This window comes from Burkholderia sp. LMU1-1-1.1, from assembly GCF_040675865.1.
Lineage (GTDB): Bacteria > Pseudomonadota > Gammaproteobacteria > Burkholderiales > Burkholderiaceae_D > Rugamonas.
Map to the genome: position 1 here is coordinate 54,608 of NZ_JBEGHG010000045.1, position 411,657 is coordinate 466,264.

The 411,657-nt window shown below is 64.7% G+C and carries 333 protein-coding genes, 3 tRNA genes and 2 pseudogenes (1 of these 338 running past the window's edge); 165 read left to right on the forward strand and 173 right to left on the reverse strand.

Annotation, left to right across the window (positions count from 1 at the left end; translation table 11 throughout):
- Together MRBLMU1_RS23790 and MRBLMU1_RS23795 are read right to left on the reverse strand one after the other, a co-directional pair.
- Positions 1-1,064 carry the 5' portion of a DNA cytosine methyltransferase gene (locus MRBLMU1_RS23790; RefSeq protein WP_363506730.1) on the reverse strand. 472 nt of this gene lie to the left of the window's left edge, so only the first 1,064 of its 1,536 coding nucleotides appear in the window; its start codon is at positions 1,062-1,064; its stop codon lies off the left edge, out of view.
- Between the two features lie 673 nt (positions 1,065-1,737).
- Positions 1,738-2,178 (reverse strand): very short patch repair endonuclease, encoded by a 441-nt coding sequence (locus MRBLMU1_RS23795; protein ID WP_363506733.1) that lies wholly within the window; start codon positions 2,176-2,178, stop codon positions 1,738-1,740.
- Between the two features lie 137 nt (positions 2,179-2,315).
- On the opposite strand from MRBLMU1_RS23795, the pseudogene MRBLMU1_RS23800 reads away from it, so the two are divergent.
- Positions 2,316-3,085, forward strand: a pseudogene (locus MRBLMU1_RS23800) (DNA cytosine methyltransferase).
- On the opposite strand, the gene MRBLMU1_RS23805 reads toward MRBLMU1_RS23800, so the two are convergent.
- From MRBLMU1_RS23805 to tssF, 8 genes are all read right to left on the reverse strand, one after another.
- The gene (locus tag MRBLMU1_RS23805) at positions 3,012-3,434 is read right to left on the reverse strand and encodes a hypothetical protein (RefSeq protein WP_363506736.1); all 423 of its coding nucleotides are present in this window, start codon (positions 3,432-3,434) and stop codon (positions 3,012-3,014) included. The pseudogene MRBLMU1_RS23800 and the gene MRBLMU1_RS23805 sit on opposite strands and share 74 nt — an antisense overlap.
- Positions 3,435-3,938: 504 nt before the next feature.
- On the reverse strand, positions 3,939-4,196 hold the full coding sequence (locus MRBLMU1_RS23810; RefSeq protein ID WP_363506739.1) for a PAAR domain-containing protein: 258 nt from the start codon (positions 4,194-4,196) through the stop codon (positions 3,939-3,941).
- A 66-nt stretch (positions 4,197-4,262) separates the two neighbouring features.
- A complete protein-coding gene (locus MRBLMU1_RS23815; protein ID WP_363506742.1) occupies positions 4,263-5,078 on the reverse strand; it encodes a DUF6708 domain-containing protein in 816 nt (271 codons plus the stop codon).
- 269 nt (positions 5,079-5,347) lie between these two features.
- A complete protein-coding gene (locus MRBLMU1_RS23820) occupies positions 5,348-6,445 on the reverse strand; it encodes a DUF6708 domain-containing protein (protein WP_363506745.1) in 1,098 nt (365 codons plus the stop codon).
- The gene (locus tag MRBLMU1_RS23825; RefSeq protein WP_363506748.1) at positions 6,445-8,967 is read right to left on the reverse strand and encodes a T6SS effector BTH_I2691 family protein; all 2,523 of its coding nucleotides are present in this window, start codon (positions 8,965-8,967) and stop codon (positions 6,445-6,447) included. The genes MRBLMU1_RS23820 and MRBLMU1_RS23825 overlap by 1 nt, the downstream gene beginning before the upstream one ends.
- A gap of 41 nt (positions 8,968-9,008) precedes the next feature.
- Complete coding sequence (locus MRBLMU1_RS23830; RefSeq protein ID WP_363506751.1) at positions 9,009-9,848, reverse strand: DUF4123 domain-containing protein; 840 nt, start codon at positions 9,846-9,848, stop codon at positions 9,009-9,011.
- Positions 9,849-9,854: 6 nt separating this feature from the next.
- Positions 9,855-12,485, reverse strand: coding sequence for a type VI secretion system Vgr family protein (locus MRBLMU1_RS23835; protein WP_363506754.1), 2,631 nt, complete (start codon positions 12,483-12,485; stop codon positions 9,855-9,857).
- Positions 12,486-12,521: 36 nt separating this feature from the next.
- On the reverse strand, positions 12,522-14,360 hold the full coding sequence (tssF, locus tag MRBLMU1_RS23840) for a type VI secretion system baseplate subunit TssF (protein ID WP_363506757.1): 1,839 nt from the start codon (positions 14,358-14,360) through the stop codon (positions 12,522-12,524).
- 347 nt (positions 14,361-14,707) lie between these two features.
- Here tssF and tssI point away from each other — a divergent pair, with 347 nt between their 5' ends.
- The 10 genes and pseudogenes from tssI (at position 14,708) to MRBLMU1_RS23890 (ending at position 23,510) form a co-directional block, all read left to right on the forward strand.
- Complete coding sequence (gene tssI, locus MRBLMU1_RS23845) at positions 14,708-17,773, forward strand: type VI secretion system tip protein TssI/VgrG (protein WP_363506760.1); 3,066 nt, start codon at positions 14,708-14,710, stop codon at positions 17,771-17,773.
- Entirely contained in the window at positions 17,770-19,365 is a 1,596-nt protein-coding gene (locus MRBLMU1_RS23850) for a hypothetical protein (RefSeq protein WP_363506763.1), read from the forward strand. The genes tssI and MRBLMU1_RS23850 overlap by 4 nt, the downstream gene beginning before the upstream one ends.
- A gap of 9 nt (positions 19,366-19,374) precedes the next feature.
- Positions 19,375-20,349, forward strand: coding sequence for a PoNe immunity protein domain-containing protein (locus MRBLMU1_RS23855; protein WP_363506766.1), 975 nt, complete (start codon positions 19,375-19,377; stop codon positions 20,347-20,349).
- Between the two features lie 367 nt (positions 20,350-20,716).
- Positions 20,717-20,941 (forward strand): annotated as a pseudogene (locus MRBLMU1_RS23860) (hypothetical protein); the annotation flags it as partial.
- 56 nt (positions 20,942-20,997) lie between these two features.
- Positions 20,998-21,384, forward strand: coding sequence for a PoNe immunity protein domain-containing protein (locus MRBLMU1_RS23865; RefSeq protein ID WP_363507600.1), 387 nt, complete (start codon positions 20,998-21,000; stop codon positions 21,382-21,384).
- A 54-nt stretch (positions 21,385-21,438) separates the two neighbouring features.
- The gene (locus tag MRBLMU1_RS23870) at positions 21,439-22,239 is read left to right on the forward strand and encodes a PoNe immunity protein domain-containing protein (protein WP_363506769.1); all 801 of its coding nucleotides are present in this window, start codon (positions 21,439-21,441) and stop codon (positions 22,237-22,239) included.
- Between the two features lie 57 nt (positions 22,240-22,296).
- A complete protein-coding gene (locus tag MRBLMU1_RS23875; protein WP_363506772.1) occupies positions 22,297-22,713 on the forward strand; it encodes an HI0074 family nucleotidyltransferase substrate-binding subunit in 417 nt (138 codons plus the stop codon).
- Complete coding sequence (locus tag MRBLMU1_RS23880) at positions 22,701-23,042, forward strand: nucleotidyltransferase domain-containing protein (protein WP_363506775.1); 342 nt, start codon at positions 22,701-22,703, stop codon at positions 23,040-23,042. Before MRBLMU1_RS23875 ends, MRBLMU1_RS23880 begins: the two co-directional genes overlap by 13 nt.
- A gap of 71 nt (positions 23,043-23,113) precedes the next feature.
- A complete protein-coding gene (locus MRBLMU1_RS23885; RefSeq protein ID WP_363506778.1) occupies positions 23,114-23,329 on the forward strand; it encodes a DUF3375 family protein in 216 nt (71 codons plus the stop codon).
- 13 nt (positions 23,330-23,342) lie between these two features.
- Complete coding sequence (locus MRBLMU1_RS23890; protein WP_363506781.1) at positions 23,343-23,510, forward strand: Wadjet anti-phage system protein JetD domain-containing protein; 168 nt, start codon at positions 23,343-23,345, stop codon at positions 23,508-23,510.
- A gap of 212 nt (positions 23,511-23,722) precedes the next feature.
- Here MRBLMU1_RS23890 and MRBLMU1_RS23895 read toward each other — a convergent pair whose 3' ends face one another.
- Positions 23,723-24,721 (reverse strand): hypothetical protein, encoded by a 999-nt coding sequence (locus MRBLMU1_RS23895; RefSeq protein WP_363506784.1) that lies wholly within the window; start codon positions 24,719-24,721, stop codon positions 23,723-23,725.
- A 160-nt stretch (positions 24,722-24,881) separates the two neighbouring features.
- Between MRBLMU1_RS23895 and MRBLMU1_RS23900 the strand changes: the two genes are divergently transcribed.
- The gene (locus tag MRBLMU1_RS23900; protein WP_363506787.1) at positions 24,882-25,622 is read left to right on the forward strand and encodes a substrate-binding periplasmic protein; all 741 of its coding nucleotides are present in this window, start codon (positions 24,882-24,884) and stop codon (positions 25,620-25,622) included.
- A 111-nt stretch (positions 25,623-25,733) separates the two neighbouring features.
- On the opposite strand, the gene MRBLMU1_RS23905 is transcribed toward MRBLMU1_RS23900, so the two are convergent.
- The 8 genes from MRBLMU1_RS23905 to MRBLMU1_RS23940 are packed head-to-tail and all read right to left on the reverse strand — an operon-like array spanning position 25,734 to position 32,116.
- Positions 25,734-27,011 carry an FCSD flavin-binding domain-containing protein gene (locus MRBLMU1_RS23905; protein WP_363506789.1) on the reverse strand — a complete coding sequence of 426 codons (1,278 nt, stop codon included), beginning with the start codon at positions 27,009-27,011 and terminating at the stop codon, positions 25,734-25,736.
- Positions 27,008-27,331 (reverse strand): c-type cytochrome, encoded by a 324-nt coding sequence (locus tag MRBLMU1_RS23910; protein WP_363506792.1) that lies wholly within the window; start codon positions 27,329-27,331, stop codon positions 27,008-27,010. Before MRBLMU1_RS23910 ends, MRBLMU1_RS23905 begins: the two co-directional genes overlap by 4 nt.
- Positions 27,332-27,376: 45 nt before the next feature.
- A complete protein-coding gene (soxA, locus tag MRBLMU1_RS23915; protein ID WP_363506795.1) occupies positions 27,377-28,150 on the reverse strand; it encodes a sulfur oxidation c-type cytochrome SoxA in 774 nt (257 codons plus the stop codon).
- Positions 28,147-28,473, reverse strand: coding sequence for a thiosulfate oxidation carrier complex protein SoxZ (gene soxZ, locus MRBLMU1_RS23920; protein WP_363506798.1), 327 nt, complete (start codon positions 28,471-28,473; stop codon positions 28,147-28,149). Before soxZ ends, soxA begins: the two co-directional genes overlap by 4 nt.
- Positions 28,473-28,925, reverse strand: a complete 453-nt coding sequence (locus tag MRBLMU1_RS23925) for a SoxY-related AACIE arm protein (RefSeq protein WP_363506801.1) — start codon at positions 28,923-28,925, stop codon at positions 28,473-28,475. Before MRBLMU1_RS23925 ends, soxZ begins: the two co-directional genes overlap by 1 nt.
- Positions 28,922-29,407: a sulfur oxidation c-type cytochrome SoxX gene (soxX, locus tag MRBLMU1_RS23930; protein WP_363506804.1), complete on the reverse strand. Its 486-nt coding sequence runs from the start codon at positions 29,405-29,407 to the stop codon at positions 28,922-28,924. The genes MRBLMU1_RS23925 and soxX overlap by 4 nt, the downstream gene beginning before the upstream one ends.
- Before the next feature lie 13 nt (positions 29,408-29,420).
- Positions 29,421-31,616, reverse strand: a complete 2,196-nt coding sequence (locus tag MRBLMU1_RS23935; RefSeq protein ID WP_363506807.1) for a xanthine dehydrogenase family protein molybdopterin-binding subunit — start codon at positions 31,614-31,616, stop codon at positions 29,421-29,423.
- A complete protein-coding gene (locus tag MRBLMU1_RS23940) occupies positions 31,613-32,116 on the reverse strand; it encodes a (2Fe-2S)-binding protein (protein WP_363506810.1) in 504 nt (167 codons plus the stop codon). Before MRBLMU1_RS23940 ends, MRBLMU1_RS23935 begins: the two co-directional genes overlap by 4 nt.
- A 175-nt stretch (positions 32,117-32,291) precedes the next feature.
- On the opposite strand from MRBLMU1_RS23940, the gene MRBLMU1_RS23945 reads away from it, so the two are divergent.
- A complete protein-coding gene (locus MRBLMU1_RS23945) occupies positions 32,292-32,915 on the forward strand; it encodes an OmpW/AlkL family protein (RefSeq protein ID WP_414646112.1) in 624 nt (207 codons plus the stop codon).
- Here the strand turns inward: MRBLMU1_RS23945 and MRBLMU1_RS23950 are convergent.
- Positions 32,912-33,835, reverse strand: coding sequence for a LysR family transcriptional regulator (locus MRBLMU1_RS23950; RefSeq protein ID WP_363506813.1), 924 nt, complete (start codon positions 33,833-33,835; stop codon positions 32,912-32,914). The genes MRBLMU1_RS23945 and MRBLMU1_RS23950 overlap by 4 nt on opposite strands.
- A 115-nt stretch (positions 33,836-33,950) precedes the next feature.
- Between MRBLMU1_RS23950 and MRBLMU1_RS23955 the strand changes: the two genes are divergently transcribed.
- The 3 genes from MRBLMU1_RS23955 (at position 33,951) to MRBLMU1_RS23965 (ending at position 36,673) form a co-directional block, all read left to right on the forward strand.
- Positions 33,951-34,547 (forward strand): NADPH-dependent F420 reductase, encoded by a 597-nt coding sequence (locus tag MRBLMU1_RS23955; protein WP_363506816.1) that lies wholly within the window; start codon positions 33,951-33,953, stop codon positions 34,545-34,547.
- An 88-nt stretch (positions 34,548-34,635) separates the two neighbouring features.
- A complete protein-coding gene (locus tag MRBLMU1_RS23960; protein WP_363506819.1) occupies positions 34,636-36,240 on the forward strand; it encodes a methyl-accepting chemotaxis protein in 1,605 nt (534 codons plus the stop codon).
- Positions 36,241-36,259: 19 nt separating this feature from the next.
- Positions 36,260-36,673, forward strand: coding sequence for a hypothetical protein (locus tag MRBLMU1_RS23965; protein WP_363506822.1), 414 nt, complete (start codon positions 36,260-36,262; stop codon positions 36,671-36,673).
- Positions 36,674-36,858: 185 nt separating this feature from the next.
- Here the strand turns inward: MRBLMU1_RS23965 and MRBLMU1_RS23970 are convergent, their stop codons facing one another.
- The 3 genes from MRBLMU1_RS23970 to MRBLMU1_RS23980 all read right to left on the reverse strand — a co-directional run bounded on the left by MRBLMU1_RS23970 (position 36,859) and on the right by MRBLMU1_RS23980 (position 40,175).
- Entirely contained in the window at positions 36,859-38,487 is a 1,629-nt protein-coding gene (locus MRBLMU1_RS23970) for a methyl-accepting chemotaxis protein (RefSeq protein WP_363506825.1), read from the reverse strand.
- Positions 38,488-38,661: 174 nt separating this feature from the next.
- On the reverse strand, positions 38,662-39,021 hold the full coding sequence (locus MRBLMU1_RS23975) for a DUF4148 domain-containing protein (protein WP_363506828.1): 360 nt from the start codon (positions 39,019-39,021) through the stop codon (positions 38,662-38,664).
- Positions 39,022-39,176: 155 nt separating this feature from the next.
- Positions 39,177-40,175 carry an aldo/keto reductase gene (locus tag MRBLMU1_RS23980; protein ID WP_363506831.1) on the reverse strand — a complete coding sequence of 333 codons (999 nt, stop codon included), beginning with the start codon at positions 40,173-40,175 and terminating at the stop codon, positions 39,177-39,179.
- A gap of 104 nt (positions 40,176-40,279) precedes the next feature.
- Here MRBLMU1_RS23980 and MRBLMU1_RS23985 point away from each other — a divergent pair, with 104 nt between their 5' ends.
- Positions 40,280-41,188, forward strand: coding sequence for a LysR family transcriptional regulator (locus tag MRBLMU1_RS23985; RefSeq protein WP_363506834.1), 909 nt, complete (start codon positions 40,280-40,282; stop codon positions 41,186-41,188).
- A gap of 30 nt (positions 41,189-41,218) precedes the next feature.
- On the forward strand, positions 41,219-42,928 hold the full coding sequence (locus MRBLMU1_RS23990; RefSeq protein ID WP_363506837.1) for a M28 family peptidase: 1,710 nt from the start codon (positions 41,219-41,221) through the stop codon (positions 42,926-42,928).
- Positions 42,929-43,074: 146 nt separating this feature from the next.
- On the opposite strand, the gene MRBLMU1_RS23995 is transcribed toward MRBLMU1_RS23990, so the two are convergent.
- Positions 43,075-44,388, reverse strand: coding sequence for a thioredoxin family protein (locus tag MRBLMU1_RS23995; protein WP_363506840.1), 1,314 nt, complete (start codon positions 44,386-44,388; stop codon positions 43,075-43,077).
- Entirely contained in the window at positions 44,385-45,203 is an 819-nt protein-coding gene (nudC, locus tag MRBLMU1_RS24000) for an NAD(+) diphosphatase (protein ID WP_363506843.1), read from the reverse strand. Before nudC ends, MRBLMU1_RS23995 begins: the two co-directional genes overlap by 4 nt.
- A gap of 207 nt (positions 45,204-45,410) precedes the next feature.
- Here nudC and MRBLMU1_RS24005 point away from each other — a divergent pair, with 207 nt between their 5' ends.
- The 14 genes from MRBLMU1_RS24005 to MRBLMU1_RS24070 all read left to right on the forward strand — a co-directional run bounded on the left by MRBLMU1_RS24005 (position 45,411) and on the right by MRBLMU1_RS24070 (position 74,054).
- A complete protein-coding gene (locus MRBLMU1_RS24005) occupies positions 45,411-56,996 on the forward strand; it encodes a hypothetical protein (protein WP_363506846.1) in 11,586 nt (3,861 codons plus the stop codon).
- Positions 56,997-57,246: 250 nt separating this feature from the next.
- On the forward strand, positions 57,247-60,447 hold the full coding sequence (locus tag MRBLMU1_RS24010; protein ID WP_363506849.1) for a tetratricopeptide repeat protein: 3,201 nt from the start codon (positions 57,247-57,249) through the stop codon (positions 60,445-60,447).
- Positions 60,448-60,461: 14 nt separating this feature from the next.
- On the forward strand, positions 60,462-61,352 hold the full coding sequence (locus tag MRBLMU1_RS24015) for a glycosyltransferase (RefSeq protein WP_363506852.1): 891 nt from the start codon (positions 60,462-60,464) through the stop codon (positions 61,350-61,352).
- Positions 61,349-61,771 (forward strand): sugar 3,4-ketoisomerase, encoded by a 423-nt coding sequence (locus tag MRBLMU1_RS24020; protein WP_363506855.1) that lies wholly within the window; start codon positions 61,349-61,351, stop codon positions 61,769-61,771. The genes MRBLMU1_RS24015 and MRBLMU1_RS24020 overlap by 4 nt, the downstream gene beginning before the upstream one ends.
- Positions 61,768-62,874: a DegT/DnrJ/EryC1/StrS family aminotransferase gene (locus MRBLMU1_RS24025; RefSeq protein ID WP_363506858.1), complete on the forward strand. Its 1,107-nt coding sequence runs from the start codon at positions 61,768-61,770 to the stop codon at positions 62,872-62,874. Before MRBLMU1_RS24020 ends, MRBLMU1_RS24025 begins: the two co-directional genes overlap by 4 nt.
- A gap of 15 nt (positions 62,875-62,889) precedes the next feature.
- A complete protein-coding gene (locus MRBLMU1_RS24030) occupies positions 62,890-63,633 on the forward strand; it encodes an N-acetyltransferase (protein WP_363506860.1) in 744 nt (247 codons plus the stop codon).
- 21 nt (positions 63,634-63,654) lie between these two features.
- A complete protein-coding gene (locus MRBLMU1_RS24035) occupies positions 63,655-66,477 on the forward strand; it encodes a glycosyltransferase (RefSeq protein ID WP_363506863.1) in 2,823 nt (940 codons plus the stop codon).
- Between the two features lie 117 nt (positions 66,478-66,594).
- Positions 66,595-67,368 carry a glucose-1-phosphate cytidylyltransferase gene (rfbF, locus tag MRBLMU1_RS24040; RefSeq protein WP_363506866.1) on the forward strand — a complete coding sequence of 258 codons (774 nt, stop codon included), beginning with the start codon at positions 66,595-66,597 and terminating at the stop codon, positions 67,366-67,368.
- Positions 67,365-68,441, forward strand: a complete 1,077-nt coding sequence (gene rfbG / locus MRBLMU1_RS24045) for a CDP-glucose 4,6-dehydratase (protein WP_363506869.1) — start codon at positions 67,365-67,367, stop codon at positions 68,439-68,441. Before rfbF ends, rfbG begins: the two co-directional genes overlap by 4 nt.
- Before the next feature lie 10 nt (positions 68,442-68,451).
- The gene (gene rfbH / locus MRBLMU1_RS24050) at positions 68,452-69,777 is read left to right on the forward strand and encodes a lipopolysaccharide biosynthesis protein RfbH (RefSeq protein ID WP_363506872.1); all 1,326 of its coding nucleotides are present in this window, start codon (positions 68,452-68,454) and stop codon (positions 69,775-69,777) included.
- A 2-nt stretch (positions 69,778-69,779) separates the two neighbouring features.
- Positions 69,780-70,739, forward strand: a complete 960-nt coding sequence (locus MRBLMU1_RS24055; RefSeq protein ID WP_363506875.1) for an NAD-dependent epimerase/dehydratase family protein — start codon at positions 69,780-69,782, stop codon at positions 70,737-70,739.
- A 12-nt stretch (positions 70,740-70,751) separates the two neighbouring features.
- Positions 70,752-71,558, forward strand: coding sequence for a transketolase (locus MRBLMU1_RS24060; protein WP_363506878.1), 807 nt, complete (start codon positions 70,752-70,754; stop codon positions 71,556-71,558).
- Positions 71,555-72,496 carry a transketolase family protein gene (locus MRBLMU1_RS24065; protein WP_363506881.1) on the forward strand — a complete coding sequence of 314 codons (942 nt, stop codon included), beginning with the start codon at positions 71,555-71,557 and terminating at the stop codon, positions 72,494-72,496. The genes MRBLMU1_RS24060 and MRBLMU1_RS24065 overlap by 4 nt, the downstream gene beginning before the upstream one ends.
- The gene (locus MRBLMU1_RS24070; protein WP_363506884.1) at positions 72,489-74,054 is read left to right on the forward strand and encodes a glycosyltransferase; all 1,566 of its coding nucleotides are present in this window, start codon (positions 72,489-72,491) and stop codon (positions 74,052-74,054) included. The genes MRBLMU1_RS24065 and MRBLMU1_RS24070 overlap by 8 nt, the downstream gene beginning before the upstream one ends.
- Before the next feature lie 98 nt (positions 74,055-74,152).
- Here the strand turns inward: MRBLMU1_RS24070 and MRBLMU1_RS24075 are convergent, their stop codons facing one another.
- The 6 genes from MRBLMU1_RS24075 to MRBLMU1_RS24100 form a co-directional block, all read right to left on the reverse strand.
- Positions 74,153-75,202, reverse strand: coding sequence for a putative sugar O-methyltransferase (locus tag MRBLMU1_RS24075; protein ID WP_363506887.1), 1,050 nt, complete (start codon positions 75,200-75,202; stop codon positions 74,153-74,155).
- A gap of 19 nt (positions 75,203-75,221) precedes the next feature.
- Positions 75,222-76,586, reverse strand: a complete 1,365-nt coding sequence (locus tag MRBLMU1_RS24080) for an HlyD family type I secretion periplasmic adaptor subunit (RefSeq protein ID WP_363506890.1) — start codon at positions 76,584-76,586, stop codon at positions 75,222-75,224.
- The gene (locus MRBLMU1_RS24085) at positions 76,559-78,712 is read right to left on the reverse strand and encodes a peptidase domain-containing ABC transporter (protein ID WP_363506892.1); all 2,154 of its coding nucleotides are present in this window, start codon (positions 78,710-78,712) and stop codon (positions 76,559-76,561) included. The genes MRBLMU1_RS24080 and MRBLMU1_RS24085 overlap by 28 nt, the downstream gene beginning before the upstream one ends.
- Positions 78,713-78,927: 215 nt before the next feature.
- Positions 78,928-89,865, reverse strand: a complete 10,938-nt coding sequence (locus MRBLMU1_RS24090) for a hypothetical protein (protein WP_363506895.1) — start codon at positions 89,863-89,865, stop codon at positions 78,928-78,930.
- 799 nt (positions 89,866-90,664) lie between these two features.
- Complete coding sequence (locus MRBLMU1_RS24095) at positions 90,665-91,057, reverse strand: hypothetical protein (RefSeq protein WP_363506898.1); 393 nt, start codon at positions 91,055-91,057, stop codon at positions 90,665-90,667.
- 42 nt (positions 91,058-91,099) lie between these two features.
- On the reverse strand, positions 91,100-92,101 hold the full coding sequence (locus MRBLMU1_RS24100; protein ID WP_363506901.1) for a GlxA family transcriptional regulator: 1,002 nt from the start codon (positions 92,099-92,101) through the stop codon (positions 91,100-91,102).
- Between the two features lie 84 nt (positions 92,102-92,185).
- Between MRBLMU1_RS24100 and MRBLMU1_RS24105 the strand changes: the two genes are divergently transcribed.
- Both MRBLMU1_RS24105 and MRBLMU1_RS24110 read left to right on the forward strand, forming a co-directional pair.
- Positions 92,186-92,782 (forward strand): DJ-1/PfpI family protein, encoded by a 597-nt coding sequence (locus MRBLMU1_RS24105; RefSeq protein WP_363506904.1) that lies wholly within the window; start codon positions 92,186-92,188, stop codon positions 92,780-92,782.
- Positions 92,783-92,784: 2 nt separating this feature from the next.
- Positions 92,785-93,096, forward strand: coding sequence for a cupin domain-containing protein (locus tag MRBLMU1_RS24110; protein ID WP_363506907.1), 312 nt, complete (start codon positions 92,785-92,787; stop codon positions 93,094-93,096).
- Here the strand turns inward: MRBLMU1_RS24110 and MRBLMU1_RS24115 are convergent.
- The 6 genes from MRBLMU1_RS24115 to MRBLMU1_RS24140 all read right to left on the reverse strand — a co-directional run bounded on the left by MRBLMU1_RS24115 (position 93,093) and on the right by MRBLMU1_RS24140 (position 101,806).
- Positions 93,093-96,230 (reverse strand): efflux RND transporter permease subunit, encoded by a 3,138-nt coding sequence (locus MRBLMU1_RS24115; RefSeq protein ID WP_363506910.1) that lies wholly within the window; start codon positions 96,228-96,230, stop codon positions 93,093-93,095. The genes MRBLMU1_RS24110 and MRBLMU1_RS24115 overlap by 4 nt on opposite strands.
- Before the next feature lie 17 nt (positions 96,231-96,247).
- Positions 96,248-97,450, reverse strand: coding sequence for an efflux RND transporter periplasmic adaptor subunit (locus MRBLMU1_RS24120; protein WP_363507606.1), 1,203 nt, complete (start codon positions 97,448-97,450; stop codon positions 96,248-96,250).
- A 10-nt stretch (positions 97,451-97,460) separates the two neighbouring features.
- Positions 97,461-98,687 carry a TolC family protein gene (locus MRBLMU1_RS24125; RefSeq protein ID WP_363506913.1) on the reverse strand — a complete coding sequence of 409 codons (1,227 nt, stop codon included), beginning with the start codon at positions 98,685-98,687 and terminating at the stop codon, positions 97,461-97,463.
- Positions 98,688-98,771: 84 nt separating this feature from the next.
- Positions 98,772-99,116, reverse strand: a complete 345-nt coding sequence (locus MRBLMU1_RS24130) for a hypothetical protein (protein ID WP_363506916.1) — start codon at positions 99,114-99,116, stop codon at positions 98,772-98,774.
- A 37-nt stretch (positions 99,117-99,153) separates the two neighbouring features.
- Positions 99,154-101,334 carry a xanthine dehydrogenase family protein molybdopterin-binding subunit gene (locus MRBLMU1_RS24135; RefSeq protein ID WP_363506919.1) on the reverse strand — a complete coding sequence of 727 codons (2,181 nt, stop codon included), beginning with the start codon at positions 101,332-101,334 and terminating at the stop codon, positions 99,154-99,156.
- 1 nt (position 101,335) lies between these two features.
- The gene (locus MRBLMU1_RS24140; RefSeq protein WP_363506922.1) at positions 101,336-101,806 is read right to left on the reverse strand and encodes a (2Fe-2S)-binding protein; all 471 of its coding nucleotides are present in this window, start codon (positions 101,804-101,806) and stop codon (positions 101,336-101,338) included.
- A 304-nt stretch (positions 101,807-102,110) separates the two neighbouring features.
- On the opposite strand from MRBLMU1_RS24140, the gene MRBLMU1_RS24145 reads away from it, so the two are divergent.
- The 3 genes from MRBLMU1_RS24145 to MRBLMU1_RS24155 all read left to right on the forward strand — a co-directional run bounded on the left by MRBLMU1_RS24145 (position 102,111) and on the right by MRBLMU1_RS24155 (position 105,026).
- Positions 102,111-104,048 (forward strand): phosphatase PAP2 family protein, encoded by a 1,938-nt coding sequence (locus MRBLMU1_RS24145; protein ID WP_363506924.1) that lies wholly within the window; start codon positions 102,111-102,113, stop codon positions 104,046-104,048.
- A gap of 72 nt (positions 104,049-104,120) precedes the next feature.
- Positions 104,121-104,675 (forward strand): hypothetical protein, encoded by a 555-nt coding sequence (locus MRBLMU1_RS24150; RefSeq protein WP_363506927.1) that lies wholly within the window; start codon positions 104,121-104,123, stop codon positions 104,673-104,675.
- Positions 104,676-104,732: 57 nt separating this feature from the next.
- On the forward strand, positions 104,733-105,026 hold the full coding sequence (locus tag MRBLMU1_RS24155) for a hypothetical protein (protein WP_363506930.1): 294 nt from the start codon (positions 104,733-104,735) through the stop codon (positions 105,024-105,026).
- A 36-nt stretch (positions 105,027-105,062) separates the two neighbouring features.
- Here MRBLMU1_RS24155 and MRBLMU1_RS24160 read toward each other — a convergent pair whose 3' ends face one another.
- Positions 105,063-106,187 (reverse strand): mechanosensitive ion channel family protein, encoded by a 1,125-nt coding sequence (locus MRBLMU1_RS24160; protein ID WP_363506933.1) that lies wholly within the window; start codon positions 106,185-106,187, stop codon positions 105,063-105,065.
- Between the two features lie 186 nt (positions 106,188-106,373).
- Between MRBLMU1_RS24160 and MRBLMU1_RS24165 the strand changes: the two genes are divergently transcribed.
- The 3 genes from MRBLMU1_RS24165 to MRBLMU1_RS24175 are packed head-to-tail and all read left to right on the forward strand — an operon-like array spanning position 106,374 to position 111,325.
- Entirely contained in the window at positions 106,374-108,656 is a 2,283-nt protein-coding gene (locus tag MRBLMU1_RS24165) for an alpha,alpha-trehalose-phosphate synthase (UDP-forming) (RefSeq protein ID WP_363506935.1), read from the forward strand.
- Between the two features lie 42 nt (positions 108,657-108,698).
- Positions 108,699-109,469, forward strand: a complete 771-nt coding sequence (gene otsB / locus MRBLMU1_RS24170; RefSeq protein WP_363506938.1) for a trehalose-phosphatase — start codon at positions 108,699-108,701, stop codon at positions 109,467-109,469.
- Complete coding sequence (locus MRBLMU1_RS24175; protein ID WP_363506941.1) at positions 109,466-111,325, forward strand: glycoside hydrolase family 15 protein; 1,860 nt, start codon at positions 109,466-109,468, stop codon at positions 111,323-111,325. The genes otsB and MRBLMU1_RS24175 overlap by 4 nt, the downstream gene beginning before the upstream one ends.
- Before the next feature lie 33 nt (positions 111,326-111,358).
- Here MRBLMU1_RS24175 and MRBLMU1_RS24180 read toward each other — a convergent pair whose 3' ends face one another.
- From MRBLMU1_RS24180 to MRBLMU1_RS24205, 6 genes are all read right to left on the reverse strand, one after another.
- Complete coding sequence (locus tag MRBLMU1_RS24180) at positions 111,359-113,317, reverse strand: hybrid sensor histidine kinase/response regulator (protein WP_363506944.1); 1,959 nt, start codon at positions 113,315-113,317, stop codon at positions 111,359-111,361.
- 143 nt (positions 113,318-113,460) lie between these two features.
- Positions 113,461-115,473 carry an AsmA family protein gene (locus tag MRBLMU1_RS24185; protein ID WP_363506946.1) on the reverse strand — a complete coding sequence of 671 codons (2,013 nt, stop codon included), beginning with the start codon at positions 115,471-115,473 and terminating at the stop codon, positions 113,461-113,463.
- 40 nt (positions 115,474-115,513) lie between these two features.
- Entirely contained in the window at positions 115,514-116,275 is a 762-nt protein-coding gene (locus MRBLMU1_RS24190) for a glycosyltransferase (protein ID WP_363506949.1), read from the reverse strand.
- On the reverse strand, positions 116,275-116,913 hold the full coding sequence (locus MRBLMU1_RS24195) for a class I SAM-dependent methyltransferase (protein ID WP_363506952.1): 639 nt from the start codon (positions 116,911-116,913) through the stop codon (positions 116,275-116,277). The genes MRBLMU1_RS24190 and MRBLMU1_RS24195 overlap by 1 nt, the downstream gene beginning before the upstream one ends.
- Positions 116,910-117,704, reverse strand: a complete 795-nt coding sequence (locus tag MRBLMU1_RS24200; RefSeq protein ID WP_363506955.1) for a PIG-L deacetylase family protein — start codon at positions 117,702-117,704, stop codon at positions 116,910-116,912. Before MRBLMU1_RS24200 ends, MRBLMU1_RS24195 begins: the two co-directional genes overlap by 4 nt.
- On the reverse strand, positions 117,692-118,774 hold the full coding sequence (locus MRBLMU1_RS24205) for an acyl-CoA dehydrogenase (protein WP_414646113.1): 1,083 nt from the start codon (positions 118,772-118,774) through the stop codon (positions 117,692-117,694). The genes MRBLMU1_RS24200 and MRBLMU1_RS24205 overlap by 13 nt, the downstream gene beginning before the upstream one ends.
- A 175-nt stretch (positions 118,775-118,949) precedes the next feature.
- Here MRBLMU1_RS24205 and MRBLMU1_RS24210 point away from each other — a divergent pair, with 175 nt between their 5' ends.
- Positions 118,950-123,380: a DEAD/DEAH box helicase gene (locus tag MRBLMU1_RS24210; RefSeq protein ID WP_363506961.1), complete on the forward strand. Its 4,431-nt coding sequence runs from the start codon at positions 118,950-118,952 to the stop codon at positions 123,378-123,380.
- A gap of 25 nt (positions 123,381-123,405) precedes the next feature.
- Here the strand turns inward: MRBLMU1_RS24210 and MRBLMU1_RS24215 are convergent, their stop codons facing one another.
- A complete protein-coding gene (locus MRBLMU1_RS24215; protein ID WP_363506964.1) occupies positions 123,406-124,170 on the reverse strand; it encodes an SDR family oxidoreductase in 765 nt (254 codons plus the stop codon).
- 247 nt (positions 124,171-124,417) lie between these two features.
- Between MRBLMU1_RS24215 and MRBLMU1_RS24220 the strand changes: the two genes are divergently transcribed.
- A complete protein-coding gene (locus MRBLMU1_RS24220) occupies positions 124,418-124,624 on the forward strand; it encodes a hypothetical protein (RefSeq protein ID WP_363506967.1) in 207 nt (68 codons plus the stop codon).
- Here MRBLMU1_RS24220 and MRBLMU1_RS24225 read toward each other — a convergent pair.
- From MRBLMU1_RS24225 to MRBLMU1_RS24240, 4 genes are all read right to left on the reverse strand, one after another.
- A complete protein-coding gene (locus MRBLMU1_RS24225) occupies positions 124,608-126,749 on the reverse strand; it encodes a phosphocholine-specific phospholipase C (protein ID WP_363506970.1) in 2,142 nt (713 codons plus the stop codon). The genes MRBLMU1_RS24220 and MRBLMU1_RS24225 overlap by 17 nt on opposite strands.
- A 216-nt stretch (positions 126,750-126,965) precedes the next feature.
- The gene (locus tag MRBLMU1_RS24230; RefSeq protein ID WP_363506973.1) at positions 126,966-128,402 is read right to left on the reverse strand and encodes an alginate export family protein; all 1,437 of its coding nucleotides are present in this window, start codon (positions 128,400-128,402) and stop codon (positions 126,966-126,968) included.
- Positions 128,389-129,282: a glyoxalase gene (locus MRBLMU1_RS24235; protein WP_363506976.1), complete on the reverse strand. Its 894-nt coding sequence runs from the start codon at positions 129,280-129,282 to the stop codon at positions 128,389-128,391. Before MRBLMU1_RS24235 ends, MRBLMU1_RS24230 begins: the two co-directional genes overlap by 14 nt.
- Positions 129,283-129,502: 220 nt before the next feature.
- Complete coding sequence (locus MRBLMU1_RS24240) at positions 129,503-131,635, reverse strand: MGH1-like glycoside hydrolase domain-containing protein (protein WP_363506979.1); 2,133 nt, start codon at positions 131,633-131,635, stop codon at positions 129,503-129,505.
- A 162-nt stretch (positions 131,636-131,797) separates the two neighbouring features.
- On the opposite strand from MRBLMU1_RS24240, the gene MRBLMU1_RS24245 reads away from it, so the two are divergent.
- The 4 genes from MRBLMU1_RS24245 (at position 131,798) to MRBLMU1_RS24260 (ending at position 136,222) form a co-directional block, all read left to right on the forward strand.
- A complete protein-coding gene (locus tag MRBLMU1_RS24245; RefSeq protein WP_363506982.1) occupies positions 131,798-132,379 on the forward strand; it encodes a TetR/AcrR family transcriptional regulator in 582 nt (193 codons plus the stop codon).
- Positions 132,363-133,778, forward strand: a complete 1,416-nt coding sequence (locus MRBLMU1_RS24250) for a nitrilase-related carbon-nitrogen hydrolase (RefSeq protein WP_363506985.1) — start codon at positions 132,363-132,365, stop codon at positions 133,776-133,778. The genes MRBLMU1_RS24245 and MRBLMU1_RS24250 overlap by 17 nt, the downstream gene beginning before the upstream one ends.
- A 114-nt stretch (positions 133,779-133,892) precedes the next feature.
- Complete coding sequence (locus MRBLMU1_RS24255) at positions 133,893-135,689, forward strand: YbhB/YbcL family Raf kinase inhibitor-like protein (protein ID WP_363506988.1); 1,797 nt, start codon at positions 133,893-133,895, stop codon at positions 135,687-135,689.
- Between the two features lie 26 nt (positions 135,690-135,715).
- Complete coding sequence (locus MRBLMU1_RS24260) at positions 135,716-136,222, forward strand: DUF4142 domain-containing protein (RefSeq protein ID WP_363506991.1); 507 nt, start codon at positions 135,716-135,718, stop codon at positions 136,220-136,222.
- 261 nt (positions 136,223-136,483) lie between these two features.
- Here MRBLMU1_RS24260 and ssb read toward each other — a convergent pair whose 3' ends face one another.
- Complete coding sequence (gene ssb / locus MRBLMU1_RS24265; protein WP_090324618.1) at positions 136,484-136,984, reverse strand: single-stranded DNA-binding protein; 501 nt, start codon at positions 136,982-136,984, stop codon at positions 136,484-136,486.
- A gap of 323 nt (positions 136,985-137,307) precedes the next feature.
- Here ssb and uvrA point away from each other — a divergent pair, with 323 nt between their 5' ends.
- Positions 137,308-140,154: an excinuclease ABC subunit UvrA gene (gene uvrA / locus MRBLMU1_RS24270; RefSeq protein ID WP_363506995.1), complete on the forward strand. Its 2,847-nt coding sequence runs from the start codon at positions 137,308-137,310 to the stop codon at positions 140,152-140,154.
- Between the two features lie 17 nt (positions 140,155-140,171).
- A complete protein-coding gene (locus MRBLMU1_RS24275) occupies positions 140,172-141,071 on the forward strand; it encodes an AraC family transcriptional regulator (RefSeq protein ID WP_363506998.1) in 900 nt (299 codons plus the stop codon).
- On the opposite strand, the gene MRBLMU1_RS24280 is transcribed toward MRBLMU1_RS24275, so the two are convergent.
- Positions 141,068-142,873 (reverse strand): DUF885 domain-containing protein, encoded by a 1,806-nt coding sequence (locus MRBLMU1_RS24280; RefSeq protein ID WP_363507001.1) that lies wholly within the window; start codon positions 142,871-142,873, stop codon positions 141,068-141,070. The genes MRBLMU1_RS24275 and MRBLMU1_RS24280 overlap by 4 nt on opposite strands.
- A gap of 219 nt (positions 142,874-143,092) precedes the next feature.
- On the opposite strand from MRBLMU1_RS24280, the gene MRBLMU1_RS24285 reads away from it, so the two are divergent.
- Positions 143,093-144,529 carry an aldehyde dehydrogenase family protein gene (locus MRBLMU1_RS24285; protein WP_363507004.1) on the forward strand — a complete coding sequence of 479 codons (1,437 nt, stop codon included), beginning with the start codon at positions 143,093-143,095 and terminating at the stop codon, positions 144,527-144,529.
- Here MRBLMU1_RS24285 and MRBLMU1_RS24290 read toward each other — a convergent pair.
- The gene (locus MRBLMU1_RS24290) at positions 144,495-145,145 is read right to left on the reverse strand and encodes an HAD hydrolase-like protein (protein WP_363507007.1); all 651 of its coding nucleotides are present in this window, start codon (positions 145,143-145,145) and stop codon (positions 144,495-144,497) included. The two genes, MRBLMU1_RS24285 and MRBLMU1_RS24290, sit on opposite strands and share 35 nt — an antisense overlap.
- 151 nt (positions 145,146-145,296) lie before the next feature.
- A complete protein-coding gene (locus MRBLMU1_RS24295) occupies positions 145,297-147,162 on the reverse strand; it encodes a phosphoenolpyruvate carboxykinase (GTP) (RefSeq protein WP_363507010.1) in 1,866 nt (621 codons plus the stop codon).
- 309 nt (positions 147,163-147,471) lie between these two features.
- Here MRBLMU1_RS24295 and MRBLMU1_RS24300 point away from each other — a divergent pair, with 309 nt between their 5' ends.
- A complete protein-coding gene (locus MRBLMU1_RS24300) occupies positions 147,472-148,470 on the forward strand; it encodes a D-2-hydroxyacid dehydrogenase family protein (RefSeq protein WP_363507013.1) in 999 nt (332 codons plus the stop codon).
- 139 nt (positions 148,471-148,609) lie between these two features.
- Here MRBLMU1_RS24300 and MRBLMU1_RS24305 read toward each other — a convergent pair whose 3' ends face one another.
- Complete coding sequence (locus tag MRBLMU1_RS24305) at positions 148,610-149,404, reverse strand: SDR family NAD(P)-dependent oxidoreductase (protein ID WP_363507016.1); 795 nt, start codon at positions 149,402-149,404, stop codon at positions 148,610-148,612.
- Between the two features lie 125 nt (positions 149,405-149,529).
- On the opposite strand from MRBLMU1_RS24305, the gene MRBLMU1_RS24310 reads away from it, so the two are divergent.
- Positions 149,530-150,480 (forward strand): LysR family transcriptional regulator, encoded by a 951-nt coding sequence (locus MRBLMU1_RS24310; protein ID WP_363507019.1) that lies wholly within the window; start codon positions 149,530-149,532, stop codon positions 150,478-150,480.
- A gap of 8 nt (positions 150,481-150,488) precedes the next feature.
- Here the strand turns inward: MRBLMU1_RS24310 and MRBLMU1_RS24315 are convergent, their stop codons facing one another.
- Positions 150,489-151,256, reverse strand: coding sequence for an L-asparaginase (locus MRBLMU1_RS24315; protein ID WP_363507022.1), 768 nt, complete (start codon positions 151,254-151,256; stop codon positions 150,489-150,491).
- A gap of 141 nt (positions 151,257-151,397) precedes the next feature.
- Here MRBLMU1_RS24315 and MRBLMU1_RS24320 point away from each other — a divergent pair, with 141 nt between their 5' ends.
- Complete coding sequence (locus tag MRBLMU1_RS24320; protein WP_363507025.1) at positions 151,398-151,883, forward strand: asparaginase domain-containing protein; 486 nt, start codon at positions 151,398-151,400, stop codon at positions 151,881-151,883.
- 61 nt (positions 151,884-151,944) lie between these two features.
- Here the strand turns inward: MRBLMU1_RS24320 and MRBLMU1_RS24325 are convergent, their stop codons facing one another.
- The 6 genes from MRBLMU1_RS24325 to MRBLMU1_RS24350 all read right to left on the reverse strand — a co-directional run bounded on the left by MRBLMU1_RS24325 (position 151,945) and on the right by MRBLMU1_RS24350 (position 158,684).
- On the reverse strand, positions 151,945-152,841 hold the full coding sequence (locus MRBLMU1_RS24325; protein WP_315216218.1) for a recombination-associated protein RdgC: 897 nt from the start codon (positions 152,839-152,841) through the stop codon (positions 151,945-151,947).
- 191 nt (positions 152,842-153,032) lie between these two features.
- Positions 153,033-154,733 carry a hypothetical protein gene (locus MRBLMU1_RS24330; RefSeq protein ID WP_363507028.1) on the reverse strand — a complete coding sequence of 567 codons (1,701 nt, stop codon included), beginning with the start codon at positions 154,731-154,733 and terminating at the stop codon, positions 153,033-153,035.
- Positions 154,734-154,828: 95 nt separating this feature from the next.
- The gene (gene dinB / locus MRBLMU1_RS24335; RefSeq protein WP_363507031.1) at positions 154,829-155,992 is read right to left on the reverse strand and encodes a DNA polymerase IV; all 1,164 of its coding nucleotides are present in this window, start codon (positions 155,990-155,992) and stop codon (positions 154,829-154,831) included.
- 55 nt (positions 155,993-156,047) lie between these two features.
- On the reverse strand, positions 156,048-156,908 hold the full coding sequence (locus MRBLMU1_RS24340; RefSeq protein ID WP_363507034.1) for a helix-turn-helix domain-containing protein: 861 nt from the start codon (positions 156,906-156,908) through the stop codon (positions 156,048-156,050).
- A gap of 39 nt (positions 156,909-156,947) precedes the next feature.
- Positions 156,948-157,319 (reverse strand): nuclear transport factor 2 family protein, encoded by a 372-nt coding sequence (locus tag MRBLMU1_RS24345; RefSeq protein ID WP_363507037.1) that lies wholly within the window; start codon positions 157,317-157,319, stop codon positions 156,948-156,950.
- An 84-nt stretch (positions 157,320-157,403) separates the two neighbouring features.
- Positions 157,404-158,684 (reverse strand): MFS transporter, encoded by a 1,281-nt coding sequence (locus MRBLMU1_RS24350; protein WP_363507040.1) that lies wholly within the window; start codon positions 158,682-158,684, stop codon positions 157,404-157,406.
- Between the two features lie 177 nt (positions 158,685-158,861).
- On the opposite strand from MRBLMU1_RS24350, the gene MRBLMU1_RS24355 reads away from it, so the two are divergent.
- From MRBLMU1_RS24355 to MRBLMU1_RS24370, 4 genes are all read left to right on the forward strand, one after another.
- Positions 158,862-158,937 (forward strand) — tRNA-Val (locus MRBLMU1_RS24355).
- 22 nt (positions 158,938-158,959) lie between these two features.
- Positions 158,960-159,036, forward strand: a tRNA-Asp gene (locus tag MRBLMU1_RS24360).
- 76 nt (positions 159,037-159,112) lie between these two features.
- Complete coding sequence (locus MRBLMU1_RS24365; protein ID WP_363507043.1) at positions 159,113-160,216, forward strand: hypothetical protein; 1,104 nt, start codon at positions 159,113-159,115, stop codon at positions 160,214-160,216.
- A complete protein-coding gene (locus MRBLMU1_RS24370) occupies positions 160,207-160,824 on the forward strand; it encodes an ABC transporter ATP-binding protein (RefSeq protein ID WP_363507047.1) in 618 nt (205 codons plus the stop codon). The genes MRBLMU1_RS24365 and MRBLMU1_RS24370 overlap by 10 nt, the downstream gene beginning before the upstream one ends.
- A gap of 12 nt (positions 160,825-160,836) precedes the next feature.
- Here MRBLMU1_RS24370 and MRBLMU1_RS24375 read toward each other — a convergent pair whose 3' ends face one another.
- Together MRBLMU1_RS24375 and MRBLMU1_RS24380 are read right to left on the reverse strand one after the other, a co-directional pair.
- Positions 160,837-162,132 carry an aminotransferase class V-fold PLP-dependent enzyme gene (locus MRBLMU1_RS24375; RefSeq protein ID WP_363507050.1) on the reverse strand — a complete coding sequence of 432 codons (1,296 nt, stop codon included), beginning with the start codon at positions 162,130-162,132 and terminating at the stop codon, positions 160,837-160,839.
- A complete protein-coding gene (locus tag MRBLMU1_RS24380) occupies positions 162,129-164,522 on the reverse strand; it encodes a TonB-dependent receptor plug domain-containing protein (RefSeq protein WP_363507053.1) in 2,394 nt (797 codons plus the stop codon). The genes MRBLMU1_RS24375 and MRBLMU1_RS24380 overlap by 4 nt, the downstream gene beginning before the upstream one ends.
- Positions 164,523-164,791: 269 nt before the next feature.
- Here MRBLMU1_RS24380 and MRBLMU1_RS24385 point away from each other — a divergent pair, with 269 nt between their 5' ends.
- The 4 genes from MRBLMU1_RS24385 to MRBLMU1_RS24400 all read left to right on the forward strand — a co-directional run bounded on the left by MRBLMU1_RS24385 (position 164,792) and on the right by MRBLMU1_RS24400 (position 170,218).
- The gene (locus MRBLMU1_RS24385) at positions 164,792-165,271 is read left to right on the forward strand and encodes a cyclic nucleotide-binding domain-containing protein (RefSeq protein ID WP_363507056.1); all 480 of its coding nucleotides are present in this window, start codon (positions 164,792-164,794) and stop codon (positions 165,269-165,271) included.
- Positions 165,268-166,395: an AI-2E family transporter gene (locus MRBLMU1_RS24390; protein ID WP_363507059.1), complete on the forward strand. Its 1,128-nt coding sequence runs from the start codon at positions 165,268-165,270 to the stop codon at positions 166,393-166,395. Before MRBLMU1_RS24385 ends, MRBLMU1_RS24390 begins: the two co-directional genes overlap by 4 nt.
- A 256-nt stretch (positions 166,396-166,651) precedes the next feature.
- The gene (gene fhuE / locus MRBLMU1_RS24395; RefSeq protein ID WP_363507062.1) at positions 166,652-168,853 is read left to right on the forward strand and encodes a ferric-rhodotorulic acid/ferric-coprogen receptor FhuE; all 2,202 of its coding nucleotides are present in this window, start codon (positions 166,652-166,654) and stop codon (positions 168,851-168,853) included.
- A gap of 81 nt (positions 168,854-168,934) precedes the next feature.
- Positions 168,935-170,218: a PepSY-associated TM helix domain-containing protein gene (locus MRBLMU1_RS24400; RefSeq protein ID WP_363507608.1), complete on the forward strand. Its 1,284-nt coding sequence runs from the start codon at positions 168,935-168,937 to the stop codon at positions 170,216-170,218.
- Positions 170,219-170,378: 160 nt separating this feature from the next.
- Here MRBLMU1_RS24400 and ahpF read toward each other — a convergent pair whose 3' ends face one another.
- The 13 genes from ahpF to MRBLMU1_RS24460 all read right to left on the reverse strand — a co-directional run bounded on the left by ahpF (position 170,379) and on the right by MRBLMU1_RS24460 (position 187,149).
- On the reverse strand, positions 170,379-171,974 hold the full coding sequence (ahpF, locus tag MRBLMU1_RS24405) for an alkyl hydroperoxide reductase subunit F (protein WP_363507065.1): 1,596 nt from the start codon (positions 171,972-171,974) through the stop codon (positions 170,379-170,381).
- Between the two features lie 111 nt (positions 171,975-172,085).
- Positions 172,086-172,649 carry an alkyl hydroperoxide reductase subunit C gene (gene ahpC, locus MRBLMU1_RS24410; protein WP_315401473.1) on the reverse strand — a complete coding sequence of 188 codons (564 nt, stop codon included), beginning with the start codon at positions 172,647-172,649 and terminating at the stop codon, positions 172,086-172,088.
- A gap of 271 nt (positions 172,650-172,920) precedes the next feature.
- The gene (locus tag MRBLMU1_RS24415) at positions 172,921-173,232 is read right to left on the reverse strand and encodes an immunity protein TriTu family protein (RefSeq protein WP_363507068.1); all 312 of its coding nucleotides are present in this window, start codon (positions 173,230-173,232) and stop codon (positions 172,921-172,923) included.
- A 13-nt stretch (positions 173,233-173,245) separates the two neighbouring features.
- Positions 173,246-173,590 (reverse strand): hypothetical protein, encoded by a 345-nt coding sequence (locus tag MRBLMU1_RS32730; protein WP_422653182.1) that lies wholly within the window; start codon positions 173,588-173,590, stop codon positions 173,246-173,248.
- 69 nt (positions 173,591-173,659) lie between these two features.
- Positions 173,660-176,431, reverse strand: coding sequence for an EAL domain-containing protein (locus MRBLMU1_RS24420; RefSeq protein WP_363507071.1), 2,772 nt, complete (start codon positions 176,429-176,431; stop codon positions 173,660-173,662).
- Positions 176,432-176,606: 175 nt separating this feature from the next.
- Positions 176,607-178,052, reverse strand: a complete 1,446-nt coding sequence (locus MRBLMU1_RS24425; RefSeq protein WP_363507074.1) for a hypothetical protein — start codon at positions 178,050-178,052, stop codon at positions 176,607-176,609.
- 242 nt (positions 178,053-178,294) lie between these two features.
- Positions 178,295-178,975 (reverse strand): hypothetical protein, encoded by a 681-nt coding sequence (locus MRBLMU1_RS24430; protein ID WP_363507077.1) that lies wholly within the window; start codon positions 178,973-178,975, stop codon positions 178,295-178,297.
- Positions 178,976-179,010: 35 nt separating this feature from the next.
- Entirely contained in the window at positions 179,011-179,361 is a 351-nt protein-coding gene (locus MRBLMU1_RS24435) for a DUF7668 domain-containing protein (RefSeq protein WP_363507080.1), read from the reverse strand.
- Positions 179,362-179,463: 102 nt separating this feature from the next.
- Positions 179,464-181,830, reverse strand: coding sequence for a YgiQ family radical SAM protein (locus tag MRBLMU1_RS24440; protein WP_363507611.1), 2,367 nt, complete (start codon positions 181,828-181,830; stop codon positions 179,464-179,466).
- Between the two features lie 255 nt (positions 181,831-182,085).
- On the reverse strand, positions 182,086-182,364 hold the full coding sequence (locus MRBLMU1_RS24445; protein ID WP_315216156.1) for a DUF4404 family protein: 279 nt from the start codon (positions 182,362-182,364) through the stop codon (positions 182,086-182,088).
- A 19-nt stretch (positions 182,365-182,383) separates the two neighbouring features.
- Positions 182,384-182,593 (reverse strand): VF530 family protein, encoded by a 210-nt coding sequence (locus MRBLMU1_RS24450; protein ID WP_363507083.1) that lies wholly within the window; start codon positions 182,591-182,593, stop codon positions 182,384-182,386.
- 182 nt (positions 182,594-182,775) lie between these two features.
- Positions 182,776-184,905: a M3 family metallopeptidase gene (locus tag MRBLMU1_RS24455; RefSeq protein WP_363507086.1), complete on the reverse strand. Its 2,130-nt coding sequence runs from the start codon at positions 184,903-184,905 to the stop codon at positions 182,776-182,778.
- 105 nt (positions 184,906-185,010) lie between these two features.
- Entirely contained in the window at positions 185,011-187,149 is a 2,139-nt protein-coding gene (locus tag MRBLMU1_RS24460; RefSeq protein WP_363507089.1) for a M3 family metallopeptidase, read from the reverse strand.
- Positions 187,150-187,456: 307 nt separating this feature from the next.
- Here MRBLMU1_RS24460 and MRBLMU1_RS24465 point away from each other — a divergent pair, with 307 nt between their 5' ends.
- Positions 187,457-188,239 carry a hypothetical protein gene (locus tag MRBLMU1_RS24465; RefSeq protein ID WP_363507092.1) on the forward strand — a complete coding sequence of 261 codons (783 nt, stop codon included), beginning with the start codon at positions 187,457-187,459 and terminating at the stop codon, positions 188,237-188,239.
- A gap of 10 nt (positions 188,240-188,249) precedes the next feature.
- Here the strand turns inward: MRBLMU1_RS24465 and MRBLMU1_RS24470 are convergent, their stop codons facing one another.
- Positions 188,250-188,825 (reverse strand): TMEM175 family protein, encoded by a 576-nt coding sequence (locus tag MRBLMU1_RS24470; protein ID WP_363507095.1) that lies wholly within the window; start codon positions 188,823-188,825, stop codon positions 188,250-188,252.
- 234 nt (positions 188,826-189,059) lie between these two features.
- On the opposite strand from MRBLMU1_RS24470, the gene MRBLMU1_RS24475 reads away from it, so the two are divergent.
- The 3 genes from MRBLMU1_RS24475 (at position 189,060) to MRBLMU1_RS24485 (ending at position 191,164) form a co-directional block, all read left to right on the forward strand.
- Positions 189,060-189,341 (forward strand): hypothetical protein, encoded by a 282-nt coding sequence (locus tag MRBLMU1_RS24475; protein ID WP_363507098.1) that lies wholly within the window; start codon positions 189,060-189,062, stop codon positions 189,339-189,341.
- A gap of 74 nt (positions 189,342-189,415) precedes the next feature.
- The gene (locus tag MRBLMU1_RS24480; RefSeq protein WP_363507101.1) at positions 189,416-190,672 is read left to right on the forward strand and encodes a TonB family protein; all 1,257 of its coding nucleotides are present in this window, start codon (positions 189,416-189,418) and stop codon (positions 190,670-190,672) included.
- 189 nt (positions 190,673-190,861) lie between these two features.
- A complete protein-coding gene (locus tag MRBLMU1_RS24485; RefSeq protein WP_363507104.1) occupies positions 190,862-191,164 on the forward strand; it encodes a hypothetical protein in 303 nt (100 codons plus the stop codon).
- A 44-nt stretch (positions 191,165-191,208) separates the two neighbouring features.
- Here the strand turns inward: MRBLMU1_RS24485 and MRBLMU1_RS24490 are convergent, their stop codons facing one another.
- Both MRBLMU1_RS24490 and MRBLMU1_RS24495 read right to left on the reverse strand, forming a co-directional pair.
- Positions 191,209-191,655: an SRPBCC family protein gene (locus MRBLMU1_RS24490; protein WP_363507107.1), complete on the reverse strand. Its 447-nt coding sequence runs from the start codon at positions 191,653-191,655 to the stop codon at positions 191,209-191,211.
- A 128-nt stretch (positions 191,656-191,783) separates the two neighbouring features.
- Positions 191,784-192,932 carry a GGDEF domain-containing protein gene (locus tag MRBLMU1_RS24495; protein ID WP_363507110.1) on the reverse strand — a complete coding sequence of 383 codons (1,149 nt, stop codon included), beginning with the start codon at positions 192,930-192,932 and terminating at the stop codon, positions 191,784-191,786.
- Positions 192,933-193,120: 188 nt separating this feature from the next.
- On the opposite strand from MRBLMU1_RS24495, the gene MRBLMU1_RS24500 reads away from it, so the two are divergent.
- Positions 193,121-193,588: a heme-degrading domain-containing protein gene (locus tag MRBLMU1_RS24500; RefSeq protein WP_363507113.1), complete on the forward strand. Its 468-nt coding sequence runs from the start codon at positions 193,121-193,123 to the stop codon at positions 193,586-193,588.
- 1 nt (position 193,589) lies between these two features.
- On the opposite strand, the gene MRBLMU1_RS24505 is transcribed toward MRBLMU1_RS24500, so the two are convergent.
- The 3 genes from MRBLMU1_RS24505 to MRBLMU1_RS24515 form a co-directional block, all read right to left on the reverse strand.
- Entirely contained in the window at positions 193,590-193,802 is a 213-nt protein-coding gene (locus MRBLMU1_RS24505; RefSeq protein WP_090324563.1) for a SlyX family protein, read from the reverse strand.
- Between the two features lie 52 nt (positions 193,803-193,854).
- Positions 193,855-194,310, reverse strand: coding sequence for a cache domain-containing protein (locus MRBLMU1_RS24510; RefSeq protein WP_363507116.1), 456 nt, complete (start codon positions 194,308-194,310; stop codon positions 193,855-193,857).
- Between the two features lie 88 nt (positions 194,311-194,398).
- Positions 194,399-196,471, reverse strand: a complete 2,073-nt coding sequence (locus MRBLMU1_RS24515; RefSeq protein ID WP_363507119.1) for a UvrD-helicase domain-containing protein — start codon at positions 196,469-196,471, stop codon at positions 194,399-194,401.
- A 151-nt stretch (positions 196,472-196,622) separates the two neighbouring features.
- On the opposite strand from MRBLMU1_RS24515, the gene MRBLMU1_RS24520 reads away from it, so the two are divergent.
- Entirely contained in the window at positions 196,623-197,105 is a 483-nt protein-coding gene (locus MRBLMU1_RS24520) for an AtaL-like protein (protein WP_315216117.1), read from the forward strand.
- Between the two features lies 1 nt (position 197,106).
- On the opposite strand, the gene MRBLMU1_RS24525 is transcribed toward MRBLMU1_RS24520, so the two are convergent.
- Positions 197,107-198,243, reverse strand: coding sequence for an HD-GYP domain-containing protein (locus MRBLMU1_RS24525; RefSeq protein WP_363507122.1), 1,137 nt, complete (start codon positions 198,241-198,243; stop codon positions 197,107-197,109).
- Positions 198,244-198,334: 91 nt separating this feature from the next.
- On the reverse strand, positions 198,335-199,777 hold the full coding sequence (locus tag MRBLMU1_RS24530; RefSeq protein ID WP_363507125.1) for a dihydrolipoyl dehydrogenase: 1,443 nt from the start codon (positions 199,775-199,777) through the stop codon (positions 198,335-198,337).
- Between the two features lie 88 nt (positions 199,778-199,865).
- Between MRBLMU1_RS24530 and MRBLMU1_RS24535 the strand changes: the two genes are divergently transcribed.
- Positions 199,866-200,759, forward strand: coding sequence for an ArgP/LysG family DNA-binding transcriptional regulator (locus MRBLMU1_RS24535; RefSeq protein WP_363507128.1), 894 nt, complete (start codon positions 199,866-199,868; stop codon positions 200,757-200,759).
- A gap of 15 nt (positions 200,760-200,774) precedes the next feature.
- On the opposite strand, the gene MRBLMU1_RS24540 is transcribed toward MRBLMU1_RS24535, so the two are convergent.
- Positions 200,775-202,808, reverse strand: a complete 2,034-nt coding sequence (locus MRBLMU1_RS24540) for a primosomal protein N' (protein ID WP_363507131.1) — start codon at positions 202,806-202,808, stop codon at positions 200,775-200,777.
- A gap of 744 nt (positions 202,809-203,552) precedes the next feature.
- The gene (gene hemE / locus MRBLMU1_RS24545) at positions 203,553-204,635 is read right to left on the reverse strand and encodes a uroporphyrinogen decarboxylase (RefSeq protein WP_363507134.1); all 1,083 of its coding nucleotides are present in this window, start codon (positions 204,633-204,635) and stop codon (positions 203,553-203,555) included.
- Between the two features lie 141 nt (positions 204,636-204,776).
- Between hemE and MRBLMU1_RS24550 the strand changes: the two genes are divergently transcribed.
- The 4 genes from MRBLMU1_RS24550 to MRBLMU1_RS24565 all read left to right on the forward strand — a co-directional run bounded on the left by MRBLMU1_RS24550 (position 204,777) and on the right by MRBLMU1_RS24565 (position 213,585).
- Complete coding sequence (locus MRBLMU1_RS24550) at positions 204,777-206,750, forward strand: S9 family peptidase (RefSeq protein WP_363507137.1); 1,974 nt, start codon at positions 204,777-204,779, stop codon at positions 206,748-206,750.
- A 7-nt stretch (positions 206,751-206,757) separates the two neighbouring features.
- On the forward strand, positions 206,758-210,921 hold the full coding sequence (locus MRBLMU1_RS24555; RefSeq protein ID WP_363507139.1) for a DEAD/DEAH box helicase: 4,164 nt from the start codon (positions 206,758-206,760) through the stop codon (positions 210,919-210,921).
- A gap of 137 nt (positions 210,922-211,058) precedes the next feature.
- Positions 211,059-213,005 carry a DUF885 domain-containing protein gene (locus MRBLMU1_RS24560; RefSeq protein WP_363507142.1) on the forward strand — a complete coding sequence of 649 codons (1,947 nt, stop codon included), beginning with the start codon at positions 211,059-211,061 and terminating at the stop codon, positions 213,003-213,005.
- Between the two features lie 169 nt (positions 213,006-213,174).
- Complete coding sequence (locus tag MRBLMU1_RS24565; protein ID WP_363507145.1) at positions 213,175-213,585, forward strand: hypothetical protein; 411 nt, start codon at positions 213,175-213,177, stop codon at positions 213,583-213,585.
- Here the strand turns inward: MRBLMU1_RS24565 and tatC are convergent, their stop codons facing one another.
- The 26 genes from tatC to MRBLMU1_RS24695 all read right to left on the reverse strand — a co-directional run bounded on the left by tatC (position 213,586) and on the right by MRBLMU1_RS24695 (position 233,033).
- Positions 213,586-214,344 carry a twin-arginine translocase subunit TatC gene (gene tatC / locus MRBLMU1_RS24570; RefSeq protein ID WP_363507148.1) on the reverse strand — a complete coding sequence of 253 codons (759 nt, stop codon included), beginning with the start codon at positions 214,342-214,344 and terminating at the stop codon, positions 213,586-213,588.
- Positions 214,344-214,844 carry a Sec-independent protein translocase protein TatB gene (gene tatB, locus MRBLMU1_RS24575; RefSeq protein ID WP_315216089.1) on the reverse strand — a complete coding sequence of 167 codons (501 nt, stop codon included), beginning with the start codon at positions 214,842-214,844 and terminating at the stop codon, positions 214,344-214,346. Before tatB ends, tatC begins: the two co-directional genes overlap by 1 nt.
- Positions 214,845-214,899: 55 nt before the next feature.
- The gene (tatA, locus tag MRBLMU1_RS24580) at positions 214,900-215,109 is read right to left on the reverse strand and encodes a Sec-independent protein translocase subunit TatA (protein ID WP_363507614.1); all 210 of its coding nucleotides are present in this window, start codon (positions 215,107-215,109) and stop codon (positions 214,900-214,902) included.
- 145 nt (positions 215,110-215,254) lie between these two features.
- Positions 215,255-215,626 carry a histidine triad nucleotide-binding protein gene (locus tag MRBLMU1_RS24585; protein WP_363507152.1) on the reverse strand — a complete coding sequence of 124 codons (372 nt, stop codon included), beginning with the start codon at positions 215,624-215,626 and terminating at the stop codon, positions 215,255-215,257.
- A 60-nt stretch (positions 215,627-215,686) separates the two neighbouring features.
- Complete coding sequence (locus MRBLMU1_RS24590) at positions 215,687-216,028, reverse strand: phosphoribosyl-ATP diphosphatase (protein WP_315399966.1); 342 nt, start codon at positions 216,026-216,028, stop codon at positions 215,687-215,689.
- On the reverse strand, positions 216,025-216,468 hold the full coding sequence (gene hisI / locus MRBLMU1_RS24595) for a phosphoribosyl-AMP cyclohydrolase (RefSeq protein ID WP_363507155.1): 444 nt from the start codon (positions 216,466-216,468) through the stop codon (positions 216,025-216,027). The genes MRBLMU1_RS24590 and hisI overlap by 4 nt, the downstream gene beginning before the upstream one ends.
- A gap of 20 nt (positions 216,469-216,488) precedes the next feature.
- Positions 216,489-217,253, reverse strand: a complete 765-nt coding sequence (gene hisF, locus MRBLMU1_RS24600; RefSeq protein ID WP_363507158.1) for an imidazole glycerol phosphate synthase subunit HisF — start codon at positions 217,251-217,253, stop codon at positions 216,489-216,491.
- A gap of 7 nt (positions 217,254-217,260) precedes the next feature.
- Positions 217,261-218,049: a 1-(5-phosphoribosyl)-5-[(5-phosphoribosylamino)methylideneamino]imidazole-4-carboxamide isomerase gene (gene hisA / locus MRBLMU1_RS24605; RefSeq protein WP_090324511.1), complete on the reverse strand. Its 789-nt coding sequence runs from the start codon at positions 218,047-218,049 to the stop codon at positions 217,261-217,263.
- 59 nt (positions 218,050-218,108) lie between these two features.
- On the reverse strand, positions 218,109-218,747 hold the full coding sequence (gene hisH / locus MRBLMU1_RS24610) for an imidazole glycerol phosphate synthase subunit HisH (RefSeq protein WP_363507161.1): 639 nt from the start codon (positions 218,745-218,747) through the stop codon (positions 218,109-218,111).
- A 28-nt stretch (positions 218,748-218,775) separates the two neighbouring features.
- The gene (gene hisB, locus MRBLMU1_RS24615; RefSeq protein WP_090324507.1) at positions 218,776-219,366 is read right to left on the reverse strand and encodes an imidazoleglycerol-phosphate dehydratase HisB; all 591 of its coding nucleotides are present in this window, start codon (positions 219,364-219,366) and stop codon (positions 218,776-218,778) included.
- Between the two features lie 21 nt (positions 219,367-219,387).
- Positions 219,388-220,482, reverse strand: a complete 1,095-nt coding sequence (gene hisC / locus MRBLMU1_RS24620; RefSeq protein WP_363507165.1) for a histidinol-phosphate transaminase — start codon at positions 220,480-220,482, stop codon at positions 219,388-219,390.
- A gap of 13 nt (positions 220,483-220,495) precedes the next feature.
- Positions 220,496-221,359, reverse strand: coding sequence for a DNA-methyltransferase (locus tag MRBLMU1_RS24625; RefSeq protein ID WP_414646114.1), 864 nt, complete (start codon positions 221,357-221,359; stop codon positions 220,496-220,498).
- Positions 221,356-222,681 carry a histidinol dehydrogenase gene (gene hisD / locus MRBLMU1_RS24630; protein WP_363507168.1) on the reverse strand — a complete coding sequence of 442 codons (1,326 nt, stop codon included), beginning with the start codon at positions 222,679-222,681 and terminating at the stop codon, positions 221,356-221,358. The genes MRBLMU1_RS24625 and hisD overlap by 4 nt, the downstream gene beginning before the upstream one ends.
- Positions 222,682-222,706: 25 nt before the next feature.
- A complete protein-coding gene (gene hisG / locus MRBLMU1_RS24635) occupies positions 222,707-223,369 on the reverse strand; it encodes an ATP phosphoribosyltransferase (RefSeq protein ID WP_209722055.1) in 663 nt (220 codons plus the stop codon).
- A 16-nt stretch (positions 223,370-223,385) separates the two neighbouring features.
- Positions 223,386-224,636, reverse strand: coding sequence for a UDP-N-acetylglucosamine 1-carboxyvinyltransferase (gene murA / locus MRBLMU1_RS24640; protein ID WP_363507172.1), 1,251 nt, complete (start codon positions 224,634-224,636; stop codon positions 223,386-223,388).
- A gap of 2 nt (positions 224,637-224,638) precedes the next feature.
- Positions 224,639-224,875, reverse strand: coding sequence for a BolA family protein (locus MRBLMU1_RS24645; RefSeq protein ID WP_090324494.1), 237 nt, complete (start codon positions 224,873-224,875; stop codon positions 224,639-224,641).
- A 23-nt stretch (positions 224,876-224,898) separates the two neighbouring features.
- Positions 224,899-225,666: an ABC transporter permease gene (locus MRBLMU1_RS24650; protein WP_363507175.1), complete on the reverse strand. Its 768-nt coding sequence runs from the start codon at positions 225,664-225,666 to the stop codon at positions 224,899-224,901.
- Complete coding sequence (locus MRBLMU1_RS24655; RefSeq protein ID WP_363507178.1) at positions 225,663-226,577, reverse strand: ABC transporter ATP-binding protein; 915 nt, start codon at positions 226,575-226,577, stop codon at positions 225,663-225,665. Before MRBLMU1_RS24655 ends, MRBLMU1_RS24650 begins: the two co-directional genes overlap by 4 nt.
- 186 nt (positions 226,578-226,763) lie before the next feature.
- A complete protein-coding gene (locus tag MRBLMU1_RS24660; protein WP_090324486.1) occupies positions 226,764-227,108 on the reverse strand; it encodes an STAS domain-containing protein in 345 nt (114 codons plus the stop codon).
- Positions 227,109-227,130: 22 nt separating this feature from the next.
- Complete coding sequence (locus MRBLMU1_RS24665; protein ID WP_363507181.1) at positions 227,131-227,772, reverse strand: MlaC/ttg2D family ABC transporter substrate-binding protein; 642 nt, start codon at positions 227,770-227,772, stop codon at positions 227,131-227,133.
- 30 nt (positions 227,773-227,802) lie between these two features.
- Positions 227,803-228,705: an MlaA family lipoprotein gene (locus tag MRBLMU1_RS24670; RefSeq protein ID WP_363507184.1), complete on the reverse strand. Its 903-nt coding sequence runs from the start codon at positions 228,703-228,705 to the stop codon at positions 227,803-227,805.
- Positions 228,706-229,176 (reverse strand): outer membrane lipid asymmetry maintenance protein MlaD, encoded by a 471-nt coding sequence (gene mlaD / locus MRBLMU1_RS24675; protein WP_090324479.1) that lies wholly within the window; start codon positions 229,174-229,176, stop codon positions 228,706-228,708.
- Positions 229,177-229,219: 43 nt separating this feature from the next.
- A complete protein-coding gene (mlaE, locus tag MRBLMU1_RS24680) occupies positions 229,220-230,005 on the reverse strand; it encodes a lipid asymmetry maintenance ABC transporter permease subunit MlaE (RefSeq protein ID WP_363507188.1) in 786 nt (261 codons plus the stop codon).
- Complete coding sequence (locus tag MRBLMU1_RS24685; protein ID WP_315216027.1) at positions 230,002-230,805, reverse strand: ABC transporter ATP-binding protein; 804 nt, start codon at positions 230,803-230,805, stop codon at positions 230,002-230,004. The genes mlaE and MRBLMU1_RS24685 overlap by 4 nt, the downstream gene beginning before the upstream one ends.
- A 292-nt stretch (positions 230,806-231,097) precedes the next feature.
- Positions 231,098-231,835: an SDR family oxidoreductase gene (locus MRBLMU1_RS24690; RefSeq protein WP_363507191.1), complete on the reverse strand. Its 738-nt coding sequence runs from the start codon at positions 231,833-231,835 to the stop codon at positions 231,098-231,100.
- A 244-nt stretch (positions 231,836-232,079) separates the two neighbouring features.
- Positions 232,080-233,033, reverse strand: a complete 954-nt coding sequence (locus MRBLMU1_RS24695) for a LysR family transcriptional regulator (protein WP_363507194.1) — start codon at positions 233,031-233,033, stop codon at positions 232,080-232,082.
- 106 nt (positions 233,034-233,139) lie between these two features.
- Between MRBLMU1_RS24695 and MRBLMU1_RS24700 the strand changes: the two genes are divergently transcribed.
- The 4 genes from MRBLMU1_RS24700 to MRBLMU1_RS24715 are packed head-to-tail and all read left to right on the forward strand — an operon-like array spanning position 233,140 to position 235,979.
- Positions 233,140-233,439 carry a superoxide dismutase gene (locus tag MRBLMU1_RS24700; protein ID WP_363507197.1) on the forward strand — a complete coding sequence of 100 codons (300 nt, stop codon included), beginning with the start codon at positions 233,140-233,142 and terminating at the stop codon, positions 233,437-233,439.
- Between the two features lie 12 nt (positions 233,440-233,451).
- Positions 233,452-234,147, forward strand: coding sequence for a type 1 glutamine amidotransferase domain-containing protein (locus MRBLMU1_RS24705; protein WP_363507200.1), 696 nt, complete (start codon positions 233,452-233,454; stop codon positions 234,145-234,147).
- A gap of 21 nt (positions 234,148-234,168) precedes the next feature.
- Positions 234,169-235,200: an amidohydrolase family protein gene (locus tag MRBLMU1_RS24710; protein WP_363507203.1), complete on the forward strand. Its 1,032-nt coding sequence runs from the start codon at positions 234,169-234,171 to the stop codon at positions 235,198-235,200.
- A 20-nt stretch (positions 235,201-235,220) separates the two neighbouring features.
- Positions 235,221-235,979, forward strand: coding sequence for a putative quinol monooxygenase (locus tag MRBLMU1_RS24715; protein WP_363507206.1), 759 nt, complete (start codon positions 235,221-235,223; stop codon positions 235,977-235,979).
- A 70-nt stretch (positions 235,980-236,049) separates the two neighbouring features.
- Here MRBLMU1_RS24715 and MRBLMU1_RS24720 read toward each other — a convergent pair whose 3' ends face one another.
- The 7 genes from MRBLMU1_RS24720 to MRBLMU1_RS24750 form a co-directional block, all read right to left on the reverse strand.
- Entirely contained in the window at positions 236,050-237,513 is a 1,464-nt protein-coding gene (locus MRBLMU1_RS24720) for a glutamate synthase subunit beta (protein ID WP_363507209.1), read from the reverse strand.
- 41 nt (positions 237,514-237,554) lie between these two features.
- Positions 237,555-242,279 (reverse strand): glutamate synthase-related protein, encoded by a 4,725-nt coding sequence (locus MRBLMU1_RS24725; protein WP_363507212.1) that lies wholly within the window; start codon positions 242,277-242,279, stop codon positions 237,555-237,557.
- 194 nt (positions 242,280-242,473) lie between these two features.
- Entirely contained in the window at positions 242,474-243,175 is a 702-nt protein-coding gene (locus MRBLMU1_RS24730) for an REP-associated tyrosine transposase (protein WP_363507214.1), read from the reverse strand.
- Between the two features lie 226 nt (positions 243,176-243,401).
- A complete protein-coding gene (locus MRBLMU1_RS24735; protein ID WP_363507216.1) occupies positions 243,402-244,997 on the reverse strand; it encodes a methyl-accepting chemotaxis protein in 1,596 nt (531 codons plus the stop codon).
- A 145-nt stretch (positions 244,998-245,142) separates the two neighbouring features.
- Complete coding sequence (locus MRBLMU1_RS24740) at positions 245,143-245,823, reverse strand: response regulator transcription factor (RefSeq protein WP_090324465.1); 681 nt, start codon at positions 245,821-245,823, stop codon at positions 245,143-245,145.
- 45 nt (positions 245,824-245,868) lie between these two features.
- Positions 245,869-247,014, reverse strand: a complete 1,146-nt coding sequence (locus tag MRBLMU1_RS24745; RefSeq protein ID WP_363507218.1) for a PAS domain-containing sensor histidine kinase — start codon at positions 247,012-247,014, stop codon at positions 245,869-245,871.
- Positions 247,015-247,017: 3 nt separating this feature from the next.
- Positions 247,018-250,173, reverse strand: a complete 3,156-nt coding sequence (locus MRBLMU1_RS24750) for a DEAD/DEAH box helicase (protein ID WP_363507220.1) — start codon at positions 250,171-250,173, stop codon at positions 247,018-247,020.
- 248 nt (positions 250,174-250,421) lie between these two features.
- On the opposite strand from MRBLMU1_RS24750, the gene MRBLMU1_RS24755 reads away from it, so the two are divergent.
- Positions 250,422-252,770 carry a Tex family protein gene (locus MRBLMU1_RS24755; RefSeq protein WP_363507222.1) on the forward strand — a complete coding sequence of 783 codons (2,349 nt, stop codon included), beginning with the start codon at positions 250,422-250,424 and terminating at the stop codon, positions 252,768-252,770.
- Positions 252,771-252,941: 171 nt separating this feature from the next.
- Here the strand turns inward: MRBLMU1_RS24755 and MRBLMU1_RS24760 are convergent, their stop codons facing one another.
- Both MRBLMU1_RS24760 and MRBLMU1_RS24765 read right to left on the reverse strand, forming a co-directional pair.
- Positions 252,942-253,484: a DUF2812 domain-containing protein gene (locus MRBLMU1_RS24760; protein ID WP_363507225.1), complete on the reverse strand. Its 543-nt coding sequence runs from the start codon at positions 253,482-253,484 to the stop codon at positions 252,942-252,944.
- A 19-nt stretch (positions 253,485-253,503) separates the two neighbouring features.
- On the reverse strand, positions 253,504-253,818 hold the full coding sequence (locus tag MRBLMU1_RS24765) for a PadR family transcriptional regulator (protein ID WP_363507228.1): 315 nt from the start codon (positions 253,816-253,818) through the stop codon (positions 253,504-253,506).
- 148 nt (positions 253,819-253,966) lie between these two features.
- On the opposite strand from MRBLMU1_RS24765, the gene grxD reads away from it, so the two are divergent.
- Positions 253,967-254,278, forward strand: coding sequence for a Grx4 family monothiol glutaredoxin (gene grxD, locus MRBLMU1_RS24770; protein WP_330919491.1), 312 nt, complete (start codon positions 253,967-253,969; stop codon positions 254,276-254,278).
- Positions 254,271-254,903 (forward strand): UbiX family flavin prenyltransferase, encoded by a 633-nt coding sequence (locus MRBLMU1_RS24775; RefSeq protein WP_363507231.1) that lies wholly within the window; start codon positions 254,271-254,273, stop codon positions 254,901-254,903. The genes grxD and MRBLMU1_RS24775 overlap by 8 nt, the downstream gene beginning before the upstream one ends.
- Here the strand turns inward: MRBLMU1_RS24775 and MRBLMU1_RS24780 are convergent.
- On the reverse strand, positions 254,900-255,070 hold the full coding sequence (locus tag MRBLMU1_RS24780; protein ID WP_020703835.1) for a hypothetical protein: 171 nt from the start codon (positions 255,068-255,070) through the stop codon (positions 254,900-254,902). The genes MRBLMU1_RS24775 and MRBLMU1_RS24780 overlap by 4 nt on opposite strands.
- Before the next feature lie 245 nt (positions 255,071-255,315).
- Positions 255,316-255,723 (reverse strand): hypothetical protein, encoded by a 408-nt coding sequence (locus MRBLMU1_RS24785; RefSeq protein ID WP_315397358.1) that lies wholly within the window; start codon positions 255,721-255,723, stop codon positions 255,316-255,318.
- Between the two features lie 407 nt (positions 255,724-256,130).
- On the opposite strand from MRBLMU1_RS24785, the gene MRBLMU1_RS24790 reads away from it, so the two are divergent.
- The 6 genes from MRBLMU1_RS24790 to MRBLMU1_RS24815 all read left to right on the forward strand — a co-directional run bounded on the left by MRBLMU1_RS24790 (position 256,131) and on the right by MRBLMU1_RS24815 (position 262,879).
- Positions 256,131-256,529, forward strand: coding sequence for a MerR family transcriptional regulator (locus MRBLMU1_RS24790; protein ID WP_363507236.1), 399 nt, complete (start codon positions 256,131-256,133; stop codon positions 256,527-256,529).
- Positions 256,530-256,628: 99 nt separating this feature from the next.
- Positions 256,629-257,813 (forward strand): isovaleryl-CoA dehydrogenase, encoded by a 1,185-nt coding sequence (locus MRBLMU1_RS24795; protein ID WP_363507239.1) that lies wholly within the window; start codon positions 256,629-256,631, stop codon positions 257,811-257,813.
- A gap of 124 nt (positions 257,814-257,937) precedes the next feature.
- The gene (gene aceK, locus MRBLMU1_RS24800) at positions 257,938-259,773 is read left to right on the forward strand and encodes a bifunctional isocitrate dehydrogenase kinase/phosphatase (RefSeq protein WP_363507242.1); all 1,836 of its coding nucleotides are present in this window, start codon (positions 257,938-257,940) and stop codon (positions 259,771-259,773) included.
- Complete coding sequence (locus MRBLMU1_RS24805; protein WP_363507245.1) at positions 259,766-260,971, forward strand: acetyl-CoA C-acyltransferase; 1,206 nt, start codon at positions 259,766-259,768, stop codon at positions 260,969-260,971. The genes aceK and MRBLMU1_RS24805 overlap by 8 nt, the downstream gene beginning before the upstream one ends.
- Before the next feature lie 3 nt (positions 260,972-260,974).
- On the forward strand, positions 260,975-261,643 hold the full coding sequence (locus tag MRBLMU1_RS24810) for an SDR family oxidoreductase (RefSeq protein ID WP_363507248.1): 669 nt from the start codon (positions 260,975-260,977) through the stop codon (positions 261,641-261,643).
- A 108-nt stretch (positions 261,644-261,751) separates the two neighbouring features.
- Complete coding sequence (locus tag MRBLMU1_RS24815) at positions 261,752-262,879, forward strand: acyl-CoA dehydrogenase family protein (RefSeq protein ID WP_363507251.1); 1,128 nt, start codon at positions 261,752-261,754, stop codon at positions 262,877-262,879.
- Between the two features lie 405 nt (positions 262,880-263,284).
- Here MRBLMU1_RS24815 and MRBLMU1_RS24820 read toward each other — a convergent pair whose 3' ends face one another.
- On the reverse strand, positions 263,285-264,202 hold the full coding sequence (locus MRBLMU1_RS24820) for a YihY/virulence factor BrkB family protein (RefSeq protein ID WP_363507254.1): 918 nt from the start codon (positions 264,200-264,202) through the stop codon (positions 263,285-263,287).
- A gap of 21 nt (positions 264,203-264,223) precedes the next feature.
- Positions 264,224-265,969 carry an ABC transporter substrate-binding protein gene (locus MRBLMU1_RS24825; RefSeq protein WP_363507257.1) on the reverse strand — a complete coding sequence of 582 codons (1,746 nt, stop codon included), beginning with the start codon at positions 265,967-265,969 and terminating at the stop codon, positions 264,224-264,226.
- Between the two features lie 107 nt (positions 265,970-266,076).
- Here MRBLMU1_RS24825 and MRBLMU1_RS24830 point away from each other — a divergent pair, with 107 nt between their 5' ends.
- The gene (locus MRBLMU1_RS24830; RefSeq protein WP_363507260.1) at positions 266,077-267,315 is read left to right on the forward strand and encodes a nucleoside recognition domain-containing protein; all 1,239 of its coding nucleotides are present in this window, start codon (positions 266,077-266,079) and stop codon (positions 267,313-267,315) included.
- Positions 267,316-267,325: 10 nt separating this feature from the next.
- Positions 267,326-268,939: a D-alanyl-D-alanine carboxypeptidase/D-alanyl-D-alanine-endopeptidase gene (locus MRBLMU1_RS24835; RefSeq protein ID WP_363507263.1), complete on the forward strand. Its 1,614-nt coding sequence runs from the start codon at positions 267,326-267,328 to the stop codon at positions 268,937-268,939.
- On the opposite strand, the gene MRBLMU1_RS24840 is transcribed toward MRBLMU1_RS24835, so the two are convergent.
- Positions 268,906-269,817: a LysR family transcriptional regulator gene (locus MRBLMU1_RS24840; protein ID WP_363507266.1), complete on the reverse strand. Its 912-nt coding sequence runs from the start codon at positions 269,815-269,817 to the stop codon at positions 268,906-268,908. The genes MRBLMU1_RS24835 and MRBLMU1_RS24840 overlap by 34 nt on opposite strands.
- Before the next feature lie 109 nt (positions 269,818-269,926).
- On the opposite strand from MRBLMU1_RS24840, the gene MRBLMU1_RS24845 reads away from it, so the two are divergent.
- Positions 269,927-270,904, forward strand: coding sequence for an aldo/keto reductase (locus MRBLMU1_RS24845; RefSeq protein ID WP_363507269.1), 978 nt, complete (start codon positions 269,927-269,929; stop codon positions 270,902-270,904).
- A 131-nt stretch (positions 270,905-271,035) separates the two neighbouring features.
- Here MRBLMU1_RS24845 and MRBLMU1_RS24850 read toward each other — a convergent pair whose 3' ends face one another.
- From MRBLMU1_RS24850 to MRBLMU1_RS24870, 5 genes are read right to left on the reverse strand one after another with little or no spacing between them, the layout of a single operon-like run.
- The gene (locus tag MRBLMU1_RS24850) at positions 271,036-271,647 is read right to left on the reverse strand and encodes a M15 family metallopeptidase (protein ID WP_363507272.1); all 612 of its coding nucleotides are present in this window, start codon (positions 271,645-271,647) and stop codon (positions 271,036-271,038) included.
- 17 nt (positions 271,648-271,664) lie between these two features.
- The gene (locus tag MRBLMU1_RS24855; RefSeq protein ID WP_414646115.1) at positions 271,665-272,648 is read right to left on the reverse strand and encodes an N-acetylmuramoyl-L-alanine amidase; all 984 of its coding nucleotides are present in this window, start codon (positions 272,646-272,648) and stop codon (positions 271,665-271,667) included.
- A 19-nt stretch (positions 272,649-272,667) separates the two neighbouring features.
- Entirely contained in the window at positions 272,668-273,567 is a 900-nt protein-coding gene (locus MRBLMU1_RS24860; protein WP_363507275.1) for an N-acetylglucosamine kinase, read from the reverse strand.
- A 2-nt stretch (positions 273,568-273,569) separates the two neighbouring features.
- The gene (locus tag MRBLMU1_RS24865) at positions 273,570-275,237 is read right to left on the reverse strand and encodes a glycoside hydrolase family 10 protein (RefSeq protein ID WP_363507278.1); all 1,668 of its coding nucleotides are present in this window, start codon (positions 275,235-275,237) and stop codon (positions 273,570-273,572) included.
- A gap of 42 nt (positions 275,238-275,279) precedes the next feature.
- Positions 275,280-276,542, reverse strand: coding sequence for an MFS transporter (locus tag MRBLMU1_RS24870; protein ID WP_363507281.1), 1,263 nt, complete (start codon positions 276,540-276,542; stop codon positions 275,280-275,282).
- Positions 276,543-276,631: 89 nt separating this feature from the next.
- Between MRBLMU1_RS24870 and MRBLMU1_RS24875 the strand changes: the two genes are divergently transcribed.
- A complete protein-coding gene (locus MRBLMU1_RS24875; RefSeq protein WP_363507284.1) occupies positions 276,632-276,871 on the forward strand; it encodes a hypothetical protein in 240 nt (79 codons plus the stop codon).
- A gap of 60 nt (positions 276,872-276,931) precedes the next feature.
- Here the strand turns inward: MRBLMU1_RS24875 and MRBLMU1_RS24880 are convergent, their stop codons facing one another.
- Genes MRBLMU1_RS24880 through MRBLMU1_RS24890 form a run of 3 tightly spaced genes read right to left on the reverse strand, consistent with a single transcriptional unit; the run spans position 276,932 to position 279,496 of the window.
- Complete coding sequence (locus tag MRBLMU1_RS24880; protein ID WP_363507287.1) at positions 276,932-277,825, reverse strand: AraC family transcriptional regulator; 894 nt, start codon at positions 277,823-277,825, stop codon at positions 276,932-276,934.
- Positions 277,826-277,853: 28 nt separating this feature from the next.
- Entirely contained in the window at positions 277,854-278,732 is an 879-nt protein-coding gene (locus MRBLMU1_RS24885) for an N-acetylmuramic acid 6-phosphate etherase (RefSeq protein ID WP_363507290.1), read from the reverse strand.
- A gap of 23 nt (positions 278,733-278,755) precedes the next feature.
- Complete coding sequence (locus MRBLMU1_RS24890; RefSeq protein WP_363507293.1) at positions 278,756-279,496, reverse strand: GntR family transcriptional regulator; 741 nt, start codon at positions 279,494-279,496, stop codon at positions 278,756-278,758.
- A gap of 164 nt (positions 279,497-279,660) precedes the next feature.
- On the opposite strand from MRBLMU1_RS24890, the gene MRBLMU1_RS24895 reads away from it, so the two are divergent.
- From MRBLMU1_RS24895 to MRBLMU1_RS24945, 11 genes are all read left to right on the forward strand, one after another.
- A complete protein-coding gene (locus MRBLMU1_RS24895) occupies positions 279,661-280,119 on the forward strand; it encodes a YchJ family protein (protein WP_363507296.1) in 459 nt (152 codons plus the stop codon).
- A gap of 42 nt (positions 280,120-280,161) precedes the next feature.
- Positions 280,162-281,784, forward strand: a complete 1,623-nt coding sequence (locus MRBLMU1_RS24900) for a carboxyl transferase domain-containing protein (protein ID WP_363507299.1) — start codon at positions 280,162-280,164, stop codon at positions 281,782-281,784.
- Between the two features lie 8 nt (positions 281,785-281,792).
- Entirely contained in the window at positions 281,793-282,719 is a 927-nt protein-coding gene (locus MRBLMU1_RS24905; protein ID WP_363507302.1) for a dienelactone hydrolase family protein, read from the forward strand.
- Positions 282,720-282,721: 2 nt separating this feature from the next.
- Positions 282,722-283,510 carry an enoyl-CoA hydratase/isomerase family protein gene (locus tag MRBLMU1_RS24910; RefSeq protein WP_363507305.1) on the forward strand — a complete coding sequence of 263 codons (789 nt, stop codon included), beginning with the start codon at positions 282,722-282,724 and terminating at the stop codon, positions 283,508-283,510.
- Between the two features lie 16 nt (positions 283,511-283,526).
- A complete protein-coding gene (gene bioA / locus MRBLMU1_RS24915) occupies positions 283,527-284,861 on the forward strand; it encodes an adenosylmethionine--8-amino-7-oxononanoate transaminase (RefSeq protein WP_363507308.1) in 1,335 nt (444 codons plus the stop codon).
- A 2-nt stretch (positions 284,862-284,863) separates the two neighbouring features.
- The gene (gene bioF, locus MRBLMU1_RS24920) at positions 284,864-286,072 is read left to right on the forward strand and encodes an 8-amino-7-oxononanoate synthase (protein WP_363507311.1); all 1,209 of its coding nucleotides are present in this window, start codon (positions 284,864-284,866) and stop codon (positions 286,070-286,072) included.
- A complete protein-coding gene (gene bioD, locus MRBLMU1_RS24925; RefSeq protein WP_363507314.1) occupies positions 286,069-286,887 on the forward strand; it encodes a dethiobiotin synthase in 819 nt (272 codons plus the stop codon). The genes bioF and bioD overlap by 4 nt, the downstream gene beginning before the upstream one ends.
- Positions 286,888-286,904: 17 nt before the next feature.
- Positions 286,905-287,954 carry a biotin synthase BioB gene (gene bioB / locus MRBLMU1_RS24930; RefSeq protein WP_090324750.1) on the forward strand — a complete coding sequence of 350 codons (1,050 nt, stop codon included), beginning with the start codon at positions 286,905-286,907 and terminating at the stop codon, positions 287,952-287,954.
- A 111-nt stretch (positions 287,955-288,065) separates the two neighbouring features.
- Positions 288,066-290,105, forward strand: coding sequence for an acetyl/propionyl/methylcrotonyl-CoA carboxylase subunit alpha (locus tag MRBLMU1_RS24935; RefSeq protein ID WP_363507317.1), 2,040 nt, complete (start codon positions 288,066-288,068; stop codon positions 290,103-290,105).
- 20 nt (positions 290,106-290,125) lie between these two features.
- Complete coding sequence (locus tag MRBLMU1_RS24940; protein WP_315215884.1) at positions 290,126-291,058, forward strand: 2-hydroxyacid dehydrogenase; 933 nt, start codon at positions 290,126-290,128, stop codon at positions 291,056-291,058.
- Between the two features lie 2 nt (positions 291,059-291,060).
- Positions 291,061-291,972, forward strand: a complete 912-nt coding sequence (locus MRBLMU1_RS24945; protein WP_363507321.1) for a hydroxymethylglutaryl-CoA lyase — start codon at positions 291,061-291,063, stop codon at positions 291,970-291,972.
- Positions 291,973-291,983: 11 nt separating this feature from the next.
- On the opposite strand, the gene MRBLMU1_RS24950 is transcribed toward MRBLMU1_RS24945, so the two are convergent.
- The 3 genes from MRBLMU1_RS24950 to MRBLMU1_RS24960 all read right to left on the reverse strand — a co-directional run bounded on the left by MRBLMU1_RS24950 (position 291,984) and on the right by MRBLMU1_RS24960 (position 294,257).
- Positions 291,984-292,718: a LytR/AlgR family response regulator transcription factor gene (locus MRBLMU1_RS24950; RefSeq protein ID WP_363507324.1), complete on the reverse strand. Its 735-nt coding sequence runs from the start codon at positions 292,716-292,718 to the stop codon at positions 291,984-291,986.
- Entirely contained in the window at positions 292,715-294,016 is a 1,302-nt protein-coding gene (locus tag MRBLMU1_RS24955; protein WP_363507327.1) for a sensor histidine kinase, read from the reverse strand. The genes MRBLMU1_RS24950 and MRBLMU1_RS24955 overlap by 4 nt, the downstream gene beginning before the upstream one ends.
- A 164-nt stretch (positions 294,017-294,180) precedes the next feature.
- A tRNA-Pro gene (locus MRBLMU1_RS24960) sits at positions 294,181-294,257 on the reverse strand.
- Positions 294,258-294,381: 124 nt separating this feature from the next.
- Here MRBLMU1_RS24960 and MRBLMU1_RS24965 point away from each other — a divergent pair.
- Positions 294,382-295,026: a hypothetical protein gene (locus tag MRBLMU1_RS24965; RefSeq protein ID WP_363507330.1), complete on the forward strand. Its 645-nt coding sequence runs from the start codon at positions 294,382-294,384 to the stop codon at positions 295,024-295,026.
- 88 nt (positions 295,027-295,114) lie between these two features.
- Here the strand turns inward: MRBLMU1_RS24965 and rsmI are convergent, their stop codons facing one another.
- Complete coding sequence (gene rsmI / locus MRBLMU1_RS24970; RefSeq protein ID WP_363507333.1) at positions 295,115-296,023, reverse strand: 16S rRNA (cytidine(1402)-2'-O)-methyltransferase; 909 nt, start codon at positions 296,021-296,023, stop codon at positions 295,115-295,117.
- 112 nt (positions 296,024-296,135) lie between these two features.
- Here rsmI and MRBLMU1_RS24975 point away from each other — a divergent pair, with 112 nt between their 5' ends.
- The 6 genes from MRBLMU1_RS24975 (at position 296,136) to cynS (ending at position 300,302) form a co-directional block, all read left to right on the forward strand.
- Positions 296,136-297,431: a penicillin-binding protein activator gene (locus MRBLMU1_RS24975; protein ID WP_363507336.1), complete on the forward strand. Its 1,296-nt coding sequence runs from the start codon at positions 296,136-296,138 to the stop codon at positions 297,429-297,431.
- A 7-nt stretch (positions 297,432-297,438) separates the two neighbouring features.
- On the forward strand, positions 297,439-297,816 hold the full coding sequence (locus MRBLMU1_RS24980; RefSeq protein ID WP_363507340.1) for a YraN family protein: 378 nt from the start codon (positions 297,439-297,441) through the stop codon (positions 297,814-297,816).
- A gap of 57 nt (positions 297,817-297,873) precedes the next feature.
- Positions 297,874-298,470, forward strand: coding sequence for a phosphoheptose isomerase (locus MRBLMU1_RS24985; protein WP_315215861.1), 597 nt, complete (start codon positions 297,874-297,876; stop codon positions 298,468-298,470).
- On the forward strand, positions 298,463-299,158 hold the full coding sequence (locus tag MRBLMU1_RS24990; RefSeq protein WP_363507344.1) for a BON domain-containing protein: 696 nt from the start codon (positions 298,463-298,465) through the stop codon (positions 299,156-299,158). Before MRBLMU1_RS24985 ends, MRBLMU1_RS24990 begins: the two co-directional genes overlap by 8 nt.
- A gap of 84 nt (positions 299,159-299,242) precedes the next feature.
- Positions 299,243-299,788: a TlpA disulfide reductase family protein gene (locus tag MRBLMU1_RS24995; RefSeq protein WP_363507347.1), complete on the forward strand. Its 546-nt coding sequence runs from the start codon at positions 299,243-299,245 to the stop codon at positions 299,786-299,788.
- Positions 299,789-299,858: 70 nt separating this feature from the next.
- Positions 299,859-300,302, forward strand: coding sequence for a cyanase (gene cynS, locus MRBLMU1_RS25000; RefSeq protein WP_363507350.1), 444 nt, complete (start codon positions 299,859-299,861; stop codon positions 300,300-300,302).
- Here the strand turns inward: cynS and MRBLMU1_RS25005 are convergent, their stop codons facing one another.
- Genes MRBLMU1_RS25005 through MRBLMU1_RS25025 form a run of 5 tightly spaced genes read right to left on the reverse strand, consistent with a single transcriptional unit; the run spans position 300,303 to position 303,505 of the window.
- A complete protein-coding gene (locus tag MRBLMU1_RS25005) occupies positions 300,303-301,163 on the reverse strand; it encodes a DUF3034 family protein (protein ID WP_363507620.1) in 861 nt (286 codons plus the stop codon).
- 55 nt (positions 301,164-301,218) lie between these two features.
- Positions 301,219-301,698: a group I truncated hemoglobin gene (locus tag MRBLMU1_RS25010; RefSeq protein ID WP_363507353.1), complete on the reverse strand. Its 480-nt coding sequence runs from the start codon at positions 301,696-301,698 to the stop codon at positions 301,219-301,221.
- Between the two features lie 44 nt (positions 301,699-301,742).
- The gene (locus MRBLMU1_RS25015) at positions 301,743-302,165 is read right to left on the reverse strand and encodes a PaaI family thioesterase (protein WP_363507356.1); all 423 of its coding nucleotides are present in this window, start codon (positions 302,163-302,165) and stop codon (positions 301,743-301,745) included.
- A gap of 51 nt (positions 302,166-302,216) precedes the next feature.
- Positions 302,217-302,921, reverse strand: coding sequence for an anti-sigma factor (locus MRBLMU1_RS25020; protein WP_363507358.1), 705 nt, complete (start codon positions 302,919-302,921; stop codon positions 302,217-302,219).
- Positions 302,918-303,505, reverse strand: a complete 588-nt coding sequence (locus tag MRBLMU1_RS25025) for a sigma-70 family RNA polymerase sigma factor (protein WP_363507361.1) — start codon at positions 303,503-303,505, stop codon at positions 302,918-302,920. Before MRBLMU1_RS25025 ends, MRBLMU1_RS25020 begins: the two co-directional genes overlap by 4 nt.
- 175 nt (positions 303,506-303,680) lie before the next feature.
- On the opposite strand from MRBLMU1_RS25025, the gene MRBLMU1_RS25030 reads away from it, so the two are divergent.
- The 7 genes from MRBLMU1_RS25030 to MRBLMU1_RS25060 all read left to right on the forward strand — a co-directional run bounded on the left by MRBLMU1_RS25030 (position 303,681) and on the right by MRBLMU1_RS25060 (position 313,216).
- Positions 303,681-305,714: a TonB-dependent receptor gene (locus MRBLMU1_RS25030; RefSeq protein WP_363507364.1), complete on the forward strand. Its 2,034-nt coding sequence runs from the start codon at positions 303,681-303,683 to the stop codon at positions 305,712-305,714.
- A 116-nt stretch (positions 305,715-305,830) separates the two neighbouring features.
- A complete protein-coding gene (locus tag MRBLMU1_RS25035) occupies positions 305,831-307,324 on the forward strand; it encodes a DUF4331 domain-containing protein (RefSeq protein WP_363507367.1) in 1,494 nt (497 codons plus the stop codon).
- 10 nt (positions 307,325-307,334) lie between these two features.
- A complete protein-coding gene (locus MRBLMU1_RS25040; protein ID WP_363507370.1) occupies positions 307,335-307,595 on the forward strand; it encodes a hypothetical protein in 261 nt (86 codons plus the stop codon).
- Positions 307,596-307,655: 60 nt separating this feature from the next.
- Complete coding sequence (locus tag MRBLMU1_RS25045; RefSeq protein WP_363507373.1) at positions 307,656-308,831, forward strand: hypothetical protein; 1,176 nt, start codon at positions 307,656-307,658, stop codon at positions 308,829-308,831.
- A gap of 114 nt (positions 308,832-308,945) precedes the next feature.
- Positions 308,946-310,049: a HupE/UreJ family protein gene (locus MRBLMU1_RS25050; protein ID WP_363507376.1), complete on the forward strand. Its 1,104-nt coding sequence runs from the start codon at positions 308,946-308,948 to the stop codon at positions 310,047-310,049.
- 92 nt (positions 310,050-310,141) lie between these two features.
- The gene (asnB, locus tag MRBLMU1_RS25055; RefSeq protein WP_363507379.1) at positions 310,142-312,034 is read left to right on the forward strand and encodes an asparagine synthase (glutamine-hydrolyzing); all 1,893 of its coding nucleotides are present in this window, start codon (positions 310,142-310,144) and stop codon (positions 312,032-312,034) included.
- Between the two features lie 15 nt (positions 312,035-312,049).
- Positions 312,050-313,216 carry a glycosyltransferase family 4 protein gene (locus MRBLMU1_RS25060; protein WP_363507382.1) on the forward strand — a complete coding sequence of 389 codons (1,167 nt, stop codon included), beginning with the start codon at positions 312,050-312,052 and terminating at the stop codon, positions 313,214-313,216.
- A 93-nt stretch (positions 313,217-313,309) separates the two neighbouring features.
- Here MRBLMU1_RS25060 and MRBLMU1_RS25065 read toward each other — a convergent pair whose 3' ends face one another.
- The 7 genes from MRBLMU1_RS25065 to yfcF form a co-directional block, all read right to left on the reverse strand.
- On the reverse strand, positions 313,310-314,602 hold the full coding sequence (locus MRBLMU1_RS25065; RefSeq protein ID WP_363507385.1) for an HlyD family secretion protein: 1,293 nt from the start codon (positions 314,600-314,602) through the stop codon (positions 313,310-313,312).
- A gap of 11 nt (positions 314,603-314,613) precedes the next feature.
- Complete coding sequence (locus tag MRBLMU1_RS25070) at positions 314,614-316,752, reverse strand: peptidase domain-containing ABC transporter (RefSeq protein ID WP_363507388.1); 2,139 nt, start codon at positions 316,750-316,752, stop codon at positions 314,614-314,616.
- A 37-nt stretch (positions 316,753-316,789) separates the two neighbouring features.
- Positions 316,790-317,647 carry a hypothetical protein gene (locus MRBLMU1_RS25075; RefSeq protein WP_363507390.1) on the reverse strand — a complete coding sequence of 286 codons (858 nt, stop codon included), beginning with the start codon at positions 317,645-317,647 and terminating at the stop codon, positions 316,790-316,792.
- A gap of 294 nt (positions 317,648-317,941) precedes the next feature.
- Positions 317,942-318,235 (reverse strand): hypothetical protein, encoded by a 294-nt coding sequence (locus MRBLMU1_RS25080; RefSeq protein ID WP_363507393.1) that lies wholly within the window; start codon positions 318,233-318,235, stop codon positions 317,942-317,944.
- A gap of 581 nt (positions 318,236-318,816) precedes the next feature.
- A complete protein-coding gene (gene lipA / locus MRBLMU1_RS25085) occupies positions 318,817-319,809 on the reverse strand; it encodes a lipoyl synthase (protein WP_363507396.1) in 993 nt (330 codons plus the stop codon).
- 31 nt (positions 319,810-319,840) lie between these two features.
- Entirely contained in the window at positions 319,841-320,524 is a 684-nt protein-coding gene (lipB, locus tag MRBLMU1_RS25090) for a lipoyl(octanoyl) transferase LipB (protein ID WP_363507399.1), read from the reverse strand.
- Between the two features lie 42 nt (positions 320,525-320,566).
- Positions 320,567-321,190: a glutathione transferase gene (yfcF, locus tag MRBLMU1_RS25095; protein ID WP_363507402.1), complete on the reverse strand. Its 624-nt coding sequence runs from the start codon at positions 321,188-321,190 to the stop codon at positions 320,567-320,569.
- Positions 321,191-321,312: 122 nt separating this feature from the next.
- Between yfcF and gcvA the strand changes: the two genes are divergently transcribed.
- Positions 321,313-322,215: a transcriptional regulator GcvA gene (gene gcvA / locus MRBLMU1_RS25100; protein WP_363507405.1), complete on the forward strand. Its 903-nt coding sequence runs from the start codon at positions 321,313-321,315 to the stop codon at positions 322,213-322,215.
- On the opposite strand, the gene MRBLMU1_RS25105 is transcribed toward gcvA, so the two are convergent.
- The 4 genes from MRBLMU1_RS25105 to MRBLMU1_RS25120 form a co-directional block, all read right to left on the reverse strand.
- Positions 322,208-322,483, reverse strand: coding sequence for a DUF493 family protein (locus MRBLMU1_RS25105; protein ID WP_315215811.1), 276 nt, complete (start codon positions 322,481-322,483; stop codon positions 322,208-322,210). The genes gcvA and MRBLMU1_RS25105 overlap by 8 nt on opposite strands.
- A 98-nt stretch (positions 322,484-322,581) precedes the next feature.
- Entirely contained in the window at positions 322,582-323,376 is a 795-nt protein-coding gene (locus MRBLMU1_RS25110; RefSeq protein ID WP_363507408.1) for a hypothetical protein, read from the reverse strand.
- A 38-nt stretch (positions 323,377-323,414) separates the two neighbouring features.
- Positions 323,415-324,200, reverse strand: a complete 786-nt coding sequence (locus tag MRBLMU1_RS25115; protein WP_363507410.1) for a DUF2491 family protein — start codon at positions 324,198-324,200, stop codon at positions 323,415-323,417.
- Between the two features lies 1 nt (position 324,201).
- Positions 324,202-325,044, reverse strand: a complete 843-nt coding sequence (locus MRBLMU1_RS25120) for a hypothetical protein (RefSeq protein WP_363507413.1) — start codon at positions 325,042-325,044, stop codon at positions 324,202-324,204.
- Positions 325,045-325,130: 86 nt separating this feature from the next.
- Between MRBLMU1_RS25120 and MRBLMU1_RS25125 the strand changes: the two genes are divergently transcribed.
- Entirely contained in the window at positions 325,131-325,622 is a 492-nt protein-coding gene (locus MRBLMU1_RS25125; protein WP_363507416.1) for a phage regulatory CII family protein, read from the forward strand.
- A gap of 268 nt (positions 325,623-325,890) precedes the next feature.
- Here the strand turns inward: MRBLMU1_RS25125 and MRBLMU1_RS25130 are convergent, their stop codons facing one another.
- Together MRBLMU1_RS25130 and MRBLMU1_RS25135 are read right to left on the reverse strand one after the other, a co-directional pair.
- Complete coding sequence (locus tag MRBLMU1_RS25130) at positions 325,891-327,882, reverse strand: DUF6600 domain-containing protein (RefSeq protein ID WP_363507419.1); 1,992 nt, start codon at positions 327,880-327,882, stop codon at positions 325,891-325,893.
- Between the two features lie 89 nt (positions 327,883-327,971).
- Entirely contained in the window at positions 327,972-328,613 is a 642-nt protein-coding gene (locus MRBLMU1_RS25135; RefSeq protein WP_363507422.1) for a LysE family transporter, read from the reverse strand.
- A gap of 172 nt (positions 328,614-328,785) precedes the next feature.
- Here MRBLMU1_RS25135 and MRBLMU1_RS25140 point away from each other — a divergent pair, with 172 nt between their 5' ends.
- From MRBLMU1_RS25140 to MRBLMU1_RS25205, 14 genes are all read left to right on the forward strand, one after another.
- Positions 328,786-329,718 (forward strand): DUF808 domain-containing protein, encoded by a 933-nt coding sequence (locus MRBLMU1_RS25140; RefSeq protein ID WP_363507425.1) that lies wholly within the window; start codon positions 328,786-328,788, stop codon positions 329,716-329,718.
- Positions 329,719-329,789: 71 nt separating this feature from the next.
- Positions 329,790-330,218, forward strand: coding sequence for an inner membrane protein YiaA (yiaA, locus tag MRBLMU1_RS25145; protein WP_363507428.1), 429 nt, complete (start codon positions 329,790-329,792; stop codon positions 330,216-330,218).
- Positions 330,219-330,298: 80 nt separating this feature from the next.
- Complete coding sequence (locus MRBLMU1_RS25150; protein ID WP_363507431.1) at positions 330,299-332,404, forward strand: EAL domain-containing protein; 2,106 nt, start codon at positions 330,299-330,301, stop codon at positions 332,402-332,404.
- A 108-nt stretch (positions 332,405-332,512) separates the two neighbouring features.
- Entirely contained in the window at positions 332,513-334,162 is a 1,650-nt protein-coding gene (locus MRBLMU1_RS25155) for a methyl-accepting chemotaxis protein (RefSeq protein ID WP_363507434.1), read from the forward strand.
- Positions 334,163-334,176: 14 nt separating this feature from the next.
- Positions 334,177-335,625: an oxygen-independent coproporphyrinogen III oxidase gene (gene hemN / locus MRBLMU1_RS25160; protein WP_363507437.1), complete on the forward strand. Its 1,449-nt coding sequence runs from the start codon at positions 334,177-334,179 to the stop codon at positions 335,623-335,625.
- A 7-nt stretch (positions 335,626-335,632) separates the two neighbouring features.
- The gene (locus MRBLMU1_RS25165; RefSeq protein WP_363507623.1) at positions 335,633-336,463 is read left to right on the forward strand and encodes a sulfite exporter TauE/SafE family protein; all 831 of its coding nucleotides are present in this window, start codon (positions 335,633-335,635) and stop codon (positions 336,461-336,463) included.
- Complete coding sequence (locus tag MRBLMU1_RS25170) at positions 336,445-338,928, forward strand: heavy metal translocating P-type ATPase (protein ID WP_363507440.1); 2,484 nt, start codon at positions 336,445-336,447, stop codon at positions 338,926-338,928. The genes MRBLMU1_RS25165 and MRBLMU1_RS25170 overlap by 19 nt, the downstream gene beginning before the upstream one ends.
- Complete coding sequence (gene ccoS / locus MRBLMU1_RS25175) at positions 338,928-339,113, forward strand: cbb3-type cytochrome oxidase assembly protein CcoS (protein ID WP_363507442.1); 186 nt, start codon at positions 338,928-338,930, stop codon at positions 339,111-339,113. The genes MRBLMU1_RS25170 and ccoS overlap by 1 nt, the downstream gene beginning before the upstream one ends.
- Before the next feature lie 76 nt (positions 339,114-339,189).
- Positions 339,190-340,617, forward strand: a complete 1,428-nt coding sequence (ccoN, locus tag MRBLMU1_RS25180) for a cytochrome-c oxidase, cbb3-type subunit I (protein WP_363507444.1) — start codon at positions 339,190-339,192, stop codon at positions 340,615-340,617.
- Positions 340,618-340,631: 14 nt separating this feature from the next.
- Positions 340,632-341,246 carry a cytochrome-c oxidase, cbb3-type subunit II gene (gene ccoO / locus MRBLMU1_RS25185; RefSeq protein ID WP_090324282.1) on the forward strand — a complete coding sequence of 205 codons (615 nt, stop codon included), beginning with the start codon at positions 340,632-340,634 and terminating at the stop codon, positions 341,244-341,246.
- Position 341,247: 1 nt separating this feature from the next.
- Positions 341,248-341,433: a cbb3-type cytochrome oxidase subunit 3 gene (locus MRBLMU1_RS25190; RefSeq protein WP_363507448.1), complete on the forward strand. Its 186-nt coding sequence runs from the start codon at positions 341,248-341,250 to the stop codon at positions 341,431-341,433.
- Positions 341,426-342,409: a cytochrome-c oxidase, cbb3-type subunit III gene (gene ccoP / locus MRBLMU1_RS25195; protein WP_363507451.1), complete on the forward strand. Its 984-nt coding sequence runs from the start codon at positions 341,426-341,428 to the stop codon at positions 342,407-342,409. Before MRBLMU1_RS25190 ends, ccoP begins: the two co-directional genes overlap by 8 nt.
- 12 nt (positions 342,410-342,421) lie before the next feature.
- Positions 342,422-343,807 (forward strand): cytochrome c oxidase accessory protein CcoG, encoded by a 1,386-nt coding sequence (gene ccoG / locus MRBLMU1_RS25200; protein ID WP_363507454.1) that lies wholly within the window; start codon positions 342,422-342,424, stop codon positions 343,805-343,807.
- A gap of 10 nt (positions 343,808-343,817) precedes the next feature.
- Complete coding sequence (locus tag MRBLMU1_RS25205) at positions 343,818-344,336, forward strand: FixH family protein (RefSeq protein ID WP_363507457.1); 519 nt, start codon at positions 343,818-343,820, stop codon at positions 344,334-344,336.
- A gap of 70 nt (positions 344,337-344,406) precedes the next feature.
- Here MRBLMU1_RS25205 and fnr read toward each other — a convergent pair whose 3' ends face one another.
- Positions 344,407-345,165, reverse strand: coding sequence for a fumarate/nitrate reduction transcriptional regulator Fnr (gene fnr / locus MRBLMU1_RS25210; protein WP_363507460.1), 759 nt, complete (start codon positions 345,163-345,165; stop codon positions 344,407-344,409).
- 240 nt (positions 345,166-345,405) lie between these two features.
- Here fnr and MRBLMU1_RS25215 point away from each other — a divergent pair, with 240 nt between their 5' ends.
- The 6 genes from MRBLMU1_RS25215 (at position 345,406) to MRBLMU1_RS25240 (ending at position 358,349) form a co-directional block, all read left to right on the forward strand.
- The gene (locus MRBLMU1_RS25215) at positions 345,406-346,155 is read left to right on the forward strand and encodes an alpha/beta fold hydrolase (RefSeq protein WP_363507463.1); all 750 of its coding nucleotides are present in this window, start codon (positions 345,406-345,408) and stop codon (positions 346,153-346,155) included.
- Positions 346,156-346,260: 105 nt separating this feature from the next.
- Complete coding sequence (locus MRBLMU1_RS25220; protein WP_363507466.1) at positions 346,261-349,839, forward strand: response regulator; 3,579 nt, start codon at positions 346,261-346,263, stop codon at positions 349,837-349,839.
- Positions 349,840-350,299: 460 nt separating this feature from the next.
- Positions 350,300-352,654: a catecholate siderophore receptor Fiu gene (locus MRBLMU1_RS25225; RefSeq protein ID WP_363507469.1), complete on the forward strand. Its 2,355-nt coding sequence runs from the start codon at positions 350,300-350,302 to the stop codon at positions 352,652-352,654.
- A gap of 121 nt (positions 352,655-352,775) precedes the next feature.
- On the forward strand, positions 352,776-353,456 hold the full coding sequence (locus MRBLMU1_RS25230; protein ID WP_363507472.1) for a Fe2+-dependent dioxygenase: 681 nt from the start codon (positions 352,776-352,778) through the stop codon (positions 353,454-353,456).
- Between the two features lie 194 nt (positions 353,457-353,650).
- Complete coding sequence (locus tag MRBLMU1_RS25235) at positions 353,651-356,014, forward strand: PEP-CTERM sorting domain-containing protein (RefSeq protein ID WP_363507475.1); 2,364 nt, start codon at positions 353,651-353,653, stop codon at positions 356,012-356,014.
- Positions 356,015-356,441: 427 nt separating this feature from the next.
- On the forward strand, positions 356,442-358,349 hold the full coding sequence (locus MRBLMU1_RS25240) for a HAMP domain-containing methyl-accepting chemotaxis protein (RefSeq protein ID WP_363507478.1): 1,908 nt from the start codon (positions 356,442-356,444) through the stop codon (positions 358,347-358,349).
- Positions 358,350-358,504: 155 nt separating this feature from the next.
- Here MRBLMU1_RS25240 and MRBLMU1_RS25245 read toward each other — a convergent pair whose 3' ends face one another.
- Positions 358,505-359,209, reverse strand: a complete 705-nt coding sequence (locus MRBLMU1_RS25245; protein WP_363507481.1) for a glutathione S-transferase N-terminal domain-containing protein — start codon at positions 359,207-359,209, stop codon at positions 358,505-358,507.
- Between the two features lie 154 nt (positions 359,210-359,363).
- On the opposite strand from MRBLMU1_RS25245, the gene MRBLMU1_RS25250 reads away from it, so the two are divergent.
- Both MRBLMU1_RS25250 and MRBLMU1_RS25255 read left to right on the forward strand, forming a co-directional pair.
- Complete coding sequence (locus MRBLMU1_RS25250; RefSeq protein WP_363507484.1) at positions 359,364-361,454, forward strand: TonB-dependent siderophore receptor; 2,091 nt, start codon at positions 359,364-359,366, stop codon at positions 361,452-361,454.
- A 210-nt stretch (positions 361,455-361,664) separates the two neighbouring features.
- Positions 361,665-363,020, forward strand: coding sequence for a GGDEF domain-containing protein (locus MRBLMU1_RS25255; RefSeq protein ID WP_363507487.1), 1,356 nt, complete (start codon positions 361,665-361,667; stop codon positions 363,018-363,020).
- 30 nt (positions 363,021-363,050) lie between these two features.
- Here the strand turns inward: MRBLMU1_RS25255 and MRBLMU1_RS25260 are convergent, their stop codons facing one another.
- Positions 363,051-363,950, reverse strand: a complete 900-nt coding sequence (locus tag MRBLMU1_RS25260) for a LysR family transcriptional regulator (RefSeq protein WP_363507490.1) — start codon at positions 363,948-363,950, stop codon at positions 363,051-363,053.
- A 127-nt stretch (positions 363,951-364,077) separates the two neighbouring features.
- Here MRBLMU1_RS25260 and MRBLMU1_RS25265 point away from each other — a divergent pair, with 127 nt between their 5' ends.
- The 6 genes from MRBLMU1_RS25265 (at position 364,078) to MRBLMU1_RS25290 (ending at position 373,017) form a co-directional block, all read left to right on the forward strand.
- Entirely contained in the window at positions 364,078-365,292 is a 1,215-nt protein-coding gene (locus MRBLMU1_RS25265) for a serine hydrolase domain-containing protein (protein WP_363507493.1), read from the forward strand.
- Between the two features lie 10 nt (positions 365,293-365,302).
- Positions 365,303-366,511 carry an MFS transporter gene (locus MRBLMU1_RS25270; RefSeq protein ID WP_363507496.1) on the forward strand — a complete coding sequence of 403 codons (1,209 nt, stop codon included), beginning with the start codon at positions 365,303-365,305 and terminating at the stop codon, positions 366,509-366,511.
- A gap of 79 nt (positions 366,512-366,590) precedes the next feature.
- Positions 366,591-367,412, forward strand: a complete 822-nt coding sequence (locus MRBLMU1_RS25275) for a hypothetical protein (RefSeq protein WP_363507499.1) — start codon at positions 366,591-366,593, stop codon at positions 367,410-367,412.
- 99 nt (positions 367,413-367,511) lie between these two features.
- Positions 367,512-369,713, forward strand: coding sequence for a TonB-dependent receptor (locus tag MRBLMU1_RS25280; RefSeq protein WP_363507500.1), 2,202 nt, complete (start codon positions 367,512-367,514; stop codon positions 369,711-369,713).
- Positions 369,697-371,190 carry a hypothetical protein gene (locus tag MRBLMU1_RS25285; protein WP_363507503.1) on the forward strand — a complete coding sequence of 498 codons (1,494 nt, stop codon included), beginning with the start codon at positions 369,697-369,699 and terminating at the stop codon, positions 371,188-371,190. The genes MRBLMU1_RS25280 and MRBLMU1_RS25285 overlap by 17 nt, the downstream gene beginning before the upstream one ends.
- A gap of 87 nt (positions 371,191-371,277) precedes the next feature.
- Complete coding sequence (locus MRBLMU1_RS25290; protein WP_363507505.1) at positions 371,278-373,017, forward strand: cation:proton antiporter; 1,740 nt, start codon at positions 371,278-371,280, stop codon at positions 373,015-373,017.
- Position 373,018: 1 nt separating this feature from the next.
- On the opposite strand, the gene MRBLMU1_RS25295 is transcribed toward MRBLMU1_RS25290, so the two are convergent.
- From MRBLMU1_RS25295 to MRBLMU1_RS25305, 3 genes are read right to left on the reverse strand one after another with little or no spacing between them, the layout of a single operon-like run.
- Positions 373,019-375,877: a bifunctional diguanylate cyclase/phosphodiesterase gene (locus MRBLMU1_RS25295; protein ID WP_363507508.1), complete on the reverse strand. Its 2,859-nt coding sequence runs from the start codon at positions 375,875-375,877 to the stop codon at positions 373,019-373,021.
- A gap of 58 nt (positions 375,878-375,935) precedes the next feature.
- Positions 375,936-377,114 carry a sensor histidine kinase gene (locus MRBLMU1_RS25300; RefSeq protein WP_363507511.1) on the reverse strand — a complete coding sequence of 393 codons (1,179 nt, stop codon included), beginning with the start codon at positions 377,112-377,114 and terminating at the stop codon, positions 375,936-375,938.
- A 2-nt stretch (positions 377,115-377,116) separates the two neighbouring features.
- The gene (locus MRBLMU1_RS25305) at positions 377,117-377,500 is read right to left on the reverse strand and encodes a response regulator (protein ID WP_363507514.1); all 384 of its coding nucleotides are present in this window, start codon (positions 377,498-377,500) and stop codon (positions 377,117-377,119) included.
- Between the two features lie 257 nt (positions 377,501-377,757).
- Between MRBLMU1_RS25305 and MRBLMU1_RS25310 the strand changes: the two genes are divergently transcribed.
- The 9 genes from MRBLMU1_RS25310 to MRBLMU1_RS25350 all read left to right on the forward strand — a co-directional run bounded on the left by MRBLMU1_RS25310 (position 377,758) and on the right by MRBLMU1_RS25350 (position 384,879).
- On the forward strand, positions 377,758-379,056 hold the full coding sequence (locus MRBLMU1_RS25310; protein ID WP_363507517.1) for an MFS transporter: 1,299 nt from the start codon (positions 377,758-377,760) through the stop codon (positions 379,054-379,056).
- Between the two features lie 68 nt (positions 379,057-379,124).
- Positions 379,125-379,346 carry a ParD-like family protein gene (locus MRBLMU1_RS25315; protein WP_315222905.1) on the forward strand — a complete coding sequence of 74 codons (222 nt, stop codon included), beginning with the start codon at positions 379,125-379,127 and terminating at the stop codon, positions 379,344-379,346.
- Positions 379,343-380,110, forward strand: a complete 768-nt coding sequence (map, locus tag MRBLMU1_RS25320; RefSeq protein WP_363507521.1) for a type I methionyl aminopeptidase — start codon at positions 379,343-379,345, stop codon at positions 380,108-380,110. The genes MRBLMU1_RS25315 and map overlap by 4 nt, the downstream gene beginning before the upstream one ends.
- A gap of 77 nt (positions 380,111-380,187) precedes the next feature.
- Positions 380,188-380,706 carry a nucleotidyltransferase family protein gene (locus MRBLMU1_RS25325; RefSeq protein WP_363507524.1) on the forward strand — a complete coding sequence of 173 codons (519 nt, stop codon included), beginning with the start codon at positions 380,188-380,190 and terminating at the stop codon, positions 380,704-380,706.
- Positions 380,707-380,724: 18 nt separating this feature from the next.
- The gene (locus tag MRBLMU1_RS25330) at positions 380,725-381,333 is read left to right on the forward strand and encodes a class I SAM-dependent methyltransferase (protein WP_363507527.1); all 609 of its coding nucleotides are present in this window, start codon (positions 380,725-380,727) and stop codon (positions 381,331-381,333) included.
- A 216-nt stretch (positions 381,334-381,549) separates the two neighbouring features.
- Positions 381,550-382,566, forward strand: a complete 1,017-nt coding sequence (locus MRBLMU1_RS25335; protein ID WP_363507530.1) for a diacylglycerol/lipid kinase family protein — start codon at positions 381,550-381,552, stop codon at positions 382,564-382,566.
- A 155-nt stretch (positions 382,567-382,721) separates the two neighbouring features.
- Positions 382,722-383,582 (forward strand): alpha/beta hydrolase family protein, encoded by an 861-nt coding sequence (locus MRBLMU1_RS25340; RefSeq protein WP_363507532.1) that lies wholly within the window; start codon positions 382,722-382,724, stop codon positions 383,580-383,582.
- A 34-nt stretch (positions 383,583-383,616) separates the two neighbouring features.
- On the forward strand, positions 383,617-384,210 hold the full coding sequence (locus tag MRBLMU1_RS25345; RefSeq protein ID WP_363507535.1) for a hypothetical protein: 594 nt from the start codon (positions 383,617-383,619) through the stop codon (positions 384,208-384,210).
- A gap of 210 nt (positions 384,211-384,420) precedes the next feature.
- Positions 384,421-384,879 carry a nuclear transport factor 2 family protein gene (locus tag MRBLMU1_RS25350; protein WP_363507538.1) on the forward strand — a complete coding sequence of 153 codons (459 nt, stop codon included), beginning with the start codon at positions 384,421-384,423 and terminating at the stop codon, positions 384,877-384,879.
- A 141-nt stretch (positions 384,880-385,020) separates the two neighbouring features.
- Here the strand turns inward: MRBLMU1_RS25350 and MRBLMU1_RS25355 are convergent, their stop codons facing one another.
- Positions 385,021-385,620: a TetR/AcrR family transcriptional regulator gene (locus MRBLMU1_RS25355; protein WP_363507541.1), complete on the reverse strand. Its 600-nt coding sequence runs from the start codon at positions 385,618-385,620 to the stop codon at positions 385,021-385,023.
- Positions 385,621-385,796: 176 nt separating this feature from the next.
- On the opposite strand from MRBLMU1_RS25355, the gene MRBLMU1_RS25360 reads away from it, so the two are divergent.
- Both MRBLMU1_RS25360 and MRBLMU1_RS25365 read left to right on the forward strand, forming a co-directional pair.
- Complete coding sequence (locus MRBLMU1_RS25360) at positions 385,797-386,852, forward strand: sugar phosphate isomerase/epimerase family protein (RefSeq protein WP_363507544.1); 1,056 nt, start codon at positions 385,797-385,799, stop codon at positions 386,850-386,852.
- 18 nt (positions 386,853-386,870) lie between these two features.
- On the forward strand, positions 386,871-387,788 hold the full coding sequence (locus tag MRBLMU1_RS25365) for an alpha/beta fold hydrolase (protein WP_363507547.1): 918 nt from the start codon (positions 386,871-386,873) through the stop codon (positions 387,786-387,788).
- A gap of 186 nt (positions 387,789-387,974) precedes the next feature.
- Here the strand turns inward: MRBLMU1_RS25365 and MRBLMU1_RS25370 are convergent, their stop codons facing one another.
- The gene (locus tag MRBLMU1_RS25370; RefSeq protein ID WP_363507550.1) at positions 387,975-388,844 is read right to left on the reverse strand and encodes a LysR family transcriptional regulator; all 870 of its coding nucleotides are present in this window, start codon (positions 388,842-388,844) and stop codon (positions 387,975-387,977) included.
- Positions 388,845-388,988: 144 nt separating this feature from the next.
- Between MRBLMU1_RS25370 and MRBLMU1_RS25375 the strand changes: the two genes are divergently transcribed.
- Positions 388,989-389,462 carry a nuclear transport factor 2 family protein gene (locus MRBLMU1_RS25375; protein ID WP_363507552.1) on the forward strand — a complete coding sequence of 158 codons (474 nt, stop codon included), beginning with the start codon at positions 388,989-388,991 and terminating at the stop codon, positions 389,460-389,462.
- A 23-nt stretch (positions 389,463-389,485) separates the two neighbouring features.
- The gene (locus MRBLMU1_RS25380) at positions 389,486-390,895 is read left to right on the forward strand and encodes an MFS transporter (protein WP_414646117.1); all 1,410 of its coding nucleotides are present in this window, start codon (positions 389,486-389,488) and stop codon (positions 390,893-390,895) included.
- A gap of 40 nt (positions 390,896-390,935) precedes the next feature.
- Here MRBLMU1_RS25380 and MRBLMU1_RS25385 read toward each other — a convergent pair whose 3' ends face one another.
- From MRBLMU1_RS25385 to glmS, 4 genes are all read right to left on the reverse strand, one after another.
- The gene (locus MRBLMU1_RS25385; protein ID WP_363507626.1) at positions 390,936-391,829 is read right to left on the reverse strand and encodes an MBL fold metallo-hydrolase; all 894 of its coding nucleotides are present in this window, start codon (positions 391,827-391,829) and stop codon (positions 390,936-390,938) included.
- A 145-nt stretch (positions 391,830-391,974) separates the two neighbouring features.
- On the reverse strand, positions 391,975-393,180 hold the full coding sequence (locus MRBLMU1_RS25390; RefSeq protein ID WP_363507558.1) for an NAD(P)/FAD-dependent oxidoreductase: 1,206 nt from the start codon (positions 393,178-393,180) through the stop codon (positions 391,975-391,977).
- A gap of 96 nt (positions 393,181-393,276) precedes the next feature.
- Positions 393,277-394,209 (reverse strand): helix-turn-helix transcriptional regulator, encoded by a 933-nt coding sequence (locus MRBLMU1_RS25395; RefSeq protein ID WP_363507561.1) that lies wholly within the window; start codon positions 394,207-394,209, stop codon positions 393,277-393,279.
- A gap of 313 nt (positions 394,210-394,522) precedes the next feature.
- Positions 394,523-396,352, reverse strand: coding sequence for a glutamine--fructose-6-phosphate transaminase (isomerizing) (glmS, locus tag MRBLMU1_RS25400; RefSeq protein ID WP_363507564.1), 1,830 nt, complete (start codon positions 396,350-396,352; stop codon positions 394,523-394,525).
- A gap of 140 nt (positions 396,353-396,492) precedes the next feature.
- Here glmS and MRBLMU1_RS25405 point away from each other — a divergent pair, with 140 nt between their 5' ends.
- Positions 396,493-396,945, forward strand: coding sequence for an Lrp/AsnC family transcriptional regulator (locus MRBLMU1_RS25405; RefSeq protein ID WP_363507566.1), 453 nt, complete (start codon positions 396,493-396,495; stop codon positions 396,943-396,945).
- Between the two features lie 389 nt (positions 396,946-397,334).
- Here the strand turns inward: MRBLMU1_RS25405 and glmU are convergent, their stop codons facing one another.
- A complete protein-coding gene (gene glmU, locus MRBLMU1_RS25410; RefSeq protein ID WP_363507569.1) occupies positions 397,335-398,699 on the reverse strand; it encodes a bifunctional UDP-N-acetylglucosamine diphosphorylase/glucosamine-1-phosphate N-acetyltransferase GlmU in 1,365 nt (454 codons plus the stop codon).
- A 93-nt stretch (positions 398,700-398,792) separates the two neighbouring features.
- Here glmU and MRBLMU1_RS25415 point away from each other — a divergent pair, with 93 nt between their 5' ends.
- From MRBLMU1_RS25415 to MRBLMU1_RS25435, 5 genes are all read left to right on the forward strand, one after another.
- Positions 398,793-399,623 carry a DUF6279 family lipoprotein gene (locus MRBLMU1_RS25415; RefSeq protein WP_363507572.1) on the forward strand — a complete coding sequence of 277 codons (831 nt, stop codon included), beginning with the start codon at positions 398,793-398,795 and terminating at the stop codon, positions 399,621-399,623.
- A gap of 65 nt (positions 399,624-399,688) precedes the next feature.
- Positions 399,689-400,345 (forward strand): 16S rRNA (guanine(966)-N(2))-methyltransferase RsmD, encoded by a 657-nt coding sequence (gene rsmD, locus MRBLMU1_RS25420; RefSeq protein WP_363507575.1) that lies wholly within the window; start codon positions 399,689-399,691, stop codon positions 400,343-400,345.
- Positions 400,346-400,463: 118 nt separating this feature from the next.
- Entirely contained in the window at positions 400,464-400,955 is a 492-nt protein-coding gene (gene coaD, locus MRBLMU1_RS25425; RefSeq protein ID WP_090324204.1) for a pantetheine-phosphate adenylyltransferase, read from the forward strand.
- 12 nt (positions 400,956-400,967) lie between these two features.
- Positions 400,968-401,222, forward strand: a complete 255-nt coding sequence (locus tag MRBLMU1_RS25430) for a YfhL family 4Fe-4S dicluster ferredoxin (protein ID WP_090324202.1) — start codon at positions 400,968-400,970, stop codon at positions 401,220-401,222.
- A 5-nt stretch (positions 401,223-401,227) separates the two neighbouring features.
- On the forward strand, positions 401,228-401,821 hold the full coding sequence (locus MRBLMU1_RS25435) for a chalcone isomerase family protein (RefSeq protein ID WP_363507578.1): 594 nt from the start codon (positions 401,228-401,230) through the stop codon (positions 401,819-401,821).
- 93 nt (positions 401,822-401,914) lie between these two features.
- On the opposite strand, the gene MRBLMU1_RS25440 is transcribed toward MRBLMU1_RS25435, so the two are convergent.
- Positions 401,915-402,196: a hypothetical protein gene (locus MRBLMU1_RS25440; protein ID WP_363507581.1), complete on the reverse strand. Its 282-nt coding sequence runs from the start codon at positions 402,194-402,196 to the stop codon at positions 401,915-401,917.
- A gap of 171 nt (positions 402,197-402,367) precedes the next feature.
- On the opposite strand from MRBLMU1_RS25440, the gene MRBLMU1_RS25445 reads away from it, so the two are divergent.
- A complete protein-coding gene (locus MRBLMU1_RS25445) occupies positions 402,368-403,336 on the forward strand; it encodes a LysR family transcriptional regulator (RefSeq protein WP_315222652.1) in 969 nt (322 codons plus the stop codon).
- A 147-nt stretch (positions 403,337-403,483) separates the two neighbouring features.
- On the opposite strand, the gene MRBLMU1_RS25450 is transcribed toward MRBLMU1_RS25445, so the two are convergent.
- Complete coding sequence (locus MRBLMU1_RS25450; RefSeq protein WP_363507584.1) at positions 403,484-404,380, reverse strand: SDR family oxidoreductase; 897 nt, start codon at positions 404,378-404,380, stop codon at positions 403,484-403,486.
- 99 nt (positions 404,381-404,479) lie between these two features.
- On the opposite strand from MRBLMU1_RS25450, the gene MRBLMU1_RS25455 reads away from it, so the two are divergent.
- Positions 404,480-405,406: an AraC family transcriptional regulator gene (locus MRBLMU1_RS25455; protein ID WP_363507587.1), complete on the forward strand. Its 927-nt coding sequence runs from the start codon at positions 404,480-404,482 to the stop codon at positions 405,404-405,406.
- Positions 405,407-405,411: 5 nt separating this feature from the next.
- On the opposite strand, the gene MRBLMU1_RS25460 is transcribed toward MRBLMU1_RS25455, so the two are convergent.
- Complete coding sequence (locus MRBLMU1_RS25460) at positions 405,412-406,980, reverse strand: methyl-accepting chemotaxis protein (RefSeq protein ID WP_363507589.1); 1,569 nt, start codon at positions 406,978-406,980, stop codon at positions 405,412-405,414.
- Positions 406,981-407,038: 58 nt separating this feature from the next.
- Positions 407,039-407,494: an Lrp/AsnC ligand binding domain-containing protein gene (locus MRBLMU1_RS25465; protein WP_008443393.1), complete on the reverse strand. Its 456-nt coding sequence runs from the start codon at positions 407,492-407,494 to the stop codon at positions 407,039-407,041.
- A 234-nt stretch (positions 407,495-407,728) separates the two neighbouring features.
- Here MRBLMU1_RS25465 and putA point away from each other — a divergent pair, with 234 nt between their 5' ends.
- The gene (gene putA, locus MRBLMU1_RS25470) at positions 407,729-411,385 is read left to right on the forward strand and encodes a trifunctional transcriptional regulator/proline dehydrogenase/L-glutamate gamma-semialdehyde dehydrogenase (protein WP_363507592.1); all 3,657 of its coding nucleotides are present in this window, start codon (positions 407,729-407,731) and stop codon (positions 411,383-411,385) included.
- Positions 411,386-411,657 lie beyond the last annotated feature (272 nt).

The following is a 411,657-nucleotide window of genomic DNA, read 5'->3' on the forward strand; positions in this document are numbered from 1 at the left end:
TGCCGCTTTTCCTCGACAAATCTCCAGACCTCCGGGTACTGCCAACCTTCCTCCATCAACTGGAATATTTTGTAGTCGCGCGGAAGATATCGGATGACGTGGCCTGCTGTGTAATCCTCCGTGCCGAAGCTTGGCCATTGCCGCATTAGTCGTGACCATGCGGTAGTCGGCGTAACGGACGTGTAACGTACAGGTTCTGCTGGATCTTTCCGGCCACGTGAAATTTGACCGTGCTTCAGTAAATCAAGTGCGAAAATTGGCGGTAGATCAGCAAATGCTTCGCTTGCTGTGGTGGCTTGGGGCAAACTGTCTTCAGCGGACGGATCATTGATCCAGCAATGGCTGTGTTCCGCGCGCAGCCCTTTCATTACGGACTGAGGGATTAACTTCCGCGCTGTCGCCCTTGTCCCCTCATAGCCGGACGGAAGTACAGAGAAGTGAGTTGGGGACGGAAAGAGGACGTCCTGATCAAGATCTTTGTGGACGCCAATCAAAAACATCCGTTCCCGAGTTTGGGGAACGCCAAACCACGAAGCGTTGAGGAGAGTGTAGCGGACTACATACCCTTCCTTTTGAAGGTGTTCGGCAACAGTCTCAGCAACATTCTTGCCTCCGTGATTCAAGATGTCTGGTACATTCTCCATGAGCAGCGCCAGCGGCTTGGTTTCACGGACGTAGTGCAAATAGCGCTGCCACAAGTTTACACGGCCATCCATCAAGAACGCGATATCGGCATCATCTTCTTCGCGGCGATGCGCTTCAGCGCGGAGCTTGGCACGCCCTACACGAGCGAAGGCTTGGCAGGGCGGCCCGCCTACGAGGACATCCACCTGTTCGTCCACAGCACCGCCGATTCCTAAATCACGGAATATCGACGAAGGATCTTCTTTTGTTATGTCGCGCGCTTTAAAATGCGCCTCTCGGTTGACACCATGACTTACCCCCGCAAAGTTAGCTCCATGTGACTCAGCGGCCCGAGGATCGAACTCGACCGATGCAACCAGTTCGAATCCGGCGGTGGCAAATCCAAGGGATATTCCGCCACATCCTGCGAAAAGATCCATGAATCTCGGCGGATTGCCAGCGTTCAACCGAGCGATCTTTCGCCGTATAATTTTAGACCCAGCCATTGTGCTGCCCTATGCTGGTGACCCTTACGATGCACTCTGTACGAGTACTATCTAATAGAATTGTGCTGCTCATATATCTTCCTCGTTGCCTTCTCGCGCCTGCGACCTGATCCACCTACGATCTCGAATTCGGAGAAGCGCTACGCCCCCGCCCCTGAAGGTGGGGATCTTCGCAGCGACGAGCTTGTCATAATCTCTTGGGAGCCTACTACCTGCGTGCCGCGGTGAAGCTTCTCGCACCCGCTGACATTTGTGAGCATGGTGCAGCCTTCTTCATCGAACCGCCACACAATAGTATAGAATTTTCAAGAGGGCAATGGCAAACAGTTGTGCTGTGAGGAATCAACCGATAGGGTAGCAGGATGTTTGGCGGGAAAGCTCACCAATACTCACTTTGATAGTCCTAGCGGGTAGACCTTCGTCCGGCCGTATGGCATTTCTCAACATGGTCTTATTGCGGCTCACCAGTAGCCTTTGAGATCACGCCGCTTCCCAGCGGGGTGACGCCATCATCGGTGAATCGCCACGGCGCTTGAGAGGCGCTGATGGGACGCTTACTAAATAATTCGAGACTTCACTGAGCAATCAACGCGGGAGCGAGACCACACTATTTGCGCCCAGTCCCAGCGACAATGCCCGGCGGTCCTAGGAAAAGCCGCAGCCGCTCCCCCAGCATGGTCAGATCGCCCAGTTCGCATTCCCAAATCACGAGTATCTGCCATCCCGCGTCGATAAGCGCCTCCTGGTTTCGCTGATCCCGCGCTTTATTGCCATTAAGCTTCTCGCTCCAGAAGTCCGTACGCGACTGCGGTATTCGTGACGCCGCGCAGTTATCGTGGCGATGCCAAAAGCAGCCGTGAACAAAGATCACCTTCTTGCGCGCAGGGAAAACTAGATCCGGCGAGCCCGGCAGCTTTCGGACGTGCAGTCGATAACGGTAGCCTGCAGCAAACACCAGTTTCCTGACAATCATCTCCGGACGAGTATTTTTACCTCGTATCCGCGCCATGACAGCGCTGCGCGCCGCTTGATCCAGCGAGTCAACCATTTTGCCCTCCTCTTCAATGACAAGAGGAGGATTGCACCTGCCATAAAATATTCAAGAGTATTTTGAGGATGAGCAAACAACGCGCATTGGATACTGTATTAATTCACAGTACAATCTGCACATCGGAGTTGATGGGCATGGCGCTCGGGTTTTCCGGCAACGATGCGCGCCATCGCGCGGTGGTCGAGTGGAACACGCACGCCTGCAACACCATCCGGCACACCAAGCAACAAGAGGTCGCGCCGATCCATCGGCCGGACGTGACGGAAGTCGACGTCAAGCACTTCAAGTACAACGCCTTCGACGGCATCGATCTGATCACTGGCGGTCCCCCTTGCCAGCCCTTTCCATGGGCGGCAATCACGGTGGCTTCCTGGACGAGCGCGACATGTTTCCGCAGGCAGTGCGCGCCGTGCGGGAGGCCCGTCCGCGCGCGTGCGTCTTCGAGAACGTGCAGGGCCTCACGCGCGCCGCCTTCGCAGACTACTTCGACTATCCTGCTGCAGCTGGAGTTTCCGTCGCTGACCGTCAAGCCGAAGGAGCAACGGGCGACCACCTTGCCCACGTGCGCAAGTGGAAGAACAAGCCGGGCTCCGTCAGCGAGTACCGGGTCACGTTCAAGCGGGTGAACGCGGCCAACTACGGCGTGCCGCAGAAGCGCATGTGCGTGTTCTTTGTCGGCTTCCTCGCGGACGAGGACAAGCTGTGGACGCCGCCGGCCGAGAGGCACAGCGCCGACGCGCTGTTGTTGTCGCAATGGGCATCCGGGGAGTATTGGGAGCGGCACAAGGTGGCCACGCGTCACCGGCCGCCCCGGCCCGAGGACGTCGAGATCAAATGCCGCCGACCTCCCCGTCTTCATAGAGAGCCAAGCCCGGGACCGTTCCGACGAGCGCCTCCGCTGTAGCGAAAAAAACGTCTCCCAATAACCGTAAACATGGGGGTATTTCGACAATCCCACCGGTCTTGTAAGCCCCAGCTGATGCGCACTTAACTCGACCGGCCATCGCGTCTACCTTGGTCTCATATTCGTGCAAATACAATTCCGACGCCGAACCGCCTTCTTGGACGTAGGCATACGATGGCGTTGATTTTTCTTTCAACAATGTGACACCATTTTGATCAATGGTGATGCGCAGTTGCCCACCTGACAAGCGCTCGTATGGGGTTGCCGCTTGGGACGTCATGACGTAGAGAGCGACGGCTAACAATTCATCGTGGTTTAAAAACAACTTGGGCATATAGGTCTTGGTCATCGGTTGCTCCATGTGTGAGCCGAGCAGGCAAGGTAATTGGCGTAGCAGCGCTATCGCAGACAACCATGGCTCAAGTGGCCAACGATTCCCGAGACAGCGACCCCACATCGGCAACTTTTTACCTTGCAGAGCAAAATCGGTTAGACCTTAGTTCAACTAAAAATATCTTCTGTTTCGAAAAAAAAGCTTACCAAGCTGGCCCACCAATTGCACTTACGCCTCTGGCCGCAAACAACGAGGCCATGTTGTTTCAGGTAATCCTGCTACAGGGATGGTAACGCTGCGCCAATGGAGCTGGCGTCGATGATCACCGATCGCGCATGCGAGCTGCTCAGGACTAGCGTCGCCGGCCAACTCCAGTTCGACGCCCCGCCCGCCGGCGTGGAGAAGCTCTCCAGGTTCAGTTGGTGCACGTCTTGCGCGTGCTCGTTGAGCCGGGCCGACAGTTTGGTGCCCTGGCTGACCGCATCCTTGGCGGCTGGGTTGCAAGGAATCAGCGATGGGCTATATGGATGAGATCAACGTTGCACCGCAGGCGGTCTTGTCGCCGTGATACGCAACTGCCTTCCCATGGTGCTTTCGATCGCTCGACGGCACTTGAATCGCAAAAGTCCCCTTGCATTGCGGGCAGGTGGCTTCATCACCGTGAAGCGCAATCGCTTTTCCAAGCGCTTTGAAATCCGCCGCCGCCGAGATGACTTTGCCACCGTGCGATGTCGAATCACCCAAACGAATTACGCCAAGACCCTTGCTGTTTTTCATAGTGAATCCTCCTGGCAAAATTTAACAACGTAGAAGTAGCTCACATCCTTGCGAAGCACTCCAAACCTAATTTCGCTCAGTAGTTCCCATCCAGCGTTGAGCATTGACGATTGGGTCAGCCTCGCCCGACCAATCCACGCTCATACAATGTGGCGCTAAAGGATAGCGTCCCGCGGCCCTTGCTCGTGCAGTTTCGGCCCAGCCTATCGGCGTACTTCCAATTGGCTGTGCGTGGGCGTCCCCTACTCGCACAGCACTGACCTCCAAAACACCTTTAGGCCAGACTGGATCGCGGCACGTCCACATCGAAATCAAGCGCGGACTCGTCAGAGCAGCGGCAAACGGGCTGAACATGGCCCGGATCGCCGGGCCGAGTTTCAACCCCATCTCGTACAGACAACATAAGAAGCTCTCGCCAATATCTTCGTATTCCGCCAAATACAGCAATGGTGGAGGCAAACCTTCTGGCCCATTGTTCATGTACACGCACCAGTAATTCCACTGCGCCAGCAGGTCACGCATACCGTCAACTCCATGCCATTCACGTCCGAGTGCAAACGCCCGAATTACGTTGTCTTTCTCATCGAGCTGGTAGCAGCGAATGTGGAACTGTTCACCTAAATCGAGCTTCGCTGGTCCTCTATGAACGCAAAATACAGAACGTTCACTCCACGGGATTTCCCAACAAATATCGCCGGCAACAGCTGCGTTTCGATAGCGTCGATGACGAATTGCATAAATTTTTTGCGTCTCACGATTGAACCGAATAGGACGACGTGTTAGCCAGAAAAATTCATCTCGACCGAAACGTATGGCTACCCCAAAAAGGAACAACGGGCTTAGCACGAACACTGTTATTGCAAAGATCGCCGCCGCGTCCATGTATCTGGGTGGGTGCGTGAACAAGACAACGACGGTTCCCCATGAAAAAAGAAGGCCCATAAGACACGCTGCCAACGTCCCTCCTGCGTACCACTGTCTCATCATGTGGGGTTGATCGCTAACATCCATATAAGTGGAGTTGAGCCTAAAGACAGTGCCACTATCAGCAGTCTCGGGGCCGACATTTCCGTCCAGGGACAACCTATGTTCAATATCCCATTCAGGTATGGGACTCCCGACCTTCGCCCTGAAAACTCGCTCGTCCATCACTAGCCTCTCACTGCAGTTAAAAGCGTTGAGTCGTGCATCCAGCGTCGAGCGTTGATGATTGAGTCCGACTCTCCTGACCAATCCGGGGTAACGCAACATGGTGCCAACGGATATCGCCCTTCGCGCCTTGCGCGCGCGGTAGCAGCGAAACCTATCGGTGTACCGCCCCTTGGCTGAGCGTGAAAGTCCGATATCTCAATGTCGCTAAGTTCAAGCACGGCTGCGGGCCATATCGGATCCCGGCATGTGAACATCGCCACCGCGCGATAAGTGGTCAGCAGTGCGGCGAACGGGCTAAAGATCGCACGAACTCTCGGCACTAGGTCAAGTCCCAGTTCGTGAAGACAGCACAAAAAGCTCTCCAATAGATTTTCACGTTCTGACAGAAAAAGCAGTGGCGGAGGAAGTCCTTCTGGTCCCTTATTCATGTAGGTACACCAGAAATTCCACTGTGCCAGAAGATCACTCATTCCGTCGATTCCCTGCCATTCCCGTCCAACGGCAAACGACCGAACGACATTCTCCTTTTCATCGAGTTGATAGTAACGAATGTGGTAGTGTTCACCCAGATCAAGCTTGACTGGCCCCCTATGGATGCAGAACACTGAACGCTCGTCCCAAGGCACTTCCCAGCAGATATCACCCTCCAGCTCGGCATTTCTGTGGCGCCGGTGACGGACAGCATAAATTTTTTTCGTTATCCGATTGAAACGTATCGGGCGCCGTTTTAACCAGAAAAATTCGTCACGCCCGGAATATATGGCCAAGGAAGCAAAGAAGAACGGAAGCACTATAAAAATCACGGTTCCCGCAATCGCCGCAAAGTCAAAGTATTTTGCTCTGTGGCTTACTAAAACCATATATGGACCATAACTACAAATCGCCGTAAATAAACAAGCCGTGAGCGTTGCACCAGCGTACCATTGCCTCATCAAGTGAGGTTGGTCACTGACATCCATGTAGATAGAATTAATTCTGAATATGGTTGCACTATCTTTCACATCAGGCCCGACCGGTTCGTGTAGGGGCAATCTATGCTGAGAATCCCACTCAGGAATCGGGCAGCCTAACTTAGCTGAAAAAAAACGTTCGTCCATCACGTTCCTCCTATAGCGTTACCGTAAGCTTGGAGCTCCTCATCAAGGGAATGGTAATAAATTGATGCTGACTGACCGCCACTTGTCCCTCGTGCGAAAAAGCAATGGGAAATCCACTTTTTCAACATTCCTTGTTTATGTATAGAGAGTATTATTGCAATAACAGCAGCCCCCACAAATGCTGGCCAGAAAAATATCGCTCCGACAAAAAATGCGGCATAAGTTAGAGTCGCTCCAGCAACCCCGGAGAGGGCATAAAGGATACCTAGCGTTTGCTCTCCCTTTTGCCATGCCGTGTACGCAGAATAAAAATCAAGTACTGCTGCAAGTACGCCAGCTACAAGCGCAACTTTTTTTGCAACTAGAATCACTTTTTTAGCGGTACTCGTAGTGACCCCCCAATGACCAGACAAATAAGCTGACAAAGGGTGGCCTGGGCTAGTGTCGAGAACAGATGCGGTCGCTTCGACTATGGCCGCGCTAAGACTCATCGATGCAATGGCTGCCGTATAGCCTGTAGTAGAAGACTCAAACCGATCTGAATCTTTATATTCTGAAACTGCAAAAAAGAGGGCTACGGTCTGAAGAACAATTGCGACAGAAGCGATATTCAGTTCCGATGAACTAAGCCACTTTCTCGTCAAGTCAAATCCAGGAATTCTTATTGCCTTCAACGTTCCGGGCGTTATTCTTCCATCTCGCTCGAGCTGAGCCAAATCCATTTGGTAAGCACATATCCCAGGATCGTGATTCGCGAAAGGCACTACCTTTTTCGCCGCTTTGAGCGCGTCCGACTTCGTTTGGGAAGATCCGGTTGAAAGCTGTACGCCGCTTGCTTTGGCTTGTTCAACCAACCAATTTCTGGCGTCATAGACGCTAAGATTAAATGCTTCTACTTTGACTCGCCCAAGCAAAGAAAGGCTGATAGTTGTCACATTCTTACTTACGCTCTTACCCGATTTAGTCAAAGCCTTGACTAGGATGTTGGCGGTCGTTAGAACAAGATGATCGAGCAATTTCGCCGCGTGACCACCCTGGAGGCGTGCCATAGCACCTTGATATATACTAAACACATTCTCAAGTTTTATATCTCCGCCACCGATCATGGCTTGAGACGCTTCGGCAATTTTTTCGTGATTAAACATCAACGCACGCAAATATAGGTTGCGGCGATCCGCAGTATTGGGCGAGTTCAACCATTGGCTCAGCAGCGTCTGGCATGCAGTTGTCCCTACCCCTTTGCCAATACACTGCGCTAATGATTCCCGAAAAGCGAAACCACTGGCAAGGTCTTCGGCGTCGTGATTGCCTTCCATCCAGTTTGCTAGCTGCAGTGAGGATAGCCAGTTTACGTGGGCCTCCGCTAATATTAACGCCCTTGGCTCGAAAGCTTTGATCGAATTCTCGTACAGCTGCGGCAATCTGCGTCTCTGCTCATCGTCTAGCAGTGGTGCGCCGTCGATCGTTGTAAGCTCGTTCCATGCCTTGTCTGCTGCCAACTTCTCCATCTGTCCCCGAGTTTCTTCGTATCGTTTCATGTGTAGTTTGCGCTCTTTTTCATATTGCTCTCCACCTATCAACATATCTCCCATTTTTTCACCGAATGACCGGTGACTACTTTTGTAGGCAGTTGTTTTTGTGTAAGAAAGAGCAGCATTTTCTTCCGCATATTCGTGTTTCGCGCGTGCTCTTATCGAACTCTCGGTTTGCCTTAACAGATCATCGATTATTTTTGCGCGATATATTTTTTCGTCGAAACCGTTGCTATCGGACGGGACGGTTAATTCACTAAAATCGTTTGCTATTCCAACAGGATCGTCAACAGCAACAATATAGCCCTTCTGTTTATATGAACGATGACGGAGTCCGGTCGTGATTTTCTCAGCTGATCGTCCTTGACGAGTCTCGTGCGTTATTGCTGTGTTACTAAAACCGAAAGCTCTTTGCATACTTCTGACATCGGTTGAGAAATGAGCGACATTCACATTAGCAGATGAAAATTCACCGGTGTGCGCTGCGTAACCGTCAATCATGGCAGCGACATCAATGCGCTGCATATGTTTACTTCTCCAACTACTAGATTGCCTAGCCATTTTTATCAAATTCGGTGTCCAACCTGAGTTAGACCACCCAATCCAGAGGGTACCTGCTGGATTCTTTTCAGAGTGAAGAATGTCGACGCAATATGACATGGTGACATCAATGCTATCCGTGCAGTTCATGTGTCGAGGAGCCTCAGTCGGTGCAGACTGATCTATAGAGAAACTCCATAAATTTCCCTTTGGCATTACGAGGTAGCCTTTTAAAATGCCGCGCTTCTCATCATAGGTATAGAGATACCCGGGGCGCACAGCGCGAAGGGCATATTTGACTTCGCCAATATTTGCAGGGCCATCCTCAATCTTGAAATTCCCGCTCAAGCCTGGAACTCCTGCCGCCCCAGCAGGACAAGCAATTGCATAACGGACGGGATAGATGAACAATCCTTTCCTGTCGCAATAGGGACAGCCTGTTTGAGTCATCTGGAAACTCCTTTAAAGTTGTTAGAAATTTCCTTGCCTGGCTACGGCAAGGTTCGCAAATCGAGGAGATTTTTGAAGGTCCACCAATTCAACTCGCCGCTGGCCAAGTCCGCCTTAGCGTGCTTAAACTGAGGATGGGACAGGAAGGCTGGTCCGTGCCGCACGCACATGAACGCGTAATCGATCATTTCGTTGGGCTCCGAAAAATTCATCTCGGTCGCTGCCTCTTTGAGAAAAACGACAGCCCTGTGCTGCACATCCAAGCAATCGCATGCGGCTATCGCTGCATCAGACTCCAACCGCAAGAGAACTTGATCCAATAGCTTGCTCAGTCTTAGAAGCGGCCATTGCACCTTGGTGGGCCAAGCGACGTCGAAGCTGCGCAACAAATCGGGACTATCACCCTCGCCGTTTGCCAACCACCAGTGACCGCGCCAAGCAAAGCGCCATTCCCGGATTGGCCCCAGCAACGCGTTTTTTTGTTCAGCGCTGTATATCGTTAGCAAGAGGGAGAAAACCCGCGGATCGAAAAATCTCCATAGCACCGCCCGGTCTTCGTCGTCGACTACGCTTAGGAGACTGGCGATGTGTTTTGCTAGCTCTTCGATATTGAGATCTGAGGTAAGGACGCCACAAATCGCCCAAGGATGTCTCCCAGCAGTCTGCAACTCCATGATTTCCCGAACAGTCAAAAGCTGATCAGCGTTGAGGGACTCGATGTCGACCACGCCAGGCAATAGGCTCATAATGTTGGTTAAGTCAGGCGCGACACAGACACGCATAGGCAATGGATCGCAACCGAGCGAACGGGGCAGATTAAGGGTGTCAATCAGCAGATATCCCGAAGAAATTTCTGCCGTCGGATCAGTTATCGGAGTCATGGCGTTTCATTCGAGCGGAACCGAAGACTCGCCACTTTGCGCTGCGCCCGCAGCCCGTGTTGCGCATGTCTTAGAACCCGGAAATTCGGCTTTGCGGCTACTTGCCCCCATGGTTTGATGATCGGCAGCGTGCATCTCGTGCTTGCCGTCGGTGTAACCTTTTATACCGTCGGCGCTTAAGACCAGCTCTGTGCCACCCCCGTTAATACGCACGCCTTTCCTGGCGCGGATGTTGATCCAGTCGGTGGTGCTAATAATCTCCAGAACCTTGTTCGCGAGCATCTGCAAGGCTTCGTTCTGCGCTTGAATCTGAACCTTGCCGCTGGCCGCATTTATCTTCATGTCACCTTGATTGGCGAACAAGCTGGTTCCTCGAGAACTTAGAATTACCGTTTTCCCTCCAGAAGACAGGTAGGTATCCTCGCTGCTCACCACATCAACTCCGGCGGCAGCCCCTATCAGCACATGCAGGCCGCTACCAATCGCAACGCCGGCTGGTCCATTCAACGCGACGATGCGGGACGCGGTGGTTTCAAGTTGCTGGACGGCCTCTACCAATTGACCAAGCTCCTCGCTCCGAGGGTTTTCCTGAGTGAACTTTTCAGCCAACTTTGAAAGTTGCCCCGCCAGCGTCTTTACGCCCCGCGATACTCGCGTCAGCTCTGCACGATCAAGCTGTTTACCGCTATTTCCGCCGCCCGCTTCGGCGGTTATGAGCACGCCTTCGGCGCCTCGCACAGCCACCGCCAACTCGCTACGCAACTCGGCCCCTTCACCACGCGGCTCGCCGTACCCCTGATTTTTAGGCTGGGTTAAAAATCCCAAATTGAGCTGACTGGTGCCGTGGTCGCTTGATAGCTGGGCACTGATCTCCCCCTGCGTATCGTCAAATCGCAGTTGATTAGTGCGAGAGCCCTTGATTTCCCGACTCTTGATCCCCGAGAGGTAGCGATTGCCAGGCAGGTCGCCTTGGTCGCTTAGTGCTGGCGGCTGTGCCTGCTGGTTGTAGATTTGTCCGACGATCACCGGCTTGTCCGGATCGCCACCAAGAAAGTTGACCAGCACCTCGGTTCCCACGCGCGGCAGGCCGATAGTTCCACACTGCGCCACGCTCCCCGGCCCATTCCCCGCCCAATTCGACGCCACGCGCACCCAGGCCGAATCACCATCGTCACCCGCCGCACCCGAGCCATCCGCATGCACATGATCCGCCGCCCGCGTACCGGGAAAACGAATCTTCACCCTCCCCATCTGATCGCAATACACCTCCTCGCCCTTCGGCCCGACGACGATCGCGCTTTGCATCAGCGCCTGCGGCAGGTCGGTGCGCGCGTCATACGCCGGCACGATCTTCACGCCGCGCCGCACCGCCGTGAACTGGATGTGCATGCGTAGCGCGCCCAACGCCATCCTGTCCGCGACGTCCTTTTGCACCTGCGGCTCCTGCGCGCCCTGCGTCCAGCGGCTGCGCGAGAACAGGCGCTCCACGCGCTCGGCCAGCGCCTTGGGCAGGTTGTTCTGCGCGTTCACCTGTAAAGCCGTGACGACGAAGTCGCGTTCCTCGCGCGGGTGCTGGTCCACCTCCGGATGTCCGCTCAAGGTGAAGTATTCGCCGGCGCACAGATCGCGCACGCTGCCTTCGCCGTGGAAGCACTTCGATTCGAAATCGTGGCGCGTCATGTGCAGTTTGCCGAGGCGGCACAAGTCGTCGACGTCGTCGCCGGCGTGCGGCATCATCACCTGGTAGTCATCCAGGCTGGCGGCCAGCTCGTTGCCACTCACGCCCTGATCGACGCCGCTGCTGGCCTGCGCCATCATGTAGTCCGGCCCCTGCGAGTAGCGGTAGTCCCAGCTGTGCCGCGTCACCACGCCCGGTTGCAGGCTGCGCACCGCGCCCCAGGAGGTGATGGTGTCGCGCTGCTCGGTGCCGGCGTCGCGGTGGTAGCGGATGGTGCCGGCGACGTTCTGGCGCAGGCTGTCGGCGCTGTTGAACAGTACCAGCGTGTGCGTCGGCACGTCGCCGTTGGCCTCCGCGCGCACGTACCAGCCGATGCCGCTGCGCTTGAGCAGGCGGCGGATGAAGGCGGCGTCCGATTCGTTGTGCTGCATGGTGAATTCGCGCTTGGGATACTCCTGCAGATGGAACGCCTCGTCCACTTCGTCCGTGAAGCAGACGCCGAGCGTGGAGCTCTTGTGCCGCCATTCCAGCAGGATCTGCCGCACAATCTCCACTTCATCCATCTGGCGGAACACGCGCGTGTTGATGCGCTTTTCCAGGATCGCCAGGGCGTCGCGCAGCACCAGCTGGTAGCTGGCCAGGCCGCCGTCGCTGTCGCCGGAGCTGGCTTCGGTGACGATGCCGCAGACGCTGCGCAGATCTCCCTGGTCGGTGACGAATTGCAGCGCGGCCGGCACGGCGATCAGCTGCTTCAATGGCAAGGTGGCGTTGGACGAGACGCACAGGATGCGGTAGTCGATGCCGCCGCACAGCGTCTCGGTGCCGAACACGCGCTGCGGCAGCAGCATGTCGTCGTTGATGCCGCCCGGCAGATCGAGCTTGAGCCGGATCGGCCGGTTGAAGGTGACCAGCTCCTTGGGCATGCTCATGAAGCTGAAAAAGTCGTTATCGCGTTCCACGTTTGCTCCTCTGGTATGCGGCGGATGTGGCGGACGTCAGGCCAGCGGCAAGGCGCCACTGCGCGGTGCGCATCGCAGCACTTCCTTGCCGCTGGCTTGGGAAACGATCACCAGCTGGGTGTAGCTGTTCAAGTGGACGGTCAGGCTAAACAGGTGATCCAGCACTTGGGCGAAGACGTGGACGCCGGTGTGGGCATACGCCGCTTCGTCCAGGGTGACCGTCACTTCGATCCCGCGCAGGTAGGCGCTGTCGGTGGGCGTCCGCATCCAAACCGTGGCCGGGCGGTGCGACAGGCCGGTGATGCCTTCGATCTGGTGCTGGGCGGTGGCGTTGTCGCGCTGCGCGTACAGCCGCAGCGTCGCGGCCAGCGCGGGCAGGCCTTCCTGCGTGAGCGTACGGTGGTTCGGTGCCAGATGTGCGATCAGTCCCCATAGTCTGTTGCCGTGCGACGCCTGCGGGTGCGACATGGTCGGCCGGCGCAGCATGCGGACCGGGAAGTTGCCGGTGGATTTGACCGCGCGCAGGTCGCCGTCGGTCCGTCCGTGCTGCAGGTTTTGCGGCAGGTTGCGGTTGGTGCAGGTGACTTGTACCGATGCCGTGCCGTGCTCCATACGCAGCGGCGATAGTTCCTGGTCGACTAGCGTCAGCGATACGCCGTGATCAGTGCCGCCGCCAAGATCGTCACGCTGTTCAAGCCAGTAGTGGCCTTTCCCGCTGGTCGATCCCTGGCGCAGTGAATAGTACGGCGCGAAGTCCTGGATGCTGCTGCCCTGCTGCTGTTTTCTCACCAGCTGCACCGCGTCGACGCTGTAGATCTCGCAGTCGCCGGGCGGCACCGCGTCCAGCACCACCGGGTAGCTGCGGCGCGCGGCGGCCGCGCGGATCAACATGGGCTTGGCCGCTTTTTCGAACAGGTTGATGATGGGTGTGCAGCCGAGAACCAGATTCGCTTCGGTCAGTGTGCGCAGCACGCGCGCTGCTTGTGTGGCGGGACGGACATCGGCCAGCGCCAGGCGCAGCGTCAGCTTGGTGCAATCGGCTGGAATGGCGGCGATCAACGCGCCAAGGTCGATGTCGAAAAAGTCGAATTTTTCCGGGAAGGCGAAGTATTCGCTGAGCAGGCGATACGCGCGGTGTTCGGAAGTGGCGGGCGGCAGCAGCACTTCGTCGTCGGCAAAGCCCACCTGTGAGATCGGAGGCTTGGCCAGCATGCGCCATTGGCCGTCGGCCTCCACGCAGGCGCAGGCGGTGCGCATGAACAGCGCGTCACGCAAGGTGGCGCGCAGCGTGGCATCGGCGTCGATGAAGACGCGCAGGGTGTCCAGGCCCTGGAGCGCCAGGCCGCGCGCGACGCCGGTACTTTCGATCGTGATGCAGATCGCGGCGCCGGCTTCGGACGGCAGTGAGATAGTCGACGGCACCTGGATGTGCGGTTCGAACCATGCCGCGCCGACGGCGACCGGGGCGACCGTGGCGTCGTAGACGGTGCGGAAGCCGCAGCTGACGGTGTTGGGCGCCAGCGATTTCATGGCGGCGCCGCGCGGCAGCACGGTGACGCTGCTGACCGAGTTTTTCGGGGCCTGGCTGTAGTCGATGCGGGCGATCGAGCACGATGGCATCGGACGCAGGTGGTGCGGGTACAGCATGCCGAGCAGCGCTTCGGTGAAGCCGGAGTGGCCGTCGTCCAGCCGCTTGGCGACGCTGGCGTTGAGGAAGGCGCAGGACTGGATCAGGCGTTCGACGTGGGGGTCGGCGCAGGTTTCGCCGCGTATCCGCAGGCTGCCGGCCAGCTGGGGATACCGGCCGGCGAACTCGGCGCCCATGCAGCGCAGCTGGCTCAGTTCCCGTTCGAAGTACGGCAGTAGTTTTTCCATCGCGGCATCCATCGCAGAGTGCGCAACTTCGATGCCTGAAGGCAACGAACGGACTGCGCAGGATGTCGATCATGTCATGGCGGGAGGGGGGCGTTTTTGAGGTGACGCAAGGTGCCGGAGTCAACGGCGGAAACGCAACACGCTCGTGTGGAGCATTCCGGTGAACGATCCTGTTCGCTCACCGGAATGCCCCTTATCAAGCCCGGCCGGACCGATTTTCCGCCCCGGTACAGCTGAGCACGATTCAATTCATACTTGTAAAGTTGCAAATTCTAAGGTGTAATCTTGCTTGGATTGCATCACGTCAGTCGCTGTTTCCCAGCGCCATGCATCGGAGTGTGACTCACATGTCAGAAACGATTCCATCACAGTCAGGCGATTCCGACCCGCTCGCTTTGCTCGCCGGTTTCTCGCAAGGCACGCGGCTACTCAAGCTGACGACACCGCTTGGCGCCGATGTGCTGCTGGCGGAGTGCGTGCGCGGCGAGGAAGGCATCGGCACCGGCTTCAACTTCAAGATCGCCGCGCTCTCGACCGACGCCGCCATTCCGCTCAAGTCGCTGATCGGCCAGCCGGTGCTGCTGGAGTTGATGACGGCCGCCAGCCGCGACCAGTTGCGACCGTTCCACGGCCACGTCACCGCCATCGACATGGCCGGCGCCAACGGCGGCTTCGCCCGTTACAACCTCACCGTCGAACCGTGGACCGCCTTCCTCGCGCGCGGCCGCGACAGCCGCATCTTCCAGGACATGACGGTGTTCGACATCCTCGACACCCTTTTCGGCGCCTACCAGGGCCAGGGCAAGCTGGCGCCGGCGTGGCGCTTCGACATCCTCGACCGCGCCGTCTATCCCAAGCGCAGCATCACCACCCAATACCAGGAAAGCGACCTTGCCTTCGCCCAGCGCCTGATGCACGAGGAAGGCCTGTTCCACTATTTCGAGCATAGCGGCGACGCCGCCAGCCCCGGCCTGGGCAGCCACACCATGGTCATCGCCGACCACAACGGCAGCTTCAAGCCCAACGCGCAGGCCAGCGTCGCCTTCAGCCAGCCCGGCGCGACCATGCGGGAGGACACGCTGGATCGCTGGCGCATCGAGCTGCGCCTGCAAACCAACGCCATCGAACTGAGCAGCTGGGACTACCGCTCGCTCGATACCCGCCCTGTTGGCGCCGCCAGCGCGGACGGCGGCGACGGATCTCCGCTGGTCAGCCGCGACGCGCCCGGCGCCTACGCCTACCAGTCGCGCGAGCAAGGCCAGCGCATCGCCGACAACCAGTTGCAGGCCTTCGAAGCCAGCAAGGAAATCCACGTCGGTGCCGGCACCGTGCGCACTCTCGCGCCCGGCACCACGTTCGCCCTCACCGGCCAGGCCCAGTTCGACCTGGCCGGCAGCGACGACGAGCGCAGCTTCCTGGTGGTGCGCACCGTGCATCTGATGCATAACAATCTCAATGCCGACCTGAAGTCGAGCCTGATGCAGCGGCTCGGCGAAGGCCTGCTCGACGCGCTGATCGGCAAGGAGGAGAAGACCAGCCTGCACGCGGTGGGCAAGGCCATGGGCGAGCGGCCTTTGTACCGCGTCCGCATCGACGCGATCCGCAGCAACATTCCTTACCGCTCCAGCGGTACGGACGCGCACGGCCAGCTGCTTCATCCGCGCCCGACCATTCATGGGCAGCAAACCGCCATCGTGGTCGGCCCGCCCGGCGCGCCGATCCACACCGACCGCGACCATCGTGTGAAAGTGCAGTTCCACTGGCAGCGCGGGGCGCAAAGTCACAGCCGCCTTCAACATCCGATGCCCGACGGCCACACCGGCGCACCCGGCGACGACCAAGCCGGCACCTGGGTGCGCGTGGCCACGCCGATGGCGCCGGTGGCCGGCGCCAACTGGGGCAGCAGCGCCCTGCCCCGCATCGGGCAGGAAGTGCTGATCGATTTCCTGGAAGGTAACATCGACCGTCCGGTGGTGCTCGGCACCGTGTACAACGGGCGCGGCCAAGCCGACGCCCAGCACAATCAGGTGGCCGGCGGCGCCGGCGTAGCGACCGGCAACGCGCCCGCGTGGTTCCCCGGCCAGGCCGGCGGACACGCACATCCGGCGGCGCTGTCGGGCATCAAGACGCAGGCGATCCAGTCGAGCCAGGGCGGCAGCGGCGCCTACAACCAGCTGGTGTTCGATGACAGCCCAGGCCAGTCGCGCCTGGGTCTGCAGCGGCACGCCACCGCGCACCAGGGCACGGCCGAACTGAACCTCGGCCACCTGCTGCACCAGAGCGACAACCAGCGCCTGAAGGCGGCCGGCTTCGGCGCCGAGCTCAAGACCGAGCACAGCATCGCCGTGCGCGCCGGCAAGGGCTTGCTGCTGTCGACCGACGCACGCGGCAGCGCCACCGGCAGCCAGATGGATTCGAAGGAAGCCATCACGCAGCTGGAGGAAAGCGTGCAGCTGCAAACCGACCTCGACGAGATGGCGCAGAAGCACAGCACGCTGACGGTCGGCGGCAAGGCGCCCGCGCCGGGGCCGGCCGAGCCGCTGCCCGCCATCGCCCAGCTCAAGCGCAGCATGGAGGTGTTGGGCGCGGTGGAGTCGGACGTGACGGCGTATAGCGAGCCGCATCTGCAATTGAGTTCGCCTGCCGGCATCGCGGCGAACACGCCGGCCAACGCGGTGCTTGGCGCCGCCGGCACGAGCTTGACCGCCGGCCACGATATCAATCTCGCGTCACAGCGCAACAGCTACGCGAGCGTGAAGGAAGGCATCAAATTCTTCACCTACGGCAAGGCGACCAACGCGCAGAAACCCAATCAGGAGATCGGCATTCGCCTGCACGCGGCCAGCGGCAAGGTCAGCAGCCAGAGCCAGGCCGACGAGACCAGGCTCACGGCCGACAAAGCGCTCACGGTCACCAGCACCGCCAAGGGCATCACCATCGCCGGCAAGCAGCATGTGCGGCTGACCGCGCAAGGCGCGCATCTCAAGCTTGAGGGCGGCAACATCGAACTGCACGGGCCGGGCAAGATCGAGTTCAAGGCCAGCATGAAGGAGTTGACGGGGCCGATGAGCGCGTCCCCGACGCTGCCGGCCTTGCCGCAGGCGGCCAATCTTGATAACTCGATCGAGATCCTGTTCCATTACGACGACCTGGCGCCCATTCCGGGCGCCGCCTACAAGGTCACCTTCGAAAATGGCACCGTGCGCGAAGGCAAGCTCGATGAAAAGGGACACGCCCTGCTGACCGGCACGCCGCCGGGAGAGTATGTGGTCGAGTATGGCGACGATCCGCGTCCGTGGAAACCGCCCGAGGAAGAAACGCCGGAGTATAAAAAGCCGGACTTCAAGGCCGCGATGGACGCGGAGATGGAACGCGAACGCAAATTGCGCGAGCAAAGTCAGGGGTGGGTATGAGTCTCGTCGACGATTGCATGAAATTCCTCGAAGACCTGATCATGGGCGACTTCAACGAGGACCAGATGGTATCGGCCCAGATCATCGGCGGCCTGATCTCGTTGATCCCCGTGGTCGACCAGGTGATGGACGTGCGCGATGTTTCGGGCAGCCTGTACCGGATCAACAAGCAAGGCGGCTTCGCGAAGGCGACGATCGATCAAAAGATTTATCTGGGCTTTGCCGCCTTCGGCGTGGTGCCGGAGGTGGGCAGCGCGTTCAAGACCGTGTTCAAACCACTGTACAAGGAACGCAAGGCGCTCAAGGGCGCGGTCAACAGCGGCGTGGCGATGATCGAGCGCATGCTGTCGAAGAAAAAAGGCGGCGCGCTGGCGTGGGTGAAGGCGCTGGACTGGGCCGGCAACACGCAGGCGGCGATCGTGCAGGCGAACATGGCGCTGGAGAGCTGCATCGCGCTGCTCGACTATATCGCGCAGGGACATTGGTGGTGCCCGGACCATCTGGAACAATTGGCTCGCGACGTTTCGCCGGGGATCAAGAAAATGCGCGGGCAACTGGCCGGGCCGATACGGGAGGCGTCGGGGTATATCAAGGCGTTTATCACCGATCTGCTGGGGGAGCATGCGGCGGCGGTGGTGATGACGGTGGCCAGCAATGCTGGCAGTATTCCGCGGGGTGGGCATCAGAGTGCGGGAGCGAGGGGAGCCAGGGGCACCAGCGCCAATAGCCATTTACGGGTGGCCGATAAGCCGCGCCTCAATGGACGCACGACCACCGGTAAAATTGCTAGCGTGGTGCAGCGCACGGCTTTTCAGACCTACGAGGGATTGGAGAAGGCCGCTAAAGGATTGCTGGGCGAGCATATTGTTGACCACTATGTTATCGAGCAGAAAGGCTGGGGACCTAGCTGGAACCGGCATGACATGATTGGCGGCCCTGGCAAGAAAACCGCCGGTTGGCAAAGCGAATTCAAGAAATTGAATGACGACGAGGTGCCGCTCTATCTCTGTACACCTAGCGTACATGTGCTTGCGAACGGGATAGATTCGTTATGGCTGACCAATCGCCCAAGGCCACATCAGTTTGCCGTCGTCGAAGCAAAGGCCAATATGAGTCCAGCTGCAAAGCTACTAAAGTTATTAGGTGAGGCTAAAGGTTCGACGGAAACCGTAGCCGGGGCAACCGGTCGAGCACCAAAGGCCGTCATCGGAGCGAAAAAACCGAAAACTGCAGTAGGCGGCGGCCCGAAACCAGGCATGGTTATGCAGATGAGTCGGACTTGGATTTCCGACAGAATTAAGCAGAGCTTCCCAAAATATCGAAATAAAATGCTTACGCTCGGAATTAACTATTCTAGGCATGTCTTTCTGGTGTCTCCGATTCAGGCAGCCGAACACATGGTGGCCTTGGAAAAAATAGTAAGCGAAGGGCTCGTGAGCAAGCCAGTGCAAGCACAGAAGTATGCGAAAGACCATAGCCAGCATGACGTACAGCGGGAATTCAACGAAGCAGATTTGGACGCTGCCGAAGCACAATACAAAATTGGTGGAAGACCATCTCGCTCCAAGCCCAGCAAGAAACCAAAAAAATAGGATAATCGCATGAATTCAGACTTTAGAAATAAACGCCGTCAAATTTACTTGGACGAAGAAAGCTATCGCAACACTATCGCTCAAATCGAATCTGAAAATGCGGTTTCCACCACTGCTGGGCTTTCTCAAGAGGACATATGTGTTAATCGTGAAATGAATGCTTTTGATCACTGGGTCATTTTCCGGTTGAAATATACCGCTGGGGAAAGCCTAACCGAATTAGCTGATTCGCTCGACAAGATCGTTGCCGCCTACGAGGAATATGTCGAGGCTCTCGATGAGCTTCCGGACGATAAATATCACCCGCCATTCGTTATGAATGACATGTTCGACACATATGTGGACTATCTAAATCTTCTTTGCTCCGCCATTTTGTTGCGCCGCGAGGATCTGATAGGAAGAATATGCGCATTGAACGAGGGGACTGACTTTGACGAGACTGATGCAGTGTTGGAAGAATTGCTCAAGTTTTTCCTACCAGATCGTCCCACCTTAGACTATTGGCTATGGGATAAACCGTATCGCAAACTGCTTAGTGCCATCGACAGCGACACTCCGGCGGAAATGGCAAAAAACATGAAGAGCTACGTAAAAACGTGGTATGCGGACGTCCGAGGTATTGCCCACTTCTGGGGGAAACATCAGCAGATCAAACCTGACTATACCCCTTACTACGGCTACTGGGCCATGTGCGCGGCGGCATTCACCTATCTCTACAACATAGATGACTCTTCCTACCGTGATGAAACGGTGTATCCCAAAGACCTGGTCGATTATGCCCGGAGCATTCCGCGCAACGACGAGGCACAACAAACGATGACCAAACCATTGCGCGTAGCGGGTGGCGAACCGTGTCCCAAGTCAGGTCTATGGTTTTCGCCAGCAAAAGCGGACAGCCAAGCGCACTTCGCCGCAGGGACAATCATGCCGGACTTCCCGGATGCGCAATACGGTCTTACTATTTGGCAGTGGCTGTCCAATTAAAGGCGGGCACTAAACTTTTAGAGGAAGACCAGTCCTGCCCCGAAACAAGGCTCCGCCAATGAAAAATCCAGAATTCAGAAATAGGCGGCGCCAAGTCTTTCTAGATGAAGAGAGCTGCGGCAGCACGATTGCCCAGCTCGAGGTTGAAACCGGTCGGCCCTTAGGTCCCGGCTTATCCCAAGAGGATCTATGTAGAAATCTGCGAGCAAGGGCGTTTGACAGTTGGGTCATCTTCAAGCTGAAATATACCGCCGGCGAAAATCTCACGGAACTGGCCAACTCGCTTGACCATGTAGTCGCTTCTTACGAACTCTACGTCGAAGCGTTGGACGAGCTGCCGGACAGCCAATACCATCCGCCGTTCATCATGAACGATCTGATAGACACATATGTTCGGTACTTGAACATCGTTTCTGTCGCCATCCTATTGCGACGTGAGGACTTGATAGAAAGAATCTGTGCGCTAAATGAAGGAACAGATTTTGACGGAGTCGATGCAGTGCTAGAGGAACTATTCAAGTTTTTCCTGCCAGATCGTCCTGAATTGGATCACTGGCTATGGGATAAGCCATACCGCAAACTGCTCGACGCTATCGACAGCGACACGCCAGAAGAGATGCGAACCGAAATGAAGCGTTACGTGAAAAACTGGTATACCGATATGAAGGGGCAGGCCCACTTCCGGGGGGGCAGCATGAAAAAATCAAGCCAAAGTTCACGCCCTACGACGGCTACTGGGCGATGTGTGCGGCGGCATTCACCTACCTCTACGACATCGACGACTCGGCCTACCGTAACGAGACAGTGTATCCCAGAGACCTGGTCGATTACGCACGCAGCATCCCACGCTACGATTCTCAAGAGACGATGAGCAAGCCGTTGCGCGTAACAGGTGGGGAACCCTGTCCGAAGTCCGGCCTATGGTTCACGCCGGCAAAAACGGACAGCCAAGCGCACTTCGCCGCAGGTACAGTCATGCCAGACTTCCCGGATGCACAGTACGGCCTGACGACTTGGCAGTGGATCGGACCTTGAGAAAATCGATGAGGCGTCCAAGCAATCAAGGCATTAGTCGCTAGGCACAATATCATGTCAAATATCTCCATGCGCCACCGCCAGATTTATCTGTGCGATCTCAGCTATAAAAATACGCTCTCTCATATTAACACGCAAAATTCCTTGAATATTGAGGCATTGGAAGAAGATCTCACGAAACGAGGCCGAAAGACGACCTTGCTGCTCATCGCTGACAACTTATGGACCATTTTTAAACTCAAATATACTGCAGGCGAAACACTCACTCTCCTAGCCAATTCTTTGGATGAGATCGTCAGTGCATTTGAAGCTTATGTGGCTGCGGCGAACGATATGCCAGACGATCAATACTATCCTCCGTTTCTCATGAGCGAGACCATCGATACTTACGTCGATTATCTAAATTTGCTCTGCGCCGCAGTCCTACTGCGTCGGGAAGATCTGATACCTCGAATTCATGGACTGAATGAAGGAACAGACTTCGACGGGACCGACGCTGTCTTGGAAGAATTACTGAAATTTTACATTCCTGACAGGCCACAGTTAGATGATTGGCTTTGGGATAAGCCTTATCGAAAACTGCTGGATGCCATCGACAGCGAGACTCCGGAAGATATGGCCGGGGAGATGCAGCTATACGTCAAAAACTGGTACAAGGACATGAAAGGCGTCGCGCATTTTTGGGGGAAACACGAAAAAATAGTGCCTGAATACACGTCCTATCTCGGCTATTGGGCCATGTGCGCGGGCGCCTTTACCTACCTCTACGACATCGATGACTCCAGCTACCGTGACGAGATGGTATATCCCAAAGACTTGGTCGATTACGCGCGCAAAATCCCACGCCCCAAATAAGCCTCAAAAAAAGCATGGCCGGCAAGACGATCTCCTTGTCCAGACCAGGGAGCTATAATGGGTACTCAACTTCCCGACACCACCATGAACAACCGTCTCGCAGAACGCAGCCGTGACTTTCTTTCTGCGTTGGCGCGCCTGGAAGAAGCACTGGCCCAACCTGAAGACTCGTTTCTGCGCGATGCATCCATCCAACGGTTCGAATTCACGTATGAGCTTGCGTGGAAGGCGATCAAGCTTTGGCTGGAAACCCAGGACATCGTCGTACTCAGTGCCAAAGAAACGTTGCAGGCGGCGCTCGAGCAGGGGCTGATGGTGGACGGAAACGGTTGGAGCCAGTTACATCGCATGCGCAATCTGACCAGCCATACCTATGACGAAGCCCAGGCGCTGATCGTCTATCGCTTCGTCAAAGTCGATGGCGTGCGGCTTTTCTCCGAGCTCGCCGCGAGGGTGCAGACATGGGCACAGTAGCCGACAGAACACTTCCTTTCGGGCTGAGTGAACCGATCCGCGAGTCGCTGCGAGATGTCTTTGCCCGGTTTCCACAAGTCGATCGAGTATTGGTTTATGGCTCGCGTGCGACCGGTCACTACAGGCCGCATTCGGACATAGACCTCGCGGTGCTAGCACCAGGCATGTCGGACCGGGAGTTTTCCAGCCTATGGATGGCGCTGGACGACCTGCCCATCCTGTTCCGGCTCGATGTTTCGCTTTGGCATAAAGTCACTAACCCAGCCCTTAAACAAGCAATGCTTGATGACGGCATCCCGCTCTACCAAGCGAGCACCGGCGCGCCGTAGAAGTAATCCTTAGGCCGGTCTGCGGCACAGCCGCCCCGCCACATCCCCCCCACCTGCCTTAAAATAGCGCCATGAAAGCCGACGTCCCCTTCGCTACCAACCGCCGCCTGCGCCAGCAACCGCTGTGGCGGCTTCTGGCCGCGCCCAGCGGCCCGGCGGCGCTGGCGCTGATGCAAACCCACCTCTACGACGGCGAGCGCAGCCTGCCGGCGTCGATCTTCCACGAGCGCATCGCGCGCGAGCTCGAACACCGGCGCAGCCTCGCTGGCGTTGGAGGATATACCTGATGCCGTGGCTTTCATGGGGCTGGGCTATGCGGTTGAGGCGCTGGCGGCGGTGCCGTGGATCAATAACGCGCTGCGCAAAAATACGTGGGGGCAAAATCTGCGCTTGGAGCAAGAGCGGATCGGTTGGGATATCGCCTGGCCAACGTTGAAAGAAGCCGTTGCCGTTACGCGGTTGCAATGACCTGTGTTGTTGATCCATTCGCAATCCGCCCCGGGGGCCCTTCGAAGAGGCAGCCTACCTAGCCGGTAGGCTTTTAAGAGGCGGCACGCCGTAATCGGCCATTTATGAGCCGCTGACGGCGCACCCATGGCCGATTACGCTTCGCTAATCCGCCCTACGTGGATCTGTGGTTCATTTGCGGCCAACGGCCAGCCGCCAGCCGCCAATGATGCCTATCGCGTCACACGCTCCCACCCGGCCCGCACGGCCTCCTTGAACTTCTCCCAGCTCGACTGCGGATAGGTATTCTCCCAGGTGGTGCGCAGGTCCGACTCGGCATGCTCCCACGGCTTGTCCTGATACGCCGGGCTGCCGGCCATCGATTCGCCATACAGATACGCCGGGTTGTACTCCTGATACGTGCCGCCGGTGTACGTCTTCTCCCAGTGCGAGCGGAAATATTCATCGCCTTCGCTCTCGCCACGCAGGATGTTCAGGCTGTCCTGGTTGGCCTTGCTGTCGAGCTCATCCACACGCTCGCCGCGCAGGATATTCAGGCTGTCCTCGTTGGCGCCGGCCTCGACATCGCGCGGATAGATGCGCATGCCGCTGCGCTGCAGCGTGCGCTGTCCCTCGGCCAGCGGGTCGCCGGTGAACGGGCCGTCCGGCGAGATCACCTCGCCGCGCTGCAGCGACCCCTGCGTCAGCATGCCCTGCTCGGAGCGGACGAATTCGACCGCCTCCTCGCGCGGACGGATGCCGTGCGGCTCGGGCGCGCTTTTCAGCGCGGGCTCGACGGCGCTTTGCGACGCGCCCACCGAGGTCTGCTGCATGCCGGTGCCGCTGCGCAGGATTTCCGCGCCGGTCCAGCCGCTGGCGCGCCACATGGTCTCGTGCTCGTCGATGTCGATCGGGTTGAAGTCTTCGACAATGTCGGCGGCCAGGTCGGCCTTGTCCAGGTCCTCGGATTCGACGGTCAGCACCGTGTGTCCGCGATTCAACGCTTCGGCGTAGACGTGGCGGTCGGCGTGCTCCCGGCCGATCAGGTCGCTGAACATCTGCTTGATGTTGCCCAGGATCGACGCGTCGTCGTCGATGCGCGCGCGGCCGGCGGCGCTGCCGGAATCGGTGATCTGGATGCTACCGCGATCGAAACCATTCAAGATCAGTTCTTCCTGAGCCTGGGTGGCCTCTGCGCGGGTTTCAAATACGGCTGCCAGTGTGTGGGTCATGATGAGCTCCTCGGTTAAACGCATGGGGTCGATAGGAAAATTCAGTCTACGTCGTGCGCGGCAAACTTAGCGCCCGCTTGCCTCTAGGAAAACCAACTCACGTCCTGATGCGGCTTGTCCGCCTTATAATGGGGCATACCCTCATTCAGGATACCCGGACATGCTGAAAACCGCCCTGCGCATAGCGGCCACGTTGCTGACGATCTTGCCGCTATGCGCCACGACCACCGTGCACGCCGCGCCCGGGGAATACATCATGATCGCGCCGCTGGACCAAGCCATGCCGATCGTGCGCTTCGAGAACGGCATCCTGACGGGCGGCATCCTCAAGGACCTGGGCGACGCCATGGCCAGGCGGCTGGGGCGGCGCGCCGTCTATATCAGCGTCGACGTCCCCGGGGTGAAGCAGGTGCTGTCCAGCGGCCGCGCCGACGGCATGTGCTATGTGATGCCGTTCTGGATAGACGGCGACTATAACTGGAGCACGCCGCTGCTGCCGGACACCGAGATGGTGGTCGCGCGGGGCGACGCGCCGCAGGTCGGCTCGCTGCGGGCCTTGCGCAACAAGCCGGTGGGCACGGTGGCGGGATACCGCTATCCGCGCATCGAGCAGGTGCTGGGCAAGGGGTTCAAGCGTGTCGATGCGCTCACAATCGATCAGAATGTCCAGCAGATTTTGGCCGGCAAGACGCAGTACGCGGTCATCGGCGAGACCACGATGTCCTACCTGCAGCGCCAATATCCGGCGCTGCATTTACGTCCGGAGCTGGTTTTTATCAACTTCAAGGCGCAATGCGCGTTCTCGCGCAAGTCACAGGTGCCGTTCGAGCAGGTCAACAGCATCATAGAAACCATGCTCAAGGACGGCAGTGTCGAACAGATCCTGGCACGATACCGATGAACACGGCATGTGATCCCATATGGAGACACGTAGGGCGGATTAGCGAAGCGTAATCGGCCATGCATGCGTTCCGACGACGCATACATCGGCCGATTACGGCGCTCCGCCTGTTCAGGCGCCCAAGGTATCGGCCCAGATATTCCGTGCCCAGTTCATCGCATATTCGCCCTCCAGCGCGCTCGGTCCCGCCGATACGCCTCCCGAGCCTGACACGACCAGCAACGTCTTCTGCTCCGCGCTGTACGCATGCACGGAGGCGACATGGATCACATCCGTATCCGACACAAAGCTATAGCAGGTATTGGTCAACATCGGATGCGGATCGGGCGCGCGGCCGTTGAGCAAATCCACCACCGCCGCCGCGCACACCTTCGCATGCTGATTGGCCATATGCGCCGACTTGGGCATCAACGGCGACACCTGAATCGCATCCCCCAGCACGTGGATATTCTTCGCCTGCGTCGATTCAAAACTCAGGAAATCGACTCCACACCACCGGCCGTTGGCATTGGCCAGGCCACTCCGCACCGCGATCGTCCCGGCCCGCTGCGGCGGTATCACATTGAGCACATCCGCCCGCACCCGATCCCCCAGCTCCGACACGGCCGTGCGCGTAGCCGCATCGATATCGGCGGTTCTAAACGACGGCCGGTATTCGATGATGCCGCCATACCGCTCCTTCCACACCTTCTTGAACAGCGGCCCCTTGGATACCACGTCGTCATTGGCATCGAGGATCAGCACCTTCGATTTCGGTTTGTGGCGGCTGAAGTAGAAAGCGATCTGCGAGGCGCGCTCGTACGGCCCCGGGGGACAGCGATACGGCGCCGGCGGAATGGTCATCGCAAAGACGCCGCCGTCGGGCATCGCCTCCAGCTGCGCGCGCAGCGCTACCGTTTGCGCGCCGGCCTTCCACGCATGCAGAACCGTCTCGCGCGCGCCGGGCTTCAGCATGCCGGGCAGCTGGTCCCACATGAACTCCACGCCAGGCGACACGATCAGGCGGTCGTAGGACAGCGTCTGCCCGCCGGCCAGCGCCAGCGTGCGTTTTTCCGCGTCGATGGCCGTTACCGTGTCGCGCAGGATGCGCACACCATGCTTGCCCGCCAGCGCGTCATACGACAGCGACAAGTCGGCGATGCCGCGCGATCCGCCGAGCACCAGATTCGATAACGGACAGGAGATGAAACCGGCATCCGGCTCGATCAGCGTGACGTCGATTGTCCCTCCGCTCCACATGCGCACATAGCGGGCGGCGGTGGCGCCGCCGTAGCCGCCGCCGACCACCACCACTTGTGGCCTGGCCTTGCCGCCAATGGTGGCGCAGCCGGTGGCCGATGCCAGCAAGGCGCCGGCGCCGGCGGCCTGGATGAATTGGCGGCGTTTCATGGCGTCGCTTTCTTCTGCGTGGCGAAGAAGGCCGCCAGCAGCTCGATCTGTTCGTCGGTGTAGCCCTTGGCGATCTGGGTCATGATGGTCGACGGGCGGGCACCGGATTTGAAGGCGCGCAGGCTGGCGGCCAGATTTTCGCGGGGCTGCCCGGCCAGACCGGGTAGGGTTGCGAAATTCGGCGCGTTTTTGGTGTCGCCGTTGGTGCCGTGGCACGCGGCGCAGTTGGCGGCGAGGCGCGCGCCGGGGGAGATGGTTGTCGCGCCGGAATTGGCGGCGGCCAGTGCCAACCCCGCCACGGTTAAGATTTTAAAGAACATAGCCCTCCCCATAAGCAAACGCGAAATAACAACCACGGTGACGTGTCACGGTCTGACCCCTGGCGTTTCGATCCTCATCCCTTTGTCGCGCACGGCCAGCCAGGCTTCCAGATCCACCAGCTCCCGCGCGCCGAACGCCGGTACCTCGGCGCGCACGCCGCTCATGCAATTGCGCAGGCGCCGCTGCAACGATCCCATGGCTTGCCACTCAAGCCGGTAGATCGGATACGCGGCGGCATGCGCCTGCGGTATCGTGCTGCCGGCCAAACGTCCACCCGCACGCTGATCGTGGCACTGCGCGCACGATAAATTCAACTGCCCGATGCGCTGCACATACAACTCCTTGCCCCGCGCGGCCGATGCCCTGGTCCCCGCATCCTGTGGCGGCTCCACCGGCATGCCGCGCGATTGCAGCGCCACATACGCCTCCAACCCAAGCAACTCCTCGCTCTCCGCCCGCAACGCCGGCGCCTGCTGCTTTTGTTCGCGGCACACATTGATGCGCTGCCCAAGATTGATCGTCGCCTTGCTCCCGGCATGAAAAGCCGGGTAACGCGCCGCCACGCCGCGCATGCTCTGATTCGCCTCGCCATGGCAGCTGGCGCAGGACTTGCCGCTCTTGCCGGCGGCGGCGCCCCACTGCGCCTCGCCGCCGCTGATCCACAGCATGGCGGGATTGAGCGTGTCGTCGCGCTGCATCGCCTGCGTGGACGCGCTCATGAACTCACTGCCGGAGCGGCGCGCGTCCTCCGCGCTGGTCGCGCCCAGCATCAGCGCCCCCGCGAGGCAGCACAACGCGCCGCCCAGCCTCCGGTTCATGCCGGTCCCACCGTCAAATTCATCTTCTCCGTCTGGGCGAAACCCTGATCGCCCTCCCACGTGAACTCCAGCGTCCCCGTCTCCGTGGCGACGGTGAAGAAGCTGATATACGGATTGGCGGAAACCGCCTGATGCAGCTCGGCGCCGAAGACCTGCTCACCGTTGTAGCGGCATACAAACTTGCGGATGATGTCGCGCGGGATAAGCTGGCCGTCCGCGCCGGGGCGGTAACCGGTCTCCATCGGATGCCCGATCAGCGCGCGGATCTCGATCACGTCACCGCGCTTGGCCGTCGCCGGCATGTGGATCAATGCGCGCGCCATCAGGGAGCCTCCCCTTCTATGCAGGCGGCCAGCGCCACGATCACGCTCACGGATTTGGACTGGTAGCTGCCGTCGCTCATGCGCGCCACTGCCGTCAGTTTTTGAGAAGTGGCCAGCCGAATACGGGTCGACACCTGCGCCTTGCCGGCGCGCGGCCCCAGCGTGAACACCGCCACGTCGGTCTGCGGATTGCGCTCGTTGAAGATGGCGATCGCGCTGACATGGTCGGCGGCGCTCATCGGGCTGTCGACGGCGATCGTCACCGGCACCGCGTTGCCGTTGTCGATCAACTGAGCGATATCGAATGTCATCTTGCCTTCGGTCGGCTTGGCACCGCCGGTGAAGGCATTGATCGCCGCCGCCATCTCCTCCGTGGTGGCGAAGGCCGGGCGCACCAGCGCCAGCATCGCCAGCCCGGTTCCGGCGGCGGCCAGCATATCGCGACGCTTCATGGTGTTTGCTCCTTTAACGTCAGCAGCCAGGCCACGACGTCCTCGATCTGCTGCGCGGTCAATATCGTCTTGTCTTGGAAGGCCGGCGCAACGCGGTTCAGGCCATCGGTTTTGTAATAGGAAGGCATGATCGTCACCGGGTTGAAATGGCTGGCGTCCACGATGCGCAAGCGAAGCTGCGCCGCGCTCCAGCGCCGGCCCGCGCCTTGCAGGTCGGGCGCCAGATTGCCCTGAAAGCGTTCTTCAGGAATCGGACCGGTATGGCACAACAGGCAAAGGCTGGCCTGGCGGCTGGCCACCAGCGCGCGCCCCCGTGCCGCGTCGCCGGCAACGGCACCGGCCAGCGGCGCGGCGATGCCGTCGCCGGCGACCGCATAGCCGGGATCGGCGGCGGCGGGCTGCGCAAAGGCCAATGCGGCGAGGGCGACGGAGCACGCCAGCGCCAGCCGGCTCCCGTCCCCGCCACCTACCCGCGCAGCCACGCCGCCACCCTCCTTACGCCTTCTTCAAACTATGGTTCTTCAACGGCAGATCGCGTATCCGCTTGCCGGTGGCGGCGAAGATCGCGTTCAGCACGGCCGGCGCGGCCACCGCGATGGTCGGCTCGCCCACGCCGCCCCAGAATCCGCCCGACGGCATGATGATGGACTCCACCTTCGGCATCTCGTCGAGCTTGAGCACCTGGTAGGTGTCGAAGTTGGTCTGCTCCATCTGCCCGTCCTTCAAGGTGCACTCGCCGTACAACGACGCCGACAGGCCGTACACGAACGAGCCTTCGATCTGCGCCTCGATCTGCTGCGGATTGACCGCGTAACCCGGATCGGTCGCCGCGATGATGCGCAAAATCTTGACCTTGCCCGTCTTCTGGTCGACCGATACCTCGGCACATGCGGCAACGTAGCTGCCGAAGCCCATCGTCTGCGCCAGGCCGCGATACACGCCCTTCTTCGCCGGCTTGCCCCAGCCGGCCTTTTCGGCCACCGCGTTCAGCACCGCCAGATGCTTGGGATGCTCGACCATCAGCTTGCGGCGCAGCGCCAGCGGGTCCTGCTTGGTGGCGAAGGCCACCTCGTCGAGGAAGCACTCCAGGTAAATCGTATTCTGGTTCAGGTTCACGCCGCGCCAGAAGCCCGCCGGCACCGGCGGATTGCGCATCGCGTGATCGATCAGCAGATTCGGGAACGAATAACCGATCGACGCTTCCGGCCCCGGCGCGTTAAGCCCCTGGAACACAACGGGGTCCTTGCCATCCTTGATCGCCATGCCGAGCGAAGCGAGGATGGACTGCCCGGCGATGCGCATGTGCAGGCCGGTGATATTGCCCTTGGCATCCAGGCCGGCGGTCAGCTTGCACTGCGTGATCGGATGGTAGCGGCCATGCAGCATGTCCTCTTCGCGCGTCCAGATCAGCTTGACCGGGGTGCCGGGCATCTCCTTGGCGATCTTCACCGCCTGTGTCACCCAGTCGTGCGATGCGCCGCGCCGGCCAAAGCCGCCGCCCAGGTGCATCTTGTAGACGTCGCACTTGGCCGCCGGCAGGCCCGCCGCTTCGGACGTCGCCGCCAGCGCGGCCTCGCCGTTCTGCGTCGGCGTCCACACCTCGCAGCGCTCGGGCGTCCAGATCACCGTCGCGTTCATGGTTTCCATGGTCGCGTGGTTCTGCCACGGGAACGAATACACCGCTTCGACGGTGCGGGCCGCCGACTTGATCGCCGCCTTGGCGTCGCCGTTGGAGTTGCCGACCACCGCATCGGGCGCGTCGAGCGCCGCCTTCAACGTCGCCGCCACGTCCTTGCTCGACAAATTCGCGTTGGGCCCCTTGTCCCATTCAATAGGCAAGGCATCCAAAGCCGACTTGGCGCGCCACCAGGTGTCCGCCACCACCGCCACGGCGCTGTCGCCGACCTTGATCACCTTCTTCACGCCGGGGCGCTTCTCGATCGCGGCCGCGTCGAAGCTCTTGACGGTGCCGCCGAACACCGGGCAATCCTTGATGGCGGCGTTGAGCAGGCCGGGCATCTTGATGTCCATGCCGTAGATTTGGGCGCCGGTGGTCTTGTCCACCGTATCGAGGCGCGCCAGGCGCTTGCCGACCAGCTTCCAGTCCTTCGGGTCCTTGAGCATGACTTCGGCCGGAGGGCTCAGCTTCGACGCCGCCTCCGCCACCTTGCCGTAGCTGATCGAGCGTCCGCTCGCCTCGTGCGTGATCACGCTGACGGCTGCCACGCATTCGGACGACGGCACCTTCCACGCGTCGGCCGCCGCCTGCACCAACAAGGTGCGCGCGGTGGCGCCGCCCTTGCGTACCAGGTCGTGCGATTCGCGGATGCCACGGCTGCCGCCGGTGGAGAAGCTGCCCCAGACGCGCTTGCGCGCCAGGTTCTGCCCCGGGGTCGGATACTCGGTGGTGACTTTGCTCCAGTCGGCGTCCAGCTCCTCGGCCACCAGCTGCGCCAGGCCGGTCAAGGTTCCCTGGCCCATCTCGGAGCGGGCGATGCGGATCACGATGGTGTCGTCGGACTTGACGACCACCCAGGCGTTCACCTCGGGCGTGCCCTTGGAGGATGCCGGGGCGCCCTGCGCCACGGCCTCGAACGGAATATGAAACGCCACCACCAGGCTGCCGGCGGCCGCGCCCTTCAGGAAGCCCCTGCGCGAGGCGGAGCTTGGCAAAACAGGAGCGCCGCTCATACCTTGCCTCCTTCCACGTGCTGGATATTGAGGCCCGCGTTTTTCGGATCGCCGCCCTTGACCACCACATGGATCGCCGCCCGCACCCGGTTGTAGGTGCCGCATCGACAGATATTGGACATCGCCATATCGATGTCGGCGTCGGTGGCCTTCGGCTTTTCGCGTATCAGCGCGGCGGCGGCCATGATCATGCCGGACTGGCAGAAGCCGCACTGCGGCACGTCCAGCGCGGCCCAGGCCTTCTGGATCGCGTGCGAGCCGTCCTTGGACAAGCCCTCGATGGTGGTGATCTTTTGTTCGGCGGTGACGGTGGACACGGGCCGCACGCAGCTGCGCGTCGGCTCGCCGTCGATATGCACGGTGCAGGCGCCGCATTGCGCCACGCCGCAGCCGTACTTGGTGCCGGTCAGCCCCAGTTGTTCGCGTATGACCCACAACAGCGGCGTGTCGTCCTCCGCCTCGAATTCGCGTACCACGCCGTTGACGTTCAATTTAGCCATGCACTTCTCCCTGGATTTTGGTTGCCCGAATAGACCGCTGGTGATACTACACCCACTACATTAACTCTGCAGCATGTACGAAATATTTCCATTCTTGACTTGGATCAAAGTTTTTCATGCTTCAGATCAATAGACTTGATTGCGTTACTTACGACGACATCAAAGAGGAAGTGAAATGAGCAAGACCAAGGCAATCGCAGCAGCAGTACTGGCCACCCTGGGCATGGGTGTCGCAATGGGCAGCGCCGTGGCGCAAGAGTCGCCATGGCTGGTGCGCGTGCGCGCCGTGAATCTGAACACGGCCGACAAGTCGGACCCGGTCGGCGGCGTGGGCGCGTCGGACCGCCTCACCGTCAGCGACAAGACCATCCCCGAATTCGACATCTCCTATTTCTTCACGCCCAACCTGGCGGCGGAGCTGGTGCTGACCTATCCGCAAAAGCACGACGTCTATCTGGACGGCGCCAACATCGGCACCTTCAAGCACCTGCCGCCGTCGCTGCTGGTGCAGTACCACTTCACGCCGGACGCGCCGCTCAAGCCTTACGTCGGTGCCGGCATCAACTACACCACGCTGTCCAAGGTGCGCCTGCTTAACGGGCAGGCCAGCCTGGAACACGACAGCGTCGGCCTGGTGGTGCAGGCGGGCGTCGACTACGCCATCGACAAGCAATGGTCGCTCAACTTCGACGTCAAGAAAGCGCAGATCCGCAGCGACGTCATGATCGGCGGCGCCAAGGCCAGCCGCGTCAAGGTCGATCCGCTGATGATCGGCGTGGGTGTCGGTTACCGATTCTAAACCGCGGAATACCGTTCCGCCATCTTCTGTTCGCGGAACGCTTCCGTCATAAAATCCACGAATGCCCGCGTCTTCGCGGGCATTAGCTTTTGGCTGGTGAAGTACAGCGAGATCGCGCCGATATCGACATACCAGTCGGGCAGCACGCGTCGCAGCTCGCCGCTGTCCAAATGCGTCCCCAGATCGGTCATCACCAGCAGCGCCACGCCCATGCCCATCAAGGCCGCGCTGCGGATCGCATCGGGATCGTTCAGAAACACGCGCGGCCGCAGCACCGCCGACATGCCATCGCCGGCGCGATTGCGCATCTCCCACGACTTGGCCCGGCCGCTCTGCGGCGAGCGCATGACGATAGCGTCGAGGTCCGCCAGGTCCGCCGGCGTCACCGGCGGCTTGCGTCCCTTCAGATACGCCGGCGAGGCCACCAAGACACCGTGCGCCGGCATCAACTCCCGCGCCACCACGCCCGGCGCCAAATCGAAACCGCCGCCGATCGCCGCATCGAAGCCGCCGGCCACCAGATCGACCCGGCGGTTTTCCACATTGACGTCCAGGGTCAACGCCGGATAGCGCGCCATAAACGCCGGCATCAGCGGCAGCACGTGCCGGCGGCCGAAACCCGGCGCCATGCTCAGTTTGAGCACGCCGGCCGGCTCGCCCGCCTTGGCCGTCACCTCCGCGATCGCGCCCTGGATGCCGTCCAGCCCCGCGCCGACGGAATTCAGAAACCGCTCGCCGGCCTCGGTCAGGGTCAGGCCGCGCGTGGTGCGCTGGAACAGCCGCACGCCGAGGTTGCGCTCCAGCTGCGCCACGTTGCGGCTGACGGCGGCCGGCGTCAGCGCCAGGCGCCGGGCCGCCGCCGAAAAACTGGAGGATTCCGCGCTGCGGACGAAGGATTCAAGGTTGGACAGGGTTTCCAAAGCGATGCTTTCAACGTTTGCTTGAAGCTGATACTACCAAGCTATGACTACCCATAGCAAGTGACGGCGGCCATACTGAACTCATCGCAACCCAATCAACGAAAGGAAACACATCATGAACATCTCCATCATCGGCGCGGGCGCCATCGGTTCCGCCATCGCACGCAACCTGTCCAAAGCCGGCATCGCCGCCACCATCGCCAACAGCCGCGGCCCCGAATCGCTGGCGGCGCTGCACCAGGAACTGCCGAACATCCGTCCCGTCACCATCGAGGAAGCGGCCAAGGCCGACGTGGTCTTCCTAGCCGTGCAGTGGAGCCGCATCCCCGAGGCGGTGCGCAATCTGCCGGCATGGAACGGCCGCATCGTCGTCGACGCCAACAACGCGCTCGAAGCGCCGTCGTTCAAGGCCGTGGACCTGGGCGGCCGCGCATCGAGCCTGGTACTGGCCGACCTGCTGCCCGGCGCCCGCGTGGTCAAGGCCTTCAACCATCTGACTGCGGCGCTGCTGCAAAGCGATCCGCAAGCGGAGGGCGGACGCCGCGTGCTGTTCTACTCGGGCGACGACGCCGACGCCAAAAAAACCGTCGGCCAGCTGATCGACCAACTGGGATTCGCCGGCGTCGACCTGGGCACCCTCGATGGCGGTGGACGCCTGGCGCAGTTCCCCGGCGGCCCGCTGCCGGTGCTGAACCTGGTCAAATTCGGCTAACGTTGCCGCACCACGACAGCGCATTCCTTTAAGGGACACGGACGGGTATATTGGGTTACTTGCCCCCGTGTACTAAAGGAATGCCGCCATGACCCTCGACCACGTAAAAATCGGAACGCGCCTCGGCGCCGGTTTCGCCATCGTTCTGGCGCTGCTGGTGGCAGTCCTGGTTCTGGGACTCAGCTCCATGGGCCGCATCGGCAGCAGAACCCAGGACATCATCGAGGACAAGAACGTCAAGATGGAAGCGGCCAACCACATGGTCGACGCCGTCCGCGACATCACACTACACCTGACCAATATCGTCGTCGTCCCGAGCACGCCGGAAGTGAACGCCGAGCTGCAGAAAATCGCCGAGGCGCGCAAGAAGTACGGCGAGGCGAAAAAAATCCTGTCCGGCCTCGCCACGGATGAAAAGGAAAAGGCCATGCTGGCCAACCTCGACGCGCTGATCGCCGACGGCGCGGCCAAGAACAACAAGGTCATCGAGCTACGCAAGGATGGCGAGATCCAGGACGCCACCGCCTATTTGACGCAGACCGCCGCTCCCAGCCTGCAAGGCGTGCTAAAGGTACTGGGCGACATCGTCGCCCACGAAAGCGCGCAGGCCAAGCATGCCGGCGACGAAGTGGCGGCCGTGCTGCGATCGTCCAAGCTGCTGCTGGTCGGCCTGGGCGTGCTGGCCGTGGCGCTGGGCGCCGCGGTGGCCTGGTTCATCACGCGCTCGATCACGGTGCCGCTCAACGCCGCCGTCGACCTGGCCGAGACGGTGGCCGGCGGCGACCTGTCGACCCGCATCGACGTCAGCGCCACCGACGAAACCGGCCGCCTGCTCAACGCGCTCAAGGCCATGAACGACAGCCTGCTCAACGTCGTCGGCCAGGTACGGCAAGGCACGGACACCATCACCGTCGCGTCCAACGAAATCGCCGCCGGCAACATGGACCTGTCCTCGCGCACCGAGCAGCAAGCCAGCTCGCTGGAGGAGACCGCGTCGTCGATGGAGGAGCTGACCTCCACCGTCAAGCAGAACGCCGACAACGCGCGCCAGGCCAACACGCTGGCGCGCAGCGCGTCGGAGGTGGCCAGCAAGGGCGGCGCCATCGTCGCCCAGGTGGTCGACACGATGGGATCGATCAACGCCTCGTCGCGCAAGATCGTCGACATCATCTCGGTCATCGACGGCATCGCCTTCCAGACCAACATCCTCGCGCTCAACGCGGCGGTCGAGGCGGCGCGCGCCGGCGAGCAGGGGCGCGGCTTCGCGGTCGTGGCGTCCGAGGTGCGCAACCTGGCGCAGCGCTCGGCGGCGGCGGCCAAGGAGATCAAGGAACTGATCTCGGCCTCGGTGGCCAACGTCGACGACGGCTCCAAGCTGGTCAACGAGGCCGGGCAGACCATGGGCGACATCGTCGACAGCATCCAGCGCGTGACCGACATCATGGGCGAGATCACCTCGGCCAGCCAGGAACAGACGATGGGTATCGAGCAGATCAACGTCGCCATCACGCAGATGGACGAAGTCACGCAGCAGAACGCCGCACTGGTCGAGCAGGCGGCGGCCGCATCGCAGAGCATGCAGGAACAGGCGGAGGCGCTGGCCAGGGTGGTCGGTTTCTTCAAAACCGGCGCGGCGGCGCCCGCATTGCGCGTGGCGGCGCCGCGGACGGCTATAATGTTGCAAACTCGATAGCACCCCCACCGGAAACCCCATGCGCAAGATACTGATAGTCCTGATGTCCCTGATGCTGACGGCGTGTGTCGACGATAGCGCCTCGTACTACCCGGAAAGCGGCAACAGCGAGCACGTGATGACGGTGCACCGGACGCAGAAGTATTTCTGGAGCAGCGAGAGCAGCGTGGAATTGATCATGCAGCATCTGCCGCAGTGTTTGCGCAGGATCGAGCTGTCGGACATGCCGGCCGACGATGTCGAAATCGAGTTGCTGTCGGGCGGGGATAATGTGTGGACCTTGCGCGCGGGTAGCGAGATGTGGCAGGTCGAAACGCAAAGCTGCACGCAGTATCCGGATGTCAAAGGCGACGGCGGGGAATTGATCGGCGTGTTCCGCGTGGATGGGGGCAAGCTGGTGTTCGAGGCGGCCGTGCTGGAACCGGCGCAATAGGCCTGCGCAATAAAAATATCAACGGAGACACGTAGGGCGGATTAGGCGGAACGCCGTAATTCGCCATTTATGAGCCGCCGACAACGCATGCAATGGCGGATTACGCTGCGCTAATCCGCCCTACGTGCCTCCCCGAGGGATCGAAGCATGCCTCCCCCGAGGGATCAAAATCCCCCGGACGGAGCTTAACGCGACAACGCCACCCGGCGTGGCGCCGGCTTGACCGCCGCACGCGGCTGATGCATCGCCACGCTCTGCTGCTGATCGCCGCTCAACTTGAAGCGGCTCACCAGCTCCGCCAGATTGCCGGCCTGCTCCTGCATGCTGCCCGCCGCGGCGGCCGCCTGCTCCACCAGCGCCGCGTTCTGCTGCGTGACCGAATCCATCTCCGTGATCGCCGTGTTCACATGGCCGATCCCCGTGCTCTGCTCGCTCGACGCGGCCGTGATCGCCGACATGATCTGCGTCACGCGCGAAACGCTGGCCACCACCTGATCCATCGTCGTGCCGGCTTCGGCCACCAGCGCGCTGCCAGCGCTGATACTGTCGACCGATGCGTTGATCAGCTCCTTGATCTCCTTGGCCGCGCCGGCCGAGCGCTGCGCCAGGTTGCGCACCTCGGATGCCACCACCGCGAAGCCACGGCCCTGCTCGCCCGCGCGCGCCGCTTCGACCGCCGCGTTCAACGCCAGGATGTTGGTCTGGAACGCGATGCCGTCGATGACGCTGATGATGTCGACAATCCGCGTCGCCGACGCATTGATCGTGTCCATCGTCTGCACCACCTGCGACACCACCTTGCCGCCTTTTTCCGCGACCGCCGAAGCCGACATGACCAGCTGGTTGGCCTGCACCGCGTTGTCGGCGTTCTGGTTCACGGTCGAGGTCAACTCCTCCATCGACGCCGCCGTCTCCTCCAGCGAGCTGGCCTGCGATTCGGTGCGTGCCGACAAGTCCATATTGCCCGAGGCGATCTCGCTCGAGGCGGTGGCGATGGTGTCGGCGCTGCGGCGGATCTCGCCGATGGTCTCGGCCAGCCGCGCCTGCATCGACTTCATCGCGAACAGGATGCTGGCGTTGTCGCTGGCGTGGGTCTTGATCGGCGCGCTCAGGTCGCCGCCGGCGATCTGCAGCGCCACTTTGCTGACGTATTCGGGGTCGCCGCCGATGGTGTGGCGCAGGCTTTTGTTGACCAAGCTGACGATGGTCCACAGCAACAGGCAGACACCGGCCAGCAGTCCGGCTGATTTGAGCAGCGAGGCGCGGAAGGCGGCGTCGACGTCATCGATGTAGACGCCGGTGGTCAGGTCCCAGTTCCACGGCGCGTAGTGCACCACGCGGCTCAGCTTGGGCACCGGCACGGTGGTGTTCGGCCGTATCCACCAGTAGCGCACGAAGCCGGCGCCGTCCGGCGAGGCGCCGGCGGCCTGGATGTCACGGTACAGATAGGTGCCGTTTGGATCCTTGAAATCGACCATGTCCTTGCCGTCGTTTTCAGCCTTGAAGGGATTCATCAGCGACACCGTGCCGCTGGTGATGGTGATGTAGCCGTCCTTGCCGTAGCGCAGACCCTTGATCAGCGCCATGGCTTGCTTCTGCGCCTCTTCCTTGGTCATGGTGCCGTTGGCGGCCTTGTCGCCGAACTGCTTGACGATGCTCAGGCCGGCGTCGTCGATGTGGCGCAATTCGTTGCTGCGTTCCTCGATGCGCAGATTGCGCGTCTGGATCGTCTCGTACAGGAAAATCGCAGTGATGCAGAGCAGGCTGCAAATCAACGGCACCCAAAGCTTCTGCTGGAAAGACAATTTGTTCATGGAGGTCTCCTGTTTTCTACAGGAAACTATACCGAAAAATGTAAAATGCCGGGCGTGATAACGCTACCCTGTTGTTTATTTGGGAATGGGTGTATCGGTAGCTCAACAATAAAAAACGGGCGCGGCGATCTTTATCGCCGCGCCCGTTTGCTAAGCTATAACAGTGACCGGGACTTAGTGCGTGGTGCCGGTTTTGACGGTTTTGGCGGCCAGTTGCGCCTTCACGTCGGCCTTCCGGGCGTTCGGCGTCATGTAGGCGACGTCGTCGTAGGCTTCGTTGCGGTCCAGCTCGCCGGCGTTGCGGGCGGCGATGGTCTGGGCCTTGACCTCGTCGCGGCTCAGGGTGCCCGCCGACGTGTTCGCGAACGACTGGTTGATCGTGGCCTCGTTCTGGTCCAGCTGGCCGGCGGCGCGGGCGGCGACGGTCTCGGCGATGACTTGTTCACGGGTCAACTGGCCCGACGGTGCCTGGGCGAAAGCGGCGCCGGCGGCAACCAGCAGGGAAACCGATGCGATGATGGATTTGACGTTCATTTTATTGCTCCTTATCTGATTAGCACGATGCTCCGGAGAGCGCTTATCGGCAGTGCTGCGTTGTGTTCGTCGATGAGTTCATCTTAGTATCAAAAATTCAGATAAAAAAGTGCAATTTTCCGGTCAAATCCATCCGATTATCCGATCTTAGGGGCTCAGCGCTTTTCGCTGTCGAGCACGGCGGTCGCATGGGCGTTGTAGCGGTCGCCAGCCGCCGCGCCGGGGGGCACCGCCCGTTCCAGCCGCGCCAGGTCGGCCGCCGACAACCGCACCCCGTTCGCGCCCAGCGCCTCCGTCAGGCGGGCGCGGGTGCGGGCACCGACCAGCGGCACGATGTCCTCGCCCTGGGCCGCCACCCAGGCGATCGCCACCTGCGCCACCGACACGCCGAGCTCGTCGGCGATGGCGCGCACTTTCTCCACCAACCCCAGGTTGTGGTCCAGGTTCTCGCCCTGGAAGCGCGGACTGGCCAGGCTGCGGAAATCGGCCTCGCCGGCGCGCTGCTTGCTCCAGTGCCCGCTGATCAGGCCGCGCGACAGCACGCCATAGGCGGTGATGCCGATGCCCAGTTCGCGGCAGGTTTGCAGGATGCCATCCTCGAGGCCGCGTGAAATCATCGAATATTCGATCTGCAGATCCGAGATCGGATGCACTGCGTGGGCGCGGCGCAGCGTCTCGCTGCCCACCTCCGACAGGCCGATGTGGCGCACCCTGCCGGCCTTGACCAGCTCAGCGATGGCGCCGACGGTGTCCTCGATCGGCACCGCCGGGTCCAGCCGCGCGGGACGGTAGATATCGATATGCTCCACGCCCAGCCGCTTGAGGCTGTAGGCGGCGAAGTTCTTCACGGCCGCCGGACGGGCATCGTAGCCGACCCAGTTGCCGGCCGGATCGCGCATCGCGCCGAACTTGACGCTGATGTTGACGCTGTCGCGGCCACCGGCTTGCAACGCCTCGCCCAGCAGCAGCTCGTTGTGGCCCATGCCGTAGAAATCACCGGTGTCGAGCAGCGTGACGCCGGCGTCCAGCGCGGCGTGGATGGTGGCCAGGCTTTCGGCGCGGTCGGCCGGGCCGTACAGGTCGGACATGCCCATCAGCCCCAGGCCCAGTTGCGAGACTTGCGGGCCGGTGCGGCCAAGTTTGCGTGTTTGCATGATGAAGCTCCAGAGAGAGTAAGCGGAGAAATCATTATGCTATTATCGATCCAGGTAATAAATACGCACAAATCCATTACTTCATTCGAAAAACCATAACAATCATGGACCAGTTCAAGGTGATGCAAATCTTCCAGGCGGTGGCCGACTGCAAGAGTTTCACGCAGGCGGCCGAGCGGCTCAATCTGCCCAAGCCGACCGTCACCAACGCCGTACAGGCCATCGAACAGCAGCTCGGCGTGCGATTGCTCCAGCGCACCACGCGCAAGGTCAGCCTCACGGCCGAGGGCGCGCAATACCTGGAACGCTGCACCGCCCTGCTCAACGACCTGGAGGACATGAACGGCCTGTTCGCCGGCGATGGCCGCCTGCTCAGCGGCGCGGTGCGGGTCGAATTGCCGGAGCGGCTGGCGCACCTGGTCGTCATTCCGGCACTGCCGGATTTCCTGCGGCGCCATCCGGGCATCCAGGTGCGGCTCGGCTCCGGCGACCGTTTCGCCGACCTGGTCGGCGAAGGCATCGATTGCGCCGTGCGCGGCGGCACCCTGCGCGACTCCACCCTGGTGGCGCGCCGCATCGGCAACCTGCAACAGGTCAACCTGGCTTCGCCGGCGTATCTGGAACGCCACGGCCGGCCACGCACACTGGACGATTTACAACACCACTACGCCGTCAATTTCTTCTCCAGCCAAAGCGGGCGGGACATGGACTGGGAGTACGTCGACGCGGACGGCGCCGGGCGCACGCTGGCGATGCGCAGCCAGGTCTCCGTCAGCGGCACCGAGGCGTATATCGCCGCCTGCGTGGCGGGACTGGGCCTGATCCAGGTGCCAAGCCAGAGCATCATGCCGCTGCTGGCATCGGGTGCGCTGGAGGAGGTGCTGCCGGCGTGGCGGCCCGCGCCGATGCCGCTCAACATCGTTTATTCGCACAATCGCCACCTGTCCCCGAGGGTGCGGGTGTTTGTGGACTGGTTAATTAGTGTCATTGGGCAACAAAATGTGTCAGAATGAGGCTATCGTCCCTTAACAAAAGTTATTTTCATGAAACTGCTCCTGTCGACGGCGCTGCTGGCTTGTTATTCGTGCGCCGCCCTTGCGGCCTCGCCCCAAGCGTCAAGCGGGGCCAAAGCCGCGCCGTCGCCGGCCCGGATGCTGCACAGCGCGCAACAGCAGATCGACGCCGGCAGCTGGCTCGAGCACGTCACCGCGCTCTCGTCGGACGAGTTCGAAGGGCGCGCGCCCGGCACGCGCGGCGAGCAGCTCACCATCGACTATCTGCAACAGCAATTCAGGAAACTGGGACTGGAGCCGGGTAATCCGGACGGCACCTATCTGCAGCGGGTGCCCACGGTCGGCATCTCCAGCCACCCGACGATGAGCTACACGCCCAAGGACGGAGCGGCCACGCAGCTCATCTTCGGCGACGACTACGTCGCCTGGTCGGCGCGCGCCGAACGGCAAATCGACGTCACCGACTCCGAACTGGTCTTCGTCGGCTACGGCGTGCAAGCGCCGGAATATCGTTGGGACGACTACAAGGGCGCCGATCTGAAAGGCAAGACGCTGCTCATGCTGATCAACGACCCGCCGCTGCCGGACCCCAAGCATCCCAAGCGGCTGGACCCGGCCGTGTTCGGCGGCGCCGCGATGACCTACTACGGCCGCTGGGCCTACAAATATGAAATGGCCGCCCGGATGGGCGCGGCCGGCGCGCTGATCATCCACGAAGCCAAGCCGGCCGCCTACCCGTACGAGGTGGTGCGCAACAGCTGGAGCCGGGAAAACTTCGCCATCTTCGACAAGGCCCCGGACCCGGACTTTCCGGCCGTGCCCGGATGGTTGCAGATCGACCGCGCGCGCGACATCATCAAGGCCGGCGGCTTCGACTTCGAAACGCTGAAACAGCAGGCGCTGTCGCGCGACTTCAAGCCGATGCCACTGGGCGTCAAGCTCAGCGTGAGCGAACTCAACGCCTGGCGCGAAGTCGCCTCGCACAATGTCGTGGCAAAGATCGCCGGCTCCGACCCGCAGCTGAAGGACGAAGTCGTCGTCTACAGCGCGCACTGGGACCACTTCGGCATCGACGAAACCTTGCCCGGCCCGCGCACGCAGCAGATCTTCCACGGCGCGCTCGACAACGCCGCCGGTGTCGCCACCCTGCTGGAGATCGCCAAGGCCTACAAGGCGCTGCCGGTCGCGCCCAAGCGCACCATCGTGTTTCTGGCGACCACGGGCAAGGAGCGCGGCCAGCTGGGCGCCAAATACTACACGCGCAACCCGCTGTATCCGATCGACAAAACGCTGGTCAACATCAATCTGCAAGGCATGAACGTCTGGGGCCGCACGCGCACGGTGGAATTGCGCGGCATGGGCCAATCGACGGCGGACGACGTGGTCGTCAAAGTGGCGCGCGGCCAGGGCCGGGCGGTGCGTCCGGACAGCAACGGCGAGTACGGCAATTTCTACCGTGGCGACCAGATCGAATTCGCCAAGGCCGGCGTACCGGTGGTATATCTCAGCGACAGTCTCGACTTCATCGGCAAGCCGGCCGCGTACGGCCGCGAAAAGCTCATGCGCTACAGCACGCAGCAATACCACACGGTCAACGACGTGGTCGATCCCAAGTGGGACACGCGCGGCGTGGTCGAAGACATCGCGTTGCTGTTCCAGACCGGCTACCACATCGCCCAAAACAAGGACGTGCCGCAATGGAAGCCCAACGCCGAGTTCCGGCGCAAGCCGGCCCGGTAACCCCGATAAACCTCGGAACCACGTAGGGCGGATTAGGCGGAACGCCGTAATCGGCCATGTATGAGCCGCCGACGACGCACGCATGGCCGATTACGCTGCGCTAATCCGCCCTACGTGTTTCCGTGGTTTACGTGGTTGCCGTGGTTTCAGCGTCCTGCAAGCCATTTCTCATCGCGCAGTTTTTGCAGCTGCGCCAGATTACGCTGCTCGAAGGCGTCGGCGCCGGCCGCCGCGATATCGGCCCGCAAGCCCTGTTCCGCCTGCCCAATGCGCGCGGCGTCCTGCGGCGCCAACTCCATCAAACCATTCAGATACGTCACACCCCACTGCAAGCGCGTCGCCGGACCGGCCGCCGCGTTCCACGCCTTCTGGTACCAGTCGACCGCGCCCGCCATGTCGCCACGCCGCTTCGCGCCTGTCGCCAGGCTCAGCATGAAATAGTAGGGCGAGTGTGAGCGCGGCAACTCCGCCAGCAACACCTGCTCCGCCCGCGCCGACAAGCCCGCATCGTTCAACGCGCTGACGGCCGTGTTGACCAGGGTGTGCCGTTCATACGGATCGGTCGATTCCGCCAGCGCCGCTTCCACCCGGTCGCGCACCTGTTCCTGCAGACCCTGCGTCGACGTGAGCAAACGCGTCAGCCGCATTTGCAGCCGCACCGCCGCCAGGCGGTCCGGCGCGCCGAGCCAGAAATCGTCGGCCCATTGCGCTGCGGCGCCGCTGAGCACGGCGGCCAGCTCCTCGCGCCGGCTGGCGAACTTGATCAGGTTGACGCCGCTGTTGCAGAGGATGTCCATGTTGGCGCGCGCCAGGCGCGCATCCGAGAAAATCGCCATCAAGACATCGGCGTTGGCCGCCGCGTCGACGCCCTTGCCGGCGGCGGCCAGTTGCGCATGCAGACCCAGGCGCGCGGCCGCGTCGGTATCGTCGCAAACGCGCACCAGCGCCAGCAAGGTCGCGGCCAGCTCGCGCCCGCCCAGCAAACGCCCCTCGTCGGTGTCCCAGGAATAGTGACTCAGCAACGACCATTCGTTGGCGCCGAGCTTGCGCCCGCCGGACAATGCGGCCTCCAGCGCGACAGCGGCGCTGGAACCGGACGCATGCACGGCCAGCGCCGTGTCGAACGCGCCGACGAACAGTTCGCCGTCAAGCTCGCACGGCAGGCGCGTGATCTCGCCGCCGCCGGGCGCGAACAGCACCAAGGTCGGATAGCTGCGCAGCCCGTAACGCGCGGCCAGCGCCTGCGCGCCGGGACTGTCGCCGTCGAGGTGGCAGCACAGCACCGACGCCGAGCGCCGGACGAATTCGTCGCGCGCGAAGATCTCGGATTTGACGCGGTTGCACGGCGGACACCACACCGCGCCCCAGTACAGGAACAGCGGACGTTGTTGCGATCGCGCCAGCGCAAAGGCGGCCTCCAGTTCGCCGGCTTGCCGGACTTCATTCCATTCGATGCTCATGCTTTAGGACGGTGGGCATTCAATAATTTGGCCGCGATCGACACGGTCACCGGCGAATCGGGCCAGACGTCATCCGGCCCGAACCAGCGCGCGTCGGCGATCTCCGTTTGATCGACGCGGATCTCGCCGTCCAGATAGTCGGCCGTGTAAGCGATCATCAACGAGTGCGGGAACGGCCACGACTGGCTGCCGAAGTAGCGCAGGTTGTGCACGCGCAGCCCGACCTCCTCATACACCTCGCGGTGGATGGCCTCCTCGATCGATTCGCCCGCCTCCAGGAATCCGGCCAGCGCCGTGTACCGCTTGGCCGGCGAATTGGTGTGCATCGCCAGCAGCACCGAGTCGCCCTTGCGGATCAGCACCATCATCGCCGGCGAGATGCGCGGATACGCGGTCATGCCGCAGTTCAGGCATTTGTAGCAGCGCTCGCCCACAAGCCGCTGCGTCGGCGTGCCGCAGGCGCCGCAAAAGCGATGCGTGCGCGCCCATTCGGCCAGCTGGAACGCCCTGCCCGCCAGCCCCAGAAATCCGTCATCGACCGCGCCGAAGAGCGAGCGCAACCCATGGTAGCCGTGCTCCGCGTCCACCGGCAGCGGCTGGTCGAGCCATGCCAATTGATAGTAACGCCCTTCCCATTTCCCCAGCGAATGCACGCGTTCGGGCGGCAAATCGAGCGCCGCGACCGTGTCGGGGTCCGGCAAGCCCAAAGTGGCGTTGCGTAATAGCAACTCCCCGCGATGGAACACGAAAGTGAGCGCACGGTCGTGCTGTTCGGGATTAATCAGTGGAATAAATGTGGCGGGCGTGAGCAGCATAGAGGGAACGGGAAAGGTTACGCGCGAACCCTTATCTTACAGTGTTTCTTATTTGCTTCTTTTGCCTGGCACATCGTCTTGACAAGCTGATGACACAAGCAATGCTAAGCCATTGTTTTTAGACAAAGATTTACCGGGCATTTAGCCGTCTTTTCACTCAATCAGGGAAATTGCCGGTAAGATATATTTCCGTCAGGAGATTAAATTATGCCATCGATAGTACCTGGACTCACCACCGACCAAATCGTCAGCCTGCAACCCAGCCAGATCGCACTGCTGACGACCGCGGAAATCGCCTTGCTCACGACAACGCACATGACTGTGCTGTCGAGCGCGCAATTGGCCGCGATCGGCACCGCCCAGCTACGGGCGCTATCGACCCAGAATCTGCGCGTACTCAGCACCGACCAGATCGGCCAAGGCTTCACCACCAAACAAATCCAGGCGCTGACGACCGGCCAGATGATCAGCCTGACGAGCGATCAACTGGTCCACGGCTTGACCACCGACCAATTCGCAGCGCTGGCCACGGTCCAGGTCGCCGCGCTGACGACCGCGCAGATCGCGCTGGTCGAGGCCGACGACATCGCCGCGCTGCAAACGCGCCAGGTGGTCGCGCTGAACACGGCGCAACTGCGCGCGCTTGGCACCGCCCAGATCGCCGCATTGACCTCCAGCCAGACCGCCGCCTTGCAGACCCGCCAGTTGGCCGCGCTGAGCAACAGCCAGCTGGCCAGCATCGACACCGACGACATCGGCGCAATGACCACGCAACAGCTGGTCTCGCTCGGCACCGCCGCGCTCGGCGCGCTGACCACCGACCAGATGGCCGCGCTGCGCACCGCGCAAAGCAGCAGCCTGTCGACCGTGCAAATCGGCGCCCTCGCCAGCGAACAGCTGGCCGCGCTCGGCACCGCCGGCTTCGCCGCGCTCAAAACCGCGCAGATCGCCGCGCTGACCACCAAGCAGTTCGCCGCCCTGAGCACCGACCAGATCGTCGCGCTGACGACCGCGCAAACCGCCGCCCTGACCACCCTGCAACTGGGCCAGATGAGCAGCGCCCAGCTGGCCGCGATGGAAACCCAGGACTTCGCCACGCTCAAGAGCCAGCAACTGAACGCGCTCGGCACCGCCACCACCAGCGTGCTCAGCACCGACCAGATCGCCGCGCTGACGACCGCCCAGGTGGCCGCGATGCGCAGCGGCCACCTGCGCGGCCTGAGCACCGACCAGATCGCCGCGCTGAGCACCCAGCAAGTGGCGGCGCTGACCACCGCGCAAATCACCGTGCTGACCTCGGAGCAGGTGGCCGCGATCGAGACGCGCGACATCGCCGCGATGAAAACGGCGCAGGTCGCCGCCTTCACGACGGCGCAGCTCAACGCGCTGACCGCCGGCCAAATGGCCGCGTTGACCACCGCGCAAGCGGCCGGCCTGACCACGGCGCAACTGGCGTCGCTGGGCACGGCGCTGCTCGCCGCGCTGGAAACCCAGGACCTGGCCGCGCTGCGCACCCAGCAGATCGCCGCCATCTCCAGCCAGGGCATCGCCGCGCTGGGCACCAGCCAGGTGGCCGCGATGACGACGGCACAGATCGCCGCGCTGATGACCGCGCAACTGGCCGCGCTGGACACGGCCCAGATCGGCGTGCTGGGCACCGCCCAGGCCAACGGCCTGAGCACGCAAAACATGGCGGCATTGTCGACCTTGCAGCTAAGCGCGCTCAGCACCGCCAACCTGGCCTCGCTCAAGACCCAGCAACTCGCCGTGATGGGCACCAGCCTGATCGCCGCGCTCGGCACCGACCAGATCGTCGCGCTGAAAACCGCGCAAGCCAACGCCCTGAGCTCGCTGCAGTTGTCGGCCTTGTCGAGCGACCAGCTGAACGCCATGGAAACGCAGGACCTGGCCGCGCTGCGCACGCAGCAGCTCGCCGGCCTGGGCACCGCCAACATCGCCGCGCTGGACACCAGCCTGGTCGCGGCGCTGACCACCGCCCAGGTCGCCGCGCTGTCGACCCAGCAGACCGCCGCCCTCGGCACCGACCAGATCGTCAGCCTGACCACCGGCCAGGCCGGCGCGCTGACCAGCCGCCAGATCGGCGCCTTGGGCAGCGCTCAAGTCGCCGCCATCGAAACGCGCGACCTGGCCGTCATGAAAACCAGCCAGATCGCCGCCATGGGCACCGCACAGTTCGGTGCGCTCACCACGGAACAGGTCGCGGGACTGACGTCGCTGCAGGCGGCATCGCTGCTGACGCAGCAAGTGGCAGCCCTCGACAGCGACCAGGTCGCCGCGATGGAAACACAGGACCTGGTGGCGCTCAAGTCGCAACAGGCGGCCGCGCTGTCGAGCAACGCGGTCGCCGCCTTGACGACCACCCAGTTCGCCGCGCTGGCCAGCACCCAGCTGAGCAACTTCACCAACAGCCAGCTGGCCGCGCTGACGACCGACCAGATCGTCGCGCTGACGACCGCCCAGACCGCCGCGCTGAGCACGCGCGCCATCGCCGCCCTGTCGACCGACCAGCTCAACGCGCTGCAAACGGTCGACTTCGCCGCGCTGAAAACCGCGCAGATCGCCGCGCTGACGCCGGCCCAGGTGGCCGCGCTCAACACCGACCTGATCGTCGCGCTGACGACCCAGCAGGCCGCAGCCTTGACCGGCACCCAGCTGCAAGCGCTCACCACCGACCAGCTCGCGGCGATGGAGACACGAGACTTCGCCGCGCTCAAAACCAGCCAGTTGCTCAGCCTGGGCACCAAGGCCATCGCCACCCTGACCGTCACCCAGGTCGCCGGGCTGCAAACCGCGCAGATCGCGCAACTGAGCTCGGACCAGATCCAAGTGTTGAACTCGGCCCAACTGGGCGCGCTGACCACCGCGCAAGTCAACGCCTTCAGCACCGCCCAGATCGGCTACCTGCTGACCGCGCAAATCGCCGTGCTGACCACCGCCGACTGGGCCGCGCTCAAATCGTCGCAGTTGAACGCGTTGAGCTCGAACCAGCTCGCCGCCGTCACCACCGACCAGATCGTCGCATTGACCACGGCGCAAACCGGCGCGCTGTCCACCCAGCAGCTGGCGCTGCTGTCGACCGACCAACTGGTGGCGATGGAAACCCAGGACCTGGCCGCGCTCAAGACGCAACAGCTCGTCGGCCTCGGCACGTCCGGCGTGGCGGCGCTGACCACCGACCAGCTGCAAGCGTTGAAAACCCTGCAACTCGCCGCGCTGACCAGCAAGCAGCTGGCGGCGCTGACGACCGACCAGATCGCCGCGCTGACCACGGCGCAGGCGAGCAACCTGGGCACCGCGCAGATGGCCGTCTTGTCGAGCAGCCAGTTGCTCGCGCTCGAGACCGCCGATCTGGCGGCGCTGAGGACGGCGCAACTGGCCGCGCTGGGCACCGATCAGATCAGCCTGCTGAGCACCGACCAGATCGTCGCGCTGACCACCTTGCAAGTTTCCAACCTGAGCACGCGCCAGCTGCAGGCGCTGGGCAGCGCCCAAATCGCCGCGATGGAAACGCGCGACCTGGCCGCGCTGAGAACCGCCCAACTGGCCGGCCTGGGCACCACCAACCTGAACGCGCTGAGCGCCGACCAGATGCAGGCGCTGACCAGCGCCCAGCTGAACGGCCTTGCCAGCGCGCAGTTGCAATCGCTCAACAGCACGCAAATCGCCGCGCTGGGCACCGCGCAGGTGACCAGCCTGTCCAACGCGCAAGTCGCCTTGCTGAGCAGCGGGCAATTGCTGGCCTTGGGCATCGACGTGCTGGCGCTGATGAAAACGGCGCAAATCGCCGCCGTCGGCACCGCGCAAATCGCCGCGCTCAATAGCGACCAACTGATCGCGCTGACCACCGCGCAAGTCAGTGGCCTGTCCACGCAACAAGTCGCCGCCCTCGGCAGCAACCAGCTGAACGCGCTGGAAAGCCAGGACTTCGCCACCCTCAGAACGGCACAGATCGCCGCGCTGGGCACCGGCATGATCGCCAGCCTCGGCACCGCCCAGGCGGCCGCGCTCACGACCAGCCAGGTCGCGGGTCTGAGCACGGGCCAGTTGGTCGCGCTCGGCACCGACCAGTTGCAAACCTTCTCCACCGGCGACATCGCCGCGCTGCGGACCGCGCAAGTGGTGGCGCTGACCACCGGCCAGGTCGGCGCGCTGACCAGCGACCAGTTCCGTTCCCTGACCGCCGCCCAGATGGCGGTGCTCACCAGCGACCAGATCCGCGCGCTCGGCACCGACCAGATCGTTGCGCTAAGCACGCTGCAGGCGAGTAATCTGTCCACCGCCCAGGTGCACGCGCTGACCTCCGGCCAACTGGCCGCGCTGGAAACGCAAGACCTGGCCGCGTTCAAGACCCAACAAGTGGCCGCGCTCAGCACCGACCAGTTCGTGCTGCTCAACAGCGACCAGATCGCCGGCCTGAGCGTCACGCAAGTGACCAATCTGACCAGCCAGCAAGTCGCCGCGCTGGTCACCGACCAGATCGTCGCGCTGGAAACGCGCGACCTGGCCGCGTTGCGGACCGTGCAGTTGCAGGCGTTCAACAGCGCCCAGCTCGGCGCGATCACCACCGACCAACTGCAAGGCATGACGGCCGCCCAGTTGGCGTCGCTGAGCACCTCGCAATTCCAAAGCCTGCTGACCGCGCAGATCACCTCGCTGACCACGCAGCAGGTCGCCGCGCTGGCCACTGGACAGATCGCCAGCCTGACCAGCAATCAACTGGCCGCGCTCAACACCGCTGAGATCACCGCGCTCAAGACCGCGCAGATCGGCGCGTTCAACACCGCCCATATCGCGCTGCTGAGCACCGACCAGGTCACCGCGTTGACCAGCGCCCAGGTCGCCTCGATGTCGACCAGCCAGCTGTCGTCGCTGAACTCGGACCAGATCCACGCGCTGAGCTCGGAAGATTTCGCCGCCCTGAGCGCCGCGCAACTGACCGCGCTCGGCGGCCTGAACAACCTGAGCACCGACCAGATCCAGGCCCTGACCCCGAACCAGATCGCCGGCCTCACCACCGCCCAGATCGCCGGACTGGGCACCGACCAGATCGTGGCGCTGACCACGCGCCAGATCGGCAGCATCAGCACTGCCGGCGTCGCCGCGTTGAGCAGCGACCAGCTGCGCGCGATCGAACTGGAAGACCTGGCCCAGCTGAAAGCGGTACAACTCGGTGCGCTCAGCACCGAGCGCGTGGCCCAGCTGACCAACGACCAGATCATGTCGCTGACCACCGCGCAGCTCGGCAGCCTGGCGACCGCACAGATCGCCGCGCTAACCACGGCGCAAATGCAGGCACTGACCACCGCCGAGGTGCTGGCGCTCAAAACCGCGCAGATCGCCGCGCTCGGCACCGACCAGATCGTCGCCCTCGTCATCGACCAGGTGCAAACCCTGAGCTCGGGCCAGCTCAACGCCCTCGGCAGCGCACAGCTGCGCTCGCTGACCTCCGACCAGATCATCCAGCTGACCACGCAACAATACGCACTGCTGGCCACCGCGCAAGTGGCCGCCCTCAGCACGCAGCAACTGGGCGTCATCGAACTGGAAGATCTGGCCGCGTTCAAGACCGCGCAGATCGCCGCGCTGGGCACCGACCAGATCCAGTCGCTGCCGCTCGACCGCGTCGCCGCGCTGACCACCGCGCAAACCCAGGCGCTGAGCTCCAACCAGCTGCTGGCGCTGACCACCACGCAAATCCAGGCACTGACCACCGACGAGCTGGTCGCGCTCAAGACCTCGCAGATCGCCGCGCTGGCCAGCGACCAGCTCAACGCCTTGCTGGCCGACCAGTGGCAAAGCCTGGGCTCGGCGCAACTCAACGCGCTGACCACGGCCCAGTTCCAGGCGCTCAGCAACGACCAGATCATCCAGCTGACGACGCGGCAAGTCGCCCAGCTGGCAACCGCCCAGATCGCCGTGCTGGGCACCGCCCAATTGAACGCGATGGAACTGGAAGACTTGGCCGCGCTGGTCAGCAACCAGATCGCCGCGCTGGGCACCCTGCAAGTCAGCCAGCTCGGCCTGACCCAGATCGACAACCTGACCACCGCGCAAGTAGCCGCGCTGACCAGCAACCAGTTGGTCGCGCTCGGCACCGACCAGGTGCGGGCGATCGCCACCGACGACCTGCAGGCGCTCAAAACGTCGCAAGTGCAGGCGCTGACCACCGTCCAGCTGACCGCGCTGACCATCGACCAGCTGCAAAACCTCACCACCGCCCAGCTCGACGCGCTGACGTCGGCGCAGGCGGTCTCGCTGACCACGGACCAGATCGCCGCGTTGACCACGCTGCAAATGGACACCCTGGCCACCCGCCAGTTGGGCGTGCTCGGCAGCGATCAGATCGCCGCCATCAGCACCGACAACTTCGCCACCCTGTCGAGCGCGCAACTGGGCGCGCTCAACACCGCCCAGTTCGCCGCGATCACGACCGACCAGATCGTCGCGCTGAGCAGCCTGCAGACGGCCGCGCTGAGCACCGCGCAAGTGGCCGCGCTCGGCAGCGACCAGCTCAACGCGCTGGAGACGGCCGACTTCGCCGTGCTCAAAACGGCGCAGATCGCCGCCCTGACCACCGCCAACGTCGCCGCGCTGACAACCGACCTGGTTAGTACCCTGGGCACCGCGCAAATCGGCGGCCTGAGCACCGGCCAGATCGCCGCCTTGAACACCGACCAGATCATGGCGCTGGGCACGGCGCAGGTCGGCGTCCTGAGCACCGCGCAGATCAGCGTGCTCAGCACCGACCAGATCGCCGCGCTCAGCACGATGGACTTCGTCGCCCTGCACAGCAACCAACTGGCCGCCTTCAACACCGACCAGATTGGCGCGCTGACCGCCGACCAGCTCAACGCGCTGTCGACCAGCGCCGTCACCGGCCTGACCACGCAACTGCTGGGCGCGCTGACGACCTTGCAATTGAGCCTGCTCGAAACCGCCCATGTGTCGGTACTGACCTCGGTCCAGCTGCCGTCGCTGAACACCGCCCAGTTGGCCGCGCTCAACACCGACCAGTTCGCCGCGATCAACACCAGCGCCATCAAGAACCTGCAGGCCGCGCAATTCGCCGCGCTGACCACCGACCAGATCGTCGCCCTGACCACCGCCCAAGTCCGCGCGCTGGGCAGTACGCAGCTGACCGCGCTAGGCAGCGACCAGGTGGCCGCGCTGGAGACGGCCGACCTGGCCGCGCTGTCCACCACGCAGGTGACGGTGCTGGGAACGGACCAGTTGCAAGCCCTGCTGACCGACCAATTGGCCTCGCTGGGCACGGCGCAGATCACCGCGCTGACCACCGACCAGATCGCCGCCGGCCTCAATACCGACCAGATCGCCGCGCTGACCACGGAACAAGCCGCGTCGCTGGCCACCAAACAAGTGGCGGCGTTGACGACGGCCCAGATCGTCGCGCTGGAAACGGCCGATCTGTCGTCCTTCACCTCGCGCCAGATCGTCGCCCTGACCAGCGACCAGATCGGCGTACTGAACAGCGACCAGCTCAACGGCCTCGCCACGGCCCAACTGGCGGCACTGACCACCAGTCAGATCAGTACGGGCCTGAGCACGGCCCAACTGGTGGCGCTGGACGCCGACCACGTCAGTTCCCTGACCACCGCGCAACTGGTCTATGGCTTGAGCAGCGACAGCGTCGCCGCGCTGACGACTGACCAGCTTGTGGCGCTGCGCACCGCGCAAACGTCCGCGCTGGGCAGCAGCCAGGTGCAGGCGCTGACCACCGATCAAATCGTCGCGCTGAGCACCGCGCAGGCATCGACCTTGACCACGCAGCAAGTCGCCGTGCTGTCGACCGCTCAAGTCGTCGCGCTGGAAACGGCCGACCTGTCCTCGTTCACCACGCGCCAGATGGTCGCCCTGACCAGCGACCAGATCGCCGTACTGTACAGCGATCAGCTCAACAGCCTGACCACGACCGAACTGGCCGCCTTGACCACCAGTCAGATCAGCACCGGCCTCAGCACCGCCCAACTGGCCGCGTTGGACGCCGACCACATCAGTTCGCTGACCACCGCACAACTGGTGTATGGCTTGAACAGCGACAGCGTCGCCGCGCTGACGACTGACCAGCTTGTGGCGCTGCGCACCGCGCAAACGTCCGCGCTGGGCAGCAGCCAGGTGCAGGCGCTGACCACCGATCAAATCGTCGCGCTGAGCACCGCGCAGGCATCGACCCTGACCACGCAGCAAGTCGCCGCGCTGACGACCGCTCAAGTCGTCGCGCTGGAAACGGCCGACCTGTCGTCCTTCACCACGCGCCAGATGGTCGCCCTGACCAGCGACCAGATCGGCGTACTGAACAGCGACCAGCTCAACAGCCTGACCACGACCGAACTGGCCGCCTTGACCACCAGTCAGATCAGCACCGGCCTCAGCACCGCCCAACTGGCCGCGCTGGACGCCGACCACATCAGTTCCCTGACCACCGCGCAACTGGTCTATGGCTTGAGCAGCGACAGCGTCGCCGCGCTGACGACTGACCAGCTTGTGGCGCTGCGCACCGCGCAAACGTCGGCGCTGGGCAGCAGCCAGGTGCAGGCGCTGACCACCGATCAAATCGTCGCGCTGAGCACCGCGCAGGCATCGACCCTGACCACGCAGCAAGTCGCCGCGCTGACGACCGCTCAAGTCGTCGCGCTGGAAACGGCCGACCTGTCGTCCTTCACCACGCGTCAGATCGTCTCGCTCACCAGCGACCAGATCGGCGTGCTGAACAGCGATCAGCTCAATAGCCTGACCACGACCGAACTGGCCGCCTTGACCACCAGTCAGATCAGCACCGGCCTCAGCACCGCCCAACTGGCCGCGCTGGACGCCGACCACATCAGTTCGCTGACCACCGCACAACTGGTGTATGGCTTGAACAGCGACAGCATCGCCGCGTTGACGACCGACCAGCTTACCGCGTTGCGCACCGCGCAAACGTCCGTCCTCAGCAGCAGCCAGGTACAGGCGCTGACCACCGACCAGATCGTTGCGCTGAGCACCGCGCAAGCGTCGACCCTGACCACGCAGCAAGTCGCCGCGCTGACGACCGCGCAGGTGGTCGCGCTGGAAACGGCCGACCTGTCGTCCTTCACCACGCGCCAGATGGTCGCCCTGACCAGCGACCAGATCGCCGTGCTGAACAGCGAGCAACTCAACGGCCTCACCACGACCGAACTGGCCGCCTTGACCACCAGCCAGATCAGCAACGGCCTGAGCACGGCCCAACTGGCCGCGCTGGACGCGGACCACGTCGGCTCCCTGACCACCGCGCAACTGGTGTATGGTTTGAACAGCGATCGCATCGCTGCCTTGACGACCGACCAGCTCACCGCCTTGCGCACCGCGCAAACGTCCGTCCTCAGCAGCAGCCAGGTGCAGGCGCTGACCACCGACCAGATCGTCGCGCTGAGCACCGCGCAAGCGTCGACCCTGACCACGCAACAAGTGACGGCGTTGACGACGGATCAGATCGTCGCCTTGGAAACGGCCGACCTGGTTGCCCTCAGCACGCGCCAGATCGCCGCCATCAACACGGTGCAGGTCGCCGCGCTGGCCGCCGGACAGCTCAATTCGCTGACCCTGGCGCAACTGGCCGCCTTCAGCACCAGCCAGCTGGCCAACGGCCTGCAAACGGCGCAGGTGGCCGCGCTCGACAGCGCCCACATCGCCGCGCTCAGCACCGCCCAGCTGGCCTACGGCCTGACCATCGACAACCTGCTGGCCTTGACCACCGATCAGATCCGCGCGCTGGGCACCACCCAGATCGCCGCCATGACCACCGCCCAGGCCAGCAGCCTGAGCACCGATCAGATCGCCGCGCTGGCCACGGCGCAGATGACCGGCCTGTCCACCGCGCAGATGCAGTGGCTGACCGCCGACCAGTTGGCCGCGCTCAGCACCGACCAGGTCGCCGCGCTTGACACCCAGGACGTCGCCGCCCTGACGGCCGGCCAATTCATCGGCCTGAGCACCGGCCAGACCGTGGCGCTGACCGCCAACCAGGTGCGCGGCCTGAAGACGGCGCAGATCGCCGCCATCGACGGCGTCCAGATCACCGTCTTCAGCACCGACCAGATCGCCGCGCTGGGCACCGCGCAGGCGGCCGCGCTCAGCGTAGGCGCCGTGGTCGCGCTGTCGACCCTCCAGATCGGCGCGCTCGCCACGGCCAACGTCGCCGCGCTGGGCACCTTGCAAATTGCCAGCCTCGACGTCACGCAATTGCCTGGCCTGAACACGACGCAGGTGCAGGCGCTCACCAGCGCCCAGCTCGGCGCGATGACGGCCGACCAGATGTTCGCCATGAGCACCAGCCAGATCAGCGCCCTGCGCACCGCGCAGATCGGTTACCTCAACACCACGCAACTGTCGGCGCTGTCGAACGGCCAAATCCAGGCCCTCACCACGGAGCAGGTGGCCAGCATCAAGCTGAGCCAGGTCACCGCGCTGACGGTCGACCAGGTCGCAGCCTTCGACACCAACCAGCTGCAATCGCTGACCACGGCGCAAATCCAGACGATGACGTCGACGCAGCTGAACGCGCTGACCGGCACCCAGGCCGCCGCGCTGACCACCTTGCAGATGGGGGCGCTGAAGAACGCCCAGATCGCCGCGCTGACGATCGACCAGATCAACGCCTTCACGCCGACGCAGCTGGCGGCCTGGACCACCAGCCAGCTCGGCTCGCTGACGGTGACGCAGATCGGCTACCTGTCGACCACGCAGATCGCCGGCCTGACCGGCACGCAGGTGGCAGGCCTCAAGGCAAGCCAGTTGCAAGTCTTCACCACCGACCAGATCGCCGCGTTCACGGCGGGGCAGATCCCGTCGCTGACGACGACCAACCTGACCGCGCTCAGCGTCGCGCAGGCGGACGCCTTCACCGGCGCCCAGGTCGCGGCCATGTCGGTCACGCAAACGATGGCGCTCAACGGCGCGTCGGTCAACTACGCCACACCACTGGTGCTGGACCTGGACGGCAACGGCGTACGCACCCTGAGCATCGCGGCCGGCGTCCAGTTCGACATCCGCGGCGACGGCAAGAAAGTCACCACCGGCTGGGTAGACAGCCGGGACGGCCTGCTGGCCCTGGACCGCAACGGCGACGGCGTCATCAACGACGGCGGCGAGTTGTTCGGCAGCGCCACGACCCTGGCCGACGGCACCAAAGCCGCCGACGGCTACGCCGCGCTGGCCGCGCTCGACAGCAACGGCGACGGCCGGATCAGCGACGCGGACGGCGCGTTCGGCGCGCTGCGCGTCTGGGTCGACGGCAACTCGGACGGCGTCAGCCAGGCCGACGAGCTCAAGACGCTGGCGCAGCTGGGCATCGCCACGATCGCCACCAGCGCCGACAACGCGCTGACGCAGCAGAACGGCAACGTGATCGGCCTGACATCAAGCTACACCGGCACCGACGGCAGCGTGCACGACAGCGCCGACGTCTGGTTCCTGGCGCAAAAGCAGGCAACATCGGCAACACCAGCTGCCTCGCTGCAACAGCAGGTCAGTGGCCTGAGCAACGCCCTGTCGAGCTTCAGCGCTGCCAATCCGGCAACAACCGGCACCGGCAATGCGGCACAAACGCAACAGCTGACCGTCCTCGCGGCGAATGGCGCCGGCGCCGACAACAGCGTGCAAGCGCTGACGGACGCGCTCAAGCAATACCACGCAGGCCAGGGCCTGCAAGGCGCCGCCGGCGCGCTGACCAACACCCGCCGCGAACCGGGCGGCCACAGCGCCACCAGCTGGTTCAGCGTCCCCGACCGCTAACCCACCCGGGGGTCAAGTCTGGCATTCGGACACGCTCACAACCGTATCCCCGCGATACGGCCGGGCTTGTGTCCGAATGACAGACTTGACCCCAAGGGTTGTGATCGGTCGAGCAGGCGGGGTTTTACATTCTTGCTCCTGAGCCAAAAGTTGCCCCGTATCCAGCGACAAAAGGTATGATAGTGCCTACCTTTTATGGCTCCGCGGGCCGTTCGCCGCGTGCCGGATCGATCCAACTCTAAGCCCAGCCATGACCGCTCAAGCTCCTGCCGCATCCGCTCCCTCCGATACCAGCCCGCTGGGCAATGTGATGGCCCTGGCCGCCAGCGGCGCGCTCTCCATCGGCGATCTGTTCGGCGCCGCCGCCGTGCTGCAGGAGAGCGGCCAGTTGCCCGCCGCGATCGGCCTGTATCGCACCTGGATCGAACACACGCCGTCCCCGCTGGTCTACGCGGCCTGCTTCAACCTGGCCGTGGTGCTGTCCAATAGCGGCGACGATGCCGGCGCCGAGAAAGTGCTGCGCCAGGCGATCGCGCAAAATCCGAACTTCGTCGAGGCCCGCCTCAATCTGGGCACCCTGCTCGAAAGAGTCGGCCGACCCGAGGAGGCGCTGGCGATGTGGAACTCGGTGCTGACCGACGTCCAGCCAGATATCAAGACCAATCCAACCCTACACGTGCAGACCCTGAACAACCTGGGACGCCTGCTGGAGATCCGCAAGCGCTACCCCGAGGCCGAGAAGATGCTGGCCCTGAGCCTGGGCGTCGATCCGCAGCAGGCCAACGTGATGACCCATTGGGTGCACCTGCGCCAGAAGCAGTGCGAGTGGCCCGTCTACAGCGGCCTGGAACACATCTCGGTCACTACCATGATCGACGGCACCTCGGCGCTGGCGATGCTGAGCGCTTCCGACGATCCCGCCCAGCAGCTGGCCGCCGCGCGCCGCTTCGTCAACGAGAAGGTCAACGCAGCCGTCGCCCCGCTGACCGGCGCCCATGGCTATGGCCACAGCCGCCTGCGCATCGGCTATCTGTCGTCCGACTTCTGCTCGCACGCGGTCTCCATCCTGACCGCCGAACTCTATGAGCTGCACGACCGCAGCAAGTTCGAGGTCTATGCCTTCAGCTGGAGCCGCGAGGACGGTTCGCCGATCCGCGCCCGCGTGGTCAAGGCGATGGACCACTATATCCGCATCGACGCGCTGACCGACGAACAGGCCGCGCGCACCATCCGCGCCCACGAAATCGATATCCTGGTCGACCTGCACGGCCTGACCCTGGGCGCGCGCCCGAACATCCTGGCCTTCCGTCCTGCGCCGGTGCAGCTGACCTACCTCGGTTTCCCGGGCAGCACCGGCCTGCCCGGCGTCGATTACGTGCTGGCCGACGAATTCCTGATCACGCCGGAGATGACCAAGGACTTCACCGAGAAGCCGCTGTACCTGCCCGACACCTTCCAGATCAACGACCGCCAGCGCGCCATCGCCCCCAAGCCGACCCGCGCCAGCGTCAACCTGCCGGACGACGCCTTCGTCTTCTGCTCGTTCAACAACAACTTCAAGTTCACGCCGGACATGTTCACGACGTGGATGAACATCCTGCGCCGCGTGCCGAACAGCGTCCTGTGGCTGGTGGCCGATTATCCGGAAGTGCGCGAGAACCTGTGCCGCTATGCCGAGGAGGCGGGCATCGACCGCAACCGCCTGATCTTCAATACCCGTGCCGTGCCGGCCGAGTACCTGGCGCGCTACCAGCTGGCAGACCTGTTCCTCGACACCTTCCCGTTCAACGCCGGCACCACCGCCAGCGACGCGCTGTGGGCCGGCCTGCCGCTGCTCACCTGCGCCGGCCACACCTTCTCGTCGCGCATGGCCGGCAGCCTGCTGCGCGCGGTCGACCTGCCGCAACTGATCACCTATAACTTCGCCGATTACGAAGAGAAGGCGGTGGCGCTGGCCAACGATCCGAACCGCATCGCTTCGATGAAGCGCCAGCTGGTGGCCAACCGCATGACCTGCGCGCTGTTCGACACGCCGCGCTTCGTGCGCAACCTGGAGACGGTGCTGCAGCAGGTGGCCAAGCCGGCCGCGCCGCGCCTGGCCGCGCCGCAGCACGCCGTGCGCCCGTCAGACGAGACGCCGGCCGAACCGGTGCGCATCGACCAGATCCCGATCGTCAGCGTCTCCTATAACTCGCCGGACCTGATCGAGGCGCTGCTGCGCACCCTGCGCCAGTTCTACACCAACCGCGTCTACATCATCGACGGCTCCAACCCGGACGTGGCCGAGAAGATCCGCGCCATCACCGACGGCTTCGAGAACGTCGAGTTCATCCCGTTCGGCTACAACATCCACCACGGTCCTGGCCTGAGCTGGGCGATCAACCATCTGGGCCTGTCCGGCGAGGTGCTGTTCCTCGACTCCGACGTCGAGATCCTCAGGGGCGGCTTCATCGAATCGCTGCATAGCCATCTGCGCCCCGGCATGTACGGCGTCGGCACCATCCAGCCGGTCAACGAGCAAGGCTACGACCGCGCCGACGGCGCCGTGCGCTACCTGCATCCGGCCTGCATGCTGACCAATATCGAGGTGGTGCGACAGTGGCCGATGCCGATCAAGCACGGCGCGCCGATGATCTCGACCATGCTGGCGATCCACCAGGCCGGCGCCCATGATCTGATCGAGAGCATCGAATGGGTGCGCGAGGACTTCGCGCCCAAGCCGCCCAAGCGTAATTACATCAAGCACGACTGGCAGGGCACCGTGATACGCACCGGCGGCTATCACTACGACCTGCCCAGCGCCACCACCGTGGTCAACACCGACCTGCTGCAGTTCATGCCGCCCGAGGCGCGCAAGATCGTCGAGGTGCATTGCCGCGACGGCGCCTTCGCCAAGGCCTACAAGGCGCGCAACGCCATCGTCGACTACACCGGCATCGAGGCCGAGCCGGCGCCGGCCCAGGCGGCCCGCCCGCATTGCGATTTCGTCTTCAACGTGGAGATCGAACACGCCGGCCCGGACCTGTGGGACCACGTGCGCGGCGCCGATTGCTGGGTGCTCGACGAGGCGCTGGAGATGATCGACGATCCGTGGACCCTGCTGCAGAAGATCCGCACCAGCATCGCGCCGGGCGGCAAGGTCGTGGCCACCATCCGCAACTTCCAGCACTGGAGCATCCAGGCGCGCATGAACGCCGGCGACCTGCGCTACGGCCCGGGAGGCCTGGAGAAGTCGCGCAAACGCATCTTCACGCGCGGCGCCATGCTGGAGATGTTCCAGCAGGCCGGCTTCCAGATCAGCGGCGGCAGCGCGCGCATCGTCGACGAACCGGCGCGCGAAAAATACCTGCCGGCGATCCGCCTGATGGCCGGCGCCAGCGGCATCGATCCAGTGGTGGCGGTCGAAGACGCGCTGCCGTGGCAGTACATCGTAACGGCAGTCGCCGCCTGAGCAGGGAACGCACTATGAGTTTGCCATTAGTTAGCATCGTCATCCCGTCGTACAAGACCGGCCATTTCGAGACCTGCCTGCGCTCCGCGCTGGGCCAGAGCTATCCGAACATCGAGATCCTCGTCAGCGACAACTGCCCGACCGAGGCGATCAAGGAGATCTGCGCCAAGTACAGCGGCCACCTGATCTACCAGCGCAATTCGGCGATCCGCGAGCAGAACGTGCTGACCGCGCTGTTCGCGGCCAAGGGCCAGTTGATCAAGCCCCTGTTCGACGACGACGTGCTGCATCCGTTCTGCATCGAGCGCATGGTCGCGACCATGAACATGGACCCGGAGATCCAGCTGGTGTTCTCCGCCTCGCAGGTGATCAACGTCGACAACGAGCGCACCGAGACGCGCCGCCCGTATGAGGCCAGCGGCAGCATGCCGGCGCGCGATATGCAGCGCAGCATGGTGCTGGGCATGCGCAATTTCGTCGGCGAATTCAGCTCCATCATGTTCCGCCGCCAGCGGCTGTGGGAGATCGGCCGCCACCTGTTCAAGTACCACAACCACGATTGCACACTGGGGCTGGCCGACGTCGCCGCCTATTTCAACCTGGCGCGCGACGGCAAGGTGTTCTACATCGACGAGGAGCTGTCCTACTTCCGCCACGACCGCCGGCTCGAATCGAACTCCAACCCGAACAGCAATCCGAACTTCGGCTACTGCTTCTCGGACTACATCGACCTACTGATCGAATCGGCCGACATCGGCATCGTCGCGCCGGAGGAACTGGTGGTGATGGCACCGACCGTCGACGACGTGGCGGCGCGCCTGGGCGGCGTGTTCCCGATGATGGCCACCTCCCAGCAACGCTTCCACGCGGTGGTGGCCGCGAACCGCGAGGGAGCGCCATCATGATGGACCAGTGCCGGCTGATCGACCTGCCGCCGCACCACGACGTGCGCGGCAACCTGTCGGTGATCGAGGGCGGCGTGCATATCCCGTTCGATATCAAGCGTGTCTACTACCTGTACGACGTGCCGGGCGGATCGGCGCGCGCCGGCCATGGCCACATCGAGCTGCAGCAGCTGTTCGTGGCCATGTCGGGAAGCTTCGACGTCATCGTCGACGATGGCTTCGAACGCAAGAAATTCCAGCTCAACCGCTCCTACTACGGCCTGTACGTGCCCGGCATGATGTGGCGCGAAGTCGAGAACTTCTCGTCCGGGGCGGTGTGCGTGGTGATGGCCTCGACCCTGTACGACCCCAAAGACTACTATCACGACTACGACGAATTCGTGGCCGCGGCAACCCACCATAAGCGAGTGTCACCATGAGCGTCCCCTTTCTCGACCTGAAAGCCATCAACCTGTCACAAGCCGACGAACTGGAAGCGGCGTTCAAACGCGTGCTGCACTCCGGCTGGTATGTGCTGGGCGCCGAAACGTCGGCCTTCGAAGCCAGTTTCGCCACCTACTGCAAGAGCAAGCACGCCATCGGCGTGGCCAACGGCCTCGATGCGATCTTCATGATCCTCAAGGCCTACGGCGTCGGTCCCGGCGACGAGGTGATCGTGCCGTCCAATACCTTTATCGCCACCTGGCTGGCGGTCAGCGACTGCGGCGCCACGCCGATCCCGGTCGAGCCGACCGCCGACGGCTTCAACATCGATCCGGCGCTGGTGGAGGCGGCCATCACGCCGCGCACCAAGGCCATCCTGGCGGTCCACCTGTACGGCCAGACCGCCGACATGGCCCCGCTCAAGGCGCTGGCGGCCAAGCACGATCTGAAACTGATCGAGGACGCGGCGCAGGCCCACGGCGCGCTGTATCGCGGCGGCGTGGCCGGCCAGTTGGGCGACGCGGCGGCCTTCAGCTTCTACCCGGGGAAAAACCTGGGCGCGCTGGGCGACGGCGGCGCCGTCACCACCAGCGACGACGACCTGGCCGACAAGATCCGCACCTTGCGCAACTACGGCTCCAAGGTCAAGTACTACAACGAGGTGCCGGGCTATAACTCGCGCCTGGACGAGGTGCAGTCGGCGCTGTTGAGCGTCAAGCTGCCCAAGCTGAACGCGGACAATGCCCGCCGCCGCGCCATCGCCGCCATCTACGACCACGAACTGGCCGGCATCGACGGCCTGGCGCTGCCGTTCGTGCCCGAGTGGGCCGAGCCGGTATGGCATCTGTACGTGGTGCGCCACGCGCAGCGCGACGCGCTGGCCAAGGCGCTGGCCGAACAAGGCATCGGCACCATCGTCCACTATCCGGTGCCGCCGCATTTGCAGCCGGCGTACGCCGACCTGGGTTACGCCGAGGGCGCGTTCCCGCTGGCCGAGGCGATCCACCGCGAGGTCCTGAGCCTGCCGATCGGCCCGACCATGAGCGACGAGCAGGCGCTCGAGGTGGCCGCCGCCGTGCGCAAGTTCTGCACCGCTTGATTTAAAAGGGCCGGCATGATCCATCCAAGCGCCTTCATTTCGCCGAAAGCCAAACTGGGCGCCGACGTCAGCGTCGGCCCCTTCACCATCATCCACGACAACGTGGAAATCGGCGACGGCTCGGTCATCGACGGCTACTGCGAGATCGGCTATCCGACGCCGCTGGCCGACGGCCAGCCGCTGGTGATCGGCAAGGGCGCGCGCATCCGCTCGCACTCGGTGTTCTACGAGGGCTCGCGCTTCGGCGACAAGCTGGTGACCGGCCACCGCGTGGTGGTGCGCGAGAAGACCGTGGCCGGCGTCGCCTTCCAGATCGGCACCATGAACGATATCCAGGGCGACTGCCAGATCGGCGACTACGTGCGCTGCCAGTCGAATGTCTTCATCGGCAAAATGTCCAAGGTGGGCAACTTCGTCTGGCTGCTGCCGTACGTGGTGCTGACCAACGATCCCCACCCGCCCAGCAACGTGTTGATGGGCGCCGAGATCGGCGACTACGCGGCCATCGCCGCGATGTCGGTGATCCTGCCCGGCGTGAAGGTCGGCGAGCGCGCGCTGGTGGCGGCGCACAGCAAGGTGCACCGCGACGTCGCCCCCGGCACCGTGGTCGCCGGCAATCCGGCCGCCTTCCTGTGCGACGCCTCCAAGATCCGGCTCAAGGACGGCACCGGCGCGCCGGCCTATCCGTGGACCACCCATTTCAAGCGCGGCTACCCGGCGGATATCACCGACGGCTGGGACGCGGGCCCCTCGGCCTAGCCGACGGCCGAACGGACGCCCATGACCCGGCAACTGCACGCAGCCATGGCCGCCGGTAACCTGGCGGAAGCGGGCACCCTGGCGATGGCGCTGGCGGGACTGGGCGAGCTGTCCGTCATGGACCTGATCGGCGTGGCCGGCCTGCTGGCCGCGCAGGGCAGGACCGAACAGACCATCGCGCTGTACACGCTGTGGCTCGAACGCTGCGATTCCCCCCTCGAGTACGTGGCCTGGTACAACCTGGCGGTGGTGCAGGCGCAGGGTGGGGACGACGCCGGCGCCGAACGCGCCTACCGCAAATCGCTCGAGCTGCGTCCCGGCTTCACCGAAAGCCAGCTCGGTCTCGGCGTGCTGCTGGAACGCCAACGCCAGCCGGAAGCGGCGCTGGCCTTGTGGCGCGAGGCGCTCGATCCGCTGGATGCGGTGCCGCCGGGCGCGCCGCCGGCGGCGGCCCCGCTGCGGGTCCCCCTGCTCAACAACATCGGCAGGCTGGCGGAGGCGCAGGGCGATCCGGCGCAAGCCGAGGACGCGCTGCTGCGCAGCCTCCAACTCGATCCCAAACAAAAGCTGATCGTGCCGCGCTGGCTGGACCTGCGCCTGCGCTTGTGCGCGTGGCCGGTGCACGGCTTCGTGCCGGGCGTCAGCGAGACGGCCTTACAGCACCACACGTCGGCGCTGGCGATGCTCAGCCTGGGCGACGATCCGGCGCGGCAGCTGGCCTGCGCGCGGCGCGAGGCTGCGTTGCACTTCCCGCCGGCGCCGACGGCGCTGTCCGACCAGGATGGCTACGCCCACCGCAAGCTGCGCGTCGGCTACCTGTCGTGCGGTTTCGGCGCGCATCCGACCGGCCGCATGGTCGCCGAGCTGCTGGAACTGCACGACCGCGACCAGGTGGAGGTGTATGGCTTCTGCTGGAGCGGCGAGGATCACTCGGCCCTGCGTCAACGCCTGCTGCGCGCCTTCGACCTGCACGTGCCGATCGGCCCGTTGAGCGACTTGCAGGCGGCGCAGGCGATCCGCGCCCACGAAATCGACATCCTGGTCGACCTGCATGGCGTGCTGCCGGGCGGACGGCCGGGCATCCTCGGCCACCGTCCCGCGCCGGTACAAATCGGCTGGCTCGGACAGGCCGGCACCAGCGGCAATAGCCACGTCGACTACGTTCTGGCCGACAGTTTCGTGCTGCCCCCCGAACTGGCCGGCCACCATACCGAAAAACCGCTGTATCTTCCGCACTGCTTCCAGCCGCAGGACCGCCAGCGCGCCCTCCCCCGGCCGCCGGAGCCCGGCGCGCGCGCCGAATTCGGTCTTCCCGACGACGCCTTCGTGTTCTGCTGCTTCGCCGCCGCCGATCACATCGTCCCGGAGCGCTTCGCGACCTGGATGCGTATCTTGCACGCGGTGCCGGGCAGCGTGCTGTGGCTGCAAACCGACAGCGAACAAGTACGCGACAACCTGCGCCTGGCCGCGCTTCAGCGCGACATCTCCAGCGACCGGCTGTGCTTCGCCAACACCACCGCAGGCGAGCGGGCGACGGAGCGCTACCAGGCGGCCGACCTGTTCCTCGACACCGGCCCGCACAACGCCGGCGCCATCGCCGGCGACGTACTGTGGGCCGGTCTGCCGCTGCTGACCCGCGCCGGCGCGACCTTCGCCAGCCGCGTGAGCGGCAGCCTGCTGCAGGCGGCCGGCCTGCCGGAACTGATCGCGCGCACGGAGAAACAGTATGCGGCCAAGGCGATCCGCCTCGCCACCCATCCGAAGGAACTGGCCCGCCTGCGCAACCGCCTCGGGAAAAACCGCGCCGGTGCACCGCTGTTCGACACCTCGGCGCTGGCGCACGACCTGGAACAACTTTACCTGCGCGTGGCGCGCGGCACGCTGAAACGCGGCCGCCGCAAAGCCGCGCACCACGCGGTAAAACAAGCCGCCGACGCCGCCCCGCCGCTGGTGAGCATCCTGATCCCGGCCGACGACCCGCTGCCGCTGGAGGCGACGCTGGCCAGCGCGCTGGCGCAAACCCACGCCAACTGCGAAGTGATCGTCAGCGACAGCAGCCCGCACGGCGCCTGCCGCGCGCTGCTCAAGCCCCATTTGAAAGCGCACCGGCGCCTGCGTTACAGCCACGCGCCGGGCCTCGGCGCGCTCGACAACCTCAATCACTGCCTGGCGCTGGCCCTGGGCGAATACATCGCCGTCGCCCCGCCCGGCGACACGCTGGCGCCGGAAAAAATCGCCGTCATGCTGCCCTACTTCGTCGGCCACCCGCACATCGGCGTGGTGGCCTGCTGGCGGCAGCCGCTGGCGCCGGACGGCCAGGCGCTGCCGGCGGCGCCGCTGTTCGCCGCCGACATCGTGATCGACGGCGTCTCGCTGGCCAACATGCTGCTGGGCGGCGACGGCGGCGGCGCGGCGGCCATGTGTGCGCCCGGCGCACTGCTGCTCAAGCGCGCCACGCTGGGCCACGCCTTCGGCCGCTACCGCGACCGCGCCTACCCCGAACGCGCCAACGTCGCCACCGCCCTCACCGCGCTGCACGCGGGCCACTACGTCTATCTGCCACGGGCGCTGTCGAGCTTCCGCCTTGCGCCCGCCGCAGCGACGGCGCCGGAGGCGGCGCTGGACACCGCCCTCGAAAGCCTGCAGCTGCTATATCAAGCCCACGAGCAAGGCCACGACTTCGGCGCGCCCGGCGCCTTCAAACAACTGTTGTCGACACGTCTTTCCGAAATGAACACACTCATTTCCACACATCATCTGCACCTCTCGGCAAGCGCCGCCCACCGGCTCGACGCGGTGCAGCGCGCCATGCGAATCGGCTACCAACTGCTGCTCACCCGATAGTGTGGTAAATCCTCCATCGCCGAGTCTGCGACTGCAAAATGCCTGTTCTTTTCCTTTAAAATAGCCCGAGCGCAATAGATAATGTGATCTGCGTCAACATAACAATCCGGGGATAGCATGAAAGCAGTCATATTGGCAGGCGGCCTGGGCACACGGCTCAGCGAAGAGACGACTGTCAAGCCGAAGCCGATGGTCGAGGTCGGCGGCAAGCCGATCCTCTGGCACATCCTGAAAAGCTATTCCGCACATGGCATCAACGACTTCGTCATCTGCTGCGGCTACCGCGGCTACGTGATCAAGGAGTTCTTCGCCAACTACTTCCTGCACACGTCGGACGTCACGTTCGATCTGCAAAAGAACAGCATGGAAGTGCACGAGCGCTATTCCGAGCCGTGGAAGGTCACGTTGATCGACACCGGCGCCGACACCCTCACCGGCGGGCGCCTGAAGCGGGTGCGCCAGCACGTCGAAAACGACGAGGCGTTCTGCTTCACCTACGGTGACGGCGTATCCGACATCGACATCGGCGCCTCGATCGCCTTCCACAAAAAACACGGCAAGCTGGCCACCATGACGGCGGTGCAGCCGCCGGGCCGCTTCGGCGCCATCGACATCGACGGCCAGCGCATCGTCAGCTTCAAGGAAAAGCCGCAAGGCGACGGCGCCTGGGTCAACGGCGGCTACTTCGTGCTCTCGCCGAAGGTGATCGACTACATCGCCGGCGACAGCACCACGTGGGAAAAAGAACCGATGGAGCAGCTGGCCAACGAAGGCCAGATGGACGCCTTCCACCACCACGGCTTCTGGCAGCCGATGGACACGCTGCGCGACAAGGTACTGCTCGAGGACCTGTGGGAAAGCGGCAAGGCGCCGTGGAAGCGATGGCCATGAATCCCTCCTTCTGGCAGGGCAAACGGGTTTTCCTCACGGGCCACACCGGTTTCAAAGGCAGCTGGCTGAGTTTATGGTTGCAGCAACTGGGCGCGCACGTCACCGGCTTCGCGCTGGCGGCGCCGAGCCAACCGAGCCTGTTCGACACCGCGCAGGTGGGCGCCGGCATGACCTCCATCATCGGCGACATCCGCGACGCCGCCGCGCTGCGCGACGCGATGCTCGAGGCGCGGCCGGAGATCGTCATCCACATGGCGGCGCAGGCGCTAGTGCGCTACTCGTACGCCAATCCGGTCGAGACCTACGCCACCAACGTCATGGGCCTGGTGAACTTCTTCGAGGCGGTGCGCAACACGCCCAGCGTCAAGGCGGTGGTCAACGTCACCAGCGACAAGTGCTACGAAAACAAGGAATGGGCCTGGGCCTACCGCGAGAACGAGGCCTTCGGCGGCTACGACCCGTACAGCAACAGCAAGGCCTGCGCCGAACTGGTGACGGCCGGTTACCGCTCGTCGTTCTTCAATCCCGAAAAATACGCCGAGCATGGCGTGGCGCTGGCCTCCGGCCGCGCCGGCAATGTGATCGGCGGCGGCGACTGGGCCGAGGACCGTTTGATACCCGACATGGTGCGCGCCATCGCCGCCGGCAAGCCGGTGCGCATCCGCAGCCCGCACGCGATCCGTCCTTGGCAGCACGTGCTGGAGCCGCTGTCGGGCTATCTGACCCTGGCCGAGCATTTGTACACGCACGGCGCGGCCTACGCCGAGGGCTTCAACTTCGGCCCGCATGACATCGACGCCCGCCCGGTCGAGTGGATCATCTCGCGCCTGTGCGAAAGCTGGGGCGATGGCGCCGGCTGGGAGCTGGACCAGGCGCCGCAACCGCACGAGGCGCACTACCTCAAGCTCGATTGTTCCAAGGCGCGCGGCCGCCTGCACTGGCAGCCGCGCTGGCACCTGGGCCACACCATCGACATGATCGTCGGCTGGCACAAGGCCCACGCGGCGAAAGCCGACATGCGCGCCTTCACCCTGGCGCAAATCGACACCTACCAAAACACCGAACACATCTAAGGCAGCAACCATGAGCGAAGCAAAAACCAAAGAACAACTCCGTGCGGAGATCAACAAGCTGGTCGCCGAATACGGCGCGCTGGCCAGCGTGCCGAAGGCCTTCGAGCCCGGCGTGACGGTGATCCCGCCGGCGGGCAAAGTCGTCGGCGCGCCGGAAATGGAACTGATGGTCGAGGCTTCGCTCGACGCCTGGCTGACCACCGGCCGCTTCAACGACCAGTTCGAGGCCAAGCTGGCCAAGATGATCGGCGTCGATTTCCTCATCACCGTCAACTCCGGCTCGTCGGCCAACCTGGTCGCGTTCAACACGCTGACCTCGCCGAAGCTGGGACCGCGCGCGATCCAGCCGGGCGATGAAGTCATCGGCGTGGCCGCCGGCTTCCCCACCACCGTCAACCCGATCATCCAGTTCGGCGCGGTGCCGGTGTTCGTCGACGTGGAGCTGGGCACCTACAACATCGACGTCACCAAGCTGGAAGCGGCGATTTCGCCCAAGACCAAGGCCATCATGCTGGCCCACACCTTGGGCAATCCGTACAACCTGGACGTGATCGTCGCGATCTGCAAAAAGTACAACCTGTGGCTGATCGAGGACTGCTGCGACGCGCTGGGCTCGACCTACGACGGCAAGATGGTCGGCACCTTCGGCGACATCGGCACCATGTCGTTCTACCCGGCCCACCACATCACGATGGGCGAAGGCGGCGCCGTCTTCACCAACAACGCGGAACTGAAGATGATCGCCGAGTCGTTCCGCGACTGGGGCCGCGACTGCTACTGCCCGCCGGGCAAGGACAACACCTGCGGCAAGCGTTTCTGCCAGTGCTTCGGCACGCTGCCGGCCGGCTATGACCACAAGTACACCTACAGCCACCTGGGCTACAACCTGAAGATCACCGACATGCAGGCCGCCTGCGGCCTGGCGCAGATCGACCGCGCGGCCGGCTTCATCCAGGCGCGCAAGGACAACTTCGCCTACCTGACGGAGCGGCTGCAGTCGTGCGCCGAGTTCCTGATCCTGCCGGTGGCGACCGAGAATTCCGATCCGTCGTGGTTCGGCTTCCCGATGACGCTCAAACCGGAAGCCAACGTCGCGCGGGTCGACCTGCTGACCTACCTGGACCAGCACAAGATCGGCACCCGCCTGCTGTTCGCCGGTAACCTGACGCGCCAGCCGTACATGATCGGCCGTAACTACCGCGTCTCGGGCGACCTGACCAACACCGACCGCGTCATGAACGACACCTTCTGGATCGGCGTCTTCCCGGGCCTGACCCGCGAGATGCTGGACTTCACGGTCGATAAGCTCGAATCGTTCTTCGGCGTGAATTTCTAATCATGATGCAGCGCGTCGCCATCCTCGGTGCCAGCAGCCAGATCGCCAAGGACCTGATCCTGTCCTGCGCGCGCGCCGGGCGGGACGAGCTCCTGCTGTATGTGCGCGACGTGGCGGCGGCGCGGCGCTGGATGGACAGCCACGCGCTGGCGTTCCCGCTGGCCCCCTACGCCGACTACGGCAAGGCGGAACACACGGCCGTGCTCAACTTCGTCGGCGTCGGCGATCCGCGGCGCGCCGCGCAAATGGGCGGCGACATCTTCGGCGTCACCCAGGAATTCGACGACCTGGTCCTGAACGAACTGCGGCGCCACCCCGAGCGCCGCTACATCTTCCTGTCCAGCGGCGCGGCCTACGGCAGCACGTTCCTGCAGCCGGCAGGCCCGGACACGCCGGCCTCGATCAACATCAACACGCTGGCGCCGCAGGAATACTATTCGGTCGCCAAGCTCCACGCCGAATGCAAACACCGCGCCCTGCCCGACCTGGCGATCACCGACTTGCGCGTGTTTAACTACTTCAGCCACACCCAGGACCTCGACGCCCGCTTCTTCATCACCGACATCCTGCGCGCGATCCGCGACGGCGTGCCTTTGCGCACCTCGGCCGACGCCATGGTGCGGGACTACCTGCATCCGGGCGACTTCCATCGCCTGGTCGATTGCGTGCTGCGCGGCCCAGCCGGCAACCGCGCGCTGGACTGCTACAGCGCCGCGCCGGTGGAGAAACGCGCGCTGCTGGCGGCGATGCGCGACCGCTTCGGACTGCGCTACGAGGTGGCCGACGGCGCCGGCGACGTGGTCAACGCCACCGGCGCCAAGCCTTATTACTACTCGCTCAACCGGCAAGCCGCCGAATTGGGCTATCAACCGGCGTACTCCTCCATCGAGGGCATCATCGCCGAATCGGCGCTCATCCTCGAGCGGGACGCGGCCACGCCGGCCCGCGCCATGGAAAGTTAGGAAGGATTACCAATGACAGCAGATTTCAGCGCAAACAGCATCCGCCGCACGGTGCTTGAGATGTCCTACGCCGGCTCGACGGTCCACGTCGCTTGCGCGTTCTCGTTGACCGAGATCCTGGCCGTGCTGTACCGCAAGCACCTGCGCTATCCCGACAACAATCCGGACCACCCGGGGCGCGACTACCTGATCCTGTCCAAGGGCCACGGCGTGATGGCGCAATACGCCTGCCTGTACCAGAAGGGCTGGCTGAGCCAAACCGACCTGCAACGTTTTTACGCCGACGGCACCAAGCTGAAAGGACTGTCCGACGCGCACGTGACCGGTTGCGAGGTGACCGCCGGCTCGCTCGGCCACGGCCTGTCGGTCGGGGTCGGCATGGCGCTGGCGGCCAAGCTCGACGCCAGCGCGCAGATGACCTACGCCGTGGTCGGCGACGGCGAGATGAACGAGGGCCCGATCTGGGAAGCGATGCTGTTCGCCGCCCACCGCAAGCTGGACAACCTGGTCGTCATCGTCGACGAGAACGGTTTCCAGGCGATGGGCCGCACCAGCGAGGTGATGGAACTGGGGTCGCTGCGCGACAAGTTCGCCGCGTTCGGCTTCGAGGCGGTGGCGCTCGACGGCCACGACGAGGCCGCGCTCGACGCCGCGCTCGAGGCGCTCAAGGCCAACCGCGACGGCCGGCCGAAGGCCATCGTCGCCCGCACGATCAAGGGCAAGGGCGTGTCGTTCATGGAAGACCAGAACCTGTGGCACTACACGCGCCTGAACGCGGACACTTACGCGGCCGCGATGGCCGAACTGGAGCCGGTATGAGAGACGCTTTTTCCCGCGCGATCACGGCGGCGGCGCTGGCCGACCCCAAGGTGCTGCTGTTGACCGGCGACCACGGCTACGCGCTGTTCGACGAATTCCGCGGCCGCTGCCCGGAGCAATTCATCAATTGCGGCATCGCCGAACAGAACATGGTGGGCATGGCGGCCGGACTGGCCAAGGCCGGCTACAAGCCGATCGTCTACGGCCTGGCCTGCTTCATCCCGGTGCGCGTGCTCGAGCAAATCAAACTGGACGTCTGCTACGAAGGCTTGCCGGTGGTCTTCATCGGCGACGGCGCCGGCGTCGTCTACAGCGCCCTGGGCAGCAGCCACCAGTCGACCGAGGACATCGCCGTGCTGCGCGCCATCCCCGGCATCGACATCCTGTCGCCGTGCGACGCCCACGAAATGGACTACGCGCTGGCGCACGCGCTGCGCTTCACCCGGCCCGCGTATGTGCGCATGGGCAAATCGGACGTGGCCGCCGTGCATACGGACGCTTGCCAGGCGCCGCTGGGCGACCTCGTGCCGGCGCGCGCCGGCGCCGACGGCCACACCGCCTTCATCGCCACCGGCTCGATGGTGCACGCCGCCGTGCAACTGGCGCAGTCGCTGGACGACCACGCGGTCTGGAGCGCGCCCTGCGTCAAACCGCTGAACGTCGAACAGGTTCAACAACTGGCACAGCGTTATACGCGGCTGGTGGTGCTGGAAGAACACAACCGCATCGGCGGGCTGGGCGGCGCGGTGGCGGAAATCGTCGCCGGCCTCGGCGGCGCGCGCGCCAGCGTGCTGCGCCTTGGCATCAACGACCGGTTCTCGCAATTTAACGGCAGCTGGGATTACCTGCGCCGCGAGCACGGCATCGACCTGGAGGCGTTGCGCCGCCAGATCGGCCAGTCCGCCACCGCCCCGCCCGTCAACACCACCCATGACTGAGATGACCGATCCAACCAGCCCAAGCAGCCCGATCCTGTCGATCTGCATCCCGACCTTCAACCGCGCGCCATTCCTGCAGCAGACGCTCGACAGCATCGTCGCGCAGGCGGCCTTCCGCGACACCGGCGACATCGAGGTCGTCATCTCCGACAACTGCTCGGACGACAATACCAGGGATGTCGGCGAGGCCTTCGCGGCCGCCTTTCCCGGCAAGGTCCGCTACCAGCGCCATCCGGAGCCGGTGTTCGCCGACAAGAACTTCGAGGCGGCGCTGCGCATGGGGCGCGGCACCTACCTGAAGCTGCACAACGACAACCTGATGATCCTCGACGGCAGCTTGACCGAGCTGGTCAAGGTGTACACGGCGGTGGCGGTGGAGAAGCCGGTGGTGTTCTTCACCAACGGCAATATGTTCACCGGGAACGCGCTGGAGGCGCTCAACACGCTCAGCGAGTTCGTCGCCAAGGTCTCGTATTTCTGCACATGGATAGGCGGCTTCGGCATGTGGCGCGACGAGTTCGAGGCCATGCCGGACTTCGGCCGCAACGTCCACCTCAAGCTGGTGCAAACCGACGTCACGTTCCGCCTGCTGGCCATGGGCAAGCGTGCGATCGTGCTGTACGGCGCCTACTTCGCCGGCCAGGACATCGGGCGCAAGAGCGGCTACAACATCGCCGAGGTGTTCGGCAACAACTATCTGTCGCTGATGAAGCCGTATCTGGAGAGCGGCCAGCTGGACCGCGCCGTGTACGAGGCCGAGAAGCAGCGCCTGCTGGTCAACCACATCATTCCCTACTACTTCGGCGACAACGATTTTTCCAAGAGCGGCTTCTTCCAGCACATGCAGGACTACCTGCACGACGACTATTTCTACAAGGCGATCGAACACTTGATCACCGACGTGCCGAAGGCGGCCGCGCCCGCGCCCGTGCCGGCCCCGGTGCCGGAGAAATCGTTCGAGGAGCAAAAGGCCGACTACTGGCGCGCGCTCAACCCGCACAACCACACGATGCTGACGATGTCGTCGGGACCGTTCGACTTCAGCCGGGTGACGGTGGGGCGCCGCTCGTATGGCGAACTCAACATCATGGCCTACGGCCGCGACGCCGAGCGGCTGACGATCGGCAGCTTCGTCTCGATCGCCAGCGACGTCAAGTTCATGCTGGGCGGGAACCATCCGTATGACGGCTTCTCCACGTTCCCGTTCAAGGTCAAGTATCTGGGCGAGATGCTGGAATCGTCGACCAAGGGGCCGATCGTGGTGGGTGACGACGTCTGGATCGGCTACCAGGTGCTGATCATGTCGGGGGTGACGATAGGCCAGGGCGCGATCGTCGCCGCCGGCAGCGTGGTGACCAAGGACGTGGCGCCGTACACCATCGTCGGCGGCAACCCGGCCAAATACATCAAGCACCGCTTCGAACCGGCGGTGGTGGAGCGGATGCTGAAGTTCGACTTTTCCAAGGTCAGCGACGAGGCCATCCTCGCCAACCGGGACATCTTGTACGAAGGTTTAACGGCGGAAAACGTCGACGCCGTCCTGGCGAAGCTGCAGTAAAACATCGGGGGGTCAAGTCTGTCATTCGGACACGCTCACAGCCGTATCCCTGCGGTACGGCCGAGCTCGTGTCCGAATGACAGACTTGACCCCCGTTTTTAGTTGAAGCTCAGGTGCTTGGACTTGTAGATGTACTCGAACTCGTCCATGTCCTTGTTGCGCGCCATGTTCCATAGCGCCGGGGCGCGCGAGATCAGCTCGAATTTGTCGAAGTCGAAGGCGAAGTCGTCGGCCTTGACCGGCGGGATCGCCGTGTGGTTGACGTGGTAGATGAACTTGCGCGAGAGCCGGCTGAACTGCTTGACGTAGTTGGCCACGTTGTTGAGCGACATTTCCGCCAGGCTGTACGAGTTGAACGCGAGGTCCACCGTGTCGTCCTTCAGCTCGGCCAGCGCGAAGTTCGGCAGCACCACCGCGTCGTATTGCGTCAGGTCGGCCGTGGCCAGGTCGATCTCGCCGAACAGCGCGATCTTTTTGTCCGGGCAGCCGCTCAGCAGATAGTAGGCGCTCAGCGCCATGTTCTCCGGCAGGTCGACGTCGATGTAGGTCAGGTCCGGGTTGTCGCGCATCAGGAAGTGGCCCAGCCCGCCGAAGCCGCCGCCCAGTTCCAGCACCGTCTTGTGCTCCTTGCCGCGGATCAGGCGGGCGATGATGGTGGCGTAGTAATGCTGGTAGTCGACGCCTGCGCGGAAGAACTTGCCGTCGATGTAGAAGCCGTAGGGATTGCCGACGTTCGGCGTCTCCAGCGCGTCCAGCGTGTGCGTCTTGCCGATCGAGTCGAGCCAGATGTTCATGCGGTGCATGACGTCGGCCAGGTACTTGCCCTTGGCGTCCTCGCTGATGTTGCCGGAGAAGTAGGTGCTTTCCATGTCGACCGGCATGCCGTGGATGCCGATGGTGCTGCGGTCGCGGAAGAAGTTGGCGTAGATGTGCGCCAGCTTGTCGACGTCGCGGTGCTCCATCGTCGCCATCAGGTCGCCCATGAAACCTTGGTAGATCGGCAGCCACATGTGGCTGACCTGGTACTCCTCGGCCGCGTCCTTCTGCACCGCTTTGGCCTTGTTATAGGCCGTCATCACGCGTTCGACGATGGCGCGGTCCGCGACCGACGGGCGTTCGATGAATCCGTTATCTACAGTTAAATACATGGCGGTTCCTGGTTGGAGGTTATGGTTCGCGGATCGATTCGTCCAGCGCCCTGGTCAGCGGATACAGCAGATACGACATCACGGTGCGGTGGCCGACCACGATCTCGGCCGAGACGGTCATGCCGGGCAGCAGGCGGGTGCCCTCGGTCATTTTCTTCAGCTCGCCCTTGTACTGGATGCGGCTCAGGTAGTAGGCGTCCATGCCGCCGCCGTTCTTGTCAGTGGCGTCGCGCTTGAACGAGTCCTGGCTGATGGTGCGCACCTTGCCCTCCAGCATGCCGTGCTTCATGAACGAGAAGGCGTCGACCTTCAGGTGCGTCACCGCGCCGGGCTTGATGTAGCCGATGTCGAGCGAGTCGATCTGCACTTCGGCCTCCAGCTCGGCGCCCAGCGGCACCAGCGTGAACAGCGCCTCGGCCTCGCGCACGATGGAGCCCACCGACAGCTTGCCGATCTCCAGCACCACGCCGTCGGCCGGCGCCACCATCTGGATCATCTTGAGGCGCTTGTCGGCCTTGGCCAGCTGTTCGTTGATGCCGTCGCGGTCGCGCGAGGCGGTCAACAAGTCTTCCATCGCCTTCTGGCGCCAGCTCTTGTCGAAGGCCGAGCGCTCGGCCTCGGCCGAGGCCAGCTCGCTGGCCATCTCGATCGCCTTGTTGCGCTGCATGTCCATGTCGCGCTCGACGCCGAGGCGGCGGTCGCGCGCCTCCAGCAGGTGCATCTTGGCGCCGAACTGCTCGGCCATCAGCTGCTCCTGCATGGCCTCGACCTCGCGCAGCGCCTTGACGCGCTGCGCCAGGATCACCTGGTCATGCTTGTTGGTTTCCAGGCCGGCGCGCAGGCGCGCGATGTTCTGGTCCATCTTGGTCTTTTGCGCCTCGAAGTTGGCCTTGCGCTCGTTCGACAGCTGCGACTGCAGCTGGGCGTCGGCGCTCGATCCGCTGGTGACGGCGGCGCCGGGCTTGCCCGACAGCTCGGCGCGCAGGCCGGCGGCCTGGGTGTCCAGGCTTTGCAGGCGGATGCGCAGCTGCGATTCGTCGGCGGCGCTGAAGGTCGGGTCCAGCGTGGCCAGCACCTGGCCCTTCTTGACGATCTGGCCGACGCGCACGTCGATGCTCTGGATGATGGACGTCTCGAGCGGTTGCACCACGATGTTGGGCAGCGGATTGACCAGCCGGCCGTGGGCGACGACGATCTTCTCGACCGGCGACAGGCAGGCCCAGAGGATGAACGAGACGAACGCCAGCAGCATCACGTGCAGGGTGACGCGCACGAACCGCGGCAGCGGACCGCGTTCGATGGCGTCCGCGTCCGGCAGGAACTCGATTTCGGTCTCGTCCTTGCGGCGCTTGAAGCTTAAAGGTGGCTTGTTTGCTGGTTCCATAGGTGCTGGTAAGTTTCACTACGTGTAAGCAGTTCTTCGTGACGGCCCGCATCCATCAGACTGCCCTGTTGCATGACCATGATTTTGTCGGCGTTGACCAGGGTCGACAGGCGGTGCGAGATCATCACCACCGTGCGGCCGACAGCGATCTTCGACAGGTTGCCGATGAAAATGGCCTCGCTTTCCGGGTCCAGCGCGCTGGCCGCCTCATCGAGGATCAGGATGCGCGGACGGGCCACCAGCGTGCGGGCGATCGACAGGCGCTGCTTTTGGCCGCCCGACAGGTTCGACGCGTTTTCTTCCAATACGGTGTCGTAGCCCATCGGCAGGCGTTCGATGAATTCGTCGGCGCCGGCGGCCACGGCCGCGTCGACCAGCTCCTCGAACGTGGCGTCGGGCTTGGTGACGGACAGGTTCTCGCGCACGGTGCCGCGGAACAGGAAGTTCTCCTGCAACACCACGCCGATCTGGCGGCGCAGGTGCGACAGCTCGATCTCGCGGGCGTCGATGCCGTCGAAGCGCACGATGCCCTCCTGCACCGGATACAGGCCCTGGATCAACTTGGTCAGGGTGGTCTTGCCCGAGCCGCTGCGGCCGACGATGCCGACCACCGTGCCCTGCTCGATCGTGAAGCTGGCCTTGTTGAGCGCCATGGCCTGCGCGCCCGGATAGCGGAAGGTGACGGCGTCGAACTTGATCTCGCCCTCGAGCACCGGACGCAGGCCGTTGGCGCCGGCGCGGCCCTCCGGCGCGCGGTTCATGACCTCGCCCAGCATCTTGACCGACAGCGCGGTTTCCTGGTACTCGTTGACCAGGCCGACGAGCGAGATCAACGGACCGGTGACGCGGCCGGCCAGCATCTGGAAGGCGATCAGGCCGCCGACCGACAGGGTCTGGTCGAACACGTCGGCGGCGCCGACGACGATCAGCGTGACCGGCAGCAGCTTGCCGAGGAAGTCGGTGACGGCGTTGCCGGCGATCGAGATCTGGCCGACCCGGAAGTGCATGGTGATGGCCTCGGCCGAGCGCTGGTCCCAGATGCGCCGCTGCGACGGCTCGATCGCCAGCGCCTTGACCGTGCGCATGCCGTGGATGGTCTCGACCAGCATGCCCTGGCGCTGGCCCTCGGCCGAGTACAGCGCGTTGAGGCGGCGCTGGAAGGTCGGCACCATGGCCAGCACCACGCCGCCGATCAGGCCCGCGAACAACAGCACGATCATCGCCAGCTTGAAGGAGTAGCTGAATAAAACCGGCACGAACACCAGCAGCGCGATCAGGTCGAGCGCGGTGAAGAACAGGCGCCCGGTCAGGAAGTTGCGGATCTTTTCCAGCTGCTGCATGTGGCGCGTGACCACGCCGGCGCTGGTGGTCTCGAAGAAGTCGATCGGCAGCGACAGCAGGTGGGCGAACACGCGCCGCGTCAGGCGCATGTCGATCTTGTTGGACGCGGCCAGGGTCAAGGTCTGGCGCAGGAAGCCGAAGGTGGCGTCGAACACCAGCGCCATGATGATGCCGACGGCCAGCACCTGCAGGGTCGTCACGCTCTGGTGCGTGAGCACCTTGTCGATCACCAGCTGGAAGAAGATCGGCGAGGCCAGCGCCAGCAGCTGCATGGCGATGGCGGCGATGAAGATGTCGCGGAAGGCGGCCTTCTGCTTGAGGATCTCGGGGATGAACCAGCGCAGGCCGAACGGCTGGTTGGGGTCGGTCAGCTTGTGCTGGCGTTTGATGAACAGCACGTCGCCGGCCCAGCGCTTCTCGAACTCGCCGCGCGCCACCATGACCACGGCGGCGTTGGCGTTGGTGGGGTTGAGCACGGCGACCTGGTCCTCGTGGCCGGCCGCGTCGGCCGGCTTGACGCCCACCACGATGATCATATTGCCGTCGATCAGGCGCGCCATCAGCGGGAACACGCCACCCTGCGCCATCAGCCGCGACCAGTTGAGCTTGTCCGCCTTGGCTTTCAAACCGATATCCGAGGCGATGCGCAGCAGCGCGCCGTCGCCCGGTTCCTCCGCACGCAGCGCGTAGTCGTCGATCAGCCGCTCGGGATTGATTTGCAGACCATGATGTTGCGCGATGGCGGTCAGACACTGGATCGCGGTATGGGGAAATTTATCGTGCATAGGCCTGATTTATGGGAAAGAACTGGGCCGGGTGGGCGGGCGAAGCTTGCCTTCGCGCACTATCGATCCAGCCTTCGGATTCTAACCCAGCGCAGAGCCCGCAAACGGCTTTTGTTGTTTAGAAGCACAAGCGGGTTTACCCCGCTGTTCGACCGTTCAAAAAAAAACGGCAAGACCCGGAGGTCTTGCCGTCTTGGCGTTGAGGCTAGTTCGGCTTACTTGGCGGCCAGGATGCCCTGGTGATGGGCGCCCTGCAGGGCCTTCAGTCGCAGCGTCTCCTCGGTCGAGACCGAGTTGCTCACGGCGGTCAGCTTGGTGTCGTAGTTGCTGATCGCGCTGGCCATCGCCGCCACCGCCGTGTTCGTGCTGGAAGGCATTTCCAGCTTGGTCACGGTGGTGGACGCCGTCGCCGCGCCAAAGCTCGACATCGCCGAGGCAAGGCCGCTGACCGAGCTGGTCAGGTTGGTGCTGGCCGCGCCGGCCGCGAACCAGACGTCGGCCGCTGCGTGGGTGGCGCCGTCGGCGGTCTCAAAGGTCGAGGTCAGACCGATGATGTTGCCGTTGTCACGCGAACCGTCGGTCTTGACGTCCAAGTTCAGCTTGGTGATGTTGAGCGACGCCAGCGATTTCAACTCGTCCGCCTGGCTGACGCCGTCGGCGTTGCCGTCGACCCACACCTGCAGGCTGGAGAAGGCGCCGTCCTTGGCGTCGATGGTGCCGTCGCCGTTGCTGTCCAGCTGCGCCAGCGCCTCGTAGCCGTTGGTGGCCTTGGAACCGTCGGCCAGCGTGGTGCCTACGCCGAACAGTTCGCTACCATCGTTGATCGCGCCGTCACCGTTGACATCGCGCACCAGCAGACCGTCGCCGCCGCCCACCCAGCCGGCGTTGACCTTGGTGCCGGAGGCGGTCAGGTCGAAGCTGACACCGGCCGAGGCGCCCAGCGTCTCGATGCCGTTACCGTTCAGGTCGAGCACCAGCGGCGAGATGCCTTTGGACGCGTTGAACAGGGCCAGCGCCTGGCCGGTGCTCATGGCCGCGACCTGCGTGGTGGTCATCGCGTTGGCTTGCGACGAGCTCAGCGACTTGAGCTGGCCGGTGCTCAGCGCCACCACCTGGTCGGTGGTCAGGCGCATCAGCTGCGTCGTGCTCAGGGCGACGAACGACGAGGTCTTGAGCGCGGCGATGTCGGCCGTCTCCAGCGCCTGGACGCTGTTGGTCGACAGTGCCCGGATCTGCGCGGTGCTCAGCGCGTTGAGCTGGTTGCTCGACAGCGCCACGGCCTGGTCGGTGGTCAGGCCGGCAGCGAACGCCGCCGTGCTCAGGGCCGACACTTGCGCGGTGCTCAGCGCGACGATCTGGTCGGTGGTCAACGCGGCGACCTGCACGGTGCGCAGCGTGGCCATCGACGACGTTTTCAGACCGACGATGTCCTGCGTTTCGAGCGCGGCCAGGCTGCTGGTGCTCAGCGCCGTGACCTGCGCCGAGCTCAGCGCGCCGACCTGGTTGGACGTCAGCGCCACCACCTGGTCGGTGGTCAGGGCGTTGCCCACCTGCGAGGTGGTCAGCGCCGAGATGCTGGCGGTCGACAGGCTGCCCACCTGGTCGGTGGTCAGGGCGCGGATCTGGGTGCTCGACAGGCCGGCGATCGCGTTCGATTTCAAAGCGGCCAGGTCGGCCGTTTCGATCGCGGCGATCGCGTCGCTGCCCAGGGCGACCACTTGCTGGGTGTTCAGCGAAGCGGCTTGGGCCGTGGTCAGCGCGGCGACCTGGTCGGTGCTCAGGGCGCGGAACGCCGCCGTGCTCAGCGCGACGATCTGGCCGGTCGTCAGCGTCGCCACCTGGGCGGTGGTCAGGCCGGCGATCTGCGTCGACCGCAGGCCGGCGATGCTGGCCGTGGTCAGGGCGCCGATGTCGGCCGTTTCGATGGCGCCGATGTTGTTGCTCGACAGCGCGCTGACCTGGGCGGTGCTCAGGCTGGCGAACTGGCTCGACGTCAGGGCGACGATCTGGTCGGTCGTCAGGCCGTTGGCGATGTTGGCGGTGCTCAGTGCCAGCAGTTGCGCCGTGGCCAGGGCGTTGACCTGATCGGTCGTCAGCGCGGCAACCTGCGCCGAGTTGATGCCGGCGAACGAGGCGGTCCGCAGCGCGGCCAGATCGGCCGTTTGCAGGGCGGCGACGGCGTCGGTGCTCAGGGCGGCCACTTGCGCGCTGCCCAGGGCGTTCGCTTCGGCGGTGGTCAGCGCCACGACCTGGTCGGTCGTCAAGGCGCGGATCTGGTTGGTCGACAGGCCGGCGACGGCGGCGGTCTTCAGCGCGGCGAAGTCGGCCGTTTCCAGCGCGGCGACGGCGTCGGTGCTGAAGGCGACGACCTGCTGGGTGCTCAGCGCCGCTGCCTGGGCGGTCGTCAGGGCCACCACCTGGTCGGTGCTCAGCGCACGGACACCGGCGGTGGTCAGCGCGACGACCTGGTTGGTCGACAGGGTCGCGATCTGGTCGGTGACCAGGGCGGCGATCTGCGACGATTTCAGCGCGGCGATGCCGGCGGTGCTGATACCGACGATGTCGGCCGTCTGGATGGCGGCGACGCTGTTGGTCGACAGCGCGCCGATCTGGGCGGTGCTCAGGCTGGCGAACTGGGCCGACGTCATGGCGACGATCTGGTCGGTCGTCAGGCCGTTGGCGATGTTGCCGGTGCTCAGCGCGGAGAGCTGGGCGGTTGCCAGGCCGTTGACCTGGTCGGTCGTCAGCGCGGCCACCTGGCTCGAATTCAAGCCGGCGAACGAGGCCGTTTTCAACGCGGCCAAGTCGGCGGTTTGCAGGGCGGCCACGGCGTCGGTGCTCAGGGCGGCCACTTGCGCGCTGCTCAGGGCGTTGGCTTCGGCGGTGGTCAGCGCCACGACCTGATCGGTCGTCAGGGCACGGATCTGGCTGGTCGACAGGCCGGCGACGGCGGCGGTCTTCAGCGCGGCGAAGTCGGCCGTTTCCAGCGCGCCGATGGCGTCGGTGCTGAAGGCGGCGACCTGCTGGGTGCTCAGCGCCGCTGCCTGGGCGGTCGTCAGGGCCACCACCTGGTCGGTGCTCAGCGCACGGACACCGGCGGTGGTCAAGGCGGCCACCTGGTTGCTCGACAAGGTCGCGATCTGGTCGGTGACCAGGGCGGCGATCTGGTTCGATTTCAGCGCGGCGATACCGGCGGTGCTGATACCGGCGATGTCGGCCGTCTGGATGGCGGCGACGCTGCTGGTCGACAGCGCGCCGATCTGGGCGGTGCTCAGGCTGGCGAACTGGGCCGACGTCATCGCGACGATCTGGTCGGTGGTCAGGCCGGCGGCGATGTTGGACGTGCTCATCGCAGCGAACTGGGCCGTTGCCAGGCCGTTGACCTGGTCGGTCGTCAGCGCGGCGACCTGGTTCGAGGTCAAGCCTGCGAACGAAGCCGTTTTCAAGGCGGCCAGATCGGCGGTTTGCAGGGCGGCGACAGCGTCGGTGCTCAGGGCGGCCACTTGCGCGCTGCTCAGGGCGTTCGCTTCGGTGGTCGTCAGGGCGACCACCTGGTCGGTCGTCAGGGCACGGATCTGGTTGGTCGACAGCGCGGCGACGGCGGCGGTCTTCAGCGCGGCGAAGTCGGCCGTTTCCAGCGCGGCGATCGCGTCGGTGCTGAAGGCGGCGACCTGCTGGGTGCTCAGCGCCGCTGCCTGGGCGGTCGTCAGGGCCACCACCTGGTCGGTGCTCAGCGCACGGACACCGGCGGTGGTCAAGGCGGCCACCTGGTTGCTCGACAACGTGGCGATCTGGTCGGTGACCAGGGCGGCGATCTGGTTCGATTTCAGCGCGGCGATACCGGCGGTGCTGATACCGGCGATGTCGGCCGTCTGGATGGCGGCAACGCTGCTGGTCGACAGCGCGCCGATCTGGGCGGTGCTCAGGCTGGCGAACTGGGCCGACGTCATGGCGACGATCTGATCGGTCGTCAGGCCGTTGGCGATGTTACCGGTGCTCATCGCGGCGAACTGGGCGGTTGCCAGGCCGTTGACCTGGTCGGTCGTCAGCGCGGCGACCTGGCTCGAAGTCAGGCCGGCGAACGACGCCGTTTTCAACGCGGCCAGGTCGGCGGTTTGCAGGGCGGCGACGGCGTCGGTGCTCAGGGCGGCCACTTGCGCGCTGCTCAGGGCATTCGCTTCGGTGGTCGTCAGGGCGACGATCTGGTCGGTCGTCAGGGCGCGGATCTGGTTGGTCGACAGCGCGGCGACAGCGGCGGTCTTCAGCGCGGCGAAGTCGGCCGTTTCCAGCGCGGCGATCGCGTTGGTACCGAAGGCGGCGACCTGCTGGGTGCTCAGCGCGGCGGCTTGGGCCGTGGTCAGCGCGACGACCTGGTCGGTGGTCAGACCCGATACGCCGGCGGTGGTCAGCGCGACAACCTGGTTGGTCGACAACGTGGCGATCTGGTCGGTGACCAGGGCGGCGATCTGCGACGATTTCAGCGCGGCGATACCGGCGGTGCTGATACCGACGATGTCGGCGGTCTGGATGGCGGCGACACTGTTGGTCGACAGCGCGCCGATCTGGGCGGTGCTCAGGCTGGCGAACTGGGCCGACGTCATGGCGACGATCTGGTCGGTCGTCAGGCCGTTGGCGATGTTACCGGTGCTCATCGCAGCGAACTGGGCCGTTGCCAGGCCGTTGACCTGGTCGGTCGTCAGCGCGGCGACCTGGCTCGAGTTCAGACCGGCGAACGAAGCCGTTTTCAAGGCGGCCAGGTCGGCGGTTTGCAGGGCGGCGACCGAATCGGTGCTCAGGGCGGCCACTTGCGCGCTGCTCAGGGCGTTCGCTTCGGCGGTGGTCAGCGCGACGACCTGGTCGGTCGTCAGGGCGCGGATCTGGTTGGTCGACAGACCGGCGACGGCGGCGGTCTTCAGCGCGGCGAAGTCGGCCGTTTCCAGCGCGGCGATCGCGTTGGTGCTAAAGGCGGCAACCTGCTGGGTGCTCAGGGCGGCGGCTTGCGCGGTGGTCAGCGCGACGACCTGGTCGGTGGTCAGACCCGATACGCCGGCGGTGGTCAGCGCGACAACCTGGTTGGTCGACAGGGTCGCGATCTGGTCGGTGACCAGCGCGGCGATCTGCGACGATTTCAGCGCGGCGATGCCGGCGGTGCTGATACCGACGATGTCGGCCGTCTGGATGGCGGCGACGCTATTGGTCGACAGAGCGCCGATCTGGGCGGTGCTCAGGCCGGCGAACTGCGAAGACGTCATGGCGACGATCTGGTCGGTCGTCAGGCCGTTGGCGATGTTCGAGGTGCTCATCGCGGCGAACTGCGCCGAGCCCAGGCCTTGGATCTGGTCGGTCGTCAGGGCGGCAACCTGGCTCGAGTTCAGGCCAGCGAACGAAGCCGTTTTCAAGGCGGCGATGTCGGCGGTCTGCATGGCGGCGACGGCGTCGGTGCTCAGGGCGGCCACTTGCGAGCTGCTCAGGGCATTCGCTTCGGTGGTCGTCAGGGCGACGATCTGGTCGGTCGTCAGGGCGCGGATCTGATTGGTGGTCAGACCGGCGACGGCGGCGGTCTTCAGCGCGGCGAAGTCGGCCGTTTCCAGCGCGGCGATGGCGTTGGTGCCGAAGGCGGCAACCTGCTGGGTGCTCAGGGCGGCGGCTTGCGCGGTGGTCAGTGCGACGACCTGGTCGGTGGTCAGGCCGGCCACACCGGCGGTGGTCAGCGCGACAACCTGGTTGGTCGACAACGTGGCGATCTGGTCGGTGACCAGCGCGGCGATCTGCGACGATTTCAGCGCGGCGATACCGGCGGTGCTGATGCCGGCGATGTCGGCCGTCTGGATGGCGGCGACACTGTTGGTCGACAGCGCGCCGATCTGGGTGGTGCTCAGGCTGGCGAACTGGGCCGACGTCATGGCGACGATCTGGTCGGTCGTCAGGCCGTTGGCGATGTTACCGGTGCTCATCGCGGCGAACTGGGCGGTTGCCAGGCCGTTGACCTGGTCGGTCGTCAGCGCGGCGACCTGGTTCGAGGTCAGGCCGGCGAACGAGGCCGTTTTCAAGGCGGCCAGGTCGGCGGTTTGCAGGGCGGCGACAGCGTCGGTGCTCAGGGCGGCCACTTGCGCGCTGCTCAGAGCGTTCGCTTCGGTGGTCGTCAGGGCAACGATCTGGTCGGTCGTCAGGGCGCGGATCTGGTTGGTCGACAGCGCGGCGACGGCGGAGGTTTTCAGCGCGGCGAAGTCGGCCGTTTCCAGCGCGGCGATCGCGTTGGTGCTCATCGCGACAACTTGCTGGGTGCTCAGCGCGGCGGCTTGCGCGGTGGTCAGCGCGACGACCTGGTCGGTGGTCAGGCCGGCGACACCGGCGGTGGTCAGCGCGACGACCTGGTTGGTCGACAACGTGGCGATCTGGTCGGTGACCAGGGCGGCGATCTGCGACGATTTCAGCGCGGCGATGCCGGCGGTGCTGATACCGACGATGTCGGCCGTCTGGATGGCGGCGACACTGTTGGTCGACAGCGCGCCGATCTGGGCGGTGCTCAGGCTGGCGAACTGGGCCGACGTCATCGCGACGATCTGGTCGGTGGTCAGGCCGGCGGCGATGTTGGACGTGCTCATCGCAGCGAACTGGGCCGTTGCCAGGCCGTTGACCTGGTCGGTCGTCAGCGCGGCGACCTGGTTCGAGGTCAGACCGGCGAACGAAGCGGTCTTCAGCGCGGCCAGGTCGGCGGTTTGCAGGGCAGCGACCGAATCGGTGCTCAGGGCGGCCACTTGCGCGCTGCTCAGGGCATTGGCTTCGGCGGTGGTCAGCGCCACGACCTGGTCGGTCGTCAGGGCACGGATCTGGTTGGTGGTCAGACCGGCGACGGCGGCGGTCTTCAGCGCGGCGAAGTCGGCCGTTTCCAGCGCGGCGATGGCGTTGGTGCTCATCGCGACAACTTGCTGGGTGCTCAGCGCGGCGGCTTGCCCGGTGGTCAGCGCAACGACTTGGTCGGTGGTCAGACCCGATACGCCGGCGGTGGTCAGCGCGACAACCTGGTTGGTCGACAGGGTCGCGATCTGGTCGGTGACCAGGGCGGCGATCTGCGACGATTTCAGCGCGGCGATGCCGGCGGTGCTGATACCGACGATGTCGGCCGTCTGGATGGCGGCGACGCTGTTGGTCGACAGCGCGCCGATCTGGGTGGTGCTCAGGCTGGCGAACTGCGCCGACGTCATGGCGACGATCTGATCAGTCGTCAAGCCGTTGGCGATGTTCGAGGTGCTCATCGCAGCGAACTGGGCGGTTGCCAGGCCGTTGACCTGGTCGGTCGTCAGCGCGGCGACCTGGTTCGAGGTCAGACCGGCGAACGAAGCCGTTTTCAAGGCGGCCAGGTCGGCGGTTTGCAGGGCGGCGACAGCGTCGGTGCTCAGGGCGGCGACCTGGGCGCTGCTCAGGGCGTTGGCTTCGGCGGTGGTCAGCGCGACGACCTGGTCGGTCGTCAAGGCGCGGACCTGGTTGGTGGTCAGGCCGGCGATGGCGGCGGTCTTCAGCGCGGCGAAGTCGGCCGTTTCCAGCGCGGCGATGGCGTTGGTGCTCATCGCGACAACTTGCTGGGTGCTCAGCGCGGCGGCTTGCGCGGTGGTCAGCGCGACGACCTGGTCGGTGGTCAGGCCGGCGACACCGGCGGTGGTCAGCGCGACGACCTGGTTGGTCGACAACGTGGCGATCTGGTCGGTGACCAGCGCGGCGATCTGCGACGATTTCAGCGCGGCGATGCCGGCGGTGCTGATACCGACGATGTCGGCCGTCTGGATGGCGGCGACACTGTTGGTCGACAGCGCGCCGATCTGGGCGGTGCTCAGGCTGGCGAACTGGGCCGACGTCATGGCGACGATCTGGTCGGTGGTCAGGCCGGCGGCGATGTTGGACGTGCTCATCGCGGCGAACTGGGCCGTTGCCAGGCCGTTGACCTGGTCGGTCGTCAGCGCGGCGACCTGGTTCGAGGTCAGGCCGGCGAACGAGGCCGTTTTCAAGGCGGCCAGGTCGGCGGTTTGCAGGGCGGCGACCGAATCGGTGCTCAGGGCGGCCACTTGCGCGCTGCTCAGGGCGTTCGCTTCGGCGGTGGTCAGCGCGACGACCTGGTCGGTCGTCAGGGCGCGGACCTGGTTGGTGGTCAGGCCGGCGATGGCGGCGGTCTTCAGCGCGGCGAAGTCGGCCGTTTCGAGCGCGGCGATGGCGTTGGTGCTCATCGCGACAACTTGCTGGGTGCTCAGCGCGGCGGCTTGCGCGGTGGTCAGCGCGACGACCTGGTCGGTGGTCAGGCCGGCGACACCAGCGGTGGTCAGGGCGGCAACCTGGTTGGTCGACAGGGTCGCGATCTGGTCGGTGACCAGGGCGGCGATCTGCGACGACTTCAGCGCGGCGATGCCGGCGGTGCTGATACCGACGATGTCGGCCGTCTCAATCGCGGCGATGCTGTTGGTCGACAGCGCGCCGATCTGGGCGGTGCTCAGGCTGGCGAACTGGGCCGACGTCATGGCGACGATCTGGTCGGTGGTCAGGCCGGCGGCGATGTTGGACGTGCTCATCGCAGCAAATTGGGCAGTTGCCAGGCCGTTGACCTGGTCGGTCGTCAGCGCGGCGACCTGGCTCGAGTTCAGGCCGGCGAACGAAGCCGTTTTCAAGGCGGCCAGGTCGGCGGTTTGCAGGGCGGCGACAGCGTCGGTGCTCAGGGCCGCCACTTGCGCGCTGCTCAGGGCGTTCGCTTCGGCGGTGGTCAGCGCGACGACCTGGTCGGTCGTCAACGCGCGGATCTGGTTGGTGGTCAGGCCGGCGACGGCGGCGGTCTTCAGCGCGGCGAAGTCGGCCGTTTCCAGCGCGGCGATCGCGTTGGTGCTCATCGCGACAACTTGCTGGGTGCTCAGCGCGGCGGCTTGCGCGGTGGTCAGCGCGACGACCTGGTCGGTGGTCAGGCCGGCGACACCGGCGGTGGTCAGCGCGACGACCTGGTTGGTCGACAACGTGGCGATCTGGTCGGTGACCAGGGCGGCGATCTGCGACGATTTCAGCGCGGCGATACCGGCGGTGCTGATACCGACGATGTCGGCGGTCTGGATGGCGGCGACGCTGTTGGTCGACAACGCGCCGATCTGGGCGGTGCTCAGACTGGCGAACTGGGCCGACGTCATGGCGACGATCTGGTCGGTGGTCAGGCCGTTGGCGATGTTACCGGTGCTCATCGCAGCGAACTGCGCGGTAGCCAGGCCGTTGACCTGGTCGGTCGTCAGCGCGGCCACCTGGCTCGAATTCAAGCCGGCGAACGAGGCCGTTTTCAAGGCGGCCAGGTCGGCCGTCTGCAGGGCGGCCACGGCGTCGGTGCTCAGGGCGGCCACTTGGGCGCTGCCCAGGGCGTTCGCTTCGGCGGTGGTCAGCGCCACGACCTGGTCGGTCGTCAGGGCGCGGATCTGGCTGGTGGTCAGGCCGGCGATGGCGGCGGTCTTCAGCGCGGCGAAGTCGGCCGTTTCCAGCGCGGCGATCGCGTCGGTACTGAAGGCGGCGACCTGCTGGGTGGTCAGCGCGGCGGCTTGCGCGGTGGTCAGCGCGACGACCTGGTCGGTGGTCAGCGCACGCACGCCCGCGGTGGTCAAGGCGACCAGCTGGTTGCTCGACAGCGTGGCGATCTGGTCGGTGACCAGCGCGGCGATCTGGTTCGATTTCAGGCCGGCGATACCGGCGGTGCTGATACCGACGATGTCGGCCGTCTGGATGGCGGCGATGCTGCCGGTCGACAGCGCGCCGATCTGGGCGGTGCTCAGGCTGGCGAACTGGGCCGACGTCATGGCGACGATCTGGTCGGTCGTCAGGCCGGCAGCGATGTTGGACGTGCTCATCGCGGCGAACTGGGCGGTTGCCAGGCCGTTGACCTGGTCGGTCGTCAGCGCGGCGACCTGGTTCGAGGTCAGTCCTGCGAACGAAGCCGTTTTCAACGCGGCCAGGTCGGCGGTTTGCAAGGCGGCGACAGCGTCGGTGCTCAGGGCGGCCACTTGCGCGCTGCTCAGGGCGTTCGCTTCGGCGGTGGTCAGCGCGACGATCTGGTCGGTCGTCAGGGCGCGGATCTGATTGGTCGACAGCGCGGCGACGGCGGCGGTCTTCAGCGCGGCGAAGTCGGCCGTTTCCAGCGCGGCGATCGCGTTGGTGCCGAAGGCGGCGACCTGCTGGGTGCTCAGGGCGGCCACTTGAGCGGTGGTCAGCGCGACGACCTGGTCGGTGGTCAGGCCCGATACGCCCGCGGTGGTCAGCGCGACAACCTGGTTGGTCGACAGGGTCGCGATCTGGTCGGTGACCAGCGCGGCGATCTGACTCGATTTCAGCGCGGCGATGCCGGCGGTGCTGATGCCGACGATGTCGGCGGTCTGGATGGCGGCGACGCTATTGGTCGACAGCGCGCCGATCTGGGCGGTGCTCAAGCCGGCGAACTGGGCCGACGTCATGGCGACGATCTGGTCGGTCGTCAGGGCGTTGGCGATATTGGCGGTGCTCAGCGCCACCAGGGTGGCGGTGGTCAGGGCCTGGACCTGGTCGGTGGTCAGCGCGCCGACCTGGGTCGAGGACAGCGAGGCGATCACGCTGGTCTTGAGGGCGGCGATGTCGGCCGTTTGCAGCGCGGCGATGGCGTCGGTGCCGAAATTGGACACTTGCGCGGTCGTCAGCGCGCTGGCGCCGGCGGTCGTCAGCGCGACGATCTGGTCGGTGGTCAGGGCCTTGATCTGGACGCTGGTCAGGCCGGCGACGGCGGCGGTCTTGAGCGCGGCGAAATCGGCCGTTTCGAGCGCGACGATGGCGTCGGTCGACAGCGACGCGACCTGCTGGGTCGACAGGGCGGCGGCTTGGTTGCTGCTCAGCGCCACGATCTGGTCGGTCGCCAGCACTCGGATTTGCGCGCTGGTCAGGCCGGCGAGCGCGTTGGTGCCCAGCGCGGCGATGTCTTCGGTGCCCAGCGAGGTCACGGTACTGGTGGTGATCGCACCCAGTTGTGTGGAAGTCAGGACGGAAGCATGCAGCGTCGTCAGCGCACCGATCTGGTCGGAATTGAGCGAGGCAAATTCGGCTGTGGTGATCGTGGCGATCTGCTGGGTAGTCAGACTGGCGATCTGTTCCGTGGTGAAACTGGTTACGACGCTCATTGCATTTCTCCTAAAGGGCGCTAATTCGATCTGTCCGAAAAAGCGGGATCGACGGCCCTACCCGTCGAGTCCTAGCTTCCGTCAGTGGCACATTTGCCGTTTTATAACTATGTATTTGCTGCTAATCCGTTACTACGGGCGCAAAAAATCCCGCACACACATTCTTAACGTCAACAAAAGTGTCAACTTTAGCAAACGGTGGCGTTTTGCTGCATTTCAACTAAATTTCGTTTCAAATTGTTTCGTGCATCGTCCGCGACACGGTGAAGTGAGCTTGGCGGACAACGATTTGGCTCCACTCGAGTACAAGGCGACCGGAGCGAATCTTTCACTAAACAAACTTGTTGCTGCGGGGAATAAAAAATCTCGACGTTCTCGGCCATGTATTTAAAGCGCCCCAAGCACTTGAAATCATTGACTTTTTTAGACACGGAACGATGCTTGGGGGGCACCTGAACCGAGCGTATTAACAGCAAGTATAGCCGACTTAATTTCCAAGAAGAATTTATTTCGAAGAATGTATCTTGCCCGCAACCTGCCGAAAAGCAATATTCCGACCAGGCCAATCATGTTCTTTCGATCATGTTGTTTTGCTGAAAAGATATAGTTCGCGTCGCCGCTGTGCAGGACAATCGCGTGCGATATTAATTCGTGAAGGAAATTTTGTTAAAGATCTTACTGTGACTTCATGACGGGGATATGACGCCGGACAACCAACCAATAGTAAAAAAGACGGCGAGCGCTGCCGTTCACCCGCCGGACGGGCGCATGGGGACCTGGAACGGGAGGAAAGCGCGCTTCAGCGGGCGTCGGGGGCGCGCGCGCGGCAGACGAACACCGCAACGGTGGCGGCCAGCAGCGCCAGCGCGACCATGTTTAGCACCAAGGTGGCGCTGGAGAACCGCATCACCAGGCCGATGCTGACGCCGGCCTTGAGGCTGTATTGCGCGCCGCCGTCGTGCGGAAAATAGCTGATCAACTGCGCCGCGTAGTACAACATGCCGCCCCACAGGCCGCTCTTCCAGCGTTTGAGCGACAGCACGGCGGCCAGAAAACCGAACAGCCCGACACCGAATAACACCGGCAGCGCGTCCGCCTGCTGCGGCGCGCCGAGCAGGCCCAGGCCGACGGCCAGGGTCAGCGCGCTGTTCAGCAGCAGTACGCGCGCCACCCATTTTTCAAATTCCCGCATGCGGTTCCTGTTTTTTATGCTGTTGGCCGAAGCCGGACGAAGTCAGCCAAAGCGCGCCTGATACTCGCTCGGCACCACGCCCAGCTGCGCGGCGAAGGCGCGGCGCAGATTGTACTCGCTGCCGAAGCCGCTCTGGGCGGCGGCCCGCTTGACGGTCATGCCGGGCTGCTCGAGCAGCGCGCAAGCGCACTCCATGCGCAGCCGCAGCAGCAACTGCGCCGGCGACACGCCCGCCTCCTGCTGCAGCTTGCGGTGCAGCGAGCGCACCGACAGCGCGAACGCCGCCGCCATCTGGTCGACGTCGATCGGCTGCTTGAGGCGCGGGCGCAGCCAGGCCGTCAATTGGCCCGGCAAGCCCTGCGGATCGGCCTGGGCCAGCAGCTCGGAGCTGAACTGGCGCTGGCCGCCGGGCCGCTTGAAGAACACCACCAGCCGCTTGGCCACGCCCAGCGCGAATTCGCGGCCCTGGTCCTCGCCGACCAGGCTGAGCGCCAGATCGATGCCGGCGGCGATGCCGGCGGAGCTATATAGGGTGCCGTCCTTGATATAGATGGCGTCGTCCTGCACGGTGACGGCCGGGAACTGGGCCTGCAATTGCGCCGCGTCCTGCCAGTGGGTGACGGCGCGGCGCCCGTCCAGCAGTCCGGTGCGCGCCAGCAGGAAGGCGCCGGTGCAGATCGAACAGCACCGCGCCACGGCGTCCGCGCCGCCGCCGGCCTCCGCCACCCAGCGCACCAGGTCTGGTGTCAGCGCCGGATTCGTGCCGTCCTCCACGCCGCGCCCGCCGGCCATGATCAGCGTCGACCCGCCCAGGCCGTCGGTGGGCAGTGGCTCCGTCAGCACCGTCACCCCGGCGGCGGCCGTGACCAGGCCGCCTCCCGGCGACACCATATGTATACGATAGGGCGCGGACCGGCCGGCGTCGCGCGCCTCGTCGTTGGCGGTGGAGAACACCTGGGCCGGGCCGGTGGCGTCGAGCAGCGCGAAGCGCGGCAACACCAGCAGCCAGACGTCGATGGCGGGGGCGGTGGGGGTGGCATCCATATATTGGCAGATATTCCACCATCGATGTCATTTGTGTCAAGCGCCGAAGTGGGAAGATGCCGGCTTTTGCTTCAGGAGGCACCCATGACCCGCACCATCGGCATCTATGTTTACGACGACGTCGAGGTCCCCGACTTCGCCGGACCATACGAAGTGTTCACCTGCGCCACGCGTGTCAGCGGCAAAATGACGCCGGGGGCGCCGCCACCGTTCCGTGTCCGCACCATCGGCCGCACCTCGGCGCTGCTGCGCGCGCGCGCCGGCCTGACGGTTTTCCCCGAGGCGGATTTCGGCGGCGGCGACATCGACGTGCTGATCGTGCCCGGCGGCGTGATCGACGCCGAACTGGCCAGGCCGGACGTCATCGCCTGGATCGCCGAGACGGCGCGCGACTGCGAACTGGTGGCCTCGGTCCGCACCGGTGCCTTTCTGCTAACGCAGGCCGGGCTGCTGGACGGCCAGCAGCTGGCCGGGGACAACGCCACGGCCAAAACACCGGCCGGCGCCGCGTTTCCCGAGTTGCGGGTGCAAGGCAAGCGCCGCTGGAGCGGCAATGGCGCCATCGTCGCCTCCGGCGGTATCACCACCGGCGTCGAGCTGGCGCTGCACCTGGTGGAGCGGTTGGCGGGACGCGAGTTGGCGCTGGCCACCGCGCGGCAAATGGACTACGACTGGAACTGAACGTGAAAATCGTCCGTGCAAGCGACTACACCGGCACCCGCGCCTGGGAGGCGCAACCGATCGCCACGATGAAGGACGCCACCGTGCGGCTGCACTGGACCGACCAGCCCTACCGCTGGCACGTCAACGACGGCGACGAGGTGTTCGCCGTGCTCGATGGCGAGGTGGCGATGCACTACCGCGTGGACGGCCGCGAACTGGTGGCCCACCTGCGCGCCGGCGACATCTTCCACGCCGCCGAGGGCGACGCCCATTGCGCCCATCCGGTGGGACAGGCGCGCATCCTCGTCATCGAGCGCGCCGGCAGCGTCTAACCTGGCTGGGAGGCTTTGCGGTCGCGGTGGGCCAGTCTGTATAGCAGCGGCAGCACCAGCAACGTTAGCGCCGTCGACGACAGGATCCCGCCGATGACCACCGTCGCCAACGGACGCTGGACCTCGGCGCCGGTACCGGTGGCGATCGCCATCGGAATAAAGCCCAGCGACGCCACCAGCGCCGTCATCAACACCGGACGCAGTCGGCCCAGCGCCCCCTCGCGTATCGCCTGCTCCACCGTGCGCCCCTGCTCGCGCAAGGAGCGGATGAACGAGATCAGCACCAGGCCGTTGAGCACCGCCACCCCGGACAGCGCGATGAAGCCCACCGCCGCCGATATCGACAGCGGTATGCCGCGCAGCGCCAGCGCGGCGATGCCACCGGTCAGCGCGAACGGAATCCCGCTGAACACCAGCAGCCCGTCCCGCAGGTTGCCGAACATCGCCAGCAACAGCACCATCACCAGCAGCAGCGCCACCGGCACGACGATTTGCAAGCGGCGCGTGGCCGACTGCAGCTGCTCGAACTGCCCGCCCCACGCGGTCCAGTACCCGGCCGGCACCTTGACCTGGCTTTGCAGGGCCTGCTCCGCCTCGGCGACGAAGGAGCCGATATCGCGCCCGCGCACATTGGCGCTGATGACGACGCGGCGCTTGCCGTCCTCGCGACTGACCTGGTTCGGGCCCGGCGCCACGCTGAAACTGGCCACCTCGCCCAGCGGGATGAAGTTGGCGCCACCGCTGCCTCCTACCCCGCGCGGCAGCGGCACCGGCAGGCGCCGCATCACATCGAGGTCGTCGCGCAACGCATCCGGCAGCCGCACCACGATGTCGAAGCGGCGGTCGCCCTCGAACATGGTGCCGGCCTCCTTGCCGCCGATGGCGGTGGCGATGGTCTCCTGCACCTCGCCCACATTGAGGCCGTAGCGCGCGGTCTTGCTACGGTCGATTTCCACCGTCAGCATCGGCAGGCCGGTGGTCTGCTCGATCTTGACCTCGGTCGCACCCTGGACCTTGCCCAGCGCGGCGGCGATTTTGGCGGCGGTGTCGTTGAGCACCGCCGTGTCGTCGCCGAACAGCTTGACGGCGACATCGCTGCGCACGCCCGATATCAGCTCGTTGAAGCGCAGCTGGATCGGCTGCGAGAACTCGAACGCGTTACCCGGCAGCTTTTCCACCGTCTCCCGTATCGCCGCCAGCAGCTCGTCGCGCGACTTGCGCGGCCTGGGCCAGTCGGCTTCCGGCTTGAGCATGATGTAGCCGTCCGAGATATTCGGCGGCATCGGATCGGAGGCGATTTCCGCCGTGCCGGTGCGCGCGAAGATCCGTTCGATCTCGGGGAATTTCTGCTTCAACGTCAGCTCGATCTGCTTTTGCATCTCCACCGATTGCGTCAAGCTGGTACCGGGAATGCGCAAGGCCTGGATGGCGAAGTCGCCCTCGTTCAGGTTCGGCACGAATTCGCTGCCCAGGCGCGTCGCCAGCAGCAGCGACAGCACCACCGAAATGCCGGCGAACGTCAGGACGACCGGTGTGTTGGCCAGTACGCGTTCCAAAATTCCGCTGTACCACGCGGTGATCTTGCGGTGCTCCTTCTCGACCACGTTGTCGCCGATGAACAGCGCCACGGCGGCCGGAATGAAGGTGATCGACAGCAGCATCGCGCCGAGCAGCGCGATGACCACCGTCAGCGCCATCGGATGGAACATGCGGCCCTCGACGCCGGTCAGCGCGAAGATCGGCAGATAGACCACCATGATGATCAACTGGCCGAACAGCAGAGGGCGCCGCGACTCCTTCGCCGCCGCGTGGACCTCGTCGAAGCGCTCGGCGCGGGTCAGCTTGCGGCCCAGTGTCGTTTGAGCGTGCGCCAGCCTGCGCACGCAGTTCTCGACGATGACCACCGCGCCGTCGACGATGATGCCGAAGTCCAGCGCGCCGAGGCTGAGCAGGTTGGCGCTCACCTTGTACGTGACCATGCCGGTGAAGGTGAACAGCATCGACAGCGGTATCACCATCGCGGTGATCAGCGCCGCGCGTATATTCCCGAGGAACAGGAACAGCACCGCGATCACCAGCACCGCGCCTTCGAGCAGGTTTTTCTTCACCGTGGCGATGGCCTTGTCGACCAACACGGTGCGGTCGTAGACGGTGATGGCCCGCACGCCGGCCGGCAGGCTGCGGTTGATGTCGACCATCTTCCTGTCCACCGCCTGCGAGACGGCGCGGCTGTTCTGGCCGATCAGCATGAAGACGGTGCCCAGCACCACCTCGCGACCGTTGTCGGTGGCCGCGCCGGTGCGCAGTTCGCGGCCGATCTGCACGTCGGCCACGTCGCGCACCCGCACCGGCACGCTGTCGACGTTGCTGAGGATGATGTTGCGGATATCCTCCAGTGACTGCACCTGCCCCGGCGCGCGCACCAGCAGCTGCTCGCCGCGTTTTTCAATGTAGCCGGCGCTGGCGTTGCCGTTGTTGCGGTCCAGCGCCGTCACCACATCCTGCAGGGTCAGGCCGTAGGACGCGAGGCGCTGGGGATTCGGCGCCACCTGGTATTCCTTGGCGTAGCCGCCGATCGAGTTAATCTCGGTGACGCCGGCGACGTTGCGCAACTGCGGCTTGATGATCCAGTCCTGGATCTCGCGCAGGTCGGTTGGCGTGTAGGGCGTGCCGTCGGCCTTCTTCGCGCCTGGCTTGGCCTCCACCGTCCACAGGTAGATCTCCCCCAGGCCGGTGGAGATCGGTCCCATGGCCGGCGTGATCCCGGCCGGCAGCTGCGCCCTCGCCTCCTGTATCCGCTCGTTGACCATCTGGCGCGCGAAGAAGATGTCGGTGCCGTCCTTGAAGATGACGGTGATCTGCGACAGCCCGTAGCGCGACAGCGACCGTGTCTGCTCCAGGTTCGGCAGGCCGGACATGACGGTCTCGATCGGGAACGTCACGCGCTGCTCGGTCTCGAGCGGCGAGTAGCCCGGGGCGGCCGTATTGATCTGCACCTGCACGTTGGTGATGTCGGGTACCGCGTCGATGGGCAGCTTTTGATAGCTGTAGATGCCGAGACCGGCCATCCCCGCCACCGCCAGCATGACCAGCCAGCGCTGGACGATGGCAAATCGTATGATGCGTTCGAACATAGTGTCGTCCCCCCGCCTCAGTGCGCGTGCTCGGCGCTGCCCTTGCCCAGTTCCGCCTTGAGGACGAAACTGCCGGCGGCGGCGTACTGCGTGCCCGCCGTCAGGCCTTGCAGGATCTCGGTGATCTTGCCGTCGGCGCGGCCTAGCACCACGGCCTGCGGCCGGAAGCCGCCGGCCACCTTCACGAACACCACCGGCTTTTCCTCCAGCGTCTGGATCGCCTCGGTGCCGACGGTGACGGCGGCGGCGCCGGTCTGGCCGGACAGCACATCGACGTTGACGAACAGGCCCGGACGCCAGGCGCGGTCCGGATTGGCCAGCGCCACGCGGGCCTTGGCGGTGCGGGTCTGCTCGCCGAGCAGCGAGCCGACGTAGGTGATCTTGCCGGTGGCCTGGGCGTCGAACGCGGAAGCCTTGACGGTCACCGTCTCGCCCACGCGCACCAGGTTAAGGTCCTTCGGCGGCACGGCGATTTCCGCCCACACGGTCGACAGGTCGGAGATGGTGAAGACGTTGGCGTCCTCCTTGACCGCCTCGCCCAGCGCCAGGTGTTTTTCCATGACGATGCCGTCGAACGGCGCGCGCAGCTCCAGCCGGTTCAGGTCCGAGCCGGAGGCGGCCCCGGTGCCGAAGGCGCTCAGCTTCTGGCGCGCGTTCTGCACCGCGATCTCCGCTTCGCTCATCGCCTGTTTGGCCTGCAGATAATCCTGCTCGGCGGAGATCCTGTCCTGCCACAGCCGGCGTTCGCGATCGAGCGTGGTGCTGGCCAGCGCCAGCCGCCGCTGCGCCGACAGCAGCTCGCTGCGCTGCTCGGACAGGCCGCTGCTGGCGACCACCGCCAGCACCTGCCCCTGCTTGACGGTCTGGCCCAGTTCCGCCATCACGGCGGTGACCACGCCCGACAGCTTGGGCACCACGTGCGCGGTGCGGTCCTCGTTGAAGCGAATCTCCCCTGGCAGCGTGATGGCGATGCTGATGCTGGCCGGCGCGGCGGCGGCGACGGCGATGCCGGCCGCCTTGATCTGCGCGTCGTCGAGCGCGATTTTTTCCGGCTTCTCTTCCGCGCCGTGGTCGTCTTTGTGGGACGCCACCGCTTCCGCCCCATGGTCATCGTGGTTTTCGTGGCTTTCTTCTCCGCGCTTCGGCATCAGCATCCATGCCGCCAGCAGCACGCCGACGACCGCCATGGCGGCGATCGCGATTTTCTGTTTTTTGGTCATATCGTTCATCTTATTGGTCCTCTCCGAGGATGCGGCCGATGGCGGACTTGGCGCGATGCGCCTCCGCCAGGGCGTTCAGGTATTGGGATTTCGCCTGCAGCAAGGTGCGCTGGGCGTCGAGCACGTCGAGGAAGCCGAATTTGCCGTAATCGAAGCCGGTGCTGGCCGCCTCGTAGGCGCTTTGCGCGCCGGGCACGATTTCGCTACGCAGCGCCAGTGCCTGTTGACGGGCGACGTCGAAATCCTCGCGCGCCTGCGCCAGTTCGGCGTCCAGCCGCAGCGCGGTGGAACTCAACTCGTCGCGCGCCTTGTCGACGCGGCGCGCCGTCTCCAGCACATTGCCCTGGTTGCGGTCGAAGAAGGGCAGCGGCACCGAGATGCCGAACACCGCCTGCGAGCGTCCCAGTTCCTCCGAGCGCTTGCTGCCGACGTTGAGCGTAATGTCGGGCACGCGGCGGGTCAGCTCGAGCTTGGCCAGCGCCTGGCGCTTGTCCAGTTCCGAGCGCGCCAGCGCCATCCCCGGCGCCTGCGCCAGCCGGTGGTGCAGCAAGGCCTGATCGGGCAGCGACGGCAGCGTATCGAGATCGCCGTCGGCCTTCTCGAAGCGCGGCGCCGGATTGCCCCACATCGCCGCCAGCCGCTTGCGCGCGACCGCCAGGGTGCTGCGCGCGCGCAGCAGGTCCAGTTGCACGGTCGACGCGGCGACCCGCGCGCGCGTCTCCTCCACCGGCGACACCTTGCCGGCGACGACGCGCCGTCCGGTGGCGGCGGCGGCGCGCTGCGCCAGCTCGGACGCCTCCTGCGCCAGCCGCAATTGCTCCTGCGCGGCCAGCACGGCGAACCAGCCGTCGATGACATCGGCGCGGATATCGGCCTGCCGCGCGCCCAGCTGCGCCGAGGCGCTATCGCGTTCGCGCTGCGCGGCCTGCATGCGCGCCTGCCGTTTGCCGCCCAGCTCCAGCGGTTGGCTTAGTAAAAAGGTGGTTTCACGGGTGTCACGACGGGTATCGACCCGTTCGACCGACACCGAGGGATTGGGCAGCAAACCGGCCTGCTGGACCGCGCCGTCCACGGCCAGCAGCTCGTGGCGCGCGGCCGACAGGTCGGCGTTGGCGCCGGCGGCCAGCGCCAGCGCCGCCTCCAGCGTCAGCGGCCCGGTGGGCTCGGGCGCGGCCGATTGGGCCAGCGCGAACGCCGGCCATGCCGCCATATAAAGCGACAAAACATACTTGAACATCGAATTCTCCGAATAAATGGAAAAGAATTCGACGAGACGTCACCGTCGTTCGACAGAAAAAATGAAGAGGGGAGCCTCGTCGCGCTAGGCGACGAGCGGCCAATTGGGCCGCTGGGGCCCATCGGAGATATAAGAATGATAATTCGCGAGCGGCGGCTCCGCATGCGATTGCGTCAGTGGCTGAACGGCCGCGCCGCCGTCTTCCAGCACCGAAGCCTGCACCGCGTGGTGGCAAACTTCGCAGTCGCTATGGACCTTGACCGGTTTGCCGTGGTCCGGATCCTCATCCGACTGCGCCTGGTGCTGATGGCCGTGGTGGCCGAAGTGGCTCACCTTGGCCGGCTCGTGCTGGCAATAGACGGCCGCCATCGACCAGGCGTACTGGATCGGCAGTATGGTCAGCAGCAGGATGAGCAATAGCTTTTTCACGGGACTATTGTAGCAGCCTGCCGCCGGCAGTGGCCCATCAGGCCTTTTTTAGGAGCTCTGGACGCAACGGCATCTCGCGTACCCGCTTGCCGGTCGCCGCGAACACCGCGTTGGCCAGCGCCGCGCCCACGCCGGCGGTACCCGGCTCGCCGATGCCGCCCGGCGCCTCGGTGCTCCGGACGATTTCGACCTCGATCACCGGCGCCTCGCTCATGCGCAGGATGCGGTAGTCGTGGAAGTTACTCTGCTCGACGCGCCCGTCCTTGAAGGTGATGGCGCCGAACAGCCCCGCCGTCAGGCCGTAGTTGATGCCGCTCTGGATCTGCGCCGCCACGGTGTCCGGATTGACGACATGGCCGCAATCGACCACGCAAATCACGCGCTTGACCGCCACCTCGCCGTCGTCGTTAACGCCGACGTCGACCACCTGCGCCAGATAGGTGCCCCAGGCCCGCATCAGGGCGATGCCCCGGCCGGACCGTGCCGGCAGCTTCCCGCCCCAGCCGGCGCGCTGCGCGGCCACTTTCAGCACGTGGGCCGCGCGCGGCTGCTTGTCCAGCATCGCCAAACGGTAGGCCAGCGGGTCCCGGCCGGTCTTTTCCGCCAGCTCGTCGATGAAGCCCTCCAGCACCGCCATGTTGCGGGTCGGGCCGACGCCGCGCCAGAAGCCGCTGGGCACCGGTCCGTCCTCGCGGGTGTACTCGACGCGCATGTTCGGGATATCGTAGGAGAATGTGTCCGAACCCTCGACGTTATCGGTGTCCAGGCCATTTTGCAGGAAGGACGGCGCGAACGTGGCCAGGTTCGACGGCCCCGCGATCTTGTGCGAGAACGCCACCGGCATGCCCTTGGCGTCGAGCGAGGCGGACACCGAGTGCGCGTACAGGCCGCGCACCAGATCGTGCTGGATATCCTCCTCGCGGCTCCACACCACCTTCAGCGGCCCCTTGACCTGTTTGGCCAGCGCGGCCGCCTGCACCACGTAATCGGTGTACAGGCGGCGTCCGAAACCGCCGCCGACCAGATGGTTGTGCAGCGTGACCTTTTCCGGCGCCAGTCCCAGCACCTTGGCGGCGTCGTCGCGCGCGCGCGCCGGCACCTGCGTACCGACCCAAATCTCGGCGCTGCCCTCCTTGGCGTTGTAATGGACGGTGCAGTTCATCGGCTCCATGGTCGCGTGGGCCAGCATCGGATTGATGTAGACCGCCTCGACGCGCTTGTTGTCGGCGGCGATGGCCTTGAGCGCGTCGCCGTCGTTGCGCGCCACCTTGCCGGGCTTTTTCAGCGCGTCGAGCATGATGGTGCGGACATCGTCGGTCGACAGCTTCGCGTACCGGCCATCGTCCCAGGTGATTTCCAGCGCCGCCAGTCCTTGCTTGGCGTACCAATAATTATCGGCCACCACGGCCACCGCGTTATCGAGCTTGACGACATTGCGCACGCCGCGCAGCTTGCGCGCCTTGGCATCCTTGACGGATTTGAGCTTGCCGCCGACGACAGGACTGGCCGCCACCACCGCCACCTTCATGCCCGGCACCACGGTATCGATGCCGAACAACGCGGTGCCATCGGTTTTGCCCTTGGCATCGAGGCGCTTGAGCGGCTTGCCGATCAATTTGAAGTCTTTCGGATCTTTCAGCGCGATCTTCCCCGGCACCGGCAGCCTGGCGGCCGCTTGCACCAACTGGCCGTACTTGATGCGGCGGCCGCTGGCCGCGTGGACCACTTCACCGTGTTCGGCATGGCAGCTGTCCGGCGCCACCTTCCACTGGTCGGCCGCAGCCTGGATCAGCACCATGCGCGCGGCGGCGCCGGTCTGGCGCATCGGTTCCCACATCAAGCGGATGGAGGTCGAGCCGCCGGTGAACTGGTCGCCGAGCGGCGCGCCGTAGACCTTCGCATTGGGCGGCGCGTGGCGCAGCGCGATCTTGTCCATATCGACTTCCAGCTCCTCGGCGATCAGCATCGGAATGGAAGTATAGGTACCCTGCCCCATTTCCACCTTGGGCATGGTGAGGGTGATGGTATCGTCGGCGCCGATGGCGATGAAGGCGTTCAGGTCGGCCGGCGCCACCGCGGTGTTGGCCGCGGTGGCGGCAAGCGCCTCTCCCGGCAGCGACCAGAAGCCGACCATCAGGCCACCGCCGACGGCCGCCGCGATTTTCAGGAAGCCACGGCGCGATTGTCCGATGGACGCTGGATCAAAGGGAGCGTTCATCTCAGGCCCCTTTCAGCAATGGCGACTTGGCGGCATCCTTGATCGCCTCCCGGATGCGGGTATAGGTGCCGCAGCGGCAGATATTCCCGGACATCGCATCGTCGATATCGGCGTCGGACGGCTGCTTGTTTTTGGCCAGCAGCGCGGCGGCGGACATGATCTGGCCGGATTGACAGTAACCGCATTGCACCACCTCGGCGGCGATCCACGCCTGCTGCGCGGCCTTGCCGGCCGGCGTGGCGGACACGCCCTCGATGGTGGTGATCTTCTTGCCGGCGACCGCCGACACCGGCAACACGCACGACCGCGTGGCCTCGCCGTCGACATGCACGGTGCAGGCGCCGCACAGCGCCATGCCGCAGCCGAATTTGGTGCCCATCATATGCGCCTCGTCGCGCAGCACCCACAAAAGCGGCATATCGCCCGCGACATCGAACTCCCGGCTCTTGCCGTTGATTTCCAACTTGACCATGTGCGGCTCCTTAACAGATAAAGGGCAAAGCCACACTATAGACAGATATGTCTTCCCAACAATACTACCCAAAAGTGATACGGCCAAAAGTTGAAAATCCAATCCGGGGTCAGGTCCACCATTTCTACACGAGCAGATCCGTACTAACTGATTGGCGGGGATAGCGCCCAGTTCGTGTAGAAATGGTGGACCTGACCCCGGAGTATATTTTGAAGTGGGAGCGGTTCCACAAGTGACGCGTAACAACCATGTCATATGACGTCATTACTCTATGGCCTTTTTACATCGACCATTGGACTCCCACATGCATCTCGTTCCGTCGCGCCCACTCATCCTCGCCATCAGCATCGCCGTCGCCCTGAGCGCCTGCGGCGGTTCCAGCAATGACGATCAGGTCACGGCCGTTCCGGCGGCGCCCGCCGACCAGGGCGCGGCCGACGTCGCACCGGTGCCCGCCGTCACCGCCTTCGTCGATACCGCATTCACCAACCAGCGCGGCGACGCCCGCTACGCGACCCTGGATACCAACGCCGGCGTGCGCGTGCTCGCCGGCATGCTGCAGATCTGGAAACCGTTGACCGAAATCGTCGACGCCGGCGTGACCGCGCCGGCCGTCGGCAACTTCCCGGCCGTGGTGACCTCCGCCTGGACCGGCGTGCCGAACGACGGCACCAACGGCGGCACCGTCCTGAACCAGGCCGTCCACAACGCCAATATCGACTACGTCGTCAAGGCGACCGCCAACCGTACGCCGGAACAGGCGTTGGCGGCGTATCTGGACGACCGCCGCAACAAGGGCTATAGCGTCAGCGACGGCATGGGCCCGCTGACCAACGCCTGGCGCACCGCCGCCCAGCAGACCACCACCATCACCTCGATCGCGCCCGACGCCACCACCGTGCTGTACAACGACGGCGGCAACAACAACGGCGTCGGCGGCAGCGCCAACCCGACCTTCGGCGCCGTCGTCGATCTGGTGAACATGGTCGGAGCCAACGGTTCGACCGAGCCCGCCAAGCGCTTCTATAAATATGCCCGCCCCTACCGTTGGAGCAGCGCGGTGCAGGTGCTGCCGGCGCTGATCCCGGCCAAGAGCCCGACCCCGACCACCGACGGCGGCTTCACCAGCGGCCACTCGGCCGAATCGGTGCGCAACGCGCTGGCGATGGCCTACGCGGTGCCGGAGCGCTATCAGGAAATCATCAGCCGCGGCCTGGAACTGGGCGAGTCGCGCATCCTGGCCGGCATGCATTCGCCGCTCGACGTGCTGAGCGGCCGCATCCACGCCCAGGCGGTGGTGGCCGCCGCCATGGTCGACCCGGCCAACGCGGCCAAGAAGGCGGCCGGCTACGCCCAGGCGCACAGCGCCTTGATGGCCGCGACCTCGACCACGCCGACGACGTTCACCGCGTTCGCGCAATCGGGCAGCGACCGCTTCTCGGACTACGCCACCAACAAGGCCAACTACCTGCGCCGCATGACCTACGGCTTCGCGCCGATCGCGCCGACCAACGCACCGGCCTCGGTGCCGAAGGGTGCCGAAGTGCTGCTGGAAACCCGTCTGCCCTACCTGAGCGACGCCCAGCGCCGCGTGGTGCTGAAAACCACCGCCGTCGCTTCCGGCTATCCGGTGATGGACGATCCTGAAGGCTGGGGCCGACTCAACCTGTTCGCGGCGGCCGACGGCTACGGCGCCTTCACCGGCAACGTGGTGCTGGTCATGGACGCGTCCAAGGGCGGCTTCAACGCGGCCGACCGCTGGCGCAACGACATCGGCGGCACCGGCAAGCTGGTCAAGCAGGGCAGCGGAGCGCTGAAACTGGCCGGCAACAATACCTGGACCGGCGGCACCGAACTGACCGCCGGCACGCTCGAAGGCGTGTCGCCGACGGCGTTCGGCAACGGCGACGTCTACGTCAGCGGCGGCACCCTGGTGGCCAACACGGCTTCCCAGCTGAAACTGGCCCGCGCGTACACGCAGCTGGCCGGCGCCACCACCCTGGAGCTGAACGCGCTCGGCGGCGCCAAGGGCACCATGACGGTGGCCGGCACCGCCACCATCGTCGGCGGCACCTTGCGCGTCAAGTTCCCGGGCAGCTACAAGCCGAAGGCTGGCGAGAGCATCATCGTGCTCAGCGCCGGCAGCCTCAAGGGCCGCTTCACCAGCATCGCGGTGGAAGGCTTCGCCAACGTCACGCCGGTGTACAGCGCGACAACGCTGACGTTGACGATCGGTAGCTAACTCTTCCGCTCTACCGGTATCATGGGGCATGATGCGATCATGCCCTTTTTTATTGGATAACGCGGATACCCGATGAACGACAACGACCAGACATCGCACCCCCAGGGCGATTTTTTCAACGCCGACCGTTTCCACAACGATCTGCTCAATTTTTCCAAGCAGATCGCCGGCTGCGACAAACTGGTGCGCATGGCGAATATCAGCCTGAACCAGATCGACGCGCGCATCGCCGAGGCGGCCAAGATCGAGGCCAAGGCCGCCGCCATCGTCGACGCCACCGCCAGGGAGGCGGGACGGGTGGCGGCCGAATCGGCCAGCATCGCGGTGGCCGACATGATGGGCAAGATGGCGGCCGTGACCAAGGAGGCCGAACAGGTCGTCCAGGCGATCAACCGCAGCCGTGGACAAACGGGCTTGTGGATCGCTTTTTACATCGCCTGCACCTTGGTGATGTGCCTGCTCACGGCGTGGATTACGCAACGCATCGCCAAGTCATCGGCGATCACCCCTGAAATCACCGAGTCGGTCGCGCTGGGCGAAAAACACGAGGCCTTGCTGCGCAAGGCGACCGACAAGGAACGCAAGCTGATCAACGAGATCATCGCCCGCAAACCAAAGTCCAAGTAGCGTTCGATACCCGTGCGACATTTGACCGCACTAACGCCGCTACCTATCATAGGAAGTATGGAAGCGCGCCTGATCAAACTCGAAGAATCCGCCATCGAAACGCGGGAGCGGCTCGCGAAGATCGAGTTGCGCCTCGAGCAGACGGCAACCAAGGCGGACATCGCCGATATCCGCGCCGATATGCAAAAGTCCCACACCGAGACTCTTCGCTGGATGATCGCAACGGCCATCGGCCTCTTCGTCGGTTTTGGCGGACTGTTTTTCATGATGAGCAATTCCATGAAAAGTCCCACCCCTATCGTCATTTACGCCCAGCCACCAGCCACACCTTCCACCGTTGGAAAGCCTTAAAACGCCCGCAGCCGGATTCAGCGTTGGAGGCTTGCTTTACGGCGCCGGGCTGTCGGCGACGTGCGTGGCGCGCTTGCCCAGGCTTTCCTCTTGCGGGCCGGGCGCGTCGAGCACCGGACGCAGACGCGGCAGCGAATCCGGATAGTTGGCCGCCACGAAGGCGATGATCGCTTCGCGGATTTCGCAGCGCAGGTCGAAGGCGGTGCCGGAATCCTGGGCGCTGATCAGCAACCGCAGCTGCATGCCCCGGTCGTCGGCGTCCGTCACGTGCAGCACGCACACCCGCTTGTCCCAACGCGACGACGCGTGCGTTATGCGCTCGAACTCGGCCCGTATCGCCGGCACCGGCACGCTGAAGTCCAGCCACAAGAACACCGTGCCGAGTATCGACGACGAGGTATGCGTCCAGTTCTCGAATGGATTTTCAATAAACCATTGCAGCGGCACGATCAAGCGCCGCTCGTCCCAGATCCGCACCACGACATACGTGCCGGTGATGCGTTCGACGCGACCCCATTCGCCCTTGACGATCAGCACGTCGTCCAGGCGGATCGGCTGCGAGAAGGCGATCTGCAGCCCTGCGATAAAGTTGCCCAGAACCGGCCGCGCCGCGATACCGGCGACCAGGCCCGCCACGCCGGCCGAGGCCAGCAGGCTGGCGCCGAACTGCCGCGCCCCCGGCAACGTCAGCAAGACAAACCCCAGCCCCACCAGCCCGATGATGAAGTTGGCGCTGCGGGTGAGCACGGCCGTCTGCGTCAGCAGCCGGCGCGCGCGCAGGTTGTCGGCGGCGTCGACCGGATTGACTTCGGTGATCGTGCGCTTGATGGAATTGACGCAAGCGATCGCCAGCCAGGTCAGGCAGATGATCAGCAGCACGCTGTTGATGCGCGATATGGGCAGCAGGAACGGCATGTTTTCCGGCGCGCCCGTCAGCACCAGGCGCAGCGCGAACAGCGCCATGCACAGCTGGCTAGGACGGTAGCCGTACTTGAGCGCGTTGGTGGTGTAGGGGCGGTTCCGCGCTATGCGGCGCAGCAGCATAATGCCCGCCCGATGCAACAGTAGAGCCACAGCAACAAAAATCATGGCGCTGACGCCCACCACTGCGGCGGCGCGCCACGGACCCTCATGCATATCGGAGAAATAGTCTAGTTCCATGGCCCTGATTCTAGGGGACTCTGCCATGTTGCGGCGCGCCATTTGCCCGCATGCGTGCGCTAACGAACAAAGGTTTTTCCCCTATGAATGAAACAATAGAGGAGCTGAGGTCGATTGCCACGCATCCCGAAAAATTGATGCAGCGGTTGTTTTTCTATCCTGCAATCACACCTGAGGACTCCTCCAATGCTTTCACGCTCTGTAAAACTATCATTACGTTTCATGTTCCCCCTGGCAATTCTGCTGGGACTGTTCGCCTACATCGTCGTTCCGCTGATGGACAACCTGACCCTGCGCTGGTCGGTGCGCGATCTGGATAACCGCTCGCAACTGTTGGCCGCCACCTTGCAGGTGCCGCTGCGCGAGGATGTGCTGCTCAATGACAAGGCACACATCAAGAAGCTGTTCGACGGCGCCATCGAAGACGAGCGCCTGTTCGCGCTGGGCTTCTGCGATCCTTCGGGCAAGCTGCTGTACAAAACCTATACCTACCCGCAATCGCTGGGCTGCTGGGAAAAACCGGCCGACGGCAGCAAGCAAAAGTCGCTGGTGCAATTGCCGCGCGGCCCGGTGCACGTCGCCGACACGCCGATCGAAGACAACGGCACCGGCCTGGGCCGCCTGATCCTGGTGCACGACATGAGCTTCATCGAGCGCCGCAGCGCCGAGACCACCAAATACGTGCTGATCTTCTTCGCCCTGCTGGGCGTGGCGATCGCCTTCCTGACCCTGCTGGTGTCGCACCTGAGCTGGCGCGGCTGGCTGGCCAGCCTGAACGACGTGCTGCGCGGCCAGTTGTTGCCGCGCGATGTACAGTCGACCGCGCCCGGCGCGACGCCGCCACCGCCGCCGCCACCGGAGATGGAACCGCTGATCGGCGAGCTGCGCAGCCTGCTGGAGGAATACCACGAGGAACGCCAAAGCAGCAGCGGCAACAGCGCCGAGTGGGCGCCGGAAAAACTCAAGGCCCTGCTGCAACAGGATCTGGCCGGCGACCAGGTGCTGGTGGTGTCCAACCGCGAGCCCTACATCCACGAGAAAAACAAGGACGGCACGATCCGCGTGCGCCGTCCGGCCAGCGGCCTGGTGACGGCCGTCGAGGCGGTGATGCGCGCCTGCTCCGGTACTTGGATCGCCCACGGCGCCGGCAGCGCCGACCGCGAGACGGTCGACCGCAACGACCACGTGCCTGTGCCGCCGAAGAACCCGAGCTACACGCTGCGCCGCGTCTGGCTGACGGAAGAAGAGGAAAAAGGTTACTACTACGGCTTCGCCAACGAAGGCCTGTGGCCGCTGTGCCATATCGCCCATGTGCGTCCGGTGTTCCGCTCGTCCGACTGGGACGAGTACGTCAAGGTCAACCGCCGCTTCGCCGACGCCGTGATCAAGGAGGCGCGCACCGACAACCCGGTGGTGCTGGTGCAGGATTACCACTTCGCCCTGCTGCCGCGCATGGTGCGCGAGGCGCTGCCGAAAGCCACCATCATCACGTTCTGGCATATCCCATGGCCTAACTCGGAGTCGTTCGGTATTTGCCCGTGGCGCGAGGAAATCCTGGAAGGTATGCTGGGCAGTACGATCCTGGGCTTCCACACGCCGTTCCACCGCAAGAACTTCCTCGACACCGTCGACCGCTATCTGGAAACCCGTATCGAGCCGGAAGCGTCGACCATTTCGTATGGCAACGAGCTGACCCAGGTCGAGGACTATCCGATCTCGATCGCCTGGCCCGACTATCCGGACACGCAGCCGGTGGAACAGTGCCGCACCGAGATCCGCCAGATCCTGGGCGTGCCGGAAGACCACCTGCTGGCCTTCGGCGTCGACCGCCTCGACTACACCAAGGGCATCCTGGAGCGCTTCCAGGCGGTCGAGAGCATGCTGGAGCGCCATCCGGCCATGGTCGGCAAGTTCAGCTTCGTGCAGATCGCCGCGCCGAGCCGTTCGGACCTGGAGGAGTACATGAACTTCGAGCAGCGCGTGCGCAAGCTGGCCGCGCGGGTCAACGACCGCTTCGGCAGCGACGGCTATCTGCCGATCATCCTGAAGATCGAGCACCACGAGCAGGCCGAGTTGCAGCGCTACTTCCGCGCCAGCGAGGTCTGCATGGTGACCAGCTTGCACGACGGCATGAACCTGGTGGCCAAGGAATTCATCGCCGCCCGCGACGACGAACGCGGCGCGCTGGTGCTGAGCCAGTTCACCGGTGCCGCCCGCGAGCTGCACGAGGCGCTGATCATCAACCCGTACCACATCGAGCAAGGCGCCGAGGCGCTGTACCGCGGCCTGACGATGCCGCCGGTCGAGCAGCGCGAACGGATGCGCAGCATGCGCGACCGCGTGCGCCGCTTCAACGTCTACCGTTGGGCAGGCCACATGCTGCTCGACGCCGCCCGTCTGCGCAAACGCGAAAAAGTGATGCAGAAGATTCGTTCCCACAGCCGCGGCAATCTGCGCCGGGTAGGTTAAAAGATAAAGATGATGACATTCGAACCAAACCCGGCGGACGCTATGAACACCGACGCGTCCGCCGACAACCCAACCTTCCTGCTGACCGACTGGCCCGATTGCAGCCTGTTCCTGGACTTCGACGGCACCCTGGTCGACCTGGCCGAAACGCCCGACACGGTGGTGGTCGTGCCCGGCCTGGTCAACGCGCTGGCCACCCTGCGCGACAAGCTCGGCGGACGCCTGGCCATCGTCAGCGGCCGCCCGATCGAGCAGATCGACGCCATGCTGGCGCCGCTCAAGCTGCCGGCGGCCGGCGTGCACGGCGCCGAACGGCGCGCCGCCGACGGCGAACTGCACTACATCACGGTGCTGCCGCTCGACAACGCCCGTGCACGCCTGCAACCGCTGGTGGCGCAGTATCCCGACCTGCTGTTGGAGGAAAAGCGCGGCGCGCTGGCCCTGCATTACCGTCTGGCGCCCGACCTGAAGACGCTGTGCGAGCAGGCCATGCAGGCCGCGCTCGACGATAGTCCCGGCATGGTACTGTTACATGGCAAAATGGTGCTGGAGCTCAAGCCCGGATCGAGCACCAAGGGCAGCGCCTTGGCCGCGTTCATGCAGGAAGCGCCTTTCAAAGGCCACACGCCGGTATTTGCCGGCGACGACACCACCGACGAAGCCGGCATCGCCTACGCCCAGCAGATGGGCGGCATGGGCGTGAAGATCGGCGCCGGTCCGAGCGCCGCGCTGCGCCGCCTCGCCTCGCCGCAGGAATTGCGCGCGCAGCTGGTGCAAGCGGCCACCACCCTGCCTCATGGAGACAAACAATGACCAGCACAGCAAGCGATACCAACTCCGCCGCACATACCAATCCCAACGAGGCCGCGCCCGGCAAACCCGTCACGCCCGAGGCATCGCTGAACTGCGGTGTCATCGGCAACTGTTCGTACAACGCGCTGGTCGACCGCAGCGGCAACATCGTCTGGTGCTGCCTGCCGCGCTTCGACGGCGACCCGGTATTCAATGCGCTGCTGGACAACTCGGAGAACGGCAGCGTCTGGAGCATCGAGCTGGAAAACTGCGTCAAGACCGAGCAGTTCTACGATCCCAACACCGCCGTGCTGCGCACCCGCCTGATGGACGCCGACAACCACGGCATCGAGATCACCGACTTCGCGCCGCGCTTCACCAGCCGCGACCGCATGTTCCGTCCGCTGATGCTGATCCGGCGCATCCGCATCCTCAACAGCGCGGTGCGCATACGCGTGCGGCTGCGTCCGCGCTTCGACTGGGGCCGCGAGGCGCCCGAGATCACGCGCGGCAGCCACCACATCCGCTATGTCGGCCCGGACCAGACCTTACGCCTGAACACCGACGCCTCGCTCAGCCACCTGCTGTCGGAGACCTGGTTCCTCGCCAACAGCTCGCTGAACTTCATGCTGGGACCGGACGAAACCCTGAACGACGGCATCGAGGACGTGTGCCGCCGCTTCGAGAAGGAAACCATCAACTACTGGCGCAACTGGAGCCGCCGCCTGGCGCTGCCGTACGAATGGCAGGACGTGGTGATCCGCGCGGCCATCACGCTCAAAATGTCGCTGTACGAGGACACCGGCGCAATCATCGCCGCCATGACCACCAGTATTCCGGAAGCGCCGGGCAGCGCGCGCAACTGGGACTACCGCTTCTGCTGGCTGCGCGACGCCTTCTTCGTGGTGCGCGCGCTCAACAGCATTTCCGAGGTCGGCACGATGGAGGAGTATCTGCGCTGGCTGAGCAATATCGTCGCCAGCTCCAAGGGCGGACACATCCAGCCGCTGTACGGCATCGGGCTGGAGGAATTCCTGCCCGAGTCGACGGTCGACCATTTGCCCGGCTATCGCGGGCACCAGCCGGTGCGGGTCGGCAACCAGGCGCAGGAGCACTTCCAGCACGATGTGTACGGCAACGTGGTGCTGGGGGCGGCGCAGGCCTTCCTCGACCACCGCCTGCTGAACCGCGCCGGCGTGGCCGAGTTCGCGCATCTGGAGGCGGTCGGCGAGCAAGCGTTCCGCGTCCACGACCAGCCGGACGCCGGCATGTGGGAGCTGCGCACGCGCGCCCGGGTCCACACGTCGTCGATGCTGATGAGCTGGGCGGCGTGCGACCGCCTGGCCAAGATCGCCAATGTGCTGGAATTGCCGGAGCGCGCCGCGCACTGGCAGGCGCGCGCCGAACAGATCCGCGTACCGCTGCTGCGCGATTCGTGGAGCGAGAAGCGCCAGGCCTTCTGCGAAAGCCTGGGCGGCGAGGATCTGGACGCCAGCGTGCTGCTGATGGCCGAGGTGAACTTCATCGATCCGAAGGACCCGCGCTTCGTCAAGACGGTGGAGGCGCTGGAGAAGTCGCTGTGCGACGGCCCGTACATGCGCCGCTACGAGGCGCCGGACGATTTCGGCAAGCCGGAGACGGCGTTCAACATCTGCACGTTCTGGCGCATCGACGCGCTGGCGCGGATCGGCCGCAAGGACGAGGCGCGCGAGATCTTCGAGACCATGCTCAAGGCCAGGAATCATCTGGGGCTGCTGTCGGAGGACACGCACCCGGTCACCGGCGAAATGTGGGGCAATTTCCCGCAGACGTATTCGATGGTGGGATTGATCAATTGCGCGATGCGTTTGTCGGCGCCGTGGGACAGCGTGGTGTAAAGCAGGCGCTGGCGGCGGCTCGCCGCTGGCGGATCACTGCACCTTGCCCAACCTGTCCAGCACCGCCTCGATCGCATCGAAATCCACCGGCTTGGTCAAATGCTCGGCAAAGCCGGCCTCCCTGGACAGGGCGCGGTCATTCTCCGCGCCCCACCCGGTCAGCGCGACCAGCGCCATGCCGTCGAGCGCCGGATTTTTCCGCAACGCCTGCGCCAGCTCATAGCCGTTCAGATTCGGCATGCCGATATCGATCAACCCGACCTCCGGTATCCAATCCTCCACCACCTCCAGCGCCTCCATGCCGTCATTGGCGACACGGATGCTGTGCCCTTTGAACTCCAGCAAACTCGCCAGGGTCTGCGCCGCGTCGGCGTTGTCGTCGACCACCAGTATCTTCAGCATATCCGTGCGCAGCGGCGCCGCCAGCGGATCGGCCGGCGCATGCTCCGCCACCGCCGCCACGCTCAACGGCAAACGAATCGTGAACGTGGTGCCGCCGCTATGCGTCCCGCCGCTGGCGACGCTGATACTACCGTCATGCATCTCCAGCAGCCGCTTGACCAGCGACAGGCCGATCCCCAGGCCGCCATGCGACAAATCCATATTTCTGCCAACCTGGTTGAACATGTCGAAGATGAACGGCTGCGACGCCTCCGGAATACCCACGCCGTTGTCCTCGACCGAGATGACGATCTCACCGCCGTCCCGCACCGCGCCCAGATCGATCCTACCACCCGGCGGCGTGTACTTGGCCGCGTTGTTGAGCAGGTTGCCCAGCACCTGCACCATGCGGGTCGGATCGACCAGCACCTCGATCGCCTCATCGGGCATGACCACATACAGGTGATGGCGGGCGTTCTCGATCATCGGCGCGTTGGCCTCCACCGCCGCCGAGATGATGCTTTGCAGCGAAACGCGCTCCTTCTTCAGATCGATCTTGCCGCCGTTGATGCGGGCGATATCAAGCAGGTCGTCGACCAGCCGCACCATGTGCGTGACCTGCCGGTCCATCATGTCGCGCATACGCTCGACCATCTGCGGGTTGGCGCCACTAAGCTTGAGGATATCGAGGCCGCTGCGGATCGGCGCCAGCGGATTGCGCAACTCGTGCGCGAGGACGGCCAGGAACTCGGTCTTGCGCCGGTCCACCTCGGACAGGTCGGCCGCCAGCCGGCGCAGGCGCGCCTCGTTCTCCTTGCGCACGCTGACGTCGGTGAACAGCAGCGCCACTTTGCGGCTGTCGGCGTCGCCGACGCGGCTGGCGTAGCCTTCGAACCAGCGCCCGCTCGACTGCGCCTGGTTCTCGAACCGCACCGGCTGTCCGGTCAGCGCCACCTGGGCGTAGGTATCAATCCAGAAGGAGCCGATATGCGGCACCACCTCTTTGATGGTCTTGCCGACGACATCGCCCAGGCCGTAAATCGCGATGCCCGCCGGATTCATCTCCAGCACCTTGTAATCGACCGCCTCGCCTGCATCGTCGAAGATCACGTCGATCACGCAAAAGCCCTGGTCCATCGAATCGAACAGGTTCCGGTAGCGCTCCTCGCTGCTGCGCACCTGCTGATACAGCTGGCGCAGACGGTCGTCGTCGGCGCGCTCGCGGGCCAGCTTCTCGTTGAGCAGCGCCAGCTCGGCATCGACCGCGCGATTGATCACCCCGCGCACCTTTTTGCCAACGTAAATGAAAAAGATCCCGACCACCAAAAACAGCGCCAATGAAATCTGGTCGCGCGTGCCGCCGACATAGAAGCTGCCGACCGGCAGAAAAATCGAGCAGCCATACAGGAAGCCGGTGAGCAGCACGATCGCCGCCGGACCGCTGCCCAGCACGGCCGCGGCCAGCGCCACCAGCGGAATGAACAGCAAAAAGGGAACCCGGTTGCCGACGAAGACGGATACGCCGATTTGCAACATCAACGCAAACAGTGACAAGCCCACGCCTACGACATAGCGCAGCGCGGGTGAAAGTTTTTTCGCGGAAAGCAGCATCGGAAGTCCTTGGTTTTCTCTATCATACCAAGCGACAACCTCAACCAGTAAAACGGTCCGGTCTTTAACGGCTATTGCTCAAGTTTCCACGGCCGCATCTTGCGCCAACGCAAACTTCAACATCTTTTCCTATTGTTTTCTTATTATTTTTTCGCCGCCTCGGGCTTCGAGCCATGCCGCACCTGCGTTGCCTGCCTGAGCGCTGCGGCGCAATCGACAGGTTCCACATTGCCGGGATTGATCAGCGGCACCACCGCAGCCAGCGGATTGATGATGCCCAGCGCCACCGCCGCGCCGGCCTTGAGCGCCAGCGGTCCCTTGGCCACGCCGACGTCCGGATTGGCGAAGGTGCCCCGGGCGTACAGCGGCGTGCGCAGCGAGATGATGCGCACGCCCTTGGTCTTCGGCTTGACGTCCAGGTTCAGGCGCTCGTCGGCCAGGTCGATGGTGCCGGTGACATCGATGACGGCTTCGTCGGTGTCGACGACGAAGCGCCGGGTCTGCGCCTGGCCCTTCTCGACGACGAAATCGCTGGCCACGCAGTTCAGTTGCACCTGCTTGTCGCCGAACAGTTTGACGAAGACGGCGTTGGCGATGTTCAGGCCGGCCGCCTCCAGCACGAACTTGCTGACCGAGCCCTCGCTGACGGTGGCGCCCAGTTCGCCGCTGGCGGTCGCCAGCATCGCCGACACCGAATTGCCGGTGCCGGCCAGCGCGGCGTCGCCGTTGACCTCGCCCACGCTGGCCTGCATCGATTGCAGTTTCGGGAACAGCTGGCGGATCTTCAGGTGGCGCGCGGCCATCTTGATCTGCGCCTGGATCGGGTTCTTGCCGCCGTCGAGCGTGATGTTGGAGGTGACGTCGCCGCCGGCCATGCCGAAGTTGAGCGGCGTCAGGGTCAACACCTTGTTCTTCATGCGGATACGGGTGTCGATGTTCTCCAGCGGGATATCGTGCGTGCGCACCAGTTTCTTGCCGGTGAACTTGACGTCGGCGTCGAGCGCGTCCCACTTGGCGGTGTTGAATTGCTCGACCGGCAGCGCCTTGCCCGCCGGCTGGTTGGGTTTCTTGTCGCGCGCCACCTTGTCGGCGTTGCTCTCGGCGCCGATGGTCGGCCCCAGGTCCGCCAGCCGCAGCTGGTTGGAGGTCAGGGTGCCGGTCAGCAGCGGACGCGGCTTGCGCGGGCTGTAGCTCAGCGTGCCGTGCAGGTCGCTGGCGCCGACGGTGCCGGTGAAGTTGCGGTAGGTCCAGCTCCAGACGCCGCCCTCGTTGCGGCCGCCCAGGCGGCCCTTGGTCGCGTAGGCCGGCGTCTCCGGCAGCAGCACGCCGGTCAGCGGATACAAGTCCGCCATGCTCGCGCCGGCCAGCGACAGCGACAGATCGATGCCCGCCAGCGCGCGCGGATCGGTCAAGGTCCCCTCGACGGCGATCTTGTTCTTGCCCAGCATGGCGTTGGCCTGCACCGGGAATTTGCTGTGTTCGTCCTGCAGCGACAACACGGCGCCGGTCTTGCCGCCGCCGGTCACCGGCGCGCCGCGATACGTGCCGCCCAGTTCGAAGCGCATGCCGTAGTTTTTGGCGTCGGCGTCGTTCGTATCGATCGTGGTGGCCTTGGCGCGCAGGTCCAGCTTGATGCCGTCGTCCAGATAGCGCAGGCTGCCCTCGCGGAACGCCAGGCGCCGGATGTCGACCTCCCACTCCGACGGGCCGTTGTCCTTGAAGGTCCAGGTATTGCTGCCGTCGGCGCGGCGCTGGGCCGCCACCTCCAGCTTGTCCAGTTCCAGGTTGGTGATCACCACCTGCTTGCGCAGCAGCGGCAGCGTGTGCATCGCGACGACGATATTGCCCACGCTGGCCAGGCGCGGGCCGGTGGTGGTCCACGCAGGATTGACGACATACACATCGTTGGCGCTGATTTCAGGGCGCGGCACATAGCGGCGCCATCCCGGCTCCGCCGGGTCGCCTTGGCGGAAGCGCACGTCCAGGTCGCCCTTGATGGCGAACTCCCGTCCTATCGTCTGCGACACCTTGTCGTTGATGTAGGGGCGGGCGCGGTTCCAGTCGAACGTCAGCACAAAAATGACGAGTGCCGCCAGCAACACCAACAGTGCGGCGAGGAAATAATAAAGAATGGTGAGGGGGCGCGATCTTCTCATGCGGTCCATGCTACGCCTCGATCGTGGGGCGTTATGTGAGCTATTCAACAAAACCGGCCAAAACCGGCAAATCGGACGGCAGGGCGGCGCGGGCGCTGGCGGCGTAACGCAGCAGGGTGTCGCCGAAGCCGCCCCTGGCCTTCGGGTCGCGGCGGGCGCTGGTCACCACGCGCGGCGCCGAGCTCCAGGCGAAGCGCGCGCCGCTACGCTCCAGCGCCGCCACCAGCGCCACGTCCTCGCTGCAGGCTAGCGGCGCGAAGCCACCGGCGCGCAGATAGGCGGCGGCGGACACCCCGAGATTGGCGCCGTGGATGTGGCGGTGGCCGTCGGCATCGGTGTACCCGCGGTGGAAGTGCCGGCGCAACGTCTCGGCGTCGTCCAGATGCGGCGACCAGTCGTCGACCGCGATGGTGCCGCAGACGACGTCCACATTCAGGCTCAGTTGCGCCGCCAGCCACGCAGGCGAGACGCGCGTGTCGGCATCGGTGAAGGCCAGCCAGCGGGCGCCGAGGGCCAGCAGGCGCGCGGCGCCGGCGGCGCGGGCCGCGCCGACGTTGCGCGATGCGACCACGATGCCCTCGACGACGCAGCCGCCGTCCGCGCGGTTTGCGCTGTTTATTTCACCGCCGCGCGCGTGGCGCTCGACGATGGCGCGCGAACCGTCGCTGCAGCTGTCCAGCACCACGGCGACATGCACCGCCTCGCCGCCCAGCGCGGCATCGCCGGCGGCGGCGCGGATCGCCGCCAGACACCGTTCCAGTTCGCGCTCCTCGTTGTGGGCCGGGACGATCACGCCGATCATCAGGCCAGTCCCTCCTGCTGCGCCACCGAATCGGCGCTGCCGGACCAGACGTCGAGCAGGAAGTCTTCCTCGCAATGGCGCAACAGCCGGTGCAGGCCGGGCGTCGCGTCGAACACGGTATGCATGCTGTCGGTGTTGAGCCGGCGGTCGGCGAACGGCCGGCGCCAGTGGCACATGACCAGCGTGCCGCCTGCGGCCAGGCCGTCGGCACAGCACCGGCGCAGCCGCAGCAAGGCCGGTTCGTCGAGGTAGTAGGCCATCTCGCTGATGACGATCAGATCGAACGCCGTATCGGCCGGCCAATCCTGCGGCATGTGCTGCTGGCGGATCGTCACGCGCGCGGCGTCGCTGGGCGCCTCGCGCAGAATGCGCCGGCGCGTCAGCACCACCGCCTCGGCCGACAGGTCGCTCGCCAGCAGCCGCTCGGCGCGGTGGGCCAGCGCCGCCGTCAGCTCACCATTGCCGCACGCCGGTTCGAACGCGTTGCGGTAGCGCTGGCGCGGCAGCGACGCCAGCAGGATGTCGCGCTTGCGCTGCTCGTACCAGCGCTGGCGCACTTTCCATGGATCGGCATCCTGCTGGTACAACTGCTGGAAGTGCGCGAGCGGATCGAAGCCGGAGGGGAGTGAGGTCGTCATGTGAAGTAGATTTCGTAGGGATGCAGCAAGCGCGCCAGCACATGCGGCGGCAGGATGGCCGGCTGGCCGGTGGAGCTATCTTCGTGCAGCTGGCTGGTGAAACAGCCGACCGCCTCGCGTTTGCGCCGCAGTACATCCTCGTCCAGCGCCAGGCGGCGCGCGCGGCGCCACGGCAGGCGCGCGTCGCCCGGCGCGGCCCAGTGCCAGCTCCAGACTGGCATCTCGATCAAGGTCGCGCGGCAGGCGCCGGCGGCCATGGCGGCCGCCAGCCCGCACGCCTCGTGGTCCGGATGGCCGTCCTGGCGCCAGGTCACGAAGACCACGTCGTCGGGGCGCAGCATTTGCCGCAGCAGCGTTTGCAGCTGTTCGATCGATGCCGTCACCGCGCCGTCGGGCAGGCGGGCGCGCAGCACCTGCGGCGCGGGGCCGGCGGCCGGCGCGCCCAATCCGAGCGCGCGCAGGGCGGCGTCGGTTTCGCGGGGACGCTGGCGCGCCAGCTGGTCCGGAGTGATCAGCGTCGAACCCGGATGGCTGGCCGCGCCGTCGGTCACCGCCACCAGCACCGTGCGGCTGCCTTGCGCCGCCAGCAGTTGCAGCAACCCGCCGCAGGCCAGCACCTCGTCGTCCGGGTGCGGCGCGACGACGACGGCGCGCCGGCCCGGCGGCACCAGCGCGGCGGCCGACACCGGCGGTAGGTCGCGCAGTCCGCCCCAGGCCTGCCAACTGGCGTCGGGCGTGCCTTCGCCGGCGATCCGGCGGGCGGCCGCCGCGTGGTCGATCACAGCGCCCATGGCGACCGCTCCATCCCGCCCAGCATACGGCCCAGCCCGGCCAGGTCGCGCTCGGCGTGGCTCTGGCGCAGGAACACCGGCAGATCCGCCGCCAGGCGGGCGAAGTGCGCGTCGCGGCACAGCGGCGTGGCGCCCAGCGCGCGCGTGGCGTGCTGCAGCACCAGCGTGGCCGCCGCTTCGACCACCAGGCGCGCGCGCAGCGCCAGCGGGCCGGCGTCGGCGGCGGGATCGGCGTCGATGGCGGCGGCGGCCTCGCGCAGCACCGCCGCCGCCCCGGCCAGCGCGACATCGGCCATGCCAAGCTGCGCGAGCCGATGCGGATCGGCCGCCTGGCGCGCGGCGCCGGCGCGCACCGCCGCGTGCAGATAATCGGCGATGGCTTGCGCCGCCCCGTACCAGCAGGCGGCGATGCCGGCGCCGCCGTGCCAGAATCCCGGACGCCCCACATACGCGCCGGACGCGCCCACCAGGCGCGCCTCGGCATCGTCGAACACCACGTCGACGCTGGCGCTGCCGGCCATGCCGACGGCGTGCCAGCCGTCGGCGGTCACCGTCACGCCGGGTTGGCCGAGGGCGACGGCGGCCAGCCAGGGCCGCCCCTCTTCATCCCAGCAACTGACCAGCGCGTGGTCCACCGTATCGGCGCCCGAACACCATAGCTTGCGGCCCGCCAGGCGCACCGCGCCGCCCTCGGAACGATGCAGCACCACCCTGCCGTCGGGCGGCTCGGCGCACCATACACCCCACAGCGCCTCCGGCGGAGCGGCCGGCGCCCCCAGCTCGGCCAGGATGGCCAGGGCGTCGGTGTGGCCTTCATATAGCTTGAGCAGGCTCAGATCGTGGCCCGCCACCTCCGCCAGCGCGCGCCAGCGCCGCGCCGTCGCGCCGCGTCCCGGCGGCGGCAGGCGGTCCAGCCCCTCTGCGACGATGCGCCGCAGCAGCGGTCCGGGAGCGGCCGGCGCGCCGCGCTCGGGCAGCAGCAGCCGGCGCAGCGCGCCGGCCGCGTCGCAGGTGGGCGCGGGGACAGGCGGGGGTGGCGAAACCATCGATAACAGGGCCGGCATGACCATCCATTCGAGACGTTGTGGGAGACGCTGTCATCATGCTGCGGCACCGCCGGGCTGTATGTTCGCTCGGACACAGTAGTCTCCAATCAAGTTCCACCGTGCGACACGTCGCGTCGCCATGCCGGGTAGAATGAAAAACCGGCGCTTCCGGCCGACTTTCTTTGCGTCATTATCATCAATGAAACCGCGTGAAAATATTGATATCTGGCATGAATTCCATCCCGCCGTGGCGGCCTGGTTCCGCGCCAGCTTCGCCGCCGCCACCGAGGCGCAACAGCGCGCATGGCCGCTGATCCAGCGCGGCCGGTCCACGCTGATCGCCGCGCCGACCGGCTCCGGCAAGACCCTGACGGCCTTCCTGGCCGCCATCGACACGCTGGTGCGCGAAAGCGGCGAGACGCCCCTGCCCGACCAGACGCGGGTGCTGTACGTGTCGCCGCTCAAGGCGCTGTCGAACGATATCCGCGTCAACCTGCTGGCGCCCCTGGAAGGCATCGGCCGCGAGCTGGAGGCGATGGGGCTGCCGCCGCACGGCATCCGCGCCGCCGTGCGCACCGGCGACACCACCCAGGCCGAGCGCAACGCCATGCGCCGCCGCCCCCCGCACATCCTGGTCTCGACGCCGGAATCGCTGTACGTGCTGCTCGGCTCCGACAGCGGCCGCGCCATGCTGACCGGCGTGCGCACCGTGATCGTCGACGAGATCCACGCCGTCGCCGGCGGCAAGCGTGGCAGCCATCTGTCGCTCAGCCTCGAACGGCTCGACGCCCTGTGCGAGGCGGGGGGCCAGCGCACGCCGGTGCGCATCGGCCTGTCGGCCACGCAAAAGCCGTTGTCGGCGGTGGCACGCTTCCTGGCCGGCGCGGGCGACCGCGACTGCGCGGTGGTCGACGTCGGCCACGTGCGCGCGCGCGACCTGGGGCTGGAGCTGCCGCCGGTGCCGCTGGAGGCGGTCATGCCCAACGAGGTGTGGGAGCGCGTCTACGACCGGCTGGCGGAGTTGACCGTCCTGCACCGCACCACGCTGGTGTTCGTCAACACCCGGCGCATGGCCGAGCGCATGGCGCGCCACCTGGGCGAACGCCTCGGCGGCGAACACGTGGCCGCCCACCACGGCAGCCTGGCCAAGGAATACCGGCTCGACGCCGAGCAGCGCCTCAAGCGCGGCGAGCTGCGCGTGCTGATCGCCACCGCCTCGCTGGAGCTGGGCATCGACATCGGCGACGTCGACCTGGTGTGCCAGATCGGCTCCCCGCGCGGCATCGCCTCGTTCCTGCAGCGGGTCGGCCGCTCGGGCCACCACGTCGGCGGCCTGCCCAAGGGCCGCCTGTTCCCCACCTCGCGCGACGACTTGATCGAATGCGCGGCGCTGCTCGACTGCGTGCGCCGCGATGAACTCGACGCGCTGCGCATCCCGGTCGCGCCGCTCGACGTGCTGGCGCAGCAGATCGTCGCCGAAGTGGGCGGGCGCGAATGGCGCGAGGACGAGCTGTTCGACCTGGTGCGCGGCGCCGCGCCGTACGCCGCGCTGGAGCGGGCGCGCTTCGACGCCGTGCTGCGCATGCTCACCGAGGGCTACACCGGGCGCCAGGGCGTGCGCGGCGCCTACCTGCACCGCGACGCCGTCAGCGGCACCGTGCGCGCGCGGCGCGGCGGCCGGCTCACCGCCGTCACCTCCGGCGGCACCATTCCCGACAACGCCGACTTCACCGTGGTGCTCGAGCCGCAGGGCCACAACATCGGCACCGTGCACGAGGACTTCGCCGTCGAAAGCCTGGCCGGCGACGTTTTCCAGCTCGGGAACACCTCGTACCGCATCCAGCGCGTGGAGGCGGGCAAGGTGCGGGTCGAGGACGCGCACGGCGCCGCCCCCAACATCCCGTTCTGGCTGGGCGAGGCGCCCGGCCGCAGCGACGAACTGTCGGCCGGCGTGGCGCGCCTGCGCGGCGAGATCGACCGCCTGCTGGGCGAAAAGGACGGCGCCGCCGCCATCGACCACGCCGTCGACTGGCTGTTCGAGCATCTCGGCCTTAACGACGACGCCGCCGGCCAGATCGTCGACTACCTGGCCCGCGCGCGCGCCGCGCTGGGCGCGCTGCCGACCCGCGACACGCTGGTGATGGAGCGCTTCTTCGACGCCTCGGGCGGCATGCAGCTGGTGCTACATTCGCCGTACGGCAGCCGCATCAACCGCGCCTGGGGACTGGCGCTGCGCAAGCGCTTCTGCCGCACCTTCAACTTCGAGCTGCAGGCCGCCGCCACCGAGGACGCGATCGTGCTGTCGCTGTCGGACACCCACAGTTTTCCGCTCGACGAGGTGTGGCGCTATCTGCGCTCGGGCAGCGCCGAACATGTATTGATCCAGGCGCTGCTCGACGCGCCGCTGTTCAACGTGCGGTGGCGCTGGAACGCCACCACCGCGCTGGCCCTGCCGCGCTACACTGGCGGCCGCAAGGTCGCGCCGCAGCTGCAACGCATGAAGAGCGACGACTTGCTGGCCGCCGTCTTCCCCGACCAGGCGGCGTGCCTGGAGAACATCGTCGGCGAACGCGAGCTGCCCAGCCATCCGCTGGTCGACCAGACGCTCGACGACTGCCTGCACGAGGCGATGGACAGCGAGGGCTGGCTGGCCCTGTTGCGCCGCATGGAGGCGGGCGAGGTGCGGCTGCTGTCGCGCGACCTGCCGGCGCCGTCGCCGCTGGCGATGGAGATCCTCAACGCCCGGCCCTACGCCTTCCTCGACGACGCCCCGCTGGAGGAGCGCCGCACGCAAGCGGTCGTCAACCGCCGCTGGACCGATCCGGCCTCCAGCGACGACCTGGGCGCGCTCGACGCCGGTGCCATCGAAGCGGTGGCCGCCGAAGCCTGGCCCGGCCCGCGCAACGGCGACGAGATGCACGAGGCGCTGATGTCGCTGACCTGTGTCACCGAGGACGAGGCGGCGGCCGGCGACGGCTGGCACGCGCTGCTGGCGGGACTGGCCGCCGGCGGCCGCGCCACCCGTTTGCGCGGCGGCGGCGCCGACCTGTGGGTGGCGCTGGAGCGCCTGGCGTGCCTGAGGGCGGCCTACACGGACGCCGTCGCCACGCCAGCGCTGACGATACCGGAGCGCCTGGCCGCGACCGACGGCGACGAGCCATGGACGCGCGACGACGCGCTGGTGGAGATCCTGCGCGCGCGCCTGAGCGGCTTCGGCCCCCAGCCACTGGCCGCCATCGCCGCCCCGCTCGGCCTGTCCGAAGGCGACGCCGCCATCGCCCTGGCCCGGCTCGAAAGCGAAGGCTATGTGATGCGCGGGCGCTTCACCCCCGGCGTCGCCGACGAGGAATGGTGCGAACGGCACCTTCTGGCGCGCATCCACCGCTACACCATCAAGAGTCTGAGGCGCGAGATCGAACCGGTCGAACGCCAGGATTTCATGCGCTTCCTGTTCGAGTGGCAGCACCTGGCCGAAGACGCGCGGCTGCGCGGCAGCGAGTCGCTGCCGACGATCCTGGCGCAGCTGGAGGGCTACGAGGCCGCCGCCGGCGCCTGGGAAAGCGACCTGCTGGCGCTGCGCATGCAAGACTACTCGATGCTGTGGCTCGACGACTTGTGCCGCGCCGGCAAGGTCGTCTGGACGCGGGTCGGCGCTCCCGCCAGCGCCGCCGGCGGCCCGGTGCGCGCCACGCCGCTGGTGCTGCTGCCGCGCCGCCAGCTCGGCCTGTGGCACGCGCTGCCGGCCGTCGCCGCCGAAGTGGAGGTATCGCCGCGCGCCGCGCGCGTGCTCGAGGCGCTGCGGCGCGAGGGCGCCATGTTTTTCGACGAACTGTCGCGCGACGCTAAGCTGCTGCCGGTCGAACTGGAGACCACGCTGGGCGAGCTGGTGGCCACGGGACTGGTCAACGCCGACAGCTACGCCGGCCTGCGCGCCATGCTGCTGCCAGCGAACAAGCGCGCCACCATGGACAAGCGCCGCCGCCGTGGCGCCGGCCCGACCATGGAGGAGGCGGGCCGCTGGGCGCTGGTGCGGCGCGCCGACGGCGTCACCATCACCGAGCGTTTCACCGGCTTGACCGTCGACGGCGGCGCCGACGACGATGCGGCGCCTCCCCAATCAGCGGCGCAGGCGCGCAAGCCCGCCCCGGCGGTGGCGCGCAGGCCGCGGACCGATCCGCAGACGCTGGAGCACATCGCCATGACGCTGCTGCGTCGCTACGGCGTGATGTTCTGGCGCCTGCTCGAGCGCGAGGCCGCGTGGCTGCCGGCATGGCGGGAACTGCTGCCGGTGTACCACCGGCTGGAGGCGCGCGGCGAGATTCGCGGCGGCCGTTTCGTGGCCGGGCTGTCGGGCGAGCAGTTCGCGCTGCCCGAGGCGATTCCGCTGTTGCGCGAGATGCGCCGCCGGCCGCACGACGGCGGTTTCGTCGGCATTTCCGGTGTCGACCCGCTCAACCTGTGCGGCACCCTGCTGCCGGGCGACAAAGTGCCCGCGCTGGCCGGCAACCGCGTGCTGTTCCGCGACGGCCTGCCGGTGGCCGCCATCGTCGCCGGCAAATTCCGTTACCTGGAATCGCCCGATCCGGCCGAGCGCGAACTGCTGCACGCCCAGCTGGTCGCGCGGCGATAGCGCGACGCGGGGCCGCCCGCGCCGCCTAGGTGCGGTTGATGGAAACGCCGCCATCGGCCATCAGGCAGGACCCGGTGGTGAAGCTGGACGCGTCGGACGCCAGATAGAGCGCCGACTGCGCGATCTCCTCGGGCCGCGCCAACCGCTTGAGCGCGTGCAGTCCTTCGACGAAGGCGAGCGCCTCCGGCGTGTTGCTGACCGCGCGTCCCAACGGCGTATCGGTGCCGCCGGGCAGCAGCGCGTTGGCGCGGATGCCGCGCGCCCCGTATTCGACCGCGATCACCCGCGTCAGGCCGACCAGGCCGGCCTTGCTGGCCGCGTATGCGGCCATGCCGGGAAAGCCGGTGCTGTGGCCGACAAACGTCGAGGTGAAGATGAGGGAGCCGCCGCCGCGCGCCAGCATCGCCGGGATCTGGTGCTTGGCGCCCAGGAAGGCGCTGGTCAGGTTAGTGTCGAGCACCTCGCTCCAATCGGCGGCGGACAGCTCGGCCAGCGGCACCGCCACGCCAAGGACGCCGGCATTATTGAAAGCGATATCGAGTCCGCCGAAGCGGCCGACCGCCGCCTCCACCAGCGCCCGTGCCAGTCGCTCGTCGCGGATATCGCCGGCCACGGCAAGCGCCGCACCACCGCCGTGTCCGATCTCGTCCACCAACGCGTCGAGTTCGGCCTGCCTGCGCCCCGTCACCACCACCCGCGCGCCGTGCTGCGCGAACAGCTTCGCCGCCGCGCGGCCGATGCCGGAACTGGCGCCTGTGACGATCGCCACCTTGCCTGATAACTGATTCATGTCGCCATCCTGTTAAGTCGATAAGGATGGCCAGCATAGGGTGGCCGCGGGCGCCGCACTACCCGTTTGTTGCTTTCGTTACCAGGCGCCCGCGCGCGGCGGTGTCTGTTCGAAGACGCACCTTTCCGCCAAGGTGTGACTCGCTTTCAACACTTTAATTTCCAATAAGAATTGTGCCGGGCTGTTCCGTTCGGGTTCGATACGATGGCGGTTCAGCGCCAGCTATCACAAAGGACAAAGGACGCCCATGGAATATTCCGACCTCAGCATCGCCATCCAGATCCGCACGCTTGCGGCGATCCGCCAAGCCGAAGCCCTGCACGCGCGCGGCAACATCGCGCTGGACAGCGCCGACGCCCGGAGATGGATGGAGGAACACCATCTCCTGACTTTTGTTCCGCTGGTGATCCAGGAACTAAAACAGATCACCGAGATTATCAAGCAGGAGTACTGACAAGCTCTTTCAGCCGTCCGATCACCGGATCGGTGCGGCTGACCCGGCCCGTCTCCACGTGGCCGGCGACGCGCCGCAGCCATGTCGGATCGGCGTCGCAAGTGACGCTGAAGTCGTACCAGCCGAAGCTGCCCGACAGACCGCATGGCACCAGCAAGGTCTGGCCGGCCACGACGCGGTGGCTGGCGGCCGGCGCTCCATAGGCATTGTCGGTGATGGTGAAGCGGCACGCCTTGCGGCCTTCCAGATTCGATAGCACCAGGCTGATGTCGCCGTTGCTCCTGTCGTAGCGCGTCAGCAGTTCCGGCCGCGCGCCGCCGGCGATCGCGAACCGGCCCTTGAATTGGCGCAGATAGCCGTTGGCGCCGTAAGCGCCGAGGTCATAGGCGGCGCCGGTCCAATTCCATATTTCGCGGTCGATTTCCTTGCCCGCTTCGACCGTGTAGTACCAGGGACCGTCCTTGCGCAAGCCGGAATACACGATGAAGGCCGCGCCGGCCTGGCCGCTGTTGGCGAAGCTTAGCTCGAACTGGCCGGCGCCGGCCAGGCGGCCATGCACCGCCAGTTCATATGGCAGCGCGCAGGCGGTGCGCGGACCGCCGGACTCTTGCCGGGGCAAGGTTTGCACGGCCGGCGGCACCGGGTACGGCTTGCCGGAGACGCGCCGGTCGGCCGCCGTCCCGGGCACGCTGGCGGGCCAGGCGCTATTCGGCGTGCGGAAATCGAAGGCGGATGTGAGGTCGCCACAGACCGCGCGGCGCCACGGCGAGATCAGATCGCATTGGACGCTGGCGCGGACCTTGCCGCGCGCCACCAGCCACTCTTCAAGGAAGCGCAGCTTGGAGGTGTGGTCGAACAGCTGCGAACATACGCGCCCGCCTTTGCTCCATGGCGAAATCACCAGCATCGGCACGCGCGGACCCAGTCCCACCGGCTCGCCCTTATAGGTTTCATGCCTGCCGATGTCGGACAAGGTGGTCTTGCCCATACTGGCATCTAGCGGCGCAAGGTCCGAGGGCACATGGTCGAAGAACCCATCGTTTTCATCGTACATCAGCAGAAACACGGTCCTGGACCAGACCTCCGGATTGGCCACCAGCGCGGCCAGCAAGCGGGCGGTGATGTTCTCGCCGGCGTTGGGCGAGTTGGGCGAATGCTCGGTGTAGTCGTTGGGTGAGCAGATCCACGACACCTGCGGCAAGCGGTTGTTGCGCACGTCGTCGGCGAAGGCGTTGACCAGCCAGTCTCCGCTGGTGCCGGGGGCGTTGGCGGCGGTGGAGCCGGGGGCCAGCGCGCGGCCCTTGCGGTACAGCGGCGAGTCCGTATCGAGGCGGCTGCCGTCGGCATTGACGCGGAAGTTCTTGAAGTAGGCCAGGTAGTTGTCGCCGTAGTTGTCCCATTCCTGGTAGACCTTCCAGCTGACCTGGTTCGCCTCCAGCACCTCGGCGTAGGTACGCCAATTGGGCGCGCCAGCGATGACGCCGGCCGAAATGTCGTCGAGCGCCGGATCGCCATTGAAACGCTCCGCCTTGTCGACGTTATACAGCTTGCCCATATTGTCGATCCAGCCCTGGTTGCCGCCGGTGAGCGAGTAAAGGCGATTCGGATCGGTGGCGCCGAACACGGAGCAGTGATAGGCGTCGCAAATGGTAAAGGCGTCGGCCAGCGCGTAGTAGAACGGCAGGTCGCCGCGATCGAAATAGCCCATAGCCTGCGGCGTCTTTTTCGGGACCCACGCGTCCCAGCCCTGCCAGGTCCTCTGCGATCCCTTCCACGAATGGTCGGTGCCGAGCGACAGCGCGCTGGTGTTGTTGGCGTCGAAATGGAAGGGCAGCACGTAGCCGCCCTTGCCATCGGGCTGATACCACACCGGGCGGCCGTCGGGCAGCGCGATGGCGCGCGGATCGTCAAACCCGCGCACGCCCAACAGTGTGCCGAAGTAATGGTCGAAGGAGCGGTTCTCCTGCATGAAGATGACCACGTGCTCGACATCGGCCAGCGTGCCGGTGGCATTGTTGGCGGGGACGGCCAGCGCCTGGCGGATCAGGTCGGGGAATGTGGAAGTGGCGGTCACACCCGCGCCGGCGGCGGCGAGGCGGAGGAATTTGCGGCGGCTGATGGACATCGAAGGCTCTCTATGCACGACAAGGACGTGCCGATCGCAAGATCATAGCCACCGAATGTGACAGGCATATTGCACGCTAGACCGTGAGTACATCTAAAACACGTAGGGCGGATTAGCGGAGCGTAATCGGCCGTCTGTGCGCCGCTGGTGGCTCATCAATGGCCGATTACGGCGTTCCGCCTAATCCGCCCTACGCGATCCCCGGAGTCATCAACGTCACCAGCCGAACTTCAACTCCATGCCGAGGTAGTTGGCGCTGCCGCCACCGGCGGCGCGCAGGCTGTCGCCCGCCTGGAAATGCACCGCTTCCAGCGAGGCCGTCACGTTGGGGCTGACGATCCAGTCGGTGCGCAGCTGCGCGTAGGCGCCGGTCCAGCGGCTTCCCTGCCCCGCCGTGCGCGGTACACCCGCCATGCTTTGCACGTACACCGCGTCGCCGGTGGTCTGGCGCCATTGCAGGCCAAGCGCCGTCGTTACGCTGAGCGCTTTCACCGGCTTGACGGTCAGCGACGGTTTCAGGTGAATCAGGTTGCTGTAGCCGGTCAGGCCGGCCAGCGAGAAGTAGTAGCCGTTGGCGAACAGCGGATTGAAGGTGCCCAGCTTGCCGTCGCCGGCGTGCTTGTCGCCGGAGGCCATGTCGAACTGCACGCCCACGCGCGGCGTCCAGGACGACGCGGCGAAGGTGTAGCCGGCGATCGAGCCGAGCGCCCATGACGAGACGCGCTTGGCGCCCACCCGACCGTTTTGCACCATGCCCTCCACGTCCCAGTCGGCGTTGCCGGTCTTGCCGTTGTAGCGCACGTCGTAGACATCCCGGCGCTCGTCGCCCTGCGCGTCGAGGAAGCGGGCGCCGTCGCGCCGGTAGCGCGAATAGTAGCCGGACAAGTCGCCCGGCCCCAGTCCCTGACGCTCCAGGCGGATACCGTTCAACGTCAGATGGCCGTTGGAGTAGTCGTCGAAGGTGTCGACGCTGCGGTTTTGCACCGGTTGCGTGACGTAGCCGATCAGCCGCCAGGGACCATGTTCCCAGTCGGCCCAGACGCCATCGAACCCTTGCCGCATGTTCGGGCCGTCGCGCACGGCGATGAAGCGCTGCAGGTCGAAGGCCATTTCCTGCCGGCCGGCCCGCACCTTGACGGCGCCGTCGGCTGTCGGCACGGCCACCGTCATGAACAGCTGCTCGACGTCGAGCTTGTTCTTGTCCGGCGGCGCGATCGATTTCTTCTGGAAGGCGCGCGCGTCGACCAGTTGGCCGAACACCTGCACATATTGGCCGAGCCGCAGGTCCGCGTGCACATTGGCGCGCTGGATCAAGTAGCCGTCGGCCGCCGCGCTGCCGGCGCCGTACAGCGGCGTGGCGATGTGTTCATAACGCTCGCGCAGACCACCGCCGAGCGACAGATAGGACAGGCCGTCCTCGCCGAGCGGGATGTATTTCAGGCCATCGAACGGCTGGCGCGCCAGGCACGGATTGGCCAGCACGCCCCAGTTCTCGTTCCAGCGGTTGAAGTTGACCGACGGACGCTTGACGTCGCAGGCGGCAGGCGTGGCGGCATCGGCGACCGGCGCCAAAACCTGCGCGCCGGCCGCACCGCCGACAACCAGCGCCAGCACGCCGCCGCAGCGCCGCGCCAGGCGGCTAGTTGGCCGCATCGTGGATCTCGCTGATGTAACCGCCCGGGAACTGCAGCATGGCGCTGGTGTTGCCCTTGCTGGTCTTGTACGGCGGCGACAAAACAGTCACGCCATTGGCGGCCGCCTTGGCCAGGGTGGCCGCCATGTCGTCGACTTGATAGCCGGTGGTCTCACGGCCGAATGGGAATGGCAATTTGCCGTCGCTGACGAACACCGTCATCTTGCCGAATTTGGACGTCAGGTGCACGCGGCGAATCTGCTCGCCCGGGCGGCCGATCTCGCCGCCGTCGACCTGCTCGTCGCTGGCCACCTTGGCGTGCGCGAACTGCTTGAACTGGCCGATGAATTTATCGGCCGATACGCGCGAGACATACACCCGGTTGTCCGGCACCGAGTGCAGCGGCGCGTACGACGGCGCCTTGGTGTGCCAGTACAGCTGCATGTTGACGCCACCGGCCCACTGGATCAGCACATCCTTGCCGATCGGATCGTCGAACGGTTCGACGGTGACATCGGCGCCCGCTTCCACCGCCGCCTTGGTCGCGTCGTTGATGTCGGTGACCAGGTAGCCGGTGCGCTCGGTGCCGAAGCCGTACGGAATCGGCGTCTGGAAGGCGAACACCGACAGCATGCCGACCGGCGTTTGCACATATTGCGAGGCGGTCTTGCTTGGCGTCGGCGTGACGGTGAACACCGCGCGCGGCGACGCCTTGCCGCCGAAGGTGTTGACGAAGCTGGTGACGAAGGCGTCGATGTCGGCGTTTTGCACATACACGTGGGTGGTGTCGTACTGCGGCGCGACGGCGACGTCCGGCGCGGCCATGGCCAGCGCCGGCAGCGCCAGTGAGAAGGCCATGGCGTACGAGGCGATGCGGGTGCGGATGGAATGCGTAGTCATGTGAGGCTCCGAGAAATAGCGACGGACCGGGCGGTCCGACCACGGGAAAAGCGGCGCCGTCTGCATCGACCGGGCCGGAATTCAGGTATCAGCAGTGGCGCGTTGGCGCGACTGCTGCCGATTCACTATACGCAAGGAGCGTGTGGATTTGACCTCCCATCGGATCGGGTTGGTTCTATACATTTCGTGTTGCTGCCATGGCGGCAAGTCCAAGCCGGCGCTAGCGCGCGTAGCTCACCACGTATTCCTTGCCGCCCTCCAAGGTCATCTCGTACGCCCGGTTGCCGAGGCTGCGGATGGCGCCCTGCCCGCTGCGCGGCGTCTTGCCGCTGTTGAAGCGCAGGACGCCCTGGCCGCCAACGGTCGTCACCTTGATTTGTGTCTCGCTGGCGAACACTGCGATGTCGCCCCGCGGCGTGGGCACCCTGCCTTCGATCCATTTAAGGCCGCCCAGCTTCGGTTCGACGACATAGCTGGCATATCCAGGGCCGGTCGGCCTCACGCCCAGATAGTATTTCCCCAGCAGGTAGACCGGGCTGGCGCCCCACGCGTGGCACAAGCTCATGCCGAAGGCCTTGCCATACATCGCATAGCGTTCCACGCCCTTTTGTTTCGGGTCGTATTGTTCCCAGAAGCAGGTTGCGCCGTCGCGCAGCATGCCGCCCCAGTAATCCTTGATCTGCCTGGTTACGTAGTCGTGCTGCCCGATTTCGGCCAGCGCCGCCAGTTCGTAAAAGCGCATGTAGGGCGTGGTGATGGCGGGAACCTTGTCGCTCATCAGCGCGTTGCGCTTGACCGCCTCGGTTTGCGCGGCATCGAGATAGCCGAACATCAGCCCGAACATATTCGGATGCCGGGTGACCATCCGGTTCACTTGCCCGTTGACGCGGCTGTGGATGAAGACCTGTGTCTCCTTGTCCCAGAAGGTGGCCATGATCTTGGCCTTCAGCTCCGAGGCCTGCTGCCGGTATTGCGCCGCCCTCTGTTGATCCTTCACCAGCTCGGCGCTGGCGGCCATCGACTCCAGGCTGCGGGCGAAGAGCAACTGGATGACGCTCAGCTCGCCATCCTTGGGCATGTCCGCCCAATCGACGAACACCCAGTCGCCGGGCAAGCCTTCCAGCATACCGTTGCCGTTGCGGCGGCCGAGGACGAAGTCCATCAGCGTCACCATGCGCGGATAGACGCTTTTGACGAAGGCCGCGTCGCCCGTGTACTGGTAGTACTCCTGGATGCCGATGAACCAATACAGCGAATAGTCCAGAATGGTGTTGATGTGCATATCGACCGGATCGGCGCCCCGGAGCGCGCGCGTTGTGCGTTTGACCGTGTCGCCATCGAAGAACGAGTAGTAGTTCATCAGGTAGGTCTGCGCCGCGTCGCCCGACCACACCCAATGGTCGCGCTTGATACCGTCGAGGAAGAAGGCGCGCGTGTTCAATTCCAGCGTGCGGATGGAAACGTCCCAGATTTTATTGAGCTCGTCGTCGGAGCTTTTGAAGGTGCCGCGCCGGGTCAGCGGCAGGTATTCGTACATCAGCGAGACGTCGTCGGCACTCATGCCTTCGGCCAGCTGGATGTTGACGTAGCGCAGCGCGCGGGAGCGGTCGGAGACGAAGTCCCGGTTATCTCCATCGACCGTGAAGTGGTCGAGCGTCTCGCACTGTTCGGGCGAGAGCGCCTCTTCCTTCGATTCGCCGTAGTAGAAGGAGACTTTACCGCTGCCCTTCAGGTTCTTCAGCTTGACGAAGCCGATCGTTTCCTGGCCGAAGTCCACCAGCAGCGAACGCGGGCCGCGCTCGATGCTGGCAGCCGGAACTTCCTTGGTCGCGAGCTGGAAGCGGGACGGACGCTGGTCGGAGGCGTCGAAATTCCAGCTACCGGCCAGCACGGCGTTGCGGTCCTCGGGCTGCCGGTTGGGGGCCGCCGCGACCGTCCACGACGCGTCCGAACGGATGGTCTTGCCCAGCACGTAGATGGATGGCGGCGCCGCCGCGTTGTGCACCTGCACGCTGATCAGGTGTTTGCCGGCCGGGACCAGGATGCGGCGCTGGTCGCCCTGGACGAATTGGCCGTCGATGACGGTGGCGTGCGCGCCTTCGGCGTCGACGGTGATCTCCTCCGGCGCCTCCAGGTCCACCCGCCGCGTAAAATGAATCAACGGCTGGTGGCCGTACAGACGCCAGAACGGCATGAAATAGGCGTCGCGCTCGTTGCGCTTGACCTGCAGCTGGTTGCTTAGCCAGATCTCGAAGTCGCCGGGATACCAGATCCACGTGGCGCGTTCCTGGGCGTGGGCGCCAAGGCAGGAGAGCGAGACCGCGATCCCGCAAATGATGGAAATTAAACGCATGGTGGTATCGCATCCTCTTCTGCGGCCGAGCGAAGAGTATAGCGAGCTTCGATTATCGATAACTTTCATCCTTGATGACTGTTCAAATAATCATTCCCTTGAGCGATGCCGCTGTCGACGCCCCCGATTGACAGATCGACCATTCAAGTATACGCTGTATACATGACTGAGCAAAACACACCGGACAGGATTTTGGCCGCTGCGCGCGAGCTGCTGGAAGGGGAAGGCGCCGACCAAGTGAGCATGCGCCGCGTCGCCGAGGCCGTCGGCATCACGCCGATGGCGATCTACCGGCACTTCGCCAATCGCGAAGCGCTGTTGAAGGCCGTCGCCGACGCGGCTTTTCTGGAAGTGGCGCAGGAATGGGCCACGCGCGCCCGACACCCGGACCTGATGCAAGCGTTGCGGCACTCCATGGAGAACTACCTCGACTATGCGCTGCGGCACCCGCATATGTTCGATTACAACTTCCTGGTGGCCCGCGACGGCGCGCGCCGCTTTCCGGAAGACTTCCGCGCCCGCTGCTCGCCCACGCTCAATGTGGTGGCGGACATGCTGACCGAGGCGATGCGGCAGGGCCTGCTGCGCGAAAACGATCCATGGGACATCGCCATGACTTTATGGGCGCAGGCGCATGGCCTGATCGCCCTGTACCGCGCAGGCCGCTTCAGCTACGACGAGGAACGGTTCCGCGCCTTCTACCTGCAATCCATAGGAGTGGTGTTTGATGGCATCGTCCGCTAACCGTTCTGTCATGTGGGCCGGCGTCGCCGCGACCATCCTGTCCGGCGCCGCCTGGTGGTTTGGCACCGGGCTGCATCCGCAAGCGTGGCTGACCTGGCTCGCGCCGTTGCCGCTGTTGCTGCTCGCTCCGCGCATGCGCTGGCAATACGCCGCTTTGGCCGCACTGGGCGCGGGCGCTTGCGCCGGGCTGAATCTGTGGCACTACCTGCGCGACGTCATCGGGCTGCCGCCGCCGGTGGGGGTGATCGCCGCCCTCGCGCCCGCCGTGACGTTCGCGCTGGCCTTGCTGTTGTTCCGCCGGCTTTGGCTGTTGGGACGGTTTGTGGCGGCGGCGGTGGCGTTTCCTTCGTTGTGGGTGGCGGTGGACTACCTGTCGTTTCGTGGTTCGCCGCACGGCACCTTCGGTAGCCTGGCGTACAGCCAGCTGGACGTGCTGCCGTTCGTGCAGGTGGCCAGCCTGGCCGGCATCTGGGGCGTATCGTTTTTCCTGCTGCTCGCGCCTGCGGCGGTTGCCATCGGACTGATGCCGGGGCCGGACCGGCGCCAGCGGCTGCTGGTGGCGGGCGCGGCGTTCCTGCTGTTGGCGGCGGTGTGCACCTTCGGCTTCGCCCGCTTGCAGGCGCCGGCGACCGGCAGCATGCGCATTGGGCTCGCCTCGATGCCGGGAAAACTGCGTCCCGCGGTGGATTCAGCTGAGGGGCAAGCCATGCTCGGGCGCTATCTGGCCGCCATCGATACCCTGGCGGCGCAGGGCGCGCAGGTGGTGGTGCTGCCCGAAACCGTGCTCGCCACCGACAAGGCGACGATTCCGGAATTTGCCGCCAGCGCGGCGCGCAACAAGGTGACGATCAACGTCGGCGTCGCCGTCAAGCATGGCGCGCGGGGACAGCACAATAGCGCGCTGACCTTCGTACCCGGCGCGGCGGCGCCGGTCGGCTATGCCAAGCACCACCTCATTCCCGGGTTCGAAGACCATTACCAGCCGGGTGTGGACTACGTCATGCTGCCGGGCACGCGTACCGGACTGGCGGTGTGCAAGGACATGGACTTCCACGACACCGCCCGGGCCTACTCGGACCGGGGCGCCAACTTGCTGCTGGTGCCGGCGTGGGACTTCGCTGCGGACGGGCGCATGCACAGCCGCATGGCCGTCATGCGCGGCATCGAAAATGGCTTTGCCGTCGCGCGCGCGGCTTTGCGCGGCAACCTGACTTTGTCGGACGACCGTGGCCGCATCGTCGCCGAAACTTCGGATGAGTTTGGCGATGACGCCTTGATTGGCGAGGTGGCGTTGCATAATTCCCGCACCTTGTACGCACGGTGGGGCGACTGGTTCGCCTGGCTGGCCCTGGCCATGGTTGGCGCGGCGTTGGCGGCATCGCGCGGCAAGGGCGTCTGAATCCAGATGGCGCACGTCCACGCAATGCACCTGCGCACGACGGTGACATAGCGTACAGAACAGCTTGCCACAACGTCGCACACTCGACCTCAAACTCACCACAAGAGGCGAAACATGCGACACAAGTTTGCCAGCGCGACACCTGCGATCCTCGGCGGCATGCTGCTGGTCTACTCAGGCTTTTCCCATGCTCAACAAGGCGATGGCACGCGCGTCGCGGTCGCCGCCGCCATCGTCAAGCCCGACAAGGTCGAGGCGACGCCCGAGCGCATCGCCGCCATCAAGGCGCCGGTCGGCTTTACGGTATCGGCCTTCGCTACCGGGCTGAAGAATATCCGCATCGTCGCCGTCGCCCCCGACGGCACCATCTACGTCAGCCGGCGCGACCAGGGCGACGTCCTGATGTTCAAGGATGCCAACGGCGACGGCCGCGCCGACGGCCCGCCGGTCACCGTGGCCAATCGCGCGGGAGCGCACGGCCTGGCGATCCGCGACGGCAAGCTGTACCTGGCCACCGTGAAGGAAGTCTTCGTCGCCGACATCCTCGGCGACGGCAAGCTTTCCCCTTTGAAGCTGATCATCGGCGATCTGCCGGACGCGGGCCAGCACCCCAACCGCACGCTGGCGTTCGGACCGGACGGGATGTTGTATATCAGCGCGGGATCGACCTGCAACGTCTGCAACGAGAGCAATCCGGAAAACGCCACCCTGCTGCGCGCAACCCCGGACGGCAAGCAGCGCAGCATCTTCGCTTCGGGCCTGCGCAACACCATCGGCTTCGACTGGCATCCGCGCACCGGCGAACTGTGGGGCGTCGACCATGGCATCGACTTCCTAGGCGACGACGACCAGCCGGAAGAGCTGAACAAGCTGGAACTGGGCAAACAGTACGGCTGGCCGCACGTGTATGCCGACGGCAAGATCTACCCGCAAAGCACGCCCGTTGGCGATATCACCAAACCGCAGTGGAAGGCGCGCAGCGAGCCGATGACGCTCGGCTACACGGCCCATGCCGCGCCGATGCAAATGCTGTTTTATCGCGGTAGCAATTTCCCGTCCGAGTACCAAGGGGACGCCTTCGTGACCATGCGCGGCTCATGGAACCGCAGCGCCCCATCCGGCTACGAGGTGGTCAGGATCAGGTTCGCGGACGGCCAGGCCAAGTCGATCGAACCGTTTGTCACCGGGTTCCTGACCGACGGCGGAAAGACCCACATCGCTCGCCCGGTCGGCCTTGCCATGGCCAAGGATGGTTCACTGCTGATGGCCGACGACGCCAACGGGGTGCTTTATCGCATTGCCTACTCTGGCCAAGACAAGGGATCGGGCGCGCTTGCGCCGCCGCCCGCCGGCCCGATGCAACAGCAGGCGCAGCGGGGCAACAATGTGCCCCTCGCGCTGGCCCGCGCGCCCTCCAAGGGCGACCCCAAGCTATCGGTGCGCAGCCCGGCCTTCGCGGGCGGCGCTCCGATGCCCGCCAAGTACAGCGAATACGCCGACGGCGTATCGCCTCCGTTGACGTGGGCCGCCGTCGAGGGCGCCAAATCGTACGCGGTCATCGCCGAAGACCCCGACGCGCCGCAAAAACCGTTCGTGCATTGGCTGGCATGGAACATTCCGTCATCGGTCACCGCCCTGCCCGAAGGGTTGCAGGAGCAGCCGCGCCTGACCGAGCCGGAAGGCGTACTCCAGGGCAGGAACACGCGCGGTTCGATCGGTTACTACGGGCCCCGCCCGCCGGTCGGCGATCCGGCGCACCGCTATCACTTTCAGGTATTCGCGCTCGATACGACACTCGAGCTGCCGTTCGGCGCGGATCGCGACCAACTACTTCAAGCGATCCAGGGCCACGTCCTGGCCAAGGGGGAAGTGGTGGGCCGCTATGCACAGTCGCAACAACCACCGAAGTAACCGCAACATCACCCACAGGAGACACCATGAAAACGACGCAATTTCTGACCGCATTGACCCTTGGCATCGCCGTAGCCCATTCCGCGTCCGCCCAGGTATCGAAAGCCGACACCGACCGCCTGAACGCCATCGCGCAGGCCAACATTGCCGAAGTCGAGGCGGGCAAGATCGCGCTGGAAAAGTCCACCAACGCCGACGTCAAGCAATTCGCGCAGTCGATGATCGACGACCACAGCAAAGGCCTCGAGGAAACCAAGAAAGTGGCCGCCGCTAAAAACCTGACCTTGCCGACGGAGCCCGATGCGGCGCATAAAAAGATGGCCGAGAAACTCAAAACCCTGTCCGGCGCCGCCTTCGACAAGGAATACGTGAGCAAGGCCGGCGTCGCCGACCATGCCAAGGTGCACGCCGCGCTGAAACAGGACATCGCCAAGGCCCAGGACGCGGACGTCAAGGCATTGGCGACGAAGCTTGAGCCGACCGTCGCACACCACGGCGAGATGGCGAAAAAACTCAACGCGGCGATCAAATAGAAGGTCGGTATTGACGAAGCCACAAACAAAAACCCCATAACTTCAGAAAGTTATGGGGTTTGTTTACTTCGCTACGCCGGTCCGAGCATGGAGCCGACCTTGCCGGCGCGCAGATCACGCGCCCAAAGTGTTGCCGGCAGACTCATCAATACGATTGATCCAATATAAGTGCCGTCTTTTATTCAACAAATTTAGCGACTTGGTAGCTTGGCAATGCGGAAGAACACGGACTTCTTAATTACGTTCTTGTAAAAGTTATCGTTAGAACGGAATATCGTCATCCATATCCGAGAAATTCGGCGCTGGCTTTGGTGCCGGGCGCGGCGCTGGAGGGGCCATTTGCGGACGCGGAGCCGGAGCCTGGCGCTGCGGCGGGGCCGATTCGTAGCCGCCGCCATCATCCATGCCGCCGCCATCGCCCATGCCTTGACGGCCACCCAGCATTTGCATCTGCTCGGCGATGATGTCGGTCGCGTATTTCTCTACGCCGTCCTTGTCGGTGTACTTGCGGGTCTGCAGACGGCCTTCAACATAGACCGACGAACCCTTCTTCAGGTACTGGCCGACGATTTCCGCCAGGCGGCCGAAGAACGAGATGCGGTGCCATTCGGTTTGCTCTTTCTGCTCGCCGGTGTTGCGGTCCTTCGATTTGTACGATGTCGCCACGGCAATGTTGGCGATCGCGTCACCGCTAGGCATGTAGCGAATTTCCGGATCGCGACCCAGATTGCCGACGATGATGACTTTGTTGACTGATGCCATTTATAAAACTCCTGAGTAACGACGGCCGCGCAGGGCGGGCTGTTTGTCTGATGCTAAACGACGATTATAGCATCGCCGCTGGCCCAAATCCGCGTCCTTGGCGGCGCTTGGCGGATTACGGCGTTCCGCCTAATCCGCCCTACGTGTCTCCGTAGCTGATCCGCAACCGTTTGCCGACGTTCGCTTTAGCGGGTTGAAACGCCGCAAGAAAATACTGGTATTATATACAGTGTCAAGCCCGGCGCGCGCGATGTAGATCAAGCCCGGCGCATATATACCCAAACCCGGCTATAGTGACGGGTTGACTCTAAAGGCCAAAATTAATGGAACAGATCCGCATCCGCGGCGCACGCACGCACAACCTCAAAAACATCAACCTCGACCTTCCGCGCAACAAGCTGATCGTGATCACCGGGCTGTCCGGCTCCGGCAAATCGTCGCTCGCCTTCGATACGCTGTACGCCGAGGGCCAGCGCCGCTATGTGGAGTCGCTGTCGGCCTACGCCCGCCAGTTCCTGCAGCTGATGGAAAAACCCGACGTCGATCTGATCGAAGGCCTGTCGCCGGCGATTTCGATCGAGCAGAAAGCCACTTCGCACAATCCGCGTTCGACCGTCGGCACCGTGACCGAGATCCACGATTATCTGCGCCTGCTGTACGCGCGCGTCGGCACGCCTTATTGCATCAACCATCCGGACCAGGCGCTGGCCGCGCAGACGGTGTCGCAGATGGTCGACGCGGTGCTGGCCATGCCCGACGATACCAAGTTGATGATCCTGGCGCCGGTGGTGGCCAACCGCAAGGGCGAGCATTCCGACCTGTTCGAACAGATGCAGGCGCAGGGCTTCGTGCGCTTCCGCGTGCAGAGCGGCACGCACGACGCGAAGATCTATGAAGTCGACGATCTGCCCAAGCTGAAGAAAACCGAGAAGCACACCATCGACGTGGTGATCGACCGCGTGAAGGTGACCGCCGAGATCAAACAACGCTTGGCCGAGAGCTTCGAGACCGCGCTGCGCCTGGCCGACGGCCGCGCCGTGGCGCTGGAGATGGACAGCGGCACGGAGCACGTCTACTCCAACAAATTCGCCTGCAACACCTGCGGCTATTCGCTGCAGGAGCTGGAGCCGCGCCTGTTCTCGTTCAATAACCCGATGGGCGCGTGCCCGGAGTGCGACGGCCTCGGCCACATCGAGTTCTTCGATCCGAAGCGCATCGTCGCCTTCCCGAACCTGTCGCTGGCCTCCGGCGCCGTCAAGGGGTGGGATCGCCGCAACCAGTTCTACTTCCAGATGCTGTCCAACCTGGCGGCGTACTATGAGTTCGATCTGGACCTGCCGTACGAGCAGCTGCCGAAGACCGCGCAGGAAGTGATCCTGCACGGCTCGGGCAAGACGCACATCCCGTTCACGTATGTGAATGAGCGCGGCCGCACCGTCGTCAAGGAACACGCGTTCGAGGGCGTGGTGACCAATCTGGCGCGCCGCTACCGCGAGACCGATTCGATGGCCGTCAAGGAGGAACTGGCGAAGTTCATCAACGAGAAGAAGTGCCCTTCATGCGAAGGCGCGCGCCTGCGCATCGAGGCGCGCTACGTCAAGGTCGGCACCGGCAAGCAGGAAAAGGCCATCTACGAGATCGCCGAGAAGCCGCTGCGCGAAACGCTGTCGTTCTTCGAGCAGCTCAAGCTCAAGGGCGCGAAGAAGGAGATCGCCGACCGCGTGGTCAAGGAGATCATCTCGCGCCTGCAATTCCTCAACAACGTCGGCCTGGATTACCTGTCCCTGGACCGCAGCGCCGACACGCTGTCGGGCGGCGAGGCGCAGCGCATCCGCCTGGCGTCGCAGATCGGCTCCGGCCTGACGGGCGTGATGTATGTGCTCGATGAGCCGTCGATCGGCCTGCACCAGCGCGACAACGACCGCCTGATCGAGACGCTCAAGCACCTGCGCGACATCGGCAACAGCGTGCTGGTGGTGGAGCACGACGAGGACGCGATCCGCACCGCCGACTTCATCGTCGACATGGGCAAGGGTGCCGGCGTGCATGGCGGCGACATCATCGCCCAGGGCACGCTGAAGGACATCCTGAAGAACAAGCAGTCGCTGACGGCGCAGTACCTGAACGGCACGATGAAGATCGCGGTGCCGAAGAAGCGCCACATCGCCGATCCGGACAAGCAGCTGGTCATCACCGGCGCCACCGGTAACAACCTGAAGAAGGTCAACCTGCACCTGCCGGTGGGCCTGATGACGTGCGTGACCGGCGTCTCCGGTTCCGGCAAATCGTCGCTGATCAACGATACGCTGTATCCGGCGCTGTCGCGCCACCTGTACGGATCACAAACCGAGCCATCGCCGCACGACACCATCAGCGGCCTGGAACACTTCGACAAGGTCATCGCCGTCGACCAGGCGCCGATCGGCCGCACGCCGCGCTCCAATCCGGCGACGTACACCGGTTTGTTCACGCCGATCCGCGATCTGTTCTCGACGGTGCCGGTAGCCAAGGAGCGCGGTTACAGCGCCGGCCGGTTCTCGTTCAACGTCAAGGGCGGCCGCTGCGAGGCGTGCCAGGGCGATGGCGTGATCAAGGTGGAGATGCACTTCCTGCCGGACGTCTACGTGCCGTGCGACGTCTGCCACGGCAAGCGCTATAACCGCGAGACGCTGGAAGTCCAGTACAAGGGCAAGAACATCACGGAGATCCTCGACATGACGGTGGAGGACGCGCACGAGTTCTTCAAGCCGGTGCCGCTGATCGCGCGCAAGCTGCATACGCTGCTGGACGTGGGCCTGGGCTACATCAAGCTGGGCCAGAGCGCGACCACCTTGTCGGGCGGCGAGGCGCAGCGCGTCAAGCTGTCGCTGGAGCTGTCCAAGCGCGACACCGGCCGCACCTTGTACATCCTGGACGAGCCGACCACCGGCCTGCACTTCCACGATATCGATCTGCTGCTGAAGGTGATCCACCGTCTGCGCGACCAGGGCAACACGCTGGTCATCATCGAGCACAATCTGGATGTGATCAAGACGGCCGACTGGATCGTCGATCTGGGACCGGAGGGTGGCGCGGGCGGCGGCAAGATCATCGCCGCCGGCACGCCGGAGGATGTGGCCAAGAACCCGGCCAGCGTCACCGGCAAGTACCTGGTGCCGCTGCTGAAGTAACCACTTAGAAGTAAACCATGAAACGGGAGCTCCCTCTCTCACCGCTCGATCAGATGATCGACATCGTCAGCCGGTTCGCGCATGACGACGAGCGGTACGAGACGGTGATCCCGTTTTTGTCGCTGCTGCGGTCCTCGCGGCCGACACCTGTCACGCGCGGGGTGCTCAAGCCCTCATGCTGCGTGATTCTTCAAGGCGGCAAGCGCATTCATCTCGGGACCGATGTTCTCGACTACGGTCCCGGTGAATATCTTGTGGTGTCGGTCGACTTGCCGGCTTCCGGGCAGGTGCTCAACGCCACGCCGGGCCGGCCCTATCTGCTGCTGAACATCGAATTCGATCCCCGGGAAATCGCCGCCATCGTGGCCGAGGCGCGCATCGCGATGGCCGATGACGCGCAGCCGGTGCGCGGGGCGTTCGTCGGCAAATCCGATGCCGGCCTGCTGGAAGCGTTGAACAAACTGGTTCGCCTGCTGGATGCGCCGGCGGCGGAGGCGGCTTTTCTGGCGGTGGGATTGAAGCGGGAAATCATCTACCGCCTGCTGACCGGGGAATACGGACGGCAGCTGTATCAGAACGTAGTGCTCGACCAGCAGGATCGCGGCATCAGCAAGGCGATCGCGTGGCTCAAGGACCGTTTCGACCAGCCGGTCAAGGTGGAAGATCTGGCGCAGGCCACCAATATGAGCGTCTCCAGCCTGCACCACCGCTTCAAGGCGGTGACGACGATGGGGCCGATGCAGTACCAGAAGCAGTTGCGCCTTCAGGCGGCGCGCACCTTGCTGCTCAATGGCGATATCGACGCCGGCACCGCCGCCTACAAGGTCGGCTACGAAAGCCAGTCCCAGTTCAGCCGCGAGTACCGGCGCCTGTTCGGCGCCCCGCCGATGCAGGATGTGAAGAAGCTGCGCGCTTAGCTAGCGGTCACCGTCCGCTTCTCGTCCGCCACCCAGTCCTTGACGTGCTTTTCCAGCACGTCCATCGGCAGCGCGCCCGCGCCCAGCACCTGGTCGTGGAACTTGCGGATGTCGAAGCCGGCGCCCAGCTCCTTGCGGGCGTAGTCGCGCAGTTCAAGAATCTTCAGCTGGCCGATCTTGTAGCCCAGCGCCTGGCCCGGCCAGACGATGTAGCGGTCGGTCTCGCTCTGCACGTCCACTTCCTCGATGCCGGAATGGTCGTGGAAGAAGTCCACCACCTGCTGGCGGTTCCACTGTTTGTAGTGCAGGCCCGTGTCCACCACCAGGCGGATCGCGCGCAGCATCTCGTCCTGCAGATGGCCGTAGTAACTGTATGGGTCCTTGAAGAAGCCCAGCTCCTCCCCCAGACGTTCCGAGTACAACGCCCAGCCCTCGGCGTAGGCGGTGTAGTTGCCCTGCTGGCGGAACATTGGCAGACCTTCGATCTCCTGCGCGATCGACAGCTGCATGTGGTGGCCCGGCACGCCCTCGTGCAGCGCCGTCGTCTCGATGCCGATGGTGGAGCGGTCCTTGAATTCGCCGGTGTTGACCATCACGCGGCCGGGGCGCTTGCCGTCCGGCGAACCTGGCATGTAGGCGGCTGCGGAAGCGCCCTTCTCACGGAACTCCTCGACCTTGATGATCTCCACCTTCGCCTTCGGCAGCACCCCGAACTGCTGCGGCAATTGGGTGTACATCTGGTCCGTGTATTTCTGATACAGGTCGATGATCTCCTGGCGCGATTTCGGATGCGTGGCCGGGTTGGCGGCCAGCGCCTTGTTGAAGGTCTTCAGATCCTTGAAGCCCAGCTTTTGCGCGGTCTCCAGCATCTGCCCCTCGATGCGAGCGACCTCGGACAGGCCCAGTTGATGGATCTCCTCCGGCGACATGTCGGTCGTGGTCGAATTTTTCGCCTTGAAGGCGTAGCGCGCCGCGCCGTCCGGCAGCGACCACATGCCCACTTCCTTGCGGCCGTGCGGCAGGTATTTGGTCTTGGTGTAGACCGCCAGCTTTTTATACGCTGGGTTGACGTGGGTGCGCACGGCCGCCAGCACTTCCTTGCTCAGGCGCGCCTTGTCGGCGGCCGAAAACTCCTTCGGGAATTTCTTCAACGGCTCGGCGAACGGCGACTTGGCCGGCGCCATCGCCGCCACGTCCTCGCACTGCTTGACGATCTTCGGGATCAGGAATTGCGGAGGCATCAGCTTGTCGCCAACGCCCTTCTCCATCTGCACGCGCGTCTCGTCGAACAACTTGGGCAGTGATTGCAGGCGCTTGATGTAGTCCTCGTAGTCCTTGACGGTGTCGAAGGGCAGTGCCGAGACGATCATCGGCGCGTCGATGTGGATACCGGAGTTCTGCGCCAGCGGCATCTCCCAGTCCTTGAAGCGGGCGCCGTCGACGTTCTGGCGCAGCTGGCGCACCATCAGTTCGCGGTTCAGTTGCTCCTGCAGCGGGAAGCCGCTGGTGTCGACCGCCTCGAAGCGTTTAAGGAAGTCGCCGCTGGCCTTGATGTCGGCCTCGATGCTCGCCTGCGAGAAGTCGGACCACTTGTCGTTGTAGCGCTTGTCGCCCAGCAGCGACGCCCATTCGGGACTGTTGCGCATCGTGTACTCCCACTGCTCCTTGATCAGGCTATTGAGCGCGGCGCGGCGACCCTCGAGGTCCGGCGCGGCGTTGGTGGACTGGGCGTGGGCCGGGCCAAGCAGCAGGGAAAACAGCAGCGCGCTGGCGACGCCGAGGCGGGTGGTGGTCAGCTTCATGTAGGACTATCCATAAAAAGGGTCGAGCATGCACTGTAAAGGAAGCGGCCGCGCGGCGGCGTGGTTTTGCGACGGATGGCGAAAACACGGCCGCGAAACGCAATTGCGGGCGACAGGCAGAATCAGGCAAAGATCGTGCAGGAACCGCACTAACCCGCGCGTGCCGGGCTTTCTAGAATGGGCACACCTATTCCACCAAGTCGAAACAGGAGCCCAGCCATGCGTAACATCAATCATATCTACATCAACGGACAATTCATCATCCCGCACGGGACGGAGATGGCCGATCTCGTCGATCCCACCACCGGCCAGCTTACGGGCCAGGTGCGCCTGGGCGATGTGGAGGACACGCGCCGCGCCATCGCCGCCGCCAGGGCGGCCTTCCCCGCTTTTTCCCGCACCACCAAGGCGGAACGCGGCGCCTGGCTGCAAAAGCTGCACGACGCCGTGGCCGCGCGCGCGGACGACGCGGCGCGCGCGCTGGTGGAGGAATACGGCGGCCCGCTCAAGACCAGCGTCCGACGGTCGCGCTACACGGCCAAGATGTTCCTGGACGTGAAAAAGGTAATGGAGGATCACGCCTTCGTCAAGACCGTCGGCGTATCGAAGGTGGTGCTGGAACCGGTGGGCGTGGTCGGCATCATCACACCCTGGAATTCGAGCGCCTGGTTCATCGCCAACAAGGTCGCCACCGCCATCGCGGCCGGCTGCACGGTGGTGGTCAAGCCGAGCGAATTGAGCGCGGTGCAGAACCAGATCCTCGCCGAGTGCTTCCACGAGGCCGGGCTGCCGCCGGGGGTCGTCAACATCGTCAATGGACGCGGCGACGTGGTCGGCGCCGAGATCAGCGTCCATCCCGATATCGACAAGATCTCGTTCACCGGCTCCACCCTGGTCGGCAAGACCATCGCGCGGGCGGCGGTCGATACGATGAAGCGCGTGACCCTGGAACTGGGCGGGAAAAGCGCCAACGTGCTGCTCGACGACGCCGACTTCGACAAGGCCATACCGGCCGCGATCCAGGCCTGCTTCATGAACAATGGCCAGGCCTGCATCGCCGGCACGCGCCTGCTGGTGCCGGCGCACCGGCTGGAACAGGTCAAGCGGCTGGCCAAGGCGGCCGCCGAGGCGGTGACGGTGGGCGATCCGCGCGACGCCGGCGTGGCGCTGGGACCGATCGTCACCAGCAAGCAGTATGAGCGCGTGCAGCGTTACATCCGCATCGGCATCGAGGAAGGCGCGGAGCTGCTCACCGGCGGGCCGGGCAAGCCACAAGGGCTGGAGGCGGGCTACTTCGTCAAGCCGACCGTGTTCGCCAATGTCACGCCATCGATGACCATCGCCAGGGAGGAGATCTTCGGACCGGTGCTGTCGATCCTCACCTATGAAACCGAGGACGAGGCGGTCGCCATCGCCAACGATACGCCGTATGGCTTGCAGGCCTATGTCAGCTCGACCGACCTGACGCGCGCCAACCGCGTGGCCGGGCGCCTGATCGCTGGACGGGTGCATATCAACGGCGTGCACGACGACTTGATCGCGCCGTTCGGCGGGTTCAAGCAGTCGGGGATCGGCCGCGAGTTCGGTCCCTACGGACTCGATTCGTATCTGGAGCCGAAGGTCATCCTTGGCGAAGCAGCGCAGTATCCGGACTGAGGTCGAGCAGGTCGTCGACGTGATGGAAGATCCGTTGCGGATGTTGGGCGGCCAGCGCGTCGACGTGGTTGAAGCCCCACGCCACGGCGCCGAAGTCGATACCGGCGTCGGCGGCCGCCTTGGCGTCGCGGATCTCGTCGCCGATCAGCATCGCGTGTTCCGGCGCGGTACCGGTGGCGGCGAGCACCCTGCGTATCTTGGACGGCTTGCCGAACAGGGAGGCGCCGCATTCCACATGACTGAACAGGGCAAGCAGCTCCGGCCCGAGGACGGCGCGCACGTTGCCCGGTGAGTTGGAGGTGACGATGGTCAGCGCCACGCGTTGCGCGTGCAGCGCAAGCAGCGCCTGACCGATGCCGGTGAACAGTTTGATGTTGCCGATATCGTCGGCCATGCGGACGCGCATGAAGCGCGCGATGGCTGGCACTTTCCATAAAGGTACGTCGTGATGCGCCATGATCTGGCGGGCGTCGAGGCCGCGCAGGACGTCCTGGCGTTCGCGGTCGAGGCGTTTGAAGCCGTACTTGTCGGCGGCCTGATCGAACACGCGCACGAAGCTGGGGAAGGTATCGGCCAGCGTGCCGTCGAAATCGAAGATGAGGAGCTTGCTGGACATAGAAAACACGTAGGGCGGATTAGCGTAGCGTAATCCGCCAATGCATGCGCCGTCAACGGCTCGAAGATGGCGGATTACGGCGTTCCGCCTAATCCGCCCTACGTGGTTTCCCGTTCATTGATGCCGTTCGGCCGAATGAACGGTCTTTTGCTTAGTTGGCCAGGCGCTGTTCCAGCTCGGCTTTCACAGCGGTCAGTTCCTTCGGCAGGTGGTAGGCCAGCTTGGTGAACAGCTCTTCGTGCAGCTTGAGCTCTTCACGCCAGGCGTCCTTGTCAATCGAGGTGATCGTTTCGAACTCCTCCGGCGAGAACGGGATGCCGTCCCACTTCAAGTCGCCAAAGCGCGGGGTCGTGCCGAAGATGTTTTCGATGCCGCCGGCGCTGCCTTCGATGCGTTCCAGCATCCACTTCAGCACGCGCATGTTGTCGCCGAAGCCAGGCCAGACGAAGTGGCCCTGGTCGTCGGTGCGGAACCAGTTGACGCAGTAGATCTTCGGCAGGGTGGCGGCGTTGACCTTGCCGAGCTTTTCGCCCAGGTTCAGCCAGTGCTGGAAGTAGTCGCTCATGTTGTAGCCCATGAACGGCAGCATCGCGAACGGGTCGCGGCGCACGACGCCCATCTGGCCGGCGGCGGCGGCGGTCGTTTCCGAACCCATCGTCGCGGCCATGTAGACGCCCTCAACCCAGTTGCGCGCTTCGGTGACGAGCGGCACGGTGGTCGAGCGGCGGCCGCCGAAGATAAAGGCCGAAATCGGCACGCCGGCCGGGTCGTCCCAGGCGGCGTCGATCACCGGGTTCTGCGTCGCGGCGACGGTGAAGCGCGCGTTCGGATGCGCGGCCTTGGTGCCGGACGTCGGCGTCCAGTCCTTGCCCTGCCAGTCGATCAGGTGCGACGGCGCTTCCTTGGTCAGGCCTTCCCACCAGACGTCGCCATCGTCGGTCAGCGCGACGTTGGTGAAGATGGTGTTCTCGCGCATCGAGGCCATGCAGTTGAAGTTGGTCTTTTCGTTGGTGCCCGGGGCAACGCCGAAGTAGCCCGCTTCCGGATTGATCGCGTACAGGCGGCCGTCGGCGCCCGGCTTGATCCAGGCGATGTCGTCGCCGATGGTGGTCACTTTCCAGCCGTCGAAGCTCGCCGGCGGAATCAGCATGGCGAAGTTGGTCTTGCCGCAGGCCGACGGGAAGGCCGCCGCGACGTAGTGCTTCTTGCCTTCAGGCGATTCGACGCCGAGGATCAGCATGTGTTCGGCCAGCCAGCCCATGCCGTCCTTGGCCGCGTCCTGATGGCCCATGTTGGAGGCGATGCGCAGCGCGAAGCATTTCTTGCCCAGCAGCGCGTTGCCGCCGTAGCCCGAACCGTAGGACCAGATTTCGCGGGTCTCAGGGTAGTGGACGATGTACTTGGTCGGATTGCATGGCCATGCCACGTCTTTTTGGCCGGCCTTGAGCGGCGCGCCGACGGTGTGCACGCACGGCACGAACTCGCCGTCGGTGCCCAGCACGTCATAGACGGCCTTGCCCATGCGCGTCATGATGCGCATGTTGACGGCGACGTAAGGTGAGTCGGACAGTTCGACGCCGATGTGCGCGATCGGCGAGCCCAGCGGACCCATCGAGAACGGCACGACGTACATCGTGCGGCCGACCATGCAACCGTCGAACAACGGGTTCAGGGTCGCGCGCATTTCGGCGGGCGCCATCCAGTTGTTGGTCGGGCCGGCTTCTTCCTTGGTGTTGGAGCAGATATAGGTGCGGTCTTCGACACGGGCGACGTCGGTCGGGTCCGAGCAGGCGAGGTAGGAATTCGGACGCTTTTCCTGGTTCAGCTTTTTCATGGTGCCGGCGGCGACCATTTCGGCGCACAGGCGGTCGTACTCTTCCTGCGAGCCGTCGCACCAGTAGATGCGGTCCGGCTTGGTCAACGCGGCGATCTCCGCCACCCAATTGATCAGTTTTTGTTGTTTGATGTAAGCTGGGACGTTCAATGTGGCAACGCCACCCATGACGGGCTGATTCATAGTACCTCCAATACAATTAAGAATTCTGGTCTACGCGGCAGGATCGTCGTCAGCTTGTGGCTTGCGCTCGGAAGCCCATTCGAAATGGGTCGGCGGGTCACGGCGGTCTTGTCGAAAGCGCCAGTGTCTGCACTGGCGCGCAACTCTTTTTGGTGGGGAGTTGTTCATTTTTTGAGCGATTGTACACCCGTCAATAGGCGATTCGACCAAAAATGTAGGAGAATTGGTTGACTAAAGTAGTAAGCTATTCCAGTTCTTTCCGACACTGTTATTTCGCTACGAATTTCATCATAAAATCGGCTAACTCCCATGAAAATCGCTATTCTCGATGATTACCAGAACGCAACCGCAACGCTCGCCTGCTATGATTTATTGCGTGCGCACGAGGTAAAAGTGTTCAATAACACAACAAAAGGGCTGGGTCAGCTGGCAATCCGGCTGGCGCCGTTCGATGCTTTGGTGCTGATACGCGAACGTACTACATTGAATCGGGCGCTCCTGGCCAAGCTGCCGAACCTGAAGCTGATTTCGCAAACCGGCAAGCTGGCGGGCCACGTCGATGTCGCCGCCGCGACCGAGCTGGGCATCGCGATCGCCGAGGGCGTCGGCTCGCCGACCGCACCGGCCGAGCTGACCTGGGCGCTGATCATGGCCGCCGCGCGCAAGATCGTGCCCTACGCGACCAATCTGAAGGATGGGCTGTGGCAGACCGCGTCGGTCAACCCGCAGTTGAACGGTTTGGGCGTGGTGCTCAAGGGACGGACCTTGGGGATTTGGGGCTACGGCAAGATCGGCAAGTTGATCGCCGGCTATGGCCGGGCGTTCGGCATGAAGGTGGAGGTGTGGGGCAGCCAGGCCAGCCGCGACAAGGCCGTGGCCGACGGCCATGCGGCCGCCGCGTCGCGCGAGGCTTTCTTTGCCGGGGCGGATGTGCTGAGCCTGCACCTGCGGCTGCATCCGGACACGCGCGGCATCGTCACGGCGGACGATCTGGCGCGCATGAAGCCGACGGCGCTGTTCGTCAACACCAGCCGCGCCGAGCTGGTGGCGCCCGACGCGCTGGAGCGGGCGCTGAACAAGGGCCGGCCAGGTTACGCGGCGATCGATGTGTTCGAGACCGAGCCCTTGGGGGCGGACTCGCCGCTGTTGCGCATCCCGACCGTGCTGGCGACCCCGCACCTGGGTTACGTGGAGCAGGACAGCTACGAGCTGTACTTCCGCCATGCGTTCCAGAATATCGTCGACTTCGCCGCAGGCAACTGCGACAAAATCAACAATCCCGACTACAAGGCCAACGCCAGGCTTTAAACCAGCCGCAGCACTTCCGACAACGGCCGGCGCGGCTTGCGCGGCCAGTTTAGTGCGATAGTCGGCGAGCTGGCCGACGATGATGAGAGATGAGCGCGAAGGATGGCTGTGTCATGATTTTTCTTTCGGAAAAGTTGGATTAGATGATGGTGTCGACCACCCCGCCATCGACCCGCAGCGCGGCACCCGTGGTGGCGGAGGCTTGTTCGGAGCTGACGTAGACGATCATGTTGGCCACCTCCTCCACCGTCGCCGCGCGCCGGATGATGGACGAGCCGCGATGGGCGACAACGAAGTCGGCGGCCACCTTCTCCAGGCTCTCGCCCGACTGTTCGACCTGCTCCTTGAGCATCTCGGCGACGCCCTCCGACAAGGTCGGGCCCGGCAGCACCGAGTTGACCGTCACGCCGGTGCCGGCGAGGCGCTTGGCCAAGCCGCGCGAGACGGCCAGTTGCGCCGCCTTGGTCACGCCGTAATGGATCATGTCGGCAGGAATATTAATCCCCGATTCGGAGGAAATGAACACGATGCGCCCCCAGCCGCGCGCGGCCATCCCCAACGCGTAATTCCGCGACAAACGCACGCCGGACATCACGTTGGTCTGGAAGATGCGGTCCCAATCGCTGTCGGGCGTGTCGAAATAATCGCGTGGCTCGTAGATGCCCAGGTTGTTGATGACGATGTCGAAATCCGGATGCTCGGCCAGCAGGCGCGCGCCGTCCGCCTCGGTCGACAGGTCGCCGGCGAAACCGATGGCCTTGCCGCCGCCGTCGATATCGCCCAGACGCTGCAATGCCGCCTTGACGCCGGCGTCGCTGCGGCCGTTGATGACGACCTGCGCGCCGGCGGCGAGGAAGCCCTTGGCGGCCGCGAAGCCGATACCGTTGGTCGAACCGGTAACCAATACTTTTCGATTGCTGAAGTTGATGTTCATAGCGTCCACCTTGTTCATAAATGGTTGGGATCCACCCGGCTGGATGGCTTGCCACCATTGTATTTATGTTGTCCGAGCTTGATAATCCATCGGTTCAGCAAATTACTTTTTGAGATAATCGAAAGATGGACCAAATCGACGCCCTGCGCCTGTTGATCGAGGTGGCGGAAAAAGGCAGCTTTTCGGCGGTCGCGCGCAACCGCGCCATTGCCACCTCGACCGTGACCTTGGCGATCAACCAGCTCGAGCAGGTATTCGGCACCCGGTTGATGGCGCGCTCGACCCGTCGCCTGACTTTCACCCACGAGGGCGAAAGCCTGCTGTCCGACGCCCGCCGTATCGTGGCCGAATGGGATGGCGCCGTGCTACGGCTGCGCCAAGGCAACGAGCTGTCCGGGCCGATCAAGGTCACGGCCACCAACGACTTCGGCCGCTCCCAGCTGCGGCCGCTGCTGGACGCTTTCCAGCGGCGCTATCCGAAAGTGCATATCAGCCTGATACTCAACGACAGCGTGGTCAACCTGATCGACGAGCACGTGGACCTGGCGCTGCGTTACGGTCCGTTGCAGGACTCGGGCTTGCAGGCGCGGTTGCTGCTACCTGGCAAGCGCATGGTGTGCGCCGCGCCAGCCTATTGGGACCGTCACGGACGGCCGGCCCATCCGGGCGAGCTGGCCGGGCACAATTGCCTGGTGCTGGCGCGCTCCGGCGCGCCGCTGACGGTGTGGAATTTCCGCGACGGCGGCAAGCCGTTCAGCGTGCGCGTGCATGGCGACCGCCAGGCCAGCGACGGCGCCGTGCCGCGCGAATGGGCGCTCGAAGGCGTTGGGGTGATTCTGAAAAACCGCCAGGACATCCAGAAGGAACTCGACAGCGGCGCGCTGGAAAGCGTGCTGGACGATTTCGCGGCCGGGCCGATCGACCTGTACGCGGTCTATCCGGGCGGCCCGCCGAGCCGGCGCGTGGCGGCCCTGGTCGATTTTCTGGCGGACTCGCTCAGGCCGGACGCGGCCGCAGCCGGTGATGACGGCGCCGATCAGTCGGGAACGGACCCGCGTGCCCAGCTTCGGGGTTGATCGCTGAATTAATCGGTTTGTTCCGGCACTTCCGGCAAACCGGTGAGGTTGATGCGCGGCGTCGGCATCACATGCACCTTGTTCCACAGTCCGGCCCAGCCGGGCGGCCAGCCGATCTCCGGTCCCGCGTACGGCGGCAACGTCGCCCTCACCGGTATCACCGGCACCGCCGGCATGTCCGTCAGCGGCCCGCCATCGGGACGCTGCATGTCCAGACTGTACATATACCCTGGCAACAAGGCCTCGCACACGCTGTCGAACCACGCGGTGTGGTCCTCGTCGCGCCCCAGCGCCTGCGCCAGCCCCTGCGGATCGAACCTGGCCAGCGCATGGATCAGTTCCTCGGTGGTGGCGCCAGGCGAATCGCCCCAGCCCATCACCGGATTGACGTTGTAGTCGGCCCCGGAGCCATACCAGCCCTCGCGCCACGAGCGCTGCATCCAGTCGCGCTGGCCGGTGAACAAATGCCAGCGCCAGTGCAAGCCGGACGGCTTGGGCCAGGAATACAAATAGAGCCTTTGATAACCCGCCTTGTGCAACGCGCGCACCACCGCCATCAGCCGCGCGTGGGGCATGCGGTCGGGCGGCGCGCGGCGGAACAGGATCGCCTCGCCATCGGCGAACTGCACCTCGTCGGTCGACAGGTTCAGGTCGAGCGTGCGCGACTCGCTGCCGAAGCGGGCGGAGATCCAGCCGGTCAGCAGATTGACCGACGTGATGACGCCGTAGCCGCGATGGCGGTGAAATATAACGGTTCCTGGAGCGAGGGCTTTCATGGTGTGGAGACGGACAAAAGAAACCAGTGTAGACATAGTATGCCCAAGTTTCCAGCCGGCCGCGCCCTCTTTTTTGCGCTGCGGTGTGTCCGGTGGTTTGGGTTATGATGCAGGTCATTTTCCCCAGCTTGAGCTTTTATTATGACTTTGCGCATCCTCGCCACCGGCGGCACCTTCGACAAACACTACAACGAATTGAACGGCACCCTGGGCTTCGCCGAGAGCCACGTGCCGGCGCTGCTGGCGCGCTGCCGCCTGACCGTCGATGTGGCCCTTGAAACTTTGCCGCTGATGGATTCGCTCGACATGGTCGACGCCGACCGCGAGCGCATCCTGGCCTCGTGCCGCGCCGCGCCGGAGAAGGCGATCGTGATCATCCACGGCACCGACACGATGCCGCAAACGGCCATGGTGCTGGGGCCGGCCGAACTCGGCCAGACGATCGTGCTGACCGGCGCCATGATCCCCTACGAGATCGCCAATTCGGACGCGCTGTTCAACCTCGGCTTCGCCTGCGGCGTGGCGCAAACCTTGCCGCCCGGCGTGTACGTGGCGATGAACGGCAAGATCTTCGCCTGGGATAACGTGCAGAAGAACAAGGCGGCAGGCGTGTTCCAGCCGCTGTAACGTCCAGACGGAAAAAAGCCGCGACATCCTGCGATGTCGCGGCTTTTTTTATCCACACACCTTAGGCTTTCGCTTCGCCGCCCAATGCCTCGACGACGTCGGCCATCAGCTTGTTCAGCTCGCCCGTCATCAGCATGAAGTCGCCGTCGAAACGCTCTTCGTCGTTCTTGGTGCTCGATTCCTTTTCGGCGATCACATCCAGCGGCTTGATGCCCTTGATCGCCAGCGACTCGGTCAGCACGAAGGAAATCTTGCTGTCCCACGTCATCGCCAGACGCGTGCACTGCTTGCCGGCGGCGATGTGGCGGCGCACCTCGTCCGCCTCCAAGGTGTGGCGCACATAGCGCACGGCGGCCTTGCTCTCGCCGGTGGCGCGCAGCTCGGTGTCCATGTCAACCGTGAAACCGGCCGGGGCGTCGTCCGCCTGCAGCCATTCGGTCATCACGCCGACCGGCGAGCGCTGCACGCGCAGGCTTTCCAGCGGCAATTTATCGACGGCCTTGAGCAGCAGCTTGATCACTTCGTCGGCCTTGGCCGGGCTGGCGGCGTCGACCACCAGCCAACCGTTGACCGGATCGATCCAGGTCCAGACGTTGCTGCGGATCGAGAACGCGCGCGGCAGCAGTTCGTCGGCGACGCGCTCTTTCAGCTCTTTCATGGCTTTCTTGCCAGGAGCGAAACCTTGCGCTTCTTCCATCTCGGCCGCGCGGGCCTTGGCGACCTGGTTGATGACGGTCGACGGCAGCAGTTTTTTCTCGGTGCCCAGCAGAATCAGCATTTGCTTGTTCACCACGTGCACCAGGCCGCCGTTCGGGCGCGGCGTGTCCCACCCCTGGCGCAGCAACTCGTTGCTGCTGGCTGGTACGAAGGAGTGGGGAGCGAGGGCTGCTTCCAGTTGTTCAGGGGTGTAGGCCCATGGGGCCGGCAGACGATAAATCTGAAGATTCTTGAACCACATGAGTGTTGCCTTGTCCTAAAGTGAAAATGCCAGGGAACGACATTTTACACGCTGGCGGCCGGCCTAGGTTGCTATCCGCGCCGCCCACCGGCCAGGACCGCAATTGAGCGAGGCATCGCGAATCAGCAAACAGTCGGTTGATCGTGCGGCCGACATCGCGCTTGCGCTAAGGTCGTCTGGCGGCTGATCGACTACGCGCCGCCCTGACCGTCGGGCACGGTCCAGCGCATCGCTTCCAGGTCCAGGCCGCATAAGTTTTTCAAGTCGTGGTGGGCCGCATACGCGTCCACGCGCGCCTGGTAGTCTTGCCGGGCCGGGAAGTCGAAGCGCCAGTCGGGCGGATTGAAAGTCGAGAAACCGTTGATAGTGGGCAGGTTGATATATTCCGCGATCAGCATCGCGTCAACGTTGGAGCGGTAGTACTGCACCTCGGGGGGGCTGTCGCCCGGGCGCGCCGGACGTGGGTCGAGCACATAAAACGCCCGACAAATCGCGGGCGGCGCCGGTACCGCCGTCAGCAACGCCATGACTGGCCTACGGTCGACAAATACCGCGTCGGCGCGGTTGAGCTGCTCGCCCACCAGCAGCAAGGTGCACAGCGCCAATAGCGCTCCCGCCGCCAAGCGCCGCCGCTGCTGCCAAGCCGACAGAAACACCATCGCTACTGCGGTCACCGGAAACACCAGAAACACCATCCACCGCGAAATCACGCGCACGCCCTTGGCGCCCGGCACAAGGTGATACACCATCCCGTAAGCCGAAACACCATTGATTTTCAGCAGCAGCAACCAGATCGCCAGCGCCGCGAGCGCGCCGGCCAACACCAGCCGCAGCACGCCGTCAACGCGCCGGCAACACAGCCATACGCTGCCGGCCAGAAAGGCCAGCACCAGCAGTGGCGGCATGCCCATCTGGTTTTCGGAAAAATTCAGCGGGAAATCGATGCGCGCATGCAGCCAGTACACCGCATCGCCCCAAACGTAGTTGAGGGTGCCGATATTAAGGATATCGAACGGCCCCAATGCGTTGGTGAGAACGCTTTGGTAGGGGTGCATGCCGGTCTCGGCGGCCTTGGGCAGGTACACGCTGAGGAAGGGAAGCAACGTCGCCACCTGCAGCGCCAGTACCAGCACCAGCGCGCGCCTGGTCGGTCCGGAGATGGCCGACCAGCGCGGCAACGCCCGCCGCTGCAGCAGCACCAGGAACACCAGCACCACGAGGGTGTAGAAACTGAAGAACCAAAGCAGGTAATACGCGGTCAACGCCCACACGCCATACAGCAGCGCGAAACATGCGCCATAGCGGCGCAGGCCAGCGGCGTCGTTATCCAGCAAGGCCCGGACCGCAAGGTACAGCAAGGTGGCGGCCGGCGGCACGAAACCGACCGTCAGTAGCTGGGCGTGCAGTAGGTGTACAACCACGTTGTTGCTGACGGTAAAAATTACCCCTCCCAGCACCGCATAGCCGAACCGCAGCCGCAACACGCGGCACCCGAACCAGTAAAACCCCAGGAACGCGATCACCTTCATCGCCAGATTCACCAACATGGCCGCCAGCAGCGGATCCGCCCCGGCCAGACGGCCGCACGAATAGATCAGCCCATATGCCAGATAACCATCGTTGTATCCGAGCGTTTTGGCGTAGGGGTAGAAATAATGGACGCTGTTCCAATGCGCCAGGCCACGCACCACGTTGTACCAGTGTTCCAGCAAGGCCGTTTCGATCAGGCTGTCGTAGCGGTCGCCGAACACGTGACTGAACCCATTGCCCCAGTTGGCGCGGAACAGCCAGGCGAGTAGCGCGACTTGGACCAGCAGCAAGATCATCCAACGGAGGTAGCGCCGGCTGTCCGCCTTGCGCGTCGACGATGACGCATTGAATACTTGCTGCATAAAATATATTAGTGACAATTAATTAACCGGCTATTATATTGCCAAATAGAAGCATGCAGATGCCTTTCTAACTGCCTCAACGTTAAGAGGAAATATTATGGCTGCGCGAACAGGTCGCCCTGCACGCCGCGCCGGGCGTGCGTCGCGCCTTCCGGCGGCGGCGGCTCGAGCGTGCTGGCCCGTACGCCCAGCAGCCGCAGGCGCCGCTCCAGCGGCACGCGCTTGAGGCATTCGCGCGCCGCCTGCAGGATGGCGGTCGGCTCGGCCACCGGGTGCGGCAGGGTGACGTTGCGGCTGACGATCTGGAAATCGTCGAAGCGCAGCTTGATGCTGATGGTGCGGCTGACATAGCCCTTGCGCTTGAGGTCGTCCGCCAGCCGGTCGCACAGCGACGTCAGGATGCCCGACAGCGCGCCCCGGTCCTGGCGCGCGTGCAGGTCGCGCTCGAAGGTGGTTTCGCGGCTGATCGACTTGCTCTCGGAGCTGGTGGAGATCTCGCGGTGGTCGATGCCGCGCGCCGCCATGGCCAGCCAGCCCGAGTAATGCGCGCCGAAGTGGTCCTGCAACAGGCCGGCGTCGGCGGCGGCCAGCTGGCCGATGGTTTCTATGCCCAGCGCGGCCAGTTTCTCGGTGGCCTTGGGGCCGATGCCGTTGATCTTGCGCACACCCAGCGGCCAGATGCGCGCCGGAATGTCGTCGTAGCCGAGGATGGTCAGGCCGTTGGGCTTTTCCAGGTCGGAGCAGATTTTCGACAGCAGCTTGTTGGGCGTGATGCCGATCGAGCAGGACAGGCCGGTGGCGTCGCGCACGGCCTGTTTGATTCGCTGCGCCAGCTCCAGCGTTTCACCCTCGACGCGGGTGAGGTCGATATAAATCTCGTCGATGCCCCGGTCCTCGAAGTCGGGCGCGATCGACGCCACGGCGGCCTTGAACAGCCGGGAAAAATGGCGGTAGGCGTCGAAGTTGACCGGCAACAGGATGGCGTCGGGCGCCAGCTTGGCGGCCTTCATCATGCCCATGGCCGAACCCACGCCGAGCGCGCGCGCCTCGTAGGTGGCGGTGGTGATGACGCCACGGCCGACATAGTCGCGCAGGCGGGCGTAGCGGTGCGTGCCGTCCTCCTGCAACACCGGCTGGGCGTCGCGGCCGCCGCCGATCACCACCGGCAGGCCGCGCAGGTCCGGGTAGCGCAACAGCTCCACCGAGGCGTAGAACGCATCCATGTCGAGGTGGGCGATGCGCCGGGTATCGTCAGTCATGTGCCGGGTTTGAGACCAAATTACTGTGAATTCATACAGTATCCACGGAAATTGATCAGGCTGCAAGTCCGGGCTGGCCGTAACGTGCCCGGAACCACTCGGCGCTGGCCGCGTCGGCCGGGAAAAACGATTCCACCCGCAATTCATGCACCGTCACGTCGTGCGGCGTGCCCAAGGTGGCGATGGCGGTGAACAAATTGAGCTCGACGCCGTCCTTGCGTATCGTCACCGGCAAAAACGGCAACGCGCGCCGATCGAGGTTGGGCGCCGCTCCCCTGCCCGCGACGCCGCCGATGCCGGGCAGCGCCAGCAGTTCGTTCAACAGCGTGGTGGCCTCGCTGCCGGGGCCGTCGCTCATCGCCTCGCGCTGTATCCAGTGCAGCAGGTCGGCGGCGACATCCTGCCAGTTGTGCAGGTACTGGCGCACGCCGTCCGGATCGAGCATCAGCTTGAGCACATTGACCGAGCCGTCGGTGGGCAGGGCGGCGTCCGCCGGCAGTCCCAGCAGCCATCGCATCAGGCCGGCGGCCGGACCGTTGGCCATCGCCAGGTTCCACAGCCGGTCCACCACCAGCGCCGGGTACGGCGCCTGTTGCGCCAGCATGAAATCGAGCGCCTGGCGCACCGCGTCCAGCTCCGGATCGGACAGCTTGCGCTCCTGGTAGGCGGGCGCGAAGCCGGCCGCCAGCAGCATGACGTTTCGTTGTCGCAATGGGATCTCCAGCACCATGCCCAGCTTGAGGATCAACTCCTTGCTGGGCTGGGATCGGCCGCTTTCGAGAAAACTGATGTGACGCTGCGAAATCTCGCCCTCGGTCGACAGGCGCAGCTGGCTGTAGCCGCGCTTGCCGCGCCAATAACGCAGCGCCGCCGCGAAATCGCTGAAATACTGGTCCGGCGCGGCGGCTGTGTTCATGGCGTCTCCATCGTGTGGGCAAGTCGATAATGTAAGCGGTCAGCCCGGCACCGCGTTCAGGAAGCCCGTCACGCTCGCCAGGCGGCCATCGCCGGCCACCCGGGCGACATCGGTGCCATGCGCCACCGGCGCGGCGCCCGGCAGGCCCAGGGTCCACGAAAAGCGTACCACGTCGTTGTGGCCGTCCGGCGTACCGTCCAGTTCGAAGCGGTAGCCGGGGAACTGGCCCTGCGCGCCGGCGATCATGGCGTCGATGCCGTCGTGGCCGGCGCCGCGCATCATCGGGTCGACATAGCTGGCGTCGATGCTGAAGGCGCGCGCCACCAGGGCGCGGCGGGCGGCGGCGTCACGTTCGTTCCAGACGGCCAGATAATGGGTGGCGATGTCGGCGGGGGTAGCGGTATGGGTCATGATGATCTCCTTGAGTGGTTGCGTCGAATCGACAGAACCCATTCTCCGGAAATCGGCATGGCGCGGCGATTACCTCCCAGGTAATCAAGTCCGGCGCACGGCCGCCACCACCAGCACCGCGCCGATCACCAGGCTGGCCGCCAGCAAGTAAATGCCACTGGCCGTGCTGTGCGTGGCGTCCTTGATCGCGCCGACCAGATACGGGCTGACGAAGCCGGCCAGATTGCCGACCGAGTTGATCAGCGCGATGCCGGCCGCCGCCGCAGCGCCGCCCAACATGGCCGTAGGCAGACTCCAGAAAATCGGGAAGGTGCTCAGGATGCCGGCCGTCGCCAAGCTCAGCGCCGCCATCGCGATGACGGTGTTGTCGCTGTAGACGGTGGCGACGACCAAGCCCAGCGCGCCGGCCAGCGCGGCCACCGCCGCGTGCCAGCGGCGCTCGCCGCTGCGGTCCGAATGGCGCGCCGCCAGCACCATGACCACCGCCGCGACGAAATACGGGATCGCCGTCAGCAGCCCGATCGTGAAGACGTCGTCGATGCCGCTGTTCTTGACCAGTTGCGGCAGCCAGAAACTGACGCCGTACAAGCCCATCACGAACAGGAAGTACACCAGCGCCAGCAGCCACACCTTGCCGTTGCTGAACATTTGCGCGAGCGGCATATGCTGTTGCTGCTTGCCGTCCTCCGCGATGGCTTGTTCCAGCTTCTGCTTGTCGGCTTCGCTGAGCCACTTGGCCGAGCGGATGCCGTCGTCCAGATAGAACAGCGTCCACACGCCAAGCAGCACCGACGGCACGCCTTCAAGCAGGAACAGCCACTGCCATCCGCTCAAGCCGTGAAGGCCGGCGAAGGTCTTCATGATCCAGCCCGACAACGGACCGCCGACCACGCCGGCCACGGCCACGCCGCTCATGAACAGCGCCACCATGCGCGCGCGGCGGTGCGCCGGATACCAGTAGGTCAGATACAGGATGATGCCGGGGAAGAAGCCCGCTTCCGCCGCTCCAAGCAGAAAGCGCAGCACATAGAAACTGGCGACGCTGTCGACGAACATCATCGCCGACGAGATCACGCCCCAGCTGATCATGATGCGGGCGATCCAGATGCGCGCGCCGGTGCGCGTCATCAGCAAGTTGGACGGCACCTCGAACAGGAAGTAGCCGACGAAGAAGATGCCGGCACCGATGCCGTACACGGTGTCGCTAAAGCGCAGGTCCGACAGCATCTGCAATTTGGCGAAGCCGACGTTGACGCGGTCCAGGTAGGCGGCCACGTAGCACAGGAACAGGAAAGGCATCAGCCGCCAGCTGACGCGGCGATACAAGCTGTCGAGGGGATCGTTACTGCTGTCGTTGCGCCGCATGGGGTCTCTTTCTTATTGGTTCGTCGCGGCCATATCTTGACACCCCCTAAACAGGCTTGCGAGCAATTTTTCTAAATTATTTACAAAACCCCTTGCGGAACCGATAAACCAGCTTGTAGAATACGGCCTCGTTCAGCAGTTGTAGCAGTTAAATGAAACAACGCTGATAAGTTTTCTGGGTGCTTAGCTCAGTTGGTAGAGCGGCGCCCTTACAAGGCGTAGGTCGGGAGTTCGACCCTCTCAGCACCCACCAGAGAAAACGATAAAACGAATTAGGAGTGGTAGTTCAGTTGGTTAGAATACCGGCCTGTCACGCCGGGGGTCGCGGGTTCGAGTCCCGTCCACTCCGCCAACATTCCTTAAGGGCCCGATCTTGATCGGGCCCTTATTCATTTCAGCTTCAGAAATATTGCGTATGCTTGTGCGCGATGACATCCAACCTCCATCCCTATCTGCGCTTCCGCGCCCGCATGACGCGGCAAGCGCTGCTGCGCATCATCCCCAGCCTGTCCAGCTCACTGGAAATCATTCTGCTCGGCTTCGCGCCGGTGGTGATCGGACTGCTCGCCTGCATCGCCTTGCCGGGTTTGTTCGCCGCCACGCTTCCGTGGCCGCAGACGCTCGCGCTGCTGGCCGCGCAAGTGCTGGTGGCCACCGCGCCGGTCTGGCTCATGCGCAAGTATCTGCATCCGGCCGAGGTCACGCTGTGGAGCCGCACCTTGCCGATCAGCCCACGATTGCGATGGAGCGCCGATGCGATGGTCGCCGGCATCATCGTCGGGCCGGTGGCCGTCGCCTTTGTGGTCTCCACCGCGATCTGGTTTTATCAGTGGCCTGACTGGCTGCGGCCTGTCGCGCCGATGGCGCTGGCGCTGACGGCGCTGTCGCTGCTGCTGGCATGGCTGCTGTCGACACTCGTCCTCGCCCAACGCGTGCGCGTGCCGGCGAAGCGAAAGCCCGGCCGCGCCCGGCCAGCGCCGACCAGCTACGCACCGGGGGCGTCGCGCGTCCCGAAGCCGCTATACCAATGGCGTCAACTATTCTGGCTGCCGTTCTGGCGCGCGGACGATGTCGTCGGCATCCAGCAGACCTTGCTGTTGCTGGGCGCCGCGCTCGGTGTCACGGTCTGGATGTGGCATCCGCCGCTGGTGCCTCCCGCGCTGTGGGGCGCCTGTACCGCGCTGACCTTGATGCTGCTGACCGATCGCGGAGACAAGGCCGTGGCAGAGCAGATCGCACGCCTGCGTCCCGTCGCCGCCGCCTGGCCCATCGATGCCGAGCGCCTGTTCCGCGCCGCGATGGCGCTGACGCTACTGCCAGGCCTGTGCGTGCTGGCGTGGTTCGCCGCGCTAACCTTGGGACGCGCGGCCGCCGGCTACAGCACCACCGTCGCCGTCGTCTGGCTGTGCTTTGCCGTCATCGCGCAGATCGCCGTTGTCGCGCTGCGCGGCCTGAGCGCGCGCGGCCGCACCGCGCTGGTGATCGGCGCCATCCTCATCTTGACCGCGATTGGAAGTGAACTATGGAATTGAATCCCGTGCTGCACATCGACCAGCTGAACTTTGAATTCGCCAGCCATCCGCTGTTCCGCCGGTTCTCGCTACGCTTGGGCACGGGCATCACCTGGCTGCGCGGTGAAAACGGCGCCGGCAAGACCACCCTGCTGAAGCTGGCCGGCGGCGCGCTGACGCCGCACGGCGGCACCATCCGCCTCGACGGCATCGAGATCCACGCGCAGCCGCTGGCGTACCGCTTGCAATGCCACTACTGCGGCGGCGACACGCCGCAGCTGCCGTGGCTAACCGTGCGCGAGATACTCGACCTGCACCTGTCGCTGTACCCCGCCACCGACGCCGCGCTGCTCAATGCCGAGCTGAACGCCTTCCACCTGCTGCCGACACTGGACCAGCCGGTGACGACGGTGTCGCTGGGCCAGCACAAGAAGATGCAGCTGGCGTTGGCGCTGGCGCTGCCGGTGCGCCTGCTGCTGATCGACGAGCCGTTCAACGGCCTCGATGTCGACGCCGTCGCTTACCTGCGCGCGCAGCTTGCTGCGCCGGAGCGGCTGGCGCGCCAGTGCATCGTGCTGACCAGCCACCTCGATCCCGCGCTGCCGCTGGCGCAGACCGTCCAGTTGTAGCGCTTATAGCGATTAAGCGGCCACCTGCCCCAGCGCCGCGACCAGGCGGTCGATCTGCGCCTCGGAGGTGAAGATCGACGGCGTCACGCGCACGCAGGCGCCGGAGGCGAGGCCGTCGCGCATGACGGTGAATACGCGATGCTCCCGCAACAGACGCCGGGACAAGGCGAGATTATCGGCCACCGAGACGCGCCCTTTCAAACGAAACGACGAAATCGCGCTCGTCAGGCGCGGATCGGCCGACGCCAACACCTCCAAACCGCCCATCCCGCGCGCCGCCTCGACCCAGCGGTTGCGCAGCCGATGCAGCCTGGCCTGCTTGTTGGCGACACCTATGCGCTGATGCAGATCCAGCGCCACCGGCAAGGCCAGATACGCGGCAAAGTTGACGGTACCGGTGTGCACGCGCGTGCGGATATCGTCGCCATCCGCCTCGCCCATGTACGGGTCGATATCGGCCACACGACCGCGCCGGATGTAGACGGCGCCGACGCCGACCGGCGCGCCTATCCACTTGTGCAGATTGATGCCGACGAAATCCGCCTGCAAGTCCGGGATGCGCATGTCGAGCTGGCCGAAGCCGTGCGCCGTGTCGACGATGGCGTCGATGCCGCGCTCGCGCGCCATGCGGCCGATCTCGGCCACCGGCAACACCATGCCGTTGCGGTGGTTGACGTGGGTGAGCAGCATCATGCGCAGTCCCGGATGGCGGTCCATCGCCTGCGCGTAACAATCGATCAGCGACTGGTGGGTGGCCGGCTCCGGCATGGCGATGGACACCACCTCCACGCCGCGCCGCTCCTTGAGCCAGTGCACGGCCTTGATCATGTTGTCGTAGTCGACGTCGGCGCACAGCACCACGTCGCCGGGACGCAGTTTGTTGTAGCCGCCGATCAGCGCCAGCAGCGCCTCGGTGGCGCCACGCGTGAAGACGATCTCGTCGCGCTCGACGCCCAGCGCCTGGGCGGCGCGGGTGCGCGCCACCTCGTACTCGGCCGGAAACTGCACGCGGCCGTAGTAGGCGTTACCGCGATTGACCTCAAGCGTGTGGCGCTCGTACGCCTCGGCCACCGGCAGCGCCATCGAACCCCAGTAGCCGTTGTCGAGCATGGCTACTTCATCGGTGATGTCGTACAGGTCCGCCACCGATTGCCAATAGTCGGCGTCGGCCGCCAGCGACTCCGGCCCCAACAGCGGCCGCACCGGAAATTGCGGCGAAGGGTTGGACGCCAGCGCGCCGGCCGGCGCCATGGACAATATCGCCCCGGCGCGCAGCAAAGCGCGCCGGCTCAAATCAGGCTGGCTCAAAACTTCACCGTGTAGTCGATGTAGAGGTTGCGGCCATCGGTGTCGTACGGCGCGTTGCGCGAGTAGATCAGGCCACGGCTGGCCTGGAACACCGCCTCGTCCGGATACTTGTCGAGGACATTGTCGACGCCGATACGCAGCGAATGGTTCTTCGCGATCTTGTAGCTGGCCGCCAGATCGAGGAAGCGCATCGCGCCGAAGCGCTGGAAGATGTCGCCGGTGGCGTTGCCGGTGCTATCGGTCCAGGCACCGTAGTGGCGCACGCGCGCCAGGGCGCTCCAGGCGCCGAGGTCGTAGGTGGCGCTGACGGTCGCCTTCTGGCGCGGCAGCCGCTCCTCGAACACGGTGCGCTGGCTGGCGTTGGTGGCGACGCTGGAGCGGCCGCTGTCGACCTTGGTGCTGTTGTAGTTGAACGCGGCGGTGAAATTGAGCTTGCCGTCGCCGACGCGGCTCAGGTAGTTGCCGACCACATCGACGCCGCGCGTGGTGGTGTCGAAGTCGTTGGTGAAGTAGCTGACCGAGGTGTAGCGCAGCGGATTGGCGACGCCGGCCGGCACGGCGAACGAGGCCGACGTGCTGAAACGATCGCGCAACTTGATGTCGTACAGGTCCACCGAACCGGACAGGCCCAGCGCCGTCTTCCAGGTGAAGCCCAGCGACAGGTTCTTCGACTTTTCCGGCTGCAGCGGCTTGGCGCCCAGCGCGACGGCCAACGGGTCGCTGTTCGACAGGCGGCCGGTGGTAAACACCAGCAAGGTCTTGGTGTCGAGCCCCTGGCTGGTGCTGTTGGTGTTGAGCTGGCCCGGCGTCGGCGCGCGGAAGCCGGTCGAATACGAGCCGCGCAGCGCGAAGTCCGGCGACAGCGCCAGGCGCGCCGACAGCTTGCCGTTGAGCGTGTCGCCGAATTCGGAAAAGTCCTCGTAGCGCAACGCCGCGCCGACCGTGATCATCGTGCTCAGCGGCGCCTCGACGTCGAGGTAGGCGGCGTAGCTGTCCTGCCCCCAGCGGCCGGCCTGGCGGTCGCTGAAACCCGGCGCGCCGTTGGAGTTGGCGTCCAGTCCGGCGGACGCGCCCGGCCCCACCGCGTACGACGCGGGGTCGCCGGCCCTGACCTTGTAGGTTTCGTTGCGGTACTCGGCGCCGAAGGCGACGTTGACCGGCTGCGCCAGCGCCGGCAAGCGCCACTCGTAATTGAAGTTGGCGTTGACCAGCTTTTCCTGCTGCGTCAGGCGGCCGAGGTAGAACGACGTCGGGCTGTTCGGTCCGAGCGAGGCGTTGATCGAATTGTGCAGGCCGTAGTCGATGGCGTTGGAGCCATACGAGGCGCTGACATCCCACGCCAAGGCCTCGCCGAGGCGGCCGCGCACGCCGGCCAGCACTTGCAGATCATCCTGCTCGTTGGTGTACTGCGGGCTGAAGCCGAGCGGATAAATGCTGCGCACATCCCAGCCAGGGAAGATGGCGCCGGTCTTGTAGACGCTGGTGCTGGTGTCGGGATTGCGCCAGTTGAAATCGGACGTGCCTTCGCTGTGGCCGTACAGGCCGTGGCCATACAGCACGGTGTCGCCGGCCAGGCCCAGAGTGGCGTTGAAGCCGGCGCGCTGGCTCTCGAGCTCCGGCTGGCCCCAGCGCTGCACCGGATTGGGCACGGCCAGGGTCGGATGCGCGGCCTGGAAGGCGATCGCGTCCGGACGCTGGCGGGTGCGCGAGGTCGGGTCCGACTTCGCCGCCTCGGCGAACAGCAGCACGCGGCCGTCGTCGCCGAAGGTGAAGCCGTATTTGGCGTTGAGTTCGTTGGACTTGCCGTCGCCCTCGCTATATTGCGCATGGCGCGCGGTCAGCTCGGCGCCGACCGTGTCGTCGAGGATGATGTTGATGACGCCGGCGATCGCGTCCGAGCCGTACTGGGCGGAGGCGCCGTCGCGCAGCACCTCGATGCGCTTGATCGCGCTGGTCGGAATCTGCGCCAGATCGGGCGCCTGGGCGCCGCGCGCGCCGAGCAGGGCGCTGCGATGGAAGCGGCGGCCGTTGACCAGCACCAGCGTCTGGTCGGGCGACAGCCCGCGCAGGGTGGCCGGGCGCACGAACACCTGGCCGTCCGCCATCGGCAAACGCTGCACCACATACGACGGCACCAGTTGCGCCAGCACATCGTTCAGGTCGGATGATTCGACGGCGCCGATTTCCTCGCGGGTGAACACATCGACCGGGGCCAGGGTGTCGAACTGCGTGCGGTTGCTACTGCGGGTACCGGTCACGATCACCGATTGCTGCGCCCCGGCGGCGGCGTCGGCCGAGACGGCCCCCGCACTTTGGGCGTGGGCGCCGGTGAATGCGTTGTAGGCGCACAGTGCGGCGGCGATGGCGATTTGGCTGCGTTTGATATTCATTGGCTCAATCTGGTTAAGAAAAAAATAACGTCAACTTCTATTAATTTCATTCAAGTGAGATTAACTTCGTCGAAGCGGGCGGGCATGAGCTTACAAAACCAGTGTGTCAGGGGCATGACCAGATTCATGCCTGAAACTTACGAGATGTGTTTAATTTGCAAAAATTTCCACAACGGAAGGATCTAACGGGGCAAAACAGGCGACAATGTCTGCTAATGCGCAGCGATAACGCGCGATTGCAGTTGTTACCCTCTTTGGAGTTTTTCTCGATGTTCGGCTTTTTCAGGTCCCCCACGTTATCGCCGCGCTTGTTGCGGCTGAAGGATTCGGCGCTGTTCGCCTCGCTGACACCGCTCGAACTGAAAATCGTCGACGGCCTGATGCATGAGCGCCGCTACCTCGCCGACGAAATCATCTTCGACGAGGGCGAGGAGGGCCAGGCGCTGTACGTGGTGATGTCGGGCCGGGTGCTGGTCAGCCGCGAGGTTGGCGCCGGACGCGAAGTGGTGGCCGAACTGTCGGCCGGCTCCTTCTTCGGCGACATGGCGCTGCTGGACGACTCGCCGCGCAACGCCCAGACGCGCGCGCTGGAAAACTGCGAGCTGGCCGTGTTCTTCCGCGCCGACTTCATGGGACTGATGGAAACCGACGCCGTCATCGGCTACAAGATCGCGCTGGCCTTGGCGCGCCATATCGGCACCCGCCTGCGCGAATGGATGGGCACCACGCCGCACTTCGAGGCGCTATGACCTTCATGCCTACCCAACAACGGGCCGGACCGGTGGTCTGGAGCGGCATCATTGCCGCCACCTGCGCGCTGCTGTTCCTGTTGCAGCAGATGCTGTTCCTGGCCATCCCCTTCCTGTTCGGCATCGTGCTGTACTACATCATGCAACCGCCGATGCAGCGCCTGATCCGCGCGGGCGTGAGCGTGAACGCCGCCATCTTGACGGTCGGTTCGGCGTTCCTGCTGGTATTGCTAATCATCATCGTCATCGCCATGCAATGGGACTCCGGTTCCTCGGATCCGTGGCAGGACATGCTGGGGAGATACATCAATGGCGGGCTGGAATTCGTGCGCCATACCATGCTGTCGCTGGAGCGCGAGTTCCCCATCCTCAAGCAGGTCAAGCTGGCGCGCACCGTCAACAGCCGGGTCAACTCCTTCACCGGCACCTTCGTGCAAAAGCACCTGACCGAGATCCTGGTCTCGGTGGCGGCGTGGCTGCCGTCGCTGCTGCTGGCGCCGTTTTTGACCTTCTTCTTCCTGCGCGACGGCCTGCGCTTCAAAAAATTCCTGGCGCGCGCGGTGCCGAACGCCTTCTTCGAAAAGACGCTGTGCCTGTTGCACGAAGTCGACCAGACCGCGCACCGCTACTTCCAGGGCCTGGTCAAGCTGACCCTGCTCGACACGGCGGTGCTGGCGCTGGGCCTGTGGGCGATCGGCGTCTCCTCGCCGCTGGTGCTGGGGCTGATCGCGGCGGTGCTGGCGTGGGTGCCGTATGTCGGCTCCATCCTCGGCTGCGTGCTGGTGGTGATGGTCGCCTCGACCGACGCGCCCGGCGATCCCTCGGTGGCCTACCTGGCCATCGGCGTATTCATCCTGGTGCGCTTGCTGGACGACTTCGTCTTCATGCCGCTGACCTTGGGGCGCAGCCTGCACATCCACCCGCTGATCACGGTGCTGATGATCTTCATCGGCGGCTACGTGGCCGGCGTGGCCGGGCTGATGCTCGTGCTGCCGCTGCTCGGCGTGGTCATGGTCGTCGGCGAAACGCTGGGCCGCCTGGTCACCGATGCGCGCCTGCGCGCGCGCCACCGCAACGCCATCCACCTGCGCGACAAGCAAGCCAGCATCGACCTCGTCACGTAAAACCCCGCTGGGGGTCAAGTCTGTCATTCGGACACGATCACAGCCGTGGTACCAGATGGTTACTGATCAGGACGTGTCCGAATGACAGACTTGACCCCCGCCGTAGGCGCCAATCGGCGCCTGCCATGTCCCGCGACCGCTGATTTCCATTGACTTTTGAATGAGAATCGTTATCATTCCTGTTTCCACGCGGAATACCGGTAATTACAATCCTTTCCGCCACCCCACGTTTCGCAAAAACTGACAACAGGAATCAATGAATACGCACGCCCGCGCCCACCAGCGTCTCAAACTGAACCAACTCGCCCTCTGCGTGGGACTGGCGATGCCTTTCATCGCCCAGGCACAGATCGCGGACCAGAATACCGCCGTGCTGCCGCAGGTCGAAGTCACCGCCGATAAGATGGGCGACACCACTGAAGGCACCGGCTCGTACACCACCGGCCGCGCCCGCACCGCCTTGCCACTGAGCATGTCGCTGCGCGATACGCCGCAGTCGATCTCCGTGGTCACCCAGCAGCGCATCGAGGACCAGGGGCTGGTGTCGATCACCGACGTCATCAACAACGTCACCGGCGTCTCGGTCAACCAATACGAAACCAACCGCGCCGGCTTCACCGCGCGCGGCTTCGACATCACCAACCTGCAAATCGACGGCATCCCGACCACCTGGGAGCAGCCGTGGAGCTCGGGCGAAGTGGCCGGCAGCCTGGCCATCTACGACCGCGTGGAGGTGGTGCGCGGCGCCACCGGCCTGATGACCGGCGCCGGCAACCCGTCGGCCGCGATCAACTTGGTGCGTAAGCGCGCCACCAGCAAGGAGCTGACCGGCTCGGCCGAAATCGGCTTCGGTCGCTTCAGCGAGCGCCGCGCGCTGGTCGACGTGTCGACCCCGCTGACCCAGGCCGGCAACGTGCGCGCGCGCGTGGTCGGCGAGTACCAGGAGGGGGACAGCTGGATCGATTACGCCAGCGACAAGAAGAAGACCGTCTACGCCACCGTCGAGGCCGACCTGACGCCGCGCACCTTGCTGTCGGCCGGCTTCAGCCGCCAGGAGACCGATCCGAAGGGGCCGATGTGGGGCGGCCTGCCGTTCTGGTACACCGACGGCACCCGCACTAACTGGCCGGTGTCGAAGACGTCGGCCGCCGACTGGGCCGACTGGCAGACCTCCTACAACAACGGCTTCGCCAACCTCGAACACACCTTCGACAACGGCTGGAAGGTGCGCGCCACCTACAGCCACGGCGACCGCAGGAGCGACTCCCACCTGCTGTACCTGTCGGGCGTGCCCGACCGCGTGACCGGCCTCGGCATGTTCGCCTTCGCCGGCTCCTACGTCACCCACACCAAGCAGGACGATGCCGGCCTGCACGCCAGCGGCCCGTTCGAGCTGGGCGGGCGCAAGCACGAGGCGGCCTTCGGCTACATGCACTCGAAGCAGAAGTTCAACGCCAACAGCCGCGCCGCCGATTTCGGTACGCAGCCGTCGGACGTGGGCAACTTCAACAACTGGAACGCGGCGGCCTACCCGAACCCGAGCTGGGGTCCGGAAACCTTCTACGAGGGCGGCGTCACCAAGCAGGAGGGCTTGTACGGCGTGGCGCGCTTCTCGCTGGCCGATCCGCTCAAGCTGATCCTCGGCGCGCGCGTGACCAACTACCAGAAGGACGTCACGCTCAGCTACGCCGCACCGTACACGATGAAGTACGACAAGGAAGTGACGCCGTATGCCGGCCTGGTCTACGACCTCAACGACACCTATTCGGCCTACGCCAGCTACACCGACATCTTCCAGCCGCAAAGCGAGAAGAACTTCGACGGCGGCACGCTCGATCCGATCGTGGGCAAGAGCTACGAAGCCGGCATCAAGGGCGAGCACTTCGGCGGCCGCCTGAACACCTCGCTGGCCGTGTTCCGCATCAAACAGGACAACCTGGCGCAGGAAGTCGACACGGTAACCCGACCGGGACAAAGCGCTCCGGAGGCCTACTACCGCGGCGCCGAAGGCGCCACCAGCACCGGCTTCGAGCTGGAAGCGTCGGGCGAACTGGCGCGCGGCTGGAACGCCACCGTCGGCTACACGCAATTCAAGGCGGAGGAGGCCACCGGCGCCGCCGTCAACAGCATCTATCCGCGCAAGTTGTTCCGCGTGTACACCACCTACAAACTGCCGGGCCAACTGAGCGGCTTGACGGTCGGCGGCGGCGTCAACTGGGAAGGCCGCACCTACACGGTCGACCCGTCGGCGCCGGCCAGCACCAACGGCTTGATCGAGCAGGATTCGTTCAGTCTGGTCAACCTGATGGCGCGCTATGACATCACCAAGCAGCTGTCGGCGCAATTCAACCTCAACAACGCACTCGACAAGAAACACTTCGGCATGTTCGCCGCGTACGGCGCCATCACCTACGCCGCGCCGCGCACGGCTTCGGTGACCTTGCGCTACCGCTTCTGATCGACACGGACCGCGCCCACGCTGGCGCGGTCCTTTTTTGCTCTCTAATTGTTGGAGGTTAAATTGCGCGCCTTCTGGACTTTGGTTCATCGCTACGCCGGCCTGCTCATGGCTGGCTTTTTGTTTATCAGCGGCGTCACCGGCGCCATCATTTCATGGGACCACGAGCTCGACGACGTGCTCAATCCGCATTTGATGGAAGCCCACACGCAGGGCCCGGCGCAAGCGTCGCTGGCGTTGGCGCGGCAGGTCGAGGCGCGCTACCCTGACGTGCGCGTGTCCTACATTCCGCTGCACGCGGAAAAGGGCGAATCGATCGCGCTCGGCATCAGCCCCCGGGTCGATCCCGCCACGAAGAAACTGGCCGAGCCGGGCTTCAACCAGGTCTTTGTCGATCCCGTCAGCGGCGCCGAACTGGGCAAACGCGAATGGGGTGCGGTCTGGCCGATCACCAAGGAAACCTTCGTCTCCTTCCTGTACCGTCTGCATTACACCTTGCACATTCCCGAAATGTGGGGCATCGACCGCTGGGGCATCTGGCTGCTGGGCGGCATCGCCATCATCTGGACCTTGGACTGCTTCGTCGGCTTCTACCTGACGTTGCCGGTGCGCCGGCGTAACGGCAGCGCGGCGCGCGCCGTCGCCAGCGACGACATCGCCGGCGACAAGCCGGTACCGGCCGGCAAATCGTGGTGGCAGCGCTGGCAGCCGGCCTGGAAGGTGCGCTGGAACGGCGGCAGCAACAAGCTCAACTTCGACCTGCACCGCGCCTTCAGCCTGTGGACCTGGGCGCTGCTGTTCATCCTGGCCTTCACCGCGTTCTCGCTCAACCTGTACAACGAAGTGTTCGCGCCGGTGATGAAGACGTTCTCGCAGGTCACGCCGACGCCGTTCGACACCCGCCCGATGGCCGACAAGCACCATCCGATCGAGCCGCGGCTGGGCTACGCCGAGGTGATCGAGCGCGCCAGCAACGAAGCGATCAACCGCAAGTGGGCCGAGCCGGCCGGCAGCGTGTTCTATTCGCAGGAGTTCGGCATCTACGGCGTCAGCTTCTTCACCCCTGGCAACGACCACGGCACCGGCGGCGTCGGCACGGCCGCGCTGTACTACGACGGCGCGGATGGCCGCCTGCTGGGCGACCGACAGCCATGGAAAGGCACGGCCGCCGACATTTTCGTGCAGGCGCAATTCCCGCTGCATTCGGGCCGCATCCTCGGCCTGCCTGGGCGCATCCTGATCTCGTTCATGGGCGTGGTCGTCGCCATGCTCAGCGTAACCGGCGTGATCATCTGGTGGCGCAAGCGCGCCTCGCGCGTGACGGTGGCACAAAAACGCCAGCGCGGCGTCCTGGTTGCCGAGTAAACCCCACCCCGCATGCCTTTGCCTGAACGCTAGCCGTTCCGCTTAGGGGTCGTACCCCGCATGGGGTACGACCCCGCCTGGCGGTGCGGGTTTGTCCACGCGGTACGCGCGAAAAAAAACCGGGAGCCTGCTCCCGGTTTTCATTTGAGGCCGCGGTTGCTTACGCGGTCATCGCGTGCTTCTCGGCGGATTCCTCGACCACTTCCTCGTCGTCCGAACGGATCAGGTGATCGAAGGCCGACAACGCCGCCTTCGCGCCTTCGCCGGTGGCGATGATGATCTGCTTGTACGGCACCGTGGTGACGTCGCCAGCCGCGAACACACCCGGAATCGAGGTCTGGCCACGGGCGTCGACTTCGATCTCGCCGTGGCGCGACAATGCCACGGTGCCCTTGAGCCACTCGGTGTTCGGCACCAGGCCGATCTGCACGAACACGCCTTCCAGCTCGACCTTCTTCGCTTCGCCCGATACGCGGTCGTTGTAGCTCAGGCCGTTGACGATCTTGCCGTCGCCGTGGATCTCGGTGGTCTGCGCCGAGGTGATCACGGTGACGTTGGCCAGGCTGCGCAGCTTGCGTTGCAGGACCGCGTCGGCGCGCAGCTCGGCGCCGAATTCGATCAAGGTCACATGCTTCACCAGGCCGGCCAGGTCGATCGCCGCCTCGACGCCGGAGTTGCCGCCGCCGATGACCGCCACGCGCTTGCCCTTGAACAGCGGACCGTCGCAGTGCGGGCAGTAGGCGACACCGTGGTTGCGGTATTCCTTCTCGCCCGGCACGTTGATCTCGCGCCAGCGGGCACCCGTCGCCAGGATCACCGACTTGGCCTTCAAGGTCGCGCCGCTGGCGGTCTGCACTTCGATCAGCTTGCCCGGCACCAGCTTGGCGGCGCGCTGGGTGTTCATGATGTCGACTTCGTATTCCTTGACGTGCTGCTCCAGCGCCACGGCGAATTTCGGACCGTCGGTTTCCTTGACCGAGATGAAGTTCTCGATCGCCAGCGTGTCGAGCACCTGGCCGCCGAAACGCTCGGCCAGCACGCCGGTCTTGATGCCTTTGCGGGCGGCGTAGACGGCAGCCGCCGCGCCGGCGGGACCGCCGCCGACGATCAGCACGTCGAACACGTCCTTCTTGCTCAGTTCAGCCGCCTGGCGGGCGCCGGCGTTGGTGTCCAGCTTCGCCAAGATCTCCTCGACGTTGGTGCGGCCCTGGGCGAAATGCTCGCCGTTCAGGAACATCATCGGTACCGCCATGATCTGGCGTTCTTCGACTTCTTTCGGGAACACGCCGCCGTCGATGGTGGTGACCTTGATGCGTGGATTAATCACCGACATCGCGTTGAGCGCCTGCACCACTTCCGGGCAATTGTGGCAAGTCAGCGAGATGAAGGTTTCGAAGGCGTAATCGCCGTCGAGGTTGCGGATCTGTTCGATGACGGCGTCGTCGAACTTGATGGTGTGGCCGCCCACTTGCAGCAGCGCCAGCACCAGCGAGGTGAATTCGTGGCCCATCGGGATGCCGGCGAAACGCACGCCGATATCGGTGCCGGGGCGGTTGATGCTGAACGACGGCTTGCGTTCGGCGTCGTCGGTGCGCTTGACCAAGGTGATCTTGTCACTCAACAGGACGATTTCCTGGAGCAATTCTTCCATCTCGCGGGCCTTGGCGCTGTCATCCAGCGATGCGACGATCTCAATCGGTTGCACCACTTTTTCCAGGTAGGTTTTCAACTGGGCTTTGAGATTTGCATCCAACATGATTTTTATTCCTTTTTTACAAATATTTAGGCGTATGCCGGGCCGGACGCCCGGTCCGGCATCGCGGTAACTACTTGTGTGCTGCGTGCTTCAAGCGCTCAGCTTTACAACTTAGATCTTGCCGACCAGGTCCAGCGATGGGGTCAGGGTCGCTGCGCCTTCGGTCCATTTGGCTGGGCAGACTTCGCCTGGGTGCGAAGCGACGTACAGGGCGGCTTTGACTTTGCGCAGCAGTTCCGACGCGTCGCGGCCGATGCCGTTGTCGTGCACTTCCATCACTTTGATCTGGCCTTCTGGATTGATGACGAAGGTACCGCGCAGTGCCAGGCCTTCTTCTTCGATCATGACTTCGAAGTTGCGCGACAGGGTGCCGGTTGGGTCGCCGATCAGCGGGTAGTTCACTTTTTTGATCGCGTCCGAGGTGTCGTGCCATGCTTTGTGCGCGAAGTGGGTGTCGGTCGACACGCCGTAGACTTCCACGCCCAGCTTGGCGAATTCAGGCTGGTGATCGGCCAGGTCTTCCAGTTCGGTTGGGCAGACGAAGGTGAAGTCGGCTGGGTAGAACATCAGAACGGACCACTTGCCCTTCAGGGATTCGTCGCTCACGTCGATGAACTTACCGTTAGCGTATGCGGTTGCCTTGAATGGTTTTACTTGGGTATTGATCAGAGACATTGTGGTTTCCTCGTTGGGGTTGTGAATCATTGAGACGCCAGTGTACGGCTTTTTAGTCCATATGCAAAATTGATTGTTCCAATAGTTTCAATTTGTTTTAACTATGACGCATGCATATGGGATAGCTATTATCGCCGTTCCGGCGAGGCGCCGTGCGCGCCTTACTTTTCGGCATGGCAAGCCCTGCAGGAGATGAACAGAGGGAAGGCCGAACGAAGTGAATCGGCCGTGCAAAAGCCTGGACCGGTGGAAATAGCGAGATTGGGCCGTCCTATATCACGACAGTCTGGCCGTGTGATGGTTTCAGCGTTTCAAGAAATGACCCCAAGAGCGAGCCGAGATCGGCAACGGAGTCGACTTTTCCATGGCGGTCCAACAGGTTCTGCCCAGACTCCGTATCCAGAATCTCAGCGTAGAAATTACCGCTGTCCCAGCAAGTAATACGCCCCATGCGTACTGGCGCGTCGAAATCGATTCTGGCGGCGGTGTTTTCTGACGCTGTGCCCGGTGTGAAATAAGCCTCAACTCCGGCGGGTAGGCCGGGGATGGCTTCCTGTGCCCAATAGTGAAAAGTATTCAACATTTGAGTACCTCCGTTAAAGCGTTTTGCTGGCCAAGTGCCGGAGATTAATGGCAGGTGGCATTTTCGGAAGCGGCCGACCGTTGCGAGCGGCAACCCGACCTTCAAGCGACTGCGGGCCTATGATCTTCGCCCAGCCGGAACCGGTAACCTTCAGACTATCCTCTGGCACCTCGAACTCGACGTACACGTCCCCGGTTCGCGCCTGACGCGCAAAAGAATATAAGTCCGGTGGAAGCAGTACGTGTGTCGCGCCGCTATAGCTTTCCTGCACGATTCCCGAATTCAGCATGGCATCATATTCAAACGCCGACATCCAACGGCCGACGGTTATGAGCTTAATTGTAGTCCCGGTTTTCATCTTCAGGTGAAGTGCTATCGAAATGAGCTTCGATGAACTTTACCCAGCCCCGAAACCAGGACTATGACATCACACAGACTTGAGGAAGGCGTCGAATTGCTCGGCCGGCATCGGCTTGGCGAACAGGTAGCCCTGTCCGTAGTCGCAGCCGGCGGCGGCCAGCAGTTCGCGCTGCTCGGGTGTCTCCACGCCCTCGGCGATCACCTTCAGGCCCAGCTTGTGCGCCATGACGATGATCGCGCCCGACAAGGCCATGTCGCTCGAGTCGGCCGCAAGGTTACGCGTGAACGAGCGGTCGATCTTCAGATAGTCGATATCGAATTTCTTCAGGTACGACAGCGACGAGTAGCCGGTGCCGAAGTCGTCCAGCGCGACCTGGATGCCGGCGTCGCGCAGTTGCAGCAGCTTGTTGCTGACGGCCGTGTTGGCGTCGAGCAGCAGGCCCTCGGTGATTTCCACCACCACCGCTTGCCCGGGCAGCTCCAGCGCCCGCAGATGGTCGAGCCAGGTCTCGTAGCAGCCGTCCTCGCGCTGGAACTCCAGCGGCGACTGGTTGATGCTGACCTGGAAATCCGGATGGTGCTCGCGCCGCCAGCGCCGCACCCATTGCGCCGATTCGCGGAACACCCATTCGCCGATGCCGGAGATCAAACCGCTGGCCTCGGCCAGCGGGATGAACTCCAGCGGGCTGACGACGCCGCGCTGCGGGTGGTTCCAGCGGATCAACGCCTCGGCCTTGTGGATGCGCCCGCTCTCCAGGTGCACGATCGGCTGGAAGTACAGCGCGAACTGCCGGCCCGCGAGCGCGCCGCGCAGGTCGTTGGTCAGGCGCATGCGGTTGAGCGCGGCCACCTGCAAGGTCGGCGTGAAGAAGCTGTAGCGGTTGCGGCCGGCGCCCTTGGCCGCGTACATCGCCTGGTCGGCGTGCTTGAGCAGGTCGTCGATGGCGAGCGCGTCGTCCGGGTAGAGGGTGATGCCGATGCTGGCCGACACGAACGCCTGCTCCTGCCCCAGCGCGAACGGCGCGCGCAGGCTGTCGATGATCTGCTGGGCGATGCGCTCGACCCGGTCGGTCTGGCCCAGGGTCGACAGGATCACGGTGAACTCGTCGCCGCCGAGCCGCGCCACGGTGTCGGACTTGCGCACGCAGGCGCTGATGCGGCGCGCCGCGTCCACCAGCAGGATGTCGCCCTGGTGGTGGCCGAGCGTGTCGTTGACCTCTTTGAAGTGGTCGAGGTCGATGAACAGCACGGCCAGGCTGGAGCGCTCGCGCTGGCAGACCACGATGTCGTGCGCCAGCCGGTCGTGGAACATGCGGCGGTTGGGCAGCTGCGTCAGGGCGTCGAAGTTGGCCTGCTGCCAGATCAGGGTCTCGCTCTGCTTCTTGGCCGTGACGTCCTCGATCATGCACAGGTGGTGCGGCTGGCTGGCGGCCTCGGTGTCGAGCACGGTGATCGACATGTCGACCCAAGCCGTGTCGCCGTTCGGCCGGACCATGCGGCTGGTGGCCTTGAAGCCGGTCGACTGCTGCGTCGTGAGCAGGGCCATCTGCGCCTTGATCTGGGCGGCGTCGTCCGGATGGACGATGTCGAGCCACTTGCCGGCGCGCAGCTCCTGCTGCGAGCGGCCGACGATGTCGAGGTAGCGCAGGTTCAGGTCGCGGTATTCGTAGCTGACCGAGTCGATCAGCGCGATGCCCAGCGGCGAGGCCTCGAACATCGTGCGGAAGCGCTGCTCGCCCTTGCGGATGGCGTCGAGCGCGCGCTTGCGTTCGCGCGCCAGCAGGCTGAAGTGGACGGCCGCCGCCAGCACCAGCGCCAGCGCGACCGCGCCCAGCACCCGGTACAGCCACACCAGGCTGCCGCGCTTGGCGTCGCCGTCGTACAGGAAGCCGTCGAAGCTGACCGCCTTGGGCAGCATGCCCAGCCCGGCGTAGACGTCGGCGATGTGGCGCCAGCGCTCCGGATTCATGTAGCCGATCTCGACGAGCACAGGCTGCACCAGCCCCACCATCTGGCGCGCCTCGTACAGCAGGTGCTGGCGGTCGTTGCGGCGCGAGTACTTGTTCAGGATCAGGTCGACGGTCTCCTCCTGGTGGCTCATCGCCCATTGCCAGCCGCGCATGCTGGCGGCGCGGAAGGCGCGCACCCGTTCCGGATGGCTGGCGATCTCGCGCTCGCTGGTGAACAGGTTGTCGCCGTAGAAGTCGATGCCGACCGCGCGCGGGCTGTAGATATCATACGGAAAGCCGACCCGGTCGAACATGTCGGGCTCGTTGGTCGTGTAGACGGCCATGGCGTCGACCCGGCCCTCGATCAGGTCACGCGGATCGAAGCTGGGCGCGACGCGCTGGATGCTGGCGACCGGCACGCCCTCCTTGGCCAGGTACGCCAGCAATTCGTCGGCGTTACCGGCCTCGTCGGTGAGCGAGCCGATCATCGCCCGCTTGCCGATCAGGCGTCGGATGTCGGGCTCGCCGCCGGACTGGCGCATCGCCAGCCCGTACGGCGAATGCTGGAAGACCACGCCCAGCACCACCACCGGCTTGCCGGCCAGCCGCGCCAGCAACAGGCTGCTGCCGGCCACGCCGTACTCGGCCTTGCCGGACAACACGTCGCGCTCGGCCTGGTTGCCGTCCGCGCCCTCGAGGATGCGCACGTCGAGTCCGGCGTCGCGGTAATAGCCCTGCTCGAGCGCGGCGTAGTAGCCGGCGAACTGGAATTGGTGCAGATGCTTGAGCCGCAGCGTGACTTTTTCCTGCGCGAAGCTCGGCGCGGCGGCCAGCAACAGCACAAGGAGGGAGAGGATGGCGCAGAGGATGGCGCGTGGGCGGGATGGCACTAGTGGTCCTGGAGCGAAAGAGCTAGGCAAATTGTAGCCGCTCCACGCCGTTTGCCGGTGCTTTATGACATGTCATGGACACAAAAAGCAACGGACGGCCGGGCTGCCGCCCGCCGTCCGCCTCCGCGTCCGCGCCGCCCAATGCGGCGCCGCGCGGTGTAGCTTGCATCGTCGCCTAGTTCGGCACGTTGACCGGCACCGGCGAATACGGCGCGTTCTTGCCGTTGCCCAGCTGGCCCTCCACGTTGCGGCCCCAGCCCCACAAGGTATCGTCCGATTGCAGGCCGAAGCTGTGCGCCATGCCGGAGGTGACGGATTTCCAGTTGGCGCCGGTGCCCAGCTGCAGCGGCACCAGCGAGTCCGTGCCGCCGGTGCCCAGCTGGCCTTCGGCGTTGGCACCCCAGCTCCACAAGGTGCCGTCGTTGCGCAGGCCGACGGTGTGCTGCGTGCCCGCCGACATCTGCGACCAGTTGCCGTCGGTGCCGATCTGCACCGGCGCCGTGACGTCGGTGACGGTGCCGTTGCCCAGCTGGCCGTAGGTGTTCTGGCCCCACGCGTACAAGGTGCCGGAGGTGGTGATCGCCGTCGAGTGGAAGGCGCCGGCCGCCACCGAGGTGTATTTGAGGGTGCCGATCTTGGCCGGCGCCGTCACGTCGGTGCGGCTGGCGTTGCCGACCTGGCCGTTCACGTTGCCGCCCCAGCCGTACAAGTCGTTGGTGTCGCGCTGGATCGCCAGCGAATGCGTGTCGCCGGCGGCGATCGAGGCCCACAACAGCGTGCCGATCTTGGCCGGCGCGGTGCGGTTGCCGGTCAAGGTGACGTCGCCGAGCTGGCCCTTGTCGTTGCGGCCCCACGCGTACAGGTTGCCGTTGACCTTCAGCGCCAGCACGTGCGCCTTGCCGGCCGCCACCACGGCCCAGTCCTTGGCGGTGCCGATCTGGGTTGGCACGGCGCGGTTGGTCTGGGTGCCGTCGCCCAGCTGGCCGTCCTGGTTGTAGCCCCATGCCCACATGGTGCCGTCGTTGCGGATCGCCACGGCGAACTGGTCGCCGACGGCCACCTGTTTCCAGGTCGGGCTGGTGCCGGCCACCAGCACCGGCGCGTTGCGGTCGATAGTGGTACTGTCGCCCAGCTGCGACTTGATGTTCGAGCCCCAGCTGTACAGATTGCCGTCGGCTTTGCGCGCGATGGTCTGGTAGCCGCCGGCGGTCACGCCCATCCATGGCGCCGTGACCGTGATGGACAAGGTGCCGACCACGCTGTCGACCGTGGCCGTGACGTTCTCGGTGCCCACCGCCTTGGCCGTGAGCGCGCCGTTGGTCGCCACCGCCAGCGCCTTGCCGTTGGTTGGCGCCCAGATCAGGCCGCTGGCGGCCGTCAGCGCCTTGGTGGTGCCGTCCGAATAACTGCCGGTGGCGACCAGGATCTTCGGCGCCGTGCCGACCGCGATGGTGGTGGCGTTGCCGGGCACGGTGATGGCGATGCTGCGCAAAGTCGGCGTGCTGGTGGCCGGCGGCGTCGCCGCCGAATCGCCACCGCCGCCACCGCCGCAGGCGGCCAGGACGGCCAACAGGGCGACCAGCGGCACGTGCAGCAGGGACGAGAATTTAAAGTTTTTCATGATGTTCCAGTTTCACAGTGAAAGTCTGCGTTGCCGGCCGTCGGAGATGACAGCCATCCTCGACCAGTGTAGTCGGAAGGCCCCCGCCCGCATCGCTGGAGCAGGACCGAATTAGCCGTGCAATTTGACCGATGCGACTCCTTGAAAGCATTTCAGCCGGCACGCGCGCCAGGACTCGCTGCCCCGCCACGACATTCATGGCTAACCGGCTTGGGATCGCGGGCGCGGTCCATGGAAACAGGTCAGGACAACAACAGCTGTCGCCGTTTCATGAAGCTATGATATCGGCGCACTTGTACATCCGTGCTGCCATTGCCGAGGAAAAGAGCACCGCGATCAAGCACTCTGCGGGCTGCTTCCAGATCGCCACTATCGATGTAAAGAAGCGCAGCATATAAAAACCGATCGCTGGATCCGGGCGCGCCTCCAAATTTAATATGGACTGGATATACGTCTAGATTCTCCAAAAAGATTGCCAACTGGCTCGCGCTGGCAATGCTGGATATGAACCGCTGGCCGACCGTATCTAAATCCTCGAAAAATCGCCTACTTCCAGCATCACTGACATAACTATAATCATTTCGATAATTTTCCGCATTTTGCGGATCGTCGTTCCAACGCAACCAGAGCAACTCGACAGCCGCAACCACTTCATGCGAATCCGCGCTTTTAACATGGTCATCAAAAATCAATCCCTTACATTGCAATTGCTGACCGACGCCACGCGAAGCAATAAGCAAGCCGCAACGGAACGTCACCCGATCCCAAATGGAAATCACAATCGTCACCGACACGTCAGCGGTGCTGTTATTCAAAAAGGTGCAGTGATTCTCGTCGTCATCAAGCGGACACAAAAAATACCCTCTCGAAGCCAACCCCGACATTAGAGTATCGTTATGACCAATCTTTTTTCTAAATGACATAGTTAGCATTCTAATTAGAATTACGCCGGACCGAATCAAAGCGCATGAAGATTATCCACCTCAATGCCAATCCCGCCCGCGTCGCGCTCAATCACCGTACATTCGAGGGATAGGTCGGAGCGCCCTTCCTCCACGGTCCAAAGATTAACATTTACGGACCAGGAAGGTGACACCGCATTTATTATTTCAACGATATCAAATTCATACAAACCCAAATCCGGCGCTGCGATCAGTTTCTTTCCGTACGTTGTTACAGCCGCTCGTAATAATTTCCCGGATAGCCGTCTTCCCTGCGTAGCCTCTTCAATCGACTTGTAATCTGCAGCGACCAACCATGAAACTATCTGCGTGACAGCGCCCATATGTTTTTCGTCGAATTTATTCATGAGCGGTTTCTTGAAATTTGGTAAGCATTTCTGAGGAAAAAAAAAGCAGACCGGCCTTTCAGCGGATCTGCTGTTTTCACACGCCAGCTCGGGACGCCGACGCTATTTGCGTCCGCGCGGCGCGGCGGCCGGCGCGCGCGCCGGTTTGCCGCCCTTGGCCGGGGCCGACGCGGCCGGCTTCTTGACCTTGATGGTGTCCAGGATGGACGCGCGCACCTTGGTTTCGAGCGACTGGCGCGCCGTCAGCGAACCGGTCAGCGCGTTGGCGCGCTGGCCCTGGCCGCGTTGCTGCGGCTGGGCAGAGGCGACGATGCCGGACTTGGCGCCCTTGCCGCCCTTAACGGCGGCGCCCGGCAGCGGCAGCGCCGAGGCCGGGCCACGGCGGCCGTCGGTGCTCGGGTTGCTGGTCGCTTCGCCCGCCGACCAGCTCGGGATCAGGTGCTTGTCGCCGTTGCCGATCAAGTCGCCACGGCCCATGGCCACCAGCGCCTCGCGCAGGATCGGCCAGTTCTCCGGGTCCTGGTAGCGCAGGAAAGCCTTGTGCGTGCGGCGGATCTTGCCGCTGCGGGCCGTCTCGACGGTTTCCGAATCGGCCGTCACCTTGCGCAGCGGATTCTTGCGCGTGTGGTACATGGTGGTGGCCATCGCCATCGGCGTCGGCATGAAGGTCTGCACCTGGTCGAGCTTGAAGTTGTTCTTCTTCAGCCACAGCGCCAGGTTCAGCATGTCCAGATCGGTCGTGCCCGGGTGGGCGGCGATAAAGTACGGAATCAGGTATTGCTTTTTGCCAGCCTCCAGCGAGAAGCGGTCGAACATTTCCTTGAACTCGTCGTAGGCGCCGATGCCCGGCTTCATCATCTTCGACAGCGTGTTCTCTTCGGTGTGCTCGGGCGCGATCTTGAGCAGGCCGCCGACGTGGTGGGTCACCAGTTCCTTGACGTACTCGGGCGAACGCACGGCGATGTCGTAGCGCAGGCCCGACGAGATCAGGATTTTTTTCACGCCGGGAATGGCGCGGGCCTTGCGGTACAGCGAGATCAGCTTGCTGTGGTCGGTGCCGAGGTTGACGCAGATCGACGGGTACACGCACGACAGGCGGCGGCACGATTCCTCGATCTTCGGGTCCTTGCAGGCCAGGCGGTACATATTGGCGGTCGGCCCGCCCAGGTCGGAAATGGTGCCGGTGAAGCCCTTGGTCTTGTCGCGGATGTGTTCGATCTCGCGCAGGATCGACGGCTCCGAGCGGCTCTGGATGATGCGGCCCTCGTGCTCGGTGATCGAGCAGAAGGTGCAGCCGCCGAAGCAGCCGCGCATGATGTTGACCGAGAAACGGATCATTTCCCATGCCGGGATGCGGGCCTTGCCGTACGACGGATGCGGCGCGCGCGCGTAGTTCATGTCGTAGACGCCGTCCATCTCGTCCATGCGCAGCGGCAGCGGCGGCGGATTGATCCACACGTCGCGCTCGCCGTGTGCCTGCACCATGGCGCGGGCATTGCCGGGATTCGATTCCAGGTGGAACACGCGCGAGGCGTGCGCGTACATCACCGGATCGACGCTGACGGTCTCGTACGACGGCAGCCGCACCACGGTCTTGTGGTGCTTTTCCTTTTCCATCGCCTGGCGTTCTTCGCGGCTCATGATGCGGATGGTTTTGACGACTTCAACGGGGGCGACCGGCTGAGGCTTGGGCTCGACCATGGCCTCGTTGACCTCGGCGTCGGCACCGGCAGCCTTGGCGCCGCCGTTCTCGGTGGCGCACGACGACGTGTTCTGCTGCACCATCATGTAGGGATCGACATGCGGATCGACCTTGCCCGGCGTATCCATGCGGGTGCTGTTGTTGACGCCCCATTCCTCGCTCGGCAGCCAGCCGGCCGGCACCATGAAGGCCGTGCCGCGCAGGTCGCGAATGGTCTTGATGTCCTCGCCCGCCGCCATGCGGTGGGTCAGGTCGACCAGCGCGCGCTCGGCGTTGCCGAAGATCAGCAGATCGGCCTTGGAATCGGTCAGCACCGAGCGGCGCACCTTGTCGGACCAGTAATCGTAGTGGGCGATGCGGCGCAGCGACGCCTCGATCGAGCCGATCACGACCGGCGTACCGGGGAAGGCTTCACGCACGCGCTGGGCGTAGACGGTCACGGCGCGGTCGGGCCGCTTGTTCGGCTCGCCGTTGGCGGTGTAGGCGTCGTCGGAGCGGATCTTGCGGTCGGCCGTGTAGCGGTTGACCATCGAATCCATATTGCCGGCGGTGATGCCGTAGTACAGGCGCGGCTTGCCCAGCGCGCGGAAGGCCTCGGCCGACGTCCAGTCCGGCTGGCTGATGATGCCGACGCGGAAGCCTTGCGCCTCCAGCAGACGGCCGACCAGCGCCATGCCGAAGCTCGGATGGTCGATGTAGGCGTCGCCGGTGACCAGGATAACGTCGCACTCGTCCCAGCCGAGCGCGTCCATCTCGGCGCGGGACATCGGCAGGAAAGGCGCGGCGGCAGCGCGGGCAGACCGCTTGGGGACGGTCGCAAATAAATTGGTAGGGGAGATCATATCGGACAGCATTGTACCGGAAATGCCATCCCTCCGCTCACGTGGCGCGGAAAATTCTTTTAGTATTCAATCACTTGTGAGAAAAGTGCCACCCCGCACTGCGGCGTGCGGGGGTCGTACCCCGTACGGGGTATGACCCCTTCGTCCTAGGGTTGGCGCGCCGCTCAATCGCAGGCTCAATCAAACGCCGATATTGGACAGCATGCGGCCCAGTTCGCGCAGCGCCGGCTCCAGTTTCGGATGTTCTGCGGCGAATTTGGCCGAGATTTCCTGCGAGCGCTCGGCCAGGCCGAAGGTGGTGGTGCCGCCGTCGGGCTGCTCCTCCTTGCCGCGCTCGAGCAGCGCCTGGATGTCGCCGTCCAGCTGCACCAGCAATTCCTGCAATTCCGCGTCGACCGGGCCGGCATTGGCCAGGTTGGCCTGCAGGGTTTTGAGCGATGTTTTCAGATTACTGTCCATGATGCTTATCCCTCGTTGTTCAATCGGCAAATTTGGTGGTCACATACAACTCTTCGACCTTGGTCCTTGCCCACGGTGTCTTGCGCAAAAACTTCAGGCTGGATTTAACGCTTGGATCGCTGATGAAACAATTGATATCGATCCGCTGGGCCAGCTGTTCCCAGCCGTAATGCTTGTGCAAACGGGTGACGATGGCTTCCAGCGTTACACCGTGCAGGTCGTTGCTCATGTTTTGCTACTCATGTTTATATCTTACTCAAAAAATGAAAGGGCCGAAGCCGATTCTACACAAATCGGGTTCGGCCTCGGGTTCCGGGTGGACGCGGGGGCTATCGGCGGCGCTTGGCGGATTACGCTTCGCTAATCCGCCCTACGTGTTTACGTGGTTTAGCTTGCTTCGCTGGCCCGGGTTTATTTTTCCGTCAGGCCACGGCGCTCCAGCAGCGGTTCGATCTTGGCGTCGCGGCCGCGGAATTCGCGGAACATCTGCATCGCATCCATCGTGCCGCCCTTCGACAGCAGCATTTTGCGGAAGTAATCGCCGTTCTTGCGCAGCATGCCGCCGTTTTCGTTGAACCATTCGACGGTGTCGGCGTCCAGGCGCTCCGACCACAGGTAGCCGTAGTAGCCGGCCGAATAGCCGCCCGAGAACACGTGCGAGAAGTACGTGGTGCGGTAGCGTGGTGGCACCGGCGCGTAGTCGACGCCGGCCGCTTTCAGCGACGCCGCCTCGAAGCCCAGCACGTCGGTCGGGATCTGCGTCGCGCCCAGCTGGTGCCACTTCTGGTCCAGGATCGACGCGGCCAGGTACTCGGTGGTGCGGAAGCCTTCATTGAACTTCTTCGAGGCGATCACCTTGTCGAGCAACTCCTGCGGCATGGCGGCGCCGGTCTGGTAGTGCTTGGCGTAGTTGGCCAGCACTTCCGGCTGGGTCGACCACATCTCGTTGACTTGCGACGGGAATTCGACGAAGTCGCGCGGCACGCGGGTGCCGGCGAAGCGCGGGTATTTGACGTTCGAGAACATGCCGTGCAGCGCGTGGCCGAACTCGTGGAACAAGGTGCGCAGTTCGTCGTAGGTCAGCAGGGTCGGCTCGCCATCGTTCGGCTTCGGAATGTTGAGGTGGTTGGCCACCACCGGCTGCGTGCCCATCAGCGACGATTGCGACACGTAGGCGTTCATCCAGGCGCCGCCGCGCTTGTTGCTGCGAGCGTAAAAGTCGGCGATGAAGATGGCCAGTTGCTTGCCGTCGGCGTCGATGACGTCGAACACGCGCACGTCCGGGTTGTACACCGGCAGGTCCTTGCGCTCCTTGAACGACAGGCCGTAGACCTTGTTGGCGGCGAAGAACACGCCGTTGGTCAGCACGCTGTTCAGTTCGAAGTAAGGCTTGAGCTGGTTCTGGTCGAAATTGAAGCGCTCGGCGCGCACCTTGTCGCTGTAGAACGACCAGTCGTGGGCGGCCAGCTGGAAGCCCCCCTTCTCCTTGTCGATCACCTGCTGGATCTCGGCGCCCTCTTTTTTCGCATTGGCGACGGCCGGGCGGGCGAATTCGGACAGCATCTTGTTGACCGCTTCCGGATCGTGCGCGGTCTGGTCTTCCAGCGCATAGGCGGCGAAGCTTGGATAGCCCAACAGGGCGGCCTTGTCGGCGCGAAGCTTGGCCAGTTGCAGCACCACGTTGGTGTTGTCGAACTTGCCGCCATGGCTGCCGCGCGTCAGCGACGCGGCCATCAGGCGCTCGCGCGTGGCGCGGTTGGTCAGCACGGCCAGATTGGCCTGGCCCGAGGTGTTGACGACCGGGATGGCGAACTTGCCTTCCAGGCCGCGCGTCTTGGCGACGGCGGCGGCGGCGTCGATCGCCTTGTCGCTCATGCCGGCCAGTTCCTCGCGGGTGTCGACGATCAGCGCCGAGGCGTTGGCCTCTTCCAGCACGTTCTGCGCGAAGGTGGTTTGCAACTTGGCCAGCTCGGCGTTCATCGCCTTGAGCTTGTCCTTGTCGGCGGCCGACAGCTTGGCGCCGGCGCGCACGAAGTCGGTGTTGTAGCGTTCCAGCAGGTATTTCGATTCGGCGTCCAGGTTCAGCTTATCGCGCTTGTCGTACAGCGACTTGATGCGCGCGTACAGCTTGCCGTTGAGGCGGATCGCGTCGCTGTGGGCCGCCAGTTTCGGCGACAGCTCGCGCTCGAGCGCCTTGAAGGTGTCGTTGGTGTTGGCGCCCGACAGGTTGCCGAACACGCTGGAGACGCGCGACAGCAACTGGCCCGATTTCTCCATCGCGACGATGGTGTTGTCGAAGGTGGCCGGTTTCTTGTTGTTGGCGATCGCTTCGATCTCGGCCGCCTGCTGGCGCATGCCCTCGGCGAACGCCGGCGCGTAGTCTTCGTTCTTGATCTTGTCGAACTGCGGGTAGCCGTATTGCAGCGGGCTCACCTTGGAGAACGGGTTGCTCGCCGCCAGCAGCGAGGCGGGTTGCGCGGCGTGGGCGACGCCGCAGGTCGCGGTGACGGCGGCGGCGATGATCAGGTTGGTGCGATTCATGGAAATCCTTTTGCTTGAGTATTTATTTTTACCCCGCACGGCGCTCAATCGCGGGGTCGTACCCCGTACGGGGTACGACCCCTCGTATGGGGTGCGGTTTTGACGTTACTTGCCGGTCAAGCCACGGCGCTCCAGCAATGGCTCGATGACCGGATCGCGGCCACGGAAATTGTGGAACAGATTCATCGCATCGTCCGTGCCGCCGCGCGACAGCAGCTTGGCGCGGAACCAGTCGCCGTTCTCACGCTTCAGGCCGCCCTTCTCCTTGAACCATTCGACGGTGTCGGCGTCCAGCTTCTCCGACCACAGGTAGGCGTAGTAGCCGGCCGAGTAGCCGCCCGAGAAGCTATGCGAGAAATACGTGGTGCGATAGCGTGGCGGCACCGGCGCGAAATCGACGCCCATGTCCTTCAGCGATTGCGCCTCGAAACCCAGCACGTCGGTCGGGATTTGCGCCGGGGTCAGCTGATGCCAGCGTTGGTCCAGCAGCGACGCGGCCAGGTACTCGGTGGTCAGGAAACCCTGGTTGAACTTCTTCGACGCGATCACCTTGTCGAGCAGCTCCTTCGGCATCGGCGCGCCGGTCTTGTAGTGCTTGGCGTAGTTGGACAGCACCTCCGGCCACACGGCCCACATCTCGTTGACCTGCGACGGGTACTCGACGAAGTCGCGCGGCACGCTGGTGCCGGAGAAGCGCGGATATTTCACATTGGAGAACATGCCGTGCAGCGCGTGACCGAACTCGTGGAACGCGGTCTTGACCTCGTCGTAGGTCAGCAGGGTCGGCTCGCCGGCCGGCGGTTTCGGAATGTTGAGGTGGTTGGCCACCACCGACCTGGTGCCCAGCAGGGTCGATTGCGAGATGTATTCGTTCATCCACGCGCCACCCTGCTTGTTGCTGCGGGCGTACATGTCGGCCAGGAAGATGGCCAGTTGCTTGCCGTCAGCGTCGAACACGTCGAACACGCGCACGTCCGGGTTGTACACCGGCAGATCCTTGCGCTCCTTGAAGGTGATGCCGTACAGCTTGGTGGCGGCGAAGAACACGCCGTTGATCAGCACGTTGTCCAGTTCGAAGTACGGCTTGAGCTGGTTCTCGTCGAAGGCGAAGCGCTGCGCGCGCACCTTGTCGGTGTAGTAGGCCCAGTCGGCCGCGCCGATCTTGAAGCCGCTCTTCTCGGCGTCGACCACCGCTTGCAGGTCGGCCGCTTCCTTCCTGGCGTTGGTGACGGCCGGCGGGGCCAGCTCGCCCAGCAGCTTGTTGACGGCGGCCGTGTCGTGCGCGGTCTGGTCTTCCAGCGAGTAGGCGGCATAGTTGGCGTAGCCCAGCAGCGTGGCCTTCTCGGCGCGCGCCTTGGCGATCTTCAGCACCACCTGGCGGTTGTCGAACTCGCCACCATTGGCGCCGCGCGACAGCGACACGGCCATCAGCTTGTCGCGCACGGCGCGGCTTTTCAACACGGCCAGCGGCGGCTGGCCGCTGGTGTTGACCAGCGCGATCAGGAACTTGCCATCCTTGCCCTTTTCCTTGGCGGCGGCGGCGGCCGCGTCGATGGCGGCCTCGCTCATGCCAGCCAACTCCTCGCGGGTGTCGACCAGCAAGGCCGAAGCATTGGTTTCCTTCAGCACGTTCTGCGTGAAGGTGGTCTGCAAGGTGGCGATGACGCCGTTGAGCGCCTTCAGTTTTTCCTTGTCGGCGGCCGACAGGTTGGCGCCGGCGCGGACGAAATCGGTGTGGTAGCGTTCCAGCAGGTGCTTCGATTCGGCGTCCAGCTTGAGGCTGTCGCGTTTGTCGTACAGCGCCTTGACGCGCGCGTACAGCTTGGCGTTCAGGTAGATGGCGTCGCCATGGGCGGCCAGCTTGGGCGACATTTCGCTGTCGATGGCGTCGAGCTTGTCGTTGGTGTTGGCGCCCTGCAGGTTGGCGAAGGTGGTTTGCACGCGCGTCAGCAGCGCGCCGGATTTCTCCATCGCGACGATGGTGTTGTCGAACGTCGCCGGCTTCTTGTTGTTGGCGATGGCGTCGATTTCCTTCAACTGCTGGCGCATGCCTTCCGCGTAGGCCGGCAGGAAATGCTCATCCTTGATCTTGTCGAAGGCTGGATAGTGAAACGGCAAGGTGCTGGCGGTGGCCAGCGGGTTGCCGGCCAGGGAGGCTGCCGGAGCGGCCGGTGCGGCCAGAACTGTCTGGGAAAAAGCCAGGCCAAGGGCGGCGGCGACAACAAGCATCTGAGGACGGGACATGATCTGGATCTTTCAGTAAGCGCCAAGAAAAATGCCGGCGCGGCAAAGCGCGGCACGGAAGCGCACGATCATATCAGGGTGACATACAGGCAGTCACCCGCAAAAAATGCTGCACTGCACTTGATTGGAAACCGGTGCATTTTTCCGAAGAATGCTTTGTCGAGATGCTCTTTATATCGTGGACGGACGCCATCTGGCAATATCGACCGTAGAAAACGCAAGCCTCCGTTTGCCTGTTCGCAGCAAACAAATTGTTTGAATTGTTATTGGTTATATTAGTATTACGACATTCATTCAGGAGCCCCCCATGCCGCGTACCCTGCTTGTCGCCGCCCTGCTCGCCGCCGGCTCTTCCATCGTCTCCGGCGCCGCCGACGCCGCCGTGTCCGTGGCGGCCTACAACAAGGTGGCGCCGCCGCCGGGCTTGTACCGTCTCGACCAGGACGGCACCATGCGCATGCCCGACGCCGATGCCAGCTTCCGGCAAAAGGAGGATGGCGCCACCGGCGACGTCGGCACCCGCACCACCCAGGGTGGCCAGAGCTACGATCGGCAATTCAAGGGCAAGGGCCCGAACACTTTCTGCGTCAGGTCCAGCGCCGGCAAGCCGGTGGCGTTACCGCCGGAAATGGCGGCGGCGGCCTGCAAGAACCTATCGGAAAGCGCCACCGACGACACCATCGTGCTTGAGTCGCAATGCTCGATCGGCAAAATCAAGCTCACCATCCGCAAGCTGGGCAAGGATACCTGGGAGTACCTGCACGAAGGCGACGTCAAGGTGCATAACGGCGCGCCGGACATGAACGCCATGCGGCCGATGCTGGAGATCGCGGCGAAGAACGGCGCCACGCCCGAGGAGCGGGCGCAAGCCAAAAAGATGCTGGCGGATTTGCCGCGGCAGCAGGTGGAGATGCAGGCGCACTTGACCGAGGCCAAGGCCGCGCTGCTCGAAGAACAAGCCAACGCCAATTCGCCGGAAGAAGCCGCCGCCATCGCGCAAGCGCTGCAGGCGATGGAACAAGGCGGCCCACGCATGCAGACCAGCAGCCGCACGCTGTGGACGCGTATCGGCAATAGCTGCGCGCAGTAAGCTTAAAACCTTAGGAGCGCATCGCCGCCTCGATGCGGCGGTCGGGCAGGAACCACAGTATCGCCACCAGCACGAGCAGCGTGAACGACGCCCACACCGCCAAGAAGGCCAGCGGCACGGCGAGGAAATACAGCACCATCGACGCCATGCCCTTGCGGTCCTTGCCGATGGCCTTGGCCAGTACGCGGTCCTTCGGATTGCAGGAGATCAGCATGTGCTCGAGGATGAAATAGGCCACCGACGACAGGAACAGCGTGGCGGCATACAGCGCGACGGGCAACGGCGCGAAATGGTTCTCGCCCATCCAGCCGGTGGCGAACGGGATCAGCGACAGCCAGAACATCAGGTGCAGATTGGCCCACAGCACGGTGCCGTTGACCACGGTCGAGGCGTGCAGCATGTGGTGGTGGTTGTTCCAGTAAATGCCGACGTAGACGAAACTGAGCACGTAGCTGAGGAACACCGGCACCAGCGGCTCCAGTGCCGCCAGATCGGCCCCATGCGGCACCTTCAGTTCCAGCACCATGATGGTGATGATGATCGCGATGACGCCATCGCTGAATGCTTCAAGCCTGCCTTTGCCCATGTGATTCCCCGGTGTTTTTTTGTGGGCTGATTTTACAGGATGGCAGACGGCCTGGCGGCGTCAAACCCTCCCTCATTTGGCTACCGAGGAATCTCGGCTTGGCTGCTTGCTCCGCCAGCAAGCTCAACCGCACGGCCCTCCAGTGGCTGTAGCGTTCGGAGTTGCATCAATCGTGCGCGCTATGACGCGCATATACGACGGAGTAAAGTAGTGATTACTGCGGAGGAGCCCATCATGAACAGCAATCACCAGCCCGAGCATGGCCAGAACTACATCGCCGAGCGAGTCGCCCATCTGGAGACGGCGATCGAGTACCAGGGCCAGGCCGTATCGGGACTGCGCGACGAAATGCGGGCCGGCTTCGTCCGTACCGACGCCGAGTTCGTTCGCGTGCACGAGCAATTAATGAAGATTCGCACCACGGACTTCCGAATTCTGTTGAGTATCTGCCTGACCACCGCCCTCGGCACGGCGGGATTGATCGTCAAGGTCTATGGTCTGCTCCCATCGCATTGAGCGGCGAAGCATACGCAACTCGACAATGTCTATTTATCCACATAAACTGGCCGCCACTATTCCTCGGTGGCCCCATGATGAAATCAAACATTTTCAGCAAAGAGATCCTTGCTCTGGCACTCGGCTTGGCGATGCTGGCGAGCACCAGCACCACTTCCGCCAGCGACGAGCAAAACAGGCGCCCTGTTGCCGACTTCAACAGCTGTGAGAAGCCGGAATGGCCCAAGGAAGCGCTGCGCAACGAACAAACCGGCACCGTAGTGCTGTCTTTCCTGATTAGCGAAGAAGGAAAAGTCATGGACTCGATGATCGTCAAGTCAAGCGGCGTCCCATTGCTGGACGAAGCGGCCCAACGCGGCATCGAGCGCTGCCGATTCAGCGCTGCAAAAGTCAACGGCATGGCAGTCGGTGCCTGGGCGCAAATCCAGTATGTATGGAGCATTGATACACGCGAGCGAACGCAAGAAGGACTGGCCCGGGCCGAAACTTATCGCGCCGCCGCGCTGAAAGGCGATGTGACGGCCTTATATAAACTGGGCATGCTGTACCGGGGAATGACTGGTTTGCCGATAGATCTTGAATTTGCAAACAAGATGTTTCGCCTCGCAGCGGAACGCGGACAGCCGGATGCCCAATACGAGTTCGCAAACAGCTTGAACTACGGCGCGGGCGCGGAAAAAAATCCTGAGCTGGCACTGGCCTACTATCAAAAAGCTGCGGAACAGGGCAATGTGAACGCCCAGAGCAAGATGGCGGGGTTCTATGAAACCGGTACGGGAGTCACGCGCGACGCCACTATCGCGGCGCAATGGTATCGCAAAGCCGCCGACCAAGGCGATCATGCGTCAGAGGATAAATTGGGGAGCTATTACGAAAACGGGACGGGCGTTGAACAGAGCGATGCCAATGCGGTGGCGTGGTACCGCAAGGCGGCGGAAGCAGAAAGACCAGCGGCTCAAACACATCTGGGCCTCATGTACCTGCGCGGTAAAGGGGTCGAGAGGGACTTGCCTCTTGCCATCCTTTGGCTTGGAAAGGCTGCGCAACAGCGCGATCCCGGAGCAGAGGCGGTGATGGGCGAGTTGTACCTTGCAGGCAAGGGCGTGGCGCAAAGCCCAACGGATGGCTGGAACTTCTTGCAGCGTGCCGCGGCAGGTGGAAATGTCCAGGCGATGGCAGTGATGGGATATATGCTCACTAGGGGGAAGCATATAACGCAGGATCCCGAACAAGGCAAAGTCTGGCTACGCAAGGCCTCGGCTCTGGGAAGTCCGATAGCAGGCCGATGGCTCGACAACAACGAGGCCGCGAACTACATCCTTGGCGAGTGATCGGCACCCACAGACCGACGATTTCCGGCTGGTATCAGAAATGACCGGCAGCGCGCGCTTTACGTCCACCGGGCGGTTCAAGCGCGCGGCCGCCAGGTCGGCTGCCGCGTTCGGAGCTGCGTCAATCGTGCGCTCTATGCCGCGCATACATCACGGCGTAAAGTAATGATTACTGCGGAGGAGCCAATCATGAACAACAATCACCAGTCTCAGCAGGGCCAACCTTACATCGCCGAGCGCGTCGCCCATCTGGAGACGGCGATCGGCTACCAGGGCCAGGCCACATCGGGACTGCGCGACGAAATGCGGGCCGGCTTCGTCCGTACCGATGCTGGCTTCGTCCGTACCGACGCCGAGTTCGTTCGCGTGCACGAGCAATTGATGAAGATTCGCACCACGGACTTCCGCATCCTGTTGAGCATCTGCCTGACCACCGCCCTTGGTACGGCGGGCTTGATCGTCAAGGTCTATGGTCTGCTTCCTTCTCCTTGAGCGTCGATCATTGCGCCACCGCGTCCATTACCTCACCCGCTGAACTACTGGCGGATCTCCGGCTCGACCAGTTGCGCCAGCAGCACCAGCGACTCCTGCCATCCCAGATAGCATGCCTCGGCCGGGATCACTTCAGGTATGCCTTCCTGCACGACCTTGATCTCCACGCCGCAGAACACTTCCCGCAAAGTCACGGTCGTCTGCATCTGGCCCGGCAGGTTGGGATCGTCGAACTTGGCCGTGTAGCGCAGGCGCTGGTTCGGCACCAGTTCCAGATATTCGCCGCCGAACGAGTGGCTGTCGCCGGTGGTGAAGTTGGTGAACGACATCCGGTATGCGCCGCCGACCTCGGCATCCATCTGGTGGACCTTGCCGGTGAAACCAAACGGCGGCAGCCATTTGGCCATGGCATCGGCGTCCAGGAAGGCGCGATATACACGGTCCGGCGTCGACTTGAGGACGCGATGCAGTTGCACGGTATTGGTGGTCATAATCGATTCTCCTGAAAGAAGTAGAGGACAGCCCTCAGATCATACGACGAACGACCAACGGCCGATTCGACATCGGCCCGCATATTTTTTCCAACTATCGCAGCGTTTCGGCGGCGGCGTGGCGCGACCTACCCGCCCAAGGTAAGGTCCCGGCCCTGCGCCTTGGCGAGGTACAACCCGGCGTCCGCGCGGCGCAGCATGGCCTCGATGGTGTCCGATTCCGACAGGCGCATGGCGATGCCCGCGCTGTACGACAATTCGAAATCGAGCGTCGGCAACACATGCTCGGCCAGCCAGTCGCGCAGGCGCCGGTCGTAGGACCGGACGGCGGCGATGTCTGCCCGGTTGAGCAGCACGCAGAACTCCTCGCCGCCGTAGCGGCAGAAGACGTCGCCGGTGCGGCTGACCGCCCGCAGCGCGGCCGCGAAGCGCTGCAGCGCGCGGTCGCCGGCGGCGTGGCCGCGGGTGTCATTGAGTTGCTTGAAGTGGTCGAGGTCGAGCATCAGCACCCCCATCGGTTGCCGATAGCGCACGCTGATCGCCAGGTCCACGCCGGCCTGCGCCAGCCAGGCGCGCCGGTTGAGGGCGCCCGTGAGGCCGTCGACCGTGGCCAGCCGCTCCAGCTCGCGCGCGGCCTCGTCGCGGTGGGCCAGCAGGATGGCCGCCAGCGACAGCACCACCGTGACGTTGGCCACCAGCGCGAACACCAGGTTGACCACGTGCGGCGCGAAGAAATGCGGGAAGTCGGCCGTGTAGAAGGCGCCCAAGGCGCCGCGCCAGGCCGTCACCACCATCTGCGCCAGCAGCGAGATCACCAGCAACCAGCGCCAGCGTCCAACCGGCGCCTGCGGCCGGCGACACAGCGCCATAACCACCATCGCCATCTGCAGGGTCAGCAAGCCGTTGGCCCAGCCGACGCGGAAGGCGTAGCTCGAAAAGCCGGCGCCGTAGCCCAGCGTCAGCAGCACGGCGATGATGGTCGGCGCGCGCGCGGTGGCCTGGCGGCCGCACCACAGGTCGAAAGCGACCGCGTTGAACGCCATGCCGCCGGCGATGCACCCCATCGACAAGGTCGACAGCAAGCGGTCCAGCCAGGCACCGGGCTCGCACATGCTCGACAGCAGCAACAGCACCCAGCCGGTGGTTTGCAGGGCGACGCCGACCTGCGCCCGGCGCGCGGGCCGGTTGACGTGCCCCATGAAATACGGCAACGCGACCGCCATCGTCAACATGTTGAGCGTCATGGCGATGAGCAGGGTGGATACGTCGATGTGCATGTAAAACCACGGGAAAGCGTGGCGGGGCGCGGCACGCGGGCCGATAGTATAACGCACAACCATCTGTTCCATCAGACAACTTTATAGGCATTGACACAACTAAACATCGGTGTTGCGCCTGGCGGATGGGAGCGAAAGGCCGAGCTCGGCTAAACTGGCGGTCTGCGCTTACCACTAAAGGATTATCGATGGAAAATTTCCCTGAGTTGCTCGAGACGTTGACGGAGCAGGAAAAGGAACTGCAATTTACCGCCTTCGGCAGCGATACCGCGCTGGCGTTGGGCTTGAAGGTGGTGGAGCTGGCCAAGGGCAGGCAAAAAAGCGTGACGGTCAACATCACCGTCAACGGCCAAGTGCTGTTCCACCACGCGATGCAGGGCGCATCGGCCGACCAGGCCGACTGGATACGGCGCAAGAACAATGTGGTGGCGCGCTTCGGCCGCTGCTCGTTCTTCATCGGCATCGACCACAAGCACCGGGGCGTGGCGTTCGACGAGATCAAGTATCTCGATCCGGCCGACTACGCGGCCCACGGCGGCGCGTTCCCGATCACGATCAGGAACGTCGGCATGATCGGCACTGTGACAGTGTCCGGCCTGCGCCAGGCGGAAGACCACGCGATCGCCGTCGAGGCGTTGCGCGCGGTGCTGGTGTAAATCAGTAGTGCGGCGGCGGCTCGTGCGCGAGCGCGCCGCCACTGTTGCCCTGGGCCTGGTCGCGCACGTGCTGGACCAGCGCGGCGCACATCTGCTCGAGCTTGTCGATCTGCTGTTGCTGCTCGTAGACCCGCTGGTTCAGCGACTCGACGATGTGTTCCTGGTGCGCCAGTTTGATTTCAATATCGATGAAGCGGTCTTCGGTGTTGCCCACGGCATGCTCCCTGCTGGAAAGCCTGCATTCTAACCGCCATTCACCCCACGGCTTACTTTAAGTAGACGCCGCCGCACAGCACCATATCGTCTTCCGGCACGCAATACATGGTCTTGGGCTCGATCTTGCCGCTGGTCGGGTTGGTGAACTTGTAATCCTGCCAGAACGGCTTTTTCTTCTTGGCCATCTCGACCCGCTCCTTGACGAAGAACTTGCCGTCGACGTCGCGGATTTCCATCAGGTTCTTGCCGATCATCTTGGGATTGGCGCCGTGTGCGCGCACCGTGCCGTCGAGGCCGTAAATCACCACGTACAGGTCGCGGTCGACGAACTGGCCATCCTTCTTGCCGATCTCGGCGTAGGTTTTCTCGTTGCCGTGGGTTTTCCAGTATTTCAGGGCCTTGGCGACCATCGCCTCGGCCTCCGGCTTGGTGGCGAAATCGTCGGCCTGGGCCGCGAGCGGCAGCGCGCAGGAGAGCAGCAGTGCAGCGATAAGTCGGGTACGCAAGATGTTACCTCCGGAAGCAATCGGACCAAAGCGGTCGGCAAATCGATGCTAGCACATTGCCAGGGGACAACGCACGTGCAACGCGCGCCTAGGGCTTCGGTTCCGGCTTGGGCGTGGCTAAAAGTTCCTTCATCCTTGCCAGCCGCTCTTTTGGCGTGATGATTTCGGACTCGACCGGCGCGGCCGTGCCGACGTCGAGCTCCATTTCCTTGATGAAGCGGGACGGGTCGCAATGCACCTGTTCGCCGCCGCGCTTGCGTTTTTTGCACCAGGTGATCTGCAGGGTGCGCTGGGCGCGCGTGATGCCGACGTACATCAGGCGCCGCTCCTCCTGCACGCGGGCGGCGATGGTCTCGGCCGGCGCGTCCGGGTCGCCCTTGTGCGGCAGGATGCCCTCCTCGACGCCGACCAGGAACACGTGCGGATACTCCAGCCCCTTGGACGCGTGCAGGGTCGACATGCGCACGGCGTCCGGGTCCTCGTCCTGGCCTTCCAGCATCGACATCAGCGCCACCATCTGGGTCAGCTCGAGCACGTTCTTCTCGTCGCCGTCGCGGTCCTTGCCGCCACGGCCGCGCTCCTTGAGCCAGTTGGTGAATTCCAGCACGTTCTGCCACTTGCCCTGGGCCGCGCGCTCGTCGAACATGTCGTACAGGTAGGATTCGTAGTTGATCGCCTCCAGCAAGTCGTCCAGCACCTGGGCGGCGTTGTCGCCGCTGCCGCTCGGACCGGGACGGCTGGCGCGCGACTCGAGGTTGTTGATGAAGTTGCAGAAGTCGCGCAGCGGCCCCAGCTGGCGATCGGTAAGCAGGGCCTCGATGCCGCCCTTGAACACGGCCTCGAACAGCGAGCACTGCCACTGGCCGGAGAAGGTGCCCAGCGTCTCCATGGTCGACTGGCCGACCCCGCGCCGCGGCGTGGTGACGGCGCGGATGAAGGCCGGATCGTCGTCGGTGTTGGCCAGCAGGCGCAGATAGCTGATGATGTCCTTGATCTCGGCCTTGTCGAAGAAGCTCTGGCCGCCGGAGATCGTGTACGGAATGCGTTCCTTGCGCAGGCTCTGCTCGATGATGCGCGCCTGGTGGTTGCCCCGGTACAGGATGGCGTAGTCGGACCACTTGTTCTTGCGCTGGAAATGGTCGGCCGAGATCATGATGGCCACCTGCTCGGCCTCCTGGTCGTCGTTGGCCATGCCGAGCACGTTGATCGGCTCGCCCAGGCCGTGCTCCGACCACAGCGACTTCTCGAACAGCTTGGGATTGTTGCCGATCACCGCGTTGGCCGCCTGCAGGATGCGCGTGGTGGAGCGGTAGTTCTGCTCCAGCTTGATCACCTGCAGGTCGGGGAAGTCGGTCTGCAGGGTCTTGAGGTTTTCCACCGAGGCACCGCGCCAGGCGTAGATCGCCTGGTCGTCGTCGCCCACGGCGGTGAACATCGGCTTCTTGCCGACGCCGGTGACCATCAGCTTGACCAGCTCGTACTGGCAGGTGTTGGTGTCCTGGTACTCGTCCATCAGCAGATAGCGCAGGCGGCGCTGCCACTTGTCGCGCACCGGCTCGTTGCTGCGGAACAGTTCCACCGGCAGGCGGATCAGGTCGTCGAAGTCGACCGCCTGGTAGGCCGACAAGGTCGCCACGTAGCTGGCGTAGATGCGCGCCGACTGCGCCTCGTCCTCGTCCTTGGCCTGCTGCAGCGCGATCGTCGGGTCGACCAGGCCGTTTTTCCACAGCGAAATGTCGGTCTGGATGCGGCGCACCACCTGCTTGTCGGTGGTGATGGCCAGATCCTGGATCAGCGAGCCGCAATCGTCGCTGTCCATGATCGAAAAGCGGTCCTTGAGGCCGACGCCGTTGGCCTCCTGGCGCAGGATCTTGACGCCCAGCGAGTGGAAGGTCGACACCGTCAGCTGCTTGGCCTGCTTGGGCTGCTTGAGCAGCTTGGCGATACGCTCCTGCATCTCCAGCGCCGCCTTGTTGGTGAAGGTCAGGGCGGCGATGGTGCGCGGGTCGTAGCCCCGGTCCTCGATCAGGTGGGCGATCTTCTGCGTGATCACGCGCGTCTTGCCCGAGCCGGCCCCGGCCAGCACCAGGCACGGGCCGTCCAGATAGGTCACGGCTTCGCTTTGCGGGACGTTGAGGCCGAATTGTGGTGCTTTGGACATCGGGGGACGATCTGACGAGGAAATAGCCAGCCATTGTAGCAGTGCCCGGCGGCGCCGGCCACGGCCGGCGGCCCGGCGCGTAGCCTTGATGACATTTGCGTTACCATGTTGGCCTGGAGCGCACACGCGCCCGCTTTTACACGGTTGAACTATGAAATTCGAACATTTAATTGAGATAAACGACCCGCTGAACCCTTTGATCGACGCCCTGACCGTCGAGCAACTGTGGGCCGGCCTGGTGCTGAGCGCCGAGTCGCCGAAGTTGTTCGTGCCGCACCTGGACGATTGCATCGTCGACGAGCGCACCGACAACGGCTTCCGCCGCCGCCGCCGCTTCGGCGAACTGGTGGTCGAGGACCGCGTGGTGCTCGAACCGATGCGCCAGCTGCGCTACGAGGTGGCGCCGCAGCAGGACATCAGCCGCCAGAGCCTGACGGTGACCATCGAAACCCCGACCGCCGACACCTTGTACGTGCGCTTCCAGTACCAGGACGACCACGACGCGGCCACCGACGCCGCCAACGCCATGTACGACGAGTTCCGCAAATCGGCCTACCAGGAGTCCGATATCGACATGATCCGCGTGCTGCGCGACCTCGCCTCGCAGGGACGGCTCGGCGCCACGCTGAACTGACCTAGAGGGCCGCCGCGCGGCCCCATACCTGTTCCATGCGCAGCGGCGGCGCGTTCAGCGCGGCCACCTGGGCATTGGTCAGCACCTCGCGGATCGCGTGCAGCGGCACGCGCGTGTCGCGCTCGAGAAACACCTCCAGCGGCGCCCCGCGCGGGCCGAGCACCGACTCCACATGCGGGGTCGTCGATTGCAGCCCCCGCCGCGACACGACCGCCACCTCGCCGTTGATCAGACGTACATAACTGCCGATGGGATAGATGCCCAGCTCGCGTATCAGCAGCGACGCCAGGTTGGTGTGCAGAGTGGTCTTGGCTTCCAGCAGGATCTCGCGCAGCGCCGCGTTGGCCGCCATCGGCGGGCGGTAGCCGCGCTCCGACACGCGGGCGCAATAGCGGTCGGCCAGCGTCACCAGCTTGGCCAGCGGCGGGATTTGCGCCCCGGCCTTGCCGTAGGGATAGCCGGTGCCGTCCTCGTTTTCATGGTGGTGCAGCACGCAATCGAGCCAGACCGGGTCGGTGACGCCCGCCTCGCCCAGCAATTGTGCGCTCAGCTCCGGGTGGGCCAGCATGCGGGCGCGCTCGGCCGCGTCGAACACCACGGCGCCGTCATGCCAGCGCTGGTGGTGCTCCAGCATGCCCAGGTTCATCGTCAGCGCGGCCAGGGTGGCCGCCATGATGTCGTCCGGCGAGCGCTCGCGAGCCCGGGCGAGCACCTGCGCGACGATGGCGGTGTCGATGCAGTGGCGCACCGGATACGGCGCCTGCCGCTGGTTGTGCAGGATGCTGGCGGTGGCGATATCGACATTCAGCGAGATCGCGTCGCCCACCAGGGTCGCGATCTCTTCGAGCTTTCGGCGCAGGCCGGGCGGCGCCGCGCGCCGGACGATGGCCTGTTGCAGCCCCTGTAGTTCCAGGCACGCGCCGTTGAGCTTGCGCAGCACGGACTCCGGCCCGGTCGATTCCGGGCCTTGGTCGCTATAGTCTTCAAAACTGCCGCGCTCGATCAGATAGGCGATCTGGTTGGCGCTGGCGATCATGTGTCCCTTACGTACCAGCAACGCTCCGGTGTCGCTATATACATTCCACGGAATCAGCATCCCCAGCTTCAAATCCGCCGCCGTGACCTTACGTATCTTCATCAAACAACTATCGGAACTATCGATATCGCAGCATAAGGCTTCCCGCTGGAAATGTGTGACTTTTTTTGTATCGTTGTGTGACAATCAAGGATCATGGCGCGGGGGTGCAGTCAACGCAGGGATCGTCGTGCTTGGGTTCGTTCGCCAGCTGGTGCGCCAGGTCGCGCAGCGCGGTGCGCACGCCCTCCTCCACCACCGGATGGTAAAACGGCATGTCCAGCATGGCGGCCACGCTGAGCCCGGCCTGCGCGGCCCATGACAGCAGATGGCCGATGTGCTCGGCGCGCGGACCGATCATCTCGGCGCCGAGGAAGCGGCCGCTGCGGAACTCCCCGTAGACGCGCAACATGCCCTTGTTTTGCAGCATTACGCGGCTGCGGCCCTGGTTCTCGAACGACACCTTGCCGACCGCGAAGCGGCCCTTGTGCGAGGTGCACAATTCCTCGTGGCTGGCGCCGGCCGTGGCGATCTGCGGCTCGGTGAAGGCGATCGTCAGCGGCGTGCGGCGCAGGCCCGGCTTGACGTCCGGATAGCGCGCGGCGTTGTCGCCGGCGATGCGGCCCTGGTCGGCCGCCTCCGGCAGTTGCGGCCGCTCGTTGTCGGCGTCGCCGGCGATGAAGATCGGGCTCTCCTGGCATTGCATGGTGTACTTGTCGTACAGCGGGATGCCGTGGTGATCGCGCTTGAGGCCGGTGTGTTCCAGACCCAGCTCGTGCACGTTCGGGCGCCGGCCCACCGCCGACAGCAGGTGGCTGAAGCGCTCGGTGCGCTGCTCGCCGTCGAGCCGGGTGCTGGTGACGACCAGTTGCTCGCCGTCGAGCTCGACATTGGTTACCTTGGTTTCATAGCGGATGTCCAGCTCGGCGCTGAGGGCGCGGCGGGCCACCGCCAGCACGTCCGGGTCGCTCAGCTGGGCGATGCTGTCGGCGCGGGCGAAAATGGTCACGCGCACGCCCAGCCGGTGCAGCGCCTGCCCCAGCTCCAGCCCGATGATGCCGGTGCCGGCGATGGCGATCGATTCCGGCAGATCGTCCCAATAGAACACAGCGTCGCTGTTGATGACGCGCGGCCCGGCGGCGGCCCACTCCTCCGGCACGATGGGGGTCGAACCGGTGGCGATGACGAAGCGCTCGGCCTCGACCACCGTGTGGTCGCTGACCTGCAGCTTGTTTTCCCCGACGAAGCGGGCGTGGCCGTGGAGCTTGTCGGCGGCCGGATAGCCGTCGACGGCTTCGACGACGAAGCCGACAAAGCGGTCGCGTTCGGCGCGCACGCGCGCCATGACAGCCTTGCCGTCGATGCGCACCGGCCCCGGGTGGACGCCGAAGGCCGGCGCCGCCTTCGCCGCGTGCGCCGCCTCGGCGGCCGCGATCAGCAGCTTGCTGGGCATGCAGCCGACCCGGGCGCAGGTGGTGCCGTAGGGGCCGCTCTCGATCAGCAGCGCCTTCTTGCCACCGGTGGTCGCGGCGCGGTAGGCCGTCATGCCGGCGGTGCCGGCGCCGATCACCGCAACTTCTGTTTTGATAGTCTTCATGGGCGGTTCCGATTGGTTTTCTAATTTTACTTTGGAGCAAAAGAGCATTAGTATTACTTATTGTATTTCAATTTTATAAGTAACACTTATGGCTCCACTAGACTATCGCGCGCTTGCCGTGCTCGACGCCGTCGCCAGCCATGGCAGCTTTGAAAAGGCCGCTACCGCGCTGGGCATCAGCCAATCGGCCGTCTCGCAGCGCATCAAGGCGCTCGAGGACGCCTCCGGCCGCCTGCTGATCGTGCGCGGCCAGCCGGCCGTGCCGACCGGGCTTGGCCAACGGCTGGTGTCGCACCACCGCAGCGTCAAATTGATGGAGGCCGCGCTCGATATCGATCTCGGCAACAAGATTAGCATGCCGGAGATTTCCCTGGCGGTGGACGCGGCCAGCCTGGCCACGTGGTTCCCGCTGAGCTTGCAACCGCTGCTGTCGCCGCCGCGTTGTCAACTCAACATCCAGCAGGCGACGCGCGACATGGCCCTGCATCTGGTGCGGGAGGGTAGCGTATTCGGCAGCGTCGCCGCCGCCCAGCCGCACGGCGAACACCCGGCCAACGGCCCGGAGGTGACGCCGCTGGGCAAGCTGCGCCACGTCTGCGTGGCCGCGCCGGCGTTCGCCGGCCACTGGTTCGGCGACGGCTTCTCGGCCGAGGCGGCGCGGCTGGCGCCGGCGGTGGTGTGCGACCGCGACATGATGGCCGGCTTCCTGCGCGAGGTGCTCGACCTGGACGGCCCGTATCCGCACCACACGGTGCCGCTGTCGCCGGCCAGCGCCGAGTGCATCCACGGCGGCCTGGCCTACGGGCTGATGCCGCTATCGCAGGCGGCCCGGCCGTTGGAGGACGGGCGGCTGGTCGATCTGGCGCCGGGCAAGCACGTGGACGTGGCGCTGAACTGGCACGCGTGGAACCTCGATACGCCGTTCACGCGCGCGCTCAGCGAACAAATCATCGCCACGGCGCGCCGGTTTTTGCTGCAGTAACCGCGGCAATAGCCGTCAGATATCGAGCGGATCGACTTCCAGCGACCATTTCACGCGGCTTTTCATCTCGCGCAAGGTCCACAACCACTCCTTTAAAAATGCCTGCAGCATGGGCCGCGACGCCGATTCGACCAGCAACTGCGCGCGGTCGACATTGTGCACGCGGGTCATGCTCATCGGGATCGGGTCGTTGATGGTGATGCCGGGATGCTCGACGCAATCGCGCGCGATGGTGAGGAATTCGATGGCCGTCGCCAGCTCGGGCGCCTCGGCCCGCAACAGCGCCTGGAACAGGTAGGGCGGCAGCGCGGCCTGCTCGCGCTCCTCCAGCAGCGCCGACGCGAAGTGGTCGTAATCGTGGTGCACCACCGCGCCATACAGCGGATGCTGCGGATAGCGGGTCTGGATCAGCACCTCGCTGACGCTGCCGCCCTCGGTCCGCCCGGCGCGGCCGGCGCGGCCCGCCACCTGCATCAGCTGCGCGAACAGCCGCTCGCTGGCGCGGTAATCCTGCGAGAACAGCGCGGTGTCCGGATTGAGGATGCCGACCAGCGTGAGCTTCTTGAAGTCGTGCCCCTTGGCGACCATCTGGGTGCCGATCAGGATATCGACCTCGCCCCGGTGGACGGTGTCGAAGGCCTCCTGCGCGCTGCCCTTCTTGCGGGTCGAGTCGGCGTCGATGCGCAGCACCCGCGCCTCCGGGAACAGCGCCTGCAAGCCCTCCTCGACGCGCTGGGTGCCGCGTCCCAGCGGTTGCAGGTCGACGTTGCCGCAGGTCGGGCAGTGGCGCGGAATGCGCAGCTCCAGGCTGCAGTGGTGGCAGCGCAGCCGGTGCTCGGGACGGTGCAGCACCATGAACGAGGTGCAGCGCGTGCATTCGCTGATCCAGCCGCACGATTCGCAGCAGATCACCGGCGCGTAGCCGCGGCGGTTGAGGAACAACAGCGATTGCTCGCCGCGCTCCATGCGCTGCTTGATGGCGGCGATCAGGCCGGAGGTCAGGCCGTCCTTCGGCTTGTCGCGCTCCATGTCGATCAGCTTCACTTGCGGCAGCACCGCGTTCTTGACGGCCCGCTCGCGTAGTTCCAGCTTGCGGTAGCGGCCCGACTGCGCGTGGTGCCAGCTCTCGAGCGACGGCGTGGCCGAGCCGAGCACGATCGGAATCGCCAGCTGCCAGGCGCGCCACACGGCAAGGTCGCGCGCCGAATAGCGCAAGCCTTCCTGCTGCTTGTACGACGGGTCGTGCTCCTCGTCGATGACGATCAGCTTCAGGTTCGGCAGCGAGGCCAGGATCGCCAGCCGGGTGCCGAGCACGATGCGCGCCCTGCCCTGGTGCGCGGCCAGCCAGTGCAGCATGCGCTCCCCCTCCGACAGGCTGCTGTGCAGGGTCGCCAGCATCACGCCGGGGAAGCGTGCACGGATATTGCCTTCCAGCTGGGGCGTGAGGTTAATCTCGGGCACCAGGATCAGGATCTGCGCGTCCACGTCGCGCGCCAGCACCTGCGCGCACGCCTGCAGGTACACCTCGGTCTTGCCGCTGCCGGTCACGCCGTACAGCAGGGTGGGCGTGAAGCCGACCGCGCCGCCGATGGCGTCCGCCGCCTCCTGCTGCGAGGGGTTGAGCACCGGCATGTTGAGCGGCGTGCCGTCGTGCGGCGCGTCGAGCTTGGCCAGCTTTTTCAGCGCCTTGTCGAGGGTCAGCGGAGTGGGCGCGCGCAGGTTCTTGGGCAATCCGGGCAAGGCCACCTCGCCCAGCGGACGCTGATAGTAGTCGGCGGCGAAGCCGGCCAGCGCCAGCCATTGCGCCGACAGCGGCGCCAGCTGGCTGCGGATCGCCAGCGCATCCTTCAACTTCCCGGCCGGCACATCGGTCTCGGCGGCGACGCCGACGATCAGCCCCATGACCTCGCGCGGGCCGAACGGGACGAACGCCAGCTGGCCGACTTGCGGCTGCTCCGCCGCATCGCAATACCAGCGGTAGTCGAAAATGGCATTCAGCGGCGTATCGAGCGCCACCTGAAGAATGCAATGGTGAAAGAGGCCCTGCATAGTTCCAATCACATGAAATTCGGTGCTGCGGAAGTATCCACAGTTTTTGTGGATAACTTTGTGGACAAGAGAATCTTAATCTCCGGAAACCAATCACTTAACAGTTGGTAGCTGCCCGAAGCGGGCAAATATTCGAATTTATTTTCCTTTAAAATCAATCACTTGAAAAAACCCTCCTAGGAGGCGGAGAAAACCGCTTTTTTCTCCGCAGCTGTGCATAAGTGAAGTATTTCGGATTAATTTTTAACGTTTTCCAACACTTTCCGGGGCTTTTTAATGGCCACCAGAAAGTACAACGTTCGGCCGATAACGACAAATTTTATACAGCCCGCGTCCGAATGGTTTGCGCGCTCATAACTTCGTTATCAAGGCAGCCACTTTGCCTAAAAATCGTGCAACGCAACATAAACCTCATGCAAAACAACAACATTATGGCTAAGTCACGGTTTACTAAGTACTTTTATTTTTTATCCACAGTTTTTGTGGATAACTTTGTGGACAATGAAGAAATAAACTCATGGAAGCCCGACTTATGGGTTTACAACCAGTACATACCCTCATCCAGCAACCAAAAAATTATCCTTATAAATCAACGATTTAGATCAATCTCCCCGGGGAGGAAAATAGTGCTGCCTGTTATTCTTGCACCAAAAAAAATTGTGCATAAGTCGGTTTGCTTTCCTCTGCGCACCAATGAAAATGGGGCACGCCCCACCGGAACGTGCCCCACGGGTTTGCGGTAGATCAAGACGCGCGCTGGGCCTTGCTGTAGGCGTGAACAGCGTCCACCATGGCCGCCACATTCTCCGGCGGCGTGAATTGGGAAATGCCGTGGCCCAAATTAAATACGTGTCCATGGCCGTTTTCCGGCTTGCCGAAGGCGTCCAGCACCTTGTGCACTTCGGCGCGGATCTGCTCGGGGCTGGCGAACAGGATCGCCGGGTCCAGATTGCCCTGCAAACCGACCTTGTGGCCCACCAGCTTGCGCGCCTGCGCCAGGTTCACGGTCCAGTCCAGGCCGACCGCGTCGGCGCCGATGTCGGCGATCTGTTCGATCCATTGCCCGCCGCCCTTGGTGAAGACGATGGCCGGAATCTTGACGCCGTCCTTATCCCGTTTGAGCAGCGCCACCACCTGGCGCATGTAATCGAGCGAAAACGCCTGGTAGGCGCCGTCGGCCAGCGCGCCGCCCCACGAGTCGAAGATCATCACCGCTTGGGCGCCGGCGTCGATCTGGGCGTTCAGATACTCGGCCACCGCCTTGGCGTTGATGGCCAGGATGTGGTGCATCAGGTCCGGACGGTTGTACAGCATCTTTTTGATGGTGTGGAACTCGCGCGAGCCCTGGCCTTCGACCATGTAGCAGGCCAGCGTCCACGGGCTGCCGGAAAAGCCGATCAGCGGCACGCGGCCGTTCAACTCCGTGCGGATCTGCGTGACTGCCTTGAATACATAGTCCAGCGATCCCAGTTCCGGTGCGCGCAGCGCCAGCACGTCGGCCTCGGTTTTGAGCGGGCGCTCGAACTTGGGGCCCTCGCCCTCGACGAAATACAGGCCCAGGCCCATCGCGTCGGGCACCGTCAGGATGTCGGAGAACAGGATGGCCGCGTCCAGCGGAAAGCGGTCCAGCGGCTGCAAGGTGACTTCGGTGGCGTAATCGGGATTGGTGGCCAGGCCCATGAACGAGCCCGCTTTTTGGCGCGTGGCGCGGTATTCCGGCAGGTAGCGCCCCGCCTGGCGCATCAGCCACACCGGGGTGTGTTCGGTCGGCTGGCGCAGCAACGCACGCAAGAAGGTGTCATTCTGAAGCGGAGCAAATTGTGGCATGAAAGGCAATCAAAAAGCGGGGAAAGGGCTATTATCGCACTCCGCGCCAATTTTTTTTCGCGGACGCTGGAAGATTGCGCGCCCTTTCTCTATCATCCTAGCACCCCGCCCTTTAGCCCAACCCAAGCCCCTGGAGCCGCCATGACATCCGAAGCATCGACCATCGCCGAATACGGCACTTGGCCATCGACCATCAGCGCCGCGCGCGTGGCGGCAGGCGCCACGCCGATGTCGTCGCTGATGCTGGGCGGCGCCGACGGCGGCGATATCTTCTGGCTGGCCGGGCGCGCCGCCGAGGCGGGCCGCAACACGCTGCTGCGCCACCACGGCGCCGCCACCGACGAGCTGACGCCGGCGCCGTTCAACGTGCGCAGCCGGGTGCACGAATACGGCGGCGGCGCCTACGCGGTCGACGGCGGGACGGTGTACTTTTCCCACTTCGCCGATAACCGCCTCCACCGGCTGGATTTCGCCGCCGATGGCGACTCGCAGCCCACGCCGGTGCCGCTGACGGCGGCCGGCAAGCAGCGCTTCGCCGATTTCGTGGTCGACCGCGCGCGCGGACGCCTGATCGGCGTGCGCGAACTGCACGGCGAGGATGGCCACGGCGAACCGTCCAACACCATTTGCGCGATCGGCATCGGCGACGGCGCCGAAACGGTATTGGCGCAGGGCGCCGACTTCTATTCGTCGCCACGGCTGTCGCCGGACGGCCGCGCGCTGGCATGGCTGACCTGGGACCACCCGCGCATGCCGTGGGAAGGCACCACGCTGTGGCTGGCCGAATTCCAGGACGACGGCACGCTGGCGACGCCCGCGCGCGTGGCCGGCGGCGCCGAGGAATCGATCTGCCAGCCGGAATGGTCGCCGAATGGGCTGCTGCATTTCGTCTCCGACCGCAGCGGCTGGTGGAACCTGTACCGCCTGGGCGCGGACCGTCAAAGCGTCGAGGCCCTGTGCCCGATGGAAGCGGAATTCGGTTCGCCGCACTGGACCTTCGGCAACTCGATGTACGGCTTCCGCTCGGCATCCGAAATCATCTGCACCTATATCGACAAGGGCGTGAGCCGGCTGGCGCGCCTGCTGCCGGCCAGCGGCAAGCTCGAAGCGATCGCCAACCCGTACGAGGAAATCCGCGAACTGCGCGTGGCGCCCGGCTACATCGCCATGCTGGCAGGCGGCCCGTCGATCCCGCTGGAGCTGGCGCGCATCGACTTCACCGAGGAAGGCGTGGAGATCCTGGCGCAGTCGATCGCCGACCTGCCCGACGAGGACAACCTGTCCATCCCCGCCAACATCAGCTACCCGAGCGCCAACGGCCGCACCTCGCACGCGTTTTTCTACGCGCCGCGCAACCGCGACGTGCGGGCGCCCGAAGGCAGCAAGCCGCCGGTGATCGTCATCAGCCACGGCGGCCCGACCGGCATGACCGTCAACACGCTCAAGCTGGCGACCCAATACTGGACCAGCCGGGGCTTCGGCGTGCTGGATGTGAACTACGGCGGCAGCACCGGTTTCGGCCGCGCCTACCGCGACCTGCTCAAGGGCCAGTGGGGCATCGTCGATGTCGAGGACTGCGTGGCCGGCGCCCGGGCGCTGGTCGAACGCGGCCTGGCCGACAACGACCGCCTGATCATCCGTGGCGGCAGCGCCGGCGGCCTGACCACCCTGTGCGCGCTGACGTTCCACGATGTCTTCAAGGTCGGCGCCAGCTACTATGGCGTCTCCGACCTGCAAGGGCTGGACGACGACTCGCACAAATTCGAATCGCGCTACACCGCCTACCTGATCGCGCCGCAGCCGCAGGCGCAAGCGCTGTACCAGGAGCGTTCGCCGATCAACCACACCGACAAGCTGGCGCGCCCGATGATCTTCTTCCAGGGCCTGGACGACAAGGTCGTGCCGCCGCAGCAATCGGAAATGATGGTCGACGCGCTCAAGAAGCGCGGCGTGCCGGTGGCCTATGTGCCGCTGGAGGGCGAGGGCCACGGCTTCCGCAAGGGCGAGAACATCGTCCGCACCCTGGAGGCGGAGCTGTACTTCTATCAGCGCATCTTCGGTCTGCACGACCCCTCGGCCTCGGCGCCAGTCCACATCGACAACCTGAAAGACTGATCCACGCATGGCCGACCCGAAGCTGCTTGCCGAATTCGACGCGCTTGAATTCAACGAAAAAATGATACTGGCGCTGCTCGCCCTGATCGGCGAGCCGGTCGGGCGCACCGCCATCCTCGATCATCTGGACAAGGCGCGCATCGAGGACCAGGACGGCCACCGCTACAACGTCGGCACCTTGGACGAATCGATGCGCAAACTGGAGCGGCTGGCCTTCATCAGCGTCGTCACGGGGCGCGGCTTCGTCTGCAACCCCAAGCTGCGCTGGCCCGCCATGCGCGCCTCGATCGGCACCCATGCGCTGGACGACCTGTGCGAGGCCTACGACGAGCTGGTGCCGATGCGCCAGACCTGGAACAGCGTCGAGCCGCGCAGCTACCGCGCCGGCATGGCGCGCCTGCGCATGGGCCTTTTGCGCGGCCAGGCGCCACAACAGATCCAGCCGATCCTGGCCTTCTGCCTTGGCAGCTACGAGGCGGCGCAGCTGCACCCCATCGTCGACATCTTCGGCCGCCCGTTCGAGCCGGGCATGCTGGCGCGCGTGCATCCGCTGCTGCAGGACGACGTGCTGGCGGTGCTGCTGGAAAACGCCAAACGTGAACTGCCCACCGTGCCGGTGATCCGCGAGTTCTGCGAACAGCACCTGCAACGCCGCCAGGCGGCCAAGGACGACATCAGTCCAGAACTGCGCCTGGCGCTGGCGGAGGACGCCATCCTGTGCGGGCGCCTGGACGACGCCAAGCGCTATCTGGAACGCACGGCCGGCCCGCAAAGCCAGTTCCTGGCCAGTACCATCGTGCTGCTGCGCGGCGCCACCGGCGCGGCCTTGGTCGGCTACGAGGCGGCGCTCAAGCTGCTGCGCCGCGAAACCGGCAAGCGCAAACACCTGTTCGCCGGCATCGGCGCCTATCTGTATCTGCTGTCGCTGCTGCGCAGCGAGGACCCCAAACATCAAAAAGCGGCGGACGCCTACCTCGAGATCGCGGTGCGCATGCCGCCAAACTACGACGCCGCCATCCACCAGCAGATCGACATGCTGCGCCAGATCCGCGCCGGCACCATGCAAACCGACGTCGTCTCCGCGCTGCCGTGGGACACCGCCGTGCAGACGCAGATGTTCCAGTGCCTGCTGTATTTCTGGCTGTCGTTGCCACAGCTGGGCGAGCGCCGCTTGCAGTTGCAGGAGCTGTTCGAAAACGCCGAACGCGCCGGCTACCTGTTCATCGCGGCGCAAGCGGCCGCGCTGCTCGGCCACCTTGGCGACGTCGACCAGCAGCGCCACGCGAACGCGCTGCGCACCCGCCTCGGCATCCCGGACATGGCGGTATGGTTCGAGCGGCAGGAGGCCTGGCAGCGGCAGTTGTCGGCCCTGATCAATCTTCAGCAGCCCGCAACGGCGGAAGCGGCCGGCGCCACGCGGCTGGTCTGGCAACTCACCTACGACAACCGCCACGGCCTGACCGACGTCGCCCCGGTCGAGCAAAAACGCGACGCGCGGGGCTTGTGGAGCAAAGGCCGCGCCGTGGGCCTGAAGCGGCTGCGCTTCGAGCCGGAGCAATTCGACTTCCTGACGCCGCAGGACGTGCGCGTGTCGGAGGCGATCTCGGTGGCGCACCGCAGCTACCAGTCCAGCGGGCTGGCCTACGAGATCGATCCGCAGCGCGCCGCCTCGGCGCTGATCGGCCACCCGCTGCTGTTCTGGGCCGACGCGCCCGACACGCGCGTGGAGATGCTGGCCGGCGAGCCGGAACTGCTGATCAAGAAAAGCCCGGGCAACCTGGAGATCCGCCTGCAGCCGCGCATCCCGGACGACAATTCCTTCGTCATCGTCAGCAAGGAGACGCCGACCCGCCTGCGCGTGGTCAACATCCTCGACGAGCACCGCCGCATCGCCGCCATCGTCGGCGACAGCCTGACCGTGCCGGCGCACGCCGAGCAACAGGTGCTGCACGCGATCAGCTCCATCTCGTCGCTGGTGACGGTGCAGTCGGAGATCGGCGGCGCGGCGCCGGACATGCAGCAGGTGGAAGCCGACACGCGCCTGCACGTGCACCTGCTGCCGTACCAGCACGGCCTGAAGATGCAGATCCTGGTGCGCCCGCTGGCCAACGGCGCCTACTACGCGCCCGGCGCCGGCGCCGACAGCGTGATCGCCGATGTCGGCGGCAAGCCGGTGCAGGCGCGCCGCCATCTGATCGACGAACGCGACGCCGAACGTGAGCTGATCGCCAAATGTCCGGTGCTGGAATCGGCCGAGCAGGATCACGGCGAATGGCTGCTCGGGCAGCCGGCGCTGTGCCTGCAATTGCTGGTCGAGCTGCAGGAACTGAAGGCGGGCAGCATCGTGCTGGCCTGGCCGGAGGGCGAGAAATTCCGCGTCACCGCCAAGGTCGAGACCAAGCAGGTGCGCCTGTCCATCAAGAGCAACAAGGACTGGTTCGCGGCCAGCGGCGAGGTGCAGATCGACGAAGACAAGGTGATGGACCTGCGCACCCTGCTGGAGCTGATGCAAAAGAACCAGAGCCGCTTCGTCGAACTGGGCGAGAACCGCTACCTGGCGCTGACCGAGGAGCTGCACCGCCGCCTGCGCGAGGTGTCCGCCTACGGCGAACCGACCGCCGACGGCGTGCGCCTGCATCCGCTGGCCGCGTTCGCGCTGGAGGAGCTGGCCGACGACGTCGGCGGCCTGAAGGCGGACAAGCTGTGGAAGGAGCACATGCAGCGCATGGCGTCTCAGGCCGCGTTCGAGCCGCATCTGCCGAGCACCTTGCAGGCCGAATTGCGCGACTACCAGCTGGAGGGCTTCAACTGGCTGTCGCGCCTCGCCCATTGGGGCGTGGGCGCCTGCCTGGCCGACGATATGGGCCTCGGTAAAACCTTGCAGGCGATCGCGCTGATCCTGTCGCGCGCGCCGCAAGGGCCGACGCTGGTGATCGCGCCGACCTCCGTCTGCATGAACTGGATCGGCGAGGCGGCGCGCTTCGCGCCGACGCTCAACGTCAAGCTGTTCGGCGCGGGCGACCGCGCCGAGACCATGTCCACCCTGCGGCCCTACGATGTGGTGGTGGCCAGCTACGGCCTGCTGCAGCTGGAGTCGGCGTTGTTCGCCGGCGTGCAGTGGAACACCATCGTGCTCGACGAGGCGCAGGCGATCAAGAACGGCGCCACCAAGCGCTCGCAGGCCGTCATGGCGCTCAAGGGCGACTTCCGCATGATCGCCACCGGCACGCCGCTGGAAAACCATCTGGGCGAGTTGTGGAACCTGTTCCGCTTCATCAATCCTGGCCTGCTGGGCAGCATCGAGCAGTTCAACCTGCGCTTCGCGGCGCCGATCGAGAAGCCGCAGGACCACCGCGCCGAACTGGGCGCGCGCAACCGCCTGCGGCGCCTGATCCAGCCGTTCATGCTGCGCCGGACCAAGGCGCAGGTGCTGACCGAACTGCCGTCGCGCACCGAGATCACCTTGGAGGTCGACCTGTCGAAAGAGGAGACGGCGCTGTACGAATCGCTGCGACGCACGGCGCTGGAAAACCTGGCCGCCGTCGAAGGCCCGGCCGAGAAGAAGTCGATCCAGATCCTGGCCGAGATCATGCGGCTGCGGCGCGCCTGCTGCAATCCGAACCTGATCGCGCCGGAGCTGGGGCTGGCCAGCAGCAAGCTGGCCGCGTTCGCGCACCTGCTCGAGGGGTTGCTGGAGAACCGCCACAAGGTGCTGGTGTTCAGCCAGTTCGTCGACCATCTGTCCTTGATCCGCGCGCACCTGGACGCCAACGACATCAGCTACCAATACCTCGACGGCTCGACCTCGATGGCCGACCGCAAGAAGCGCGTGGACGCCTTCCAGGCCGGCGTCGGCGACGTCTTCCTGATCAGCCTGAAGGCGGGCGGGGTCGGCATCAACCTGACCGCCGCCGACTACGTGATCCACATGGACCCGTGGTGGAACCCGGCGGTGGAGGACCAGGCATCGGACCGCGCCCACCGCATGGGCCAGCTGCGCCCGGTGACCATCTACCGCCTGGTGGCGCGCCACACGATCGAGGAAGGCATCGTCGATCTGCACCAGCACAAGCGCGACCTGGCCGACAGCCTGCTCGAGGGCAGCGACGTGTCGGGCCGCATGTCGGCCGGCGAGATGCTCGGCATGCTGCAGGAAGGGTTGAAAAAGTAGTCGACGTGTTTTGTCTTGTATCGAACGCTCTCAAGCGGGCCGATTAGTGATAATCTCCAACGCTTCGACTTGGCCCGCTTGCCGCAGCGTGATGTGGACACGCGTGCCTTGTCAAAATAAACACAAGGCTGCAGACGATGATCAAGACAAAAATTGCACTGGCTGTGGTGATGGCGGCACTCGCCTTCGCACCGGCCGGCGCGGCGCCCGCCAACAAGGACGCCAGCACCAAGACCAAGAACGCGAAGAGCGACAAGAGCACCAGCAAAACCGGGACCAAGAGCGCAACCCCCGGCAAGGCTGGCAAAAACAGCAAGACCACCAAGAAGGGCGGCAAGGGCAAGGCCGTGGCGGCCGCCGCGGCGACAACGGCGGTGGCCGCCGCCAGGCCCGCCGTGGCCGCCGTGTCCGAACGGCGCCAGGACCGTTCGTTCGACACCCTCAGCAACCAATTCCTCAACGCCCTGTGGCGCATCGATTCGGAAAGCGCGATCTACGCCGGCAAGTACGACACCGCCGCCACCCTGACCATTCCGGACGCGGCCACGCAGACCAGGGAACTGGCCTTCATCGACGACTGGAAGCTGCGCTTCGGCAAAGTCAACGCCAGCCAGCTGTCGCCGAAACAGCGCACCGACCTGGCGCTACTGATGAACAAGCTCGATAGCGACCGCTTCCGCCTGACCACCCTGCGCGAGTTCGAGTGGAACCCGGCCGGCTACAACGTCGCCGGTCCGCTGGACCTGATCCTGACCACCGAATACGCAGCCCAGCCGCAGCGCCTGCGCACCTTGCTCAAGCGCATCGCCGGCATTCCGGCCTACTACGAGGCGGCGCGCAACAACATCGTCAACCCGACCCGCGAACACACGCGCCTGGCGATCAAGCAGGCGCCCGGCGTGCAGACCGTGCTGACCGAGATCGACAAGGCGGCGCAGGCGTCGATCCTGACGCCGATCGAGAAGCAGCAGTTCACGCAGCGGGTCAACGCGGCGCTGACGGCGGTCGACGGCTATGTGGCCTTCCTGACCGAGATGGACAAGCTGATGGACACCAAAGGCCGCCGCACCTTCCGCATCGGCAAGGCGATGTATGAGCAGAAGTTCGCCTACGACATCCAGTCCGGCAGCACCGCCGAGCAGACCTACCAGAAGGCGCTGGCCGCGCGCGAGGAGCTGCTGGCCAATATGGAGCGGCTGTCCGACGAGATGTGGGACAAGTATCTCCCCGGCGTGGCCAGGCCGGCCGACCGCTACGCCAAGATCGGCATGATGATCGACAAGCTGTCGGCCAACCACGTGCGGCGCGAGGATTTCGTCAACGAGATCAAGCGCCAGATTCCCGTGCTGCAGGATTGGGTGGTCAGCAAGAATTTGCTGACCCTGGACCGCAACAAGCAGCTCGAGGTGCGCGCGACGCCGGCCTATCAGGCGGGCGTCGCCGGCGCCAGCATCGACGCGCCGGGACCGTACCGCCCGCAGGACCGCACCTACTACAACGTCACGCCGCTCGATGGCGCCACGGCGGAGGCGGCCGAGAGCAGCCTGCGCGAGTACAACCACTGGATACTACAGATCCTCAATATCCACGAGGCGATTCCCGGCCACTACGCGCAGCTGGTGTATGCCAACAAGTCGCCGTCGATCGTCAAGTCGATCTTCGGCAACGGCGCGATGGTGGAGGGCTGGGCGGTCTACGGCGAGCGCATGATGCTGGAGTCCGGCTACGGCGACAACGCGCCGGAAATGTGGCTGATGTATTCGAAGTGGAACCTGCGCAGCGTGACCAACACCATCCTCGACTACAGCGTGCACGTGCTGGGCATGACGGAGGAACAGGCGATCGACCTGCTGACGCGCCAGGCCTTCCAGACGCGCACCGAGGCGGTCGAGAAATGGCACCGGGTGCAGGTGTCGTCGGTGCAGCTGACCAGCTATTTCAGCGGCTACAGCGAGATCATGGAATTGCGCGAAGAGCGCAGGAAGGCCTTGGGCGACAAGTTCAACCTGAAGGAATTCCACGAGCAATTCCTCAGCTACGGCAGCGCGCCGGTGCGGGTGATCAAGGGCTTGATGATGAAGTAGTTTCAGGGTATCGAATTGCGAAGGGGGTGCCGGCGGAGACGTCGGCGCCCCTTTTTCGTTCGGCCGCCGGCCGCTTGCGAGCGCGCAAAGGCCTCATCCACCGATTCGATACGATGGTCGCTTAGCCCATGCCGGGCCGGTTCTGCTACGATAAAAGCCGGGAGTGATCATGACCATGCCGATCAAGTTCGATACCCTTGAGTACGCCAGACGGTTGGTTGAGGCTGGAATTCCGGCCGACCAGGCCGACGCCCATGCGCAGGCGCTCAGCGACGCGCTGGCGACGGCCAGCGTCACGCCGGCCGAACTGATGCTGGTGAGAAGCGAGCTCTTGGCCAGAATGGATACGCTGAAGAGCGAGGTGTATGCGCGCATGGATCGGCTGAAGGTCGAAATCGATGCGCGATTCGACCAGCTGAAGGTTGAGATCGATGCGCGATTCGACCAGCTGAAGATTGAAATCGATGCACGATTCGAGTCCAAATTGCGCCCGCTACGCTGGCTGCTCGGCATCGCGCTGGCGGGACAGGTGGTCGCGCTCGGGCTGGCCGCCGTGATCTTGACACGGCTGCCGGGCTGATCAGGACTGCGTCTCTTCCGGCGCCGTCGAGATGCGCACAAACAGCGGCGCCACCAGCAGGCCCAGCTCGAACAGCAAACACATCGGAATGGCCAGCGAGAACATGCTGACCGCGTCCGGCGGCGTGACGATCGCCGCGATGACGAACGCGCCGACGATGGCGTAGGGACGGATCTCCTTGAGCTTGGCGACGGTCACAAACCCCATGCGCACCAGGATCACCACCACCACCGGCACCTCGAAGGTCGCGCCGAAAGCCAGGCACATCGACATGACGAAATCGAGATAGTTCTCGATATCCGGCGTCACCGCAATCGACTGCGGCGAGAACTCGGCGATGAACTGGAACACCCGGCCGAACACCAGGAAGTAGCAGAACGCCACGCCCGACATGAACAGGAACGACGACGAAATGACCAGCGGCGCGATCAGGCGCTTTTCATGCGCGTACAGGCCGGGCGCGACGAACGCCCACAGCTGGTACAGCACCCACGGCAGCGACAGGATGATCGAGATCACCAGGGTCACCTTCATCGGCACCAGGAACGGCGAAATGACGCCGGTGGCGATCATCTTCGAGCCGACCGGCAGCGATGCGATCATCGGCCGCGCGATGAAATCGTAGATTTGCGACGGCCCCGGCCAGATCATCAGCGCCAGGCACACCAGCGCCACGCCGATCGACGCCTTGACCAGACGGTCGCGCAGTTCGATCAGGTGGGAGATGAAGGTTTCTTCGCCGGAGTTCGGTGTAGTCATTAGTAGAAGCTAGCGTTGGTGTTGCCGCGTGGACGGAAGCGGGCGACCCGCGCGGCGCCGGAGGTGACATGCAATTTGCCGCCGTGGCGCTGCTTGTACCAGGCCGGAATGGCGGCGCTGCGCACCACCTTCTTGCGGCGGAATTCGCGCGCCTTGCGCGCCAGGTCGTCGGTGCTGACGCTGCCGTACGACGAGGTGTCGGGGGTCGACGCCGGCGTGTCGTGCCAGGCGTTTTCGACTTCGGAGATGTTCTGCGAAATCGAGTTTTCCACGTCGCTCTTGATGTTCTGCGCGGCGTCCTGCACCGTCTTGTGGAGGTTTTTCAATTCCTCCAGCTCGATTTCGCGCGAGACCTCGGATTTGACCTCGTTCAGGTAGCGCTGGGCGCGCCCGTACAAGGTCCCGGCCATGCGCGCCACGCGGGGCAGCTTTTCGGGACCGATGACGATCAGCGCAACCACGCCGATCACAGCAAGTTTGGTAAGACCGAGATCGATCATAAGATATGCGCGTCAGCCAGCGGGGCCCGGCGACAATTCGCGGGCCCGGACCGGCTTACTGCTTGTTTTTCTCTTTGGCGTCGACGTCGATGGTGCCCGGCGCGGCCGGCGTGGCGGGCTTGTCGTCGTCGCCCTTGACGCCATCCTTGAAGCCCTTGACGGCCTTGCCGATGTCGGAACCCATATTGCTCAGTTTCTTGGTGCCGAAGACCAGCATCACAATCACCAGAACGATCAGCCAGTGCCAAATACTAAATGAACCCATCATATTCCCCTTGCAAGGCGCATGCGCCCAGATTATCCGTTGATTCAAGAACCGCGTGCGACAGTATAAGCGAACGGCGGCGTGTCATGTAGATGTCATGTGGCAAGCGATATAAACCAACGGTACGCCGCCCCGATGCCGGCTGTTACCGCTGGCCGCGCCAGGGGTGCGCGCCGCCGATCACGTGCAAATGCAGATGGTACACCTCTTGCCCGCCGTCCGGCCCACTGTTGATCAGGGTCTTGTAGCCGCCGCCGGGCGTGCCGTCCGCATCATAGCTGACCGCGCAACCGAATTCCTCTGCCAGACGGGGGGCGAGGGCCAGCATCTTGCCCAGCAGCGGCGCCTCGTTGGCGCTGCAATCGGACAGGGTCGAGATGTGTTTCTTTGGAATCACCAACAAATGCACGGGCGCGGCCGGGTTGATATCCTTGAACGCGAGCAACTCGTCATCCTCGTACACGGCCGTCGAAGGGATTTTCTTTTCGGCTATCTTGCAAAACAAACAGTTTTCCACAGCGGCTCCATCAATGGTGGTGTTGTCCCGGCATGTTGTTCCGGCTTATTGTTCCCGGCCCTATTCCTTGCGCGCGGCTTTTTCGGCGATGCCGGACACGCCTTCGCGGCGCGCCAGCTCGTCGAGCACCTGCTGCGGCTTCAGGTCGAACTGGGCCAGCAGCACCAGCGTATGGAACCACAAGTCGGCCACTTCGTACAAGACCTTGGCGCCGTCGCCGCCGGCGTGGCGGGCGTCCTTGGCGGCCATGACGGTCTCGGTGGCTTCCTCGCCGATTTTTTTCAGGATGGCGTCGTCGCCCTTGGCGAACAGCTTGGCCACGTAGGAGGCGGCGGGGTCGCCGCCGTTGGCCGGCTTGCGTGATTCGATCAGCTCGGCCAGGCGGTCCAGTTGTGTGCTCATGGGGTCTTCTTCGGTTTTGCCGCGTAAATATCGGACGGGTCTTTCAGCACCGGCTCGGTGTTCTGCCAGTCGCCCTCGAGCGCGTCGCCCTCGAACTTCTGGAAGAAGCACGAATGCCGGCCCGTGTGGCAGGCGATGCCGCCGGCCTGCTCGATCTTGAGCAGCACCACGTCCTCGTCGCAGTCGAGGCGGATTTCCAGCACCTTTTGCGTGTGGCCGGACTCCTCGCCCTTGTGCCACAGTTTCTTGCGCGAACGGCTCCAGTACACCGCCTCGCCCAGCTCGACCGTCTTGGCCAGGGCGTCGCGGTTCATCCACGCGAACATCAGCACGTCATTGCTGCCGGCTTCCTGGGCGATGACCGGCACCAGGCCGTTTTCGTCCCATTGAATTTTTTTCAGCCATTTGGCTTTGGCGAGGCTGCTCGGGGTGGTCGACATAATGCTATCCAGTGCTGTGATCAATTGGTCAGGCGCATCGGAATGCCCTGTTGTGCCATGAAACGCTTGGCTTCCTGCACCGTATGCTGTCCGTAGTGGAAGATACTGGCCGCCAGCACCGCGTCGGCCTTGCCCAGCTTGACGCCGTCGGCCAGGTCCTGCAGGCCGCCGACGCCGCCCGAGGCGATCACCGGGATGCCGATGGCGTCGGAGACGCCGCGCGTCAGGCCCAGGTCGAAGCCGGACTTGGTGCCGTCGCGGTCCATGCTGGTGAGCAAGATCTCGCCCGCGCCCAATTTTTCCATCTTGACGGCCCACTCGATGGCATCGATGCCGGTGGCCTTGCGGCCGCCGTGGGTGAACACCTCCCACTTGCCGGGCGCGACCTGCTTGGCGTCGATCGCCACCACGATGCACTGCGAACCGTGCTTTTGCGAGGCGTCGAACACCAGCTGCGGATTGGCCACGGCAGACGAGTTCATGCTGACCTTGTCCGCGCCGGCGTTGAGCAGGCGGCGCACGTCGGCCACCTCGCGCACGCCGCCGCCGACGGTCAGCGGAATGAACACCTGCGAGGCCACGGCCTCGATGATGTGCAGGATCAGGCCGCGGTTGTCGCTGGTGGCGGTGATGTCGAGGAAGGTCAGTTCGTCGGCGCCCTGCTCGTCGTAGCGGCGCGCGATCTCGACCGGGTCGCCGGCGTCGCGCAGCTCGGTGAAGTTGACGCCTTTGACGACGCGGCCGTCGGTCACGTCCAGGCAGGGAATGATGCGTTTAGCGAGCATGGCAGCCTTATTCTTCCTCGTCGTCGATGAGGTCGCCGCTGAGCTCGTCGGCGCGCAACTGCGCCGAGGCCAGGTCGATCGTGCCCTCGTAGATCGAGCGGCCGCAGATGACGCCCTCGATGCCCTCGTCCTGCACCGCGCACAGCGCTTCGACGTCGGCCAGGTTGTGCAGGCCGCCGGAGGCGATGACCGGGATCTTGACCGCCTGCGCCAGCTTGACGGTGGCGTCGATGTTGACGCCGCCCATCATGCCGTCGCGGCCGATGTCGGTGTAGATGATCGCTTCGACGCCGTAGGCCTCGAATTTCTTGGCCAGGTCGATCACCTCGTGGCCGGACATCTTGCTCCAGCCGTCGGTGGCGACCTTGCCGTCCTTGGCGTCGAGGCCGACGATGATGTGGCCCGGGAAGGCGCCGCAGGCGTCGTGCAGGAAGCCCGGCTCCTTGACGGCGGCCGTGCCGATGATGACGTAGCTGATGCCGGCGTCGAGGTAGCGCTCGATGGTGTCGAGGTCGCGGATGCCGCCGCCCAGCTGGACCGGAATCTCGTCGAGGCCGTTTTCCTCGGCGTACTCCTGCACCACCTTCAGGATCGCCTTGACGGCGCCCTCGTTCTTCGGCTTGCCCGCGAAGGCGCCGTTCAGATCGACCAGATGCAGGCGGCGCGCGCCCTGCTTCAGCCAATGCAAAGCCATGTCGGCCGGATCTTCGGAGAATACGGTGGCGAGTTCCATATCGCCTTGTTTCAAGCGAACGCAGTGACCGTCTTTGAGGTCGATGGCAGGAATGAGCAGCATGATGGTTTTAAGTGTGAGAAAGTGAAAGGTTCGAGGTTACAAGCCAGGGCGATAGGCGATCAAGGATTCCAGTGAACGAAGTTCTTGTACAACTGCAGTCCGGTCGCGGCGCTTTTCTCCGGATGGAACTGTGTGGCAAAAATATTATCACGAGCGACGGCGCAACTGAACGGCGCACCGTAGACGGTGGTGCCGACGGTGTGCGCGCTGTGCTCCGGCTGGGCGAAATAACTGTGCACAAAATAGAAATAACTGTTGTCGGCGATTTCGCTCCACATTGGGTGGGACGCGTTTTGCCGGACTTGGTTCCAGCCCATCTGCGGCACCTTGAAGCGCGAGCCGTCCTCCTGCAACTGGCCGTCGAGCTGGAAGCGCACCACCTTGCCCGGCAGCAGGCCCAGGCCGGCGGCCCCGCCCTCCTCGCTGGCGTCGAACAGCATCTGTTCGCCGATGCACACGCCCAGCAGCGGCTTGTTGCGGGCGGCCACCATCAGCGCCTCCTGCACGCCCGATTCGCGCAGGCTGCGCATGCAGTCCGGCATCGCGCCCTGGCCCGGCAGCACGATGCGGTCGGCGCCCTCGATATCGGCCACTTCGCCCGAGATCAGGACGTCGGCCTCGGGGGCGACGGCGCGCAGCGCTTGCGCGACCGAACGCAGATTACCCATTCCGTAATCAACTACGACAATTTTTTTCATAATCTTGGTGTGTAAGCCGGTTGTGCCCTTACAGGCTGCCCTTGGTCGACGGAATGGTGCCGGCGGCGCGCGGGTCCAGCTCGGACGCCATGCGCAGCGCGCGGCCGAAGGCCTTGAACACGGTTTCGCATTGATGGTGCGCGTTGGTGCCGCGCAGGTTGTCGATGTGCAAGGTCACCAGCGCGTGGTTGACGAAGCCGCGGAAAAATTCCAGGGTCAGGTCGACGTCGAAGGTGCCGATCATCGCGCGCGTGAACGGGATATGGTATTCGATGCCCGGACGGCCGGAGAAATCGAGCACCACGCGCGACAGCGCCTCGTCCAGCGGCACGTACGAGTGGCCGTAGCGGACGATGCCCTTGCGGTCGCCGATGGCCTTGGCCACGGCCATGCCCAGCGTGATGCCGACGTCCTCCACCGTGTGGTGGTTGTCGATGTGGATGTCGCCGGTGGCTTCGACGTCGAGGTCGAACAGGCCGTGGCGGGCGATCTGGTCCAGCATGTGGTCGAGGAAGGGCACGCCGGTGTTCAGCTTTTGCTTGCCGGTGCCGTCGAGATTGATGGAAACGCGGACTTGCGTCTCGTTGGTGTTGCGGATGATTTCTGCGGTGCGGTTCATGAAGGGCTCGGTGGCGGTGATTTAAGCTGCAAGCGATGCGGATAAGGCATCCAGGAAGGCGGCGTTCTCTTCCGGTGTGCTGACCGTGACACGTAAACAATTGGCCATCACGGTATCCATTTTACTCATATTTTTAATTAATACCTTGTGGGACAGTAGTTTCGCATAGGCATCATCGGCATTTGGCACCCGAATCAAGATAAAATTCGCCGCCGACGGAAACACCTCGACCCCCGGCATGGCGGCCAGCGCGGCCATCAGATCGGTCCGTGCGGCGCGCAAAGCGGCCGCCTGCTGGTTCAGCACGTCCAGATGGTCGAGCGCGAATTCGGCCGCCGTCTGGGTCAGCACGTTGATGTTGTAAGGAGGCCGCACTTTGTCGAATTGCTCGAGCAATTTCGGCGCGGCCGACATGTAGCCGAGGCGGATGCCGGCCAAACCGAGCTTGGACACCGTGCGCATGACGATCAGGTTGTCGAACTCCGGCAGACGGTCCATGAAGGTTTTCTGGGCGAACGGCTCGTAGGCCTCGTCGACCACGGCCAGGCCGAAACCATCCAATGCCTTGATGATGGCGACGATATCGTCGTCCGAGAACAGGTTGCCGGTCGGGTTGTTCGGATACGACAGGAACACCAGCGCAGGCTTGTGTTTTTCGATCGCCGCCAGCATGGCCGGCATGTCGAGCGTCAGGTCGGCCTTGACCGACACGCCGACATAGTCCATGCCGGCGAATCTGGTCGAACGCGAATACATGACGAACGACGGTGTCGGCGAGATGGCGACGGCGCGGCGGTCCTGGTGGGCGCAGGCCATGCACAGGATCGAAATCAGCTCGTCGGAGCCGTTGCCCAGCATGACATCGTAGCCGGCCGGGATGCCCAGCTTGGCGCGGATGCGCTCCTTGGTGCTTTCGTAGGAGGCGACCGGGTAGCGGTTCAGGGTGACGTCGGCCAGGCGCCGGGCCAGTTCGCGCGTCAGATGCTCTGGCAGGTGGTAAGGGTTCTCCATCGCATCCAGCTTGATAAAACCGCTCGCGTCGGCGACGTGGTAGCCGGCTACGGCGCGCACATCGGAACGGATGGTGGTGTTGATCAGGGTGTCGATGGAAGACATCTTACGTGGGCTCCTAGGTGGTTGTTGCGGTGCGTTTCACCGCGGGTTTTTTACTGCTTTTGGGGACGGGCTTCTTCTTTTCGGGCGGTGGCGGCAAATCCGCCGCCGCGATGCGTTCGGCGATGATGGCGCAGTAATCGGGATTCAACTCGAAGCCGACGAAATTTCGCCCGCAGCGCTTGGCGGCGATCGCCGTCGTGCCGCTGCCCATGAACAGGTCCAGCACCACGCCGTCCGGAGGGCACGAAGCCTTGAGCATGCGCTCGATGATCTCCAGCGGCTTTTGCGTCGGATGGTCGGCGCGCTCGGGATGCTCGCGGTGCAGACGCGACACGCTCCACAAATCCTTGGGGTTGTAGCCCACCTCCAGCCATTTGGCGCCGACGAAAATCGAGCGCGAACGGGCTTTCTTGGTCTCGGCGTCGTACGGAATGCGCACCGCGTCCAGATCGAAGTAGTAATCCTTGCGGCGCACGAAAAAGCCGATGGTGTCGTGCACCGACGAATAACTGCGCACGCTGCCGCCCATCGACGGCACCCGGCGGTCCCAGATAATCTCGTTCATCATCGTCATGCGCTTTTTCAGCAGCACGAAGATCTCCGGCGAAAAACGCCAGGTCAGGAAGATATACAGGCTGCCGTTGGGTTTCAGCTTGGGCAGCGCGGCGTCGATCCATTGCTCGGTCCAGCGCAGGTATTCCTCCACCGTCTGCGAGTCGGAATCGTTGCCGTAGTCCTTGCCCAGGTTGTAGGGCGGATCGGTCAGGATCAAATCGATGGAACCATCCGGAATGCGCGCCAGTCCGGCCAGCGCATCCTCGCAGAAGACCTGGTTGATCCAGGTCTCCTTGCTGTCCATGGCCACGGCCACGGTCATCGCGGCGTCTTCAAACGCAGTTCGGCGCTGCGGGCGTGGGCTTGCAGGCCTTCGCCGTAGGCCAGTTCGGCCGCGACCTTGCCCAGGGTTTGCGCGCCCGCCTCGCTGACCATGATCACGGACGAGCGCTTCTGGAAATCGTAGACGCCCAGCGGCGACGAGAAGCGCGCGGTGCGCGACGTCGGCAGCACGTGGTTCGGGCCGCAGCAGTAGTCGCCCAGCGACTCGGACGAGAAGCGGCCCAGGAACATGGCGCCGGCGTGGCGGATCTTGTCGGCCCACTGCTGTGGGTTCTCGGCCGAGATTTCCAGGTGTTCGGCGGCGATCGAATTGGCGATGGCGCAGGCCTCGTCCATGTCGCGCACCTTGACCAGCGCGCCGCGGTCGGTCAGCGAGGTGCGGATGGTTTCGTGGCGCGGCATCGTCGGCAACAGCTTGTTGATGCTTTGCTCGACCTTGGCGATGTAATCGGCGTCGGGGCACAGCATGATGGCTTGCGCCAGTTCGTCGTGCTCGGCCTGCGAGAACAGGTCCATCGCCACCCAGTCCGGATCGGTGGTGCCGTCGCAAACGATCAGGATCTCGGACGGGCCGGCGATCATGTCGATGCCGACGATGCCGAACACGCGGCGCTTGGCGGCGGCCACGTAGGCGTTGCCCGGGCCGACGATCTTGTCCACGGGCTGTATGGTTTCGGTGCCGTGGGCCAGCGCGCCGACGGCTTGCGCGCCGCCGATGGTGATCACGCGGGTGACGCCGGCGATGGCGGCGGCGGCCAGCACCATCTGGTTCTTCACGCCGTCCGGGGTCGGCACGACCATGATGATTTCCTCGACGCCGGCGACGTGCGCCGGGATCGCGTTCATCAGCACCGACGACGGATAGGCGGCCTTGCCGCCCGGGACGTAGATGCCGACCCGGTCGAGCGGGGTGATTTTCTGGCCCAGCACCGTGCCATCCGGTTCGGTGTAGGTGAAGCCTTGCAACTCCTGCTTCTGGCGCTCGTGGAACACGCGGATGCGCTGGGCGGCCACTTGCAGCGCCTCGCGCTGGGCGGCCGGAATCGCGGCCAGCGCGGCCTGCAGTTCGGATTCCGGAATGTCGAAGGCGGCCATGCTGGCGGCGCCGCCGTCCGGAATGCGGTCGAAGCGGTTGGTGTATTCCAGCACGGCGGCGTCGCCGCGCGCCTTGACGTCGGCCAGGATGCCGGCCACCGCGCGCTCGATGGCGTCGTCGGTGCCCGCTTCAAACGCCAGCAGGGTGTCCAGTGACTTTTTGAAATCGGCTTGGGTGGAATCGAGCTTGGTGATTTGAATCGGCATGATGGAATCCGTGGTTACAGCTTGTTCATAACTTCGAGGCGCGTTCGAACGCTTCGATGATCGGTTGCAGACGCTCGCGCTTGAGCTTCAACGCGGCCTGGTTGACGATCAGGCGCGACGAGATGTCCATGATGGCTTCGACTTCGACCAGGTCGTTGGCGCGCAGCGTGTTGCCGGTGCTGACCACGTCGACGATGGCGTCAGACAGGCCGACCAGCGGCGCCAGCTCCATCGAACCGTAAAGTTTGATCAGATCGACGTGCACGCCCTTCTTGGCGAAGTGCTCGCGCGCGGTCTGCACGAACTTGGTGGCCACGCGCAGGCGCGCGCCCTGGCGCACGGCCGTCTCGTAGTCGAAGCCGTTCTTGACGGCGACCGACATGCGGCAGGCCGCGATGTTCAAGTCGATCGGCTGGTACAAGCCCTCGCCGCCGTGCTCCAGCAGCACATCCTTGCCGGCCACGCCGAAGTCCGCCGCGCCGTGCTGCACGTAGGTCGGCACGTCGGTGGCGCGCACGATGATGACGCGCACGTCGGGATCGTTGGTCGACAGGATCAGCTTGCGCGAGGTCTCGGGGTTCTCGGTGACGGTGATGCCCGCCGCTTCCAGCAGCGGCAGGGTGTCCTCGAAAATACGTCCCTTCGACAGCGCCAGGATCAGCTGCGAATTAGCTTGGAATGCGCTCATGTTGACTTAATCCGGGTTACTTGATGCGTTTAATGTTGGCACCGACGGCGGACAGCTTCACTTCCATCTGGTCGTAGCCGCGGTCGAGGTGGTAGATGCGGTCGATCAGCGTCTCGCCGCGCGCGGCCAGCGCCGCGATCACCAGCGAGGCCGAGGCGCGCAGGTCGGTCGCCATCACCGGCGCGCCCACCAGCTGCGCGACGCCTTTGATGAAGGCGGTGTTGCCGTCGGTCTCGATGGACGCGCCCAGGCGGTTCATCTCCTGCACGTGCATGAAGCGGTTTTCGAAAATGGTCTCGGTCACGCGGCTCGGGCCCGAGGCGATGGTGTTGACCGCCATGAACTGCGCCTGCATGTCGGTCGGGAAGCCCGGGTATTCGGTGGTGCGGAAGGTGACCGGCTCCGGGCGCTGGTCCATCTGGGCGCGGATCCAGTTGTCGCCGACGGTCATCTTCAGGCCCACTTCGCGCAGCTTGTCGAGCGCCGCGTCCATGATATCGACGCGCGTGTTGCGGATCGTGATGTCCCCACCGGTTGCGGCCACCGCGCACAGGAAGGTCGCCGCCTCGATGCGGTCGGAGATGACGGCGTGTTTGGCGCCGTGCAAAGCTTCAACGCCCTGGATCACCAGGCGGTCGGTGCCGATGCCTTCGATCTTCGCGCCCATGGCCACCAGCAGGTTGGCCAAGTCGGTCACTTCCGGCTCGCGCGCGGCGTTTTCCAGGACCGTCTCGCCCTCGGCCAGGGTGGCGGCCATCAGCAGGTTCTCGGTGCCGGTCACGGTGATCATGTCGGTGACGATGCGCGCGCCCTTGAGCTTTTTGCACTTGGCGTAGATGTAGCCGGCGTCGATGGTGATCTCGGCGCCCAGCGCCTGCAGACCCTTGATGTGCTGGTCGACCGGGCGCGAGCCGATCGCGCAACCGCCCGGCAGCGACACCTTGGCTTCGCCGAAGCGCGCCAGCAGGGGGCCGAGCACCAGGATCGAGGCGCGCATGGTTTTCACCAGCTCATACGGCGCTTCCAGCTTGTCGATGTTGGCGCCGTTGAGGGTGACGGCGTCGCCGTCCTGCTTGACCTGCAGGCCGGTTTCCTTCAGCAGCTTGAGCATCGTGGCGACGTCGTGCAGGTGCGGCACGTTGGTCAGTTCCAGATCGCCGGCGGTCAACAGGCCCGCGCACAGGATGGGCAGCGCCGCGTTCTTGGCGCCGGAGATGTTGATGTCGCCGTGCAGGCGGTTGCCGCCTTGGATGAGGAGCTTGTCCATGCTTATCCTTTGTATTCTTCAGGGGTGAGGGTTTTCATCGACAGCGCGTGGATCTCTTCGCGCATGCGGTCGCCCAGCGCGGCGTAGACGATCTGGTGGCGCTGGATCGGACGCTTGCCGGCGAACGCCGGGGAAACGATCACGGCCTGGAAGTGCTGGCCGTCGCCCTCCACTTCGAGGTGGGTGCATTCGAGGCCGGCGGAGATGTAGCCGTGGATCAGTTCTGGAGTGGTGGTCATGATGAATCCTTAAATAACGAGGCTTAGTGGCGTAAACGATAGCCGCTGCGCAGAAGACGAATGGCGGCCAGCGACAGCACCACCAGGAAGGCCGAGACGATGGCAAGGCTGGTCCATGGATTGGTGTCGGACTGGCCGAAGAAGCCGTAGCGGAAGCCGTCGATCATGTAGAAGAACGGGTTCAAATGCGACACCGCCAGCCAGAACGGCGGCAGCGAGTGGATCGAGTAGAACACGCCGGACAGGAAGGTCAGCGGCATGATCAGGAAGTTCTGGAACGCCGCCAACTGGTCGAACTTCTCGGCCCAGATGCCGGCGATCAGGCCCATGGTGCCGAGGATGGCGGCGCCCAGCAGCGCGAACACGATGATCCACAGCGGCGCGGTGAACGACATGTGGGCGAACCAGGCGGTGGCCGCGAACACGCCGAAGCCGACCACCAGGCCGCGCACCATCGACGCCAGCACGTAGGCGGAGAAGATCTCCCAGTGCGACAGGGGCGTGAGCAGCACGAACACCAGGTTGCCGGTGATCTTGGACTGGATCAGCGACGACGACGAGTTGGCGAAGGCGTTCTGCAAAACGCTCATCATCACCAGGCCGGGGATCAGGAACGAGGTGTAGCTGACGCCCTCGTACACCTGCACCCGGCCTTCGAGCACGTGGCCGAAGATCATCAGGTACAGCAGGGCGGTCAGGATCGGCGCGGCGATGGTTTGCGTGGCCACCTTCCAGAAGCGCAGCGTCTCCTTGTAGACCAGGGTGCGGAAACCGCTCGAGATGAAGTTCATACGGTCCCCTTGTCCATGATCTGCAGGAAGATGTCTTCCAGGTCGGCCTGCTGCAGCTGCATGTCGTCGATGACGGCGCCGGATTCGCGCAGGCGGGCCAGGATGCCCTCGACCTCCGAATACTCGTTGATGCGCAGGCTGTATTTGCGGCCGTGGTCGGAGGCCTCCGGATGGGTCACCAGAGGCTTCAAGTCCTCCGGCAGCTCGCCGTGCGTCATGTTGACGATCAACTGCGAGCCGGAGATGCGGCGGATCAGCGCCGCCATCGTGTCCAGCGCGACGACCTTGCCGCCCTTGAGCATGGCCACGCGCTTGCACATGGCTTGCGCCTCCTCCAGGTAGTGGGTGGTCAGCACCACCGTGTGGCCCTCGCGGTTCAGGCGCGAGATGAACTTCCACAAGGTCTGGCGCAGTTCGACGTCGACGCCGGCGGTCGGCTCGTCGAGCACGATGACGGGCGGCTTGTGCACCAGCGCCTGCGCCACCAGCACGCGGCGCTTCATGCCGCCCGACAGCGCGCGCATATTGGTGTCGGCCTTGTTGGTCAGGTCGAGATTGTGCATCACCTCGTCGATCCAGGCGTCGTTATTGGGCAGGCCGAAGTAGCCCGACTGCAGCCGCAAGGTCTCGCGCACGGTGAAGAAGGGATCGAACACCAGCTCCTGCGGCACCACGCCGAGCTTGCGGCGCGCCTCGCGGAAGTCGCCGGTGACATCGTGGCCGTGGATGGCGACTTTGCCGGCGTCGGGCCGGATCAAGCCGGCGATGATGGAGATCAGCGTGGTTTTGCCGGCGCCGTTGGGGCCCAGCAGGCCGAAGAACTCTCCCTCCTCGATCGAGAGGGAGACGCCGCCCAGTGCCTGGAGCGACTTGTAGCGCTTCTCGACATTCGTTATTTGGATCGCTGTCATGCTTGACTTATCAGTTGTGTGCGGCGGCGTGGGCCGGCGCGGAATGGGGCGGAAGGTATAACCAGGCGCCACGGCTCTTAGGCGGTGGCAACGTTCAATTATATTGGAAATCTGCTTCGGCAGAGCCGGATGGGCAATAACCGGGGATAACTTAGAGGTACGACAGGCGGCGGGGTGGGGCGGGGGTCAATGATGGTGGTGCAGGTCGGCAGGCGCGTCGGCCTGGCCGGCGCAGGCTTGCGCGGGATCGCTTTGCTCGGGGAACACCAGCGCGCAGACGCCGTACAGCTTGGTCAAGCTTTGCAGCGCGGGTGGCAGGTTCTTCAGTTCCAGCTTGACGCCGGCCTCGCTGGCGGCGCGTTGCCAAGCCAGCAAGACCGAAACGGCCACCGAATCGACCGTCAACACGTGGCGCAGATCGAACACCGTCTGGCCGGCCTTGATGGCCGCCAGGCCGCGCTCCAGCGCCGCGGTGGCGTTGAGCACGGTCAGGGACGTGAGCGATTGCAGGTTGTCGGTCGGTTCGGACATGGTCGTTATTTCCGGTAAAAGCTTATTTTGCCGTAGTTTTCAAAGGTTTGCTCGCCAGCGACTGGTTTTTCGCGGTCAGGGTCTTGATCAGGCCGTCGATGCCGCCCTTGCTGATCTCCGACGCGAACGTGCCCTTGTAGGTTTCCACCAGCCAGGCGCCCATGACGTTGATGTCATAGATCTTCCAGCCGGCGGCGGCCTTGGCCACGCGGTAGTTCAGCGTGATCGGCTCGCCACGGGTCATGTTGACCTTCGAGCGCACTTCCACCTCGGTGTCCGACGGGTCGGCGCGCAGCGGCTGGAAGTCCACGGTTTCGTTCTTGATCTGCGACAGCGCGCCCGAGTAAGTGTAGATCAGCAGGGTGCGGAACTGTTCCGACAGCTGCTTTTTCTGCTCGGGGGTGGCGTCGCGCCAGAAACGGCCGGCCGCCAGCGAGGTCATGCGGTCCGAGTCGACGTACGGCAGGATCTTGGTCTCGACCAGCTGCATGACTTTCTTGGTGTCGCCGGCCTGGATCGCCTTGTCGGACTTGGCGGTCTCGATGACGTCCTGGCTGATGCGCTTGACCAGCGCGTCCGGCGCCTCGTTGGCGGGACCGGCGGCGTGGGCGTTGAAGGCCAGCGAGACGGTGGCGATGGCTAACAGTTGTTTGAACAATTTCATCTTTTATCTACCTATGTGGGTTCTTCGGGGTCACAGGCTGGCGTCGCTCGCAGCCGGCGTACCGGAGTTTAACTCCTTGGGTGCCGATTCGGATGACACGGTTGCGGAATTTTCCGCAGACTTCGCTTCGGAAGGCGCCGGCGCGGTCGCTTGCGGCGTCACCGGCGCGGCCGGCGCGGCGTCCGGCTTGGCCGCGGGCGCGCCCTCGTCGTTCGCTGGATCTTGCTTCTTGGAATTGCTTGGGCCGTCGCCGTCCGGATGGATCAGGCTTTCGCGGCGCTGCAGGTAGCCGTCGCGGATGAACTCGTAGCGGTCCAGCGCGGCGTCTTCCAGCATGCTGGTGGCGTCGAGCAGGCTGGCGCGGGTATCGATCAGGTTGACGCCGGTGCCGATGTTACGCACGTGGACCGGGTCCTTGTAGCGCCAGATGTTGCCGGCGAAGTCGGCCGGCAGCGCCACGGTGTCGCGCACCGTCGATGGGCCCAGCAGCGGCAGCATCAGGTAGGGACCGGACGACACGCCCCAGGTGCCCAGGGTCTGGCCGAAGTCTTCCTTGTGCTTTTGCAAGCCTGCCTCGGAGGCGATGTCGAACAGGCCCAGGATGCCCAGGGTCGAGTTCAGCGCGAAGCGGGTGATGTCGGTCATGCCGGCCTCGCCCTTGCCTTGCAGCAGGTTGTTGACGGCGGTCCAGGCGTCGCCCAGGTTGCCGAAGAAGTTGCCGACGCCGGTCTGCACGAACGATGGCGTAACGTCGCGGTACACCGTCGCAACGGGCTTCAACGCGTAGGTATCGACGGTGTCGTTGAACGAGAACACGGCGCGGTTGTAGCTTTCGTACGGGTCGCGCGGATTGGGGCCGGCGCAGCCGGCCAGCATCAAGGTGACGCCCAGCGCCAGCGCGGCCTGGCGGAAGTGTTTCGGGGTGCTAGACATTTATTCTTCCTTTTTTCCTTCGGCGGCCTTGCTGTAGATGAACTGATTGATCAGGTCTTCCAGCACGGCGGCCGATTGGGTTCGTGCGATTTTGTCACCGGCGGCCAAATTGTTGGTGTCGCCGCCGGCCTCGATGCCTACGTATTGCTCGCCCAGCAGACCGGCCGTCAGAATTTTGGCGGAGCTGTCCTTAGGGAATTTATAACCTTCTTCCATATTCAAGGTTACCAGCGCCTGGTAACTCTTGTCATCAAACTTGATCTCGCCGACGCGGCCGATCACCACGCCCGACGCCTTGACCGCCGCCTGCGGACGCAGGCTGCCGATGTTGTCGAACTTGGCCGTGATCGGATACGTTTTGCCAAAGGACATGGAACCCATGTTGCCGGCTTTCAGCGCCAAGAACATCAGCGCGGCCACGCCGATGACGATGAACAGACCGACCCAGACATCCAGTGATTTACGTTGCATAGCTATCCTCGCGTAATACTACTAAGTATTCTTTAATATTGTTTTACTTGCTGAACATCAAGGCGGTCAGCATGAAATCGAGCCACCAGATCATCAGCGATGAGATCACGACCGTGCGGGTGGTGGCGCGCGCCACGTCTTCCGGCGTCGGCTGGGTCTGATAACCCTGGTACAGCGCGATAAAGGTGATGGCGATGCCGAACACCACGCTTTTGACGAAGCCGTTGAAGATATCCTTCCAGATATCGACGCCGCCCTGCATCTGGGACCAGAAGGCGCCGTCGTCGACCCCGATCAACTGCACGCCGACCAGCCAGCCGCCCATGACGCCGACGGCGCTGAACACCGACGCCAGCAACGGCACCGAGATCACGCCGGCCCAGAAACGGGGCGCCAGCACGCGCTGGATCGGGTTGACGGCCATCATCTCCATCGCCGACAACTGCTCGCCGGCCTTCATCAGGCCGATTTCCGCCGTCAGCGAGGTGCCGGCGCGGCCGGCGAACAACAGCGCGGTGATGACCGGGCCCAGTTCGCGCGTCAGGCCCAGCGCCACCAGCAGGCCGAGCGACTGCTCGGCGCCGTACTTATTCAGCGTGTAATATCCCTGCAGGCCCAGCACCATGCCGACGAACAGGCCGGACAGGGTGATGATCAGCATCGAATAGTTGCCGATGAAATGCAGCTGCTCGATCAGCAGGCGCGGGCGGCGCAGCAGCCCGGGCGACAAGCGCAGCATATTAAGGAACAGGCGCGCGCCGTAACCGATGCTTTCGATGTAATCGCGCAGCGGCGCGCCCAGCTGGGACAACCAATTTCTTACAGTCATGCTTTCCCCCCCAGGCCCAGATCATCGGCCAGGGACTTGCCTGGATAGTGGAACGGCACCGGGCCGTCCGCTTCGGCGTTGACGAACTGGTGCACGTACGGATCGGTCGACACCATCATGTCGGCCGGCGTGCCGTGCGCGACGATCTTGCCCTGCGACAGGAAGTAGACGTAATCGGCGATGGCGAAGCATTCCTTGACGTCGTGCGAGACCAGCACCGTGGTCGAGCCGAGCGCGGTGTTGAGGTTGCGGATCAGGTTGGCGGTGACGCCCATCGAGATCGGGTCGAGGCCGGCGAACGGCTCGTCGTACAGGATCAGTTCCGGGTCGAGCGCGATCGAGCGCGCCAGCGCGACGCGGCGCGCCATGCCGCCGGAGATCTCGGCCGGTTTCAATTTGGCGGCGTTGCGCAGGCCGACCGCGTGCAGCTTCATCAGCACGAGGTTGCGGATCAGCTCTTCCGGCAGATCGGTGTGCTCGCGCAGCGGGAAGGCGACGTTTTCAAAGACGGTGAGGTCGGTAAAGAGCGCGCCATGCTGGAACAGCATGCCCATTTTGCGCCGCAGCAGATACAAGCCGGCGGTATTCAACTTGTGCACAACCTGGCCCTGGACTTTCACCTGGCCTTTTTGCGGGCGGATCTGGCCGCCGATCAGTCGCAATACCGTCGTCTTGCCGCTGCCCGAACCGCCCATCACTGCGATCACTTTCCCGCGCGGGAAATCCATCTGGAGGCCCGACAAGATCGAGCGCTTTCCATAGGAAAAGTGTAAATCACGGATTTCGACAAGATTAGGCACGACTGAACTCATTATTTTTAATGCCGTATTGTAGTGCAGAAAGGTTAATCTCTGCTGGAGACGGCCCGATTCCGGGCCGTTGGCGCTATGGTGCGTGGCAGATAATACAACACTACTGAATCTCAAGTCAGCAATTTACACCAGGCATGAAATGTTACATTGGTGCGGCGCGGTAGCCAGTATGCGGGCAAAACTCTTACCGGATTCTGACTGACTGTTAATAAACAACCGTGCGGGCCAGCACATTGGCCCCGATTTGGCATCGCGGCCGGGTCGGGCTGGAAAGAACGGCTCAGGCGCCGTTCATGCGCTCGAACAGCGCCTCGCCCATCTTGCGCGAGCCCGCCGACAGGCCGACCAGCACCTCGTCGCGCCCGTCCTCCAACTGGAGCAGCGCCTCCGTGGCGAACGCTTCCGGCGACATCATCGGCTGGCCGCTGGCGGCGCCACTGCGCGTCCCCCCGCCCAGGCCGGTGTCGACGATGGGCGGCGCCATCTCCACCACGCCCACGCCGGTGGTTTTGAGCTGGTGGCGCAAGGTGAGCGTGAACGAATGCATGGCCGCCTTGGTGGCGCAATAGACGGGGATGTCGGCCAGCGGCGCGAACGCCAGGCCCGAGCTGACGTTGACGATGGTCGCCGTCGGCTGCCGTGATAGCAGGGGCAGCAGCTCGCCGATCAAGCGCACCGGCGCGGTGAAGTTGGTCGCCACCTCCTGCTCCAGATGGTCGAACGCGCCGGCCTCTTGATAGTTCCGGCGGTATTGCACGCCGGCGTTGTTGATCACCACGTTCAGTGCGGGATGGTTGGCGCCCAGCCAGTCCACCATCGCCCGGCGGCTGGCGTCGTCGGTGATGTCGCAGACGCGGGTGATCAGGGCCGGCACTTGCGCCTGCGCCTGGCGCAGCGACGCTTCGCCGCGTCCGCAGATGATGACCTGGTTGCCGCGCTCGGCGAGTTGCCGCGCCAGCGCGAAGCCGATGCCGGCGGCGGCGCCGGTGATGAGGATGGTATTAGATGTCAGATGCATGTCGACGCTCCTTCTTGGTTGAAAACGGGAAGGTGTGCCGACGAGGACGAGGGTTTTCCGCGGGCACACCTGAACCACCGGCAAGCCGGTGCAGGTGTCGCGGATACCCTGTTGGGAAAAGCAGCCGCCCTTGGGGAGGGACGGTGACCGGGCTACCATCGGGTCTGCGCTCTTTCGACGGAGAAAATGGTAGCACGCCGCCTCCCGCGCGGCAAGCCGCCCGCCGCCACAAAAAACGCGGGGGTTACAGGGCGGCAGGGAGCTGCTCGACCAGCGCGTCGATCGCCAGTCGCAGGCGCAGCGGCATGTGCGGGGTGCCGGGCCAGACGGCGTAGCAATCCATCGTGGCGCCCGGCAGATCGTCGAGCACGCTGATCAGGCGGCCGTCGCGCAGCCGCTCGCGCACCAGCCATTCGGGCAGCCAGGCCAGTCCGAGGCCGGCGGTGGCCGCGTCCGCGATGGCCTCGAGGTCGTCGAGCTGCAGGCGCGAGGCCAGCGGCGTATCGACGATGCGCCCGCTGGCGTCGGCCAACTGCCACACGTTGACGCGGTCGCCACGCCGGTACTGCAGGATGCTGTGCGCGGCCAGGCCGGCCGCGTCGCGCGGCGCGCCGTGGGCGGCCAGGTAGGCCGGCGACGCGCATACGCGCTTGCGCTGCACCACCAGCTTGCGCGCGCGCAGCCCATCGCTGTCGGCGCCCAGCACGCCGCTGCGGACGGCCAGGTCGAAGCCTTCGGCCAGCACGTCCACCGGACGGTCGCTGAAACTCAGATATAGGTCCAGCGCCGGATGCCGACGCGCCAACTCCAGCAGGATGGGCGCGACGCAATGGCGGCCGAACAGCACCGGCATCGACACCCGCAGCCGGCCCGCCACTTCGTGCCGCCCGGACCGCATCTGCGCCTCGGCCGCGCGCATCGCCGCCAGCGCGCGCTGGCAGTGCTCGTAGTAGATCTGGCCGTCCTCGGTCAGGCTCTGCACGCGCGCGGCGCGGTGGAACAGGCGCGCGCCCAGCCGCGCTTCGAGCCGCGCCATGGCCTTGCCCACCGCCGAGCGCGTCAGGCCCAGGTGCTCGGCGGCGCGCGCCAGCCCGCCCAGGCGCACCACCTCGACGAACACCGTGATGCCGTCCAGACGCTCCTGACCGGCCGGCAGCGCGTCCAGCTGGATCATCGGGGAATTCAATTCTTCCTTCATCGGAATTTATCTCTACCAAGGATCGTATTTTTCTACTTTAGCATAGCGCCTAGTCGTCGCGGCGGCGTGCCCGCCGACCTCATTCTGCTGATCAAGGAGCCTCACCATGAAACTGCTTTGCCTCGACATTCCCCAGCCCGGCGCCACGATGGAAAAATATCAGCCGCACATGCTCGACGAGGCGCGCCACGCCTGGCAGCTTTACAGGAGCGGCGTCGTGCGCGAGATGTATTTCCGCCAGGACCGTCCGGGCGTGGCCATCATCGCCGAGTGCGAGTCGGTCGAAGCGGCCAGGCAGGCGCTGAGCGAATTCCCGCTCGCGCAGGCCGGCCTGATCGACTGGGACGTCATCCCGCTCGGTCCCTTCCTCAACTGGGAAATGCTGTTCGCACCCGCTAACGCTTAATCAAGGAACCCCATGACCACCAACGCAAGCGACATCAAGCCCGTCCTGTTCGTCGTCAGCAGCAATGCCGTCAAGGGCGCGACCGGCATCCCCACCGGCTACAACCTGGCCGAAGTCACGCACCCGCTGGAAAAACTGCAGGCGGCGGGCATCGCGGTGGAGTTCGCCTCGCCGAAAGGCGGCGACGCCCCGCTCGACGGCCTCGAGGACATGAACGACCCCGTCATCGCCCGCTACTGGGCCGACGCCGATTTCCGCCACGCCATCGCCCACACGCTGCCGCTGGACAACGTCGATCCGGCGCGCTATTCGGCCATCTTCTTCGCCGGCGGCCACGGCACGATGTGGGACTTCCCCGACAACGCCGCCGCGCAAAACGCCATCCGCGCGATCGACGCGGCCGGCGGCATCGTCTCGGCCGTCTGCCACGGACCGGCGGCGCTGGTCAACGCCCGCCGCGCCGATGGCACCCTGCTGGTGGCCGGCAAGCGCCTGGCCGCCTTCACCAACGGCGAGGAGGAAGAGGTGCAATCGACCCATGTCGTGCCCTTCCTGCTGGCGAGCACGCTCAACGAGCGCGGCGCGCACCACCAGAACGCCGCCAACTGGGCCGACAACGTGGTCGTCGACGGCCGCTTGATCACGGGTCAAAATCCGCAATCGGCCGCCAGCCTGGGCGTAGCGCTGCGCGACGCCTTGCTGGCTTAACGGAAAATACGGGAGGACGGCATGAAACTGATCTGTGTCGAAGAGCACGTGCTCGATCCCGCCATCGGCGCGGCCACCCAGGCGCTGGCCCTGGCGCAGGCGCCCTATCTGCCCGACTGGGGCAGCCGCGTGACCGACGGCGCGCACGTGGCCCACCCCGGCCGGCCGCACGTCATCGCCGCCAGCGAATCGACCCGCAAGGGGCTGGAGATGGGCGCGCCTCGCCTGGCCGACATGGACGGCGCCGGCATCACCATGCAGGTGCTGTCCTATGGCGGCTTTCCGCAGCTGTTGCCCGACGCGCAATCGATCGATCTGAACCGCGCCGCCAACGACCGGCTGGCCCAGGCCGCGCAAGCGCACCCGACGCGCTTCGCCGGCTTCGCCACGTTGCCGTGGCAGGCGCCGGAGGCGGCGGCGCGCGAGCTGGAGCGGGCCGTCAAGCAGCTCGGCCTGAAGGGCGCGCTGATCAACGGCCGTCCCGGCGACGGCTTCCTCGACGACCCGCGCTACGCGCCCATCCTCGCCGCCTTCGACGAACTGAAGGTGCCGTTGTACGTCCATCCCGGCCTGCCGCTGCCGGCGGTCCAGGCGCCCTACTACGGCGGCTTCGAGCGCGAACTCGGCGCGCGGCTGGCGATGTTCGCCTGGGGCTGGCACAACGAGGCCGGCATCCAGGTCGTGCGCATGCTGTTCGCCGGCGCGTTCGACCGCCACCCGGGACTGCAGGTGATCAGCGGCCACTGGGGCGAAATGGTGCCGTTCTTCCTGCAACGGCTGGAAGACTCGATTCCGCAGGAAGCTTCCGGCCTCGCGCGGCCGATCGTACAAACCTATCGTGAACACGTCTACGTTTCGCCCAGCGGCATGCTGACGATGCCGCACTTCCAGTTCATTCATGCGATGATGGGGGCGGAGCGCATCCTGTACTCGATCGACTATCCTTATCAAAGCTTGGACGGGGCGCGCGATTTCATCGAGCGCCTGCCGGTGAGCGACGCGGACAAGGCGCTGATCGCCCACGGCAACGCCGAGCGGCTGCTGGGGCTGTGATCGGATTGAGAGGAGCGTCCATGACGCAAGCAATGGAAGACCGGGCCGCCATGGCGAGATCGGTCAGGCGGCGGCGCGCATGCGTGTTCTGCATCGCGGCGGCCTCGCTGCTTCCCGCCGGCCCGATGGCGGTGGCCGGGAACACCCCTGATGCGAAGGAAAACCCCGTGCCCCACATCCGCTGGTCGGAGCTGCAGATCGACCCGGCCCAACTGGATCGCTTCGCGGTGCAGGCGAATGAAAATATCCGCCAAACGCGGCGCACGGAGCCGGGAGTCACCGCGTTTTACTCGGCCGCCGAAAAAGATCGGCCGGATCGCGTCCGCGTGCTGGAGATTTATGCCGATGCCGACGCTTATCAGAACCATCTGCACACACCACACTTTCAAAAATTTCATTCCGCCACAAGCCGGATGGTGGTCGAGCATAAACTTTTTGAAGCCGTTCCCGTGAAGCTCGGCGCCAAGCCGGGGTTGCCGCCGGCCGGCGTTCAGGTGCGCATCGCCGAGCTGGTCATCGATCCGGCAAAGCTCGACGCCTACAAGGCGGCTGTGGTTGAAGAGATCGACGCTTCGATCCGCGTCGAACCGGGCGTCTTCGCGATCTACGCGGTGGCCTTGAAAGACCAGCCGAATCACCTGCGGTTCTTCGAAATCTACGCCGACGAACAGGCCTACCAGCACCACCGCGCGACGCCGCACTTCCAAAAATACGTCAACGCGACGCAAAGCGCGATCACGGCGCGGCGCCTTATCGAAACCGCGCCGACCGGAAAATAAAAAAACCGGGCAGCGAGCGGGGATCACCCACTAGCTCCCGGCTGGGAAGCGAACGTTCCGTGCCTGCCGATTAACGTGGCAGGTCGGAATAGCCCATCAGGAACTCGTCGACCGCGCGCGCGCACTGGCGGCCTTCGCGGATCGCCCACACCACCAGCGATTGGCCGCGGCGCACGTCGCCGGCGGCAAACACTTTCGGTGCGGAAGTCTTGTAGCAACCCTCGCCATCGGTGGTGGCCTTGGCGTTGCCGCGCGCATCCTTGTCGATGCCGAACGCGTCGAGCACGTTGGCGACCGGCGACACGAAGCCCATCGCCAGCAGCACCAGGTCGGCCTTCATTTCGAATTCCGAGTTCGGCACTTCGCTCATCTTGCCGTCTTTCCACTCGACGCGGCAGGCGATCAACTTCTCGACCTTGCCGCCCTTGCCTTCCAGACGCTTGGTGGCGACCGCCCAATCGCGCTCGCAACCTTCCTCGTGCGACGACGAGGTGCGCAGCTTGGTCGGCCAGTACGGCCACACCAGCGGCTTGTTCTCTTGCTCCGGCGGCATGGGCATCAGCTCGAACTGGGTCACCGAGGCGGCGCCGTGGCGGTTCGAGGTGCCGACGCAGTCGGAACCGGTGTCGCCGCCGCCGATGACGACCACGTGCTTGCCGGTGGCCTTCAGTTGATCCTTGACCTTGTCGCCGGCGTTGACCTTGTTTTGCAGCGGCAGGAAGTCCATCGCGAAATGCACGCCCTTCAGTTCGCGCCCCGGCACCGGCAGGTCGCGCGGCTGCTCGGCGCCGCCGGCCAGGATGACCGCGTCAAATTCTTTTTCCAGGTCTTCAGGGAAAATGGTTTCCTTGGCCCAGTTGTTGACGTTGGCCGGGAAGTCCTTGCCCACCAACACGCTGGTGCGGAACACGACGCCTTCGGCTTCCATCTGCTTGATACGGCGGTCGATGTGCGACTTTTCCATCTTGAAATCTGGAATGCCGTAGCGCAGCAGGCCGCCGACGCGGTCGCTCTTCTCGAACACGGTGACGGCGTGGCCGGCGCGCGCCAGCTGCTGCGCCGCCGCCAGGCCTGCGGGGCCGGAGCCGACCACGGCCACTTTCTTGCCGGTCTGGTGGGCGGCGGGCTGCGGCACGACCCAGCCATGTTCCCAGCCCTCGTCGATGATCTTGTGCTCGATCGACTTGATGCCGACCGGATCATTGTTGATGCCCAGGGTACAGGCCGACTCGCACGGCGCCGGGCAGATGCGGCCGGTGAATTCCGGGAAGTTGTTGGTCGAATGCAAGGTATCGAGCGCTTCGCGGTAGTTGCCGCGATAAACCAGATCGTTCCAGTCCGGGATGATGTTGTTGACCGGGCAGCCCGTGTTGCAGAACGGGATGCCGCAATCCATGCAGCGCGCGCCCTGCACCTTGGCCTGCTCGTTGGTCAGGGTGATGACGAACTCGGAATAGTTCTTCAAACGCGCCGCTGGTGGCAGATAGCCCTCGTCCTGGCGCTGGAATTCCATGAAACCGGTGATTTTACCCACGATAAATCCTTAAATATGTTCGGTCAGAGGTCGACTGCGGCTCAGGCGGCGATCGGCTGGACGGAGGCGGCTTCGTTCGCCACGTCCTCGGCCATCTCGGCCAGGGCGCGTTTGTATTCGCTTGGGAATACCTTGACGAACTTGCTGCGGCCATCGGCCCAGTTGTCCAGCAACAGACGGGCGCGCGTGCTGCCGGTGTGCTTGAAGTGACGCTCGATCAAGCGCTTCAGGATCACCTCGTCCGCTTCCGCGCCGTTGTCCTTGTGCTGGATGTGCCATGTGGCCTTGTCCGCTTCCTGCTGCTTGGCGGTCAGCACCGGCTCCAGGGTCACCATCGCGGTGTTGCAGCGCGATTCGAAATCGCCGTCCGGGTCGTACACGTAGGCGATGCCGCCCGACATGCCCGCCGCGAAGTTGCGTCCGGTGCAGCCCAGCACGACGACGGTGCCGCCGGTCATGTATTCGCAACCGTGGTCGCCGGTGCCCTCGACGATCGCCGTGGCGCCCGAGTTGCGCACCGCGAAACGCTCGCCGGCCACGCCGTTGAAGAAGGCTTCGCCGCTGATCGCGCCGTACAGCACCGTGTTACCGATGATGATGTTGTTGACGGCCCAGCCGCGGAACTCGGTGTTCGGACGCACGATGATGCGGCCGCCCGACAAGCCCTTGCCGACGTAATCGTTGCCTTCGCCCACCAGGTCGATGGTGATGCCGTGCGCCAGGAAGGCGCAGGCCGATTGACCCGCCGTGCCCTGCAGCTGGATGTGGATGGTGTCGTCCGGCAAACCGGCGTGGCCGTAGCGCTTGGCCACTTCGCCCGACAGCATGGTGCCGACGGTGCGGTTGACGTTGCGCACCGGCGAGATGAACGAGACGCGCTCGCCCTTCTCCAGCGCGGCCTTGGCTTGCGCGATCAGCTTGTGGTCGAGCGCCTTGTCGAGGCCGTGATCCTGCTCCATCGTGTGATAGATCGAATGGCCGTCCTGCACTTCCGGCTGGTAGAAGATGGCGCTGAAGTCCAGGCCCTTGGCCTTCCAGTGCGTGATCGCCTTCGATTTGTCCAGCAGGTCGACGCGGCCGATCAGCTCGTCATAGGTGCGGATGCCCAGTTGCGCCATCAGCTGGCGGGCTTCCTCGGCGACGAAGAAGAAGTAGTTGACCACGTATTCCGGCTTACCGGAGAACTTGGCGCGCAGCACAGGGTCCTGCGTGGCGACGCCGACCGGGCAGGTGTTCAGGTGGCATTTGCGCATCATGATGCAACCCTCGACCACCAGCGGCGCGGTGGCGAAGCCGATTTCATCGGCGCCCAGCATGGCGGCGATGACGACGTCGCGGCCGGTGCGCATCTGGCCGTCGGCCTGGACGCGGATGCGGCTGCGCAGGCCGTTCAAGACCAGGGTCTGCTGCGTTTCGGCCAAGCCCAGCTCCCACGGCGTGCCGGCGTGCTTGACCGACGACAATGGCGAAGCGCCCGTGCCGCCGTCATGGCCGGCGACCACGACGTGGTCGGCCTTGGCCTTGGTGACGCCGGCGGCGACGGTGCCGATGCCCACTTCCGACACCAGCTTGACCGAGATCGAGGCGCGCGGGTTGGCGTTCTTCAGATCGTGGATCAGCTGCGCCAGGTCTTCGATCGAATAGATGTCGTGGTGTGGCGGCGGCGAGATCAGACCCACGCCCGGCACCGAGAAGCGCAGCGTGGCGATGTATTCCGACACTTTATGGCCGGGCAGCTGGCCGCCTTCGCCAGGCTTGGCGCCCTGGGCCATCTTGATCTGGATCTGGTCGGCCGAGTTCAGGTAGGCGGCGGTGACGCCGAAACGGCCCGAAGCCACCTGCTTGATGCGCGAGCGCAGCGAATCGCCCTCCTGCAACGGAATGTCGACCACCATCTGCTCTTTGCCCATGACCGAGGCCATGGTCTCGCCCTGCTTGATCTTGATGCCTTTCAGCTCCATCGTGTAGCGCGATGGATCCTCGCCGCCTTCGCCGGTGTTGGACTTGCCGCCGATGCGGTTCATCGCCACGGCCAGGGTCGCATGCGCCTCGGTCGAGATCGAACCCATCGACATCGCGCCGGTGGCGAAACGCTTGACGATTTCCTTGGCCGGCTCGACTTCCTCCAGCGGGATCGCCTTGGTCGGGTCCAGCTTGAACTCGAACAGGCCGCGCAAGGTCAGGTGGCGCTTGCTCTGGTCGTTGATGATCTGCGCGTACTCTTTATAGCTGGAGAAGTTGTTGCTGCGGGTCGAATGCTGCAGCTTCGCGATCGCGTCCGGGGTCCACAGGTGGTCCTCGCCGCGCACGCGGAAGGCGTACTCGCCGCCGGCGTCCAGATGGTTGGCCAGCACCGGATCGTCGCCGAAGGCCAGGTTGTGCAGGCGCAGCGCCTCCTCGGCCACTTCGAACACGCCGATACCTTCGACGTTCGAGGCGGTACCCTTGAAGTACTTGTCGACCAGCGACTTGTTCAGGCCGACGGCTTCGAAGATCTGCGCGCCGCAGTACGACATATAAGTGGAGATGCCCATCTTCGACATCACCTTCATCAAGCCCTTGCCGATGGCCTTGGTGTAGTTGTAGACGGCCTTGTCGCCGGACATATCGCCCGGCATGCCGTGCGCCAGCTCGACCAGGGTTTCCATCGCCAGGTACGGGTGGATCGCTTCGGCGCCGTAGCCTGCCAGCAGCGCGAAGTGGTGGGTCTCGCGGGCCGAACCGGTTTCGACGACCAGGCCGGTCGAGGCGCGCAGGCCCTTGCTGACCAGGTGCTGATGCACGGTCGATGTGGCCAGAAGCGCGGGGATGGCGACACGATCGACGCCGATCGAACGGTCCGAGACGATCAGGATGTTGTGGCCGGACTTGACGGCGTCGACCGCTTCCGCGCACAGCGAGGCCAGGCAGGCTTCAATGCCTTCCTTGCCCCAGCTCAGCGGGTAGCAGATGCTCAGCTCGTACGACTTGAACTTGCCGCCGGTGTGCGAGCTGATGCCGCGCAGGCGGGCCATGTCGTCGAAGCCGAGAATCGGCTGCGACACTTCCAGGCGCATCGGCGGATTGACGTTGTTGGTGTCCAGCAGGTTCGGTTTCGGGCCGATGAACGACACCAGCGACATCACCATCGCTTCGCGGATCGGGTCGATCGGCGGGTTGGTCACCTGGGCGAACAGCTGCTTGAAGTAGTTGTACAGCGGCTTGAGCTTGTTCGACATCACGGCCAGCGGCGAGTCGTTGCCCATCGAACCGGTCGCCTCTTCGCCGGCGGCGGCCATCGGCGCCATCAGGAACTTCAGGTCTTCCTGGGTGTAGCCGAATGCCTGCTGGCGGTCCAGCACGGACGCGACGGCTTTTTCGCCCGGCGCGGCGCTGTACTTGACGCGGTTGTGCGCCAGCTGGCTTTCGCTCAGCTTGATCTCGTTGAGCTTGATGCGCACGGCGTTGATCCACGCCTTGTACGGCTTGGCGTTGGCGTAGGTGTCCTTGAGCTCTTTATCGTCGATGATGCGGCCCGCTTCGAGGTCGATCAGGAACATCTTGCCCGGCTGCAGGCGCCATTTCTGGATGATTTTGGACTCCGGAATCGGCAACACGCCCGATTCCGACGCCATCACGACCAGATCGTCGTCGGTGACGATGTAACGCGCCGGACGCAATCCGTTGCGGTCCAGCGTGCCGCCGATATAGCGGCCGTCGGTGAAGGCCATGGCGGCCGGGCCGTCCCATGGTTCCATCATCGCGGCGTGATATTCGTAGAACGCGCGGCGATTGTCGTCCATCGTGCCGTGATTTTCCCAGGCTTCCGGAATCATCATCATCATCGCCTGGGCGATCGGATAGCCCGCCATCAGCAGCAGTTCGAGCGCGTTGTCGAAGCAGGCGGTGTCCGACTGGCCTTCATAGATCAGCGGGAACAGTTTCTGCAGGTCTTCGCCCAGCACGGCCGATTTCATCACGCCTTCGCGCGCGCGCATCCAGTTGAAGTTGCCTTTGACGGTGTTGATCTCGCCGTTGTGGGCGATCAGGCGGTACGGGTGGGCCAGCGGCCATTCCGGGAAGGTGTTGGTCGAGAAACGCTGGTGCACCAGCGCCAGCGCCGACACGCAGCGCGCGTCCTGCAGGTCCTTGTAGTACACGCCGACCTGGTCGGCCAGCAGCAGGCCTTTATAGACGATGGTGCGGGCCGACATCGAGGCGACGAAGAATTCCTTACCGTGCAGCAGCTTGAGCGCCTGGATGGCGTGGCCGGACGATTTGCGGATCACATACAGTTTGCGTTCCAGCGCGTCGGTCACCATGATGTCGGCGCCGCGGCCGATGAAGATCTGGCGGATCACCGGCTCTTTGGCGCGCACGGTTGGCGACATCGGCATGTCGCAGTCGACCGGCACGTTGCGCCAGCCCAGTACGACCTGGCCCTCGGCGCGCACGGCGCGCTCGATTTCCTGTTCACAGGCGATGCGGGAAGCGTTTTCCTTCGGCAGGAACACCATGCCGACGCCGTATTCGCCGGGCGGCGGCAGTTCCACGCCTTGCTTGGCCATCTCGTCGCGGTAGTACTGGTCCGGGATCTGGATCAGGATGCCAGCGCCGTCGCCCATCAGCGCGTCGGCGCCGACGGCGCCCCGGTGATCGAGGTTTTTCAGGATCAGCAGACCCTGTTCGACGATGGAGTGACTTTTATTTCCCTTGATGTGGGCGACGAATCCGACGCCACAGGCATCGTGTTCATTGGAAGGATCGTACAGACCTTGGGCTTTCATGTGGGTTCTCCGCTGGCAATTAGGCTAATGGAAACTAGAGTAGTGCAATGCAGCGTAAAAGACAACCATAACAAAGAGGGTCGGAGTCGAATTAATTTTTCCAGGGTCGCCGAAAACTTTAATTAGGGACAGAGTCAAGGAGGCTTTAAAAAAACCGCAGGAACGTTCGCTTCCTGCGGTTTGGCCGAATTAACTCAGGCGGATTCCGTCTTGATTTTGAATGGCCGCCCCCGTTTCGCCGGCAATACCTGGCGCTTGACCTTCTGTTGCAGTGCCGTCTTGAACTGGTCCGATCCCAGCGGCCACCCCTTCAGCAGCGCCTTGCTGATCGAGGCGATCTGCTCGGCCGTCAGCGGCGGTTCGCTCATGGCCGTATACGCGGCCTCGCGCTGGAACGGCGTGTTGCCGAGCGCCCAGAACTGCGCGTGGTCGACCACCAGGCCGTCCGAGCGGATGCCCGCGTGATGGCAATAGCTGGACCAGGGATAGTCCTCGGCGCGGCTGACGATGCCGTTGCGGACCGGATTGAACTCGATGTAACGGCTGCACAGCATGAAATATTCATCCGCGTCGATCAGCGAGGTTTTGTAGCGTCCGTTCCACAAAGTTCCACTGCGGCTATATTTTTGGTTGAAGTAGGGGACGTAGTAGCGGCCTATCCACTGCATCATCTGGCCCAGGCCGTTCTCATCGGACGGCGTGACCAGCAAATGGAGATGGTTGGGCATCAGGACGTAGGCGTGGACCGCCACTTTGTGGTTCTTGGCGGCGGTGCGCAGCCAGCCGTGGAAAGCTTGGTAATCCTCGGCATCATGGAAGATCAACTGGTCGTTGTTGCCGGTCTGGATGACGTGGTGCGGCTGGGCGGGGACGATCAGGCGTGGGAGACGGGCCATATAAGCTAACGGTAAATCCGCTCGTGTTCCACGTAGGGCGGATTAGGCGGAACGCCGTAATCCGCCATTTATGAGCCGTTGGCGGCGCACGCATTGGCGGATTACGCTGCGCTAATCCGCCCTACGTGTTTCCGGGGTTCCGGTGATTCCGGTGATCACATGGACCTCGTGTCGTCGAGCGGCGGTGAACGAATCCCCGATTCTACACCACTCTGTCCCCGATTATTCACGCGCGCAGCAAAAGCGGCGCGACTCTGTCCCTGTTTTTTCCGCCGGCGCTGGACAGCTGGAACACGCTGACCACCTTGGCCAGCGCGCCGCTCTGGTCCTCCAGCGCGGCCGACGCCGCCGCCGCCTCCTCGACCAGCGCCGCGTTCTGCTGCGTCACCTGGTCCATTTGCGCGATCGCACGGTTGATCTGCTCGATACCGGCCGTCTGTTCCACGCTGGCGGTGGTGATTTCACCGATGATATCGGTCACCCGGCCGACGTTGGCGACGATCTCGCGCATCGTGGTGCCGGCCTCGGCCACCAGCTTGGCGCCGGTCTCCACCTTGTTGACCGAATCGCTGATCAGGGTTTTGATTTCCTTGGCCGCCGCCGCGCTGCGCTGGGCCAGGTTGCGCACCTCGGACGCCACCACCGCGAAGCCGCGCCCCTGCTCGCCGGCACGGGCCGCCTCGACGGCCGCGTTCAAGGCCAGGATGTTGGTCTGGAACGCAATGCCGTCGATCACGGCGATGATATCGACGATCTTGTGCGCCGACGCGTTAATCTCGGTCATGGTGTCGACCACCTGCTCGACCACGTTGCCGCCCTTGACGGCCACCTCGGACGCCGACAGCGCCAAGGTGTGCGCCTGGCGCGAGTTGTCGCCGTTCTGCTTGACGGTGGCGGTCAGCTCCTCCATCGACGACGCCGTCTGCTGCAGCGAGCTGGCCTGCTGCTCGGTGCGCGCCGACAGGTCCAGGTTGCCGTGGGCGATCTCGCCGGAGGCGGTGGCGATGGTGTCGGTGCCGCTGCGTACCTGGCCGACAATGTTGACCAGGCTGGCGTTCATGTCCTTCAGCGCCTGCAGCAGCAGGCCGGTCTCGTCCTTGCCGCGGACGTCGATCTTGCTGCTCAAATCACCGGCGGCCACGGTCTGCGCCACCGCCACCGCCTGGTGGATCGGGCGCGTGATCGACACCCCGATCACATAGGCGAACCAGGCGCCCAGCGCCAGCGCGCCGGCCGCCAGCGCCAGCAGGAACTGCTGGCCGGAACGGAACTGGGTCTGCACGTCGGCGGCCAGCTCGCGGCCGACGTCGGCCTCGTACTTGCCGATCTTGGCCACGCTGCTCAAGTAGGCGTCGAACTGCGGCTCCAGCCGGTCGTCGGCCAGGCGGCGCGCGGCGTCGATGTCGCCGCTCTTCTTCAGCTTGAACATGGCGTCGCGGCTGGCCGCATAGTCCTTGCGCACCGACGCGACGGCGGCGAGCAGCGCCTTTTCCTCGTCGCTGACGAGCATCGGTTCGAGTTGTTTCTGGATGGCGTTGACGCGCGCGCGGGTGGCGGCGGCTTTTTCGGTGATCGCCGGGGACTCGGCCGTTTCGGTGTTGCGGGCGAAGGCCAGCACGCCGATGCCGCTGATGCCGATCTGGTTGTGCCACTCGGCCGTCAGCCGCTCCTTGACGCTGGCGCTGCTGACCATTTCCTCGGTCAGGTCGCCGACCGATTGCAGGCGCCAGATGCCGGCCATGGCCATGCCGACGATGAGCAGCATGACCAGGCCGAAGCCGCCGGCCAGCCGCACCCCTATTTTCAAATCGGTGAAACGCATCGCAGTACTCCTCAAAAATCACAGGTTGAGGAGTCATACTACGATGAGGATGCCATACGGAAACTCACCAATTCTCACAATGCACTGAGCCAAATCAAATAAAACGATTTGCCCAGGACGGCTTGCGGGGAAAAAGGGGTTTTGCTCAGGACAGATTGAAGCTGGCCGAGAGGCTGTAGCCTTCGCCGTAGGCGCTGCGCAACGGCAGATCCTGGCCCAGGCCGGTGCGCGCCTTCTTGCGAAGGCGATACACCAGCATGTCGACGCGGCGTCCAGCGTCCGGATCGTCGCCGCCGATGCCGGCCACGATGACCTGGCGCGGCACGGGACGGGTGTTAATCGTCAGCAAGTGCAGGAAATTGCATTCCTTTTCCGTCAGCGTGATCGCCATGCCTTGCAGCTCGAGCTGGCGGGCGCTCACTTTCAGGGTCCACTTGCTCGGTAGCGGGATGGTTTCCTGCGGACCGACGCGGCGGTCAAGCGCCTCGATGTGCGCGGCCAGCTCGGGGAATTTGATCGGCTTGGTCAGGTAGTGGTCGGCGCCGAGGCGCAGACCGAGGATGCGGTTGTCGAAGGCGACGCGGCCGGTGAGCACGAGCAGGCCGATCTGCGGGTATAGCTGGCGCATGCGCGGAATCACGTTGAAGCCGTCCTCGTCGGGCAAGCCCAGGTCCAGCACCACCACGCCGACATTTCCCTGGCTCAGGGCCGACCACATATCGCTGGCGTTATTGGTGATGTGCACTTCGTGTTGTAGCTCAATCAGGAACTCCGCCATTTCTTCGGCGTAGTCCAGATTGTCTTCCACGATAAGTATTTGCGTCATTGATGCGCCATTTGATCGATTGTTGAGCTTTGCGCTCCTGCTGCTTCAGCTTGTATTCGGGGAATTATCACTGTTGCCACCCGGTCGCGCAAGGTTTTTCCCGGGGGCGGTAGCGACCGGCAGCCAAATCCGAAATTCCGCGCCGCTTTCAGAAACATTTCTGACCGTGACTGTGCCGCCGTGGACGTCGGCGATGGAGCGCGCCATGTACAGGCCCAGACCCGATCCGGCCACGCCGGAGGCGTTGCCGCCACGGTAAGCCTTGCCGAAGATTTTTTCCAGCTCGGCCTCCGGCACGCCGGCGCCGCCATCGCGCACCAGGAACTCGACGCCGCCCTCGGTTGCAATTTTGCCTATCAATTCTAACGGAGTATTGGCATCCGTGTATTTGATCGCATTGTCGACCAGGATTTCCAGGCACAGGCGGATGCCGTCGGGGTCGCAGCGCATCCATTGCGGTAGCGCCTCAACGCGCAGATCGACGCGATGGCGGCGGCCGCGCGCCTGCTCGGCCACCGATTGCAGCAGCGCGGCCGGCGAGATCTCGTCGGGCTGGCGCGCGCGGCCGATGCTGGCCATGCGCTCCGGCGACAGATACTCGTCCAGCATCGCCAGCATGCGGTCGACCGCCGTCTGGATCTTGCGGTAGCGCTTGCGGGTGCCTTCGTCGTGGTGGGCGCCGGTCATCTCCAGCCGCTGCACGGCGCCGTCGATGGTCGACAGCGGCGTGCGGAATTCGTGCGACAGCATGGAGGCGAATTTCTTTTGCTGCTCGGCCAGTTCGCGCCGCGCCGTCAGGTCGCGCACCACGCCGACCACCGTGACCGGCGCGCCGGCGTCGTCGAGTATCAAGGTGGAGTCGATTTCGACCGGCACCACGCGGCCGTCGGCGTGCGCCAATTCGGCCTCGCGCACCAGGTGGCGGCTGCTGCCGTCGCCGTCGGCGAAACGGGCCAGGCGCGGCGCCAGATCGCCCAGCAGGCAGGCCGCCATGGTGTCGGCGGTGGCCAGCGTGTAGCCGAACTGGCGCTCGGCTGAGGGGCTGAGCCAGGCCAGCCGCAGGCTGGCGCAATCGGCCATCCAGCTGACTTCGGCGCTGTGGTCGAGCAGCAGGCGGTAGCGCGCCTCGTTCGCCCGCGACAGCGCCAACGCCGCCTGCAACTCGCCGACCGTCGCCTCGACCTTTGCCATTCCCTACTCCACCAGCGGCGCGAAGATCTGCTGCAGATCCTCTTGCGTGAGCGCCATTTTCTGCGACTCGCCCTCGGCCAGGATCGATTGCGCCAGGTCGGATTTTTTCTGCTGCAGCACCTGGATCTTTTCTTCCAAGGTGCCTTTGGCGATCAGCTTGTAAACGAACACCGGTTTGTCCTGGCCAATGCGCCAGGCGCGGTCGGTGGCTTGGTTCTCGGCCGCCGGATTCCACCACGGATCGTAGTGGATCACCGTGTCGGCCGCCGTCAGGTTCAGGCCGACGCCGCCCGCCTTCAGGCTGATCAGGAAGATCGGCACCGCGCCCTGCTGGAAGGCCGCCACCTGCGCGCTGCGGTCCTTGGTGTCGCCGGTCAACAGCGCGTAAGGGATGTCGCGCGCCTCGAGCTCCTGCTCGATCAGCTCGAGCATGCTGGTGAACTGCGAGAACACCAGGATCTTGCGGTTTTCCTCCAGCAAATCCTCGACCATCTGCATCAGGTCGATCAGCTTGGCCGAGCCGGCCGTCTGCTTCTTCGACGGCAAGGACTTGACCAGGCGCGGATCGCAACACACCTGGCGCAGCTTGAGCAGCGCCTCGAGGATGACGATCTGGCTGCGCGCCACGCCTTTGCGGTCGATTTCCTCGCGTACCTTTTGGTCCATCGCCAGACGCACGGTCTCGTACAGGTCGCGCTGGGCGCCGGTCAGCTCGACCTTGCGCACCATCTCCGTCTTCGGCGGCAACTCCTTGGCCACGTTGTCCTTGGTCCGGCGCAGCAGGAAAGGCTTGATGCGGCGGTTCAGCAGCGCGCGGCGCATCGGATCGTCCTGGCGCTCGATCGGGTGGCGGAACACGCTGTTGAAGCCCTTCTCGTCGCCCAGCAGGCCGGGCAGCAGGAAGTGGAACTGCGACCACAGCTCGCCCAGATGGTTTTCCAGCGGCGTGCCGGACAGGCACAGGCGGTGGCGCGCGCGCAGCAGGCCGGCGCTTTGCGCGGCCTTGGAGCGGGTGTTCTTGATGTAGTGCGACTCGTCCAGGATGACCAGGTGGAAATCGTGCTCGCGCAGTTTTTCCTCGTCGCGCGGCAACAGCGCGTAGGTGGTCAGCACCAGGTCGGCCTCGTCGATCTGGTCGAACTGGCCCATACGGTCCTTGCCTTGCAACAGCAGCACGCGCAGGCTGGGCGCGAAACGGGCCGCCTCCTCCTGCCAGTTGCCCATCAGGCTGGTCGGCGCGATCACCAGCGCCGGCGCGGTCAGGCGGCCGGCCTCTTTTTCGATCAGGATGTGGGCCAGGGTTTGCACCGTCTTGCCCAGGCCCATGTCATCGGCCAGGATGCCGGCGAAGCCGTATTCGCGCAGGAACTGCATCCACGACAAGCCATCGGTCTGGTAGTCGCGCAGGGTCGCCTGCAGGCCGGCCGGCGTGGCGACCTTTTTGACTTCGCCGAACTGGTTCAGGCGCGCGCCCATTTCGCGCAGCTCGTCGCCGCCGTTCCAGTTCAGTTCGACGTTGCGGGCCAGCTCGTCCAGACGCGCGGCGTCCAGTGTGGCCATGCGCAGCGAGGTCTTGATCTTGTCGCTGAAATACAGCTCGCCCAAGGTCGACAGGATGGGCTTGATCCGCGCCCACGGCAGCGCCACGCGCGCGCCGTCGGCCAAGGTGGCCAGCATCTGGTCCTCGTCGCCGTGGCTGGCGATCGCTTTCGGATTGAAATCGTTGGGCGCGTTGCGTATCAATTGCACCAGCACCGGCAGCAGCGGCACGCGCTCCTGGTTGACCATGATGCCCAGCTCCAGTTCGAACCAGGCGCGGCCGCCGTCGGCCGGATCTTCCGTCACGTCGGCGTACCAGTCGCCGACCTCGGTGACGTCGTAGCGGTATTTGGTGGTCTTTTCGACTTTCCAGCCGCCTTCCTTCAGCGCATCGATGCCGTCGCGGGCGAAGCGTATCCATTCGGCCTGGCTGGGCAACAGCAGCCCGCCTTTGACGCTGCTCAGCGGCAACGCGGTCGGCGCGTGGAAGTGGCGCTCGTTGAGCAAGGCCAGCGCCTGCTCCTCGGCGGCGGCGTCGCGCTGGATGATCTCGGTGACTTCGCCCTTCTGGCGCACCACGCGCTGCGATGGATCGAAGGACACGCGCTCGCCGTCGTAATCGAACGACAGCACGGCGAAATCGTGCCAGCGCTGCAAGGAGCCGTCGGCCAGCATCGCCGCGTCCAACGTCAGCACCGGGCGCGGCTTGACGTCGTCGCGCACCCGCTGCGGCAGCGGCTGCGGCAGCGGCATCAGCTGTTGCAGGCCGTGCGCCAGCAGCAGTTGCGACACGCGCATCTTGTCGTTGGCCGTCAGCAGCGGCGCCTGCGCCACCAGCGCCTGCAGATCCGCCAGCGGAATCGAGGCGCCGCCCTGGTTCAGTTGCAGCACGCCGCAGGACAGGTTGTCGATGTACCAAGGCGGATCGGTCGGCAGCATGTAATCGACCTGGTCGGCGCCATTGCTGGGAACGCGCGCGCCCGGCGGCGGCTGCACCTGCCAGCCGAGGCGCAGTCCCTTGCCCTCTTCGCGCCAGGCCAGATTGGCTTCGCGCAACACACCACCCTTCAGCGGATACACCAGGCCGTTGCCGACGTCGGCCCACGAGTTTGCCCACAGCAATTTATCCTGCTCGGCCAGCATCTGCAGCAGCGCCGCGCCGATCTTGCCGCGCGGCTCGGTGGCCGAGCCGGTCTGCGAATTCTGGCCGCTGCGCATGGCGACAAAGAAACGGATCAAATCCTCGTCGCCGGGCGCCAGGAAGGTCGGCGGCGCCGACAGCAGCGAGAACACCTCGCTGACCGGGGTGGCGGCGGCGACGTCGCCGTTCGAGCGCAGCCGCGCCTTGTACAGGCACAGCGCCACGTGGCGGCCGCCGCTGGTGGGCGCCATCACGTAGATCAGGCGGTACTGGGTTTGTTTCGGATCGCTATCGACCGGCGGCGCGGTCAGCTTGGCTTTGGGATGCGCGGCGGCGTCCACCCGTTGCAACCAGGTGGCCACCGCGTACGACAATTGGTTCGCGGGCGGCGGCGGAAGGCGCGTTGGAACAGCCGGAGCCGCAGGAGCGGCTGGCTTGGCGGGAACCTCGTCGGTGGCGTCGTCGCGGGTAAAATCCATAGGTCGCATTGTTGTTCAAAGATGGTTCAAAAACGGCAACAGGCGATATTATCCGCCATACACGCGTTCGTGTTTGCGGATTCTTTTGAAAAACCCGCGTGCTTATGTGCCTTTGGTGTCTTTAGACGCCTCAAACACGGTTCAATATTTGCGGTTCGGCTATATCTTCGTCCATTTGGACTGTCAAGACTGGCACAATCGCGCCGATTGCGTATCATTCCGGGCTTGACCGCTAAGGAATGACCCACATGCTGCCTTCCATCGAACAACGCCTCGCCCTCGAACTGGCCGCTAAACCGGTCCAGGTCGCCGCCGCCATCGCCCTGCTGGACGAAGGCGCCACCGTCCCCTTCATCGCCCGCTACCGCAAGGAGGCCACCGGCGGCCTCGACGACATCCAGCTGCGCCTGCTCGAAGAGCGCCTGCGCTACCTGCGCGAGCTGGAGGACCGCCGCGCCGCCATCGTGGCCTCCATCACCGAACAGAACAAAATGACGCCGGCCTTATTAGATGCTGTCATGCATGCGGAAGACAAGACCCGGTTGGAAGACTTATATCTTCCATACAAACAAAAACGCCGGACCAAAGCGCAAATCGCCATCGAAGCGGGCCTCGCGCCGCTGGCCGACAGCCTGCTGGCCAACCCCGAACTGACTCCCGAAACGGAAGCCACCCGCTTCCTGCGCGAACCGTTCACCACCGCCGACGGCAACAATCCCGGCGTCGCCGACACCAAGGCCGCGCTCGACGGCGCCCGTCAAATCCTGATGGAACGCTTCGCCGAGGACGCCACCCTGCTGCAGTCGTTGCGCGAATACGTACAAGAGCATGGCATTGTTGAATCGAAGGTTATTGAAGGAAAGCAAGACGAGGGCGAAAAATTCGCCGATTACTTCGATTATTCGGAAACCATCGCCACCGTGCCGTCGCACCGCGCGCTGGCGCTGATGCGCGGCCGCCGCGAAGGCATCCTCGACGTCACCCTGCGGCTCGACACCGAGGCCGAGAAGCCGAAGTGGGACGCACCGCACAATCCGTGCGAGGGCCGCATCGCCGCCCGCTTCGGCATCAAGAACCAGGGCCGCGCGGCCGACAAATGGCTGGCCGACACGGCGCGCTGGACCTGGCGCGTGAAAAGCTTCATGCACCTGGAAACCGAGCTGATGGGCGCGCTGCGCGAGCGTTCGGAACTGGACGCCATCAATGTCTTCGCCACCAACCTGAAAGCCTTGCTGCTGGCCGCGCCGGCCGGCCAGCGCGCCACCATGGGCCTGGACCCGGGCCTGCGCACGGGCGTCAAGGTGGCGGTGGTCGACGCCACCGGCAAGGTGGTCGACACCGCCGTCATCTATCCGCACCAGCCGAAGAACGACTGGGACGGCTCGCTGCACATCCTGGGACGCCTGGCCGCCAAGCACAACGTCTCGCTGATTTCGATCGGCAACGGCACCGCCTCGCGCGAAACCGACAAGCTGGCGCAGGACCTGATCAAGCAACATCCGGAACAGAAAATGACCAAGATCGTCGTCTCGGAAGCGGGCGCGTCGGTGTACTCGGCGTCCGAATTCGCCTCGCGCGAACTGCCGGACATGGACGTGTCGCTGCGCGGCGCCGTCTCGATCGCGCGCCGGCTGCAGGATCCGCTGGCCGAGCTGGTCAAGATCGACCCGAAATCGATCGGCGTCGGCCAATACCAGCACGACGTCTCGCAGACCCAGCTGGCGCGCTCGCTCGACGCCGTGGTCGAGGATTGCGTCAACGCCGTCGGCGTGGACGTCAACACCGCCTCGGCGCCGCTGCTGGCGCGCGTGTCGGGCTTGTCGACGTCGGTGGCCCAGGCCATCGTCTCGTACCGGGATGTGAAGGGCGCGTTCCCGTCACGCGCCGCGCTCAAATCGGTGCCGCGCCTGGGCGACAAAACGTTCGAACAGGCGGCCGGCTTCCTGCGCGTGATGGGCGGCGAGAATCCGCTGGACGCCTCGGCGGTGCACCCGGAATCGTACCCGCTGGTCGAGAAAATCCTCGGCGACATCAAGAAGGACATCAAGGCCGTCATCGGCGAGACCGCGCTGATCAAGAGCCTCAACCCGGCCAAGTACGCCGACGATAAATTCGGCGTGCCGACCATCACCGATATTTTGAAGGAGCTGGAAAAGCCCGGCCGCGATCCGCGTCCCGAGTTCACCACCGCCACCTTCAAGGACGGCGTCGAAGAGATCCGCGACCTGCGTCCGGACATGATCCTCGAAGGCGTGGTCACCAACGTCGCCGCCTTCGGCGCCTTCGTCGATATCGGCGTGCACCAGGACGGCCTGGTGCATATCTCGGCCCTGTCGAACACGTTCGTGAAAGACCCGCACACGGTGGTCAAAGCCGGCCAGGTCGTCAAAGTGAAGGTGCTGGAAGTGGACGAAAAGCGCAAGCGCATCGCCTTGACGATGCGCCTGACGGACAGCGCCCCGCAAGCCGGCGCCCAACCGCAGCAGCGCGGCGACCGCACGGACCGCAAGAGCATGGGCCAGCACCAGAAGCAAACCGCGCGCGCCGAGCCGATCGGCGGCAGCATGGCGGCCGCGTTCGCCAAACTGCGCGGCTAGGGAAAGTGTCGGGGCCAGACCCCGACATTAGCCACCGACATCGACTTTCATCTAAACCACGTAGGGCGGATTAGCGCAGCGTAATCCGCCATGTGTGCGGGCCGGCGGCTCGTCGATGTCCAATCGCGGCATTTCCGCCCATGTCGGAGCCAAGCCCCGACATGGGCGGCTTTACAACGAACGCCGCAGGACAGAGATACGCCGGGCCAACCCGGCAAGGCTGTACAAATTTATCGCCAGGATCGCCAGGGAAACCCCGCTTAGCACGGTGAAAAAAAGGTTGTCCCCCGTCAGGTTGGCCCAATCCCTTTCAAAAAAAACCAAGCAAAACAAGGCCAGCAAGGCATGCGGCACCATCATGCGCCGATATCTGCGTACCTTATCCCCGGTATCGGTGAGAATTTCCGCCGTCTGCCCAACCCGCAGCGGCTTGCGCCAGCACAGCTGACCGCCACTCACCGTCACGTATTCCCAGCCGGCGTCCTCCAACAGTTGCTGATAAGTCAGATCGCCCAAGTCGGCGCCCACATCCCAGCGATAGGCCACGTCGGCGGGCGCGCCGCGCTCAAAGGTGTGGATGCCAAGCCAGTTCAGCGAACGCAAATGCAACCCCCGCGCCGCCATCCGCTGTAGCCATCGCCCATGCGCCTCGTCCTGCCAGGCAAACCAAACCTTGAACTTTCTCGCCAGCCCCACTTTGCTCGCTTCGTCCACACAACCTCCGTCAAGTTGTCTACAACAACGCCCGCGCGTTACCGACCATGATTTCCAGCCGGCGCACCTGCTCGCCGAGCACCGCCCGCCCCAGTTCGGTCAGCGCGTACACCTTGCGCCGCTCCGCCTCCGCCACCTTGACGATGAGCGCTTGCTTTTCCAGGGCGCCGAACACGCCGTACAAGGTGCCCGGCCCCAACGTGACGCTACCGTCGCTCATCGCCTCGACCTTCTGCATGATGGCGTAGCCGTGCAGCGGCTCGTTCAGCGCCAGCATCACGTAGAAGGTCGCCTCCGACAGCGGCAGGTATTTCGAGAGTTCGGCGTCAGCCATCGCACATCCTTGTATCGTTATCCGGTATATCGAGACTCGATATACCGATGCACGACATATTTGCCCGGTTTTTCGCCATGTCAAGTACGCGGGGGCCGCATTTCTTATAAAATGTCGGCACCTAATACTTATTTACACTGAGGCAGCTATGAGCGACGTACAAACCTGGATCAAAGAAACCGTGACCAGCACCCCGGTGGTGCTGTTCATGAAGGGCACCGCCCAGTTCCCGCAATGCGGCTTCTCCGGCCGCGCCATCCAGATCCTGAAGGCATGCGGCGTCGAGAACATCGCCACCGTCAACGTGCTGGAAGATCCGGAAGTTCGCCAAGGCATCAAGGACTACTCGAACTGGCCGACCATTCCGCAGCTCTACGTCAAAGGCGAGTTCATCGGCGGTTCGGACATCATGAACGAGATGTTCGAGTCCGGCGAGCTGAAAGCGCTGCTGGATGCCTGATCGCCCGCGGCCATTCGTGGCCCGGCGGATTATCGTCGCCATCACCGGCGCCACCGGCGCCGTGTATGGTGTGCGTCTGCTGCAACACTTGCAACACACTCCTGACGTCGAGACGCATCTGATCGTCTCCGACGCGGCCGTCCTCACCCTGCACCAGGAAACCGGCCTGCAGCGCAAGGAGGTCGAATCGTATGCCCATGTGGTGCACAAGGTGCGCGACGTCGGCGCCTCGATCGCCAGCGGTTCCTTCCAGTCGGACGGCATGATCGTCGCGCCCTGCTCAATGAAGACGCTGGCGTCGGTGGCGCATGGCCTGTCGGACAACCTGATCGCGCGCGCGGCCGACGTGGTGCTCAAGGAGCGCCGCCGGCTGGTGCTGATGGTGAGGGAAACGCCGTTCAATCTCGCGCACTTGCGCAACATGACGGCGGTAACGGAGATGGGCGGCATTATCTACCCGCCGCTGCCGGGCTTTTATCACAACCCGCAAAGCATTGCGGAGATGGTGGACCACACCGTGGGCCGGGTCATCGACCTGTTCGGCATCGAGCACACGCTGGCCCCGCGCTGGAATGGTATGAAACCAGCCAGCCCGTCCAGCGAAGATGGTGCCGGTCCCGCCTAGCGTTTATCGAACTGCGATCCGCTGGCTTTTTTCAAATCCCTGGCTTCCTCCACCATGCGGCGATGGGCGATGCGCTTGCGCATCACCTCGGCATGCTGGGCGGCGGTCATCGGCGGGACGGTCATCAAATCTTTTAGCTGCGCGACATTGCTGTAGTTGCTTTTCATAGGACGGCTCAAAAGCTTGGCTCCGAAGTAAGTGCTACGGTTCAGCGGCGCTGACTCCCCATTGTGCCTGAAATCCATGTCGAAACGATGACAATTCGCAAAGGGACTCAAAATAAAAAGCCACCACTTGAAATGCACCTTTTCCGAACAAAAACCGGCGAAATCATGAAACTAGTTTCACACACCATCCGGCCTAAACGCCGCCACAAACAGTCGACATTGCTCCATACCAGTACTTAAAATGACTACTTTTGGTAGTTCACGCGTACCAGCATGCGAATAAATTCTCGCGCGATTTGCCGGTGATGCTCGTCCAGACGCTGTAAATCGGCGATTAATTTGACGTCGGCCGACTCGAAGCGGGACACGCCGTTGCCGTTCTCGCCGGCCGGGGCGCCCGCCTCGGCGCCGCCGAAGCGCAGCCACTCGGCGGGCACGCCCAACCACTGCGCGATCATGCGCAGCTTTTCCTGGGTCGGGATGGCCTCACCCACCAGCCATTTGCGGGCCGCGTGGACTGTGATCGGTCTGCCATCAAACCGAATATTAAATTCCCGAGCCAGCCGCGTGGGGCTGTCGGGCGAGTAGTGTGCGTTCTTAAGAGCCTGCTGCAAGCGCTGGCTAAAGCTTTCGCGTTCATTGGAAGAGTTCATAGGTGCACTATTTCACGTTGCGTCATGAAAGTCAGTCTCTTGAAAACGAGCGCTGAAGGTGACGTGATGGGATGTCGGAATTGGCATTCTATCCTCTGTAAGCGCGGACGCCGGCGCGCAGGCCGACCAAATTATGTTTGGCGGGCCGCTGCAAAAGAGGCAACATCCGGCCTCTCTTATGGGGGGGTGCGTAGTTGTAAATCTTATCACTATTTGTCCGGTGAAGACCAGACCACTTTTACGCGGAAGCGTATGATGCCGCCGGCCCCGGATCGGCGTCGCACGATACCTGTGCGCCACAGATCGCGGCGAACGGCCGTCATCGACGCCGGCGGCGCGCCAGTCGCGCTACAATATCCGTTACGTTGACGTAAACGGAAATCGAACGACCTACCGCACTGATCCCGATGCCTACCTATACCATTACCGAACTGGCCCGTGAATTCGACATCACGGCGCGCGCCATCCGCTTCTACGAGGACCAGGGTTTGCTGAGCCCGTCCCGCGAGGGGGCCGGCGGCCGCAGCCGCGTCTACACGCCGCGCGACCGCACCCGCCTCAAGCTGACCCTGCGCGGCAAGCGCCTCGGCCTGTCGCTGTCCGAAATCAAGAGCCTGGTCGACATGTACGAGACGCCGAAGGACACCAGCGCCCAGATGAACCGCTTCCTCGGCGTGCTGGCCCAGCACCGCCAGACCCTGGAACAGCAGCGCGAAGACATCGAAATGTCGCTGGCCGAGATCACCGCGCACGAGGACGAATGCAAACGCCTGCTGGCGGCCCAGCAAGAGGCCAAAACGGCCTGACGCGCCTTATGGGCCACTATACGCGCCGCTTTACGTTTACGTAAACGTCACTCCGAGGTATGATTGCCGTTCAAATCCAACCAGAAGAATGAGGATGACATGCTCCATCTCCCAGGCCTGACCTTTGACCACGGCGAAGACATCGCCGCCCTGCGCGAAGCCGTGCAACAGTTCGCCGCCGCCGAAATCGCCCCGCGCGCGGCCGAGATCGACCGCAGCGACCAGTTCCCGATGGACCTGTGGCGCAAGATGGGCGAACTCGGCGTGCTCGGCATCACCGTCGGCGAGGAATACGGCGGCGCCAACATGGGCTACCTGGCCCACATCGTGGCGATGGAGGAAATCTCGCGCGCGTCGGCCTCGGTCGGCCTGTCGTACGGCGCCCACTCGAACCTGTGCGTCAACCAGATCAAGCGCAACGGCACCGAGGAACAAAAACAAAAATACCTGCCGAAACTGATCTCCGGCGAGCACGTCGGCGCGTTGGCGATGTCCGAGCCCAACGCCGGTTCCGACGTCGTCAGCATGAAGCTGCGCGCCGATTTCAAGGGCGACCGCTGGGTGCTCAACGGCACCAAGATGTGGATCACCAACGGTCCCGACGCCGACGTGCTGGTGGTCTACGCCAAGAGCGACCTCGACGCCGGCGCCAAGGGCATGACCGCGTTCCTGATCGAAAAGGGCTACAAGGGCTTCTCGGTGGCGCAAAAGCTCGACAAGCTGGGCATGCGCGGCTCCCACACGGGCGAGCTGGTGTTCGAGGATTGCGAAGTGCCGGTGGAGAACGTGCTCGGCGGCCTGGGCAAGGGCGTCAACGTCTTGATGTCGGGCCTGGACTTCGAGCGCACCGTGCTGTCCGGCGGTCCGCTGGGCATCATGCAGGCGTGCATGGACGCGGTCGTGCCCTACATCCACGACCGCAAACAGTTCGGCCAGCCGATCGGCGAATTCCAGCTGATGCAGGGTAAGATCGCCGATATGTACTCGACCATGATGGCGTGCAAGGCCTATGTGTACGCGGTCGGCCAGGCCTGCGACCGCGCCACCACGCCGGAAGCGGTGCGCCAGCTGCGCAAGGACGCCGCTGGCGCCATCCTGTACAGCGCAGAGAAGGCGACCTGGATGGCCGGCGAGGCGATCCAGACCCTGGGCGGCAACGGCTACATCAACGAGTATCCGGTCGGCCGCCTGTGGCGCGACGCCAAGTTGTATGAAATCGGCGCCGGCACCAGCGAGATCCGCCGCATGCTGATCGGCCGCGAACTGTTCGCGGAAACCCGCTAACCCCTATGCTTGCACCGACATGCTTGCGTCGCGGCATAGGGGTCGTACCCCAGGGGGTACGACCCCGCGTGGGGGTACGGGTTAGGCGCGGCCGGGCTAGCTAACGCGTGAAGGTGGGGCGACCATGATCCAGGCTGCATTCCCAAAACTGCTGCGCTCGCAGATCGCGTTCGACATCGCGCGCACGATCCGCGACGGCTTCGACAAGCACTACCGCCTGTTCCGCCAGACCAGCCGGCAGGCCAAGGAGCATTTCGAGCGCGGCGCCTGGGGCGCGGCGCAGCAGGCCGCGCGCGAACGGATCGACTTCTACGACCGCCGCGTGCAGGAGTGCGTGCAGACCCTGGAGGACGAGTACAGCCAGTCCGACCTGACCGACGAGGTCTGGCGCGAGCTCAAGCTGCACTACATCGGCATGCTGTCCGACCACAAGCAGCCCGAGCTGGCGGAAACCTTCTTCAACTCTGTGTGCTGCAACATCCTGCACCGCAGCTACTTCCACAACGAATTCATCTTCGTGCGGCCGGTGGTCTCGACCGAATACATCGAGACCGGGGAGCTGGCGCCGACCTACCGCGTCTACTATCCCGGCACCGACGGCTTGCACTCCACGCTCAAGCGCATCGTCACCAACTTCCAGCTCGACGCCAAATTCGCCAACCTGACGCGCGACGTCGAACAAGTGGAGGCGCGCCTGCAAGAGCTGTTCGGCGCCGGCAGAACCGAGCCGAACAACCAGATCCACGTGTTGTCGAGCCTGTTCTTCCGCAACAAGGGCGCCTACATCGTCGGCAAGGGCATCAATGGCAACAAGGAGTATCCGTTCGTCGTGCCCATCCTGCACAACCGCGACGGCGAACTGATACTCGACACCGTGTTGTTCGACCAGGAACTGATCACGATATTGTTCTCGTTCACGCGCGCCTACTTCCTGGTGGACATGGAAGTGCCGTCGGCCTACGTGCAATTCCTGCGCACCCTGCTGCCGCGCAAGCCGCGCAGCGAGATCTACACCATCCTCGGCCTGCAAAAGCAGGGCAAGACGCTGTTCTACCGCGACTACCTGCAGCATTTAAAACATTCGTCCGACCAGTTCGAAATCGCTCCCGGCATCAAGGGGCTGGTGATGCTGGTGTTCGCGCTGCCGTCGTTCCCGTATGTGTTCAAGGTCATCAAGGATTTCTATCCGCCGCCCAAGGACACCACGCGCGCGCTGATCAAGGAAAAATACCTGCTGGTCAAGCACCACGACCGCGTCGGCCGCATGGCCGACACCCTGGAGTATTCGAACGTCGCCTTCCCGCGCCAGCGCTTCACCGAGGAGCTGATCGCCGAGTTGAAACACTACGCGCCGTCCCAATATGAAGAGGAGGGCGGGAAGATCATCATCAGGCACCTGTACATCGAGCGCCGCATGGTGCCGCTGAACATGTGGCTCGGCAACGCCGACAAGGACGGCAACGACGCCCAGCTCGAACACGGCATCCTCGAATACGGCAACGCCATCAAGGAGCTGGTCGCCGCCAACATCTTCCCCGGCGATATGCTGTACAAGAATTTCGGCGTGACCCGGCACCAGCGCATCGTGTTTTACGATTACGACGAGATCGAATACATCACCGACTGCAATTTCCGCGACATTCCCGAGGCGCGCAACGAGGAGGACGAGATGGCGTCCGAGCCCTGGTATCCGATCGGCAAGCACGATGTCTTCCCCGAGCAGTTCGGCCGCTTCCTGCTGGGCAACGCCAAGATCCGCAAGTATTTCATGAAGCACCACGCCGACCTGCTGACGCGCGAATACTGGCAGGCGCGCAAGCAACGCATCCTCGACGGCGTCGTCGAGGACGTTTATCCGTATCCGCAGCACATACGATTCTTCCACGAGAACCAATCCAACATTCCGGCGGTATCGATCCCGGTGCCGCCACCCTTTATGGAGACTCTAGAAAATGAATGATCCTATCGTCATCGTCGGTGCGGCCCGCACCCCCATGGGCGCCTTCCAGGGCGACTTTTCCGGCAAGGCCGCGCACGACCTCGGCGCGGTCGCGATCGCCGCCGCCGTCGAACGCGCCGGCATCGACGGCAAGCTGGTCGAACACGTCTACTTCGGCAACTGCCTGATGGCGGGCCAGGGCCAGGCGCCCGCGCGCCAGGCCTTGTTGAAAGCCGGGCTGCCGGCCTCGACCGGCGCCGTCACCCTGTCCAAGATGTGCGGCTCGGCGATGCAGGCCGCCATCTTCGCGCATGACCAGCTGGTCGCCGGCAGCGCCGACGTGGTCGTCGCCGGCGGCATGGAGTCGATGACCAACGCGCCCTACCTGATTCCGAAGGCGCGCGGCGGTTACCGCATCGGCCACGGCATGATGTTCGACCACATGATGTACGACGGCCTCGAGGACGCCTACTCGCGCAACGAGAAGACCGGCGAAGGCCGCTCGATGGGCACGTTCGCCGAGGAATGCTCGGCCAAATACGAATTCACCCGTGAAGCGCAGGACAACTTCGCCATCGAATCGGTCAAGCGCGCCCAGGCCGCCACCAACGAGGGCTGGTTCAAATGGGAAATCGCGCCCGTGACCGTGACCAGCCGCGCCGGCGACACCGTCATCGACAAGGACGAGGGCCCGTTGAAGGCCAAGGTCGAGAAGATCCCGACCCTGCGCGCCGCGTTCAAGAAGGACGGCACCATCACGGCCGCCTCGTCGTCGTCGATCAACGACGGCGCCGCCGCGCTGGTGATGATGCGCGAATCGACCGCCAAGCGGCTGGGCGCGACCGTCATCGCCAAAATCCACGGCCATGCCACGTTCGCGCAGGAACCGAACCTGTTCACCACGGCGCCGATCGGCGCGGTCGAAAAGCTGTACAAGAAAATCGGCTGGGCCAGCAAGGACGTCGACCTGTTCGAGATCAACGAAGCGTTCGCCGCCGTGCCGATGGCGGCTATGCGCGACCTCGACATCCCGCACAGCAAGATCAACGTGCACGGCGGCGCCTGCGCGCTGGGCCACCCGATCGGCGCCTCGGGCGCGCGCATCCTGGTCACCCTGATCGGCGCGCTCAAGCGCACCGGCGGCAAGAAGGGCGTGGCCGCGCTGTGCATCGGCGGCGGCGAGGCGACCGCCATGGCCATCGAACTGGTCGGGGCATAAGCGATGGCGACCGCACTCATCATCGGCGCCTCGCGCGGCATCGGGCACGAGCTCGTCAAGCAATACCTGGCCGACGGCTGGCGCGTCATCGCCACCGCCCGCAAGGCCGACGACTGCGCCGCGCTCGGCGCGCTGGGGGCCGAGCCGCACCAACTCGACGTCACCAACGTCGAGGCGTGCGCCGGCATCGGCTGGAAGCTCGACGGCGAGGAACTCAACGTCGCCATCTTGAACGCCGGCGTCTACGGCCCGCGCCACGACGGTTTTCCGGCGCAGACGGATTTCGATTCCGTGATGCACACCAACGTGCTGGCGGCGATGCGCCTGCTGCCGATCATCGCGCCGATGGTGGGCGCGGCGCGCGGCAAGCTGGCGGTGCTGTCGTCGAAGATGGGATCGCTGAGCGAGCGCAACAGCGCCAGCGGCTCGCTGTACCGCGCCAGCAAGGCGGCGCTGAACTCGGTGCTGATCGACACGGCGCTGGTGTACGGCAAGCAGGGCGCCACGTGCGTGGCCTTCCATCCGGGCTGGGTGCGCACGGAAATGGGCGGCGACGGCGCCGACATCTCGGTCGAGGAAAGCGCCGGCGGCATCCGCGCGACGTTGGCGGCGCTGCCGGCGTCGGAGCGCGCCGTCTACCGCAACTACGACGGCAGCGAGATCGGCTGGTAAGAAAGCAGGCGTTAAAGACGAAACCCGCACATCCAAGCGGGGTCGTACCCACCCGGGTACGACCCCATCGTCGCGGGTTGCGGGTTACAACTATAAAAAAGAGACGACATGATACTGACCGAAGAACACGAAATGATCCGCGACGCCCTGCGCACCTTCGCCCGCGAGCGCCTGGCGCCGCAGGCCGCGCGCTGGGACAAGGAACACCACTTCCCGAAAGAGGAACTGAAGGAACTGGCCGCGCTGGGCGCCTTCGGCGTCGCCGTGCCGGAGGCGCTGGGCGGCGCCGGCATGGACTACGTCTCGCTCGCGCTGGTGCTGGAAGAGATCGCAGCCGGCGACGGCGGCACCTCCACCATCATCTCGGTCAACAACTGCCCGGTGTGCAGCATCGCCATGATGTACGCCAACGACCGGCAGAAGGAGCAATGGCTGCGTCCGCTGGCACAAGGCGACATGCTCGGCGCCTTCTGCCTGACCGAGCCGCACACCGGCAGCGACGCCGCCGCGCTGCGCACCACCGCCACGCGCGACGGCGGCGACTACGTCATCAATGGCGTCAAGCAATTCATCACCAGCGGCAAATACGCCGACGTCGCCATCGTGCTCGCCGTCACCGACAAGGCCGCCGGCAAGAAAGGCATCAGCGCCTTCTGGGTGCCGACGTCGGCGCCGGGCTACATCGTCGCCGGGCTGGAGCAGAAGATGGGCCAGCACTCGTCGGACACGGCGCAGATCCTGTTCGAAAACTGCCGCATCCCGGCCGAGAACCTGATCGGCGAAGAGGGGCAGGGCTACAAGATCGCGCTATCGGGACTGGAGGGCGGGCGGATCGGCATCGCCTCGCAAGCGGTCGGCATGGCGCGCGCCGCGTACGAAGCGGCGCTGGCGTACGCGCGCGAGCGCGAAAGCTTCGGCAAGCCGATCTTCGAGCACCAGGCGGTGCAATTCCGGCTGGCCGACATGGCCACGCAAATCGAAGCGGCGCGGCAATTGATCCGTCACGCCGCCGCGATGAAGGACGCCGGCCTGCCATGCTTAAAAGAGGCGGCGATGGCCAAGCTGTTCGCCTCCGAGATGGCGGAAAAGGTCTGCTCGGACGCCATCCAGGTGCATGGCGGCTACGGCTACGTCTCCGACTTCCCGGTCGAGCGCATCTATAGGGACGTGCGGGTCTGCCAGATCTACGAAGGCACCAGCGACATCCAAAAGCTGCTGATCGCCCGCGCACTCTAAAACAACTCGGGGGTCAAGTCTGACATTCGGACACGAACTGAAGCACTGTTTAGCAGAGCTCGTGTCCGAATGTCAGACTTGACCCCATATTTTGGACGAAAAAAAAGCCCGTATCTCAACGGGCTTCGTTCCAATGTATTACCAATGCTTTAATCGTGCCGTCGTCCAGTGCTATCTGCAAAGTGACTTCAGCGTTTCTCGGACGCCCATGCTATCTGCGTGGTGCCTCCAACGTGTAAAACGACCAATGTATTCGAAACTACAACTCCAGGTAGCGCCATTTGCAATCCGTTCTTACACATATCGAATCACTGCGCTTGCCTTGGATGTGGGACTGTTCGCTTGGAAACCAAGAAACCTCAACCACGAACGTAGTGTAACACAGATGTTTGTGCGACGCACAAATTATTTCATTTCTGTCGCTTCCGTGGTCATCGGCGTCGGATTGCGGCGCGGCTTGTGGCGGCACGCGCGTTCGAATTCGGAGATCACCTGGGCGCCAAACAGCAGCAAGGTGGCGCCGATCTCCAGGCTGAACATGACGATGATGGCCGTCGTCATCGAGCCGTACACGACGTTCACCTGCGACAGGGTCGAGAAATACCAGACCAGGATGTGGCGCGCCAGTTCCCACAGCAGCGCGGCCGTGACGCCGCCGATCAGCGCGTGCGACAGCGACAGCCGCCCCACCGGCATCACCAGGTAGATGGCCGTCAGCACCAGCACCTCGCCGCCCAGCCCCAGCATGTACAGCAGCGCGCCCGACACGCCCTCCAGCGACCAGTCGTAGCCGAACAAGCGCACGCTTTCCTCGCCCATCACTTGCAGGCTGCCGGCCACCAGGGTCACCACCAGCATGCCCACGCCCAGCGACAGGATGAAGCAGTAGGGCATGATGGCCGAGATCAGGAAACGCCGGCGCCTGATCTCGACCCGGTGCTTGAAGATCACCGACATGGCGTTTTCCAGCACCGTGAAGGCCAGCGAACTGAAGAAAATCATGCTGACCAGCAACACGCCGCCGACCACGTCGCGGTGTTCGAGGAAATGCCCGACCTCGGTGACGAACGGTTTCGATTGCCCTGGCACCAGGTAGTTCAGATAGCGGCCCACCGTGTCCAGCAGCACGTCCTGGTCGATCACGTGCGACAGCGCGACCACCACCAGCATCAGCAGCGGGACGATCGATAGCAACGAGTAATACGCCACCGCGCCCGCCAGCAGCAGGCCCTGATTGGCGCGAAAGCCCTTGAGGCATTGCACCAGGAAGTCCATGGGGTGCGTGAGCACGTAGGCCAGCCCCCGGCGATTGAGAAATTTCATTTATCCATTGTACGCGGCGGCTCAGCGTGGGGTATGTGCGTCTACGTCCAGATAGCGCCAGTTGGTCAATTCCACCGGGTGGCGCTTGTAATTTCTAAGCCATGGCTGCTGCAGATCGGCGGAAATCGGATGCGTCAGCAACACCCAGGGCGTGTACGCATGAATGATTTGCGCCATTTCATCGTACAACCTGGTGCGCGCGGGCGATTCCCCCATCGTGCGGGTCTGTTCATACCGCTGATTGTAGGCGGGCAGGTTGAAGCGGGCGTAGTTCGGTCCCGCCTTGTTCGGGCCGTACAGCAATTGATAGAAATTGTCGCCGTCGGGGAAGTCGGCCACCCAGTTGGTTTCGAACATCATCACCGCGCCCAGGCGCGAGGCCTTGATGATCTCGGTTTTCTTGTCGCTCTTGAAGGTGACGTCGAGGCCGACCGCGTTCAGGTTCTTGCGCCACAGCTCGTCGCGCAGGCGGCCGACCATCGACGGTTCGGTGTGCATGACCAGGGTCAGCGGCTTGCCGTCGGGCAGCGTGCGGAAGCCGCCGCGTCCCTTTTTATAGCCGTAGCGGTCCAGCAAGGCGTTGGCCAGCGCCGGATCGTAGCCGACCGGGCTGCGATAGGCCGGATCGTAGCCGAGCACGTTCGGCGGCAGCGGCGTCTCGGCGCGCAGCGCCAGCCCCTTCTTCATCTGGGCGATGTCCTCGGCGCTGTTGTAGCTGAGCGCGATGGCGCGGCGCAGCGCCACCTTGTCCTTGCCGTAGCCGCCGATCAGCGGGTCCTCCATGTTCATCCACATGTAATAAGTCTGCAGCACGGGGAAGGGCGACAGCACCAGCCCCTTGCGCGACAGCTCCGGCTTCAGGGTGGGTGTGGCGTCGCCGGTTAGCACCATTTCCTTCATCGATTCGGGCAGTTGTTCGAGGAAGTCGAATTCGCCGTTCAAAAAGCCCAGCACGCGCGACTGGTATTCCTCCATGATCTTGATGTCGACCCGGTCCACCAGCGGCAGGCGCCGGCCCTGGAAGTACATCGGCCGGAAATCGCGGTTGGCCAGCAACGAGATCTGGTCGCTGCGCTTCCACGTGCCGATCCTGAACGGGCCGGTACCGACCGGGTGGTTGCCGACCTGCACGCCGTACGCCTCGACCACCTCGCGCGCGACCACGCCCGTGGCGGGGATCGCCAGATAGAACAGGAAGTTGGGATCGGCGGCGTTGAGCCGGATGCGCAAGGTGAACTTGTCCACCGCCCGCAGGCCGGCGATGTCGCCGTCGTAGCCGAAGCGCGCCTTGAGCGCGTCGTCGCCGACGATTTTTCCGTCCAGCAGGAAGCTCCACGGCGACTTGAGCGCCGGATCGTACAGCCGCTTGAGGCTGTAGACGTAATCCTGCGCCGTCACTTGCCGGCGCGCGCCCTTGAACGCGGGATCGGCGGTGAAATACACGTCCTGGCGCAGGTGGAAGGTGTAGGTCAGGCCGTTGTCCGCGACTGTGGGCATGGCCCTCAAGGTGTTCGGCTGCAGGGTGACGGGGCGGGCCAGGTAATCGTAGCGCAGCAGCGGGTCGAACAGGTTTTCCAGCAGGCTGAGGCTGGCGATGTCGGAGGCGACCGCCGGATCGAGGCCGGTTTCGCCGGTGCTGAGGAAGGCGCGCAGGACCTTGGGGGCGGGAGTGCCCTGGGCGGCCTGCGCGACGGCGTCCCCGGCGCCGAACCCGAGCCCGAGCCCGACCACCAGCGCCAGCATGGCGGCTGCATAACTTTTCAGCATGGCATCCATTTCACATCGCATACGTAAAGCGGCAGCTTATAACTTTTTCCGCGTGCCGACCCGCTATACTTTGCCTGTCGCCCACAGTTTCACGAAAAATCGAACATATGTCGCTCAATTACATCTGGTCTGGCTTCTTCCTCGTCGGGTTCGCCGCCGCGCTGGCGCAGTACTTGTTCATGGGCGACACGGAAATTTTCAAGCGCATCATCGACGGCACGTTCGAGTCGGCCAAGAGCGGCGTGATGGACATCGCGCTGCCGCTGGCCGGCGTGATGACCCTGTGGCTGGGCATCATGAACATCGGCGAGAAGGCCGGCGCCGTCAATCTGCTGGCGCGCATCATCGCGCCGTTCTTCTCGCGCATCTTCCCGGGCGTGCCCAAGGAGCATCCGGCCACCGGCCACATGCTGATGAATTTCTCGGCCAACCTGCTCGGCCTCGACAACGCGGCCACGCCGTTCGGCCTGAAGGCGATGGAAAGCCTGCAAACGCTCAATCCCAGCAAGGACGAGCCGACCGACGCCCAGATCATGTTCCTGGTGCTGCACACGTCCGGCCTGACGTTGATCCCCGTGGCGATCATGGCGCAGCGCTCCATCCTGGGCGCGGCCGACCCGTCCGACATCTTCATCCCGTGCATGATCGCCACCTACGTCGCCACCGTCACCGGCCTCATCGCCGTGGCGATCCGCCAGCGCATCAACCTGTTCGACCGCGTGGTCCTGAGCTGGCTCGGTTGCAGCACCGCCGCCATCGTCGCGCTGATCTGGTATTTCACGCAGGTGCTCACGCGCCCAGAGATCGAACTGTTCTCCAAGGTCTTCAGCAACCTGGTCCTGATGGGCGTCATCGGCGGCTTCATCATCGGCGCGCTGTGGAAGAAGGTCAACGTCTACGAAGCCTTCATCGAGGGCGCCAAGGGCGGCATCCAGACGTCGCTGACCGTCATCCCGTATCTGGTCGGCATGCTGGTGGCCATCAGCGTGATCCGCAACGCCGGCCTGTTCGGCTTTGTCGTCGACGGCTTCAGCTGGCTGTTCGGCGCGCTCGGCTTCAACACCGATTTCGTGCCGGCGCTGCCGACCGCGCTGATGAAGCCGCTCAGCGGCAGCGGCTCGAAGGCGATGATGATCGACGCCATGCAGACCTACGGGGTCGACTCCTTCGTCGGCCGCCTCGCGTGCGTGTTCCAGGGCTCGGCCGACACCACCTTCTACATCGTGGCGCTGTACTTCGGCTCGGTCGGCATCCGCAAGACGCGCTACGCGATCTCGTGCGGCCTGATCGCCGACTTCGCCGGCGTCGTCGCCGCCATCTCGGTGGCCTACATCTTCTTCCACTGAACGGATCGCCATGCTTCATCGCCTCCTCCTTGCCGCGCTGGCCAGCCTCGCAGCCACCGGCGCCGCCCACGCCACCGAGTTGCCGGAGCCGGTCGTCCGGCTGATGCGCGCGGCGCAGATCCCGCCCGAGGCGGCCGGCGTGCTGGTGCTGCGCGGCGACGCCACCCTGGTGTCGCACAACGCCCGGCAAATCATGCAGCCGGCATCGACGGTCAAGCTGTTCACCACCATGACGGCGCTCGAGCAACTGGGGCCGGTGTTCCGCGGCCGCACCGAAATGCTCAGCAGCGCGCCCGTCGTCAACGGCGTGCTGCGGGGTGATTTGATCCTGCGCGGCGGCGCCGACGGCGACTTCGACGAGGACGTGCTCGGCCACATGCTGCAGGCGCTGCGCAACCAGGGCATCAAGGCCATCCAGGGCGACGTCGTGCTCGACCGGCAATTGTTCCAGCCGGCGCGGCCCGACATCGGCCTGCCGCCGTTCGACGAATATCCGTGGGCCTACTACAACGTCGTGCCGAACGCGCTGCTGATCAACACCAACCTGCTGAAGGTGGAGCTGCGCTCGGCCGGCGGCAAGCTGTCGCTGGCGATGACGCCGCCGATGGACCAGGTCGGCGTGCGCTCGGAGATGGCGGCCAGCGACGCGCCCTGCCCGGCGTGGGAGAACGGCTGGCGCGACCCCGGCATCGCGCGCGACGGCGACAGGATCGACGTCGTGCTGCACGGCAGCTTCCCGCGGGATTGCGTCAAGTCGATCAGCGTCAACGTGCTCGACCCGCACGACTACCTCGCGCGCCTGCTGCGCGCCACGTGGAGCCGGCTGGGCGGCAAACTGGGCGGCGAGGTGCGCGAGGCGGGCGCGCCGACGCCGCCGTCGCTGCCGGCACCGGCGGTCAACGCCGACACCGACGCCACCGCCGCCAGCCCGGCGCCCACCACGCCGCCGGCCGCCTCGTCCGCCGCCGCGCCGGTGCTGCGCCTGCTGGCCGAGCACGTCTCGCGGCCGCTGCCCGAGACGCTGCGCGACATCCACAAAAACTCCGACAACACGCTGGCCGGCACGCTGTTCCTCAGCCTGGGCAGCCTGGAGGCGGACCCGACGCTCGGCAGCCGGCCGCTACCGCCGGACGCCGCCTACCCCACCACCGCCGCGCGCGCCGACGCCGCCATCCGCGCCTGGCTGCGGCAACGCGGCATCGACGACACCGGGCTGGTCATCGACAACGGCTCCGGTCTGTCGCGCCTGGCCCGCGCCACGCCGGCGCAGGTGGCCGGCGTGCTGCGGGCGGGGCTGCAGAGCCTGTGGATGCCCGAATTCCTCTCCAGCCTGCCGATCGCGGCCACCGACGGCACCATGCGCCGGCGCCTCAAGGACAGTCCGGCGGCGATGCGCGCGCGCATCAAGACCGGCACCTTGAAAGGCGTGATCGCCGTCGCCGGCTACGTGCAGGACGCCGGCAACCAACCCGTCATCGTGGTCGCCATGCTCAACGACGAGCACGTCGCCAACGGCGCCGGGCGCGCCGTGCTCGACGCGCTGATCGACTGGGTCGCGCGCTCCGGCGCGCCGGCCGGCACGGCCGTCCCTTATGCGCCGAGCGCGCCTTCGGCCACCAGGTAATCGATCATGGCCCGCACCTTCAGCGCCAGGTGCGGGCCGGGCATGTAGACCGCGTGCACGGTGCCGGCATACGGCTCGTCGAACGTCCAGTCCGCCAAAATCCGCACCGCGCGGCCCTGCGCCAGCGCCGCGCGCGCGGTGAAGTCCGGCACCAGGCCGATGCCGCCGCCGGACTCCACCACCGCCATCAGCGCCGCGCTGTTGTTGATCGTCAAGCGCGACGGCACGCGGATGCTGGCGATGTCAGGGCCGTCCGTCCCCTCGCGCCGCATGGTCCAGGCCGCGCCGAAACGCGCGTAACCCAGGTAGTTGCAGCGGTGTTGCGGCAACTCCTGCGGCATGGCCGGCGTGCCGTGCGCGGCCAGGTATTGCGGCGACGCCACCAGCACATAGCGCATCGGCCCCAGCGGCCGCGCGGCCAGCCCCGGCGCCAGGTCGGCCGAGATGCGGATCGCCAGGTCGATGCCCTCCTCGATCAAATCGACGTTGCGGTCCACCAGCGACAGGCGAACGTCGACCTCGGGGTAGCGGTCCAGAAACGCCGGCAGCAAGGGCGCCAGCCACAGCTGCCCCAGCACCACCGGCGCGCTGATGCGCACCACGCCGTTGGGCCGCGCGCTGTAGCTGCCGGCCAGCGCGTGGATCTCGCGCGCCGTGTTCACCATGCGGACGCAGGCGGCGTGCACCTGCTCGCCCAGCTCGGTCAGCGACACCGAGCGCGTGGTCCGCTGCAACAGCCGGCCGCCGATATAAGCCTCTAGCCGCGACACGTGGCGGCTGACGGCCGACGTCGTCAGTCCCAGCTGGCGCGCGGCGGCCGAGAACCCGCCGCTGTCGACCACCTGCGCGAAGATCGCCATTTCCTTCAGCATTTCCATAAGCCAGCCTCACCGTTGCACCTGCATCAATAATGCTTTGCATTTTAAGCTGATTGTGTATTTTTTAGATGGTGGCATACTAAATCCAAGTTATCGACAAGGAGTCATCATGAAACAACGCACTTTAGGCAGCCAGGGGTTGACGGTATCGGCGCAGGGCCTCGGCTGCATGGGCATGAGCAACACCTACGGCCCGGCCGACCAGACCGAGGCGGTCGCCACCTTGCACCGCGCGATCGATCTGGGCGTCAACTTCTTCGACACCGCCGAGCAATACGGGCCTTACGACAATGAAGCCTTGCTGGGCCGCGCCTTCGCGGGGCGTCGCGGCGAGGTCATCCTCGCCACCAAGTTCGGCTTCGACATCCGCGACGGCAAGACCGTCGGCGTCACCAGCGACCCGGCGGGCATCCGCGCCAAGGTCGAAGGCTCGCTGCGCCGGCTGGGCACCGACTATATCGACCTGCTGTACCAGCACCGCATCGATCCGCGGGTGCCAGTGGAGGAGGTGGTCGGCGTGATGGCCGATCTGGTGCGCGAGGGCAAGGTGCGCTATCTCGGGCTGTCGGAGGCGGGGGTGGCCAACATCCGCCGCGCGCACGCGGTGCACCCGATCAGCGCGGTGCAGAGCGAGTATTCGCTGTGGGAACGCAACCTGGAGGCGGACGTGATCCCGGCGCTGCGCGAGCTGGGCATCGGGCTGGTGGCGTTCAGTCCGCTGGGACGGGGTTTCCTGGCGGGCAGCGCCAAGCGCGCGGAGGAATATCCTGAGAGCGACTTCCGGCATCTGGATCCGCGCCTGCAAGGCGACAATTTCGACCGCAACATGCAGGCGGCCGCCATTGTGCGCGAGCTGGCCGGCGCGCGGCGGGTCACGCCGGGGCAGATCGCGCTGGCGTGGGCGATGCACAAGGGCGACGACATCGTGACGATTCCCGGCACGCGCCGCCGTACGTACCTGGAGCAGAACGTGGCCGCCGCAGGGATCGCGCTCGACACCCGCGAGATGGACATACTCGACAACGCGCTGAAGCAGGTCGCGGGGTCGCGCTATAGCCGGGAGCGAATGGCGATGGTGGACCGGTAAAAACAGAGTTCCTTAAGAACTTCGGTGGGGGGATGCCCGAAAAATCCGGATTTACTAAACCTTACTAATCATCTCTAACCTTTACTACTCGGCGCTATTTCTTACTAAATTGTTCGCGACGGCGCGTGGTTTTACAATACGCGCGCGTAGTCGCGCCGCACCAGCAGCCGATCGCCGCAGTCGAAATGCCACCATTCGCTGTTGATGCCGACGAAGCCGGCCTGGAACATCGCGCCGCGCAGCCAGCGGCGGTTTTCGATGTGCTGCACGCTCAGCTCGCCCCGCGCCAGCAACAGCGCCTCCTTGGCCGGATGCGAGCGCTCACTCAGGTCGTCAAAGCCGGTTCCCATGTCGAGCTCGCGGCCTTGCGCGTCGAGCAGCGTGACGTCCAGCGCCATGCCGAACGAGTGGATCGAGCCGCGCGCCGGATCGGCGATATAACCCAGCAGATCGGTGCCCTGCAGCGCTTGCCAGAGCTGCTCCTGCACCCGTTGCGGCCGCAGGGCGTCCAGCACCAAAAGCGTGTAATCCGGACGGCGCTCCGCCAGCCAGGCGACGGCGCGCTCCAGCGCGGCCGCAGCATCCTTATGCAGGAAGCCGCAGTCCAGCGGCGAATAAAGATCCCTGCCGACAAAGTTGTCCGGCGTGGCGTAGCGCAGATCGACGGCGATGCCCTGGATGGCGTCGAGACGGCGGAAATCCGGGTGGCCGGCAATCGTTTCGCAGTGGATGGGAGACGTCATTGCCGGCACCCGCTGGCTTATTGCGACTCGACCGGCTCGGTGACGGGCACCGGCTGTGGAGGCACGGCCGGGGTCACCGGCGTTGGCACGGGCGCGGCCGGCACCGGCGTGACCGGCGTTGGCGTGACCGGCGCTGGCACCGTCGGCGCGGCAACGACCGGCGCGGGCGGCGCGGGCGGCGCGCCCGTCGCCGGCAACACCGGCAGCGGACTGGTCAACACATCCAGAATCGCCGCCGTCTCGGCATCCGGCATTCCGTCGAACAACGACTGCCGATACTTCGACTGGAACACCGTCAACACATTGCGCGTCGCCTCATCGAACTGCCCGGTCTGCGGCACCGCGTAGCCGTGCTGCGCCAGCTTGAGCTGGAACCACAGCACATCCGGCAACTGCTGCTGATACCCCGGCAGGCGCGCGGCCACGCGGCTCGGCTCCGGCCACGTGACCAGCCCGGCGTCGGCCAGCTGCTTCCACGGGAACATCGGCCCCGGGTCCTGCTTGCGCTGCGGCGCGATATCGTTGTGGCCGAGAATATTCTCCGGCTTGATGCCATGCCGCTTGACGATATCCTTGAGCAGCAAAATCAACTGGTCGATCTGCGCCTGCTTGAACGGATACCACACCCGTCCCTGCGGCGTGTCGGTGAAGCCCGGATTGACGATCTCGATGCCGATCGACGCCGAATTGAGCTGGTTGTAAATCTTCCAGCTGCTGATGCCGGCGTGGTTCGACTGCCGGGATTCATCCACCAGCGCGTAGAAGAACGGCTGCTCGGTGTCGGTCAGCAGGTAGTGCGCGCTGACATCCTGCTGCGTCAAGATCTTGATCGAGCGCGGCAGGTCCGACACCGTGTAATGAAGAATGATGTATTTGACCCGGTCGCTCTGCCCGCGCGAGCTCAGGCTGCGGTCGATGCGCGGCTCGCTCGGCGGCACGGTGGCGCAACCGGCCAGCAACGCCATCATGGTGGACAAAACGGTCAGCGGAACTATCTTCATGGGCAATCTCGGCAGCGATTCAATTGTGTGAGTTTAGAGCAATACGGGCGGCCGCGTGGTGCGCGTGTGTTTCGCGCTGTGTCAGCGGCAGGTCGGCCGGCAGCGCCGCGCGCATCGTCCGCGCGATCAGTGGATGCAAGGTGGCGGCGCGGCCGGCCAAGGCGATCGGGCGCGGCCCGTGGCGGCGCACCAGCGCCAGCGCGATGCGCGCCAGTTCGCGGCCGGCCTCCTCGAGGATGCCGCGCGCGACCGGATCGGCGTCGGCGCTGGCGGCGACGGCCAGCGCCAGCCGCCCGATCGCGCCGCGCTCCTGGCCGTACATGAACTGGCGCGAGCAGGCCCAGTCGCTGCCGCCCACGTGGTCGAACACCGCACGCGCCATGGCCGAGCGCCGCCACGCGCCCGGCTCCTCGTCCTCCAGGCGCCAGATGTGGCGCATCGCCTCGCGCGCGATCCAGAAGCCGCCGCCGCCGTCGTCCAGGGTCACGCCGCGTCCGCCGGCGCGGTGGAACTGGCCGTCGGCGTCGATCCAGGCGGCGATCGAGCCGGTGCCGGCGTACACCAGATACCCTTCTCCGGGCGCGAAGGCGTCCAGATAGGCGATTTCGATGTCGCTGCGCACGGCGACGGCGGCCGGCGCCACGTTCAGCAATTCCGCCAGCCATAGCGCCGGCAGGCCGGCGGCGCCGTCGAAACCGGTCAGGCCGGCGCACAGGGCCACGGGACGGCCGGCGGCCAACGCCTGCTCCGCCAAAGTGGCGAAGACGGCGCGCACCGAGGCGCGGCCGGCGTCGTCGCCCATCTGCGTGGCCGACATGCCGCCGACGCCGCCCTCGGCGACGATGACGCCGGCCTTGTCGGCCAGCGCCCAGCGGGTTTGCGTGCCGCCCGCGTCGATGCCGAGGCCGAGATCGCCCATCGTCAGCCGCGCTTGTAGACGCTGACGCGCGCGCTCTCGTTGCCGAGCCGGTCGACCGCGCTGACCACCACCATCTCCGCCGCCAGGCCGGCCGCGTCGTCCGCCAGCAGCAGCACCGGCCGCGACGCCGGCGCGACGGCGAAGCGCCACTCGGCGCCGTAGCGGCTCCAGATCGCGTAGTGCGTGACCGGCTTGCCGGCGCCGGCCGCCAGGCGCACGCCCACGCCCTGCGATTCGCGGCTGGCGGTCGCGCTCGGCGCGGCAGGCGCTTCGGCGCCCAGCCACGGCGTGGCCGGCGCCAGCGCCGCCGTCTGGTAAGCGCGCGCCTTGAGCTGGTCGGTGATGCCCTTGCGGTTCTCCATCAGCGCGGCGATGGAAAAGTGCAAGTGGCCGCGGGCGCCGGCGCGGCTGCGCGCGACGCCGATCTGCTTGACGATCTCCTCCGGCGCGAACGTCTTGGCGCTGTTGTTGATGCGGCTGGTATACAGCCCCGGCCAGACGTGGCGCGCGCGCGTGTTCTGCGCCAGCCAGTAGTCGAGCAGCACGTCGAACGCCTGCGGCGCCTGCGCCACCGGCCAGTACAGCTGCGGCGCCAGGTAGTCGAGCCAGCCGTTGTTGAGCCACAGCTCGGCGTCCGCGTACAGCTTGTCGTACTGGCTGAAGCCGACGATGCCGGCCGGGCGCCGGTCCGGGCGGCCGATGCCGAACGGGCTGATGCCGAAGCGCACCCAGCTCTTTTCCTTGTGGATGCCCAGATACAGCGCCTGGATCAGCGCATTGACGTTCTGACGCCGCCAGTGCGGCCGGTCCAGGGTGCCGCCGCCGAGCAGGTAGCGCTGCCACGATGGCTGGTCCGGGAACTCCAGTTCCTGCTTGCCGCCCAGGCCGCCGTCCAGGGCCACGCCCTCGGGGCCGGCCGCGTTGGGCGTGTCGATCGGATACGGATAGAAATAATCGTCGATGTGCACGCCGTCGATGTCGTAGCGGCGCACCACGTCGAGGATGACGTCGAGCGTGCGCTGCGAGGCGGCCGACTCGCCCGGGTCCATCCACAGATAGCGGCCGTAGGGCTTGACCGCCTCCGGATGGGTGTTGGCGATATGGTTGCGCGCCAGCGGCGACTTGGCCGTCGCGTGCCGGGCGCGGTAGGGGTTGAACCACGCGTGCAGCTCGAGCCCGCGCGCGTGCGCCTGCTCGATCCAGAATTGCAACGGATCGTAGCCGCCCTTGGGAGCGCGGCCCTGCTGGCCGGTCAGGAACTCCGACCACGGCTCGAGCTCGGACGGATAGATCGCGTCGGCGCTCGGGCGCACCTGCAGCACGATGGCGTTCAGGTTCAGCGCCTTGCAGCGCTCCAGGATGGCGACGGCCTCGGCCTGCTGCTTCTCGGCGCTCAAATTGCTGCGGCTGGGCCAGTCGATATTGGCGACGGTCGACACCCAGGCCGCGCGGAACTCGCGCGGCGCCGGCGGCGGCATGGTCGGATCGAACGGCGGCGGTGGCGGCGCGCCGGCGCCGGGCTGGCGCGGCGGCGTCGGCGAGGGCGGGGTGGCGCCATCGGCGCCGGGCGCCGTCGGCGTGCTCGAACACCCTTCCAGCAGCGCCGCCATGACGCCGGCCACGCCGGCGGTCAAGGTCAGCCGTTTCTTTGCATTAAAAACCAAAACCATTCCCCGATACAGTTGAGCCTTCTATTGTAAAGCCGGGGACGCCTATTTCTTACCGAATTCAATCGGGATCCGCACCCTGGCGGTCATGAAAAACGCCGGCAAGGTCGAAATACATGCCCAGATGAAAAACTTTTGATAGCCCAGATGGTCCTGTATCCAGCCGCTGACCATACCCGGCAGCATCATGCCCAGCGCCATGAAGCCGGTGCAGATCGCGTAATGGGCGGTCTTGTGCTCGCCGTCGGCCACCAGGATCATGTACAGCATGAAGGCGGCGAAGCCGAAGCCGTAGCCGAACTGCTCGACCGCCAGGCAGGCCGAAATGAGCACGATATCGGTCGGCAAGGCCGTCGCCAGATAGACGAACACCAGGTCGGGCACGTGCATGATGAACACCATCGGCCACAGCGCGCGCTTGAGGCCGAAGCGCGAAATGACCACGCCGCCGGCCAAGCCGCCCAGCACCAACGCGCACACGCCGATGGTGCCGTAGACCAGGCCGAATTCCGACGTCGTCAAGCCCAGGCCGCCCTGGTCGCGCGGATCGAGCAGGAACGGCGCCGCCATCTTCAGCAGCTGCGCCTCGCCCAGCCGGTACAGCAGCAGGAAGCCGAGGATGGCGCCTATGCCTGGCTTCTGGAAAAAGCTGCGGAAGGTGTTGATAAAATCGGTCCACAGCGCGCCGCCGCCGGCATGGCTGCGGTCCGAATCGGGACGCGGCAAAACAAAATGGTGGTAGGCACACAGCAGCAAAAACAGCGCCGACATCACGCCGAACACCACCGACCAGGCCCAGGCCGGATCGCCGCTGGACTTGATCAACTCGCCGGCCATGTAGACGATGCCGCCCTGGCCGGCGATCATCGCCAGCTTGTAAAAGGCGCTACGCACGCCGACGAAGGCGGCCTGCTGGCCATGGGTCGGCAGGCCCAGCATGTAATAACCGTCGGAGGCGATATCGTGGGTGGCCGAACTGAACGCCATCAGCCACAGCACGGCCAGGCTCAGGGCGAAGAACTGCGGCAGGTGCAGGGTCAGCGCCACGCACGCCAGCGCCGCGCCCGTCAACAACTGCAGCAGCACGATCCAGCGCCGCTTGGTGCCGACCAGCTCGACCAAGGGCGACCACAGCGGCTTGATGACCCACGGCAGGTACAGCCAGGCGGTATAGAACGCCAGGTCGGTGTTGGAGATGCCCAGGTTTTTATACATCACCGTCGACAGCATCATCACCGCGACGTAGGGCACGGCCTGGCTAAATGAAATGCTGGGCACCCAGGTCCACGGGTTGCGTTGTTGCTTCATACTTCCTTTCGCGGCGGCCGCTGCTGTTATGCTCACGGCAGTTACCATACGCACACAACGAACATAACGCAACCGAACGCCGCCAAATCATGTACCTGCTGACATTTTTACTGATCCTGCTGTCTTATCCGCTGATGTTCCTGATGGTGACCATCTTCCTGTTCGGTCCATTGAACATGTATCTCGGCTACCGCGCCTACCGCGGCACGCTGGCCAAGCGTCCCGGCCTGACCTTCGGCGGAAAATTGTGGGCCGCGCGGGCGCTGCTGGCGGCGGCGGCCTCGTTCGCCTTCCAGTACTACATCGTCGCCACGGGGTACAAGGCATGACCGAAACTCCGGCAACCAACGGAACACCACACCACGGAAAAACCGCGGCGCCGCGCGGCGTCACAATATGGCGGCCCGGCCCCGCAAACGACTGGCATCCGTGGCCGGCGCCTCGCCATACAGGCGCCCATATTCCCGGCTGAACTGCGACGCGCTGTCATAACCGACCTTGAAAGCCGCCTGCGCCGCGTCCATGCCCTCGGCCACCATCAGCCGCCGGGCCTCCTGCAGCCGCAAACGGGCCCGGTACTGGATCGGGCTCAAGTGGGTGATCGACTTGAAATGCGCATGCAGCGACGACGGGCTCATGCCCGCCTGCTCGGCCAGGATGTCGATCGTGATCGGCTCGCGGTAATGGTCCTTGATCCAGCCGATCGCCCGCGACACCTGGTTCAGGCTGCGGTCGCCGGTGGCGATGTGGCGCATCACCGCGCGCGCCGGCCCGGTCGCCAGCCGGTAGATGATTTCCTGCTCGATCAGCGGCGCCAGGGTGTCGATATCGGCCGGCGTGTCGAGCAACGCCACCAGCCGGGTGAACGCGTCCACCAGCTGCGGCGTCGTGTCGTGCACGGCCAGCCCGCGCACCGGGCCCGCCATCCCGTCCTGCCGCGCGGCGGCGTCGATCTTCAACGCCAGCTTGGTCAGCTCGGGCCGGTTGAACCGGTAGTACACGCACAAATAGGGACGCTCCACGCTGGCCTCGGTCACCGCGCCGACGGCCGGCACGTCCACCGCCGCGATCAGATAGCGGGCGCTGTCGTAGTTCAATATCTGCTCGCCCGCCAGCACCTGCTTGCTCCCCTGCGCCATCACGCAAATGGAGGGTTCGTAGACCGCCGGCATCGGCGTGGTCGGCGTGGACGAGCGGATCAAGGTCACGCCGGGCAGGGCGCAATCGTGCATCCCGTCCGCGGGCGCGTGGCGCAGCATCAAAGAGGTAAATTTGTCGAGCATGGTCGTGACCGAGTTAGAGTCCAAGCCGCTACCGCAACGCGGCGCGCACGTCGCCCCGCGCCGCCTCCAGCAGCGCCTGCGCCTGCTCGACACCGAGCTTTTTGAGCAACGCGACAATGGCGACCTTGACCTGGAAATGGCATTGCTCCAGCACGCCGCGCGCGGCGTCGGCGTCGGCGCCGGTGGCGTGCATCGTCAACTGGATGGCGCGTTCGACCAGCTTGGTGTTATTGGCCTGCACGTCGACCATCAGGTTGCCGTAGACCTTGTGCAGCCGCACCATCAACGCGCTCGACAAGGTGTTGAGCACGATTTTTTGCGCCGTGCCCGCCTTGAGCCGGGTGCTGCCGGAAATCACCTCCGGCCCGGTGTCGAGCACGATGCCGACGTCGGTCCCGGCCGCCAAAGGCGTGCCGGCGTTGTTGGCGATGCCCACCGTCAGGGCGCCCACCGTGCGCGCCGCCTGCAACGCGCCCAGCACATACGGCGTGGTGCCGGACGCGGCCACCAGCAACACCACGTCGTTAAAGCCCGGATACAGCAGCCGCAGGTCGGAGGCGCCCTTGGCGCGGTCGTCCTCGGCGCCCTCGACCGCCTCGAACATCGCGCCCACGCCGCCGGCGAGCAGGGCCACGGCGCGCTGGTGCGGCCACGAAAAGGTGGGAAACAGTTCGACGCTGTCGAGGATGCCCAGCCGGCCCGAGGTGCCGGCGCCGACATAGATCAGGCGCCCGCCGCCGGCGATCCTGGGCGTCATCGCCTCGATGGCGGCGCCGATCGCCGGTGCGGCGGCCTGGACCGCGCGCACCGCGTGCGCCTGATCGTCGATCAGCGCCCCGACCAGCACGTCCACCGGGTAGCGGTCCAGTTCGGGGTGCTGCGTACTCGGCGTCTCGGTTTTCAGCATAGGGAATAGAGGGGAAGCCGGGGTCAGGTGGCGCGGCGCATCTCGGCGACGAAATCGTAATGGTCGCTATGACAATAAGAATGCGTCAACTCCATCGCCTCGCCAGATTCCAGATAGGCAATACGCGTAATGTACAACACCGCCTGCCCCTCGGGCACGCCCAACTGGCGCGCCAGGTCGGCCGACGCGTTCATCGCGCGGATGTGCTGCAGCGCCCGCACCGGCGACTGGCCGATGCTGTCGAGATACTGGTACAGCGAGGCGCCGACCGCGTCCGGGTCGTTGAGCACGGTCTGCGGCAGGACGCTGACCTCGTAGGCCATGACCACGTCGTCGGCCAGCCGCAGGCGCTCGAGCCGCGCCACCTTCGAATACGGCGACAGGCCCAGGCTCAGCTGCTCCTCGGGCGTCGGCGTGACGATCGCCCGCTTGAGCCAGCGCGAGCCCGGCACGTGGCCGCGCTGCTGCAACTGCTCCGAAAAACTGGTCAGGTTCGACAGCGGCTGCTCGATGCGCGGCGCGATGTAATTGCCCGAACCGCGCCGGCGCACCACCAGGCCCTGGTCGACCAGCTGGTCGATCGCCTTGCGCGCGGTCACCCGCGACACGTTGAGCAACTCCGACAGCGCCCGCTCGGACGGCAGCGCCTGGTCGACCTGGTAGCGGCCGTTATGCACATCGTCGCTCAATTTCCGGGCAATCTGCATGTACAGCGGCGAACTGTCGTTGGCGTCCGCCTTGAATTCAAAACCACTCTGGCTCATTTGTTTCTCCTAACTCCCGTAGTGTAATAGCGATATGGAACCCCGTGCGCCCGCGAGGCCGTAAAAACGCGATATTTAGTGCCGCCGGCGTAACTCGCGGCGGTGCGCGGGCGGCCCATTTGACGGATAATGCTGGCTTGTCACACCAGCCCGTCCTGCCATCCATGTCCAAGAAGTCCGCCGCGCCCGCCGGCTGCCCTTGCGGCGGCCCGTCCCTCGCGGCCTGCTGCGGCCCCTATATCGCGGGCGCCGCCATCCCGCCCACCGCCGAAACGCTGATGCGCTCGCGCTATACCGCCTATGGCCTGCGCGACGAGCGCTACCTGCTGGCCACCTGGCACGCCAGCACCCGCCCGACCGAGCCGATCATGAGCGACGAAGAAAAATTGCAATGGCTGGGACTTGAGGTAAAATCTGCTTTACGTTTACGTCAACGTAAAGCAGAAGTTGCATCGAAGACAACTGCGCAGGCCAGAGACCCCAACCGCGACACGGTCGAATTCGTCGCCCGTTTCAAGGTCAACGGCCGCGCGCAGCGGCTGCACGAGATCAGCAACTTCGTGCGCGAGCCGGCCGAGGGCGGCCCGCGCTGGTTCTACGTTGACGGTAGTTTTCCCGAATAATCATCACGACGCGTGCGAGACCACGCGCACAAAGGAAAAACAATGCCGCAGATCGAAAGCAAGCTCAATCCCCGCAGCGAGGACTTCAAGGCCAACGCCGCCGCCATGCGGGCCGTCGTCGACGACCTGCGCGCCAAAGTGGCGAAAATCGCCGCCGGCGGCGGCGAGGCGGCGTCGGCCAAGCACGTCGCGCGCGGCAAACTGCTGCCGCGCGACCGCGTGCAGATGCTGCTCGATCCCGACACGCCCTTCCTCGAACTGTCGCAGATGGCCGCCTACGGCATGTACCAGGACGCCAACGGCGCCGACGCCGCGCCGGCCGCCGGCATCATCACCGGCATCGGCCGGGTGGCCGGCCAGGAGTGCGTCATCGTCTGCAACGACGCCACCGTCAAGGGCGGCACCTACTATCCGATGACGGTCAAGAAGCACCTGCGCGCGCAGGAGATCGCCGACCAGAACAACCTGCCGTGCATCTACCTGGTCGATTCGGGCGGCGCCAACCTGCCCAACCAGGACGACGTCTTCCCCGACCGCGACCACTTCGGCCGCATCTTCTACAACCAGGCCAACCTGTCGGCCAAGGGCATCCCGCAGATCGCCGTCGTCATGGGGTCCTGCACCGCCGGCGGCGCCTACGTGCCGGCCATGAGCGACGAGTCGATCATCGTCAAGGACCAGGGCACGATCTTCCTCGGCGGCCCGCCGCTGGTGAAGGCGGCCACCGGCGAGGTGGTGACGGCCGAGGACCTGGGCGGCGGCGACGTCCACACCCGCCTGTCCGGCGTGGCCGACCACCTGGCGCAGAACGATTTGCACGCGCTGTCGCTGGCGCGCACCATCGTCTCGAACCTGAACCGCACCAAGCCGCGACAGGGCGCCCTGCGCGAGGCCGGGGAGCCGAAGTACGCCACCGAGGAACTGTACGGCGTGATCCCCGTCGACACCCGCAAGCCGTTCGACGTGCGCGAGGTCATCGCCCGCATCGTCGACGGCAGCGAGTTCGATGAATTCAAGGCGCGCTACGGCACCACCCTGATCTGCGGCTTCGCCCACATCTTCGGCATGAAGGTCGGCATCATCGCCAACAACGGCATCCTGTTCTCGGAATCGGCGCTCAAGGGAGCGCACTTCATCGAGCTATGCGCGCAGCGCAAGATCCCGCTGGTGTTCCTGCAAAATATCACCGGCTTCATGGTCGGGCGCAAATACGAGAACGAAGGCATCGCCCGCAACGGCGCCAAGATGGTCACCGCCGTCGCCACCGCCGCCGTGCCCAAGTTCACCGTCATCATCGGCGGCAGCTTCGGCGCCGGCAACTACGGCATGTGCGGGCGCGCGTTCTCCCCGCGCTTCATGTGGATGTGGCCCAACGCCCGCATCTCCGTCATGGGCGGCGACCAGGCGGCGTCGGTGCTGGCCACCGTCAAGCGCGACGGCATCGAGGGCAAGGGCGGCTCGTGGTCCGCCGACGAGGAAGCCGCCTTCAAGCAGCCGATCAAGGACCAGTACGAGCACCAGGGCCACCCCTACTACGCCACCGCGCGCCTGTGGGACGACGGCGTCATCGACCCGGCCGACACCCGCATGGTGCTGGGCCTGGGCCTGTCGGCCGCGCTCAACGCCGAAATCCCCGACACCAAATTCGGTGTCTTCAGGATGTGACGACGACCATGCGCGATCGACTTCGACCCCGTCAACGCCTGGCCGCGATGCTTTGCGTCCTGGCGTGCGCCTGCGCCGGCGCGCAGGAGCAAACGCAGGTGAAGATGCTGCAGCCGCTGACGGGACCCGCGCAGCTGCTGCCGCTGGTCGACAAGCGCATGGGCGAGCAGGTGGTCGACGTCCCCGCCAACATCGGCGGCGATACCATCACCTTGCAAACGACGATCTTCAAACCACCGGGCAACGGCCCGTTCCCGGTGCTGTTCATGAACCACGGTAAATCGGGCGGCGCCGACGCCCACCAGCAGGAACGCGCGCGCTACGTCGTGCTGGCGAAGCAGTTCATCCGGCGCGGCTACGCGGTCGTCATCCCGATGCGGCTCGGCTTCGCCGGCTCGGGCGGCATCTACGTCAACTCGCACTGCCGCGCCGAGAAAAACGGCGACGACCAGGCCAACTCGCTGTTCTTCGCCATGCAATATGCGATGAAGCAGCCGTGGGCGGATCAAACCCACGTGCTGCTCGCCGGCCAGTCGCACGGCGGCCTGACGGCCATCGCCGCCGGCAGCCACAATATCAGCGGCGTGCGCGGCGTGATCAACTTCGCCGGTGGCGTCAACAGCCGCTCCAAATGCGACTGGCAGGGCGCGCTGGTCGACGCCTTCAAGGCCTACGGCGCGCGCAGCAAGGTGCCGACCCTGTGGTTCTACGGCGCCAACGACGCCCACTTCGGGCCGAAACTGGCCGAGGATCTGTACGCGGCCTACACCGGCGCCGGCGGCAAGGCGCAGCTGGTCGCCTTCGGCCCGTTCAAGAAGGACGCGCACACGATGGTATTGAGCGCGGACGGCGTGCCGATCTGGCTGCCGGAAACCGAGCGCTTTCTCAAATCGATCGGCATGCCGACCGAAATCAAATACGCAATCAAGGAGTAGGCATGGCTTTCAACACACTTGGCATCACGCGCGAGGGAAAAACCGCCACCGTCACGCTGAACCGACCGGACACGCGCAACGCCTTCAACGAAGAGACCATCGCTGAACTCACGCGCGCCTTCCGCGAACTGGGCGAGGACGACGACCTGCGCGCCATCGTGCTGGCCGCCAATGGCCCGGCCTTCTGCGCCGGCGCCGACCTGAACTGGATGAAAAAAATGGCGGGCTACACGCACGCCGAAAACCATGCCGACGCCCTGCAACTGGCGGAGATGCTGCGCACGATCTACCTGTGTCCCAAGCCCGTGGTGGCCAGGGTGCAGGGCGATTGCTACGCCGGCGGCATGGGCCTGGTGGCCGCCTGCGATATCATCGTCGCGGTCGACGAGGCCAACTTCTGCCTGAGCGAAGTGAAACTGGGGTTGATCCCCGCGACCATTTCGCCCTACGTGATCAAGGCCATGGGCGAGAACGCGTCGCGCCGCTACTTCCTGACGGCGGAGCGTTTCTCCGCAGGCGAAGCGCTGCGCATCGGCTTCGCCCACGAGGTGGTGGCCGCCGACGCGCTCGACGCCAAGGTGGCGGAGATCGTCAAGGCCCTGGTCAACAACAGCCCGAACGCGGTGCGCCAGGCGAAAGCGCTGGTGCGCGACGTGGCCGGGCAAACCGTCGACGATGCGCTGCTGGGCGATACCGCCGAGCGCATCGCGCGTATCCGCGCATCGGAACAGGGCCGCGAAGGCGTGGCCTCGTTCCTGGAAAAGCGCAAGCCGAACTGGCTGACGCATTAAAGAAATCGGAGTTTCCTTGCAAGACAAAACACAAAGCGAATGGGTGGCGCGCAGCCTGCGCAGCGTATGGCACCCATGCACGCAGATGCAGCACCACGAGACCATCCCGCTGATCCCGGTCAGCCGGGGCAAGGGCGCGTGGCTGTACGACCATGAAGGCCGCCGCTACCTGGACGCGATCAGCTCCTGGTGGGTCAACCTGTTCGGCCACGCCAACCCGCGCATCAACGCCGCGCTGAAGGACCAGCTGGACACCCTGGAACACGCCATGCTTGCCGGCTTCACGCACGAACCGGTGATCGAACTGTCGGAAAAGCTGTCGGCCCTGACCGGCCATGTGCTGGGCCACAGCTTCTACGCCAGCGACGGCGCCTCGGCGGTGGAGATCGCGCTCAAAATGAGCTTCCACTCGTGGCGCAACAACGGCAAGGCGGATAAACAGGAATTCGTCTGCCTCAAGGGCAGCTACCACGGCGAGACCATCGGCGCGCTGGCCGTCACCGATGTCGCGCTGTTCAAGGACGCCTACGGCCCGCTGCTGCGCGTCTCGCAGACGGTGATGTCGCCGGACGCCCGCAACGCCAACGCCGCCGAGGGTGAAACGGCCGAAGACATGGCGCGCCGCGCCGCCGCCGACGTCGAACGCCTGTTCGTGGAAAAGGCCGACAAGATCGCCGCCATCATCATCGAACCGCTGGTGCAATGCGCCACCGGCATGGCCATGCACGACCCGCTGTACCTCAAGCTGGTGCGCGAACTGTGCGACCGCCATCAGGTGCACCTGATCCTCGACGAAATCGCCGTCGGCTGCGGCCGCACCGGCACCTTCTTCGCCTGCGAGCAGGCCGCCGTCTGGCCGGACTTCCTGTGCCTGTCCAAGGGCATCAGCGGCGGCTACCTGCCGCTGTCGCTGGTGATGACGCGCGACGACATCTACCAGGCCTTCTACAGCAGCGACGTCACGCGCGGCTTCCTGCACTCGCACTCGTACACCGGCAACCCGCTGGCCTGCCGCGCCGCGCTGGCGACCTTGCAAATCTTCGAGGAGGACAATGTCCTCGAGGCCAACAAGGTCAAGGCCGCGCGCCTGACGGCGGCGCTGCAACCGCTGGCGCAGCACAGGCAGGTGCGCAATTTCCGCCAGCGCGGCATGATCTGGGCCTTCGACGCCATCGGCGCCACGCCGGACTTCTCGCGCCGCTTCTTCGCCACCGCAGTCGAGCATGAGCTGCTGATGCGCCCCATCGGCGCCACCGTCTACATGATGCCGCCGTATATCCTCGGCGACGACGAGATCGACGGCCTGGCCGCCAATACGCTGGCCGTGTTCGACAAAACGATGGCGGGCTGACGATGGATCTCCTGAATAAACTCACCGCGCAGCTGCGCGCGCTCGACGAGCAAAGCCTGATACGCAAGCGCCGCACCGTCGACACACCGTGCGGCGCCCGCGTCTCGGTCGACGGCCGCCAGTTGCTGGCCTTCTGCAGCAACGACTATCTGGGCCTGGCCAACCACCCCAAGCTCAAGCTCGCGCTGCAGGAAGGCGCGGCGATCTACGGCGTCGGCAGCGGCGCCTCGCACATGATCAGCGGCCACGTCCGCGCCCACGCGATGCTGGAGGACCGCCTGGCCGAATTCGTCGGCGCCCATCTGGAGTCGGCGCGCGCGCTGACCTTCTGCACCGGCTACATGGCCAACCTCGCCATCATCACCGGCCTGACCGCCGGCGACCGCGAGGCCGAGATCTTCTCCGAATCGCTGAACCACGCCTCGCTGATCGACGGCGCCCGCCTGTCGCGCGCCAAGGTTACCGTCTACCCGCACGCCGACCTGGAGGCGCTCGGCGCCATGCTCGCGGCCAGCAACGCCGCTACCAAGCTGGTAGTGACGGACAGCGTCTTCAGCATGGACGGCGACCTCGCGCCGCTGCCGGCCCTTCTCGCGTTGTGCGAACGGCACGGCGCCTGGCTGGTCATCGACGACGCCCACGGCTTCGGCACCCTGGGCGACCACGGACGCGGCGCGCTGGAGCATTTCAACCTGCGCTCGCCCTACCTGGTCTACATGGGCACCCTGGGCAAGGCGGCCGGCGTCGGCGGCGCCTTCGTCGCCGCCCACGAGACGGTGATCGAGACGCTGATCCAGAAGGCCCGGCCCTACATCTTCACCACCGCCACGCCGCCGGCGCTGGCGCACGCCCTGCTGACCAGCATTGAGCTGATCGAGGGCCAGGAAGGCATAAAACGGCGCGCGCACCTGGCCGCATTGGTGGCACAATTGGACGATGGCCAGGTTGGGCTCAAACTTCATCGCTGGCGGCGTTTGCCGTCGATGACGGCGATCCAACCTATCCTGATCGGCGATAATGCCGAAACCATGCGCGCCGGCGCGGCCCTGTACGAACAGGGGCTGTGGGTGGGCACTATCCGTCCGCCCACCGTCGCACCAGGCACATCGCGCCTGCGGGTGACGCTGTCGGCGGCCCATAGCAGCATGGAAGTGGCGCAGTTGATAACCGCGCTGAATAATTTGGATGCCTCCGGAAAGGACGTCAGATGAGTCTCGATGATCCCGTCATAGCAGTCGACATACCGTCCGACGCGCCAGCGGTCGAAGATGTACTGGAGCTGGAGCCCGAGGTGCAACCGGCGGCGCTGGCCGGCGGCCTGCCACCGCGCTTTTGCTGCTTCGTCACCGGCACCGACACGGAAATCGGCAAGACCCTGGTCTCGTCGGCGATGCTGCACGCGCTGGTGAAAGCCGGCGTGCGCGCCTGCGGCATGAAGCCGGTGGCCGCCGGCGCCGAGCTGCGCGACGGCGAATGGCACAACGACGACTGCGACCAGCTGGCCGCCGCCGGCAACGTCCACCTGCTGCCGACCATCACCACGCCGTTCCTGCTCAAGGAGCCGGCCGCGCCGCACATCGCCGCCGAACTGGAAGGCATCGTCATCTCGCCGGTGCCGATCCTGGCGGCCTATGTCGAAATCAACGCCGCCTCCGACGCGGTGGTGGTCGAAGGCGTGGGCGGCTTCCGCGTGCCGCTCAACGACGAATTCGACACCGCCGACCTGGCCGAGCAGCTCGACCTGCCGGTGGTGCTGGTGGTCGGGCTTCGGCTCGGCTGCATCAGCCACGCGCTGCTGACGGTCGAGGCGATCGAATCGCGCGGCCTGACCGTGATCGGCTGGGTCGCCAACGAAACCCAGGCCGACATGGCCTTCGCCGACGAAAACGTCGCCGCGCTGGCGCAGCGCATCGACGCGCCGCTGCTGGGGCGCATCCCGCGCCTGGACCACCCGAGCGCGGAGGCCGCCGCCGCCCATATCGATTTTACCGGGCTGCCAAACTGGCCAACCCGGAACAAACTTTGAACGAAGAAGGAAACACGATGTCCCTGACCACCCTCCAAGAACCTAAAACCGTAGCCCTGCACCGCCCGACGGCCGCGATCACCTTGCCGCCGGCGGCGACCTGGCCGCTGGAAGACGTGATGGCGCTGTTCGACCTGCCGTTCAATGACCTGATGTTCAAGGCCCAGCAGACGCACCGCCTCAACTTCCCGGACGGCGACGTCGAACTGGCCACGCTGCTGTCGATCAAGACCGGCGGCTGCGAGGAGGACTGCGGCTACTGCCCGCAGGCGGCGCGCTACGACACCGGCGTCGAAGCCAAGAAGATCCTCGACATCGACACGGTGCTCGACGCGGCCCGCCAGGCCAAGGACAACGGCGCCACCCGCTTCTGCATGGGCGCCGCCTGGCGCAGCCCGAAGGAGCGCGACATGGACAAGGTCGAGGAGATGGTGCGCGAAGTGAAGGCGCTCGGCCTGGAGACCTGCGCCACGCTGGGCATGCTGGAGGAAAGCCAGGCGCAGCGCCTCAAGGACGCCGGCCTGGATTACTACAACCACAACCTGGACACCGCGCCCGAGTTCTACGACAACGTCATCTCGACCCGCGAATACCAGGACCGCCTGGACACCCTGGGCCGCATCCGTGAAGCGGGCCTGAAGGTCTGCTGCGGCGGCATCGTCGGCATGGGCGAGACGCGCCTGCAGCGCGCCGGCTTGATCGCGCAGCTGGCCAATCTGAACCCGTATCCGGAATCGGTGCCGGTCAACCACCTGGTGCAGGTCGAAGGCACGCCGCTGTACGGCATGGACCCGCTGGACCCGTTCGAATTCGTGCGCACCATCGCCGTCGCGCGCATCACGATGCCGAAGGCGCGCGTGCGCCTGTCGGCGGGACGCCGCCAGATGGGCGAAGCGGTGCAGGCGATGTGCTTCATGGCCGGCGCCAACTCGATCTTCTACGGCGACAAGCTGCTGACGACCGAGAACCCGGAAGCGGAGGACGACCGCAACCTGCTGGCGAAACTGGGCCTCAAAACCCGTGGCGCAGTGCTGGAATCGGCACCAAAAGAGAAGTGCGGCTGCTAAACCCGCAAAGCCATGCGGGGTCGTACCCCAAGGGGTACGACCCCAAACCCCGGCGCGGACGAACCAGCGGCACGGTGGTGGGTTAAAAACAAAAAATAATCGGAGACAAAAATGTTCACCAAAATCCTGATCGCAAACCGTGGCGAGATCGCCTGCCGGGTCGCCGCCACCGCCCGCCGCATGGGCATCAAAACCGTCGCCGTCTACTCGGAGGCGGACGCCAACGCCAAGCACGTCGCCGTCTGCGACGAGGCGGTGCTGATCGGCCCCGCCGCCGCCAAGGAGAGCTACCTGTGCGGCGACAAGATCATCGCCGTCGCCAAGGCCACCGGCGCGCAAGCGATCCACCCCGGCTACGGTTTCCTGTCCGAGAACGCCGTCTTCGCCGACGCCTGCGCCGAAGCGGGCTTGGTCTTCATCGGCCCGCCGGCATCGGCGATGCGCGCGATGGGCTCCAAGTCCGCCGCCAAGTCGCTGATGGAGAAGGCCAACGTGCCGCTGGTGCCGGGCTATCACGGTGAACAGCAGGACGCCGATTTTCTGCACACGCAGGCCGACAAGATCGGCTACCCGGTGCTGCTCAAGGCCTCGGCCGGCGGCGGCGGCAAGGGCATGCGCGTGATCGAAAACTCGGCGCAGTTCAAGGACGCGCTGGCGTCGTGCAAGCGCGAGGCGATCAGTTCCTTCGGCGACGACAAGGTGCTGGCGGAAAAATACCTCCAGCGTCCGCGCCACATCGAAATCCAGGTGTTCGCCGACACGCTGGGTAATTGCATCTACCTGTTCGAGCGCGATTGCTCGGTGCAGCGCCGCCACCAGAAGGTATTGGAGGAGGCGCCGGCGCCGAACATGACGGCCGAACGCCGCGCCGCCATGGGCGAGGCGGCGGTGGCCGCCGCCAAGGCGGTCGGCTACGTCGGCGCCGGCACGGTGGAATTCATCGCCAACCAGGACGGCTCGTTCTACTTCATGGAGATGAACACCCGCCTGCAAGTCGAGCATCCGGTCACCGAGATGATCACCGGGACCGACCTGGTGGAATGGCAGTTGCGCGTTGCCGCCGGCGAACCGCTGCCGAAACAGCAGCACGAACTGGCCATCAACGGCCACGCCATCGAGGCGCGCATCTACGCCGAGAATCCGGAGAAGGGCTTCCTGCCGTCGATCGGCACCCTGCGCCATCTGGCCACGCCGGACGCGGTCTCGTTCGAGCTTGGCGGCGCCGTCAATCTGCCGGCCGGCGTGCGCATCGATTCCGGCGTGCGCGCCGGCGACGCCATCTCGCCGTTCTACGACCCGATGATCGCCAAATTGATCGTCTGGGGCGCGGACCGCAAACAGGCGCTGGCCCGCATGGCGCAGGCGCTGTCGGAATACCAGGTGGTCGGCCTGGCGACCAACATCGCCTTCCTCAAACGCCTGGTCGAAGGCCAGGCCTTCTCCACCGCCGATCTGGACACCGGTCTGATCGAACGCAACCAGGACGCCCTGTTCCCGGCGCCGCAGGCCGCGCCGCAAGCCGCGCTGGCGCTGGCGGTGGTGTCGCTGATCGCCGCCGAAAAACAAAGCGCCGCCGCGCAATCGCGCGCCAACCCCGCCGATCCGTGGGGTCAGGCCCTGGGCTGGCGCTTGAACCAGCCGTACCTGCGCGCGCTGTCGTTCAGCGACGAATTCGCCAGCGACCAGCCCTACATCGTCCACGTCAGCTACCGCGCCGGCGGCTGGCTGTTCAGCGTGGGCGCGGGCGCGCAACCTGAAGTCCTCAGCCTCACCTCCGAGGGCGCGGATGGCTACAGCATCAAGCTGGGCGCGCAGGCCGTGCACGGCGCGGTGCGCCGCGACGGCGACGTGCTGCACGTCTTCACCGGCGGCGCGCATTACCAGTTGACCTACAACGACCCGATGGCCCACGCCGGCGAGACGGAGGCCGAAGGCGGCCGCCTGACCGCGCCGATGCCGGGCAAGGTGGTCGCGGTGCTGGCCGCCAAAGGCCAGGAAGTGAAGAAAGGGGACGCCCTCGTCATCATGGAAGCCATGAAAATGGAACACACCATCGCCGCGCCGCACGATGGGGTGGTCGATGACATTCTCTACGGCGTTGGCGACCAGGTGGCCGATGGCGCACCGCTGCTGGCGTTCAAGACGGCGTAAAGAGAGATCAGGAGATCATCATGCGCATTCTTTTACATCGCGCGGACGGCAAGACCGAGCCGTGGATCAAGGACTTCACCAAGTTCCTGCCCGAGGCGGAGTTCGAGATCTGGCACGCCGGCGAAACCAGCCAGCCCTGCGACTACGCCGTGGTGTGGTCGCCGCCCGAGGCCATGCTGCCGGAGCTGGCGCAGGTCAAGGCGATCTTCAACACCGGCGCCGGCGTCGACGCGCTGCTGCGCTTCGGCGACGCCATTCCGCGCGAGGTGCCCATCATCCGCCTCGGCGACGCCGGCATGGCGGTGCAGATGGCCGAATACGTCACGTATTCGGTGCTGCGCTACTTCCGCCGCTTCGACGAATACGAGGCGCAGGCGCGCTCCGGGCTGTGGGCGCCGCTGCCGCAGCACACCAAGGGCGACTTCCCCATCGGCGTACTGGGCATGGGCGTGCTGGGCAAGCGCGTGCTCGAGGCGCTGGCGCCGTTCGGCTTCCCGCTGCGCGGCTGGAGCCGCAACGAGAAGAAAATGCCGGGCGTGCAGTGCTACCACGGCAGCGATGGGCTGGACACCTTCCTGCGCGGCAGCCGGGTGCTGGTCTGCATGCTGCCGCTGACGCCCGAGACATCCAACCTGGTCGACCGCACCAACATGGGCAAGCTGCCCGCCGGCGCCTTCATCATCAACGTCGCGCGCGGCGCGCACATCGCCGAACCGGATCTGCTGTCGCTGATCAAGTCCGGCCACATCGCCGCCGCCACGCTGGACGTATTCCGCAACGAACCGCTGCCGGCGCAGCATCCGTTCTGGCAGGAGCCGCGCATCACGATCACGCCGCACATCTCGGCGCTGACGCTGCGGCGCGAAAGCGTGCAGCAAATCGCCGAGAAAATCCGCAAGCTCGAAAAGGGCGAACCCGTCGCCGACATCGTCGACCGCAACCAAGGATATTGAAGATGAACAGTTTGCCCCGGCAGGTCAAAATCGTCGAAGTGGGACCGCGCGACGGCCTGCAAAACGAAAAAGCCAGCGTGCCCGCAGCGGTCAAGATCGAACTGGTGGACCGCCTCACCAGCGCAGGCTTCCAGAACATCGAGGCGGCGTCCTTCGTCTCGCCGAAGTGGGTGCCGCAGATGGCCACCAGCGCCGAGGTAATGGCCGGCATCACGCGCAAGGACGGCGTGATCTACTCCGCGCTCACGCCCAACATGCAGGGGCTGACGGCGGCGCTGGCCGCGCGCGCCGATGAAGTGGTGATTTTCGGCTCGGCGTCGGAGGCGTTCTCGCAAAAGAACATCAACTGCTCGATCGCCGAATCGATCGCCCGTTTCGTGGACGTGGCCAAGACGGTCAAGGACAACGGCCTGCGCCTGCGCGGCAGCATCAGCTGCTCGTTCGGCTGCCCATACCAGGGCGACGTGCCGCTCGACGCGGTGGCCGACGTGGTGGGCCGCATGCGCGACCTGGGCTGCGACGAAATCGACATCGCCGACACCATCGGCGTGGCCACGCCGCGCAAGACACAGGCGGTGATGGAGCGCGCGATCCGCGAGTTCCGCGTCGACGGCCTGGCGGGGCACTTCCACGACACCTATGGGCAGGCGCTGGCCAACATCTACGCCAGCCTGGAGGTGGGCATCTCGATCTACCACTCGTCGGTGTCGGGGCTGGGCGGCTGCCCGTACGCCAAGGGCGCGACCGGCAACGTCGCCACCGAGGACGTGTTGTACCTGATGCAGGGGCTGGGAATCGAGACCGGCATCGACCTGGATATCGTGGTGGACGCGGGCCAGTTCATCTCGCACTTCCTCGGCCGCAAAGGCGCGAGCCGCGCCGGCAACGCCATCGCCGCCAAGCGCGCGAATTAAGAACCGGGACGCTACATCTGCCGAAATTGGCGCGTGAACGCCTCGCTCACGGCCAATTTCTCCGGGCGTCCCTTCAAACGAATCTCCATCGCCGCCCCATCGCGGTCGATACGCTCGATCGCCTCCAGGTTGACGATCGCCCCGCGATGCACCTGCGCGAACTGCCCCGGGTCCAGCTGCTCGATCAAACTTTTCAACGGCACGCGTATCAGCGCGTCGCCGGTGGCGGTCACCACGCGCGTGTACTTGCCGTCCGACGTGAAGAACTGCACATCCTTCACCATCACCAGCCGCACCGAACCGCCGGTCGACGCCTTGATCCACTTCAGATAGACCGGCGCCGCCGCCTTGCCGAACAACCGCTCCCATACCTCCGGCGCCACCGCGCGGCTTTCACGGCTTTTCAGCCGCTTGACCGTTTGCAGCAGGCGCGCGGCTGAAAGGGGCTTGACCAGATAGTCGGCGGCGCCGGCATCGAAGGCATTGAGCGCATGTTCCGCATACGCCGTCACGAAAACGATTTGCGCCGATTCCGGCACATGCCGCGCCACCTCCAGGCCATTCAACCCGGGAATCTGGATATCGAGGAAAACAATATCCGGCCGCAGCGCCTCCAGCATCGCAACCGCCTCGATGCCGTTTTCCGCCTGTCCCGCGATTTCCAGCTCGGGCCACAGCATCGCCAGCTGGTCCGCCAGCTCGGCGCGCAGCAGCGGCTCGTCCTCGACGATCAAGGCGCGGGTCATGCCGCCTCCGGCACGGGCAGTGGCACCGACAGCGTGGCCTCGACACCGCCATCGTCCAGCGCCTCCACCGTCAGCGACGCCCGCCCGCCATACAGAAGCTGCAAGCGCTCGTGGATGTTGGCCAGGCCGAGCCCCTGGCCCGGCTGGTCGCTCAGGCCCGCGCCGTTGTCGCGCACCGTCAGCCGCAGCACGCCGCCATCGACGGCGGCGCGGATCAGCAACTCGCCGGGACGGGTCGCGCTTTCCAGCCCATGCTTGATCGCGTTCTCCACCAGCGAAATCAGCATCGCCGGCGGAAACGGCAGCGCGCGCACCGCGTCATCGGCGTCGATGCGGAAGCGCAGCCGCTCGCCCATCCTTATCTGCATGATGGACAGGTAATCGCCTGCCAGCGCCAGCTCGCGTCCTACGGTGGAAGAGACGGAGCGCATGTCCGGCAGCGCGTTTTGCAGGTAGCCGACCAGATGATCGAGCATCAGCTGCGCCGTGTCGCCGTCGGTGCGGATCAGGTATTTCAGGTTGGCCAGGGTATTGAACAGAAAATGCGGCTCGACCTGCGCCTGCAGCGCCGACAGTTTCGCGTTCAGCGCCGCGCGTTCCAGTTCGTGCTCGCGCCGGGCCAGTTGCAGCGTGTGGTGGCGGCGCTTCAATTCGGCGCGCAGGCAATCCGCCACCGTTTGCACCTCCCGCCACGCTTCGCCCTTTTGTGTCTGGAAGAACGACAACCCAAAACGGCGCCGAATGTGGACCTGCGCCTGTTGTCCCGGCTCGCCGGTCACCCGTACCTCCATGCTTTGCCAGAGCCGCATCATGCGCGACGGCGCCAGCAAAATCCGGCCCTTGAACGACTGGTGCCAGAACGCGGCGGGCCCCGGATATCCGAGCGCCAGGCCAAGCGCGAGGCCGGACAGCGTCTCGGCGCATAAATCATAGGTGCTGAGCGGGTCGAGCGGCGAGGGCAGGGTCAGGTGCGGACGCGACGAGATCATCTCCGGCGCCAACGCGATGCCGGCCTCGCGCAGCCCCCGGAGGTAATGCAAGGCCATCGAAATCGTCGCCGGACAGAAACCGGCGAAGATCGCAAGCGCGGGACCGAAATAGAGCCAGTTGACGGCGTCGGGCGCGCGCCCCAGCGACCAGAAAATGAATGTCACGGGAAGCACCAGGCACACGGCGATGAGCAGCGCGGTCACCGACAGATAGCGCAACAGCGTTTGCAGCAAATATCTGCGCACCAGCCGCGCGTCGTGCTCGACGCGGGACACTTTGGCGTTGAACGGCAAATTGGACGACATCATGGCACCACCTCCGGTTTGAACTGAAGGCATTCTAGCGAGACGGCCCGCGTGCCTGGGGCACATGCGACCGACAGCCGAATTTGCGGGATGAATACGGTTTAAAAATAGAAAACAAATGGAAAAACCCCCGTTTGACGTTGCCATCAAACGGGGGTTTTAAATTCTGGTCGGAGTACAAGGATTCGAACCTTGGACCCCCTGGTCCCAAACCAGGTGCGCTACCGGGCTGCGCTACACTCCGAAGAAGCAAGATAATACAAGCTGCCCCAGTATCCGTCAAGTGCCCCTATAAGAATCATTATGTACCACGGCGGATTTTTTTCAATGTAAGATCCCAGGGGTATGCATAACTTGACTAAAAAACCATGAGCGCGACCTTCACCTTGGGCGATCCCGCACGGCTGCGGCGGCCGGGCATGGTCTGGGGCATCGCCGTTTCGGTGGTTTTGCATGCGCTGCTGATCTTCGGCTACCGGCTGACGGCGCCCCAGGCGCCGGCCGAGCTGCCGCCGAAGGAAACCATGACGGTGTGGCTGGTGCCGCCGCCCAGGCCGCCGGCGCCGGCGGTCGTCAAGCCTGAGCCGCCGCCGGTCAAACAGGTTCAGCCACGCGAGCGGGAAAAGAAAGTCGAGGTGGTCCGCGCCAGCAGGCCGGCGCCAGCGGACACGGCGGAAGACAAGCCGTCGCAGGCGATCACCTTGCCGGCGCCGGCCAGCAATCTGCCCGATCCGCTATATCCCGAGCAACAGAAGCAGCAGCAAGCCAAACAATTCGATATGAACGCGGCGTTGAAGACGGCGCGCAAAGTGGCGAATGAGAAAGATCCGGCGCGGGCGGGATTGCCGGTCGCGCAGCTGGATGACCATCCGCTTTATCCGGAGCAGACGGCAAGCGAGCTGGCGACCAAAATGGAGGGGGCCAAGCGTAAAGACTGCCTGACCCAGCCGGGTAACTTGCTGACGCCGCTATTTTGGTTGTTGGAGAAGAAGGATCATGGGTGTAAGTTTTGAGGGTGGGTTGCTCATAGATGGCCGATTACGGCGTTCCGCCTAATCCGCCCTACGTGGAACTCCTCGATGCGTGCTTCGCGATCTCCGATTAATCTTCTTCTTTTAACTGCAACGCGCGGTCGTAGAGCGCGTTTTTCTTGCGGCCGGTGATTTGGGCGGTCAGGTTGGCGGCCTGCTTGACGGAGCACTCCGTCAGCAATATCTTCAGGATCCGCTCGGCCTCGACATCCTGCTCGTCCTCGGCCGCCGGCGCGCCGGCCAGCAACACGACGAATTCGCCCTTTTCGCGGTGCGCATCGGCCTTGATCCACGCCTCCGCCTCCGACAACGGGCAGCGGTGGATTTCCTCGAACATTTTGGTCAGCTCGCGCGCGAACACAACCTCGCGCTCCGGCTCGAACGCGGCCGCCAGCGCGACGGCGCAATCCAGTATCCGGTGCGGCGCCTCGTAGAACACCATCGTCGCCGTCACCGCGCGCAATGTGCCGAGGAAATTCTCGCGCTGCTTGGCCTTGGCCGGCAGGAAACCGACAAAATAAAATTGATCGTTGACCAGCCCGCTGGCCGACAACGCCGTCACCGCCGCCGACGCCCCCGGCAGCGGCAACACGCGCAAACCGGCCGCCCGCACCGCGTCGACGATGCGCGCGCCCGGATCGGACACGCCCGGCGTGCCGGCGTCGGACACCAGCGCGATGCGCTCGCCGCCCTGCAGGCGCGCGATCAGGGTCTCGGCCACCTCGCGCTCGTTGTGCTGGTGCGCGGCGATCAACGGCTTGTGCAGCCCGAAACGCGTCATCAACTGCGCCGTGTTGCGGGTATCCTCGCAGGCGACCGCGTCGACCAGGCTCAAAACGTGCAACGCGCGCAGCGTAATATCGGTCACATTGCCGATGGGGGTCGCCACGATATACAAGGTTGCGCTAGGATAGGCCTGGTGCGCCGTTTCACCCAGCACGGGTAGGGTGGAGATGGCGCGGGAATCTTGGTCGGTCATTGGGGGTCGAATGAAAAGTATGAGGTTGTCGCTGCGGTTTGCGGCTATTACGACGATTGCGGCGGTCACGGCCGTCGCCTTGAGTGGATGCGGCAGCACGCCGATACCACCCATGGCACCCATTATAAGCGCAACCCCGCCGCCGCCCGCCCCACCTCCACCGCTGCCGAAGCCGCCACCCGAGCCGACGCCGCCGGCGGCCGAAACCTTCGCCATCGACCTGCCGGGCGGCGCCGCGCCCGGTGCCACCGGCAACCGCGCCGCCGGCGACCAGCCGGAGGGCCGCGTGGCCGACGAGCGCGCGCTGCCGTCCAACGCCCCGATCAACATGGCGCTGCTGCTGCCGCTGCGCTCCGAAACCCTGGGCGCGGCCGCCGAATCGTTGCGCGCCGGCTTCATGGCCGCCTGGGAGCGCGACCGCGACAACATCACCGTCACCGTCATCGAAACCACCGACGTGCCGCAGGACATCCTGTCGACCTACGCCAGCGCGGCCGAGCGCGAGGACATCATCGTCGGTCCGCTGGCGCGCTCGGCCGTGGCGGCGATCGCGTCCAGCCCGTTGGTGAGCAAGCCGACCATCGCGCTGAACTATCCGGAGGGCTACGGCAGCGCCGGCGCCGCGCCGCTGCCGCCGAAGATGCTGGCCATGGGCCTGTCAATCGAGGAGGAGGCGCGCCAGGCCGCGCAGTGGGCCGCCGCCGAGCATCCCGGCGCCAGCGCGATGATATTGACCACCAGCTCGTCGTGGCAGCGCCGCATCGCCGCCGCCTTCGCCGGCCAGTGGCAGCGCATCGGCCAGCCGGTGCGCATGGTCGAGCTCAACGCGCCCAACGGCTACCTCAGCGATCCGGACTTGGTGCAGCTGCGCGCGCGCCTGGCGCAAGACCCGCCCGGCCTGCTGTTCTCGGCGATGGGCGCCGACCAGACCCGCCAGCTGCGCGGCGCACTGAGCGCCCCGGTGACGACCGAGCCGACCAACCCGACCATCAGCACCGCCGACGCCATGCCGGCCCAGCCGCCGGTGCCGCTGAGCTCGTTCAGCGCGCTGCCGGTCTACGGCACCTCGGCGCTCAATCCGGGCGCGACCATGGCCTTCGCCGGCCCCGAGCTCGACGGCGTGCGACTGCTGGACCTGCCATGGCAGGTGCAACGCGACCATCCGGCCGTGATGGTTTATCCGCATCCGGTGCAGGCGGGCACGGCCGACATGGAACGCCTGTACGCGCTGGGCATCGACGCCTACCGCGTGGCCCGCGAAATCAGCCGCCATCCGGTCGGCCGCTTCCACATCGACGGCGTCACCGGCCGCCTGACGGTCGACTTCGGCCAGGGCACGTCCAGCTTCGAGCGCGTCGAACAGCCGGCCATCTACAAAAACGGCGTGCCGCAGGCCGTCGCCCGATGAGATCGCCATGTCGCCGCCACGGCAGCGCGCCAGCGGTCAACCCACCGAACAGCAGCGGCTGGGCCGGCTGGGCGAGGACCGGGCGCTCGACCACCTGACCGGCCAGGGCCTGACCCTGGTCGAGCGCAACTTCCTGTGCAAGGTCGGCGAAATCGACCTGATCATGCAGGAGCGAGGCGGCCTGGTGTTCGTCGAAGTGCGGCGCCGCGCGGCGGCCGGCTTCGGCGGCGCGGCCGCCAGCGTCACCCCGGCCAAGCGCCGGCGCCTGATCAACGCCGCCCAGTATTACCTGCTGCGCTACCCGCATCCGCCCCCGTGCCGCTTCGATCTGGTTGCTATCGATGATGAAACATTGTCATGGATGCAAAATGTTCTGGAGTTGTAAGCATTTTTAACACAGCTTGTCCGACTCGTTAAGGGACTGCACTATAATCAGCACACTATGAATAATCAACGCATCCTGGCGCACTTCCACGAAAGTGCCGAAATCAAAATCCAATCCGCCACCGTCCTCGCCCCGCACCTGGCGCAGGCGATCGAACTGATGTTCTCGGCGCTGTCCAACGGCAACAAGATCCTGGTGTGCGGCAACGGCGGTTCGGCCGCCGACGCCCAGCACTTCGCGGCCGAGTTGGTGGGACGCTTCGAGCGCGAACGCTTCCCGCTGCCGGCGATGGCCCTGACCACCGACACCTCGATCCTGACGGCGGTGGCCAACGACTACAGCTACCGCGAGATCTTCTCCAAGCAGGTGCAGGCGTTCGGCCAGGCCGGCGACATCCTGCTGGCGTTCTCGACGTCGGGCAACTCGGCCAACGTGATGGCGGCGATCGAAGCGGCGCTGGAACGCGAAATGCGCGTGGTGGCGATGACCGGCAAGGGCGGCGGCGCCATCGGCAAGATGCTGACCGACGCCGACGTGCACATCTGCGTGCCGGCCGACCGTACCGCCCGTATCCAGGAAGTCCATCTGGTATCCATACATTGCATTTGCGACGGCATCGACGTCGCGCTATTCGGAGGAGATGTGAATGACTAACCCAGGTGCTATCTGGAACAAGATCCAGCGCCCGCTGGCCCTGAGCGTGCTGTGCGCGGCGATGATGACCTCGTTGACCGGCTGCATCGCGCTGGTCGCCGGCGGCGCCATCTCCGGCACACTGGCCGCGTCTGACCGCCGCACCTTCGGCGCCCAGACCGAGGACACCACGATCCAGATCAAGGCCGCCAACAAATTGCGCAACATCGTCGGCGACGCCGGCCACACCAACGTCAACAGCTTCAACCGCCGCGTGCTGCTGACCGGCGAAGTGCGCGACGAGGCGATGAAGGCGGCCGCCGAGCGCGAAGTGCGCAGCGTCGAAGGCGTGATCTCGGTCACCAACGAGCTGGAAATCGCCGGTCCGTCGAGCTACACCTCGCGCTCCAACGACACGCTGATCACCACCAAGGTCAAGGCCAGCCTGGTCGACGCCAAGGATATCTCGGCCAACTCCTACCAGGTCACCACCGAGCGCGGCACGGTCTACCTGCAGGGCCGCGTGACCCAGCGCGAAGGCCAGATCGGCGCCGACATCGCCCGTGGCGTGAGCGGCGTGAACAAGGTGGTCAAGGTGTTCGAGTACATCTCCGAGGACGAGTACAAGCAATACCAGGCGACGCCGGCCCCGGCGGCGGCGCCGGCCAACGCCGACAACGGTGGCGCCACCACCCACTCGGTGCAGTAACGCGCCTGTAAAAAAACGGCTCGCGGGCGTCGTCGGGGATACCGGTCTATAATGGCCACAACCTCTTCGGCGCCCGACTCCATCATGCAAGATACGCTCACTTCCGCTGCCACCTCCTCCAATTCGTCGTCGCGCGGCTGGATCAAGCCGGTGCTGGCGGCCGTGGTGATCGCCGCCATCGGCTTTGGCGGCTATGTCTCGCTGAACAAGCGCCCGGTCGCGCCGGACGTTACCTTCGTCACCATCAAGGGCGAGAAGCTCCCCGCCGACGCCTTGCGCGGCAAAGTCTACATGGTCAATTTCTGGGCGACGTCGTGCACCACCTGCGTGGCCGAAATGCCCCAAATGGTCGAGACCTACAACAAGTTCAAACCGCAGGGCATGGAATTCGTCGCCGTGGCGATGAGCTACGATCCCGCCAACTATGTCATCAATTACGCCGAAACGCGCCAGCTGCCTTTTAAAGTGGCATTGGACACGGACGGCTCGGCCGCCAAGGCCTACGGCGACGTCTCCATGACGCCGACCACCTTCGTCGTCGGCAAGGACGGCAAAATCCTCAAGCGCTATCTGGGCAAGCCGGATTTTGACGAACTGCACAAGCTGCTGGCCACGTCGCTCAAGAGCTAACAGCCATCACGCCGCCGGCGCTGGCACAGCGCTTGCATGCTCCATGACCATCCCAACCCAAGGAGTCGTCATGGACCGCCAGCAAGTCACGCAAAAAATCCTGTCCGTCAAAGTCGCCCGTAAAATGCTGTGGGGCGACATCGCCAAAGAGATCGGCCAGAGCAAGGAATGGACGACCGCCGCGCTGCTCGGCCAGATGACGTTCAACCGCCAGCAGGCCGACACGGCGCAGCGGCTGTTCGACCTGACCGACGAGGAGGCGGCGTGGCTGCAGATCGTGCCGTACAAAGGCTCGCTGCCGTCGGCGGTGCCGACCGATCCGCTGATCTACCGCTGGTACGAGATCGTCAGCGTGTACGGCACCACCATCAAGGAATTGATCCACGAGGAATTCGGCGACGGCATCATGAGCGCGATCGATTTTTCGATGGACATCCAGCGCGAGGAAGATCCGAAGGGCGACCGGGTGCAGGTGGTCCTGAGCGGTAAATTCCTGCCCTACAAATCCTACTGATCAGAACCCGGCCTGTACCGACAGGTAAACGCCGTGCTGTTTTTTGGGATTGAAAACGGTGATGTCCCCCAGCTCCGTGTAGGCCGCCGTCAGTGAAAAATTCTTGGTCGGGAACCAGGCCACGAAGGCGTCGTAGTACGCCTTCTCGTCATCGACGGTGAGGTTATGCGGCTTGCGCCGGTACTCGGCGCCCACCGCCAGCTTGCGCGTGACCAGATACGCGGCCGAGAATTCCGGCATCAACCGCCGGCTGTCGCGCAGGTCGCCGCCAAATCCCAGCAAACCCATTTGATTGGCGTTCGTGGACCGCAAGGTGGCGTTCAGCAGCAAGCTTTGCTCGAACAGGATCTTGGTGGCGGCGACATAGTAGTCGTAGCCATGATCGTCCTTCGCGCCCAGCTGCGTCACCCTGGTCACGCCCAGCGCGCCCAGGCCACCGATGCCCTTGTTCTTCTTGTACATCGCGCCGACGGCGATCTGCGGCACCCAGCTATCCTGTTCGTAGACGGCGTCGCCGGCGACTTTCACTTTCAAGCCGACGATATCCTGCTTGATCTCCAACCGGTCGAGCGGCGCGAGGCTTCCCTTGAATTCCTGGTTGGCCAGCGAGATCTCGACCCGGTCCGCGATCCCCATCGCCACGCCGTAGCTGGTCAACTTGTAGTCCTGCGTTTTGAGGTAGGTGTAGTGCGCGTTCGCGCCCCAGCTATCGCGCGTGCCGTAGCCGGAGATCAGCGCCCATGGCACGATGCCGCCGCCGCCGGCGCCTTCGACCTGGCTGACGCCACCGGTCGCGAGGAACTTGCCCATGTCCGGCATCGCCTGCGCGGCCGCGCCGCCGCAAGCCAAAGCAGCTGCCATCGCGGCGAGGATGTTTCTCAGGGGATGGTTGTTCACTGCGTGGCTCCCGGCCGGATCATTTGGTCACGATGGCGCGCTGCATCGGCGCCAGCTTGGCTATCAGCTTGTTCGCCACGCTATTGGGCACGTTGTTGCGCTCCATGGCGATCTGCAAATCCTCGGTCAACGCGTTGAACATCGCGTTGGTGACCTTCAAATCCTGGTGCACGGTCGCCATGTCACGCTCGGTGCCGACGCCGTCCATCGTCTTGTCGCGGTATTTGCCGGTGTACTTGCAAGGGCCGCCGGCGAACTCGCAGAACTGCTCCTGCAATCGCACATTGAGCTGCTCCATGTCGAAGTCGGCGAAGCTGTCCTTGATGCGCGGATCGGCCAGCAGCAACGGAATGAAAGTGTCGACGATCTTCTTGATGCCTTCCTTGCCGCCCAAGCCCTGATACACCTTGTCGTCGGTGTACGGTGTTTGCGCGAAGGCCAGCGAGGAGGCCAGCAGCAGCCCCAGGCCAATGCCGGCCATCTTCGTGAATCGACTCATTTCATATCCTTGTGCGAGGGCTTCGTCCCCGCACAATTTATCAGCTATTTGGGGAACAAAACCATCTGTGTGCAACGGAACAACGCTATCGTTTTACCAGTGGCCTGGCTGGTCACCACCGCGTCCCACACCTGCGTGGTACGGCCCAGATGGACCGCCTTCGCGGTCGCGACGACCACGCCGTCGCGCGCGGTGCCGAGATGGTTCGACTTCAATTCGATGGTAGTGAAGTTCTGCGCGCCTTCCGGCAGATGCGCGAAACAGGCGTAGCCGCAAGCGGTATCGGCCAGCGTGACCACGCTGCCGGCATGCAGGAAACCGTTCGGCGCCAGGTGCTTGGCCGCGACCTCGAACTGCGCCACCAACTCGCCTTCGCGCACCGCCGTGATGACGATGCCGAGGTGGGACGGCAGCGTCTCCTGGCCGAACTGGTTGAAGTACTCGGGCGTGAATTTTTGAGCGTCCATGAATGTCTTTCGCGAGTGAGGGCTATGCCCGACACTCACGATGATACCAACTTACATCACGCGTACCCAAGCGCCTTTGTACAGGATAGGACCGGTGGGCCCGTTCGGATTCGGCGAGCCGCCTTTCGGCTCCAGGGTCACCGCCAGCAGCGCGACGTCGTCGCCGATGGCTTTGCTGGTCAGCGCCAGCTTGACCTCGCCGCGCTCGGCCAGAAGGCCGAGCGAACGCGGATTGCCCTGCTTCGGCACGGCCCACAGCTCGAGCGATTTATCCGCCGGCACCGGCGCGTTGCCCACCATGCGCACCGTCAGCGCCTTGCGGCCGGTGTCGCCGGTCAGCACCAGCGCGGTCTGCGACTTCTCGTCGGTCAGCGTGGCGACGTAGTCGAGCGACGGCGCGTCCAAGGTGCGCGTGGTGATGACCACCACCAGCAAGGCCGCCAACGCCGTCGACACCACGCCCAGCGAGCGCCAGAACGTGACCGACTCGTTGCGCCAGAATTGCCAGGCCGAGTGCGCGCGCTTCAGGTTCAGGCGCCGTTCGATGTTGGTCCACACCTGGCGGCGCGGCGCCTTCGGGGTCGAGAACTCGGCCAGCGGCGTCAATCGGTCCGCCCACTCCTGCGTGGTGCGGCGCAGCGCCGCGTCGTTGTGCATATAGCCTTCGAAGCGGCGGCGCGCGCCGCCCTTGAGGGTGCCGAGCACGTATTCGGCGGCCAGCTTCTCGCGCAGCGGTCCGTTGTCGCGGATGTTCATGGTTGCTCCCGCTTCGACAGACAGGTCTTCAGGCGTTCCAGGCTGCGGCGTATCCAGGTCTTGACGGTGCCGATCGGCAGCGCCATCTGCGCCGCCACCTCGCTATGCGACAGGTCGTGGAAGAACGCCAGGCCGATCACCTGGCGGTGCAGCCCTTCCAGCGCGGACATGCAGTAGGCCAGTGCCTTGGCGTCGCTGCTCATCTGAAGTGCCTCGATCGGCGTGGCGCCCGGGTCCCGTAGTGCATTGATAACCTCGCTGTCAAACTGCTCCCCATCGATTTCGGTGGTCACATCGCTGCGGCGCAAGAGATCGAAAGCCTTGTTGCGCACGATGGTGGTCATCCACGTCATCGGTGCGGCCAAATGGCTTTGATAGCTGCCGGCGTTGTTCCAGATCGCCACGAAACTCTCTTGCAAGACCTCTTCGGCCAGTTCGCGCTTGTTCAATATACGCAGCGCGAAGCCGAACAGTTTCGATGAAGTGGCGTCATAGAGGGAACGGAAGGCGGCGTCATCGCGGTTGGCGGCGCCTTGCAGCCACGCGCGCAACTGCTGGGGATCGAGTGTATGGACGTCGGACACAGCCCGCCTTGAAAGTGAATGCGTTGATGGAAACCCTGTCGAGCGTGTGAAAAATACCATACTCCCGCACCCGCGCGAACAAAAATTAGCGGGTCAAATAATTGAATCCGAACCGCTTACCACTCCGTACAACTTCCTAACTTAGAAAAATTTACCACTCGGGGCGGGAGACGCGATGGGGATCAAACGCAACATGGCGACGGTGCTGGCAATGGCAGCCGCACAGGGGTCTGGTGGCATGGGACTGGCCGCCGAGGACGCCGAAGTGGCCGGTGCGGCGGCCATGACCCGGGTGACGGTGTTGGCCCACTACGACAACGCGGTCGGCACTTCGGACGCCGCCAGCCAGGGCACGGTGACCTCCAACCTGATCGCCAGCCGCGCCGCGCTGCGCACCGGCGAGCTGCTGGAATTCGTGCCCGGCATGATCGTCACGCAGCACAGCGGCGACGGCAAGGCCAACCAGTACTTCCTGCGCGGCTTCAATCTGGATCACGGCACCGACTTCGCCACCTATGTCGACGCGATGCCGGTCAACATGCGCAGCAACGCCCACGGCCAGGGCTACTCCGACCTCAACTTTCTGATCCCCGAGCTGGTGCAGCGCATCGATTACAAGAAGGGCAGCTACTTCGCCGACGAGGGCGATTTCTCGTCCGCCGGCGCGGCCCATATCCGCTTGTCGGACCGGCTGCCCGAAGGCATCGCCAGCCTGACCATGGGACGCTATGGCTACCGCCGCGCGTTGCTGGCCGACTCGATGGCGGCCGCCGACGGCACCTTGCTGTATGGCATCGATCTGGGCCGCAATGACGGTCCGTGGCAAACCCCGGAACAGGTGCGAAAATACAACGCCGTGCTGCGCTACAGCCATGGCGACGCGCAAAACGGCTACAGCGTCACCGCGATGGCCTACCGCAACCGCTGGAACGCCACCGACCAGGTGCCGCAACGCGCCGCGCGCGACGGCCTGATCGACCGTTTCGGCAGCCTCGACGCCAGCGACGGCGGCGAGACCGCCCGCGCCAGCCTGTCTTGGGACATGCACCGGCGCGTCGACGGCCGCATCACCGAGGCCTCGGCCTATCTGGTGCGCTCCAGCCTGGATCTGTACAGCAACTTCACTTACCTGCTGGCCGATCCGGTCGACGGCGACCAGTTCCAGCAGAGCGAGCGCCGCACCATGGGCGGCTTCAACGCCAGCCAGACCTGGCTCGACAAGATCGCCGGCATCGACGTGCGCAACAAGGTCGGCGTGCAGACCCGCTACGACCATGTGTCGCCGATCGGCCTGTACGCCACGCGCGAACGCGAGCGTTTGAGCACCGTGCGCGAGGACAGGATCAAGGAGGCCAGCGCCGGCCTTTATTTGGAAAACACCAGCTACTGGCTGCCGGAATTCCGCACCATCGCCGGCTTGCGCTACGACGCCTACCGCTTCGATGTAAATGGCGCCAGCGCCAGCGCGAACAAGGCATCGCCCAAGCTGTCGCTGATCTTCGGACCGTGGGCCGGCACCGAATACTTTATCAACTACGGCGCCGGCTTCCACAGCAACGACGCCCGTGGCGTACTCGCGCCGGACCGCGCCACGCCACTGGTGGGCACGCGCGGCGCGGAGCTGGGCGTGCGCAGCGAATTGATACGCGGCCTGCAAAGCTCCTTGTCCCTGTGGACCCTGGATATCGACTCCGAACTGGTCTACGTCGGCGACAGCGGCGACACCGAGGCGAGCCGCCCCAGCCGCCGCAGCGGCATCGAATGGAGCAACCACTACATCGCCGCGCCATGGCTGCTGTTTGATTTGGACCTGTCGACCTCGCGCGCCCGTTACCGGCGCGACGGCCCGGCCGGCAACCGCGTGCCCGGCTCGCTCAACAAAGTGGCCTCGTTCGGCGTGACGGTCAAGGACCTGGGGCGCTGGTTCGGCGGCATGGAGCTGCGCTACTTCGGACCGCGCCCGCTCATCGAAGACAACAGCGTGCGCTCGGCGTCGACGGCGCTGGCCTACGGCCGCATCGGCTACCAGATTAACAAGCGCACCAAACTCACCCTGGACGGCTTCAACCTGTTCAACCGCCGCGCCAGCGACATCGACTACTACTACGCCTCGCGCCTGCCCGGCGAGCCGGCCGAAGGCGTCGACGACGTCCACTCGCATCCGGTCGAGCCGCGCACCTGGCGCGTGACGCTGTCGCACAGCTTCTGACGCACGACTTCTCAAAGTATTTTAAAAAAATCTTATCGAATCTGAATCTGGCGTCATCGGCCCCGCGTATATGACCGTGCAGTCCAATCAGATCAACCAGTTGGGGAGAATCGAGAATGCAAATCATCTTTAAACAAGCGTTGCGCGTTGCCGTGCTAGGCACGCTGGCGGGCGCCATCGCACCGGCGGCCATGGCATCCAGCCACCGCGAAGCACCGTTCGTCACGCAAAGTCCCAAAGTCGACGCCACCGACTTCTACATGTTCCGCAGCTACGAGAGCGGCCGATCCAACTTCATCACCCTGATCGCCGACTACGTGCCGCTGCAGGACGCCTACGGCGGTCCGAACTACTTCGCCATGGACCCGAACGCGCTGTACGAGATCCATATCGATAACAACGGCGACGCCAAGGAAGACCTGACGTTCCAGTTCCGCTTCACCAACACCAACAAGGACACCAAACTGTCCGTCGGCGGCAAGGATGTCTCGATTCCATTGGTGATCAACGGCGGCGCCATCGCCGGCGTCAACGCCCCCGGCGCCAACGTGCGCGAGACCTACACCGTCAACGTCGTGCGCGGCGACCGCCGCACCGGCACCAAGGCTGCCGTGACCAACGTCGCCGGCGGCGCCGTCTTCGACAAGCCGCTCGATAACATCGGCAACAAGTCGATCCCCAACTACGCCGCGTACGCCGCCGCCCACGTCTACAACGTCAACATCCCGGGCTGCGGCACGCCGGCGCGCCTGTTCGTCGGCCAGCGCAAGGACCCGTTCGTCGTCAACCTGGGCGAGACCTTCGACCTGGTCAACATCAAGGCGCCGGCCACCGAGTTTTCCGCCGGCGCCGAGAAGGGCGCCAAGGACGACCTGGCGGCCAAGAACGTGACCGCGATCGAACTGGAAGTGGCGGCATCGTGCCTGACCGCGTCGGCCGGCGCCGACCCGGTGATCGGCGGCTGGACCACCGCCAGCCTGCGCCAGGGACGCCTGTTGAACCCAACGCCGAATTCCAGTTCGCCGTCGAAAGAGGGCGGCGCCTGGACCCAGGTATCGCGTCTGGGCGCGCCGCTGGTCAATGAAGTCGTCATCGGCCTCAAAGACAAGGACACCTTCAACGCCAGCAAGCCTGGCGGCGACGGCCAGTTCGCCACCTACGTCACCAATCCAACCCTGCCCGCGCTGATCGAAATCCTGTACGGCAGCGCCGGCGCCAAGGCGCCGACCAATTTCCCGCGCAACGACTTGGTGGCGGCCTTCCTCACCGGCGTGAAAGGATTGAACCAGCCGACGACCGTCACCGCGTCTGAAATGCTGCGCCTGAACACGTCGACGCCAGCCGTCGCCGCCGGCGCGCAGAAGCGTCTTGGCGTCATCGACGGTGACAACGCCGGCTTCCCGAACGGCCGCCGTCCGGGCGACGACGTGGTCGACATCGCGCTGCGCGTGGTGATGGGCAAACTGTGCACCCTGAACCTGGGCTGCGCACCGGCCGACGCACCGGCCGGCGGCCTGCACTTCACCGACGGCGCCTACCTGGACGACAGCTTCTTCAACGCCTCGTTCCCGTACCTGAAAACGCCGATCGCCGGTTCGCCGCAGATGTAAGGGGGACGACATGAGATCCCTCAAGTATCTAAGCCTGATATGCGTGCTCGCGCTGAGCGCCTGCGGCGGCGGCAGCGACCACATCGCCTCCACGCCACCGCCGACGACAACGCCACCGGTGGTCACGCCGCCGGTCAGTATGGTGGACAGCTTCTTCGCCGCCGTGATGTCGCTCATCGGCGATGGCAGCGAAACGACCACCGAGCCGTCGGCGACCGATCCTGTCGCCGTCACCACGCCGGATGACACAGAACCGGCGACCGTGAAGTAAGCAAGCAGTGACAAGGGCGGATGCCGCATGGTCCGCCCTTTCCACCGTTTAGAGGTCACCATGAAAACAAGAATACTCATCGCACTGGCGCTGTGGGCCGCTGTCGCACAGGCCGCCCCCTACATTCCGTCCAGCGGCAAACAAGTGATCGAAACGCTGCCGCGCCGTGGCGATCCGGTGCGGCAGCAGTTGCGCAGCCTGCGCGCGGAGCTGAACGCGAAGCCGACCGACATCGCGCTGGCCACCAACGTCGCGCAGCGCTACATCGCGCTGGGCCGCAGCGAAACCGATCCGCGCTATCTGGGCTACGCGCAGGCCGCGCTGGCACCATGGTGGGCGCAGGCCGCGCCGCCGCCGCAGGTGCGCCTGCTGCGCGCGACCCTGCTTCAAAGTACCCATCAATTCGGTCCCGCGCTGGCGGACCTGAAAGGCGTGCTGGCGACAGAACCGAACAACGCGCAGGCATGGCTAACCCAAGCGACCGTGCAAACGGTGCAGGGCGACTACGCCGGCACCACCGCCAGCTGCGCGCACTTGTCGAACCTGTCGATAGAACTGCTCACCGTCACCTGCATCGCCAATGTGGGCACGGTCACGGGCCGCTCGGTCAAAAGCGAACAGCTGCTGGACCTCACGTTGGAACGCAGCGCCAACGCGCCGGAGGAACTGCGCGAGTGGGCGTTGACCTTGCTGGCCGAGATGGCGCAGCGTCGCGGCGACGCCGGCGTGGCCGAAGCGCGCTACAAGCGCGCGCTGGCCATGGCGCCGAACGATAGCTACCTGCTGGGCGCTTACGCCGACTTCCTGCTGGAGCAAAAACGGCCTGACGAGGTGCTGACGCTGTTGCGCGACCAATCGCGGATCGATGCGCTGCTGCTGCGGCGCGCGCTGGCGTTGCAGCAACAAGGCGGCCAGGAGAAAGCACTGGCTGCGGACATCAAGGAACTGGCCGCCCGCTTCAACGCCGCCGCGCTGCGTGGCGACACGGTGCACCAGCGCGAGCAAGCGCGGTTTGAACTGATGCTGCGCCGCGATGCAACTACCGCACTGGCGCTGGCGAAGAAAAACTGGGCGGTGCAAAAAGAGCCGGCCGACATACGCATCTACCTGGAAGCGGCGGTAGCGGCACGCGACGCTGTGGCGGCCAAGCCGGTCATCGACTGGGTAACGCAGCACAAAATCGAGGACGTCGCCGCGCAGCGCCTGATACGCCAACTAACCAACGGAACCACGTAGGGCGGATTAGCGAAGCGTAATCGGCCATGCATGCGCCGTCGACGGCTAAACGATGGCCGATTACGGCGTTCCGCCTAATCCGCCCTACGTGGTTCAACTATGAGCAAATTAAACATGACGGCACGCCTACTCATACTCCTCACGCTGATCTTCGGCGCCATATCGTCGGCACAGGCGCACAAGCCGAGCGACAGTTATCTGTCGCTGACCACCCGAGGCGATAACATCACCGGCCAATGGGACATCGCCCTGCGCGACCTGGATTTCGCCATCGGCCTCGATCAGGACGGCGACGGCAAACTGACCTGGGACGAAATCCGGGCGCGCCACACCGCCATCTCCGCCTACGCGCTGCAACGCCTGAAGCTGTCGACCGAGAACGGCCCATGCACCATCAGCGTCGCCGACCAACTGATCGACGACCACACCGACGGCGCCTACAGCGTGATGCGCTTCGGCGTCACCTGTGAAAAGCCTATAACGCAACTAACCATCGACTACCACCTCTTCGCCGACCTCGATCCCCAACACAAAGGCCTGCTGCGCCTGACGCACGACGGCGAAACCTCCACCGCCATCTTCGATCCACAACACGCGCGCCAAACCCTGTCACTGACGGCGCCGGACCGCTGGCAACAATTCGCCACCTATATCAAGGAAGGGGTATGGCACATCTGGATCGGCTACGACCACATCTTGTTCCTGCTGTCGCTGCTGCTGCCGGCTGTGCTGCTGGCCGCACCATCGGACAATCTGCGCGGCGCCTTCATCGACGTGCTCAAAGTGGTGACCGCGTTCACGCTGGCGCACTCGCTGACATTGACGCTGGCCAGCCTGTCGCTGGTCTCGCTGCCGTCGCGCTTTGTCGAATCGGCCATCGCCGCCTCGGTGATACTGGCGGCGGTCAACAACATCTACCCGCTGTTCCGGGGACGCAGGCCGGTCGCCGCCTTCGTGTTCGGCCTGATCCACGGCTTCGGCTTCGCCAGCGTACTGATCGATCTTGGCCTGCCGAAGACGGCGCTGCTGGCGAGCTTGTTCGGATTCAACCTCGGCGTGGAGCTTGGGCAATTGTGCATCGTCGCACTGTTTCTCCCGCTGGCGTTTACGCTGCGAAATACCTTGCTCTACCGGCGCGTGCTCACCGGCGGTTCGGCCGTGATAGCCTTGGTGGCATTGGTCTGGTTCGTCGAGCGCGCGTTCGATATCCAGGTATGAGGGATCACGCGCGATATTGACCCACCTCGCATCCGTTGTCTTTTTGTTCAGCTACGATCAACGCCACATTCATCGATCGCGAGAACAAAAACATGTGCGGAATATGGGGCATGATCAACAATGGCGCACCGCAATGCGACACATCCGCCGCACTAGCCGCCGCCTTTCGCTACATCGACGGACGCGGTCCGGATGCGCGCGGCTCCAGGCAGATCGCTTGTCACGGCCACGCCGTCACCGTCGCCCACAGCCGGCTCGCGGTGATCGAACTGTCGGCACTGGGCGCGCAGCCGATGCTCGATGCCGAGTCCGGCTGGTCCATCGTCTACAACGGCGAAATCTACAACTACCGGGAAATCCGCGAAACACTGCAAGCCACCGGGCAAGTATTCAACGGCGGCAGCGACACCGAAGTCTTGCTGCGCGCATGGGCGCTCTGGGGCGTGAATGCCTTGCAGCGCCTCAACGGCATGTTCGCGTTTGCCGCGTTGAATGAAAAAACCGGCGAGCTCTGGCTGGTGCGCGACCGCTTCGGCGTCAAACCGCTGCTGTGGGGACGCTGCCCGAATGGCGACATCGCGTTCGGCTCGTCGGCCGCAAGCATCGCCAGCATGGTCGGCACCGAGATCGACACCGACTACTGCGCGCGCGGCGTGCGCTACAAGGCCTACGAGACCGCGCAATCGGGCTCACCCTACAAACACGTGAAGGCGGTCGGCGCCGGATGCTGGATCAAGTTCCAGCTGTCGCCCGAACGTATCGGCATCACCGAAGGCCGCTGGTATTCGCTACGCGACGCGGTGGTGCGGCGGCGCGAGGCGATGTCGCAAAGCGGCGACGCCGACTTGCTCGAAGAATGCCGCCAACTGTTCGACAGCGCCGTCCAGCTGCGGTTGCGCAGCGACGTGCCGGTCGCGGTGTCGTTAAGCGCCGGCCTGGACTCGGCGTCGATCGCCTGCATGATGCTGCGCTACGGCGCGCGCACGCACGCGTTCTCGTTCGGCTCGCCGTCCGAGCGTTCCTCCGAAGGCCCGGGCACGCAATCGCTGGCCAAGGCCGCCGGCATCGACGTCACTTACGTCTGGCCGCGCTACAGCAGCTGGGACTTGTACGAAGTGCTGGAAAAAACCATGGCCTTCCAGGAAGCGCCGTTTTCGGGCATGAGCCCGATCGCACAGAACGCCGTGTTTCGCGAAGTCAGGGACGCCGGCTTCAAGGTGCTGCTGGGCGGCCAGGGCAGCGACGAGATCTTCGGCGGCTACCGCAAGTTCATCGTCATCGCGCTGCGCGAAGCGCTGCACCGGCGCGAGGCGAAAGGCGCGCTGCGGCTGGTGTATTCGCTGGGCCTGATGCTCGCGCACGAGGCCAGCCAGGCGCGCATGTACTGGCATAACCTGAACCGCTACAAGGGCGGCAAGAACAAGGCGGCCGCGTTCCGCCTGCTCGACTGGGAGGCTGGCGCGCACAACCTGTGGGGCGAGGCCGGCATGTCGCTGCCGGACCGGCAGATAGAAGATATCCAGCAATGGAGCCTGCCTACCCTGCTGCGCTACGAGGACCGCAACTCGATGGGCTACGGCATCGAGACCCGGCTGCCGTTCATGGATTATCGGCTGATCGAATTCGCGCTGGCGTTGCCGACGCGGATGAAGATCGCCAACGGCTACGGCAAATGGATGCTGCGCCGCGCGGCCAAGGGACTGGTGCCGGACGTGGTGCGGCTCAACCGCAAGAAGCGCGGCTTCGACGTCACGCAGAACTGGATCACTCAGGGCATCGGCGCCGCGCTGCGCGGGGCCATCTTCGATCACGCAATAGCGTTGCAGGGGAAGCTCAAAAGCGGCGGACAGCTCGACACGCTGCTGTCGGACGAGTCGCTGTCGCAAGATCCCGACCTGCTCGACGAGGCGCTGCTGTTGGCATGGCTGGTCGATCCTACGCGCGTGCCGCGTCGGCAGGCCGGGGCCTCCAGGCTGGCGGCTTAGCGACGGAGCCGTGGCATGAAAAAAATCTGCCATTTTTCATCGGTGCATCCCGGCCTCGACATCCGCATCTACCGCAAGCAGTGCGTCTCGCTCGCGCAGGCAGGCTTCGACGTGCATCTGGTCATCGGCGCCGACGAGACGCAGATCGCCGAGGCGGCCGTGGCCGGGGTCACGATCCATCCGCTCACCGCGCTGCCGGGAGGACGACTGCGGCGCATGGTGGCGCAGGGTTGGCGCTGCTACCGCACCGCCAAGGCGCTGAACGCCGACGTCTATCACTTCCACGATCCCGAGTTGATTCCGTACAGCTTGCTGCTCAGCTGGCAGGGCCGCAAGGTCATCTACGACCTGCATGAAGACCTGCGCGCCGATATCCACTCGAAGCAATGGATACCAAAGCCGCTGCGCCGCGTCATCGGCTCGGTCGCGCGCGGGGTGGAACATTTCGCGGCACGGCGTTTCGCCGCCCTGGTCGCGGCCACGCCGCACATCGGCGCGCTGTTCGACAGGAGCGCCGTGCGGGTGGCGGTGATCCACAACTATCCGGCCATCAACGAGCTCGCCGTCGGGCCAGCGATGGTGCTGACCGCCGCCCCGCGCGACAGCGTCTGCTACGTCGGCGCGATCAATGAAATGCGCGGCATCCGGTACATCATGCAGGCGCTGGAGATGGTGCCCGTCAAGCTGCTGCTGGCCGGCGCGTTCGATCCGCCCGCGCTGCGCCTGGAACTGAAGGCATATCGCGGCTGGCATCAGGTCGAGGAGTGCGGCTTCGTCGACCGGCAAAAGGTGGGGGAAATCATGGCGCGCAGTCTGTGCGGCCTGGTGACCTTGAAGCCGGAACCGAACTTCGTCAACGCGTTGCCGATCAAGCTGTTCGAATACATGTCCGCGGGGGTACCGGTGATCGCCTCGAACTTCCCGCTGTGGCGCGGCATCGTCGAAGACGCCGAGTGCGGCATCTGCGTCGATCCCGAGAACCCGAACGCGATCGCCAAGGCGATCAACTACCTGCTGACGCATCCCGAGGAGGCCGACGAGATGGGCCGCAACGGCAGGCGCGCTGTCGAAAGCAAATACCGGTGGGATGCCGAAGGTGCCAAGCTGGTCGCACTGTATGGCGACATTCTGGCGGAGGCGCAAAACCCCTACGATGTCGGCCCCCGACGCCGAAGGGCATAACTTTGGTGTCGAACATGTTCAAATGGCGTGAATGCAACGCGGCGTCCATCGGGTCCGTCGTCATTGTCTGTGGCGCCTAACTTCCGCCGCATATCATGGTGCCTCTACCTGCGCTTTTACGCTCAAGAGCGGCTCAAAAAGCAATTCCCAAAGCTTACGAGTTTCCTGCCGTACGTCCCCCTCCAACGCCAGACCGGGCCGAAGCGCTATGGTCTTGTCGAACACAGTGATATCTTGTTTTTGCAGCGCAACGTCGATGCGATATAAGGCTTCGTTATTGCCCGACTGCGCGGCAACCTGCTGAGCCAAGTTCGCAGGCAACTCATTGATGGCAAACGGCGTAGTGGAAATGCTTTTAACGACGCCTTGATAAAGACCGAACTTCTGATATGGAAATGCAGCATATCTCACATAGACTTGCTGGCCCGGCTGCACAAAGCCTACGGTCTTACTGGGCGCGTATAGCTGAGCCTGCAACTTTGTAACGCCGTGATCTGTAGGAATGACCGTTCCCAGCGATTGTCCATCATGGACGGACTGCCCCACTTGAACACTAAGCCCAGCAATCCTACCGTTATTCGGTGAAGTTATTACGACGGTTCGCCGCGAGAGCATCTCCATACGCTCCTGCTTTAAGCTACTTAACGTTCTATCGGATTGCGCAAGCTCCGACATCAATTCCATTCTTGCCGCTCTCTGCTCAGCTTGCATCGCCTCGCTATTTCTAAGTAACCCCAGACGGCTGCGTTCCAACGTGCTCATCCGCGCTGTCAGTTCAAGCTCCTCATCTTGTTTGGCTTGCAGTTGTGCTTCAGTGAAAAATCCCTCATCTTTCAGCGTCCGGTAACGCTCGAGCATTTTGCCAACCAGATCCACTCGCTTTTTCTGCAATGCGATTTCTTCGTCGATTTTATTAATTTCGTTCGCACTGTCCCTTATCTGGTCCGTCGTCGAGCGTTCACGTTGGCGAGCGAGGGCAATTCGATTGACGCGGTCATCCTCGGTGGATTTTTCCCTGGACGCGATCTGCACCGCCGCCAACGCCGCATCCGACCCGATGTGGCGGTCGACAATGCTTTGTCGCTCAGTATCGATCACCGCAACAACGTCTCCCTTTTTAACCATATCGCCTTCGTGGTAGCGAATCTCCTCCACGACGCCGGCGCCCGGCGCCGATAACGCCGCCGATCCCTCGACAGGCACCAGAATTCCAGCCAGTCGCGCTTTTCTCGTAAAATTTCCCTCCATCAAGAGAGCTATGGTTAAAGCAAATATCACAACCGAAAATAGACAAATAATCGAAAAAGAAACCGGTCTGGCAAGTTGGATATTGCCCAGCCATTGCTTCTTGCGGTGCTCATAAACTTCTGTGCGGAAGAGTCCCATAAGAATGTCAATTAGCACAAAACCAGCTGTTCATCAGCGGCCTGCGGAGCCAAGGAGGCTTGATCAGTATTAGGTACCTCCTCAAAAATACTACCGTTGCGCAAACCCACCACCCGCTTGACGGATGCGATTGTCTCAGGTCGATGCGCCACGATGATACGAATCAGATTCAATTCCGATAATTTCGCGGAAATAATCCTCTCATTTTTAATGTCCAGGTGGCTCGTGGCTTCATCCAACGCCATTATCTTGGGATTTTTATATATCGCCCGTGCTAAAAGGACCCGTTGCTTTTGGCCACCGCTTAAAGACGAACCAAGGTCGCCGACCAACGTATGGAATCCCATTGGCATCCTATGGATCTCGTCGCTCAAGGCAGCGAAATTGGCGCATTCGGCCACCCGATCCATATCAACTTTGGGATCGAAGAAAGAGATATTCTCAGCTATGCTACCGGAAAGCAACGAGTCTTCTTGCATCACGGTTCCGATCAATTGGCGGTAGTTTCGCAACCCTAGTTGTTTGATATTGATTCCGCCATACAGAACCTCGCCCTCATTGGGCTCCAGCAAGCCAAGAATCAACTTAAGAAGAGTGGATTTCCCACATCCGCTAGGACCGACAAAGGCCAGATTTTCACCTTGCCGTATGGTTATTGATGCGTCCCTCAATATCCAGGGTTCACCTTCGCCATAACGAAAGCTCACATTTCTCAGTTCCACAACAGCACTCAGGTGACCCAGATCACTATCCGGCGCTGTGTCCACCTCGGGATTCTCAAGCACAATGTCGCTCAATCGCTCCGAATGCAAATTGAGCATCTTCAATTCAATTGCAAAGTCGATCAATGAAAGTGACCTCCCAATGAACTGGCCGCTATAGCTCGTAAAAGCGAAAAACATGCCGATCGTGAAAATGGAGTTTCCGTTGGCTCCGCTATTCATCACTTGCATTGCCCCGACGCCCACCATCGCCAGGTCCTGTATCCCCGAAATCACGGTGTTGGCGGAGGAAAACCAGATATTCATGATGGAAGTCCGGACGTCGCGATTTTGAACGTCTACCCTCATATTTTTCCAACGCGCGATCCTGTCGTATTCCCTTCCGAAAAGCTTAATCGGCAAGATTGCGCGCATTGTCTCCAGGAAGTGTGTATTCGTCCGCGCGGAGAGCATGAGTCTTTCCTTAGCCGCGTCTCGATAGGGGTGGTATGAAAGGATGCGAATAACCGCATACATGGCCGAAGAGGCGATTGCGATAGTCGACATCAACGGCGAATACAACAGCATCATTCCAAGCGCTACGACCACCATCACAAAGTCAAGGGTGACCGTGACTACGCGAACTGTTAATGTGTTTTGTATGGACGAAATCGATCCAAAGCGAGACAACAGGTCCCCAAGATGTCGCCGTTCAAAATACACCATCGGCAATTTCATCATGTGATCGAAAACGTTGCCCGTCCATTGAAGTGAGAGGGTTTGACTCAGCACCATGATCATCCAGCCTCTGATCACCCCGAGGAAGGACTGGAGTAACAATGCGATCGCTGAACCAAAAATAAGAACGGGTAGAAAATCCTTGTCATTGCCACCAAACACCTCATCGATCACGACCTGGTTTAATAGAGGCGCGGCTATGGCGAACAGCTGCAAGACTACCGATACAATAAATATCTGCAGCAAGGAACGCTTCAAGCCGATTACGCGCCCTGTCAGCGCTTTCAAACTCATAAACTTGCGATCGTCCTTGGCAACAAACTCCGCATTGGGCGACAGCTCCAGAGCCACACCGGTGAATGACACGGAAACCTCGTCCAACGTCAGCCGGCGCTCTCCGATTGCGGGATCGAGGATGGTTGCCTTTCCCCTTCCCACACTTTTGAGCACTACCATATGATTTAGATTCCAGTGCAAAATGCACGGTAGCTGTAAATGCGAAAGCTCATCTATTTCCAAACGGACAGCGCGTGTGGAGAACCCCATTTTGGTCGCCCAACGAATCAGCTGTTCAAACGTCGCTCCGTTCAACGAGACTTGAAAGCGTCTGCGCATTTCGGGCAAGTCGACATACAGGCCGTATGCCGAGCAAATCATCGCCAACGAGATCAACGCACACTCGCTAGCCTCCGACTGAAGAATTTTTTTCACTACATCTGCTCCAAAAATCGCCCTGATCCTTAAGTCCTCATTGATACATTTGAGATTTTCCAGGATTGGAAGCTTTAATGTTTATCATTGAGCCAGGTTGGATGCCGAGCTCGCGTAGCTCGGTGATGTAGCCTTCTGAATAGATGGTATCTAAAACGCTTTGATCAATAAAATAGATACCTCCGTTTTGCGTAGCATAAGGCCGTGCCTCATTAAAGACTTTTTCGGCTTTGCGCCACAAGCGCTGCACATGAGCAACGAATTGATCGCTGCCCTTAATTCTCAGATATGCTTCCGGATTTTTCTCTTTCACCGCTTTCAGATAGCATAGGATGTAAAGCATGAAGTCCGCCGCGCCTTCAATATTTCCATCATAACTTTGATATTTTTCTGATTTTACGGCGTCTCTATACAGATGCGTGTCGGCCAAGTTTACCTCCAGTTCCGCCCCGGTGAGATAGGCGTTTAACTCATCCACAAGTATCGTGAGATCATTACCCGGTAAAGGACGAGTTCGTTCGAAGTAATTGCTGTAGCGCCCCAATGGCCGAGACTTGAATACTTTTGGAATTTTTTCCGCAGCGATAACGAATGGCGGAACGCTACCCCGCTTCAAGTTGGTGGTATATGTCCGGCCATCAAAATAATATGACGCGTTATTACCTTGGCATTGTGTAAGCTGCAAGTCGACGGTGTGATTGGACTCGTGAAATGCGCGTGGCAGTGAAACAATATCTATGGCGTCGCCCATTCTGATCCACCACATCACGTCCTCGCTAACGAGTGAAAGAAGTCCCCGGATTTGTGCTGTAGCTTGATGGTCGCTAAGGTCTCTCACCAGCTTTTCATCCTGCCGTTCGGGCCGCCATTCCTTCAGCGGTTGAGTTACGCTCATACATAGTGTGCGATCATATTCAGGTTTTTTTCCCTGTGATGACAACGTAATATTCGTGGGGTCTGGTTCTCCGGCCAAATTGGCAGATTCCGAACGGAATGCTATAAAAAAAAGAATAATGACTGCGATTAGCGATTTCCGGGGGACTTTAAACATAATTTTTCGGATTACTGTTCCTGGTTTGACGCCACTGGTAAACGCTTACCGTTCAGTAAGCGTCGCTGCCGCTAACCGCAATACCCTATCGCGCGTTTGCGCGGGTCTGCGATGTCGTCGTAGTACAATAATTCCCAGTCACAACTCCGGGGCCCGCTTGACGCAGGTTTGAACCGTTGTCGTGTTATCCGAGTTCACGCAGGTTTGCTGCGACACCACGCCCGCACTGATGGTGGTACACACGCTGGTGGTTGTCGTATTGCCGTCCTTATCGGTCGTTGGCGCGTTCGATTTCGATGCGTCGTCCGGCGGGGCGGACTTTGCGTCGACATAGGAAGGGGACGGGTCGCCGCCGCCGCCCTCGTCGTCATTGTCGTCCTCCATTTCGCCACCGGCAACAAATTTTAATTCGTGAAGTTCTAAGGTACGCATTTTTGCCTTTCCGTAGTTTCGCCAATTTATATCGGGATGGCAATATTCCCGTCGCCGGTTTTCCCGTCAATCTCCATTGCTATATAAGTTAATGTTTTTTATTTTAAAAATCAATTTTTATTAACAAACATTAACATACTGCAATTGTTACTATTTGATAGATTTTTTCGGATTTTTTTATGATATGAGGGATAGACCAACGGATGGCGTTTAAGTATCTAATTATTTCTAAATACAATTAGATACATTCAACCTTAATAATGAATATGACCATTCGGATGCAGCGAACGCTGTTCAGCGCGACAACTGCCGCTGCCGGCGATAGAGCCAGGACGGCAGTCGGGCAACGAAAGCAAAAATCGATGGGAGGGGAAAGTGCCAGTCTGATCGCGCTTATAGCGACATGTTGGCTGAAACAACGTTGACCGCGAGGTCAGAGGCTGATTGAATGGGTAGGCGCGATGTCAAGCGCTGAGCTTGGTGAATTCGCATCCTTGAACATCTGATTGACCAATGCGTAGTGCCTACGGAGAAGCTGCGGGAGCGCACAGACGGTGGCCCCCGCAAAGATTTCTATCAGATTACTCGTTGACAGCGGCCAACACGTTATGCGCCTGCTCGTCCGCGTGGTACGAACTGCGCACCATGGCGCCCACGGCTGCGTGCTTGAAGCCCATCTTGTACGCTTCCGCTTCGAACATCTTGAACACGTCCGGGTGCACGTAGCGGCGCACCGGCAGGTGGCTGTTCGAAGGCGCCAAGTATTGGCCGATGGTCAGCATGTCGATGTTGTGCTCGCGCATGTCGCGCATCACCTGCAGGATTTCCTCGTCGGTCTCGCCCAGGCCGACCATGATGCCCGACTTGGTTTTGACTTCCGGATACAGTTCCTTGAATTCCTTGAGCAGCTGCAGCGAGTGCATGTAGTCCGACCCCGGACGCGCTTCCTTGTACAGGCGCGGCACCGTTTCCAGGTTGTGGTTCATCACGTCCGGCAGGCCGTCCTTGAAGATGTCCAGCGCCTTTTGCAGGCGGCCGCGGAAGTCCGGCACCAGCACTTCGATCTGCGTCTTCGGCGACAGCGCGCGGGTGTTCTGGATGCACTCGACGAAGTGGCCGGCGCCGCCGTCGCGCAAGTCGTCGCGGTCGACCGAGGTGATGACCACGTAGCTCAGGCGCAGCTCGGCGATGGTGCGCGACAGGTTGCCCGGCTCTTCTTTATCCAAAGGATCGGGACGGCCGTGGCCGACGTCGCAGAACGGGCAGCGGCGGGTGCACTTGTCGCCCATGATCATGAAGGTGGCCGTCCCCTTGCCGAAGCATTCGCCGATGTTCGGGCAGCTCGCCTCTTCGCAGACGGTGACCAGCTTGTTCTCGCGCAGAATGTCCTTGATCTCGTAGAAACGGGTCGAAGCCGACGCGGCCTTGACACGGATCCACTCCGGCTTCTTCAGACGCTCAACTTGCTCGATCGGCACGATCTTGATCGGGATGCGCGCGGTTTTGCTGGCGCCTTTTTGCTTTTCGCTCGGGTTGTAAGCGGGGGCGATGCTGGAGGTGGTCTCAGTGGTCATTTGGCTGCGTGCCCTCGCGGGCATAGTTTGGTTATTCGTGTGTTGCTGGTTCTACAAGAGCCAGGACGCGTATCAGTTCGTCGGCCAGTTGCTGTTGCACGTCCGACAATTGCGCCTGGGCGCCGACGGACCGCATATCGACTGTTTCCAGCCCGGCATAGCCGCAAGGATTAATCCAGGAAAACGGGGCCAAATCCATCGCCACATTCAGCGACAGCCCATGGTAGGTGCAACCGTTGCCGCGCACTTTCAAGCCGAGCGCGGCGATTTTGGCGCCTTGCTTCGGCCCGCCGGCCATGTAGATGCCCGGCGCGCCTTCAACGCGCTCACCGACGAGATTATACGCCCCTAACACATTGATGATCGCTTGCTCGATTTTATGGACGAATTGCCGGGCGTACAGCTTCCCGCCCGGCTTGTTGCGGCGCAGGTCGATCAGCAGGTAAATCACCACCTGGCCGGGGCCGTGGTAGGTGACTTCGCCGCCCCGGTCGGTCTGCACCACCGGAATGGCGGACGCGCCGGCCAGCAGGTGGCCACGGTCGGCGCCCAGGCCCAGCGTAAACACGGGCGGATGCTCGACGATCCACAGTTCGTCGCGGGTGTCCGGCGTGCGCGCGTCGGTGAAGGCGCGCATCGCGGCGAAGGTGCTGTCGTAGTCGGCGAGACCGAGGTGGCGGATCAGCGCCGGCTCGGTATGGGTAGGAGACGTCATGCCGCCATTATAAATCAGGCGGCTCAACGGGGCTGAAGGCCGTTAGCCCGGCTGATGCCGCGCCAGCCACTGCTGGATCGACGGACGCTGCCACTGGGCGGCGGCGTAATCCTTCAATTTCTGCGGCACGTCGTCGCCATTGAAGATCAACCGGTTCAGCATCATGGTCAAATCGACATCGACGATCGACCACTCGCCGAACAGATGCGGCCCCCTCACCAGCTGATCGGCAACGTGGATCAGCTTGTCGGCGGCGGCCCGGCCGGCCTCGGTCAGCGGCGCACTGGCCTTGCCGAAAAACACCGTTTCCGTGTCGCGCTCGACCCGCACCGGCACCAGATCGCTGCGCAGCCACGCCTGCACCTGCCGCGCCCGGGCGCGCTGGCGCCGGTCCTTCGGATACAGCGCCAGATATTCCGGCACCGGGAAACTTTCATCCAGGTACTCCGTGATCGCGCTCGACTCGGTCAGCACGAAATCGCCTTCCACCAACGCCGGCACCCGGGCGGTGAGCGCGCGGTCGGCGTAGTCGCTGCGTTTTTGATGGCCGGCCTCCAGATCCACCGTCCGCAAGGTGAACGGCACGCCTTTTTCGGTCAGCGCCACAAAGGCGGACAGGGCGTAAGGGCTGGTGAACAGGCTATCGACATACAGGATAAAGGACATGGCAGCTCCGGCTTGGGTAGATTTATTCACATGTTAGACCTTGCCGTAGCGCCTGTATAACGTTATATTTTCGTGATTCTTGCTAATTTTATTCACATAGTTATCCACAGCATGCCGACCTGATGAGCGCCAGCCGCCGCCTGCCCAATTTTTCCGCTTTGCGCGCCTTCGAGGCGGCGGCCCGGCACGAGAACTTCTCGCGGGCGGCGGAAGAGTTGCATCTGACGCATGGCGCGATCAGCCATCAGGTCAGGGCGCTGGAGCAGGAATTGGGCAGGCCGCTGTTCGTGCGCAACGGCCGACAGGTGAAAATAACTAGCGACGCGCTCAAATTTGCCCAGTTTTTAGGCAAATCGTTCGCCGATATCGCCGTCGCGGCCGACGCGATGCGGGCGGCCAGCGTCAACCAGCGGCTGACGGTGACGTCGATCCCCTCGTTCGCGGCGCGCTGGCTGGCGCCCCGGCTGGGACGGTTCATCGATTTGCATCCCGATATAGAGGTGGTGCTGCAGTCGAGCGGGCAACTGCAGGATCTGGCGCGCGACGGCATCGACGTCGGCATCCGTTTTGGCCGGGGCAACTATCCGGGCATGGTGGTGGAGCGGCTGATGGGCGACGTCTACTATCCCGTAGTGAGTCCCCACTATCGGGATGGCCAGCTGCCGGCAACGCCGCAACATCTGCCCCGGCAAACGCTGCTGCGCTCGGTCGAACCGTGGGCCCCATGGCTGCGCGCGGCAGGCGTCGACATGGCGGAGCCATCGGGCGGCGTGATGTTCGAGGATTTGTCGATGCTGATAAGGTCCGCCGCCGACGGCAACGGGGTGGCGCTGGTGCGCCACGTGGTGGCGATGCAGGAGATCGCCTCCGGGCAACTGGTGCGGCTGTTCGATATCGCCACGCCTTGCCCGGATGAATATTTCTTCGTCGCGCCCGCCGCCTCGGCCGGCAGGCCGCAGGTGGTGGCGTTTCGCAACTGGTTGCTGGAAGAGATAACCGCCTTCCAGCGCCAGCAACTTACATGACTATTTTGACCATCGGGTGCGCCGACAGTTCGGAATACAGCGCGTCGAGTTGTTCACGGCTGACGGCGCGCACGGTCACGGTCAGGCCGGTGTAGTTGCCCTTGGCCGAAGGACGCACTTCCATTTTGCCTTCGTGGAATTCCGGGTCGTGCTTTTGCACCACCAGCACGATGGTCGGGGCGAAGTCGATATGAGTCGGCCCCATCACCTTGATCGGGAAGTCGCTCGGGTATTCGATGAGGGACTCTGACGGCGGGATCGCTTGCATATTCATTCCAATCAAAAATAAAAACCGGCGGCATCAACGCGATGCCGCCGGCCTCCATTGTAGCAATTCTCGCTAATTCGCCGGAAACCCGGCGCGGCTTACGATTTGCCCATCTCCAGCGCGGCCGGCGCGGCGGCCTGCCGGCCCGACAGCCGCTGCAGCCGCGCCAGCGCCGACTCGTTGCCCAGGCCGGGCTGGGTCACCGATTTGCGGATCGCCTCGAGCTCGGCCGCCTGCTCGTACGGACGCTGGCCGATATCGGTGACGATCTTCAGGCCGGCCGCCTCGTTGTTGATGGCCTGGGCGCGGCGGGTCAGCGCGTTGAGGGCGCTCGAATTGCCGCGCATGCCGGACAGGCCGGCCAGCTGGGCCTGGCGCTCGGCGCGCAGCTCCTGCAAATCCTGCTGGGCGCGCGCGCTGGCCAGCGCCTGCATCGCCTTCTTCGCCGCAGAGTCGAACTCGGCCAATTGCTTCGACAACGCGTCGACGATGGTTTGCAGCTCGTCCATGTACTGGCGGGCGTCGGCCTCCTCCTGCAACTCCTGCGGCAGGCGCTGCTTGTTCGCCTCCAGCTCGTCACAGAACAGGGTGATCGTCGCCTCCGAGATCTTGCCGGAGGCCAGGCGGTCGGCCAAGGTGCCGGCTGCCTGCTCGTCGGTGGCGATCAGTTGCCGCAGCTTGACGACGTCCGCCGCCTCCTTGTCGAAGGAGGCGCGGGCGGCCGCCAGTTTTTGCGCGGTGCCGCGCAGGCTGTCGGCCAGACGGTCGCGGTCGGCCTCGGTCGCCGTTTCCGGATCAAAATTGGCGATCGCCTCGGACACGCGGTCCCCCAGGGCGCCAAAGTGTTTGGAGATCAGGCGCGCGGTCAAACCCCAGCCATTCGAGTTGCTCATGTCGGTCTTCCTTTTAGAATTGACGTTAAAAATGCGCATCATTGGATAACGATGCGTTCCTGCTCCACCGGGATGCCAATGACAAAGTCCACATGGATCCCGCGTTTCGATGCGTCGCCGTTCACGCTGCTGATGATCTCAGTCGTGATCAGCAGGTATTCGCTGCCGCCGTCGCGCAGTTGGCGCACATACGGCATGAAATACATTTCCTGGCGCAAGCCGAGACTGCCGCTCGGGTTGTCGATCCGGGTTTCGGTGCCGGAGAAGGGCGCGATGAATTCCTCGTCGTCGCCGCCGGCGTCGCGCCAGTAATCGACGCCCTCGTCTTTGCCGAACACCAGGTCCAGATCGGCCTCGTCCAGGCCGATGTCGCCCAGCTGCGCGCGCCACAAGGTGTAGCTGCGGTCGCCCAGGCCGGCGTTGGCCAGGCCCATGTAGGCCTCCTGGTCCTCCACGGTCTCGGGAATCACGCGCGCCAGCTGGGTGCAATACATCACCTCGGCCACCTTGCCTTCGGCGTTGCGGTACACCTGCAGGAATTTTTCCTTCTCGTTCACATCGCCCGTATCCAGGTAGTAGCGATACAGGCCGCCCGTCTGCCTGAGGCGGATTTGCGAGACGGCGACGATGCGGTTGTCGTCGGCGTCGGGCATCGCGATCAGCGACCCGTTGGCAAGCGCGCCCAGCAGCGGCGACTGTTGCAGCCGCACCAGGCTGCCGATACGCGCGCGCAGCGGCAGGTCCTGGTCGGCGCGGGGCGCGTCGGCGCCGCCCAGCTTGGCAACGCCGTTGCGCAGGTAGTTGTAAGCATCCGTCCAGCTCATCTCAATTCCTCTCGAATGAATAATTGGGCTGTCTGGCCGCGCGCGCACGGCGCAACTTGCGCACCGCGAACACGGCCGCCCAGGCGATTGCGCTCACCAGGCCCAGCCAGGCGAACCAGCGTAGTACGCTGGCGCCGAACGACGGTTGAGGCGGCGCAGGCGTGCGCGCATCGGCGGCCGGCGGATCGCCGAGGCCGGGCATGCCGGTGATCTGGCCGGCCTGGTTGATGGCCGGCGCGGGCGGCGGCACGCTTCCCGCCGTGGTCGAAGGTGTCGGATACGCCACCGGCTGGTTGGCCTGGCTCATCGCGCGGCCCAGCATGAAGCCCAGCACCCCGTTCATCAGACCGCCGCCACCGGAAGGCTGCTGCACAATCACCTGCTGCGGATAACCGGGCGGCGCGGTGGCGGTGTTGCGGGCCGCGATCGCATCCGGCCGCGTAGCAGGGACGGGCGAGGCGGGCCGTAGCGGCGTATCGTTGAGCGGCGGCAACGGCGCCGGCCTGCTGGCGGCGGCGCGCCGGGCGTCCAGATTGTCGAGCGCCCGGGCTTGCGCGGCGCTGCGGTCGAGGTCGCGCGAAGCCGCCGACGCATTCGCCGGGCTGTTACGCGGATAGGCGGACGCCGGCGAGCCGGGCGCCTTGCCGAACGCGCCGGGACCGCTCTGGCGGTTGGCCGGCGGCGCCGACGGCCGGCTCCTCGCGGTATTGCCTTTTTGCGAAGAAAATCCACTTTTGTACGATGACGATGTGCCAAAATAAGGCTTGGCCTCGGCTTGCGCCGGGGCGCTGGCGCCGAGCGCAAGGCAAAAGCTCAGCAACAGTGCGGATTGAAGGGGCTTCATGATGTCTTTTCACAAACAAGTTGAATAAAAAGCAGCATAGCGCCCGATGACGGCGGATGCATCGGTAATAAAAGGCACGCTTCACCATGACACGCAAATACCTGGACATGAACCAACACGACGCGCTCTACAAGGTGGCGCGCAGCTATCCCGGCGGCATCGACGCGCTCGCGCAAGCGATGGGCATCTCGGTCAACGTGCTGCGCAACAAGCTGGCGCCGACGATCGCCTCGCACTACCCGTCGTTCGAGGAGGTGTCGGCGGTGGTCGACCTGTGCCACCGCGCCGGCGTGGCCGACGCGCACCTGCCGCTGCACGCGCTGCTGACGCGCCACGGCATGGCCGCGTTCGTCGTCCCGCTGCCGGAGAACATCGGCGACGACGACCTCTCGCAAACGGTGTGCAAGGTGATGAGTCAAGTGGGGTCGGTGGCCGAAGCGGTCTCGACGGCGCTGTTGGACGGCAAGGTCACGGCCGCCGAGGCCGACCTGATCGAGCGCGAATTCCAGGGAGCGCTCTCGGCGCTGGGAGAATGGCGCGCCCGCCTGCGCCAAAAAGCCGCCCGCAGTCCCGGCTAACCAAAAGCAACTCCGGGATCTTTAGACAAAAAAAGCCAGCCCGTAGGCTGGCGAAGACTATTCTCTCTCGGGAATTACCTAGAAAATAGCAGGGCAAATGGATGCGGTCCCGATGGCGCCGCGCGGCGGACGTTGTCGTCCTTGTCTTCGCGCTGCCACCGTTTTGCAATGTTGCTACTGTATGCAAAGCGGGGGACCACTTCCAGCCGATTGTGACGAACTGCATTTTTTGCCGTCTGAACTGCTATTTTCCGGTTTGAACCGTCGTTTACTGCAGGTTGTGCGCCGGCCGGTTGCCGTTGTTGCGGCCCTGGTTTTGCCCCTCGTTGCGCCGTTCAGGCTCCCGGCGCGGTTGCGCTTGCGGCGCGGGTTGATGAACCTGCGGCTGGGGCTGGCTCACCTGCGGCGGCGGGGATGGACGCGGCGCCGGCTGGAATTGCTGCTGCGCCTGGAACTGCGGTTGGACCGGACGCTGCGGTTGCACCTGGACCTGGTGCGGCGGGGGCTGTTGCTGCGGCTGTTGCGGCTGGAACGCCGGCCGCTGTTGCTCACGCTCGCGCGCCTCCCGCACATCGTCACGCTGACGCGATGGCCGGCGGCCGTTGTCGTCGTCGCGATTGAAACGGTCGCGGTTCGGGTTGACGTGCAATATCGGCGCCGGCATCACGCCCGGCTGCTGTACCGAATTCGGCGGGCGCGGACGGTAGCCCGGCCGCAGCTCGATCGCCACATCGTTCGGATTGATCGTCTGCGCCGGCGCGTTCGGCGTGCCGAATTGCCCGGGGGCGAGCGTGGTGGTGGTCTGCGGACGCCCCGGTCCCTGGCCAATTTGCACTTGCGGCTGGGGCTGCGACGGCGCGGTGATCACCCGCCCCGGCTGCTGGCCGTTGTTGCGCTCAAATCGGTCGTTGCGGTCGTTGCGGTCATTCCGGTCGTTGCGCCCGTAGCGGTCCGGCCGGCCGTCGCCGTCGCGGTCCGGCCAGGGCCGGCGGCCGGGATCGCCCGCCCGCGTGCCCGGGCCCGGCGTCGGCGGCGCCACCGTCACCACGTTCTTGACCAGGTTGGCCGGCGGGATCACCACGCCGCCGCGATTGACCGGCACCGTGTGGCGCCCCTCGAATTGATCACGCGGCAACATCGTCACGCCGTCGCGGCGGTCCGGCCGGTCGGACCGTGGCCGGTACGGCTTGCCGTTGTAGTGCCACGTCATGCGGTTCTCGTAATGGTTCGAAACCCGGTAGCCCGGCACGTAGCGCTCGCGCGGCGACAGCGGGAACCAGCCCAGGCCGGGGCCGCGATGGTGCGGGAAGCCGTCGCCGCCGACCCAGCCGACCAGCGCCGGCGCCCACACGGGACGCCCGACCGGACGGCCCGGCGCCCAGAACCAGCGGCGGTTGACCGTCACCCAGCGGCCGTAATGCGACGGCGCGTAGCCCCACGGGGCGTTGTCGACCCAGGTCCAGCCCCACGGCGCCAGCCAGGTCCAGCGGCCGTCGCGGTAGGGCGCCCAGTCGACCGCGACATTGCGCGGCGCCCACAGCGGGCCGTATTCGGCGCTCTCGGTCCAGTTGCCGTTGCGGTCCAGTTCCTCGTAGCCGGTGATGCCGCTGGACACATAGCGGGACGTCACCACGGCCTCCGACTGCCGGTCGCGCTCGTCGGCCCAGGCATCGAAGCCGTCGCGCCGGGCCACGCCGGTGCGCACGTCGTCGCCGCCGATGTCGACCTGGCGGCCGTTGCTCACCACCACCGACGAACCGGCGCCCTCGACCCGGGCGCTGCCGCCCAGCACGCTGACCTGGGTGGTATCGGCGACGCGCTCGGCGTCGACCCGCAGCAAGCCCGGCTCCAGCATCGTGACGCGGGCCTGCGGCGTGGCCAGCTCGAAGTCGCGCAGCAGCTCGGGGCTGCGCACGCGGATGCTGACGCTGCCGTAATTGAGGCGCAGCCGCAGCAAATCCTCGTCCATGGCGGTGATTTCCAGGTCGGAATCGCCGTCCAGCCGCACCGCCGTCGAGCCGACCCGGAACTCGGTGCGGGCGCCGCTGGCGGTGTTGATGTGGTTGGCGCCGGTGACCGGCCAGTTCAGCGAGGCGGCGACCGGTTCGCTGTCGCCGTCGGGATCGTTGCCCACCAAGGTCACCTGGCCCTGGACGGCCGAAATCCGCCCCACCACGGCGGGCGGGTCCTCCGCCCATGCAACGGAACTGAAGCTGGCCAGGGCGGCCAGCACGACGGACGGAATGATCTTGCGGCTCATGGCAGCGCTCCTCTATTTACCCCAGCTATAACGCCGCAGGCCGCGATTCGACTACCGGGGTTACAAATACTTGCAAAGTAAATCATACCTCAGGTTGTCGCGCCGCCCCGCTTGACGAAGAACAGCGCCGCGCCCACGCCCATCAGCAAGCCGCCGAACACCCGGTTCTGCTTCTTGACGGCGCTGGCGTCGCGGAAAAAACGCTGCATCGACGACGCCAGGTAGGCATAGCTGTGCATCACCACCAGATCGATGGCGCACATGGTCGCCGCCAGGATCAGCAATTGCGGCAGCAGCGGCGCATGCTGGTTGATGAACTGCGGCAGCACCGCCACCATGAAAATGATGCCCTTGGGATTGGTGGCGTTGGTCAGGAAGCCCGTCAAAAAGCGCTTGCGCGCCGACGGCACGGCCACTTCGGCCTGGCTTTTTTGTTCGTCGATGGTCACCTTGGCGCGCCACTGGCTCAGGCCCAGGTAGATCAGGTACAGCGCGCCCACCGTTTTGACGACGTTGAACGCCAGTTCGGAGGCCAGCAGCAGCGAGCCGACCCCGGCGCCGGCGATGAAAAACACCAGCAGCAGGCCGGTCTGCAGGCCGAAAATGGTGCTGCTGGCACGGCGCACGCCGTACGACAATCCGTGCGACATCGACAACACCGCGCCCGAGCCGGGCGACACGGCGATGATGCAGGCGGCGATGAAAAATCCCATCCAGGTGGCGAAGCTCATAGTCATTCCATAGGTCAGAACGCAGCGGCGCTGCGAGGCAACGCACATTGTAGCTGCGAAGCCATATCGCCGCGTCCTGCCCATGGGTTAATATTGCTCCTTTAATATTGCTGGCCACCAAGGACACCCATGACCCCTACCCTCCCCCCCACCCCGCAAGGGAGCCGCTGAGATGGCCGGCTCCAGTCTGTTCGCGCTGATCGACGACATCGCCACCATCCTCGACGACGTCGCCCTGATGAGCAAGGTGGCGGCCAAGAAAACCGCCGGCGTGCTGGGCGACGACCTGGCGCTGAACGCGCAGCAGGTGGCCGGCGTGCGCGCCGACCGCGAACTGCCGGTGGTGTGGGCGGTGGCGCTCGGTTCGCTGAAGAACAAGGCCATCCTGGTGCCGGCCGCGCTGGCCATCAGCGCCTTCGTGCCCGCCGCCATCACGCCGCTGCTGATGATCGGCGGCCTCTACCTGTGCTTCGAGGGCTTCGAGAAGATCGCCCACAGCATCCTGCACAAGGAGGAGGACGCCAAGCACAAGCAGGAGCTGGCGGCCGCGCTCAGCGATCCGGACGCCGACATGGTGGCCATCGAAAAGGACAAGATCAAGGGCGCGGTGCGCACCGACTTCATCCTCTCGGCCGAGATCATCGTCATCGCGCTGGGCACGGTGGCGGGCGAGCCGTTCGTCAAGCAGGCGATGGTGGTGGTCGGCATCGCGCTGGTGATGACGGTGGGCGTCTACGGCATCGTCGCCGCCATCGTCAAGATGGACGACGCCGGCCTGTACCTGAGCCAGCGCGCCAACGGCGCCGCCCGCGCCCTCGGCAACGTGCTGCTGGCCGCCGCGCCACGGCTGATGAAGCTGCTGTCGGTGGTCGGCACGGCCGCCATGTTCATGGTCGGCGGCGGCATCCTGGTGCACGGCACGCCGGGCACGCACGACATCGTCCACCACGCCACCGAGGTGGCGGCGGCGGTCCCGGCGCTGGGACCGGTGCTGGGCTTCATCACGCCGAGCGTGATCGACGCCGTGGCCGGCGTACTGGCCGGCGCGCTGGCGCTGGTGGTGGTCACCATCGGCGGCAAAATGTTGCGCCCATTCAAGAAATAAGCCCGACGCTTCTGTTACGATGCACAGGCGGCGCCGGCCCGGCGCCGCCTTCCCTACCGCAAGGAGTACCCATGGCCCACCCCCAACTCGGTCCCACCCCCGCCTTCGTCGCCGCCTCCTGGATCGCCCTGCTGGCCGGGGCGTCGGCCTTCATGGTCGGCCTGTGGAACGCCACCATGCAGCTCAACGAAAAGGGCTATTACTTCACCATCCTGATGTACGGCCTGTTCGCCGCCGTCTCGCTGCAGAAATCGGTGCGCGACCGCGCCGAGGGCATCCCCGTCAGCGGCCTGTATTTCGGCCTGTGCTGGCTGTCGCTGATCCTGACCTTGCTGCTGCTGACCGTCGGCCTGATGAACGCGACCCTGACCATGAGCGAAAAAGGCTTCTACGCCATGGCCTTCCTGTTGAGCCTGTTCGGCGCGGTGGCGGTGCAAAAGAACGTGCGCGACCTCAGCGCCGTCAAACAACAGGCCGCCGGCCCGGTCGACGCGAAATAGGGCGCCCGCCCCTTTCACGGAACTTTTTCGTTCGTCCCCGCTCCAATGGCTGTAGGCGTGGCTTTTGGAGCACAAAGAGCATGGACATCATTCAGCGCCATTTGCGCATGGCGCTCGACGCCGCGCGCATGACCATCTGGGATTCGCACATCACGGATGGCACGGTCATCAACAGCGTCGTCAACTGGATCGACTGGGGCGCGGGATTGCTGGGCCTGCCCGACGGCGATCTGGCGCAGCCGTTTTCGCAGTTCCTGCGGTTCGTCGACCCCGAGGACCGCGACCGCCTGCTCAACACCATGCAGGAGGCGGTCGATTGCGGCTCGGGCTACGACGTCGAGTACCGCGTCGTCTGGGACGATGCCAGCCAGCACTGGCTGGCGGCCAAGGCGCACGTGTTTTGCGACGAACACAACCGTCCCACCGGCACGCTCGGCATCGTCTGGGACATCACCGAACGCAAGCGGATGGAGCAGGACACGGCGCGCGAGCGCGAGCGCGCCGACGTCACCCTGCGCTCGATCGGCGAGGGCGTCATCACCACCGACGACCACGGCAAAACCGAATACCTGAACCGCATCGCCGAGCAGCTGACCGGCTGGAGCGCCGACGAGGCGCGCGGCCTGGACATCGCCACCACCTTGCCGCTGATCGACGACCACGGCGCGCCGCTGGCCGAACACGCGGCGCTGCAATGCCTGCGCCTGCGCCAGACCATCAGCATGCCGTCGCAAAACCAGCTGATCACGCGCGAGGGCCGCCGCGTCGCCGTCGAGGAATTGGCCGCGCCGATCTGGTCCGACACCGGCGAGCTGCTGGGCGCGGTGGTGGTGTTCCGCGACGTCAGCCACGAGCGCAAGCTGAGCAAGCAGCTGTCGTGGAACGCCAGCCACGACACGCTCACCGGCCTGATCAACCGGCGCGAGTTCGAGGCGCAGATCGCCGGCGCGCTGCACAGCGCCAAGCAGGAGGAGCACGTGCACGCACTGCTGTACATGGACCTGGACCAGTTCAAGATCGTCAACGACACCTGCGGCCACAGCGCCGGCGACCTGCTGCTGCAGCTGCTGGCCAAGATGCTGCAGACGGAGATGCGCGACAGCGACATCCTGGCCCGCCTCGGCGGCGACGAGCTCGGCGTGCTGCTGCCGCACTGCCCGCCCGACCAGGCGCTGCTGGTGGCCGACGCCATCCGGCAGTCGGTCAGGAACTTCCGCTTCGTCTGGGACAGCCGCACCTTCGAGCTGGGCGTGAGCATCGGCGTGGTCGAGATCAACCAGCACAGCAAGTCGATGTCCGAACTGCTGATCGCCGCCGACCAGGCCTGCTACCTGGCCAAGGAGCGCGGCCGCAACCGCGTCCACATGTACCAGGAGTCGGACCAGCGCCTGGCGCGCCGCCAGGGCGAGATGCAATGGGTGTCGCGCCTGAACGAGGCCTTCGAGCACCAGCATTTCCGGCTGTACGCCCAGCCCATCGTCGGCCTCGGCCGGCCGGGCGAGGTGCACGACGAGGTGCTGATCCGCATCCAGCCCGGCCCCGGCGAGCCGATCCTGCCCGGCGCCTTCATCCCCGCCGCCGAGCGCTACGACATGATGGCGGCGATCGACCGCTGGGTGATCGGCGCCGTGTGCCGCCACGTGCGCAGCGTGCGCGACGGCACGGCGGCCGGCGCCGACGGCCCACAGCCGGCGCCGGCCGGCTACTCCGGCCGCTACTCGATCAACCTGTCGGGCACCTCGCTCGGCGACGAGGGCCTGCACGACTACATCCTCGAGCAGTTCGCCCGGCACCAGGTGGCCCCGGACCAGATCTGCTTCGAGATCACCGAGACGGCCGTCATCGCCAACCTGGTCAAGGCGCAGGACTTCATGACCCGGCTCAAGGCGCTCGGCTGCCGCTTTTCGCTCGACGACTTCGGCAGCGGCCTGTCGTCGTTCGCCTACCTCAAGGCGCTGCCGGTCGACTACCTCAAGATCGACGGCGTGTTCATCCGCGATATCGCCAACAACGCCGTCAACCGCGCGATGGTCAAGGCCATCAACGAGGTCGGCCACGTGATGGGAATCAGCACCGTGGCCGAGTATGTGGAGGACGACAGCACGCTGGCCGTGGTGCGCGCGCTGGGGGTCGACTACGCGCAGGGCTACGCGGTCGGCCGCGCCCGCCCGTTGTACACCGGCTAGGGCGGCCAATCCGGAGAATTTTGATCTACATCAATAAAATTTACTTTGGCACTCCGTACACTGGCTGCATCTATTGTGATAGAGCAACAATTCAGCCGGAGCCACGTGATGCGCAACAATCAACCCCGCAACAAGCCCCCCGTCACCAACCGGGAAGTGGACGTCCTCGACGACCAGGCCATCGTCTCGAAAACTGATTTAAAGGGCAACATTACCTACGTAAACCCTTACTTCACGCAGATCAGCGGCTACGACGAAGCCGAGCTGCTGGGCGCGCCGCAAAACATCCTGCGCCATCCGGACATGCCGGCCGAGGCCTTCGCCGACCTGTGGGCCTCGATCCAGTCGGGCACGCCGTGGACCGGCTTGGTCAAGAACCGCTGCAAGAACGGCGACCACTACTGGGTGCGCGCCAACATCACCCCCATCCGCGAAAACGGCAAAACCACCGGCTACATGTCGGTGCGCGTCAAGGCCGCGCGCGAGCAGATCGCCAAGGCCGAACAGGCCTACCGCGACATCCACGCCGACGAAGGCCACGGCATCCGCATCAAGAACGGCCAGGTGATACGCCCCGGCGTCGGCAACCTGCTCGCGCGCCTGAGCCACGTTTCGCTGGCGATGCGCGTGTGGCTGGCCACCAGCGTGGTCAACGTGCTGCAGGTGATCGTCTGCGCGGCCGCGCTGATGAGCGGCGGGGGCGGCCACAGCTACGCCATCTTCGGCGCCACCTTCATCGGCCTGCTGATCAACGTGTTCCTCTGGTACACCTTGCGCGTGTCCGTGCTGCAACCGCTGGACCGCGCGCTGCACGGCGCCCGCGCCATCGCCGCCGGCGACCTGTCGGGCAGCTTCGACACCGAGGCCACCGACGAGGTGGGCCAGCTGCTGCGCGCGCTGCAGCAAATGAACAGCAACCTGATCGCCACCATCCGCGACGTCCGCGTCAATGTCGAGACGATGGCCGTGGCCACGCGGCAGATCGCCGCCGGCAACGCCGACCTGTCCGGCCGCACCGAGGCCCAGGCCGCCAGCCTGGAGGAGACGGCGTCGAGCGTCGAACAGTTCTCGTCGACCGTCAAGCAAAACGCCGACAACTCGGCCCAGGCCAACGCGCTGGCGCAGAACGCCTCGACGGTGGCGGTGCAGGGCGGCGAGATCGTCGCCGAGGTCATCGCCACCATGGACGAGATCAACAATTCCTCGCGCAAGATCGTCGACATCATCGGCCTGATCGAAGGCATCGCCTTCCAGACCAACATCCTGGCGCTCAACGCCGCCGTCGAGGCGGCCCGTGCCGGCGAGCAGGGACGCGGCTTCGCGGTCGTCGCCGGCGAGGTGCGCAACCTGGCCCAGCGCAGCGCCACCGCCGCCAAGGACATCAAGAACCTGATCGATGTCTCGGTCGGCAAGGTCAGCGCCGGCATGGTGCAGGTCGACCGCGCCGGCGCCACCATGAAGGAAGTGGTGGCCTCGGTGCGGCAGGTGACGGCCATCATGGAGGAGATCTCGGTCGCCTCGCGCGAGCAGAGCATCGGCGTCGACCAGGTCAACTCGGCCATCGCCCACATGGACCAGGTCACGCAGCAGAACGCCGCGCTGGTCGAAGAGGCGGCCGCCGCCACCGCCAGCCTGGCGCTGGAGGCGGGCGGCCTGACGCAGGCGGTCAGCCTGTTCAAGTTCGGCCGCGCCACGCCGGCGCGGCCGACCGCGCGCCCGGTCCGCCAATCGCCGCCGGCCGCGCGCCTGGCCGCCTGAGAACGGTCTTGACCATGCATACCTCCATCCCCGGTCCCGACCACGCCGGCGTCGGCGCCGCCTTTCCCACGGTCGAATTCGACGCCGCCATTATCGGCAAACTGAGCCAGTCGGGGCCGCGCTACACCTCGTACCCGACCGCCGACCGCTTCACGCCGGAGTTCGGCTACGGCCAGTTCCTCGAGGCCGTCGCCGGCCTGCGCATGCGCCGCAGCCAGCGGCCATTGTCGCTCTACATCCACATCCCGTTCTGCGACACCGTCTGCTACTACTGCGGCTGCAACAAGATCGTCACCAAGGACCACGGCAAGGCCGCCACCTACCTCGGCTACCTCAAGCAGGAGCTCGACATGCAGGGCCGCCTGTTCGCCGGCATCGGCCAGCTCGAGCAATTGCACTTCGGCGGCGGCACGCCGACCTACCTGAGCGACCGCCAGATGGGCGACCTGATGGCGCACCTGCGCGCCAACTTCGATTTCGCGCCCGACGCGGTGGGCGAGTACTCGATCGAGATCGACCCGCGCACCGTCCGCGCCGAGCGCGTGCACAGCCTGCGCGCGCAGGGCTTCAACCGCATCAGCCTGGGCGTGCAGGACTTCGACGCCGACGTGCAAAAGGCCGTCAACCGCATCCAGCCGGAGGCCGAGACGCGCGCCGTCATCGACGCCGCGCGCGACGCCAGCTTCCGCTCGGTCAGCATCGACCTGATCTACGGCCTGCCGAAGCAATCCACCGCCAGCATGGAGCAAACGCTGGCCAAGGTGATCGCGGCCAGCCCGGACCGCATCGCGCTGTACAACTACGCCCACCTGCCGCACGTGTTCAAGCCGCAGCGCCGCATCCTCGATACGGACCTGCCCAGCGCCGCCGTCAAGCTGGAGCTGCTGGCCTTGTGCATCGCCCGCCTGTGCGCGGCCGGCTACGTCTACATCGGCATGGACCACTTCGCCAAGCCGGACGACGAGCTGGCCGTGGCCCAGCGCCAGGGCCGGCTGCAACGCAACTTCCAGGGCTATTCGACGCGCGCCGAGACCGATCTGATCGCCTGCGGCGTGTCCGCCATCAGCGCCGTTGGCGCCACCTACAGCCAGAACGAAAAGACGCTCGACGCCTACTACGAAAAGCTCGACGGCGGCGTGCTGCCGATCGCGCGCGGCATCAAGCTCGACACCGACGACCTGCTGCGCCGCATCGTCATCCAAAAGCTGATGTGTAACTTCGAATTGTCGATCTCGTCGCTGGAGCAGGCCTACCCGATCCGCTTCCCGCTGTACTTCGCGGACGAGCTGGAGAAATTGAAAGCCTTCGAGGCCGACGGCCTGCTGACCGTCGACCCGCACTGGATCACCGTCACGGCCAAGGGCCGCCTGCTGATCCGCAATATCTGCATGGTGTTCGACCGCTACCTGACCCAGGCGCGCGCCGACGCCACGCAGCCGCTGCGCTACTCCAAAACCATTTGACATCATGATCACCGGCTACCAGCTGCTGCCCGTATTCCTGGTCGGACTCGCCGGCAGCATCCATTGCGTCGGCATGTGCGGCGGCATCGTCGGCGCCATCTCGGCCAGCGCCGGCGGCCCGGCCGCCTTGCCGCGCAACGTCATCCCGATCCAAAGCGCCGCCAGGTTCGCCGGCGGCGCGGGGGCGGCGTTCTTCCCGCGACCGGCGGCGGCGGCGCGAGCGATCCCGCGCGTGCTGGCCTACAACGCCGGCCGCATCGGCAGCTACATGCTGGCCGGCGCGCTGGCCGGCGGCCTGGCGAACGGCGCGCAAAGCCTGGCCTCCCTGGCCGGCTTGCAACTGGGTTTCTACTGGCTGGCCAACCTGATGCTGGTGGCGCTGGGCCTGTACCTGATGAACGCCTGGCACGGCCTGACCAAACTGGAACAGGCCGGCCGCGTGCTGTGGCAGCGCGCCCAGCCGTGGATGGCGCCGGCGATGAAAACGCTGATGCCGGCCGACCGGCCGCACCAGGCGTTCGCGCTGGGCGCGCTGTGGGGCTGGCTGCCGTGCGGCATGGTCTACAGCGTGCTGCTGACCGCCATGCTGAGCGGCGACGCCGCCAGCGGCGCGGCCGTCATGCTGGCCTTCGGCCTCGGCACCTTGCCGATGCTGACCGGCCTCGGCCTGCTTGGCGCGCGGCTGCGCCGGGCCATGCAGCAACGCCGGGTGCGCATCGCCTGCGGCCTGCTGGTGCTGGCATTCGGCCTGCTCGGCATCGCGCGGGCGGCCGGCGTGGTCGCCGGGCACGCCATCACGCCCGCCTGGATGGATATCCTATGCCTAACGCCACACTAGCCGGCGGCACGGCCGGCGCGGCCTGCTACCACTGCGGCCTGCCGGTGCCGGACTCGGCCCCGGGCGCCTGGACCGTGCGCATCGACGACACCGACCGCGCGATGTGCTGCCCGGGCTGCGCGGCGGTGGCGCAGGCGATCGTCGATCTCGGCCAGCAATCCTACTACCGCGACCGCTCGGCCTTCGCCGCCACCGCCGAGGGCGCGCAACTGCTGCCGCCGGAACTGCAACTGTACGACAACGCCGATCCCCGCTTCGCGCTCGACGAGCACAGCCGCGAGACCACCTTGTCGGTCGAGGGCATCCGCTGCGCCGCGTGCGTGTGGCTGATCGAAAGCCGGCTGGCGCGCCTGCCCGGCGTCGACAGCGCCCAGCTCAACGTCGCCACCGAGCGCCTGTACGTGCGCTGGCGTCCGGACGCTTGCCAGCCGGCCGACATCCTGACCGCGCTGCACACCATCGGCTACAGCGCCTATCCCTACGACGCCGGGCGCCACGGCGAACAGCAGCGCAAGGCCGCCCGCACCTTGGGCCGCCAGCTGTTCGTCGCCGGGCTGTCGATGATGCAGGTGATGATGTATGTGGCGCCGGCCTACCTGGCCGAGGACGGCACCCTGGACGACAGCATGGCCGCGCTGATGCGTTGGGCCAGCCTGCTGCTGACCTTGCCGGCGATCTGCTACTCGGCGCAGCCGTTCTGGCGCGGCGCCTGGACCAGTATCAAAGCCCGCGCGCCCGGCATGGACGTGCCGGTCGCGCTGGGCATCGCGGCCGCCTTCGGCGCCAGCGTCGTGGCCACGGTGCGCGGCCAGGGCGACGTCTGGTTCGACTCGGTGACGATGTTCATCTTCCTGCTGCTGTGCAGCCGCCACCTGGAACTGCGCGCGCGCCGCAAGGCCGGCGCCGCGCTCGAACGCCTGCAGCACGCGCTGCCGGCCTCGGCGACCTTGCTGGCGGACTATCCCGCCAGCCGCGACGCCAGCCTGGTCAAGGCGGCCGCGCTGCTGGTGGATCACGTCATCATGATCAAGCCGGGCGAAGCGGTGGCCGCCGACTGCGTCATCGTCGACGGCGCCACCACGCTCGACCTGTCGCTGCTGAGCGGCGAGAGCGCGCCGGTGGCCAAGGCCAAGGGCGACGCGCTGCCCGGCGGCGCCATCAACGCCGGCGCCGTCGTGCTGGCAAGGGTGACGCGCCGCGCGCAGGACAGCACGCTGTCCAACCTGGTCAAGCTGATCGACCGCGCCGGCCGCGACAAGCCGCGCATCGCGCTGTGGGCCGACAAGGTCGCCGCCTGGTTCGTCGCCGCGCTGCTGGTGTTCGCGCTGGCGGCGTTCGGCTTCTGGTTCTGGCTCGACGGCGACGCCGCGCACGCGTGGACTATCGCCATCGCCGTGCTGGTGGTGTCGTGCCCGTGCGCGCTGTCGCTGGCCACGCCGACCGCGCTGGCCGCCGCCACCGACCGGCTGCTCGGGCAGGGCGTACTGGTGAGCGGTGCGCAAACGCTGGAAACCCTGCACCGCGCCACCCACGTGGTGTTCGACAAAACCGGCACGCTGACCTTCGGCCGGCCGGTGCTGCAAGACGTGCGGCCGCTGGGAACGATGCGCGGCGAGTTCTGCCTGCAGGTGGCGGCCGCGCTCGACGCCGGCAGCGGCCACCCGCTGGCGCGCGCCATCGTCGGCGCCGCCGTCGAGGCGGGCGACGGCGCGCGCGCCGACTGGCACGCCACGGCGCTGACGGAGACGGCGGGACGCGGCGTCGAAGGCCATGTGCACAACCGCCGCTACCGCCTCGGCAACGCCGGTTTTGTCTCCGAGCTCAGCGGCGCGATGCCGCCGCACGCCGTCGCCGACGGCGCCACCCCCGTGTATCTGGGGGCCGAGGGACTGTGGCTGGCCTGTCTGCAGCTGCGCGACGGCCTGCGGCCCGACGCCCAGGCCACCGTCGACTACTTTCGCCGCGCAGGCAAGACGGTGGTGCTGCTCAGCGGCGACCACGACGTGCTGGCGCGCAGCGTCGGCGACCGGCTCGGCATCGGCACCACCGTCGGCGGCTACCTGCCCGACGAAAAGCTGGCCTTCGTGCGCCGGCTGCAGATGAAGGGCGCGGTGGTGGCGATGGTCGGCGACGGCCTCAACGACGCCGCCGTGCTGAGCGCGGCCGACGTCTCGTTCGCGATGGGCGAGGGCGCGGCGCTGGCCCAGGCCCACGCCGACGCGGTGCTGCTGGGCGGGCGCCTCGGCGCGGTGGCCGACAGCGCGCGCATGGCGAGCCGGACCATGGCGGTGATCCGCCAGAACCTGGCCTGGGCCAGCCTGTACAACCTGCTGGCGATTCCGGCGGCGGCGCTCGGCCTGCTCAATCCCTGGCTGTCCGGCGTCGGCATGGCGGCCAGCTCGGCCGTGGTGGTGCTCAACGCGCTGCGGCTGCGCGGGCGCGGGCGTGCAAAAAAGGAAATGTGATGGAAGCCTTATTCCTGCTGGTTCCGCTCAGCGTGGCCCTGGTGTTCGCGGCGCTGTGGGTGTTCTTTCACGCCGCCGACGACGGCCAGTTCGACGACCTGGTCGGTCCGGCGCTGCGCGTGTTGCAGGACGACGACTCCGCGGCGACAAACGCCAACGAAAAAGAGCCATCCGGAAAATTTTGATCCACATCAAGGTTTTTTGAGGCCCCGATAAGTAACCTTTGATCTACATCATCAAAGCGTTCTATGGGAGAACTTCGTGGACCTGGCACAGAACTACAACTACAAGATCGTCAAGCAATTTGCGATCGCAACCGTAGTCTGGGGCATCGTCGGCATGCTGGTGGGGGTGATCATCGCCGCCCAACTGGCCTGGCCGGCGCTGAACCTGGACATCCCCTGGCTGACCTACGGCCGCCTGCGGCCGCTGCACACCAACGCGGTCATCTTCGCGTTCGGCATCTGCGGCCTGTTCGCCACCTCGTACTACGTGGTGCAGCGCACCTGCCAGGTCCGCCTGTTCTCGGACAAGCTGGCCGCCTTCACGTTCTGGGGCTGGCAGGCGGTGATCCTGAGCGCGGTCGTGACCTTGCCGATGGGCTTCACGCGCGGCAAGGAATACGCCGAGCTGGAGTGGCCGATCACCATCCTGATCGCCGTGGTCTGGATCGCCTACGCGATCGTCTTCTTCGGCACGCTGATCAAGCGCAAGGTCAAGCACATCTACGTCGCCAACTGGTTCTTCGCCGCCTACATCATCGCCGTCACCCTGCTGCATGTGGTCAACGGCGCCAGCATGCCGGCCTCGGCGTTTAAATCGTACTCGGCCTACTCGGGCGTGCAGGACGCGATGATCCAGTGGTGGTACGGCCACAACGCGGTCGGCTTCATCCTGACCGCCGGCTACCTCGGCATGGTCTACTACTTCATCCCCAAGCAGGCCGAGCGTCCAGTGTACTCGTACCGCCTGTCGATCGTGCACTTCTGGGCGCTGATCTTCACCTATATGTGGGCCGGCCCGCACCACCTGCACTACACGGCGCTGCCGGACTGGACGCAATCGATCGGCATGGTGTTCTCGCTGGTGCTGCTGGCGCCGTCGTGGGGCGGCATGATCAACGGCATCATGACCCTGTCGGGCGCCTGGCACAAGCTGCGCACCGACCCCATCCTCAAGTTCATGATCGTCTCGCTGTCGTTCTACGGCATCGCCACCTTCGAAGGGCCGATGATGTCGATCAAGACCATCAATTCGCTGTCGCACTACACCGACTGGAGCATCGCCCACGTCCACGGCGGCGCGCTCGGCTGGGTCGGCTTCATCACGATGGGCTCGATCTACTACCTGCTGCCGCGCCTGGCCGGCCAGCAAAAGATGTGGAGCACCAAGCTGATCGACCTGCACTTCTGGGTCGCCACCATCGGCATCGTGCTGTACATCGCCGCCATGTGGATCGCCGGCGTCATGCAGGGCCTGATGTGGCGCGCGGTCAACCCCGACGGCACCCTGACCTACACCTTCGTCGAGAGCGTCAAGGCCACCTATCCGTACTACGTGGTGCGCTTCGGCGGCGGCCTGTTGTACCTGAGCGGCATGTGCCTGATGGGCTACAACACCTGGATGACCTTGCGTAACCGCGAAACCGCGACCGCGCGCATTCCCGCGCTGGCCGCCGGCCACGCCTGATATCGGAGTAGAAGATGAAATTCTCACATGAGTGGATCGAGAAAAACCCCTGGCTGCTGATCGCGCTGGTGACCCTGGTGGTCAGCGTCGGCGGCGCCGTCGAGATCGTCCCGCTGTTCTTCCAGAAGTCGACCACCGAACCGGTGGCGGGGTTGAAACCCTATTCGCCGCTGCGCCTGGCCGGACGCGACGTCTATGTGCGCGAGGGCTGCTACAACTGCCACTCGCAGATGGTGCGGCCGTTCCGCGCCGAGACCGAGCGCTACGGCCACTACTCGGTCGCCGGCGAGTTCGTCTACGACCGGCCGTTCCAGTGGGGCTCCAAGCGCACCGGTCCCGACCTGGCGCGGGTGGGCGGACGCTACAGCGACGAATGGCACCGCACCCACCTGGCCAGCCCGCGCGACGTGGTGCCGGAATCGAACATGCCGAACTATCCATGGCTGGCGAAGACCGCGCTGGTGCCGGCCGAGATCGTCCCGAAGATGCGCGCGCTGCAACGCCTGGGCGACCCGTACACCGACGCCGAGATCGCCGCCGCGCCGGAAGAGCTGAAAGACAAGACCGAAGAAGACGCCCTGATCGCCTATCTGCAAGGCTTGGGCACATTAATCAAGACGAGGAACTAGCATGGCTATCGAGAACCTGTTTGACCGCGCCAGCAGCGTGATGACGGTGATTTCCTTCATCACGTTCATCGGCATCCTGTGGTGGGCGTTCATCTCCAACAAGGAAGCCGACTTCGCCAAGGCGGCGCACCTGCCGTTCGAGGACGAGCACCTCGACCATCCCGACCGGGAGAACGGCCATGGCTGATTTCACCAACGGTTTCTGGGACATGTACATCGTCGTGCTGACCCTGCTCGGCATCGCCGGCTGCGGCATCCTGCTGTACTCGCAGGCCAAGGTCAAGCTGGCCAAGGGCAAGGACGGCAAGGTCGGCACCACCGGCCACACCTGGGACGAGGATTTGACCGAACTGAACACGCCGATGCCGCGCTGGTGGATGTGGCTGTTCTACATCACCATCGTGTTCGCGCTGGCTTATCTGTTCCTGTATCCGGGCCTGGGCACCTACGCGGGCAAGCTGGGCTGGAAATCGTCCGGCCAGTACCAGGCCGAGCTGAAGCAGGCGGAATCGGAGTACGGTCCGCTGTTCGCGCAATACCAGAAGCAGGACCTCAAAAAGGTCGCCGCCGATCCGAAGGCGCACGCCATCGGCCAGCGCCTGTTCCTGACCTACTGCGCGCAGTGCCACGGTTCGGACGCGCGCGGCAACAAGGGCTTTCCCAACCTGACCGACAAGGACTGGCTGTTCGGCGGCGCGCCGGAAACCATCAAGGAATCGATCCTGCGCGGACGCATGGGCGTGATGCCGCCGATGGGCGCCGCGCTCGGCTCCGACAAGGATGTGGAAAACGTCGCCCACTACGTGCTCAGCCTGTCCGGCTCGACCGCCGATCCGATCAAGGCGGTGTTCGGCAAGGGCAAGTTCGGCGCCTGCATGGCCTGCCACAGCGCCGGCGGCACCGGCAACCAGACGCTCGGCGCGCCCAACCTGACCGACAAGATCTGGCTGTTCGGCGGCAGCGCCGAGACCGTGATGGAAACCATCCGCAAGGGCCGCAACGCCACCATGCCGGCGTTCGAGGACTTCCTCGGCGACGCCAAGGTGCACGTGCTGGCGGCGTATGTCTGGAGCTTGTCGAACGACGTCAACGCGCCGGAATCGTCGCCCGCGCCAACCGCTCCGGCCGTCCCCGCGGTCGCCGCCACGGCCGCGTCGGAATAAGCGTCGAACACTATGAGCGCACCCGAATCACAAGTCGTCCACATGTACGCCGCGCGGGAGGAGATCTACCCGCGCGAGGCCTCGGGCCGCTATGCCCGGCTGCGCTGGCTGTTCGTCTGGCTGACGCAACTGGCGTTCTATTGCACGCCGTGGCTGCAATGGAACGGCCGCCAGGCCCTGTTGTTCGACCTGGGCGCGCGCAAGTTCTACATCTTCGGCCTGGTGTTGTGGCCGCAGGATTTCATCTACCTGGCCGCGCTGCTGATCATCTGCGCCTATCTGCTGTTCCTGGCGACGGCGGTGGCGGGGCGCGTCTGGTGCGGCTTCGCCTGTCCGCAAACGGTGTACACCGAAATCTTCCTGTGGATAGAGCGCAAGATCGAAGGCAAGCGCAGCGCGCGCATGGCGCTCGACCGCCAGCCGCCGTCGGCCGCCAAATTCGCGAAAAAGAGCGCCAAGCACCTGGCCTGGGGCGCGGTGGCGCTGTGGACCGGCTTCACCTTCGTCGGCTATTTCACGCCGATCAAATTGCTGGCCGAAGAGGTGCTGACGTTGAACTTCGGCCCGTGGGAATGGTTCTGGGTGGTGTTCTACAGCTTCGCCACCTACGGCAACGCCGGCTGGATGCGCGAGCAGGTGTGCAAGTACATGTGCCCGTACGCCCGCTTCCAGAGCTCGATGTTCGACCGCGACACGCTGATCATCACCTATTCGGGCGAGCGGGGCGAGCCGCGCATGCCGCTGTCGAAGAAAGCGGCCGGCAAGGGCGGCGACTGCATCGACTGCTCGATGTGCGTGCAGGTGTGTCCGACCGGCATCGACATCCGCAACGGCCTGCAATACGAATGCATAGGCTGCGCCGCCTGCGTCGACGCCTGCAACGGCGTCATGGACAAGATCGGCCTGCCGCGCGGCCTGATCCGCTACAGCACCGAGCGCGCCATGACCATGCACTACACGCCGACGCAGATCCGCCGGCGCACGCTGCGTCCGCGCGTGCAGATCTACGCCGCCATCCTGGCGTTGATCGTGGCCGCCGTCGGCACCGCGCTGTACCTGCGGGTGCCGCTCAAGCTGGACGTGATCCGCGACCGTGGCGCCATGGGCCGCGAGGTCGAGGACGGCATGATCGAAAACGTCTACCGGCTGCAGATCATGAACACCTCCGAGCGGGCGCAGACCTACCGCATCCGTGTCAGCGGTATCGCCACCTTGTCGCAGGTGACGCCGGAGCTGGTGCGGGTCGAGGCCACCGAAACCAAGGCGCATCCGATCCGGCTGCGCACGGCGCACGGCGCCGCCCATCCGGGCTCGAACAAGATCGCCGTCGAGCTGACGTCGGTCGACGACCCGTCGCTGCATGTGAAGGAGGACGCGGTATTCATCGTACCGCGCTAAGGAGAACGCCATGACCGTATCGATATCGCATGCCACGGTGACGCCGTGGTGGAGGCAGCGCTGGCCGTGGCTGCTGATGGCCGGACCGGCGATCGTCATCGTCGCCGGCGTCTACACCGGCTACCTCGCCTTCACGCGGCAGGACGCGCTGGTGGTGGGCGACTACTACAAGCAGGGCAAGGCCATCAACCAGGACTTGCGGCGCGACCGCGTGGCCAGCGCGCTGGGGTTGTCGCTGTCGATCGGTTACGACGCCACGCAAGGCATCCTGGCCGGCCAGCTGCGCCGCGATAGCGACGACCACGGCAAGACGGAACGATTGTTCGTGCGCCTGTCGCATGCCACGTTGCCGGCCAAGGATATCCAGCTGGTGGTGCGGCCGGATGAATTCGGCGCCTTCCAGATCAATCTGCCGATGCTCGAGCGCAGCCGCTGGGTGGTGCTGGTGGAAGGCGAAAAACGCGACTGGCGCCTGGCCGGCGCCTGGAGCTGGCCGGCGCAGCGCAGCGTCACCCTGCGTGCCGAATAACCCCGTGGTTGGATGCTGATTTTGGCCGGGGAACCGACCGCAATCGTGGATCCACGTGGTCATTCCGCCGCTAATGGCAGGTCTGGGTGCCGGCCGTGATGGCCTTGAGCATGGGCGGATCGAGCAGTTCGATTTCGCGGTTGCTCACGCGCAGCAGGCCTTCCTTCTTGAACTTCGACAGCAGGCGGCTGATGCTTTCGATCGTCAGGCCGAGGTAGTTGCCGATCTCTTCGCGAGACATGCGCAGCTGGAAGGTGTTGGGCGAGTAGCCGCGCGCCTCGTAGCGCGACGACAGGTTGACCAGGAAGGCGGCGAAGCGCTGCGTGGCCTGCATATTGCCCAGCAGGAGCATGACGCTTTGCTCGCGCGTGATCTCCTGGCTCATCATACGGTGGAAGTGCCGCAGCAGGGTCGGCATGTCGGCCAGCAGCTGTTGCAGGCTGCCGAAAGGAATCTCGCACACCTCGCTGTCTTCCAGCGCGACGGCGGTGCAATGGTGCAGGTCGGTGCTGATGGCGTCCATGCCCAGCAGCTCGCCCGCCATCTGGAAACCGGTGATCTGCTCGGCGCCCTCGCGGTTGACTTGGTAGGTCTTGAAATGCCCGAGCCGGATCGCGTACAGGTTCACGAACGGATCGCCGATGCGGAACAAGGTGGCGCCCCGCGCGACCTTGCGGCGGCGGCCGATGATCTCGTCGAGCCGGTCCATGTCTTCGTTGCCCAAGCCCATCGGCAGACACAGCTGGTGCATGCTGCAGTTGGCGCAACTTGCCTTGAGGATGTCGATGGTGGCGCCGGGCAGCACCAGTGAGGGAAGGTCTCTTATCATGCCGCCAGTGTAGACCATTAGTCGCCGTTGTGGGCGATGTCGCAGCGCGCCGATCAGGTATTCGCCCCGTCAGCGAACTTGCTGGCTGCAAGCGACTTTTCGCCGGCGGCGCCTTCCCCGCAAAATATTTCGACATTCGCGCAAATTTAACTTGCGCACTATTCGATTGTTCGCTATAGTTCAACTCAAGCAAGTAGCACACTATTTAATCGCAAACAACCAACCTCGAAAGGAATCACCATGAAACGCTCGATCATCGCCTCCGCCCTGCTGGCCGCCACCGTCCTGACCGCCCAAGCCGCCACGCCGGCCGCCGACACCACCGTGGTGCTGGTGCACGGCGCCTTCGCCGACGGTTCCAGCTGGGAGAAAGTCATCCCTCTGCTGCAAGCCAAGGGCTTGAAGGTGGTGGCCGTGCAAAACCCGCTGACCTCGCTGGCGGACGACGTCGCCGCCGCCCAGCGCGTGATCGACGCGCAAACCGGTAAAGTGGTGCTGGTCGGCCACTCGTGGGGCGGCACCGTGATCACCGAGGCGGGCACCAGCGACAAGGTCAAGGCGCTGGTCTACGTGGCCGCGTTCGCACCGTCGGAAGGCCAGGCCAGCGGCGAACTGGGCAAGGGCTACGCCGTGCCGCCGGGCGTCCCCACCTTGCAAGCCGACGCCAGCGGTTTCCTGTGGCTGCCCGCCGAATCGGTCGCCACCAACTTCGCCCAGGACGTGCCGCCGGCCACCGCCGCGCTGATCGCCGCCACCCAGGGCCCGATCGCCGCCAAGGCCTTCGCCGACAAGACCACCGTGGCGGCCTGGAGAAACAAGGCGAACTACTACATCGCCGCCTCGGAAGACCGCATGATCGATCCGGCCTTGCAGCAAGCGTTCGCGAAGAAAATCAACGCCACCACTATCACGCTGAAAGCGAGCCACGTGCCGATGCTGTCGCAGCCGCAAAAAGTCGCCGACGTGATCATCGCCGCCGCACGGCGTTAATACTGTTGCCAAGGTCGGGCATTGATAGGAGAATTCCCAAGCGCGGCGCGATAAACTCCGCCTGTGGTTCTCCAACTCATGTCCGACCCGCCCGACAAGGATGAAATGAAGCCACTTGGCATCAAGGCTAAAGTTGCGCTGGCGACCAGCATCACGTCGATCCTGATGATCGCGCTGGTGACCGTGGTTCAGATGCAACGCATGAAGGCGGATTTCACCAAGGTACTTTTCACCCAGCAAACGGCGCTGATCGGCCGCACCGCCGAGGAACTCGACGACAAGCTGAGCATGCTGCTCGACATCATCGCCTTGTCGGCGCACCATCAGCCGATCGAGCTGGCCGGCTCCACCGAGCGGCTGCGCGCCTACTACCAGGACCGCGCCGTGCTGGCGCTGTTCGACGATCTGCTGGTGCTCAGCCCGCAGGGCATGGTGGTCGCCGACATCCCGGCCCAGCCCGGCCGGGTCGGCATCGACGCCTCCGACCGCGCCTACTTCCGCACCGTGATGCGCACGCGCAAACCGCTGATCGCCGAACCGGTGATCGGCAAGTCCAACAAGCAACCGATCGTGCAAATGGTGGCGCCGGTACTCAACGCCAACGGCGAGGTGGTGTGCGTGCTCATCGGCGTGCTGCGCCTGTACAAGGACAACGTGCTGGGCCACCTGCGCACCGCCAAGATCGGCCACAGCGGCTACTTCTTCGCCCTCACGCGCGGCGACCATCCGGTCTACGTGCTGCATCCGGACGCCAGCCGCCTGCTGCAGCCGCGCCAGCCCGGCGCCAACCCCGCCACCACGCGCGCGCTGCGCGACGGCTTCGAGGGCACCGTCGACAGCATCAACGGCGACGGCGAGCGCGCCCTCAACAGCTACAAGGCGCTCAAGTCGGTCGACTGGATACTGGCCGCCTCGCTGCCGGCGGAGGAGGCCTTCGAGCCCTTCGACGGCGTGCTCTCGCGCGTGCTGGTGTGGAGCATGGTGGCGTCGATCCTGGCGGCGCTGCTGATCGGCTGGCTCACCTTGCGGCTGCTGGCGCCGCTCATCAAGCTGCGCGACGCCATCGTCGCCATGCGCGGCGACGCCACCCACTTCGCGCCGCTGCCGGTGCGCGCCGACGACGAGGTCGGCCAGCTGACGGCCGCCTTCAACAACCTGATGCGCGACCGGCTGGCGGCCGACGCGCGCCTGCAAAGCCTGGTCGAGTTCGCCCCCAACGCGATCGTCGTGGTCGGCGTCGACGGCCGCATCGAAACCTTCAACCGCGAGGCCGAGCGGCGCTTCGGCTACGCCCGCGACGACATCCTCGGCCAGCCGCTCGAGACCCTGGTGCCGGCGGCGCTGCGCGCACAGCACGCCGCGCACCGCGTCAAGTTCTTCGCCGACCGCCTCAGCGCCGAGCCGGTGCGCATGGGCGGCGCCACCACGCTGTTCGGCCTGCGCCGCGACGGCAGCGAGTTCCCGGTCGAAATCAACCTGAGCGCGGTGCGCACCGACCAGGGCACCAAGGTGCTGGCCGTCATCTCCGACATCACCGAGCGGCGCCGCCTGCAGCTCGAGGTCGAGGCGCGCGCCCAGGAGCTGGAGAAGGAGCGCGACCGCGCCGAGGCGGCCAACCGCGCCAAGAGCGAGTTCGTGGCCAACATGAGCCACGAGATCCGCACGCCGATGAACGCGGTGCTGGGCATGGCCTACCTGCTGGGCAACACCACCTTGACCACCCAGCAGCGCAAGTACCTGAACATGGTCAAGGTGTCCGGACAGTCGCTGCTGGGCATCCTCAACGACGTGCTCGACTTCTCGAAAATCGAGGCGCGCCACATGGAGCTGTCGCCGGTCGAGTTCAGCCTGGACGACACCATGAACTCGCTGGCGACGATGATGACGATGAACGCCGGCGACAAGGAACTGGAGCTGGCCATCAGCGTCGAACCGTCGGTGCCCAAGCGGCTGCGCGGCGATTCGATGCGGCTGCAGCAAATCCTGGTCAACCTGGCCGGCAACGCCATCAAGTTCACCGAGCAGGGCGAGGTGGTGGTCGGCGTCGAGCTGGACGCGCGCGACGAGCACGGCGCGCTGCTGCGCTTCGAGGTGCGCGACACCGGCATCGGCATGACCGAGCACCAGCTGGCGCAGTTGTTCAACGCCTTCTCGCAGGGCGACCAGAGCATCACGCGGCGCTTCGGCGGCACCGGCCTGGGCCTGGCCATCACCAAGCGGCTGATCGAATTGATGGGCGGCCAGATCGCCGTCCACAGCACGCCGGGGCAGGGCTCGAGCTTCTTCTTCAGCCTGCCCTTCGACGTGTTGCCGGAGCGGCCCGAGGAGCGCCGCAAGCCGGCGCTGGGCGAGCTGCGCCTGCTGGTGGCCGACGACAGCCGCACCAGCCGCGAACTGATCGCCAAGCTGATCCGGGCCTGGGGCTGGCAGGCCGACGAGGTCGACTCCGGCGCGGCCGCGCTCGAGCGCTTCCGGCTCGGCCTGGAGACGGAGCGGGCCTACGACGTGGTGCTGGCCGACTGGCACATGCCCGGCATGGACGGGCTGGCCACGGCCAAGGGCATCCGCGCGGCCGCGCCCGACAAAAAGCAACCGATCGTGGTGATGGTCAACGCCTTCGCCCGCGACCGCATGGAGGAGATCTCCAACGCGCCCGAGGCCGACGTGGTGCTGGTCAAGCCGATCACCAGCTCCAACCTGTTCGACGCGCTGCACCAGGCGCTGGTGACCAAGGCCGACGCCAGCGTGCAGGCGGCGGCAGACCAGGGCATCGACGGCAGCCTGGGCGGCATGCATTTCCTGCTGGTGGAGGACAACCTGCTCAACCAGGCGGTGGCGCGCGGCATCCTCGAGCTGGGCGGCGCCACGCTCGATGTCGTCGACAACGGCCAGCAGGCGGTCGACCGCATGAGCGAGCACCCCGGCCTCTACGACCTGGTGCTGATGGACATGCAGATGCCGGTGATGGACGGCTTCACCGCCACCCGCCTGCTGCGCCAGGAGTTGAAGCTGACCCTGCCCATCATCGCGATGACGGCCGGCGTGCTCGAATCGGAGCGCGAGCGCAGCCTCGAGGCCGGCATCACCGATTTCATTCCCAAGCCGATCGAGGTCGAGGAGATGCTGGCCGTGCTGCAAAAGCATTTGCCGAGGAAGACCGCGAAGCCGGCCCCGACGCCCGCCGCCGCCCCGGCGCCCGTGGCAGCGCCCATGCCCGCCGCGCCTGCCGAAGCCAGCGCGCCGGCGCCAGCGCCGGTCCGGGCCGGCGCCCCATCGCCCGCCCACGCGCCGGTCAAGCTGGTCAGCTCGCCGGCGCCGGCCGGCGAGGCCAGCGCCTTCAACGTCGACAGCCTGATGCGCGTGATGGGGCGCGACGCCAAGGGCCGCGCGGTGATGGTCAAGATGGTGCGCGGCGCCATCGACAGCGGCATGGAGCCGGTCGAGCAGGCCGACCAGGCGCTGCGCGAAGGGCGCCCGCGCGACGCCGCCCGGCTGTTCCACGGCCTGCGCGGCGCGGTCGGCGTGCTCGGCGCCCGGCGCCTGATCCAGGCCACCATCGACGCCGAGACGGCCATCAGCGAAGAGCGCGAAGGGGAGCTGGCGCAACGCTTCGACGCCGTCCGCGCCGAGCTCGAACAAACCCTGGCCGAAGCGCGCGCCTGGCTGGAGCGCCAAGCCCCATGACACGAACCCAACTTCTTTTCTAAAACAAACCACGCTTCCCTCTGAACCACGTAGGGCGGATTAGCGCAGCGTAATCCGCCATGCATGCGTCTCGACCGCTCATCGAGTGGCGGATTACGGCGTCCCGCCTAATCCGCCCTACGTATTTCCACGATATGCACGAACCGCGTGTCCCCGCGACCCAACCAGTGTCCCTGCGGCGTGCAACAACCGCATGTCCCCCCGTGGCATGCGTCAACCGCGCGCCGCGCAACCCGCACCGATCATGCCTTTCGCCCCACCCATTTCGTTGCCTTTTGCCATCATGTGAATAGTATTGATAACAATTCGCATTTACGATAACGCATTTTATTGTTACACTCTCACAAATTAGTAAAGATTCCCCGGCAACCAGACACATGTTGGCAACACTTCCGCAACACCTCGCACCGCCGGCCTCCCCGTAGATTTGGATGAAAGAATGGCAATGATCAAGAGTCGCAAACACGCGCAATCGCGCTTCAACCAACACATGAGCGCGGCGCTGGCCGTGATGCTGCTGCCGGTCGCCGCCCACGCGGCCGACGCCGCCGCCGAGCCGGTCGTGGTCGCCGGCGCCCAGCAAACGCTGGCCGAAGTCAAAGTGCAGGGCACCGCCGAGGGTATCAAGGCCGACAGGGCCGCGTCCGTCAAGTACACCGAGAAGCTGGTCGACACCGCCCAGACCATCACCGTCATCAAAAAAGAATTAATCGAACAGCAAGGCGCCGTCACCCTGACCGAAGCGCTGCGCAATACCCCCGGCGTCGGCGCCTTCTTCCTGGGCGAGAACGGCAACACCAACACCGGCGACGCCATCTTCATGCGCGGCTTCGACGCCTCCGGCAGCATCTACGTCGACGGCGTGCGCGACGTCGGCTCGATCTCGCGCGACACCTTCAACATCGAACAGATCGACGTGCTCAAGGGCCCGGCCGGCACCGACAACGGCCGCAGCTCGCCGACCGGTTCGATCAACCTGGTCAGCAAACAGCCGCTGCAGGAAAACGCCTACCTCGGGTCCGTCACCGTCGGCAGCGGCAAGCAAAAACGCGCCACCGCCGACCTCAACCAGGTGATCGACGCCGACAGCGGCACCGCGTTCCGCGTCAACGTGCTGGGCCAGGATTCCGGCAACGCCGCGCGCGACGTCGTCGAGAACAAGCGCTGGGCCGTGGCGCCGTCGGTCGCGTTCGGCCTGAACGGTCCGACCCGCGTCTACCTGAACTACCTGCACGTCAAGCAGAACAACATCCCCGACGGCGGCGTGCTGACCATCGGCCTGCCCGGCTACACCGCGCCGGTGCCGACCACCGGCACCCCGGCCGTCATCGCCGCCGAGCGCGCCCGCCTGGCGCCGCTCAACAGCGCGCCACGCGTCGATCCGCGCAACTTCTACGGTTCCAACTACGACCACGACGACGTCACCGCCGACATGGCCACCGTGCGCCTCGAGCACGACTTCGCCAACGGCATCAAGCTGCAGAACACCACCCGCTTCGGCAAGACCGAGCAGGATTACCTGCTGACCTCGTTCATGGCCACCGCCGCCAACCTGGTGCTGCCGAGCGCCGACCCGGCCACCTGGCAGATGCGCCGCACCAACACGACGTTCAAGGACCAGACCAACAAGATCTTCACCAACCAGACCACCGCCACCGGCGAATTCGCCACCGGCGCGCTCAAGCACACGCTGGTCGGCGGGATCGAGATCACCACCGAGAAGCAAACCAACTACACCTGGGCGGCGACCGGCGGCACCGGCCTGCCGATCACCAGCATCTACTACCCGAACCCGGCGACGTCGTTCAACCTGACCTACGCCCGCAACGGCGCGCAAAGCGTGGGTAGCACCGACACCCAGAGCGCCTACGTGTTCGACACCATCAAGATCGGCGACAAGTGGATCCTGAACGGCGGCGTGCGCGTCGACCACTACACCACCGACTACAACGCCGTGGCGCTGCAGGCGGCGGTGACCCCGCCGGCGGTGCAGCCGCTGCCGGTCGGCACCCGCATCCCGACCTCGCTCAAGAAGAGCGACAATCTGGTCAACGGCAAGCTGTCGGCGCTGTACAAACTCACCCCTGAGAGCAGCGTCTACGGTCTGGTGGCGACGTCGAAATCGCCGCCGGGCGGCACCAACTTCACCTTGAGCGCGGCCGCCAACAACGCCGGCAACGTCAACTACGATCCGCAGGAAACCACCAACTACGAGCTGGGCGGCAAATGGGACCTGCTCAAGCAGAAGCTGTCGCTGTCGGCCGCGCTGTACCGCACCGACGTCAAGAACGAGATCGAAGTCGACCCGACCAACCCGGCCGTCTACTACCAGAACGGCAAGAAGCGCGTCCAGGGCATCGAGCTGGGCGTGACCGGCGAGATCACCCGCGGCTGGATCGTCAGCGCCGGCTACACCCGCATGTCGACCAAGGTCGAAAAGGGCCGCTCGGTGCTGGCCAACGGCGAGCAGCAACTGGCCTACACGCCTAAGCAGGCGTTCACGTCGTGGACTTCGTACACCCTGCCGATGGGCCTGCAAATCGGCGGCGGCGTGCGCTTCTCCGACAAGCTGCTGCGCGGCACCGACGGCGCCGTCGGCACCCCGGCCTACATCGATTCGTACTGGGTGGCCGACGCCATGGCGTCTTATCCGATCAACAAGAACATCGATGTGCGCCTGAACGTGTACAACCTGACCGACAAGGAGTACGCCGCGGCGATCAACAAGTCGGGCTATCGTTACACGCCCGGCACGCCGCGTTCGGCCAGCCTGACGGCCAACATCAAGTTCTAAGCGAACGTGGTAACTTGGCGTTGTAAGCTTTAAGCAAAAGGGCCCTTCAGCCGTGTTGCTTGCCCCGCCCTCACCGGCGGGGCTTTTGTTTTTCGGACCAACTGTTGTGAGGAGTTTCATCATGATGCTGCACATCCCGGGCGTGTTGAGCCGCGAACAGGTGGCCGCCATGCGCGCCCGCCTGGACGGATCGGACTGGATCGACGGCCGCGCCACCGTCGGCGCCCAGGGCGCCCAGGTCAAGCAGAACCGGCAACTGCCGGAAACCTCGCCGCTGGCGCTCGAGCTGGGCCGGACCGTGCTGGCGGCGCTGGCCGACTGCCCGCTGTTCTTCTCGGCCGCGCTGCCGCTGCGCACCATTCCGCCGCTGTTCAACAGCTACGCCGGCGGCGAGCACTACGGCGCGCACGTGGACGGTTCGATGCGCCGCGTGCCCGGCAGCGGCGAGTGGGTGCGCACCGACGTCTCGTCGACGCTGTTCCTGAGCGATCCGGACGACTACGATGGCGGCGAACTGATCGTCACCGACGCCTATGGCGAGCACGAGGTCAAGCTGCCTGCGGGCGACCTGATCCTGTACCCGTCGACCAGCATCCACCGGGTCGAGCCGGTCACGCGCGGCGCCCGCGTGTGCTCGTTTTTCTGGACCCAAAGCATGGTGCGCGACGACATGCGGCGCGGCATGCTGCTCGAGCTGGACCAGAACATCCAGAGCCTGCGCGCGCGCCTCGGCGACTGCGCCGAACTGGTCGGCCTGACCGGGCACTACCACAATCTGTTGCGCCAGTGGAGCGAGGTGTAGGCCAGGCCCTTACTCTGCTGAAACCCACTTGGTGCCTGCTGGCTACACTTTCGCAAGTTCGCAACAGTTCCGCCCAAAAGAATATAAAAAAGTCTAGCAATTTTGAGAACGCTGATTAAACTGCCAATTCACGGGTGGCCGGGACAGCGCGACCGCGCTCCAACGCGGCCTTCCGTTCATTCACGGAGGACTCCATGGTCAGCGTACAAGGCAGCCGCACAACCCCCCATTCCCGCTCCAGCCGCCTGCGCACCGGGCTACGCCTGATACCGCTGCTGTGCGCGGCATGGGCCGGCAACGCGGCCGCCATCGACGTGATCTACCAGGGGCCGCCGGGCAGCAGCGGCCTGACGGGCGCCGCGCCGGGCGCGGCCGGCGGCAACGGCATGACGGCGCCCTCCGCATTCCAGGTCGAGTTCAGTTCCGACCTTGCCAACACGATGGCCGTCACCGGCGGCAAGGGCGGCGACGGCGGCAACGGCGCGCCCGGCAACGCCAGTGTCGTGGGCGGCAACGCCGGCGCCGGCGGCGACGGCGCCCTCACCTTCGCCTCGCTGACCGCCACGCTGCTGACCGGCCCGGCCTCGGTGACGGTCGCCGGCACCGGTGGCCTGGGCGGCAACGCCGGCCAGCCGGGCGCCGGCGGGCCGGCAACCGGCCTGGGCGCTACCGGCGGCAACGGCGGCGACGCCACCGCCAGGGCGGCCCTGCTCACCGCCGCCAACACGCCTGCGCAGGTGGCGGCGACCGCCACCGGGGGCCAGGGCGGCATTGGCAGCGCCGGCGTCGCCAGCGGCAACGGCGGCGCCGCCACCAGCAACGCGAGCGCCGTCAGCGTCGGCAGCGCGCCGTTGCAACTGTGGTCCACCGCCACCGGCGGCGCCGGCGGCGCGGCCACCTCTGAAAACGCGCAGGCGGGGGCCGGCGGCGCGGCCAGCGCCACCAACGGGCTGAGCCTTCCGGGTTCCGGCGTGCCCGACCTGACCATGCTGACCACCGCCACCGGCGGCCGCGGCGGCGACGCCGACCTCGACTTCACGCTGGCGCCGCACGCCAACGGCGGCAACGGCGGCGCGGCCGCCGTCAACCACACCGCCGCCTATGCCGGCAACACGCTGAACCTGTCGCAGACTGCCACCGGCGGCACCGGCGGCGCCACCGTCTTCGGTGTGGCCGGCAACGGCGGCAACGCCGCGTCGACGATCTCGCTGTCGTCGGGCAGCGCGTCGTGGGTCGACGTCGCCGGCACCGCCATCGGCGGCCAGGGCGGCGCCAGCGTGGGCAGCCCGTTCAATGGCGGGAGCGAATGGGGCGCGCCCGGCGGCGGCGGCTCGGCCAACAGCCAGTTGTGGCTCAACGCCTCGCCGGCCGGCTGGGGCGCCCAGATCACCGGCACCAGCACGGCCACCGCGGGCCAGGGCGGCAATGGCGCGTTTCCCCCCGACGGCGGCTCGGCCGACGCCGTGTCCACCGTCTATGGCGGCGGCAGGGTGACCAGCGTGGCCAACGCCACGGGCCAATACGGCGCCGGCACCGGCGGCGTCGGCAACGCCCAGGCCATCGCCGGCTCGAACTACGTCGCCATCGCCCGCGCCAACGCGGCCAGCGGCGGCGCCTTCTTCAATGCCGGCTCAGGCGCCGGCGCCAGCGCGGTGGCCAGCGCCAGCTACTTCGCCAGCGCGGACGCGGTGGCCACCTCCGGCAGCGGCCGTTTCGGGGGCATGAACGCCTCCGTGGCGAGCGCGCAGGCGATCGTGACCCGCGTCGCCGGCGACGCCTCGCCGCCGATCCCAGGGCAGCCTTCCCAGGCGCGCGCCCACGCGTCGGCCATCGGCATGGGCAGCCTCGTCGAGGCGCGCAGCACCTACACCGACTACGGCCGCGGCGCGGCCGTCACCACCCGCGCCGCCAACAGGGAACCGACCATGCTGTACGTACCCGAGGCCACCACCGCCGCCAATGTCGGCGGCGCGGCCTACGGCCCGTGGGAGCCGCAGGACATCGGTTCGGCGGTCTTCTCGTATGCCAGCGCGCTGCCCACGGCGGCCTCGGTGGCGCCGTTGATCGCCTCGTCCGCCGAGGTGTCGACCGCGTTCGCCAACGCCGACACACTGGCCGCCGGCACCATGGCGGCCGCCTTCTTCCCCATGACCGCCAGCGCCGAATTAAGCTTGCCGTTCAGCGCAGGCAATCACCTGCTGCTGGGACTGGTCCGGCCGTTCTTTTCGCCCGGCTTCGACAGCAGCTTCAGCTTTTCCGTCAGCAACGGCGGCACATCGCTGTACTCGGGCAGCTTCACCACGCTGGCCCAGGCCGACGCGGTGTTCAACGGCCACGCGCTCGACCTGGGCGTCATCAACGCCAACACGCTCGACCTGCTGCTCACCTTCACGCTGGAGAGCGGCCTCTACGGCTTCAGCTATCTGGTCGGCCAGGGCGGCGCGCTGGCGCCGGTGCCGGAGCCGGGCAGCTGGATGTTGCTGATGCTGGGCCTGGCGCTGCTGGGCTGGCGCGCCGGCGCGTTCAAGTCCACGCGCATCGGCCCCGCCGGTGTTTGAGCGCTTCAGCAACGCGCGGCTCGCAAGTTGCAAGCCGCGCGGCGCGACGCATACGCCCTTATGCCACAAGGGCTTATGCGCACAGCGGCGCCCCCGGTGCCGACTGAAAGCAACGCTCCGGCTCGCCATCCCTGAAAATACTTGCCACACGTAACGCTAACGTGACATGATCAAGATCAGACCTTGGTTAGTTAAGCATTTCGAAAGGGAATGTGGTCACGATGGTGTTGGATTTCTCCCCGCGCCCGCAACGGGCACCTCACGCAGCAGCTTGCACTCTTCAAGCCTCACCGAACCACGACCCGAAACACCGCTTGTATATCGCTAGCCTCTGGGTCGCCTCGTCGGCTTTCAATTTTTGCTTTTCCACGAACTATCGCCCGGGCGCGGCGCGCGCAGCGGCGATGCATCCGCTTTAGGAGAAATTATGTTTTCAAACATGAAGGTGGCGACCCGGCTGGCACTGGGCTTCGGCGCGGTGGTGCTGTTGTTGCTGGTGCTGTCGACGGTCAGCGTGGTGCGCATGGCGGCGATGAACCAGGACACCGATCTCATCATGGAGGACCGCTATCCCAAGGTGGTGCTGGCCAACGAGGCGGCCAGGGGCACGCTCGACAACGCCCGCCAGGTGCGCAGCATGCTGTTGACCACCAACGAGGACGAACGCGAAAAATACAAGGCGGCGGCCGAGGCGAACCGGGCGAAGGTGGCCGAAGCGCTGGGCAAGCTGGATAAGCTGATCAACACCGACAAGGGCCGCCAGCTGTTCAAGGACATCACCGACAAGAGCGCCGTGCTGAATCCGGCGTACACCGAACTGTACAGCCTGATCAAGAACGACCCCAAGAAAGCGCTCGAGTTCCTGAAGGAGGATTTCGTCGTCATCAACAGCGCCTACCTCGGCACGCTCGATAACCTGGTCAAGTTCCAGAACGAGCTGATGGACCAGGAACGCATCGCCGCCAATGCCAACTACGAAACCACGCGCACGGTGATCATCACCCTGTCGGTGGCGGCCGTGCTGATCGCGGTGGCGCTGGCGTGGCTGATCACCGCCAGCCTGGTCAAGAGCCTGGGCGGCGAGCCCAATTATGCGGCCGAGCTGATGCGCCGCATTTCCAACGGCGACCTTAGCGGCGAAGTGCACACCAGGCCGGGCGATCGCGGCAGCATGCTGCTCACCGTCAAGGAGATGGTGGCCAAGCTCAAGCAGGTGATCGACGGCCAGCGCACGGTGGTCGAGGCGGCCAACCGCGGCAACTTCGGCGCGCGCGTCGACCTCAACGGCCTGCAAGGCTTCCAGCGCGAGATGGGCGAGGGCTTGAACCAGCTCGCCACCACCACCGGCGCCAGCATCGACGACGTGGTGCGGGTGATGGGCGCGATGTCGGAGGGCGACCTGACGCAGACCATCGACAAGCCGTACGAGGGCGCCTTCGGCGAGTTGAAAAAATACGCCAACAACACCGTCGCCAAGCTGGCGCAGGTGGTGTCGGAGGTGAACGCCAACGCCGAAGGCCTGGCGGCGGCCTCCGAGGAGGTCAGCGCGACGGCCAATTCGCTGGCGCAGGCGGCCAGCGAGCAGGCCGCCGGCGTCGAGGAAACCTCGGCGTCGGTGGAGCAGATGACGGCGTCGGTGGCGCAAAACACCGACAACGCCAAGGTGACCGACGCCATGGCCAGCCGCGCCGCCGCCGAGGCCACCGAGGGTGGCGAGGCGGTACGCTCGACGGTGTCGGCGATGAAACAGATCGCCGCCAAGGTGCTGATCATCGACGACATCGCCTACCAGACCAATCTGCTGGCGCTGAACGCGGCCATCGAGGCGGCGCGCGCGGGCGAGCACGGCAAGGGCTTCGCGGTGGTCGCGGCCGAGGTGCGCAAGCTGGCCGAGCGCAGCCAGATCGCCGCGCAGGAAATCGGCGAGGTCGCCACCAGCAGCGTCAGCCTGGCCGAGCAGGCCGGCCAGATGCTGGGGGCGATGGTGCCGAACATTAAGAAGACGTCCGAGCTGGTGCAGGAGATCACGGCCGCGTCGGAGGAGCAGTCGTCGGGACTGGCGCAGATCAACAGCGCCGTCGCGCAGCTGAGCCAGACCACGCAGCAGAACGCCGCCGGCTCCGAGGAACTGGCGTCGACGGCCGAGCAGATGAGCAGCCAGGCCGAGGAACTGCAGCAGGCGATGAGTTTCTTCAAGATCGGCCACACGTCCGGCGGCAACGCCAGGGGCGGCGTGCCACGGCTGCAGCCGCGCGGCGGCGTCAAGTCGGTGCCGATGCGCCAGGTCGAGATGGCCGGCGCCGGACCGGACGAAACAAAGTTCGTGAAGTATTAGCCAGGACAGGGGCGCTGAACGACCTCGGAGACACGTAGGGCGGATTAGGCGAAGCCGTAATCCGCCATGCATGCGCCGCCGACGGCTCCTGGCGGATTACGCTGCGCTAATCCGCCCTACGTGTCTCCGTGGATAAGGTGAGGACGGTGGCCTGATTATCCCTTCTTCGGTATCTCCAGGCCCTTAGCCACCGCCGGGCGCGCGACGAACGCCTCCAGCGCCCGCGTCACGTGCGGGAAGTCGGCGATGCCCACCAGATCGCCGGCCTGATAGAAACCGATCAGGTTGCGCACCCACGGGAAGGTGGCGATGTCGGCGATCGTGTACGCGTCGCCGACCAGCCACCGGCGCGTCGCCAGACGCTCGTTCAACACCCCCAGCAGGCGCTTGGACTCGGCCACATAACGGTCGCGCGGACGCTTGTCCTCGTAGTCCTTGCCGGCGAACTTGTGGAAAAAGCCCAGCTGGCCGAACATCGGCCCGATGCCGCCCATCTGGAACATCAGCCACTGGATGGTTTCATAACGCCCGGCGGCGTCGGCCGGCAGGAATTGCCCGCTCTTTTCCGCCAGGTAAATCAGAATCGCGCCGGATTCGAACAGCGCCAGCGGCTTGCCGTCCGGGCCGTTCGGGTCGACGATGGCCGGGATCTTGTTGTTCGGATTGAGCGACAGGAACGCCGGCGACATCTGGTCGTTGGTCTCGAAACTCACCAGGTGGGGCTCGTACGGCAAGCCGGTTTCCTCCAGCAGGATCGATACCTTGACGCCGTTGGGCGTGGGCAGCGAGTACAGCTGGATGCGGTCGGCGTGCTTGGCCGGCCATTTTTGCGTGATGGGGAAATGGGAGAGATCGGTCATGTGCTGCCTTTCGAATGTGCGTCCCACAAAATAGCAGAAATCGCGAATCCGGGTCCGGCCGCCCCCAGATTTCGGCCGGCAAGCCGTGTCCCAATGCAAATGAGATTGATTATCATTTATAATGTGAAACCTATTTCATTTCCAACGGATTTACATGTCTTTTCGTCCGACCGCGCGCGTTGTCGCGCTGAGCCTGCTGTTCTCCCCCCTGGCCCACGCCACCACCGATGACACCGACGGCGCCACCGACGCGGCCCTGCCGCAAGTGAACGTCGTCGCCGACCGCGCCACCGGCCAGTACAACCCGCAGCACAGCAGCGGCGCCACGCGCACCGACACGCCGCTGCGCGAAGTGCCGCAATCGGTCCGGGTGATGGGCCAGCAGCAGATCGAGGACCTCGGCGCGCTGCGCCTGGCCGACACGGTCGACTTCGTCAGCGGCATCTCCCGCCTCAACGATTTCGGCGGCACCTGGGACAACTTCGCCATCCGCGGCTTCAGCAGCACCGACATGGGCTTCCTGGTCAACGGCTTTCCCGGCTCGCGCGGCTACAACCCGCCGCGCGACACCGCCACCGTCGAGCGCTTCGAATTCCTCAAGGGACCGGCGTCGGCCCTCTACGGCAGCAGCGAGCCGGGCGGCACGATCAACATCGTCACCAAGAAGCCCAAGTTCAACGCGCACAACGTCGCCGAGGTCAGCCTCGGCAGCCGGGGCCTGCGCCGCGCCACCGTCGACAGCACCGGCGCGCTCGGCGCCACGGTGGCCTACCGCCTCAACCTGATGACGGAGGAGGGCGACAGCCGCTCCACTTTGCTGCACAACAAGCGCACCCTGGTGGCGCCGGCGCTGACCTGGGTCATCGATCCGCAAACGCTGTTGAACTACGAGGCCGAGTTCCTGCGCGCCGACACCCCGCTCGACCGGGGCATCATCAACGTGCGCGGCACGCTCGGCACCCTGCCGCGCGACCGCGTGCTCAACGAACCGTCCGACGGCAACATGGCCCTGACCAGCGACACCCACCAGCTGACCCTGGACCGGACGCTGTCGGACCACTGGCGCGCGCGCTTCGGCGCCAGCTACAAGGAAAGCACCTTCGACGGCAACTACACCGAGGCGACCTCGCTGGCGGCCGACAACCGCACGCTCAACCGCCAGGCGACGTGGCGCCAGTTGCCGTCGCGCGACGTCTCGGTGCAGGCCGAGGTCGAAGGCAAGTTCGACACCGGCGGCATCGGCCACACGGTGCTGGTGGGCGCCGAGGCGTCGCGCCTGTGGATGAACACGGAAATCCTGCGCTCGGCCAACACCCCGATCGACATCTACAACCCGGTCTACGGCGCGCCGGCGTCGGCGCTGACCAACCGCACCTCCAGCTCGGACGAGCGCCAGCGCGTCAAGGCGGTGTTCGCGCAAGACCAGATCAGCCTGTCGCCGCGATGGAAGTTGCTCGGCGGCCTGCGCTGGGACGAAGTCAACCAGGACGTCGACAACCGCGTGGCCAGGACGGCGACGTCGAAACAGCAGAGCGCCGTGTCGCCGCGCGCCGGACTGACCTTCCTGCCGAACGAGTGGAGCTCGCTGTACGTCTCGGCCGGCAAATCGTTCCGCGGCAACAGCGGCACCGACATCAACGGCAATCCGTTCGACCCGCAGCGCTCGACGTCGTACGAAGCGGGCTGGAAGCTGCAGACCCTGGACCAGCGCCTGGGCGCCAACTTCGCTGTCTACGACATCGCGAAAACCAACGTGCTGACGGCCAGCGACGTGCCAGGCTATTCGGTCGCGGCCGGCAAGATCAAGAGCAGCGGCTTCGAGGCCGACGTCTACGGCCAGATCGACGCCAACTGGCGCGTGAGCGGCAATTTCTCGTGGGACGACGCCCGCGTGGAACAAGACAGGACGCTGGCTCCGGGCACGCGCCTGACGAACGTGCCGAAAGTGAGCGCCGGCCTGCTGGCCATCCGCGAAGCCGTCCTGGACAACGGCGGCCGCTACGGCGTCGGCGGCGGCGTCAACTACGTCGGCGACCGCTCCGGCAACACCGCCGACACGTATACGCTGCCGGCCTACACCACCGCCAAACTGGTGAGCTACTGGCAGATCAGCAAGAAGGTGCGGCTCTCGCTGGACGTGCACAACCTGTTCAACCGCAACTACTACACGGCCTCGTGGGCCAACCTGTATGTCATCCCCGGCGCCGAGCGCAGCATCGTCACGCGCCTGAAGGTCGATCTGTAGGCGTACGTCGAACCACCGGACCGGCGACGCCGCGACCGCCATCAGCGGTGCGTCGCCGCCGCGCCGCTTCTGCTAAGGTCTCGGTCTGGGCGCGGCGCGGATTCCCCATTTCCGCCGCGCGCTTTCCCACCAGTGCGGAGGAGGCAACATGGAACGGTTCCCGATCGTCTATCGGGCGGACATCGCGCGGCTTACGGACGCGCCGGCCTGATGCGTGGCAACGACGCCCACACCCCTCCCTTCATGCGCTATGTGACGGGCTTTCTGATGGCCGCCACCGTCGGCTTGCTCGTCTGGCATCACTACGGCATGGAACGGGTCATCGAAATATCCGATAGAAAAAACACCGCGCTGCAAATCATGGACGACCGCATCAGCGGCGGCGACAGCGTCGCCACGCTCGAGCGCGAGAACGGCGTGTTGCGCCTGCGCTGCCGGCTGACGCGCAAGATCGATTGGTCCAACTGCAAATACATGTTCCTCATCAGCCAGACCGGCAAGGGCATGGACCTGTCGGAGTTCGACTCCCTCAGCGTCGATGTGCGCTACACCGGCCCGGGCCGCCACGCGCTGCGCGTGATGCTGATGAATTTCGAGCCGCGCGTGTCGACCCTGGCCGACTGGATGTCGCAAAAGATCAACGAACTGGAGTTCCTGGTGCCCGACCGTGGCGTCGCCGACATTCCGCTGAACGTGTTCCACACGGCCACCTGGTGGCTCGACTACAAGCAAGTGCCGCTGAAGGAGTCCGGCGTGCGCATCGACAACGTCACGCGGGTCGAGCTGCTGACGGGCGCGGCCAGCGAGGCCGGCGAACACGTCATCGAATTGCGCTCGCTGCGCTTCCACGGAAAATGGATCGGCCAGGACCGCCTGTACATGCTGTTGATGGGCGCGTGGATATTGTGCGCGGTCGGCTGGCCGCTGATGGCGTCGCTGCAGCTGCGCCGCCAGCTGCGCCACAGCAGCAAGCGGTTGACGCTGTTGAGCGAGGTCAACCGGGCTTTGCAGCTGGAGGCGCGCGAGCTGGTCGAACAGGTCAACACCGATCCGCTGACCGGCGCGCTGAACCGCCAGGGCCTGCGCGCCGCGCTGATGAGCACGCCCGCCATCCTGGCCGCGCCGATGTCGGTGGTGTTCACCGACATCGACCATTTCAAGCACATCAACGACCAGCACGGCCACGACGTCGGCGACGCCGTGCTGCGCCAGTTCTCCGCCGAAATCACGGCGGGGATACGCTCAAGCGACAAGCTGGTGCGGTGGGGCGGCGAGGAGTTCCTGATCATCTGCTCGGGCACCAGCGCCGAACAGGCGCGCGTGCTGGCGGAGAAATTGCGCACCGGCTTGAAAAACGCCTCGTGGTCGACCGGATCCGGCATCACCGCGTCGTTCGGCGTCGCCGAGCTCACGCCGAACGACGACATCGGCGACGCCATCAAGCGCGCCGACGCGGCCCTGTACGCGGCCAAGGACGGCGGCCGCGACCGGGTCATGGTCGACACCACGCCGGACGGCACGGCGCCGGAAGACAAGCACCGCAAGTCCCTGACCACGCCGCGCTAGCGGCGGCCAGCCGCGCCGCCGGCCGGCCGCTCAATCGTGGCGATGCGGCGCGAACACGCGCGCCGCGAGAAAGTCGATGAAGGCGCGCAGCTTGGGCAATGGGTGGCGGCTGGCCGGCCACAATATGCGGAACGTGCCGCCCGCGTCGACATACTCGTCGAGCACGCTAACGAGCTTGCCGCTGGCCAAAGGCTCGCGCACGGCGAAGTCGGGAAGATAGGCGATGCCCAGTCCCTGCAGCGCGAAACACAGACGGGTTTCGATGTTATTGCAGATCATCGCCGTCGGCAGCGCGATCTCCGGCGCATCGTCGGCGCGCCGCAGCGCCCACTGCTCGATTTTTCCCGAACTCGGATAGCGGTAGTGCAGGCAAGCATGCGAGGCCAGGTCCGCCGGCCGCAGCGGCACGCCGCGCCGGGCGAAATAGGCCGGCGATCCGACCAGCAGGCGGCGGAAGTCGCCCAGGGTCCGCGCCGACAGGCGCGAATCCTTCGGTTCGCCGACCCGCACGACGGCGTCGAAGCCTTCCTCGATCACGTCGACCTGGCGGTCGGTGAAATCGAGGTCGAGCTCGACGTTTGGATACTCGCGCATGAAGTCGGCCAGCACCGGCAGCACCAGGGCCGACACCAGCGGCAGGCTCACCCGCAGCTTGCCGCGCGGCGCCTCGGCCGCGCTGACCAGCTCCTGCTCGGCCGCCTCGATTTCGGCCAAGATGCGCTTGCTCCGCTCCAGGAACATCATGCCCTCGGCGGTGAGGGTGACGCTGCGGGTGCTGCGGTGGAACAGCCGGGCCCCGAGCTTGTCCTCCAGCCGGCTGATGCTTTTGCCGACGGCCGATGCGGAAATCCCCAGCAAGCGCCCGGCGCCGACGAAGCTGCGCGTCTCCGCCACCTGCACAAACAGCACGAAACGACCCAGGCTTTTCAATCCCCTTGCTCCGGTCTATGGTTTGATTGAGGACATTTGTGTCCGCACAAACAGGAACTCTACCCCAATTTTTCTTTCGCCGCCGGCTTCCTATGATGGGCTTTTCCCCTCTTCACAGGAACCCGACATGCATGCAAGTCCGATTCATTCCAGTTCTGGCCGCTTCCCGGCCGATACCTTGCCTTCACTGGTGGACGCCGCCATCGATGACGCGCTCGCGCAACAGCGCCTGGTCGGCGCCATGGTGCTGGTGGCCCGCCACGGCGAAATCATCCACCGGCGCGCGGCGGGATGGGCCGACCGCGAGGCCGCCATCCCGGTCCGCGACAACACCGTTTTCCGTCTCGCGTCGGTGTCCAAGCCTATCGTCTCGGCCGCCGCGATGGTCCTCGCGGACCGGGGCAAGCTGCCGCTGGACGCCCCGGTCCGGCGCTGGCTGCCCGCCTTCGCGCCCCGCCTCGCCGATGGCGGCATTGCCGACATTACTGTCCGCCATTTGCTGACCCACACCGCCGGCCTCGGCTATCGCTTCCTGGAGAGCGACGAGAGCGGACCCTACGCGCTGGCCGGCGTCTCCGACGGCATGGACGACGCCGGCATCAGCCTGGACGAGAACCTGCGCCGCCTGGCAAGCGCGCCGCTGTTGTACCGGCCCGGCAGCGCCTGGGGCTACTCGCTCGCGATCGATGTGCTCGGCGGCGTGATCGAACAGGTGTGCGGCATGGCACTGGACGAGGCGGTGGGGACGCTGGTCACGGGCCCGCTCGGCATGCGCGACACCGGCTTCACGGCGGCCGATCCGTCCCGCCTCGCGGTCGCGTATGTCAACGATGCGGCCAACAGCGGCGCCGCCCCGCGCCGTCTCGCCGAAGGGGATGTCGTCTCGCCGTTCGACGGCGCCGTCGGCATCCGCTACTCGCCCCGGCGCGCGCTCGACCCCGGCGCCTTCCCCTCGGGCGGGGCCGGCATGGTCGGCTCCGCCGAAGACCTGCTGCGCCTGCTCGAAGCCTTGCGCCGTGGCGGCGCCCCCATCCTCTCCCGCCGGAGCGCCGCCGCCATGGGCGCGAACCATACCGGCGCGCTGGAGCTGCCCAACGCGCCGGGCTTCGGCTTCGGGCTCGGCTTTTCGGTGCTGGTCGATCCGGCCAAGGCGGCGTCGCCCGAATCGCCCGGGACCTGGCGTTGGGGCGGCGCCTACGGACACTCGTGGTTCGTCGACCCCGCGCGCGAACTGAGCGTCGTCGCCTTCACCAACGCCATGTACGAAGGCATGTCCGGCAAGTTCGTCGGCGATCTGCGCGACGCCGTGTACCAAGGCCTCGCGAACCAACCGCATCGCTGATCGGAACATCATGCCACCACGCCCGGAACTACTTTCCACATCGTGCGCGCCCGACCAAGCACTGGATGCGCGCCTGCCCTGGCTGTCGCTGCTCGCCCTGGCGGCGGCCGGCTTCGTGACGATACTCACCGAAGCGTTGCCGGCCGGCCTGCTGTCGCTGATCGGCGGCGAGCTAGGCGTAGCCGAATCGCTGGCCGGCCAGCTTGTGACCGTGTACGCGGCGGGCTCGCTGCTTGCCGCGATTCCACTCACGGCCGCCACCCAGGGCATGCGGCGCCGGCCTTTGCTGATCGCCGCCATCGCCGGCTTCGCGCTCGCCAACACGGTCACGACGCTGTCCCATAGCTACGCGTTGACGCTGGTGGCCCGGTTTCTGGCGGGCGTGTCGGCGGGCCTGCTGTGGGCGCTGCTGGCCGGCTACGCGGGACGCATGGTGCCCGCGCACCTGAAGGGGCGGGCGATCGCCATCGCCATGGTGGGCACGCCGCTGGCGCTGTCGCTCGGGGTGCCGGCCGGAACCTATCTCGGGACCGTCATAGGCTGGCGCGCCTGCTTCGGCATCATGAGCGTGCTCGCGCTGGTCCTGGTGGCCTGGGTGCGCCTGATCGTCCCCGATTTTCCCGGGCAGGAGCGGGGCGGCCGGCAGCCGCTCGGCAAGGTGCTCATGATGCGCGGCGTGCGGCCGGTGCTGTTTGTCGTGCTGGCCTTCGTACTCGCGCATAACATTCTCTACACCTACATCGCGCCGTTTCTCGCCAGCGTGGGCATGGCGGACCGGATCGACGTGATACTGCTGGTCTTCGGCGTGACTTCGCTCATCGGCATCTGGGTCGTCGGCGTCATGATCGACCGCCACCTGCGGGCATTGACGATCGCCGGCACGGTACTGTTCGGCGTCGCCGCGGCCGCGCTGGGCATCGCCGGTGAAACGAACGGCGCCGCCATCGTCCACGGCGCCGTGGCGGTGTGGGGACTGGCTTTCGGCGGCGCCGCGACCCTGTTCCAGACCGCCCTGGCCGAGGCGGTTGGAGAGGCGGCCGACGTCGCGCAGTCGATGCTGGTGACGGCTTGGAACATCGCCATCGCCGGAGGCGGCCTCGCCGGCGGATTGCTGTTGGAGACGCTCGGGGCGGGGGCCTTGCCGCCCGCGCTGCTGGCGCTGCTGGTTCCGACCTTGTTCGTGCTGTGGACAGGCGCGGAGAAACGGCAGGCCGCTTAATTCTTATTGCAACACAGTTGCGTTTACTGCCGTATGTCCCTAGAATGCCTGCAACGCATTCAATTGCAAATGGAGGACTATGGAAACCGCCCTGCTGCCGATCCCGGGTTTATCGCTCATGTTCATGCTGGGGTTGCGGCATGGTTTCGATCCCGACCATATCGCCATCATCGACAGCATGGCCTATCGCGCCCTGGCCGAGCGGCCGCGCCTGGCGCCCTGGACCGGCACCTTGTTCGCGCTGGGCCACGGCCTGGCGGTGACGGCCATCGCCGTGGCGCTGGGCGCGTTCTCCAGCGGCATCGAGCTGCCGGCCTTGCTGCGGACCATCCTGGACTGGCTGCCGACCGTGTTGCTGATCCTGGTCGGCACGCTCAACCTGCGCGACTTGCTGCGACAGCAGGTGTACCGGCCCAGGGGCTGGAAAACCTTCTTCATGCCGCGCCGGCTGCGTAACAGCTCGCACCCGATGACGATCTTCGGCACCGGCGTGCTGTTCGCGCTGGTGTTCGACACCGCCACGCAGGCGGCCGCGTGGGGCTACGCCGCGACCGCCAACGCCGGCAGCGCCACCGCCCTGGCCGCCGGCCTGGCCTTCACGGCCGGCATGGTCGTCACCGACAGCGCCGACGGCCGCCTGATGGTGCGGCTGCTGCGCGGCGCCTCCGACCAGGCGGCCGCGACCGCCGCCGCGCACCGGCGCAGGATAGGCTGGACCGTGGTGCTGATGTCGTACGGGATGGCCTTGTACCAGATCGCGGCCACGCTGCGTCCCGATATCGAACTCGACGAGCTCGCCTACACCGTCGTCGGCTGCGCCCTGTTCGCCGGCCTGCTGATCGCTTGCGGCCTACTGGTGCGCAAACGCGCGGCCGTCGCCTGCGCACCGAACGGGAAATAGCTCCCCGCGTCACCCGCCCGTCCCTGCTGTACACTTCCGCCGCGCGGCCAGCTGTTGCCCGGCTAAACTCGAACAATAATTCACCACCAAGTACAACGCATGAAATCACATGAAGTATGGCTGGCGCGGCTGGCCCTGACCTCGATCGCGGCCTTGTCGGCCACTTTGCCGGCGCACGCCGCCGATGACCACGCCGACGCGCCGGCCGATTCCCCGGCAAGCGCCGCTCGCGGGATCACCCGCGTGGTGGTCGGCGGCACAGCGGGCTCCGACACGCTCGACAAGGCCGCGTCCACCGCCAGCCGGCTCGGCCTGACCGCGCGCGAAACCCCGGCCACCATCGACACCGTCGGCGCCGAGACCATGGAGCTGCGCGGCTACCAGAACGTCGAGCAGGCCGTCGACAGCATACCGGGCGTCAGCTCGGGCGGCGCCCCCGGCAGCCCGTCGCAGTTTTCGATGCGCGGCTTCACCGGCGGCCAGGTGACGATACTGCGCGACGGCATCTATCTGGGACCGTCGGACATGACGTACCGCTCGCAGAACGCCTTCAATCTCGCCGGTGTCGACGTGCTCAAGGGGCCGGGCTCGGTGCTGTACGGCCAGGGCGCCATCGCCGGCACCGTCAACGTGATCTCCAAAAAGCCCACGCTGCGCGGCGACACGCTCGACGTCGCCGCCTCGTACGGCCGCTTCGACCGCAACCAGGCCGGCGTCGGCGGCAACGTGGTGCTGGGCGAGGGCCTGGCCTTGCGCGCGGACCTGAGCCGCACCGCCGCCAGCGGCTACGTCCACGGCGCCGGTTCGGACTCGGTCAACGGCACCGTTGCGCTGCTGTGGAAGCCGAACCCGCGCTTCGACCTTGCGCTGAGCCTCGACTACCTGACCGACCATCCATCCAGCTACTTCGGCACGCCGCTGGTGCCGGCCGCCTTCGCCACATCGCCGCTGAACGGCGTGGTGGGCACGGCCGACGGCGCCACCTTGGACAGCCGCATGCGCTACGTCAACTACAACGTCGGCGACGCCCGGATCTCATCGACCCAATACCTGCCGCGCGCCAGCCTGCACTGGAAGGCCGGCGACGACGTCACCCTGAGCAACGACACCTATTATTTCTACGCCGACCGCAAATGGGAAAACGCCGAAACCTACGCCTTCAATCCGGCGACCGCGCGCGTCGACCGCGACCGCTTTTTCGTCTTCCATGACCAACACCTGTTCGGCAACCGGTTCAGCGCCGGCGTGACGGCGCCGCTGGCCGGGCTGGCCAACCGCTTCGTCGTCGGCGTCGACTACAGCAAGCTCGATTTCGTGCGCGTGCGCGGCTTTCCCGATGGCGACAGCGTCGATCCGTTCGCGCCGGCGGCCGGCACGTTCGGGCCGCTGGCGGGACGCCGCAGCCCGACGCGCTGGACCAACGTCGCGCTGTTCGTCGAGGATGCGCTCGACCTCACGGCCAAGCTGAAGCTGGTCAGCGGCGCGCGCCTGGAAAGCTTCGACCTGGAACGTGAAAACTATGGCCCCGACGGCGCCTTCCAGGCGTCCACCAGCTTCGAGCGCAAGTTCAAGCCGAAGAACTGGCGCCTCGGCATGGTCTACCAGGGGCCGAACGGCTTGACGCCCTACCTCCAGTACAGCACCGGCCAGGACCCGGTCGGCGCCAACATCCTGCTGGTGAACGCCGGGCAGAATTTCGACCTGAGCAAATCGCGCCAGGTGGAGGTGGGCCTGAAAAGCGATCTGGGCCACAATGGCGCGCTGACCCTGGCGTACTACGACATCCAACGCAAAAACCTGCTGACGCAAACCTCGGCCGACGTGGTCGACGCGGCCGGCATGCAAAAGTCGCGCGGGGTGGAAGCGGCGCTCGACATCCGGCCGCTGCCGGCGTGGAAGGTGAACGCCAACCTGGCCTACACCGACGCCAGCTACCGCAATTTCATCGACACCAGCAACGGCGTCGACGCCAGCGGCAACCGTCCGGCCAATGTGCCGAAATGGACCGCCAACCTGTGGAACAGCTACAGCGGCTTCGGCGGCGTGCCGCTGGAGGTGGGCGCCGGCGTGCGCCACGTGGGCGAACGCTTCGGCAACACCGCCAATACCCTGGCGCTGAAAAGCTATACGCTGGTGGACCTGTTCGCGACCTATAAAATCAACCGTCACGTCAGCCTGAGCGGACGCCTCAACAACGTCACCAAACAGGTGTACGCGCAATGGGCCGACGTCAACTATCCAACACAGGTCCAGCTCGGGGCGCCGCTCAGCTATGAAATCGGTCTTGTCGGCCACTTCTAGCAAGGCGCCGCTGCTGCGAAGGCCGGCGCGCCAGCTGTCGCGTCTGCACCGCTGGCTGGGCACCGGCTTTTGCCTGCTGTTCGCGCTGTGGTTCGGCACCGGCTTCGTCATGATGTATGTGCCGTTTCCCTCGCTCGGCGAAGGCGAGCGCGTCGCCGCCTCGGCGCCGGTGGCGCTGGCCGCCGTGAAGGTCGCGCCGGCCACGGCGGCGCGGGGCCTGCCGGGGTTGTCGGTATCGCGGCTGCGCCTGGTCGACGTGCTGGGGCGGCCGCGCTATCTGGCCACCCTGGACGATGGCCGCGTGCTCGGCGTCGACGCCGACGATGGCGGCACGCCGGCGCCGCTGGACGCCGCCGACGCCAAACGGCTGGCGGAGCGCTTCGCCGGCCATCCCGCGCAAGCGGTCGGCGGCCCGTTCGACTACGACCAGTGGGTGGTGCACCATCGCTTCGACGCCGCCCGGCCATTCTACAAAATCGCACTGGGCGACGCCGCCGGCACGGAATTGTACGTGTCGGCGGGCCTCGGGCAAGTGCTGCAACGGACCACGCGCTTCGAGCGCGGCTGGAACTGGGTCGGCGCGGTGGTGCACTGGATGTATCCGACGGTGCTGCGCAAGAATTCATGGGCGTGGGACCAAACGGTATGGTGGCTGGCGCTGGGTGGCATCGTCGTGGCCGCCGCGGGCTATGGCGTCGGCTTGGTGCGTTTGCTCAACCAGCGGCGCGCGGGCCGGGCCGGCATCTCGGCGTTTCGCGGCTGGCTGCGCTGGCACCATGTGCTGGGACTAACCGGCGGCCTGTTCGCGCTGACATGGGTGTTCAGCGGCTGGCTGTCGATGGACCACGGACGCCTGTTTTCGCTGGATCAGGCCAACGCCGACCGCGCGGCCCGGTTTCGCGGCGCCGGTCTGGCCACCGCCATGGCGGATTTGACGCCGGAGACGCTGCGGACGATGGGCACGGCGCGCGAGATCGAATTCCTGGCCGTCGGCGGGCGGCCCTTTGTCGTACAACGCGGCGCGGCCGGTGCCGCCTACCGCCTGATACCGCTTGCAGCCGGCAAGCCACAGCCGCCGCTGAACCAGCTGCCCGACGGCTTGCTGATGCAAGCGGTGGCGGCGGCATGGGCGCCGATGCCGGTCCGGGATATCGCCGCCATCGCCGCCGACGACGCCTACGGCCATACCCACTCCGATGCGCTGCCCGCCAGCGCGCGGCGGGTGCGCCTGGACGACGCCGCGTCGACCTGGGTGCACGTCGATACCAGATCCGGCCAGATCCTTTCGCAGATGGACGACAGCCGCCGGCTCTACCGCTGGCTGTTCAACGGTTTGCACAGCTTCGACTTTCCCTTCCTGCGCGGCAGCAGGCCGCTGCGGCAGGCGCTGATGCTGACGGCCCTGGCGGCCGGTCTAGCGCTGAGCGTGAGCGCGCTGGTATTGGCTGCGCGGCGCCTTGGCAGATCGCGCCGATGAGAAATCATTGCGCTTGATATTCGTCCCTTGTGCCAACGGAGCCCAGCCTCTACACTCGGAATAATCCCACAGCCGCCCCGGCCCCGCATGTCCGCCTACCATCTTCGTGAAGCGCTGCTCTTCCTGGCCTTGGCCGGCATCCTGGTGCCGGTCTTGCAGCGGCTGCGCGTCAATCAAATGCTGGGGTTCCTGGCGGTCGGGATCTTGTTCGGTCCCCACGGCGTCAGCGACTGGGGCGGCGGGGCGCCGTGGCTGGCGCTGGTGACGTTCCAGGACGTCGAACAAATCAAGTCGCTGGCGGAGCTGGGCATCGTGTTCCTGATGTTCATGATCGGGCTGGAGCTGTCGCCGACGCGTCTGTGGTCCTTGCGGCGCGACGTGTTCGGCACCGGCATGGCCCAGGTCGGCATCACCGCCTGCGTGATCGGCTTGTTCGCCTACGCGTTCGGCAACCCGCCCGCCGCCGCCATGGCGGTCGGGCTGACCCTGGCCATGTCCAGCACGGCCGTGGCGATGGAGTTGATGAGCAAGCAGCACGCGCTGAAGACCGCGCTGGGCCAGAAGTGCTTCGCGATCCTGATGCTGCAGGACCTGGCCGTGGTGCCGGCGCTGATCCTGGTCGAGGGGCTGGCCGGCAACGGCGGCCAGGCGCTGGGATGGTCGCTGCTGATCGCCGTCGCCAAGGCGGCCGCCACCATCACCTTGCTGTATGTCGCGGGAAGGCGGATCGCCAAGCCGCTGCTGTCCTCGGCCGCCGTCCAGCGCCAGCCGGACGTGTTCGTCGCGCTGATCCTGCTGATGGTGCTTGGCATCGCCGCGTTGACGGCGGCCAGCGGCCTGTCGCTGGCGCTGGGCGCCTTGTTGGCGGGCCTGCTGCTGGCCGACACCGAGTTCCAGTACGAGGTCGAGATCATCGTCGAGCCGTTCAAAGGCTTGCTGATGGGGCTGTTTTTCATGGCGGTGGGGATGGAGGTCGACCTGCGGCTGGTGGCCGAGTTCCCGCTGCTGTTGCCGGCCTCGGTGCTGGGACTGCTGGTCATCAAGGCGGGGGTGGTGGCGCTGTTGCTGGGCCGGCTGGGCTGGGCCACGGCCTTGCAGGGCGGCCTGCTGCTGGGCCAAGGCGGCGAGTTCGCCTTCATCATCCTCGCCTACGCGGTCAGCACGCGGCTGTTGACGCCCGAGGCCAGTCAATTCCTGCTGCTGGTGGTCAGCCTGAGCATGTTGATCGCGCCCGGCGCCGCCGCCATCGGCGCGGCCCTGGCCCGGCGCGACCGCGCCGGGCGCGAGGCGGCGGCATCGGACAGCCAGGAGCAGCCCGCCGCCGATCTGAGCGGGCACGTCATCATCGGCGGCTTCGGCCGGGTGGGGCGGTTGATCGCCGATGTGCTCGACAAGCAGGGGATCAAATACATCGCGGTGGAACGCGACCGCCGCCTGGTCGACGACGCCAGAAGCAAGCGCCACGACGACCGCGTGTTCTCCGGCGACGCCTCGCTGCCGGAGCTGTTGCGGCGGCTGGGCGTCAACGAGGCCGCCTGCGTGGTGCTGACCATGGACGATCCCCATGCGGCCCTGCACGCGGTGGGCGCGTTGCGGCGGCACTATCCGGCCCTGTGCCTGCTGGCGCGGGCGCGCGACGAAAAGCACGCGCGGGCGCTGAAGCAGGCCGGCGCCACCGAGGTGGTGTCGGAAGCGGTCGAGTCGGGATTGCAGCTTGCCAGTTTCGCGCTGGGCGCGGCCGGCATGACGATGGCGGCGGCCGGCTTCCACATCGGCCAGGAGCGCGCCGATCTGCTGGCCCGGATCGACGATCGGCCGGCGCCCTGAGCTAGGTCGGCAGGCGCCGGTCCTGCAGCAGCAGTTGCTCGAACGCGTCGCTGCCGAGCGGACGGCTGTAGTGATAGCCCTGCATCATGTCGCACCCCTCGTCCCGCAGGAAATCGAGTTGCGCCGTGTTTTCGACGCCCTCGGCGATCACCTCCAGCCGCAGGCTGTGCGCCAGGGTGACGATGGCCCGCACGATGGCCTCGTCATCGGCGTCGATGCTCAGTTCGCGCACGAAAGACTGGTCGATCTTGAGCACGTCGATGGGAAAGCGCCGCAGATACGACAAGCTCGAGTACCCGGTGCCGAAATCGTCGATAGAGATCTGCACGCCGAGCGCCTTCAAATTGCGCAGCACCTCGATCGCGTACTCGACATCGTGCATGACCGTGCCCTCGGTCAGCTCCAGCTCCAGCAACGACGGGATCATCCCCGTCTCGTGCAGCAGGTCGGCGATCGATTGCACCAGCGTTTTCTGCGTGAACTGGCGCGGCGACAGGTTGACGGCCACGCGCAGCCCGGTCCAGCCGGCCTTATGCCATGCCATCGTCTGCAGGCAGGCGGTGCGCAGCACCCAGGCGCCGATCGGCACGATCAGCCCCATGTCCTCGGCCAGGCCGATGAAACGGGCCGGCGCGATCATGCCCTGGGTCGGATGGTTCCAGCGCAGCAGCGCCTCCATGCCGATGATCTTGCCGCTCTTCAAACAGAGCTGGGGCTGGTAATGCAGCACGAACTCGTCGCGCTCGAGCGCGCGGCGCAGGTCGGTTTCAATCTTGAGCCGGTCCAGCGTGCGCTCGTTCATCTCCGCCGTGTAGAACTGGAAGGCGTTGCGGCCCAGCTCCTTGGCGCGGTACATGGCGATGTCGGCGAAACGGGACAGGCCGTCGGCGCTGTCGGCGTCGGTCGGATAGGTGGCCACGCCCACGCTGCAGGTGACGACGAACTCGTGCCCCTCGATCATGATGGGCTGCGCGACCGCTTCCATGAGGCGCGTCAGGACGGCGACGCCGGTGCCATCCTCGGGATTTTCGGGCAGCACCAGCATGAACTCGTCGCCGCCGACGCGCGCCACCGTGTCGGTTTCCCGCAGGCAGGCCGACAGCCGGTCGGCCACGATCTTCAGCAGCGTGTCGCCGGCCTCGTGCCCCAGGGTGTCGTTGACGAATTTAAAGCGGTCCAGATCCAGGAAGGCGACCCAGAACGCGCCGTTCCTGCGCCGGGCGCCGGCGATGGCGTCGTTCAGGCGGTCGCGCAGCAAATTGCGGTTGGCCAGCCCGGTCAGGCTGTCGTGGGTGGCCTGGTATTCGATCTCGGCCTCGTAACCCATCGCCGCCGAGATGTCGTACTGGGCGACGACGAAGTGGCTGACGGCGCCGTGCTGGTCCTGCACCGGCGCGACGAACAGGTCGCTCCAGTAGCCGCTGCCGTCCTTGCGGTGGTTGCGCACCAGCGCGTGGCCCTCGCTCTGCTCGCGCAGCGCGGTCTGGATTTGCTCGATATTGCCCTGGTATTGGCCGCCGCCGTGCAGGAAATCGAGCCGCTGCCCCAGCACCTCCTGCGCGCTGAAGCCGGTGAGGCGTTCGAACGCCGGATTGACATATTCGATCGGGTGCTCCGGCGCCTGCGCGCCGCACAGGATGATGGCGTTGGCCGACACCTCGATCACGCGCTCGCGCAGCCGCAACCCCTGCTCGGTCTGGACGCGCTGGGCGAGGTCCTCGGCCAGGCGCAGGTTGGCGAACTCCAGTGTGGAGGTGCGCGCGCGCGTGGCCCGCTCGACCATGGCAAGGCGCGTCACCAGCGCGTAGATATAGGCGGTCGCCAGCAAGGTCGACAGCAGGCCGCCCAGCAGCGCGTATTGTGATCCGTTGTGGCCGTCGGCGAAGAAGGTTTCGGTCTGGCTCACCTCCACCCGCAGCGTCTGGCCGGCCAGCGCGAACGACGACACCACCGGCGCCGGACGATCGTAGAACAACCACGATGAGAGCCAGTGCGGGCCGTTCGGCGATGCCGCCACCGCGCCGCCGACGTCGCCGTGGCTGGCGATCAGCCGCGGCGGGCCGCCCGGGGCGGCGGAGAACAGGCGGATGCCGACGCCTTCGAGCGCAGCGAAGCCGCGCGCCTCGAGCACCGGATCGAACAGGCGGTCGACGCGCAGCTCGGCGACGAGCTCGCCGACGACCGCGCGCTCGCGCCCGACGGCGGTGTCGAGCGGCGCGCCGCGCCAAAACACCGGCGCCAGCACGCGGAAGCCCTCGTGCCGTCCGCTGGCGAACAACAGCGGCAGCACGGCGGTGGCGGCGCTGCCGCCGCGCCCGCGCGACACCCGGCGGGCGTCGGCCAGCTCGGCCATCGGCGCCGTGTCCAGTCCCACGTGGTCCTCGTTGCCGAACAGCGGCTCCAGGTAGTCGACCACCAGGTAGCTGTCGCGGATGCCGGCGCGGCGCACGCGGCCGTCGACCAGTTCGGTCAGTGTGAAACCGGGGAAGCGGCCGCGCATGGCGGCCTCGTAGCCGGCGCGCTCGCGGTGCTGGATCAGGCGCTGGAAGCCAAGCGCCTGGATTTGCGGCGAGCGCTCGCGCAGCGGCAGGCTCAATTGGTGGAATTGCTCGCGGCTGAGCACCCCGAACGTGGCGTACAGTTGCCGCAGCGCGTCGACCTGGTCGACGGCATCACGCACCCCGCCGGCCACGGCGTTGATGCGCAGCTTGGCGTTCTGCTGGAATTGCACGGTTTGCCGGGCCGCCTCGACCCGCCGCACGCTGACGAACAGCAGCGCGGTCAGCGCCAGGCCGACGGACAACGTGATCAGGGCGGACAGCGACACGGAAATGCGTACGCGCGTGATGAGCTTTTGCATTGCGGCTCCTCGTCGCGGTCGGCCGGCTCGGCGGGGTCCGCGGGAATGGTGAAAGAAACTAATTACTTAAAGCTAATTGCTTGAGGCTGTCGCCACTGCGGCGGTGCGGTGTTTGCCGTGGCAAGCGGACGGTGAAGGTGACGCCGTCGTCGGCATTGGAGGTGACCGCGATCTTGCCGTCGTGCGCGCTGACGATTTCTTTAACGACATACAGGCCCAAGCCCAGGTTCTGCATGCGCGCGCCCACCCGTTCGCTGGCCGGCCGGATGGCGAACCGTTTGATCGGGTCGAACAAGGTGCGCAGCTTGGCCGGGGACAAGACGTCCGCCTCGTTGCGCACCTCGTACACCACCTCATTGACCAAGCCGGTGAGGGCGACGCGGATGACGCTGCCGGACGTGCTGTGCTGGATCGCGTTCGAGAGCAGGTTCGAGAACGCCTGCCCCATGCGCTGGCCGTCCCATGCGCCGACGAGGTCGCCTTCCGCCTTGAACTCGAACTGGCGGTCGGGATGGAAGATCCGGGCCTCGTCCATCGTGTGGATGCAAATCTCCAGCAGGTCGACCGTGCGCGGATCGATCGGGATGCCGTCGCCCAGGTGGGTGGTGGAGAAATCGAGCAGGTCGCGCACGATGGCGTCCATCCGCTTCGAGCTGTTCAGGATGCGCAATCCCACCTTGAGCGCCTTGGACGGCAGCGTCTGATCCATGAGCAGCACCTGGGCGCCCATGCTGACCGCGCCCAGCGGCGTGCGCACGTCGTGCCCGAGGATGGCCAGGAACAGGTTCTGGGCTTCGCGCAGCATGCGCGAATACCGCGCCATGGACTCGGTCTGGGCCTGGTCGATCGCCTCGTTAAACCGTATCACGTCGCCCAGGCTGTCCGGCGTCGTGCGCCCGGCGTCGCGGGCCCACAGGCGCAGCACGCTGGAGCGCAGCGCCCGGTACTCGGCCATCACCTGCTCGCCGGAAAACCCGGCCGCGACGCGCTCCTCGGCGTGGGTTTCGGCGGGCGTGTTGACGCCGGTGGCGAGGGCCAGTCCCTTGGACTTGGCGATGCTTTCATGCTCGGCCTGCGGCGTCTCCAGATCGGCCGCGATGACGCGCAGCACCTCGGCCGCATGGTCGCGCAGTTCGCCCCTGGTGGCGTCCTCGAGCGGCGCCAGCGACGCCGCGAACTCTTCCCACTCTTTTAATATCGGCTCAAGATTGGACAGGATAAACGTGGCTAATTTCATTCTCAACCCGGCACCAGCGTCAACCGGGGACTTGCCTCGCCCGGCAACAGCTTCTTGACTTCCGACAGCAACGACTCGGCCAGGAAGGGTTTGCAGAGAAAGCCGTCGTAGCTGTCGCCGTGCGCGACTTGATTACGCAGCGAACCGCTCATGAGCAGAATCGGCAGCATGCCGCGCGTGTAAAACGTGCGCAGTTGCTCGCTGAGCTCCACGCCGGTACGGCCCGGCATGATGCAGTCCGAGATCAACAGATCCGGTTTGTGCCGCATGATCTTCGCCAGCGCCTCCTCGGCGTCGTGCGCCACCTCGACCTCGTAGCCGGAGCTTTCCAGCACCATCAGGCAGGCCTCCGCCAAATCCATGTCGTCTTCGACCACTAAAATCATCACTATCTCCGGTGTTCCGCCTTTGGCACCGAAGAGCTGCTATCGGCAGGGGGAAAAGCTGCCCCCTTGCACAGTGTTAATTATTTCCATATGGAACTCAGTACGGTACCGTACATAGCCCAAACCGGCTTTTTTCGCGGACCCAGGCCCCGGGCCAAGGCTGGCCCAGGGCGCGGTCGACTATACTCGTGGCTTTTCAGGGGGCGGACAGCTCCCGCCGCGAATGTTTCGCGCCAACCGCACAGCCGCCTTCCGCAATGATCAAAATCTCCGGTAACGAAACCCCTCCCGGCATTCGCCGCAGCCAAACCCTGGCGCTGGCGCTGCTGGTCGTTTGCGGCGTCATCAACTACCTCGACCGCGCCACGCTGGCCGTCGCCAACGAATACATCCGCGCCGACCTCGGCCTCTCGCTCGGCCAGATGGGCTTGCTGTTGTCGGCGTTCTCGTGGAGTTACGCGCTGTGCCAGCTGCCGGTGGGCGCGCTGGTCGACAAGATCGGGCCGCGCTGGCTGCTCGGCATCGGCCTGGTGGTGTGGTCGCTGGCGCAGGCGGCCGGCGGGCTGGCCGCGACCTTCGGCTGGTTCGTACTCGCCCGCATCGCGCTGGGCATCGGCGAGGCGCCGCAGTTCCCGGCGGCGGCGCGCGTGGTGAGCAACTGGTTCCCGGCGCGCTCGCGCGGCACGCCGACCGGCATCTACAATTCGGCCTCGCCGCTGGGCGTCGCGCTCGCGCCGCTGTTGCTCGCGCCGCTGATCGCCGCCACCAGCTGGCACTGGGCCTTCTTCGTCACCGGCGCCATGGGCCTTGTGGCGGCGGCAGTGTGGGTGGCGCTGTACCGCGATCCGGTGCCGGCGCAACTGAGCGCCGGCGAGCGCGCCTATCTGGAGGCCGGCGCGGCGGCCGGCGGGTCGGGCACGGCGACCAAGGCCAGCTTCGCCGCCTGGTGCGCGCTGTTCCGCCACCGCACGACATGGGGCATGATGCTCGGCTTCTTCGGCTCGGTCTACCTCAACTGGGTGTACCTGACCTGGCTGCCGGGCTACCTGCGCACCGAGCGGCACATGGATTTGGCGGGCGCCGGCCTGGCGTCGTCGATTCCATTCATCTGCGGCTTCGCCGGCGCCTTGATCGCCGGCTGGGCCTCCGACCGCGTCGCCAGCCGGGCCACTTCACCGGTGTCCGGGCGCCGCAACGCGGTGGTGGTCGCCACCCTGGGCATGGTGGTGTTCACGGTGCCGGCCGCGCTGGTCGACAGCAACGTCGTGGCCGTCGCCTGCATCTCGATCGTCATCTTCCTCGCCAACGCCTCGTCGGCCTGCGCCTGGTCGCTCGCCACCGTGGCGGCGCCGCCCAGCCGCATCGCCTCGCTCGGCGCGCTGCAGAACTTCGGCGGCTTCCTCGGCGGCGCGCTGGCGCCGGTGCTGACCGGCTACATCGCGCAGACCTGGTCCTTCGTGCCGGCGCTGCTGACCGGCGCCGGCATCGCCTTCGTCGGCGCCATGTCGTATCACTTCCTGGTGGTGCGGCCTATCCCGGAGGATGACAAAGGCTGAGAAAGCCGCTTGCGCCGGACCATACGATGAATATACAATCCATATACACTTCGTATATAGGACCACTCATGGGCATCGTAAACATCGACGACAATCTGCACGACCAGATCCGCAAGGCCAGCGGCGTGGGCTGCCGCTCGATCAACGCGCAGGCGGCGTTCTGGATCAAGATCGGCATGTTGTGCGAAATGAATCCTACGCTCAGTTTCAACGAGATCGTCGCCGGGGAGTTGCGGGCGGCGGGAGTCGGCGTCGACGTCGACACCGGGTTCCGGAGCGCGCTCGGATGACCAAGCGACCGGAGGAAATCGCGCTGATGGCGGAATCGGGCAAGCTGCTGGCCAGCGTGTTCGGCCACCTGGACCAGTTCAGCCTGATCGGCATGTCCACCATGCAGGTCAACGACATGGTCGACAGCTTCATCGTCAATGAACTGCGCGCGCGTCCGGCCAGCAAGGGGCAGTATGGATTCGCCTATTCGCTCAACGCCTCCCGCAACAACGTGGTGTGCCACGGCGTGCCGTCCACCACCGATATCCTGCGGGACGGCGATATCGTCAATTTTGACATCACGTTGGAAAAGAACGGCTTCATCGCCGATTCCAGCAAAACCTATCTCGTCGGCGAAGTCTCGCCGCTGGCCAGGCGGCTGGTGGAAGTGACCTACGAGGCGATGTGGAAGGGCATCAAGGCCGTGCGCCCGGGCGCCAGGCTGGGCGATGTCGGCCACGCCATCGAGCGCCACGCGCGGCGCAACGGCTACTCGGTCGTCCGCGAATATTGCGGGCACGGCATAGGCCGGGAAATGCACGAGCCGCCGCAGGTGCTGCATTGGGGTAAGCCGCAAACGGGACTGGTGCTACAGGAAGGCATGGTCTTCACTATCGAGCCGATGCTCAACCAGGGCCGCCGCGCCGTGCACACCGAGGATGACGGTTGGACCGTCGTGACGACGGACGGCAAGCTGTCCGCGCAGTTCGAGCATACGGTGGCGGTGACGCGCAACGGCGTGCAGGTGCTGACGCTGCGTCCCGAGGAACGGACGTTGAACTGAGGGCCGATATGGACATTACGCACGGAAATGAATTGGAGGAGCGCCTATGTCGTATCGCTCGATCTTCCGCATGGTTCATGCCGGCATTGAAAGCGGTGCGGGAGTTGGAACTCCCGTCATGGTGCATCGGCGCGGGCGCGGTGCGCAATCTGGTGTGGGACGCCCTGCACGACCATTCGACGCCGTCGCGGCTGGCCGACGTGGACGTCGCTTATTTTGACGCATCCGACCTGGCGGCGGGAACGGAAGCGGACCTGCAGCGTCGTCTTCACGAAGCGATGCCGGAGATTCCCTGGGAAGTCACCAACCAGGCGGCGGTGCATCGATGGTTCGAAGGGTATTTCGGGCATGCGGTCGAGCCGCTGGCGTCACTCCCGGACGCGGTCGCCTCGTGGCCGGAATACGCCACTTCCGTCGGGCTATGCCTGAATCGGGATGATTCCATCGAAGTGATCGCGCCACACGGTTTGGACGATCTTTTCAACTGCGTGGTGCGCCGCAACCCGACGCGGGTTAGCATGGAGACTTATCGCCTGCGCGTCGCACAGAAGAACTATGCGTTGCGCTGGCCACACGTAACGGTCGTACACAGCTAGCATTAATAAGGAGTTTTTATGAATCCCGCCGCCGGAGCTATAGTCGATCTTTACGAACGCCACGCCGCCACATGGGTGAAGGCCCGTTTGCATGAGCACGAACTATACGAGCGTGCATGGCTGGACCGTTTCACCCAGGACATCCCCGAGGGCGGCTCCTTACTGGATCTCGGCTGCGGCGCCGGCGAGCCGATCGCCAAGTATTTGAGCGAACGCGGCTACGCGGTGACCGGTGTCGATTCCTCCGCCGCGATGGTGGCCATGTTCGAGGCGCGCCTCCCCAATCAGAAAGCCCTGGTGGCGGACATGCGCACCTTACGCCTTGACGGGCGCTTTCACGGCATCCTTGCCTGGAACAGTTTTTTCCATCTGAATCACGAGGATCAACGACGCATGTTCGCGGTCTTCCGGACGCATGCCGCACCGCGCGCCATGCTGATGTTCACCAGCGGCCCGTCGCATGGCGAAGCCATCGGAAACCTCGAGGGCGAACCGCTATACCACGCCAGCCTCGATGCAGGAGAGTACCGAGAACTGCTTGAGAAGGAAGGTTTTGCCCTCGTCGCCAATGTCGCCGACGACCAAACCTGTCGCGGCCACACGGTTTGGCTCGCCCAACGGCGATAGTTCGCGCGCTCGGGGTCACGGATGGAGGCAGTCTGACATTCGTGCACGCGCTCATCCGTCGTACTGGTCCGATGGTCATTGGCCCGGTTCTACGATGATACAGGCGCTGGTTGATTGTTGATTTCCGTGGGCTACCGAGCATATGCAAAGTTGATGTCAAGGATACAATGTCTTGCCGCACCGCGCCGGTGATGATCGACCAACCGACCTTGCCCAATGCCAGCTACCGCCACCTCGCCCGACGCCCGTTTTTTCATCGCCCTCAATGCCGGCTCCGGCCATTCCGAGACGGAGGAACGGCGCACGACCATTGAATCGGTGCTGCGCGCCGCAGGTCGGCAGTTTGAGTTAACCATCGTCGATCGACCGGACACGATCGACGAGATCGCAGGCCAGCTTGCCAGGCAAGCGGCTGACGCCGGCGGCGTGCTGGTGGCGGCCGGCGGCGACGGCACCATCAACGCGGTGGCGCGCCAGGCGATCGCGCACGGCTGCGCGTTCGGCGTGCTGCCGCAGGGCACCTTCAACTATTTCGGCCGCACCCACGGCATCCCGGAAGACCTGAGCGCGGCGGTGCACGCGCTGCTCGCCGCGCGCCTGCATCCGGTGCAGGTGGGCATGGTCAACGACCGCGTGTTCCTGGTCAACGCCAGCATCGGCCTGTATCCGAGGCTGCTGGAGGAACGCGAACTGGACAAGAAGCAGTTCGGCCGCAGCCGGCTGGTGGCGGCGCTGTCGGCGCTGAAAACCGTCTTGAGTCCGCATCGCCGTCTGCGCCTGGTGCTGCAAATCGACGGCCAGCTGCAGCGGCTGCGCACCGCCACATTCTTCGTTGGGAACAATCGCCTGCAAATGGAGCAGATCGGCATTCCGCCGATGAGCGCCGCGCTGGAGGATGGCCGGCTGGCGGCGGTGGCGCCCCGCACCAAAGGCAAACTGGGGATGTTGTGGTTGCTGCTGCACGGCGCGCTGGGTCGGATGGGGCGGCTGGATCAGGCCGACGAACTGACCACCTTCAGTTTCAAGCAGATGCAGGTGAAAGTGAAGGGCCGCAGGTTGGCGCGACGCCGCCAAGTCAAGGTGGCCATGGATGGCGAAGTGAGCTATATGGACAATCCGCTGGAGTTTCGGGTGATGGAGGAGCAGTTGTTGCTGTTGAAGCCGGATGCGACATGGGCGCACGATGTCGAGGCGCCCCAGGACGAGTCGCCTGCGCTAGTCAATATCCGGTAGCGGCAAATCGACAAAATAGTATCGTTTTGCTTTCAGTCCGCTGTATGATTTACCTGGTTTCCAGCACTTGCCACCCAACCGTAAAGATGCGAAGCCTGATACCAACGTCGTGGACGACTTCATCGTGTCCCACTTGCCAGGAAAGAACTGCACGTATGCATATCAGCAAGGTCCGCCTCAGCCTCTGCTTCGCCGTGGCATTGCTGGGTTGCCAGGCCGGCAAAAGCCAGGCTGTTGACGTTCCATCGGAAACGGTGACCTATACCGAAGCCGGCTCACCTATAGTGTTAAAAGGCCTGATCTATAAGCCACCGGGCGACGGGCCGTTCCCTGCGGTGCTCTACAATCACGGTAGCGCACCAGGCATGACGAACACCCAGGCGTTCGATTTGCTTGGTCCGGTGTTTGCCGCCCACGGCTGGGTATTGTTTGCGCCCTATCGGCGGGGGCAGGGCCTGAGTGCCGAGGCCGGCCCCTACATCCTTGATGAAATCGCCGCTGCCCGCAAACGGGGCGGGCAGCAAGCCGCGAGCGAGACCCTGGTCAGGCTGCTGACGACCGATCATCTGTCGGATCAGACGGCTGCGTTTGACTGGCTTGTTCAACAGCCCTTTGTGCAGACATCCAGAATCGCCACCATGGGAAACTCGTTTGGCGGCATCGAAGCCTTGCTTGGGGCCCGGCGTCTCGGCTATTGCGCGGCGGTCGATGCCTCGGGCGGGGCCGAAAGTTGGGCACAGTCGCCTGAACTGCGCGACGCCATGACAAAGGCGGTCCGCCAAATCCCGATCCCCGTGCTATTTTTCCAGGCCAAAAACGACTACGATGTAGCGCCGAGCGTTACTCTCCACAAAGAGATGGTCGAGGCTGGCAAGGCGGCGGAGATCAACCTCTATCCGGCGTATGGCTCATCGGACCGTGACGGGCACAGTTTCGCCTATCGTGGCATATCGGTATGGCAAGCTGACGCCTTCCGGTTCCTCGATACCTATTGTGGGACAGCCAGGGCGCGCTAACGACGGCTCCGGCGCGGATTAACAACGGGAGGCAATGATGGGCCGTGAAGCGATAACACAGGTGAAAATCGGCGGTGAGTCGGGCGAAGTGCGGGCCCTTCTCGAAAGCACGGAATTGATCTTGCGCGGTGACATCCGCAGGCGCTTTCCCCGAGAAATGTTGACCGACGTTCATGTCGACGGGGAGGCGCTTTGCTTCAATGCCCACGGCGAGTCCGTGTGGCTGCATCTGGGGGCCACCGTGGCAACTGCCTGGGTGAAGGCCATCGCTACGCCGCCCCCCAGCCTGAAGGCGAAGCTCGGCCTGGCCAAGGGGGCCCGCGTCTTGTGCGTCGGCGTCCTTGACGATCCGTTTCTCGAACAGGCGGCGACAGGCAGCCAGACCGAAGTTATCGGCGAAGCCGACATGATCATCGCCCGGATTGATCGCGCCTCCGATCTTCAGGCTGCGCTGGCGGTCCATGCCGCCCGGCCTTCACTACCGCTATGGGCGGTTTATCCCAAAGGGGCCGGCGTACCGTTTGGCGACCGTCACATCCGCGACACTCTTCGGGCGGCTGGATTTATCGATTCAAAGTCCTGCGCGGTTTCGGATCGCCTGACCGCGACACGCTATGGTCGGCCTTGACATCTGAACGGCTTTCCCCGCCGGCTCAGCGATGCTGTGCTTGCCCTTTCCCTTGTTCTGGCAGTCGGCGACGGGCCCCTTGAGCGAAAAACTGCTGACGAACTTGATCTTGCCGGTGTTGATGAAACCCCGGGTGTTTTCCATGCGGAGGCGTGGCCAGGCTTCACCGCGTCTTGTTATCCACGATTTCCACACTAACCGAGGTTGTCTATGAAGCGCTTTCTAATGTGTTTGTTGTTCGTGGTATCGCCACTGGCGGCGCAGGCAGCCGAGATCGCCGATAGCCAGTTGATCGAAGGTGCCGTACGCGACTATATCGAGTCGCAGCACCAGCCCGATCCGGCCCGCATGGAACGCGCGCTCGATCCCCAGCTCGCCAAACGCACCTATTGGCAGGCGGCCGACGGCACGGAATTCATCATGAAAACCGACATGGATACCATGCTCAAGGTGGCCAGGAACTACAACAAGGATGGCACGAAATTCCCGGAGCGGCCACGGGTGGACATCAGGATCCTCGATATCGACCAGCGCGTGGCGACCGTCAAGTTGAGTGCCGATGAGTGGATCGATTATCTGCACCTGTATAAAAACCAGCGCGGCGAGTGGAAGATCGTCAACGTGCTGTGGCAGTACTACGATACGGCGCGTCAGGTCAGCAAAAAATAAGCTGCAAGCTGCGATCACTCCCACTTGGCGTTGCCGAACAACCCAGCAGCCCGGTCGGTGAACGCACGCATCGCCGGGGAGAGAAAGGGCGTCATGGCGCGTCGACCTGGCGTGCCCGTTCCCGGTCCAAGCGCGCCGGCGCTAGGACCGTTCGCGGCGGGCCAGGTCCAGCGCCGCCATCGCCACCGGAATCATCGCCAGCAGGCGCGCCTCGCCGACGCCGTCCCTGGCCTGCACGGACAAGCCATGCAGGAACGTCGCGTAGCTGTCGCCCAGCGCCTCCACGTCGGTGCCCGGCCGCAGCTCCCCCGCCCGTTCGGCCGCCCGCAGCTTGTCGATGATCGACTGCGTGCGCGCGCGGCGGTGGCCCGCCAGCCAGGCCGCCACCGCATCGTTCTCGGCGGCGCAATTGGCGCCCGCCGCAACCACCATGCAGCCGCGCGCGTCGCGCGCGTACACGGCCACCGCCTCCCTCAGCATGCGTTCTATCGCCGCGCGCGCGCTTTCCTCCTGCCGCAGCGCGTGCGCGGCGAAGCCGCCCTCGCCGGTTTCGTACAGCCCGACCGCCTCGCGGAACAGCGCCTCCTTCGAGCCGAACGCGGCGTAGATGCGCGCCGACGCGATCCCCATCACGGCGACCAGGTCGGCCATGGAGACGCCCTCGTAGCCACGCTGCCAAAACGCGTCCCTGGCCCTTTCCAGGGCAAGATCCCGATCGAATTCCCTCGGCCTGCCAGCCATACGCCACTCCTGCAAAAACACCACGGACCCGCAGTATAACGCCAGCGACGGCCACCCCGTCCGGCGCCGCCCCGCCCGCGCCGGCGCGCCCGGCACTTGACCGGGGACGGGTTTTATCCTATTCTTTGTCGATCGACAAAGAATAGTCTTTGACGTTCAACCGTATCGGATCATCAATGAAAACCATCAAGGGACCCAGCCTGCACCTGGCGCAATTCAGCGACGCCGCGCCGCCTTTCAACGACCTGCCGTCCATCGCCGCGTGGGCGGCCGACCTCGGCTTCAAGGGTGTGCAACTGCCGGCCTGGGACCGGCGCCTGTTCGACGTCGAACAGGCCGCGCGAAGCCAGTCCTACTGCGACGAGGTGGCCGGCATGCTGGCCGGCCACGGCCTGGTCATCAGCGAGCTGAGCACCCACATGTTCGGCCAGTTGGTCGCCGTCCACCCGGCCTACGACGCGCTGTGCGACAGCTTCGCGCCCGCCGAACTGCGCGGCAAGCCGGCGGCGCGCACGGAGTGGGCGCTCGCCCGCCTGGCAATGGCCGCCAAGGCGTCGGGCCGGCTGGGGCTGACGGACATGGGCACCTTCTCCGGTTCGTTCGCGTGGCCCTACCTGTTCCCGTTCCCACAGCGTCCGGCCGGCCTGATCGACGCCGCGTTCGACGAACTGGCCCGGCGCTGGCTGCCGATCCTGGACGCCTGCGACGAGCAGGGCGTCAACCTGTGCTACGAGATCCACCCGAGCGAAGATCTGCACGACGGCGCCAGCTTCGAGATGTTCCGCGAGCGGGTCGGCCGGCACCCGCGCTGCAAGATCCTGTTCGATCCCAGCCACCTCGTGCTGCAGCAGCTCGACTACCTCGACTACCTCGACATCTACAAGGACCACATCCGCATGTTCCACGTCAAGGATGCCGAATTCCGGCCCAGCGGGCGCCAGGGCATCTACGGCGGCTACCAGTCATGGGAAAACCGCGCCGGCCGCTTCCGCTCGCTCGGCGACGGCCAGGTCGACTTCAAGGCGATCTTTTCCAAACTGGCGCAGTACGACTACGCCGGCTGGGCGACGCTGGAATGGGAGTGCTGCCTCAAGCACCAGGACGACGGCGCGCGCGAGGGCGTCGCGTTCATCAATTCGCACATCATCCGCGTCACCGACAGGATCTTCGATGATTTCGCCGGCGCCCCGGTCGCGCCGGGACAGATCCAGCGCCTGCTCGGCATCGACTGACACCAACAGGACAAGCCCATGAACCCATCAAGCAACATCGACTTCCACCACGACTACGTGCGCGTGGACGGCCACCGCATTCACTGCGTGACGGCGGGCGCCGGCCGCCCGGTCCTGCTGATTCCCGGCTGGCCGCAAACCTGGTACGCCTGGCGCCACGTCATGACCGCGCTGGCGGCCGACGGCTTCCTGGCGATCGCCGTCGATCCGCCCGGCAGCGGCCACTCCGACCGGCCGCCGGACGGCTACGACACCGGCGCGGTCGCCTCCGTGCTACACCACGCCATGGCGGCGCTGGGGCACGCGCGCTACGACGTCGTCGGCCACGACATCGGCATGTGGGTCGGCTACGCGCTGGCCAGCGACCATCCGGCGGCGGTGACGAAGCTGGCGCTGACGGAGGCGGTGATACCGGGCCTGGCGCCGGCGCCGCCGATTTTCGTGGCACCGGCCGACAACATCTTCCTGTGGCATTTCATGTTCAACCAGGTCGCGGACTTGCCGGAAATGCTGACGGCGGGCAGGGAGCGCGAGTACCTGCGCTTCATCTTCGACCGCTGGTCGCACCGCCGCGACCGGGTCGCCGTCGACGTCTACGCCGACGCCTATGCCACGCCGGGCGCGCTGCGGGCGGGCTTCGCCTACTACCGCGCCATCCCGGAGACCATCCGCCAGAACCTGTCGCGCGCCACGCGGCGCCTGGCCATGCCGGTGCTGGCGCTGGGCGCCGAGCACGCCACGAACGACGCGCCGCTGCTGACCATGCAGGGCAACGCCAGCGACCTGCGCGGCGCCATCATTGCCGACAGCGGCCACTTCGTCATGGAGGAAAATCCCGAGCAGTTCATCGGTCATCTGCTACCGTTTCTACGGCACGGCAATGCCGGCGCGGGCGCCGGCCTGGTGGACGGCGGGATTGCCGACGCTCAGCGGTGACGTCCATGGAGTGCCGCCGATAAGGAGCACCGCTCGTCGACCACCGGCTTGGCGCCGGTCTCTTGATGGAGTAGGGTGTGTCAGGCCTACTGCCTGACACCGGCCACTGAAGAATAGCTTTCCAGTAGAAGCGTCGCCTCCCTCATAAGGCAATGGCGCGCGTTCCCTGTGACGCGCGCGACTTGGTCAACGGGCTGGAATGGCGGAGTTCGACAGCATGGTATCGGCGATATCCAACAGCGCCCGCAGGCGATCCATGTGCCGCAGGTCATGGTGGTAACCTACCCAGATATCCCTGCCTGGCGGCGGCTCGGGTGTCTCGATGCGCTGTAAGCCGGAGGCTGCATCGCCAAGCGGCCTTGGCAGTACTGCCACACCCATGCCTTGCGCGCACATCCGGGCCTGCACTGCGCGGCTTGTGCTGGTGAAGACACGCCGTGACAGTGGAAACCGGTCAAGCAGCCAGGCCACATCGGGAAAGTGCGACTGCGCCGAATTCATCAGAATGAGTCCGACCGAAGCCGGATCCTGTTGCATCGCGCGCGCGGAGTCGGCCGAGCCGTAAAGACCGTACGGAATGCTCATCAGGCGGCGCTGAACGATGTCGGGTTCCGTGAAGGGCACGATACGGAAGGCCACATCGGCCTCGCGACGCGACAGATCGAGCAGCCGGTAACTGGCGATCACCTCGGGCACAATGGCTGGATGGCGGCGCGTTAATTCAGCCAGCACGGGCGCCAGAACATAGCCGGCAAACCACTCCGCTGAAGATATCCGTAACACGCCTTCGAGACGTTCGTGGTTGCCCGCCAACCGTCGTTCCATGGCCAGCCCGGAATTTTCCATGGATTCCGCCAGCGCCAGCACCGCGTCCCCGGTGTCCGTGAGTACCAGTCCATCCTTGGTCCTGCGGAAGAGCGCCTGCTCCGCCTCATCTTCGAGCGCCTTGATCCGCCGACCCACGGTCGGATGACTTACCCCGAGTCTGCGGGCCGCCTCGCCCAAAGAACCGGAGCGGGCCACCGCCAAAAAAATTCGGACGTCGCTCCATTCCATGTGTGAAACCCCGTTCAAAAATGTACGCCGAATATACAGGAATGGCAGTTCACCGACAAATCTGTTTGCAGCATCATGGCGCTTATCGAGCTGGCCCACCCAGGGTCGGCATTTTCAAATGCTCATTCCTCAAGGAGATTCCCGATGTCAAAAGAACTTGAAGCCCGCCTGGACGCAATCGAAAGCCGTTTCGCCATCGATGCACTCATCGCCAATTACGCGGAAGCGTTCGACACAATGAACATGGACCTGCTAGCAACCCTCTGGCATCCCGACTCGCGCCTATTGCTTGGACAGAATGGCAACTCCGAGGGCCTGGAGGCCATCTTGGCGCAGGCTGAGGTCAACATGAAACGTATGCCGCACATGCATCACTGGATGGCCAACGCGCTGATTACCGTGGAAGGTGATAGCGCTCATGGAACGGTGGCGGCAGACTGCATTTTCTACGACGTCGACCAGGGCCCGTTGCAGGTAAGTGGTCAGTACAAGGATATCTATGATCGACGAAACGGCCGCTGGGCATTCGTCGAGCGCAGGTTCACGATGCACTATGCAACGCCGCTGAAAAATTGGGCCCCGGTGGCAGGCACGGAGCGCTTCGGTCTTCCGGCATGACCCACGCCTTCTCCACTGAAACCATGCAAACGACGACGTCCGCCACCCGGCGCTGGTCGGCTTTTGCGGTGTTACTGGTGGGGGCATTCTTGCCCCCGCTGGACTTTTTCATCGTGAATGTCGCCCTGCCGTCCATCCAGAACTCGCTTCATGCCAGCGCTGCGGAACTACAACTTGTTATTTCCGGATATGCCGCAGCCTATGCGGTCTTCCTCATTACCGGTGGTCGACTCGGTGACCTATATGGCCGACGCAAAATCTTCCTTATTGGCATCAGCGGCTTCGGACTGACCTCGGTATTGTGCGGTCTGGCCACTTCACCGGCCTTGCTGATCGTCGGTCGTATCCTTCAAGGCCTGAGTGCGGCGGCCATGGCGCCACAAGGGCTGGCGTCCATCCACGCGCTGTTTCCGGAGCAAGAGCGTGCACGTGCGCTGGGCCTGTACGGTGCCGCTGTCGGACTGGCAGCGGTGGCCGCGCAAGCGCTTGGTGGTGCGTTGATCTCCGCAGACTTCTTTCACCTGCAATGGCGAATCATTTTTCTGATTAACCTGCCGGTTGTCGCGGCCGTCCTGATTTTCGGGTTCCCGTTGCTGCCCGACGTACGCGGCGATCATCCGGCACCGCTCGACAAAACCGGCATGCTGCTGTGTGCCCTTACGCTCGCCTTGTTGATTGTTCCGCTGGTCGAGGGACGGGAGTTCGGTTGGCCGTGGTGGGCCTGCGCGATGCTCATCGCTTCCCCTGTCGCTGGCGTTTGCTTCTGGAAGTACGAAAAGGCCTATGCCCGTCGAGGCGGGGTCCCGCTCGTCAGCGTTGAGCTGGTCAAGTTGCCTGGGCTGATGAGTGGCCTCGTAGGTGTGCTCTTCTTCTATGTCGTCTCTGCCTTTTTCCTGGTCTTCTCCGTTTATCTCCAATCGGCAATCGGGCTGAGTCCTCTGGAAACGGGGTTGGTCTTTCTGCCCTTCGGCATAGGCGCCTTCATAGGCCCGCTGACGACGCCGCTGGCGATACGCGTTTTCGGCAGGTTCGTTCCTGCCATCGGCATGATGCTCGAAGTCGTCGGCTGCGTAATCCTGGCGGTCATCGTCGCTTCCGCGCCTGCCCGAATGCCCGCCCAGATTCCGCTGGTCATTGCAGTGGGGCTATTGGGCTTCGGTCAAGGATGGGCGCTGCCAACACTCGTGCGCTCTGTCATCAATCGGGCTCCGGCAACCGGCTCCGGGATGATTGCCGGCATCACGAACTCAGCCTTACAGATCAGCGCAGCGCTTGGCGTCGCTGTCATGGGGGGCATCTTCTTCGCCGTGGCAGGAGCATCGCCCGACTCGGTCTCGATGGCCAAAGCGTTAACCGCCTCAATGCTGTGCGTGGCCGCCAGTCTGTCAATCTCTGCGGTCTTTTCTATCGTGGCGTCCAGGCCGGGGCGATAGATGATGTTGCCATTCGCCCCGTGAAGCGGCGGGTTGGCGGTTAGTAATCCCAGATCACCGGCACCCAACGGAAGGCGTCGCCGTCGATGGCAACCCGACTGACGGAAGGGAACGGCAAGTGGGCGGCCACGAGCAGCCCGCCGTTCTCCGCCAGTTCCCGGAACAGGCGCACGCGTACGCGAGCCGCCTCCTCTGGGTCGTGTTCGAAGCCATTTTGCCACTCTGGATGCTCGAACCCGACCGGAAACATGGCGTCGCCGGCGAACATCAGCCGCTCACCATCGGATTCCAGATCGACCACGCTGTGACCAGGTGTGTGGCCGCCGGTGAGACGCACGATCACTCCCGGCGCGACTTCGTACGTGTCGTCGAAAATCCGAATCCGGCTGCGGTATTCATCATAGAAGCTGGCGGCCGTTGAGCGCAGCACATCCGGCACCGGCTTCGGCATGGCCGTGTGGGAGAAATCGGGCGACGTCCAGAACTTGACCTCGGCGGCGGCCACGTGGATGCGCACGTCCGGACGCAGCCGGTTTTTCACGTCATCGACGAGCATCCCGCCAACGTGGTCCATGTGCATGTGGGTAATGATCACGTCGGTCACGGATTCCAGGCTGATGCCGGCGGCCTCCAGGCGCTGCGGAAACTGCCCGGCTCGCGGGAAGCCCGGGAACTGACCTCCCAGCCCCGCGTCGATGAGGATGGTCTGGTCGCCGCTGCGCACCACCATCACGTTCAACGGCCAGTCGAACGTCTGCTGCGGCATGAAATGATCGTCCAGCCAGATTGCCAGGTCGGCTTCGGCGACATTGGTGGCCATCGTCGCGGTGGGTAACGGCAGCACTCCGTCGCTGATGACCAGCACGTCCAGCTTGCCGAGCCTTAACGCGTAACGCGACGGCACCAGCTCCTGTGGCGCATTGATTAAACCCATGTCGGTATGCGTATCACGTTTGATCGGGCTCTTTTTTGTTGGCGCCTGAATATTGCTGACCATTTGATTCATGTTCATCTCCTGTTGAATGTTGCGAATGGTTTGATGCGTGTTGAAACGAGCGCCGTTTATGCGGGCGACAGGTTCACAGGTCGGTGACCCGCTCCGGATCGGCCGACGCCAGCGCGGCGGCGCGCTCGGCCTTTGGCGGATAGATCCAGACGGTGTTGATCTCCCGCTTCGTCTTCTTGGCAACCTCGCCGACCATCTCCACCTTGCGCTCCCAGCCGCGCGTGAACAGCGCGCCGGCTTCGCCGAGGTCCAGACAGGTGACGTAGGCCTTCTGGTGGTAGGGTTTGGTCGGCACGCCGAGCAGCTCGGCTGCGGCGTTGTTACCGGCAAAAGCGCCCATCCTCGTGGCGTGCTGGCAAGACATCAATGCGAAGTTGCCTTCGTCGTCGCAGGCGGCGCGGGCGGCGTCGCCGGTGGCGAAGACGCCTGGAACGCCCGGCACGCGCAGGTCGCGGTCGACCAGCAGCCGGCCGGAATTGTCGCGCTCAGCGGTGATTTGTTCGTTCAGCGGGGCGGCGCGAATGCCCGCCGCCCAAATGACGGTCTCGGTCCCGATGTGTTCGCCGCTGGACAAGGTGATGCCGGATTTGTCGAGCGAGGCGACGCCGACGCCGAGGCGTGTCTCCACGCCGAGCTTGCGCAGCGCGTCGTCGATGACGGGGCGGGAATCGGGGCCCATGTCGGGTGCGATCACATTGTTGCGGTCGACGATGATGACGCGGGTCTGGACATCGTTGCCGAGTATCCTGCGCAGCCGCGCCGGGATTTCGGTCGCCGCCTCGATGCCGGTGAAGCCTCCGCCAACCACAACGACCGTGTCGCGCCCGTTCGTGGCGGGACGGCCGGCCAGGCCGTGCACGTGCTTGTCGAGGGCGAGCGCGTCGTCGAGCGAGTCGACGCTGAAGCTGTGCTCGGCGAGACCGGGTATGTTCGGACGAAACAGCCGGCTACCCGAAGCCACGACGAGGCGGTCGTAGGAGAGCGACTTGCGTCCCCCTTCCCGGGTCGCGATGCCTACGGTGCGGGAGTTGGCGTCGACCGTCTCGGCGCGGCCTTGCACATACACAACGTCGGTGGCATTGAACAGCTCCAACAGCGACGCGGTGAGGGTTTCGGGATTCGGTTCGTAGAGCCGGGGGCGGACCACCAGCGTCGGTTCTGGAGATACCAGCGCGATTTCCAGTTCCTCCGGTGTAACGCCCCGGATATCGCGCAGGCGGGCGGCGGAAAGCGCGGCGTACATGCCGGCAAAGCCGGCCCCTATGATGACGAGTCGCATATGACTTACTCCTTTGGTGATGGGCACAGCCATAATGTAGCTAGCCGCACACGCGAGCGCTCCATCGCGATTGACCTCGTTGCAGCGCGATTGCTGCTAACGCGCGCGCCGGCGCCATTCGCTCGGCGTTTCGCCGGTGAGTTTGCGGAACCCGGCGGCAAAGGCGGTTTGCGAGGCATAGCCAAGCGCCGCCGCAACCGACATGACGGATGCGTCGGTGTCCCGCAGCATGGTCATGGCTTGCTCGAGCCGGTGCTGGCGCAGCCAAGCATGAGGCGCAAGCCCGGTGCTTTCCTTGAAGGCGCGACAGAAGTGAAACCGCGACAGGCTGGCCTCCGCTGCGAGCGCCGCGAGCGAAACGTCGGCGTCGTTGTCCGAACGCAGGCGTTCGATCGCGCGACGAAGGGCCTTCGGCGCCAGCCCGCCCCTGATCGGCTGAACCGTTGCCGGTGAGCCGATGTGCGCGGCCAGCAGCCGCGTGGCCAGCAGGTCTATCAGTTGCTGCCTGAACAGCGTATCAAGAGCCTCATTGCCTTCCAGGAAATCGGACACGCTCAAGAGCAAGCGCGATGTGATGGGATCGGGCTGCGCGGTGCGCTCGAGCAGTTCGACCGGAGCGGCGATCCCGGCTTCGTCGGCGATGCGCGCGAGCGATGCATGCGGAAGATAGAGCGTAATGATATCGACAGGTTTCGGGATATCCCATCGGGAGCTTGAGGCTTGCGGAATGATGATCACCACCCCGGGGCGAAGCGTTCCAATCGCCGTCGATCTTCCCGACCGACGTTGCATGCGCTGCACTGTGCCGTTGTAAGCCATGACGACGTGGTGGATCATGGGGCCGACGACGTCGTGCAAGGGATCATGTTTCCAATGGGCGATACCGGCGCCGGACTGGTCCAAGGTCATGCGCAATGGCGTGGTTCCGAGCACCCGCGCCATCTCCTTGTCGGCTGGACGTGCATCGGCAATTGGCAAGTCGCTCTCGCGCGCCTCGAAATAGTCGCGTGAGATCGGTGACGTTTTCATGCTTCGGGCCTGTCAAGGTAATGGGTGACGCCCTGTGCGTCTCCCATACCTGTAAGACGGCTGCCCCGACCGGTTTGTGACAGGTTGCCGAGCTATCTTGTTCGGCAAAAAAAACGCCAACCGGTGGAACGGGTTGGCGTTTTTGCGGAACAGTCTGCGTGTGGTAAATAGAAGAGTTTGTTTTCCTAGGAAAAATCACGTAACACTTTGAAATATAAAGATTTTATTGAGTAGGGAATATTCACTCATTGGCATCAAAAAACCCGACGGACTTTATTGTCTCGATTCAACACTCAGCTTGACGGTTCCGCGCTTACTCCACGGTCACCGACTTGGCCAAATTCCGTGGCTTATCCACATCCGTCCCCCGCGCCAGCGCCGAGTGATACGCCAGCAGCTGCAACGACACCACGTGCAGGATCGGCGACAGCAAACCATAATGCTCCGGCAAGCGGATCACGTGGATGCCTTCGCCGGAGGTGATGCGCGAATCGACGTCGGCGAACACGTACAGCTGGCCACCGCGCGCGCGCACCTCCTGCATGTTCGACTTCAACTTCTCAATCAGCGCGTCGTTCGGAGCGATGGTGACGACCGGCATTTCCTCGGTGACCAGCGCCAGCGGGCCGTGCTTCAACTCGCCGGCCGGATACGCCTCGGCGTGGATATACGAAATCTCCTTGAGCTTGAGCGCGCCTTCGAGCGCGATCGGGTAGTGCATGCCGCGCCCGAGGAACAGGGCGTTTTCCTTGCGCGCGAAATCGTCGGCCCAGGCGATGATCAACGGCTCCAGCGCCAGCACGGCGGAGATCGCGACCGGCAGGTGGCGCATCGCTTTCAGATGCTGCGCTTCCTCGGCGTCGGTGAGGCGGCCATTGATTTGCGCCAGCGACAGCGTCAGCAGGAACAGCGCCGCCAGCTGCGTGGTGAAGGCCTTGGTCGAGGCGACCCCGACTTCCACGCCAGCGCGCGTGATGTAGGCCAGCTTGCATTCGCGCACCATGGCGCTGGTGGCGACGTTGCAGATGGTCAGCGTGTGCTCCATGCCGAGGCTGCGCGCGTGCTTGAGCGCGGCCAGCGTGTCGGCCGTTTCGCCGCTTTGGGAGATGGTGACGACTAAGGTATTGGGATGCGGCACGCTGTCGCGGTAGCGGTATTCGCTGGCGATTTCGACGTTGACCGGGATCTTGGCGACCGATTCGATCCAGTATTTGGCCGTCAGGCCCGAGTAGTAGCTGGTGCCGCAGGCGAGGATGAGGACGCGGTCGATCTGCTTGAAGACGTTGTAGGCGCCGTCGCCGAACAGTTCCGGCATGATGCCGGTGACGCCTTCGAGCGTGTCGCCGATGACGCGCGGCTGCTCGAAGATTTCCTTTTGCATGTAGTGGCGGTACGGGCCCAGCTCGGCCGCGCCGGTGTGCGCCTGCACGGTTTTGACTTCGCGCTGCACCGGCTTGCCGTCGGCGTCGACGATCCAGGTGCGGCCCAGTTGCAGGTCGACCACGTCGCCTTCTTCCAGGTAGATGATCTGGTCGGTGGTGCCGGCCAGCGCCATGGCGTCGGAGGCGACGAAGTTTTCGCCCTGGCCGATGCCGACGATCAGCGGCGATCCCTGGCGGGCGGCGACCACGCGGTGCGGCTCTTCGCGGCTGAAAACGGCGATGGCGTAGGCGCCGTGCAGGCGTTTGACGGCGTGCTGGACGGTGTCGAACAGGTCGCCGTTGTACATGTGGTCGACCAGGTGGGCGATCACTTCGGTGTCGGTCTGGCTTTGGAAGACGTAGCCGAGCGCGGTCAGTTCGGCGCGCAGTTCGTCGTGGTTTTCAATGATGCCGTTGTGGACCAGGGCGATGCGCGCCTGGTCGGCCGAGGGCGAAAAGTGCGGGTGGGCATTGTGCGAGGCGGGGGCGCCGTGCGTGGCCCAGCGCGTGTGGGCGATGCCGGTGAAGCCTTTCATGTGCGCTTCGTCGATCTGCTTTTCCAGGTCGGCCACGCGCGAGGTGCTGCGCGAGCGTTGCAGTTGGCCGTCGACGTGCAGGGCGACGCCGCAGGAGTCGTAGCCGCGGTATTCCAGGCGCTTGAGGCCTTCGATCAGGATCGGGGTGATGTTGCGTTGCGCTACCGCGCCGACGATGCCGCACATAGAAAACCTCTTCTGTTAAGTTAGGAGGCCATCGTAGAGCAGCCTCTGTGAAATATGCTTTCTTATTGACTCATCTTCTGAAATAATCTTTCATCACTTCGATATCATGAAATATTATTTCATTTAGACGGGAAAATTTTATGGATGAGATAGATCGTCGCATTCTCAACGTGCTGCAGGTTGATGCGTCGCAAACCAATAGCGAGCTGGCGCTGGCTGTCCATGTATCGCCGCCGACCTGTCTGCGCAGGGTCAAGCAGTTGACGGAGTCCGGGGTTATCCAGCGGCAGGTGGCGATTGTGGCGCCGGAGAAGGTGGGGCCGAGCTTGACGGCGATTGTGGAGATTTCGCTGGATGTTCAGGCGGCCGAGCGTATGGCGGAGTTCGAGGCGCATGTGGCGGGGGAGGATGCGGTGCTGCAGTGTTATCGCGTGGCGCCCGGGCCGGATTTCGTGCTGATCGTGCAGGTGGCGGATATGCCTGCTTATCATGCGCTGGCGCATCGGTTGTTTGCGACACGGACCAATGTGCGGAATGTGAAGGCATATTTTTCGACGTTTCGGAGTAAGTTTGAGACGCGGATTGCGGTTTGAACGGTTGTCCTCCGTTTCTCCCTTGCTTGTGCACAGGGTTGTTCACATCTCTGTTTTCTTTGCTGGACTTTTCCCAGTGTTTGCACAGCTTGTTCAGGGGCTTTGCACTCGCTTATACCCAGCTTTATCCACATTTAAAAGTTATCCTGCGTTACTCACATGATTTCCCACAGGTTTATCCACAACATGGCTGACATCACGGCTGAGTGCGGCTTTGCGGATCACCGGCGCTCACCGGGATGAAGTTGTTCCGGTGTTTTCCCCTGCTTATACCCGGGTTCTTCAGGGCTTATCAGCAGGCTTCTCCACATCTTTATCCACAAATAAAAAAGCCGGGATAGTTATCCCGGCTTGTTCGAGTGGATATCCACATGGTTGTCCACATCACCTCATTTTGGCTTCTTGACCGGACGGCTCCAGTTTTCGATCGTGACTTGGCGCGGACGGGAAATCGTCAGCTTGCCGGCCGGCGCGTCCTTGCTCAGGGTGGTGCCGGCGCCCAGGGTGGCGCCCTTGCCGACGGTGACCGGGGCGATCAGTTGGCTGTCGCTGCCGATGAAGGCGTCGTCCTCAATGACCGTGCGCGACTTATTCACGCCGTCATAGTTGCAGGTGATGGTGCCGGCGCCGATGTTGACGCGCGAGCCGATGGTGGCGTCGCCGATGTAGGCCAGGTGGTTGGCCTTGCTGTGCGCGGCGACCTGGCCGTTCTTGATTTCGACGAAGTTGCCGACGTGGACGTCCTCGGCCAGCACCGTGCCCGGACGCAGCCGGGCGTACGGGCCGATGATCGAGACTTCGCCGACCACCGCCTCTTCGATATGGCAGAAGGGCTTGATCTGGGCGCCGGCCAGGATGCGGGCGTTGACGATGACGTTGTGGGCGGCGACGCGCACGCCGTCACCCAGCTCGACCTTGCCTTCAAACACGCAGCCGACGTCGATGGTGACGTCGCGGCCGCAGATCAATTCCCCGCGCACATCGATGCGCGCCGGGTCCATCAAGGTCACGCCCTGTTCCAGCAACTTGAGGGCGATGTTGCGCTGGTGGATGCGTTCGAGCTCGGCCAACTGCACTTTGCTGTTGACGCCGGCCACTTCCCACTGCGCCGACGGTTGCGCCGAGACCACCCGCACGCCGTCGGCCACCGCTTGCGCGACGATGTCGGTGAGGTAGTACTCGCCCTGGGCGTTGTTGTTCTTGAGCGCGCCCAGCCAGCGCTTCAGGTGCGCGGTCGGCGCGACCATGATGCCACTGTTGATTTCCTTGATGGCGCGCTCGGCGTCGGTGGCGTCCTTCTGCTCGACGATGCGGACGATCTCGCCTCCCTCACGCACGATGCGACCCAGGCCGAACGGATCGTCCTGCTCGACCGTCAGGATGCCCAGCTTGTCGTTGCCGGCGACGTCGACCAGCGCCTGCAGCGAGGCGCTCGTCGTCAGCGGCACGTCGCCGTACAGGATCAGGGTCGGCACGCTGTCGTCCAGCTCCGGCAGCGCTTGCATGACAGCGTGGCCGGTGCCCAGCTGCGGCTCCTGGAGGGCGGTGGCGACCTTTTCTGGCTGCTTGGCCAACAGTTCCTGCACGGCAGCGCCCCCATGTCCGTAAATAACGCATAATCGGCTGGCACACAGGCTGCGCGCGGTATCGAGCACATGCGAGAGCAATGGCTTGCCGGCCAGTGGATGCAAAACCTTGGGCAGCGCGGATTGCATGCGTTTGCCCATACCCGCGGCGAGAATAACGACGTTCATAAGAAGCCAGATAGAGTGAGTGAGTAAATGCAAAAGTCTAACATGTCCCAAAACGGTAACCGAACGCTAAGCCGCCTTTTCCTGATTGCGCTCATGACCGTGCTGGCCGCGTGCAGTTCGCTACGCCTGGCCTATAACAATGGCGACACACTGCTGTACTGGTGGCTGGACGGTTACGTCGATCTGACCTCCGATCAAAAAGGCTGGGTGCAGAAGGAGATCGACAAGCTGTTCAGCTGGCACCGCAAGACCCAGTTGAACGACTACGTGCATATCCTGCAAACGGGGCAGAAGCAGCTGGCCGGCAACCTGACGGCCGCCGACCTGCAAGCCGACTACGACGATATCAAAGGCCGCACGCAGAAGCTGCTGCTGAAGGCGGCGCCGGAACTGGCCGGCCTGGCGACTTCGCTAGAGCCGGACCAGATCGACACGCTGGAGAAGAAGTTCGCCTCCAACCTCGACGACTTCCGCAAGAAGAACATGAAGGGCGACAAGGAAGCCCAGCAGAAATTCCGCTACAAGAAATCGATGGAGCAGTTCGAGCTGTGGTTCGGCAATTTCTCGAAGGCACAGGAGGAAGAGATCCGCAAGGCTTCCGACGCCCGCCCGCTGGACAATGAAATCTGGCTGAACGAGCGCAAGCGCCGCCAAAACGCGATCCTGACCCTGGTGCGCAAGGTACAGCAGGAGAAGTTGAGCAAGGAGGCGACCATTCCGCTCATCAATACGCTGATCAAGGATTCCTTCAACCGTCTGGAGAACTCCGAGCACAAACAGTTCTTCGAGGCTTCCGAGCAGGGTAGCTTGCAGCTGATTTTGACGGTGGTGAAGATCGCCACGCCGGAGCAAAAGGCGCACGCGCAGAAGCGCATGCAAGGCTGGATCAACGACTTCCGCAGCCTGGCGGCGGAGGCCCGCTGACCAGCGCCAGCAAGCCCGTATGGTATAGTGGACCCTGTTGAATCAATGACTTAGAACACAGCCACATGCCAAAGAAGCCAGCAAGCAAAGCCGCAAAACCCGCAAAAGTCCCGGTCCACGGTCCCCAGCACAGCAACCAGGTGCGCATCATCGGCGGGGCGTGGAAACGCACTCCGCTGCCGGTATTGAGCGCGCAAGGCTTGCGGCCGACGCCGGACCGCGTGCGCGAGACGGTGTTCAACTGGATCAACCACCAGCGCGATGCCAACTGGGCCGATGCGCAGGTGCTGGATCTGTTCGCCGGCAGCGGCGCGCTCGGTTTCGAGGCGGCCAGCCGGGGCGCCAAGTCGGTCATGATGATCGACTCCAACGTGCCGGTCGTGCGGCAGCTCGATGAAATCAAGACCAAGCTGAAAGCGGACAATGTGCAGATCATGCGCGGCGACGCGTTGGCGGTTGCGCAGTCGGCCGCCGCCCGCGGCCAGAAATTCGACCTGATTTTCCTCGATCCGCCGTATCAGCAAGAGTTTTTGGAGCGCTGCCTGCCGCAGTGCACAAGACTCTTGAAAGAGGGCGGCCTGGTGTACGCCGAGTCCGGCGCGGCGCTGGAATTCGAAGCGGAAGCGACGCCGGACTGGATGGCCCAGTGGGAAGTGATCCGCGCCGACAAGGCGGGAATGGTATTCTTCCATTTGCTCAAGCTGAAGGAATTAGTGGCTTAGTAACAACTCAGTTGCTATTTAATTGCTACTTATTCTCCCTAAACTGCCCGATATTAAGGCAGACATCGTTTTTCAGGCATAATGCGCGTTCTATATTGGTGCACTGCAGGGAGCCGCAATGGTAGTAGCTGTTTATCCAGGAACGTTCGATCCGCTGACCCGTGGTCATGAAGATCTGGTGCGTCGCGCATCGGGTCTGTTCGACACGCTGGTGGTCGGCGTCGCCGACAGCAAGAACAAGAAACCTTTCTTTTCACTGGAAGAACGCCTGACCATCGCCAACGAAGTGCTGGGCCATTATCCGAACGTGAAGGTGGAGAGTTTCTCCGGTCTGTTGAAGGATTTCGTGCGCGCGCACGATGCCCGCGTCATCGTCCGCGGCCTGCGCGCCGTGTCCGACTTCGAATACGAGTTCCAAATGGCGGGCATGAACCGCTACCTGCTGCCGGACGTCGAAACGCTGTTCCTGACGCCGTCCGACCAGTACCAGTTCATCTCCGGCACCATCGTGCGCGAAATCGCCGTCCTGGGCGGAGATGTCTCCAAGTTTGTTTTCCCATCGGTCGACCGCTGGCTGCAAAAGAAAATCGCAGCCACCCAGACCGAATAAGCGAGTTCCGTCATGGCCTTAATGATCACCGACGACTGTATCAATTGCGACGTTTGCGAGCCCGAGTGCCCGAACGACGCGATCTACATGGGCGCGGAAATTTACGAAATCAATCCGGATAAATGCACCGAGTGCGTCGGCCACTTCAATGAGCCGCAGTGCCAGCAAGTCTGTCCGGTCAGCTGCATCCCCTTCAATCCCGCCTGGCGCGAGACCGAAGAGCAGCTGCGCGCCAAATACGAGCACCTGCAGGCCGCCAAGGCTTGACCGCCATGCGACGCCGACAACTCATCAAGAGCCTGGTGGCAGGCGCCGTAATGGCCGCCTGCGTCCAGCCGCCCGCGTTCGCCACTGTCGAGGTGGCCGGCGCCAAGTTCGACGACATCGCCACCGTGGCCGGCAAGGAGCTCAAGCTGAACGGCGCCGGCCTGCGCAAGAAGGTCATTTTCAAGGTGTATGCGGCCGCGCTGTACCTGGCCGAAAAGAAAACCACCGTTCCCGACGTGCTCGGCGCCACCGGCCCGCGCCGCGTCAGCATCATCATGCTGCGCGACGTCACCTCGGACGACTTCGGCAAGGCCTTCATGGAAGGCTTGAGCTCCAACACCGACAAGATCGAGCGCACCCGCATCCTGCCGCAGACGATGAAGTTCGGCGAAGTGTTCGCGCAGATCCAAACGCTGAAAAAAGGCGACCAGATGCTGCTCGACTGGATACCGGGCGAGGGCACCCAGTGCTATCTGAACGGTAAAAAGCTGGGGGATTTGATGCCGGATGTGGCGTTCTATAACGCCGTGCTGCGTATCTGGCTGGGCGACAAGCCGGTGGACAGCTCGCTCAAGCCCGCCCTGCTGGGCGAGCGCTAAAACCAAACCCGCATACTTTTAGCGATACGCTTGCGTCACCGCTTAGGGGTCGGACCCGATGGGTCCGACCCCGCATGGCCGTGCGGGGTAATCTTAAGCGCGCGAAGCCATCGCGCGCAGCTCGGCGGCATGGCTCGCACCGCATTCGCTGGTGTTAAGCATACGCTTGAGCATCATCGCATCGCGCATCTGGCGGCGCTGCAGACGTTCTTCCTTGGTCAACTTCGGCTTCACGATCAGCACGGCGGCGCGCGCGCAGCCGCGCAGCAGCGGTTTGAACAAAACCAGCAGGCCCACGGTGACAACGGCGGCCAGCGCCAGCTGTATGGCGGTGATGAACGAAAGAGCTTGCAGTACTGAGATGATGGTAGACATGATAGACCGGTGCATTTAGAATCAGTGTAACTATAGTGCAGCGCAGCATAAGTATCCAATTTACTTCCACGATAACAATTATTCGTTTAGTGAATGGCAAAGCTTATCCTTGACGAGAAATCTGTATTTCTCGATACTGTCTTATCCTATTTTCATACTACCTGAGCCAACATGAGCTTTTTGACGCTGGACTTGAATTTGTTACGCGTCTTCGACGCCGTGATGACAGAACAAAATCTGACACGCGCGGCAGGCCATCTGGCCATGACCCAGCCCGCTGTTTCGAACGCTATCAAGCGTCTGCGCGAGAGCCTGGGCGACGAATTGCTGATACGCACCGCCTACGGCGTCAAGCCAACGCCGCGCGCCGAATCACTGTGGCCGTCCGTGCGCAGCGCGCTGGCCAGCCTGGAGGCGGCGGTGGCGCCGGAGACCTTCGACGTCTCCGCCGCCCACGCGACCTTCCGCATGGCCATGGCCGACGCCACCGCCGCCTTCTGGCTGCCATCGCTGATGCGCTCGATCGAAAGCGAAGCGCCCGGCGTGAACGTGCGCATGGTGCCGCTGACCACGCGCGAACCACGACCGATGCTGCTGCGGGGTGACATCGACCTGGCGGTCGGCTTCTTCCCTGGTGTGGCGGCGCAGCTGTCGTACGAGACGGGTTCGCCGATCCGCCATGAGCGGCTGTATTCCGGGCATTACGTTTGCGTGATGCGGCGCGACCATCCGCTGGCCAAGGTCGAGCTGAACCTGGACAACTACTGCAAGGCCAATCACCTGCTGGTGAGTTTTTCGGGCCGCGCGCATGGCCTGGTCGACGAGGCGCTGGCGCAAATCCAGCGCGAGCGGCGGATTCTGCTGACGGTGAATCAATTCTTCACGGCGGGCCGTGTGGTGGCGAACTCGGATCTGATCACGGTGTTGCCGCGTCACTTGATCGCCTCGACGGGCATGACGGATGCGTTGATCGCCAAGGAATTGCCGTTCCAGCTGCCGGCGGTCCACCTGGACATGCTGTGGCACGAACGCGATGCGCGCAGCCCGGCGCACAAATGGCTGCGTATGCATCTGGAAGGCATGAACCAGGTCGCGGCGCGGACGGCGCCAGGCAGCGCGCCAAAGAAAGACACCGCCTGATCCTTGCACCGATGACCTTCAAATACCTCGGAGGCACGTAGGGCGGATTAGCGCAGCGTAATCCGCCATGTATGCGTTTCGACGGCGCATGCAATGGCGGATTACGGCGTTCCGCCTAATCCGCCCTACGTGGATCCTCGGGTGAGGTCAATCGCTGAAATACGCCGCGCGGTCCAGATCCTCGAGCAATCCCGGATGCGCCGGCGCCCACCCCAACCCTTGCCGTGTCGCCTCGCTCGACGCCAGCCAATCGGTGCCAAAAAACCGCCCCAGCCAGCCGAAATGCCCGGCCGCCTGCTCTCCCGACAACCCCACCACCGGCAAATTCAACCGTCTGCCGATCACCTCGGCGATTTGCCGCGTCGCCACGCCTTCCTCCGCCACGCCGTGATAAGCCGTGCCCGCCACGCCGTCTTCCAGCGCCAGCCGGTACAGCCGCGCCGCATCGCGCCGATGCACGGCGGGCCAGCGATTCATTCCGTCACCGATGTACGCCGACACTCCCTTTTCGCGCGCGATGCCGATCAGCGCCGGCACAAAGCCATGATCGCCGTCGCCATGCACCGACGGCGGCAGGCGGACCACCGACGCGCGCACGCCGCGCCCGGCCAGCGCCAACGCGACCTGTTCGGAAGGAACGCGGTACGCGCCGACAGAGCCCGGTATGGCCGCATCGTGCTCCGCTACGGGCCGGCCCGCCGCCAGCACACCGATCGCCGACGTCACCACGAACGGCTTGCCGGAGCCCGCCAGTGCGGCACCGATCGCCTCGATCGCCGCCAGGTCGATCCTGGCCGATGCGGCCATGTTCGAAAAGTCGTGGATGAACGCCGTGTGGATCGCGCCGTCGCAGGCCTGCGCCGCCGCCGCGAGGGTGGCCGGCGCCGATAAATCGCCGCGATGCGCCTCGGCGCCGGCAAGCGCCACCCTGGCCGCTGCGTCGTCGCCGCGCGCCAGCGCCAGCACCTGGTGCCCGGCTTGAATCAATTCTTCCACAACGGCGGAACCGACAAAGCCGGTCGCTCCGGTCACAAATACCCGCATGATCATCTCCCTGGATAGCTAAGGTGGCCATGATAGAACCGGTACGAAATCCGATCCATGCTATAAAGTCCATGTTATCTTCGCATTCGTCCAAATTCCATGGATCCACTTTCCGATGTCCTGGCGCTGCTCAAGCCGCGCAGCTATGTATCGGCCGGCTTCGACGCCGGCGGCGACTGGGCGGTCCGCTATCCGCCCAATATTGGCATCAAATGCTATTCGATCGTCTCCGGGCAATGCTGGCTGGCCGTCGATGGCGTCGCCGAACCGAATTTGTTGAAGGCCGGCGATTGCTTCCTGCTACCTGGCGGACGCCCGTTTGTGATGGGCAGCGACCTATCGCTGCCGGCGACCGATTCAGCGGAAGTGTTCGCGGCCCCGCGCGTCGCCGGGGTCATCCGGCACAACGGCGGTGGCGGCTGCCTGATGGTCGGCAGCCGCTTTTTCCTCGGCCACAGCCATGGCGACATCCTGCTGGCGATGCTGCCGCCGGTCGTGCATCTGCGGCAGGAGGCGGATCAAGCGGCACTGCTGTGGTCGGTCACGCGCATGATCCAGGAGCTGCATGAACAGCGGCCCGGCAGCTCGCTGATGGCCGAGCATCTGGCGCACATGATGCTGATACTGGCGCTGCGGCTGCACATGGAGGAGGGCGCGAAATCCGCAGGCGTGGACGCGGGCGTGGGCTGGCTCTTCGCGCTGGCGGATCGTCAGATGGGAGCGGTGCTCAGCGCCATGCACGCGGAGCCGGCACATCGCTGGACGCTGCAGGCGCTGGCGCAGCGCGCCGGGATGTCGCGCTCGGCTTTCGCGCTGAGGTTCAAGACAATGGTGGGGGCTTCGGCGATGGAGTATCTGACGCGCTGGCGCATGCTACTGGCGGGAGATAAATTGCTTAACACCAGTGCGCCGATTTCGGTGATCGCGCCGTCGCTAGGCTATGAATCGGAAAGCGCCTTCAGCACGGCCTTCAAGCGAGTGATGGGGTGTTCGCCACGGGATTACGTGCGCAGAACAACCCCATAAACGTGCTAATGCTTGGTACTGGAACGGTAACCGATGCGGAAACCACCCCAATGCTTGCCGTTCACATAAATCGGCGCCGACAGGTCGTGCATCACTTCCCCGGTATCGCGCTTGTAGGTCTGCAGCAGAAACGCCTTGGTGTTCGAGCCGCAGCGCTTGCCGGTGCGATCGCTGAAGATCCGCTTGGTGCGGTTGTTGACGATGTCGACATCGTAATTACCCGTCAACGGCTGCGAAAACTTCTTGTTATGGGTGGGGAAATAGCCGTTGTTATCCACAGCACCGGCGTAAGCCAGCTGCGGCATGGCCACCAACAATGCCTCCTGCAATGAAGGCAGCACGCGATCCGTAAAATCATCGAACCTCGTCTTATGCTTGGGCGGATCGGTGTTCGGGATCGGCGTATAGGTCCGGTCGAACAGCGCGTCGCGCGTGATCTTGCCAGACGACAGCGCCGCTTCAAAAATCCTGCCCACTTCCAGCGCCGCCTGCTGCGCGGCATACCGGATCTCATCGTGCGAGGTGGCGATCGACGACTCGCCCAGCGCGCCGGTGATGACCTCGGCCCGCTCGGCCAGCGCCATCGCCGAACTGGCGGCGCGCGGCAATTCCTTCTCCGTGGATAACAGGCTGTCGCGGATGCTGGCGATCGCCGCCGCAATTTCCTCGGTGGTGGCGACATGCTCGCGCGAGGCCCGGGCGATCTGGCCGATCTCGTCCTCCGACACGCCGGAGGAGCGCTCGATATTGCCCAGCAAACCGTGCACCTTCTCCACATTGCCGGCCGCCTCGCTGACCTGCGCCGCCAGCGACGTCATGCCGGTGGCGGCCTGTTCCGCTTGCTGGTTGATCTCACGCACCATGGTGCTGATTTCGTCGGTCGCTTCCTTGGTGCGCAAAGCCAACTGGCGCACCTCGCTGGCGACGACGGCGAAACCGCGCCCCTGCTCGCCGGCGCGCGCCGCCTCGATGGCGGCATTCAGCGCAAGCAGGTTGGTGCGGGCGGAAATCTCGCTGATCGCCTCGGTGAAGCCGTAGATTTTGCGGGAATTGGTTTGCAGGCTGGTCATGACGGACGCCGCCGTCTGGGCGTCCTGGCGCGCGGTGCGGATGCGTTGCAGGCCGTTGTCGGCCTCGCTGCGGCCGGCGACAGTCTCGCCGCGCACCTGGGCGGCGATCTTGGCGGCGCGCTCGGCGTTGGCGGCGATGCGCTCGGTGGTCGCGGCGTTTTGCGCCGAGCTCTGGACGATACCGCCGGCGGTGCCGACATCGAGCTCGATTTTCTTCTTAACGGAGTCGACGAAGTACGAGGTTTCCGCCGCGCCGATCATGATGGCGTCGATTTCCGCGCCCACGGTCTGGGCGAAGCGGCGTACGCCGCCCTCGTCGTTGTCCTGGCGGGCAGCCCACCAGGAGATCAGCGCGCCGGCCAGCGCCGCCGGCGCGGCCGTATAAATCAACGAGGCTTTATCGCCCGCCGCCAGATTGAACAAGTACGCCAGGCAAGTTCCGCCGGCCGTAGCACCCAACAACCATAATCCACGTTGCACCAACTTCTGCTGCAAAAGCTTCATTTGTCCCCCGTTGTACCCGACGCCCTGGCGCGTAGCGACTAATTTTATTTCCTACATACTACTTTATAGGTAACTTGGTGGTATTCTTGACTTCTTCCATCACGGCATAAGTGTGGGTTTCCCGCACACCTTTTTGGAGCAGGGTTTTACCCAGGAATTCGCGGTAGGCGGCCATGTCCTTGACCCGGGCCTTGACCAGGTAGTCGAAACCGCCGGCGACCATGTGGCATTCCAGCACTTCCGGAATGACCTGGACGCTGTGTTTGAAGGCGTCGAAGACTTCGGGCGTCGTGCGATCGAGCACGACTTCGATGAAAACGAGCAGTGAAACGTCGAGCAACTGGGGATTCAGCTGCGCGGTGTAGCCCATGATGTAGCCTGACTCGTGCAACTTGCGCACGCGCTCCAGGCAAGCGGCCGGTGACAGGTTCACCCGCGCCGCCAGCTCCACGTTGCTGATGCGGCCATCGCTCTGCAACTCCATCAAGATTTTTTTGCTGATCTTGTCTAACATTTCCGGGAACTCCCAAATAAATATTATTTGGTTAAATTGTCTCACTAAAAACAATCTATTGCTAGCCCCCTGTAATACCAGAATTAATCCAGAAGAAATCACTTTACAATCGAATCATCAGCAGTTCACGATTCGAGACCACGATTCAACCCAACTTCACGCTCTCAAGCTACCCGCTTGCAGAGCGTGTTTTTGTAAGTGGACGCGCCCAAATTTCCATTCTGAGAGTCATTCATGCAAGCAGCAGATCCAAGCGTTTTTACCCCCTTCGCAGCGTTACAAGCAGAAATCCTGCGCGACCCGATTCCACTGCGCGCAGCAGTGACGGCGGCCTACCGGCGAGACGAAGTGAGCGCGGTTCAGTGGCTATTGGATCAGATCAAAAACAACGACGCCGGCAGCCTGCAACAGGCACAGCAACTGGCGCATAAACTGGTCAGTTCGGTGCGCGAACAACGCACCCGCGCCTCCGGCGTCGACGCCCTGATGCACGAGTTCTCGCTGTCGTCGGAAGAGGGCGTGGCGCTGATGTGCCTGGCCGAAGCACTGTTGCGTATTCCCGACAATGCCACCGCCGACCGCCTGATCGCCGACAAAATCAGCAAAGGCGACTGGCGCAAGCATTTGGGCGAGTCGCCGTCGCTGTTCGTCAACGCGGCCACCTGGGGCCTGCTCATCACCGGCAAGCTGGTCAGCACCAACAGCGAAACCGGCCTGGGCTCGGCGCTGACCAAGCTCATTTCCAAGGGCGGCGAGCCGCTGATCCGCAAGGGCGTCGATCTGGCGATGCGCATGCTGGGCAATCAATTCGTCACCGGCCAGACCATCGACGAGGCGATCAAGAACGGCCAGGCCAACGAGGCACGCGGTTATCGTTATTCATATGACATGCTGGGCGAGGCGGCGCTGACCGAGGCCGACGCCAAGAACTACTACGCCTCGTACGAGACGGCGATCCACGCGATCGGCAAGGCCTCGAACGGCCGCGGCATCAAGAACGGTCCCGGCATTTCGGTCAAATTGTCGGCGCTGCACCCGCGCTATAGCCGCGCCCAGCGCGTCCGCGTGATGGAGGAATTGCTGCCGCGTATGCGTCAACTGGTGCTGCTGGCCAAGCACTACAACATCGGCCTGAACATCGATGCGGAAGAGGCCGACCGCCTGGAGTTGTCGCTGGACCTGATGGAGGCGCTGGCCCACGATCCGGAACTGGCCGGTTTCGAAGGCATCGGCTTCGTCGTGCAAGCGTATCAAAAGCGCTGCCCGTTCGCGATCGACTTCCTGATCGACCTGGCCAAGCGCAGCGGCCGTAAATTCATGGTGCGCCTGGTCAAGGGCGCGTATTGGGATGCCGAGATCAAGCGCGCCCAGGTGGACGGCATGAGCGGCTATCCGGTCTACACGCGCAAGGTCTACACCGACGTTTCCTATCTGGTCTGCGCGCAAAAGCTGCTGGGCGCGACCGACGTGATCTATCCCCAGTTCGCCACGCACAACGCGCAAACCTTGTCGACGATCTACACCTGGGCCAAGCGCGACGGCGTGACCGACTATGAATTCCAATGCCTGCACGGCATGGGCGAATCGCTGTACGACCAGGTCGTCGGCAAGGACAATCTGGACAAGCCGTGCCGCATCTACGCGCCGGTCGGCACCCATGAAACCTTGCTGGCCTACCTGGTGCGCCGCCTGCTGGAAAACGGCGCCAACTCGTCGTTCGTCAACCAGATCGTCGACGAGGCGATTCCTATCGATTCGCTGATCAAGGACCCGGTCGCCCAGGCGCGCGAGCAGGGCGGCCAGCCGCACGCCGGCATTCCGCTGCCGCAGGACATGTTCGGCGCCGAGCGCAAAAATTCGTCGGGCTTCGACCTGGCCAACGAGGACGTGCTGCGCGATATTTCGGCAGCGCTGGCCGAGCCACGCACCTGGTACGCGTCGCCGCTGCTGGCCGGTGGCGTCAGCGTCGGCCAGCCGGTGCAGGATGTCAGCAATCCGGCCCAACACAGCGATATCGTCGGCAAACTGGTCGAAGCGACCACCACCGACGTCGACAGCGCGTTGATCAGCGCCAGCAATTTCGCGATGGATTGGCAAACCACGCAACCGTCCGAACGCGCAGCCGCGTTGAACCGCGCAGCCGACCTGTTCGAAGCCAACGCGATGGAACTGATGACGCTGGCGATCCGCGAAGCGGGCAAATCGCTGCCGAACGCGATCGCCGAGCTGCGCGAAGCGGTCGATTTCCTCCGTTACTACGCGGCCGAGGTCTCCGGTTCGACCAACACCCTGGCGCTGGGTCCGGTCACCTGCATCAGCCCGTGGAACTTCCCGCTGGCCATTTTTACCGGCCAGGTCGCCGCCTCGCTGGCCGCCGGCAACGTCGTGCTGGCCAAACCGGCCGAGCAAACGCCGCTGATCGCGCACCGCGCGGTCGAGCTGCTGCATGAAGCCGGCATTCCGCGCGCCGCGCTGCAATTCCTGCCGGGCCGTGGCGAAGTGGTCGGCGCCGCGCTGACCGCCGATCCGCGTGTGAAAGGCGTGATCTTCACCGGCTCGACCGAAGTGGCGCAACTGATCAACCGCACCCTGGCCAAGCGGGCGGCCGCCGAGAACATCGAGATTCCGTTGATCGCCGAGACCGGTGGTCAGAACGCGATGATCGTCGATTCGTCGGCTTTGCCGGAACAGGTGGTGCAGGATGCGATTTCGTCCGCTTTCGACAGCGCCGGCCAGCGTTGCTCGGCGTTGCGCGTGCTGTTCCTGCAGGAAGATATCGCCGACAAGACCATCAAGATGCTCAAAGGCGCGATGCTGGAGCTGAAAGTCGGCTGCCCGGACCGCCTGGTGACCGACATCGGCCCGGTCATCGACGCCGAAGCGCAGCAAAACCTGCTGGCGCACATCAACAAGCTCAAGGGCACGGCGTTGAACTACTTCTCGCTGGATCTGCCATCGAGCGTGATCACCGCCGGCACCTTCGTCCCACCGACCGTGCTGGAGATCCGCTCGCTGTCGGAACTGACGCAAGAAGTCTTCGGCCCGGTGCTGCACGTGATCCGCTACAAGCGTGCGGATCTGCCGAAACTGGTCCAGCAAATCAATGAAAGCGGCTACGGCCTGACCCTGGGCGTACATTCGCGCATCGACGAAACGATCGACTACATCAGCTCGAACGCGCATGTCGGCAATATTTACGTGAATCGCAACATCGTCGGCGCGGTGGTGGGGGTGCAGCCCTTCGGTGGCGAAGGCAAATCCGGCACCGGCCCGAAAGCCGGCGGTCCGTTGTATCTGAAGCGTCTGCAGCGCGGCGCCACGGCCACGTCACAGCACCAGCGCCAGGCGACACCGGCGCTGGACGCGCTGACCGCCTGGGCGCAAAAGCACGGCCGTGACGGCATCGCCAAGCTGGCCGATCAGTACAGCCGCACGACGATGCTGGGCAGCCTGACCGCGTTGCCGGGCCCGACAGGCGAGCGCAACACGCTGGCGCTGGTGCCACGTGGCGCGGTGGTTTGTGCCGCAGGCACCCAGGACGGGCTGCTGAACCAGCTGGCAGCCGTACTCGCCACGGGAAATATCGCTTTGCTCGCGGGCGACACCGCCAAGCTGGTGCCGGCCGATCTGCCGGCGACGGTAAAGGACCGCATCAAGCCGGTGGCCGATCTAAACGGCTTCGAAGGCGATTTCCAGATCGCCCTGGTGGAATCGATGCTGACCGGCAGCCTGTACAGCCAACTGGCGGCCCGTAGCGGGGCCCTGGTGAGCCTGATCAACACCAACGAGGACGGGGCTATCCCCCTGTGGCGTTTGCTTGCTGAGCGGGCTCTGTGCGTCAATACGACCGCAGCGGGTGGCAACGCCAGCCTGATGACGCTCGAAGCGTAAAAAACCAAGCTATGAAAACGAAGGGCCGGGATCAAACCCGGCCTTTTTACATCCGGGGTCAGGTCCACCATTTCTACACGAGCTGAGACGTAACTGCGGAAAATCGTCTCCCCAAGGCGGGTAGGGTTGAGGCCGTGTAGAAATGGTGGACCTGACCCTAATGCCGCTAAGTTAAGTTTTCTTAGTTAATCGTTTCTCTGGATATCGCTGCGCCACCGCTTTAACGACCCGGTCGAATTTTCGTCCGGGTCGTTGCGCTTTCAGGTCGAGCA

Coding starts and splice junctions, on each gene's coding strand:
- MRBLMU1_RS24495 (WP_363507110.1), bottom strand. CDS start 192,932: ATGCACATCGACGTATCCACCCTGCTCATCGCCATGACGCTCAACATG.
- MRBLMU1_RS25430 (WP_090324202.1), top strand. CDS start 400,968: ATGGCCTTAATGATCACCGACGACTGTATCAATTGCGACGTTTGCGAG.
- MRBLMU1_RS23955 (WP_363506816.1), top strand. CDS start 33,951: ATGAACATCTCCATCATCGGCGCGGGCGCCATCGGTTCCGCCATCGCA.
- MRBLMU1_RS24180 (WP_363506944.1), bottom strand. CDS start 113,317: ATGCTGCTTTCCGCGAAAAAACTTTCACCCGCGCTGCGCTATGTCGTA.
- MRBLMU1_RS24380 (WP_363507053.1), bottom strand. CDS start 164,522: ATGAATATCAAACGCAGCCAAATCGCCATCGCCGCCGCACTGTGCGCC.
- glmU (WP_363507569.1), bottom strand. CDS start 398,699: ATGAACGTCGTTATTCTCGCCGCGGGTATGGGCAAACGCATGCAATCC.
- MRBLMU1_RS24795 (WP_363507239.1), top strand. CDS start 256,629: ATGCTCCATCTCCCAGGCCTGACCTTTGACCACGGCGAAGACATCGCC.
- MRBLMU1_RS24670 (WP_363507184.1), bottom strand. CDS start 228,705: ATGTCTAGCACCCCGAAACACTTCCGCCAGGCCGCGCTGGCGCTGGGC.
- MRBLMU1_RS23910 (WP_363506792.1), bottom strand. CDS start 27,331: ATGTTCTTTAAAATCTTAACCGTGGCGGGGTTGGCACTGGCCGCCGCC.
- rfbH (WP_363506872.1), top strand. CDS start 68,452: ATGAGCGAAGCAAAAACCAAAGAACAACTCCGTGCGGAGATCAACAAG.
- MRBLMU1_RS25290 (WP_363507505.1), top strand. CDS start 371,278: ATGTCCGCCTACCATCTTCGTGAAGCGCTGCTCTTCCTGGCCTTGGCC.
- MRBLMU1_RS24875 (WP_363507284.1), top strand. CDS start 276,632: ATGTACCTGCTGACATTTTTACTGATCCTGCTGTCTTATCCGCTGATG.
- MRBLMU1_RS24015 (WP_363506852.1), top strand. CDS start 60,462: ATGAGTTTGCCATTAGTTAGCATCGTCATCCCGTCGTACAAGACCGGC.
- MRBLMU1_RS24785 (WP_315397358.1), bottom strand. CDS start 255,723: ATGAACTCTTCCAATGAACGCGAAAGCTTTAGCCAGCGCTTGCAGCAG.
- MRBLMU1_RS24645 (WP_090324494.1), bottom strand. CDS start 224,875: ATGACCACCACTCCAGAACTGATCCACGGCTACATCTCCGCCGGCCTC.
- MRBLMU1_RS24540 (WP_363507131.1), bottom strand. CDS start 202,808: ATGCAGGGCCTCTTTCACCATTGCATTCTTCAGGTGGCGCTCGATACG.
- tatA (WP_363507614.1), bottom strand. CDS start 215,109: ATGGGTTCATTTAGTATTTGGCACTGGCTGATCGTTCTGGTGATTGTG.
- MRBLMU1_RS24065 (WP_363506881.1), top strand. CDS start 71,555: ATGAGAGACGCTTTTTCCCGCGCGATCACGGCGGCGGCGCTGGCCGAC.
- MRBLMU1_RS24005 (WP_363506846.1), top strand. CDS start 45,411: ATGCCATCGATAGTACCTGGACTCACCACCGACCAAATCGTCAGCCTG.
- MRBLMU1_RS25075 (WP_363507390.1), bottom strand. CDS start 317,647: ATGAGCGTAACTCAACCGCTGAAGGAATGGCGGCCCGAACGGCAGGAT.
- MRBLMU1_RS25395 (WP_363507561.1), bottom strand. CDS start 394,209: ATGAAAACGTCACCGATCTCACGCGACTATTTCGAGGCGCGCGAGAGC.
- MRBLMU1_RS23985 (WP_363506834.1), top strand. CDS start 40,280: ATGGACCAGTTCAAGGTGATGCAAATCTTCCAGGCGGTGGCCGACTGC.
- MRBLMU1_RS24625 (WP_414646114.1), bottom strand. CDS start 221,359: ATGACCGTGGCCGTGGCCATGGACAGCAAGGAGACCTGGATCAACCAG.
- MRBLMU1_RS24385 (WP_363507056.1), top strand. CDS start 164,792: ATGTTCGGCTTTTTCAGGTCCCCCACGTTATCGCCGCGCTTGTTGCGG.
- MRBLMU1_RS24560 (WP_363507142.1), top strand. CDS start 211,059: ATGATCAAGACAAAAATTGCACTGGCTGTGGTGATGGCGGCACTCGCC.
- MRBLMU1_RS25225 (WP_363507469.1), top strand. CDS start 350,300: ATGGCAATGATCAAGAGTCGCAAACACGCGCAATCGCGCTTCAACCAA.
- MRBLMU1_RS24020 (WP_363506855.1), top strand. CDS start 61,349: ATGATGGACCAGTGCCGGCTGATCGACCTGCCGCCGCACCACGACGTG.
- ccoO (WP_090324282.1), top strand. CDS start 340,632: ATGAAATTCTCACATGAGTGGATCGAGAAAAACCCCTGGCTGCTGATC.
- MRBLMU1_RS24115 (WP_363506910.1), bottom strand. CDS start 96,230: ATGTTCGAACGCATCATACGATTTGCCATCGTCCAGCGCTGGCTGGTC.
- lipA (WP_363507396.1), bottom strand. CDS start 319,809: ATGACCACTGAGACCACCTCCAGCATCGCCCCCGCTTACAACCCGAGC.
- MRBLMU1_RS24245 (WP_363506982.1), top strand. CDS start 131,798: ATGACTGAGCAAAACACACCGGACAGGATTTTGGCCGCTGCGCGCGAG.
- MRBLMU1_RS25435 (WP_363507578.1), top strand. CDS start 401,228: ATGCGACGCCGACAACTCATCAAGAGCCTGGTGGCAGGCGCCGTAATG.
- tssF (WP_363506757.1), bottom strand. CDS start 14,360: ATGGAAAAACTACTGCCGTACTTCGAACGGGAACTGAGCCAGCTGCGC.
- MRBLMU1_RS25355 (WP_363507541.1), bottom strand. CDS start 385,620: ATGGCTGGCAGGCCGAGGGAATTCGATCGGGATCTTGCCCTGGAAAGG.
- MRBLMU1_RS23875 (WP_363506772.1), top strand. CDS start 22,297: ATGGGTACTCAACTTCCCGACACCACCATGAACAACCGTCTCGCAGAA.
- MRBLMU1_RS24500 (WP_363507113.1), top strand. CDS start 193,121: ATGGAAAATTTCCCTGAGTTGCTCGAGACGTTGACGGAGCAGGAAAAG.
- MRBLMU1_RS25050 (WP_363507376.1), top strand. CDS start 308,946: ATGACGGCACGCCTACTCATACTCCTCACGCTGATCTTCGGCGCCATA.
- MRBLMU1_RS23855 (WP_363506766.1), top strand. CDS start 19,375: ATGAATTCAGACTTTAGAAATAAACGCCGTCAAATTTACTTGGACGAA.
- MRBLMU1_RS25125 (WP_363507416.1), top strand. CDS start 325,131: ATGACACGCAAATACCTGGACATGAACCAACACGACGCGCTCTACAAG.
- MRBLMU1_RS24425 (WP_363507074.1), bottom strand. CDS start 178,052: ATGAAAAACTTTAAATTCTCGTCCCTGCTGCACGTGCCGCTGGTCGCC.
- MRBLMU1_RS25345 (WP_363507535.1), top strand. CDS start 383,617: ATGATGGGCCGTGAAGCGATAACACAGGTGAAAATCGGCGGTGAGTCG.
- MRBLMU1_RS24300 (WP_363507013.1), top strand. CDS start 147,472: ATGAAAATCGCTATTCTCGATGATTACCAGAACGCAACCGCAACGCTC.
- MRBLMU1_RS25305 (WP_363507514.1), bottom strand. CDS start 377,500: ATGATTTTAGTGGTCGAAGACGACATGGATTTGGCGGAGGCCTGCCTG.
- MRBLMU1_RS25080 (WP_363507393.1), bottom strand. CDS start 318,235: ATGCGTACCTTAGAACTTCACGAATTAAAATTTGTTGCCGGTGGCGAA.
- MRBLMU1_RS25350 (WP_363507538.1), top strand. CDS start 384,421: ATGAAGCGCTTTCTAATGTGTTTGTTGTTCGTGGTATCGCCACTGGCG.
- MRBLMU1_RS24480 (WP_363507101.1), top strand. CDS start 189,416: ATGATGAAATCAAACATTTTCAGCAAAGAGATCCTTGCTCTGGCACTC.
- MRBLMU1_RS24700 (WP_363507197.1), top strand. CDS start 233,140: ATGAAACTGCTTTGCCTCGACATTCCCCAGCCCGGCGCCACGATGGAA.
- MRBLMU1_RS24195 (WP_363506952.1), bottom strand. CDS start 116,913: ATGACGACCTCACTCCCCTCCGGCTTCGATCCGCTCGCGCACTTCCAG.
- MRBLMU1_RS24665 (WP_363507181.1), bottom strand. CDS start 227,772: ATGAAATTGTTCAAACAACTGTTAGCCATCGCCACCGTCTCGCTGGCC.
- MRBLMU1_RS24850 (WP_363507272.1), bottom strand. CDS start 271,647: ATGACGTCTCCCATCCACTGCGAAACGATTGCCGGCCACCCGGATTTC.
- MRBLMU1_RS24255 (WP_363506988.1), top strand. CDS start 133,893: ATGCGACACAAGTTTGCCAGCGCGACACCTGCGATCCTCGGCGGCATG.
- MRBLMU1_RS25250 (WP_363507484.1), top strand. CDS start 359,364: ATGTCTTTTCGTCCGACCGCGCGCGTTGTCGCGCTGAGCCTGCTGTTC.
- MRBLMU1_RS24900 (WP_363507299.1), top strand. CDS start 280,162: ATGCCGCAGATCGAAAGCAAGCTCAATCCCCGCAGCGAGGACTTCAAG.
- MRBLMU1_RS24215 (WP_363506964.1), bottom strand. CDS start 124,170: ATGAATCAGTTATCAGGCAAGGTGGCGATCGTCACAGGCGCCAGTTCC.
- MRBLMU1_RS24025 (WP_363506858.1), top strand. CDS start 61,768: ATGAGCGTCCCCTTTCTCGACCTGAAAGCCATCAACCTGTCACAAGCC.
- mlaD (WP_090324479.1), bottom strand. CDS start 229,176: ATGCAACGTAAATCACTGGATGTCTGGGTCGGTCTGTTCATCGTCATC.
- MRBLMU1_RS24280 (WP_363507001.1), bottom strand. CDS start 142,873: ATGAAGCTGACCACCACCCGCCTCGGCGTCGCCAGCGCGCTGCTGTTT.
- MRBLMU1_RS25105 (WP_315215811.1), bottom strand. CDS start 322,483: ATGCAAGCGATCCCGCCGTCAGAGTCCCTCATCGAATACCCGAGCGAC.
- MRBLMU1_RS24260 (WP_363506991.1), top strand. CDS start 135,716: ATGAAAACGACGCAATTTCTGACCGCATTGACCCTTGGCATCGCCGTA.
- MRBLMU1_RS24695 (WP_363507194.1), bottom strand. CDS start 233,033: ATGAAGGAAGAATTGAATTCCCCGATGATCCAGCTGGACGCGCTGCCG.
- MRBLMU1_RS25445 (WP_315222652.1), top strand. CDS start 402,368: ATGAGCTTTTTGACGCTGGACTTGAATTTGTTACGCGTCTTCGACGCC.
- hisB (WP_090324507.1), bottom strand. CDS start 219,366: ATGAACCGCACCGCAGAAATCATCCGCAACACCAACGAGACGCAAGTC.
- MRBLMU1_RS24895 (WP_363507296.1), top strand. CDS start 279,661: ATGTCCAAGAAGTCCGCCGCGCCCGCCGGCTGCCCTTGCGGCGGCCCG.
- hisF (WP_363507158.1), bottom strand. CDS start 217,253: ATGCTCGCTAAACGCATCATTCCCTGCCTGGACGTGACCGACGGCCGC.
- MRBLMU1_RS24650 (WP_363507175.1), bottom strand. CDS start 225,666: ATGAACTTCATCTCGAGCGGTTTCCGCACCCTGGTCTACAAGGAGACG.
- mlaE (WP_363507188.1), bottom strand. CDS start 230,005: ATGACTGTAAGAAATTGGTTGTCCCAGCTGGGCGCGCCGCTGCGCGAT.
- MRBLMU1_RS25460 (WP_363507589.1), bottom strand. CDS start 406,980: ATGAAGCTTTTGCAGCAGAAGTTGGTGCAACGTGGATTATGGTTGTTG.
- MRBLMU1_RS24750 (WP_363507220.1), bottom strand. CDS start 250,173: ATGGATTTTACCCGCGACGACGCCACCGACGAGGTTCCCGCCAAGCCA.
- MRBLMU1_RS24840 (WP_363507266.1), bottom strand. CDS start 269,817: ATGGAAATGCTGAAGGAAATGGCGATCTTCGCGCAGGTGGTCGACAGC.
- hisD (WP_363507168.1), bottom strand. CDS start 222,681: ATGCCGATTCAAATCACCAAGCTCGATTCCACCCAAGCCGATTTCAAA.
- gcvA (WP_363507405.1), top strand. CDS start 321,313: ATGAGCGCCAGCCGCCGCCTGCCCAATTTTTCCGCTTTGCGCGCCTTC.
- MRBLMU1_RS25295 (WP_363507508.1), bottom strand. CDS start 375,877: ATGCAAAAGCTCATCACGCGCGTACGCATTTCCGTGTCGCTGTCCGCC.
- MRBLMU1_RS24460 (WP_363507089.1), bottom strand. CDS start 187,149: ATGTCCCGTCCTCAGATGCTTGTTGTCGCCGCCGCCCTTGGCCTGGCT.
- MRBLMU1_RS24515 (WP_363507119.1), bottom strand. CDS start 196,471: ATGTCCAAAGCACCACAATTCGGCCTCAACGTCCCGCAAAGCGAAGCC.
- MRBLMU1_RS24430 (WP_363507077.1), bottom strand. CDS start 178,975: ATGTCATTTAGAAAAAAGATTGGTCATAACGATACTCTAATGTCGGGG.
- MRBLMU1_RS24320 (WP_363507025.1), top strand. CDS start 151,398: ATGACTTTGCGCATCCTCGCCACCGGCGGCACCTTCGACAAACACTAC.
- MRBLMU1_RS24370 (WP_363507047.1), top strand. CDS start 160,207: ATGGAATTGAATCCCGTGCTGCACATCGACCAGCTGAACTTTGAATTC.
- MRBLMU1_RS24315 (WP_363507022.1), bottom strand. CDS start 151,256: ATGAAAGCCCTCGCTCCAGGAACCGTTATATTTCACCGCCATCGCGGC.
- MRBLMU1_RS24715 (WP_363507206.1), top strand. CDS start 235,221: ATGACGCAAGCAATGGAAGACCGGGCCGCCATGGCGAGATCGGTCAGG.
- MRBLMU1_RS24940 (WP_315215884.1), top strand. CDS start 290,126: ATGCGCATTCTTTTACATCGCGCGGACGGCAAGACCGAGCCGTGGATC.
- MRBLMU1_RS23995 (WP_363506840.1), bottom strand. CDS start 44,388: ATGAGCATCGAATGGAATGAAGTCCGGCAAGCCGGCGAACTGGAGGCC.
- MRBLMU1_RS24740 (WP_090324465.1), bottom strand. CDS start 245,823: ATGACGCAAATACTTATCGTGGAAGACAATCTGGACTACGCCGAAGAA.
- rfbF (WP_363506866.1), top strand. CDS start 66,595: ATGAAAGCAGTCATATTGGCAGGCGGCCTGGGCACACGGCTCAGCGAA.
- MRBLMU1_RS24855 (WP_414646115.1), bottom strand. CDS start 272,648: ATGAAGATAGTTCCGCTGACCGTTTTGTCCACCATGATGGCGTTGCTG.
- hemN (WP_363507437.1), top strand. CDS start 334,177: ATGCATACCTCCATCCCCGGTCCCGACCACGCCGGCGTCGGCGCCGCC.
- MRBLMU1_RS24870 (WP_363507281.1), bottom strand. CDS start 276,542: ATGAAGCAACAACGCAACCCGTGGACCTGGGTGCCCAGCATTTCATTT.
- nudC (WP_363506843.1), bottom strand. CDS start 45,203: ATGCTGCTCACGCCCGCCACATTTATTCCACTGATTAATCCCGAACAG.
- MRBLMU1_RS25135 (WP_363507422.1), bottom strand. CDS start 328,613: ATGAGCTTCGCCACCTGGATGGGATTTTTCATCGCCGCCTGCATCATC.
- MRBLMU1_RS24340 (WP_363507034.1), bottom strand. CDS start 156,908: ATGAACACAGCCGCCGCGCCGGACCAGTATTTCAGCGATTTCGCGGCG.
- MRBLMU1_RS25020 (WP_363507358.1), bottom strand. CDS start 302,921: ATGAACATCCGCGACAACGGACCGCTGCGCGAGAAGCTGGCCGCCGAA.
- MRBLMU1_RS24990 (WP_363507344.1), top strand. CDS start 298,463: ATGACTAACCCAGGTGCTATCTGGAACAAGATCCAGCGCCCGCTGGCC.
- MRBLMU1_RS24735 (WP_363507216.1), bottom strand. CDS start 244,997: ATGCGTTTCACCGATTTGAAAATAGGGGTGCGGCTGGCCGGCGGCTTC.
- MRBLMU1_RS25330 (WP_363507527.1), top strand. CDS start 380,725: ATGAATCCCGCCGCCGGAGCTATAGTCGATCTTTACGAACGCCACGCC.
- MRBLMU1_RS24160 (WP_363506933.1), bottom strand. CDS start 106,187: ATGGAACTAGACTATTTCTCCGATATGCATGAGGGTCCGTGGCGCGCC.
- MRBLMU1_RS24095 (WP_363506898.1), bottom strand. CDS start 91,057: ATGCGGGAATTTGAAAAATGGGTGGCGCGCGTACTGCTGCTGAACAGC.
- MRBLMU1_RS23870 (WP_363506769.1), top strand. CDS start 21,439: ATGTCAAATATCTCCATGCGCCACCGCCAGATTTATCTGTGCGATCTC.
- rsmD (WP_363507575.1), top strand. CDS start 399,689: ATGCCAAAGAAGCCAGCAAGCAAAGCCGCAAAACCCGCAAAAGTCCCG.
- map (WP_363507521.1), top strand. CDS start 379,343: ATGACCAAGCGACCGGAGGAAATCGCGCTGATGGCGGAATCGGGCAAG.
- MRBLMU1_RS24965 (WP_363507330.1), top strand. CDS start 294,382: ATGAGCGCGACCTTCACCTTGGGCGATCCCGCACGGCTGCGGCGGCCG.
- MRBLMU1_RS23850 (WP_363506763.1), top strand. CDS start 17,770: ATGAGTCTCGTCGACGATTGCATGAAATTCCTCGAAGACCTGATCATG.
- MRBLMU1_RS24120 (WP_363507606.1), bottom strand. CDS start 97,450: ATGACCAAAAAACAGAAAATCGCGATCGCCGCCATGGCGGTCGTCGGC.
- MRBLMU1_RS24765 (WP_363507228.1), bottom strand. CDS start 253,818: ATGGCTGACGCCGAACTCTCGAAATACCTGCCGCTGTCGGAGGCGACC.
- MRBLMU1_RS24755 (WP_363507222.1), top strand. CDS start 250,422: ATGCTGCCTTCCATCGAACAACGCCTCGCCCTCGAACTGGCCGCTAAA.
- MRBLMU1_RS24445 (WP_315216156.1), bottom strand. CDS start 182,364: ATGGACAGTAATCTGAAAACATCGCTCAAAACCCTGCAGGCCAACCTG.
- MRBLMU1_RS24550 (WP_363507137.1), top strand. CDS start 204,777: ATGACATCCGAAGCATCGACCATCGCCGAATACGGCACTTGGCCATCG.
- MRBLMU1_RS25240 (WP_363507478.1), top strand. CDS start 356,442: ATGTTTTCAAACATGAAGGTGGCGACCCGGCTGGCACTGGGCTTCGGC.
- MRBLMU1_RS24070 (WP_363506884.1), top strand. CDS start 72,489: ATGACTGAGATGACCGATCCAACCAGCCCAAGCAGCCCGATCCTGTCG.
- rsmI (WP_363507333.1), bottom strand. CDS start 296,023: ATGACCGACCAAGATTCCCGCGCCATCTCCACCCTACCCGTGCTGGGT.
- MRBLMU1_RS24165 (WP_363506935.1), top strand. CDS start 106,374: ATGCTTTCACGCTCTGTAAAACTATCATTACGTTTCATGTTCCCCCTG.
- MRBLMU1_RS24225 (WP_363506970.1), bottom strand. CDS start 126,749: ATGTCCATCAGCCGCCGCAAATTCCTCCGCCTCGCCGCCGCCGGCGCG.
- MRBLMU1_RS24140 (WP_363506922.1), bottom strand. CDS start 101,806: ATGGTCAAGTTGGAAATCAACGGCAAGAGCCGGGAGTTCGATGTCGCG.
- ahpC (WP_315401473.1), bottom strand. CDS start 172,649: ATGTCTCTGATCAATACCCAAGTAAAACCATTCAAGGCAACCGCATAC.
- MRBLMU1_RS24145 (WP_363506924.1), top strand. CDS start 102,111: ATGCATCTCGTTCCGTCGCGCCCACTCATCCTCGCCATCAGCATCGCC.
- MRBLMU1_RS25110 (WP_363507408.1), bottom strand. CDS start 323,376: ATGAGCAACTCGAATGGCTGGGGTTTGACCGCGCGCCTGATCTCCAAA.
- MRBLMU1_RS24490 (WP_363507107.1), bottom strand. CDS start 191,655: ATGACCACCAATACCGTGCAACTGCATCGCGTCCTCAAGTCGACGCCG.
- MRBLMU1_RS23940 (WP_363506810.1), bottom strand. CDS start 32,116: ATGGCTAAATTGAACGTCAACGGCGTGGTACGCGAATTCGAGGCGGAG.
- MRBLMU1_RS24705 (WP_363507200.1), top strand. CDS start 233,452: ATGACCACCAACGCAAGCGACATCAAGCCCGTCCTGTTCGTCGTCAGC.
- MRBLMU1_RS24325 (WP_315216218.1), bottom strand. CDS start 152,841: ATGTGGTTCAAGAATCTTCAGATTTATCGTCTGCCGGCCCCATGGGCC.
- glmS (WP_363507564.1), bottom strand. CDS start 396,352: ATGTGCGGCATCGTCGGCGCGGTAGCGCAACGCAACATCACCCCGATC.
- MRBLMU1_RS25390 (WP_363507558.1), bottom strand. CDS start 393,180: ATGCGACTCGTCATCATAGGGGCCGGCTTTGCCGGCATGTACGCCGCG.
- MRBLMU1_RS24825 (WP_363507257.1), bottom strand. CDS start 265,969: ATGCTGAAAAGTTATGCAGCCGCCATGCTGGCGCTGGTGGTCGGGCTC.
- MRBLMU1_RS23825 (WP_363506748.1), bottom strand. CDS start 8,967: ATGACTCAAACAGGCTGTCCCTATTGCGACAGGAAAGGATTGTTCATC.
- MRBLMU1_RS24830 (WP_363507260.1), top strand. CDS start 266,077: ATGTCGCTCAATTACATCTGGTCTGGCTTCTTCCTCGTCGGGTTCGCC.
- murA (WP_363507172.1), bottom strand. CDS start 224,636: ATGGACAAGCTCCTCATCCAAGGCGGCAACCGCCTGCACGGCGACATC.
- MRBLMU1_RS25385 (WP_363507626.1), bottom strand. CDS start 391,829: ATGGGTTTAATCAATGCGCCACAGGAGCTGGTGCCGTCGCGTTACGCG.
- hisC (WP_363507165.1), bottom strand. CDS start 220,482: ATGTCTTCCATCGACACCCTGATCAACACCACCATCCGTTCCGATGTG.
- MRBLMU1_RS24305 (WP_363507016.1), bottom strand. CDS start 149,404: ATGAACATCAACTTCAGCAATCGAAAAGTATTGGTTACCGGTTCGACC.
- MRBLMU1_RS25275 (WP_363507499.1), top strand. CDS start 366,591: ATGGAAACCGCCCTGCTGCCGATCCCGGGTTTATCGCTCATGTTCATG.
- MRBLMU1_RS25010 (WP_363507353.1), bottom strand. CDS start 301,698: ATGAGTCGATTCACGAAGATGGCCGGCATTGGCCTGGGGCTGCTGCTG.
- coaD (WP_090324204.1), top strand. CDS start 400,464: ATGGTAGTAGCTGTTTATCCAGGAACGTTCGATCCGCTGACCCGTGGT.
- MRBLMU1_RS25245 (WP_363507481.1), bottom strand. CDS start 359,209: ATGACCGATCTCTCCCATTTCCCCATCACGCAAAAATGGCCGGCCAAG.
- yfcF (WP_363507402.1), bottom strand. CDS start 321,190: ATGTCCTTTATCCTGTATGTCGATAGCCTGTTCACCAGCCCTTACGCC.
- soxZ (WP_363506798.1), bottom strand. CDS start 28,473: ATGGCGCGCGCATTGATCCACATGCCGGCGACGGCCAAGCGCGGTGAC.
- MRBLMU1_RS25380 (WP_414646117.1), top strand. CDS start 389,486: ATGCAAACGACGACGTCCGCCACCCGGCGCTGGTCGGCTTTTGCGGTG.
- bioB (WP_090324750.1), top strand. CDS start 286,905: ATGTCCCTGACCACCCTCCAAGAACCTAAAACCGTAGCCCTGCACCGC.
- MRBLMU1_RS24995 (WP_363507347.1), top strand. CDS start 299,243: ATGCAAGATACGCTCACTTCCGCTGCCACCTCCTCCAATTCGTCGTCG.
- MRBLMU1_RS24530 (WP_363507125.1), bottom strand. CDS start 199,777: ATGAAGACTATCAAAACAGAAGTTGCGGTGATCGGCGCCGGCACCGCC.
- MRBLMU1_RS25310 (WP_363507517.1), top strand. CDS start 377,758: ATGATCAAAATCTCCGGTAACGAAACCCCTCCCGGCATTCGCCGCAGC.
- MRBLMU1_RS23810 (WP_363506739.1), bottom strand. CDS start 4,196: ATGAAAAACAGCAAGGGTCTTGGCGTAATTCGTTTGGGTGATTCGACA.
- MRBLMU1_RS24060 (WP_363506878.1), top strand. CDS start 70,752: ATGACAGCAGATTTCAGCGCAAACAGCATCCGCCGCACGGTGCTTGAG.
- MRBLMU1_RS25205 (WP_363507457.1), top strand. CDS start 343,818: ATGACCGTATCGATATCGCATGCCACGGTGACGCCGTGGTGGAGGCAG.
- MRBLMU1_RS24345 (WP_363507037.1), bottom strand. CDS start 157,319: ATGACCCATACCGCTACCCCCGCCGACATCGCCACCCATTATCTGGCC.
- MRBLMU1_RS24080 (WP_363506890.1), bottom strand. CDS start 76,586: ATGGAACCAGCAAACAAGCCACCTTTAAGCTTCAAGCGCCGCAAGGAC.
- MRBLMU1_RS25370 (WP_363507550.1), bottom strand. CDS start 388,844: ATGGAATGGAGCGACGTCCGAATTTTTTTGGCGGTGGCCCGCTCCGGT.
- MRBLMU1_RS25170 (WP_363507440.1), top strand. CDS start 336,445: ATGCCTAACGCCACACTAGCCGGCGGCACGGCCGGCGCGGCCTGCTAC.
- MRBLMU1_RS24455 (WP_363507086.1), bottom strand. CDS start 184,905: ATGAATCGCACCAACCTGATCATCGCCGCCGCCGTCACCGCGACCTGC.
- MRBLMU1_RS23795 (WP_363506733.1), bottom strand. CDS start 2,178: ATGGTTGACTCGCTGGATCAAGCGGCGCGCAGCGCTGTCATGGCGCGG.
- MRBLMU1_RS23990 (WP_363506837.1), top strand. CDS start 41,219: ATGAAACTGCTCCTGTCGACGGCGCTGCTGGCTTGTTATTCGTGCGCC.
- MRBLMU1_RS23925 (WP_363506801.1), bottom strand. CDS start 28,925: ATGAAGCGTCGCGATATGCTGGCCGCCGCCGGAACCGGGCTGGCGATG.
- MRBLMU1_RS24950 (WP_363507324.1), bottom strand. CDS start 292,718: ATGACCCGCGCCTTGATCGTCGAGGACGAGCCGCTGCTGCGCGCCGAG.
- MRBLMU1_RS24890 (WP_363507293.1), bottom strand. CDS start 279,496: ATGAGCCAGAGTGGTTTTGAATTCAAGGCGGACGCCAACGACAGTTCG.
- MRBLMU1_RS24985 (WP_315215861.1), top strand. CDS start 297,874: ATGAATAATCAACGCATCCTGGCGCACTTCCACGAAAGTGCCGAAATC.
- MRBLMU1_RS24435 (WP_363507080.1), bottom strand. CDS start 179,361: ATGAATAAATTCGACGAAAAACATATGGGCGCTGTCACGCAGATAGTT.
- MRBLMU1_RS25300 (WP_363507511.1), bottom strand. CDS start 377,114: ATGAAATTAGCCACGTTTATCCTGTCCAATCTTGAGCCGATATTAAAA.
- MRBLMU1_RS23830 (WP_363506751.1), bottom strand. CDS start 9,848: ATGACTCCGATAACTGATCCGACGGCAGAAATTTCTTCGGGATATCTG.
- MRBLMU1_RS25375 (WP_363507552.1), top strand. CDS start 388,989: ATGTCAAAAGAACTTGAAGCCCGCCTGGACGCAATCGAAAGCCGTTTC.
- MRBLMU1_RS24365 (WP_363507043.1), top strand. CDS start 159,113: ATGACATCCAACCTCCATCCCTATCTGCGCTTCCGCGCCCGCATGACG.
- MRBLMU1_RS25150 (WP_363507431.1), top strand. CDS start 330,299: ATGGACATCATTCAGCGCCATTTGCGCATGGCGCTCGACGCCGCGCGC.
- MRBLMU1_RS24350 (WP_363507040.1), bottom strand. CDS start 158,684: ATGCGGCGCAACGACAGCAGTAACGATCCCCTCGACAGCTTGTATCGC.
- MRBLMU1_RS25220 (WP_363507466.1), top strand. CDS start 346,261: ATGAAGCCACTTGGCATCAAGGCTAAAGTTGCGCTGGCGACCAGCATC.
- MRBLMU1_RS25035 (WP_363507367.1), top strand. CDS start 305,831: ATGCAAATCATCTTTAAACAAGCGTTGCGCGTTGCCGTGCTAGGCACG.
- MRBLMU1_RS24085 (WP_363506892.1), bottom strand. CDS start 78,712: ATGCACGATAAATTTCCCCATACCGCGATCCAGTGTCTGACCGCCATC.
- MRBLMU1_RS24390 (WP_363507059.1), top strand. CDS start 165,268: ATGACCTTCATGCCTACCCAACAACGGGCCGGACCGGTGGTCTGGAGC.
- putA (WP_363507592.1), top strand. CDS start 407,729: ATGCAAGCAGCAGATCCAAGCGTTTTTACCCCCTTCGCAGCGTTACAA.
- MRBLMU1_RS25190 (WP_363507448.1), top strand. CDS start 341,248: ATGGCTATCGAGAACCTGTTTGACCGCGCCAGCAGCGTGATGACGGTG.
- MRBLMU1_RS24190 (WP_363506949.1), bottom strand. CDS start 116,275: ATGATCGGCGTGATCGTCCCGGCCCACAACGAGGAGCGCGAACTGGAA.
- MRBLMU1_RS25315 (WP_315222905.1), top strand. CDS start 379,125: ATGGGCATCGTAAACATCGACGACAATCTGCACGACCAGATCCGCAAG.
- MRBLMU1_RS24885 (WP_363507290.1), bottom strand. CDS start 278,732: ATGCTGAAAACCGAGACGCCGAGTACGCAGCACCCCGAACTGGACCGC.
- MRBLMU1_RS25230 (WP_363507472.1), top strand. CDS start 352,776: ATGATGCTGCACATCCCGGGCGTGTTGAGCCGCGAACAGGTGGCCGCC.
- MRBLMU1_RS24780 (WP_020703835.1), bottom strand. CDS start 255,070: ATGAAAAGCAACTACAGCAATGTCGCGCAGCTAAAAGATTTGATGACC.
- ccoS (WP_363507442.1), top strand. CDS start 338,928: ATGGAAGCCTTATTCCTGCTGGTTCCGCTCAGCGTGGCCCTGGTGTTC.
- MRBLMU1_RS24290 (WP_363507007.1), bottom strand. CDS start 145,145: ATGTCCAGCAAGCTCCTCATCTTCGATTTCGACGGCACGCTGGCCGAT.
- lipB (WP_363507399.1), bottom strand. CDS start 320,524: ATGACGTCTCCTACCCATACCGAGCCGGCGCTGATCCGCCACCTCGGT.
- bioF (WP_363507311.1), top strand. CDS start 284,864: ATGGATCTCCTGAATAAACTCACCGCGCAGCTGCGCGCGCTCGACGAG.
- MRBLMU1_RS25440 (WP_363507581.1), bottom strand. CDS start 402,196: ATGTCTACCATCATCTCAGTACTGCAAGCTCTTTCGTTCATCACCGCC.
- ccoG (WP_363507454.1), top strand. CDS start 342,422: ATGAGCGCACCCGAATCACAAGTCGTCCACATGTACGCCGCGCGGGAG.
- MRBLMU1_RS24910 (WP_363507305.1), top strand. CDS start 282,722: ATGGCTTTCAACACACTTGGCATCACGCGCGAGGGAAAAACCGCCACC.
- MRBLMU1_RS24660 (WP_090324486.1), bottom strand. CDS start 227,108: ATGTCCGAACCGACCGACAACCTGCAATCGCTCACGTCCCTGACCGTG.
- MRBLMU1_RS25060 (WP_363507382.1), top strand. CDS start 312,050: ATGAAAAAAATCTGCCATTTTTCATCGGTGCATCCCGGCCTCGACATC.
- MRBLMU1_RS24820 (WP_363507254.1), bottom strand. CDS start 264,202: ATGAAATTTCTCAATCGCCGGGGGCTGGCCTACGTGCTCACGCACCCC.
- MRBLMU1_RS24655 (WP_363507178.1), bottom strand. CDS start 226,577: ATGACAGCGATCCAAATAACGAATGTCGAGAAGCGCTACAAGTCGCTC.
- uvrA (WP_363506995.1), top strand. CDS start 137,308: ATGGAACAGATCCGCATCCGCGGCGCACGCACGCACAACCTCAAAAAC.
- MRBLMU1_RS25365 (WP_363507547.1), top strand. CDS start 386,871: ATGAACCCATCAAGCAACATCGACTTCCACCACGACTACGTGCGCGTG.
- MRBLMU1_RS25155 (WP_363507434.1), top strand. CDS start 332,513: ATGCGCAACAATCAACCCCGCAACAAGCCCCCCGTCACCAACCGGGAA.
- hisA (WP_090324511.1), bottom strand. CDS start 218,049: ATGCTGCTCATTCCTGCCATCGACCTCAAAGACGGTCACTGCGTTCGC.
- MRBLMU1_RS24835 (WP_363507263.1), top strand. CDS start 267,326: ATGCTTCATCGCCTCCTCCTTGCCGCGCTGGCCAGCCTCGCAGCCACC.
- MRBLMU1_RS25005 (WP_363507620.1), bottom strand. CDS start 301,163: ATGGCAGCTGCTTTGGCTTGCGGCGGCGCGGCCGCGCAGGCGATGCCG.
- MRBLMU1_RS24805 (WP_363507245.1), top strand. CDS start 259,766: ATGAATGATCCTATCGTCATCGTCGGTGCGGCCCGCACCCCCATGGGC.
- MRBLMU1_RS23885 (WP_363506778.1), top strand. CDS start 23,114: ATGAAAGCCGACGTCCCCTTCGCTACCAACCGCCGCCTGCGCCAGCAA.
- MRBLMU1_RS25130 (WP_363507419.1), bottom strand. CDS start 327,882: ATGAGCCGCAAGATCATTCCGTCCGTCGTGCTGGCCGCCCTGGCCAGC.
- MRBLMU1_RS24150 (WP_363506927.1), top strand. CDS start 104,121: ATGAACGACAACGACCAGACATCGCACCCCCAGGGCGATTTTTTCAAC.
- bioD (WP_363507314.1), top strand. CDS start 286,069: ATGAGTCTCGATGATCCCGTCATAGCAGTCGACATACCGTCCGACGCG.
- rfbG (WP_363506869.1), top strand. CDS start 67,365: ATGAATCCCTCCTTCTGGCAGGGCAAACGGGTTTTCCTCACGGGCCAC.
- aceK (WP_363507242.1), top strand. CDS start 257,938: ATGATCCAGGCTGCATTCCCAAAACTGCTGCGCTCGCAGATCGCGTTC.
- MRBLMU1_RS24475 (WP_363507098.1), top strand. CDS start 189,060: ATGAACAGCAATCACCAGCCCGAGCATGGCCAGAACTACATCGCCGAG.
- MRBLMU1_RS24010 (WP_363506849.1), top strand. CDS start 57,247: ATGACCGCTCAAGCTCCTGCCGCATCCGCTCCCTCCGATACCAGCCCG.
- MRBLMU1_RS25040 (WP_363507370.1), top strand. CDS start 307,335: ATGAGATCCCTCAAGTATCTAAGCCTGATATGCGTGCTCGCGCTGAGC.
- MRBLMU1_RS25120 (WP_363507413.1), bottom strand. CDS start 325,044: ATGAAGCCCCTTCAATCCGCACTGTTGCTGAGCTTTTGCCTTGCGCTC.
- MRBLMU1_RS23820 (WP_363506745.1), bottom strand. CDS start 6,445: ATGGACGAACGTTTTTTTTCAGCTAAGTTAGGCTGCCCGATTCCTGAG.
- MRBLMU1_RS23965 (WP_363506822.1), top strand. CDS start 36,260: ATGCGCAAGATACTGATAGTCCTGATGTCCCTGATGCTGACGGCGTGT.
- fnr (WP_363507460.1), bottom strand. CDS start 345,165: ATGATAAGAGACCTTCCCTCACTGGTGCTGCCCGGCGCCACCATCGAC.
- dinB (WP_363507031.1), bottom strand. CDS start 155,992: ATGACTGACGATACCCGGCGCATCGCCCACCTCGACATGGATGCGTTC.
- MRBLMU1_RS24230 (WP_363506973.1), bottom strand. CDS start 128,402: ATGCGGCCAACTAGCCGCCTGGCGCGGCGCTGCGGCGGCGTGCTGGCG.
- MRBLMU1_RS25255 (WP_363507487.1), top strand. CDS start 361,665: ATGCGTGGCAACGACGCCCACACCCCTCCCTTCATGCGCTATGTGACG.
- MRBLMU1_RS24075 (WP_363506887.1), bottom strand. CDS start 75,202: ATGTATTTAACTGTAGATAACGGATTCATCGAACGCCCGTCGGTCGCG.
- MRBLMU1_RS23890 (WP_363506781.1), top strand. CDS start 23,343: ATGGGGCTGGGCTATGCGGTTGAGGCGCTGGCGGCGGTGCCGTGGATC.
- MRBLMU1_RS25015 (WP_363507356.1), bottom strand. CDS start 302,165: ATGGACGCTCAAAAATTCACGCCCGAGTACTTCAACCAGTTCGGCCAG.
- MRBLMU1_RS23945 (WP_414646112.1), top strand. CDS start 32,292: ATGAGCAAGACCAAGGCAATCGCAGCAGCAGTACTGGCCACCCTGGGC.
- MRBLMU1_RS24275 (WP_363506998.1), top strand. CDS start 140,172: ATGAAACGGGAGCTCCCTCTCTCACCGCTCGATCAGATGATCGACATC.
- MRBLMU1_RS24155 (WP_363506930.1), top strand. CDS start 104,733: ATGGAAGCGCGCCTGATCAAACTCGAAGAATCCGCCATCGAAACGCGG.
- MRBLMU1_RS25325 (WP_363507524.1), top strand. CDS start 380,188: ATGCCGGCATTGAAAGCGGTGCGGGAGTTGGAACTCCCGTCATGGTGC.
- MRBLMU1_RS25265 (WP_363507493.1), top strand. CDS start 364,078: ATGCATGCAAGTCCGATTCATTCCAGTTCTGGCCGCTTCCCGGCCGAT.
- MRBLMU1_RS32730 (WP_422653182.1), bottom strand. CDS start 173,590: ATGAAAACCGGGACTACAATTAAGCTCATAACCGTCGGCCGTTGGATG.
- ahpF (WP_363507065.1), bottom strand. CDS start 171,974: ATGTTGGATGCAAATCTCAAAGCCCAGTTGAAAACCTACCTGGAAAAA.
- MRBLMU1_RS24210 (WP_363506961.1), top strand. CDS start 118,950: ATGAAACCGCGTGAAAATATTGATATCTGGCATGAATTCCATCCCGCC.
- MRBLMU1_RS24775 (WP_363507231.1), top strand. CDS start 254,271: ATGCCTGATCGCCCGCGGCCATTCGTGGCCCGGCGGATTATCGTCGCC.
- MRBLMU1_RS25030 (WP_363507364.1), top strand. CDS start 303,681: ATGGGGATCAAACGCAACATGGCGACGGTGCTGGCAATGGCAGCCGCA.
- MRBLMU1_RS24330 (WP_363507028.1), bottom strand. CDS start 154,733: ATGCAGCAAGTATTCAATGCGTCATCGTCGACGCGCAAGGCGGACAGC.
- MRBLMU1_RS23815 (WP_363506742.1), bottom strand. CDS start 5,078: ATGGACGCGGCGGCGATCTTTGCAATAACAGTGTTCGTGCTAAGCCCG.
- MRBLMU1_RS23805 (WP_363506736.1), bottom strand. CDS start 3,434: ATGACCAAGACCTATATGCCCAAGTTGTTTTTAAACCACGATGAATTG.
- MRBLMU1_RS24865 (WP_363507278.1), bottom strand. CDS start 275,237: ATGGTTTTGGTTTTTAATGCAAAGAAACGGCTGACCTTGACCGCCGGC.
- MRBLMU1_RS23970 (WP_363506825.1), bottom strand. CDS start 38,487: ATGAACAAATTGTCTTTCCAGCAGAAGCTTTGGGTGCCGTTGATTTGC.
- MRBLMU1_RS25215 (WP_363507463.1), top strand. CDS start 345,406: ATGAAACGCTCGATCATCGCCTCCGCCCTGCTGGCCGCCACCGTCCTG.
- MRBLMU1_RS24440 (WP_363507611.1), bottom strand. CDS start 181,830: ATGTCCCGCGCCGAGATGGACGCGCTCGGCTGGGACGAGTGCGACGTT.
- MRBLMU1_RS24200 (WP_363506955.1), bottom strand. CDS start 117,704: ATGGGCGCTGTGATCGACCACGCGGCGGCCGCCCGCCGGATCGCCGGC.
- MRBLMU1_RS25405 (WP_363507566.1), top strand. CDS start 396,493: ATGGATGAGATAGATCGTCGCATTCTCAACGTGCTGCAGGTTGATGCG.
- MRBLMU1_RS24205 (WP_414646113.1), bottom strand. CDS start 118,774: ATGGTCATGCCGGCCCTGTTATCGATGGTTTCGCCACCCCCGCCTGTC.
- MRBLMU1_RS24030 (WP_363506860.1), top strand. CDS start 62,890: ATGATCCATCCAAGCGCCTTCATTTCGCCGAAAGCCAAACTGGGCGCC.
- MRBLMU1_RS25455 (WP_363507587.1), top strand. CDS start 404,480: ATGGATCCACTTTCCGATGTCCTGGCGCTGCTCAAGCCGCGCAGCTAT.
- MRBLMU1_RS25065 (WP_363507385.1), bottom strand. CDS start 314,602: ATGGGACTCTTCCGCACAGAAGTTTATGAGCACCGCAAGAAGCAATGG.
- MRBLMU1_RS24100 (WP_363506901.1), bottom strand. CDS start 92,101: ATGGATGCCACCCCCACCGCCCCCGCCATCGACGTCTGGCTGCTGGTG.
- MRBLMU1_RS24725 (WP_363507212.1), bottom strand. CDS start 242,279: ATGAAAGCCCAAGGTCTGTACGATCCTTCCAATGAACACGATGCCTGT.
- MRBLMU1_RS24845 (WP_363507269.1), top strand. CDS start 269,927: ATGAAACAACGCACTTTAGGCAGCCAGGGGTTGACGGTATCGGCGCAG.
- MRBLMU1_RS24035 (WP_363506863.1), top strand. CDS start 63,655: ATGACCCGGCAACTGCACGCAGCCATGGCCGCCGGTAACCTGGCGGAA.
- tatB (WP_315216089.1), bottom strand. CDS start 214,844: ATGATCGATCTCGGTCTTACCAAACTTGCTGTGATCGGCGTGGTTGCG.
- MRBLMU1_RS24285 (WP_363507004.1), top strand. CDS start 143,093: ATGCGTAACATCAATCATATCTACATCAACGGACAATTCATCATCCCG.
- MRBLMU1_RS25280 (WP_363507500.1), top strand. CDS start 367,512: ATGAAATCACATGAAGTATGGCTGGCGCGGCTGGCCCTGACCTCGATC.
- MRBLMU1_RS24790 (WP_363507236.1), top strand. CDS start 256,131: ATGCCTACCTATACCATTACCGAACTGGCCCGTGAATTCGACATCACG.
- MRBLMU1_RS25415 (WP_363507572.1), top strand. CDS start 398,793: ATGACCGTGCTGGCCGCGTGCAGTTCGCTACGCCTGGCCTATAACAAT.
- MRBLMU1_RS24055 (WP_363506875.1), top strand. CDS start 69,780: ATGATGCAGCGCGTCGCCATCCTCGGTGCCAGCAGCCAGATCGCCAAG.
- MRBLMU1_RS23895 (WP_363506784.1), bottom strand. CDS start 24,721: ATGACCCACACACTGGCAGCCGTATTTGAAACCCGCGCAGAGGCCACC.
- MRBLMU1_RS24730 (WP_363507214.1), bottom strand. CDS start 243,175: ATGGCCCGTCTCCCACGCCTGATCGTCCCCGCCCAGCCGCACCACGTC.
- MRBLMU1_RS25140 (WP_363507425.1), top strand. CDS start 328,786: ATGGCCGGCTCCAGTCTGTTCGCGCTGATCGACGACATCGCCACCATC.
- grxD (WP_330919491.1), top strand. CDS start 253,967: ATGAGCGACGTACAAACCTGGATCAAAGAAACCGTGACCAGCACCCCG.
- cynS (WP_363507350.1), top strand. CDS start 299,859: ATGGACCGCCAGCAAGTCACGCAAAAAATCCTGTCCGTCAAAGTCGCC.
- MRBLMU1_RS23900 (WP_363506787.1), top strand. CDS start 24,882: ATGCTGAAAACCGCCCTGCGCATAGCGGCCACGTTGCTGACGATCTTG.
- MRBLMU1_RS24175 (WP_363506941.1), top strand. CDS start 109,466: ATGACCAGCACAGCAAGCGATACCAACTCCGCCGCACATACCAATCCC.
- MRBLMU1_RS23980 (WP_363506831.1), bottom strand. CDS start 40,175: ATGCAAACACGCAAACTTGGCCGCACCGGCCCGCAAGTCTCGCAACTG.
- MRBLMU1_RS24905 (WP_363507302.1), top strand. CDS start 281,793: ATGCGCGATCGACTTCGACCCCGTCAACGCCTGGCCGCGATGCTTTGC.
- MRBLMU1_RS24860 (WP_363507275.1), bottom strand. CDS start 273,567: ATGGGCGATCTCGGCCTCGGCATCGACGCGGGCGGCACGCAAACCCGC.
- MRBLMU1_RS24310 (WP_363507019.1), top strand. CDS start 149,530: ATGGACCAAATCGACGCCCTGCGCCTGTTGATCGAGGTGGCGGAAAAA.
- MRBLMU1_RS25360 (WP_363507544.1), top strand. CDS start 385,797: ATGAAAACCATCAAGGGACCCAGCCTGCACCTGGCGCAATTCAGCGAC.
- MRBLMU1_RS24810 (WP_363507248.1), top strand. CDS start 260,975: ATGGCGACCGCACTCATCATCGGCGCCTCGCGCGGCATCGGGCACGAG.
- hisH (WP_363507161.1), bottom strand. CDS start 218,747: ATGAAAAAAATTGTCGTAGTTGATTACGGAATGGGTAATCTGCGTTCG.
- MRBLMU1_RS24125 (WP_363506913.1), bottom strand. CDS start 98,687: ATGTTCAAGTATGTTTTGTCGCTTTATATGGCGGCATGGCCGGCGTTC.
- MRBLMU1_RS24415 (WP_363507068.1), bottom strand. CDS start 173,232: ATGTTGAATACTTTTCACTATTGGGCACAGGAAGCCATCCCCGGCCTA.
- MRBLMU1_RS24945 (WP_363507321.1), top strand. CDS start 291,061: ATGAACAGTTTGCCCCGGCAGGTCAAAATCGTCGAAGTGGGACCGCGC.
- MRBLMU1_RS24590 (WP_315399966.1), bottom strand. CDS start 216,028: ATGAGCACACAACTGGACCGCCTGGCCGAGCTGATCGAATCACGCAAG.
- MRBLMU1_RS24535 (WP_363507128.1), top strand. CDS start 199,866: ATGGCTCCACTAGACTATCGCGCGCTTGCCGTGCTCGACGCCGTCGCC.
- MRBLMU1_RS24250 (WP_363506985.1), top strand. CDS start 132,363: ATGGCATCGTCCGCTAACCGTTCTGTCATGTGGGCCGGCGTCGCCGCG.
- tatC (WP_363507148.1), bottom strand. CDS start 214,344: ATGACTACACCGAACTCCGGCGAAGAAACCTTCATCTCCCACCTGATC.
- yiaA (WP_363507428.1), top strand. CDS start 329,790: ATGGCCCACCCCCAACTCGGTCCCACCCCCGCCTTCGTCGCCGCCTCC.
- MRBLMU1_RS25450 (WP_363507584.1), bottom strand. CDS start 404,380: ATGCGGGTATTTGTGACCGGAGCGACCGGCTTTGTCGGTTCCGCCGTT.
- soxA (WP_363506795.1), bottom strand. CDS start 28,150: ATGAACCGGAGGCTGGGCGGCGCGTTGTGCTGCCTCGCGGGGGCGCTG.
- MRBLMU1_RS24450 (WP_363507083.1), bottom strand. CDS start 182,593: ATGAGCAACGACCTGCACGGTGTAACGCTGGAAGCCATCGTCACCCGT.
- MRBLMU1_RS24235 (WP_363506976.1), bottom strand. CDS start 129,282: ATGACTACGCATTCCATCCGCACCCGCATCGCCTCGTACGCCATGGCC.
- MRBLMU1_RS25465 (WP_008443393.1), bottom strand. CDS start 407,494: ATGTTAGACAAGATCAGCAAAAAAATCTTGATGGAGTTGCAGAGCGAT.
- MRBLMU1_RS24690 (WP_363507191.1), bottom strand. CDS start 231,835: ATGCATCTGACATCTAATACCATCCTCATCACCGGCGCCGCCGCCGGC.
- MRBLMU1_RS24470 (WP_363507095.1), bottom strand. CDS start 188,825: ATGGGCAAAGGCAGGCTTGAAGCATTCAGCGATGGCGTCATCGCGATC.
- MRBLMU1_RS24525 (WP_363507122.1), bottom strand. CDS start 198,243: ATGAAGATACGTAAGGTCACGGCGGCGGATTTGAAGCTGGGGATGCTG.
- MRBLMU1_RS25340 (WP_363507532.1), top strand. CDS start 382,722: ATGCATATCAGCAAGGTCCGCCTCAGCCTCTGCTTCGCCGTGGCATTG.
- MRBLMU1_RS24555 (WP_363507139.1), top strand. CDS start 206,758: ATGGCCGACCCGAAGCTGCTTGCCGAATTCGACGCGCTTGAATTCAAC.
- hisI (WP_363507155.1), bottom strand. CDS start 216,468: ATGTCGACCACCCCGAGCAGCCTCGCCAAAGCCAAATGGCTGAAAAAA.
- MRBLMU1_RS23975 (WP_363506828.1), bottom strand. CDS start 39,021: ATGAACGTCAAATCCATCATCGCATCGGTTTCCCTGCTGGTTGCCGCC.
- MRBLMU1_RS25335 (WP_363507530.1), top strand. CDS start 381,550: ATGCCAGCTACCGCCACCTCGCCCGACGCCCGTTTTTTCATCGCCCTC.
- MRBLMU1_RS24465 (WP_363507092.1), top strand. CDS start 187,457: ATGCCGCGTACCCTGCTTGTCGCCGCCCTGCTCGCCGCCGGCTCTTCC.
- fhuE (WP_363507062.1), top strand. CDS start 166,652: ATGAATACGCACGCCCGCGCCCACCAGCGTCTCAAACTGAACCAACTC.
- otsB (WP_363506938.1), top strand. CDS start 108,699: ATGAACACCGACGCGTCCGCCGACAACCCAACCTTCCTGCTGACCGAC.
- MRBLMU1_RS24975 (WP_363507336.1), top strand. CDS start 296,136: ATGGCACCCATTATAAGCGCAACCCCGCCGCCGCCCGCCCCACCTCCA.
- MRBLMU1_RS23935 (WP_363506807.1), bottom strand. CDS start 31,616: ATGAGCGGCGCTCCTGTTTTGCCAAGCTCCGCCTCGCGCAGGGGCTTC.
- MRBLMU1_RS24220 (WP_363506967.1), top strand. CDS start 124,418: ATGGAATATTCCGACCTCAGCATCGCCATCCAGATCCGCACGCTTGCG.
- tssI (WP_363506760.1), top strand. CDS start 14,708: ATGTCAGAAACGATTCCATCACAGTCAGGCGATTCCGACCCGCTCGCT.
- MRBLMU1_RS24880 (WP_363507287.1), bottom strand. CDS start 277,825: ATGCTCGACAAATTTACCTCTTTGATGCTGCGCCACGCGCCCGCGGAC.
- hemE (WP_363507134.1), bottom strand. CDS start 204,635: ATGCCACAATTTGCTCCGCTTCAGAATGACACCTTCTTGCGTGCGTTG.
- MRBLMU1_RS24815 (WP_363507251.1), top strand. CDS start 261,752: ATGATACTGACCGAAGAACACGAAATGATCCGCGACGCCCTGCGCACC.
- MRBLMU1_RS24955 (WP_363507327.1), bottom strand. CDS start 294,016: ATGATGTCGTCCAATTTGCCGTTCAACGCCAAAGTGTCCCGCGTCGAG.
- MRBLMU1_RS24935 (WP_363507317.1), top strand. CDS start 288,066: ATGTTCACCAAAATCCTGATCGCAAACCGTGGCGAGATCGCCTGCCGG.
- MRBLMU1_RS24105 (WP_363506904.1), top strand. CDS start 92,186: ATGACCCGCACCATCGGCATCTATGTTTACGACGACGTCGAGGTCCCC.
- ssb (WP_090324618.1), bottom strand. CDS start 136,984: ATGGCATCAGTCAACAAAGTCATCATCGTCGGCAATCTGGGTCGCGAT.
- MRBLMU1_RS24135 (WP_363506919.1), bottom strand. CDS start 101,334: ATGAACGCTCCCTTTGATCCAGCGTCCATCGGACAATCGCGCCGTGGC.
- MRBLMU1_RS25115 (WP_363507410.1), bottom strand. CDS start 324,200: ATGAGCTGGACGGATGCTTACAACTACCTGCGCAACGGCGTTGCCAAG.
- MRBLMU1_RS23960 (WP_363506819.1), top strand. CDS start 34,636: ATGACCCTCGACCACGTAAAAATCGGAACGCGCCTCGGCGCCGGTTTC.
- MRBLMU1_RS24980 (WP_363507340.1), top strand. CDS start 297,439: ATGTCGCCGCCACGGCAGCGCGCCAGCGGTCAACCCACCGAACAGCAG.
- MRBLMU1_RS25045 (WP_363507373.1), top strand. CDS start 307,656: ATGAAAACAAGAATACTCATCGCACTGGCGCTGTGGGCCGCTGTCGCA.
- MRBLMU1_RS24240 (WP_363506979.1), bottom strand. CDS start 131,635: ATGCGTTTAATTTCCATCATTTGCGGGATCGCGGTCTCGCTCTCCTGC.
- MRBLMU1_RS24185 (WP_363506946.1), bottom strand. CDS start 115,473: ATGAGAAGATCGCGCCCCCTCACCATTCTTTATTATTTCCTCGCCGCA.
- MRBLMU1_RS24295 (WP_363507010.1), bottom strand. CDS start 147,162: ATGAATCAGCCCGTCATGGGTGGCGTTGCCACATTGAACGTCCCAGCT.
- hisG (WP_209722055.1), bottom strand. CDS start 223,369: ATGAGCGCATTCCAAGCTAATTCGCAGCTGATCCTGGCGCTGTCGAAG.
- MRBLMU1_RS24565 (WP_363507145.1), top strand. CDS start 213,175: ATGACCATGCCGATCAAGTTCGATACCCTTGAGTACGCCAGACGGTTG.
- MRBLMU1_RS23880 (WP_363506775.1), top strand. CDS start 22,701: ATGGGCACAGTAGCCGACAGAACACTTCCTTTCGGGCTGAGTGAACCG.
- MRBLMU1_RS24090 (WP_363506895.1), bottom strand. CDS start 89,865: ATGAGCGTCGTAACCAGTTTCACCACGGAACAGATCGCCAGTCTGACT.
- MRBLMU1_RS23905 (WP_363506789.1), bottom strand. CDS start 27,011: ATGAAACGCCGCCAATTCATCCAGGCCGCCGGCGCCGGCGCCTTGCTG.
- asnB (WP_363507379.1), top strand. CDS start 310,142: ATGTGCGGAATATGGGGCATGATCAACAATGGCGCACCGCAATGCGAC.
- MRBLMU1_RS24710 (WP_363507203.1), top strand. CDS start 234,169: ATGAAACTGATCTGTGTCGAAGAGCACGTGCTCGATCCCGCCATCGGC.
- MRBLMU1_RS25235 (WP_363507475.1), top strand. CDS start 353,651: ATGGTCAGCGTACAAGGCAGCCGCACAACCCCCCATTCCCGCTCCAGC.
- MRBLMU1_RS25270 (WP_363507496.1), top strand. CDS start 365,303: ATGCCACCACGCCCGGAACTACTTTCCACATCGTGCGCGCCCGACCAA.
- MRBLMU1_RS24745 (WP_363507218.1), bottom strand. CDS start 247,014: ATGGCAAAGGTCGAGGCGACGGTCGGCGAGTTGCAGGCGGCGTTGGCG.
- ccoP (WP_363507451.1), top strand. CDS start 341,426: ATGGCTGATTTCACCAACGGTTTCTGGGACATGTACATCGTCGTGCTG.
- MRBLMU1_RS24520 (WP_315216117.1), top strand. CDS start 196,623: ATGAAATTCGAACATTTAATTGAGATAAACGACCCGCTGAACCCTTTG.
- MRBLMU1_RS24485 (WP_363507104.1), top strand. CDS start 190,862: ATGAACAACAATCACCAGTCTCAGCAGGGCCAACCTTACATCGCCGAG.